This window comes from Natronosalvus rutilus, from assembly GCF_024204665.1.
Lineage (GTDB): Archaea > Halobacteriota > Halobacteria > Halobacteriales > Natrialbaceae > Natronosalvus > Natronosalvus rutilus.
In genome coordinates this window covers 3,327,349-3,779,813 of sequence record NZ_CP100355.1, presented here as the reverse complement: position 1 = coordinate 3,779,813, position 452,465 = coordinate 3,327,349, and the positions used below count along the sequence as shown (strand labels likewise).

The 452,465-nt window shown below is 64.7% G+C and carries 451 protein-coding genes, 2 tRNA genes and 1 pseudogene (2 of these 454 only partly in view); 222 read left to right on the top strand and 232 right to left on the bottom strand.

Features of this window, described 5'->3' with window-relative positions:
• From NGM29_RS18395 to NGM29_RS18370, 6 genes are all read left to right on the top strand, one after another.
• Positions 1-1,395, top strand: the 3' portion of a protein-coding gene (locus tag NGM29_RS18395) for a DNA-directed DNA polymerase (RefSeq protein WP_254158229.1). Its footprint begins 1,344 nt before the window's first position; the window shows 1,395 of its 2,739 coding nt (coding positions 1,345-2,739); its start codon lies beyond the left edge, outside the window; its stop codon occupies positions 1,393-1,395.
• 292 nt (positions 1,396-1,687) lie between these two features.
• Positions 1,688-2,593, top strand: coding sequence for an ABC transporter ATP-binding protein (locus NGM29_RS18390; RefSeq protein ID WP_254158228.1), 906 nt, complete (start codon positions 1,688-1,690; stop codon positions 2,591-2,593).
• 61 nt (positions 2,594-2,654) lie between these two features.
• Entirely contained in the window at positions 2,655-4,085 is a 1,431-nt protein-coding gene (gene sufB / locus NGM29_RS18385) for a Fe-S cluster assembly protein SufB (protein ID WP_254158227.1), read from the top strand.
• Between the two features lies 1 nt (position 4,086).
• A complete protein-coding gene (gene sufD, locus NGM29_RS18380; RefSeq protein ID WP_254158226.1) occupies positions 4,087-5,295 on the top strand; it encodes a Fe-S cluster assembly protein SufD in 1,209 nt (402 codons plus the stop codon).
• 264 nt (positions 5,296-5,559) lie between these two features.
• A complete protein-coding gene (locus NGM29_RS18375; protein WP_254158225.1) occupies positions 5,560-7,407 on the top strand; it encodes an ATP-binding protein in 1,848 nt (615 codons plus the stop codon).
• 161 nt (positions 7,408-7,568) lie between these two features.
• Positions 7,569-8,966, top strand: coding sequence for an FAD-dependent oxidoreductase (locus NGM29_RS18370; RefSeq protein WP_254158224.1), 1,398 nt, complete (start codon positions 7,569-7,571; stop codon positions 8,964-8,966).
• A 49-nt stretch (positions 8,967-9,015) separates the two neighbouring features.
• Here NGM29_RS18370 and NGM29_RS18365 read toward each other — a convergent pair whose 3' ends face one another.
• The 5 genes from NGM29_RS18365 to NGM29_RS18345 form a co-directional block, all read right to left on the bottom strand.
• Positions 9,016-10,482: a hypothetical protein gene (locus NGM29_RS18365; protein WP_254158223.1), complete on the bottom strand. Its 1,467-nt coding sequence runs from the start codon at positions 10,480-10,482 to the stop codon at positions 9,016-9,018.
• Between the two features lie 210 nt (positions 10,483-10,692).
• Entirely contained in the window at positions 10,693-12,345 is a 1,653-nt protein-coding gene (locus NGM29_RS18360; RefSeq protein WP_254160648.1) for an ammonium transporter, read from the bottom strand.
• 481 nt (positions 12,346-12,826) lie between these two features.
• Complete coding sequence (gene hemB, locus NGM29_RS18355) at positions 12,827-13,837, bottom strand: porphobilinogen synthase (RefSeq protein WP_254160646.1); 1,011 nt, start codon at positions 13,835-13,837, stop codon at positions 12,827-12,829.
• A 54-nt stretch (positions 13,838-13,891) separates the two neighbouring features.
• On the bottom strand, positions 13,892-14,995 hold the full coding sequence (locus tag NGM29_RS18350) for an SDR family oxidoreductase (protein WP_254158222.1): 1,104 nt from the start codon (positions 14,993-14,995) through the stop codon (positions 13,892-13,894).
• Complete coding sequence (locus tag NGM29_RS18345) at positions 14,992-16,575, bottom strand: succinic semialdehyde dehydrogenase (RefSeq protein WP_254158221.1); 1,584 nt, start codon at positions 16,573-16,575, stop codon at positions 14,992-14,994. Before NGM29_RS18345 ends, NGM29_RS18350 begins: the two co-directional genes overlap by 4 nt.
• Before the next feature lie 122 nt (positions 16,576-16,697).
• On the opposite strand from NGM29_RS18345, the gene NGM29_RS18340 reads away from it, so the two are divergent.
• The 7 genes from NGM29_RS18340 (at position 16,698) to NGM29_RS18310 (ending at position 25,584) form a co-directional block, all read left to right on the top strand.
• Positions 16,698-17,873, top strand: a complete 1,176-nt coding sequence (locus tag NGM29_RS18340; RefSeq protein WP_254158220.1) for an acyl-CoA dehydrogenase family protein — start codon at positions 16,698-16,700, stop codon at positions 17,871-17,873.
• A gap of 210 nt (positions 17,874-18,083) precedes the next feature.
• The gene (gene aroC, locus NGM29_RS18335; RefSeq protein WP_254158219.1) at positions 18,084-19,238 is read left to right on the top strand and encodes a chorismate synthase; all 1,155 of its coding nucleotides are present in this window, start codon (positions 18,084-18,086) and stop codon (positions 19,236-19,238) included.
• Positions 19,239-19,334: 96 nt separating this feature from the next.
• Positions 19,335-19,877, top strand: coding sequence for an NUDIX hydrolase (locus tag NGM29_RS18330; RefSeq protein ID WP_254158218.1), 543 nt, complete (start codon positions 19,335-19,337; stop codon positions 19,875-19,877).
• A gap of 220 nt (positions 19,878-20,097) precedes the next feature.
• Positions 20,098-21,999 carry a 2-oxoacid:acceptor oxidoreductase subunit alpha gene (locus NGM29_RS18325; RefSeq protein WP_254158217.1) on the top strand — a complete coding sequence of 634 codons (1,902 nt, stop codon included), beginning with the start codon at positions 20,098-20,100 and terminating at the stop codon, positions 21,997-21,999.
• A 2-nt stretch (positions 22,000-22,001) separates the two neighbouring features.
• A complete protein-coding gene (locus NGM29_RS18320) occupies positions 22,002-22,934 on the top strand; it encodes a thiamine pyrophosphate-dependent enzyme (RefSeq protein WP_254158216.1) in 933 nt (310 codons plus the stop codon).
• A 221-nt stretch (positions 22,935-23,155) separates the two neighbouring features.
• Positions 23,156-24,982: a Rieske (2Fe-2S) protein gene (locus tag NGM29_RS18315; RefSeq protein WP_254158215.1), complete on the top strand. Its 1,827-nt coding sequence runs from the start codon at positions 23,156-23,158 to the stop codon at positions 24,980-24,982.
• 95 nt (positions 24,983-25,077) lie between these two features.
• On the top strand, positions 25,078-25,584 hold the full coding sequence (locus NGM29_RS18310; RefSeq protein ID WP_254158214.1) for a DUF367 family protein: 507 nt from the start codon (positions 25,078-25,080) through the stop codon (positions 25,582-25,584).
• 22 nt (positions 25,585-25,606) lie between these two features.
• On the opposite strand, the gene NGM29_RS18305 is transcribed toward NGM29_RS18310, so the two are convergent.
• Positions 25,607-25,828, bottom strand: coding sequence for a hypothetical protein (locus tag NGM29_RS18305; protein WP_254158213.1), 222 nt, complete (start codon positions 25,826-25,828; stop codon positions 25,607-25,609).
• A 115-nt stretch (positions 25,829-25,943) separates the two neighbouring features.
• Between NGM29_RS18305 and NGM29_RS18300 the strand changes: the two genes are divergently transcribed.
• Entirely contained in the window at positions 25,944-26,093 is a 150-nt protein-coding gene (locus tag NGM29_RS18300; protein ID WP_253429994.1) for a 50S ribosomal protein L40e, read from the top strand.
• 320 nt (positions 26,094-26,413) lie between these two features.
• Here NGM29_RS18300 and NGM29_RS18295 read toward each other — a convergent pair whose 3' ends face one another.
• The gene (locus NGM29_RS18295; protein ID WP_254160644.1) at positions 26,414-27,025 is read right to left on the bottom strand and encodes an MBL fold metallo-hydrolase; all 612 of its coding nucleotides are present in this window, start codon (positions 27,023-27,025) and stop codon (positions 26,414-26,416) included.
• A gap of 242 nt (positions 27,026-27,267) precedes the next feature.
• On the opposite strand from NGM29_RS18295, the gene NGM29_RS18290 reads away from it, so the two are divergent.
• From NGM29_RS18290 to NGM29_RS18275, 4 genes are all read left to right on the top strand, one after another.
• Positions 27,268-27,675, top strand: a complete 408-nt coding sequence (locus NGM29_RS18290) for a hypothetical protein (RefSeq protein ID WP_254158212.1) — start codon at positions 27,268-27,270, stop codon at positions 27,673-27,675.
• 73 nt (positions 27,676-27,748) lie between these two features.
• On the top strand, positions 27,749-27,922 hold the full coding sequence (locus NGM29_RS18285; RefSeq protein ID WP_254158211.1) for a DUF5786 family protein: 174 nt from the start codon (positions 27,749-27,751) through the stop codon (positions 27,920-27,922).
• 33 nt (positions 27,923-27,955) lie between these two features.
• The gene (locus NGM29_RS18280; RefSeq protein WP_254160642.1) at positions 27,956-28,567 is read left to right on the top strand and encodes an endonuclease dU; all 612 of its coding nucleotides are present in this window, start codon (positions 27,956-27,958) and stop codon (positions 28,565-28,567) included.
• 87 nt (positions 28,568-28,654) lie between these two features.
• Positions 28,655-29,659 (top strand): LLM class flavin-dependent oxidoreductase, encoded by a 1,005-nt coding sequence (locus tag NGM29_RS18275; RefSeq protein ID WP_254158210.1) that lies wholly within the window; start codon positions 28,655-28,657, stop codon positions 29,657-29,659.
• A 122-nt stretch (positions 29,660-29,781) separates the two neighbouring features.
• Here the strand turns inward: NGM29_RS18275 and NGM29_RS18270 are convergent, their stop codons facing one another.
• Positions 29,782-30,246 carry a DUF7992 family protein gene (locus NGM29_RS18270; protein WP_254158209.1) on the bottom strand — a complete coding sequence of 155 codons (465 nt, stop codon included), beginning with the start codon at positions 30,244-30,246 and terminating at the stop codon, positions 29,782-29,784.
• A gap of 111 nt (positions 30,247-30,357) precedes the next feature.
• Between NGM29_RS18270 and NGM29_RS18265 the strand changes: the two genes are divergently transcribed.
• Positions 30,358-31,146, top strand: a complete 789-nt coding sequence (locus tag NGM29_RS18265; RefSeq protein ID WP_254158208.1) for an HAD-IIA family hydrolase — start codon at positions 30,358-30,360, stop codon at positions 31,144-31,146.
• Between the two features lie 66 nt (positions 31,147-31,212).
• Positions 31,213-32,271 carry a S66 family peptidase gene (locus NGM29_RS18260; protein WP_254158207.1) on the top strand — a complete coding sequence of 353 codons (1,059 nt, stop codon included), beginning with the start codon at positions 31,213-31,215 and terminating at the stop codon, positions 32,269-32,271.
• Between the two features lie 58 nt (positions 32,272-32,329).
• On the opposite strand, the gene NGM29_RS18255 is transcribed toward NGM29_RS18260, so the two are convergent.
• The gene (locus NGM29_RS18255) at positions 32,330-33,277 is read right to left on the bottom strand and encodes an NAD-dependent epimerase/dehydratase family protein (RefSeq protein ID WP_254158206.1); all 948 of its coding nucleotides are present in this window, start codon (positions 33,275-33,277) and stop codon (positions 32,330-32,332) included.
• 117 nt (positions 33,278-33,394) lie between these two features.
• Positions 33,395-33,841 (bottom strand): acyl-CoA thioesterase, encoded by a 447-nt coding sequence (locus NGM29_RS18250; RefSeq protein WP_254160640.1) that lies wholly within the window; start codon positions 33,839-33,841, stop codon positions 33,395-33,397.
• A 77-nt stretch (positions 33,842-33,918) separates the two neighbouring features.
• On the opposite strand from NGM29_RS18250, the gene NGM29_RS18245 reads away from it, so the two are divergent.
• From NGM29_RS18245 to purM, 7 genes are all read left to right on the top strand, one after another.
• The gene (locus tag NGM29_RS18245; RefSeq protein WP_254158205.1) at positions 33,919-34,206 is read left to right on the top strand and encodes a hypothetical protein; all 288 of its coding nucleotides are present in this window, start codon (positions 33,919-33,921) and stop codon (positions 34,204-34,206) included.
• A 103-nt stretch (positions 34,207-34,309) separates the two neighbouring features.
• Positions 34,310-36,085 carry a TraB/GumN family protein gene (locus tag NGM29_RS18240; protein WP_254158204.1) on the top strand — a complete coding sequence of 592 codons (1,776 nt, stop codon included), beginning with the start codon at positions 34,310-34,312 and terminating at the stop codon, positions 36,083-36,085.
• Positions 36,082-36,723: a zinc metalloprotease gene (locus NGM29_RS18235; protein ID WP_254158203.1), complete on the top strand. Its 642-nt coding sequence runs from the start codon at positions 36,082-36,084 to the stop codon at positions 36,721-36,723. The genes NGM29_RS18240 and NGM29_RS18235 overlap by 4 nt, the downstream gene beginning before the upstream one ends.
• Positions 36,724-36,799: 76 nt before the next feature.
• Entirely contained in the window at positions 36,800-37,501 is a 702-nt protein-coding gene (locus NGM29_RS18230) for a hotdog family protein (protein ID WP_254158202.1), read from the top strand.
• 93 nt (positions 37,502-37,594) lie between these two features.
• Positions 37,595-38,506 (top strand): acetamidase/formamidase family protein, encoded by a 912-nt coding sequence (locus NGM29_RS18225; protein ID WP_254158201.1) that lies wholly within the window; start codon positions 37,595-37,597, stop codon positions 38,504-38,506.
• 142 nt (positions 38,507-38,648) lie between these two features.
• A complete protein-coding gene (locus NGM29_RS18220; protein WP_254158200.1) occupies positions 38,649-38,996 on the top strand; it encodes a DUF7344 domain-containing protein in 348 nt (115 codons plus the stop codon).
• A 207-nt stretch (positions 38,997-39,203) separates the two neighbouring features.
• The gene (purM, locus tag NGM29_RS18215) at positions 39,204-40,238 is read left to right on the top strand and encodes a phosphoribosylformylglycinamidine cyclo-ligase (RefSeq protein ID WP_254158199.1); all 1,035 of its coding nucleotides are present in this window, start codon (positions 39,204-39,206) and stop codon (positions 40,236-40,238) included.
• A gap of 126 nt (positions 40,239-40,364) precedes the next feature.
• On the opposite strand, the gene NGM29_RS18210 is transcribed toward purM, so the two are convergent.
• The 4 genes from NGM29_RS18210 to NGM29_RS18195 all read right to left on the bottom strand — a co-directional run bounded on the left by NGM29_RS18210 (position 40,365) and on the right by NGM29_RS18195 (position 43,060).
• On the bottom strand, positions 40,365-41,144 hold the full coding sequence (locus NGM29_RS18210; RefSeq protein ID WP_254158198.1) for a DUF5803 family protein: 780 nt from the start codon (positions 41,142-41,144) through the stop codon (positions 40,365-40,367).
• Positions 41,145-41,153: 9 nt separating this feature from the next.
• Positions 41,154-41,837, bottom strand: a complete 684-nt coding sequence (locus tag NGM29_RS18205; protein ID WP_254158197.1) for a DUF2110 family protein — start codon at positions 41,835-41,837, stop codon at positions 41,154-41,156.
• Positions 41,837-42,361, bottom strand: a complete 525-nt coding sequence (locus NGM29_RS18200) for a transcription factor (RefSeq protein WP_254158196.1) — start codon at positions 42,359-42,361, stop codon at positions 41,837-41,839. Before NGM29_RS18200 ends, NGM29_RS18205 begins: the two co-directional genes overlap by 1 nt.
• Before the next feature lie 144 nt (positions 42,362-42,505).
• Positions 42,506-43,060 (bottom strand): tRNA (cytidine(56)-2'-O)-methyltransferase, encoded by a 555-nt coding sequence (locus NGM29_RS18195; RefSeq protein WP_254158195.1) that lies wholly within the window; start codon positions 43,058-43,060, stop codon positions 42,506-42,508.
• A gap of 171 nt (positions 43,061-43,231) precedes the next feature.
• On the opposite strand from NGM29_RS18195, the gene NGM29_RS18190 reads away from it, so the two are divergent.
• On the top strand, positions 43,232-43,462 hold the full coding sequence (locus NGM29_RS18190) for a DUF8119 family protein (RefSeq protein ID WP_254158194.1): 231 nt from the start codon (positions 43,232-43,234) through the stop codon (positions 43,460-43,462).
• Positions 43,463-43,584: 122 nt separating this feature from the next.
• Here the strand turns inward: NGM29_RS18190 and NGM29_RS18185 are convergent, their stop codons facing one another.
• From NGM29_RS18185 to NGM29_RS18155, 7 genes are all read right to left on the bottom strand, one after another.
• The gene (locus tag NGM29_RS18185; protein WP_254158193.1) at positions 43,585-44,052 is read right to left on the bottom strand and encodes a universal stress protein; all 468 of its coding nucleotides are present in this window, start codon (positions 44,050-44,052) and stop codon (positions 43,585-43,587) included.
• Positions 44,053-44,055: 3 nt separating this feature from the next.
• The gene (locus NGM29_RS18180) at positions 44,056-45,774 is read right to left on the bottom strand and encodes a VC_2705 family sodium/solute symporter (protein WP_254158192.1); all 1,719 of its coding nucleotides are present in this window, start codon (positions 45,772-45,774) and stop codon (positions 44,056-44,058) included.
• Positions 45,771-46,223, bottom strand: a complete 453-nt coding sequence (locus NGM29_RS18175; protein WP_254158191.1) for a DUF4212 domain-containing protein — start codon at positions 46,221-46,223, stop codon at positions 45,771-45,773. Before NGM29_RS18175 ends, NGM29_RS18180 begins: the two co-directional genes overlap by 4 nt.
• 67 nt (positions 46,224-46,290) lie before the next feature.
• Positions 46,291-48,264 carry an acetate--CoA ligase gene (acs, locus tag NGM29_RS18170; protein ID WP_254158190.1) on the bottom strand — a complete coding sequence of 658 codons (1,974 nt, stop codon included), beginning with the start codon at positions 48,262-48,264 and terminating at the stop codon, positions 46,291-46,293.
• 227 nt (positions 48,265-48,491) lie between these two features.
• Entirely contained in the window at positions 48,492-50,639 is a 2,148-nt protein-coding gene (locus NGM29_RS18165; RefSeq protein WP_254158189.1) for a bacterio-opsin activator domain-containing protein, read from the bottom strand.
• 186 nt (positions 50,640-50,825) lie between these two features.
• Positions 50,826-52,790, bottom strand: coding sequence for an acetate--CoA ligase (gene acs, locus NGM29_RS18160; RefSeq protein ID WP_254158188.1), 1,965 nt, complete (start codon positions 52,788-52,790; stop codon positions 50,826-50,828).
• A gap of 133 nt (positions 52,791-52,923) precedes the next feature.
• Positions 52,924-54,000 (bottom strand): KaiC domain-containing protein, encoded by a 1,077-nt coding sequence (locus tag NGM29_RS18155; protein ID WP_254158187.1) that lies wholly within the window; start codon positions 53,998-54,000, stop codon positions 52,924-52,926.
• 190 nt (positions 54,001-54,190) lie between these two features.
• Between NGM29_RS18155 and NGM29_RS18150 the strand changes: the two genes are divergently transcribed.
• Complete coding sequence (locus NGM29_RS18150) at positions 54,191-55,021, top strand: NAD(+)/NADH kinase (RefSeq protein ID WP_254158186.1); 831 nt, start codon at positions 54,191-54,193, stop codon at positions 55,019-55,021.
• Positions 55,022-55,028: 7 nt separating this feature from the next.
• On the opposite strand, the gene NGM29_RS18145 is transcribed toward NGM29_RS18150, so the two are convergent.
• From NGM29_RS18145 to aroA, 3 genes are all read right to left on the bottom strand, one after another.
• Positions 55,029-55,760 (bottom strand): DsbA family oxidoreductase, encoded by a 732-nt coding sequence (locus NGM29_RS18145; protein WP_254158185.1) that lies wholly within the window; start codon positions 55,758-55,760, stop codon positions 55,029-55,031.
• Between the two features lie 59 nt (positions 55,761-55,819).
• Positions 55,820-56,629 carry a DNA-directed RNA polymerase subunit epsilon gene (locus NGM29_RS18140; protein WP_254158184.1) on the bottom strand — a complete coding sequence of 270 codons (810 nt, stop codon included), beginning with the start codon at positions 56,627-56,629 and terminating at the stop codon, positions 55,820-55,822.
• 272 nt (positions 56,630-56,901) lie between these two features.
• The gene (gene aroA / locus NGM29_RS18135; RefSeq protein ID WP_254158183.1) at positions 56,902-58,194 is read right to left on the bottom strand and encodes a 3-phosphoshikimate 1-carboxyvinyltransferase; all 1,293 of its coding nucleotides are present in this window, start codon (positions 58,192-58,194) and stop codon (positions 56,902-56,904) included.
• Positions 58,195-58,296: 102 nt separating this feature from the next.
• On the opposite strand from aroA, the gene trpC reads away from it, so the two are divergent.
• From trpC to NGM29_RS18100, 7 genes are all read left to right on the top strand, one after another.
• Positions 58,297-59,082 carry an indole-3-glycerol phosphate synthase gene (gene trpC / locus NGM29_RS18130; protein ID WP_254158182.1) on the top strand — a complete coding sequence of 262 codons (786 nt, stop codon included), beginning with the start codon at positions 58,297-58,299 and terminating at the stop codon, positions 59,080-59,082.
• On the top strand, positions 59,079-60,431 hold the full coding sequence (gene trpB, locus NGM29_RS18125) for a tryptophan synthase subunit beta (protein ID WP_254158181.1): 1,353 nt from the start codon (positions 59,079-59,081) through the stop codon (positions 60,429-60,431). The genes trpC and trpB overlap by 4 nt, the downstream gene beginning before the upstream one ends.
• Positions 60,428-61,270 carry a tryptophan synthase subunit alpha gene (gene trpA / locus NGM29_RS18120; protein ID WP_254158180.1) on the top strand — a complete coding sequence of 281 codons (843 nt, stop codon included), beginning with the start codon at positions 60,428-60,430 and terminating at the stop codon, positions 61,268-61,270. The genes trpB and trpA overlap by 4 nt, the downstream gene beginning before the upstream one ends.
• 32 nt (positions 61,271-61,302) lie before the next feature.
• Positions 61,303-62,097 carry a 2-amino-3,7-dideoxy-D-threo-hept-6-ulosonate synthase gene (locus NGM29_RS18115; protein WP_425499270.1) on the top strand — a complete coding sequence of 265 codons (795 nt, stop codon included), beginning with the start codon at positions 61,303-61,305 and terminating at the stop codon, positions 62,095-62,097.
• A gap of 142 nt (positions 62,098-62,239) precedes the next feature.
• Complete coding sequence (locus NGM29_RS18110; RefSeq protein ID WP_253429888.1) at positions 62,240-62,617, top strand: winged helix-turn-helix domain-containing protein; 378 nt, start codon at positions 62,240-62,242, stop codon at positions 62,615-62,617.
• A gap of 2 nt (positions 62,618-62,619) precedes the next feature.
• Positions 62,620-62,916 (top strand): DUF7521 family protein, encoded by a 297-nt coding sequence (locus NGM29_RS18105; RefSeq protein ID WP_254158178.1) that lies wholly within the window; start codon positions 62,620-62,622, stop codon positions 62,914-62,916.
• Positions 62,917-63,065: 149 nt separating this feature from the next.
• Entirely contained in the window at positions 63,066-63,716 is a 651-nt protein-coding gene (locus tag NGM29_RS18100) for a hypothetical protein (protein ID WP_254158177.1), read from the top strand.
• Between the two features lie 153 nt (positions 63,717-63,869).
• Here the strand turns inward: NGM29_RS18100 and NGM29_RS18095 are convergent, their stop codons facing one another.
• Positions 63,870-64,130 (bottom strand): DUF8006 family protein, encoded by a 261-nt coding sequence (locus NGM29_RS18095; protein ID WP_254158176.1) that lies wholly within the window; start codon positions 64,128-64,130, stop codon positions 63,870-63,872.
• A gap of 30 nt (positions 64,131-64,160) precedes the next feature.
• The gene (locus NGM29_RS18090) at positions 64,161-67,244 is read right to left on the bottom strand and encodes an FAD-binding and (Fe-S)-binding domain-containing protein (protein WP_254158175.1); all 3,084 of its coding nucleotides are present in this window, start codon (positions 67,242-67,244) and stop codon (positions 64,161-64,163) included.
• 174 nt (positions 67,245-67,418) lie between these two features.
• Here NGM29_RS18090 and NGM29_RS18085 point away from each other — a divergent pair, with 174 nt between their 5' ends.
• From NGM29_RS18085 to hpt, 4 genes are all read left to right on the top strand, one after another.
• Positions 67,419-68,156, top strand: coding sequence for an NAD(P)/FAD-dependent oxidoreductase (locus NGM29_RS18085; RefSeq protein ID WP_254158174.1), 738 nt, complete (start codon positions 67,419-67,421; stop codon positions 68,154-68,156).
• 92 nt (positions 68,157-68,248) lie between these two features.
• Positions 68,249-69,403, top strand: coding sequence for a bifunctional phosphopantothenoylcysteine decarboxylase/phosphopantothenate--cysteine ligase CoaBC (coaBC, locus tag NGM29_RS18080; RefSeq protein ID WP_254158173.1), 1,155 nt, complete (start codon positions 68,249-68,251; stop codon positions 69,401-69,403).
• A 163-nt stretch (positions 69,404-69,566) separates the two neighbouring features.
• The gene (locus NGM29_RS18075; protein WP_254160635.1) at positions 69,567-70,136 is read left to right on the top strand and encodes a DUF7344 domain-containing protein; all 570 of its coding nucleotides are present in this window, start codon (positions 69,567-69,569) and stop codon (positions 70,134-70,136) included.
• A 111-nt stretch (positions 70,137-70,247) separates the two neighbouring features.
• A complete protein-coding gene (gene hpt / locus NGM29_RS18070; RefSeq protein ID WP_254158172.1) occupies positions 70,248-70,817 on the top strand; it encodes a hypoxanthine/guanine phosphoribosyltransferase in 570 nt (189 codons plus the stop codon).
• 297 nt (positions 70,818-71,114) lie between these two features.
• Here hpt and NGM29_RS18065 read toward each other — a convergent pair whose 3' ends face one another.
• The 7 genes from NGM29_RS18065 to NGM29_RS18035 form a co-directional block, all read right to left on the bottom strand.
• A complete protein-coding gene (locus NGM29_RS18065; protein WP_254158171.1) occupies positions 71,115-72,437 on the bottom strand; it encodes an ABC transporter ATP-binding protein in 1,323 nt (440 codons plus the stop codon).
• Complete coding sequence (locus NGM29_RS18060; RefSeq protein ID WP_254158170.1) at positions 72,434-73,501, bottom strand: ABC transporter ATP-binding protein; 1,068 nt, start codon at positions 73,499-73,501, stop codon at positions 72,434-72,436. Before NGM29_RS18060 ends, NGM29_RS18065 begins: the two co-directional genes overlap by 4 nt.
• A complete protein-coding gene (locus NGM29_RS18055) occupies positions 73,498-74,643 on the bottom strand; it encodes an ABC transporter permease (RefSeq protein WP_254158169.1) in 1,146 nt (381 codons plus the stop codon). Before NGM29_RS18055 ends, NGM29_RS18060 begins: the two co-directional genes overlap by 4 nt.
• The gene (locus NGM29_RS18050) at positions 74,643-75,626 is read right to left on the bottom strand and encodes an ABC transporter permease (RefSeq protein WP_254158168.1); all 984 of its coding nucleotides are present in this window, start codon (positions 75,624-75,626) and stop codon (positions 74,643-74,645) included. Before NGM29_RS18050 ends, NGM29_RS18055 begins: the two co-directional genes overlap by 1 nt.
• A 226-nt stretch (positions 75,627-75,852) precedes the next feature.
• Positions 75,853-77,751, bottom strand: a complete 1,899-nt coding sequence (locus tag NGM29_RS18045; protein ID WP_254158167.1) for an ABC transporter substrate-binding protein — start codon at positions 77,749-77,751, stop codon at positions 75,853-75,855.
• Between the two features lie 555 nt (positions 77,752-78,306).
• Positions 78,307-78,381 (bottom strand) — tRNA-Met (locus NGM29_RS18040).
• 448 nt (positions 78,382-78,829) lie between these two features.
• Positions 78,830-79,096 (bottom strand): HAH_0734 family protein, encoded by a 267-nt coding sequence (locus NGM29_RS18035; RefSeq protein ID WP_254158166.1) that lies wholly within the window; start codon positions 79,094-79,096, stop codon positions 78,830-78,832.
• A 170-nt stretch (positions 79,097-79,266) separates the two neighbouring features.
• Between NGM29_RS18035 and NGM29_RS18030 the strand changes: the two genes are divergently transcribed.
• The 6 genes from NGM29_RS18030 to NGM29_RS18005 all read left to right on the top strand — a co-directional run bounded on the left by NGM29_RS18030 (position 79,267) and on the right by NGM29_RS18005 (position 82,299).
• Positions 79,267-79,551 carry a 50S ribosomal protein L44e gene (locus NGM29_RS18030; protein ID WP_254158165.1) on the top strand — a complete coding sequence of 95 codons (285 nt, stop codon included), beginning with the start codon at positions 79,267-79,269 and terminating at the stop codon, positions 79,549-79,551.
• A 5-nt stretch (positions 79,552-79,556) separates the two neighbouring features.
• Positions 79,557-79,730 carry a 30S ribosomal protein S27e gene (locus tag NGM29_RS18025; protein ID WP_254158164.1) on the top strand — a complete coding sequence of 58 codons (174 nt, stop codon included), beginning with the start codon at positions 79,557-79,559 and terminating at the stop codon, positions 79,728-79,730.
• Positions 79,727-80,527 (top strand): translation initiation factor IF-2 subunit alpha, encoded by an 801-nt coding sequence (locus NGM29_RS18020; RefSeq protein WP_254158163.1) that lies wholly within the window; start codon positions 79,727-79,729, stop codon positions 80,525-80,527. The genes NGM29_RS18025 and NGM29_RS18020 overlap by 4 nt, the downstream gene beginning before the upstream one ends.
• Positions 80,528-80,546: 19 nt before the next feature.
• Positions 80,547-80,726, top strand: coding sequence for an RNA-protein complex protein Nop10 (locus NGM29_RS18015; RefSeq protein ID WP_254158162.1), 180 nt, complete (start codon positions 80,547-80,549; stop codon positions 80,724-80,726).
• Between the two features lie 6 nt (positions 80,727-80,732).
• Positions 80,733-81,503, top strand: coding sequence for a proteasome assembly chaperone family protein (locus tag NGM29_RS18010; protein ID WP_254158161.1), 771 nt, complete (start codon positions 80,733-80,735; stop codon positions 81,501-81,503).
• A gap of 178 nt (positions 81,504-81,681) precedes the next feature.
• The gene (locus NGM29_RS18005) at positions 81,682-82,299 is read left to right on the top strand and encodes a J domain-containing protein (RefSeq protein WP_254158160.1); all 618 of its coding nucleotides are present in this window, start codon (positions 81,682-81,684) and stop codon (positions 82,297-82,299) included.
• Between the two features lie 59 nt (positions 82,300-82,358).
• Here NGM29_RS18005 and NGM29_RS18000 read toward each other — a convergent pair whose 3' ends face one another.
• Positions 82,359-83,138 carry a DUF7839 domain-containing protein gene (locus NGM29_RS18000; protein ID WP_254158159.1) on the bottom strand — a complete coding sequence of 260 codons (780 nt, stop codon included), beginning with the start codon at positions 83,136-83,138 and terminating at the stop codon, positions 82,359-82,361.
• A gap of 149 nt (positions 83,139-83,287) precedes the next feature.
• Between NGM29_RS18000 and artA the strand changes: the two genes are divergently transcribed.
• Entirely contained in the window at positions 83,288-84,259 is a 972-nt protein-coding gene (gene artA / locus NGM29_RS17995; protein WP_254158158.1) for an archaeosortase A, read from the top strand.
• Between the two features lie 4 nt (positions 84,260-84,263).
• Positions 84,264-85,043: a metallophosphoesterase gene (locus NGM29_RS17990; RefSeq protein ID WP_254158157.1), complete on the top strand. Its 780-nt coding sequence runs from the start codon at positions 84,264-84,266 to the stop codon at positions 85,041-85,043.
• A gap of 14 nt (positions 85,044-85,057) precedes the next feature.
• Here NGM29_RS17990 and NGM29_RS17985 read toward each other — a convergent pair whose 3' ends face one another.
• Positions 85,058-86,356 (bottom strand): NAD(P)/FAD-dependent oxidoreductase, encoded by a 1,299-nt coding sequence (locus NGM29_RS17985; protein WP_254158156.1) that lies wholly within the window; start codon positions 86,354-86,356, stop codon positions 85,058-85,060.
• Between the two features lie 117 nt (positions 86,357-86,473).
• Here NGM29_RS17985 and NGM29_RS17980 point away from each other — a divergent pair, with 117 nt between their 5' ends.
• Positions 86,474-87,667, top strand: a complete 1,194-nt coding sequence (locus NGM29_RS17980; RefSeq protein ID WP_254158155.1) for a threonine synthase — start codon at positions 86,474-86,476, stop codon at positions 87,665-87,667.
• 81 nt (positions 87,668-87,748) lie between these two features.
• Here NGM29_RS17980 and ahbB read toward each other — a convergent pair whose 3' ends face one another.
• On the bottom strand, positions 87,749-88,819 hold the full coding sequence (ahbB, locus tag NGM29_RS17975) for a siroheme decarboxylase subunit beta (protein WP_254158154.1): 1,071 nt from the start codon (positions 88,817-88,819) through the stop codon (positions 87,749-87,751).
• Between the two features lie 154 nt (positions 88,820-88,973).
• Here ahbB and NGM29_RS17970 point away from each other — a divergent pair, with 154 nt between their 5' ends.
• Positions 88,974-89,420: a pyridoxamine 5'-phosphate oxidase family protein gene (locus NGM29_RS17970; protein WP_254158153.1), complete on the top strand. Its 447-nt coding sequence runs from the start codon at positions 88,974-88,976 to the stop codon at positions 89,418-89,420.
• A 102-nt stretch (positions 89,421-89,522) separates the two neighbouring features.
• Positions 89,523-90,587 carry an anthranilate phosphoribosyltransferase gene (locus NGM29_RS17965; protein ID WP_254158152.1) on the top strand — a complete coding sequence of 355 codons (1,065 nt, stop codon included), beginning with the start codon at positions 89,523-89,525 and terminating at the stop codon, positions 90,585-90,587.
• A 3-nt stretch (positions 90,588-90,590) separates the two neighbouring features.
• Here NGM29_RS17965 and NGM29_RS17960 read toward each other — a convergent pair whose 3' ends face one another.
• Complete coding sequence (locus tag NGM29_RS17960) at positions 90,591-91,094, bottom strand: PIN domain-containing protein (RefSeq protein ID WP_254158151.1); 504 nt, start codon at positions 91,092-91,094, stop codon at positions 90,591-90,593.
• Positions 91,081-91,215: pseudogene (locus tag NGM29_RS21210) on the bottom strand (UPF0175 family protein); the annotation flags it as partial. The gene NGM29_RS17960 and the pseudogene NGM29_RS21210, both read right to left, overlap by 14 nt.
• A gap of 163 nt (positions 91,216-91,378) precedes the next feature.
• Here NGM29_RS21210 and NGM29_RS17950 point away from each other — a divergent pair.
• The 7 genes from NGM29_RS17950 (at position 91,379) to NGM29_RS17920 (ending at position 98,543) form a co-directional block, all read left to right on the top strand.
• Entirely contained in the window at positions 91,379-91,894 is a 516-nt protein-coding gene (locus NGM29_RS17950; RefSeq protein ID WP_254158150.1) for a peptidylprolyl isomerase, read from the top strand.
• 123 nt (positions 91,895-92,017) lie between these two features.
• Positions 92,018-92,389, top strand: a complete 372-nt coding sequence (locus NGM29_RS17945; protein ID WP_254158149.1) for a ferredoxin — start codon at positions 92,018-92,020, stop codon at positions 92,387-92,389.
• Between the two features lie 62 nt (positions 92,390-92,451).
• Positions 92,452-93,552: a ComEC/Rec2 family competence protein gene (locus NGM29_RS17940; RefSeq protein ID WP_254158148.1), complete on the top strand. Its 1,101-nt coding sequence runs from the start codon at positions 92,452-92,454 to the stop codon at positions 93,550-93,552.
• Positions 93,549-93,890 carry a DUF3006 family protein gene (locus NGM29_RS17935; protein ID WP_254158147.1) on the top strand — a complete coding sequence of 114 codons (342 nt, stop codon included), beginning with the start codon at positions 93,549-93,551 and terminating at the stop codon, positions 93,888-93,890. The genes NGM29_RS17940 and NGM29_RS17935 overlap by 4 nt, the downstream gene beginning before the upstream one ends.
• 202 nt (positions 93,891-94,092) lie before the next feature.
• On the top strand, positions 94,093-94,689 hold the full coding sequence (rdfA, locus tag NGM29_RS17930) for a rod-determining factor RdfA (RefSeq protein ID WP_254158146.1): 597 nt from the start codon (positions 94,093-94,095) through the stop codon (positions 94,687-94,689).
• A gap of 130 nt (positions 94,690-94,819) precedes the next feature.
• Entirely contained in the window at positions 94,820-96,766 is a 1,947-nt protein-coding gene (locus tag NGM29_RS17925; protein WP_254158145.1) for an archaea-specific SMC-related protein, read from the top strand.
• Positions 96,767-97,268: 502 nt separating this feature from the next.
• The gene (locus tag NGM29_RS17920) at positions 97,269-98,543 is read left to right on the top strand and encodes a DNA double-strand break repair nuclease NurA (protein WP_254158144.1); all 1,275 of its coding nucleotides are present in this window, start codon (positions 97,269-97,271) and stop codon (positions 98,541-98,543) included.
• A gap of 2 nt (positions 98,544-98,545) precedes the next feature.
• On the opposite strand, the gene NGM29_RS17915 is transcribed toward NGM29_RS17920, so the two are convergent.
• On the bottom strand, positions 98,546-98,911 hold the full coding sequence (locus NGM29_RS17915; protein WP_254158143.1) for a DUF7113 family protein: 366 nt from the start codon (positions 98,909-98,911) through the stop codon (positions 98,546-98,548).
• 379 nt (positions 98,912-99,290) lie between these two features.
• Between NGM29_RS17915 and NGM29_RS17910 the strand changes: the two genes are divergently transcribed.
• Genes NGM29_RS17910 through NGM29_RS17900 form a run of 3 tightly spaced genes read left to right on the top strand, consistent with a single transcriptional unit; the run spans position 99,291 to position 103,638 of the window.
• The gene (locus tag NGM29_RS17910; protein ID WP_254158142.1) at positions 99,291-101,519 is read left to right on the top strand and encodes a bifunctional metallophosphatase/5'-nucleotidase; all 2,229 of its coding nucleotides are present in this window, start codon (positions 99,291-99,293) and stop codon (positions 101,517-101,519) included.
• 41 nt (positions 101,520-101,560) lie between these two features.
• A complete protein-coding gene (locus NGM29_RS17905) occupies positions 101,561-102,799 on the top strand; it encodes a DUF7350 domain-containing protein (RefSeq protein WP_254158141.1) in 1,239 nt (412 codons plus the stop codon).
• Positions 102,796-103,638 carry a cohesin domain-containing protein gene (locus tag NGM29_RS17900; protein ID WP_254158140.1) on the top strand — a complete coding sequence of 281 codons (843 nt, stop codon included), beginning with the start codon at positions 102,796-102,798 and terminating at the stop codon, positions 103,636-103,638. The genes NGM29_RS17905 and NGM29_RS17900 overlap by 4 nt, the downstream gene beginning before the upstream one ends.
• Positions 103,639-103,755: 117 nt before the next feature.
• On the opposite strand, the gene NGM29_RS17895 is transcribed toward NGM29_RS17900, so the two are convergent.
• Positions 103,756-104,556: an aldo/keto reductase gene (locus NGM29_RS17895; protein ID WP_254158139.1), complete on the bottom strand. Its 801-nt coding sequence runs from the start codon at positions 104,554-104,556 to the stop codon at positions 103,756-103,758.
• A gap of 200 nt (positions 104,557-104,756) precedes the next feature.
• Between NGM29_RS17895 and NGM29_RS17890 the strand changes: the two genes are divergently transcribed.
• Positions 104,757-105,158, top strand: coding sequence for a DUF3006 domain-containing protein (locus tag NGM29_RS17890; RefSeq protein ID WP_254158138.1), 402 nt, complete (start codon positions 104,757-104,759; stop codon positions 105,156-105,158).
• Positions 105,159-105,281: 123 nt separating this feature from the next.
• Here NGM29_RS17890 and NGM29_RS17885 read toward each other — a convergent pair whose 3' ends face one another.
• Positions 105,282-106,085 (bottom strand): hypothetical protein, encoded by an 804-nt coding sequence (locus NGM29_RS17885; RefSeq protein WP_254158137.1) that lies wholly within the window; start codon positions 106,083-106,085, stop codon positions 105,282-105,284.
• A gap of 116 nt (positions 106,086-106,201) precedes the next feature.
• Between NGM29_RS17885 and NGM29_RS17880 the strand changes: the two genes are divergently transcribed.
• Entirely contained in the window at positions 106,202-106,504 is a 303-nt protein-coding gene (locus NGM29_RS17880; RefSeq protein WP_254158136.1) for a DUF7553 family protein, read from the top strand.
• 53 nt (positions 106,505-106,557) lie between these two features.
• Here NGM29_RS17880 and hisH read toward each other — a convergent pair whose 3' ends face one another.
• The 7 genes from hisH to NGM29_RS17845 all read right to left on the bottom strand — a co-directional run bounded on the left by hisH (position 106,558) and on the right by NGM29_RS17845 (position 112,631).
• On the bottom strand, positions 106,558-107,235 hold the full coding sequence (gene hisH, locus NGM29_RS17875; protein WP_254158135.1) for an imidazole glycerol phosphate synthase subunit HisH: 678 nt from the start codon (positions 107,233-107,235) through the stop codon (positions 106,558-106,560).
• Between the two features lie 68 nt (positions 107,236-107,303).
• Positions 107,304-108,242 carry a phosphonate ABC transporter, permease protein PhnE gene (gene phnE / locus NGM29_RS17870; RefSeq protein ID WP_254158134.1) on the bottom strand — a complete coding sequence of 313 codons (939 nt, stop codon included), beginning with the start codon at positions 108,240-108,242 and terminating at the stop codon, positions 107,304-107,306.
• Complete coding sequence (gene phnC / locus NGM29_RS17865) at positions 108,239-109,015, bottom strand: phosphonate ABC transporter ATP-binding protein (RefSeq protein WP_254158133.1); 777 nt, start codon at positions 109,013-109,015, stop codon at positions 108,239-108,241. Before phnC ends, phnE begins: the two co-directional genes overlap by 4 nt.
• Before the next feature lie 51 nt (positions 109,016-109,066).
• Entirely contained in the window at positions 109,067-110,050 is a 984-nt protein-coding gene (locus NGM29_RS17860; protein WP_254158132.1) for a substrate-binding domain-containing protein, read from the bottom strand.
• Positions 110,051-110,355: 305 nt separating this feature from the next.
• Complete coding sequence (locus NGM29_RS17855; RefSeq protein ID WP_254160633.1) at positions 110,356-110,952, bottom strand: uracil-DNA glycosylase; 597 nt, start codon at positions 110,950-110,952, stop codon at positions 110,356-110,358.
• Between the two features lie 135 nt (positions 110,953-111,087).
• Entirely contained in the window at positions 111,088-112,221 is a 1,134-nt protein-coding gene (meaB, locus tag NGM29_RS17850) for a methylmalonyl Co-A mutase-associated GTPase MeaB (protein WP_254158131.1), read from the bottom strand.
• Positions 112,218-112,631, bottom strand: coding sequence for a cobalamin B12-binding domain-containing protein (locus NGM29_RS17845; RefSeq protein ID WP_254158130.1), 414 nt, complete (start codon positions 112,629-112,631; stop codon positions 112,218-112,220). The genes meaB and NGM29_RS17845 overlap by 4 nt, the downstream gene beginning before the upstream one ends.
• A gap of 100 nt (positions 112,632-112,731) precedes the next feature.
• Between NGM29_RS17845 and NGM29_RS17840 the strand changes: the two genes are divergently transcribed.
• Positions 112,732-113,151 carry an acyl-CoA thioesterase gene (locus NGM29_RS17840; protein ID WP_254158129.1) on the top strand — a complete coding sequence of 140 codons (420 nt, stop codon included), beginning with the start codon at positions 112,732-112,734 and terminating at the stop codon, positions 113,149-113,151.
• Between the two features lie 28 nt (positions 113,152-113,179).
• On the opposite strand, the gene NGM29_RS17835 is transcribed toward NGM29_RS17840, so the two are convergent.
• From NGM29_RS17835 to NGM29_RS17820, 4 genes are all read right to left on the bottom strand, one after another.
• Entirely contained in the window at positions 113,180-113,848 is a 669-nt protein-coding gene (locus NGM29_RS17835) for a class I SAM-dependent methyltransferase (RefSeq protein WP_254158128.1), read from the bottom strand.
• Complete coding sequence (locus tag NGM29_RS17830) at positions 113,845-114,744, bottom strand: thiamine-phosphate synthase family protein (protein ID WP_254158127.1); 900 nt, start codon at positions 114,742-114,744, stop codon at positions 113,845-113,847. The genes NGM29_RS17835 and NGM29_RS17830 overlap by 4 nt, the downstream gene beginning before the upstream one ends.
• 101 nt (positions 114,745-114,845) lie before the next feature.
• The gene (gene dcd, locus NGM29_RS17825) at positions 114,846-115,451 is read right to left on the bottom strand and encodes a dCTP deaminase (protein WP_253429747.1); all 606 of its coding nucleotides are present in this window, start codon (positions 115,449-115,451) and stop codon (positions 114,846-114,848) included.
• Positions 115,452-115,563: 112 nt separating this feature from the next.
• Complete coding sequence (locus tag NGM29_RS17820) at positions 115,564-116,262, bottom strand: DsbA family protein (RefSeq protein WP_254158126.1); 699 nt, start codon at positions 116,260-116,262, stop codon at positions 115,564-115,566.
• A gap of 103 nt (positions 116,263-116,365) precedes the next feature.
• Here NGM29_RS17820 and pth2 point away from each other — a divergent pair, with 103 nt between their 5' ends.
• From pth2 to NGM29_RS17805, 3 genes are all read left to right on the top strand, one after another.
• On the top strand, positions 116,366-116,704 hold the full coding sequence (gene pth2 / locus NGM29_RS17815; RefSeq protein WP_254158125.1) for a peptidyl-tRNA hydrolase Pth2: 339 nt from the start codon (positions 116,366-116,368) through the stop codon (positions 116,702-116,704).
• Positions 116,705-116,820: 116 nt separating this feature from the next.
• Positions 116,821-117,486 (top strand): alpha/beta hydrolase, encoded by a 666-nt coding sequence (locus tag NGM29_RS17810; protein WP_254158124.1) that lies wholly within the window; start codon positions 116,821-116,823, stop codon positions 117,484-117,486.
• Between the two features lie 346 nt (positions 117,487-117,832).
• The gene (locus NGM29_RS17805; protein WP_254158123.1) at positions 117,833-118,438 is read left to right on the top strand and encodes a hypothetical protein; all 606 of its coding nucleotides are present in this window, start codon (positions 117,833-117,835) and stop codon (positions 118,436-118,438) included.
• A 223-nt stretch (positions 118,439-118,661) separates the two neighbouring features.
• Here the strand turns inward: NGM29_RS17805 and NGM29_RS17800 are convergent, their stop codons facing one another.
• Positions 118,662-119,201 (bottom strand): hypothetical protein, encoded by a 540-nt coding sequence (locus NGM29_RS17800; protein ID WP_254158122.1) that lies wholly within the window; start codon positions 119,199-119,201, stop codon positions 118,662-118,664.
• A 156-nt stretch (positions 119,202-119,357) separates the two neighbouring features.
• Positions 119,358-120,332 (bottom strand): Gfo/Idh/MocA family protein, encoded by a 975-nt coding sequence (locus NGM29_RS17795; RefSeq protein WP_254158121.1) that lies wholly within the window; start codon positions 120,330-120,332, stop codon positions 119,358-119,360.
• A gap of 319 nt (positions 120,333-120,651) precedes the next feature.
• Here NGM29_RS17795 and NGM29_RS17790 point away from each other — a divergent pair, with 319 nt between their 5' ends.
• Positions 120,652-121,080, top strand: coding sequence for an RDD family protein (locus NGM29_RS17790; protein WP_254158120.1), 429 nt, complete (start codon positions 120,652-120,654; stop codon positions 121,078-121,080).
• A 107-nt stretch (positions 121,081-121,187) separates the two neighbouring features.
• Positions 121,188-122,390, top strand: coding sequence for an AGE family epimerase/isomerase (locus NGM29_RS17785; protein WP_254158119.1), 1,203 nt, complete (start codon positions 121,188-121,190; stop codon positions 122,388-122,390).
• 8 nt (positions 122,391-122,398) lie between these two features.
• On the opposite strand, the gene NGM29_RS17780 is transcribed toward NGM29_RS17785, so the two are convergent.
• A complete protein-coding gene (locus NGM29_RS17780) occupies positions 122,399-123,034 on the bottom strand; it encodes a DUF4013 domain-containing protein (protein ID WP_254158118.1) in 636 nt (211 codons plus the stop codon).
• Positions 123,035-123,195: 161 nt separating this feature from the next.
• On the opposite strand from NGM29_RS17780, the gene NGM29_RS17775 reads away from it, so the two are divergent.
• Genes NGM29_RS17775 through NGM29_RS17760 form a run of 4 tightly spaced genes read left to right on the top strand, consistent with a single transcriptional unit; the run spans position 123,196 to position 127,649 of the window.
• Positions 123,196-124,512 (top strand): ABC transporter substrate-binding protein, encoded by a 1,317-nt coding sequence (locus NGM29_RS17775; RefSeq protein ID WP_254158117.1) that lies wholly within the window; start codon positions 123,196-123,198, stop codon positions 124,510-124,512.
• A gap of 20 nt (positions 124,513-124,532) precedes the next feature.
• A complete protein-coding gene (locus NGM29_RS17770) occupies positions 124,533-125,573 on the top strand; it encodes a carbohydrate ABC transporter permease (RefSeq protein ID WP_254158116.1) in 1,041 nt (346 codons plus the stop codon).
• Positions 125,573-126,478: a carbohydrate ABC transporter permease gene (locus tag NGM29_RS17765; RefSeq protein ID WP_254158115.1), complete on the top strand. Its 906-nt coding sequence runs from the start codon at positions 125,573-125,575 to the stop codon at positions 126,476-126,478. The genes NGM29_RS17770 and NGM29_RS17765 overlap by 1 nt, the downstream gene beginning before the upstream one ends.
• 25 nt (positions 126,479-126,503) lie before the next feature.
• Positions 126,504-127,649: an ABC transporter ATP-binding protein gene (locus NGM29_RS17760; RefSeq protein ID WP_254158114.1), complete on the top strand. Its 1,146-nt coding sequence runs from the start codon at positions 126,504-126,506 to the stop codon at positions 127,647-127,649.
• Between the two features lie 31 nt (positions 127,650-127,680).
• Here the strand turns inward: NGM29_RS17760 and NGM29_RS17755 are convergent, their stop codons facing one another.
• Positions 127,681-129,171: a flippase gene (locus tag NGM29_RS17755; RefSeq protein ID WP_254158113.1), complete on the bottom strand. Its 1,491-nt coding sequence runs from the start codon at positions 129,169-129,171 to the stop codon at positions 127,681-127,683.
• Between the two features lie 429 nt (positions 129,172-129,600).
• Positions 129,601-129,951, bottom strand: coding sequence for a DUF7344 domain-containing protein (locus NGM29_RS17750; RefSeq protein WP_254158112.1), 351 nt, complete (start codon positions 129,949-129,951; stop codon positions 129,601-129,603).
• A 236-nt stretch (positions 129,952-130,187) separates the two neighbouring features.
• On the opposite strand from NGM29_RS17750, the gene NGM29_RS17745 reads away from it, so the two are divergent.
• Positions 130,188-134,366, top strand: coding sequence for a PAS domain S-box protein (locus tag NGM29_RS17745; RefSeq protein ID WP_254158111.1), 4,179 nt, complete (start codon positions 130,188-130,190; stop codon positions 134,364-134,366).
• A gap of 192 nt (positions 134,367-134,558) precedes the next feature.
• Here NGM29_RS17745 and NGM29_RS17740 read toward each other — a convergent pair whose 3' ends face one another.
• A complete protein-coding gene (locus NGM29_RS17740; RefSeq protein ID WP_254158110.1) occupies positions 134,559-135,308 on the bottom strand; it encodes a GNAT family N-acetyltransferase in 750 nt (249 codons plus the stop codon).
• Between the two features lie 172 nt (positions 135,309-135,480).
• On the opposite strand from NGM29_RS17740, the gene NGM29_RS17735 reads away from it, so the two are divergent.
• The 5 genes from NGM29_RS17735 to NGM29_RS17715 all read left to right on the top strand — a co-directional run bounded on the left by NGM29_RS17735 (position 135,481) and on the right by NGM29_RS17715 (position 140,260).
• The gene (locus tag NGM29_RS17735; RefSeq protein ID WP_254158109.1) at positions 135,481-136,560 is read left to right on the top strand and encodes a succinylglutamate desuccinylase/aspartoacylase family protein; all 1,080 of its coding nucleotides are present in this window, start codon (positions 135,481-135,483) and stop codon (positions 136,558-136,560) included.
• 173 nt (positions 136,561-136,733) lie between these two features.
• A complete protein-coding gene (gene sdhC, locus NGM29_RS17730) occupies positions 136,734-137,129 on the top strand; it encodes a succinate dehydrogenase, cytochrome b556 subunit (RefSeq protein WP_254158108.1) in 396 nt (131 codons plus the stop codon).
• The gene (locus NGM29_RS17725; protein WP_254158107.1) at positions 137,129-137,494 is read left to right on the top strand and encodes a succinate dehydrogenase/fumarate reductase transmembrane subunit; all 366 of its coding nucleotides are present in this window, start codon (positions 137,129-137,131) and stop codon (positions 137,492-137,494) included. Before sdhC ends, NGM29_RS17725 begins: the two co-directional genes overlap by 1 nt.
• A 1-nt stretch (position 137,495) precedes the next feature.
• Positions 137,496-138,395 carry a succinate dehydrogenase/fumarate reductase iron-sulfur subunit gene (locus NGM29_RS17720; protein WP_254158106.1) on the top strand — a complete coding sequence of 300 codons (900 nt, stop codon included), beginning with the start codon at positions 137,496-137,498 and terminating at the stop codon, positions 138,393-138,395.
• A gap of 8 nt (positions 138,396-138,403) precedes the next feature.
• Positions 138,404-140,260 carry an FAD-binding protein gene (locus tag NGM29_RS17715; RefSeq protein ID WP_254158105.1) on the top strand — a complete coding sequence of 619 codons (1,857 nt, stop codon included), beginning with the start codon at positions 138,404-138,406 and terminating at the stop codon, positions 140,258-140,260.
• A 118-nt stretch (positions 140,261-140,378) separates the two neighbouring features.
• Here the strand turns inward: NGM29_RS17715 and NGM29_RS17710 are convergent, their stop codons facing one another.
• Positions 140,379-141,575 carry a S1C family serine protease gene (locus tag NGM29_RS17710; protein ID WP_254158104.1) on the bottom strand — a complete coding sequence of 399 codons (1,197 nt, stop codon included), beginning with the start codon at positions 141,573-141,575 and terminating at the stop codon, positions 140,379-140,381.
• A gap of 490 nt (positions 141,576-142,065) precedes the next feature.
• Here NGM29_RS17710 and NGM29_RS17705 point away from each other — a divergent pair, with 490 nt between their 5' ends.
• Positions 142,066-142,542, top strand: coding sequence for an RDD family protein (locus tag NGM29_RS17705; protein ID WP_254158103.1), 477 nt, complete (start codon positions 142,066-142,068; stop codon positions 142,540-142,542).
• A 187-nt stretch (positions 142,543-142,729) separates the two neighbouring features.
• Entirely contained in the window at positions 142,730-142,939 is a 210-nt protein-coding gene (locus NGM29_RS17700) for a hypothetical protein (protein WP_254158102.1), read from the top strand.
• 43 nt (positions 142,940-142,982) lie between these two features.
• Here the strand turns inward: NGM29_RS17700 and nth are convergent, their stop codons facing one another.
• Positions 142,983-143,666: an endonuclease III gene (gene nth / locus NGM29_RS17695; RefSeq protein ID WP_254158101.1), complete on the bottom strand. Its 684-nt coding sequence runs from the start codon at positions 143,664-143,666 to the stop codon at positions 142,983-142,985.
• 179 nt (positions 143,667-143,845) lie between these two features.
• Here nth and NGM29_RS17690 point away from each other — a divergent pair, with 179 nt between their 5' ends.
• Positions 143,846-144,889: a coiled-coil domain-containing protein gene (locus tag NGM29_RS17690; RefSeq protein ID WP_254158100.1), complete on the top strand. Its 1,044-nt coding sequence runs from the start codon at positions 143,846-143,848 to the stop codon at positions 144,887-144,889.
• A gap of 93 nt (positions 144,890-144,982) precedes the next feature.
• Positions 144,983-145,969, top strand: coding sequence for a phosphomevalonate decarboxylase MvaD (gene mvaD / locus NGM29_RS17685; protein WP_254158099.1), 987 nt, complete (start codon positions 144,983-144,985; stop codon positions 145,967-145,969).
• Between the two features lie 385 nt (positions 145,970-146,354).
• Here the strand turns inward: mvaD and NGM29_RS17680 are convergent, their stop codons facing one another.
• The 3 genes from NGM29_RS17680 to NGM29_RS17670 form a co-directional block, all read right to left on the bottom strand.
• Positions 146,355-146,663, bottom strand: coding sequence for a hypothetical protein (locus tag NGM29_RS17680; protein ID WP_254158098.1), 309 nt, complete (start codon positions 146,661-146,663; stop codon positions 146,355-146,357).
• Positions 146,664-146,813: 150 nt separating this feature from the next.
• Complete coding sequence (gene fen / locus NGM29_RS17675; RefSeq protein ID WP_254158097.1) at positions 146,814-147,791, bottom strand: flap endonuclease-1; 978 nt, start codon at positions 147,789-147,791, stop codon at positions 146,814-146,816.
• Positions 147,792-147,903: 112 nt separating this feature from the next.
• On the bottom strand, positions 147,904-148,533 hold the full coding sequence (locus tag NGM29_RS17670; protein WP_254158096.1) for a GNAT family N-acetyltransferase: 630 nt from the start codon (positions 148,531-148,533) through the stop codon (positions 147,904-147,906).
• A gap of 194 nt (positions 148,534-148,727) precedes the next feature.
• Here NGM29_RS17670 and NGM29_RS17665 point away from each other — a divergent pair, with 194 nt between their 5' ends.
• Positions 148,728-149,279, top strand: coding sequence for a hypothetical protein (locus NGM29_RS17665; protein WP_254158095.1), 552 nt, complete (start codon positions 148,728-148,730; stop codon positions 149,277-149,279).
• Positions 149,280-149,289: 10 nt separating this feature from the next.
• Here the strand turns inward: NGM29_RS17665 and NGM29_RS17660 are convergent, their stop codons facing one another.
• Both NGM29_RS17660 and NGM29_RS17655 read right to left on the bottom strand, forming a co-directional pair.
• Positions 149,290-150,393 carry a TrmB family transcriptional regulator gene (locus NGM29_RS17660; RefSeq protein ID WP_254158094.1) on the bottom strand — a complete coding sequence of 368 codons (1,104 nt, stop codon included), beginning with the start codon at positions 150,391-150,393 and terminating at the stop codon, positions 149,290-149,292.
• A gap of 89 nt (positions 150,394-150,482) precedes the next feature.
• A complete protein-coding gene (locus NGM29_RS17655) occupies positions 150,483-152,585 on the bottom strand; it encodes an alpha-amylase family glycosyl hydrolase (protein WP_254158093.1) in 2,103 nt (700 codons plus the stop codon).
• A 138-nt stretch (positions 152,586-152,723) separates the two neighbouring features.
• Between NGM29_RS17655 and NGM29_RS17650 the strand changes: the two genes are divergently transcribed.
• The 3 genes from NGM29_RS17650 (at position 152,724) to NGM29_RS17640 (ending at position 157,987) form a co-directional block, all read left to right on the top strand.
• On the top strand, positions 152,724-154,760 hold the full coding sequence (locus NGM29_RS17650) for a DUF7997 domain-containing protein (protein ID WP_254158092.1): 2,037 nt from the start codon (positions 152,724-152,726) through the stop codon (positions 154,758-154,760).
• Between the two features lie 169 nt (positions 154,761-154,929).
• Entirely contained in the window at positions 154,930-156,255 is a 1,326-nt protein-coding gene (locus tag NGM29_RS17645) for a cobyrinic acid a,c-diamide synthase (protein ID WP_254160631.1), read from the top strand.
• Between the two features lie 247 nt (positions 156,256-156,502).
• Positions 156,503-157,987 (top strand): cobyric acid synthase, encoded by a 1,485-nt coding sequence (locus NGM29_RS17640; protein WP_254158091.1) that lies wholly within the window; start codon positions 156,503-156,505, stop codon positions 157,985-157,987.
• 69 nt (positions 157,988-158,056) lie between these two features.
• Here the strand turns inward: NGM29_RS17640 and NGM29_RS17635 are convergent, their stop codons facing one another.
• A complete protein-coding gene (locus NGM29_RS17635; protein WP_254158090.1) occupies positions 158,057-159,187 on the bottom strand; it encodes an ABC transporter ATP-binding protein in 1,131 nt (376 codons plus the stop codon).
• A gap of 227 nt (positions 159,188-159,414) precedes the next feature.
• On the opposite strand from NGM29_RS17635, the gene NGM29_RS17630 reads away from it, so the two are divergent.
• From NGM29_RS17630 to NGM29_RS17610, 5 genes are all read left to right on the top strand, one after another.
• Complete coding sequence (locus NGM29_RS17630) at positions 159,415-161,895, top strand: glycoside hydrolase family 15 protein (protein WP_254158089.1); 2,481 nt, start codon at positions 159,415-159,417, stop codon at positions 161,893-161,895.
• A 76-nt stretch (positions 161,896-161,971) separates the two neighbouring features.
• Positions 161,972-163,294, top strand: coding sequence for an extracellular solute-binding protein (locus NGM29_RS17625; protein WP_254158088.1), 1,323 nt, complete (start codon positions 161,972-161,974; stop codon positions 163,292-163,294).
• Between the two features lie 77 nt (positions 163,295-163,371).
• Complete coding sequence (locus tag NGM29_RS17620; RefSeq protein WP_254158087.1) at positions 163,372-164,301, top strand: carbohydrate ABC transporter permease; 930 nt, start codon at positions 163,372-163,374, stop codon at positions 164,299-164,301.
• 2 nt (positions 164,302-164,303) lie between these two features.
• Entirely contained in the window at positions 164,304-165,383 is a 1,080-nt protein-coding gene (locus NGM29_RS17615) for a sugar ABC transporter permease (protein WP_254158086.1), read from the top strand.
• Positions 165,384-165,679: 296 nt separating this feature from the next.
• Positions 165,680-166,642, top strand: a complete 963-nt coding sequence (locus NGM29_RS17610) for a TIGR03557 family F420-dependent LLM class oxidoreductase (RefSeq protein ID WP_425499179.1) — start codon at positions 165,680-165,682, stop codon at positions 166,640-166,642.
• A gap of 75 nt (positions 166,643-166,717) precedes the next feature.
• On the opposite strand, the gene NGM29_RS17605 is transcribed toward NGM29_RS17610, so the two are convergent.
• Positions 166,718-167,179, bottom strand: a complete 462-nt coding sequence (locus NGM29_RS17605) for an SPW repeat protein (RefSeq protein WP_254158084.1) — start codon at positions 167,177-167,179, stop codon at positions 166,718-166,720.
• A 247-nt stretch (positions 167,180-167,426) separates the two neighbouring features.
• A complete protein-coding gene (locus NGM29_RS17600; RefSeq protein ID WP_254158083.1) occupies positions 167,427-168,845 on the bottom strand; it encodes a heme o synthase in 1,419 nt (472 codons plus the stop codon).
• A gap of 292 nt (positions 168,846-169,137) precedes the next feature.
• On the opposite strand from NGM29_RS17600, the gene NGM29_RS17595 reads away from it, so the two are divergent.
• The gene (locus NGM29_RS17595; RefSeq protein WP_254158082.1) at positions 169,138-169,353 is read left to right on the top strand and encodes a hypothetical protein; all 216 of its coding nucleotides are present in this window, start codon (positions 169,138-169,140) and stop codon (positions 169,351-169,353) included.
• A 2-nt stretch (positions 169,354-169,355) separates the two neighbouring features.
• Here NGM29_RS17595 and NGM29_RS17590 read toward each other — a convergent pair whose 3' ends face one another.
• Both NGM29_RS17590 and NGM29_RS17585 read right to left on the bottom strand, forming a co-directional pair.
• Positions 169,356-170,516 carry an ArsA family ATPase gene (locus NGM29_RS17590; protein ID WP_254158081.1) on the bottom strand — a complete coding sequence of 387 codons (1,161 nt, stop codon included), beginning with the start codon at positions 170,514-170,516 and terminating at the stop codon, positions 169,356-169,358.
• Between the two features lie 96 nt (positions 170,517-170,612).
• Entirely contained in the window at positions 170,613-171,713 is a 1,101-nt protein-coding gene (locus NGM29_RS17585) for a pyridoxal phosphate-dependent aminotransferase (protein WP_254158080.1), read from the bottom strand.
• A gap of 106 nt (positions 171,714-171,819) precedes the next feature.
• Here NGM29_RS17585 and NGM29_RS17580 point away from each other — a divergent pair, with 106 nt between their 5' ends.
• The 4 genes from NGM29_RS17580 (at position 171,820) to purF (ending at position 175,332) form a co-directional block, all read left to right on the top strand.
• Complete coding sequence (locus NGM29_RS17580; protein ID WP_254158079.1) at positions 171,820-172,239, top strand: nuclear transport factor 2 family protein; 420 nt, start codon at positions 171,820-171,822, stop codon at positions 172,237-172,239.
• Between the two features lie 111 nt (positions 172,240-172,350).
• Positions 172,351-172,977, top strand: coding sequence for a CinA family protein (locus NGM29_RS17575; protein ID WP_254158078.1), 627 nt, complete (start codon positions 172,351-172,353; stop codon positions 172,975-172,977).
• 232 nt (positions 172,978-173,209) lie between these two features.
• A complete protein-coding gene (locus tag NGM29_RS17570) occupies positions 173,210-173,695 on the top strand; it encodes a metal-dependent hydrolase (RefSeq protein ID WP_254158077.1) in 486 nt (161 codons plus the stop codon).
• A gap of 164 nt (positions 173,696-173,859) precedes the next feature.
• Positions 173,860-175,332 carry an amidophosphoribosyltransferase gene (gene purF / locus NGM29_RS17565; protein WP_254160629.1) on the top strand — a complete coding sequence of 491 codons (1,473 nt, stop codon included), beginning with the start codon at positions 173,860-173,862 and terminating at the stop codon, positions 175,330-175,332.
• A gap of 46 nt (positions 175,333-175,378) precedes the next feature.
• Here the strand turns inward: purF and NGM29_RS17560 are convergent, their stop codons facing one another.
• Both NGM29_RS17560 and NGM29_RS17555 read right to left on the bottom strand, forming a co-directional pair.
• Entirely contained in the window at positions 175,379-175,942 is a 564-nt protein-coding gene (locus NGM29_RS17560; RefSeq protein WP_254160627.1) for a DUF420 domain-containing protein, read from the bottom strand.
• Positions 175,943-176,051: 109 nt separating this feature from the next.
• Positions 176,052-176,726 (bottom strand): HD domain-containing protein, encoded by a 675-nt coding sequence (locus NGM29_RS17555; protein ID WP_254158076.1) that lies wholly within the window; start codon positions 176,724-176,726, stop codon positions 176,052-176,054.
• A 158-nt stretch (positions 176,727-176,884) separates the two neighbouring features.
• On the opposite strand from NGM29_RS17555, the gene NGM29_RS17550 reads away from it, so the two are divergent.
• The gene (locus tag NGM29_RS17550) at positions 176,885-177,655 is read left to right on the top strand and encodes an alanyl-tRNA editing protein (protein ID WP_254158075.1); all 771 of its coding nucleotides are present in this window, start codon (positions 176,885-176,887) and stop codon (positions 177,653-177,655) included.
• Between the two features lie 54 nt (positions 177,656-177,709).
• Entirely contained in the window at positions 177,710-178,114 is a 405-nt protein-coding gene (locus NGM29_RS17545; RefSeq protein ID WP_254158074.1) for a DUF7344 domain-containing protein, read from the top strand.
• A 108-nt stretch (positions 178,115-178,222) separates the two neighbouring features.
• On the opposite strand, the gene NGM29_RS17540 is transcribed toward NGM29_RS17545, so the two are convergent.
• From NGM29_RS17540 to NGM29_RS17530, 3 genes are all read right to left on the bottom strand, one after another.
• Complete coding sequence (locus NGM29_RS17540) at positions 178,223-179,077, bottom strand: DUF7001 family protein (protein ID WP_254158073.1); 855 nt, start codon at positions 179,075-179,077, stop codon at positions 178,223-178,225.
• A gap of 81 nt (positions 179,078-179,158) precedes the next feature.
• On the bottom strand, positions 179,159-180,073 hold the full coding sequence (locus NGM29_RS17535; RefSeq protein WP_254158072.1) for an NAD-dependent epimerase/dehydratase family protein: 915 nt from the start codon (positions 180,071-180,073) through the stop codon (positions 179,159-179,161).
• Positions 180,074-180,157: 84 nt separating this feature from the next.
• On the bottom strand, positions 180,158-181,084 hold the full coding sequence (locus NGM29_RS17530) for a sulfide-dependent adenosine diphosphate thiazole synthase (RefSeq protein ID WP_254158071.1): 927 nt from the start codon (positions 181,082-181,084) through the stop codon (positions 180,158-180,160).
• Between the two features lie 182 nt (positions 181,085-181,266).
• On the opposite strand from NGM29_RS17530, the gene NGM29_RS17525 reads away from it, so the two are divergent.
• Positions 181,267-181,659, top strand: coding sequence for an FxLYD domain-containing protein (locus tag NGM29_RS17525; RefSeq protein ID WP_254158070.1), 393 nt, complete (start codon positions 181,267-181,269; stop codon positions 181,657-181,659).
• Between the two features lie 79 nt (positions 181,660-181,738).
• Complete coding sequence (locus NGM29_RS17520; protein ID WP_254158069.1) at positions 181,739-183,256, top strand: flippase; 1,518 nt, start codon at positions 181,739-181,741, stop codon at positions 183,254-183,256.
• A 204-nt stretch (positions 183,257-183,460) separates the two neighbouring features.
• On the opposite strand, the gene NGM29_RS17515 is transcribed toward NGM29_RS17520, so the two are convergent.
• The 8 genes from NGM29_RS17515 to NGM29_RS17480 all read right to left on the bottom strand — a co-directional run bounded on the left by NGM29_RS17515 (position 183,461) and on the right by NGM29_RS17480 (position 188,714).
• Positions 183,461-183,724, bottom strand: coding sequence for a DUF7314 family protein (locus NGM29_RS17515; RefSeq protein WP_254158068.1), 264 nt, complete (start codon positions 183,722-183,724; stop codon positions 183,461-183,463).
• Entirely contained in the window at positions 183,717-183,983 is a 267-nt protein-coding gene (locus NGM29_RS21510) for a DUF7315 family membrane protein (RefSeq protein WP_425499269.1), read from the bottom strand. Before NGM29_RS21510 ends, NGM29_RS17515 begins: the two co-directional genes overlap by 8 nt.
• A gap of 309 nt (positions 183,984-184,292) precedes the next feature.
• A complete protein-coding gene (locus NGM29_RS17505; RefSeq protein WP_254158066.1) occupies positions 184,293-185,066 on the bottom strand; it encodes a cytochrome b family protein in 774 nt (257 codons plus the stop codon).
• Between the two features lie 6 nt (positions 185,067-185,072).
• Positions 185,073-185,867, bottom strand: coding sequence for a cytochrome b (locus tag NGM29_RS17500; protein WP_254158065.1), 795 nt, complete (start codon positions 185,865-185,867; stop codon positions 185,073-185,075).
• The gene (locus NGM29_RS17495) at positions 185,864-186,742 is read right to left on the bottom strand and encodes a hypothetical protein (RefSeq protein WP_254158064.1); all 879 of its coding nucleotides are present in this window, start codon (positions 186,740-186,742) and stop codon (positions 185,864-185,866) included. The genes NGM29_RS17500 and NGM29_RS17495 overlap by 4 nt, the downstream gene beginning before the upstream one ends.
• A gap of 2 nt (positions 186,743-186,744) precedes the next feature.
• Positions 186,745-187,149 (bottom strand): DUF7318 family protein, encoded by a 405-nt coding sequence (locus NGM29_RS17490; RefSeq protein WP_254158063.1) that lies wholly within the window; start codon positions 187,147-187,149, stop codon positions 186,745-186,747.
• A 2-nt stretch (positions 187,150-187,151) separates the two neighbouring features.
• Positions 187,152-187,820, bottom strand: coding sequence for a plastocyanin/azurin family copper-binding protein (locus NGM29_RS17485; RefSeq protein ID WP_254158062.1), 669 nt, complete (start codon positions 187,818-187,820; stop codon positions 187,152-187,154).
• A gap of 75 nt (positions 187,821-187,895) precedes the next feature.
• Positions 187,896-188,714 (bottom strand): DUF7319 domain-containing protein, encoded by an 819-nt coding sequence (locus NGM29_RS17480; protein ID WP_254158061.1) that lies wholly within the window; start codon positions 188,712-188,714, stop codon positions 187,896-187,898.
• A gap of 152 nt (positions 188,715-188,866) precedes the next feature.
• Here NGM29_RS17480 and NGM29_RS17475 point away from each other — a divergent pair, with 152 nt between their 5' ends.
• The 3 genes from NGM29_RS17475 to NGM29_RS17465 all read left to right on the top strand — a co-directional run bounded on the left by NGM29_RS17475 (position 188,867) and on the right by NGM29_RS17465 (position 190,902).
• Positions 188,867-189,526, top strand: coding sequence for a helix-turn-helix domain-containing protein (locus NGM29_RS17475; RefSeq protein WP_254158060.1), 660 nt, complete (start codon positions 188,867-188,869; stop codon positions 189,524-189,526).
• 72 nt (positions 189,527-189,598) lie between these two features.
• On the top strand, positions 189,599-189,961 hold the full coding sequence (locus NGM29_RS17470; RefSeq protein ID WP_254158059.1) for a DUF7344 domain-containing protein: 363 nt from the start codon (positions 189,599-189,601) through the stop codon (positions 189,959-189,961).
• 455 nt (positions 189,962-190,416) lie between these two features.
• Positions 190,417-190,902, top strand: coding sequence for a DUF7321 family protein (locus NGM29_RS17465; RefSeq protein ID WP_254158058.1), 486 nt, complete (start codon positions 190,417-190,419; stop codon positions 190,900-190,902).
• 16 nt (positions 190,903-190,918) lie between these two features.
• On the opposite strand, the gene NGM29_RS17460 is transcribed toward NGM29_RS17465, so the two are convergent.
• Positions 190,919-191,206: a GYD domain-containing protein gene (locus NGM29_RS17460; protein WP_254158057.1), complete on the bottom strand. Its 288-nt coding sequence runs from the start codon at positions 191,204-191,206 to the stop codon at positions 190,919-190,921.
• 118 nt (positions 191,207-191,324) lie between these two features.
• Here NGM29_RS17460 and pyk point away from each other — a divergent pair, with 118 nt between their 5' ends.
• From pyk to NGM29_RS17435, 5 genes are all read left to right on the top strand, one after another.
• Positions 191,325-193,082: a pyruvate kinase gene (gene pyk, locus NGM29_RS17455; RefSeq protein WP_254158056.1), complete on the top strand. Its 1,758-nt coding sequence runs from the start codon at positions 191,325-191,327 to the stop codon at positions 193,080-193,082.
• A gap of 70 nt (positions 193,083-193,152) precedes the next feature.
• The gene (locus tag NGM29_RS17450) at positions 193,153-193,518 is read left to right on the top strand and encodes a DUF7312 domain-containing protein (protein ID WP_254158055.1); all 366 of its coding nucleotides are present in this window, start codon (positions 193,153-193,155) and stop codon (positions 193,516-193,518) included.
• A gap of 50 nt (positions 193,519-193,568) precedes the next feature.
• Positions 193,569-194,141, top strand: coding sequence for an NfeD family protein (locus tag NGM29_RS17445; protein ID WP_254158054.1), 573 nt, complete (start codon positions 193,569-193,571; stop codon positions 194,139-194,141).
• A 57-nt stretch (positions 194,142-194,198) separates the two neighbouring features.
• The gene (locus tag NGM29_RS17440) at positions 194,199-195,356 is read left to right on the top strand and encodes an SPFH domain-containing protein (protein WP_254158053.1); all 1,158 of its coding nucleotides are present in this window, start codon (positions 194,199-194,201) and stop codon (positions 195,354-195,356) included.
• 123 nt (positions 195,357-195,479) lie between these two features.
• Positions 195,480-196,097 (top strand): winged helix-turn-helix transcriptional regulator, encoded by a 618-nt coding sequence (locus tag NGM29_RS17435; RefSeq protein WP_254158052.1) that lies wholly within the window; start codon positions 195,480-195,482, stop codon positions 196,095-196,097.
• Positions 196,098-196,271: 174 nt separating this feature from the next.
• On the opposite strand, the gene NGM29_RS17430 is transcribed toward NGM29_RS17435, so the two are convergent.
• Both NGM29_RS17430 and yjjX read right to left on the bottom strand, forming a co-directional pair.
• The gene (locus tag NGM29_RS17430; RefSeq protein ID WP_254158051.1) at positions 196,272-196,505 is read right to left on the bottom strand and encodes a DUF7123 family protein; all 234 of its coding nucleotides are present in this window, start codon (positions 196,503-196,505) and stop codon (positions 196,272-196,274) included.
• Positions 196,506-196,775: 270 nt separating this feature from the next.
• Positions 196,776-197,291 carry an inosine/xanthosine triphosphatase gene (gene yjjX / locus NGM29_RS17425; protein WP_254158050.1) on the bottom strand — a complete coding sequence of 172 codons (516 nt, stop codon included), beginning with the start codon at positions 197,289-197,291 and terminating at the stop codon, positions 196,776-196,778.
• A gap of 232 nt (positions 197,292-197,523) precedes the next feature.
• On the opposite strand from yjjX, the gene NGM29_RS17420 reads away from it, so the two are divergent.
• The 3 genes from NGM29_RS17420 to NGM29_RS17410 all read left to right on the top strand — a co-directional run bounded on the left by NGM29_RS17420 (position 197,524) and on the right by NGM29_RS17410 (position 199,863).
• Entirely contained in the window at positions 197,524-198,510 is a 987-nt protein-coding gene (locus NGM29_RS17420) for a transcription initiation factor IIB (protein ID WP_254158049.1), read from the top strand.
• A gap of 114 nt (positions 198,511-198,624) precedes the next feature.
• On the top strand, positions 198,625-199,344 hold the full coding sequence (locus tag NGM29_RS17415) for a type I 3-dehydroquinate dehydratase (RefSeq protein WP_254158048.1): 720 nt from the start codon (positions 198,625-198,627) through the stop codon (positions 199,342-199,344).
• 114 nt (positions 199,345-199,458) lie between these two features.
• On the top strand, positions 199,459-199,863 hold the full coding sequence (locus NGM29_RS17410) for a DUF7575 domain-containing protein (protein WP_254158047.1): 405 nt from the start codon (positions 199,459-199,461) through the stop codon (positions 199,861-199,863).
• A 22-nt stretch (positions 199,864-199,885) separates the two neighbouring features.
• Here the strand turns inward: NGM29_RS17410 and NGM29_RS17405 are convergent, their stop codons facing one another.
• Positions 199,886-201,064, bottom strand: a complete 1,179-nt coding sequence (locus NGM29_RS17405) for a 3-dehydroquinate synthase II (protein ID WP_254158046.1) — start codon at positions 201,062-201,064, stop codon at positions 199,886-199,888.
• Between the two features lie 214 nt (positions 201,065-201,278).
• Between NGM29_RS17405 and NGM29_RS17400 the strand changes: the two genes are divergently transcribed.
• On the top strand, positions 201,279-201,872 hold the full coding sequence (locus NGM29_RS17400) for a hypothetical protein (protein ID WP_254158045.1): 594 nt from the start codon (positions 201,279-201,281) through the stop codon (positions 201,870-201,872).
• Between the two features lie 16 nt (positions 201,873-201,888).
• Here NGM29_RS17400 and NGM29_RS17395 read toward each other — a convergent pair whose 3' ends face one another.
• The 3 genes from NGM29_RS17395 to gdhB form a co-directional block, all read right to left on the bottom strand.
• Positions 201,889-203,145 carry a Glu/Leu/Phe/Val family dehydrogenase gene (locus NGM29_RS17395; RefSeq protein ID WP_254158044.1) on the bottom strand — a complete coding sequence of 419 codons (1,257 nt, stop codon included), beginning with the start codon at positions 203,143-203,145 and terminating at the stop codon, positions 201,889-201,891.
• 140 nt (positions 203,146-203,285) lie between these two features.
• Positions 203,286-204,161, bottom strand: coding sequence for an HpcH/HpaI aldolase/citrate lyase family protein (locus NGM29_RS17390; protein WP_254158043.1), 876 nt, complete (start codon positions 204,159-204,161; stop codon positions 203,286-203,288).
• A gap of 43 nt (positions 204,162-204,204) precedes the next feature.
• Entirely contained in the window at positions 204,205-205,491 is a 1,287-nt protein-coding gene (gdhB, locus tag NGM29_RS17385) for a glutamate dehydrogenase GdhB (protein ID WP_254158042.1), read from the bottom strand.
• Between the two features lie 240 nt (positions 205,492-205,731).
• Here gdhB and NGM29_RS17380 point away from each other — a divergent pair, with 240 nt between their 5' ends.
• A complete protein-coding gene (locus tag NGM29_RS17380) occupies positions 205,732-206,208 on the top strand; it encodes a MaoC family dehydratase (protein WP_254160625.1) in 477 nt (158 codons plus the stop codon).
• Between the two features lie 110 nt (positions 206,209-206,318).
• On the opposite strand, the gene gvpM is transcribed toward NGM29_RS17380, so the two are convergent.
• The 9 genes from gvpM to NGM29_RS17335 all read right to left on the bottom strand — a co-directional run bounded on the left by gvpM (position 206,319) and on the right by NGM29_RS17335 (position 211,554).
• On the bottom strand, positions 206,319-206,708 hold the full coding sequence (gvpM, locus tag NGM29_RS17375) for a gas vesicle protein GvpM (protein ID WP_254158041.1): 390 nt from the start codon (positions 206,706-206,708) through the stop codon (positions 206,319-206,321).
• Positions 206,705-207,733 carry a gas vesicle protein GvpL gene (gene gvpL, locus NGM29_RS17370; protein ID WP_254158040.1) on the bottom strand — a complete coding sequence of 343 codons (1,029 nt, stop codon included), beginning with the start codon at positions 207,731-207,733 and terminating at the stop codon, positions 206,705-206,707. The genes gvpM and gvpL overlap by 4 nt, the downstream gene beginning before the upstream one ends.
• A complete protein-coding gene (locus tag NGM29_RS17365) occupies positions 207,723-208,070 on the bottom strand; it encodes a gas vesicle protein K (RefSeq protein ID WP_254158039.1) in 348 nt (115 codons plus the stop codon). Before NGM29_RS17365 ends, gvpL begins: the two co-directional genes overlap by 11 nt.
• Positions 208,067-208,528: a gas vesicle protein GvpJ gene (gvpJ, locus tag NGM29_RS17360; RefSeq protein WP_254158038.1), complete on the bottom strand. Its 462-nt coding sequence runs from the start codon at positions 208,526-208,528 to the stop codon at positions 208,067-208,069. The genes NGM29_RS17365 and gvpJ overlap by 4 nt, the downstream gene beginning before the upstream one ends.
• A complete protein-coding gene (locus tag NGM29_RS17355) occupies positions 208,528-209,436 on the bottom strand; it encodes a hypothetical protein (protein ID WP_254158037.1) in 909 nt (302 codons plus the stop codon). The genes gvpJ and NGM29_RS17355 overlap by 1 nt, the downstream gene beginning before the upstream one ends.
• Positions 209,429-210,256, bottom strand: coding sequence for a gas vesicle protein GvpH (locus tag NGM29_RS17350; protein ID WP_254158036.1), 828 nt, complete (start codon positions 210,254-210,256; stop codon positions 209,429-209,431). The genes NGM29_RS17355 and NGM29_RS17350 overlap by 8 nt, the downstream gene beginning before the upstream one ends.
• The gene (gvpF, locus tag NGM29_RS17345; protein WP_254160623.1) at positions 210,249-210,512 is read right to left on the bottom strand and encodes a gas vesicle protein GvpF; all 264 of its coding nucleotides are present in this window, start codon (positions 210,510-210,512) and stop codon (positions 210,249-210,251) included. Before gvpF ends, NGM29_RS17350 begins: the two co-directional genes overlap by 8 nt.
• Positions 210,512-211,192 (bottom strand): GvpL/GvpF family gas vesicle protein, encoded by a 681-nt coding sequence (locus tag NGM29_RS17340; RefSeq protein ID WP_256548172.1) that lies wholly within the window; start codon positions 211,190-211,192, stop codon positions 210,512-210,514. The genes gvpF and NGM29_RS17340 overlap by 1 nt, the downstream gene beginning before the upstream one ends.
• Positions 211,193-211,371: 179 nt before the next feature.
• The gene (locus tag NGM29_RS17335) at positions 211,372-211,554 is read right to left on the bottom strand and encodes a hypothetical protein (RefSeq protein ID WP_254158035.1); all 183 of its coding nucleotides are present in this window, start codon (positions 211,552-211,554) and stop codon (positions 211,372-211,374) included.
• Between NGM29_RS17335 and NGM29_RS17330 the strand changes: the two genes are divergently transcribed.
• The gene (locus NGM29_RS17330; protein WP_254158034.1) at positions 211,553-213,253 is read left to right on the top strand and encodes a methylmalonyl-CoA mutase family protein; all 1,701 of its coding nucleotides are present in this window, start codon (positions 211,553-211,555) and stop codon (positions 213,251-213,253) included. The two genes, NGM29_RS17335 and NGM29_RS17330, sit on opposite strands and share 2 nt — an antisense overlap.
• A gap of 128 nt (positions 213,254-213,381) precedes the next feature.
• Here NGM29_RS17330 and NGM29_RS17325 read toward each other — a convergent pair whose 3' ends face one another.
• The 4 genes from NGM29_RS17325 to NGM29_RS17310 all read right to left on the bottom strand — a co-directional run bounded on the left by NGM29_RS17325 (position 213,382) and on the right by NGM29_RS17310 (position 216,955).
• Positions 213,382-213,930 (bottom strand): metallophosphoesterase family protein, encoded by a 549-nt coding sequence (locus tag NGM29_RS17325; RefSeq protein WP_254158033.1) that lies wholly within the window; start codon positions 213,928-213,930, stop codon positions 213,382-213,384.
• Positions 213,931-213,976: 46 nt separating this feature from the next.
• Positions 213,977-214,609, bottom strand: coding sequence for a class I SAM-dependent methyltransferase (locus NGM29_RS17320; RefSeq protein WP_254158032.1), 633 nt, complete (start codon positions 214,607-214,609; stop codon positions 213,977-213,979).
• Between the two features lie 57 nt (positions 214,610-214,666).
• A complete protein-coding gene (hisS, locus tag NGM29_RS17315; protein WP_254158031.1) occupies positions 214,667-215,968 on the bottom strand; it encodes a histidine--tRNA ligase in 1,302 nt (433 codons plus the stop codon).
• Between the two features lie 99 nt (positions 215,969-216,067).
• A complete protein-coding gene (locus NGM29_RS17310) occupies positions 216,068-216,955 on the bottom strand; it encodes a cell division protein CdpA domain-containing protein (RefSeq protein WP_254158030.1) in 888 nt (295 codons plus the stop codon).
• A gap of 259 nt (positions 216,956-217,214) precedes the next feature.
• Between NGM29_RS17310 and NGM29_RS17305 the strand changes: the two genes are divergently transcribed.
• The 3 genes from NGM29_RS17305 (at position 217,215) to NGM29_RS17295 (ending at position 219,471) form a co-directional block, all read left to right on the top strand.
• Positions 217,215-217,556 carry a DUF5789 family protein gene (locus NGM29_RS17305; protein WP_254158029.1) on the top strand — a complete coding sequence of 114 codons (342 nt, stop codon included), beginning with the start codon at positions 217,215-217,217 and terminating at the stop codon, positions 217,554-217,556.
• 6 nt (positions 217,557-217,562) lie between these two features.
• Positions 217,563-218,261: a CPBP family glutamic-type intramembrane protease gene (locus NGM29_RS17300; protein ID WP_254158028.1), complete on the top strand. Its 699-nt coding sequence runs from the start codon at positions 217,563-217,565 to the stop codon at positions 218,259-218,261.
• 61 nt (positions 218,262-218,322) lie between these two features.
• Positions 218,323-219,471: an AI-2E family transporter gene (locus NGM29_RS17295; protein ID WP_254158027.1), complete on the top strand. Its 1,149-nt coding sequence runs from the start codon at positions 218,323-218,325 to the stop codon at positions 219,469-219,471.
• 201 nt (positions 219,472-219,672) lie between these two features.
• Here NGM29_RS17295 and NGM29_RS17290 read toward each other — a convergent pair whose 3' ends face one another.
• From NGM29_RS17290 to NGM29_RS17270, 5 genes are all read right to left on the bottom strand, one after another.
• Positions 219,673-220,422: a diphthine--ammonia ligase gene (locus tag NGM29_RS17290; RefSeq protein WP_254158026.1), complete on the bottom strand. Its 750-nt coding sequence runs from the start codon at positions 220,420-220,422 to the stop codon at positions 219,673-219,675.
• A 43-nt stretch (positions 220,423-220,465) separates the two neighbouring features.
• Positions 220,466-221,854, bottom strand: a complete 1,389-nt coding sequence (locus NGM29_RS17285; RefSeq protein ID WP_254158024.1) for a DUF373 family protein — start codon at positions 221,852-221,854, stop codon at positions 220,466-220,468.
• 139 nt (positions 221,855-221,993) lie between these two features.
• The gene (gene sppA, locus NGM29_RS17280; protein WP_254158022.1) at positions 221,994-222,992 is read right to left on the bottom strand and encodes a signal peptide peptidase SppA; all 999 of its coding nucleotides are present in this window, start codon (positions 222,990-222,992) and stop codon (positions 221,994-221,996) included.
• A gap of 154 nt (positions 222,993-223,146) precedes the next feature.
• The gene (locus tag NGM29_RS17275; RefSeq protein ID WP_254158020.1) at positions 223,147-224,028 is read right to left on the bottom strand and encodes a coiled-coil protein; all 882 of its coding nucleotides are present in this window, start codon (positions 224,026-224,028) and stop codon (positions 223,147-223,149) included.
• A 237-nt stretch (positions 224,029-224,265) separates the two neighbouring features.
• Positions 224,266-226,152 (bottom strand): glycoside hydrolase family 2 protein, encoded by a 1,887-nt coding sequence (locus NGM29_RS17270; RefSeq protein WP_254158018.1) that lies wholly within the window; start codon positions 226,150-226,152, stop codon positions 224,266-224,268.
• A gap of 170 nt (positions 226,153-226,322) precedes the next feature.
• On the opposite strand from NGM29_RS17270, the gene NGM29_RS17265 reads away from it, so the two are divergent.
• Both NGM29_RS17265 and NGM29_RS17260 read left to right on the top strand, forming a co-directional pair.
• Complete coding sequence (locus NGM29_RS17265) at positions 226,323-227,018, top strand: phosphoribosyltransferase (protein ID WP_254158006.1); 696 nt, start codon at positions 226,323-226,325, stop codon at positions 227,016-227,018.
• Positions 227,019-227,175: 157 nt separating this feature from the next.
• Complete coding sequence (locus tag NGM29_RS17260; protein ID WP_254158004.1) at positions 227,176-227,526, top strand: hypothetical protein; 351 nt, start codon at positions 227,176-227,178, stop codon at positions 227,524-227,526.
• Between the two features lie 106 nt (positions 227,527-227,632).
• On the opposite strand, the gene NGM29_RS17255 is transcribed toward NGM29_RS17260, so the two are convergent.
• The gene (locus NGM29_RS17255; RefSeq protein ID WP_254160619.1) at positions 227,633-229,036 is read right to left on the bottom strand and encodes an MATE family efflux transporter; all 1,404 of its coding nucleotides are present in this window, start codon (positions 229,034-229,036) and stop codon (positions 227,633-227,635) included.
• A gap of 341 nt (positions 229,037-229,377) precedes the next feature.
• Between NGM29_RS17255 and mtnP the strand changes: the two genes are divergently transcribed.
• Complete coding sequence (gene mtnP / locus NGM29_RS17250; RefSeq protein WP_254158002.1) at positions 229,378-230,232, top strand: S-methyl-5'-thioadenosine phosphorylase; 855 nt, start codon at positions 229,378-229,380, stop codon at positions 230,230-230,232.
• An 18-nt stretch (positions 230,233-230,250) separates the two neighbouring features.
• Here the strand turns inward: mtnP and NGM29_RS17245 are convergent, their stop codons facing one another.
• The 7 genes from NGM29_RS17245 to NGM29_RS17215 form a co-directional block, all read right to left on the bottom strand.
• The gene (locus tag NGM29_RS17245; RefSeq protein ID WP_254158001.1) at positions 230,251-230,733 is read right to left on the bottom strand and encodes a DUF8108 domain-containing protein; all 483 of its coding nucleotides are present in this window, start codon (positions 230,731-230,733) and stop codon (positions 230,251-230,253) included.
• A complete protein-coding gene (locus NGM29_RS17240; protein ID WP_254157999.1) occupies positions 230,726-231,100 on the bottom strand; it encodes a DUF8108 domain-containing protein in 375 nt (124 codons plus the stop codon). The genes NGM29_RS17245 and NGM29_RS17240 overlap by 8 nt, the downstream gene beginning before the upstream one ends.
• 196 nt (positions 231,101-231,296) lie before the next feature.
• On the bottom strand, positions 231,297-231,503 hold the full coding sequence (locus NGM29_RS17235) for a hypothetical protein (RefSeq protein WP_253437754.1): 207 nt from the start codon (positions 231,501-231,503) through the stop codon (positions 231,297-231,299).
• Positions 231,504-231,585: 82 nt separating this feature from the next.
• A complete protein-coding gene (locus NGM29_RS17230) occupies positions 231,586-232,587 on the bottom strand; it encodes a segregation and condensation protein A (RefSeq protein ID WP_254157997.1) in 1,002 nt (333 codons plus the stop codon).
• Positions 232,580-236,164 (bottom strand): chromosome segregation protein SMC, encoded by a 3,585-nt coding sequence (gene smc, locus NGM29_RS17225; RefSeq protein WP_254157995.1) that lies wholly within the window; start codon positions 236,162-236,164, stop codon positions 232,580-232,582. The genes NGM29_RS17230 and smc overlap by 8 nt, the downstream gene beginning before the upstream one ends.
• A gap of 57 nt (positions 236,165-236,221) precedes the next feature.
• The gene (locus NGM29_RS17220; protein ID WP_254157993.1) at positions 236,222-236,539 is read right to left on the bottom strand and encodes a DUF7518 family protein; all 318 of its coding nucleotides are present in this window, start codon (positions 236,537-236,539) and stop codon (positions 236,222-236,224) included.
• Between the two features lie 78 nt (positions 236,540-236,617).
• Positions 236,618-237,586: a transcription initiation factor IIB gene (locus tag NGM29_RS17215; RefSeq protein ID WP_253437793.1), complete on the bottom strand. Its 969-nt coding sequence runs from the start codon at positions 237,584-237,586 to the stop codon at positions 236,618-236,620.
• Between the two features lie 249 nt (positions 237,587-237,835).
• Here NGM29_RS17215 and NGM29_RS17210 point away from each other — a divergent pair, with 249 nt between their 5' ends.
• A complete protein-coding gene (locus NGM29_RS17210; RefSeq protein ID WP_254157991.1) occupies positions 237,836-238,339 on the top strand; it encodes a GNAT family N-acetyltransferase in 504 nt (167 codons plus the stop codon).
• 194 nt (positions 238,340-238,533) lie between these two features.
• Here the strand turns inward: NGM29_RS17210 and NGM29_RS17205 are convergent, their stop codons facing one another.
• From NGM29_RS17205 to NGM29_RS17185, 5 genes are all read right to left on the bottom strand, one after another.
• Complete coding sequence (locus NGM29_RS17205; RefSeq protein ID WP_254157989.1) at positions 238,534-239,262, bottom strand: guanosine phosphorylase; 729 nt, start codon at positions 239,260-239,262, stop codon at positions 238,534-238,536.
• 299 nt (positions 239,263-239,561) lie between these two features.
• Complete coding sequence (locus NGM29_RS17200) at positions 239,562-239,891, bottom strand: HalOD1 output domain-containing protein (protein WP_254157987.1); 330 nt, start codon at positions 239,889-239,891, stop codon at positions 239,562-239,564.
• A gap of 126 nt (positions 239,892-240,017) precedes the next feature.
• Positions 240,018-240,905 carry an ATP-dependent ribose-1-phosphate kinase gene (locus NGM29_RS17195; protein ID WP_254157985.1) on the bottom strand — a complete coding sequence of 296 codons (888 nt, stop codon included), beginning with the start codon at positions 240,903-240,905 and terminating at the stop codon, positions 240,018-240,020.
• Between the two features lie 190 nt (positions 240,906-241,095).
• Positions 241,096-241,926 carry a DUF63 family protein gene (locus NGM29_RS17190; protein ID WP_254157983.1) on the bottom strand — a complete coding sequence of 277 codons (831 nt, stop codon included), beginning with the start codon at positions 241,924-241,926 and terminating at the stop codon, positions 241,096-241,098.
• A gap of 68 nt (positions 241,927-241,994) precedes the next feature.
• Positions 241,995-242,978: a ribose 1,5-bisphosphate isomerase gene (locus NGM29_RS17185; RefSeq protein WP_254157981.1), complete on the bottom strand. Its 984-nt coding sequence runs from the start codon at positions 242,976-242,978 to the stop codon at positions 241,995-241,997.
• Positions 242,979-243,084: 106 nt separating this feature from the next.
• On the opposite strand from NGM29_RS17185, the gene NGM29_RS17180 reads away from it, so the two are divergent.
• On the top strand, positions 243,085-243,258 hold the full coding sequence (locus NGM29_RS17180) for a hypothetical protein (protein ID WP_254157980.1): 174 nt from the start codon (positions 243,085-243,087) through the stop codon (positions 243,256-243,258).
• 108 nt (positions 243,259-243,366) lie between these two features.
• Here the strand turns inward: NGM29_RS17180 and NGM29_RS17175 are convergent, their stop codons facing one another.
• Complete coding sequence (locus tag NGM29_RS17175; protein ID WP_254157978.1) at positions 243,367-243,642, bottom strand: hypothetical protein; 276 nt, start codon at positions 243,640-243,642, stop codon at positions 243,367-243,369.
• A gap of 137 nt (positions 243,643-243,779) precedes the next feature.
• On the opposite strand from NGM29_RS17175, the gene NGM29_RS17170 reads away from it, so the two are divergent.
• From NGM29_RS17170 to NGM29_RS17160, 3 genes are all read left to right on the top strand, one after another.
• Positions 243,780-245,141 (top strand): D-aminoacyl-tRNA deacylase, encoded by a 1,362-nt coding sequence (locus NGM29_RS17170; RefSeq protein ID WP_254157976.1) that lies wholly within the window; start codon positions 243,780-243,782, stop codon positions 245,139-245,141.
• 136 nt (positions 245,142-245,277) lie between these two features.
• Complete coding sequence (gene ftsZ / locus NGM29_RS17165) at positions 245,278-246,423, top strand: cell division protein FtsZ (protein ID WP_254157974.1); 1,146 nt, start codon at positions 245,278-245,280, stop codon at positions 246,421-246,423.
• 220 nt (positions 246,424-246,643) lie between these two features.
• On the top strand, positions 246,644-247,369 hold the full coding sequence (locus NGM29_RS17160) for a hypothetical protein (protein ID WP_254157972.1): 726 nt from the start codon (positions 246,644-246,646) through the stop codon (positions 247,367-247,369).
• 39 nt (positions 247,370-247,408) lie between these two features.
• Here NGM29_RS17160 and NGM29_RS17155 read toward each other — a convergent pair whose 3' ends face one another.
• Entirely contained in the window at positions 247,409-248,194 is a 786-nt protein-coding gene (locus NGM29_RS17155) for a helix-turn-helix transcriptional regulator (protein WP_254157970.1), read from the bottom strand.
• A 214-nt stretch (positions 248,195-248,408) separates the two neighbouring features.
• On the opposite strand from NGM29_RS17155, the gene NGM29_RS17150 reads away from it, so the two are divergent.
• On the top strand, positions 248,409-258,530 hold the full coding sequence (locus NGM29_RS17150; protein ID WP_254157968.1) for an Ig-like domain-containing protein: 10,122 nt from the start codon (positions 248,409-248,411) through the stop codon (positions 258,528-258,530).
• A gap of 142 nt (positions 258,531-258,672) precedes the next feature.
• Here the strand turns inward: NGM29_RS17150 and NGM29_RS17145 are convergent, their stop codons facing one another.
• The gene (locus tag NGM29_RS17145) at positions 258,673-259,008 is read right to left on the bottom strand and encodes a 2Fe-2S iron-sulfur cluster-binding protein (RefSeq protein ID WP_254157966.1); all 336 of its coding nucleotides are present in this window, start codon (positions 259,006-259,008) and stop codon (positions 258,673-258,675) included.
• A 142-nt stretch (positions 259,009-259,150) separates the two neighbouring features.
• Here NGM29_RS17145 and NGM29_RS17140 point away from each other — a divergent pair, with 142 nt between their 5' ends.
• Positions 259,151-260,557 carry a geranylgeranyl reductase family protein gene (locus tag NGM29_RS17140; protein WP_254157964.1) on the top strand — a complete coding sequence of 469 codons (1,407 nt, stop codon included), beginning with the start codon at positions 259,151-259,153 and terminating at the stop codon, positions 260,555-260,557.
• A 102-nt stretch (positions 260,558-260,659) separates the two neighbouring features.
• On the opposite strand, the gene NGM29_RS21205 is transcribed toward NGM29_RS17140, so the two are convergent.
• From NGM29_RS21205 to NGM29_RS17115, 6 genes are all read right to left on the bottom strand, one after another.
• Positions 260,660-260,791 (bottom strand): hypothetical protein, encoded by a 132-nt coding sequence (locus NGM29_RS21205; RefSeq protein ID WP_256548170.1) that lies wholly within the window; start codon positions 260,789-260,791, stop codon positions 260,660-260,662.
• A 324-nt stretch (positions 260,792-261,115) separates the two neighbouring features.
• Complete coding sequence (locus NGM29_RS17135) at positions 261,116-261,781, bottom strand: COG4315 family predicted lipoprotein (RefSeq protein WP_254157962.1); 666 nt, start codon at positions 261,779-261,781, stop codon at positions 261,116-261,118.
• Between the two features lie 98 nt (positions 261,782-261,879).
• The gene (locus NGM29_RS17130) at positions 261,880-262,182 is read right to left on the bottom strand and encodes a DUF8036 family membrane protein (protein ID WP_254157960.1); all 303 of its coding nucleotides are present in this window, start codon (positions 262,180-262,182) and stop codon (positions 261,880-261,882) included.
• Between the two features lie 61 nt (positions 262,183-262,243).
• Positions 262,244-262,537, bottom strand: a complete 294-nt coding sequence (locus tag NGM29_RS17125; protein WP_254157958.1) for a winged helix-turn-helix domain-containing protein — start codon at positions 262,535-262,537, stop codon at positions 262,244-262,246.
• A 73-nt stretch (positions 262,538-262,610) separates the two neighbouring features.
• Positions 262,611-263,882 carry an amidohydrolase gene (locus tag NGM29_RS17120; RefSeq protein WP_254157956.1) on the bottom strand — a complete coding sequence of 424 codons (1,272 nt, stop codon included), beginning with the start codon at positions 263,880-263,882 and terminating at the stop codon, positions 262,611-262,613.
• A 118-nt stretch (positions 263,883-264,000) separates the two neighbouring features.
• Entirely contained in the window at positions 264,001-264,339 is a 339-nt protein-coding gene (locus tag NGM29_RS17115) for an uS10/mL48 family ribosomal protein (RefSeq protein WP_254157954.1), read from the bottom strand.
• A 110-nt stretch (positions 264,340-264,449) separates the two neighbouring features.
• On the opposite strand from NGM29_RS17115, the gene NGM29_RS17110 reads away from it, so the two are divergent.
• Both NGM29_RS17110 and NGM29_RS17105 read left to right on the top strand, forming a co-directional pair.
• Entirely contained in the window at positions 264,450-264,887 is a 438-nt protein-coding gene (locus NGM29_RS17110) for a bis(5'-nucleosyl)-tetraphosphatase (RefSeq protein WP_253437843.1), read from the top strand.
• 170 nt (positions 264,888-265,057) lie between these two features.
• Positions 265,058-266,104 (top strand): DUF5787 family protein, encoded by a 1,047-nt coding sequence (locus NGM29_RS17105; RefSeq protein WP_254157952.1) that lies wholly within the window; start codon positions 265,058-265,060, stop codon positions 266,102-266,104.
• Positions 266,105-266,216: 112 nt separating this feature from the next.
• On the opposite strand, the gene NGM29_RS17100 is transcribed toward NGM29_RS17105, so the two are convergent.
• From NGM29_RS17100 to NGM29_RS17085, 4 genes are all read right to left on the bottom strand, one after another.
• Entirely contained in the window at positions 266,217-266,501 is a 285-nt protein-coding gene (locus tag NGM29_RS17100) for a MarR family transcriptional regulator (RefSeq protein WP_254157950.1), read from the bottom strand.
• Entirely contained in the window at positions 266,498-266,746 is a 249-nt protein-coding gene (locus tag NGM29_RS17095) for a hypothetical protein (RefSeq protein ID WP_254157948.1), read from the bottom strand. The genes NGM29_RS17100 and NGM29_RS17095 overlap by 4 nt, the downstream gene beginning before the upstream one ends.
• Before the next feature lie 597 nt (positions 266,747-267,343).
• Positions 267,344-268,486 carry an acyl-CoA dehydrogenase family protein gene (locus NGM29_RS17090; RefSeq protein ID WP_254157946.1) on the bottom strand — a complete coding sequence of 381 codons (1,143 nt, stop codon included), beginning with the start codon at positions 268,484-268,486 and terminating at the stop codon, positions 267,344-267,346.
• Between the two features lie 65 nt (positions 268,487-268,551).
• Positions 268,552-269,727, bottom strand: a complete 1,176-nt coding sequence (locus NGM29_RS17085; RefSeq protein ID WP_254157944.1) for a DUF7544 domain-containing protein — start codon at positions 269,725-269,727, stop codon at positions 268,552-268,554.
• Between the two features lie 362 nt (positions 269,728-270,089).
• Between NGM29_RS17085 and NGM29_RS17080 the strand changes: the two genes are divergently transcribed.
• The 7 genes from NGM29_RS17080 (at position 270,090) to NGM29_RS17050 (ending at position 277,141) form a co-directional block, all read left to right on the top strand.
• Positions 270,090-270,908: an RIO1 family regulatory kinase/ATPase domain-containing protein gene (locus NGM29_RS17080; protein ID WP_254157942.1), complete on the top strand. Its 819-nt coding sequence runs from the start codon at positions 270,090-270,092 to the stop codon at positions 270,906-270,908.
• A 182-nt stretch (positions 270,909-271,090) separates the two neighbouring features.
• Positions 271,091-272,626, top strand: coding sequence for an aldehyde dehydrogenase family protein (locus NGM29_RS17075; protein ID WP_254157940.1), 1,536 nt, complete (start codon positions 271,091-271,093; stop codon positions 272,624-272,626).
• Positions 272,627-273,015: 389 nt separating this feature from the next.
• Positions 273,016-273,390, top strand: coding sequence for a DUF7344 domain-containing protein (locus NGM29_RS17070; protein ID WP_254157939.1), 375 nt, complete (start codon positions 273,016-273,018; stop codon positions 273,388-273,390).
• Between the two features lie 69 nt (positions 273,391-273,459).
• Complete coding sequence (locus NGM29_RS17065; protein WP_254157937.1) at positions 273,460-274,164, top strand: DICT sensory domain-containing protein; 705 nt, start codon at positions 273,460-273,462, stop codon at positions 274,162-274,164.
• Between the two features lie 118 nt (positions 274,165-274,282).
• Positions 274,283-274,744 (top strand): pyridoxamine 5'-phosphate oxidase family protein, encoded by a 462-nt coding sequence (locus NGM29_RS17060; RefSeq protein ID WP_254157935.1) that lies wholly within the window; start codon positions 274,283-274,285, stop codon positions 274,742-274,744.
• 253 nt (positions 274,745-274,997) lie between these two features.
• Complete coding sequence (locus NGM29_RS17055) at positions 274,998-275,699, top strand: phosphoglycerol geranylgeranyltransferase (RefSeq protein WP_254157933.1); 702 nt, start codon at positions 274,998-275,000, stop codon at positions 275,697-275,699.
• A gap of 95 nt (positions 275,700-275,794) precedes the next feature.
• A complete protein-coding gene (locus NGM29_RS17050) occupies positions 275,795-277,141 on the top strand; it encodes a cytochrome P450 (protein ID WP_254157931.1) in 1,347 nt (448 codons plus the stop codon).
• A 26-nt stretch (positions 277,142-277,167) separates the two neighbouring features.
• Here the strand turns inward: NGM29_RS17050 and NGM29_RS17045 are convergent, their stop codons facing one another.
• On the bottom strand, positions 277,168-277,650 hold the full coding sequence (locus tag NGM29_RS17045) for a cupin domain-containing protein (protein ID WP_254157929.1): 483 nt from the start codon (positions 277,648-277,650) through the stop codon (positions 277,168-277,170).
• A gap of 112 nt (positions 277,651-277,762) precedes the next feature.
• Between NGM29_RS17045 and aspS the strand changes: the two genes are divergently transcribed.
• Positions 277,763-279,067, top strand: coding sequence for an aspartate--tRNA(Asn) ligase (aspS, locus tag NGM29_RS17040; protein WP_254157927.1), 1,305 nt, complete (start codon positions 277,763-277,765; stop codon positions 279,065-279,067).
• A 338-nt stretch (positions 279,068-279,405) separates the two neighbouring features.
• Here aspS and NGM29_RS17035 read toward each other — a convergent pair whose 3' ends face one another.
• Positions 279,406-280,791 (bottom strand): sialidase family protein, encoded by a 1,386-nt coding sequence (locus NGM29_RS17035; protein ID WP_254157925.1) that lies wholly within the window; start codon positions 280,789-280,791, stop codon positions 279,406-279,408.
• Between the two features lie 226 nt (positions 280,792-281,017).
• On the opposite strand from NGM29_RS17035, the gene NGM29_RS17030 reads away from it, so the two are divergent.
• Positions 281,018-281,845, top strand: a complete 828-nt coding sequence (locus NGM29_RS17030; protein ID WP_254157923.1) for a pantoate kinase — start codon at positions 281,018-281,020, stop codon at positions 281,843-281,845.
• A gap of 165 nt (positions 281,846-282,010) precedes the next feature.
• Here the strand turns inward: NGM29_RS17030 and NGM29_RS17025 are convergent, their stop codons facing one another.
• A complete protein-coding gene (locus NGM29_RS17025) occupies positions 282,011-282,187 on the bottom strand; it encodes a hypothetical protein (RefSeq protein ID WP_254157921.1) in 177 nt (58 codons plus the stop codon).
• Positions 282,188-282,302: 115 nt separating this feature from the next.
• Between NGM29_RS17025 and NGM29_RS17020 the strand changes: the two genes are divergently transcribed.
• Complete coding sequence (locus tag NGM29_RS17020; protein WP_254157919.1) at positions 282,303-285,227, top strand: DUF1508 domain-containing protein; 2,925 nt, start codon at positions 282,303-282,305, stop codon at positions 285,225-285,227.
• Positions 285,228-285,388: 161 nt separating this feature from the next.
• Here NGM29_RS17020 and NGM29_RS17015 read toward each other — a convergent pair whose 3' ends face one another.
• On the bottom strand, positions 285,389-286,354 hold the full coding sequence (locus NGM29_RS17015; protein ID WP_254157917.1) for an NADPH:quinone reductase: 966 nt from the start codon (positions 286,352-286,354) through the stop codon (positions 285,389-285,391).
• 143 nt (positions 286,355-286,497) lie between these two features.
• Between NGM29_RS17015 and NGM29_RS17010 the strand changes: the two genes are divergently transcribed.
• Positions 286,498-287,274, top strand: a complete 777-nt coding sequence (locus NGM29_RS17010; RefSeq protein WP_254157915.1) for a 4-phosphopantoate--beta-alanine ligase — start codon at positions 286,498-286,500, stop codon at positions 287,272-287,274.
• Positions 287,275-287,526: 252 nt separating this feature from the next.
• Here NGM29_RS17010 and NGM29_RS17005 read toward each other — a convergent pair whose 3' ends face one another.
• The 3 genes from NGM29_RS17005 to NGM29_RS16995 form a co-directional block, all read right to left on the bottom strand.
• A complete protein-coding gene (locus NGM29_RS17005) occupies positions 287,527-287,985 on the bottom strand; it encodes a DUF7313 family protein (protein WP_254157913.1) in 459 nt (152 codons plus the stop codon).
• A 244-nt stretch (positions 287,986-288,229) separates the two neighbouring features.
• Positions 288,230-289,207 (bottom strand): NAD(+)/NADH kinase, encoded by a 978-nt coding sequence (locus tag NGM29_RS17000; protein ID WP_254157911.1) that lies wholly within the window; start codon positions 289,205-289,207, stop codon positions 288,230-288,232.
• 13 nt (positions 289,208-289,220) lie between these two features.
• Positions 289,221-290,531, bottom strand: a complete 1,311-nt coding sequence (locus NGM29_RS16995) for a M28 family peptidase (protein ID WP_254157910.1) — start codon at positions 290,529-290,531, stop codon at positions 289,221-289,223.
• Between the two features lie 222 nt (positions 290,532-290,753).
• Between NGM29_RS16995 and pdhA the strand changes: the two genes are divergently transcribed.
• The 7 genes from pdhA to NGM29_RS16960 all read left to right on the top strand — a co-directional run bounded on the left by pdhA (position 290,754) and on the right by NGM29_RS16960 (position 297,600).
• The gene (gene pdhA, locus NGM29_RS16990) at positions 290,754-291,833 is read left to right on the top strand and encodes a pyruvate dehydrogenase (acetyl-transferring) E1 component subunit alpha (protein ID WP_254157909.1); all 1,080 of its coding nucleotides are present in this window, start codon (positions 290,754-290,756) and stop codon (positions 291,831-291,833) included.
• A 179-nt stretch (positions 291,834-292,012) separates the two neighbouring features.
• Positions 292,013-293,236, top strand: coding sequence for a M24 family metallopeptidase (locus tag NGM29_RS16985; RefSeq protein ID WP_254157907.1), 1,224 nt, complete (start codon positions 292,013-292,015; stop codon positions 293,234-293,236).
• Positions 293,237-293,379: 143 nt separating this feature from the next.
• Positions 293,380-294,231 (top strand): prephenate dehydrogenase/arogenate dehydrogenase family protein, encoded by an 852-nt coding sequence (locus NGM29_RS16980; protein WP_254157905.1) that lies wholly within the window; start codon positions 293,380-293,382, stop codon positions 294,229-294,231.
• Positions 294,228-295,736 carry a small ribosomal subunit Rsm22 family protein gene (locus tag NGM29_RS16975; RefSeq protein ID WP_254157903.1) on the top strand — a complete coding sequence of 503 codons (1,509 nt, stop codon included), beginning with the start codon at positions 294,228-294,230 and terminating at the stop codon, positions 295,734-295,736. The genes NGM29_RS16980 and NGM29_RS16975 overlap by 4 nt, the downstream gene beginning before the upstream one ends.
• 106 nt (positions 295,737-295,842) lie before the next feature.
• Positions 295,843-296,727, top strand: coding sequence for a 5'/3'-nucleotidase SurE (gene surE, locus NGM29_RS16970; protein ID WP_254157901.1), 885 nt, complete (start codon positions 295,843-295,845; stop codon positions 296,725-296,727).
• Between the two features lie 50 nt (positions 296,728-296,777).
• Entirely contained in the window at positions 296,778-297,008 is a 231-nt protein-coding gene (locus NGM29_RS16965; RefSeq protein WP_254157899.1) for an Rdx family protein, read from the top strand.
• Positions 297,009-297,165: 157 nt separating this feature from the next.
• Positions 297,166-297,600 (top strand): helix-turn-helix transcriptional regulator, encoded by a 435-nt coding sequence (locus NGM29_RS16960; RefSeq protein WP_254157897.1) that lies wholly within the window; start codon positions 297,166-297,168, stop codon positions 297,598-297,600.
• Positions 297,601-297,812: 212 nt separating this feature from the next.
• Here NGM29_RS16960 and NGM29_RS16955 read toward each other — a convergent pair whose 3' ends face one another.
• Positions 297,813-298,265, bottom strand: a complete 453-nt coding sequence (locus NGM29_RS16955; RefSeq protein ID WP_254157895.1) for a hypothetical protein — start codon at positions 298,263-298,265, stop codon at positions 297,813-297,815.
• 211 nt (positions 298,266-298,476) lie between these two features.
• Between NGM29_RS16955 and NGM29_RS16950 the strand changes: the two genes are divergently transcribed.
• Entirely contained in the window at positions 298,477-298,794 is a 318-nt protein-coding gene (locus NGM29_RS16950; RefSeq protein WP_254157894.1) for a hypothetical protein, read from the top strand.
• A 106-nt stretch (positions 298,795-298,900) separates the two neighbouring features.
• On the opposite strand, the gene NGM29_RS16945 is transcribed toward NGM29_RS16950, so the two are convergent.
• A tRNA-Ala gene (locus tag NGM29_RS16945) sits at positions 298,901-298,972 on the bottom strand.
• Between the two features lie 167 nt (positions 298,973-299,139).
• Between NGM29_RS16945 and NGM29_RS16940 the strand changes: the two genes are divergently transcribed.
• The 6 genes from NGM29_RS16940 to NGM29_RS16915 all read left to right on the top strand — a co-directional run bounded on the left by NGM29_RS16940 (position 299,140) and on the right by NGM29_RS16915 (position 302,933).
• The gene (locus NGM29_RS16940) at positions 299,140-299,532 is read left to right on the top strand and encodes a hypothetical protein (RefSeq protein ID WP_254157892.1); all 393 of its coding nucleotides are present in this window, start codon (positions 299,140-299,142) and stop codon (positions 299,530-299,532) included.
• 3 nt (positions 299,533-299,535) lie between these two features.
• Complete coding sequence (locus NGM29_RS16935) at positions 299,536-300,045, top strand: hypothetical protein (RefSeq protein WP_254157890.1); 510 nt, start codon at positions 299,536-299,538, stop codon at positions 300,043-300,045.
• A 211-nt stretch (positions 300,046-300,256) separates the two neighbouring features.
• Positions 300,257-300,724, top strand: a complete 468-nt coding sequence (locus NGM29_RS16930) for a 30S ribosomal protein S15 (protein ID WP_254157888.1) — start codon at positions 300,257-300,259, stop codon at positions 300,722-300,724.
• Entirely contained in the window at positions 300,725-302,011 is a 1,287-nt protein-coding gene (locus NGM29_RS16925) for an exonuclease (RefSeq protein WP_254157886.1), read from the top strand.
• Complete coding sequence (locus NGM29_RS16920; protein WP_254157884.1) at positions 302,008-302,295, top strand: KEOPS complex subunit Pcc1; 288 nt, start codon at positions 302,008-302,010, stop codon at positions 302,293-302,295. Before NGM29_RS16925 ends, NGM29_RS16920 begins: the two co-directional genes overlap by 4 nt.
• A complete protein-coding gene (locus NGM29_RS16915; protein ID WP_254157881.1) occupies positions 302,292-302,933 on the top strand; it encodes a 30S ribosomal protein S3ae in 642 nt (213 codons plus the stop codon). Before NGM29_RS16920 ends, NGM29_RS16915 begins: the two co-directional genes overlap by 4 nt.
• A 211-nt stretch (positions 302,934-303,144) precedes the next feature.
• Here the strand turns inward: NGM29_RS16915 and NGM29_RS16910 are convergent, their stop codons facing one another.
• Entirely contained in the window at positions 303,145-303,579 is a 435-nt protein-coding gene (locus tag NGM29_RS16910; RefSeq protein ID WP_254157879.1) for a cupredoxin domain-containing protein, read from the bottom strand.
• A 106-nt stretch (positions 303,580-303,685) separates the two neighbouring features.
• On the opposite strand from NGM29_RS16910, the gene NGM29_RS16905 reads away from it, so the two are divergent.
• The 3 genes from NGM29_RS16905 (at position 303,686) to NGM29_RS16895 (ending at position 307,062) form a co-directional block, all read left to right on the top strand.
• Positions 303,686-304,417 carry a protein sorting system archaetidylserine synthase gene (locus tag NGM29_RS16905; protein WP_254157877.1) on the top strand — a complete coding sequence of 244 codons (732 nt, stop codon included), beginning with the start codon at positions 303,686-303,688 and terminating at the stop codon, positions 304,415-304,417.
• A 164-nt stretch (positions 304,418-304,581) separates the two neighbouring features.
• Positions 304,582-305,835, top strand: a complete 1,254-nt coding sequence (locus tag NGM29_RS16900) for a HEAT repeat domain-containing protein (protein WP_254157875.1) — start codon at positions 304,582-304,584, stop codon at positions 305,833-305,835.
• A gap of 84 nt (positions 305,836-305,919) precedes the next feature.
• Positions 305,920-307,062 carry a phospholipase D-like domain-containing protein gene (locus NGM29_RS16895; RefSeq protein WP_254157873.1) on the top strand — a complete coding sequence of 381 codons (1,143 nt, stop codon included), beginning with the start codon at positions 305,920-305,922 and terminating at the stop codon, positions 307,060-307,062.
• Between the two features lie 163 nt (positions 307,063-307,225).
• Here NGM29_RS16895 and NGM29_RS16890 read toward each other — a convergent pair whose 3' ends face one another.
• Positions 307,226-307,639: a zinc-ribbon domain-containing protein gene (locus NGM29_RS16890; protein ID WP_254157871.1), complete on the bottom strand. Its 414-nt coding sequence runs from the start codon at positions 307,637-307,639 to the stop codon at positions 307,226-307,228.
• Between the two features lie 257 nt (positions 307,640-307,896).
• Here NGM29_RS16890 and NGM29_RS16885 point away from each other — a divergent pair, with 257 nt between their 5' ends.
• The 7 genes from NGM29_RS16885 to NGM29_RS16855 all read left to right on the top strand — a co-directional run bounded on the left by NGM29_RS16885 (position 307,897) and on the right by NGM29_RS16855 (position 319,955).
• Positions 307,897-309,150 carry a hypothetical protein gene (locus tag NGM29_RS16885; protein WP_254157869.1) on the top strand — a complete coding sequence of 418 codons (1,254 nt, stop codon included), beginning with the start codon at positions 307,897-307,899 and terminating at the stop codon, positions 309,148-309,150.
• A 336-nt stretch (positions 309,151-309,486) separates the two neighbouring features.
• Complete coding sequence (locus NGM29_RS16880) at positions 309,487-311,001, top strand: SRA domain-containing endonuclease (protein ID WP_254157867.1); 1,515 nt, start codon at positions 309,487-309,489, stop codon at positions 310,999-311,001.
• A gap of 253 nt (positions 311,002-311,254) precedes the next feature.
• Positions 311,255-311,788 carry a hypothetical protein gene (locus NGM29_RS16875; protein WP_254157865.1) on the top strand — a complete coding sequence of 178 codons (534 nt, stop codon included), beginning with the start codon at positions 311,255-311,257 and terminating at the stop codon, positions 311,786-311,788.
• Positions 311,789-313,059: 1,271 nt separating this feature from the next.
• Positions 313,060-314,562 carry a type I restriction-modification system subunit M gene (locus NGM29_RS16870; RefSeq protein WP_425499268.1) on the top strand — a complete coding sequence of 501 codons (1,503 nt, stop codon included), beginning with the start codon at positions 313,060-313,062 and terminating at the stop codon, positions 314,560-314,562.
• Entirely contained in the window at positions 314,555-315,928 is a 1,374-nt protein-coding gene (locus tag NGM29_RS16865) for a restriction endonuclease subunit S (RefSeq protein WP_254157861.1), read from the top strand. Before NGM29_RS16870 ends, NGM29_RS16865 begins: the two co-directional genes overlap by 8 nt.
• A 336-nt stretch (positions 315,929-316,264) precedes the next feature.
• A complete protein-coding gene (locus NGM29_RS16860; protein ID WP_254157859.1) occupies positions 316,265-319,240 on the top strand; it encodes a type I restriction endonuclease subunit R in 2,976 nt (991 codons plus the stop codon).
• The gene (locus NGM29_RS16855) at positions 319,233-319,955 is read left to right on the top strand and encodes a M48 family metallopeptidase (RefSeq protein ID WP_254157857.1); all 723 of its coding nucleotides are present in this window, start codon (positions 319,233-319,235) and stop codon (positions 319,953-319,955) included. Before NGM29_RS16860 ends, NGM29_RS16855 begins: the two co-directional genes overlap by 8 nt.
• Before the next feature lie 59 nt (positions 319,956-320,014).
• Here the strand turns inward: NGM29_RS16855 and NGM29_RS16850 are convergent, their stop codons facing one another.
• Both NGM29_RS16850 and NGM29_RS16845 read right to left on the bottom strand, forming a co-directional pair.
• On the bottom strand, positions 320,015-321,004 hold the full coding sequence (locus tag NGM29_RS16850) for a tyrosine-type recombinase/integrase (RefSeq protein ID WP_254157855.1): 990 nt from the start codon (positions 321,002-321,004) through the stop codon (positions 320,015-320,017).
• Between the two features lie 2 nt (positions 321,005-321,006).
• Positions 321,007-321,561: a hypothetical protein gene (locus tag NGM29_RS16845; protein WP_254157853.1), complete on the bottom strand. Its 555-nt coding sequence runs from the start codon at positions 321,559-321,561 to the stop codon at positions 321,007-321,009.
• A gap of 57 nt (positions 321,562-321,618) precedes the next feature.
• On the opposite strand from NGM29_RS16845, the gene NGM29_RS16840 reads away from it, so the two are divergent.
• Positions 321,619-322,518 (top strand): phospholipase D-like domain-containing protein, encoded by a 900-nt coding sequence (locus NGM29_RS16840; protein WP_254157851.1) that lies wholly within the window; start codon positions 321,619-321,621, stop codon positions 322,516-322,518.
• Here the strand turns inward: NGM29_RS16840 and han are convergent, their stop codons facing one another.
• Positions 322,519-324,441: a Hef-associated nuclease gene (han, locus tag NGM29_RS16835; protein ID WP_254157849.1), complete on the bottom strand. Its 1,923-nt coding sequence runs from the start codon at positions 324,439-324,441 to the stop codon at positions 322,519-322,521.
• Between the two features lie 180 nt (positions 324,442-324,621).
• Here han and NGM29_RS16830 point away from each other — a divergent pair, with 180 nt between their 5' ends.
• Both NGM29_RS16830 and NGM29_RS16825 read left to right on the top strand, forming a co-directional pair.
• Positions 324,622-325,119, top strand: coding sequence for a Mov34/MPN/PAD-1 family protein (locus NGM29_RS16830; RefSeq protein WP_254157847.1), 498 nt, complete (start codon positions 324,622-324,624; stop codon positions 325,117-325,119).
• A gap of 121 nt (positions 325,120-325,240) precedes the next feature.
• The gene (locus NGM29_RS16825) at positions 325,241-325,732 is read left to right on the top strand and encodes an FAD synthase family protein (protein ID WP_254157845.1); all 492 of its coding nucleotides are present in this window, start codon (positions 325,241-325,243) and stop codon (positions 325,730-325,732) included.
• A gap of 11 nt (positions 325,733-325,743) precedes the next feature.
• On the opposite strand, the gene NGM29_RS16820 is transcribed toward NGM29_RS16825, so the two are convergent.
• The 5 genes from NGM29_RS16820 to NGM29_RS16800 all read right to left on the bottom strand — a co-directional run bounded on the left by NGM29_RS16820 (position 325,744) and on the right by NGM29_RS16800 (position 328,960).
• On the bottom strand, positions 325,744-326,040 hold the full coding sequence (locus NGM29_RS16820; protein ID WP_254157843.1) for a hypothetical protein: 297 nt from the start codon (positions 326,038-326,040) through the stop codon (positions 325,744-325,746).
• Between the two features lie 78 nt (positions 326,041-326,118).
• Positions 326,119-327,267 carry a pyridoxal phosphate-dependent aminotransferase gene (locus tag NGM29_RS16815; protein ID WP_254157841.1) on the bottom strand — a complete coding sequence of 383 codons (1,149 nt, stop codon included), beginning with the start codon at positions 327,265-327,267 and terminating at the stop codon, positions 326,119-326,121.
• Positions 327,268-327,303: 36 nt separating this feature from the next.
• Entirely contained in the window at positions 327,304-327,726 is a 423-nt protein-coding gene (gene ribH, locus NGM29_RS16810) for a 6,7-dimethyl-8-ribityllumazine synthase (RefSeq protein ID WP_254157839.1), read from the bottom strand.
• Between the two features lie 189 nt (positions 327,727-327,915).
• Positions 327,916-328,140 carry a hypothetical protein gene (locus NGM29_RS16805; RefSeq protein ID WP_254157837.1) on the bottom strand — a complete coding sequence of 75 codons (225 nt, stop codon included), beginning with the start codon at positions 328,138-328,140 and terminating at the stop codon, positions 327,916-327,918.
• Positions 328,141-328,300: 160 nt separating this feature from the next.
• Positions 328,301-328,960 (bottom strand): GNAT family N-acetyltransferase, encoded by a 660-nt coding sequence (locus tag NGM29_RS16800; protein WP_254157835.1) that lies wholly within the window; start codon positions 328,958-328,960, stop codon positions 328,301-328,303.
• Positions 328,961-329,181: 221 nt separating this feature from the next.
• On the opposite strand from NGM29_RS16800, the gene NGM29_RS16795 reads away from it, so the two are divergent.
• A complete protein-coding gene (locus NGM29_RS16795) occupies positions 329,182-330,507 on the top strand; it encodes a dicarboxylate/amino acid:cation symporter (protein ID WP_254157833.1) in 1,326 nt (441 codons plus the stop codon).
• Between the two features lie 127 nt (positions 330,508-330,634).
• Here NGM29_RS16795 and NGM29_RS16790 read toward each other — a convergent pair whose 3' ends face one another.
• Positions 330,635-331,186, bottom strand: a complete 552-nt coding sequence (locus tag NGM29_RS16790; RefSeq protein WP_254157831.1) for a hypothetical protein — start codon at positions 331,184-331,186, stop codon at positions 330,635-330,637.
• Positions 331,187-331,375: 189 nt separating this feature from the next.
• On the opposite strand from NGM29_RS16790, the gene NGM29_RS16785 reads away from it, so the two are divergent.
• Complete coding sequence (locus tag NGM29_RS16785; RefSeq protein ID WP_254157829.1) at positions 331,376-331,636, top strand: hypothetical protein; 261 nt, start codon at positions 331,376-331,378, stop codon at positions 331,634-331,636.
• Between the two features lie 39 nt (positions 331,637-331,675).
• Here the strand turns inward: NGM29_RS16785 and NGM29_RS16780 are convergent, their stop codons facing one another.
• Positions 331,676-332,188 (bottom strand): SPW repeat domain-containing protein, encoded by a 513-nt coding sequence (locus NGM29_RS16780; protein WP_311136833.1) that lies wholly within the window; start codon positions 332,186-332,188, stop codon positions 331,676-331,678.
• Positions 332,189-332,349: 161 nt separating this feature from the next.
• Between NGM29_RS16780 and NGM29_RS16775 the strand changes: the two genes are divergently transcribed.
• The 5 genes from NGM29_RS16775 (at position 332,350) to NGM29_RS16755 (ending at position 337,775) form a co-directional block, all read left to right on the top strand.
• The gene (locus NGM29_RS16775) at positions 332,350-335,169 is read left to right on the top strand and encodes an AAA domain-containing protein (protein WP_254157827.1); all 2,820 of its coding nucleotides are present in this window, start codon (positions 332,350-332,352) and stop codon (positions 335,167-335,169) included.
• A 161-nt stretch (positions 335,170-335,330) separates the two neighbouring features.
• Entirely contained in the window at positions 335,331-335,618 is a 288-nt protein-coding gene (gene gvpA / locus NGM29_RS16770; protein ID WP_253437521.1) for a gas vesicle protein GvpA, read from the top strand.
• A gap of 9 nt (positions 335,619-335,627) precedes the next feature.
• Positions 335,628-336,677, top strand: a complete 1,050-nt coding sequence (gvpN, locus tag NGM29_RS16765) for a gas vesicle protein GvpN (protein ID WP_254157825.1) — start codon at positions 335,628-335,630, stop codon at positions 336,675-336,677.
• Between the two features lie 49 nt (positions 336,678-336,726).
• Positions 336,727-337,293, top strand: a complete 567-nt coding sequence (gene gvpO, locus NGM29_RS21265) for a gas vesicle protein GvpO, halophile-type (protein ID WP_305882368.1) — start codon at positions 336,727-336,729, stop codon at positions 337,291-337,293.
• 140 nt (positions 337,294-337,433) lie between these two features.
• Positions 337,434-337,775 (top strand): CHY zinc finger protein, encoded by a 342-nt coding sequence (locus NGM29_RS16755; protein WP_254157823.1) that lies wholly within the window; start codon positions 337,434-337,436, stop codon positions 337,773-337,775.
• A 52-nt stretch (positions 337,776-337,827) separates the two neighbouring features.
• On the opposite strand, the gene NGM29_RS16750 is transcribed toward NGM29_RS16755, so the two are convergent.
• Positions 337,828-338,238, bottom strand: coding sequence for a hypothetical protein (locus NGM29_RS16750; RefSeq protein WP_254157821.1), 411 nt, complete (start codon positions 338,236-338,238; stop codon positions 337,828-337,830).
• A 186-nt stretch (positions 338,239-338,424) separates the two neighbouring features.
• Between NGM29_RS16750 and mutS the strand changes: the two genes are divergently transcribed.
• The gene (mutS, locus tag NGM29_RS16745) at positions 338,425-341,316 is read left to right on the top strand and encodes a DNA mismatch repair protein MutS (RefSeq protein WP_254157819.1); all 2,892 of its coding nucleotides are present in this window, start codon (positions 338,425-338,427) and stop codon (positions 341,314-341,316) included.
• Positions 341,317-341,434: 118 nt separating this feature from the next.
• Here mutS and NGM29_RS16740 read toward each other — a convergent pair whose 3' ends face one another.
• The 10 genes from NGM29_RS16740 to NGM29_RS16695 form a co-directional block, all read right to left on the bottom strand.
• Positions 341,435-341,611 (bottom strand): 50S ribosomal protein L37e, encoded by a 177-nt coding sequence (locus NGM29_RS16740; protein ID WP_253437512.1) that lies wholly within the window; start codon positions 341,609-341,611, stop codon positions 341,435-341,437.
• Entirely contained in the window at positions 341,608-341,835 is a 228-nt protein-coding gene (locus tag NGM29_RS16735; RefSeq protein ID WP_254157817.1) for an LSM domain-containing protein, read from the bottom strand. The genes NGM29_RS16740 and NGM29_RS16735 overlap by 4 nt, the downstream gene beginning before the upstream one ends.
• Positions 341,836-342,191: 356 nt before the next feature.
• Positions 342,192-343,304: a phosphotransacetylase family protein gene (locus NGM29_RS16730; protein ID WP_254157815.1), complete on the bottom strand. Its 1,113-nt coding sequence runs from the start codon at positions 343,302-343,304 to the stop codon at positions 342,192-342,194.
• Complete coding sequence (locus tag NGM29_RS16725) at positions 343,301-345,397, bottom strand: acetate--CoA ligase family protein (protein WP_254157813.1); 2,097 nt, start codon at positions 345,395-345,397, stop codon at positions 343,301-343,303. Before NGM29_RS16725 ends, NGM29_RS16730 begins: the two co-directional genes overlap by 4 nt.
• Positions 345,398-345,469: 72 nt before the next feature.
• The gene (locus NGM29_RS16720; protein WP_254157811.1) at positions 345,470-346,531 is read right to left on the bottom strand and encodes a metal ABC transporter permease; all 1,062 of its coding nucleotides are present in this window, start codon (positions 346,529-346,531) and stop codon (positions 345,470-345,472) included.
• Position 346,532: 1 nt separating this feature from the next.
• A complete protein-coding gene (locus NGM29_RS16715) occupies positions 346,533-347,342 on the bottom strand; it encodes a metal ABC transporter ATP-binding protein (RefSeq protein ID WP_425499172.1) in 810 nt (269 codons plus the stop codon).
• The gene (locus NGM29_RS16710) at positions 347,342-348,841 is read right to left on the bottom strand and encodes a metal ABC transporter substrate-binding protein (protein WP_254157807.1); all 1,500 of its coding nucleotides are present in this window, start codon (positions 348,839-348,841) and stop codon (positions 347,342-347,344) included. Before NGM29_RS16710 ends, NGM29_RS16715 begins: the two co-directional genes overlap by 1 nt.
• 88 nt (positions 348,842-348,929) lie before the next feature.
• Positions 348,930-349,418, bottom strand: a complete 489-nt coding sequence (locus NGM29_RS16705) for a YbaK/EbsC family protein (protein WP_254157805.1) — start codon at positions 349,416-349,418, stop codon at positions 348,930-348,932.
• Between the two features lie 86 nt (positions 349,419-349,504).
• Positions 349,505-349,969: a DUF7988 family protein gene (locus NGM29_RS16700; RefSeq protein WP_254157803.1), complete on the bottom strand. Its 465-nt coding sequence runs from the start codon at positions 349,967-349,969 to the stop codon at positions 349,505-349,507.
• Between the two features lie 34 nt (positions 349,970-350,003).
• Positions 350,004-350,966 (bottom strand): carbohydrate kinase family protein, encoded by a 963-nt coding sequence (locus tag NGM29_RS16695; RefSeq protein WP_254157801.1) that lies wholly within the window; start codon positions 350,964-350,966, stop codon positions 350,004-350,006.
• 202 nt (positions 350,967-351,168) lie between these two features.
• Here NGM29_RS16695 and dpsA point away from each other — a divergent pair, with 202 nt between their 5' ends.
• Positions 351,169-351,714 (top strand): DNA starvation/stationary phase protection protein DpsA, encoded by a 546-nt coding sequence (gene dpsA, locus NGM29_RS16690; RefSeq protein ID WP_254157799.1) that lies wholly within the window; start codon positions 351,169-351,171, stop codon positions 351,712-351,714.
• Between the two features lie 225 nt (positions 351,715-351,939).
• On the opposite strand, the gene NGM29_RS16685 is transcribed toward dpsA, so the two are convergent.
• The 5 genes from NGM29_RS16685 to NGM29_RS16665 all read right to left on the bottom strand — a co-directional run bounded on the left by NGM29_RS16685 (position 351,940) and on the right by NGM29_RS16665 (position 355,232).
• Positions 351,940-352,923, bottom strand: coding sequence for a tyrosine--tRNA ligase (locus NGM29_RS16685; RefSeq protein ID WP_254157797.1), 984 nt, complete (start codon positions 352,921-352,923; stop codon positions 351,940-351,942).
• 143 nt (positions 352,924-353,066) lie between these two features.
• Positions 353,067-353,201, bottom strand: coding sequence for a transporter (locus tag NGM29_RS16680; protein ID WP_254157795.1), 135 nt, complete (start codon positions 353,199-353,201; stop codon positions 353,067-353,069).
• A 71-nt stretch (positions 353,202-353,272) separates the two neighbouring features.
• Positions 353,273-353,764 carry a DUF6691 family protein gene (locus NGM29_RS16675; RefSeq protein WP_254157793.1) on the bottom strand — a complete coding sequence of 164 codons (492 nt, stop codon included), beginning with the start codon at positions 353,762-353,764 and terminating at the stop codon, positions 353,273-353,275.
• The gene (locus tag NGM29_RS16670; protein ID WP_254157791.1) at positions 353,761-354,243 is read right to left on the bottom strand and encodes a YeeE/YedE family protein; all 483 of its coding nucleotides are present in this window, start codon (positions 354,241-354,243) and stop codon (positions 353,761-353,763) included. Before NGM29_RS16670 ends, NGM29_RS16675 begins: the two co-directional genes overlap by 4 nt.
• Before the next feature lie 191 nt (positions 354,244-354,434).
• A complete protein-coding gene (locus tag NGM29_RS16665; protein ID WP_254157789.1) occupies positions 354,435-355,232 on the bottom strand; it encodes a M14 family metallopeptidase in 798 nt (265 codons plus the stop codon).
• 121 nt (positions 355,233-355,353) lie between these two features.
• Here NGM29_RS16665 and NGM29_RS16660 point away from each other — a divergent pair, with 121 nt between their 5' ends.
• Positions 355,354-355,830, top strand: a complete 477-nt coding sequence (locus NGM29_RS16660) for an MGMT family protein (RefSeq protein WP_254157787.1) — start codon at positions 355,354-355,356, stop codon at positions 355,828-355,830.
• Between the two features lie 179 nt (positions 355,831-356,009).
• The gene (locus tag NGM29_RS16655; RefSeq protein WP_254157785.1) at positions 356,010-356,249 is read left to right on the top strand and encodes a DUF2061 domain-containing protein; all 240 of its coding nucleotides are present in this window, start codon (positions 356,010-356,012) and stop codon (positions 356,247-356,249) included.
• 7 nt (positions 356,250-356,256) lie between these two features.
• Here NGM29_RS16655 and NGM29_RS16650 read toward each other — a convergent pair whose 3' ends face one another.
• The 4 genes from NGM29_RS16650 to lonB form a co-directional block, all read right to left on the bottom strand.
• The gene (locus NGM29_RS16650; RefSeq protein WP_254157783.1) at positions 356,257-356,604 is read right to left on the bottom strand and encodes a hypothetical protein; all 348 of its coding nucleotides are present in this window, start codon (positions 356,602-356,604) and stop codon (positions 356,257-356,259) included.
• Positions 356,605-356,765: 161 nt separating this feature from the next.
• Positions 356,766-359,444 carry a valine--tRNA ligase gene (locus NGM29_RS16645; RefSeq protein WP_254160613.1) on the bottom strand — a complete coding sequence of 893 codons (2,679 nt, stop codon included), beginning with the start codon at positions 359,442-359,444 and terminating at the stop codon, positions 356,766-356,768.
• A 510-nt stretch (positions 359,445-359,954) separates the two neighbouring features.
• A complete protein-coding gene (locus tag NGM29_RS16640; protein WP_254157781.1) occupies positions 359,955-360,935 on the bottom strand; it encodes a CPBP family intramembrane glutamic endopeptidase in 981 nt (326 codons plus the stop codon).
• Between the two features lie 4 nt (positions 360,936-360,939).
• Positions 360,940-363,258, bottom strand: a complete 2,319-nt coding sequence (gene lonB, locus NGM29_RS16635) for an ATP-dependent protease LonB (protein WP_254157779.1) — start codon at positions 363,256-363,258, stop codon at positions 360,940-360,942.
• Between the two features lie 165 nt (positions 363,259-363,423).
• Between lonB and NGM29_RS16630 the strand changes: the two genes are divergently transcribed.
• Positions 363,424-363,942 carry a nicotinamide-nucleotide adenylyltransferase gene (locus tag NGM29_RS16630; RefSeq protein ID WP_254157777.1) on the top strand — a complete coding sequence of 173 codons (519 nt, stop codon included), beginning with the start codon at positions 363,424-363,426 and terminating at the stop codon, positions 363,940-363,942.
• A gap of 24 nt (positions 363,943-363,966) precedes the next feature.
• On the opposite strand, the gene NGM29_RS16625 is transcribed toward NGM29_RS16630, so the two are convergent.
• Positions 363,967-364,515 carry an NUDIX hydrolase gene (locus tag NGM29_RS16625; RefSeq protein ID WP_254157775.1) on the bottom strand — a complete coding sequence of 183 codons (549 nt, stop codon included), beginning with the start codon at positions 364,513-364,515 and terminating at the stop codon, positions 363,967-363,969.
• A 67-nt stretch (positions 364,516-364,582) separates the two neighbouring features.
• Between NGM29_RS16625 and NGM29_RS16620 the strand changes: the two genes are divergently transcribed.
• A complete protein-coding gene (locus NGM29_RS16620) occupies positions 364,583-365,482 on the top strand; it encodes an SAM hydrolase/SAM-dependent halogenase family protein (RefSeq protein WP_254157773.1) in 900 nt (299 codons plus the stop codon).
• 47 nt (positions 365,483-365,529) lie between these two features.
• Here NGM29_RS16620 and NGM29_RS16615 read toward each other — a convergent pair whose 3' ends face one another.
• Positions 365,530-365,886, bottom strand: coding sequence for a HalOD1 output domain-containing protein (locus NGM29_RS16615; RefSeq protein ID WP_254157771.1), 357 nt, complete (start codon positions 365,884-365,886; stop codon positions 365,530-365,532).
• Positions 365,887-365,979: 93 nt separating this feature from the next.
• Positions 365,980-367,524 carry a thermosome subunit alpha gene (thsA, locus tag NGM29_RS16610; RefSeq protein ID WP_254160611.1) on the bottom strand — a complete coding sequence of 515 codons (1,545 nt, stop codon included), beginning with the start codon at positions 367,522-367,524 and terminating at the stop codon, positions 365,980-365,982.
• A gap of 259 nt (positions 367,525-367,783) precedes the next feature.
• On the opposite strand from thsA, the gene NGM29_RS16605 reads away from it, so the two are divergent.
• The gene (locus NGM29_RS16605; RefSeq protein ID WP_254157769.1) at positions 367,784-368,605 is read left to right on the top strand and encodes an amidohydrolase family protein; all 822 of its coding nucleotides are present in this window, start codon (positions 367,784-367,786) and stop codon (positions 368,603-368,605) included.
• Positions 368,606-368,646: 41 nt separating this feature from the next.
• Here NGM29_RS16605 and NGM29_RS16600 read toward each other — a convergent pair whose 3' ends face one another.
• Positions 368,647-368,802, bottom strand: coding sequence for a hypothetical protein (locus NGM29_RS16600; RefSeq protein WP_254157767.1), 156 nt, complete (start codon positions 368,800-368,802; stop codon positions 368,647-368,649).
• Between the two features lie 149 nt (positions 368,803-368,951).
• On the opposite strand from NGM29_RS16600, the gene NGM29_RS16595 reads away from it, so the two are divergent.
• A complete protein-coding gene (locus NGM29_RS16595; RefSeq protein ID WP_254157765.1) occupies positions 368,952-370,016 on the top strand; it encodes a M42 family metallopeptidase in 1,065 nt (354 codons plus the stop codon).
• 285 nt (positions 370,017-370,301) lie between these two features.
• Complete coding sequence (locus NGM29_RS16590; protein ID WP_254157763.1) at positions 370,302-371,000, top strand: plastocyanin/azurin family copper-binding protein; 699 nt, start codon at positions 370,302-370,304, stop codon at positions 370,998-371,000.
• A gap of 81 nt (positions 371,001-371,081) precedes the next feature.
• Here NGM29_RS16590 and NGM29_RS16585 read toward each other — a convergent pair whose 3' ends face one another.
• Positions 371,082-371,603, bottom strand: a complete 522-nt coding sequence (locus NGM29_RS16585) for an SRPBCC family protein (RefSeq protein WP_254157761.1) — start codon at positions 371,601-371,603, stop codon at positions 371,082-371,084.
• A 229-nt stretch (positions 371,604-371,832) separates the two neighbouring features.
• Between NGM29_RS16585 and NGM29_RS16580 the strand changes: the two genes are divergently transcribed.
• Positions 371,833-372,807, top strand: a complete 975-nt coding sequence (locus tag NGM29_RS16580; RefSeq protein WP_254157759.1) for a sensor histidine kinase — start codon at positions 371,833-371,835, stop codon at positions 372,805-372,807.
• A gap of 373 nt (positions 372,808-373,180) precedes the next feature.
• Here NGM29_RS16580 and gatB read toward each other — a convergent pair whose 3' ends face one another.
• Together gatB and NGM29_RS16570 are read right to left on the bottom strand one after the other, a co-directional pair.
• A complete protein-coding gene (gene gatB / locus NGM29_RS16575; RefSeq protein ID WP_254157757.1) occupies positions 373,181-374,665 on the bottom strand; it encodes an Asp-tRNA(Asn)/Glu-tRNA(Gln) amidotransferase subunit GatB in 1,485 nt (494 codons plus the stop codon).
• A 405-nt stretch (positions 374,666-375,070) separates the two neighbouring features.
• The gene (locus NGM29_RS16570; RefSeq protein ID WP_254157755.1) at positions 375,071-376,129 is read right to left on the bottom strand and encodes a M20/M25/M40 family metallo-hydrolase; all 1,059 of its coding nucleotides are present in this window, start codon (positions 376,127-376,129) and stop codon (positions 375,071-375,073) included.
• 132 nt (positions 376,130-376,261) lie between these two features.
• On the opposite strand from NGM29_RS16570, the gene NGM29_RS16565 reads away from it, so the two are divergent.
• From NGM29_RS16565 to NGM29_RS16555, 3 genes are all read left to right on the top strand, one after another.
• Positions 376,262-376,588 (top strand): hypothetical protein, encoded by a 327-nt coding sequence (locus NGM29_RS16565; RefSeq protein WP_254157753.1) that lies wholly within the window; start codon positions 376,262-376,264, stop codon positions 376,586-376,588.
• A gap of 149 nt (positions 376,589-376,737) precedes the next feature.
• A complete protein-coding gene (locus NGM29_RS16560) occupies positions 376,738-377,697 on the top strand; it encodes a zinc-dependent metalloprotease (protein WP_254157751.1) in 960 nt (319 codons plus the stop codon).
• 111 nt (positions 377,698-377,808) lie between these two features.
• Positions 377,809-379,164 carry an ATP-grasp domain-containing protein gene (locus NGM29_RS16555; RefSeq protein ID WP_254157749.1) on the top strand — a complete coding sequence of 452 codons (1,356 nt, stop codon included), beginning with the start codon at positions 377,809-377,811 and terminating at the stop codon, positions 379,162-379,164.
• 84 nt (positions 379,165-379,248) lie between these two features.
• On the opposite strand, the gene NGM29_RS16550 is transcribed toward NGM29_RS16555, so the two are convergent.
• A complete protein-coding gene (locus tag NGM29_RS16550; protein WP_254157747.1) occupies positions 379,249-380,040 on the bottom strand; it encodes a hypothetical protein in 792 nt (263 codons plus the stop codon).
• A 275-nt stretch (positions 380,041-380,315) separates the two neighbouring features.
• Between NGM29_RS16550 and NGM29_RS16545 the strand changes: the two genes are divergently transcribed.
• Both NGM29_RS16545 and NGM29_RS16540 read left to right on the top strand, forming a co-directional pair.
• Positions 380,316-380,915: a DNA-3-methyladenine glycosylase family protein gene (locus tag NGM29_RS16545; protein WP_254157745.1), complete on the top strand. Its 600-nt coding sequence runs from the start codon at positions 380,316-380,318 to the stop codon at positions 380,913-380,915.
• A 162-nt stretch (positions 380,916-381,077) separates the two neighbouring features.
• Positions 381,078-381,626 carry a metal-dependent hydrolase gene (locus NGM29_RS16540; protein ID WP_254157743.1) on the top strand — a complete coding sequence of 183 codons (549 nt, stop codon included), beginning with the start codon at positions 381,078-381,080 and terminating at the stop codon, positions 381,624-381,626.
• A gap of 9 nt (positions 381,627-381,635) precedes the next feature.
• Here NGM29_RS16540 and NGM29_RS16535 read toward each other — a convergent pair whose 3' ends face one another.
• From NGM29_RS16535 to NGM29_RS16525, 3 genes are all read right to left on the bottom strand, one after another.
• Positions 381,636-384,305, bottom strand: coding sequence for a heavy metal translocating P-type ATPase (locus tag NGM29_RS16535; RefSeq protein ID WP_254157741.1), 2,670 nt, complete (start codon positions 384,303-384,305; stop codon positions 381,636-381,638).
• 117 nt (positions 384,306-384,422) lie between these two features.
• Positions 384,423-385,178 (bottom strand): helix-turn-helix domain-containing protein, encoded by a 756-nt coding sequence (locus tag NGM29_RS16530; protein WP_254157739.1) that lies wholly within the window; start codon positions 385,176-385,178, stop codon positions 384,423-384,425.
• A 51-nt stretch (positions 385,179-385,229) separates the two neighbouring features.
• Positions 385,230-385,799, bottom strand: coding sequence for a DUF8170 family protein (locus tag NGM29_RS16525; protein WP_254157737.1), 570 nt, complete (start codon positions 385,797-385,799; stop codon positions 385,230-385,232).
• Positions 385,800-386,001: 202 nt separating this feature from the next.
• Here NGM29_RS16525 and NGM29_RS16520 point away from each other — a divergent pair, with 202 nt between their 5' ends.
• The 3 genes from NGM29_RS16520 to NGM29_RS16510 all read left to right on the top strand — a co-directional run bounded on the left by NGM29_RS16520 (position 386,002) and on the right by NGM29_RS16510 (position 388,210).
• Positions 386,002-386,439, top strand: coding sequence for a winged helix-turn-helix domain-containing protein (locus tag NGM29_RS16520; protein ID WP_254157735.1), 438 nt, complete (start codon positions 386,002-386,004; stop codon positions 386,437-386,439).
• A 131-nt stretch (positions 386,440-386,570) separates the two neighbouring features.
• The gene (locus NGM29_RS16515; protein ID WP_254157733.1) at positions 386,571-387,269 is read left to right on the top strand and encodes a haloacid dehalogenase type II; all 699 of its coding nucleotides are present in this window, start codon (positions 386,571-386,573) and stop codon (positions 387,267-387,269) included.
• Between the two features lie 104 nt (positions 387,270-387,373).
• Positions 387,374-388,210, top strand: coding sequence for an alpha/beta fold hydrolase (locus NGM29_RS16510; RefSeq protein ID WP_254157731.1), 837 nt, complete (start codon positions 387,374-387,376; stop codon positions 388,208-388,210).
• Positions 388,211-388,224: 14 nt separating this feature from the next.
• Here NGM29_RS16510 and NGM29_RS16505 read toward each other — a convergent pair whose 3' ends face one another.
• Entirely contained in the window at positions 388,225-388,323 is a 99-nt protein-coding gene (locus NGM29_RS16505) for a C2H2-type zinc finger protein (RefSeq protein WP_254157729.1), read from the bottom strand.
• A gap of 321 nt (positions 388,324-388,644) precedes the next feature.
• Between NGM29_RS16505 and NGM29_RS16500 the strand changes: the two genes are divergently transcribed.
• Positions 388,645-389,127 (top strand): hypothetical protein, encoded by a 483-nt coding sequence (locus NGM29_RS16500; protein ID WP_254157727.1) that lies wholly within the window; start codon positions 388,645-388,647, stop codon positions 389,125-389,127.
• Between the two features lie 355 nt (positions 389,128-389,482).
• On the opposite strand, the gene NGM29_RS16495 is transcribed toward NGM29_RS16500, so the two are convergent.
• A complete protein-coding gene (locus tag NGM29_RS16495; protein ID WP_254157725.1) occupies positions 389,483-390,634 on the bottom strand; it encodes an acyl-CoA dehydrogenase family protein in 1,152 nt (383 codons plus the stop codon).
• A gap of 114 nt (positions 390,635-390,748) precedes the next feature.
• Here NGM29_RS16495 and NGM29_RS16490 point away from each other — a divergent pair, with 114 nt between their 5' ends.
• A complete protein-coding gene (locus tag NGM29_RS16490) occupies positions 390,749-392,722 on the top strand; it encodes a 3-hydroxyacyl-CoA dehydrogenase/enoyl-CoA hydratase family protein (protein WP_254157723.1) in 1,974 nt (657 codons plus the stop codon).
• A gap of 119 nt (positions 392,723-392,841) precedes the next feature.
• Positions 392,842-393,225 carry a hypothetical protein gene (locus tag NGM29_RS16485; protein ID WP_254157721.1) on the top strand — a complete coding sequence of 128 codons (384 nt, stop codon included), beginning with the start codon at positions 392,842-392,844 and terminating at the stop codon, positions 393,223-393,225.
• Here NGM29_RS16485 and NGM29_RS16480 read toward each other — a convergent pair.
• The 18 genes from NGM29_RS16480 to NGM29_RS16395 form a co-directional block, all read right to left on the bottom strand.
• Positions 393,213-393,758 carry an NUDIX domain-containing protein gene (locus NGM29_RS16480; protein WP_254157719.1) on the bottom strand — a complete coding sequence of 182 codons (546 nt, stop codon included), beginning with the start codon at positions 393,756-393,758 and terminating at the stop codon, positions 393,213-393,215. The genes NGM29_RS16485 and NGM29_RS16480 overlap by 13 nt on opposite strands.
• Positions 393,759-393,841: 83 nt before the next feature.
• A complete protein-coding gene (locus NGM29_RS16475) occupies positions 393,842-394,648 on the bottom strand; it encodes a CBS domain-containing protein (protein ID WP_254157717.1) in 807 nt (268 codons plus the stop codon).
• A gap of 111 nt (positions 394,649-394,759) precedes the next feature.
• Complete coding sequence (locus tag NGM29_RS16470; protein ID WP_254157715.1) at positions 394,760-396,355, bottom strand: DHH family phosphoesterase; 1,596 nt, start codon at positions 396,353-396,355, stop codon at positions 394,760-394,762.
• A gap of 41 nt (positions 396,356-396,396) precedes the next feature.
• Positions 396,397-398,004 (bottom strand): NADH-quinone oxidoreductase subunit N, encoded by a 1,608-nt coding sequence (locus NGM29_RS16465; RefSeq protein WP_254157713.1) that lies wholly within the window; start codon positions 398,002-398,004, stop codon positions 396,397-396,399.
• A complete protein-coding gene (locus NGM29_RS16460) occupies positions 398,004-399,530 on the bottom strand; it encodes a complex I subunit 4 family protein (RefSeq protein WP_254157711.1) in 1,527 nt (508 codons plus the stop codon). The genes NGM29_RS16465 and NGM29_RS16460 overlap by 1 nt, the downstream gene beginning before the upstream one ends.
• Positions 399,527-401,563 carry an NADH-quinone oxidoreductase subunit L gene (nuoL, locus tag NGM29_RS16455; protein ID WP_254157709.1) on the bottom strand — a complete coding sequence of 679 codons (2,037 nt, stop codon included), beginning with the start codon at positions 401,561-401,563 and terminating at the stop codon, positions 399,527-399,529. The genes NGM29_RS16460 and nuoL overlap by 4 nt, the downstream gene beginning before the upstream one ends.
• A gap of 4 nt (positions 401,564-401,567) precedes the next feature.
• A complete protein-coding gene (gene nuoK / locus NGM29_RS16450; RefSeq protein WP_254157707.1) occupies positions 401,568-401,873 on the bottom strand; it encodes an NADH-quinone oxidoreductase subunit NuoK in 306 nt (101 codons plus the stop codon).
• A complete protein-coding gene (locus NGM29_RS16445) occupies positions 401,870-402,283 on the bottom strand; it encodes a hypothetical protein (RefSeq protein WP_254157705.1) in 414 nt (137 codons plus the stop codon). Before NGM29_RS16445 ends, nuoK begins: the two co-directional genes overlap by 4 nt.
• On the bottom strand, positions 402,280-402,558 hold the full coding sequence (locus NGM29_RS16440; protein ID WP_254157704.1) for an NADH-quinone oxidoreductase subunit J: 279 nt from the start codon (positions 402,556-402,558) through the stop codon (positions 402,280-402,282). The genes NGM29_RS16445 and NGM29_RS16440 overlap by 4 nt, the downstream gene beginning before the upstream one ends.
• A gap of 53 nt (positions 402,559-402,611) precedes the next feature.
• Positions 402,612-403,073, bottom strand: a complete 462-nt coding sequence (locus NGM29_RS16435) for a NuoI/complex I 23 kDa subunit family protein (protein ID WP_253437332.1) — start codon at positions 403,071-403,073, stop codon at positions 402,612-402,614.
• Entirely contained in the window at positions 403,070-404,188 is a 1,119-nt protein-coding gene (locus NGM29_RS16430) for a complex I subunit 1/NuoH family protein (RefSeq protein WP_254157702.1), read from the bottom strand. The genes NGM29_RS16435 and NGM29_RS16430 overlap by 4 nt, the downstream gene beginning before the upstream one ends.
• A complete protein-coding gene (locus tag NGM29_RS16425) occupies positions 404,185-405,840 on the bottom strand; it encodes an NADH-quinone oxidoreductase subunit D (protein WP_254157700.1) in 1,656 nt (551 codons plus the stop codon). The genes NGM29_RS16430 and NGM29_RS16425 overlap by 4 nt, the downstream gene beginning before the upstream one ends.
• Complete coding sequence (locus tag NGM29_RS16420) at positions 405,837-406,541, bottom strand: NADH-quinone oxidoreductase subunit B (RefSeq protein WP_253437324.1); 705 nt, start codon at positions 406,539-406,541, stop codon at positions 405,837-405,839. The genes NGM29_RS16425 and NGM29_RS16420 overlap by 4 nt, the downstream gene beginning before the upstream one ends.
• Positions 406,538-406,951: an NADH-quinone oxidoreductase subunit A gene (locus tag NGM29_RS16415; RefSeq protein WP_305882367.1), complete on the bottom strand. Its 414-nt coding sequence runs from the start codon at positions 406,949-406,951 to the stop codon at positions 406,538-406,540. Before NGM29_RS16415 ends, NGM29_RS16420 begins: the two co-directional genes overlap by 4 nt.
• Positions 406,952-407,183: 232 nt before the next feature.
• Complete coding sequence (locus NGM29_RS16410; protein WP_254157698.1) at positions 407,184-407,816, bottom strand: AIR carboxylase family protein; 633 nt, start codon at positions 407,814-407,816, stop codon at positions 407,184-407,186.
• A gap of 22 nt (positions 407,817-407,838) precedes the next feature.
• Positions 407,839-409,002 carry a 5-(carboxyamino)imidazole ribonucleotide synthase gene (locus NGM29_RS16405; RefSeq protein ID WP_254157697.1) on the bottom strand — a complete coding sequence of 388 codons (1,164 nt, stop codon included), beginning with the start codon at positions 409,000-409,002 and terminating at the stop codon, positions 407,839-407,841.
• A gap of 70 nt (positions 409,003-409,072) precedes the next feature.
• Complete coding sequence (locus NGM29_RS16400; RefSeq protein ID WP_254157695.1) at positions 409,073-410,017, bottom strand: glycosyltransferase family 2 protein; 945 nt, start codon at positions 410,015-410,017, stop codon at positions 409,073-409,075.
• A gap of 87 nt (positions 410,018-410,104) precedes the next feature.
• On the bottom strand, positions 410,105-410,809 hold the full coding sequence (locus NGM29_RS16395; protein ID WP_254157693.1) for a class I SAM-dependent methyltransferase: 705 nt from the start codon (positions 410,807-410,809) through the stop codon (positions 410,105-410,107).
• 91 nt (positions 410,810-410,900) lie between these two features.
• Here NGM29_RS16395 and NGM29_RS16390 point away from each other — a divergent pair, with 91 nt between their 5' ends.
• Positions 410,901-411,038 (top strand): thioredoxin domain-containing protein, encoded by a 138-nt coding sequence (locus tag NGM29_RS16390; RefSeq protein WP_254157691.1) that lies wholly within the window; start codon positions 410,901-410,903, stop codon positions 411,036-411,038.
• Between the two features lie 139 nt (positions 411,039-411,177).
• Here NGM29_RS16390 and NGM29_RS16385 read toward each other — a convergent pair whose 3' ends face one another.
• Complete coding sequence (locus NGM29_RS16385; protein WP_254157688.1) at positions 411,178-411,582, bottom strand: PPOX class F420-dependent oxidoreductase; 405 nt, start codon at positions 411,580-411,582, stop codon at positions 411,178-411,180.
• A 135-nt stretch (positions 411,583-411,717) separates the two neighbouring features.
• On the opposite strand from NGM29_RS16385, the gene NGM29_RS16380 reads away from it, so the two are divergent.
• The 3 genes from NGM29_RS16380 to NGM29_RS16370 all read left to right on the top strand — a co-directional run bounded on the left by NGM29_RS16380 (position 411,718) and on the right by NGM29_RS16370 (position 413,706).
• Positions 411,718-411,999, top strand: a complete 282-nt coding sequence (locus NGM29_RS16380) for a helix-turn-helix domain-containing protein (RefSeq protein WP_253437304.1) — start codon at positions 411,718-411,720, stop codon at positions 411,997-411,999.
• 105 nt (positions 412,000-412,104) lie between these two features.
• A complete protein-coding gene (locus NGM29_RS16375; RefSeq protein WP_254157686.1) occupies positions 412,105-412,917 on the top strand; it encodes an MBL fold metallo-hydrolase in 813 nt (270 codons plus the stop codon).
• 33 nt (positions 412,918-412,950) lie between these two features.
• Positions 412,951-413,706 carry a YkgJ family cysteine cluster protein gene (locus NGM29_RS16370; protein WP_254157684.1) on the top strand — a complete coding sequence of 252 codons (756 nt, stop codon included), beginning with the start codon at positions 412,951-412,953 and terminating at the stop codon, positions 413,704-413,706.
• Between the two features lie 189 nt (positions 413,707-413,895).
• On the opposite strand, the gene NGM29_RS16365 is transcribed toward NGM29_RS16370, so the two are convergent.
• The 3 genes from NGM29_RS16365 to NGM29_RS16355 form a co-directional block, all read right to left on the bottom strand.
• Positions 413,896-414,372: a TRAM domain-containing protein gene (locus tag NGM29_RS16365; RefSeq protein WP_254157682.1), complete on the bottom strand. Its 477-nt coding sequence runs from the start codon at positions 414,370-414,372 to the stop codon at positions 413,896-413,898.
• A gap of 109 nt (positions 414,373-414,481) precedes the next feature.
• A complete protein-coding gene (locus tag NGM29_RS16360; RefSeq protein WP_254157680.1) occupies positions 414,482-416,212 on the bottom strand; it encodes a radical SAM protein in 1,731 nt (576 codons plus the stop codon).
• Positions 416,209-416,346 (bottom strand): hypothetical protein, encoded by a 138-nt coding sequence (locus NGM29_RS16355; protein WP_254157678.1) that lies wholly within the window; start codon positions 416,344-416,346, stop codon positions 416,209-416,211. The genes NGM29_RS16360 and NGM29_RS16355 overlap by 4 nt, the downstream gene beginning before the upstream one ends.
• A 56-nt stretch (positions 416,347-416,402) precedes the next feature.
• On the opposite strand from NGM29_RS16355, the gene NGM29_RS16350 reads away from it, so the two are divergent.
• Positions 416,403-416,561 (top strand): DUF7559 family protein, encoded by a 159-nt coding sequence (locus NGM29_RS16350; protein WP_254157676.1) that lies wholly within the window; start codon positions 416,403-416,405, stop codon positions 416,559-416,561.
• A gap of 159 nt (positions 416,562-416,720) precedes the next feature.
• Positions 416,721-417,224: an Hsp20/alpha crystallin family protein gene (locus tag NGM29_RS16345; protein ID WP_254157674.1), complete on the top strand. Its 504-nt coding sequence runs from the start codon at positions 416,721-416,723 to the stop codon at positions 417,222-417,224.
• A 152-nt stretch (positions 417,225-417,376) separates the two neighbouring features.
• On the opposite strand, the gene NGM29_RS16340 is transcribed toward NGM29_RS16345, so the two are convergent.
• Complete coding sequence (locus NGM29_RS16340; RefSeq protein WP_254157672.1) at positions 417,377-417,946, bottom strand: helix-turn-helix domain-containing protein; 570 nt, start codon at positions 417,944-417,946, stop codon at positions 417,377-417,379.
• An 86-nt stretch (positions 417,947-418,032) separates the two neighbouring features.
• Between NGM29_RS16340 and NGM29_RS16335 the strand changes: the two genes are divergently transcribed.
• Positions 418,033-419,040 carry an NAD-dependent epimerase/dehydratase family protein gene (locus NGM29_RS16335; protein WP_254157670.1) on the top strand — a complete coding sequence of 336 codons (1,008 nt, stop codon included), beginning with the start codon at positions 418,033-418,035 and terminating at the stop codon, positions 419,038-419,040.
• Between the two features lie 44 nt (positions 419,041-419,084).
• Here the strand turns inward: NGM29_RS16335 and NGM29_RS16330 are convergent, their stop codons facing one another.
• The 3 genes from NGM29_RS16330 to NGM29_RS16320 form a co-directional block, all read right to left on the bottom strand.
• Positions 419,085-420,317, bottom strand: coding sequence for an NAD(P)/FAD-dependent oxidoreductase (locus tag NGM29_RS16330; protein WP_254157668.1), 1,233 nt, complete (start codon positions 420,315-420,317; stop codon positions 419,085-419,087).
• Entirely contained in the window at positions 420,314-421,078 is a 765-nt protein-coding gene (locus tag NGM29_RS16325; RefSeq protein ID WP_254157666.1) for a creatininase family protein, read from the bottom strand. The genes NGM29_RS16330 and NGM29_RS16325 overlap by 4 nt, the downstream gene beginning before the upstream one ends.
• Positions 421,079-421,174: 96 nt before the next feature.
• Positions 421,175-421,957, bottom strand: a complete 783-nt coding sequence (locus NGM29_RS16320) for a DUF7388 family protein (protein WP_254157664.1) — start codon at positions 421,955-421,957, stop codon at positions 421,175-421,177.
• A 350-nt stretch (positions 421,958-422,307) separates the two neighbouring features.
• On the opposite strand from NGM29_RS16320, the gene NGM29_RS16315 reads away from it, so the two are divergent.
• The 3 genes from NGM29_RS16315 (at position 422,308) to NGM29_RS16305 (ending at position 424,642) form a co-directional block, all read left to right on the top strand.
• The gene (locus NGM29_RS16315; RefSeq protein WP_254157662.1) at positions 422,308-422,910 is read left to right on the top strand and encodes a DUF420 domain-containing protein; all 603 of its coding nucleotides are present in this window, start codon (positions 422,308-422,310) and stop codon (positions 422,908-422,910) included.
• Positions 422,911-423,093: 183 nt separating this feature from the next.
• A complete protein-coding gene (locus NGM29_RS16310) occupies positions 423,094-424,101 on the top strand; it encodes a potassium channel family protein (protein WP_254157660.1) in 1,008 nt (335 codons plus the stop codon).
• Positions 424,102-424,192: 91 nt separating this feature from the next.
• A complete protein-coding gene (locus NGM29_RS16305; protein WP_254157658.1) occupies positions 424,193-424,642 on the top strand; it encodes a pyridoxamine 5'-phosphate oxidase family protein in 450 nt (149 codons plus the stop codon).
• Between the two features lie 13 nt (positions 424,643-424,655).
• On the opposite strand, the gene NGM29_RS16300 is transcribed toward NGM29_RS16305, so the two are convergent.
• The 9 genes from NGM29_RS16300 to NGM29_RS16260 all read right to left on the bottom strand — a co-directional run bounded on the left by NGM29_RS16300 (position 424,656) and on the right by NGM29_RS16260 (position 432,850).
• Positions 424,656-425,435 (bottom strand): ABC transporter permease, encoded by a 780-nt coding sequence (locus NGM29_RS16300; protein WP_254157657.1) that lies wholly within the window; start codon positions 425,433-425,435, stop codon positions 424,656-424,658.
• Positions 425,432-426,649 (bottom strand): ABC transporter ATP-binding protein, encoded by a 1,218-nt coding sequence (locus NGM29_RS16295; RefSeq protein WP_254157655.1) that lies wholly within the window; start codon positions 426,647-426,649, stop codon positions 425,432-425,434. Before NGM29_RS16295 ends, NGM29_RS16300 begins: the two co-directional genes overlap by 4 nt.
• Positions 426,650-426,754: 105 nt before the next feature.
• Positions 426,755-428,536 carry a bacterio-opsin activator domain-containing protein gene (locus tag NGM29_RS16290; RefSeq protein WP_254157653.1) on the bottom strand — a complete coding sequence of 594 codons (1,782 nt, stop codon included), beginning with the start codon at positions 428,534-428,536 and terminating at the stop codon, positions 426,755-426,757.
• A complete protein-coding gene (locus NGM29_RS16285; protein ID WP_254157651.1) occupies positions 428,533-428,976 on the bottom strand; it encodes a response regulator in 444 nt (147 codons plus the stop codon). Before NGM29_RS16285 ends, NGM29_RS16290 begins: the two co-directional genes overlap by 4 nt.
• Positions 428,966-429,103: a hypothetical protein gene (locus tag NGM29_RS16280; RefSeq protein WP_254157649.1), complete on the bottom strand. Its 138-nt coding sequence runs from the start codon at positions 429,101-429,103 to the stop codon at positions 428,966-428,968. Before NGM29_RS16280 ends, NGM29_RS16285 begins: the two co-directional genes overlap by 11 nt.
• Positions 429,100-429,378, bottom strand: a complete 279-nt coding sequence (locus tag NGM29_RS16275; RefSeq protein ID WP_254157647.1) for a hypothetical protein — start codon at positions 429,376-429,378, stop codon at positions 429,100-429,102. The genes NGM29_RS16280 and NGM29_RS16275 overlap by 4 nt, the downstream gene beginning before the upstream one ends.
• Positions 429,379-429,441: 63 nt before the next feature.
• A complete protein-coding gene (locus NGM29_RS16270) occupies positions 429,442-431,742 on the bottom strand; it encodes a DNA polymerase domain-containing protein (RefSeq protein WP_254157645.1) in 2,301 nt (766 codons plus the stop codon).
• Positions 431,739-432,098, bottom strand: coding sequence for a DUF8156 family protein (locus NGM29_RS16265; protein ID WP_254157643.1), 360 nt, complete (start codon positions 432,096-432,098; stop codon positions 431,739-431,741). Before NGM29_RS16265 ends, NGM29_RS16270 begins: the two co-directional genes overlap by 4 nt.
• The gene (locus NGM29_RS16260; RefSeq protein ID WP_254157641.1) at positions 432,098-432,850 is read right to left on the bottom strand and encodes a hypothetical protein; all 753 of its coding nucleotides are present in this window, start codon (positions 432,848-432,850) and stop codon (positions 432,098-432,100) included. The genes NGM29_RS16265 and NGM29_RS16260 overlap by 1 nt, the downstream gene beginning before the upstream one ends.
• A 292-nt stretch (positions 432,851-433,142) precedes the next feature.
• Here NGM29_RS16260 and NGM29_RS16255 point away from each other — a divergent pair, with 292 nt between their 5' ends.
• Both NGM29_RS16255 and NGM29_RS16250 read left to right on the top strand, forming a co-directional pair.
• The gene (locus NGM29_RS16255; protein WP_254157639.1) at positions 433,143-433,979 is read left to right on the top strand and encodes an endonuclease III domain-containing protein; all 837 of its coding nucleotides are present in this window, start codon (positions 433,143-433,145) and stop codon (positions 433,977-433,979) included.
• Positions 433,980-434,247: 268 nt separating this feature from the next.
• Positions 434,248-434,562: a HalOD1 output domain-containing protein gene (locus NGM29_RS16250; protein WP_254157637.1), complete on the top strand. Its 315-nt coding sequence runs from the start codon at positions 434,248-434,250 to the stop codon at positions 434,560-434,562.
• A gap of 113 nt (positions 434,563-434,675) precedes the next feature.
• Here the strand turns inward: NGM29_RS16250 and NGM29_RS16245 are convergent, their stop codons facing one another.
• Positions 434,676-435,089 carry an EamA family transporter gene (locus NGM29_RS16245; RefSeq protein WP_254157635.1) on the bottom strand — a complete coding sequence of 138 codons (414 nt, stop codon included), beginning with the start codon at positions 435,087-435,089 and terminating at the stop codon, positions 434,676-434,678.
• Positions 435,090-435,388: 299 nt separating this feature from the next.
• Between NGM29_RS16245 and NGM29_RS16240 the strand changes: the two genes are divergently transcribed.
• The 3 genes from NGM29_RS16240 (at position 435,389) to NGM29_RS16230 (ending at position 437,178) form a co-directional block, all read left to right on the top strand.
• Positions 435,389-436,390 (top strand): transcription initiation factor IIB, encoded by a 1,002-nt coding sequence (locus tag NGM29_RS16240; protein WP_254157633.1) that lies wholly within the window; start codon positions 435,389-435,391, stop codon positions 436,388-436,390.
• Positions 436,391-436,612, top strand: coding sequence for a transcriptional regulator (locus tag NGM29_RS16235; RefSeq protein WP_254157631.1), 222 nt, complete (start codon positions 436,391-436,393; stop codon positions 436,610-436,612).
• 176 nt (positions 436,613-436,788) lie between these two features.
• Positions 436,789-437,178 carry a response regulator gene (locus NGM29_RS16230; protein ID WP_254157629.1) on the top strand — a complete coding sequence of 130 codons (390 nt, stop codon included), beginning with the start codon at positions 436,789-436,791 and terminating at the stop codon, positions 437,176-437,178.
• 119 nt (positions 437,179-437,297) lie between these two features.
• Here NGM29_RS16230 and NGM29_RS16225 read toward each other — a convergent pair whose 3' ends face one another.
• Positions 437,298-438,686 carry a bifunctional metallophosphatase/5'-nucleotidase gene (locus tag NGM29_RS16225; protein ID WP_254157627.1) on the bottom strand — a complete coding sequence of 463 codons (1,389 nt, stop codon included), beginning with the start codon at positions 438,684-438,686 and terminating at the stop codon, positions 437,298-437,300.
• Between the two features lie 111 nt (positions 438,687-438,797).
• A complete protein-coding gene (locus tag NGM29_RS16220; protein WP_254157625.1) occupies positions 438,798-440,648 on the bottom strand; it encodes a DNA mismatch repair protein in 1,851 nt (616 codons plus the stop codon).
• A 163-nt stretch (positions 440,649-440,811) separates the two neighbouring features.
• Between NGM29_RS16220 and fer the strand changes: the two genes are divergently transcribed.
• Entirely contained in the window at positions 440,812-441,468 is a 657-nt protein-coding gene (fer, locus tag NGM29_RS21505; protein ID WP_305882364.1) for a ferredoxin Fer, read from the top strand.
• Between the two features lie 177 nt (positions 441,469-441,645).
• On the opposite strand, the gene NGM29_RS16205 is transcribed toward fer, so the two are convergent.
• Positions 441,646-442,002: a winged helix-turn-helix domain-containing protein gene (locus NGM29_RS16205; RefSeq protein WP_254160607.1), complete on the bottom strand. Its 357-nt coding sequence runs from the start codon at positions 442,000-442,002 to the stop codon at positions 441,646-441,648.
• Between the two features lie 119 nt (positions 442,003-442,121).
• On the opposite strand from NGM29_RS16205, the gene NGM29_RS16200 reads away from it, so the two are divergent.
• Complete coding sequence (locus NGM29_RS16200) at positions 442,122-442,823, top strand: competence/damage-inducible protein A (protein ID WP_254157623.1); 702 nt, start codon at positions 442,122-442,124, stop codon at positions 442,821-442,823.
• Here the strand turns inward: NGM29_RS16200 and NGM29_RS21195 are convergent, their stop codons facing one another.
• Positions 442,824-442,946: a hypothetical protein gene (locus NGM29_RS21195; RefSeq protein WP_256548169.1), complete on the bottom strand. Its 123-nt coding sequence runs from the start codon at positions 442,944-442,946 to the stop codon at positions 442,824-442,826.
• A 121-nt stretch (positions 442,947-443,067) separates the two neighbouring features.
• Between NGM29_RS21195 and NGM29_RS16195 the strand changes: the two genes are divergently transcribed.
• Both NGM29_RS16195 and NGM29_RS16190 read left to right on the top strand, forming a co-directional pair.
• Positions 443,068-444,201 carry an ATP-NAD kinase family protein gene (locus tag NGM29_RS16195; protein ID WP_254157621.1) on the top strand — a complete coding sequence of 378 codons (1,134 nt, stop codon included), beginning with the start codon at positions 443,068-443,070 and terminating at the stop codon, positions 444,199-444,201.
• A gap of 147 nt (positions 444,202-444,348) precedes the next feature.
• Positions 444,349-445,380 (top strand): phosphate signaling complex PhoU family protein, encoded by a 1,032-nt coding sequence (locus NGM29_RS16190; RefSeq protein ID WP_254157619.1) that lies wholly within the window; start codon positions 444,349-444,351, stop codon positions 445,378-445,380.
• Between the two features lie 67 nt (positions 445,381-445,447).
• On the opposite strand, the gene NGM29_RS16185 is transcribed toward NGM29_RS16190, so the two are convergent.
• The gene (locus NGM29_RS16185) at positions 445,448-445,744 is read right to left on the bottom strand and encodes a DUF7528 family protein (RefSeq protein WP_425499267.1); all 297 of its coding nucleotides are present in this window, start codon (positions 445,742-445,744) and stop codon (positions 445,448-445,450) included.
• Here NGM29_RS16185 and NGM29_RS16180 point away from each other — a divergent pair.
• Positions 445,718-445,951 (top strand): hypothetical protein, encoded by a 234-nt coding sequence (locus NGM29_RS16180; protein ID WP_254157615.1) that lies wholly within the window; start codon positions 445,718-445,720, stop codon positions 445,949-445,951. The genes NGM29_RS16185 and NGM29_RS16180 overlap by 27 nt on opposite strands.
• A gap of 39 nt (positions 445,952-445,990) precedes the next feature.
• Here the strand turns inward: NGM29_RS16180 and NGM29_RS16175 are convergent, their stop codons facing one another.
• Positions 445,991-447,226: an LEA/WHy family protein gene (locus NGM29_RS16175; RefSeq protein WP_254157613.1), complete on the bottom strand. Its 1,236-nt coding sequence runs from the start codon at positions 447,224-447,226 to the stop codon at positions 445,991-445,993.
• A gap of 220 nt (positions 447,227-447,446) precedes the next feature.
• Here NGM29_RS16175 and NGM29_RS16170 point away from each other — a divergent pair, with 220 nt between their 5' ends.
• From NGM29_RS16170 to NGM29_RS16145, 6 genes are all read left to right on the top strand, one after another.
• Positions 447,447-447,632 (top strand): DUF7525 family protein, encoded by a 186-nt coding sequence (locus tag NGM29_RS16170; protein WP_254157610.1) that lies wholly within the window; start codon positions 447,447-447,449, stop codon positions 447,630-447,632.
• A gap of 109 nt (positions 447,633-447,741) precedes the next feature.
• On the top strand, positions 447,742-447,966 hold the full coding sequence (locus tag NGM29_RS16165; RefSeq protein ID WP_253437200.1) for a DUF7123 family protein: 225 nt from the start codon (positions 447,742-447,744) through the stop codon (positions 447,964-447,966).
• Positions 447,967-448,122: 156 nt separating this feature from the next.
• Entirely contained in the window at positions 448,123-448,548 is a 426-nt protein-coding gene (locus NGM29_RS16160) for an SRPBCC family protein (protein WP_254157608.1), read from the top strand.
• Positions 448,549-448,615: 67 nt separating this feature from the next.
• Entirely contained in the window at positions 448,616-449,506 is an 891-nt protein-coding gene (locus tag NGM29_RS16155; protein ID WP_254157606.1) for a carbon-nitrogen family hydrolase, read from the top strand.
• A gap of 308 nt (positions 449,507-449,814) precedes the next feature.
• Positions 449,815-450,522 carry a GNAT family N-acetyltransferase gene (locus NGM29_RS16150; RefSeq protein WP_311136832.1) on the top strand — a complete coding sequence of 236 codons (708 nt, stop codon included), beginning with the start codon at positions 449,815-449,817 and terminating at the stop codon, positions 450,520-450,522.
• Positions 450,519-451,151 (top strand): GNAT family N-acetyltransferase, encoded by a 633-nt coding sequence (locus tag NGM29_RS16145; protein WP_254157604.1) that lies wholly within the window; start codon positions 450,519-450,521, stop codon positions 451,149-451,151. Before NGM29_RS16150 ends, NGM29_RS16145 begins: the two co-directional genes overlap by 4 nt.
• Before the next feature lie 43 nt (positions 451,152-451,194).
• Here NGM29_RS16145 and NGM29_RS16140 read toward each other — a convergent pair whose 3' ends face one another.
• Positions 451,195-451,494 carry a DUF5658 family protein gene (locus tag NGM29_RS16140; protein ID WP_254160605.1) on the bottom strand — a complete coding sequence of 100 codons (300 nt, stop codon included), beginning with the start codon at positions 451,492-451,494 and terminating at the stop codon, positions 451,195-451,197.
• 344 nt (positions 451,495-451,838) lie between these two features.
• Positions 451,839-452,465: the 3' portion of an acyl-CoA carboxylase subunit beta gene (locus tag NGM29_RS16135; protein ID WP_254157602.1), read on the bottom strand. Its footprint extends 1,155 nt past the window's final position; only the last 627 of its 1,782 coding nucleotides appear in the window; the start codon falls outside the window, past its right edge — the gene reads right to left on this strand; its stop codon occupies positions 451,839-451,841.

Below are 452,465 nucleotides of genomic sequence, written 5' to 3'. Positions count from 1 at the left end.
GGCGATACTGTAGACATGTACGTCCTCCACGAGGCTCACGGGCGATTTGCCCTCCCCTCGAAAGGGCAGCAAGAGGCGGGCGAGGAGTACGAGGGCGGGGCCGTCTTCGAGCCGATCACGGGCGTCAAGGAGAACGTGACCGTGCTCGACCTCAAGAGCCTGTACCCGATGTGCATGACGACGATCAACGCCTCTCCCGAGACGCGGGTCGATCCCGACGAGTACGACGGTGAGACGTTCGTCGCGCCCACGACGCCCGAACCGACCCACTTCCGCCAGGAACCCGACGGCGTCATGCGCGAGATGATCACCGAGTTGCTGGCCGAGCGCGAGGAGAAGAAGTCGCTCCGGAACGAGCACGAACCGGGCAGCCTCGAGTACGAGCAGTACGACCGGCAGCAGGGGGCTGTTAAGGTCATTATGAATTCGCTCTATGGCGTGTCGGGATGGGAACGCTTCCGTCTATATGACAAAGAAGCAGCATCCGCGATCACGGCCACTGGGCGCGAAGTCATCGAATTCACGGAAACTGCCGCAAACGAACTGGATTATCAGGTCTCTTATGGTGACACCGACAGTGTCATGCTCGAGCTCGGTCCCGAGGTCACCAAGGAAGAAGCCATCGAGCAGTCGTTCGAAATCGAGGAGTACGTCAACGGCCGCTACGACGACTTCGCGCGCGAAGAACTCAACGCCGACGAGCACCGCTTCCAGATCGAGTTCGAGAAACTGTACCGGCGGTTCTTCCAGGCCGGAACCAAGAAGCGCTACGCCGGCCACATCGTCTGGAAGGAGGGCAAGGACGTCGACGACATCGACATCACCGGCTTCGAGTACAAGCGATCGGACATCGCGCCGATCACCAAAGAAGTGCAACACCGGGTGATCGAGATGATCGTCCGCGACGGTGATATCGAGGGCGTCGAGGAGTACGTCGCCGAGATCATCGCCGACTTCGAGGAGGGGACCGTCAGCCTCGAGGAGATTGCCATCCCGGGCGGGATCGGCAAGCGCCTGGACAACTACGACACCGACACCGCCCACGTCCGCGGGGCGAAGTACGCGAACCTCCTGCTGGGGACGAACTTCGACCGCGGGAGCAAGCCCAAGCGGTTGTACCTCGAGCGGGTCGACCCCGCCTTCTTCCGACGCGTCGAAGACGAGCAGGGACTGGATCCTCACACCGACCCCGTCTACGGCGCGTTCAAGCGCGACCCCGACGTGATCTGTTTCGAGTACGACGACCAGGTGCCCGAGGCGTTCGCAGTCGACTACGACAAGATGCTCGAGAAGACGCTCAAGGGACCGATCGAACGGATCCTCGAGGCACTCGACATGTCCTGGGAGGAGGTCAAGTCGGGACAGACTCAGACGGGTCTCGATTCGTTCATGTAGGTTCCGGGGGCATCATCGTCTCGAACGAGACCGGGGTCAGGACACGCCGTGCGGGTGCGACGAATATGCTAGCCCGTTCGGTTACCAGTTATGCGAACGACGGTGTACTTACCGTGCTCGGCTAATACAGCGTCGGGCCCCGCGTTCCAGAACGGATACGGACGTTCTCGCCCCCTGCCAGTCCTTTCTCTTTCAGGAAATTATCTTCTCAAATCGGCACATCATCCACTCAGATACGAAACCATTATCAGGCTCACGCCCCACTCTCGAGACGACAGAGGTATCCGATCATATGGCACGCCTAGAACTCAAAAATCTGCACGCGAAAGTAGCTGAGGGCGACGAACAGATCCTGCGCGGCGTCGACCTCGAGGTCAACTCGGGCGAGATCCACGCTCTGATGGGCCCCAACGGCTCCGGGAAGTCGACGACCTCGAAGATCGTCGCCGGCCACCCGGCCTACGAGGTCACCGAGGGCGAGGTCCTGCTCCACCTTGAGGAGGGCGAGTTCGGTGACGAGATCGACATCCCCGAGGACAAGCGAACGTGGAACCTGCTCGAACTTGAGCCCAACGAGCGCGCGGCACTGGGCGTCTTCCTCGGCTTCCAGTACCCGGCCGAGATCGAGGGCGTCACGATGACGAACTTCCTGCGGACGGCACTCAACGCGAAGATCGACGAGCGCGAAGAGCTGTTCGAAGAAGGCGAGAGCGACGACGAGGACGAAGACGACACACCCACCACGTCGCCCATGGAAGGCCCCGCCGACGACGGCGAGATCGGCGTCTCCGAGTTCCAGGACCTCCTCCGGGAGAAGATGGAACAGCTCGACATGGACGAGAAGTTCGCCCACCGCTACCTCAACGCCGGCTTCTCCGGCGGGGAGAAAAAGCAGAACGAAGTACTCCAGGCCGCGATTCTCGAGCCCTCAATCGCCGTCCTCGACGAGATCGACTCCGGACTCGACATCGACCGCCTCCAGGACGTCTCCAACGGGATCAACTCCCTGCGCGACGACCAGGGCACGGGCATCCTCCAGATCACGCACTACCAGCGCATCCTCGACTACGTCAAACCCGACCGAGTCCACATCATGCTCGACGGCCAGGTCGTCAAGAGCGGGGACGCCAGCCTCGCCGAGCAACTCGAGGACAAGGGGTACGACTGGGTGCGCGAGGAGGTCTACGAGACCGCGTAACCGAATCTGCCTAGGCGAACCGTCATAACGCCAGGGCCGCAACCAACTACATACACCAATCATGAGTTCAGAACAAGACCACCTCAAAGACACCGACACCGAAGCCAGGTTCGAGTTCAAGAAAGAAGAGCGCTCGGCCGTCAAATCGGGGAAGGGGTTGACCGAAGAAGTCGTCAACCTCATCAGCGACGACAAAGACGAACCCGACTGGATGCGCGAGCGCCGCCTGCGCGCGCTTCGACAGTACCACGCGATGCCGCTCCCGACGGACTGGCCCGGACAGCCGGACCTGACCGAGCTCGACATCGAAGAAATCGTCCCCTACATTCGCCCGGACGTCGACAAGCGCGAAGGCGTCGACGACTGGGACGAACTCCCCGACGACATCAAGGACACGTTCGAGCAGCTCGGCATTCCGGAGGCCGAGCGGAAGGCGCTCTCGGGCGTCGGCGCACAGTACGAGTCCGAGGTCGTCTACCAGAACATGCAAGAACAGTGGGAGGAGAAGGGCGTCATCTTCATGAACATGGACCAGGCGGTCAAGGAGCACCCCGAGATCGTCAAGGAACACTTCATGACGACCTGCGTCCCCCCGAGTGACAACAAGTTCGCCGCGCTCCACGGCGCGGTCTGGTCTGGCGGCTCGTTCGTCTACGTCCCCGAGGACATCACGGTCGAGATGCCGGTCCAGGCGTACTTCCGGATGAATTCGGAGGGCATGGGCCAGTTCGAGCACACGCTCATCGTCGCCGAACCCGGTTCGGAGGTCCACTACATCGAGGGCTGTTCGGCCCCGAAGTACGGGAAGCACAACCTCCACAGCGGGGGCGTCGAGGTCTTCGTCAAGGAGGGCGCACACGTCCAGTATTCCACCGTGCAGAACTGGTCGAAGAACACCTACAACCTCAACACGAAGCGGGCCATCGTCGAGGCCGACGGGACGATGGAGTGGGTTTCGGGCTCGATGGGCTCGAAGGCCACGATGCTCTACCCGTGTTCGATCCTCAAGGGTCGCGGCGCGACGGACACCCACATCACCATCGCGTTCGCGGGCGAGGGCCAGAACATCGACACCGGTGCGAAGGTCTACCACAACGCACCGAACACGAAGTCGACGATCGAGTCGAAGTCCATCTCGAAGGACGGCGGCCGCACCAACTACCGTGGACTCGTCCACATCGCCGACGGCGCCGAGAATTCCTCGACCGCCGTCGAGTGCGACGCGCTGATGTTCGACAACGAGTCGACCTCCGACACCATGCCGTACATGGAAATCGAGGAGTCGAAGGTCGACGTCGCTCACGAGGCTACCGTCGGAAAGATCGGCGACGAGGACATCTTCTACCTCCAGAGCCGCGGCCTGGACGACGACGACGCCAAGAAGATGATCGTCGCCGGGTTCATCGAACCCATCACGGAGGAACTGCCGATCGAGTACGCGGTCGAACTCAACCGCCTCATCGAACTCGAGATGGAGGGAAGCCTCGGATAACATGAGCACGCAGGTACACGCCAATCTGACGCCGGAACAGGTACGCCAAATTTCGGGGGACCTCGAGGAACCCGAGTGGATGCTCGAGACTCGTCTCGAGGCCCTCGACGCCCTCGATGAGCTGGACATGCCGGACGTGATCCGTACGCCGGGTCGCAACTGGACGAACCTCCACGGACTGGACTTCGAGTCTCTCGTGGACCCGCTCAACGCGGCCGAAGAGAAGGACCAGGTCGGTCCCGACGACGTCGACGTGCTCCCGTGGGCGGAGGCCCTCGAGGAACACGAGGACCTCGTGCGCGAGCACTTCGGCTCCATCGTCGATCCCCAGGAGAACTACCTGACGGCGCTGTCGACGGCGCTGTTCAGCACCGGGACCGTGATCTACGTCCCAGAGGGCGTCGACGCCGAGGACGTCACGATCCGGACCGAGATGCACTCCCGATCGCTGTTCAACTACACGCTCGTCGTCACCGAGGACTCGAGTTCGGTGACTATTCTCGAGCGCCAGTCCACCGGGACCGAACTCGACGAGGAGCAGTACTACAGCGGCATCGTCGAGATTGCTGCCGGCGAGAACAGCTACGTCCAGTACGGGAGCCTCCAGAACCTCTCGGAGGACTCGTACTGCTTCAGCGCCAAGCGCGGCGAGACCGACACGTACGCCACGATAAACTGGATCGAGGGCAACATCGGGACGAAGCTCACGAAGACCGAGACCTCGACCTTGCTCTCCGGGGACTCCTCGGAGACCCAGATCGTCGGCGCCTTCTTCGGCCACGACGACCAGCACTTCGACATCGACGCGAAGGTCTGGCACCGCGCCGAGCACACGACCGCGGATCTCGTGACCCGCGGCGTCACCGACGACACCGCCCGCTCGGTCTACGAGGGCGTTCAGGACGTCGGCAAGGACGCCTGGGACACGAGTTCCTACCAGCGCGAGAACACCCTGATGCTGAGCGACGAGTCCGAAGCCGACGCCTCGCCGAAGCTCATCATCAACAACCACGACACCGAGGCCAGTCACTCCGCGACGGTCGGCCAGATCGACGCGGAAGACCTGCTCTACATGACCTCGCGCGGGGTCTCCCCGCGACTCGCGCGTAACATGCTCGTGGAGGGCTTCTTCGTGCCCGTGCTCGAGGAAGTCGCCGTCGACGAGCTGCGCGAGGACCTCGAGGACCTGATTCAGGCGCGTCTCGAGTAACGCCGTTCGATTTTTCGATTTCTCCGTTATCGAGAAGCGACAGTGCCGCACGGCGCATAACTATGAGAAGTGTAGTATTTACCAACCTACTTATAAGTGTACTTCAATCGCGACCAATCCGTGAACCCCTCGAACCCCGTTCGAGTCGGCGGTCGCAGTATCTGTGGTGCCCATCTCGGAAGCTTCTCTTCGTGATGAGCCTTTTTCACTCGTGAACGTTCGGAGGGAAACGTGTTTGTAGCTCCCATCAGTTGACCTGAGTGTATGACTGACCTGGGTGACTTCGAGGCGTTCGACGCCGACGCCTCGAGCGAGGCGGCCGACGACGAGTCGGAAGCGGCGGAGTCGGCGTCTGCGAGCGCGAACGCGGAAGCGGACGCGAGTCGCGGGACGACCGACAGCGACTTCGAGCGAACCGCCGTCGAACCGCGCGGCCGGGAGAGCGGTATCGGGACCATCTGCGTCTCGCAGGGCCTGCGCGTCTCGACGGACGGCGACGAGACGACCCTCCGGGCGTACGTCACTGCCGACAACCGCTCGGACGTTCGACTGGGAACGTACGTCCTCGCGAGCTACCCCGACGGCGAGCGCCTGTTCTGCCAGATCGCGGGCCTCGAGTACGCCCAGCAGTATCACGCCGACGACGCGACCGAGATCCACGCCCGGCGGGCGATGCACGGCGGCGGCTTCGACCCCGACGACGAGGCCGACTTCAAGTTCGTCGCGGAACTCGAGCCGATCGCCGTCCTCTATGACGACGACGGCGAACTCAAGCGCCGGATGACCGACCGCGTGCCCAAACCCCAGACGGTCATCCAGGAAGCGAGCGACACAGACGAGATCAAGACCGGATTGAAGATGCCCGAGGAGGGCGTCTTCCTGGGTCACCTCTCAGTCGGCGGGGAGAAGGTGCGCACGAACGCCTCGCCGCCGACCATCGACTACCGGCTGAAGGACGACTACGACTCGGGCGACCCGCTCGTCTTCCGGCACACGCTGATCGCCGGCGGGACGGGCTCCGGGAAGACCCACGGCGCGAAGAACATCCTGCGGCAGTACTTGACCGAGGAGCGGCGGTACCCGATGGCCGACGGCCGGGAGGTCACGCCCGCAGTCGTCCAGTTCGATCCCCAGGACGAGTACGCCCAGATGCACGACGACAACCCCGATTTAGAGGAGGACTTCGCCCGGCGCCTCGAGCGCGAGGGCATCGGCTACGGCGGCCACGACGACACGACGGCGTTCGTCCCGAAGGTCGGGGACTCAAGCTACGCCGCGGGTCACCACCGCGCCGAGCAAGTCGAGTTCACCATCCCGTTCTCGATGTGTCGCTCCCGACCGTGGCTGGTCTCGGGCGGGTCGCTCAACGACAACCAGTACGGGGGGCTCACGTACCTGCTCGACCGGTACTTCAGGGAAACGTCGAGTGCGAGCTACGCGGGCTTCAAATCCTTCCTCGATGACCCGGCCCTGCGGGAAGAACTCGACGAGTCGGGTCGGGTCCACGAGGCGACCTACGACGCCGTCCGGCGGCGCGTCTTCGGGTTCGACGACGTGTTCGACCAGGACGCGCGGCCGATCACGGACCTGATTTCAGAGTTCGTTGCGCCCGGGCAACTGAGCGTCGTCCCGACCTATCACATCAACGATTCGCGGGCGACGGAGGCCATCGTTCTCGCGCTCTCGAGCCTGCTGATCGACCAGAAACTGTCGAACGACCCGGACTTCGACCGGATCAAGGAGACGCCGCTGATCCTGGGGATGGACGAGGCGCACAACTTCCTCACCGACGCCGACAGCGTGCAGGCCCGGAAGGTCATCACGAAGTTCACCGAGGCCGCCAAACAGGGACGAAAGGAGCGGCTGGGGCTCTTTTTGATCACCCAGGACCCTCAGGACATCCACGATGCGGTCTTCAAGCAGATCAACACCACCGTCGTCCTCAACCTGGGCGACGAGGACGCGATCAAGAGCGTCAACATCCCGAGCGACCTCGAGTCGAAGGTCCCCTACATGGAGAAGGGGCAGATGGTGGTCTACTCGCCTGACAACTCCGAACCCGTGGAGTTGATCGGACTCTCGCGGTGCGTAACGAGGCACGGACGGGACTGAACTGTTCGATCGTCGGAGCAGACTGGCCGTTCGAACGACGAATTGCCGTTTCTTCTACGATCGTCGAAACGCTTTCTGACGATCGTTGATGGCACACGTGCCGATAAAACATGACTTAAACCGGAGCAGGTCCGTAGTTCGGACAACCACCAGTACCACGCATGTCAGGCAAATACGACCTCGTTATCGTCGGCGGTGGAATCAGTGGCGCGTCGCTTCTCTACACGACCGCGAAGTTCACCGACATCGAGTCGATCGCCCTGCTCGAGAAGGAAGCCGAAATCTCGGCGATCAACTCTCACCACACGAACAACTCCCAGACCCTGCACTTCGGAGACATCGAGACCAACTACACCCTCGAGAAGGCCGAGACGGTCAAGGAAGGGGCCGAAATTCTGGCCGGCTACCTCGAACATCACGACCCGGACCGCGAGATTCACTCGAAGCGCTCGAAGATGGTGCTGGGCGTCGGCGACGACGAGGTCGCCGAACTCGATGCCCGCTACCACGAGGAGGGCTTCGGCGACCTCTTTCCGAAGCTGCGCCCGATCGGTCGTGAGGAGATTGGCGAACTCGAACCGAAGGTCGTCGAGGGTCGCGATCCCGCTAAAGACTTGCTGGCCCTGCAGACGCCCGACGGCTACGTCGTCGACTACGGCGAGGTCGCCAAGTCGCTGGTCGACAACGCCCGCGAGGAGGCCAGCGTCGACGTCTTCACGGGCACCCAGGTCACCGACCTGACCGAGACGTACGACGGCTACACCCTCGACACGGCCCGCGGCAAGTTCGACTGCGACGTCGCGGTCGTCGCTGCCGGCTCACACAGCCTCCAGATCGCCAAGGAACTGGGCTACGGCGAGGACAAGGTCTTGCTCCCCATCGCGGGCAGCTTCTTCCTCGCGCGCGACTTCCTCAACGGCAAGGTCTACACCCTGCAGATGAAGAAGCTCCCCTTCGCCGCGGTCCACGGCGACGCGGACGTCCACGACCCCTCGATCACCCGCTTCGGACCGACCGCGAAGCTTGTACCGACGCTCGAGCGTGGCCGACTCTCGACGGTCGAGGACTTCCTCGACGTGTTCGGTCTCAACGTCGCGGCGTTCGCCAGCTACGCTAACATCCTCTCCGATCGCATCCTCCTGCCGTACGTGCTCCGGAACCTCGTCTACGACCTCCCCGACGTCGGTCCGAAGTCGTTCCTTCCGCACGTCCAGAAGGTCGTCCCGACCGCCGAACTCGAGGACATCGAACGCGCGAAAGGCTACGGCGGCGTGCGCCCGCAGATCGTTGACACGAAGAAGAAGTCCCTCGACATGGGCGAGGCGAAGATCGTCGGCGACGACATCATCTTCAACATCACGCCCTCGCCGGGGGCCTCGACCAGCCTGAAGAACGCGATGCAGGACGCGAAGACGGTCGTCGACTTCTTCGAGGAGGACTACACCTTCGACGAGGAGGCGTTCCGCGAGGACACCATCGGTCACTTCCCGCGACTCGAGGACGACGCGTTCGAGACCGGAGCGAGTGCCGATCCGGAACCGGCGCAAGCGGACGACTGAGCCGCGTTACGCTATTTCCGTTCGGCCTGGAAGTCCGGCAGCGCGGCGTTCAGAAGTACCCGAGCAGCGTGCCGACCAGCACGAGCCCCCACATCGCGACGCCGACCAGCAGCATGTCGTTCAGGACACGGTCCCGAGTTGCTCGTCGGGCAGCCCCGCCGGCGATGAGCCCGATGGCGACGATCACGAGCATCCGCTGGAGCACGACGTCGATGGGGAGCGAACTGACGCCGACCATTCCGTAGTCGATCCACATCGCCGCCGCGAGCGAAATCGAGGCCGCGACGGCCGCGTCGAGTCTGGACTCGAGGCCGCGGGCGATCAGATAGGTGGCGATAGGGATGCCCAGCGCGATCACTGGATACAGAATTGCCGCGATGTTGTGCATCGTGAGGAACGTGGCCCACTGCTCGAGGGCAATGCCGGCGACGCGAACGCCGAGGAACAGCGCGACGATGGCCCCCGCCAGGATGGGGTGACGAACCTCGATCCGGTCGTAGGCGGCGGCGAGTCGTCGCTTGTCGACCTCCGTGATACGGTCCTCGAGGGGCTGTGGAGTGCGTTCGACGATCTCCCGGCCGGCGGCGAGCCCGAAGACCGGAAGGACGAAGAGCCCCATCAGGTTGACTTTGGTTGCCCAGCCGTCGGCGTCGGAGGGGCCGGCGTTGTCCACGTTCTGGCGGACGACGTCCTCTTTCGGATCGACCTGCGGGAGAGCCATGAGCTCGCGTTCGACCTCGAGCTGGGCGTTCTCGACGCCGTCGACGCGGTGGCGGAGGGTGAACCAGTCGAAGTGCTCGCTGTGGGCTTGCATGGCGACCCACTGGTCGTCGGGGTTAGGGCTCGCGTAGACTCGGATGTGGGTCCGCTGCCCGTAGTAGGTGCCGTCGTCGAGTTGCACCGTTTCGGTGGTCCAGTAGGCTGGCTCGTCGGGACCGGGATCGATCCAGGCGTATCGAGTTCCGCCCGCGGTTTCGCCCCAGTTCGTGGTGGTGGCGATCTGTCGATTGATGGCCTCGAGTCCGGTTTCGTTCGCGGTTTCGTTGGTTTTGTTCGCGGTCTCGTTGCTTTCATTGCCCTCATCGGTTCCGTTGGGACCGTTAGTTTCGTTGGGACCGTTAGTTCCGTTAGTTCCGTTAGTCCCGTTGGCTTCGTCGGTTTCGTTCGTTTCATTCCCCCCGAACACCGCGTAGGTGTCGGCGTCGGCGTCCTGTTCGTCTTCCTCGAGTTCCTGCCAGTCGCCGTCAGCGTCCTCCTGGAGCAGGCGGACGACCTCGTCGCTGTCGCCCCGAACGAAGACGTTGATGGGGCTGTGTTTCTTGTGCGTCTTGCTCGGGCTCATGTACGCCCAGATCGCGCTCTCGGAGCCCTCGAAGGTGACGAGTTCGACCTCGGGGTCCTCGGACGTCTCGGGCGCAACGTCTTCTGTCGACGGCGAGAGAAATGCCGACGGACCGCCGACGAGGACGAGGCTCAGCGCGACGAGCAGGAGACCGATGGTGAGCGAACGGCGCATCGGTTCGACGTATTTCGTACGTCCTCTTGAAACGTAGTGTGTACTGACAGTCGACGTTCACGACTGGTTCCAATGCCAAACTATCGAGCGAGAACGCGCGGGGGCGTTCGAAACCCGTCTCGCGGACGTTCAGAATTCGTTTTGAGTAGTGTTCGAAATCCGTCTCGAGGAACGTTCTGACCTTGTCCCAGGAACGGCCTCGATCCGCTGTTAGACGGCTTCGGGGCCGGTTGCCCCCGTGCGGACCTGGCAGGCGTCCTCGACCGGGATAACGAAAATCTTGCCGTCGCCCGGTTCGCCTGTGTTCGCGGCCTCGCGGATTGCGTCGACGACCTCGGTGGCCGGGACGTCGGCGACGACGCACTCGATCTTGACTTTTTGGTGGAGGTCGACGGCGTACTCCTCGCCGCGCCACTGGCCGGTCTTCGCGGGCTGGGAGCCGCGACCGGAGACGTTCGTGACCGTCAGCGAGGGGGCGCCGATTCCGGCGAGGTTCGTCTTCACATCGCCCAGGCGGTCGGGACGGACGATGGCCGTGACCATCCAGATGCCGCTGTCTGCAGTACCGCCGTCAGTTCGAATCGGACCGCCGTCGGCCGCGACTTCGGGCGTGCCGAACTCGGGATAGGTGTCGACGCCGTGTTCGCTCACGTCGAGGCCGTCGCGTTCGTGTTCAGGCGTGACTCGAGCCTGGCCGACCGCTTTGAACGCGCCCCAGACGAGGCCCGTGGCGAGGATCGTCCAGCCGGCGATGACGACCACGCCGACGACCTGTGCGGCGAACGCGTTCGCGACGCTCTCGACGACGCCGGGTGCGGCGACGAACGGGTACAGGAGCGTCCCGAGGACCCCGGCCGAGCCGTGGACGGGGAACACGGCGCAGACGTCGTCGATCTTCAGGACGTTCTCGACGAAGCTGAAGACCAGCGGGAGCTGGGCGCCGGCGAGCCCGCCGACGACGAACGCGCCCCACCACGCGGTCGTGTGGGGGATCGCGGTGATACCGACGAGTCCGGCGAGCACGCCGTTGGCGACGTACAGGGTGTCGACTTTCCCGGTCTTGAGCCAGGCGACGAGCCCGGCACCCATGGCCCCACAGCCCATCGCGATGGTCGTCGTCATGGCGACGCGACCGACGGTGGCGAAGTCCCCGAGGACGAGTTCCCCGCCCTCGAGCGCGAAGACCGTCGCTGCGGTACCGACGTTGAAGCCGTACCAGCCGAAGGCGAGCACGAGCGTGCCGAGCACGGCGAAGGTCAGCGAGTGGCCGGGGATCACGTTGACCGACCCGTCCTGGTTGTAGCGGTCGAGGCGCGGGCCGAGGACCCACGCGGCGGTGAGGCCGGCGATGCCGCCCATCCCGTGGACGATCATGCCGCCGGCGAAGTCCTCGAAGACGACCCCGCCGACGGCCAGATGACTCCCGGCCCAAGTGAGACCAGTGACAACCGGGTAGATGACCGCCGCCAGCAAGAACGTGTAGCCGACGTACGCGCGGAGTTTCGCACGGCCGGCGACGGCTCCGGAGACGATGGTCGCCGCCGTCATCGCGAAGACGGCGCCGAACAGCCAGTCGACCCACGCGTTGGGTTCGGCCACGTCGAAGGCCGGCACGAATCCGTCACCCGCGACGAGACCTTCGACCCCGGCGCCGATCAGGAAGAACACGGTCACGCCGACGCTCCAGGTCAGCAAGTTTTTCGTCAGCTGGTTCGCGACGTTCTTCGAGCGCACCTGGCCGGCCTCGAGCATGGCGAAGCCCGCGTGCATGAAGAAGATCAGGAAGGTGACCGTCAGCACCCACGCGAGGTTGACGCCCTCGACGAGCACCTCGGGATCGACCTGCAACGGTGTGGCGTCGATCATGGGAGCATCCTCGATGAGCTGGGGCTGTTCTGTAGACGTTCGTTTGCTTCAAGCCACTTTTTGTGCATGTTTGGACTATATCTCACGTTCGATGTGGATGTGGGTGGATAATATAAGGATTATCGTTGACGAACGTCAAGATATACTCTTGTAGGCCGTAAAATCTACAACATATTACGCACCTAGTACCGATTTAAGGTGTCCGTCCGTCCAGGAGCACGGCACCCAAGCGACTGAAACTGGACGATTGCCAGCGTCCGTTTGCGCCAAATATCGCTTCACCGCCGCCGTACACGTTCGGAACGGCTGGTTTCGGGCTCGCGCGCGGCAAACGTTGCCAGTCGTCACGGAACGCGGAACCACGACTGGACGAACGTCCGAGCGGCCCCGCTCGAGCGCGATGAACCGTCGATTCGAGTCGTACGATACTCGAGTCACACGCACTCGAGGTATCAGTCCGAGTTGCGGCGAACCCGACTCAGAGGCGCGGGGCCACGTCCTCGGCAAAGTACGTCAGAATCAGATCGGCGCCTGCCCGTTTGATCGAGAGTAGCGACTCGAGGGCGGCCGCCTCGAGATCGAGCCACCCCTTCTCGCCGGCGGCCTGGAGCATGGCGTACTCGCCGGAGACGTTGTAGGCGGCGACTGGGTGTTCGAATTCTCTCCGAAGGTCGCTCACGACGTCGAGATAGGGCAGGGCGGGTTTGACCATCAGCACGTCCGCCCCCTGCTCGACGTCGAGACGGACCTCACGGGTCGCCTCGCGGCGGTTGGCCGGGTCCATCTGGTAGTGGCGGCGGTCGCCGAAACTGGGCGCGCCGTCGGCGGCGTCCCGGAAGGGGCCGTAGAAGGCACTCTCGTACTTCGCGGCGTAGCTCATGACCGCCACGTCGGCGTGGCCCTCGCGGTCGAGGGCGGTCCTGATGAAGCCGACCATTCCGTCCATCATACCGCTCGGGGCGACCATCTCCGCGCCCGCGTCGGCGTGGGAGACGGCGATTCGCTCCAGGGACTCGAGGGTGGCGTCGTTGTCGACGGTGAGGCCGCCGCTCGCGCCCGAGGAATGCTGTTCGCCTTCGTAGTCGCGCGCCCCCGCCTCAAGCGGCCCGCAGTGACCGTGCTCGGTGTACTCACAGAGACAGACGTCGGTGATCACGTAGGCGTCCGTCTCGTCGGTAATCCGGCGGGTGGCCTCCTGGACGACGCCGTCGTCGACCCACGCGCGAGTCCCTTCGGCGTCCTTCGACCGCGGGATGCCAAAGAGCATTACCGCCTGGACGCCGGTCTCGAGCACCTCCTCGACGCGGGGGACGGCCTCTGCGAGCGGGACGCGCTCGTGACCGGGCATCGATTCGATTGGAACGCGCTCGTCGGTCGTCGCGTCGACGAAGACGGGTGCGATGAAGTCCGACGGCTCGAGGCTCGTTTCGCTGACGAGTCCCCGAATGCGGTCCTTGCGGAGGCGGCGGGGACGGTGCGTGAGGTCCACGTTCATATCCGCCACTACCGACGGCACAGCCAAAAGCCGTGCGCTCGAGACGAGTCACACCATCGCTTCGTCGCCGATCTCGGGATGCTCGAGCGCGAACTCGACCAGCCGCTCGACGTAGGACCCGAACGGCGGACACTCGAGTTCCGTCCCCGCGAGCGCCCGGCGCGTGTTCGGACACGCGTAACTCGTCGGGTGGTCGAAGTAATCGATCGTCGCCGGTTCCGCGGGCAGGCCCATCGATTCTATCCCCGCAAGCACTCGCCGAGCGATCGACTTTGGAACCAGCGGTGACACCACGCGGTGATCCATCGCGTCCGCGAGCGCGTCCACGAACGGGGGCACCGTCAGTGGAGTCGGATCGCAGAGCTGGTACACCTCGCCGACGGCGTCGTCGTGAGCACTGAGGTGGGCGATGGCGTTGACGACGAAATCCCGCGGGACGACGTTGAGTTCCGTCCGACTCGAGGCCGGGAGCGACAGGCCGACCGAGCACGCCGCCGGCTGTGCGGCCAAAAGGCGGAGTAGATAATACGGGCCGTCGTACTTCCCCGTCTCGCCAGTTTCGCTGTCGCCGACGACGATCGACGGCCGGTAGACTGTCGCCGGAAGCCCCTCGGCCATGCGCTCCTGGACCAGCACCTCCGCGCGATACTTGGTCTCTTCGTAGTGATTGTTGAACGACTGCCCCTCCTCGAGGTGGGCCTCGGTGAAGACGCCGTCGTAGCGGCCACTGACGTAGCAGGTACTGACGTACTGGAAGCGATCGACGTCCAGCGTTTCGGCTGCGTCGAGGACGTGTTCGGTCCCACGGACGTTGACGGCCTCGGCCAGGTCCTGCTGAATGCCGAGGTCGTAGACGGCCGCGAGGTGGTAGCACTCGCGAACGGACTCGAGTGCGTCGAACGCGCCGGTGTCGAGGCCGAGTTCGGGTTCGGTGATGTCGCCCTCGTACAGTCGAATCGGCTCGGACGATGCGTCGATGCCGTCCACCGCCTCGATCAATTCAGCGGCCCGTCGCTCGGCAAGTGGTCTGTACTGCGGCTGGACCAGGCAGGCGACAGGCTCGTCACCGCGAGCGAGCAGTCGCCCGAGCAACGCGGAGCCGAGAAAGCCGGGGAAGCCGGTCAGGAGGACTCGTGGATCGGAATCGGTCATCGGAACCACCTCGAGAGTCGCTTCCGGACGCCCAGGGCGCCAACCATTCCGCGAACGAACCAGCGAGCGGGCACGCCGGGCGGGTTCCACACTGGTCCGACGCGCGAGGAGGCGATGGTCTTCGACTCGAGGTACCGCTCGAGCCCCTCGGGGCCGTGGCGACGACCCAGGCCGGAGTCCCCGACGCCGCCCATCGGCGCGTCGGTGGCCGCCCAGCCAGAGATGTAGGCGTCGTTGACGCACACGGTTCCAGCGTCGATCTCGCGGGCGAGTTCGATTCCGCGCCGCCGGTCGCCGGTCCAGACGCTCGCGTTCAGGCCGTACTCGGTCTTGTTGGCGGCCTCGACCGCCCGACCCGCGGAGGGGACCGGCTCGACGGAGACGACGGGGCCGAACGTCTCCTCGCAGGCCGCCATCGAGTCGGGCGCCACGTCGGTCAGGATCGTCGGCTCGTAGCAGAAGGGGCCGACGTCGGGTCGGGCACGGCCGCCCGTCAGAATGGACGCACCGCGCTCGAGGGCGTCCGCGACGTGTGCTTCGACGCGCTCGAGCTGGTCGCCGTCGATCAGCGAGCCCACGTCGGGGCCGTACTCGAGGCCTGTCCCGAGCGAGAGCGCGCGCGTCTCGCGGACGAAGGCGTCGAGGAAGGCCTCGTAGCGGGGCGCCTCGACGTAGATTCGCTCCATCGCGAGACAGAGCTGCCCGGCGTTCGCGAAACACCCCTGGACGGCCCCACGAGCGGCCGTCTCGGGGTCGGCATCGGCAAGGACGACCATCGGATTCTTCCCGCCTAACTCGAGCGAACAGTCGATAAGGTTCCGGCCCGCACGCTCGGCGACGCTACGCCCGGTGGCGGTGCTCCCAGTAAACGACAGGTAGTCCGCGCGGTCGATCAGCGCGGGACCGACGGTCGATCCCTCGCCGGTAACGATCTCGAAGACTCCCGGTGGGAGGCCAGCTTCCTCGAGCAAGGCGGCCAGCTCGAGGGCGACGAACGGCGTCTTCTCATCGGGCTTGAGGACGACGCCGTTGCCAGCGAGCAGCGCCGGGATGGCGTCGGTAATCGCGAGCGTCAGCGGGTAGTTCCACGGCGAGATGACGCCGACGACGCCGACAGGGTCGTAGGTCACGCGCGCGTCGGTCAGCAGCGGGAATACGCCGTCGCGCGACTCGTCGGCGAGCAGGTCGGGACCTCGAGTCGCGTAGTAAGCGGCCGTCGCGGGGACGTCGAGCACCTCCTCGGCGGCGTCCACGCGGGACTTGCCGGTTTCGATCTGGATCAGGTCCAGCAGTCGTTCGCGCCGCTCCAGGACGAGGTCGGCGAAGCGGTCGAGGACGGCAGCTCGAGCTTTTGGATCCCTGGTGGCCCACTCGGACTGGGCCGTACGGGCGCGCTCGACGGCGGATTCCACGTCGGCTTCGGAGCACGCTGGAATGCGGCTCACGACTTCGTCGGTCGCGGGCGCGCGAACCGGAATTGACGCCGCTTCACTCGTCTCGATGCGGTCGGCGAGGGTCTCGAGGTCTCGCGTTGTGACGGCGGCGGACGAGAGTACCGAGTCCGCCAGCTGGGATGTCATGGCGGCCGATACGTATCGGATCGACGTGTAATTACTGCACGCTCACGAGAAGTGGCGGGAGGAGAGGCAATTATTGCGACGAGATAGGAGTTCTTTTCACGCCCTCTCGCGGACGTACACCCATGCTCGATTACCTCTCCCTCGAGGCCGACCTCGAGGCGGAAGAACGATTGATTCGCGATACTGCCCGTGAGTTCGTCGAGACGGAAGTTGCGCCCGATATCGGCGACCACTTCGAGAACGGGACATTCCCCACCGACCTCATTCCGGAGATGGGCGAGATGGGCTTTTACGCCCCGAACCTCGAGGGATACGGCTCCCCGAACGTCTCCGAGACGGCGTACGGACTGTTGATGCAGGAACTCGAGGCGTGCGACTCCGGCCTGCGGTCGATGGCGTCCGTCCAGGGCGCCCTGGTCATGTACCCGATCCATGCCTATGGGAGCGAAGCGCAGAAAGAAGAGTGGCTCCCCAAACTCGGCGCGGGCGAGGCCGTCGGCTGTTTCGGCCTAACGGAGCCCGAACACGGCTCGAACCCCTCGGGTATGGAGACTCGCGCCGAACGTGATGCGGACGGTTACGTGCTCAACGGCTCGAAGACCTGGATCACGAACTCCCCCATCGCGGACGTGGCGGTCGTCTGGGCGAAGGACCGCTCGAGCGACGAGACGGGCGGGGACGCCGTTCGTGGATTCCTGGTCGAGACCGATCGCGACGGCGTCTCGACGAACAAGATCACCGAGAAGCTCTCCCTGCGAGCGTCGATCACGGGCGAGATCGGCCTGAACGACGTGCGCGTCCCCGAGGAGAACGTTCTGCCCGGCGTCGAGGGAATGAAGGGACCGCTGTCGTGTTTGACCCAGGCCCGGTACGGCATCGCCTGGGGCGCCGTTGGCGCGGCGCGGGATTGCTTCGAGACCGCGCGCCAGTACGCGACCGACCGCGAGCAGTTCGGCGGGCCGATCGGTCGCTTCCAGCTCCAACAGGACAAGCTAGCGGAGATGGCGACCCAGATTACGCTCGCGCAGTTGCTCGCCTACCGGCTGGCCGAACTCAAGGAGCGCGGGGACCTGCGTCCGCAACACGTCTCGATGGCCAAGCGCAACAACGTCCGGATGGCCCGCGAGCAGTCGCGGGTAGCCCGCGAGATGCTTGGCGGGAACGGTATCACGACGGACTACTCGCCCATGCGCCACCTGGCGAATATGGAGACGGTCTACACCTACGAGGGCACCCACGACATCCACACGCTCGTGCTGGGTCACGATCTGACTGGTATTCCGGCGTACGACGGGTAGCTCGAAGCTCGAGTCGGTCGAGGATCAAGAAGTCGCTCGAAGCTTGATTCGGTCGTTGCCCGAGGCTCGAGGCCGAGTCCCCAGCCCAGTTCGGCATTCGGGACCGAAACCCAGTTCGAGACCCGAACCGAGCGACCGCAGCAACCATCGATATCGCCCCTTCTTGCACAATCCTGCACCGATAAGTACGCCCGCCACGGAGAGCCAGCCATGAACGGCAACCGCTTCGGTCGCCTCTTCCAGGTGACGACCTTCGGGGAGAGCCACGGCGAGGCGATGGGGTGTACGATCTCCGGCTGTCCCGCCGGCCTCGAGCTGACCGAGGACGACATTCAGGCGGACCTCGACCGGCGAAAACCCGGCCAGTCGATGATCACGACCAGTCGCGGGGAACCCGACTCGGTCTCGATCAAGTCCGGGATCCAGGACGGCTACACCACCGGGACACCCATCGGCCTCGTCATCGAGAACAAGGACGCCCGCTCGGGAAAGTACGAACCCTTCATCACCGCACCGCGACCCTCCCACGGCGACTTCACGTACTCCGCGAAGTTCGGCACGCGCAACTGGGGCGGCGGCGGACGCTCGTCTGCACGCGAGACCGTGAACTGGGTCGCCGCGGGCGCGGTTGCGAAGAAACTCCTCGCGGGTGAGGGGATCGAACTCAAAGCCCACGTCAATCAGATCGGGGACGTTGAGGCGCCCGACGTGAGTTTCGAGGAGATTCTCGAGCACAGCGAAGAAAACGACGTGCGCTGTGCCCACCCCGAAACCGCCGCGAAGATGCAGGAGCTCATCGAGGAGTACCAGGAAGCCGGCGACTCCATCGGCGGGAGCATCTACTTCGAGGCTCGAGGCGTCCCTGTCGGACTCGGCGCCCCGCGATTCGACTCACTCTCCGCTCGGCTGGGCCAGGCGATGATGGCGATTCCGGCGACGACGGCCTTCGAGTTCGGGCTGGGTCGGGAGGCTCGAGAGTACGCGGGGACGGAGCGAAACGACGACTGGGAGTTCGGCGAGGACGGCAACCCGACGCCCGTCGAGAACGACCACGGCGGCATCCAGGGCGGCATCTCGAGCGGCGAACCGATCTACGGCGAAGTCACCCTCCACGCGCCCACCTCGATTCCGTCGCCCCAGCAGACCGTCGACTGGGAGACCGGCGAGGTCGTCGAGGACGCCCAGGTCATCGGGCGCCACGACCCCGTATTGCCGCCGCGCGGGGTGCCGGTTGTCGAGGCGATGCTCGCGCTCACGCTCGTGGACTTCATGTTGCTGTCGGGCCGGATCAATCCCGACCGGGTAGATGGAACGCCCGGCGAGTACGATACCGACTACCACCCGACCAATCCGCGGAACGAGTGAGGCGCGTCCTGCGCCCGCCCTCGCTCGCGTTCGAACTCGTACTCGTCCATCACTCGAGCGAAATCACTAACTGGGCGGCACCATCAGTATTGCGAGATGGTCGCTCCCGTCACCGAACGAACCAGGAGCCGAGTCGAGTCGTCGATTGCCGACCTGCGGGGCGAGTACGGCGAATTCGACGCGGTCGACAAGACGTGGGAGCACGCCCCTGAGCGATACCGTCGCGTCCGCGAGCGGGCCGACGAGGAGGCACTCGGTGGCGCGGGCGTCTGGCTGACGAACGCCGACGGAGCGGTGCTGCTGGTCCGAAACGAGGGAGACGAGGGCTGGGGCGACCCCGGCGGCAAGCGAGAACCCGACGAAACCTACCGGGAGGCCGCCCGTCGGGAACTTCGAGAAGAGGCAGGCGTCGAGTGCGAGATTACAGGCGTGCTCGAGGTGCACGTGATCGAACATCGCTCGCTCGAACCCGACGATCCCACGGTGTTCGACCTGATCGTGATCTTCGCCGGCGAGTACGCCGGCGGCGAACCGCGTGCTCGAGACGGCGAAATCGCCGACGTCGGCTGGTTTTCGGAGCCCCCGTCGACGGTTCTCTACGACGAGGTCGCGACCAGGTCGTACGGTGGTGGGGCGTGATCGGTCGTTCGTCCCGTAGTGCTAGACCTCGAGCGTCGATATGACTGGCATCTGTCTACAATTCTAAACGCGTTTTCCGTACGTACACCCGGAAACGGGGGAGATATCCTGCCCGGACCCTCATTCTTCACGAAAGTTTCTTGGTAATCTATAGCAAAGGCTTTAGGTTCGCTGGAGCAAAATTCCGCATACTGCTGGCCACCGAGGCCGCTTATCCACCATGAGCGACCATGAACTTATCTGGCGAATCGCAGGCGGTTCCGGAGACGGAATCGACTCGACGAGTCAGAACTTCGCGAAGGCCCTCATGCGGTCGGGCCTCGACGTATTTACCCACCGACACTATCCGTCTCGGATTCGCGGTGGCCACACCTACGTCGAGATCCGCGCGGCGGGGCACAAGGTACAGTCTCGGGGGGACGGGTACAACTTCCTCCTCGCACTCGGTGACTCCTTCGCCCGGAACCCGAAGGAAGGCGCCTACTACGGCAACGAGGAGATCAAACCCCTCTCGGAGAACTTAGACGAGCTCAACGAGGGCGGAATCATCGTCTACGACTCGGGGCTGCTCTCCGAGGACGATGTCGAGTCCCTGAACCTCGAGGAGCGCGCCGAGGAGAACGACTGGCACGTCTTCGACATCGACCTGCGCTCGATGGCCAAAGAGCACGGCCGCGAGGTCATGCGCAACACCGCGGGTGTCGGCGTCACGGCGGCGCTCCTGGAGATGGACCTCGAGCACATCGAGGACCTGATGCGCGACGCCATGCCCGAGAAGATCCTCGAGCCGAACCTCGAGATCCTCCACGACGCCTACGACATGGTCACGGAGGAGTACGACTTCGAGCACGACCTCCGCATCCCGGAGGGCGACCACGAGGACGAGCAGGCGCTGCTCTCGGGCTCGAACGCCATCGCCTACGGTGCCATCGACTCCGGCTGCCGGTTCATCGCCGGCTACCCGATGACGCCGTGGACGGACGTCTTCACCATCATGTCCCAGAACCTGCCCGACATGGGCGGGATCTCCGAGCAGGTCGAAGACGAGATCGCGGCCGCGGCACTCGCCGTGGGCGCGAGCCACGCCGGCGTGAAGGCCATGTCCGGCTCTTCCGGCGGCGGCTTCGCCCTGATGAGCGAACCCCTCGGCCTCGCGGAGATGACCGAGACGCCGATCGTACTGCTCGAGTCGATGCGGGCCGGCCCCTCGACGGGGATGCCCACCAAACCCGAGCAGGGCGACCTCGAGTTCACGCTCTATACGAGCCAGGGTGACTCCGCACGCGTCGTCTTCGCGCCCGCTAACATCGAGGAGGCTTACGAGCAGACGCGCCTGGCGTTCCACATCGCCTACGAGTACCAGATTCCGACGATCATCATCTACGACCAGAAGCTGAGCGGGGAGAACGAGAACGTCCCCGTCAGCTTCCTGGACCGCGAGCCCGACCCATCGCTGGGCTCGACGCTCACCGAGGACGAACTCGAGGACCTCCCGCACGACGAGTCCGGGAAGTTCCACCGGTTCCAGCACGACGTCGAAAACGGCGTCAGCCCGCGCTCGTTGCCCGGCCAGAAGGGCGGGCGCTTCCTGGCGACCGGGAACGAGCACACGCCAGCCGGCCACATCTCGGAGGACCCCGACAACCGCGTCTTCCAGATGGACCGCCGGCTCGAGAAGCTCGAGGCCATCCGCACCGAACTCGACGAGGAACACGACTCGAACCAGACCTACGCGGGCGACGAGTCGGCCGACTTCGGCATCATCACCTGGGGATCGGCCCAGGGCGCCGTCCTCGAGGCGACCGAGCGCCTGAACGACCAGGGCCACTCGGTCAAGGCCGTCGGCGTCTCCGACATGATGCCGTTCCCCGAGGCCGAACTCACCGAGTTCATCGAGAGCGTCGACCAGGCGATGGTCGTCGAGATGAACGCCACGGCCCAGTTCCGCGGCCTGATCCAGAAGGAACTCGGCCGCTACGGCGAGAAGCTGACCAGCCTGCTCAAGTACAACGGCAACCCGTTCGAACCCGCCGACGTCGTCGAGGGCTACGAGCTCAACGTCGACGGCTCGGACGCGGAGCCGGACGCGCAGGTTCGAATCGAACCCGCTGCAGGTGACTGACTATGAGTGCATTCAACGCAATCGGCGACGAACGCGAGATCGACCGTGACGAGTTCACGCCCGGTCTCGAGCCCCAGCCGACCTGGTGTCCAGGATGTGGCGACTTCGGCGTCCTCAAGGCGCTGAAGCAGGCCCTCCCGGAAGTCGGACTCACCCCGGAGGAAGTCCTGACCGTCACCGGCATCGGCTGCTCGGGCAAGCTGAACAGCTACCTCGACACCTACGGGTTCCACACGATCCACGGCCGCTCGCTGCCGGTCGCCCGTGCGGCGAAACTGGCCAACGACGGCCTGACCGTGGTCGCCGCGGGCGGTGACGGCGACGGCTACGGCATCGGTGGCAACCACTTCATGCACACGGCTCGAGAGAACCACGACATGACCTACATCGTGTTCAACAACGAGGTCTTCGGCCTGACGAAGGGCCAGACCTCGCCGACGAGCCCGAAGGGCCACACGTCGAAGACGACGCCTCACGGCAACGCGAAGTCCCCGATCCGGCCGCTCTCGCTGGCGCTGACCTCGGGTGCGACCTACATCGCCCGAACGGCGGCGGTCAACCCGAACCAGGCCAAAGAGATTATCAAAGAAGCCATCGAGCACGACGGCTTCGCGCACATCGACTTCCTGACCCAGTGTCCGACCTGGAACAAGGACGCCCGACAGTACGTCCCGTACGTCGACGTCCAGGAGTCCGACGATTACGACTTCGACATCCACGACCGCAAGGAGGCCCAGGAGATGATGTTCGAAACCGAGAACGCGCTCTACGAGGGAACCGTCCTCACCGGCCGGTACTTTGTCGACGAGCGTCCGTCCTACCAGCAACAGAAGAAGGAACTGGGCGAGATGCCCGAGGAACCGCTCGCGGAGCGGTACTTCGACGACGACGCCGAGTGGGAGCGTAGCTACGACCTGCTCGAGCGCCACAAGTAACCTCGCGTTCGAATTCGATCCCGGTTCGCTTTTCGAACCCGTTTTCGACGATCGTGCTCGAGGCCCGATTCTCGAGAGCAGTTGCTCGAGTCACAGCGCGTACTCATGCTCCCGAGCCCACGTTCACGACACGCACCCGCGAAGAGACGCGTTCCTCCCGCTCGCCGTGCTTAAATTAATTTCAGGGAACGCCTTTAGGACTCCTCGTCCATCGTTCTCGTATGTCATCCGACACCGAATCGGGATTCGTCGAGGCGCTCTCTCTCGAGGACCTCCGAACGAGCGGTCGCGAACTGCTCTCGAAGAACGGCACGGCCATCGCCCTCTTTTACCACGAGGGCGAGGTCCGGGCGGTCGACAATCGCTGTCCGCACATGGGCTTTCCCCTCTCGGAGGGAACCGTCGACGACGGCATCCTGACCTGCCACTGGCACCACGCCCGGTTCGAGCTCTCTTGCGGGGACACGTTCGATCCGTGGGCCGACGACGTCCAAACGTACCCGACCGAGGTCCGCGACGGCATCGTCTACGTCGACCCGAATCCCCCGCTCGAAACTTCGCCGGCCGAACACTGGGCCGACAGGCTGGAGACGGGTCTCGAGGAGAACCTGCGCCTGGTGACCGCCAAGTCGACTATCGGCCTGCTGGACGCGGGGGTCGACTACGCCGAACCGATGGCGACGACGCTCGAGTTCGCCACCCGCTACCGGGACATGGGCTGGTCCTCTGGCGCGACCATTCTCGGCTGCATGGCGAACGTGATGGACGACCTCGCACCCGAGGACCGAAAGCGGGCGCTCTACACCGGCGTTCGCCACGTCGCGAGCGACTGTGCGGGCGAACCACCGAAGTTCGACCAGCCCTCGTTCTCGACGGGCGAGGTATCTCTCGAGCGCCTCAAAGACTGGTTCCGCGAGTGCGTCGAGGTCCGGGACGCCGATGGCGCCGAGCGCTGTCTGCGGACGGCCGTCGCGGCCGGCCACGCCGAAGCCGAGGTCGCGGAGATCGTCTTCGCCGCGGTGACCGATCACCCCTACCTCACGACAGGCCACGTGCTGGACTTCGCCAACACGGCCTTCGAGTCCCTCGAGCACGTTGGCTGGGACCTCGCGGGGGACGTCCTCGCGTCGCTGGTCGAGCCGTTGGTGACCGCCAGCCGAAGCGATGAATCGTCGTCGTGGCGACAGCCAGTCGACCTCGTGGCCCTGCTGGAAGAGGTCTACGGCGGCGACGTGAGCGAGACGAGCGGGCTCGAGGCGCTGGCTGCGGAGGGAGCGGAGGCTCGCGAGGCGGGCGAGTGGGAAGCGCCAGCCAATCTCCAGACGACGCTGCTCGGCGACGATCCCGAAGCCATCGTCGACGCGCTGGCCGAGGCGGTCGCCGACGGCGCGACGACCGAGGACCTCGCGGCGGTCGTCACCCAGGCGGCCACGACGCGGGTCGCCCAGTTCGGCGTCGCCAACGAGTTCTCCGACTGGAACACGGTCCACCACACGTTCACCTACGCCAACGCAGTTCACCAGACGACCCGCCGAACCGACGCCGTCGAACTGTACCGCGGCGTGTTCGACGCGGCAATGAGCGTCTACCTCGACCGGTTCCTCAACACGCCGCCCGCGCCGGTGCCGGAGCCGGGGAACAACGAGAGCGGACGAGAGCCGGACGCGATCCTCGAGGCGCTCCTCGAAACGTTCGACCGCGAGGGCGAGGTCAACGAGGCGGGCCGACTCGTTGCCGAGTTCTTCGACTGCGGCGGCGACCCCGACGACCTGAAGGAGACACTCGGCCGCGGGCTCCTCCGAGAGGACGCCGGCTTCCACACGCTCCAGAACGTCGAGGCGGCGTTCCAACAGTTCGACCTGCTCGCGGGGGAGGGAGCGGCCGATGCAGGGGCCGGCGACCCATCCGTCGACGAGCGTACGCGACGGATGCCCCTGCTCGCGACGGCGCGGTACATGGGCGCCCACTTCCCGACGAACCGCGAGGCCGAACAGACGTTCCGAATCGCCTCGCGGCTGAATCGTGGGGAGGCGATCCACGAGGCCTAAGATCGACTCGAGGCCGGACCTGTCCCTGATCCCGACGCTCGCACGGGAACGCAGAGATCGACCCCCTTTTGGTCCCCACGCCCCTCTCTCGGGGCGTGGAGTGTCACGTCTACTACGAGGGCGACGACGACCCGAAGAAGTGTACGGCCCGGCGCCTTGAGCGCTTCGACCGGGCGATCCTCCATCGCTCGATGCGGGCCGTCCCCTACGGCGTCGTGCTCAACCCCCACGCCGAGCGGGCGCTTTCACCGACAGACGCCGACGACGCCCTCGACACGCTCGTGGCGCTCGACTGCTCCTGGGAGTCCGCTGAGCAGGCCGCGTTCTCGATGTCGGGCGTCCACCGGGCACTTCCCTTCCTGGTCGCCGCCAATCCCGTCAACTACGGCCGGCCGTTCCGGCTGACGACCGTGGAGGCGCTCGCCGCGGCGCTCCGCATCTTCGGTCACGCCGAGGCCGCCGCCGACCTCCTCGAGCCGTTTCGCTGGGGTGAGACGTTCCTGACGCTCAACGAGGAGCCGCTGCGGCGGTACGCCGGGTGTGCGGACTCGAGCGAGGTGGTCGCCGTACAGGACGAGTATCTGGCGGACGAGGACACGTGAGTCGATTTCTATCCCGAATCCGTCAGCTCTCGCTCGAGCCTCGACGCCCGACGGGCACCAGCAACAGGACGCCGACCCCGCAGAGAACCAGCGGCGGGATGGCGACGATGCCGAACGCGATACTGTCCTGGCTGGCGAGCAGCGCGCCGACGCCGAGCCCCGAGAGGAGGAAGCCGACGCCCATCGCCTGGAGGCTCCGGTGGACCAGCGTCGCTCGCATCGAAGTCGCCCTGTCGTCGCTCACGTCCGGCGAAACGGCCGAACCGGTTGTAAGCGCACCGTTCGACGGCTCGAACTCCGTGGTCGTGGTGCCAAAAATGGATCACAGCCGTTATATGGCCCTCCGGCTAACGACCGGTATGGCCAGTTTCGACGCCGCGGAAAAACGGACGCTCGAGAAGATGATCTGTATGCGCTGTAACGCCCGCAACTCCCAGCGAGCGACGCGCTGTCGTAAGTGCGGCTACAAGAACCTCCGCCCTAAGGCGAAGGAAGCCCGCGCGGCCTGATCGACTCGGTCCCGTTTCTCTCCACTCGAGGCCGTTCGTATCACGATAGCGACGGCAGAATCTCTTCAATCTCGGTGCAGTGCCGACGCAGCGACTCCACTTCGTCCCGAGCCCACTTCGCCCTTCCAGTCCACCAGGCGGGCCTGTAGTCTGCCCTTCCCCGTTGAGCGAACGCGACGCGTTCGCGATGCTCGGAAACGCGCGCGTTTCCGTCGGGCAACTCTCGCATCGCTCGAGCCGCACCCTCGGCCGTGACGTGCTGGTCGTTTTTTACGTCGTGAAACGAGAAACGAACATCGACTGAGGGAGCACCGGCGTTACTACTCGTCGGGATATTTCGGCTCTCGCTTCTCCGCTCGCTCGAGCGCCGTCTCGATTACGTCTTTGACGTCGCCGTGGAACACCTCGCCGTGCCCCGCATAGAGGTGCTCGACGCCCTCAGGAAGCCGATCGAGCAGGTGCTGGAGGCTTTCGATGAGCGTCTCCCGGGACTGTCCTGGCATGTCGGTCCGTCCGAAACTGCCGTAGTCGAACGCGCCGTCGTCGTGGACGATGACGTCGCCGCTGAACAGGGTCGTCGCCGAGACCAGCGAGACGTGGTCGTCGGCGTGGCCCGGCGTGTACACCACTTCGAAGTCCTCGTCGCCGATCCGAACCGTCTCGCCGGCCTCGAGCGCCTCGGTCCGGAGCGGGTGATCCGCGTAGGCGTAGACCGCCGGGTCGAACGCGTCGACGACGGCCTCGATTTCGGCCACGTGGTCGCCGTGCTGGTGGGTCAGGACGACGGCCTCGAGGTCGTCGGTGTGTTCGCGGATCACGTCGACGACGCCGTCCATCGCGCCCGCATCGACGAGCGTGGTCCGCCCACCGGTGACCAGGAACGCGTTGCAGGTGAACGTGTCGGCCTCCTCCGTGACGTGGTGTACCTCCATATCCATACGAACGACTCCATGCCGACGGACAAAAACGCTGGCCTCGAAGCGACTCGTCAGTCGAGCGTCGACAATCCGTTGCCTGGCGAGAGGGCTGCCGACTCGAGCAGGAGCGATGGGACCGTCGGTATCGTTCGATACGCTCGAAATGGGTTCTCATCGCCACTATCTGCTCTCGTGACCGATCAACTGCTGATTGATTAGGTCGGTCGCTTAAGTACTACCGCCCCCCACGTGATGATATGACAACGGTTCGATTCGAGAATGGCAGGGACACGATACGAAACTGGGACGACGTATTCGAAGCCCTCTCGGCCGAACCGCGACGTCGGCTCGTCGTCTCGCTCATGGATGCCCCACGAGACGAGACGATTCCGCTCCCGGAGCGAGCGATCAATCCGGACGCCCCTGCCGACCCCGACGTGCTCCGGACGGAGCTCTTCCACCGTCATCTGCCACTCCTTTCCGATCTGGGGTTCGTCGAGTGGGAGCCGGACCCGTTCGTCGCCTCCCGCGGTCCGCGGTTCGAGGAGGTGGCCGCGGTATTCGAGGCGCTCCACTCCCACGCCGCCGAACTCCCCGAGTCGCTGGTCCTGGGCTGTCGTCGACTGGAGCGGGAACGGGAACGAGAGATGTCGGTCAGCGACTGACGCGCTCGGATCGCCGAACGTACCGTTCTGGTGCCAGTATCCTTATTTGGCTTCGGCCTGTAGTTTACTCCATATGGGGTTCGGAAGCTACGACGAGTCCGAACAACGAGACGTCGAAGCGGATTTTGACGAGGACGGCGCGGTGGAATCGGACGAAACCAACCACCAGGGGAGTATCGAGTTCGAAAACGGCGCCTCGAGCGAGGAACTGCTCGACCGGCTCAAGGACATCAAAGACTGTAACTAGCGCGTCAGTTCACAGGACGGGACCGCGATGAATCTGAAACCCGGGACGCGAGCGCTCGGTGTCGCCGAGTCGTACCGACCCGGGGCCGACGAGAGCACGCTCGCCGGGGCAGTCGTCCGCGCCGACCGCGTGCTCGACGGCGCGATTTTCGACCGGTGTACCGTCGGCGGCCTCGACGCGACCGAGGCGATCGTCTCGCTCGTCACCGGTCTCGAGCGCCCTGACGTTCGCACCTGTTTCGTCGGCGCGGTCGCTCCCGCCTGGTACAACCTGCTCGACCTCGAGGCAATCCACGACCGGACGGGCGTTCCCGTCGTCGCGGTCACCTTCGAGGAGAGCGAAGGCCTCGAGTCGGGGCTCCGCGAGGCGTTTTCCGGCGAGGCGCTCAAGACGCGCCTCGAGCGGTATTGGTCGCTCCCGCCGAGGCGATCGGTTCGTCTCGAGAGCGAGAAGGGTTCGGACGAGACAGGTTCGAACAGGGTGGAGACCGTCTACGTTCGCGTAGTCGGCCTCAAGGCAGACCAGGCTGCGTCGCTCGTCCAGGTGTTCACGCCGGAAGGTGGCCGCCCGGAGCCGATTCGCGTCGCACGAACGCTGGCGCGAGCGGGCGATGCGTCCCTTCACGACCGGGGCGGTCACGAGTAGTCGTCGATCACCATTTGTCCGTCGTGCGTCGTGTATAGACGCCGTCGTGTAGAAACGACTTTACCTCCTTCGGGCAATTTTCCCACCATGCAACTCGGCACCGGGCTGTTCACGTGCCAGCAGCGGCCGGACGACGACCGCTCGATGAGCGAGCTCTACGACGAGATCCTCGAGCTTGGCCGGGCCATCGACGACGCCGGCCTCGACAGCGCGTGGGTCTCGGAACACCACTTCGCCGAGGACGGCTACCTCTCGGCGACGATGCCTACCCTGGGTGCGCTCGCCGCCGCGACCGAGGACGTCGAGATCGGAACCTGCATCGCCCTCGCGCCGCTCTACGACGGCGTGCGCCTCGCGGAAGACGCCGCGACCGTCGACCTGCTCTCGGGCGGGCAGATGACCCTCGGACTCGCCATCGGCTCCAATCCCCGGGAGTTCGACGCCTTCGGCGTCCCCCGCGAGGAACGGGTCGAGCGCCTGGCCGACCAGGTCGACCTGTGTCGGGCCGCCTGGTCCGAAGGCCCGCTCGAGTACGACGCGCAATTTCACGACGTCTCCCCCGACGTGACCGTCACGCCGAAACCGGACGGCGACGTGCCGATCATGCTCGGCGGAAAGGCCAAGCCGGCCGTCAGGCGGGCCGCGCGCACCGCCGACGCCTGGTGTGCGCCCTCGTCGCTCTCGCTTCGGGGCCTCGAGAAGCGCGTCGAGGACATTCGAAACGTACGCGAGGAGGAAGGCTTAGACGACGACTTCGGCATCTACGTCATCAAGCACGGCTTCGTCGGCGATTCCCGCGAGGAGGCCTGGGAGACCATGCGAGACGGCTACCTCTACATCCAGCGACGCTACGCCGAGATTTTCTCGGGCGAACCCGTCGAGGAACTCCCCGCAGAGCGCAAGCAAGAACTGAAGGAGCAGGCGATTTTCGGCACGCCCGAGCAGGTCACCGAGGAACTCGAGACCCATCGGGAGGTACTGGGCGACGACGTCCACGTGATTTTCCGGACGTACCACCCGGGCACCGACACCGAGGCCATGCGCGAGTGCATCTATCGGCTGGGCGAGGAAGTCGCGCCCGAACTCCGCTGACGCCTTTCTGGACGCTTCTGGCGCGGTTTCTGTAGATCCTGATCGTGTTCCTTGCGGTAACTGTTTCTCGCGGTCACTGTTCCTCGGTATTCCTCGGATCTGTGAGTGGCTGACTCGAGCGTCTAGAAATCCGGAAGGTCCTCCGGGGGCTCGTACTCGGCTTCCCAGTCTATGTAGTCGTCCTTGAGGATCTCACAGACCAGTTGCCCGAACTCCGTGAGTTCGGCGTTGATCGAGGAGACGGTCCCCCAGGAGTCGAGTTCCGGGTGATACTCCTGCTCCTGCCAGTCCTCGGGAATGCCCGGCGCGTGGTAGCCGACGCGATCGGCGAAGTCGTCCCAGAAGAAGTCGAACTGTGAGAACAGGCCGAGGTCGGTCGCGATCTCGAACGCTCGTGGCTCGAGGTCGGCGTCTTCGCGCCAGGCGTCGAAAGCCTCCTCCCAGGCGCCCTCCTCGAGGAACGTCTGGAGTTCCTCGCGGCGGTAGTCGATGTCGTCGGGTTCGCCGACGACGGTCGCGTCCTCGTACTCGTTGGGGTCGACGTAGGTGAGTTCGGGCGGATTCGGGGGCTCGACCTCGAGTGTCATGTTCGGTGGTACGGCCGGGGCGTGAATAAGGATTGGTACGTCCGTCTCACGCCGATCAACTCAAATACCGCGATCCGAAGGCTCAACACCATCGCGTGCCAGGTGCCGGCCATGACGCGCTACGAGGCGGTGATCCTCGACGTCGACGGAACCCTCGTCCGCGGCGACCGACTGCTGCCGGGCGCTGCCACGGGCATCCGAGCGATCGACGACGCCGGCTGCGACCGCCTGCTGTTCTCGAACAACCCGACCCGCGGGGCGGCCCACTACGAGGAGCGACTGTCGGCGCACGACCTCGCCGTCGACCCGCGTCGCGTGCTCACGTCCGGGACCGTCGCCGCCGAGTTCCTCGCGGACACGCACCCGGAAGCGTCCGTATTCGTCGTCGGGGAGTCGCGACTCGAGGCCCTGCTCGAGGCGGCCTCGCTCGCCGTGACCGACGACCCGCGGGAGGCGGCCGTCGTCCTCGGCTCGATCGACCGCGACCTTACCTACGACGACCTCGGCCGCGCGCTGACGGCACTCGAGTGCGCCGACGCGTTCTACGGGACGGACCCGGACGTGACGATTCCGACAGACGGGGGGATGGTTCCCGGATCCGGAACGATCATCGCCGCGATGGAAGCGGTTGCGGAGCGTGAGGTCGACGGCATCCTCGGCAAGCCCTCGAAAACCGCGGCCGATGCCGCGTTCGAGCGCCTGGGCCTCGAGGGGGGCCCGGAGCGAACCCTCGTCGTCGGCGACCGGTTGAATACGGACATCGAACTCGGCGCACGGGCCGGCACGGACACCGCGCTCGTGACGACTGGCGTGGCGAGTCGCGCCGATGTTGCGGCCGCCGACCTCGAGCCGACGTACGTCCTCGATTCGCTGGCCGAACTCGAGGACGTGCTCGGCTGACCCGGACCGTGCTATCGCCCCACAAACCTGCCATAGTTTCTTGAGCCGACCGGCACAGTCACACCTATGGACGATCAGGAGTTCGTCACGCCACCGCCACTCGAGCGAGGCAGTCAGATTGCGGTCGCCGCCCCGGCGTCGAATCCCGCACTCGAGGTGCCTCACGTCTACGAACTGGGACTTGAGCGCCTGCGAACCGTCTTCGACCTCGAACCGGTCGAGTACCCGACCACGGAGATGGGCCGGGAGGAACTATACGAAAACCCCAAAGCGCGAGCGAGAGACGTGATGGACGCCTTCGCGGATCCCGACATCGACGGGGTGATCGCCGTCATCGGCGGCAACGATCAGATTCGAATGCTCTCTCACCTCGACCCGGACGTCCTCCGCGAGAACCCCACGCGGTTCTACGGCTACAGCGACAACACCAACCTCGCGACGTACCTGTGGAACCTCGGAATCGTCTCGTTTTACGGTCCCGCCGTGATGGTCGAACTGGCGATGGACGGCGAGATGTTCGATCACACCGTCGCGTACGCCGAGCGAGCGTTCTTCGAGGACTCGATCGGGGCGCTCGAGCCGGCCCAGCGGTTCACCGACCAGCCCGGCAACTGGGCCGATCCCGAGGCCCTCGAGACGCCCCGGGACACCGAGGTCAGTCCCGGCTGGCACTGGTCGGGCGGGACCGACGCCGTCTCCGGACGGGTCTGGGGCGGCTGTCTCGAGATCATCGACCAGCAGTTCCTCGCGGACCGGTATTTGCCCGAGGACGACGCCTTCGAGGGGACGGTACTCGCCCTCGAGACCTCCGAGGAAGTCCCCGACCCCGACTGGGTCGCCGGCGTGCTGCGCGCATTGGGTGAACGCGGTCTGCTCAAGCGGTTCTCGGGGGTCCTCGTCGGTCGACCGGCGACGCGGTCCCACCGGCAGGATCGGCCGGCGGAGTGGCGCGAAACCTACCGGGAGCAACAGCGCGAGGTCGTCGCGGACGTCCTCGCGGAGTACAACCCCGACGTGCCGGTGGTGCAGGGACTCGAGTTCGGGCACGCGTGGCCGACCGTTCCCATCCCGATCGGCGGACAGGTCGAGATCGATCCCGCCGAAAAGGCGATTCGGTTTCCGTAGGCTCGAGACGGGGGCGGGGAGGGAGGCGAACTCGAGTTCGACGAATCGTCCTAGACCGTCAGGGCCACCGAAGTTCCCCGACACCGAACGGCTCCAGTCGAGGGAGCCCCGCCGCGATTCGCCGCCTCGAGCACGACCGGGTTGGCTCGAGGGCCTCCGGCAGGGGATCGCACATGGCTTCCGGCGCCGGATCCGTCGCCTCCTCGGCGAGCATCCGGACGGCGGCGGTCGTCACGATCGGCGTCTCGAGTGCCCGTTCTTGCATCCATGCCGAGACGAGGTGTGCCCGGACCGGCGCGGGGACGACGATGGGGTTCCGCCCGATCGCGTCGCCCACTTGCTTCACGAGTTCCGCGACCGTCAGTTCCTCTGGACCCGTGACGGCGACCGTCGTCTCCGAGAGCCGATCCTCGACGGTCGAGGCCACCAACACGTCGACGAGGTCCTCGATCGCCACGGGACGAATCCGGCGCTCGCCGAGCCCGACCCGCGGAAACACCGGAACGGTCGCGAGCGAGCGGGCGATTCCCCACAGCATCCGATCCCCCGGCCCGTAGACCACGCCGGGTTTGACGACCGTGTGCTCGAGTCCCGACCGGCGGACGATCCGTTCGGCTTTCCACTTCGATTCGTGGTACGCCCACCCGCAGTCCGGACGTGCGCGCAGGTAGCTCGTGAGGAGGAGTTTCGAGACGCCCGCGTCGGCCGCCGCCTCGACGACGGCTCTCGTCCCGTCGACGTGGACGGTTTCGTACGTCTGTGTCTCGCGCTCGTAGTTGATCCCCGCGAGATGTGCCACGACGTTGCAGTCGACGAACGCCTCGCGTAGCGCCCGCCGGTCGGTCACGGCGGCTGGGACGAATTCGACGTTTTCACGCTCGAGCAGGTCGGCGTTGCGCTCGTTGATCCCTCGAGCGATCAGTACGAGGTCGTGCCCGTCGTCGCCGAGACGCCGGGCCAGGTGCGACCCCACGAACCCGGTGCCACCCGTGATCGCGATTCTCATCGTCGGGGCTGACGGTGCTCGACGGGTTAGTAGCGTCGGTCGTGGTCCGTCGGTGGGGCGCCGGGGTGGTCCGATACTGGCCCTCCCAACGTGGACGCTGCTCGTGTCACCGTGCGCTCAGCGATCGCCAGTATCGTACTCGAGCGCCTCCTGATGCAACTGCTCGCCGCGCTCGGACTCGATCGTCAGGTCCGGAACCAGCGTCGGCTTGCCGTCGTCGTCGACGGCGACGAACGTGAAGACCGACTCGGTCGTCTTCTCCCGTTCGCCCGTCCGGAGGTCCTCGCGGTAGGTCCGGAGTCGCGTCTTTATGCTCGTCCGACCGGACTCGAAGACGTACGCCGAGATGAACGCCACGTCGCCGACCTGGATCGGTCGCTCGAAGTTCATCCGGTCGACGCGGGCCGTGACGCAGGTCTCGCCCGAAAACCGCATCGCCGACATCGCCCCGATCTCGTCCATCCAGAGCATGACGTTCCCCCCGTGGGCCGTCTCGAGGTTGTTCGAGTGATTCGGCTGGACCATCTCGCGGTTTTCGATCAGCGTCTCGAGGAGCGCGGTCATCGCTGCTGGCTTCTCCGCCCGGGAATCAGTCTCTTTCGGATCGGTCTCGATCACCCACGCCTCGAGCACCAGCACTTATGACGGTCGCGTACGGACTCGAGACGAACGCACAGATGCGCGCTCGAGACAGCGGTAGAGGTAGAAATAGAGACAGATACAGAACCCTACGCCGATGGCTTGGGGTTCCCGGACAGTTACTCGTCGGCGGCCTCGTTCTCGCCGCCGCGCTCGGCCTCGCGTGGCTCGCCGCGCGGTCGATCGACGGCCTGACGTTCCGTCTGGCAGGGGTCGCCGTGCTCGGCCTCGTCCTCCCGGCGTTGCTCCTCGAGGTGGCCGCGCTGACCGGTACTCGTCGACGACGGTGATCAGGAACAGTCGCGTCTGGAACCGGCATCGTTCGCGTTCTGTTCGAGGAACATTTCGTTACCCTTCGATACTGGTAAAAGCCGTGAGCGAGTTACCCCGACAATGAGCGATGCAGGTGACGCGACCGTTCCGGACACGCCCGAGCCGCCGGAACGAGACCGTGGCTCGATTTACGTTCTCGGGACGGCCCACGTCTCCCAGCGGAGCGTCGACGACGTCCACGAGACGATCGACCGCGAGGACCCCGACGTCGTCGCCGTCGAACTCGACGAGGGGCGCTACCGCCAGATGCAGGGCGGCACGCCCGATGACATCGAAGCGAAGGACCTCCTGAGCGGCAACACCGTCTTCCAGTTTCTGGCCTACTGGATGCTCTCGTACGTTCAGTCGCGACTCGGCGAACAGTTCGACGTCGAACCCGGCGCCGACATGAAGGCGGCCATCGAGGCGGCCGAGCGAAACGGCCACGGCGTTGCCCTCGTCGACCGGGACATTCAGGTAACGATCCAGCGGTTCTGGGCGCGACTCACCGCCACCGAGAAGTTCAAGATGGTCGGCGGACTCGCCCTCGGGGTCACTGACCCTCGGACGCTTTCGGTCGCCTTCGGTGGGGTGTTCGGCCTCGCCCTGGGGCTCCTCTTTGGAACCCTATTTGCCACCACGGCCGGCCTCGAGAGCGCACTCGGCCTCGGAATTACGAATCCGACGATGCTCCAGTACGTGGGCGCGCTCGGCATCGGGCTGATCGGCGGGCTCTTCGTCGGGTTGCTCTTTCTCCCGTCGCTCGAGCACGCAGACGAGTACACCGGTCGCTTGCTCAGCGGCTCTTCGCTCCGGGTAGTTACGGGTGCCGTACTCGGCGTCGTCGGAATGGGGGCACTCGTCGCCACCGAGACGTACGTCGGCCCGTTCGACGCCAGCGCGCTCGAGGCGGCCGGGGACTTCGCTATTCGTGGCATCGTCAGCGGACTCGTCGGACTCGGGATCGGGGTCGCCATTGGTGCGGCCGTCGGTCTCTTGCTCGATGCGCTCACGTCGGACGTCGAGAACATCGAGGAAATCGACATCGAGGAGATGACCGACGGGGACGTCGTCGCCGCCATGATGGAGGAGTTCCGCCGGTTCAGTCCGAGCGGAGCCAACGCACTGATCGACGAGCGAGACGCCTTCATCGCCCACAAACTCCACACGCTCAGGGGGCAGGGCTACGACGTCGTCGCCGTCGTCGGCGCCGGCCACAAAGCCGGCATCGAACGCTACCTCGCGGCACCCGAAACCCTGCCGGCTATGGAGTCGATCACGGGAACGGCATCCAGTCGCCGGTTCTCGATCTTCAAGGTCATCGGCTACCTCGTGATGGTCGCGTTCGTCGGCTTCTTCTTCCTCCTGTTGATGGCCGGCGTCCGGGACGTCTTCCTGCTCAAGGTGTTCCTCGCGTGGTTCCTGTTCAACGGCATCTTCGCGTTCACGCTGGCTCGCCTGGCCGGTGCACGCTGGACCAGCGCCGGCGTCGGCGGCGCCATCGCCTGGCTCACGAGCATCAACCCGCTGCTGGCTCCCGGCTGGTTCGCCGGGTACGTCGAACTCCGGTACCGCCCGGTGAACGTCATGGACATCAGGACGCTCAACACCATCATCGGCGACACGTCGAAACCCATCACGGAATCCATCGAGGAGATGTTCGAGGTGCCGCTGTTCCGACTCATCATGATCGTCGCGCTGACGAACGTCGGGAGCATGATCGCGACGTTCCTCTTCCCGCTCGTCGTCTTGCCGTGGCTGGCCGGCGGCGAACTCGGCGGGGTTGACGCGCTGATGAACGAACTCATCAGGGGCGCACAGAACAGCCTCGAGTTGATCTACGAGGTCCTCTCGTGAGCTACGAACGACCCTCCCCGCTCACCTTCACTGATCGGGAACTGTTTGACCTGGCGCTCGCTTGGATCGTCCTGAGCGTCGCGTTCGCCCTCCTGCTCGCCCCCGTCCACCTCGGACTGGCGTCGCCGGGCCACTTCGCGATGATGATCGCGCTGAGCTTCGTCACCGTCGGCGTCGCGTTCTTGCTCCACGAACTCGCTCACAAGGTCGTCGCGGTTCGCTTCGGTCAGGTCGCGGCGTTTCGAGCCGACTACCAGATGCTCTTTCTGGCGATCATGAGCGCGCTGATCGGCTTCCTTTTCGCCGCGCCGGGTGCCGTCTACCACCGGGGGCGGATCACCTATCGCGAGAACGGGCTGATCTCGGTCGCCGGCCCAGTGACGAACCTGATCCTCGCCGGGTTCTTCTTTCCGGTACTCGTCGGGACACGGGTACTCGAGGGGCCGGCGCTGCTCCAGCAAGTCGGGCACATGGGCGTCGTGATCAACCTGTTCCTGGCCGCATTCAACATGATCCCCTTCGGGCCGCTCGACGGCAAGTCCGTCCTCGAGTGGAGCAAGCCCGTCTTCGCGGTGACGTTCGCGACGTGTGCCGGCCTGCTCGCGCTGTTTTACCTCGAGTTCGGCCTCCCGTTCTGACGATCCGTTCTTGTAAGCTAAAACGTCGATTTTAGCCTTCATCGACTTTTTCACCCCTGTTTTCGTACGAACGGGTATGAACAGGCGAGCGATACTGGCCGCACTCGGTGCCACGACGGCGGCCGCGGCGGGCTGTCTGGCCGACGAAGCCAGGCCCTCGAATGTGGACGACAGAAACGGCGCTGAAAACGGTGGGAACGGTGGCAACGATGAAATTGACGGCGGTGGCGGGGACGAGAGCCGCGTCCTCGAGGCGTTCGACGGCGAGCCGACCCGGCCCGAGTGTGACATTGACCCGGAGACGGTCGAGGTAGAGTACGGGGATGACCGCGAAGAGCACGAGACGGCCGAAACGATCCCCTACCCCGTCATGCCGGAAGGATTCGATGAAGAGGCGGTGATCGACTACCTCATCGCGTTCGACGAAGCGTACCTCACCCACAACCTGCTGTGTGCCCGGTCCGGCTCGGATCGAATCCTCCGGATCGGTCACAGCGTTCGAGAACGCGAGACCTTCGACTGGCACGAGGGAGCCACGACCGTCTTCTTGCTGCGTGCGGCCGGCGCGACAGCGGGTGTCTCCGATGACGGAGCGGTCTGGGAGAGCGATATCGGATTCAGCGCGGTCGTCTACGTCATTGACAGTGGCGGTGTCGCGAGAGTCGACTACCTGGACGCGGGTGCTGCCCTTGACCCGGACGAGCGCGAGGCCACGGCTCCGGACCCGCTCGAGGATGGAATACTGGTGGCGACGTTCGAGGGTAAAGTGACGTTCTGAGCACTCGAGGGCCGTCCGTCGGGCTGGAACGGTCGACGGCCGCGAACGACCATGCGGTTTGATGGCCGGGACACCCCTATTTGTACTCGAGCCATGCCCGATACCGATCACACGATCAGCTACGAGGACAGCAAACTCTACGAATTCACCCCCGACCTCGAGCCAGCGATCACCGTCGAGTCGGGCGATAGCCTGACCGTCGAGACGGCCGACAGCCTCGAGGGCGCGATCCAGGACGACTCGGACGTCCTCGAGGCGGTCCCCGAGGAGGTGAACGCGGCGACCGGTCCCATCGCGGTCGACGGGGCGACACCCGGCGACGTCTTGCGAGTCGAAATCGAGGAGATTCGCATCGCGGAGGACGCGGGCCGGGTCGTTACCATCGACGGCTTCGGGTTGCTCGACGGCCACGATAACGTCGAGTCGCCGCGGTCGAAGATGACGCCGGTCGACGACGGCACCCTCGCCTTCGCGGACCTCGAGGTCCCGCTCGCGCCGGTGATCGGCACGATCGGCGTCGCCACCGCCGAGGACGGCTACAGTACGCTCGTGCCCCACGACCACGGCGGCAACCTCGACACGACCGACGTCACGGCCGGCAACGCGGTCTACTTCCCCGTCTTCCAGGAGGGCGCGATGCTCGCGATGGGCGACTGCAAGGCCGCGATGGCCGACGGCGAGATGTGCGGGACGGGTTCAGAGATTGCCACAGAGATCAACGTCACCCTCGAGGTCGTCTCCGACCCCGCGACGAGCCTCGAGCGCCCGCTGATCGAGACGAGCGACGCCTGGAAGCCCCTCGCGAGCGCCGAGACGCTCGAGGCGGCCTGCGAACTCGTGAACCAGGACGCCATCGCCTTGCTCGCCGCCGAACACGACTTCGACGACACCGAGGCGTACATGTTCTCGAGTCTGGTCGGCGGCCTCGAGATCAGCCAGGTCGTCGACCCGCTGGTCACGGTTCGGAACGCGATCCCGAAGGCCTACCTCTCGAGTCCGTTTTGATCGGGTAGCGAATCGAGCGGCTGGCGGTCCACTGTCGCTGCCGTTGCGTGTTCCGTCGATATTGTCTAAATGGGACTCCTGTCGGTGCATCTGCATGGTTAGGCGCAGTCCTCACCTCGATACTCGAGAAGGGACTGGTACGATGTCGAAGACACGACCGATGGTCCGTAATCGAGAGGTAGCGTATCGGGTACTCGCGAATCCGCGACAGCGACGGCTCCTCACTACACTTGCGGAACGAGGACGGGACAGCGTCGACGGTCTCGTCGAGGCGGTCACGAGACGAGAGTGCCTGCCGGACGACGACGCCGAGGACCGTCGACGCGTTCGACGAGACGTTCACGTTTCGCTCGTCCACGTGCATCTGCCGATGGTAGCGGATCACGGCCTCATCGAGTACGACAGGGACGAGGGCGACGTTGCATTACTCGACGGATCGGGATCCGCCGCGTTCGAGGGCGTCCTCGAACTGGCTGTCAGTGAGGCCTGACCTCGAGCGGCTAGGTCGAACCGTCGAACGCGACGCTGCTGAACGCGACGCCCCCACGTCACATCGCTGAACGCGACACCGCCACCCACAATACCACCGAACGCGACGCTGCCGAACGCCACATCGCGGCTCGCCGTAGCGTCCGTCGCCCGCCCACTCCGACGCTGGACCGGTGACCTTTTGCCCTCGCCCCGTGCTCTCTCGAGCATGACCAACGAGGCGAACGAGGCGGGGGGTGGTTCCGGCGCTGGCGACGGAGACGACAGTAATGGCGAGCCAGAGGAACTCACCTACGCCGAGACGGGCGTCGACGTCGACGCCAGCGAGGACGCCACGGCCGCGCTCCTCGAGGCGTTCGGGAGCGGCATAACGACCGAGTACGCCGGCCTGCTCGACATCGGCGACCGCTACCTCGCGCTGGCGACCGACGGGGTCGGCACAAAACTCCTCGTCGCCGAGGCCATTGAGGACTTCTCGACCATCGGCATCGACTGCATCGCGATGAACGTCAACGACCTCGTCGCCGCGGGCGTCGAACCGGTCGCGTTCGTCGACTACCTCGCGGTCGACGAACCCGACGACGACCTCACCGCCGAAATCGGCGAGGGACTCGCCGTCGGCCTCGAGGAAGCGAACCTCACGCTCCTGGGCGGGGAAACCGCGGTCATGCCCGAGGTCGTCAGCGGCTTCGACCTGGCCGGAACCTGTGCTGGCCTCGCGCTCAAAGACGAGATTCTCGATGAAGATGCCGAAGCGGGCGACGTCCTCGTCGGCTTCCCCTCGAACGGCATCCATTCGAACGGCCTCACGCTCGCTCGCGAGGCCGTCACCCGGAACCACGACTACGGTGACACCTTTCCGCTGGACCCCGAGGTCACCATCGGCGAGGAACTGCTTCGACCAACCCGGCTGTACACGCACTTGCTCGAGCCGATGCGTCGCCACGACGTCCGGGCTGCCGCACACGTCACGGGCGGCGGTTGGACGAACCTGCTCCGAATGGGCGAGAATCGCTACGTGATCGAAGGTCCCCTGCCGATTCAGCCGATCTTCGAGTTCGTCGCCGAGGAGGGGAACGTCGCCGACGAGGAGATGCACCGCACCTTCAACATGGGCACTGGCTTCGTGGTTGCTCTGGACGAGTCGGACGCCGAGGCGCTCGCCGACGAGACCGATGGCGAGATCATCGGTCGCGTCGAGGAGGGCGACACGGTCGAGATTCGCGGCCTCTCGCTGTCCTGAGCGTCTCGCCTCGATTTCTCGCCCCTGTACCCACACCTCGAGACCTGCCACCGTACTCGCGCCTCGAGTTCTCGCCCCTGGATCCGCGCTTCGACCGTTCGCCTCCGTACTCACGCCTCGAGCCACCTACATCCCCGGCGGCGGCCCCTTTCCCGAATCGTCCTCGAGTTCGACGTCGAGACCCATCGACTTCCGCTTCTCTTCGAGGGCCTTGACCTTCCGGTAGTAGTAGGCGACGCCGGCGCCGCCGGCAGCGGCGACCACGAGGACGACGCCGGCGAAGATGAAGACGTCCCGCCCCAGATAGTACCGGATCGAGAGCGAGCTATCGACGTGTTCCCACCGGAGGTGCTCCTGGTCGTCGACGACCTCCCGTTCGTGTCCGCCCGGGTTCACCGACCCGAAGAGGTAGTTCGTCGATCGATAGCCCGGAGGGAGGATGACCTCGTAGGAGCCCTCGACGTAAGCCGGCAGGTAGAACCGCCCCTGGTTCGCGGGGCCGGTAATTGCCAGCGTCCCATTGCCGTCCGGAACCCGGATGTCGGTACTCGAGCGGTCCTGATCGACCTCGAGTTCGGACCCCGTGAGTTCGGTACCGTTCGGGTACCAGTAGCGGACGGCCCGAACCTCGAGTGGCTCCTCGCGGTAGAGCGTCGACCGGTACAGCGACAGGTCTTCGGTGTCGTTCAGGTCGTAGACCGCGCGGAACTCTCCGTCGCTGATGAACGATCCGCTCTCGACCTCGATGGCGACGTCCGCCTCGCGGTCCCGGAGGTCGTCGTACGACTGGGACTCATCGAGGGCCTCGTCGGAGATGCCGCCAAAGAGCATCGTACACCCGGCGGTCGTCGCGAGTAGGGCGACGGCGAGCGTTGCGAGGACGAGGCGACGGTTGACCGTTCTCATGGCTGGCGGTCAGGGAACGACGCAGCGCAACTCCGCCGGCAGGTACGAGCCGATGCTCGAGAGTAGCCCTGGCGGGTCGGTGTCGTCCGTACAGATGACGCTCTGCTCGAGCAGCCCCAGTCGTTCGATCGTGACGTAGTCCTGAGCGTGGCCGGCGCGATTGAGCGTCGCCCGGACCTCCGCGCGGGTCGCACTGTTGACGTTCAGGCGGCCGGTCCCGCGCGTCCACTCGAAGAGGCGGTCGCGTTCGGCGTCGGTCAGCCGTGATCCGTCCGCCTCGTCCGGTCGGTAGACGAACTGCAGTGGCAGGTGCTGGACCAGGCCGAAGCGCTCTCTGACCTGTGCGGGCGATCCCGGCCCCAGACCCAGCTGGTCGGCGGGGATTCGAACCCCGGTCTCGGTTCCGACGTCCAGGACGAACCCGTCGTCGTCCCACGATTCGAGCGTGCCAACGTAGGTTTCCCCGGCCTCGAGATCGGGGACGATTTCGCCCCACTCCTCGCGGAGGACGTTGCGCGCGACGACGGCGTCCTCGCCCTCGATCGTGACGGAGGGGAAGTCGTCGTGTCGGACGCCGATCTCGAACTCGACGTCGAGTTCGCCGATCTCGTTGTCGACCAGTGATCGCAGGGAATCGAGCGCCCGCTGGTGGGCGTCGCCGTCGACGTACAGTTTGGTTGCGAGGACGACCATCAGGCGGTGGATTCGACGTTGAGTTCGTCCTCGAGGGCGTCGAGGCGGTCGTCCATCGCGCGGACGAGTCGGCTGTTGTCCATCGATTCGACGGGCGAGCCACACTCTGGGCACTCGAAACCGAAGTCCATCGCTTCGCCGAACTCGAAGCGAATCGAACAGATCTCACAGAGGTAGAACTCGTGGTTCTGCTCGTACTCCCGACGGTCGAGGAGGGCGTCGTAGAGCCGGTAGAGTTCCTCCTCGAGGTTCTCCGGGATGTTCTCGTACTCGAACGTCCAGAGGTAGGTGAGCCAGCCGGAATCCTCGTCGCGGAGGCGGCGATAGGTGGCGAGGTCGTTCTCGTACAGGATGAACAGCGCCCGTCGCACATCGTTTAGTTCGAGGTCCAGCGTCTCGGCGAGTTCCTCGTCGGTCACCTCTCCGTCCGGCGGCGCTGCCGCGACGGGCATCCCCTTGGGACCGACGAGCTCGTGTAAGTACTTCTGGATAACCGGGTCCTCGAGCAGGTCCTCAAAAGCCATTACCCCGTAATAATCGCATGCGGCCATTAAGTCTTGTTACTCGGTGCGCCGGGTGCGACGCTGCGGAGCGTGTCGGCGTCGAAATGCGAGTCCGTGCCGCTCGAGTGTGGTTGTCCTCGTTTGGGGCTGCCCGTCTGCCGACTCTCACTCCTCGTCGGCCGAAACGACCCGCTTGCCCGTCTCCATCGGAACCACGCGCCGATCCGCACCCTCCCACTCCCGCTCGAGTTCGCGGCCCTCGAACAGACGATCGAGGAAGACGGCCAGCCCCGCGACCTCGGAGTGTGGCTGGTTCGTCACGCCGACGTTCCAGTCGGCCTCCTCGTAGACGTCGAACGGTACCTTCTCCGCGCCGACGACGATCAGGAGCGGGTCGCCGTCCTCGTGGTGGGCCCTTCGAACGGCGTCCTCGACGTCCTGGACGCGCTCGCCATACATCGTGAGGTGGACGACTTTTCCCTCCCATCCGCGGACGACTCCCTGGGTGGAATCGGTTAACTCGACTGCGAACGGCCCGCCGAAACGTTCGGTGATGTCCGCGACCGTCTCGAGGGACTGGCCGGCGTTGTCTGGGAGGAGGACGCGGTCGGCGCCCAGTGCCCGGGCTGTCAGGCCGACGTGGGTCGTCATCCGCTCGTCTCGCCCGGGTCGGTGGCCGAGCCGGAGGACAGCGACCTCGGGGTCGCGACGCTCGTTCATACGAACGCGTAGCTGGCTGGGGCATATGTGCGTTCGGATCCGCAACCGCTTTGGCACAGACTGCTCGTGGACGCTGCCCGAGAGACGATTCCGGCGGTAGCTTTTTGCTCACACCGGGACACACACCGGCATGCACTCGACGGGACCGCTGGCGGCGCAGGGTGACTCACGATGAAGCCAGGAGCGTGGCTCGAGACCGCCCGCGAGGAGCGGTGGGGAATGCTGGTCGACTTGCTGTTCGCGATCATCTGGGTAACGATCGTCGAACTCCTCTTCAGCGTCCTCGAGGGACCGACGTGGGCGTACTACGCGCTCATGCTCGCTGGGATCGTCGCTTACTTCGCGTTCGTCTGGAACCTCGAACTGGCTCGCGAGTGGTACGGCTCCGGCGAGAAGCGGTGAACGCAGGATTCTCGAGATCGTCGCCAAACGCGAACCTGGGGGTCGTCACCAACCACGAGACTGCTGCTGGCTGCTACTGAGCGATCGAAACGCGAAAATCGTGAGCGGTAGTGAGTCGACCGTTACTCCTCGACCGACTTCCGGGCGTCGACGACGAGCACCGGAACGGTCGTCGACCGCAGGGTTCGTTCGGTGACGCTACCCAGCAGGGCGCGCCTGACGCCGGAGCGGCCGTGGCTGCCCATGACGACGAGGTCGATGTCGTTGTCCTCGACGTAGTCGGCGATCAGGGCGTGCGGCCGGCCGCCCGAGTAGTGTTCGACCACCGAGAGACCTTTCGCTTCGGCCAGGTCGCGAACGTACCCGGTCGCGGCTTCTGCCTTCTCGCGAAGCTCGGTCATGCCCTGGAAGTCGCCCTGCCTGAGGCGGTCGACCTGTTCCGTCCCAAGCCCGTAGGCGACCGCGTCAGTGTCGACGACGTACAGCGCGTGTACCTCCGCGCCGTACTTCTCCGCGTGGTCGAGTGCGTGCTCGACCGCTACTTCCGCCACGCTGCTACCGTCCGTCGGGATGAGTATGCGTTCGTACATTGGTCAGTCGTCCGCAGGGGTGGGTCCGTTTCCGTTCCGTTCCCTGACGACGTCGGCCGCCGTCTTGTCTTTGGGCATCGGATCTGGGCTGTGACACTGCCGGACCATCTGCTTGGTCTGGAGAGGTGGTTCGGGCGTCACCAGCGACACGATGATCGTGACGGCGAAGACGACTGGCACGCCGATCAGACCCGAGCCGATGGCAGGCATCCAGGTCGCGATGAACTCGTTCCCCAGGGGGGTGATCTGGAAGTGCCCCTCGTTGAACATCGGGATGAGCCAGAGGATCAGCCCGGTGGACATCCCGGCGAGCGCGCCCTGACGGTTCGTCTTCTCCCACCAGAGACCGAGGAAGAACATCGGGAACAGCACGGTGGCCGCCAGCGAGAACGCGAACGAGACCAGTGCGGCGATTGGGGCCGACGGGTCGAGCGAGAACAGGATCGTCAGCACACCGAGAGCGATGATGCTCAGTCGGCCGACGAGGACCTGCTGGCGCTGGGTCGCGTCGGGGTTGATGATGTTCGCGTAGATGTCGTGGGAGATCGCCGACGAGCCGGCGATGAACAGTCCGGCGACCGTCGCGACCGCCGCGGCGATGCCGCCTGCCGCGACGAAGCCGACGAGCCAGGTGGGCAGGCCGGCCAGCTGCGTCGCCAGCACGACGATGACGTCACCGGCCTCGGTGCTCATGCCCGGGTCACCGTATGCCGGCTGGACCTCGCTGCTGTAGAGGTCGGTCCCGAACGCCGCGTACGCTGGTGCCGAGAGGTACAGCAGACTGATGAAGAACAGTCCCCAGGTGCACGACCAGCGGGCCGTTCGCTCGTTCTCGACCGTGTAGAAGCGAACGAGGACGTGCGGGAGCCCGCAGGTCCCGAAGATCAGGCTGAACGCCGTCGCGATCCAGACGTAGTAACTCTGGTTCACGAACGGCTCGGAGAACTCGCTGCTGAGTTCGCTGATCAACATTCCGTACTCGAGCTGAGGGAGGAATGTCGAGTAGCCCGCCGCCCAACCGGTCACCAGCAGCCCGATCAGGAACGCGCCGATGAGGATGACGTACTGGAGGACCATCGTTTTGGTCGCCCCGAGCATTCCCGACAGCGAGAGGTACGCGATCGTGATGACCATGAAGATTACCATCATCGCCTGGTAACCGCTCAATCCCGGGATTCCGGGATCGCCGAGGATGTACAGGCCGACCAGCCCCATTCCGCGGGCCTGCCCGAGCGCGTAGACGAATCCGATGAGGAACGTCGTGACTGCCGCGATGGCACGGGCGGCGTCGGAATTGAATCGATCGCCGATGAAGTCCGGTGCGGTGTACTTCCCGAATCGGCGCATCTGAGCGGCCAGGAAGATGAGCAACACGAAGTAGCCGGCGGTCCAGCCGACGACGAACGCCAGGCCGTAAATCCCAGACAGCGCGATTAGGGAGGCCATCCCGAGATACGACGCCGCCGACATCCAGTTGGAGCCGATGGCCATGCCGTTCTCGACGTTGCCGATCGAGCGACCGGCGACCCACATGTCCGCCGTATCTGCCACCTTGTAGAAGACGCCTGCCGCTAGGAACAGCCCCATCATCGCGATGACGATGATCGCCGGGAGCAACTTGAACCCGATGTTCAGCCCTTCGGGAAGCAACTCCTGGTCAGACTGTAGTACGACGCCTGCATCCCCAAGCAGCGAGAGCGCTGCCAACGCGAGGCCGTTCATCGATCGACACCCCCGTCGGTTGCCGTCGCCTCCGAACTGGTGTCGGTGCGCCCTGTCTCCGTCGCCTGTATCTGCTCGATTCCGTACTTCTCGTCTATACTGTCGCGCTTACGCACGTACCAGACCGACAACAGTAGTGCGCCGCCCGGACCGCCAATTGCGATCAGGAAGTAGTGAAGCGGAAACCCTAGCCCCGGCATCGTTGTCGTCATCAGGTCCGGCGCCAGCCGCGTCGCGGTGATCGGTCCGAATACGATCACCGCCCAGAGGAAGAATCCCGTCAGGATGACCCTGTTGTGATCCCGCATGAACGGGGTTCCCGGCTTCAGCAGGTTAATCTCGACGTCCAGGTAGTCGATCTCTTTCTCTCGTTCGACGTCCGAACGGCCGCCATCGGTCGCGACGGTCCGTTCTTCGCTCTTCGATTCGTGAGTGGTATTGTCTGGCATTGTATCGTCCGTGTATCGTGTGCTGTGAGTGTGGTCTCGATAAGCGGTGATCTGCCCAGGCCCCTCCTCAGTCGTCCCCAACCTGGGCAGCGATGTCCTCGACGACCTCCGGGTTTCGGAGGGTCGAGGTGTTGCCGAGTTCGTTCCCCGAGGCGATGTCCTCGAGCAACCGGCGCATGATCTTGCCCGAGCGCGTCTTGGGGAGTTCGGGTGTGACGATCACTTCTTCGGGCCGGGCGATGGGTCCGATGGCATCCTCTACCCCCTCAACGATACGCGACTCGAGGCTGTCGTCGTCCGTGTAGCCGTCTTCGGGGATGACGTAGGCGTAGACGGCTTCGCCTTTGATGTCGTGGTCGCCGCCGACGACGGCAGCTTCGGCGACGCCCTCGACGCCGACGATGGCGCTCTCAATTTCCATCGTGCCCAGACGGTGGCCGGAGACGTTGATGACGTCGTCGACGCGCCCGAGGATGGTGATGTAGCCGTCCTCGTCGATTTTCGCGCCGTCTTCGGGGAAGTACACCCACTCGTCGCTCTCCTCATCCGAATACTCCTGCCAGTACTCGGAGAGGAAGCGCTCGTCGTTGTTGTACAGCGTGCGCAGCATCCCGGGCCACGGGTTATTGACGGTGAGATAGCCGGCGTTCCCCGCCTCAACCTGATCGCCGCTGGCGTCGACGATTCTGGCGTCGATGCCGGGCAACGGCGGCCCGGCCGATCCGGGTTTCATCTCACCGACGCCAGGGAGCGTGGTGATCATCATCCCGCCCGTCTCCGTTTGCCACCAGGTGTCGATGATGGGACACTCGCCGTCGCCGATGTGGTCGTAGTACCACTGCCAGGCGCGGGGGTTGATCGGCTCTCCGACCGTCCCCAAAAGACGCAGACTCGAGAGGTCGTGCTGATCGGGGTACTGCTTGCCCCACTTCATGAACGCCCGAATCGCCGTCGGGGCAGTGTAGAAGATGTCGACGTCGTTCTTCTCGACGAGTTCCCACAGCCGGTCTTTCTCAGGGTAGTCGGGCGTCCCCTCGTACATGACGGTGGTCGTACCCAGCGCGAGCGGACCGTAGACGATGTAGGAGTGGCCAGTGATCCAGCCGATGTCGGCCGCACACCAGTAGGTGTCCTCGGGTTTGACGTCCAAAACGGCGTGAGAGGTCCAGGCGGCATACGAGAGGTAGCCACCCGTGGTGTGTTTCACCCCCTTGGGCTGGCCGGTGGTGCCCGAGGTGTACATCAGGAACAGCATGTCCTCGGCCTCCCTCGAGACCGGCTCGACCGTCTCGCCTTCGTGAGCCTCGACGAGTTCGTCGTAGTCGCGCTGGTTCTCACTCAGCGAGTGCGAGTGATCGTCACCGAGGCGGTCGACGACCACCGTCTCGACGTCGTGATCGACGCCCTCGAGTCCCTCGTTGGCCTTCGAGAGGTGGTCGAGGCCGTCACCGCGGCGGTAGTAGCCGTCGCAGGTGACGAGGTACTCGCTGTCGGCGGCGTTCATCCGCGTCGCGAGGGCATCGGCGGAGAAGCCGGCGAAGACGACGCTATGCGGCGCCCCGATGCGGGCACACGCGAGCATCGCAATCGGTAACTCGGGAATCATCGGCAGGTAGAGGGTGACGACGTCGTCCTCCTCGACGCCCAACTCTCGCAACGAGGCGGCAAAGGCCTCGACCTCGTACAGCAGGTCGCTGTAGGTGTACGTTCGGGTCTCCCCAAGTTCACCCTCCCACTTGATCGCCGCCCGATTCTTCGCGCCCTCCTCGACGTGGCGGTCGAGGCAGTTGTACGACGCGTTGAGCTCGCCGCCGGTGAACCATCGATAGAACGGCGCGTCGTCGTCCTCGAGTACGGTGTCGTACTCCTGGTTCCAGGAGAGCAGGTCCGCAGCGCGCTCCCAGCACTCCGGCCAGTTCTCCTCGAACTCCTCGTAAATCCCCGGATCGCTTACGTTCGCTTGCTCGACGAACGATGCCGGCGGCTCGTAGGTCTCCCCCTCGGCCAACCGCGCCTCGAGTGCAGGTTCTTCCTGTGCCATGTTACACTACAGCAATACGAGATAAAGGGGGTAAATACCGACTCTAGGTGAGCAAAACCACGTCGGGTGGGAAGCTCGAGTAATCAGTCGAATGAGGTTAATTTGATGATTATTTGGGATGTTTGGGGATGGAATATATTCTGGATGCAACCCGAACGTGTTCGAGCCGAGTCTCTCCAACTTCAGGCCAGCGTGTGGGTGGCGAGCGACTCGCCGTATCTAGATAGTTAGGGACGGTCGTCGAAGAACGTCCGCAGCAGTTCGTGCTGTCCTTTCCTGAGGTGGTTGTGCAGAGTGGGCGAAGAGACGTCCATCGCGTCGGCAATCTCCTCGGCCGTACTCTCGCGCGGCCAGTCGTAGTACCCGCCGAAGTACGCCGCTCGAAGCGCGGCCTCCTGGCGGTCGGTGAGTCGCTCTTCCAGGCCCGTTCGGAACGCGCGGGCCGTCTGGACGGAGCGCTCGACCTGGCGCTTCCCGACGAGTTCCGACGCGGGAAACGCCGCACGCAGGCCGTCGACGACGGTTCTGACGTCGGTATCGCTCGCACACTCGGCCGTGATCGTCGTCGTCCCGTCCCGGGTCACCGACTCGAGCACGGTCACGCCGTACTCCATCAGCGTGAGCGCCGGCGAGGAACCCTCGACGACGAACTCGAGGCGGCTGCCGTCCGCGTAGGTATCGATCACCCGGCACTCTCGAATGCCGGCGTCCGATTCGGCGTGTTCGAAGACGGCTGCCGGGGTGGCGTCGGTGACGTGGACGTAGTATAACTGGGTATGATCGTCGATGGGGACGAGCGAGTCGAGTTCGAACCGACAGTCGAGTCGAGCGCTGGCGTCGACGAAGAACGACGCCGCGTCCCGGCAGGCGAACTCGAGCTCGACCACCGCGTCGGAGAGCAGGAGGTTACGACGTCGGACGGCCGCGATGGTGTGACCGACCTGGGAACCGAGGGTCTCGAGCCAGGTCCGTTCCCGTTCGCCGACCGTCTCGCGGGCCGTTCCGAGGAGTAGCGTGCCGTAGACGGTGTCGCCGTAACGGACGGAAACCGCCAGGAGCGTCCCGTCGAAGTCGTCGGTCGAGACGTTCGTGCGGACGCTTCCGTCGGCCAGGTCTCCGTGGTCCACGTCGGTGGCTTCTTCGAAGGCCGCCTGCAGGTGCTCGATCACCGCGTCCTCGAGGCCGCTCGCGGCGTACCACTCTCGGCGGGTTCTCGAGGCGGTCGTTCGGTTGATCCAGGCGAGTTCGTACGGCCCTTCGTCGACGAGCGCGCGACAGACCTCGGTTTCGACGGCCTCGTGCGTCGAGGCCTCGAGCAGCGCGGCTGTGACCGCTCGAGCGGGTTCGAACCGGTGGTCAGGGCTCGAATCCTGGCACGCGAGAACGACGAACCCCCGGCTCCCGTCGGCGTCGAGGGGGACGATCGTTTCGAGTACGTGCGTCCGTGACCCGTCAGCTCGGCAGCGCCACCCGTCGGCATCGACTCCGTGTTCGTCGCGCGCGGTCTCGAGCAGCCGATCGGGAACGCCCTCGTCGAGGGCCGCGTCCGGAAAGAGGATTTCGACGTGCGAGCCGATCACGTCCTCTGCCGCGTACTTGAAGAGGGCGGCCGCTCCCTCGCTCCAGCGGTCGATGCGTCCGTCGGAATCGAGGTGAAACCAGGCGTATCGGTCGGACCGCTCAAGTACTTCCTGCAGCGCGTCGTCCGTCGAGTTCCCGGTCGGTTCGCTCGCTCGCTCCTGTACCGGTCGACCGCCGTTCGAGAGGGCCGAGGGGACCGACGAACCATCCGGCGTGCGCCCCGTTTCGAGCGGCTCGAACGCCCGAACCAGCTCGTCGCGCGTCGGGTTGGGGAGGTAGGGCTCGAGCGCCTCGAAACTCTGCCAGCCACCGGCGGCTTTGACGGCTCGCGGGTTGCGTGTTTCGCGAAGCGCACGTTCCGCGAAAAAGCGGCGCAGATCGCTCGAGGAGACGGTCTCGAGCGCCGAATCGTCGAACCGCTCGCTCGCCCGGGAACTCACCTCGGTGACGAGCATCTGGACGCGACGCGGCGTGACGGGAACGAGACGGTCATCGTCGCCGATACCGTTGCCGTGGGCGTACTGGCGAAGTGCTCGTTCGACCCGTGTTGGGAGGTAGGCGACTCGGGCGGGGTCGTCGACCGACTCCCTCGAGGCGGGGACGGCGAGCCCGTATCGTGGTGGGTCGGCGCGAAGTTGCCGGACGCAACTCGGCGTCAATCGCACGACCTCCGCCGGTCGGAGGCCGACGTCGCCGCATAGCCGGACGACGAGGGCCTCGCGGTGAGTTTCGGCGGCGTTCAACAGCGCCTCATACCGAGTCGCTGTCAGCACCGTCGATCCACCATCGGTCATGTTTCGTGTTCTCGAGTAACGCGAATATAAGTATGTCCTTCTTTCGCCGTTACCACCATTGTACGTCGTTATCGCTGGAGTGGATGTCGTTCCCATCGAGGCGACCTCGTTGTCGCTCGAGTCGGTTGTAGACGACTAGAATCCGTATGTACCGTCGATATTCGTCTTTTCAGAAATAGCGAAATACTACTGGTCACGAACCGCCGACTGGATCTCTCCGACGATCTCCGGATTCCGTAACGCGCTCGTATCACCCAGCGGTTCGTCGTTCGTCACGTCCTCGAGGAGGCGGCGCATAATCTTGCCCGATCGGGTCTTGGGCAACTCGGGCGTGAACACGACGGTTTCGGGCCGGGCGATAGGGCCAATCTCGGTCTCGACGGCCTCGATAATCCGTCGCTCGAGGGCGTCGCCGTCGTCGGTGGCCCCTTCGGTACTCACGTAGGCGTAGACGTCGCCACCGTTGGACCCGCCGACGACGGCCGCCTCCGCGATGCCCTCGACGCCGGCGATGGCGGACTCGAGTTCCATCGTGCTGACCTGGTGGCCGGCGATGTTGAGTACGTCGTCGACGCGCCCGAGGATCGTGAGGTAACCGTCCTCGTCCGCCCGGGCCGCATCGCCGCTGGCGTAGCGCCACTCGCCGGCGTCGGGGTCGGAAAACTGCCGCCAGTACTCTGCGACGTACCGCTCGTCGTCGTCGTAGAGCGTTTCGGCCATCCCCGGCCACGGACGCTCGAGCGTCAGGTAGCCCGTTTCTCCGGGGTCAACCGCGGTGGCGTCGCTGTCGAGCAGGTCGACCTGGATGCCCGGCAACGGCGGCCCCGCGGACCCGGGCTTCATCTCGTCGACGCCCGGCACCGTCGAAATCGCGATGCCGCCGGTCTCGGTCTGCCACCAGGTGTCGACGATGGGGCACTCGCCGCCGCCGACGTGCTCGCGATACCAGTGCCAGGCGCGGGGGTTGATCGGTTCGCCGACGCTCCCGAGCAGGCGCAGGCTCGAGAGGTCGTGGCGTTCAGGGTACTGTTTCCCCCACTTCATGAACGCGCGGACGGCCGTCGGCGCCGTGTAGAAGACGTCGACGGCCATCCGCTCGACGATCTCCCAGAGCCGGTCGCGGTCGGGGTAGTCGGGCGTCCCCTCGTACATCACGGTGGTCGTGCCCAGCGCGAGCGGACCGTAGACGATGTAGGAGTGACCGGTAATCCAGCCGATGTCCGCCGCACACCAGTAGGTGTCCTCGGGTTTGATGTCGAGGACGGTACGGGCGGTCCAGGCCGCGTAGGCCAGGTAGCCGCCGGTGGAGTGGACGACGCCTTTCGGTTCGCCAGTCGTGCCCGACGTGTACATCAGGAAGAGCATGTCGTCGGCGTCTCGCGAGACCGGTTCCACGGTTTCCTGGGAGTGGGCCTCGAGCAACGCCTCGTAATCGTACTCGTTCGAGCCGAGGACGTGGGGGAGTTCGTCCCCGAGGCGGTCGACGACGACGGTCGTGACGTTCGCGTCGACCGAGAGGACGGCGTTGTCGGCCTTGCTCTTCTGGTTGAACGCGTCGCCGCGACGGTAGTAGCCGTCGCAGGTGAGCAGGTACTCGCTGTCGGCGGCGTCCATCCGGGTCGCGAGCGCGGCCGCCGACAGCCCGGCGAAGACGACCGAGTGGGGGGCGCCGATTCGGGCACAGGCGAGCATCGTGATCGGGAGTTCGGGGATCATCGGGAGGTAGATCGTCACGACGTCGTCCTCCTGGACGCCCAGTTCGCGCAGGGCCGCCGCACACTCGTTCACTTCGACGTAGAGTTCCCGGTAGGTGAACGTCCGACGCTCGCCGTCTTTTCCCTCCCAGCGAATCGCCGCGTGGTTCTTCCGGCCGGACTCGAGGTGGCGATCGAGGCAGTTGTACGAGGCGTTGAGCGTTCCGCCGGGGAACCAGCGATAGAAGGGCGGGTTCTCGTCGTCGAGGACGGTCGCGTAGGGGTCGTCCCACTCGAGCAGCTCGCCAGCCCGGTCCCAGCACTCGGGCCACGTCCGCTCGAAGGTGTCCGTGAGGTCCTCGTCGACGTTCGCCTGTTCGACGAAGGACGCCGGTGGCGATTGGCTCGACTCGTCGTTCGAGGCCCCGTCGCTCGGAACCTCGTCTCTGTCTCCCATTCTAGGTGAATCTGATGGAAGTGATACGAATAAGCGTTCTGTCGGCGGCGAACGAGAGAGTGCTGACCGGTGTCAGCCTGTCGGGCGCTCGCGGGGGAAAGGCGGCGGGGCGGAGGAGGAGGAGGGGAGAGGATCAGAACAGGTTGGCCTGTTGATAGACCGACAGCCCCTCGCTCGTGATCTCGTACGGTTTCTTCTCCCGGGAGTGGTTCGCGTCCCGGATCTTCTGAATCTCGATCGCCAGCCGCGTCTCCCGGAAGTCATCCGGGCGCACGTACTGTAGGACGAACACGGCGTCAGTGAGGTACTCGACGATTCCGTACCGGGAGGCGTACGGCGAGGTTTCCGACACCTCGCTCGTCAGCATCGCCGTGACGCCCGCCTCTTTGAGACTGCGCGTGAAGTCGTAGATTTCGTTGCGGCGCTTCGCTCGGTCCTCGTACATCATCTCGAGCAGCGAGACGGAGTCGAGGACGAGCCGCGACGCGCCGAAGTCCTCGATGAGTCGGGGCAGGTCGTTGCGGATCGACGTGAGGCTATTCGCCATCTCGATCGGATCGACGCCGACGACCGCGAGCTGGCCCGTCTCGACGTACTCCTCGAACGGGTAGCCCTTCTCGGTGGCGCTGTTGATCACCCGTTCGCGGCTCTCCTCGAGCGTGATGAACACAGCGTTCTCACTGTTCTTGAGGCCGTAGTGGAGGAACTGGAGGCCGAACGTGGTCTTGCCGGTGCCGGCGGGCCCCATCGCGACCATGAGCGTGCGTTCGGGGACGCCGCCCTGGATCATTCGATCGAGGCCGTCGATTCCCAGGTCGATCCGCGGTAACTCGCTGTCGACGTCCGCTTCGAAGTCGGTTTCCTCTGGCCCGCCGAGGTCAAAGTCGAGGTCGTCGAAGCCGTCCGGCCTTGCCAGGGTGTCCCTCGGAGGCGTCGTTTCGGCGCCGACGTCCGGCATCTCGACGTTGTCGAGGGCGCTGCCGAAGTCCTCGTCGAACAGCGAGGTCGAAGAGCTGTCCGTGTCCTTGCTACCCTGGTTTTCCGCGGCGTCGACATCGTCTTCTGCTCGGTCGTCGCCTCTCTCTTCCGCTCGTTCGCCATCCCCATCTTTCGCCAGATTGTCACCCCTCTCTTCCTCGCCGTCGTCGGTCTCATTTTCGCGTTCCTCGAGGGCGCGCTCGAACCAGTCGTCCTCGAGGTCCTCACCCATCGTAACCACTCCGCAGGGGGGTTCGCATTCGGGGATGAGAGTCGGCAGGGTGGACCATGGTATCGTCGCGTTCGGGCGGTGAAGTTCGTTTCCGGGGAAACGCCCCAGAACGATGAATGTTGTTGCCGTCCCAGGCCCGACTGGACTGGATAAGGTGGGTTTTTGCCCGCGGAGGCGTTACCCGGCAGGTATGGGAGTCGACGTCGGCATTGTCGCTCAGCGAGGGAACGACCGGGCACAGCGACTCGCGGCCTCGCTCATCCGGACCGTCCACGACCACGGCGGCCACGCCCTCGTCGACGAGGCAACCGGACGGGCGATCGACGCGGATTCCGTCCCACTCGAGGCGATGAACGACTGCGCGTTCGTCGTCAGCATCGGCGGCGACGGGACGTTCCTCTTCACGGCCCGCGAGACCGGTGGCGCCCCCCTGGTCGGCGTCAACCTCGGCGAGGTCGGCTTTCTGAACGCCATCTCTCCTGCCGATGCCGTCGAGACGGTCGAGACCTTGCTCGAGGAAGTCCACGAAACCGGATCGATCACCGGCCGCTCCGTCGCTCGCCTGACGGCCACCGGAGACGGCTGGACGCTCGCACCGGCGCTCAACGAGGTCGTCGTCCACGGCCCGAAGCGGGGTCCGGCAGGCGGGGTCGACGTCGAGGTCGCGATCGACGGCGAAACCTACACCTCGAGCCGGGCCGACGGCGTCCTCGTCTCGACGGCGACCGGTTCGACGGCCTACAACCTGAGTGAGGGCGGCCCGCTGGTCCGACCGACCGTCGACGCGTTCGTCGTCACGCAGATGTGTGCGACCGAGGCGATGCCCCCGCTGGTCGTCGGCACTGAGAGCGAAATCACCCTCACTGCTTCCGGCGCCGATGCGGCCTGGGCGATCAGCGACGGGCGTAATCGACAGCCACTGGACCTGCCTGAGACGGTGACGATCCGGGCCGCCGACGATCCGATCACGCTGGCGGGGCCGTCGGTGAACTTCTTCGACGCGCTCGAGAAACTCGAGTGAGCGCGGACTACCGTCTGCTGACTTCCGCTCCGTCCTCGCTTTCGACCAGCCGCTCGAGGTGTTCGGGCGGAACCGCACCCTGGGCGGCGTAGCCGTCGTAGACGAACGTCGGGACACCGCGCACGCCGGCTCGGCCTGCCTCCGAAAACAGTTCCTCGAGGCGCGATCGGAGGCTCTCGTCTTCATCCTCTTCGCCATCGAGCGTCTTCCGAACGACGTCGAGGACGCCGGCCTCGTCGGCGATTTCGAGCAGGACGTCGCGGTCGCCGATGTCGCGGCCGTCCTGCCAGAGGGCGTCGTAGATCGCGACGTCGAACGCCTCCCAGCGCTCGGGCGCGGCGGACGCGACGGCCAGCGAGGCGAGCTGAGCGTCGTAGGAGTCGACCTCGACGGCGAGGTCCTGGACCATCTCGACGTCGTAGCGCTCCTGGAGTCTGCGGACGTTCTCCCTGGCCTGCTCGAAGTACTCGTCGTCCTTGCCGTCGTCGACGTCGTGATCGATCGAGCCGTCGGGGTTTCGCTTCCCGCGTCGGAGGTCGAACGGGTGCCAGTCGATGGCGAGCGGTTCCTCCCGGGACTCCCGGTAGCGCTCGAGGGACTGGCGCCCGAGGTAACAGAACGGGCAGACGTAGTCCGCGTAGAGAGTGATTGTGTCCGGACCGTCGCCGTCACTCGCTCCGGAGTCGTTCGATTCGAGGCCGCGCTCGTCGTCGGTCGAGATCGACTGGTCGGTGGTCATCGTGCGTCGTAGGGTCGCCGTCCACAAAAGGGCCGTCCTGCTCGAAGCCGTTGCCGGTATCACTCGTCGTGGAACTCGTCGCCCGCGCCGTCGACGCCGTCGGTTTCGTCGTCACTCGTTGCGTCCGCTTTCGCTCCCTCGCCCTCCGCTTCGTCTACGTCGACGGATTCCGTCACGCCCGTCGGCAGGTTCGGATCGCGGTATGGTGCCCGCCCGTAGGCCGGGAGCTCCGCCTCGAGCTGTCCCTTGAGTACGCGGCGAAGTCGGTTGAGACTCGTCGTATCGAGCCCGTGGTGGGCCGCGAGGCGTTCAAACGTCGGGTCGTCGGTGATGTCGTGGGCGCGGTACTGGCCGAATAGTTCCTCCATTCGCTCGGGTGAGAGGTCGCTCACGTCGACGTCGTCGAGGCCGAAGTACGCGCGCCGGTCCACGTCGACGACGTGACGGATCACCACCAGCGCGACCGTCGCGATGGCGCGCTGGCTCCCGAATGCGGTGAGGTCGATCTCGTCCATGACGCCCAGCGCCAGATCTCGCTGCCACGGCGTCAACTCGAGGGCGTTACAGAACGCCTGGGTCGTTCGCAACCGGTCGAGACGGTGGGCGCGTTCGGCGTAGCCGGGGGTCGCGGGGTGCTGCTCGTCGTGGAGTCGACGGACGCTCGACGAGAGGTCCGTCTCGGGCGAGTCGGGCCGGCCGATGACGGTCGCGCTCGGCGTGATGACGCCCCACTGGCGAACGGTGGCGTCGCGCTGGTGAGCGGCCCGCGAGAGCGACCCCGAGCCGGGACGGTTTTCGATTTCCCGCTCGCCGTCGTCGCCACTCGGTCGCTCGAGCCTCGCTCCCTGCGGCACGCCGTTCGGACTCATCCTCGTGCGTGGATGGAACGTAGACGGTGAAAAACCCTCGCTCGCGTTCTCCTCGATTGATAGGTTCGCACTTTGGACGCGGAACCGTCGCTACCGAGAGTGGAACGTCGGCGCCGCCAAAATGCCCTTCATAGCTCCACCTTGTGACGAGAGGTACTTAAAGGAATTCGCGTATCAACGAACCGTTGCTCGGCTCGCTTCGCCGCTTCGATCAGCCGCTCGAGACCGTCTCACGCTCGAGATTCGACGTAGCTGTTCTCTCGAGGGTCGACCTACGCCGACCGCTCGAGGCTTGCTCCCAGGTCGTAGAGCACGTCGAAGAACGACGGGAACGAGACGTCGACGTGTTCGCCACCTGCGATGCGCGTCTCGCCCTCCGCCTGGAGGGCCGCGACGGCCAGCGACATGACGATCCGGTGGTCGCCCCGGCCGTCAACTGCCGCGCCCTCGAGCGAGGAATCGTCGCCGTGAACGGTCAGGGAATCGCGTTCCTCCGTCGTCCGCACGCCCATCTTTCCCAACTCTTCGGCCATCGCGCTCACGCGGTCGGTCTCCTTGTAACGGACGTGTTCGGCGTTCGTGATATGGGTGTCACCCTCGGCGACGGCGCCCAGGACCGCAATCGTCGGCAGCAGGTCGGGGGTGTCCGCGACCGACACCTCGACGCCCTCGAGGTCGCTTCGGGAGACCTCGAGGACCCCCTCCTCGCGGTCCCAGGCCACGTCGGCACCCATGCATTCGAGGGCCTCGAGGATGGCGCTGTCGCCCTGTGCGCTCGGATAGACGCCGCGGACGCGGACGCTTTCGTCGCCGGCGACGGCGCCCGCGGCCGCCAGGTACGAAATCGAGGAGAAGTCGCCGGGGACGTGGTACGAACCGCCCGCGGCCTGGTAGGACTGCCCGCCGTCGACGGCGAAGCCGTCGTCCGTGTGCCGGGCGGCGACGCCGAAGTCCTCGAGGACCTCAAGGGTGACGTCGACGTAGGGCGCCGACTTGAGTTCCGTCTCGAGGGCAATCTCGAGGCCGTCCTCGAGCAGGCCGCCGGCCATCAGCAGGGCCGACACGTACTGGGAGGAGACGTCGCCGGGGATCGAGACACGGTTTCCGGAAACGGGACCAGTCACGACCAGCGGCGCCTGACCGTTCCCGCGCGTGCTGAACGCCTGGCCGCCGAGGTCATCGATCGCCTCGAGCAGCGGTCCCTGCGGGCGCGAGCGGAGCGATTCGTCGCCCGTGAGGACGGTCGTGCCGTCGGCCACCGCCGCGGTCGCGGTGACCAGGCGCATCGTTGTGCCGCTGTTGGCGCAGTCGATCACGTTTTCCGGGACTGCGGGCCGACCGTCGAACCCAGATACTTCGAGGCGGTCGTCGCCCGCCCGCAGGACGTCCCCGCCGAATGCCTCGACGGCGCGTGCAGTCGCCTTCGTGTCGGCCGACCAGAGCGGGTCGTGGACGGTCGCCTCGTCGGCGTAGCCCGCGGCCAGAATGGCCCGGTGAGTGTAACTCTTCGACGGCGGGGCGCGAGCGGTCCCGCGAACGCTCGAGGGCGAGAGAGTGACGTGCATGGTCGTCGTGTGGCGGACCGAGCATAATACGGTACCGATGGGCTGGATATTTGCACGCGTCCCGCAAGTCTTATGTATAGATTAGTACATTGATGTACGATAATGGAAACCACTGGCGACCTCGCGGCCTCCGTCCGGTCGATTCTCGAGTCGGCCGGCGAACGCGGCGGAGCCGACGCGGTTCTCGACGTCGACCCGCGCTCGGTTGAACGCGCGCTCGAGCGGGCCGAAGCCGACGGACGGGTGCCGATCATCGCGGAAGTAAAACCGACGAGCCCCACGAGCGACGGGGTTCGGAACGACGACCCGGCTACCCTCGCCCAGGAGATGGTCGCGGGCGGGGCGACGGCCATCTCCGTCCTCACCGAACCGACTCACTTCGGCGGCTCCGCTGACGCCCTTCGAGACGTTCGAGCGGCCGTCGACGTCCCCGTGCTCCGCAAGGATTTCGTCCTCGAGGAAGCCCATCTCGACCTCGTGGAGGCCGATCTCGTGCTCCTGATCGCCCGCTTCGTCGACGACCTCGCGGGACTGCTCGCTGCCGCGCGGGATCGAGGTTTTCAGGTCCTCGTGGAGGTCCACGATCGGGCGGAACTCGAGACGGCCCTCGAGGCGGGCGCCGAGGTCATTGGCGTGAACAACCGTGACCTGGCTCGCCTCGAGGTCGACCTCGAAACCTTCGAGTCGGTCGCGCCCCACGTCCCTGACGACGTGACGCTGATCGCAGAGAGCGGCATCTCGACGCCGGCGGACGTTCGGCGAATGCGCGAGGCGGGCGCCGACGCCCTCCTGGTCGGGAGCGCGATCATGGATCACGCGGGCGAGACGGACGGCGACGTGCGTGCGAACACCCGGCGGCTGACGACGGCGGAGACTGATACGACATGACCGAGTTAGAGACAAGCGACGACGGCACCGAGCGCACTCCATCCGCGCGCGAGAACGAAACCGAACACGAGGGGGACGATCGATCTCTCGAGGACGGTACCTTCGGCCGCTTCGGCGGCCAGTACGTCCCCGAGGCGCTGATGCCCGCCCTCGAGGAACTCGAGGACGCCTACCAGCGGTACGTCCTCGCGAACGAGGACGGCTTCATGGACGAGTTCCGCCGACGGCTCCGGGACTTCGGGGGACGACCGACGCCGCTCCAACGGGCCGACCGACTCAGCGAGCGCTATGGCCGCGACGTGTACCTCAAGCGCGAGGACCTGGTCCACGGCGGCGCGCACAAACTGAACAACGCGCTCGGGCAGGTCCTGCTCGCGAAGTACATGGGCAAAGAGCGAATCATCGCCGAGACCGGCGCAGGCCAGCACGGGACCGCGACCGCGATGGCCGCCGCCCACCTGGACATGCCCTGCGAAATCTACATGGGTCGGACGGACGTGAACCGCCAGCGACCCAACGTCTTCCGGATGCGGATCAACGGCGCGGAGGTGAACCCGGTCGATGCGGGCCGCGGAACGCTCAAGGAGGCCATCTCGGAGACGATGCGCGACTGGTCTCAGACGGTCGAGAACACCCACTACGTCATCGGCTCGGTCGTCGGCCCCCACCCGTTCCCGGCGATGGTCCGGGACTTTCAATCGGTAATCTCCGAGGAAGCGCGCGAGCAGTGTCTCGAGCAGATCGGCTCGCTGCCGGATTCGGTGCTCGCCTGCGCGGGCGGCGGGTCGAACACGATAGGTGCGTTTCACCACTTTACCGCCGATGAATCCGTGTCGCTCTACGCCGTCGAAGCCGGCGGCTCCTCCCTCGAGGTCGACGAGGACGCGGGGGTCGCGCCCAACTCCGCGACGCTCTCGACGGGCACCGAGGGCGTCCTCCACGGCGCGCGAACGCACCTCCTGCAGGACTCCCACGGCCAGATCATGGAATCCCACAGCGTCTCCGCCGGCCTCGACTACGCCGGCGTCGGCCCCGAACTCGCCCACCTCGTCGAGTCGGGTCGAGTCACGCCCGTCACCGTCGACGACGACGCCGCGCTCGAGGCCTTCCACCGCCTCTCGACCGAGGAGGGGATCATCCCAGCACTCGAGACGGCCCACGCGTTCGGTTTCCTCCACGAAGCGGCCGGCCGCGACGACGCCGACGAGGTGCTGGGCGATTCGGTCGTCGTCACCGTCTCCGGTCGCGGCGACAAGGACCTCGAGACGGTGATCGAGGAGACGGAAAAACGAGGGCTCGAGGCCGCGCCCGACCTGTCGGTCTTCGCGAGCGAGGGGGGCCTGCGATGAGCGACCGCATCGACGCGGCGTTCGCCGGCGGCCCCGCGTTCGTCCCGTACCTTGCGGCGGGCGATCCGACCTACGAGGCCTCCCTCGAGTACGTCGAGGCCCTGGATCGGGGCGGCGCGGACGTAATCGAACTCGGCCTGCCGTTCTCGGAACCGATCGCGGAGGGGCCGACGATCCAGGAGGCCGTCGTTCGCGCACTCGAAGGCGGGATGACGCCCGAGCGCTTCTTCGCGTTCGTCGAGGACCTCGAGGTCGAGGCGCCGCTGGTGTGTATGACGTATTACAACCTGATTTACCAATTTGGCGAAGAGCAGGGCCCTCGCCCCTTCGTCGAACGCGCTGCCGAGGCCGGCCTCGAGGGCTTCGTCGTCCCCAACTTACCGGCAGAGGAGGCCGACCCGCTGCGCGACGCGTGCGACGAGTTCGGCCTCGACCTGATCTTCATCGTCGCGCCCACCACCCGCGGCGAGCGCCTCGAACGCATGCGCGAGCGCGTCTCGGGGTACGTCTACGTCCAGGCGCGACTCGGAACGACCGGCGCGCGCGAGGACGTCTCCGATCATACCAACGCGAGCCTCGAGCGACTGGCCGACTGGGACGTCCCGAAGGCGGTCGGCTTCGGCATTAAGACCGGTGACCACGCCGAACGCATCGTCGCCTCGGGGGCCGATGGGGTCATCGTCGGGAGCGCCCTGGTGGACATTGTCGCCGAGGGCCACGAGAACGACGAACCGACCGCCGAGACCGCGGCCCGCCTCGAAGCGAAGGCTCGCGAACTCGCCGAGGGCGCCGCCCGCGGCGCGAACCCGGAAAACGTACCGCAACCAGAACAGCCATAACCACCAGTTTGCTACACATTCGCAATATGACTTTGACAGCCGGACTCGACGCACGACTCGACCGCATCGGAACAGACAGGCGGTACGTCATCGTTCCGATGGACCACGGGATCACCCTCGGCCCCGTAACGGGCCTGAAAGACATCGAATCGACCATCGACGCGGTCACGCGCGGCGGCGCCGACGCCGTCTTGACCCAGCGCGGCATCGCCCCGCGCGTCCACTCGAGCAAGAACGACGCGGGCTACATCGTCCACCTCAACGCCTCGACGACCATCGGGCCGGACGAAAACGACAAGCGCCTCACGGGGACCGTCGAGGACGCGATCCGGGCCGGCGCCGACGCCGTTTCCTTTCACATCAACGTCGGTTCGACCCACGAGCCCGGCCAGCTCGAGGACCTCTCCAAACTGACCAGCGCGGCCGACCGCTTTGGCATCCCGGTCCTCGCGATGGCCTACGCGCGCGGCCCCGACGTCGCGGGCGACGACCCCGAGGCGCTCGGCCACGCCGTCCGTCTCGCCGAGGAGGTCGGCGCCGATATCGTAAAAACCGGCTACAGCGGCGACGCCGACAGCTTCGAACACGTCGTCGAGGCCACTCGGCTTCCGGTCGTCATCGCCGGCGGTTCCCGCGGTACCGACCGCCAGACCCTCGAGATGGTTCGCGGAGCCGTGGACGCCGGCGGTGCTGGCGTCTCGATGGGTCGATCGATCTTCCAGCACGAGGACCCCGAGGGGATCGCCCGTGCCGTCGCCGCCGTGGTCCACGAGGACCGGGACGTCGACGAGGCGCTCGAACTCGGCGGACTGGCGCTCGAGGTCTGAGCAGACGACGAGGCGCTCGAACTCGGCGGACTGGCGCTCGAGGTCTGCGTGATCCGCGACGCTGATCGCCACGAACGTATTCGGGTCGTATTGGCTCATCGACCGATGGGATTAAAGGCTCCTTCTTCGAATTTCCACGCGAATGGTTCGGGATCCACTCACCTCGGACGTCGCCCCCTCGGCCGAGGACATCTGCGCCGCCCTGGACGATCCCGATAGCCGTGAAATCATCCGCCACCTCGACGAACCCATGACAGCCGCAGAACTCAACGCCCGCTGTGACATCCCACAGTCGACGCTGTACCGAAAACTCGAGTCGCTGACCGAAGCGACCCTGCTCGAAGAGTCGACCGAGATTCGACGCGACGGCCACCACGCGAGCAAGTACGGGGTCGCCTTCTCCGAAATCACGCTCGTACTTGAGGACGACAACACCCTGGGCGCCAGAATCGAGCGCCCGCCGCGGACGGCCGACGAGCGTCTGGCCGACCTCTGGTCGGAAGTCCGCGAGGAACTATAGCTATGAGTCCGCACGCACCCGGCGACGTGACCGTGATGATCGCGTTGACGATCGTCAAGACGCTGATCCTGGTCGTCGGCGGGACCATCACGTATCTGACGCTCAAGGCCTATCGGCGAACCAGACGACGCGAACTCGGCCTGCTCGCGGTCGGATTCGGCGTCGTGACGCTCGGGTTCGTCCTCGCCGGCGTGCTCTTCGAAGTGCTCGAGGTGGCGCTGCCTGTGGGTATTTTGATCGAGAGTCTGCTCGTGCTCGGGGGCTTTCTGGTGATCGCGTACTCGCTGTACGTGGATTGACCGCGGATGCGAACGGTGGAGGTGTGGGGGACGTCGATGGACTCGGCGGCGCTGGGATCGAACGGAGTCGATCCAGCAAGGCTCGAGGACGGTGAAACGTGCGTTTTAGCTTCCGTCACTATTATGCATTGATACATTCAATCCGGTACATGAACCGACGAACGATGGTCGCCGCCCTTGGCGGGGCGGTCGCCGCGGTCGCTGGCTGTCTGGACGAGTCTTCGACGGGCGAATCCAGCGAAAATCCGGGAGATGGTACCGACGGTGAGGACTCCCGAACGATCAACGCCGAGTCGGTTGCCGGCCACTTCGGCGGGCAGGTGGAGCGTCCCGAGTGCACGAAAGAATCGGAAACCGTCGAACTCGAACGCGACGACGAGAACCGCGAGTACGAAACCGTGGCGACGATTCCGTACCCCGGCCCCCCGGAGTCGTTCGACGACGACGCGCTCTTCGACTACGTCGCGAATTTCGAAGAAGCCTACCTTACGAACGACGTTCTGTGTGAATGGGACGCGTATTACGTTTTCGACGTCTCAAACAGCGTGGAGGCACAGCTTCTCCTCGAGTGGGACGATGAGATCACGGTGATGTTTTGTCGCCGCATCGGGGGTTCGATCAACGGAGCCGACGAAGACGGCAGCGAGTGGATAGTAGACGGCGGGCCCACCGGAGTGACCTACGCCGTCGACGAAACGGGGATGGCCAGGATTTCCGCAGGGACCTCCGACGTCGAGGAGTACGAGGCCGACGGTCCCGGTCCCCTCGAAGAGGGCGAACTGGTCGCGGCCTTCGAGTGACGGCGCCGGACCCTGTCCTTGCCCCGTACCACTTCAAAAACTATCGCGTAGTCGTCGCACGTCTCGACCGCAGCGGCCGCTCGAGTCGTCGATCAGGGAAACGAAAGGTGAGAAGAGACGTCGGGAACAAAGAGTAATAAACGAATTCGAGTCCTATCGACCGCCGGCGTAGAGAATCGGACCGATCAGCACCAGCACGATGCCGATCAGTCGGAAGGCGATCATGCCGTCGGTCAGGCTCGTCGGCACCAGCAGGAATAGCGCACCCAGCGCGGCGAGGTTGATACCCATGATCTTCATCGACTTCAGCGGGAGCGTCCCGAGGATCGCTAATACGAGCAACCCGATGAGGGCGTGGCCCATGTGGATGGGGCGCAGCAGGTTGTCGATCGTCTGGAGAGGTACCTCGATCATTCGTGTACGTATCTCCCCACGATTCGGCCTTTAATACTTCGATTGTGTCTCCAGGGCCTCTTCGAGGCACTCGATGGGCGTCTGCGGGCGGGCGCGTCGCCCCTGGCCCGCCGCTAACTGAGTGCGACAGGAGGCACCGGGGGCGACGACTCGGTCCCCTGGGCTCTCGTCGACCTGATCGTACAGGATCCGTCCGATTGCCGCACTCATCGAGGCGTGTTCGGCCTCGTAGCCGAAACTGCCGGCCATCCCGCAACAGCCCGAGTCGAGCGGGTCGACGCGGTAGCCTGCTCGCCGGAGGACCCCGACGGCGTGGTGGTCCTTCCGGGTCGCTTTCTGGTGGCAGTGGCCGTGGTAGGTCAGCGTCTCGTTCCCCGACACGAACGAGAGGTCCTCGTCCAGGTCGAACGCGTCGAGGTACTCACAGACCCCGTAGGTCGCCTGCGAGAGGGAACGGGCGTCCTCGCCGAGGAGGTCGAGGTAATCCGACTGGAACATGACGGCGTCGGAGGGCTCGAGGACGACCACGTCCCAGCCATCCTCGAGTGCGGGTTCGAGCGTCTCCACGTTCTCCTGGGCGGTCGCCTTCGCCTGCTCGAGAAACCCCTTCGAGAACGCGGGGCGGCCCGTATCGCCCAGGTCGTCCGGCACCGCGACGTGGACGCCGGCAGCCTCGAGGACTCGCACGGCGGCTTTCCCCGCCTCGGGGTTGTTGTAGGTCGTGAACGTGTCCGGGTAGACGACTGCCTTCCGCGTCGCTCCCGACAGCGGCCGCAAGGTGCCGCTACGATCCTGGAACCAGTTGGTGAACGTCCGCCGGTGGAACCGAGGCAGGGGTTTGTCGGCGCTGATGCCGGCGACGGCCTCCATCACCCGCCGTGCACCGGGGAGCTTCGGTCCGAGGTTCGACAGCGGAGCCAGTCGGGAGCCCCACCGTGAGAGGTCGTGGACGTTCGCGAACAGGCGGTCGCGCAGGCTCGCGCCGTCTCTTTGGTGGTGCTCGTGGGTCACCTCGGCTTTGAGCTTCGCCATGTCGACCTCGCTGGGGCAGTCGATCGCACAGCCCTTGCAGCCGATACAGAGGTCGAGGACTTCGTCGAGGAACTCGTCGGTGAAGGCCTCGCCGGGCTCGAGGTCGCCACTCATCGCCTGCCGAAGCGCGTTCGCCCGCCCGCGCGTGCTGGTGATCTCCTCGCGGCTGGCCCGGTAGGTCGGACACATCACGCCGCCGGTCGTCGACTGGTCGCCGCGACAGCCGCCACAGCCGTGACAGAGTTCGACCATGCCCTGGAAGCCGTTGTCGACGTCCCACTCGAGCTTGGGTTCGAAATCGGCGTCGAAGGCGTATCCGGGGCCGAAGCGGTGGTTCTCGGTCATCGCCGTGGGGTCGTCCTCGCGGAAGACGACCTGGCCGGGGTTCAGGAGCCAGTCGGGGTCGAACGCCGTCTTCAGCCGCTCGAAGGTCTCCCAGAGCTCGTCGCCGTACAGTTTGCGGTTCCACTGCGTGCGCGCGCGGCCGTCGCCGTGTTCGCCCGAGACCGACCCGTCGTACTCGACGACCAGGTCCGTCGCGGCGTCGGCGATGGACTCCATATTCTCGACTCCGGCGCCAGTTTTGGTGTTCACGAGCGGCCGGATGTGGAGGACGCCGGGGCCGGCGTGGGCGTAGAAACTCGCGTAGGTGTCGTGGTCTTCCAGCACCTCCTGGAAGTCGGCGACGAACGCGGCGAGGTGTTCGGGCGGGATGGCGGTGTCTTCGATGAACGCGACGTGTTTCTCGTCGGTCGTCCGCGAGAGCAAGATCGGGAGGCCTGACTTGCGGAGCTTCCAGACGTTCGACCTGGTGGCCTCGTCGTAGGCCTCGAGGGCGTCGAACGCGCGGACGTCAGCCTCCAGGTCGGGCCGTTTGCCGGCGGGGTCGGCTTCGACGGCCGTCGCGACGGCCGGACAGCGGTCGGCGAGCAGGTTCGCCACCTTTCGTTTCCCGTCGGCGTCGTCCTCGGCGTAGAACTCCACGAGGAGGACTGCACCCGTGCCCTCCGGAAGCATCTCGGTCACCTCGACGAACTCCGCGGTCCCGCGCGCGAGGTCGATCAACACGTCGTCGACCAGTTCGACCGCGGCGGGGTCGTGTGCGACGATGGGTTCGACATCGGCGACCGCCTCGAGCACGCTGTCGTAGGTCAGTAGGGCCATGCTCTTGGTCTCGGGAATCGGCTCGAGGGCGACGGTGGCCTCGGTGACGATGGCGAGCGTGCCCTCGCTGCCACAGAGGAGTTTCGCGAGGTTGATCGTCCCACCGTCGGCGTCGCGTTCGCCGGCCTCCCGAATCGATCCCCGGGCGTCCTCGAGCAGCCAGTCCAGGTTGTACCCCGAGACGTTTCGCTTGAGGTCGGGGTACCGATCGGCGATACGCTCGCCTTCCTCCTCGAGAATCCGCTCGACTTCGGCGTAAATTTGCGACTCGAGGTCGTCGCCGTCGGCGAGGTCGGAGAGGTCCGCGAGAGCGACCTCGCCGAAGCGGGTGACGGTGCCGTCGGCGAGGACGACTTCCACCTCCTCGACGTAGGCGTCGGTCTTACCGTACTGCAGGGAGTGGGCCCCCGTCGAGTTGTTTCCGATGGCGCCCCCGAGGGCGCTCTTGTCGCCCCAGGCAGGGTCGGGCGCGAACTTCAGGTCGTGGGGGGCGACGGCCTCGTTGAGCCGCCCGAGCGTGATTCCGGGCTGGGCGGTCGCGCGCCGAGCGTCGAGGTCGACCTCGAGGAGGGCGTCCATGTCGGTCGTGAAGTCGAGGACGACGGCCTCGTTGACGCTCTGGCCGGCGAGGCTGGTCCCACCGCCGCGGGGGAGGACGGGAATCTCGCGGCGAGCGCAGTAGTCCATCACGGCGGCGACGTCGGCCGTCGAGGTCGGGAAGACGACGGCGATGGGCGTCATCTCGTAGATGCTCGCGTCGGTCGCGTAGAGGGAGCGGGAGTACGAGTCGGCGCGGACGTCGCCCTCGACGACGCGCGCGATGTCCTCGACGAGCGCGGGGCGGTCGACGTCGTCGCTCCGGTAGTCGTAGGTCGCTCGAGAGTCGGCGGCGGGGTCGACGCCGCGCTCGGTAGCCATACCCCTCTGTTTGCCGTCGATCGTATAAAGCGTCGGGCATGCGGCGAGATGGTGCGTCGGCGTCCATCCTCCCAAAACCGCCGACACGCCGACCCATCGCCCTCGCCACACCGCCGCTGTCGCCGCTCGTCTCGAGTCGGAGCGTTTCTATACTGCTCTCGTCCACACTCGAGTATGCGAGACGTCTGCATCGTCGGCGGTGGCGTCGCCGGTCTCTCGGCGGCCATCTACACCGCCCGCAACGGACTGGACACCCTCGTGATCGACGGGGGCGAATCGATCCTGGCGCGCAACGCCAATCTCGAGAATTACCCTGGGTTCCCCGACGGCGTCGACGCCCGCCGGTACCTCGCGCTCGTTCGCGAGCACGCCGGAAACGCTGGCGCCGAGTTCGAACTCGGGTACGTCACGAGTGTCGAGCAACGCGATTCCCAGACACCTGAAGCGGGATTCGTCCTCGAGACCGACGGTGGCGAACCGCTCGAGGCACGCCGGGTGATCGCCGCCTCCTGGGCCGACAGCGATTACCTCACGCCCCTCGACGTCGGTCGCGAACAGCGCGGGAGCAAGTACGTGGTGAGCGTCGACGAGGCGGGTCGGACGGCCGTCGACGGCGTCTACGCCGCGGGGCGACTCGCGGGTGAACCGCACCAGGCGATAGTCGCCGCCGGCCACGGCGCGAAGGTCGGCCTCGCCGCGATTCACGACTCTGGCGTTCCGTTCTATCACGACTGGGTCGCCCCTGAGGGCTACTTCACGGGCCGCGATCGGGACGTGCCGCCAGCCTGCGAGGAGATCGACGAGGCGGAGCGACGCGAGCGGGACGAGACGGCGAGGAAACGGATGCTCGAGGCGTTTGCGGAGCCACTCGAGGCCGAGCCGACGATGCACCCGAGCGTCGCCCGCGACTGATTCGTCCGCGCACCGCAAAGACCGTCGGCCATCGTCGGTGCCCGACAACGATCCATACGCATTTTACACCTCCCGCCGAAGATCAATCGAGAATGCTCGAGGGAGTCAACGTCGCGCTCGGGGTTTCGGGGTCGATCGCGGCCGTCAAGACGGTCGAACTTGCTCACGAGTTGCGCCGGCAGGGGGCGACCGTCCGCGCGGTGATGACCGACAGCGCCCGAGGAATCGTCCACCCATGGGCGCTCGAGTTCGCAACCGAGCGCGATGTCGTCACCGAGATCACGGGCGGGGTGGAACACGTTGCCCTCTGTGGGAGCGACGGCTGGGCCGACATCCTCTTGCTCGCGCCGGCCACGGCCAACACCGTAGGCAAGATCGCCGGTGCGGTCGACGACACTCCGGTCACGACCTGCGCCACGACAGCCCTCGGTGCCGGCGTGCCGGTCGTCGTCGCCCCGGCCATGCACGAACCGATGTACGACCACCCGGGCGTCCTCGAGGCCATCGAGCGCGTCGAGTCCTGGGGCGTCGACTTCGTCGACCCGCGCGTCGAGGAGGGGAAGGCCAAGATTGCCACCGAGGAAGCCATCGTCTGTGCGGTCGCGCGGGCCGCGAGCGACCGGCCCCTCGAGGGGCGTTACGTCGTCGTCACCAGCGGCGCGACCAGCGAGCCGATCGACCCCGTTCGCGTGCTGACGAATCGCTCCTCGGGGAAGATGGGTCGAGCTGTCGCCCGCGCGTGTTACGTCCTCGGAGCCGACGTGACACTGATCCACGACGGCGACGACGTCCCATACGCCGACGTACGGACCGTCGAAAGCGCAGCGGAGATGCTCGAGGTGACGCTCGAGGCCTGTGGCGAGGCGGACGCTCTCGTCTCGGCCGCCGCCGTCGGCGACTACACCGTCGACGCCAGCGAGGCGAAACTCCGCTCCGGCCAGGAGCTGACCCTCGACCTCGAGCCGACGCCGAAACTCATCGATCAGGTGCGCGAAGCTCGACCTGATCTGCCCATCGTCGCGTTTAAGGCCGAGACGAGTGGCGAGGACGAGGCGATGATCGACGCCGCACGAGCGGTGCTGGAGCGCGTCGACGCGGCCTTCGTCGTCGCCAACGACGCGAGCGTCATGGGCGGTGACCGGACTCGAGCGCTCCTCGTCCACGCCGAGGACGTCGCGCAGTTTTCGGGTGCGAAGGCCGATCTGGCGGACGAAATCGCTCGATCGCTGGCTGTCGTCGTCGGTTGATGGATGGGACGACTTCGATCGGCGTCATCCTCCGCCGCTCGACTGATCTTTTCAACCGGCAAACCTGTCGTCGAAAGCGACCGTCACGAGAATTATATACGTGGCGTTCATGCCGTCAATCGATGACGATCTCTCCCCCCAAGGCTGGTGTCGCGAGGTGACGATGAAGATGGACCGACCCGGCCGGCCGAACCCGCTCTCGAAGGGTGAAATTTTCGAAGTCCTCCGCAACCAGCGACGGCGCTACGTCCTTCAGTTTTTGAAACAGGACGACCGACCAGTCGAACTCGGCGACCTCGCCCAGCAGGTCGCCGCCTGGGAGTACGAGACGACCCTCGAGGGCGTCACCCCGGAGCAACGAAAGCGCGTCTACACGACGCTCCAGCAGACGCACCTCCCGAAGATGGACACCGCCGGCATCCTTCGATTCGACTCCGACGACGGGGTCATCGAACCGACCGATAGGACCAGTGATCTCAACGTCTACCTCGAGATCGTCCCCGGCAGGGAGTTCGCCTGGCGCGAACTGTACCTCTCGCTGGGCGCAATCGGCTGTGCGCTCGTGGCCGCGCTCTGGCTCGGAATCTACCCGCTCACGATGTTGTCGGAACTCGCCTGGGCGGGCCTCCTCTCGGTGACGATCACCGCCACGGCGGCCGCTCACATCTACTACGAACGGAACATGCGCGTCGGCCACGGCGACGAGCCCCCGGAGCTGAGTTACGGACGGTAGCGAGGGAATCGGCGGCCGCGTGGCTGTACCGGGTACGACGCCCGTTTCGAGGGTGTCTCGAGGCGCGGCGCGTATCGTCACCTTTTACTCGATATCTCCCGCATCCACGACATGGATCAGTTGAAACGGTCGCTCCTCGAGGCCCCCATCATCGAGAAGAACGGCTATCACTACTTCGTCCACCCCATCAGCGACGGCGTCCCCAAACTCGAGCCCTCCCTCCTCCGCGAAATCGTCATCCGAATCACGCGCAAGGCCGACCTGGAGGACGTCGATCGGATCGTCACCCCGGCCGCGATGGGCATCCACATCTCGACAGCAGTCTCGCTCATGACCGACATTCCACTGACCGTCATCCGCAAGCGCGAGTACGGCCTCGAGGGCGAGGTCTCGATCTCCCAGAAGACCGGTTACTCGGAGAACGAGATGTTTATCAATGACGTGTACGAGGGCGAGCGCGTGCTCGTGCTCGACGACGTCCTCTCGACCGGCGGCACGCTTGCAGCCGTCCTCGGCGCGCTCGACGAAATCGGGGCCGAGGTCGCCGATACCGTCGCCGTCATCAAGAAAGAAGGCGGCGAGAACAAGGTCGCGGACGCGGGCTACGACGTGAAGACGCTGATCAACGTCGACGTCGTCGACGGCGAGGTCGTCATCGTGGACGAAGACGGCGACGATTGAGGCCGCACTCGAGTGGCAGTTGACGGGTGACGAGTAACGAATACCTGAACCGACCACCAGCCGTCGCGGCCGCTCGCGTCGTCGGCCGGGACCCAAGCACTTCTCGACGTCGAACGCGCGCTCGTCCCGACCTCTCACGAGAGCCGTTTTCACGTTTCTCCCGACTCACATTGCCGATATCTCGATTCGCGTCGCTCGAGAAATCGGTCGAAATCCCGTTGGAACCCCGTTGGAAAACTATTGGAAAAACGCTGGAAACCGCCGGGAAACCGCTATAAAACCAGTTCCGAGCCCGTGTCAGTCGCTCGAGTGAGCCGGCGTTTCGACGGCGGTTTCCGCCTCAGCGAGGTGGCAGGCCGCCCGGTGGTCGGACGTAACGTGAACCTCTGCCGGCGTCTCCTGACGACAGACGGTCTCGAACTCTTCGCGAAGGAGCGACGCCGCTGCCTCGAGGTCTCCGTCGTAAACGGAGCGTATCGATCGCTCGAGGACGTCCTCGGCCCGCTCGTCCGGGAGCGGGGCCGGAATCGAGAACTCCGTGCGAAGTCGCGATTCGAACGCCTCGAACGGGACCTCGTTCGGCTCGTCGTACGCGTCTTCCTCCGTGACGACGCTCTCGCGGATCGATTGGGCGTCGAGTGATCCGTCCTGGACGCGATACTTGTAGTCCACGAAGTGTCGCCAGGTCTCCTGATCGAAGTCGTAGGCGTCGGGCTGGATCACCTCGGGACAGCGGGTGTGGAACCGACACCCCTTCGGCGGGTTCGACGGGCTCGGGACGTCCCCCGACAGCGAGACCTCGTCGCGGCTCAGGTGCGGGTCGGGAACCGGGATCGAGGAGATCAACGCCCGCGTGTAGGGGTGCTGTGGATCGTTGAAAATCTCCTCGGTCGGCCCCTCCTCGACGATCTGGCCGAGGTACATCACGCCGACGCGGTCACAGATTTCCCGGATGACGCCGAGGTTGTGGCTGATGATCAAGATCCCCAGTCCAAACTCCCTCTGGAGTTCCTCCATGATCGAGAGGATCTCCGCCTGGATCGAGACGTCCAGTGCCGACACCGGCTCGTCGGCGACGAGAAGGTCGGGATTGACCGACAGCGCCCGGGCGAGCGCGATTCGCTGCTTCTGGCCACCGCTGAACTCGTGAGGGTACCGATCCGCGTCCGATGCCTGCAACCCGACCCTGACGAGGAGCTGTTCGACGATCCGTCGTCGCCGCTGTCGGTCGTCCATCCCATTGACGAGCAACGGTTCGGCCACCGATTCACCGATCGACATCCGCGGGTCGAAACTCGAGTCCGGGTCCTGGAAGATCATCTGGGCGCGCCGACGGAAGCGCTTCATATCCCGCTTTCCGAACTCGGTGACGTCTTCTCCGTCGAAGAGGACCTGCCCGCCCGTCGCCTCCTCGAGCTGGAGGATGGTGGTCGCGGCCGTCGACTTGCCACAGCCGGACTCGCCGACCAGGCCGACCGTCTGTCCGCGCTCGACGGTGATGTCGATCCCGTCGACCGCACGGACGCGCCCGACCTCGCGCTTGAGAACCCCCTTCGTGATGGGGTAGTGTTTCTCGAGGTCGCGCACCTCGAGGAGCGGGTTCGAACCCGGGGCGTTCATCGACGATCACCTCCGGTGCCCGAAACCGGCCGTGAACGCGTCGCGTTCGCGCCGTTCTGGGGACGCTCTTCGAGGACGACCGACTCGTCGTAGCCGTCGTGATAGTAGAGACAGGAGACGGTATGCTCGCCGGTCGTCGCGGGCACGAGGTCCGGTTGATCCCCGACGGTACAGTCGTCAATCGCGTAGGGGCAACGGTCGGCAAACCGACAGCCGTCGGGCGGATTCAGGACACTCGGAAGCGTCCCGCCGATCGGTTCGATCGTTCCACTGCTGCCCGGGAGGCACTTGAGCAGGGCCCGCGTGTAGGGGTGAGCCGGGTTGTCGAAGAGATCGTAGACGCCGGCTCGTTCCATGACTTTCCCGGCATACATGACGATGACGCGGTCGGCGACCTCGGCGACGACGCCGAGGTCGTGCGTAACGAAGATGATCGACATGTCGAACTCCTCCTGGAGGTCCATCAGCAAGTCGAGAATTTGCGATTCGATGGTGACGTCAAGCGCCGTCGTCGGTTCGTCGGCGATCAGGAGGTCGGGTTCACACGCGAGCGCCATCGCGATGATCACTCGCTGTTTCATCCCGCCGCTGAACTCGTGCGGATAGTCGTCGATGCGAGCCGCCGCTTCCGGAATGCCGACCTCGTCGAGCAGTTCGATCGATCGTTCGCGGGCGGCCGTCTTCGAGAGGTCCTGGTGCGTGTTGATCGCTTCGCGTATCTGGGCGCCGACAGTGTACACTGGATTGAGCGCACTCTGTGGGTTTTGGAAGATGTGGCTGATCCGCCCGCCTCGAACCTGGCGAATCTCCTTGTCCGACATCGCCGTCACGTCCTGGCCGTCGAAGATGATCTCCCCACTGGCGATCTCTCCGGGCGGCATCTTGAGGATTCGAGTGATCGATTCGGTGGTTACGGACTTCCCGCTCCCGCTTTCGCCGACGATACAGACTGTTTCGCCGCGCTTGACGTCGAAGCTGACGCCGTCGACGGCGTGAACTGTGCCTTCGTCGGTGTGAAACACCGTGTGCAGGTCGCGAACGGAGAGTAGTGGATCGTCAGTCATTGTTCTGTCTCGTGTCGTGGGTCGAGTGCGTCTCGAAGCGCGTCACCGAGGAAGTTGAACGACAGCACGGTGAAGAACAGGAAAATTCCTGGAATCGTCGCGATCCACCACGCGTCGTCGAGGTTCCCTCGGCCCGCAGCGATGATCCGACCCCACGACCAGACGTCGGGGTCGCCGAACCCGAGGAACGCAATGATCGCTTCGGTCAGGATCATCCCGGGGATCAACAGGGTCGCGGCCGTGATGATCGTGTTCGAGACGTTCGGCAGGATGTGTCGCCGGATGATGTACGCCCGGCTCGCGCCGGCCGCCTCCGCGGCGCTGATGTACTCTTCCTCGCTTCGCTGGAGCGCTTCACTCCTGATTAGCCGGGCCGTCCCGCCCCAGCCGGTGAACGCGAGGATGATGATGAGCAGAAACAGGCTTCCACCGTAGATGTAGATCAGCAGGATGATCAGGAAGAACGTCGGGAACGTCATCAGCAGGTCGACGAACCGCATCAGCAGGGCGTCGGCCCAGCCGCCCATAAAGGCCGCCGTGGCACCGACGATGGCTGCCAGCACGACGCTGAACAGCGTCGCGATGAGTCCGACCTGGAAGCTCACTTCGGCCCCGGCGACGACGATCTCGAGGATGTCTTCGCCGGTCCGGTGGGTGCCGAAGGGGTGGGCCCAGGTGCCCCCGAAGAACACTGGTGGTGCGAGCAAGTTCCCCCACTCCGGTTCTGGTTGACCGATGATACGCGGACCGATGGCGCCGACGAGGAAGATGCCCGTGAGGAAGTACAGGCTCAAGACGGCAGCGGTATTCTGCCTGAATTTCTTCCAGTAGTACATCGTCATCCGCTTGTTCTCCCACAGCGGTGCCACGACGAACCAGAACACGGCGACGAGCGTCATCAGGAACAGCCAGTCGACGTTGCCCGGATTGAGCGATAGCTGGAACAGTCCCAGGTCGACGTCGATGATCGGAAGCCGTTCCGGGATGAAGAAGTAATCGTACAGCCAGAGCAATCCGACCAGCAGGAGCGATCCGTACGTTCCGATCGTTCGACGGTCCAGTCTGAACCGCCCCTGGTCGTACTCCTCCCAGTCGATGGACGTGACCTCGAGTGCGTCGGATGTGGACGTATCAGTTGCCATCAGTTTCTCGCCTCGTAGCTAATTCGTGGATCGAGCACGGTGTACAGGATGTCCTGGAGCAGGTTCGCGAGAATCGCCAGGATCACCGGAACCAGTGTCGTTGCCAGGACCAGCGGTGTATCCATCCGAATCAACGCGTTGTAGCTGACCAGTCCCAGTCCAGGTATGCCGAAGATCACCTCGACGATGTACGCCGTCGAGAAGATGATCCCGACGAAGTCGGCCACCAGGATTGTGATCAACACCGGCGTCGCCGGACGGAAGATGTGGTGGTACATGATCCGCCACTCGCTGACGCCCTTCGCCCGAGCGCTCTTGACCCACTCCGCGTTGACGTACTCGAGCGTCTCCGCCCGTGCGTATCGCATCTCGGAAGCGACCGCTGCAGTCGTGAGGACGAAGATGGGCATGATGAGGTACTTCACGTGCTCGAGCGACCAGAACGCCATGCTGCTATCAGGTGAGTAACTGGTCGGCAACCACTGTAACATTACCCCGAAGACGAGGATAAGCATGATCGACAGCCAGAAGTTCGGCACGCTGATGCCAAAGAACGCGAAGAACGTCGCGGCGTAGTCCGACTTGGTATACTGGTGCGTCGAGGAGTAAATTCCGACGGCGAAACCGACCACGACGGCGATGATCGTCGACGGGATGACGACGAGCGCCGAGTACACCCAGGAGTTGCTGATAACCCCCATGACGTCGGTGTCGTAGGTGTACGAATCACCCCAGTCGAGCGTGTACATGGAGACCATGAAATCGACGTACTGCTCCCTCAGTGGTCGATCTTCACCTCGCGTTTGTTCGTAGGTCTCGATTGCGTCCTCCGGATTGTCCCCCTCTTGGGCGGCTTCCCAGGCGACCGTACTCGTCGCCGGGTTCGGCGAGGCCGTGAGAAAGCCGAACGTGACGCTCATGATGATAAACGACGCCAGAAGCGCCCAGGCCAGTCGACGACCGATGTACCACGTCATACTCATCTTGACCACCCCCCCGAGCGATGTCCGAGCGTACCGCAGTGATTGTCTTTCCTAACGTACATGATCGATATTTGCATTAATTGAGTGGTGCGATATGTGTTCTTCGATGTGTATGTGCACGATCAAAAAGGATAGCCGATGCGCAGAAACCCCGTCCAGCGGCGAACCGGGACGGACGGCGTCGATACCGTCGCTGGGAGCGGCTATCCGTTAGTGGTCCCGCAGCTCAGTTGTGCGGGTCGTCGGTCATCCACCAGGAGTACTGCTTGTACCCCCAGGACGGGGACGGGTCCTCCGTGAAGACGACCTCGTCCTGATAGCCGTAGATGTCGTCCTGGAAGTGAATGAAGTTGACCGGGAGGTCGCGGCTCAGGATGCCGAACACTTCGGCGAAGATTTCCTGTTGTTCCTCCTCGTCGGTCGCGGTTGCCCCTTCCTGGATCATCGAACCGAGGTCCTCCTCGGGGACGTAGCCGTAGAAGTTCGTCCCGGAACTGGCCGTCCAGAACGCGGCGATCGATCCCGGCGAGCGCGGGTAGGTGTTGAAACCGATGCCCCACATCAGGTCCCACTCGCGGGCGCTCGACAGCGCCTGCGGGTCTTCCGCTTCGGGGTCGTTGAATATCCCCTGCGGCTCGCCGTCCTCGGCCACCATCGCGTACTGCTCGAGCATCGTGTTGAACGGAACACCGTTCGAGTCGACGTCGATGCCGAGGCCTCCGAGCGCATCCGCGATGTATCGGGCGGAGTCCTCGGTGAGCGAGGCACCGTTTGAGTAGACGAACGACAGCACGACCTGGTTCCCGTCGGCGTCGACGAGCGTGTCGCCGTCGTAACTGTAGTCGTCGCTCAGGTTCTCCTCGAGCAGCGACCGGGCTTCGTCCACGTTGTAGCTGTCTCCGACGCCAACGGGCTCGACCTGATCGTCGTTGTAGAAGTCGGAATACTCCGGCTGGAACGTCTGGGCCGGCTTCGCGAACCCACGGTAGATGTCGTTGGCGACCGTCTCCTTGTCGATGGCCATCGCGAGGGCACGTCGAACCTCGCGTTTGCGAAGTTCTTCCCAGCCGTTCGCGCGCTGGTTGTACGCGAGGATGCTACAGTACGGCGTCGCAGATTCGACGATCGTGTAGTCGTCTTCGCCCTGATAGTTCTGGACCTGGTCGGCAGGGATGGTTATCGAGGAGAGCCCGCCCGTCTCGAACTCCGCGAGTCGGGTGCTCTCCTCCTCGAGGATGTTGATCGTGTACTGTTCGAAGTACGGGGCGTCCTCCCAGTCCTCGTCGTCGCCGCGCTTGTAGTAGTCCTCGTTTCGAACGGCGACGAAGCGGTCCTCGATGTCGCGGCTCTCGAACGTATACGGTCCGAGGTTCCCCGTGTACTGCAGCTGCTGGACGGCGTCGGAACCGTTGAGTTCCTCGCCAGCGTTCTCGTTTCCATCCTGATAGTCCTGGAAGTACGGCTCGACGAGCGCCTTCGGCAGGATGTACGTCCCCCAGAACGTCGGCTGCCGAACGAACAGCGGGTCCGGGTCGGCAATTTCGACCTCGAGGGTCGTGTCATCGACTGCCGTGACGCTCTCGACGTCGTCCCAGTTCGACTGGTTGACGTGTGCTGTCCAGTTATCTTCGTTCTGGGCGATGTTCTCGACGTGGAACACCCAGTCTTCGGTCGTCATCTGGCCGTAGTCACCACCCCATTGGAGGTTGTCGCGGAGGTGGAAGGTCCACGTCTGGTTGTCCTCAGTCTCGTAGTCCTCGAACCAGTAGCCGTAGAACTCGTCGTTCTCGTCGAGGCCGTACGGGCCGTCGAGCAGGGGCGCTAACCGTGCGGACGACGTCGTGTCGTTGATTCGAAGCGGGTTCAGTTCCTGGGCCTCGGACGCGGAGGGTGAGATCCAGTTTGGCTGGATTTCTCGATTGCTTACGTCGGCCTGATCGTCGATGTCGTCGCTGACATCGTCATCGTCGCCGTTGCCGTTGCCGTTACCGCTAGTATTCCCGTTGCCGTTGCCGTTATCGTCACCGCTCATACAGCCTGCAAGTCCAGCAGCACCAGCAGCACCTGCAAGCAGTAGCACCTCCCGGCGATGGGCGCCGGGTGCCTTCAAGTCTTTATGAGGCATAGTAAGAGTACAGATACTAATTACATAAATAGATTCCGACTGTTTCCTTCGTTGACTATTTCTCAATCATAGTTGTGAATTTAGTCCGACTCATTGGACAAGCGTCCATTCCTCATGAACATTACTTTTGATACATGTTGGAAACTGACGTGGTATTGGCTTTCAATCAAATGGCTAACGTTGCCGGTTCACAAATTCTCGACCGGAAGCGATTCACTGGTTTTTCACTCTCTAAAAATACAGTTACTACCCGCCGTATCTTCGCCGTCAACTCACCTGTACCCGAAGAATTCCACCTCACGTCGTGACGGCTTCGCTCGAAATTGGGCCGCCTCCAGGTGGCTTTCTGAACGAAGCGAGACATGGTCGACGCGAAGATGGCTCGCCGCCCTCTCGCTATCGTCACTCGTTTGCGTTACTCGCTACCCTGTTGCTCACGATCGGATCAAGTCGAAACGTGGAGAGAGAATTGAACCTCAATCGCGACGAAGTCGTTCCCTTGATCAAACTACTTGTGTTATTTCCGCCGCTCGCGAATTTGCTCGCGACAAAACATAGCGGGAGGTAGATTTGAACTACCGATCTGCGGGTTATGAGCCCGCCGGAATCTCCTGGCTATCCCATCCCGCTGGCTCATGATAACCCGGTACGATAGTTAAGGGTTGTGATTCGGACGCCCTGTGTGGGTTTCTATCGCCCGACTCGAGTCGGGAGGCTACTGCCAATCCTTCGAGATTACCACACGGTTCTTCGCGAGCGCGAACGGACGCGAGTTGTCCACTGTGACAGAAACCAGTCCGACAATCAGCTAGACGACATCGTGAATGTCACCAGGACCCACGTGTGGAGCCGTACGAGACGTCGAACGGTGACGTCGCTCGATTCGAGTGAGACGACCGCGATGCAGCCGATCGCTATCACCATACGACACTATCTGCACACTGCGCCACTCGTAACTATGCACCATTACGCACGGGCGAAGGAGGACTCAGATCGGTAGCGAAACTGACGGCGTCTATAGCCACACAATCGAAGCGGTGACGGAGTCAGTGTGTCTCTGTCGCTCGAGTTCAACTGCTCAGACGAACAGGTCGCCTTTCGGCTCGAGAACCGTAATCTCGCTCGCGTCCGCGCGGATGACCTCGAGCCAGTGGGGGGTGAAGTTGCGGCGCTGGAAGTCCTCGTATTCGCCTTCCTCGCCGACGGTGCACCAGAGCTGGACCCGATCGGGTCCGTGCCACTCGCCGTTGCGACTGATGCCGAAACACACCAGTTCCTCCCCGTCGTGTTCGACGACCGCGCCCTTTCGAATGCCGGGGTCCCCGTGGATGATGAGCCGCTTCATGCCCGGCGGTTCGCACGATGGGGAATTAAGCGCTTCGAAGCACCCCCTGGCTCTCGTCCCGCGACGTCTCGATTGGCGTCGGCTGGCCGCGAGACGAGTACGGTGCGTCGACGGCGAACCAAACGGGTTTTAAACGGGGCTCTCTTAGCCCACTCCAAGTGAGTTAACCCATGCAGATGCCACGCCGTTTCAATACGTACTGCCCGTACTGCAAATCCCACCACCAACACGAGGTTGAGAAGGTCCGAACCGGCCGCCAGACCGGCATGAAGCAGGTGGCCGACCGACAGCGCGCCCGCCAGCTTTCGTCCATCGGGAACTCCGGGAAGTTCTCGAAGGTACCCAGCGGCGACAAGCCGACGAAGAAGACCGACCTCAAGTACCGATGCAACGAGTGCGGCAAGGCCCACCTCCGCGAGGGATGGCGCGCCGGCCGACTCGAGTTCCAGGAGTGATTTCGATGGCAGGAAGCTACTACCGCGTCCGTTGCAGTGACTGTGAGAACGAACAGATCGTCTTCGGCAAGGCATCCTCGGAGGTCGCCTGCGCCGTCTGTGGGACCACGCTCGCCGTCCCCACCGGCGGGAAGGCCGAGATCGATCACGAAATCCTCGAAACCGTCGAGTCACGATGAAGTACAGCGGCTGGCCCGAACCGGGCGAACTCGTCGTCGGCAAAATCGACGAGATCGAGGACTTCGGCGTCTTCGTCGACCTCGAGGAGTACCAGGACAAGCGCGGCCTGATCCACATCTCGGAGGTCGCCAGCGGCTGGATCAAGAACGTGCGCGATCACGTTCGCGAGGGCCAGATCGCCGTCTGCAAGGTCCTCGACGTCGACGAGTCCCACGAGCAGATCGACCTCTCGCTCAAGGACGTCAACGACCACCAGCGCTCCGACAAGATCCAGGAGTGGAAAAACGAGCAGAAGGCCGACAACTGGATGGAAATCGCCTTCGGCGAGGACATCGCCGACGAGGAGTACATCGGCATCGCCAACGAACTCCTCGGCGCCTACGGCACGCTCTACGACGGGTTCAAACAGGCGGCCATCCACGGCGACGAGGCCCTCGAGGACACCGACCTCGACGACGACGAGCGCGACGCCATCGTGGAGACGGCCCGCGAGAACGTCTCGGTGCCGTACGTCAACGTCACCGGCTACGTCGACCTCGAGAACCCCTCTCCGAGCGGCGTCGACGGGATTCGATCCGCGCTCGAGGCCGCCGAGGGGAACGGCGAAATCCCCGATGGTGTCGAACTCGACGTGACCTACGTCGGGGCCCCCGAGTACCGGATCAAGGTTCGCGCGCCGAACTACAAGACCGCCGAGAGCGTCCTCGAGGCCAGCGCCGAGCGAGCGATCGGCGCGATCGAAGTCGAGGGCGGAGAGGGCGAATACCACCGCGAGCGCCGAACTGACGACGAGTAGCCGTTTTCGTTTTTCGACGATGAAATCCGACATCCGCATCTGTTCGGCGTGGGAGGACGTTCACGACCGACCAGTCTATACACTGTCCGATTCCTGTCCCGACTGTGGCGCCGACGCCGTCAACAGCGCGCCCGCGCCGTTCGATCCCGAGGACCGACACGGCGAGTACCGACGTGCTCTTAAACGTCGCGTCCGCTGATACGGTATGGACGAACTCGATATCGAGGCGGTCGCCGAGACGACACTCGACGAACCGGTGTTGATCGAGGGACTTCCCGGCGTCGGCCACGTCGGGAAACTCGTCGCCGACCACCTGCTCGAGGAACTCGAGGCCGAGAGTACTCTCGTTCGGCGGATCTACTCCCAGGAGTTCCCGCCACAGGTGACGGTCGAAGACGGCGTCACCAGTCTGACCTGCGCGGAGGTCCACGCGGTGACGCCCGAGGAGGGCCGAGACGTGCTCGTCCTGACGGGCGATCACCAGGCCCAGACCAACGCGGGCCACTACGTCCTCACGGACGCGTTTCTCGACGTCGCCGAGGAGTTCGACGCGACGGAGCTGTACGCCCTCGGCGGCGTCCCGACGGGCGAACTCATCGACGAGTACGCCGTCCTCGGTGCGGTCACCGACGAGTCCCTGATCGAACCGCTCGAGGACGTCGGCGTCGAGTTCCGCGAGGACGAACCCGCGGGTGGCATCGTCGGCGTCTCCGGGCTGTTGCTCGGCCTCGGGGAACGCCGCGGGTTCGAGGCGACGTGTCTCATGGGCGAGACCAGCGGCTACCTCGTCGACCCCAAGAGCGCTCGCGCCGTCCTCGAGGTGCTCGAGGCGCGACTCGGGTTCGACGTCGACTACGACCCCTTGGACGAGCGCGCCGACGAGATGGAGGAGGTCATCGGCAAGATCCAGGAGATGGAACAGCAACAGCAGGCGATGGACGTCCCGAACGACGACGACCTGCGGTACTTCGGCTGAGGCCCTAGGTCCTCTCCGCCCACGCCCTGGCTGCGGTACTTCGGCTGAGACTCTCTCCGTCACGCCGTCCTGTGCCGGAATCGTCCCCGTCGCGTCTGCCTCGCTGACGCCGCCGTCCGGGCCGCTTCCGACACTCGTGAGCGAGTGGTTCTTTATCCTCCGGCGACTACGGTGGCCCGTGCCAACGAACGTCCTCGAGGCGATCCCGCCGGCGATTCTGTGGGGGCTCGTCCTCGGCGGAATTTTCACCGGGATCGCCGCGACGCTCTTCGTCGTCGGCGAGCGGTTGTTCCCGAGTCGCGTCGCCACCAGCGAGAACACGTACTCGAGTGAGCGACGACGCCGCGGCGAGATTCGGACGTATCTGCAGGCGATCGACGAACGCTACCTCGAGGAGTGGGAACTCGAGGACGCGGGGGAGACGGTGGCGTTCTATTTGCCCGACCGTGACGTTGCCGTTACCTTCGACGCGGAGGCGTTCGTTCGGCTCCAGGCGCACACCGACACGCACCTCATCCTGGCCGAACACGAGATGCCCGGCATTCACCTGGCTGATCGACTCCCGTTCGAGGTGCCGCCGCTCGAGCGCGAGCACGAGTACGGGACGGTTACCGTCGAGGACCGCCTGAAGCGGGCCTACGAGGCCCTCGGCGTTTCGACGACGGCGGACGCGGAGGCGATCCGCGAGGCCTACCGCGAGCGGGTCAAAGCCGTTCACCCCGACCACGGCGGCGACGAGGAATCGTTCCAGCGGGTCCAGGAGGCGTATGCGACGGTGCGAGAACACGCCGACTAGTGCTGTCCTAACGACGACTGAAAGCGTACTAACGCCCCGGTTTCGTGCCGACGACTTCCTCACCCCTCGAGCACTTCGTAGGCCACGTCGCCGTCTCTGAGCACGTCGGTGACGCGCCCGACGGCGTCGGTGGTGGCGACGACGGCGGTGTCGAGGCCGCGTTCGGCGGCGTCGGCGGCGACGGTCCCGACGGCGAACGTGGTCGCCGGTTCGACGTCGGCCTCGCGGAGAGCCACGATGGCTTCGACGCCCGTCGCCAGCACCAGGTCAGCCTCGGCACAGCCGTCCGCGATGGCCTCAAGGGTCGCCGACTGGCTGCCGCCTGCTCGGACTGGCGGGACCTGCCAGACCGTCACGGAACCGGGCTCGAGGTCGATGACGCCCTCGAAACTCGTGACGCCGACGTCCGATCCGGCGGCGGCGTCGGTGGTCGCGACGCCGGTTGCGGGGCCGGCCTCGCCAGGGGCCGCGTGGAGGAGGCCATCTTCGACGGTGAGCGAGACGGGATCGCCGGCCTCGAGGTCGGCACTCGCGATGGCGGCGTCCTCGCCCATGGCGCCGAGGACGTCCTCGGTGACGTGATCGGCGAACCGGCGGACGTCGCCGGCGGCCTGGAAGAGCCAGTCGACGCCCTCGTTCGTGACGCGGTAACGAGAGCGCCCCTCCTTCTCGACGAAGCCGTCCTCGACGAGGTCGCGGATGTACTCGCTGACGGCCTGGCTGGTGACGCCGACTTCCTCGGCGATCTCGCCCTGGCTGACGGCCGGTTGTCGTTCGGCGATCTCGACGAGGATTCGAAACCGCGTCGCGGCGCGTTTGTTGTCGAGAACGTCGACCATATGTCCGCTTCTCACGACACGGCCAAAAATGGCGCGGTCTCTCAGGCGCTCGTTTCTGCGGGTGGGATCTGGCCTCAGGTACTGCGGTTGTGTCCGACCGACACACAGCGTCAGGTTGATAGCGCTCGAGTCCATCAATTCGCGTGACAATGTCCTCCCCGCCCGTATCGGTCCTGTCAGCGGCCGTAGGGTCGTTCGGCGCCACCGACGCGCTGGCGTGGGTCGCAATCGGCGCCTTCGTTCTCGCACTGCTCCTCCAGTGGCAGTCTCGCGAAGCGGCTGCCCGCTACCTGGCCGCCGGCGCCTGGGTCGTCTTCGGCGTCTTCTGGCTGACGATGGTCCCCTACTACTACGGCGAGGCCCAGAGCCCGATCCAGACGGTGTTGAGCCTCGCTGCCCTCCCGCTGTGTGCGTACACGGGATATCTCCTGTTACAGGGCCGAACGTCTCTGCTCTTGCTCACGAAGGCAGTCGCCATCATGGGGATCATCTATCTCCCCGTCGAAACGATTCCGTTCGCCAGGACCTGGCTGATCGAGACGACGGCCGCCCAGACCCACTACGGCATGGAACTGCTTGGCCATAGCCCAGGCCTCAACGAAGGTGCGAACGGCTACGAGAGTCGCTTCGACTTCGACCCCGACGAGACGGTGACGGGGCGGACGACCTACATCGTCCTCGCGTGTACCGGCATCGGCAGTATGGCAATCTTCGGCGGGTTGATCGCCGCCGTGAAGGCGCCGCTCCGGCGAAAGGCCACCGCGTTCGCACTCGCCATCGGCGTCATCTGGTTCCTGAACCTGATCCGGAACGTCTTCATCGGCCTCGCTTCGCCATTCGGCTGGTTCCAGTACGATCCGCTGATCTACATTACGACGACGTACATGGGATCGCCCGCCGACCGGACGTCGTTCCTCGTCGCCCACAACTTCGTCGCTCAGTCGCTGTCGATCGTCGCCCTCGTCGGGATCACGTACCTCGTGATCCGTATTCTCCCGGAGGTCATGGAACCGCTCGAGGAGGCGCTGTTCGTACTCACCGGGACCGAGTACGACCTCGCCGACGCCCTCGGCAAGCCCGACCCCGCGGGCGAGCAGCTCACGCACTCGAACGACGATTGAGGCGATGGCCGGCACTTTTCCCGACTCCGCTCGAGTGGACGTCCCCGTCGAGTTCCTCGAGCGCGCCGTCTTCGTCCCGGGAGCCAACGCGCTCGTCCTCTCGGACCTCCACGTCGGGAAGGCAGCGGCTTCTCGAGTCGAGGCACCGATCGACGACGGCAGCGACGTGATCGACCGCCTCGAGCGCCTGCTCGGGTGCGTCGACGCCGAAACGGTCGTCGTCGCTGGCGACCTCTTGCACTCGTTTTCGACCGTGCCCCGTGGGGCCGACTGGACCGTCACCCGCCTTGAGCGGATCGTTGCCGATGCGGGCGCCGAGTTCGTAGTCACCCCCGGAAATCACGACGGGATGCTCGAGGCAGTCTACGACGGACACGCTCCCGACGCGTACATGCTGGCCGATGGCGAGACGCTGGTTTGTCACGGGCACGAGCAACCTGACCTGGAGCGAGTGTATGCGGAATCCGAGACGGAATTCGAGAACTACGAGGGCTCGAACCTCGAGCGAGTCGTCGTCGGCCACGACCACCCCGCGCTCTCGGTCGGCGGGCGAAAGCTCCCCTGCTTTCTCTACGCGCGCGACGCCTGGCGCGGACTCGACGTGCTGATGCTCCCGGCGTTCACCCGGAGCGCGTCGGGCGTGACGATCAACCGGGCCCGAGGAATCGACTTGCAGTCGCCCATGGTTCGGTCGCTCGAGCCGTTCCACCCCGTGATTCGCGACGATAGTGCCGGCGAAACGCGCTGGTTCCCGCCGATCGAGGCGTGTCGGCACCTGCTGTAGCGAGTCGATGATGCTCAGGACTCGATGTCTACTCGAACCGCGAGCGCGGCCCGTCGTCCGCTCTCGAGCGCCCCCTGGATCGACGACCACCTGGTGTACTCGCCGGCCAGGTAGCAGGCTCCCTCGGGTGCTCGCGGTCCCGGCAGGCTCTCGTGGATTCCCGGCGGCTGGGCGAACTGCGCGAAGGGGATCCGTTCAGTGTGGACCGTCTCGAGGTCGTCGAAGCGACGGTCGGGGTACCACGACTCGAGGGCCCGTTGGGTTCGATCGGCGAGCGTCTCGTCGTCGGGTTCGGGATGACCGAGGTAGGTCGCGCTCAGCAGTGTCGAGCCGTCGGGGGCGTAGGCGGGTGCGACCGCGCTGTGGGGAACGACGTGGTTCGGTCCCGAACCCCCGTCGGCGTTGAGGAGCAACCGTCTGCCGATCTCGAGGTCCGTCCACCCAGGGAGCGTGTAGTACTGGGTGACACAGCCCTTGGCGGTCGTGGGAATCGACTCGACGCCCGTCAGTTCTCGAGCGGTCGGCGGATCCGTCGCGACGACCACCGCGTCGGCCTCGACGATTTTGTCGCCGGTGTTCCCCACGGTCTCGAGCGTGCAGGTAACCTCGTCGTCTCCGGTATCGATTTCGGTCACGGTGACACCCGTTTCGATCACTACTCCCTCGGACTCGGCACTCGCGGCGAGCTGGGACGGAATCCGGCCCATTCCCTTAGCGGGAACTGCGATCGATCCCACTGCGAGGGCCCGGAAGGTGTACTCGAAGATTCGCTTCGAGGTCGAGAGGCTTCGATCGAGGGTGATTCCGCCGTAGAACGGGGCGGCGAAGTTGTCGATGAACCGATCCGAGAACCCCTGGTCCCGCAGGTACTGACCGATGGTCGCGTCGGGCCCCTCGAAAATTCGGTCGGGATCTCGCCCGGCGAACTGGTGGCGGAGTCGGAAGATCCCCAGTTTGTCTGTGAGCGCGACGTCGGAGTTACACAGTGTCTCGGGTAATCCTTCGGGGTCGCGAAACGGGTCCGAAAGCGCCGATCGACGGCCGTCTCGAGCGATGACCGCGCCGGGGGCGAACTCGCGAAGGTCCAGGGCGGGCAGGTCGAGTTCCGCACGGACGGCGGGGTAGGCGGTAAAGAGCACCTGGAAGCCGCGGTCGAGTCGGTAGCCGTCGCGTTCAGTCGTTCGAACGCGACCGCCGACATCGTCGCGGCGCTCGTACAGCGTCACGTCGAAGCCGTCTCTCGCAAGCGTTCGCGCCGTGACGAGGCCGGCGAGGCCGCCGCCGACGACCGTCACCGACGCCGTTCGTGTCATACGGAATCGTTCGGGGGCGAGATACTAAGTCGTCGTCCCTACGGTAAAGGGCCGACCCTCGGAGACCGCACTCAAGGCGATGAACAGGGATTTGGTCTCGCCGTCACAAGGGCCGGTATGGACACCACGGACGCGTTCGTCGGCCTCGAGTGCATCGGCTGTGGGGCGTCGTTCGACGCCGAAACCGGCACCCACCGCTGTCCCGACTGCGACGGCGTTCTCGACCCGGCCTACGACTACGACGCGGTCGACCTCGACCGGGAGACCCTCGAGGCTCGCCCGTTCGACTCGATGTGGCGCTACGAGGAACTGCTCCCCTTCACCCGGGCGTCGGCGGTGACGATGGACGAGGGCGCGACGCCGCTGGTCGAGTGTGAAAAACTCGCCGACGAACTCGGTGTCGGGCGCGTCCTGATCAAGGACGAGGGTCGGAACCCGACGGGGACGTTCAAGGACCGCGGTCAGACGCTCGCGATGACGGCCGCGAACCAGCACGGCGCGAGCGACGTCGCGCTGGCGTCGGCGGGCAACGCCGGCCAGGCCGCCGCGGCCTACGCCGGCCGCGCCGACATCGATTCCCATGTGTTCCTCCCGTCTCGAGCGGGCTTCACGACCAAGGCGATGGTGAACGTCCACGGCGGCGACATGACCGTCGTCGGCGGGCGAATCGGCGACGCGGGCGCGGCCTACGCCGACGCGATGGCCGAGCACGACGACTGGTACTCTGTGAAGACGTTCGTGACGCCCTACCGCCACGAGGGCAAGAAGACGATGCTGTACGAGATCGTCGAGCAACTCGAGTGGGCGGTCCCCGACGCCATCGTCTACCCGACCGGCGGCGGCGTCGGCCTCGTGGGAATGTACAAGGCGGCCGAGGAGTTCCGCGACCTGGGGCTCATCGACGACGTACCGGCGCTGTACGCCGCCCAGGCGACGGGCTGTCAGCCGATCGTCGAGGCGTTCGAGGACGGCCGGGAGCGGCACGACCCCGTCGAGTACCCCGACACCATCTGCGGCGGCATCGAGATCCCCGACCCCGGCGCCAGCCCGTGGATCCTGGAGGCCCTGCGCGAGAGCGGCGGCGGTGCGGTCGCGACTGACGACGACGATATCCTCGAGGCGGCCGTCGCCGTCGCGAAGGGCGAGGGCCTCGAGATGGCGCCGACCTGTGCGGCGGCGGCCAGCGGAGCCTGGGAGCTGGGCGAGCGTGGAGCGTTCGACGACGACGCGACGGTCGTAATCCTCAACACGGGGGCCGGAAACAAGGACGCCGACGTGCTGCGCAGTCACCTGATGGGCCAGGGCGTCTGAACGTCGCTCGAGGGCTGGTGATGCTCGATGAGAGGGAAATGGCCCTCTTCGAAACCACGGTTTCCAGACGGAGAGTTTCGCTCAGGACGTCTCGACTAGCGCCTCGTACTGCGCCCCCGTCTGTTTCAACGTCTCCGTCGAGTACAGGCACTCGTGGGTGACCGGCAGGTATTCCCCGGCGAGTTCGTCGATTTTGGCATCCACCGCCGACTGATCCCGCCCGTGGATCATCGTGAACAGGTTGTAGGGCCACTCGAGGTCGGGCCGCCGTGGTCGGTGGTAACACAGCGTCACGTAGGGGAGCGAACCGGCGCGCTCGCCCCACTCGTCCAGCCGGTCGTCGGGGATGTCCCAGACGACCATGCAATTGGCGTCGAAGCCGGTGACGACGTGGTTGACGATGCAGCCGATCCGCTTGATGCAGCCCTCGTCCTGCAGCCGTTCGACCGCTTCGAGCACCTCCTCGACGGGGACCTCGCGTTCGAGGTCGGTCTCGAGTTCGGCTGCGATATCACCGTAGGGCGTCCTCGAGAGCGGGAACCCGTCCTGGATCGCGAGCAAGAGCGCGGCGTCGAACGCCGAGAGGTCGCCCGCGGCGTCCTCGCTGATACGAGTGGCGGTGGCGTCGGTGCCGTCCTCGAGGCTCTCGCGTGCGAAACTGTCGGCGTTTACCACGGGAAACTCGAGGTCGATGTAGTAGTCCGTTAGCATCGGGAGCACTAACACAGTGCAGCCGGTTCGCTCCTCGATCTCCTCCAGGATGCGGTCCCGCGTCTCCCGAGAGCCGGCGGTGACGACGAACCACATGTTCCACTCGTGCTCGCGGGCGTAGTTGTGGTTGACCTGTCGATAGCCGTTGATCACCTCGGCAATTTCGTCGAACCGATCCTCGGGCGCCTTGACGGCTGCGAGCGTCGAGGAGCCGATCACGGGTGGGTTGAGGACGGCGCCGAAACGACGGAAGATGCCCGCCTCGCGCAGGCGTCGGACGCGCTCGAGGGTCTCGTCCTCGCTGATCTCCAGGGCGTCGCCGACGACGCGGAAGGGGCGCTCGGCGATCGGAAACCCGCTCTGGTAGCCGTCGATGATCGCGGCGTCCGTCTCGTCGATCGTCTCGCGCCAGTCGTCCGCGGCCGATCGAGTGGAACTCATTGGTCGGAGTAGGGACGACCCACACCTATCGCTTTCGGGTCTCTCGAGCGCGGAGTTTCATGCCCTCGGGGGAGGGTCCTCCGAACCAGTCCCGCGGTCGAGCGAGTCACCCTGGCCACACGGGAATTATCCCTTCGGAGCGCGAATACGATGTATGTCTCGCATCGAAGTCGCCGAACTCGAGGAGGCCGAACGGACATCCGTGCTCGGCACCGGCGGTACGGGCGTGCTGTCGTTTTCGACCGAGGGCGACGAACCGCCACGCACCGTCCCAGTCTCGTACGGATACGACCCCGTCCAGTCGACCTTTTACTTCCGGCTGGCGACCTCACCGGAGCACCCGCCCGAGACGTTCGACGGACACGCCGTCTCGTTCGTCACCTACGACGCCAACGACGAGTGGTGGAGCGTGGTTGCCAAGGGTCGCCTCGAGGACATCGAACGCGACGACGTCGGCACCGACGCTCTCGAGGGCCTCGAGCGCGTCGAGATTCCGCTAATCGATATCTTCGGGAGCCATCCTCGAGAGATCGACTTCGCGTTCTGTCGCCTCGAGCCGACGGCGTTCACGGGTCGTCGGGAGTCGAGCACGGCGCCGTGAGCAGTTTCGGGTCGTTCGCCGCCGGCGTTTCCGTTCGGTGACGATTCCGCTTCGACCGGACCAAACGGGAGGTTTTTCCCCGACCCATCCCAACCTCGAGCCATGGCCCAGGCTACCCAGGACTTCGGCGAGTGGCCGCTGAAGCGCCTGATGACCGAAATCGTCGGCTCCGGACCCAAATCCGCCGACGACATGACCCGCGAGCAGGCTCGAGAGGCGTTCCGGCGGATTCTCGCCGACGAACCCGACCCGACCACGCTGGGGGCGTTCTGGCTGGCGAATCGCTGGAAGAAGAACACGCCCGAGGAGCTGGCGGCCTTCACCGACGTCATGCGCGAGGAGAGCGTCGTGACGGCCGAACCCGACTGCGCCCCCGTCGACTGCGGAGCGAACTACGACGGCAAGCACACCACGGCCGTGCTCGGCGTGGCCGCTGGCATCGTCGCCGCCGCCGCGGGAACCCCGGTCGTGACCCACTCCGGCGACCGCGTCCCCACCCAGAAGGCGACGGCGTACAAGCACGTCCTCGACAAACTTGGCGTCCGGACGGACCTCGAGTCCGACGAGTCGGCCGACATGGTCGACGAGACCGGCTTCGGCTTCTACTACCAGCCAGCCTTCAACCCCGGCGTCCACGCGCTGTACGACCGTCGCGATCAGATGGGCGTTCGAACGTTCGTCAACACCATCGAGACCGTCGCCAACCCGGCCAACGCCGACGTCCACCTCGGCTCGTTCTACCACCTGGCGTTCGCGAAGAAGACGTGCGACCTGGTCGCCGAGAGCGAGGCGCTCGAGTTCTCCCGCGTCGTCATGTTCCAGGGAATGGAGGGCTACGACGACATCCGCCCCGGGTACACGAAAGTCGCCGACTGGCGAGCCGGCGAGTTCGACGACTTCGAAATCGAAACCGCCGAGTACGGCATGGAGATGGAGAACGACGACCTCGCCGTCGACGACGTCGACGCCGACTCCGCGGCGATCACCGAGGCGGTCCTCGCTGGCGAGCGTGACGACCACTTCGCCGACGCCGTCGCGCTCAACGCCGCGTTCCGGATGTTCGCCCGCGACGACGTGGACGGCCTTGAGGACGGCCTCGAGCGCGCCCGCGCGGTCATCGACGACGGGAGCGCGGCGGCCGTGCTCGAGGAGTTGCGCGCGTTCTGAATTCTAGTAACCTGTTTCGGCCTCGACGGCGTCAATCACTCGCTGAACGAGGTCGTCGTCGATCCAGAAGCCTACCTCGCGAAGCGACGCAAGCGCGGTCTCGATCGAGAGGCGGTCGCTTCGTGCGGCTCGAATCAGCAACCCCACGACACCGGTCACGCGAAGGTCGTGGCGACGGGCTACCTGACGTCCGTCGCGTTCATCGATCAGCACGAGATCAGCTTCCCGATCGATTGCGAGTGCGAGTGCCTCCGATTCGCCCCGGTCGAGTTCGGCTCGAAACTCTCTGACCAGATCGGTCCGCCTGGCCGACTCGACGGTGACGAACGACGATTCGAGGACCGTCTCGAGTTGTTCACGTTTTCGCTGTCCAACCAGCAGTTCGTCGCGTACAGCAGATGGGATCGTGATCGCCTCGAACTGTCGACGGAGACACGCCGTTCGATCGATGAGCTCCAGATTGAGAATCGGCGAAGTATCTGCGACGACGACCTCACTCGAGGCCATACGAAAGATCCTCTTCGAGTTCGGCGTCGGTGTAGTGGCGCTCGACGCCGCGATCGCCGAGCAGGGCGGCAAAGTCGTCCGGCGAGCGTCCGGCGAGTTCTCTCGCTTTGCCGAACGAGAGCGCGCCCGTCCGCGCGGTCGTCGATGATGGGCGCGCGGCGGCCGTGCTCGAGGAGTTGTGCGCGTTCTGACCTCCCGTGGATCGACGGGACTACGCGCGAATACTGCGCGCCCGTCGCCTCGAGACCACCACTGTTTTCACCACGCCCCTCGTCGGCCGTGGTATGGCAAATCCAACAGCGACGCTTCACACGAGCGAGGGCGACATCACCGTCGAACTGTTCGAAGAGCGAGCGCCCCGAACGGTCGGGAACTTCATCGGCCTCGCGACGGGCGAGCGCGAGTGGACCGATCCGGAGACCGACGAGCGCGTCACCGACGAACCGCTGTACGACGACGTGCCGTTCCACCGCGTCATCGAGGGGTTCATGATCCAGGGCGGCGACCCGACCGGCACCGGTCGCGGCGGCCCCGGCTACACCTTCGACGACGAGTTCCACGACGACCTCACCCACGACGGCCCCGGCACCCTCTCGATGGCCAACGCCGGGCCGAACACGAACGGCTCGCAGTTCTTCATCACCCTCGACGCGACGCCACACCTCGACGGTCGCCACTCGGTCTTCGGCGAAGTGACCGACGGGATGGATGTCGTTCGCGAGATCGGTTCCGTGGAAACCGACGGGAACGACAAACCAAAACGCGACATCGTTCTCGAGTCGGTGTCCGTCGACCGCTAAATTCGGTTTCCACATCGGGCACCCGTGCCGCCACTGGACACCGAGCGGCGCCGGGCACCGAGCGACACCGAACAGCACCGGACAACCGTAACGCGAAAGACCGTCCCCTCCCGAGGTGACGATATGAGCGACGCACCCGACGAGACCGCTGAAACCGATGGGACCGATGGACGGCCTCGCCCCAGCGACGTCGGCTCGAGCGACGGGCCGCCAATCGAGGACAAGCCCTACAAGATCATCTTCGAGGCGAACAAGTGCTTCGGCGCGGGCAAGTGCGCCGAGGTAAGCGACAACTGGGAGATGGACCTCCAGACGAGTCTCGCGCGGCCGAATTCGTACTTCATCGGCGAGGACGACCTCGAGGACAACGTCCGCGCCGCAGAGATCTGCCCGGCGAAGAAAGACCAGGGCTGTATCCACGTGATCGATCGCCGGACGGACGAAGAGATTGCGCCGGATCCACACGGCGACGGCACGCTGAGCGTCGACTGGTAGCACCGCGGAACCGTCCTGCGGTGACGACAAGGTCCATATGCGTTCGAATCGAAGGATGACGCGTGCGACCTGTTCGTCTCCTGCTTTTGATGCTCGTCGTCGTCGTGCTCGTTACCGGCGGTTGTCTCGATTTCGAGACATCGACGGGCCCTCGAGACGTCGATGGTGGAGGCGGTGACGACGGCGGCGAACTCGACGACGGCGACGATCACTCCAACGATGACGAATCGGAGCGGAAGGCGGGCACACTCGAGATCCACCACATCGACGTCGGACAGGCCGACGCGACCCTGCTGATCGAGCCCTCGGGGGAGACGATGCTCGTCGACAGCGGTGACTGGCGGGACGACGGCGAGCAGGTCATCGCCTACCTCGAGGAGCAGGGAATCGACCGCGTCGACCACCTCGTGGCGACCCACGCCCACGCCGACCACATCGGCGGCCACGCCGCGGTGATCGAGCACTTCGAGACGAACGGTGACGGCGTCGGCGCCATCTACGACTCCGGCGTCGTCTCGACGAGCGGGACCTACGAGCGCTACCTGGACGCCGTCGAGGAACACGACGTCGACCTCTTTCAGGTTCGGGAAGGGGACGCCGTCGACTTCGGTGAGGCGGAAATCGAGTTCTACAACCCGCCGGCCGAGGGTCCGGACGACGGCGACGGACTTAACGACAATAGCGTCGTCCTGACAGTGACCTACGGCGACGTCTCCTACCTGACGACCGGCGACGCCGAGCGCTCGGTCGAGTCGCGTCTGGTCGAGCGCCACGGTGACGACCTCGAAGCGGAGATTTACCAGACGGGTCACCACGGGTCGTCGACCAGTTCGTCGTCGGCGTTTCTCGACGTGGTCGGTCCCGACGTGACGGTCGTCTCGGCTCCCCTCGAGAGCCAGTACGGTCACCCACACGACGAGGTGCTCGCGGCGTTCGGCGAGCGCGGAATCGAGACCTACTGGACGGGCGTTCACGGACACGTGGTCGTCACCACGGACGGCGAGTCGGTCGTGGTCCAGGCGCAGCGTTCAGGTCCAACGGATGGGTACGTTCTCCTCGAGGAGTTCTCGAGCGAGGAGGAAGCGACCGAGGAAACGAGGGAAACCGAGCGATTACCGCGACGCGTAAGCGGATTCCCGACGGAGGCGGTAGCACTGCCATGACCACCTCTACTGTCACCGCCGTGCTCGACCGCATCATCGACGATTCGGTTGCCGTAGTGCTGCTCGAGTCCGAGTCCGAGGCCGGCGACGAAGGCGAAGGTGAATACGTAGACGATGACGACGAGCACGGCGAAGACGAAATCAAACGCCGACAGCTCGAACTCGACCTCGAGTCACTCCCCGAGGACGGTCGCCACGAGGGGGCCGTCTTCGAGGTCGTTCTCGGGGACGGAGCAGTACGCGAGATGCGGTATCGGCCGGACGAGGAGGCCGACCGTCGCGATCGACTGCGGGATCGCTTCGACCGGCTCTCCGATCGGCTCCCGGATCGGGACTAACTATCAAAAATCGCCTCGTTCGACACTCGTCTCTACTTTTTCACACGTCTCTGCCTGGAAGGCTCCTGGCTTCGATACACGATCTCACTAACCACGTCTCGGCCACGCGACTTCGCTGACCACGTCCCAGCCGATACTTTCACGTACCGGACACACCCATACCCGGTAATGATCGACCGACCCGTCAGGAGGCGGAGAACGCATGCCGACTAAGGTCGCTCGTCTGCTCGAGACCTACGACCTCGAAAGCCTCGGACTCGAACTCGAGCAGCGCTGGCTCGGAAAGGGATACGAACGGGAGAGCCTTCGCACGCTGGCCACGCGATTCAACGAACGTCTCCTCGGCGAACGGATGGCTCGCGCCGGTCTGTCGCCACTCGACGGCGAAGTCGAGAACACGTACCGACTTCTCACCGACGACGACGTGAGCGCCGGAATGCGAACCCAGGCCGAACGCGAACTCGAGCGAGCCGGCATCGACGTCGACGCGCTTCGCCGGGAGTTCGTCTCCCACCAGGCGATTCACACCTACCTGACGAGCGACCGGGAACTCGAAGGGCCCTCGAGCCAGACGAGTCCGGGGGACCGTCTCGAGCGGGATGCGGCGTCCATCCAGCGACTCTCGAGTCGGTTGACCGCGGTCACGGAGGACACCGTGAAGCGATATCGGGAGACGGACCTCCTCGAGAGCGGTTCCGTGTCGGTGCTCGTCGACGTGAACGTCCTCTGTGAGGAGTGCGGGGAGCAGTACGACGTCGCGACGTTCCTCGAGCGCGGCGGCTGTCGCTGTCGCGAGTGATCGACCGGTTCTGTCACGTGTGGTCGACCGGCCCCTCCGAGTGACCAGGACCCAGAGCCAACGACCGCTGGTCGCCCGACGCGGGCGATAGACGATGGCATATAAATACGTGGTGCCCCAAGTGGGGCCAATGAGCGCAGGCGAGACGACTGGACAGCCACGAGTGTCCGTCGAAAACATCGGCGGAATCGACTCGACGACGGTAGAACTGACGACTGGCGTGAACGTCCTCACGGGGCGAAACGCGACGAACCGAACCTCCTTCCTTCGATCCATCATGGGCGCACTCGGAAGCGACCGCGTCTCCCTCAAGGCGGACGCCGACCACGGCTCGGTGACGCTCGAGCTCGAGGGCGAAACGTACGAGCGCCACTTCGAACGGCGAGAAGGGGGGATCGTTAGTTCGGGCGATCCCTATCTCGAGGACCCGACGCTGGCGAACCTCTTCGCGTTCCTGCTCGAGTCGAACACCGCGCGCCAGGCCGTCAGCCAGCAGGATGACCTCCGCGAGGTCATCATGCGGCCGGTCGACGTCGAGGAGATCGAGGCCGAAATCTCCCAGGCCGAAGCGGACAAACGACGCCTCGACGACGAAATCGACCGTCTCACGTCGCTCAAATCGTCGCTTCCCTCGCTCGAGGAACGTCGCCAGTCGCTCCGAAAGGAGATCGAGGAAACGGAGGCCGAACTCGAGGAACGACGCGCGGACCTCGAGGCCTCGCGCGCGGACGAATCCGAGACCGACGACGACGAACTCGAGGCCAAACTCGACGAACTCCAGTCGGCGCGCAACGACCTGGAGGACGTCCAGTTCCAGCGCGAGACCGAACAACAGAGCATCGAGACCCTCGAGTCCGAACTCGAGGAGATGCAGGACGAACTCGAGGAGCTTCCCGACGGCTTCGAAACGGATCCCGACGCGCTCGAGCAGGAACTCGAGACGCTTCGCGACCAGCGGTCGACGCTCGATTCGAGTACGAACCAGTTGCAGAGCATCATCCAGTTCAACGAGGAGATGCTCGAGGGGACGAACCAGCGGATCACGCAGGCGTTACAGGGCGAACAGTCCGAGACCGACGGTGGTGCGGTGACCGAACAGTTGCTCGAGGACGACACGGCCATCTGCTGGACGTGCGGGTCCACGGTCGAAACCGACCAGATCGAGTCGACGATCGAGCGCCTTCGCTCCCTCCGGCAGGAGCACGTCCAGGAACGCAACGAACTCCGGCGCCAGATCGACGACCGGAAGGCGACGTTGCGGGAGGCACGGGAGACGAACCAGCGCCGACAGACGCTGACGCAGCGAATCGAGAGCACGGAGAACGAACTCGAGCAACGCCGCGACCGGCTCGAGACGCTCGACGAGCGCGAGGCCGAACTTCAGGAGGGGATCGACGACCTGGAGACGACGGTCGACGAACTCGAGGAAGAGAGCGAGAGCGAAACGCTCGATCACCAGAAGGAGGTGACCGAACTCGAGTTCCAGGTCGGCCGCCTGGAGGACGACCTCGCAGACGTCGAGGACGAAATCGAGGAAGCCGAGACCGAGATCGGTCGCATCGACGATCTGCGAGCACAGCGAGAGCAAGCATCCGAGCGACTCACCGACCTCCGGACCCGGATCGATCGCATCGAGCGGGAGTCGGTCGAGGCGTTCAACGAGCACATGGCCTCGGTACTCGACGTCCTCGAGTACGAGAACCTCGAGCGCATCTGGATCGAACGGACCGAACAGACGGTCAAGGAGGGACGGCGGCGCGTCGACCGTCCGGTCTTCGAGTTACACATCGTCCGCCAGGCCGACGACGGGCGGACCTACGAGGACACGATCGATCACCTGAGCGAGAGCGAGCGAGAAGTGACGGGGCTCGTGTTCGCGCTGGCTGGCTACCTGGTCCACGAGGTGTACGACGAGGTGCCGTTCATGCTGTTGGACTCACTCGAGGCCATCGACTCGAATCGGATCGCCCGACTCGTCGGTTACTTCAGCGAGTACGCGGAGACGCTCGTGACGGCGTTGCTTCCGGAGGATGCGGCCGCCCTGGACGAAGAGTACACGCGGATCACGTCGATCTAGCTTTTCCGGGGTGCTAGTTCGAAACCGCGCTCCAACGGACGTCGCGTCCGATTAGTATCCGGACTAGTGTCGTCGACGGTGGTCGGTCGTGGCTCGAGCGTTACACGGATAGGTGTGTAACGTACGGGCTGGAAAGTACCGCCCTCCTCGAGACGACGTGACCGACCTCTCTAGCACCGTTCATAGCTACTTTCCTGACACGTGCCGAACTGCTGCCGATGGCACTGGTAGGCGGTTCGGGATCGAAGCCAAACCTCGCGAGTGGCTGAACGAGAGGCGGAGAGCCCTCGACAGCAGAGAGGCTCGGTGAACGCCGACATCGAATTCGTCCACCTCCGCTACCGATTCGGACGCGACGAGGGGGTCTCAAGAGACGAGTACCAGCACCGGATTCGACGACGCGATTCGTGTCCCGCTACCGCTGTCCGCCGTCGTCGACCCGCACCGTACTCGCGCTCGAGCGACCACTGGCTTTTTGCCGATTGCCTCGGTGGAGTCGAGTATGACACTCGATCCGGTTCACTTCGACGGCATCGCGCGACTCGCGCGACGGATCGATCACGGGGCCGACGAGCGCGACCATCGAGCGCTCGCCGAGACGGTCTGGGCGGACTTTCTCGACCCGCTGATCGACGGCGACGGCCGATTCGTCCTCGAGCCGCTCGACACCGTCTCGAAGCACCTCGTCGACCGGGAAGCCATCGCCCTCTGTGACCAGCCGTTCGCGACCGAACACGGACTGGACGCCGGGACGATCAACCCAACGGTGTTCAAGAACGGCCTCGTGATCGACATCGCTCAGGCGGCGATGAGCGCGACGCCCTCCTCGCTCGACCTCCACCGCTCGCGGACGATGATCGCGACGGTCCACTCGAGCGATCAGACGGCCCACGTCGACGAGACGTGGGATGAATTCGACGACGACTACAGCCGCTCGCGGGCGATCAAGGTCCAGCAGCGACTGCCGCGGTTCGCCGAGGGCATCGTCCACGCGCTGGCGCTCTACCTCGCTGAGAGCGAACACGCCCGCGATCACGCCGAGGACGTCTCGGACCTGCTGATCCTCGACGGCCCACTCTACCCGCGAGGGCTCCTCCGGTGGTCGGATCAGCACCCCGACCTCGCGACCTTCCTCGAGGAGAACGCCCGCCCGAAACAGGTCGTCCAGAACTACGTTCGACTGGTCGAGACGTTCCTCGAGCGGGACGTCCCGCTCGTCGGCTTCGTCAAGAACCCGGCGACGCGGGCGATCACGCGCGCGGTCCAGTCGAAGGACATCGAGGCGCCGTGGGGCGACGACGGAACGTTCTTCACCCGGATCCTCGAGCGCGGCGAGTACGTCTCGGACGTCGACGGGGAGCGCTGGGAACGCGACACCGAGAGCCTGACCTACACGGGCTGGTTCCGTTCACGGGGTGGCGTCGACAGGCCCCTCTCGCCCGAGGGCGACGCACTCGGCGTCGACCGGAAACTCGACCTGGAGACCTATGAGGTGACGTTCTTCGTGATCTACGATCCGCGGGACGACCTGGTCTATCGGGTGGAAGCGCCGTACGGAGTCGTTCGCGACGAGGAGCGCCGGGAACGACTCACCCGGCAGTTGCTCCAGGACGTAGCCGTCGCGGGCGGGCCGCCACAGACCATCGAGAAGGCCGACGAACTCGCCAGGATCAGCGCGTCCGAGAAACGCTCGCTTCGGGAGGCGCTCGAGACGCAGTTCGAGACGGTCGAGCGGCGAACGTACGACGACAAGCGGTGGGGCGAGGAGTTCGCCTGAGGTCAGGTTGCGTCCCGTTCGAGCACGTCGGCGGCGTCGAGTTCGTCCTTCTCGATCTCGAGGTCGACGGCCTCGCGGTCGACGCCGATGCGGGCGAACTGGGTCTGGATGTGCTCGGTCGCGGCCTCGAGCGCCTGTTCGCGGGTGTCGAATCCGCGCGGCATCGGCGATTCGAAGGCGATGTGTACCTCGCGGCCGTCGATGAGTTGCGCGGTGCCGCCGCTATCGACCTCGTAGAACTCGTCACAGATCCAGACGTATGGAGCGCCTTCGTCTGGCGCGCCACGGAACGAGGGCGACTGCTCACCGCGCTCGTACAGCGTCCCGGTGAGCTCGGTCCCGCCGGCTCGGCCGCGTATGAGGAGCATACGAAACAGTAGGGTATCGAAACGGAAAAACCGGATGGTTGCAAGATGGCCTCGAGCGGCCGTCTCGAGGAAAGATTCGGAAAATCAGTAGCGTCTCCGACTCGTGACAACCGGGGAACTATGTTAGGTTACTTTCGCCTAGACGGGGTCGTTCGGACTCGAGTGGCGGGTTCGGTGTCGCTTTGACGACGACTTTTATCAGATATATATATAATTATATATATACTGCCTATACTATACTAATTATAGTAATGGCTTGGGTTTGGCGCTCGAATCTGTCAGTACGCGTCCATCGCTCTCCGAAGTCCTCCCGACGTCGAGTGAGATGTCGTGACGGAACTTAGAAAGGTATTAGTTACCCGTTTCGAAGGTTGCATCCATGGCAAAACACTCACGGGAAAAGAATTGTTCGTCGTCCGTATCCGATTCCTCGGTCGACCGAAGCCGCCGTCGCTTTCTCGGGGCGACTGCCGGTGCCTCGCTCGCCGCTCTGGTTCCCGCCAGTGCGAGCGTCGCGGCGAGCGGCGAGACGGTGACGATCGTCCACGACACGCACTTCCACGGGCGGTTTCGCAACGCACAGGAGTATGACCTCAACATCGCTCGCTACTACACCGTCGTCGAGGACGTTCTGGACGACACCGAGAACTCGCTCTTCCTGGGCAACGGCGACGACATCGCTCCCTCGATGCTCGGCCTTGAGTACGAGGGCGAGCACATGATCGAGGCGCTCAACTACATGGACGTCGACGCGGTTGGCGTCGGCAACCACGAGTACGACTTCGGGGCCGACGTTGCGACGACGCGCTTCGAGGAGAGCGGGTTCCCGTGGCTCGTCGCGAACCTGCTCGACGACACTGGTGCCCCGGTCCCGGGGACCGAGCGCTGGACCACGCTCGAGGCGGGCGGGCTTACGGTCGGCGTCTTCGGCCTGGTCTCGACGAACTTCCACTCGCTGACGGACTACCCAGCGGAGTGGCAGGTACTCGGCTACGTGGAAGGTGCCCAGGAGGCCGTCGACGCCCTGCGAGCGGACGGGGCCGACGTCGTCGTCTGTGCCTCTCACGTCAGCACGGGCGTCCACGACACGCTGGCCGCGGAGGTCGACGGACTGGACGCCATCGTCGGGTCGCACTCGGGCATCGCGTACGACGAACCCGAAATCGTCGACGGGACGGTCGTCAGCGAGTTCGGCGACGAGTTCGCCCACGTCGGGTCGATCACGCTCGACGCCGACGGCGACCTCGTCGACTGGCGTCGGGTCGACCTGATCCCCGAGAACTGGAGTCCGACCGACGCGGTCGACGAGTACGAGCAGATCACGGCCCGCGAGACGGCCGACATCGAGGAAGATCCCACGCTCGTGGACCTGACCGAAAAATGGCAGGGCGAACTCGACGAGCGCCTCGGCCAGCCGTTCTTCGAGAGCGAGACGGACCTCAACGGCACGTTCGACAACTACGCGGTCGAAACCGGCTTCGGCAACCTCATCACCGACGCGATGGCGACCATCGGCGACACCGCCGACGTCGAGGTCGACGTCGCCGTCCAGAACGGCGGCGGCATTCGGGGCGGCTACTACGAGGCCGGGCCGATCACCGGCGCACAGGTCATGGAGACGCTCCCGTTCCCGAACGAAATCGAGGTCGTCGAGCTCACCGGTCAGCAACTCGTCGACTATCTCGAAGGAGCGATTCGCCCGCACCCGAGCGAAGACTACGGCACGCAGCCGGCGATCCAGGTCTCGGGCGTCTCCTACGAGTGGTGGGGCCACGACGACGAGACGTGGATCGACAACGTGTTCGTCGGCGGCGAGCCGGTCGATCCGGAGGAGACCTACTACATGGCGAACAACGACTATGTCGTCGGCAACGACGATATCCTGAGCCAAGCCGAGACTGTCCTCGAGTCGGGCCAGTTCCAGGGGCCCTACGTGCTCGACGTGCTCGAGGAGTGGGGTACCGTGGCTCCAGAGCGCGAGAACCGGATGATCCGCGTCGACGAGGACGTCGGTGCGGGGTCGGTCGCACGGGAAGACGGCAAAATCACGATCACCGCCCCCTTCCCGGAGAGCGGCACCGCCGTCGTCGAGGACTCCTTCCGGGCCGTGATCCGCACCGGCGATGACCTCGCGGTCGAGTCCGTCGCCGAGGGCGACGATACCGTCGAAGTCGTCTTCGACGCCGAGGCGCTGTGCGAACTCGTCTCGAGCGTCGAGAATCCCGTCCTGCGGGTCTTCGGCGGCTACGATCCGGACGAGGAGTACTGGGGCTATGGCTTCGAGTTGCCCACCTCGAGCGGCTACGACTACTTCAAATTGAAGTCGAGTGTCGACGCGGCGGCCGTGCTCGAGTCCGGCGAAGGTGCGGACGATGACGACGGCCAGAACGGTGACGGTGGAGACGGCGACGGTGAGGATCAGAACGGCGACCAGGACGACGGCGAGAACCAGGACGGCGACGACGAGGATACCGACGTAAGCAGCGAAAAGGAGGAGGACGGTATGCCCGGATTCGGTCCGTTAGCCGCTCTTGCCGGCGGCGCAGGCGGGACCTACCTCTACTCCCGCGTTCGCGGCGCGGACGACGAGGAATCTGACCGGGCCTGAAGGACAAACCGTAAATCGCTCTCCGCCTAAGTTCCCTACAGATGCGCGGAACGTCCCCGCTTACGCGACGCCGCCTCCTCCAGCGAGCAACTGCCGGGGCCGGCACACTCGCCATCGCCGGCTGTCTCGAGCGCGGTGAGGACGACACCCCGGAATCGAACGGAGACGCCGAGCCGAACGGGTCGAACGACACCAACGACTCCGACGACCTGCTCGCGTTCCCCGAAATCGAGGACCCGCCGGACGCGGTGTACCGCCCGACCCACCGCGAGCGGATGCGGATGCTCGAGCCCGTCGACGCCGGCGACCACCGCGTCGCCGGGATGGTCACCTACCCGCACCCGTTCTGGCTCGTCGACGGGAGCGGCGTCAAGAAGGTCGAACCCGACCGCGACGACGTCCACCTGATGGTCACCGCCTGGGACCGCGAGACCGAACAGGTGGTTCCCGTCGACTCGAGTCCCGTTCTCGAGCTCTCCCAGGACGGCGAGTTCGTCCGCGAGGTTCGCCCGTGGCTCATGCTCTCCCAGCAGATGGGCTTTCACTTCGGGGACAACCTCTCCCTCGAGGGCGACGGCACCTATCGCGTCGAGGGCCGATTGAGCCCGGTCTCGATCCGAAAAACTGGCGCGTTCGCGGACCGACTCGAGGAGCGCGTCTCGTTCGAATTCGCGTTCGACTTCGACGACGACCTTCGCCGACTCGCGACCGAGGTCGAGTACTTCCCCAAGGACGAGTGGGGCGAGCGCGGAGCGCTCGAGCCGATGGGCCACGGAGACGGCGGAAGCGACGGTGCCGATCGCGAAGGTGGGGACGGCGACTCCGATCACGACAATTCCGGATCCGATCACGACAGCCACGCCATCCCGTACTCGAGCGCACCGCCGGCGAGAGACCTCCCGGGGTCTCGTCAGGAACCGCTCGAGAGCGGCGACGCCGTCTTCGAGATCACAACCTTCGAACCGGGTTCCAGGTTTGTCAACGCTGATCCCGAAGCGGGCGGCGACGACCACTACCTCGCGGTCTCCCCGCGGACCCCCTACAACCACTGCGTCCTCCCGCTGATGGGCCTTGAGGCGACCGTCGACGGCGACTCCAGGCGACTGACCGAAACCCTCGACCACGAACTCGGTCTCCACTATGGGACGGCGCTGGCGACCGATCCGAACGAGGCGACCCTCGAACTCGAGGTGCAAACGCCACCACAGGTCTCGAGACACCGGGGCTACGAGACGGCCTTCCTCGAGATGCCGTCGGCGTCGACAGTGATTTCGCTATGACCGGACGACGGCTCCTCGTCGCGACGCTCGCGCTGGCACTGGTGACGTCTACCGTCGCACTGGCCGGTTTCGGGGTCGGGACGGTTACCGCCGGCGACGCCGTCGCCACCATATCGCCGACGCCCTACGAGGTCGAGGCCCAACCCGGTGAGGAGATCGAGATCGACGTCATCATGCGCAGCCAGGGCGCTCACGGCGAGGGCGTCACCTCCTACGAGCTGATCGCCCAGTACCACCCCGACTACCTCGAAGTCACGGACGTCGAGGCAGGCGACTGGCTCGAGCAGGGCGAGGAATCCGAGATCAGCGAGGAACAGGTAATTGCTAACGAGGCCGGAACGGCAATCCTCGAGCAGCGGCGTGATCCCGTGGCTGGCGGGGCGACGGGGCAGGCTCGCGTCGCCACGATCACGATAGAGGTCGCGGCGGACGCGCCGGCGGCACAGACGACGCTCTCCTTTGGCAACTCCGAAGTCTACCTCGAGCGCGAGTTCCCGCTCGCAGTTCACGACCGGGAGGTGACGATTTCGATCGACGGTGGGGAGGAACCGCACGAGCCGTTCGATCATCCCGATCCGCATGATCGTGACGCGCTCGAGGCGATGGCAAACGAGTCTGCCGACGACTCGGATCGATCCGGAACTGGGGACGATACGGACTCGAGCGACTCCAGTGACGACGCAGACGAGAACACCTCGGGATCGGCGAACGAATCGGGCAGCGACGAGCCCCGCGAAGCGGACGACGCTGATTCGGTACCCGGGTTCACGGCCGTCTCTCTGCTCGTGGCGCTCCTCGCGCTCGCTGGGTTCCGGCGCGTTCTGGATGGAGAACGGTAGCAGCGTCTCGAGTCGTGTCGCGAATCCTTCGAACGGTCGTCGAGTCGATTGGCTCGAGCAGCCATCGACACGAATGTTAGAACGAGCACCGACGTAGATTCTCCGAACAGTCCTCGATCAGCGATTCCACGCGGCCGCGTCCGGATCGACCAGTCGCTCGCCACGGTCGAGTTCGGCGATTCGATCCAGTTCGTCGTCGCTCAACGAGAGGTCGAGCGCCGCGTAGTTCTCCTCGACGTGGTCGCCGGTCGCCTTCGGGATGGGAACCACGCCCTCGCGGGCGTAATGCCACGCGAGCGTCACCTGGACGGGTGTGGCGTCGTGGGCGTCGGCGATCGACTCGAGCGTGTCGTTCCCGGCGACGTCGCCCTTTGCGATCGGGCAGTAGGCAACGGTCGTCACGTCATGCTCGCGTCCGTACTCGACCAGGTCGTCCTGCTGGAGGAACGGGTGCAGTTCGACCTGGTTGGCCACGATTGGCGACTCGAGGATCTCGTGGGCCTCCTCGAGCAACTCGACGGTGAAGTTGCTCACGCCGACGTTTCGCGTCCATCCCCGGTCGCGGACCTCGTCCATCGCGGGTAGTGTCTCCTCGGGGTCGTAGGCGTCGGTCGGCCAGTGGACGTACAGCAGGTCGACCGTATCGACGCCGAGCCGGTCGAGGCTCTCCTCGGTCGTCTCGAGGACGTCGTCGTGGGCGAGGTTCGAGGGGTGGATTTTCGTCGCCAGGAACACGTCCTCGCGGTCGACGTCGCTTCGCTCGAGCGCGGCCCCGACTGCGGCCTCGTTGTCGTACATCTGGGCGGTGTCGACGTGGCGGTAGCCGGCCTCGAGCGCTCGCGCGACGCTCTCGGTGCAGGTCGCTCCCTCGTGACCCGACGTTCCGAAGCCGGGTTGTGGAACGGGTGTCTCGCTCATACGGGACCGCACGAGCGCCGAGTACTCGAGTGTCGGGGAAGCGGCAAGTGGTCTGCGGGGAGTCTCGATTTGGTCTCGATGGGATCTTGATCAGGTCTCTAGCGTAATCCTGATCGGGTCTCGACCGGGTTTCAATCGGGCCTCGAGCACCCGTCGTGGCCCTTCTCCAGTTTATATACGATCGGGCGGCCAGACCGCCCATGGCTCGACAGCCCACTCGAACTCGCCGCACCGTACTCGGAGCGATCGCTGGCCTCGCCATGGGTGCCAGTGCGGGAAGCGTTAGCGGGAGCGACGACGAGAGCCCGTCACAGGACGGGCCCGCCGACGTTCCAGCGTTGCGAACTCAGTCAACGGCTCTCACCTCGAGCTCGGGGCTCCCGTTCGAAACGTTCGTCGCGACCGTCGACCGAATCGTCGACGGCGAACACGTCGTCATCCTGCTCGAGGAGGACGGGCGAACCGTCGATCAGCTCGTCGTTCCCCGCGATCGTCTCCCGACCGTCGAGGAGCGCGATCGACTCGTCGTACTCGTTCGCGACGGGGACCTCGCCGCGGCCTGGCCGCTTCCCGAGCGTCTCGATCCTCACTCGAGGGAGTAACCACGGGCGCTAATTTCACCGGGACTCGATAGGGCGTCTCGAGTGAATCGACTCGCCGACTGCTCGTCGTCACCTGAGCCGAACGGGTGCTGCGCCCGAGAGACGGATCGAGGGATCGAGACGTCACTCCTCCTGCTCGACGCCGTCACTCTCGTCGCTGCCATCGACATCGCCCTCGTCGCCCGCCTGCGACGCGTCCGGGTCGGTCTCGTCCTGACGCATTGCGTCGCCCGTGTCGGCTTCGCCCTCGCTGTCTTCGTCAGCGTCGGCTACGCTCGAGTCGTCCTCACTCGAGTCGTCGCCGTCCAGGGCACCGGGTCTCGGTCCACCGGTTTCGGGGTCGACCTCGCTATCGATCGACATCGTCGGTTGTGCCTGTTCGGCCGACGGGCCGGTCGCCTCGCTCACTTCATCCGCGACTGCGGTATCCGAGAGGTCGGCCTCCTCAGCGTCGTCCTCGTCCAGCCGTGGATCGGCCTCTGACGGCGCCTCTTCGGCCGATTCGTCGTCGACGGCCGGCTCGAGCGAGGACGTCTCGTCGTCTTGCCAGTCGAACTCGTCGCTCGAGGCATCGAGCCCGGTTTCGCGACCCTGGTCCTCTCGCTGTGCTGCCGCGTGAGCCTCGTCCGACGTGGATTTATCCGTCTCCTCGGTACCCGCGCGGCGTCGCTTGACGCCGGTACCGACGGCCGCTATGCCGATGGCGGCCGGAATGATGCCGCGTACCCGACCCCGTCGAATCGATCGGAGCCCTCGCCAGAGGACCAGGGCGCCAGTCGCCATCGCGAGCGACCCGTCGCTCGCACCCCGTTTGGCCAGCGACAGCGCCCGATCAATCGTCGACCCGCCTTCGAGCGGCGCGTCCGACTCGAGCGCTCGTTCGGTCAGATCGCCCGTCTGATTCCCGCCGTCTCCTGTGTCGACCATTGGATCGGGAGCTACACCGTCGACGCAAGTGAATCTTAGCCCGGCATACCAATCCATACTCGATGCCGTCGCTCGCCGGCCGACGATTGGTGGGAACGGCGCCCGATACCGGAGACGTGACCACCGAAACGACACACTTCGAGCGTGCTCGCGAGCACCTTCGACGCGCGAGCGACGCCGCCGACCGAACCGTCCAGGAGCAGGCCGATTCGATTCAGGAAGGGCTAGACGAGGAACTCGAGGGCCACCGCACACAGGACGAACCCGGCCCGAAGACAGACCGGATTGCCGAACTCATCGAAACACTCGACGGCCTCGAGTCCGAGGCGTCGGGTGAGGCCGGCGAGCGGATCGCTCGTGCCCGGGAGGCCTGCATCGAGTATCAGAAACCAGTGGCGCAGGACGACGACGAGACGTAGCACCTGGGGCGCAATCGCCACTCCCGACCTCGACGACCTCACGCTGAACGTCTTCACCCGCGATCCGCACAGATGCCGACGAAGTTCCGCAGGATCTGGAGCCCAGTCTCGCCACTCTTCTCCGGGTGGAACTGGGTGCCGAAGACGTTGTCCGCCTCGTTCGCGACGATTGAGGGGAACCGCCGTTCGTAGTCGGTAGTCGCGACCGTCGCCGACTCGTCGTTGGGGACGGCGTAGTAGGAGTGGACGAAGTAGGCGTAGCGCCCGTCGACGCCCTCGATGAGCGGGTGTTCTCGTTCGACGGCGAGTTCGTTCCAGCCCATGTGGGGGATCTTTTGCCCTTCGGCGAAGCGGACGTTGGTTCCCGGGATCAGGTCCAGGCCACTGACGGCCGACTCGCCGTCGGTCTCGCCCTCCTCGCTCGAGGTCAGGAGCATCTGCATGCCGAGACAGATCCCGAAGAGCGGCTGGCCGCGGTCAGCGACCGCCAGCAGGTCCTCCCGGAGCGGATCGGCGTTCTCGACGCCCTCGCGGAACGCGCCGACGCCCGGGAGGACGACGCCGTCGGCGTCCTCGAAGTCGGCCGGGTCGTCGGTGATTTCGACGGCGGCGCCTGCCCGCTCGAGGCCGCGCGTGACGCTCCGGAGGTTTCCCAGGCCGTAGTCGACGATGGCGACGTCGGCGAGGGTCTCCTCGCTCTCCGCCGGGGACGATAGCGTGCTCTTGGTCATACGTACGGGTCGGCGACGAGCGAGCAAGTGCGTTGCCCTTCGAGAAAGAATCCCCTCCCGGAGTCGGCTTATTTCGCGAGCGACTCGGCCATCCGCTTGGGGAAGCCCTTCAGCAGTTCCCACAGTCCCATTGGCTCCTCTTCGGCGCGGATGTAGGACCGAACGCGCTGGCTGAACATCTCGACGGAGATGATCAGTACCAGGATGACGAGGATGGTCGCCATCATGTTCGTGTACTCGAACAGGCGCTGCTGGACGGCGAGCGTGTAGCCAATCCCACCGCCGCCGATGATCCCCAGGCTGACCGCGATTCGGATGTTGATCTCCAGAATGTAGAGCGTCCACGCGATGAACGGCGTGGTTACCTGCGAGAGCATTCCGAAGACGATCACCTGGACGCGGCCCGCACCGGTCGTCTGAATCGCCTCGATCGGTCCCGATTCGATTTCCTCCAGTTCGTCCGTGAACAGGCGACCCAGGTTCCCGATCGTGTCGGTGGCGATCGCGAGCGTTGCGGTAAACGGTGTCACGCCGCCAAGCGGGACGTAAATCAGCGCCCAGACGAGCGCTGGAATGGCCCGAATCGAGGACATGATCCCCCGGAAGAGGAAGTTGAACGGGAACGGCGTGACGCGGCCCGAGCCAAGGACGCTGAACAGCAGCGCGAGCGGGAAGCCCATAATCGTCCCGGCAAAGCCCATTGCGAGGGTGATCCCCGCCTGCCCGAAGAGGTTCCGATCGACGATGAACTCCCAGTACTGGCCCACGTCGAGAACCGGAACGCCATTGACATTCGTGACCGGGAAGTACTGCTCGAGCGCCCCGATGAACTGCGGCCCGTAGCGAATGTACTGGGCGACGGTCATCTCGACAGCGATCAGCGCCCGGTAGAAGAGCGCCATGACAACCAGAAAGAGGAGTCCGCCAATTACGGCCCGGATTCGACGTGCACGTCGAATCTCCTTGTAGCGTTGCTTTACCTCCGGCGAGAACGTTTGTTGGCTCACTGTGCGGTCGCCTCCGTTTCGTCGCTAATGAGATCACCCAAATCGGTTCCGTCGGTCGAGGGCGAATCGTAGATTCGGTCGATCACGTCGAGGTCGAAGTCTTCGGCGTAGCCGTCGAAGACGACTTCGCCATGTTTCAGGCCGATGAATCTCTCGCCGAACTGGCGGGCGAGGTTCACCTGATGCAAGCTTACGACGGTCGTCAACTGTCGATTCTCCGCCGCTCGCAGTAGATACGTCATCACTTTCTGTGCGCTGCCGGGGTCGAGGCTGGCGACCGGTTCGTCGGCGAGTAACGTCATCGGCTTCTGTACCAGCGCTCGGGCGATCCCGACGCGCTGTTGCTGGCCGCCGCTCATCTGGTTCGCTCGCTGGCCCGCCTCGTCGAGCAGTCCGACGGTCTCGAGGGCTCGTAGCGCCTCGAGTTTCTCTTTGCGGTCGTGAGACTGGAGCACACTCTCGAGCACGCCGCTTCGCTGTAACGTTCCGGTGAGCGCGTTCGAGTAGGCGCTCATCTGCCCGATGATGTTGTGCTGCTGGAAGATCATCGCGATCTCAGGGTGCGGTTCCGTGATGTCGGTATCGTTTATCGTGATCGTCCCGGACGTGGGCTTCGTCAGCCCGTTCATACAACGCAGAAGGGTAGATTTCCCCGATCCGGACGCTCCGAGTACCACGACGAACTCGCCCTGTGGGACCTCGAACGAGACGTCTTTCAACGCCTGCGTATCGCCAAATCGTTTGCTCACCCCCTCGACACTGATATATGACATTGAATGGTGTTGTAGAGTATACCGTAAGAATCGTTTGGATTGGTCCGAGCGTTACTCGCCGGCGAGGTCGGCGAACTCGAGGCCGAGTGCGTCCATAACGTTCTTGATCGGGTCGTAGTCCTCGATCGATCCTTCCTCCACGCCGGTGAACCACAGTTGCTCCTCGGAGTCCTCGTCGATGAGATCCTCCTCGGTCGCGTTCAGCAACGCCTCCTCGATGTCGCCTTTCAGCGAGGAGTCCCAGTTCGAACGGGCGACGATCGGCGCTCGCGGAATGGGGTCGGATTCGGAGAGGAGTCGCATTTCCTCGTCCGCGCTTCCGACGCTGTCGGCCTCGGCCGAGATCTCCAGGAATTGATCCGAGAACTGGTCCTCCGGGATGTGCGGCGCGAGCACGAACGCGCCTGCGCCGGCGGCCATGACTTCGTCCTGCTGGAGGAGTTCGTCACGGGCGGTCGAGTGATCCGAGTGACGCGTGTTGAAGTCTTCCGGGCTGCCGTCGGGCGCGTCACCGACGTCGAGTCCGGCTTCCGAGAGCATGTACAGTGGGAAGAGGCTCCCGGAGACCGAGAGCGGGTCGCTGAGCGACACGTCGGTGCCCTCGAGGTCGGCCAGTTCTTCGATTCCGCTGTCCGGTGTCGTCGCGATCAGCGAGAAGTACTGTTCTGCACCGTAGGCGATGCGGACACCGAGGACGTCCATAGAGTCGGGTGCCGCGATCACGCCCGTCGGCGAGATGTCTGCGATTTCGGCCTGATCGTTCCGAATCGCGTCGACCGTCGCCGTGTAACTGCTGGTCTCGGTCGCGTCGATCGTGGCCCCGGTCTCGTCCTCGAGGTAGTTGAACAGCGGTTCGTACTGTTTCATCATGTCGACGTCACCCTCGGCGGGGTTCAGCACCATCCGAACCTCGTCGTCGTCGCCACCGTCGCCCGAGAGGTCTCCCAGACAACCTGCCAGCCCCGCTGTCGCAGTCACACCTGCACCTTTGAGGAACGTTCGCCGCTTGTTTGTCCACCGTGTCTGATCGGACATGGATGACACTATGAACGCCACCATTTAGGAGTTTCTATGTCGCCTACATACTCATCCATCGGTATCCCATTAGAGCCGTGCTTTGTACACAAACACGCCGAGTTTATCCGCTATTTTGCCCCCTTTGAACTATTATTAAACAAACGAACACTGAAAAATTCCGTCGGTTTTCTGTGGTGCTTGCTCGAGCGAAATGTGATCTTCCCGAACGAAATACGAGTTTTTCACGCATATGTGAATCACCGATCAAGCCTCGAGGGAGAACGAGAGAGAACGCGACCGTCAGCAACCACTGGTCGAAACGGCTAGTCGAACCCGTCGAGTCGTGCTTGCCCGCTCCCCTCGCCACCACCGTCGAGTCCCGCCAACTCGGCTGCCGTCTCGAGCGTCTCTGCGAACGTATCGGTCTGGCTCCGGTCGTACAGCGTCGCGGCCGGGTGGAGACAGATCAGGACGCGTCTCGCGGTGTCGCCGATGCGGGCGTCCTCGACGGTTCCGGCTTCCTTCGTCACCGCGACCGACCGTTCGAGCAAGTGCTCGCTCGGCACCTTCCCGAGCGTGACGATCACCTCTGGGTCGAGTCGGACGATTTCGGTCTCGAGGTAGCCCCGACAGTTTGCGAGTTCCGCCTTCTTGGGATCGCGGTTCTCGGGTGGCCGACAGCGCACGCAGTTCGTGATGCGGACGTCCTCGCGGAGGAGGCCCACGTCCCGGAGGTGGTCGTCGAGAACCGATCCGCTCCTGCCGACGAAGGGCTCCCCTTCGCGGTCCTCGGTCGCGCCGGGCCCCTCCCCGACGAACAGGAGGTCGGCGTCCTCGGGTCCGGCTCCGTTGACAATCTGACTCCGCGACTCGACCAGGTCGCCACAGCGCGTACAGCCCGTCACCTCGAGGCCATCCATGTGTTCGGCGTCTTGCTCGGGGTCAGTCGACAGTTCACCGTCGGCGTCACCGTCGTCCGCGGTCATACGCTTCGCTCGGAGAGCCACCTACTAGAACCCTTCCACGCGCGTTCAAAAATCAAAGGCGAGCTGGCTCTACCGCGAAACCGACTCGAGGCGTTCGCCCTCCAGCTCCTCGAGGCACCGCTCGAGCGGAGCGAGCGCCTCGTCGGCGATCGTGTACGGGTCAGTCTCGCCCGTCCGGACCGCCTCCGCGAGCGCGTCGACGCTGCCGGCGCGCTCGAGTTCGCCCTGGAGCAGGTCGTGGACGTCCTCCCGGAGCAGGGTTCGGATCTCCTCGCCGTAGCGTCGACGGGTGCGCTCGGCGAGGGTCCCGGAGCGCTCGAGGTAGTGGCGGTGGTGTTCCAGGTCGTCGATCAGGTCGTCGACGCCGGTTCCGTCGGTGGCGACGGTTTCGACGACGGGTGGGACCCAGGTCTCGGGTTCGGCTGACTCGTCTGGTTGGGCTGGTTCGTCTGGTTCCCCCTCACCGCCGTCCTCGCTCGAGTGAGGACTCGAGCCACTCTCGCTCATCGCGTCCATACCGTGGTGGCCGCCTCCCGAACTCGAAAAGCCGCTGCTCCCGTCGCCCAGTTCGATCATCTCGAGGAGTTCCTGGACCGTCCGGTCGGCACCTGGCCGATCGGCCTTGTTCACGACGAAGACGTCGGCGATCTCGAGGATGCCGGCCTTGAGCGTCTGGATGGAGTCGCCGGAGCCTGGCGGGACGAGCACGGCGACGGTGTCCGCGGTCCGGACGATGTCGATTTCGTTTTGCCCGGCGCCAACGGTCTCGATGATGATTCGGTCCTTGCCGAAGGCATCCATCGCCTTGACGGCGTCAGCGGTCGCCGTCGAGAGCCCGCCGAGGGTTCCCCGGGCGCTCATCGAGCGCACGAAGACGTCCATGTCGCCGACCGTCGAGGCCATGCGGATGCGGTCACCCAGTACGGCCCCGCCGGTGAAAGGCGAGGAGGGGTCGATGGCGATCACGCCGACGGTCTCGCCGCGCTCCCGGTAGGTCTCGGCCAGTTTGTCGACCAGCGTGGACTTGCCAGCGCCCGGACTGCCCGTGATGCCGACGATTTCGGCGTTGCCGGTGTGGGCGTACAGGTCGGAAACCAGTTCACGGTAGCCCGGCGCCCGGTTTTCGATCTTCGAGATGACGCGCGCGAGCGCCCGGTGTTTTCCGGCCAGGAGGTCCTCGAGCAGGTCGTCGTCGCCGCTCATCGCTCGGGGGCGTTCTCGCGGACGAACTCGACGGTCTCCTCGATCGACGTGCCAGGTCCGAAGACGGCGGCGACGCCTTCCGCTCGCAGGGCCGCCTTGTCCTCCTCGGGGATCACGCCCCCGACCAGGACGAGGGTGTCCTCGGCGGCGTCGTACTCCTCGAGGCCGTCCATGATCTTCGGGACCAGCGTCTTGTGGGCTCCCGAGAGGATCGAGATGCCGAGGACGTCGACGTCCTCCTGGACGGCCGCCTGGACGATCTCGGCGGGCGCCTTGTGCAGTCCGGAGTAGATGACCTCGAAGCCGGCGTCGCGGAACGCTCGAGCGATGACGTGGGCCCCGCGGTCGTGGCCGTCGAGGCCGACCTTCGCCACGAGACACCGGATCGATCGCGTTTCCTGTTCGCTCATGCCCGTTCCTTTTCCGCCGGTCGGTTTGACTCTAACGGAAGTTCGTGGGGTTCGTGCGCCAATCGACGCGCACAAATCGCCGGCGCACGACTCACCGTCAATGACTGATCTCGCGACCGACCTCCCGTTCACCGTCGACGTCCCGATCCGCTATCGCGACCTCGACACCTTCAGCCACGTCAACAACGCCGTCTACGTCACCTACCTCGAGTCGGCCCGAGCCGCGTACCTCGAGGCCGTCGCCGACCTCGCCGTCGAGGACTACGGGTTTGTCGTCGCCAACCTCGAGATTACCTACGAGCGCTCGATCACGATGGGCCAGGACGTCGTCGTCGCGACGGGAACCACCGAACTGGGCACCTCGAGCTGGACGATGAGTTACGAAATATACGCCGACGAGACCCGCGCGGCGACCGCGGAGACGACGCTCGTGTGCGTCGACGTCGAGACGCGATCGTCGATTCCGATGCCGGACTCGTTGCGTCAGCGGATCGTCGAGTACGAGGGGCTCGAGGAATAACGGTTCGTTCGAACGATGGGGCGTCGGGTCACTCGATTCGCCCGCCAGTCAGCCGAACCACACCGCCAGCATGGGTCTCGTGGGCGACCGCGCTCGCCCGCGCCCGGAGCCGGTCGTGGGCGTCTCGCACCTTTCGATCGAGCTGGCCGGAGAGGTCCCGGTCGTAGCGAAGCCGCGTCGTCGGCGGCGTCGACAGGGCGACGACGCCCCGGAAGAGCGCGTTGACGGGCGGCGCGTACCAGCGCTCGCTCCGACCGGCGTTGACGAGGACGAGGTGGCCCCCGGGCGCGAGCGCGTCACACCACTGGTCGACTGCCCGCGCCGGCTCGGCGAGCATGCCGACGACGAAGGTGGCGAGAATTGCATCGACCCCGTCCTCGTCGGGAATCGGCGGCTGCGTCGCGTCCGCCCGGACGACGTGGACGTTGTCGTACTCGGCCGTCGCTACGCGCGCTCGCTCGAGGACGCCCCGGGTGAAGTCGAGCCCGATCACGGTGCCCTCGGGACCGACCTGCTCGCGCAGGTACGGCAGGTTGGCGCCGGTTCCACAGCCCATCTCGACCACGGTGTCGCCTGGCTCGAGTCGGCAGGCGAGGGCGGCCTGGCGTCTGAGGGTGACGATACCGGGCGTTCGCGTGGCCAGCAGGTCGTACAGGCGCGCCCAGCGGCCGTAGAACGCCTGGGCGTCTTCGGTCATAGCAGCTCGCGGATCGTCCTCGCGACCGCCTCCGCGTCCGGACCCAGCACGTAGGTGAGGGGTTCGATGCCTTCGCCGCCGGTCTGGTAGAGGACGGTCGCCGTCGGGGTGTCCTCGACGGCCGCCCCGACGCTCGAGGCGACGTCGCCCGATTCGTCGAACTCCGCGAGGTCGTGGCCGCGCTCGGCCAACTCGTCGAGGAGCGCGGGATCGTACCGGACGTTCACGGCGGCCGCCGCGTCGCTGCCGTGGCGTCGCGCGGCGAGGAGTACCGTGGCCACGTGTTCGGAGACGCCGAACTCGGGCTCTCCAGGGACCGTCGCTCGCCCCTTGACGTCGAAGATGCGCCCGGGGACGCCGGCTACGTCGTCGACGTCCTCGGCGTCGGGGACGCAGGCGACGAGGTTCGACCCCACCGCCGGGATCAGCCCGGCGAAGCCGCTCGCGTTCTCGAGGATGCGCAGCCCGCGTCGGAGCGAGGACCGAACCCGCTCGCTCGAGCGGACAGCACTCTCGGGGTCGTGAACGCGAAAGCTCGCGTCGTGTTCGGCCAGCTGCGGGACGGACGTCTCGTGGAGCGTCGCCAGCAGGTCGCCGGGACTCTCGAGGTCGCGCACGAGCACCTCGATCTCGACGAGCGCCTGGACCGGCGACATATCGCCGCTCGAGAGCCCCTCGCCGAGTCGAGTCACGAGTTCCTGGACGCGGTCGTCGTCGGCGATGCGATCGTTCGTGGCGACGTCGCCGTGGGCGTACTTCGAGACGGCGCTCTGGCTGATGCCGAGCACCTCGGCGACCTCGCTCTGGGTCAATCCCCGCTCGCGAAGCTCTCCCGCGAGCTGTGAGCGGATCGTCGGCAGGAACTCCTCGACGACGATCTCTTCGACGAATTTCATCTGCCCGGACGTAGGGGACCGCGTACAATAACTGTGGGGATCGTCCTGGCCGTCACTCCCCGCGGCTCGCGGCACCCGTCGCTCGAGGCGCGCGGTTCGGTCTACTCCTCGCGACGGTCGAGTTGGTCGCCGCCGAACTCGTCGTCGCGCTGGATCCGGGAGGCCTGCGGGCCGTCCTGGTCCTGGTACTTCGAACCACGCTCGCTCCCGTAGGGCCGATCGGCCGGCGTCTTCAGCTCCGTGAAGGTGAGCTGTGAGATCCGCATTCCCGGCGAGAGGGCGACGGGGGCACTTCCGAGATTCGACAGCTCGAGGGTGATCTGGCCTCGATACCCCGGGTCGCACAGACCTGCGGTCGCGTGGACGACCACGGCAAGCCGCCCCAGCGAAGAGCGGCCCTCGACGTGAGCGATCAGGTCCGCCGGAATCTCGACGCGCTCGTGGGTCGTCCCCAGCACGAAGTCGCCGGGGTGGAGGATGAAGTCCTCGCCGTCCTCGACGACGGTCTCGGTGACGTAGTCGTCGACCTCGCGCTCCTCGTTCGGGTGGATGCAGGGGATGTTCGTGCGCTGAAACTCGAGGAATCGACTCCCCAGCCGAAGGTCGACGCTCGCCGGCTGGATCTGCAGGTCGTAGTCGTCGATCGGTTCGACCACGAGGTCGCCCGCCTCGAGTCGGTCGAGGATGTCCGCGTCCGAGAGGATCATGTACGGGGACTCGCGTGCGGCGTGGTAAATGGTTCGGATCCGCGGGCGCTTTCGTGGCTAGGCTGGTGGTGGCGACAATGGCCAGAACCGCGTCTATCCCTCGGCTGACGCCTCAGTCGTCTGCGAGCGCCTCGTCGATCGCCCCGACAATCGCCGCCGTGTCAGGCTCGACTCGGTCGCCGTCGACGACGATCCAGGGCGTTCCCTCGATGCCGAGCTCCATCCCGTGAGCACGCTCGGCCTCGAGGCCGTCCCGGTAGGTCACGCTCTCGGCGTCCGCCCGAACCTGCTCTGCGTCGAAGCCGAAGTCGCTCGCGACCTGTTCGATGAGGTCGTAGGAGTACCCGTCATCCCAGTGGTTGAAGATTTCGCCAGTGAACTCGAAGAACGCCTCGTTGCCCTCCTGATCCTGGACCGAGCGGGCTGCGCTCGCGACGGCGTAGGACCACTCATCCTGGACGGGGATGGGAAAGTCCCGGTGTTCGTAGCGAATCTGTTCCCCGTCGACGTACGCGTCCTTGATGTCCGGGAACATCTCCGTGTGGTAGATGGCGCAGTGGCCACAGCCGAAGTCCTCGAAGACGGTGACCGTAACGTCTGCGTCCGGGTCGCCGATGACGGGTATCTCGAGAAGGTCGTCCTCGTCGACGCCGGAGTCAGACCCGTCGCCGTTGCCGTTGCCATTTCCCTTCTCGTCGCCGTCGCCGTTTCCGTTCCCGTCGCCCTCCGCATCACCGCCACCGAGACAGCCAGCGCCGGCGACCGCCGATCCGGCGGCGAGTGCGGCGAAGCGTCGTCGCGTCACGTTCATGGTCCATCGTATCGAGTCCGCGCGCAAATAGGTGTCGCAGTCGCCATCCTGTAGCTCGAGCGTAACCGCGGGCGTTTTACCGGTCGTCCACCTCGTCGTCTGCATGAAACAGGCCATCGTCGCCCGAACGGACATCGGCATGGGAACGGGAAAACTCGCCGCACAGGTGGCACACGCCTCGCTGTCGGCCTACGAGAAAGCCGACGACCGGTCGCGTCGGCGCTGGAAGAACGGCGGCCAGAAGAAGATCGTCCTCAAAGGATCGGGCGAGCGCGAACTTCACGAACTCGCGGCCATCGCCGACCAGGAGGGGCTGCCGAACGCGATCGTCCGCGACGCGGGCCACACCCAGCTCGAGCCCGGAACGGTGACGACGCTGGCCGTTGGCCCTGGCGACGAGGAGCTGGTCGACCGGGTGACGGGCGAGCTGTCGCTGTTCTGATCGACCGGTCCATCTCGCGGTGGGACCCCCAGGACGCCCGTCCGAAGGCGCGCTCGAGTGCGCCCAAGTTCGCCGCCTCGAGAACGCCTTTCACGCTCGAGGCCGTTCGTTCACCTATGAGTGGAACGCCGACCCCAAACTCCGGCGACGACCCGCACGGCGACCAACCCGTCGAGCGCGCCGGTGCTAACCTCGAGGACGCCAACGCCGCGATGATCCTCGTCCACGGTCGCGGCGCCCGCGCCTCGGGCATGCTCGAGATGGCCGCCCAGTTCGACCGCGACGACGTGGCCTACCTCGCGCCCCAGGCCGTCCGCGGGACCTGGTATCCCCAGTCGTTTCTCGCCCCGATCGAGGCCAACGAGCCGTACCTGACCTCGGCGCTCGACCTGCTCGAGTCGACGCTCGAGACCGCGAACGAGTCGTTCCCGGCCGAGCGGACGATCCTGGCCGGCTTCTCACAGGGGGGCTGTCTCGCCAGTGAGTTCGCCGCCCGGAACGCCCGCGACTACGGCGGGGTCGTCGCCTTCTCCGGCGGGCTGATCGGCCCCGAGGGAACCCCACGGGAGTACGACGGCTCGCTCGAGGGCACGCCCGCGTTCTTCGGGTGTAGCGACCAGGACCCCCACATCCCGCTCGAGCGGGTGCACGAGTCCGTCGAGGTCTACGAAGGGCTCGGAGCCGACGTCACCGAACGAATTTACGAGGGGATGGGCCACACGATCATCGAGGACGAACTCGAGGTCGTCCGTGATATTGTCGACGACGCGGCCGACCAGTAGCCCGAGAAGGCGCTACTGTGGCGTTCGAAGCAGCGGCCATACGGTGATGCCAAGCGACCGTACGCACTATACCCTTTGTAGTGAAACCTGAATGCCGACTCGAGCGGGCCGTCCTCCCTCCGCCAGCGGCGCTCGGAACAGCGGTTTCCGCACGCGGCCTGAAACCGATCGCCCGCCGCGGGTTCGCTCGTTCACCGCCAATCGTTTCGATATCCGCACGCGGTCGGCAAATATGCCGTATAAAACGAAATAAATGCGAAATTAGCGGTCTTTATTCCGATTTTATTATGAATCTGGCGGCAGTCTTAGATAGATCTGAAGCCAATTACGCGTGTGACCGAAAACCATGTCTAACGTCAGCGAACGAAATCTGACATCCCGTACCATCGAGGGAGTGGAAGCGCTGGTTAGCACGGAATCCGGCGAGGTTTTTATCGACGTGCCAGCCGCGAATCCGCGCTACATCCGCGTCGAGGAGGGCGACGTGATTCAGGAAGGAGACGCCCGCTCGCGAACGGAAGAAGAACTCGCATCCGACTCCCTTAGAAAATGGACGGTAGATACGATCGGACCGGAGACAGTCATCGGGACGGATCGAGAGACGGACGAACGGCGCGAATGGGATCGGGAGTCGCTCGAACAGAAACTCGCGATCGGCAGCCTCTCCACCAACCTCACCGATTTCGAACGAGTAAACGTCGGGGGATCCCGTCCGGCGGACCGGGACGATCGACGGTCGGACGAGCAACTCGTGACCGTGACCGCATACGGGAATGACGGCCGAAAATTCACTCAATCGTACCGTCACATCGACGTCGATGAGGGCGGCGACGAACGCCGCCTTGAGTTGGCCAAATCGGAGAAACGGATCGAGGGTTTCGAAGACGATCTGCGAAAGGAGTTCAACGAAGCGGTTGAGCTCGCGCTGCGAAACGAAGGGTACGCGGTCTGACCGCCGTTTTGTTCGACTCGGCGTTCTCAGCGACCGTCGATTCTCGCTATCGCGATAGCTCACGGATCAGCGGGCAGTACGCGTCAGGATTGATCAGACTTGATTGACCCGGGTGGAGTGGGTAAGTTTCAGCCATCCTCCGGACGGCACGTATGCTCGTGACGTAGCATTGCTTCACCTCGGGTATCGAAGAATCCGTCTGGACCATCTCAGTCAGTTCGTCTCAGTGCGCTGTGGTGAGTGTCCTCGTTTCTCCGCCCTCGTTTTGAATACGGAGTTCCGCTTGCCGGGGCGTCTCGTCGACACGAACGGTGATGACGAACGAATAATTGGTTTCCTCCTGTCCACCTCCTCCGAGTCTGTAGTCACAGCCGTACGCCAGAAGCTCCTGGTCGGTGGGTCTGGTAACGCCGAGGAACTCGACGTTGTCAGTGGTGATGTGTTCGGTTGCCTCCCAGACGAGAATCGCGTGCTCGTCGAACGATACGCCCTCGAAGAGTGCGTCGACGTCTCCGTGTTCCCGCTGTCCAGGATCGATTCTCGGCGCTATCTGGTCGTGTTCGGTAACGAGGGTAAGCGGCGCGTGTTGCTCACGAAGGAAATGAAACCTGGTCTGGGTAACGTTGTGGCTCACCTGGTCGGCTTCGTCGGGGGCGTGCGAACAGGCGCGACGGCGGATCTCCTCGTCGGACTCGTCGAGACACCCGACGATAGCACTCGAGGCGGACAGTCCCACGCCAGCGAGGAGGGAACGTCTGTTCATTACAGTGAAATAATCTACGCTGTTTAAATACGTTCTCCTGAACGAAAGCGCAATTCGAGTAGCGGCAGTCGCTATCTTTGTCCAGCGTATCGAGCGGCTTTCAGCAACGTCTCCAGGTCGGGACTATCACCGGTTCTCGTTTCCCAGCCCCCGGACTCACTCCACGGACACTGGCGCCTCGAGCGCGGCACTCTCGTACAGCGCGTCGATCACGTGCATGTTCGCGACCGCTTCGTCGCCGTCGGTTCGCGGCCGGGTCCCCGTCTCGATGCAGCGGGCGAAGTGCTCGACCTCGAGTCGGTACTGGTCGACCGGTTCAAACGTCTCGACGCCGTGCTCACCGTCAATCTCGTACTCGAGTTCGAGGGCGCCGTCGGGCACGTCGAAGGCGTCGTCGACCTCGAGCCAGCCGTTCGTCGCCTCGACGCGGTAGCGCTGGTGTTTCGGCGTGTCGAACCCGGAGGCGATTCGCGCCGTCGCCCCGTCGTCGTACTCGAGGACGCCGGTGAGGGCGGTGTCGACGCCCGCCTCTCGCGAGTCGTGGGCGTGAGCGTAAACGCGGTCGGGTTCGCCGAGGAACTGTCGAGCGGCCGAGATGGGATAACAGCCGACGTCCATGAGCGACCCACCAGCGAGGTTCGGATTCAGCCGGACGTCGTCGGGGTCGCCGCGCAGGGAGAAGGTGAACGACGCGGCGACCGAGCGCACGTCCTTGAGCGCCTCCCGCGCGAGTTCAATCGCCCGCTCGGTTCGCGGGTGGTAGCGGTACATGAACGCCTCCATCAGGACGACGTCCCGGTCGTCACAGTGGGCGACGACCTCGCGCGCTTCGTCGGCATCGACGGCGAGCGGTTTCTCACACAGGACGTGGAGCCCCGCATCGGCCGCGCGCTTCGTCCACTCGCCGTGGAGTGCGTTGGGCAGGGGGACGTAGACTGCGTCCAGGTCCGAATCGCCGAGCAGGTCGTCGTACGAGCCGCACGACCGCGGGATACCGTACTCCTCGGCGACCGACTCGGCCCGTTCGGCGTCGCGGGAGGCGATGGCGCCGACGCGGTGCTCGCTCGAGTCGATCGCCGGCAGCAGCGCCTTCTGCGCGATTCCGGCCGTCGACAGCACGCCAAATTCCATACGCGAATCGCCGCCGGGAAGGCGCAAAAAGCCAGCGGATGCGGTGACGAACGGAAGGGTCACGGATACTGATCGGATCTTCGAGATAGTACTCGAAAGCGAGAATCCACCGAGATGGAGTTAATGACTGGGTTTCATCGGCCGCTCTGGTGTCGCTCTTCGTTCCCCAAAATCGACCTCGAAATGGCGATTGATCCGATGGGGCTAGCGTTTTCCGACAGCGGCACTCGGAAAGTAATCTACCTCTCCGTTCAATCCTCATCCGAACACCGTCTAGGAAGTCCAACAATTATTTATGGAACGGTTCTGGAATTCACTTATGGGACGAAAGAACTTTAATTATGCAGGCGTTCTCGAGCGCGGTCTTGCATTGCTCCTCGATGGTCTCATTACGTTCATGCTCCTGCTTGCAGTCTTACTCCCACTGATATTCGTCTTCCAGCCCGAATCCCCGGAATCGGCTGAAGCGCTGGCAGGTTTCGTCGGGATCGTTGGAAGTGCCGTGTACTACGTGGGGACTGAAGCAAAGTGGGGTGCAACAGGCGGAAAGATGGTTATTGGTTTGCGAGTAGTCAACCGACACGGCGAGCGGTGTTCACCTGGAGAGGCCGTCATACGGAATATCACGAAGCTCCTCGGCTCAGGGACGCTTTTGGCGGTCATCGTTGCTATCCTCCTCATTGTCTCGTCGGAGGACAACCAGCGTCTCGGGGATATGATGGCCAACACGATGGTCGTTCGAAACTAACTGACAGAGGTCGCACGAAACGCTCCGCCTCACCGTTCAATTCTCTTCCGAACACCGCTAGGACACGAGACCGAATCACTATGTCACCGTGCCCGGTAGGCTCCGCCATGAACGTCTACCGCACTCGAGCCGGCCTGTTCCACCAGTTCCGGGACGTCTTGCAGTTCTACTATCCCGCGATGATCGACACCGTGGTGGGCGGGTACGCCGCTCAGGTCGACGAGCGGGACGGCTACGTCTACGACGCGCGGACGAGACACCTCGTGGCCGCGGCCCGCGGCGTCCACAACTTCAGCCTGGGCGTCCTCGAGAATGGACCCGACTGGTGTCGCTACGCCGCCGAACACGGCCTCCAGTTCCTGTCGAGCGTCCACTGGGACGACGAGCGCGAGGGGTACGACTGGCAGCTCGACTGTCGCGAGCCGACCGACCGCACCCGTTACTGTTACGGGCACGCGTTCGTCCTGCTCGCCGGGGCGCGGGCCCACGAGGCCGGCATCCCCGGTGGCCGCGCGGAACTCGAGCGCGCGTTCGACGTGCTCGAGGAGCGATTCTACGAGACCGAACACGGGTTGTACGCCGACCGAGCAACGCCCGACTGGGACTCGCTCTCGCCCTACCGCGGCCAGAACGCGAACATGCACGCCTGCGAGGCGCTGCTCGCGGCCTACGAGGCGACCGACGAGGAGCGGTTCCTCGAGCGGGCGTACACCGTCGCCGATCGGTTCACCCGCGAGGTGACGAGTGCGACCGACGGTCTGCTCTGGGAGCACTACACAGAGGAGTGGGAACCGGATCTCGCGTACAACGAGGATCAGCCGGCCCACCAGTTCCGGCCCCCCGGCTACCAGCCGGGGCACCACGCCGAGTGGGCGAAGTTGCTCGCGCTGCTCGCCGACCATCGATCGGAGGGCTGGCTCCTCGAGCGTGCCCGAGAACTGTTCGACGCTGCCGTCGACTTCGGCTGGGACGACGAGCACGGCGGGCTCTACTACACGGTCCAGGACGACGGCGAGCCGATTGTCGCGGACAAGTACGGTTGGGTGCACATCGAGGCCATCGGCGCGAGCGCGTTGCTGAGCCGGTTCGACGACGCCTACGCCGAGTGGTACGATCGCCTCTGGGCGTACTCGCGCGAGCACCTGATCAATCCGAAGTACGGCAACTGGTACGCTCGACTCACGCGCGCCCACGAGCGCGACGGTCCGAACCGTGGGCCGGCGGTCGAACCGGGCTACCACCCGCTGACGAACTGCTGGCTCGCGATGCGGGCGCTCGAGGACGAGCCGCCGGCGTTCGGTACCAGTTGAAGGCCCGACTACTGCCGACCCGCGGCATACCCGCGGCCGATCCGCCGACTCGAGACGAGCACCGCGTAGGCGCCGATCAGAGTGCCGGCGACGAGGGCGACACCGTCGCGAGAGACCAGCGCGCTCGAGAGCGCGAGTCCGACGAGCAAAAGCGTGATCCCCGAGGCCCAGCCGACGAAGTACGCGCCGTGACTGGCGACCGAGACGATATCTGCGAACCCGGCGCGCAGCGATCCGGTTCGCCCGTAGTTCGCGAGGGCGATCGGCAGGAGGTAGGCGGCGATACCGAGAATCGCGAGTACCGCCGTCGAGCCCACGAGGACGGCGAACGTCCCGCCACCGGTCGGCACCTCGCCTGACTCGGTGAGCAATCGAACCGTCGAGAGCGCGATCACGAGGGGGATCGCCCCGTAGGCGATCGTGATTCCGACGGCGCCTAGCGCCTGGCGAAGAACGGTGCGCTCGAGAAACGGCGGTGGGTCGCGTTCGGAACCGAGAACGAGCACCGAAACGACGTACCCGAGGAGCGCCACGAGCGGGAGAACGGGGACGACCAGCACGTGGACGAGGACGCAGAGCCAGGCGGCGACCAGGGACGTCTCGGCGTGGTCGCCGCGGAACGGATACGCGAGCGCATCGTCCATGCTCGTCAGTCCCGTTCGCCGGGCTTTACCTCTTCCGAGAGCCGACGGACGTCCACTGCGTCCGGTCGTACCCCCCGCGAAACGGACATCTGCAAAATAAACTCACTATCGAGTGAAAGATACACACATTTATTAACCTGTTTAGCACAGTTCCCGCTAGCATGGGAGACCATAACGGAGTTACCCGCCGACGGTATCTGTTGACGACCGGGGCAATCGGTACCGCTGCCCTCGCCGGTTGTGCGGACGATGAGGAGGGTAATGGAAACGGGAACGCGACTGGGAACGGGAATGGGAACGGGAACGGTGGTGGCGACGGCGACCTCGAGATCGTCCACTGGTGGACCGCCGGCGGCGAACAGGAAGCGTTCAACGCACTCGTCGACGGGTACGAGGAGAACACGGACTTCACCGCTGGCCCCAACCCGGCTCCTGGCGGCGCTGGCTCGGGGATCGACCAGACGATCCAGGCTCGCGTGATCGACGAAGAGCCACCGGGAACGTTCCAGATCTGGCCTGGCGAGGCGCTCAGGACGTACACGGAAGCCGACGCGCTCGAGCCGGTCGGCGAACTGTACGAAGACGGCGCCCAGGACGCCTACCTCGACAGCGTCGTGGAGGCGGCCACCATCGACGGCGACGTCGTCTCGGTCCCGATCAACATCCACCGACTGAACAACGTCTTCTACAACGTCGAGGTGCTCGACGACGCCGGCGTCGACGTCGAGAGCATCGACGGCCCCGAGGGGCTACTCGAGGCGTTCGAGACGGTCGATAGCGCGGGGTACGTCGGCATGGCCCAGCAGACCCAGGAGCCATGGGGCACCCTCCAGCTGTGGGAGGTCGTCTTCACCGGCCAGCACGGCGTCGACACGTTCCAGCAGTTCCTCGACGGCAACGCGTCCGACCTCGAGAGCGAAATCAACGACTCGCTGTCGCTGGTCGCCGACTACAGCGAGTACTTCAACGAAGACGCAGGTACGGTCTCGTGGGACGAGGCCAACAACGCCGTGATCACCGGCGACGCGGCGTTCCACCACAACGGCGACTGGGCGGCCGGCGAGTACCAGACCGCGGAGGACTTCGAGTACGGCGAAGGCTGGGACTACGCCGCCTTCCCCGGCACCGAGGGCGTCTACACGCTCGTGATGGACTCGTTCGTCATGCCGGCGAACAACCCCACCCCGGACGCGACCGAGGCGTGGATCGAGTACTGTTCGACGGCCGACGCCCAGGAGCGGTTCAACCCCCCGAAGGGTTCGATCCCGCCGCGAACCGACGTGCCGACCGACGAGTTCCCGCCGTTCCTGCAGGACCAGATGTCGGCCTTCCAGGACTCCGACGAGCAGGTCACGTCGATTGCTCACGGGAGCGGGCTCCAGCCAGCCCAGGCGAGTGAGGTTCAGGAGGCGTTCGCGGTCTTCACCGACAACTGGGACCCGGACGAGACGACCCAGGAACTGATCGACATCTTCTGAGAACTCACTGAATCTAGTTCATGGACTTTGACATACGTCGAACACTGACGCGTCTCGCTCGCGGGCGTCGTGAAGCGGCGGATTCCGAGGAGGAACGAACCGACGAGCGACCCGTCCGAACCGACGGCGGCGCCTCGAGCACGAGTACAAGCGCGAGCGGGCGCACCAGTCGCTGGACCCGACTCCGTCACAGCGAGGCGGTCCAGGCGATCCCGTTCTGGCTCCCGCCGGCGCTACTGATGGGCCTGTTCGTCTACGGGGCGATCAGCTGGAACCTGCTCATCTCGCTTACCGACTGGAGCAGTCTGCTCCAGCCCGATTACACGGACCTGTCGCTCGATATGTACCGCCAGATGCCGGACGATAAATCGTTCAGGGCAGCGTTCCGGAACACGGTCGTCCTGCTGGTCGCGTTTACGGGCGTTTCACTCGCGATCGGGCTCGTTCTGGCGATTCTCGTCGACCAGAACATCCGATTCGAGAACACGTTCCGGACGATTTACCTGCTGCCGATGGCGCTGTCGTTCGTCGTCACGGCCATCTTCTGGGCGTGGATGTACAACCCAACGACGGGGACGATCAACGTCGTCCTCCGGGGGCTCGGGCTCGATTTCCTCACGAGAAACTGGATCGGCAACCCGGACACCAGGCTCGCGGCGATCATCTTCGCGCTGACCTGGCAGTTCAGCGGCTACGCGATGGTCGTCTACCTGGCCGGGCTTCGCGCGATTCCGGACGCCCACTACGAGGCGGCGAAAGTCGACGGAGCCAGCACGTTCCGCATGTACTTGCGCGTCATCGTCCCCCAGTTGAGCGCGGCGACGACGTCCGCGGCAGTCGTGTTGATGGTGTTCGCGCTGAAAGCGTTCGACTTCATCTACGTCATGTTCGGGGACAATCCCGGTCGATCCGCGGACATCCTCGCAGTGATGATGTTCCGGGTGGCCTTCTCACGGACTCAGTGGGCGTACGGCGCGGCCGTTGCGACCGTCCTCTTCCTGCTAGCGCTGACGGTCGTCGGTCCGTACCTGTATCTGCAGTATAAACGAGGTGATCTGTAATGGCACTCGTCGAATCCGAAACGGCCGACGAAACGCCCGACGGAACGCTCGAGCGCCTCGACACCCAGCGAATCGCGCTCTACGTGGTCCTGGTCGGCTTGATCGCGTTCTACCTCTCACCGCTGTGGGGCGGGATGACGACCGCGTTCAAGACCGACGCCGGTTTCGTCCAGACGACGCCGCTGATCCCGCCAACTCCCGAGTGGTTCACTCTCGCGCCGTGGCAGGAGGCGTTCGGCCGATTGCAGGGCGGACTCCTCAACAGCGTCACGTTCGTCGTTCCGGCGACGGTCCTGTCGGCGCTGTTCGGCAGCCTCGCCGCGTACGGCCTGACGAAGCTCTCCTGGCGCGGCCAGGTCGGCGTCCTCGTAATCTTCCTCGCGGGGGTCTTCCTGCCGTATCAGTCCGTACTGGTGCCGCTCCGGCAGTTCTGGTCGATGGTCGGTCTCGCCGACCTGCTCTCGTTTGCGCCCTTCCTCGCCGAGCGGGTGGACCTGATCGAACTGACGATCACGCACACCGCCTACGGAATTCCGATCTGTACGATCCTGTTTCGATCGTACTACAAGGGGATGGACGACGATATGATCGAAGCGGCGAAGATCGACGGTGCGAACGCGTTCGGTATCTACAAGCGGATCGTCTTCCCGCTGTCGCTGCCAATGTTCGCGGTGACGCTCATCTACCAGTTCACCCAGGTCTGGAACGACCTGCTGTTCGCGCTCGTCCTCGTCAGTTCGCGCTCGAACTACGTCGTTACCCAATCGTTGAACGAACTGCAGGGATCGCTGGCCCAGGAGTACAACATTCAGATGGCCGGCGCGTTCATCGCCGCGTTGCCGACGATTCTCATCTACGTGATCTTCGGCCGCCAGTTCGCCCAGGGAATCACGGGTGCATCGTAACCGACTACACCAACCACACTAACCAATGGCCAACCTCACACTCGACAACGTAACGAAACGCTTCGACGACGGCGACGACCAGATCGTCGCGGTCGACGACGTCTCGATCGACATCGACGACGGCGAGTTCCTCGTCCTCGTCGGCCCATCCGGCTGCGGGAAATCCACCACGCTCCGGATGATCGCCGGCCTCGAGACCGTCTCCGACGGCACGATTTCGATCGACGGCGAACGGATCAACCACGTCCCGGCCCAGCAGCGGGACATCGCGATGGTGTTCCAGAGCTACGCGCTGTACCCGCACATGACCGTCCGGGAGAACATGCGCTTCGGCCTCGAGGAGTCCACGGACCTCGACAAGACGGCGATGAACGCCGCCGTCGAGGAGACCGCGGAACTGCTCGAGATTGCCGACCTGCTCGATCGTAAACCCAGCGAACTCTCCGGCGGGCAGCAACAGCGCGTCGCGCTGGGCCGAGCGATCGTTCGCGATCCCGCCGTCTTCCTGATGGACGAACCGCTCTCGAATCTCGACGCCAAACTTCGGTCGGGGATGCGCATGGAACTCCAGCGCCTGCAGAACGACCTGGGCGTGACGACCGTCTACGTCACCCACGACCAGACCGAGGCGATGACGATGGGTGATCGAATCGCCATCCTGGACGACGGAAAACTCCAGCAGGTCGCGACGCCCCTCGAGTGCTATCACCGTCCGAAGAATCTCTTCGTCGCGGGCTTCATCGGGGAGCCGGCGATGAACTTCTTCGACGTGACGCTCGAGGAGGATCGACTCCTTCTAGAGGGCACCTCCCTCGAGTACCCACTCTCGTCGACGGTCCGCGAGGACCTCGGCGATACGACCGACCTCATCCTCGGAATTCGTCCGGAGGACGTCGAACTGCTCGAGTCGGGCGGCAGCGTTCACGACTTCCCGGTCGAGGTCGACGTCGTCGAGCCGATGGGCAACGAGAACAACCTGCTGGCGACGTTCGCGGAGACCGACCTGTCGATCAACGCGATCACCGAGGGGATGCGCCTCATGCGCGACGGCGAGCGGTACGCGGCGCGGCTCCCGGAGTCGGCGATTCACCTGTTCGATCGCTCGAGCGGGCAGGCGCTGCACAATCGTCAGATCGAGGACGAAGACGAGTTGCTCGAACCGCGGATCTGACCCGCTCGCCGCATCGACACGGATTTTCTAGTCAGACGTCGCTCCCCGAGCCCAGCACCGTTCGCACGTCCTGCGGATCGATCAACCCACTGGCGAAGGCGAGTCCGGCCCAGACGGCCACGCCGACGGCGATGCTCGCGAACAGCATGCCCAGGCTCGAGATGAAGGGCGCGAGGACGACGACCAGCAGCCCCATGACGCCGGTGATAGCGACGATTTTCCCGACCGTCGCCGCGAGTTCCTCGAGGCACAAGGAGAGTTCGGCGTGGACGACGTAGAGGTTCACGCCGACGTAAATCGAGTGGGTGGCGACCGTCGCGATGGCTGCGCCGACGACGCCGATGGTCGGGATCAGGACGACGTTGAGCCCGAAGTTGGCGAGGGCGGTTCCGCCTTTGGCCATCGCTCGAGCGCGAGCGCGTCCGAGGTAATCTAAGCTGTCGCTCGTGAGGTTCGTAATCGCCTGCAGGACGACGAAGACACAGAGCACCTGCAACACGGGGATGGCGCCGGCGTAGTCGCCGCCAAAGACGAGGGTCACGAACGGCTCGGCGACGATGGCCAGGCCGACGGCCGCGGGGACGTAGAGCAACAGCGTGTTCGTCAGCGCCGTCTCGTAGAGCGTTCGGGCGTACTCGATGTCGCCAGCGGCCTTCTGTTCGCCGAAGTTGGGCGAGATGGTGAACCCGAGGGAATCCGCTGGCGCGAGGACGAAATCGACGACCTGCTTCGCGAGGGTGTAGAAGGCGACGGCTACCGGGTTGAGGAAGAACCCAACGAGGACGATGTCGATCTGTTTGTCGATGACGTTCGCCCCCCGGGTCGCAGTGAGGGGTACGCTGTACTCGAGCACCCGGCGGGGGAGCCCCGGTTCGAACGACGACGCTCGCTCGAAGGCGCGATAACACTGGAGGTAGAGGACGGTAATCCCGAAGACGGCGGCGATGGCGTAGCCAACGACGTAGCCGAAGAAGGCCCCGAGCGCGCCGAAGCCGGCGACGACGAACGCGACGGCGAACAGGAGCCGCGAGACGCCGCCGATCGCCTGGACGGCGGCGCTGTACCCGAGCATGTTGAACCCCTGGAAAGTGATGATAGCGAGGCCGTGGAACGACATGGCCAGGACGTAGACGGCCCCGGCAGCGAGAAACGGCGCGACGGCCCCGTCGCCGAGTACCGCGGCGATCCGATCGTGGCCAAAGAGCAGGATGACCGAGACGACCGCGATGCAGAGCACCTGCACGGCGACGGTCAACTCGAGGACGCGAGGAATCTGGCCGGGGGCCTTCTCCCGATACTCGGCGAGGTAGCGCGCGGCGGACTTCCCGAGGCCACCGCCGGCGATCAACTGGACGACGCTCAGCACGCCGATCGCCCAGAACAGCGTGCCGTAGCCGTCGGGATCGAGGAGGAATCGCGCCAGAACGACCATCAGCACCGCGCTCGAGCCCATGTAGATCGCTCGAGCGACGAGCATAGCCTTGAAGCCGCGTACGATGTGATTCAGCGTGCGTGAACTCATTGTATGAAAGTCGTGATAGTGGATGGAGACGATGTGTGGGTCGTGACAGTGGGTGGGAGACGATATATGGGTCGTGACAGCGGGCAGACGGCGGCATCGCGAGGCGGCCGTCGTCCGTGCGACTGGTCGATTCTGGTTTGTGGCGGTCGACGGCCACCGACACGAGGCGGCCCAGCGGTCGACAGTCGGCGTCGAACCCACCGGTCGCTCGAGTCCAATGCCTGAATAGTGGTTTGTAATGCGGTCCGTTCGACCTCGAACGAACGGGCTACCGACGGCAGGTTCGAGAACGCCTTTGGCCGTCAGTGGGTGGGCTCAAAACCGACGTACGAACTCGAGCAGTGGCCAGTAAGCAGACCCTACGCGGCGACGCCGACGAGCGCGACGACTGTCCGGTGACTGATCGTCGCGAGAACCCGAGAGGATCGATTACTCGATGTCAATGTCGCCAGGACGGACGTCGTCGAGCGAAACCCCCGATGGCCGAATCACGTTCGTCTTCGGATCGTACTCGAGCACGTACATATCGGCCATCTTGGGGAGGTGATGGTGGTGGAGGGTAGTCGCAACGCGGTCGGCGCCCCCCTCGTCGGGTGTGTTGACTCCATCCTCGCGAGCTGCAATACCGGCGGCCAGCTCCTCGAGATCGACTGGCGTAGTCGTTCCGGCGAGAATGTCGAGCACCAGCCGTCGTCTGTCGTCGGCAAGCAATCGATGGCGATCGCTCGTGGTGAGATCAATTGAGCGCGCACGTTCGTCCATCATATTTGGCTGTGACATTGATTCGCTCCGGCCGGCCAGCAGCGCAGTTTGCCAGCACTTGTAGGGCTGACGGTACCGACGGCTGTAAGGTCACACTATAAGTGATTAGGTCTCCGCACCGGGGGCGCGAGTGGCGTCTCTCTTCTCGAGGTGAACGTTACAGTCGGAATCACCACTCCCCGCAGTTGGTTGCCGGTGACGAGGGAGACTCCATCGACGGAACATTGATGCACGTCACGCTGGTAACCGGTTGCATGCAGCCGGAGCCGCTGACCGACAGCCTTCGCGAGACGCTCGCCGTCTTCGACGGGTCGGACGAGCCGTGGACGACCCCCGAGGTCGCTGCGGTGCTCGATCTCGGTCGGCGAAGTACGTACGCCAGACTCGAACGGCTCGTGGAGCGAGACTGCCTCGAGACGAAGAAGGTCGGTGCGAATGCCCGTGTGTGGTGGCGGCCGACGCGGACGTCTGCCACCGACGAGACGCTCACCGACTGGCCGAGCGATAGCCCTGACGCGATCGAGACGCTCCTCGAATCGGTCGAGGAGACCGCCGTCTTCGCCCTCAGCGTCGACGGTGCGGTCCGGTTCTGGACGTCGGGCGCCGAGCGCACTTTCGGATACGAACCCGACGCGATCATCGGCGAGCATCTCTCGGTACTCCACACCGACGACGACCGCGAGGCGGGCGTTCCGGACCGTCACCTGAAGCGGACGTCCGAACGCGGCTTGATTCGGGACGAGGGGTGGCGCGTCTGTGCGGACGGGTCGCGATTCTGGGCGGCCGTCAAACTCGAGGCCGTTCGGGACGACGGTTCGCTCCGGGGGTACGCGGCGGTCGTCCACGACATTACCGACCGCCGCAAGCGCGAACGAGAGCTGCGCCAGGAGCGTGACCTCACGGAGCGGCTCCTCGAGACGGCGCCGGTCGGCCTCGCGGTCGCTCAAGCGGATGGGACGGTCGAACGGATCAACACTCGAGCGAGAAACCACCTCGACGTCGAGACCACCGAGGTCTCGAGACTCACCGTCGACGACTTCGACGTCGCAGGCCTCGACGGCAATCCGCTTACGGCCACGGACAATCCGGTATCGCGGGCGGTCGAGACCGGCGAATCGGTTTCTGATCGTCTCGTGACGCGCGAGGGCTCGGATGGAACGCGGCGGTGGATTTCGGTCACGGCTACGCCACTGCTCGAAGAAGGGATCGTTGAACGGGTCGTGATCGCCGGGCGGGACGTCTCGCGTCTCAGACGAAAGCAACGCCAGCTCGAGCGCCAGCACGAGGAGTTGCGAACCGAACTCGACGAGGTGTTCGAACGGATTAGCGACGGGTTCATGGCGGTCGACGAGCGGTGGGAGTTGACCTACCTCAACGACACTGCGGCAGCCATGTTCGACCGGAACGAGGAGGGCCTCCTCGGCGAACCGATATGGGAGGCGCTCCCCGGCCTCTCCGGGACCGACTTCGAAGTCGCCTACCGCGAGGCGATGGAAACGCAGGAACCGACCGTCGTTGATGCCTATTATCCGCCATTCGATGCCTGGTACCGCGACGTCGCCTACCCGTCCGAATCGGGACTGTCGATCTACTTCCAGGACATCACGGAGCGAAAGGAGGCCGAAACGGCGCTCCGTGACAGCGAAGAACGCCTCCGTCTCGCGCTCGAGGCTGGCGAACTGGGCGCCTGGGAACTCGACCTGCAGACCGAAGCCTCCCCCGAGCGGTCGCCTCGCCACGACCGCATCTTCGGCTACGAGGACCCCGTCGACGATTGGAGCTTCGAGCGTTTCCTCGAGCACGTTCACCCGGCCGACCGCGACCGCGTCGAACGACAGTTCGAGGCCGCGTTCGAGAGCGGCGAGTGGTCGTTCGAGTGTCGCATCCTCGGTGCGGACGGCGAACTGCGCTGGATCAGGGCTCGCGGCGAGTTTTTCTTCGAGGACGGCGACCCGGTTCGCGCGGTCGGCGTCGTCGCCGACGTCACGGATCGAAAGGAGCGCGAGCGGGAACTCGAGCAGTACGAACGCGCCGTCGAAACGATCGACGATGGCGTCTACATCCTCGACGACGACCACCGGGTCAAGATGGTGAACGACGGGTTCTTGTCGATGACGGGGTACGACCGGGGGAAACTCGTCGGAGAACCCGCCGAAACCGTCTTCAGTCCGGAGTCCGTCGACCTGGCGGACGAGAAACAGACCGAACTGGAGTCGGGCGATCGGGAGTTCGCCGTCCTCGAGGAGGTTATCCACCGGGCCGATGGCACCTCGATAGACGTCGAGAGCCGATTCGAGGTGTTCGAGTTCGACGACGGGTCGACCGGACGCGTGGGGACCGTTCGAGACATCAGCGAGCGCGTCGAACGCGAACGGGAACTCGAGGAAGTGCGCCGTCGCTACCGGACGCTCGTCGACCACTTCCCCAACGGTGCAGTCGCCCTCGTCGACGAGGACCTCCGCTACGTCACCTTCGGCGGGACGCCAGAAGGAACGACGGACGTGACCAGAGGCGCCCTCGAAGGCGATCTGCTCGAGGACGCACTTCCCGAGCAGATCGCCGAGGTCGTCGTCCCCCGCTACGAGGCCGCACTCGAGGGCGAAGGCGCCACGTTCGAGGAGACGGTAGACGACCGCGTCTATCAGTTTTTCTTCGCGCCCGTTCGAGACGCCGACGGCGACGTGTTCGCTGCCATGGGAATGTCCCAGGACATCACGGAGCGAAAGCGCCACGAGAATCGGCTCGAGGCGCTGTACGAATCCTCGCGCAGGTTCCTCACCGCCGACACGGCGTCGGCCATTGGTAAAACTCTGACTGAAACGGCCCAGGAGGTCCTCGATCTCCCCGGTATCGTGGTCTACGACTACGACGACGACCGCAACCGACTCGTTCCTGGTGGTTCCTCCGCCGAATCCGGGTTCATGCGTGACGACTTTCCGGTCGTTTCGCTCGACGAGAGGAGCCTCACGGGTCACGTGTTCGATTGCGGCGAGAACCGCTATTACGAGAACGTCCTCGAGTCGCCGTTCCTGCAGGTATCACCCGAGGAAACCGAGATGCGCGCCGGTCTCTTCGTCCCGCTTGGATCGGAGGGGGTGCTCATCGCCGGCTCGCGAGAGGTCGACGGGCTCGATGCGAGCACTCGTCGGCTGGTGGCGTTACTGGCGACAAACGCCGAGGCGGCCTACGAGCGGGTGAACAACGAACGCGCGCTCAAGCGCCAACACGAGCAACTCGCGGCCCTGAACAGCCTCAACGAGGTCGTCAGGGAGATCACCGACGCCGTCATCGACCAATCCACGCGCGAAGAGATCGAGGCGACGGTCTGTGAGCACCTCGCCGAATCCGACTCGTATCTGTTCGCTTGGATCGGCGACGTCGACACCACTCAGACGGTGAACCTGCGGACCGAAGCCGGCGTCGACGGGTACCTCGACGGCGTCACGATCACCGTCGATGCCGACGACGACCGGAGCGAGGGGCCCACCGGTCGGGCCCTCCGAACGGGCGAGATCCAGACGACGCAGGACATCGATACCGACGCTCGCTACGACCCCTGGCGTGACCGCGTCGAGCCCTACGGTTTCCGATCGTCAGCGGTCGTCCCGATCGTTCACGAGGGAACGGTGTACGGCGTCCTGAACGTCTACGCGGAACGAGCGAATGCGTTCGAGGGCCAGGAGTGCGCGCTGATCGGCCAACTCGGCGAAATCGTCGGACACGCGATTGCCGCTGCCGATCGGAAACAGGCCCTCATGAGCGACGAACTCGTCGAACTCGAGTTCCGGATTCAGGACATCTTCGCGACGGTCGAGGCACCCGTCGAGACGGCGGGAACGATCACGCTCGACCAGGCGGTTCAGATCGAAGACGACGAGTACCTCGTCTACGGCACCGCGACGCCGGACGCAGTCGACGGCGTGGCCGGCCTCACCGAAGCCATCCCCCACTGGAAGGACGTAACCTTCCGCTCGGCGGGCTCTCCGACGGGATTCGTGCTCCGCTTGTCTAGCCCACCGGTGCTCTCGGTGGTCGCCTCCCTCGGCGGTGTCGTCGAACGGGTCGTCATCGAAGACGGCGACTATCGGATGACAATCCACCTCGCCCCGACCGTCGACGTGCGACGGGTGATCGACGCCGTCGAGGCGTCCTACCCGAACGTCGAAATGGTCAGAAGGAGACAGATTACCCGACCTCACGACGACCCGCAGCGTATCCAGCGCCAGCTCGTCGCGGACCTCACCGACCGACAGCGCGCCGCCCTGAACGCCGCCTATCACGCGGGCTACTTCGAGTGGCCGCGCGAATCGTCGGGCGAAGACGTCGCGGCGTCGCTGGACGTGGCGCCCCCGACTTTCCATCAGCACCTCCGAAAGGCCGAACGGAAAGTGCTCGATTCGCTGTTCTCGAACGAGGTGCAGGCCGAAGGGTAACCGACCTCGAGAGGAGTGTGGAGCCGCGAGCGGGTCGATGGGTTCGAGTGAAACAGCGGCCGGTTGCCGGAATACTCGGCGGCCAACCACCGGAATACACGACCGCCCGTCGCTGGTATACACGACGACTGCGCTCGAGCCAGAACGAGAGTCAGAACCAGAGCAAGAACGAGAACGAAAACACGGACTTGATCAGAGATACGACGCGTCCCAGCGCGTCGCCTTCCGCCGATTGTCACAGCTGTTACAGATGATCCGTCCCATCGAATCCATCGCATTGTCCAGCGAGTCACAGTTGCCACAGAACCAGCCGTATCGCTTGCTCGCCGTCTCGTTCGCATACACCGTGTAGAAGGGTGCCTTCGATCCGCGCGCCGGTTCCCCGTAGCTCACGTAGCGCGTCTGCCCGTCGTCATCGATCGTCTCGAGCGCGCGCCAGGTGTCGTCGTCGTGGTCGCTCTCGACGTAGACGTTCTCGGTGTGGGTCTCGTCCCCGACCTCGAGTTCGCGGGAGCCAACTCGATCGAACCCGTGGGTGGCGTAGAACTCGTTGCCGACTTCGTTCGCTTCCAGGACGACGCCCTGAATCTGTTCCGCCCCGGCGTCGAGGAGGGCCTCGCGCGTGCGAGCCAGCAGCCGCGGGCCGATTCCGCTCCCGCGGTGGTCCGGATCGACGTGAATCCACTCGATGCGCCCGACGCTGTGATTCTCGCCGACGAGTTCGCTCTGGGAGAACCCCACGGTCTCGCCGTCGTCCTCCGCGACGACGTACACCTCGTGTTCGCGTTCGACCGCGTCCTCGAGGTCGTCGCCGTACCAGTTCCCGACGGCCTCGTCGATAGTTTCGTCGTCCAGAAAGTGGGTGTAGGACTCGGCGAGCGAGTGCTGTGCGACCGACCGGATTATGTCGCTGTCCGCGGACGTGGCTTCGCGTAGGTCCATACCCGCCGCTACCACGGCCTCCTAGAAAACTTCTTGCTCGAGTGACGGCGCGCGAAGGTGTTGGAGAGCGGTCCGACACTAGGAATTTGGAGATCGGTTCGTCAATAGACGCGATCGCCGCGGGCCGAAGTAGGTCACACCAGTTATACCGATCCCCCTCTTCTTGCCGACTATGAGCGAGGATCGCGCCGACTCGAGTTCGGCCGACGGCGGGCCCGGCGAGGACGTGTTCACCTACAACGGTGGACGCGTCGACCCGGGTGAGTCGGCGAACATTCGATACGGAATCAGCGAGACATACCTCGGCGATCCGGTCCGCATCCCCGTGACGGTCATCAACGGCACCCACCCGGGACCGACGGTCTTCCTGTCGGCGGCGGCCCACGGCGACGAACTGAACGGCATCGAGGTCGTCCGCGAGGTGGCCCACGATTGGAACCACGCCGACCTCCACGGGACGCTGATCTGTCTCCCCGTGATGAACGTCCCGGGCTTCCTGGCCCAGGAGCGGTACCTGCCGATCTACGACCGGGACCTGAACCGGTCGTTTCCCGGCCGGGAGGACAGCACCAGCGCGCGGCGGATGGCTCACCGGATTTTCACAAATTTCATCGAGCCCTGCGACCTCGGAATCGACTTTCACACGTCAACCCGCGGCCGAACGAACATGCTCCACGTGCGGGCGAATATCGACGACGCCGACGTCGAACGGCTCGCGAAGGCGTTCAGTTCCAACGTCATCATCGCCGGGCAGGGGCCGTCCGGCACCCTCCGCCGGGAGGCGACCGACGCCGGGGTCCCGACGATCACCGTCGAGATGGGGGAGGCTCACCGCTTCCAGCGACAGCTCATCGACCGGTCGCTCACGGGCGTCGCGAGCGTGCTCGCGGAGTTCGGTCTCCACCCCGACTCTTCGGTCCACTGGCCCGGCTGGCGCGTAATCATCGACGACGCGGGCGAGAAGACCTGGCTCCGGGCCGACGCCGGCGGCATCGTCGACATGAAACACTCGAGCGGCGACCTTGTCCGGGAAGGGGAGACGATCTGTGCGATCACCAACCCGTTCAAGGAAGAAGACGTCATCGTCACGGTCGAAGCGCCGTTCACGGGCCTGCTCGTGGGCGTCCTCGAGAATCCAGTGGTTTACCCCGGCAATCCGCTGTGTCACCTCGTCAAACTAGACGACACCATCTTGCACGCCCTCGAGCGCGAAATCGAACGACAGGACCCATTCTTAGAGACCCTCGAGTAGCCGCTGCTCGGGCGCACCCGAACGTATTCGGTTTCTCGAGCGCACCCGAACGTATTCGGCCCCTCGATCGAACCGGCGCGAATGGCGCCAGACGACCCGCCGCTCGCGGCGGGCGACACGGCAGGATAAAAGTAACTTCTATAGCCCCACAGTCCAACCCTCGAGATGAGCGCATGAGTCAGTCTTACAATCGCGGCCTCATCGAGGACTTCGGTCGCTGGAAGGAGTTCTCGGCTGGGATGTGGGCGTGGATCTTCCACAAGTTCACCGGGTGGATCCTGATCGGCTACCTGTTTACCCACATCGCGGTGTTGAGTAGCGCCATTTCGGGAGAACAAGCGTACAACAACACCCTCCAGGGACTCGAAGCACTGTTCCTCGTCCGATTGCTCGAGGTCGGCCTGCTGGCGGTCGCCGTCTTCCACATCCTCAACGGGATCCGCCTGCTGATGGTCGACCTGGGCGTCGGCCTCGAGGCCCAGGACAAGACGTTCTACCTTTCCTTGCTCCTCACGGGCGCGATTACGGTCGCGAGCGTCCCGACGTTCATGACGGAGGTGGGCTTCTAATGGCGGAACGCTACTCTTCCTTCGCGCCGGGCGGGACCGCGTGGTTCCTCCAGCGCGTCACGGCGGCGTTCCTGATCGTCGTGTTAGCCTTTCACTTCTTCCTCTTGCACTTCGTCAACCACGCCTGGGAGATTGAGTTCGCCGGCACCCAACAGCGCATGGAGAACGTCGGCTACTTCCTCACGATGGTCCTGTTCCTGATCACGGCCACGTTCCACGGCGTCAACGGCGTCTACAACGCGCTGGTCAATCAAGGACTGACCGGCACGTCGAAGAAGGTCGTCCTCGCGATCCTCGTGATCGCCGGGGGCGCACTGATCGCCCAGGGAATCTGGGTCGCACTCGTCATGCAGGGGTTCATGTAACATGAGTACGCAACAGCAAGAACAACAGAGCGAACCGGACGAACCGGAGACACAGGAGGTACCGGCCGACCAGGAGATGAGCGGCCTGACCTCGCCACAACAACAGCGACTCCAGCGCAAGGATTCTGCGCGAGTCGACCGCGAACGGGCTGCCGAGACCGAGGACTTCGAGGAGGACTCCGTCCACCTCAAGGTGTTCCGGTACGACCCCGAAGTCGAGGCCAAGCAGGAACCGCGCTTCGACGACTTTCACGTCCCCTTCACGAAGGGGATGACCGTCCTCGACGCGCTCATTTACGCGCGCGACGAGTTCGACTCCTCGCTCACGTTCCGCCACTCCTGTCGCCAGGCGGTCTGTGGTTCCGACGCCTTCTTCGTCAACGGCCGCCAGCGCCTCGGGTGTAAGACGCAGATCTCGGCGCTCGAGCAGCCGGTTCGCGTCGAACCCCTCCCTCACCAGGAGGTCGTCAAGGACCTGGTCGTCGAGATGGAGCACTTCTACGAGCAGATGCACGCCGTCGAGCCGTACTTCCAGCAGGAGGACCTGCCCGACGGCGACCTCGAGGAGCAACGCCAGACTCGCGAGAACCGCGAAAAGATCAAGATGTCCAGCCGGTGCATCTGGTGTGCAGCGTGTATGTCCTCGTGTAACATCGCCGCCGGCGACAACCAGTACCTCGGTCCCGCGGCCATCAACAAGGCCTACAAGTTCGCGATGGACGACCGCGAGGACGAGGAGATCAAGGAGCACCGACTGCGCATCCTCGAGCAGGAACACGGCGTCTGGCGCTGTCAGACCCAGTTCTCCTGTACGGTGGTGTGCCCGAAGGACATCCCGCTCACCGAGCACATTCAGGAGCTCAAGCGTGAAGCGGTCAAGAAGAACCTGAAGTTCTGGTAACCGAAATCATGTACGAACACGACGTCATCGTAGTCGGCGCCGGCGGTGCCGGCCTCCGAGCGGCGGTCGCAGCGCACGAGGCGGGAGCAGACGTGGCCATGGTCACGAAACTCCACCCGGTCCGCAGCCACACCGGAGCGGCCGAAGGTGGCATCAACGCGGCCCTTCGGGAGGGTGACGACTGGGAACTCCACGCCTACGACACCATGAAGGGGTCGGACTACCTGGGCGACGCCCCGGCCATCGAGACCCTCGCCAAAGACGCCCCCGAGGACACGATCAAACTCGAGCACTGGGGGATGCCCTTCTCCCGCGAGGACGACGGCACGGTCTCCCAGCGGCCGTTCGGCGGCCTCTCGTTCCCGCGAACGACCTACGCGGGCGCCGAGACCGGCCACCACCTGCTCCACACGATGTACGAGCAGGTCGTCAAGCGCGGCATCCAGGTCTACGACGAGTGGTTCGTGATGAACCTCGCCGTCAGCGACGAACCCGACCCGAACGACCGGACTTGCCACGGCGTCGTCGCCTACGACGTTCAGTCCGGCGAGATCCAGGGCTTCAAGGCCCGCCAGGGCGTCGTCCTCGCGACCGGCGGCCCCGGCCAGGCGTTCGATCACACCACCAACGCCGTCTCCTGTACGGGTGACGGCCAGGCGATCGCCTACCGCGCGGGCGTCCCGCTCGAGGACATGGAGTTCGTCCAGTTCCACCCGACGACGCTCCCGAGCACGGGCGTCCTCATCTCCGAGGGGGTCCGCGGCGAGGGCGGTATCCTATACAACGAGGACGGCGAGCGATTCATGTTCGAACACGGCTACGCGAACAACGCCGGCGAACTCGCGAGCCGCGACGTCGTCTCCCGCGCCGAGTTGACCGAGGTCAACGAGGGCCGTGGCGTCAACGACGAGTACGTCCACCTCGACATGCGTCACCTCGGCGAGGAGCGCATCCTCGACCGCCTCGAGAACATTCTGCACCTGGCTGAGGACTTCGAGGGCGTCGACGGCCTCGTCGAACCGATGCCGGTCAAGCCCGGTCAGCACTACGAGATGGGCGGCATCGAGACCGACGAGAACGGCCAGACGTGCATCGACGGCCTCTACGCCGCCGGCGAGTGCGCCTGCGTCTCCGTTCACGGTGCGAACCGCCTGGGCGGGAACGCGCTGCCCGAACTCATCGTCTTCGGCAAGCGCGCGGGCGCCCACGCCGCCGGCGCGGACCTCGGCGAAGCCGAGATCCAGACCGGTTACGGCGACGACGTCGAGGACGAGACCGACGCCGACCTCCCCGTGACGCCCGGCGAGGCGGGGCTCGATCCCGCCGGTGCCAGCGAGAGCGAGGACGTCGCCGCCGACGGCTCCGGCCAGGTGACCGACGCCGACGGCCTCCTCGAGCGAGCCGTCGAGGTCGAACGCGACCGCGTCGCGCACCTGATGGGACGCGACGACGGCGTCAAACACGCCGACATCCGCGCGAAACTGCAGAAGGCGATGACTCGGGACGTGAACGTCTTCCGCGAAGAAGAGGGCCTCAAACGCGCCCTGAAGGCGATCAAGGAGTGTCGCGAACTGTACCAGGACGTCTACGTGGAGGATCCTTCGCGAACGTTCAACACGGACCTGCAGATGACCTACGAGACGCGCAACTTGATCGACGTCGCCGAGACGATCGCGCTGGGCGCGCTCGTGCGCAACGAGTTCCGCGGCGCCCACTGGCGCCTCGAGAACCAGGTCCGCGACGACGAGAACTGGCTCAAGCACACGCTGATCTCCTGGAACGGCGGCAAGCCGTCGATCTGGTACCGGCCCACGATCCTCGAGGGCGAGGACAAGACCTACGAGCCGAAGGTTCGCAGTTACTGATCGGCTTTCGACTCGCCTCTGCGGTTATACCCTTCTCGCTCGACGACGGTATCCAGGACGCTATCGAAACCGGGGATTTGCACTCGACTTCGACCTCGGCTTCGACTCCGACCTGCTGCTACGGACTCGGTGCTCCCGTTTCCGGTTCTGGCCGCTCGCCCAGCGTGACGCTAACCGTCTCCTCCTCTCCGCCGCTACGCACGGTGAGCGATATCTCGTCCCCGGGTTCCGTCTGGGAGACGAGGTAGCCAACGAGTTCTTCGCCGCTCCTGATCGGCTGATCGTCGATCGCGACGATCACGTCGCCGCCGACGGGGACGACGGTCCCGTTGACCGTCTCGCCCTCAGTGGTTCCCTCAAGTACCTCGGCCGCAGGTCCGTCGGGAACCGTCTGGTGAACGTAGGCGCCGGTAGTCGACTCGAGGTCGTTCGCCGCCGCCAGTGACGGGGAGACGTCGACGGTCGACACGCCGAGGTACGGGTGGGCGTACTCGCCGGTCTCGATCAGGGATGGGGCGACCCGCTCGAGCAGATGAGCGCCGATAGCAAAGCCGATGTTTTCCCCGCCCCCGGCCCGGTTGACGCCGACGACCTCGCCGTCGCAGGTGATGAGCGGACCGCCGCTGTTACCCGGGTTGATCGGTGCGTCGGTCTGGATCGCGTTCGGGATGGTAAAGCCTTGCCGGAGCGGCATCGATCGATTGACTGCGCTGACGATTCCCTCGGTGATCGTCCCCTCGAGGCCGAACGGGCTACCGAACGCGGCGACGCGTTCACCCGGGGGCGGGAGTTCAGACGCGACGGGTAGCACCTCTGCCGACTTGGGGGGACTGGAGACGGCGACGACCGCGAGATCGCTGTAAACGTCCGTACCGACGACCTCGCCGTCGCGAGACTCGCCGTATTCGAACTCGACGGTCACGTTGGTCTGGTCCGTGACGACGTGCTGGTTCGTCACGACGTAGATCGTCTCGTTTCCGTCGGCCGTGGCGTTCGATTCGGCGTAGACGAACCCGGATCCGAGTCCGCCACCGCCGCCACCTCCGGGGGCCTCACCGTCGGTCGCGTTCGCCGGTCGAACCTGGACCTGGACGATTCCGGGCGTCGTCTCCTCGTACAGCGAGACGTAGTCGCAGGTCGCCTCCGATTCGTTCCGTTCGTCCTGGACCTCCAGTGGGAGTGCTGCGGCGGCGTCAGCATCCCTCTCTGAATCTGAGATGCGTTCGCTCGTCAGTCCACTCGTGGGGGCCGCGAATGCGATGAGCGCCGTCACCACGACGAGTGCTACGACGACGCTTCGTACGGTAGATAGCATACCGGTGAGGATACAGGGGGACGAATAAACCGACACGACCGTTTCACCGGAACGGTACCTTCACGATCAATTTCGCCGGACGGATCTCCGAAGTCGAAGCAGGGAACGTGCTAACCGGTCATTTCGACGGTGTGCTTTCGCGGAAATTTAACGGCGCTGAATCACCCATTGCGCCCTCCTCCCGCGGTAATTGGGACTTGTGGTGACCGAACGCTCGACGAAGACGCTAGCGATGACGGGCTCGAGGGTGGGGTGGGGGGGGGGGGGCGACGGGCCGAAGGTTCACCGCTACCGATCTGTTTCGTTCTGTTTTTCCTCGAGGCGGTCGCCCTGGTCACCGGTCGCTGGATCGGTACCGTCGGCATCCGGTTTCGCGCGGCGTGCAACTCGAGCTAGCCGAGAATTATCGCCACGTCGCCCTCGATATCGGTGGGTCACGCGACGATCATCGAACGGTACTGATAACTTCACACCGGCCAGTATACGGGTCATGGATGAGACGCCGGCAACCGAGAGGGCGCTCCATCTCGCGTCCTGGGAGGATCGTTTCTGGGCGTGGCTGATCGACGTACTCATCGTAGGTGCGGCCCTCTCCGGTCTGGGCGAAGCGGTCGGGACGCTCTCGCTCGTCACCGGCGACCTGTCGTTTTCGCCCTCGTTTCTCGGCGTCAACGGCCTCGGAATCTGGCTCTACTGGACCGCCCTCGAGGGGTACAACGGTCAGTCAGCCGGCAAGCTCGTAATGAACATCGCGGTCACCGACGAGCGTGGCGACCCGATCGACTACCCCACGGCGGCGCTCGAGAGCTTTGGCAAGGCGTTCTTGCTCCCGCTCGACGCGCTGATCGGCTGGATCGCCATGGAGGGCGAGTACGTGCGGCTGTTCAACAGGTTGTCCTCGACGATCGTCGTCGAGGCTCCCAAGGAAGACGAACCCGCGGGCGTGACGTACGTTCCGCCCGAGTGATCCGAGACGCGACCGGCCCAGGTGAGTCGAGGCGCGACCGTCGCCATCCCGACGCGATTTTGCCCCTCGAGCACCAGCGGTAGCGTATGAGTGGCGTCCGTTTCGTCGAGCGCAGTCGTGGACTCGAGGTCGAGCGCGAGTACGGAGACGAGTGCGGAATCCGCGGATCGGCTAACCGGGTGCGACCATGAGTGGCCCGCGCCGACGACCGCGCCAAACCGGCGACGTGTCGGGCGGTCGCCGCCTCAAACTCGGATTTTTACTGCTCGTCGCCCTCTCGGGGGCCACGATGGCATTTCAGGGTGGTGCGTCGCTTCCGGTCGTCGCCCTCGCGACCCTCATCGGTGGGCTGGCGGGCGGCGCGCTGCTGTGGTACGTGTCCTGGATTACGCGGTGAACTCGAGGCTCTCAGTTCAGGACTGCCGGCAATTCACCACGAGTCACCACGGCTCGCCAGACGCCAGGTCGATCTCGCTGTCCCCTTTCTCCGACGGACAGATGTCGGCGAGGACGCACGCCTCGCAGTCGGCCGACCGGGCCGAACACACCGCGCGCCCGTGATCGATGCAGAGGTGGGTGAACTGCTGCCAGTATCCGTCGGGAACGATCGCCATCAGATCCTGCTCGATTCGCTCGGGGTACTCCTCCTCGGTCAGCCCGAGTCGTCGCGAGAGTCGCTGGACGTGGGTGTCGACGACGATCCCCTCAACCACGTCGTGCCCGTGCTGGAGGACGACGTTCGCCGTCTTGCGACCGACGCCGGGGAGATCCGTAAGTTCGGCCATCGTGTCGGGGACCTCACCGTCGTGTTCGTCGACGATTTTCTCACAGGCGGTACGGATGTACTTTGCCTTGTTGTTGTAGTACGTAATCGAACTGAGAGCGTCGGCGAGTTCCTCCTGGGGCGCGTTCGCGTAGTCCTCCGGTGTCTCGTATGTCGCGAAGAGTTCCTTCGTCTCCTGGTTGACGCGCTCGTCGGTACACTGCGCCGAGAGGATCACCGCGATCAGCAACTCGAGGCGGTTCGAGTACCGAAGTGAGATAGTCGAGTCGGGGTACTCGTGCTCGAGGCGGTCGACCACCTCGGCGGCCTGCTCCTGGCGAGTCTCGAGAGGGGTTCCCATCGCCTGGGAGTTTCGAGAGCGACCATTTCAGGCGTTCGGTTCCGCGATGACGAGTTGCAGAAATGCAAACTGAGGGACACTCTTATCATCCTCCACTTCGAGTCTCTCGAAAAGGCTCCGGGGGGAGTCCACCAGGTGAGCGGGCCACCTGGCACGCGACAGACGGGGAAACTCAGGTCATGACCGAAGCAAACGAACCACTCACGATTCCGGACGAACCGTACGACAGATTCGGCGACGACTTGCTCGACGCCCTGCTCGCCCAGCTCAGCACGGACGAGGGCGGGGCCAGGCGGGATGCGCTCAGGCGGGCCCTGAACATCGATACCGCCACCAGCAACGAGGTCCGCCTCGAGCACGTCGAGTCGTCGCTGACCGAACTCGAAGCGTACACCGACGCCATGCGCGAGTTCTTCGACGAGAATGGGACCGCCGATGACGTCCTCGAAGCGGTCCAGGACGGTCTCGAGGCAGCCAGAACGGACCTCGAGGCGCTCGAGTCCAACGTCACCGACCTCGGGGCGTCGGACGAGGTACTCGAGGAGCGCGTCGACGGACTCGAGGAGACGCTCGAGCGCCTCGACTCCCGCCTCGAGTACGTCGGGACGGAGACGGCGGAACTCCGTGGCGACTTCGAGGCCGCGCGGGACTCGCTCGAGGATTCGGTCGCCGAGATCGGTGCGACCACCGACACCCTCGCCGACGGCCTCGAGGCCCAGTTCGAGACCGTCCAGAACCTCGATGCGCGTCAGGAGGATCTGACGGACCGACTCGACTCGATCGCCGCCCAGCGGGAGGCCGACCGCACGGCGCTCGAGGCACGGATCGACGAGCGGGCGGACGAACTCGAGGAGCGAATCGACGCCGTCGAACGGCACGTCGACGATCGGCTGGCGTCGCTGCGCGAGGACCTCTTCGCGGAACTCGAGTCGGTGGACGCCTCGCTGACCGAGGACGTCGAGGAACTCGAAACGCACGTGAGCGACCTCGAGAAATCCGTCGACGATTCGATCGCCGACGTGCGGACGGCCGTCGCGGACGACCTCGACTCACTCGAGTCCGACCTCGGAACGTTCGAGACGGCGACCGACGAGCGGATCGACGACCTGCGGTGCGCGCTCGAGACCGACCTCGACGACCTCGAGGGACGGGTCGACGAACTCGAGGCGACGGCGGCCGAGGCCGAGGAGTGGCGCCAGTCGTTACAGCACGCGTTTCAGTGAGCGAGGCGTCGGTCGGGACGGCTACGAACGAGCGCACTCGGCGACCACACCGATGCCGTGACCTTTAAGCGGTCGTCACACACCTGTGGGGGTATGAAAGCGACGGCGATGGCCCACCCCATCCAGGGCCTGATCAAGTACCACGGGATGCGCGACGACATCGAGCGACTCCCGTATCACGACAGCATCAGCGTCTGCACCGCCCCGAGTCACACCCGCACCACCGTCGAGTTCTCGATGGACTACGACGAGGACGTCTACGTCGTCGACGGCGAGGAACTCGAGGGACGGGGCTTCGAGCGTCTCGAAGCCGTCGTCGACAAGGCCCGCAATATGTCAGACGCGGCTCACACCGTCTACCCGGTTCGCATCGAGAGCGAGAACAGTTTCCCCTCCAACGTCGGCCTCGGCTCGTCGTCGTCGGGCTTCGCGGCCGCGGCCCGTGCCCTCGCGGAGGCCGCCGAGCTCGACGCCTCCCTGCAAGATATCTCGACCATCGCCCGCGTGGGTTCGGCCTCGGCCGCCCGGTCGGTGACGGGGGCGTTCTCCCAACTTTATACCGGGATGAACGACGAGGACTGTCGCTCTCGGCGCGTCCCGAGCAACCTCCACGAGGATCTGAAGATCGTCGTCGGGCTCGTCCCCTACCACAAGGAGACCGAGGATGCCCACGACGAGGCCGCCGACAGCCACATGTTCCAGGCGCGAAACGCCCACATCCACGGCCAGATCGCGAAGATGCGCGACGCGCTCCGAAACGACGACTTCGACCAGGCGTTCGAACTGGCCGAACACGACTCGCTTAGCCTCGCGGCGACGACGATGACCGGACCCGAGGGCTGGGTCTACTGGCAACCGGCCACCCTCGCCATCTTCAACACCGTCCGCGAACTCCGCGAGGAGGAAGGCATCCCGGCGTACTTCTCGACTGATACCGGCGCGAGCGTCTACGTCAACACCACTGAGGAACACGCCGAAACCGTCGAGGAGGCCATCGCCCAGACCGGCGTCACGACCACCACGTGGGACGTCGGCGGCCCCTCGCGGCTGCTCGAGGACGAAGACGACCACTTGTTCTAGAAACCAACCTTCTACACCCACCTTTTGCGCTGCGATCTAACGCGCTGACGCCAGCGTAGCTGGCGCACAGCGCGTCGTCCCTCGGCAAAAGCTGGACCAAAAGCACTCCTCGCCCCCGCTGGTCGCTCGTCGGCCCGCTCGCGGTGAACATCGGTGTACCGCCTGCCCTTCCCCGAGTCGCGAGAAGTCGCCGCTACGACGACTTCTCGCTCCCGGCCGTTCGTCTTTGTGACTAAATCACACGTGGTTCTCGCTCTCGCTCACAATTGCTCGAGATTGTTCGAAAACACCGGCGTCGCCACTCGTCTCCTCGAATTGAGCGACGAACTGTTACGGGTATGCGCTGCTATCGCGGCATCTCAACAAAATGGGGTGGTCTGATCGATCACGCTCGGGTGGTTCCGAACGACACCGCTCGGAGCGCCGCCCCCGTGAACAGGAGGACGATGAACGCGATGGCCAGCCACATGCCGACCTGCGTTCCGAGCGCCCCAGCGATGACCCCGAGCAGATCGACACCGAACGCTTGCCCGAGCGCAAACAGCACGATCGTCAGGCCGACGACGGCAACCGCCGTCTGCAACGCCGTCGAAGCGGCCCAGGCCCCCGCAGCGCTCTCGTCGCGACGCTCCGCGGGTGGTCGCTCCTCACGAGCAGTCGTGTCGGATCGATCGGCAGTGCGGTCTCGAGTCATCGGTCTAGTACCCCATCTGAGGCCACAAGACGGCTATACGTCAACGCTCACCCGGCAGGCGCATGCCGTACTTTATCTGGCGGGCAGAAATCGCCGACAAGCCAATCCGGGATTACCGGAAGAAAAGCGCGATTACGCCGCTCGAACGACTCACGTCCACTTGTCCAGTCCAGTCTGTGTGACGCTCTCCTCGATCCGTTCGAAACCGCGTTCGACTTCACCAGCGTCGACGCTCCACTCGTCGACCACGTAGGCGCGGGCCGCCTCGAGATCCGGGTCCAGGCTCGTGTCGAACTCGTAGTCGTCGGTGACGTCCGGGTCCCGGAAGAGCTGTCGAACCCGGTCGCCGTACTCGACGTGGTCGCCGCGGGCCTCGAGGACGCTCCAGAGGTCGCCGTGTTCGGCGATCTCTTTCAGGGCCGTCTTCGGGCCAATTCCGTTCACGCCCTTGTTGAAGTCCGTCCCGATCAGGATAGCCGCGTCGATGAGCTGTTCCTGCGTCAGGTCGTGTTTCGCGAGGGTCGCCTCGAGGCCCATCAACTCCGGATCGCCCTTGCTAGTCAGCTGTCGAAGCGTGTAGGGGGCGCCGAAGAGGAGCGCGTCGTAGTCCTCCGAGCCGACGTAGTCGGCGTCCCCGCGGCGGGCCATGTGCGCCGCCTGCGCCTCGCCCTCCGCGGGCGCCTCGACGATGGGCACGTCGAGCAACCGGAGCAGTTCGCGACTCGTCTCCTGGATCGTCGACGTCAGCCGCTGGGTTCGGGACTCGAGTTGGGCGATGGCGACCGTGTCACCCTCCTCGCGGGCGCGCTCGAGTTGGGCTTCGTAGGTTTCGCGCTGGTCGCGCCGGGATTCAATCTCGTTGGCTTTCAGTTCCGAGGGGCCGCCGTCGAAGACCATCACGGGGACGATGTCGTGTTCGAAGAACTTCGGCAGGCCCTGGACGATGCCGATCAGGTTCGCGACTTCGGTGCCGTCGGCGGTCGTGTACTTCCCGCTCGCGGTCCACTTGACGGTCGTCGTCAGGTACCGGTAGAGCCAGTTGTGGGCGTCGACGGCGACGACGCCCTCGACGTCCGAGAACGGAATCGACTCGATGACGGCGATGTCCCGGAGTGCTGCGTTTCCCATTGGGTGTTCTTGGAAGGAGAGGGATTTGAAACGTTCCCTCTTGATTTCGTCTGCCGACTTTCGTCCATCGTCCTCAGCAGGGACGAACGGATCTCCTCTCGGCTCACCCACGCTACGGCGAATCGATCCGCGAGGGCGGCCCCTCCTCGAGTCGGTGCTCTAGGAACGCGCGTTCGCCCTCGGAGAGGTCGCGCTCGAGGAAGCGTTCGAGGCCCCGGCGATATGTCTCCGTGGTCGCCCGCGTCGGGTGCTCGAGGACGAGTTCCGCGATGCCGGTAGTCTCGCCGGTGAACCCGAAGTCGGCCTTCCAGAGGGCGTCGTAGGCGTAGGGGTTGTTGACGGCGATCCGAAGGTGATCGTAGCCTCGCTCGAGGGCCGCGTCGCGGACGAAGGCGACGAGTTTCGGGCCAAGCCCCCGGCCGCGGTAGGCGCGGTCGACGGTTACGTACCGGAGCCAGAGCGACGAGGCGTCGGTCCGATCCTCGTTGAACGCGACGGCGGCGAGGACGTCGGTCGCGTAGGGCAGGTCGGCGCGTTCGCTCGAGTCGAGGTCGGCCAATTCGATCCCTGCGTCGGCGTCCTCGGACTCGTCGTCGCCTGCTCGAGTGCGCGCGACCGCTTTCCCGGTCGACGACATCACGAACTTGCCCGCGTAGCTGAACCGCTCGTGGTGAAGCCTGAGCGTGGGCCCGTCGGGCGGCCAGCCGAGCAGTTCGAGGGCGACCTGCGGTTCCTCGGGCATTGCGTACAATTCGCACGCCTCGCGGAAAAACCCGCGTGTTCGGTGAATCGAACGCTTCGCTCGAGCGTCGTCTCGTTCCGGATCGGGGGCGGGCGCAAGTTGTGAGTGGTCCGTGATCGTCGAGTTGGGCCCGACTTCAACGACGGGCGGTCGCCAGCCGTTCGCTTTTGCCGTCCTCTGTGCTAGCACACGCCATGAGTGCAAACACAGACACGACCAGCGGGTTCGGCGTCGGCGGGCGCATCGGTTGGCCCATCGGTGGCGCGATTGGCGGTGCTGTCGGCGCCGCCGCGTTCGGCCTGCTCGTCTGGTTCTTCAGCCCCGACGTCATCGAGGCGACGATACCGACGGCGTACGGCCTCGAGGCGGCTGGCGCGACCGGCTGGGCAATTCAGATTGCACACGGGGCCGTCCTCGGCCTGGTCTTCGCGTTCGTCGTGACTCGTCAGGCCGTTCTGGGGCTGCTCCGGACGGACGTCGAGACGGACGCGATCGCTCGAACCGGCCTGACGGGTCGCTTCGTCGCTGCGGGACTCGTCTTCGGCTTTGCCGTGTGGGCCATCCTCCCGATGCTCATCCTCCCCGTCTGGCTGAACGCCGTCGGAGCCGGCGAAACCACGCAGTTCTCCGCGCTCGCGACCAACGGCCTCGTCGGGCACCTCCTGTTCGGGACGGTCCTCGGTGCCGTGTTCGCGTTGCTGGTCGACGTGACCAATCGCACGTCGCAAGACGTGCTCGAGGAGTGATCTCGGCCGCTTACGACGCCGGCTCGAGGGTTACGGACTTCGTCTCGTAGTCCTCGACGAACGCGCCCTCCCCGCCGAGGGTGACGGTGCGGTTGTCGCCGTCCTCCCCCTCGCCCTCGTCCCCGTCGCCTCCCCCACCATCGGCGGCTTCGATCTCGACGATCAGCGCGTTCTCGACCGCGAACGTGTCCCTGGTCGGCTCGAGGAGGCTCTGTCTGACCCCGACGAGTCGCCCCTCGACGGTGGCATAGTCGTCCGTCCGAACGGGACGGGCCTCGGCGCTGATGGCGATCTCGCGGCCGTCCTCGAGGTGGAGCGTCGACTGCAAGACGGCGTGGCGGAAGTCAGTGTACGTTCGCGGGAGGTCGTCCGGGTTCGTGACGTACACCTGCTCGGCCATCGGCCAGTAGTTCCCGAAGAACGAGCCGACGATGATCGGCACGAGCTGGGCCTGCGAGATGGCGATCCCCTGCGTGCCCGCGTTCGAACGAACGAGCATCTCGTTCGGGGCGAACAGGCCGAGACGGCGCTCGGCGGTCACGATGAGCGGCGCGTTCTCTCCCCAGACTCTGACGACGCTCGCGATGCCCTCGAAGCGCTCGGCGGGGAGGGTGTCGTCGCCGGTCACGAGCAGGATGACCAGGACGCCGCGGTCGACCGTCTCCCGCAGTTCGTCTTCGACTTCCTCGAGCAGTGAGGCGGGGATCGAGAGGGTCACCTCCTCGGTGGCGCGCTCGAGCAGTCCTCTGATCCGCTTCATGATGGTCGTTCGGGTCTTGATGACCTCGAACTCCCGTTCCTGTTCGGAGACGTTGCCGTACCGGGTGGTGAGTTCGGGCTGGAGCGACTCGAGGTCGCTCGTGAGCGCTGCAACGACCTCCTCCGGCGGGTTCGCCCGGATCGTCGTCGGAACGACGTGGTCGATCACGTCGACGAAGCCCCGTTCGTCGAGCTTCTCGCTGACGCTGTAGACGTAGCGCTTCGAGACGCCCGCGTCCTCGGCTACCGTGCTCGCTTTCGCCTCCCCGTGCTCGAGAATAGTAAGATACGTGTCGATTTCCTTCTCCGACAAGCCCAGCTGCCGGAGGTTGTCCGCGACCGTCTCGTCGTCCATACGGACTGTTGGTCAGTCGGGTACAATGAGTGTTCTGCTCGGCGGTAGAGCGAACGAGGGTAGGAGGGGTGAGGGCCGGCCCGCAGCGCTTACGCCGTCTCGAGGACGACCACGTCGTCCACCGTAACCATCGTCTCGCTACCGTCGGTCTCGCAGTCGACGGAGTTCCCAGTGACGAGGTCGGTCGGATCGACCGCTGCGTCGAACGTGATCGTCGCAGGTACCTCGCCGAAATTCAGGGCCACGACGACGCGCTGGTCCTCGTGGTCCCGAGCGAACGCGACGGCCGCGTCGGTGTCGGCGTCGTACGCGAGGTCTCGAAGTGCCCCGCGGGAGAGCGCGGGTTCGGATCGGCGGGCGGCCACGAGCCGTCGGTGGAACGCCGTGGACTCGCCGTCGCCCTCCCAGGGCATCAGTTGACGGTAGCCGGTCGCCCCCCGCTCCTGGCCGTAGTAGAGCATGGGGACGCCGGGGAGCGTGAGGACCGCCGCGGCGGCCGCGCGCTGGGCGTGTGGGCCGCAGGTCTCGAGGTAGCGATCCTCGTCGTGGTTCTCGATGTAACGCATGTGGAGCGACCAGTCGGGGAACCCTTCACGATCCGGTGCCCGAGCGGCCTCGAGGATCGATTCGGCGGGCGCCTCGTCGTTTCCGACGTCGACCAGCGTCCAGTAGAGGGTGGTGTCGTAGTGAACGTCGAACTCGGCCTCGGCGTACGCCGGATCGCGGGGAATCGTCTCGTCGAGTAAGAGGAACTCGGGGTCCCGACCTTCGAGCCGGTCGTGGACCTCCTTCCAGAAGCCGTGAGGGACGCCCCAGGCGACGTCACACCGGTAGCCGTCGACCACGTCGGCCCACTCGTCGACGACGTCGAGCATGTACCGTCGAACCGCGAGCGAGTCGTAGTTGACGTTCGGGATGTTCCGCCAGTTGAAGTAGTACTGGGCGACCTCGGTGCCCCGGTCGGGGAGGTACCGTCGCGGGGGACCGTACTCGTCTCGGCCCTTCTCGAGGTCGTGCTCGGTGAGGTGGCTCTCCTCGAACGGCTCCCAGACGTACCAGTCGGCGTAGTCGTCGACCCCGGCGGCGCTCAGGTCGAAGTTCGCGTGCTCGCGGGCGGTGTGGTTGATCACGAGGTCGAAGACGACCCGAATGCCGGACTCGTGACAGCGCTCGACGAACGACTCGAACGCGTCTCGAGAGCCCAGATCCGAGGCCGTGTCGAAGTAGTCCGTCGTGTGGTAGCCGTGGGTCGTCGGGCTCTCGAGGACCGGTGTGAGCCAGACGCAGTCGACGCCCAGCGACTCGAGGTAGGGGACGCGACGTTCGAACGACTCGAACGTCCCCTCGTCGGTGAACGACCGAACGAACACTTCGTAGACGACGGCGTCGCGAATCCACGCCGGGGGGTCGTTCACGCGGTCGACAGACCCGTCAGGCGAGACGGCGACGCAGTCCGCGACGCTGTGACGTTCGCCGACGGCGACGGCGTGGACGCGAACCGGGTCGTCCACGGACTCGAGGGCCCGAAGCGGAAGACGGGCCTCGTGGCCGTCGACCTCGAGCACGCCGTCGTCCAGACCGTCCCGGTCGTCGACCAGGAACTCGACGGCCAGTTCGTCGTCCGTGAACTCGCTGCCGTCGCCGGTCGTCGCCTCGGCGCCGATCACGACTGCGTCATCCTCGACGCGGCCGTCGAGGCGAATCCGTGGGCGGGCGGGACCCGGAACCGTCGTCTCGGTCCAGACGTCGTGTTCGCTGCCCTCGCCGAGGACGAACCCATGGCGATGGTCGCCCGGCGGCAGTTCGACGTCGAACACGTAGGTGCCGTCCTCGAGCCTGGGCCGGTCGCGGCCGGCGAGGTGTTCGTTGAACGGCCCGATGACCGACACGTCCCCCGGGTTGTGGTCAGGGAGTTCGTCGCGCTCGAGTTCGAAGGTCGTCTCGCGACGAACGCCGGGAAACGCCCGGATGCGCTGGACGGCGGTGCCGTCGGGCCCGGCGCACTCGAACCGGTAGGTGCCGGGCACGTCGGGTTCGGCGTGCCCAACCGCGGTTTCGGGCGCTTCGAGGTCGCTCCCGTCCGGCTTCTCGAGGACACGCCACCGGTAGGTAGCTTTCGGATCGGGATCACGGGGGGCGAGTTCGACGGACTCGCCGACGGCGACGAAACGGGGTGGTCCGGGGTGTCGCATACCTACGCCATTTGAGGCCCCGCTCTTACGCCTTTGGTCTCCGGCCGATATCCGGCCGTCTCCGACCCGCCACGCCATGAACAACTGTGAACTAATTTTACAACATACTTTTGTACCCACCGTTCGTGATCAGAGTCAATGACGCTACGCGCCGCGCTCGACGACTACAAGCGACACCAAGGGTCCCCGACCGTGTTCCCCGGCGAGCGCCGGACCACGAGCGGCCGTTTCTCTGGACTGGCCGGCCGAACCGTCCACGTCGGCCGAGATGGAACGCTACGAGATTTCTCCTATCCGCTCACTGGCTGCTACGGGATCGACCGCTCCCGGTTCGGCGTCCGGGTCGACGGCGAGGTCCGGTGGCTCGACGAACTCGAGACGACGTCCCAGTCGTACGTCGACGATACGGCGCTGGTCGAGACGACCTTCGCCGGCGACGGTCTCGAACTCGAACTCGAGCGCCTGGATCTCACCCTCGATGAGTTGCACGTGACCCACGTCACGGTCGCCGAGGGGAGCGCCGACGCGCTCGCGGCGTTCGTCTCGTTCGCGCCAGGGGGGCGCGACGACCGGATCGGACAACTCGTCTACGACGATCCGGGCGTCGTCGAGGTGTATCATCGAGCGGAACACGACTTCCTGACGAGCGAACCCCGCTTCGAGACGGTCGGCGGCCAGCTACCCGAACGCCTGGCGGACGTCCTTGACGACGAACCCGCCGTTTACCCCAACAGCGAGGAGACGGGCCAGTACGAGGACGGCCGGCTCGGCGGGTACGTACTCGGTTTCGTGCCGTTCGAGGACGGGAGCGCGACGGTCGTCAGCCGCCTCACCGACACCCCCGACTCGTCGGCCGTCGCCGACGACCTCGTCGAACGAACTGCCGCACTCGCCGACGCCGAACCGATCCGGGAAGCGGCGCCCACGATTTCCGCCAGCCGAGAGGGGAGCGCTGACATCGGGATCGGGACGGCAGGCCCCGAGCGAACGACCGTCGTCGACGACCTCCGCGTTCTCGGCGTCCTCTCGAGCGAGCGCGGCAGTCGCATGGCCGGCCCCGACTTCGACCCCCACTACGAGTACTCCGGGGGCTATGGCTACACCTGGTTCCGCGACGACGCCGAAATCGCCCGCTTCCTCCTCGAGAGCGCGGACGCCCTCGAGCTGGACATCGAGACCATCCACGAACACAGCGCGGCCTTCTACGCCGACGTCCAGCTCGAGGACGGCACCTGGCCCCACCGGGTCTGGCCGGACGACGGCTCGCTCGCGCCCGGCTGGGCGAACGATCATATCGGCGGCGACGGCATCGACTACCAGGCCGATCAGACCGCCAGCGTCCTCTCGTACCTCGCGGCGTACGCGGGGACGAGCGACGAGCGGGTTCGCGAGGTCGAACCCGTGATCGAACGAGGACTCGAGGGCCTCGACGGCACCCTCGCCGAGGACGGCCTGCCGGTCGCCTGCCAGAACGCCTGGGAGAACATGGCCGGCCGATTTACCCACACCGCCGCGACGTTCCTTCACGCCTACGCCGCCGTCGCGGCAGCCCCGATCGACGAGGAGCTGCGAGCACACGCCCACGAACAGGCGCGAGCCGTCTACCGCGGCCTCGATCGACTCTGGGACGACGACCGCGGCATCTACGCCCTCCGCGAACGCGACGGCGACCTCGACTCCCGGCTGGACTCGAGCACGTTCGCGCTCGTCGACGCCCACGCGACCTACGACGCGCTCGAGTCGGTCGACGACCAGCGCCGTGAACGCCTGCGCCTGCACGTCGACGCGATGCTGGACGGGCTCGCTCGGGAAACCGACGCCGTCTCTGGGCTGATCCGCTTCGAGGGCGACGACTGGCGCACTCGCACGCAAGCGGACGAGAAGATCTGGACCGTCTCGACGGCCTGGGGAGCCAACGCCGCCGTCTCACTCGCTCGACTCCTCGAAAACGACGCGTACCTCGAGCGCGCTCGCGACCTCCTCGCGGAGCTGTTCCCCGGAGGGAGTCTCTGCCTCGAGTCGGGCTACCTGCCTGAGCAGGTCTTCGACGACGGCACTCCCGACAGTGCGACGCCGCTCGGGTGGCCCCACGCGCTTCGGCTGGCGACGGTCGCACAGCTGTGCGAGCTCGGCGAACCGGTTCGGCCGGAGCACTCGACGCCGGTCTCGAACTGACGGTAACGACGCCCGGGCGTGCTCGCCTCGATACCTTTTTTCTTCGGGCTGTCCAACCGTGATCGAACTGAGACTCGATGCGCGAACCAAAGTCGATCCGCGTCCGCCCGTCCGCAACGTCGGTGAACCCGTCGCCGACCAGATCCTTCGCGACCGGGGTCGATCGGTCGTGAACGGGTTCGTCCTCGCCGGGACGAGTTCCGGTGTAGGCAAGACCGTCGCGACGCTCGCGACGACCCGGGCCCTCGAGGACGCCGGCTACGACGTCCAACCCGCGAAAGTGGGCCCGGACTTCATCGATCCGAGCCACCACGAGGCCGTAGCGGGTCGCCCCTCGAGAACGCTCGACCCTTGGCTCGAGGGCGTCGAGGGGGCGCGCCGAAATTACCACCGTGGCGAGGGCGACGTCTGCGTCGTCGAGGGGATGATGGGGCTGTACGACGGCGACGCCTCGAGTACGGCGATGCTCGCCGAAGCGCTGGACCTCCCCGTCGTCCTCGTGGTCGACGCCGCTGCCGGGATGGAGAGCGTGGCTGCGACGGCGCTCGGGTTTCGTCGCTACGCCGAGATCGCCGACCGCGACGTCGAGGTGGCCGGAATCGTCGCCCAGCGCGCTCACGGCGGCCGTCACGAGGACGGAATCAGAAACGCGCTCCCGGAGGACCTGACGTACTTCGGCCGCGTCTCGCCGCATCCGGACCTCGAGATCCCCGACCGTCACCTCGGGTTACACACCGGGGAGGAGGCGCCGCTCGAAGCGGATGCGCTGCGGACAGCCGCCGACCTCGACGTCGATCGATTGGTTTCGATCGCCCGCTCACCCCCGAAACCGCGGTCGGTCGACGACTCCGCCGGTCGGTTCGACGCTTGTATCGCGGTCGCGTCTGACCGGGCGTTCTGCTTTCGGTATCCGGCGACGATCGAACGGCTGCGCGAACGCGCTGCCGTCCGAACGTTTTCCCCCGTGGCGGGCGACCCGGTTCCCGACTGCGACGGCATCTACCTCCCCGGCGGGTATCCGGAACTACACGCCGCCGACCTGTCCGCCGGGGGCACACTCGCGGAACTCGAGGCACGGGCGAGCGAGGGAGTACCGGTGTTCGGCGAGTGCGGTGGGCTGATGGCGATGGCGGAGTCGTTGACGACGGTCGACGGCGAGCGCCACCGAATGGCCGGGATATTGCCGGCGGACGTGACGATGTGTGAGCGTTACCAAGCGCTCGAGCACGTCGAACTCGCGGCCACGCGCGACGGACTGACCGCCCGGGCCGGCGAAACCCTCCGCGGCCACGAGTTTCACTACTCCCGGGCGGACGCGGCCACCGACGCGCGGTTCGCCTTCGAGGTGCGACGCGGCGAGGGGATCACCGGCGACGCCGACGGCCTACTCGAGTACGCGTCCCTCGGGACGTACGCTCACGTCCATCCCGAGAGCGGCGCGTTCGACCGCTTTCTCGAGGCGGTCGCGGCGAACGGCGGCGGCTACAGCCGCTGAGGCCCCTGATCTCTGCGGACACTCGAGCCGTCAGTTCGGTGATCGGAGAGGCCGTAAACGTCGGGAATCAGGCATTTTCGAGCATCTGAGAGAACGCATCTGGTTCGGGAACGGGAAACGCCACCATTTTGCGCCCGCCAGCCGAGCGAGTCGGTAATGCGTCGGACTGTACCACCGAACGGTACGAACGTGGCCGTCGGACGATCATGGGTTCGTGCCGCCCCGTTCTCGAGGGGATCGAACACGAATGACTGAAACCGTTCTCATCGCCGGCACCGCGAGCCACGTCGGAAAGAGTACGCTCGCGGCCGGACTCTGTTGGCTCCTGGCTCGACGGGGCGTCTCCGTGGCCCCGTTCAAGGCCCAGAACATGAGCAACAACGCGCGAGTAGCACTCGCGCCCGACGGAACGTGGGGCGAGATCGGGGTGTCCCAGTACGTCCAGTCGCGGGCGGCCGGTGTCGTTCCGACGACCGACGTCAACCCCGTCCTGCTAAAACCGAGAGGAAGTGGCGAGAGTCAGCTGATCGTTCACGGCGAGGCGGTCGCGAACGTCAGTGCCGGTGGGTACTACGACGACCACTGGCCGGTCGCTCGACGCGCCGCCGAGGAGTCCCACGCACGTCTCGCGGCGGATCACGACGTAATCGTCGCGGAAGGAGCCGGAAGCATTGCCGAAATCAACCTCCACGATCGGGACCTTGCCAACGTCGAAACCGCGCGATTTGCCGACGCCGACATCGTGATCGCCGTCGACATCGAACGCGGCGGCGCGTTCGCCAGCCTGTACGGGACGCTCGAGTTCGTGCCGGACGACCTTCGGGAACGGGTCGCTGGCGCGATCATCACCAAATTTCGGGGTGATCCATCGCTCCTGGCGTCCGGCATCGAGGAACTCGAGGCCCGGACCGGCGTTCCGATACTCGGGGTGGTCCCTCACGACGACCCCGGACTGCCCGCAGAGGACAGTGTCTCCGTCCCCGACCTGAACGCGAACGAGTCGCGTATCGTCGGCGACGACTGCGTTCCCGCTGATCGATCGGTGACGATAGCGGTTCCCCGACTCCCTCGGATCTCGAACTTCACCGACCTCGAGCCGCTAGCCCGGGAGCCGGGCGTTCGCGTGGAGTACGTACCGCTCGAGGACGAGCTGACCGACGCCGATGCGGTGATCGTTCCGGGTTCGAAGAACACCGTCGACGATCTGGGGGCGCTCGTCGACGCCGGATTTGACGACCACCTCCGCGCCTTCGAGGGGCCGATAGTGGGCCTGTGCGGCGGGTATCAACTGCTCGGCGAGCGCCTCGAGAACGCCGGCATAGAGAGCACGCGGGATGTCGACACGGTCGAGGGGATTGGACTCCTGCCGGTCGAAACGCGATTTTCACCTGAAAAGCGCGTCGAGCGCGTCTCGCGGTCGGTAACCGTCGGCGGACCGTTCGACACCGCGGGGACCGTCACCGGCTACGAGATCCGGATGGGACGCACCACGCTCACGGCACCGGCTTCCCAACCGTTCGGACCGGAGAGCTGTGCCTCGGGGCTGGTAGTCGGAACCTACCTGCACGGCCTGTTCGAAAACGACCCCGTTCGCGAGGCGTTCCTCGAGTCGGTGTTCGCGTTGGCGAGCGTGCCTCGGCCGCGTTGCCGGGTCGACGACGAGGGGTCGCCGTACGACCGAGCGGCGTCGCTGCTCGAGACGCACGTCGACCTCGGACCGGTCGGATTCTGATCGACGACGCTGAAGGCGAACCGTTCGACCTCACTGCGGAAACCGGGCGAGTGGCCGGAAAAATCAAGTTCAGGCTTCCGGGGCCGCCGGCTCACGTCGCTGGGGGTGGAGCAACGATTCGCCGGTGTCCCGGTCGAAGAGTCGGATCTTCGATTCGTCGAACGTGATCTCGATGGTCTCGCCCACGGCGGGCTTGACGTCGGCGTTGACGCGAGCGATGAAGTCGTCGTGGATGTCGAGGTAGAGGTAGTTGTCACTGCCGATCGGCTCGAGGACGTCGACCGTCGTCTGGATCCCGTCCGAACCGGGGTCGGCCGTATAGACGTCTTCCGGGCGGATACCGAGGGTGACCGGCTGTCCGTCCTCGACGTCGATGTCGGCGGCGTACTCGGGCGACAGCGAGTAGCGGAAGTCCTCGCCGTCGGTGAGGACGAGCGAATTGCCGGACGTGCGGGCGACGACCTCGAGGAAGTTCATCGACGGCGAACCGACGAAGCCGCCGACGAATTCATTCGCAGGTTTATCGTAGACGTGGGTCGGCGCGCCGACTTGCTGGAGTTCGCCGTCGTTGAGGATGACGATTTTGTCACCCATGGTCATCGCCTCCTCCTGGTCGTGGGTGACGTAGACGGAGGTGATGCCGAGTTCGTCCTGGAGGCGCTGGATTTCGGCGCGCATCGTGGTCCGGAGCTTCGCGTCGAGGTTCGACAGCGGCTCGTCGAACAGGAACAGTTTCGGCTCGCGGACGATCGCTCGCCCGAGGGCGACGCGCTGTTTCTGGCCGCCGGAGAGTTCGTCGGGTTTCTGGTCGAGGAGTTCCTCGATGTCCATCATCTCGGCTGCCCACTGGACCTTCTCCGTTCGCTCGGCTTTCGAGAGGTCCGTACTCATCCGCAGGCCGAAGGCCATGTTCTGGAAGACCGTCTTGTGTGGGTAGAGCGCGTAGTTCTGGAACACCATCGCGATGTCCCGGTTCCGGGCGCTCTGGTTCGTGATCTCTTCGTCGCCGAGGAAGATCGGCCCGGTCGTCGGCTTCTCGAGGCCGGCGATCATACGCAGCGTCGTCGTTTTCCCACACCCCGACGGCCCGACGACGGTGACGAACTCGCCGTCCTCGACCTCGAGACTCAGATCGTCGACGGCGACGATCTCTCCGCGGTCGTACTCCTTTCGGAGGTTCTCGACTCTCAGACTCGCCATTTCCTAGGTGTGAGTGAATCGCACATATAATTCTTTTCCTCGATTTCGAACGAGTGATGCACTATTTCGTAGTACTTTTAACCGTGGCTGCGTGATATTCGCTATCGTATTCCAGTGGCTGCTGGCAGTTTCGGCCGGGATTCCGCCTCACCATTCCTCGAGAGTCCCCACGAGGAGGCCGTCCGTCGTCCGACGACGTGTGCGAGCAGCCAGAACCGAGACACCCTATGACGACACCGAATTCGATCCACGACGACTCGAATCGATTTCCCACCGTGAGCTGGGCGAGCGGCGAAACGTACGGGCTCGAGACGCCCCAAGACTACGACACCGACGATCCGACGCGCGTCTGGTGCACCCTGACCGACGGAGCGATCACCGAACCGCGGTTCCCGCGCGTGGACGTGATGAACCTGCGAACGCTGTCGTTCGTCGTCACCGACGGCGACGGCTACGTGGCGCGAACGAGTCGACCGACCCAGCGCGCGACCGATACGCTCGAGCGCACCGTGACGCCGACGGCCGACGACGCGCTCGTCTACGAGCACCGGTTTCGTGAGACGGAGGCGGGCCGTGACTGGACGCTGACCGTCGAAACCGCCGTCGATACCGAGAACGAGGCGCTGTGCTGTTCGATCGCGTTCGACGCGGCCGACGCTCCCACCGAGTACGACATTTACGTCGTCGGCCAGCCGACGCCATCCGCACGAGGCGTCCACACCCGCGCCGAACGCCGAGGCAAGACCGGCGACTACGGACTCGTCGCCTCCGACACCGGCGGCGGGTCGACCGTCATTCACGACCAGGACGGCGAGCCCTACCACGTTGCGCTGGCACTCGAGGCCGCGAACGGGTTCGACTGGGCGGCGGTCCGCGAGGGCGGGGAGAACGGGATGGAGCCGCTCGAGGGGGACGCCGGCGCCGCGGTTTCGGGCGAGGGAATCGTCTCGCTCGGCGCTCGCGTCGGGAGTGGCGTTTCTGCCCTCGAGACCGAAGTCGCACTCGGATTCGCGACCGAGGCGGATACGGACGCGGCACGGGCGGAAACGAGGCGAGCGCTCGAGGGCGGCTTCGAGACGATTCGCGAGGACTACGTCGACTCCTGGCGGTCGTACCTCACGGACCTGAACGTCCCCGCGAGCGTCGCCGGCGATCCGGACCGGCGCGTCCAGTACGACTTCGCGGCGATGGTCCTCAAGGCCGTCGAGGACAAGACGTTCGTCGGCGCGGGCCTCGCGTCTCCCTCGGTCCCCTGGGGAACCGGTGTCGAGGCCACCGAAGCGGCGGACTACGGCTACAACTTCGTCTGGTCGCGAGACCTCTACCAGGTCTCGACCGCCTTCGAGGCGATGGGCGACGTCGAGAGCGCGATCGACGCCACGGAGTACCTCTTTCGCTACCAGCTCGAGGACGACGGTTTCCTCCCGCAGAACACCTACCTTGAGGGGACCACGCGATGGGGCGGCGAGCAACTGGACAACGTCTCGTTCCCGGTCGTCATGGCCTACCAGTTCGCGAACCGCCACGGCTACGGGCTCGAGGCGGCGAGTTACGATTACGAGGACGTGCGGACCATTGCGGAGTACGTCCTGCGAAGCGGACCCGACAGCGAACAGGAGCGCTGGGAGGAGGAGGCGGGCTACTCCCCGAGTACGATCGCCGCCGAGATCGCGGGGCTCGTCTGTGCGGCCTGGTTCGCCGACCGCGCGGGCGCGGACGAGGACGCCATCCGTTGTCTCGCGGTCGCCGACGACTGGTCGCGCGGCGTCGAGGAGTGGTGTGCCACGACGACAGGCACCGACGAGCACGACGCACCCTACTACGTTCGCGTGAGCGCTGACGGTCGACCCGACGAGCCGAGCGAGCGGACCCTCGCCAACGGCGGACCGACGCTCGACGAACGCGACATCGTCGACGCGGGCTTTCTCGAGTTGGTGCGACTCGGAATCGTCCCCTGGGACGACGAGGTCGTCCGCAACTCGCTTGCCGTCGTCGACGAGACGATCCACGTCGACACGCCCCACGGGTCCGCGTGGTACCGGTACAACGGCGACGGCTACGGCGAACAGACCGCCGACGGACCGGACGGCGCGGGCGCGCCATGGTCGCTCACGCACGCGGGCAAGGGTCGACTGTGGCCCATCTTCACGGGTGAACGCGGGGAGTACGAACTGCTCGCCGACGAGACCGACGCCGACCTCGAGCCGTCGGCCCTCCTGGAGACGATGACCGGCTTCGCCAACAGCGGGCGAATGCTCCCGGAACAGGTCTGGGACAGCGAAGACCCGACCGAGTTCGGCTGGACGTTCGGCAGCGGAACCGCGGCTGCGACGCCCCTGGCGTGGAGTTGCGCCCAGTACGTTCGCCTCGCTCACTCCATCGACGCCGGACGCCCGGTTGAGACGCCCGAAATCGTCGCGGACTTCTTCCGCGGGCGAGGTCGTGGTCGCACCTCGAGCGAGCCAACGAGCCCGACGCTCGAGCTCGAGGCCGATGGCGAGACTGTGTCGGGCACCACTGACGGCGACTACGTCGTCGCCCAGACGGACGCAGGAGTCGAGACGATAGCGGTCACGGACGGGCGTTTCTCGCTCGAGAAGGGCGATGCATCGTCACCGATACGTGTCGTCGCCGTCAACGTTGGGGAGGTCGTCTGGGACCTCGAGACGACGACTGTAGTCCTTCGATTGAAACGGGACGTTCCGTAACCACGAGTGTGGTTGGCATCCGCATCCAAAGGACTAAATAGGTGAAGTTATAATTCATCACGTATTCACCATGACAATGGATAGGAGGACGCTGGTGAAGTACCTCGCGGGTGCCTCGGCGGCAGGTGCCCTGGCAGGATGTATCAGTACCGAAGATCCCAGCGGCAACGGTGATGGGAACGGGGACGGCAATGGGAACGGCAACGAAACCGGCAACGGCAACGGCGAGTACGAGGAGGACGAGGACTGGCCGACTGTCGAACCCGAGGGTGTCTCCGGCGAGGCCGAACTCTGGCACGACCTCAGCGAAGGCGAGCAGGACTCCTTCGACTCGTACATTGAGGAGTTCAACGGCAGCTACGACATCACGATCAGTCCGAACGCGGTGTCGGAACTCGAGGATCAGACGACGGCGACGATCCCCGCCGGCGACGGGCCCGAACTGTTCGTCTGGGCCCACGACTGGGTCGGGAAGTACCACGAGAACGGCTTCCTGAGCGACCAGAGCGACAACCTGAACATCGATCCCGAGGAGTACTTCGGGGACAACGCGAACTCGGCGCGCTACGACGGTGCGACCCTCGGCCTGCCCTTCGCGGCCGAAACCGTCGCTCTCGTCTACAACAAGGAGTACGTCGACGAGGCGCCCGAGACGTTCGAGGAAGTGCTCGAGATCGCCGAGGAGCACCACGCCCCCGAGAACAACACCTACGGGTTCACCTGGCCGATGGACGCCTACCACGTCAGCGCGTTCCCGCACGGCTTCGGTGGCTACTACTACGACGAGGAATCCGGCGAACTCGGTCTCACGAACGACGAAACCATCGCCGGCTTCCAGTACGTCATCGACAACGTCTGGGACTACATGCCGGCCGACCCCGGCGGAGAGGCCCAGCAGTCAGTGTTCATCGAGGGGAACTCGCCGTTCCTCATCACCGGTCCGTGGAACCTCGGAAACTTCGACGATAACGACCTCGACTACGGTATCGCGCCGTGGCCCGAAGTCGAGGGCAACGAGCCCAGCCCATTCACGGGCGTCCAGCTGTTCTACTTCGCCGCCGCGATGGACGAAGACCAGGAGCGAGCCGACTCGGCAATCGGCTTCGCGGAGTGGTACACGACCAACACGAGCCTGATCGCCGAACAGGCGGACAAACACGGGTTCATCCCGGTCCACAACGCCTTCGCCGACGACGGCGAGGAATCCAGCGAACTGTCCGAAAACCTGCAGGGCTTCTCCGCGGCCGTCAGCCAGGGCAACCCGATGCCGACGGCAGCGGACTTCCAGGCCGTCTGGGAACCGCTCGAGACCGAGTGGTTCGAGGCCCTCAACGGCAACAAGTCCGTCGAGGACGCGATGGCCGCCGCCGAGAGTCAAATTCAGGACGCCTGGAACTGAACGTCTGACCACCAATGAGCCTTTCTTCAGTCGGAGCGCGCTCACGGGACGGGTACCGTGCGGTAGTACCGGAGTCGATGCAGGAGTGGATCAGTGACAACAGCGCGTTGCTCCTGGTCTTGCCGGGCCTGTTTTTCTTCTCGCTATTCATGTTCTTCCCGCTCCTGTTTACGATCTACCTGTCCTTTACCGACGCCGAACCGGCGACCGTCTTCCAGGACGGACCCGGCGGATTAACCGGCTTCTTCGGCCTGCGTGGGGTGGAGAACTTCGTCGGATTGGAAAATTACGTCGCGGTGCTGTCCGACCCTGCCTTCTGGAACTCCCTCGGCATTACGTGGCTGTTCGTCGCCGTGAGCGTGACGCTCAAAGTGGCGTTCGGACTGTTCCTCGCGATGCTCGTAACGAGCGACCGCGTTCGCGGGAAGCGGTACCTGCGGTCGATCATCATCATCCCGTGGGCGCTCCCGCCGATTTTCACGATTACGATCTGGAAGGGCGTATTCAGTTCGGCCCGGTTCGGACTGGCGAACCAGGCGGTCATGGCACTGGGGTACGGAACCCAGTCGTGGTTCAACGACCGGTGGCTCGCGTTCGGAACCTACCTTCTGACCGAGATGTGGCTGGCGTACCCGTTCATGGTCATCATCACCGTGAGCGCGCTCCAGGCCGTCCCGGACGACTTGCTCGACGCCGCGAAGGTCGACGGCGCCGGCTTCGTTCACCGGTTCCTGAACGTGACCGTGCCGTCGATCAAGCGACCCGTGATGTTCGCGGCAATCTTGACCGCCGCGGCGTCGTTCACACAGTTCCTCATCCCGTACGTGTTCAACCGGGGTGGGCCGGGTCGTGCGAACGAACTCATCATCCTGTACGGCTACCGCGAGGCGTTCACGTTCGACGCCTACGGGGCCGGGGCCGCGATCATGATGACTGCCGTCGTCTTCATTGGCATCTTCATGCTCGCCGCGGTCTGGAAGGGACAGCTGGCGGAGGGGGTGAACTAACCATGACGATGTTCGAAAGCATTCGCCGAAAACTCGCGGGCGACGTACGTACGGCAATCGACAAGCCGGCCGAATTCCGGGCCGACGTGGAGTACACGATCCAGGGAGTCAGGCGGGGAACGATCTCGCCGCGGGACGTACTGATTCCCGCCGTTTCGACGCTCGCGACGCTCGCGTTCGTCTTCGTGCTGCTGCTCCCCATCTACTGGGTGCTCATGATCGCCCTGCAGGGGGAAGGCGCGACGCTCTACTCGACCGATAGCGCCGGCCTGATCCCCGAGCAATTCAGCCTGGACGCGTTCGTCTGGGTCGTCGGCGATCTGTACATTCCCGGGGCGATCTTTCGGATCGCCGTTCCCTTCACCGACATAGTGTACTACTTCGAGTGGCCACGAATCGTCTTCCTCGACGCGAGCAACTACGTCGATTCGACGTCGGACTTCCCCAGGTACTTCTGGAACAGCCTGTTCATCGGCGTCGCTACCGTCGTGATCGCCATGTCGCTCATCGTCCCGGCCGCCTACGCGTTCTCCCGCCGGGAGTTCGCCGGCCGGATGAAGCTGCTCTACGGCTACATTCTGTTCACCCAGATCGGCGGCGGTCTCGGCATCGCGGCGCTGATCGCCCTGTACACAATCTTCTCGAGTACCGGGCTCACCAACAACAAACTCGTGCTGGCGGTCTACTACGCGGCGATGGCCGTGCCATTCAACACCTGGCTGTTGAAGACGTACATGGACTCGATCCCGGTCTCTTACGAGGAGGCAGCGATCATGGACGGGGCGTCCCCGTTCCGTGTCGCCTGGGAGATCGTCCTGCCGCTGGCGAAGCCGGGGCTGGCGACGATTTTCATCTTCATCTTCCTCACCGGATGGATGGAGTTCATCGTCGCCCAGCTGGTTTTGCGCCCCGAGAACTACACGCTCCCCGTCGGACTGTTCAGCCTGGTCGACACCTACACGGTGCCGTGGGGCCGGTTCTCGGCGTTCGCGCTGGTTTACGCCTCGCCCATCGTCTTCGTCTACATGTTCGCCCAGCGCTACATCGAGAGCGGGCTCTCCTTCGGCGGCGTCTCGGGGTAGCCCGGCCTCGAGCGACATTCTCCAGTTTTACGTCCTATAGCGTCCTCAATTTTCACGTCTCATAGCGGTCTCCAGTTTCCTCGTCCCATAGCAGGATGCTCGCGCGAGCGTCACGTTAATGACCCGCTCGCGCGAGCGGGTTCCGACACTGTCACGATTCGCGTCGCGGGACAGACCCGCTCCGGATTGCCGAACGCGTCCGAATCGGTTGCTCGAGTCCCGGCGAGCCTCGAGACGACTACCGCCATCGAGTGGCGATTGCAAGTGAAGCGACTACGCACGTTCCGGTGAAATGGATGACTATGACCCAGTTCGGATACACCCTCTCGAGCGAGGAACAGGGCCCCGACCGACTCGTCGATCTCGCGGTCGCTGCCGAGGAGGCCGGCTTCGACTTCGTTTCCATCTCGGATCACTTCCACCCCTGGATTAGCGCCCAGGGCGAGTCCCCGTTCGTCTGGAGCACGCTCGGCGCGATCGCCCGGGAAACCGAGGAGATCGAAATCGGCGTGGGCGTCACCTGCCCCATCGTCCGCATCCATCCGGTCAACGTCGCCCAGGCCGTTGCAACGGTCCAGGAGCTGGCCGACGGCCGGTTCACCTTCGGGGTCGGAACCGGCGAGAACCTGAACGAACACGTCGTCGGCGAGCGCTGGCCCGAGCACTCGGTTCGCCTCGAGATGCTCGACGAGGCCATCCACGTCATGCGCGAACTCTGGACGGGCGAGCCGATCAGTTTCCACGGGGAGCACTTCACGGTCGAGGACGCGAGGCTCTACACCGTGCCCGACGAGGGCCCCGACGTCGTCGTCTCGGCGTTCGGTCCGAAATCCGCCAGGATGGCCGCCGCAGAAGGTGACGGTCTCTGGACCGTCGGCCCGCAGGAGGAGGTCATCGAGGCCTACGAGGACGCCGGCGGGGACGGACCGACCTACACCCAGCTCGACGTCTGCTACGCCGACAGCGAGAAGGAGGCGATCGACACGGTGTACGAAATGTGGCCGAACGGCGCGCTCCCGGGCGAGTTGAGCCAGGCGCTTCCGAGTCCGGCCCACTTCGAGCAGGCGACCCAGATGGTCGAGAAGGAGGACATCGCAGAAGGGTCGACGGTGACCGACCCCGACCCCAACGCGCACGTCGACTCGCTCGAGGAGGCGGTCGACGCCGGGTTCGACCACGTCTACGTCCACCAGATCGGTGACGAGGAAGAGCGCGCAATCGAGTTCTACGCGGAGACGGTGCTGCCGGAAGTCAGGTAGACTTGAGGCCGGGGCGCGTTCGATGCGGACGGTTGCTCCCTCGAGTCGCCTCGGCCGTCTCGGCTGATGTTCCCGTCACCGGGCCCCTTCGGCCGCGTCCGCTCCGGCGCTAGTCGGCGTTCGGCTCCCGGCGTAGGCTACGTACCCGGCGAGCAGCGCCGTCAGGGCACCCGAGACGATGGTACTCCAGTAGGCGCCACCGGAATCGGTCCCGTACGCGAGCACGAACGGCGAGAGTAACAGCCACAGTCCCAGGATCGTCACGAGTGACGTCGCGGGCGTACTCGAGGGGTGGGCCGTCTGAATCCGGTAGTAGTTGTAGCCGGCGAGCAGGAAAATCGACGCGCCTACGAGCACGTTGTTCCAGATGGCCGTCTCCGCCGCCTCGTAGACGAACGGCGAGACCGCGATCCAGAGGCCGATCAGCGAGACGAAGCCGCTGAGCCACTTCTGGCCGCTCGCGTCCCCTCGCGCCCCCGTTCGCGTCGTTCGGTCGTCGGCTGTTGCGTCCGTCGAACCGCGTGGTGAGTCGCTCATGATGGTCCTCGAGTCGGCTCCGAGCAGGACGCTCAAAAAGGCGGCCGACCGTTCGACCCGCTGGCTCGCGGCCTCGAGGGCCCGCGCTGCTGGCTGTGACTGCCACACGAGTCGACGATCGGCGGTCTGGACGACTAACCCGGGATTATCGGCGACTCGAGGTGCCACGAAAACGGAAGGCTCGATGTGGATAGTCGGCTCGAGCGCGTCGGGATCGATAACGGTTGGTTACCTGCCCGCTCCGGGATTACGCGATGACGACGAGCGCGTCGACCAGAATCGCCACGAGGACGGCCCCGAGGAACGCGTTCGAGGCGTGGAACGCGCGGAACGCGGCCCGTTCGGTCTGCTCGAAATGGAGGTCGACGGCGAACCAGAGGAAGAGACCGCCGAAGCACACGACGGTGACGGAGTAGAGCGCACCGAGATCCGTGAGCCAGACGAGTGCGACCGCGCCGACGAGCGTCGCTCCGATGTAGTAGAGGATATGCTTTCGCGTGACGGTTTCGCCCCGGACGACGGGCATCATCGGGAAGCCGCCGCGGGCGTAGTCGTCCTGGTAGGCCAGCGCGAGGTTGTAGAAGTGCGCGGGCGTCCAGAGGAAGATCAGGCCCGCCAGTGCCAGGGCGGGGACGCCGATTTCGTTCGTGACGGCGGCCCAGCCGATGAGCGCCGGGAGTGCGCCGGCGACTCCGCCGATGACCGTGTTCTGGACGGTGTTCGGTTTGAGCAATAGCGTGTAGACGACGCTGTAAAAGAGGATGGCCACGAGGCCGAGGGCGGCTGCCAGCGCGTTGATCGACAGGAAGACCGTCATCGACGCAGCTGTGAGGAACAGCCCGAACAGCAGGGCGTTCCGAACCGGAACCAGGTCGGTCGCCAGCGGGCGGTCGGCCGTCCTGGACATCTGCTTGTCGATGTCGCGCTCGAGGACGTGGTTGAACGTTCCCGAGGCGCCGATGGCGAGGACGCCACCGCCGAGGGTCGCGACGATGGTCGGGGCCTCGAGGTCCGGCCCAGCGGCCAGCGCCATGCCGGCAGCGGCAACCAGACAGAGCAGCCACATGAGCCGCGGCTTCATCATCTTGAAATAGGCGTAGGCGGTGAGCCGGGCTCTGGCGAATCCACCGTCGGGAAGCTGTCGGGGCGAGGCGTCACTGGTGTCGATCGGTTCCGGCGGCTCCATTCGGTCGTCGCTCGAGCCGGTGGTGACCTCAAGGTCCCACGCGAGGGCGAGGACGACGAACGCGAAGATAGCGACGCCGATGGTGAGGTGCAATCCGGGGATCAGCGCCTGTGGTCCCATCGTCGCCGTGGCGGCGCCGACGGCGACCTGAACCGGGTACAGGGCGACGGCGGCGTACAGGGCGTAACGGACGCGCCGGGTGGCGTCGCCGATTGCGGCCACGAGGGTCGTACCGATCAGGAGGAGGCCGACGAGGACGGCGGCGATGCGGTGGCCCCACGCGATCGCGAGTTCGGTCTGGCTCAGCGGGTCCGTGGGTGGAGCACATACCGGCCAGGACGTGCACGCGGTGACGGCGTTCGTCAGCGACGTGGTCGCGCCGACGATCACCAGGAGGTAGACGCCGACGGCGGTCGCTGCCAGCAATCCGGCAAACCGCGAGCGCGTCTCGATCGGACGAGGGAACGGCGGCGATGACACGAGTCTCTAGAGGAGGGTTCGTCTCCGCGTATTTAGGGGTCCCGCTTTTTCTGCCCGCCCGTCCATCATTCGCACCCGCTCAAGCGGGTGCCTCCGCTCGGCCGTCCGATTCGTCACTCGGGTGTCTGCCCACCCACCGCGACGACCGTGCGTTCGGCGAACGGTACTCGATATCGGGGCGCCTTTGCCCCTCGAGATGCCCCATCGAGACACGTATGCGCGCTCGACGAATCCCTCGACCCTCGAGACCCGCAGCAACCGGAGAACCACCCCGAACGGAGGCCGGACATTGATGAACGTCCTCGCCATCGTCGGCGTGGCGCTAGTGGTCAGCGGCGTCGTTGGGATTCAGATGGCGCCGCGAATGGTCGACGCACAGGCCGAACGCGGGGTCGGGGCGGCAGCCTCGGCCGGCGTCTCGAGGGACGACCGAATTCGCGTGATGAAGGGGTCGGGAGTGGTGATTACGCTCGTCGGCTTCGGACTGGTCCTCCTGGGCGTTTCCTGAGCTCACCGCAGACAGGCCGCCACGACCTCGAGCATCGACTCGCCCTTGACCTCCTCGGCGAACAGTGGCACTCGCCGCACGTCGGTCGCGCGAAAGAGGTCCTGGGCCTCCATCAGCGCGTTCTGCTGGACGTCCCAGCGACGCTGGCAGAACGCGCAGGAGTCGAGGTCAGGCTGCAGAAACTCGCCCTCGACGTCGTCGGTGATCTCAGCCAGTGGTTCCATCACACGATTGACGACGACCGTGCCGACCGGTATGTCGAACTCGTTCAACTGGGCACGCAGGCGCTTCGACTCGAGGACGCTCATCTCCTCGGGGACCATGACGATCCGGAAGTCGGTTCGCTCGGGGTCCTGGAGTACGGCCCGGAGACGTTCGATGCGCTCCCGGAGGATCTCGAGGTCCTGGAGGTCGTTTTCGTCTGCCTCGCCGGCGCCGCCGAACATTCCCTTGATCCCGTCGACCATGCTCCCGACGCGCTGGCGGAAGCTGATGATCCGGCCCATCATGGTGTCCATGATCTCCGGCAACTGGAGCAACCGGAGGGTGTGACCAGTGGGCGCGGTGTCGACCACTACGCGGTCGAACCGATCGTCGTCGAGGTACTCGAGGAGGGTCTGCATCGCGGCGGCCTCGTCGGCGCCGGGCATCGTTCCCCCGAAGAGCATGTCCATCGGCGTGTCCTCACCCATGAACTGACCGAGGCCGCCAAGCGCGTCGGGACCGCCCTCAGCCATAAATTCTGCCTGGCCCTCCTCTAAGGCCGCGTCGGGGTCGATCTCGGCGGCGAACAGTGGGATATCCTCGCGGAGGCGCTCGGGTCGGGTTCCAATCTCGGTCTCGAACGTATCGGAGAGGGAGTGGGCGGGGTCGGTCGAGACGACGAGCGTCGCGGTCCCGCGTTTCGCGCTATCGAGTGCCGTTGCGGCGGCCATGGTCGTCTTGCCGACGCCGCCTTTCCCGCCGTAGAGGACATATGCAGGGCCGTCGACGGGTTCGTCGGATGGCTCGACGTCGATGGTCCGTCGGTCTGTGTCCGCGCTCGCGTCCACATCCTCGTCGGCCCCGTCGTCGACCGATTCCGTCGGTGTCACTTCGATCGTGTTGTCCTCGTCTCCGGCCGCGTCGGTCTCGTCGACGGGATCGACATCGAGTCCGCTCATGCTCAAGGCTATCGGACGAAGCCACGAGTACTCGTCGGTTGCGAGCGCTCGAGTCGAGTAGCGAGTAGCGAGTAGCGAATAGTAAATAAGCAGCGATCAGCCGAAGTACTCGGCCAGCCGATCGGCCGCCTCCTCGAGTCGCGGCGTCACGAGCGCGAACCGGAGCCAGTCCTCGCGAGCTGTGCCGAATGCCTCCCCTGGCATCCCGGCGACGCCGGCCTCGTCGATCAGGCGCTCGACGTTCGCCAGGGTGCCCGGATACCCCTCGAACCTGGCCAGGACGTAGAACGCACCGTCCGGGCGGGTGTACTCGGCACCGGCCGCCTCGAGCGCCGCGGTGAAGGTGTCGACGCGCTCGCGGAGCAGTTCGCGATTGGCCTCGTAGTACTCCGGGCCGGTCTCCCGGAGCGCCTGGAGGACGGCGTACTGGGCCGGGGCACTTCCGGCGACGTTCACTAGCATGTGGCGGCTCTTTGCATCGTCGACGAGATGGAGCGGGAAGATGGCGTAGCCGACGCGAAAGCCCGTGATCGCCAGGGACTTCGAGAACGCGTTGGTGATGATCCGGTGGTCGGAGGCGACCCCGAGCGCGCTCGAGAACGTTCCGGAGAGGTCGTAGTGATCGTACACCTCGTCGGCGACGAGGATCGCGTCGTTCTCCTCGGCGATGGCGACGAGTTCGCGAACCGTGGACTCGGGGTAGACCGCGCCGGTGGGATTGTTCGGGGTGTTGACGACGATGGCGGCCGTCTCCTCGCTCGCCGCCTCGCGAACCGCCGAGGGCTCGAGTTGGCCGTCCTCGGCCGCTTCGACGTAGCGGGGCTCGCCGCCGAGCATCGTCGTCTTGCCCGGGTAGTACGAGTAGACGGGATCGGTCAGGATCACCTCGGACCCCGCGTCGCGCTCGAGCGCCCGGGCCATCGCCAGGTAGTTCGCCTCGCCAGCCCCGTTCGTGACGACGACCTGCTCGAGGCCGACGCCGCGGCGGGTCGCGATCTCCTCGCGGAGGCTTCGAAGGCCCTCGCTGGGCGGGTACTGGAAGTACTCGCTCTCGAGGTCGGCGTACTCGTGAAGGCCGTCCCTGAGTGCTTCAGGCGGCTCCCAGTCGGGGTTGCCGCTGACCATGTCGATGACGTCCCGATCGGCCTCGGCGGCGTAGCCCATGACGTGAAAGAAGAGGGGCGTTTCGTACTCCATGTGCGCTCGTGCGCCGTCGGAGATGGTGATTCTTTCGTCACGCGGTTCCGACGACCAGCCGGGCCGATGCCCTAGAACCATTTCCTTCGAGTGCGTGTGTTGTGTCATGCCTCCGCTGGATGACACGCCCGACGGAACTGACCCCGAGGCGCTCGTGCGACGCTACTACGACCGCGTCGACGCCGACGACGTCGAGGGACTGCTCGAACTCTTCTCGGAGACGATTACCTACGAACGCCCCGGACAGGACCCGATCGAGGGCCGGGCGGACCTTCGGGCGTTCTACGAGCGGGACCGCCCGCTCGAGGATGGGGAGCACAGCCTCGAGGCCGTGATCGTGGACGGTGAGGGTGGCGGTGATGGCGATGGTAACGACGACGACGGCAATCGGGTAGCCGTTCGTGGCCGATTCTCGGGCGTCCAGAACGGCGAGTCGGTTTCGTTCGGCTTCGCCGATTTCCACGACATAAACGAAGACGGCGTGATCGAGAACCGCTGGACGTACACGGATCGCGACACGGTCTGAGGAGGAGTGAAAGCCGATCTCGTGTGAACAGTCTTCTTCTCGACGGAACTACGTGCTGAGAGCGGTCCGTCAACCCCACGATTCACGGCGGTGGCTCCCGTCGGAGGAGACATGAGCAACGCCAACGTCGATTCGGACCGACCTGCCGAATCGTCACCCACGGATCCAGCCACCCGCACCGATTCGGCGTCTGGAGCGGTACAGTTCGAAGCGCCGCTCGACCTCGTTTCCGGGGTGGGGGAACGACTCCGCGAGCGCGGTGACACCCTCGCCGTCGCCGAGTCCTGCACGGGGGGCCTCCTCGGGGGCGCGATCACGGCGGTTCCCGGTTCGAGCGACTACTTCGACAGCGGCCACGTCGTCTACGCCTACGACGCCAAGCGCCGCCACCTCGGCGTCTCCCGTGAGTCGCTGGACGAACACGGGGCCGTCTCCGAACCCGTCGCCCTCGAGATGGCTCGCGGGGTGCGCGACGTCACGGACGCCACGTGGGGACTCTCGATCACGGGCGTCGCCGGTCCGAGCGGCGGGACCGCGGAGACGCCGGTCGGGACGGTCTACGTCGGGGTCGCCTACGCTGGCCCCTGGGGGACCGAAACTTCGTTCGCGATGGCGACGCGACATCAGTTCGACGGCGACCGCCACGACGTTCGCATGCAGACGGTTCGAACCGCTCTCGAGCGGTTGCAGGCAGTGCTCGAGTCCGAATCCGACTCCGAGTTCGAATCGACCTCGTGATTCCACTATATTTTCGATACTAATACGGTATATTTTCTATACCAAATGCGAATCGCCTGGCGATATGGGTGGTACCTCGAGCGAACGGTGACGAAAACGCCTGAACGGAGAAGAAAACGTCTGGCATACCTCATAGCGAGCCGTCTGGCGACCGGCCGACCACGAGGTCGGTTCTGGCCCCCTGACCGTCACGAAGACAGGCTTTTCTCCCTCGGCTACACAGACCGAGTCGATGAACAAGAAAGGACACGTGCTCAACGCCGCCCTCCTGGGAATCGGGCTGGCGTACCTCCTCGAGCCAGCCGGGGACGAGACGACCTTCGCGACGGTGCTCGAAGTGGGCGTGCCCGTCACACTCGGGGCGCTGTTCCCGGACGTGGACACGGCGTTCGGGAGACACCGCAAGACGCTGCACAACCTGCCCATCCTGGTGGGGTTCGCCGCCTTTCCGTTCTACTTCGGCAACCTCGAGTGGGTCTGGCTCGGCATCCTGACTCACTACGTGCTCGACGTCGCCGGCAGCAAGCGCGGTATCGCCCTGTTCTACCCGGTCTGGAAGAGGGAGTTCGGTCTCCCCGTCGGCGTCGCCGTCACGAGCCGGCAGGCGGACCTGGTGACCGTTCTCGTCACGGCCGGCGAACTGCTGATCGCCGCGGCCGTCATCTACCGGGCGGACGTCTGGGCGAGCGAGACGGCACGCGCGATGCTCGGGCTATAGTCGGCTCGCGGAAACTCGACGACGACGCGCATGTATGCACGGACGCGCATATTCTCCCTCTCGAAATCACGGATGCGAGCACGAACACGGGGGATTTTTATCGTCCTGGCCCGGTAGGTTCAGCCATGACTGATGGGCGGGGCGAGACACCCCGGCGAACAGGGATGACCGAGAAGTGCGGCGTCGTCGGCGTTGCACTCGCGGACCGCGACGTCGCGCGGCCGCTCTACTACGGACTCTACGCGCTCCAGCACCGCGGACAGGAGTCCGCCGGCATCGTCACCCACGACGGCTTCCAGCAACACAGCCACGTCGAACTTGGACTCGTCGGCGACGCCTTCGACGAGGGCGACCTCGAGTCGCTCGCGGGCGCGGCCGGGATTGGTCACGTTCGCTATCCCACCGCCGGAAGCATCGACACCTCCTGCGCCCAACCGTTCTCGGTCTCGTTCAAATCGGGCTCGCTCGGACTCAGCCACAACGGCAACCTCGTCAACGCCGACGAGATTCGAGACGACCTCGCCGCGCTCGGCCACGCCTTCACCTCCGACGGCGACACGGAGGTGATCGCCCACGACCTCGCGCGCAACCTGCTCGAGGAGGACCTGATCCGGGCCGTCAAGCGGACGATGCAGCGGATTCACGGCTCGTACTCGCTGACGATCATGCACGACGAGACCGTGATGGGCGTCCGCGATCCGCAGGGGAATCGGCCGCTCTGTCTCGGCAAACTCGAGGACGGCTACGTGCTGGCCTCCGAATCCGCGGCGATCGACACCCTCGGCGGCGAGTTCGTCCGCGACATTCGACCCGGGGAACTCGTCGTCCTCGAGGAGGACGGTTCCGGGTTCGACTCCTACCAGCTCGTCGAGGCCGAGGCGACCGCTCACTGTTTCTTCGAACACGTCTACTTCGCCCGCCCGGATTCACAGATCGACGGCACGCTGGTCTACGAGGCCCGTCGCAGACTCGGGCGCAAACTCTGGGAGGAAAGCGGCGTCGAGACCGACGTCGTCATGCCGGTTCCCGACTCCGGGCGCGCGTTCGCCTCGGGGTACGCCGACGCCGCCGACGAGACGACCGCCCAGGGAGAGCCCCGGGAGGAGGACGACGACGGCGTCGAGTTCGCGGAGGGCCTGATGAAGAACCGCTACGTCGGCCGGACGTTCATCATGCCGACCCAGGACGAGCGCGAGCGCGCCGTGCGACTCAAACTCAACCCGATCACCTCGACGGTCGAGGGCAAGACCGTCACCCTCATCGACGACTCCATCGTCCGCGGGACGACTTCGAACCAGCTCGTCGAACTCCTCAAGAACTCCGGGGCGGCGGAGGTCCACATGCGCATCGGTGCACCGCCGATCGTCGCCCCCTGTTACATGGGGATCAACATGGCGACCCGCAAGGAACTCATCGCCTCGGACAAGACGATCCCCGAAATCGGCGACGAGATCGGTGCCGACAGCCTCGCGTACCTCTCGCCAGACGCCGTCGCCGAGGTGCTTGAGACCGACCGGGACGACCTTTGTCTGGGCTGTGTCACCGGCGAGTACCCCTACGACATCGACGGTGAAGCGACCGACCGCGACGTAACTCGCCCGCAAATTGGGCAGGCGACCGTCGATGCGGACGACTGAACGGGCGATTCTGCACTCGAGTCGATCTGGTGTGCTCGTTCGTCGGTCAGTAGATCACGTGCAACAACACGTAGACGACGACGCCGAGGCTGAACGAGACGAGCCAGAGTGCCGCGGCGATTCGCCCGACTCGCGCGTGAGCGGTCTTCCGAAGCTCCGGCACGCTGTGACTCGCGGCGAGCAAGAGGACGTAGTACAGCAGGGGAATGCAAACGATCGCCAGTAAGATGTGGATCGCCAGGACGGGCAGATAGACGTACAGTCGGATCGCGTCCGGACCCGGAAACGGCTGGGAACCGCCGAGGACGACTAGTCGGTACAGGTACAGGACGAGAAAGGTCGCGAACAGCACGGCCGAGGTCGCCATCAGCAGGCGGTGGCGGTCGACGTTTCCGCGTCTGATCGCGCGCCACCCCGTCGTGATCGTCACGATGGCGGTCAGGCTCAGGAGGACGTTCACCGTGGGAATCGCCTCGAGTAGCCAGGCGGGCGGCCTGGGAACGGCCGTCTGTGGAATCACGCCGCCAGCGGCGCCGAACACGAGCGCCAGGGAAACGAGCGAGAGCAGGGCCGTCAGGTGGGGAACGCGGCCTCGAGTGACTGCAGTCATCATTCGAAATCTGGTCCGAATCCCCAAATCGCTACCGTTCGCACGCTGTCGTCGGGACGCACGGCTGGCGACGCGCGATATCGATCACAGGCCGAGACACACGCGCAGGCTACTCGCCCAGTGCCGCAATCTCGTCTTCGAGCCACTCGCGGAACCACTTCACGCGCTTGAGTCGACGGTGGGCGATTCCGTCGGCGGTGTCGCTCCGGACGCGCGAGGCGGCGTCGAGTCCGCGCTCGAGGACCCGATCGACCATCTCGTCGGCGTCCATGTGCGTCCGCGCCTCGTAGCCCATGCGCAACAACATCAGCGCCGTCCCGTTGGCGCCGATCTTGTCGAGCAGGTCGGCCTCGATCACACACTGGCTCTCCATCGAGAGGTCGGTCACGTCGCCCTGGTAGGAGTGGTACTCGATGGCGCGAGTGACCTGGGCGATGAACGACTCCGGGTACTCGCTCTGGGCCTCGAGGTACTCGCGGGCGACGCGAGCGCCGGCCTCGGCGTGGAGTTCCTGGTCGGTCTCGAGTTTGGCGACGTCGTGAAACAGCGCGGCCACGCGCGTGACGTCGACATCGGCCCCTTCCTTCTCAGCGATCTCGGTCGCCAGATCGACGACGTTGAGGATGTGATTGTGGCGGTACTCGGCGGAGTGCCAGGGGTACCACCGCATCCGGCCGCCTTCGTCTTCTTTCTCGACGCTAGCGGCGAGGTACTCGAAGACGAACTGTTTCATGGCCTCGAACTCGGCGTCGGTGACCGTGGTCTCGGTTATCTCGACACCCACGATAGATCCCTCCGCAATATACGAACGATAGTCATTACACGAACATTAGAGTGATTCACTCTTTAGCCTTTGGTTCGGGGCGATGGACAGACGTTGGGTTTTGTCACGATCGACGACACTCGCCAGCTTATATTTCCCTCGAGCCCCTGGGCTCGCGTATGACCGACCTCCTGTATCTCGAGGACTCGAACGTCCGAACGTTCGACGCCACCGTCGAGCGGATCCTCGAGGACGGCCGCGTCGTCCTCGATCGAACACACTTCTACCCCGAAGGTGGGGGTCAGCCGGCGGACACGGGGACCCTCCGCGTCGATTCCGACGGAGAGGCGTTCGAGTGGCCCGTCGCTGACGTCCAGAAACGCGATACGGTGTACCACGTCCTGGATCTCGAGGCGGGCACAGATTCGACGGACGGGCCAATCGCGGACGTCCTCGAGCCCGGAACGACCGTAACCGGCGAACTCGACTGGGATCGACGGTACGCACATATGCGCTATCATACGGCCCAGCACCTCCTCTCGGCGTACCTGCTGGAGGCCTACGACGCGCCGACGACGGGCAACCAGCTCTACGCCGACCGGGCCCGACTCGACTGCGCGTACGAGCGCTTCCAGGACGACGACCTCGCGACGATCGAGGCGGCCGTCAACGACCTGATCCACGACGGCCTTCCCGTTCGCTGGTACGAATTCGAGCGCGACGTCGCCGAAGCCGAACTGGACCTCGAACGTACGCGAATCGATCTCCTGCCCGACAGTATCACGGAGATCCGGATCGTCGAAATAGGTGACGCGGACGACCCCTTCGACCGGGTCGCGTGCGCCGGCACGCACGTCCAGTCAACCGCGGACCTCGGTACGCTCGAGATCACCGGCCGCGAAACTGCCGGGAGCGGGGAGGAACGCGTCAGGTTTCGGCTCCTCGAGTAGCACCCAAATATTTTTGGCGCAATTATTGAGAGGGAGAGGGTCCCGGTAATAGTTATGTCAACCGTGCGAACCCCATCGGTGGAGGCGGTCTTCGAGGCGCTTTCGGACGCCCGGCGACGGTACGTGCTGTCGCTGCTGCTGACCCGTCCGCGGGTGGGCGTCGAGGAACTCTGCGACGAGGTCGTCGGCTGGGAGCGAGCGGGGGCCGACGGCGCCGTCGTGCGAGACTCGATGATCACCGTTTCGCTGGTGCACAATCATTTACCGAAACTCGACGACCTGGGTCTGGTCGACTACGACGCCGAGAACGGATGCGTCGCTCAAGCTGACGTCGACCTCGAGACGCGGCGCATCGTCGAGCGAGCGATCGAACTCGACGAGTCGGTACCGGTGGCACCCGCCTCGCCGGTCAGCAGCGATTACCGCCCGGAGTCGTCGCTCGCGCTCGACGACGAGTGATCGCTCGAGCGGGTGCGAGCGTGACCGCGAGCGACGGTATTCGTAACTATATCCGCGCCGTCACTCGCGTCCCTCAGTCTTCGTAACTGCCTCCGCGCCACCGATCGCCTATTCTTCAGTATCCGTATTCACGTCCGCACCGGTCGCGTCCGCCTCAGCGTCCGCATCAGGACCATCGACCGTATCCGCCTCAGCGTTCACATTCGCGTAAACCGCGCCGTGGTCGGCGCAAAACGCCGTCCCTGATAGCTGAGCCCGAACGACACCCTCGTGGGTGTGAGCGTTGTACAGCCGACAGGTCGGCTCCGCACAGAACGGCTCGCCAGTCTCGAGGTAGTGGGCGGCCTGGAGAACGAACCCGCAAATCGCGTCGGTCGTTCGGGGGTCGTCCTCGAGGAGGAACTTGTCCGCGACGTCGCGCTCGAGAATCTCTCTCGGCGGCACGTCGCCCGAAACGAGCGCTCGTCGCTGTTGTTCCTGGTAGTACGATTTGGGTTTGGCCGGCGCCTCGTACAGTCCAGGAACCGAGACGAGCGCCGGCTGACCGGGAACCGTCACCCGCTTGTGCCAGCGTCCGTCGTGGTCACCCCACGTCGCGAGTGCTCGGTCGAGGAGGACGACGTGGGCCCACTTGAGTCCTCGCTCATCGGCCGGCAGTTCCCGGTTGAGCGCGCGAGCGATCTGCGCGCCGTCGTAGAGCACGCCGCCTTCCCGCTCGGGATGCTCGAGGGCGCGCTTCTCGTAGCGAACGGTTCCAAGCATCGTGTTCCCCGTCTCTCGTTTGCGCGGCCCTCGAATTCGGGCGGCCGCGAACCGCTCCGCCAGTTCGTCGCCCCGAACGTCGTCCAGAAACCGTTCCCGTACCGTTATCGACGCCTCGAGTCGCGGCTCGAGCCATGCGGCGACGGCGTCGGCGTCGACGACGGTGGTCGGTGCGCGATAGATGGCGACGTGGTCGACCATGGTACGACGTAGTGGTACCATCGAGTGTAATCATTGCGGTCGACCCTCGAGTGGACTGAGATACGAATCAGATCGCGTCGCTCACTCCAAAAACAGCGGCCCCGGCACCTGCTCGAGTTCCGCGTCCTCCCACGTGTGTTCAGGCCGCCAGTCGAGTTCCCGCCTCGCCTTCTCGGTGCTGAACGCCGACTGGTTCCCCTCGAGAGCACAGGAGTCGGGTAGGTCACCAAAGACCGTCTCGATCACCTCGGCGGTCGGGCGGTCGAGGAAGTTGTTCTCGGCCGCCGCGAGGTACACATCATGGCTTCCGTGGCCGTGGCCCTCGCGGTCGGCCTCGGGGTCCGCCTCGAGCACCGCTCGAACGATCGAGACGACGTCGCGAACGTCCACGTACGACCAGAAGTTGCCGTTCGGGTCCGCCGTCTCCGGATCGAACGTCTCTCGGCCCCGGGCCGTCTGCTGGCTCCCCGGATACGTGATCCAGGAGGGCCGGATCGAGGTCACCGAGATACCGTATTTGAGGGCGGTCGCCGCGGCGAGGTCTTCGCCGACGAGTTTCGACGTGGCGTAGGGATCCTCCGGGCGCAGCGGGTGATCCTCGTCGATCGGGAAGTACTCGGGAAGCCACGGTTCCTCGGCGAAGACCGACCCGTAGATACTCTCGCTCGAGGCCCAGACGACGTCCGCGCCGATTCGGCCCGCGGCTTCGAAGACGTGGTAGGTGCTCTCGACGTTCGTCAGGAAGGTCTCGGTGCCGGGGGTGATCTCGTTGCGTGGAATCGCCGCGAAATGGACCACGGCGTCGGGTTCGTACGTCTGGACGAGTTCCCACGTCTGGCCCTGCTCCCTGAGATCGGCCTCGAGGAAGGTGACGCTCTCGCGGGCCCGGGGCGGACGCTCGAGGTCGACGCCGACGACCTCGTGGTCGTCTCGCGCGAGGTCCTCGACGATCCAGCTACCAGCGCCGCCGGTCGCGCCGGTGACGATGACGGTCATATCGATCGTTTCTCGAGCGGCCCCTAAATGCTGTAGCTTTCGGCGTCGATCACCGACTCCGGAACGAGGCGGTGACCAACCGTCTCAGTCGTCCGCGGGAACTCGACTCGTCAGTTCTACCGGGTCAGCGTCGACCTCGAGTTCATCGAGGGCGACCTGGGCGGCGCGCTTGCCGGAGACGAGCATAGCGCCGAAGGTGGGGCCCATGCGCGGCAGGCCGTAGGCGGTCGCGGTTGCCATACCCGTCGCGATGAGTCCGTCGTGGACGAGGCCGGTGTGTTCGACGACGGCGTCCTCGCTCTTGCCGACCCACATTGAGTCGTGGCCGGGCGAGTCGTGACCGGGGGCGCCGTAGGTGTCGCCGTCGGTCTGATCCATCACCGTGCCGCGCTCGCGAGCGTCCCGAATGCCGGGCGCATCGAGGACGCCGCGCTCGTCCAGTTTGGTGATCGCCATCGCGTCGTGGCCCGTCGCGTCGATCACCAGGTCCGCCTCGACGGCGATGGGGTCGACGCAGGTAATCTCGCGGGGCAGGGCGTGGACCGGCGTCCAGTTCATCACGATGCCGGCGACGCGGTGGTCCTCGCGGATGACGATGTCCGTGAACTCCGTCATGTTCTGCATCTTCGCGCCCGCGTCGCAGGCGGCCTTGATCAGTGCGGAGCAGGCGTGGGGGCCGTTGGCGACGTACAGCCCCTCGGTGTCGGCCGCCGGCTTGTACTCGACGTCCAGTTCCTCGAGCACCCGCTGTGCGGGAGAGCGGACGGTGACCTTGTTCATCAGGAAGCCACCGAGCCAGAAGCCGCCGCCGAGGTAGTTGTTCTTCTCGACGACCATCGTCTTCACGCCGCGCTCGGCGAGTTCCTTCGCGGCGGTCAATCCGGAGGGGCCGCCGCCGACGATGATGACGTCCGAATCGGAGAAGTCCATGAACTCCTCGGTCCACTCCTGTCCAATCGCTCGGGTTACGTCTGCTTCGCCAACGTCGCTGAACGGTTCGAACTCGCCCATATTCACAAGTGGTACGACCAGGTAGTAAAACGTATCGAATCCGCTCGATCGTACACCGGTCGCCGCAAAGCCGCTCGTTCTGCTCGAGACGCCCGATGACCGAGCGGTCGGCGTCGTTCACTCGACGCGGCCGTTCCCGAAGGCTGAAGAGTCGACCGGTCGAACTGGTAGCTGACTCGCGTATGAAACGCCGCGCGCTCCTCGCGTCGACCGCCTTCGCCTCGCTGTCCCTCTCAGGGTGTCTCGACCTCCTGACGGACAGCGGCGAGGACATCCTCGAGCCGACAGATCTGGTGGTCGTCTGGTCGGACCTCCTCCGGGAGAACCCCTGGACCGACGAGGAGCGCGTCTCCGTCTGGGGGCTCGTCCGCAACGAGGGGGAACGAGAACCGACCTACGTCGAGATCCGGGCGACGTTCTTCGACGCTGACGGCGAGGAACTCGACACCGTCATCGAACTCATCGACGACACGACGGAGGGTACCGACTGGCCGTTCGAAGTGGAGTTCCCCCATTTCGGTGAGGCAGCCAGAGAGGTCGCCAGCTACGAACTCGAGCCAGCGACGAGCGTCTGAGCGAGTCGGTATCTGCTCCAGGTGCCGACTCGAGCCCAACCACAACCAGCAGTCGACTCAATACAGGACTCTCGAGGCTATGACCGAACACGACACTGGACTGTCCACGCTGGCGAAACAGGGGAGTATCACGTTCGTCGGGAACGTGCTCAACGGCGTCCTCGCATTCGCCATCGTGATGTTGATGACGCGGTTCGTCAGCCCCTCTGTCTACGGCCTATGGGTGCTCGCGACGTCGGTCATCCTCTTCATGCAGGTGTTCGCGAACCTCGGATTGCCGCTGGCGATCGATTACTTCGTCCCGCAGTACCTCGAGGCGGACGAACCCGGGAAAGCCAAGGGCGTCATCGTGCAAGTGACGGCGACCGTCCTGGTCACGTCGTCGCTGGTTGCGCTCGCGCTCGCGATGACGGCCGATACGTTCGGCGTCTTCTTCCGAGAGCCCTCGCTCGAGGTCGCGCTCTTGTTGCTGGCGGTGACGATTCCGATGCTCGCGATGTACAACGTCCTGCTCAAATCCTTCTACAGCATCAAGAAGCTCCAGTACCGGGTCGTGATGCGCGACATCGTGCGCCCGGTGGTTCGGTTCGTCGTCACCGCGGTACTCCTCCTGGCCGGCTTCGGGTTGCTCGGACTCGCAGGTGGCTACGTGGTCGGGCTCTTCGTGTGCATCGTGGTCGGTGCCCTCCTCTTTACCTACCGCGCCTGGGAGATCATGTCGGCGACGTTCGAACCCGTCGCGCCGGGTCCGATGATCCGGTACTCGGTGCCACTGGCCATGACGAGCGTCGTCTTCGTCCTGATGGGCCACGTCGATTACTTCATCCTCGGCTACTTCCTCGACTCGGGCGAGGTCGGCATCTACCGCGTCGGCTACATGCTCGGTTCCGGGTTGATGATCATCTTCAACTCCCTCTCGCCCGTGTTCAAACCGCTCATCGCCGAAACGCGAGACGACACCGCTCTCGTCCAGGAGCGCTTTCGCGTCGCCGCTCGCTGGATCGCGGGCATAACCCTCCCGTTCGCGATCATCATCTCCCTCGGTGCGGAGGCGTTTCTCTCCGTGATGTACACGCCCCAGTACGGCGAAGCCAGCGCCGTCGTCGCGCTCCTCGCGATGACATTCCTGTTCAACGTCACCTTCGGTGGTCCCGATGGCACCCTCCTGCAGGGGATGGGCTACTCCCGCATCGTCTTCGCCAACACCCTCGCGCTCTTTGGCACCAACCTCGTCGTCTCGTTCCTCCTCGTCCCGATCTACGGTATCAACGGGGCTGCCATCGGGTCTGCGTCCGCGCTCGTGGTCGTCGGCCTCCTGACACTGGGCGAACTCCACGTCGTCGACGGCATCCACCCCTTCACTCGAGACTTCGCCACCGTCGTTTTCGCGGGGATCCCGGCCGCCCTCGCCGGGCTTCCGATCGTCCTCCTCGTCGATTCGCACCTCGTCATCGTCGCCACGCTCCCGCTCGTGGTTCTCATTGTGTACGTGGCAACCCTCGTCGTTACGGATGCGTTCACGGACAAGGACGTTCAACTCGCCAACGAGTTCGGGTTCAATCTCCGGTCGTGGCTACCGAGGCGGGGCGGACAGTGACGCGTAGCGACCGTGAACGCTCGAACCGATCCGTCTCGAGCCATTGATTTAGGCCAGCGACTCCGAGCCACCGGCTCGAGCCACTACTTTGGTCGCCGACCCGAGCCACCACGAGTACCAGCGTGACCGGACGGCAGACCGTCCTCGAGAGTGCATTCGCTCGAAACCCAGCGGGACTCGGAAAAAGATGCGACGAGAGGGCGTTCAGTTGTTCTCGGCGTAGTGGGTTCGCACGCGCCGGCCGGCCGGGATGAGCGCCCAGAACGTGACCGCGCCCAGGATACCGAAGTAGAACGCCGCTTCCTTGACGACCAGTGCCAGCGTCGTGTACGTACCGGGGTCTTCGGGGTTCGGTCCAACGAGCTGGGTGTCGTAGAACGACGGCGTGTTGTACCAGCCGGCGAACGTCATCCACACCAGTATTCCGAGGGACAGGATCACGAAGCCCTTGACGAATTCGTCAGCCATTGTGTGACCCTTCGTCGGCGTCGTCTTTAGCGTTTCCCATTCCCGCCGTTCGAAACCGGGTCGAGAACGCGTAGGCGCCCGCCCCGCACGCGATCAGCGCAACGCCGAGCAACGCCAGCCCGATGCTCACGTCCGAGGCTGCCGCCTGCGCTCGATCGGTCGCGACGTCGAGCACGACGAACCCGCCAAGAATGCCGATTACCGCGAGAAGCGTCGAGAAGACGGTGATCGTCTTGTACAACCGCATGGGAACGACGATCTCGCGCTGGCCCGAGGCGCCGACTCGAGGTCCCTCTTTGGCGTTTTCCTCTCGCTCGCTCTTGCTCTTGTCCCCGCTCCCGTCCTCGAGGCCACCTTCGCGCTGTCCCGTCCGTACCTCTTCCGCCGGCGGGTCCGACCCCGATTCTGAGCCGCTCATAGCCGGGCTACGTGGCGACGGAAAATGAGTACTGCGACTTCACTCGGCGTTACGTCTCGAGTCGGCGGCTCGACTGGATACTGGATGGGCAACACGCGGCTGGTTGGACAACACACCGAACGACGTAAATAAAAGCCCGTACGCGACGACCTACCGCGGCGGTCGTAATCGGTAGTACCGCTTGTTGAGGTTGTACATGTACCCCTCCCGCATCGTCTTCAACACCGCGTAGGTGAGGATGGCACCGATGACGGGCAGGAAGAACGCCATGTCGAACGTGATGTGGACGTCCCAGGGGAACATGGCCTCGATCGGCAGGAGCGACAGCGTGAAGGCGAAGATGACGCCGCCGACGCCGATCGACGCCCAGAACGGCTCCTCGACGGGCCGTCGGGCGCTCCCCTTGTTCAGGAACGGAAGGATCGCGATTGCGCCGAAGACGGCGCCGTTCGCCAGCACGCCGTAGAGCTGGTCGGACATGATCTTCTCGCCCCCGGCGAGCGCCAGTTCGGGGTTCAGCGACTCGAGGTGCAACAGGCCGAACGACCAGTAGAGGTACCAGTCGGGCAGGATGACTGACGGCGTTTCGGCCGGGTTCGCTGGACTCTCGATCGTTGGCGGCAACAGCGCCGCGAGGAACAGCAACATACCGACGAAGAAACTCGCGAGTGCGAGGTTTCGGATCGTCTCGTGCGGCCAGGCTGGGAAGCCGAGCACGTCGCGCTCGATGTAACTCGACTCCTGGCGGAGGTCCTGGTCTTCCCGGCGGGCCCGCTCGAAGTACTCGTAGGTGAGTCGCGAGAGCCCGGTCGTTCGCTCTTTACGTTCGCTCCAGGTCGGCACCTCGTCGTCGGGGGCGACGATGCCGGTGCCGCTTCCGTCGGTTCGGACGTCGTTGTTTGCGTCGGTGTCTGTATCAGTCATGGTGGATCAGTGTGGTTCGGCGATGCCCTGCATCCAGACGATGCCGATGTGAAGCGCGATGAGCGCCGTGACGACGAACGGCAACACGAACACGTGCAGGATGTACATCCGTTGGAGCGTCGGTTGTCCCAGGCTGAGACCACCGAACAACAGGTTCGCGGCCCACTCGCCGACGATGGGGACCGAAATTGCCATCTCGACGCCGATCTGTCCCGCCCAGAACGCGAGCTGGTTCCAGGGCAGGAGGTAGCCGGTGTACCCGAAGAGCACGGTCAGTGCTAAGAGTACGACGCCGAGCAGCCAGTTGACCTCTCGGGGTTCCTTGTAGGCGCCCGTGAAGTAGACGCGAAGCATGTGCAAGAAGACCGCGGCTACCATCACCTGGGCCGCCCAGCGGTGGATGCTCCGGAGCATGAACCCGAAGTTGAGATCCGCCATGATCGACTCGATCGTCTGGTAGGCAACCGGCGTCTCGCCGGCCGTCGACGGAGAGTAGTAAAAGCCCAGTAGCGCACCGCTCAGTGCGGCGACGATGTACGCGAGTAACGAGAACGAACCTAGTGCGTAGAGCGGATACCAGTACCAGAACTTGTTGTCCAGGTTGTACTGCTCGGTGTGGCTCTTTGGCATCTGGAGGTTGATCTTGTAGTACATGTCCTCCAGCAACTCGAGGTAGTCGACGAGCCGGAGCCGTCGGTCGAGCCAGATCAGCATCGTCAGGTAGGACTTCTCGATGAGCGAGAGGTCCTTCTCGGCGAGCCACGCGCCGTGGTCGTGTTCGTCCTTGCGCTCCAGGCTCATTCGTCATCACCCGCCGGTCGCGGGAGCGCCACGAACTGCTGTTCGGTGATGTTGAAGGGTTTGTAGACGGAGTTGTGGCAGTTGCAGTAGATTTCGTTCGCGGCGCCGAACGCCGCTGCGTCGTCGAGCGTTCGGTAACCCGGCGCACAGCAGAAGTGCGTACACTTGTTGACGTAGCCGAGGTAACGACCGCCGTCTTCGTCCTGGGGGCAGGACGCTTCGACCCACTCGCGGGTGGAGTCGTTCATCTCCTCGACGTTTAGCTGGTCCGTCTTGATCACCAGAATGGGAACGGTCTGTTCCGGGGGAACGTTCTGTGATCGCCAGGTTCCCGTCGCGGGTTTGCCCTGGCCCGGTTCGCCGATGTCGTTGGTCCACTCGTCGTAGTCCTCGAAGTGTTCGGTGAGCATCGGGTCGCCGTTCTCGACGTCCGACATCCAGTCGTAGGAGCCGGCGTCGTAGCGAAGGACCTGATCCTCGCCATCGGCGTCGGGTTTGATCCCGCCGAACGTCTGGACGCCGCAGTACTGGTACCACTCGGTCGTGTACTCGACGCCGCCGAGTTCGGTGCTCGCCTCGACGACCTCCGTCCCGTCGTCGCGGACCTGCGTTTCCGGTTCGGGCCAGATCCCGAGTAACTGTCCATCGTCGTCGATCTCGATGGGAATCTGTGGAAGTCCGCGGGGGGCCGGACCGGCGGTTCGTTCCGCGCCGAAGTAGTTGACGAATCCGCCGCCGCCGCTCGTGGGGGCGGTCGCGCTGGAGACGGCGACTGCGCCGGTCGTCAGCACGCCGGCGAGCGCGGAGCCACCGACGACGCCCTTGACGAAGCGGCGACGGTCGGATTCGACTGGATATTTGTCGTCGTTAGCCATTGTTATCGTTTGTAGTAGGGGTAGATTGCGCGTTTGATCGTGTCCCATGCACCGGCGTCGCCGGCAAGCGACTGCCCTTCGACGTCCGATTCGCGGACGTAGAGGTCTTCCCACTTGCGACGGCGCTTCTTGACGATCATCACGTCGGGCAGGAACTCCTTGCGGTACAGCAGGAGGATGAACCCGAGGTTGAGGAAGATCGCCGACAGCAAGAAGCCGAGAAGCGTGTTCCCGACACCAGCGTCGAGTCCGGCGACCCCCCAGTTCGCCGAGAGGCCGTACACGAACAGCGAGACGAAGATGATCTGGACGAACGTCAACAGGACGATCGCGATTGCCGCGGCTGTACTCTCGCGCGCCGGTTCGTAGCGGTGAATGTCGCCGTACGTACTTCCTGACGATGACATGGTTATTTCCTCCCTGGGCTGCTGGTGTTGGCCGATTCACCGTACTTCAGCAGGTAGAACGTGAACGTGAGGGCGATGAATATCGCGAAGAACGACGCGACGCCGACGAAGTGCTTCTGGATCGGGACGCCGAGTTCGTGGATGTCGACGTCGGCGGTCGCCGCGCCTCCACCACCCGCGTCCGAGGTCACTTCGATGGAGCCCGTCATTCCAATACTGACGTGGGGATCACAGACGTACTCGTAGGTTCCCTCGGTCTCGAACGTGTGTTCGTAGGTCCCTTCGGCCTGGAGGTCCGTCTGGCCTTCCCAGTTCGCGCCCTCGGGCTGACTTCCGGGGTTGACGTTGTGCTGGTTGGAGCCGACCCACTCCCAGGTGACCGTAGTGCCGGGCTCGATGGTCAACTCCGCGGGAACGAACTCGTTGTCGTCGACTTCGACGGTTTCGCTGCCGCCGCCTCCGCCGCCACCGCCGGCTGACTCGTTGCCACCGCCACCGGACGACTCGTTACCGCCTCCGCCGGCTTCGGTGTCGTTTCCGCCGCCACCGTCGCCTGTTTCGGTGTCGTTACCGTTCTCCTCTTCCTGGGCTACGACGGGTGTCGCAGCAGTGGCGGCTACGGCACCCCCAGACACGCCGCTGGCCGCTACTATAAACTCCCGCCTCTTCATACAATGTGGACTCAGGAACGTGTTCGCTTAAACCCACCGATGCAGCCGCTGGCCGTGCCCCGCGGTATCGTGGGGTTACTCCTCGAGCGGCGACCGATTTCGGGGCGGTGCGTCGCGCTCGAAGGCCTCGTCGTCGATGGGGAGAAACGAGGGTCGATCCCCGGAGCCGATCGTTCGCAGACGCGACTCGTACGCTTCGGTCCGGAATCGATCCGAGAGTCGGGCGTTCGCCACCATCAAGAACAGCACGAGCGAGATGACGACGAGTACGACGCCCACGACGCCGAGGACGAGCTGAGACTGGATGCCTTGAACCAGCCAGATTCCGATCGCGACGACCCCGATGACGAGCTGTGCAATCGCTAGCAACTGGAGCATCCAGTTGCCGAGTTCGCTGTGTTCGCCTGCGAGGTCGGCGGGCTCGGGGAGGTGCCAATCGGCGGGTGGTTCCTCGACGTCGTAGCTCTCCATCGAGCACAGGGCGACCGTGGGTTTGACGTCGCGAACGACCGTTCCGCGACCCTCGACGGTCCCGTCCGGGAAGATAATCGCGTAATCGGTGTCGGAATAGGCCACGAGACTTCGTCGGCCGTCGACGACGGCGTACTCGAGCATCGCGAACACCTCCCGGTAGGCGATCCGGGTTTTGAGTTCCCGCTCGACGCGCTCAAGGAGTTCGTCGCCGGTGATCCAGGTGTCCGCGTCGAAGGCGACGTCCCACTCCTCCGGGCTTATCTCGGCCATGTCGGCCTCGCTGAAGTCCTCGAAGTCGTACTTCGCCTCGACCTGTCGGCGGAGATCCTCGACGGACTGGTCGTCGTCTCCCGTCGCCGCAGGGTCGGCCGACGGCTCGGTCGTTCGGCCGGCGGACGGTTCGTCCGAAGCGTCGGTCATCGTTCGACGATGGGACCCGTAGCCGCATAAGCGCCGCGACGTTCGCTGACAGCAATGGTGGTGCCGCCGAATCATCTCTGACCGGGGTGAGAGCGGGGACGTGGTATCAGGCAACACCAATACGTACGTGGCCGTGATACCGTCGGCTAGCAATGAGCGTCACGCTGGAGTTTACCGTCGAGAACGACCAGTTCACCCTCGGGCAGGTGCTGTCCGGGCCGCCGTCGATGCGCATCGAACTCGAGCGGATCGTGCCCACGGGAACCTCCGCAATGCCGTTTCTGTGGGTGTCAGGTGAGGACTACGCCTCGTTCGAGGAGAAAGTCGTCTCGCACCGCTTCGTCGAGGACATCATCGCCATCGACCGCGTCGAGAACGCGGTTCTGTACCGCGTCACGTGGCACGACGATCACACCGACCTGATCCGGGGGATCACGGACGCACAGGGGACGGTATTACAGGCTTTCAGCAACGGCGGCTGGGAGTTCCACGTTCGATTCCCGGACCACGACAAACTCTCACAGTTTCACAACTACACCACCGACAGCGGCATCTCTATCCACATTAACCGAACCTACACGGTCACCGAGCGAACGGAGAGCGTCCATCAGTTCGGCCTCTCCGACGAGCAACGCGAAGCCCTCGTCCTCGGACTCCGTCGCGGCTACTTCGACACGCCGAGCGAGGCGAGCTTGGACGAACTCGCGAACGAACTCGGCATCTCCCAGCAGGCCGTCTCCAATCGCGTTCGTCGGGGCACGAAACAGGTGCTCAGTGAGATATTACTCTCGACTGCAGCCGACTTCGACTGAGCCCCGTCTTAAGAGGGTTGTCTCAACAATAATGACTCCTTTCTCCATGGATCAAATACGCCAAACTAGGCCATGTCGAGACCAACCCTCGAGGACGAGTTCGACCCCGAGACGATCGACGATCTGCAATCCATACTCTCGAACGGGTACACCCGTGGAGTGGTAGACTACTTCCACCGCTGCACCGACGACGTCGCCTCGCTCGACGATCTCGCCGACTACATTGTCGACGGCCAGTTCGACTGCGCGGCGGAATCGTCGCGAGATGCCCAGATCTACCTGCACCACGCCGGACTTCCGAAATTAGCCAACGTCGGTCTCCTCGAGTACGACGAGCGGAGCAATCACGTCAGACGGCGGGACCATCCAGTGCTCGAGGCATCCAGGGCGTTCCACGAGTCCACCGAGTGCGACGAAAACGCCGGCGTGGCATGACGGCGTTTCCGCCCCGCAAGGCGGTCCGACGCGACCCCGATTGCCGTCCGCGAGGTGGAGGCCGTGTCCCCGTCGCGTTCTAAGGCGAGAACCGCGAGTACGTCCAATTTACGGAGGGGGACTCTCCGATTTCCTCGAGGTACGGTCTCCCTCCCCGTTCGGAAACGTTCCACGTCTCGCATCTGGCCATGTTTCCGTTCCGTGTCCAGTAACGTTTCACGTTCCACGTCCAGTAGCGTTTCACGTTCCACGTCCAGTGGCGTTTCACGTTCTGCGTCGGGCGACGTTCACGTACCGCGTCAAGTTGCATTTCACGTCCGGTGAACACCCGTTTCGTTCACGAAGATCCGGATCGACCTCACTCTCGAGGGTCCTCGAACCCGAGAAGCCACTAACCCGGCGGCGCCTCCGAACGCTTTCGCTTCGTTTATTCGTTCACCCTCCCGACACCCAGTATGGTCTCTGAGCTGGCGACGGCCACCGTCGCGCTCGTGATGGTCACAGCCAGTTTTCCCTTCTATCTCTACGGCGCCTGGATCATGATCGACACGGAAATCGTCACCTGGGACGTCCTGGTCTACCACCTGAAGGTCATCGCCGTGGGCCTGACTTTGAACACGATTCCCGTCCTCCTCTGGATGGCACCGCGGGTGCTCGAGCAGATAAGCGGTCTGGCGGCCGTGCACGCGTTCTTTGGGCTTCAGGCGTACGCGATGTTACTCGTCGCGCTGACCGGGATCGTTCGCATACTCCAGGTCAAACTCACCCACGACCTCTACGGCGACCCCGGACAAGACATTGACCTCGACGACCTCCACGAGCACATGGGCGCCTGGCGACGGCGACTCCGGGTGGGCGTCTTCGGCTACGTGTTCTTCTGGCTGCTGGCGTACCTGCTCGGAGTGGTTCGCTATCTCCTCCGATACGAAGTGTTCCGGTGACCAGGGCGGCGCGTACTCAGATTTCGTCGACGATCGACGCGAAGTCGTCGGTATCGAGAATTTCCATCGTCTCGCAGTCCAGTCCGTGGCGGTGGAGGGTCAGTGCCGACGTAAACGCCTTCTCGTGGTCCGGTGCCTCGAAGATGACCAGAAAGTCGTGACTCCCGAGGACGGCGTAGGATTCCTTGAGCTCGGCGTCGTGTTCCTCGAGTTCCGACCGCACCTCGCCCCAGATGGACGCGAGTTCCTGTGCGTTCTGCACGTCGCGGTCGCCGACGTCGACGAACGATGCGTAGAGCGGCATGTGTCCGACCACTTTCCCATGGAAGAAAATCGTTTGGCAGGCAGGTGCCACCGCGACTACCCAGTCGAACGTCGTCCAGGACGTACCTTTTTTCACAGCGCTCGGCCAACGGTCGGCCATGAGAAACGCGAAGATCGTCTGTACCCTGGGGCCGGCGACGAACAGTCGCTCGGCTATCCGGGAGCTCTCGGAGACGGGGATGGCCGTTGCCCGGTTGAACGCCAGCCACGGATCGCTCGAGGATCGCGCAGAGTTGATCGACCGGGTTCGACGCGTCGACGAGGCGACACCGAACCCCGTCGCTGTGATGCTCGACACGAAGGGGCCGGAGATTCGGACGGCGCCGCTCCCCGGCGGGGAGACGGTGACCCTCGAGACCGGGAGCGAGGTTCGGTTCGTCGAAGGGACGAACGCCTCCGCCGAGGAAGTCGGCCTGTCCGTGCCGCTCACCAGCGTCGAACCCGGCGACCGCATCCTGCTGGACGACGGGTTGATCGAGACGACCGTCACCGGGGTCGACGGGGAGGCGGTCCTCGCCCGCGTCGAGACCGGCGGCGAACTCGGCGGGCGAAGGGGAGTCAACCTGCCTGGCGTTGCCCTCGACCTCGACGTCGTCACCGAGAAGGATCGGCGCGACCTCGAGCTGGCCGCCGAGAAGGAAGTCGACTTCGTCGCGGCGAGTTTCGTCCGCGACGCCGACGACGTCTACGAGGTCAGCGAGACTCTCGAGTCTTTCGGGGCCGAGATTCCGATCATCTCGAAGATCGAACGCGCGGGAGCGGTCGAGAATCTCGACGAGATCATCGAGGCCTCTTACGGGATCATGGTCGCTCGCGGGGACCTTGGCGTCGAGTGTCCGATGGAGGACGTCCCGATGATCCAGAAGCGAATCATCCGGAAGGCCAGGGAGGCGGGACGGCCGGTCATCACGGCGACGGAGATGCTCGACTCGATGGTCCACTCCCGCCGGCCGACGCGGGCGGAGGCCTCCGACGTGGCGAACGCGGTCCTCGACGGGACCGACGCGGTCATGCTCTCGGCCGAAACCGCCGTCGGCGACCACCCGACGGCCGTCGTCGAGGCCATGGACAGCATCATCCGCCAGGTCGAGCGCTCGGGGGAGTACGCCGAACTGCTCGAGCAGCGCGTGCCGACCGCCGGCGAGGCCCGGACGGACGCGCTGGCCCGCTCGGCGCGATACCTGGCGCGTGACATCGGTGCCGACGCCGTCGTCGCGGCGACCGAATCCGGCTACACGGCGCTGAAGACGGCGAAGTACCGGCCCGGCGTCCCCGTGGTCGCCTCGACGCCGAGCCACCGCGTCCGGCGCCAACTCGCCCTCTCCTGGGGCGTGACGCCCCTCTACGCTAGCGTCTCGGACCAGGGGGCCGACGCCGTCGTCTCACGGGCGGTTCAGTCGGCGCTCGACGCCGGGGTAGCCGAAAGCGGCGACACCGTCGTCGTCCTCTGTGGCATGATGACCGAACTCGAGGGCGCGAATACGACGAACATGATGAAGGTCCACGTCGCCGCGGACGCCCTCGAGACGGGCCGCGTGGTCGTCGCCGGTCGCGCGACGGGACCGATCGCCCGCGTCACGGACGGCGACCTCGAGGCGATACCCGACGGCGCGATCATCGCTCTCTCTGCGGACTTCGACGCCGAGTTCACCGGTGACGTCGGGAAGATCGGCGGCATCGTCGACGCCAGACCCGGCATGACGGGGTATCCGGCACTCATCGCGCGCGAGACGGGCGTTCCGATGGTGAGCGACGCCGACGTCACCCACCTCGAGGACGGGCGGACGGTGACGATCGACGGCGAGCGCGGCGTCGTCTACGATGGCGACGTTCGCGGTCGACCGTCGCGGGACTAGGTCGGATCGACGTTCGGGACGACGAAGCGTCGAACCGCGGCTTTTTGCCTGCAGCGACCGAAGACGGGGTATGGACGACAGGGAATCGGATCGCGGCTCGGACCGAACGAGCGACCGGACCGAGCGCGCGCAGGCCGAACCCGATGGACTCGAGCGACGAAGCGATGGCGACGCTGAAGAACACGAAGGCGACGGCGACGCCGAAAACGAAGACGCCTGGGGCCGCATTCCAATCTCAGACCCAACATCGCGGCGCCAGCGAGCCGAGGACGACGACCCCGCCGCCCCCGGCGATCCGTCCGCTTCCGAACCCGAGCCGAACAGTCAGCCGGTCCGATCGGGCGATCCGTCCCTCGAGGGTGCCGTCTTCGTTCTGCTCGGGGCGATCGCCATGGTGCTCGTGATGGTGAGACTCGGCTCGATCTTCGCCATCTGAGTGGCCGGCCGCGGTAAACCTTTAATCGGACTGAGACCTAACCCTCACGCATGGTCGAATTCCTCGTCGACAATCTCCCCGTGGTGCTCCTGGCGGCCGGGCTCGGATTGATGGTGCTCGAGGCGATCTCACCGGGCGCACACCTCATCGTCATCGGCGTCGCCCTCGCCGGCGCGGGGCTCGTCGGGATGCTTCTCCCCCTGACGCTCAGCCCGTTCATCCTCGTCGCGTTGACGCTGGTCATCGGCGTGATCGCGACCTACGTCTATCGCGAGTTCGACTTCTACGGCGGGAAGGGAACGGCCCAGACCCGCGACTCGGATTCGCTCGCGGGGTCGACCGGTTACGTCACCAAGACGGTCACGAACCGGAGCGGCGAGGTCAAACTCGAGGACGGCGGGTTCGCCCCGTATTACTCCGCGCGATCACACGACGGGACCATCGAGGAGGGCGAGGAGATCATCGTCCTGGACCCCGGCGGCGGGAACGTCTTGACCGTGGCGTCGCTCGAGGCCCTCGAGACCGACAGCATCGACCGGGAACTGGCCCGGGAAGCCAGGCGGGCGGACGCCGAAAACGCCTCGTCTCGAGATACCGTCTCCGAGACGGAAGGGTCGGGCTGAGAGAAATGTTAGCGAAATAAGGGAACGCTTTTAATCCCACCGACATAAGTTCCGCCTATGGTTCCGGAGCTGATACTCGCACAAGCGGCAACGGTTGGGCTCTTCATCGGCGCCCTCCTCCTGATCGTGGTCCTCGCGGCGCTCCTGAGTGCCATCGAGATCGTCAACGCGTACGAAAAGCGCGCGCTGACGGTCTTCGGGGAATACCGAAAACTGCTCGAGCCCGGTATCAACGTGATTCCGCCGTTCGTCTCCCAGACGTACACGTTCGACATGCGCACCCAGACGCTCGACGTCCCCCGTCAGGAGGCGATCACGCGGGACAACTCGCCGGTGACCGCCGACGCCGTCGTCTACATCCGCGTGATGGACGCCAAGAAGGCGTTCCTCGAGGTCGACAACTACAAGACTGCCGTCTCGAACCTCGCCCAGACTACCCTGCGGGCCGTGCTGGGTGACATGGAACTCGACGAGACGCTGAACAAGCGCCAGGCGATCAACGCGCGCATCCGGACGGAACTCGACGAACCCACCGACGAGTGGGGGATCCGCGTCGAGAGCGTCGAGGTCCGCGAGGTCAACCCCTCGAAGGACGTCCAGCGCGCGATGGAACAACAGACTTCCGCGGAGCGGAAACGCCGTGCCATGATCCTCGAGGCGCAGGGTGAACGCCGGAGCGCCGTCGAGAAGGCCGAAGGTGACAAACAGAGCCAGATCATCCGCGCACAGGGTGAAAAGCAGAGTCAGATCCTCGAGGCCCAGGGTGACTCCATTTCGACGGTCCTTCGTGCCCGCTCGGCCGAATCGATGGGCGAGCGCGCCGTCATCGACAAGGGGCTGGAGACGCTCGCGGAGATCGGCCAGAGCGATTCGACGACGTTCGTCCTGCCACAGGAACTGTCCTCGATGGTCGGCCGCTACGGCAAGCACCTCACCGGCAGCGACGTGAAAGCCGACGGCGAGAGCCTCGATAGCCTCGAGTTCGACGAGGAGACGCGCGAACTCATCGGCCTCGACGACATCGCCGAGATCATCGGCGAGATCGACCAGGAAGCCGAGATGGACCTCGAGGCGATGGAACAGCAGGCCCAGGCGATCAAAGAAGGGAAGGACACCGGGACGATCGCGGAGACCGAGACCGAGGAGAGCATCGGCGGAATCGACAAGGACTTCGACTCCTCGAGCGAGGAGCCGACTTCGCCGGAAAACGACTGACCCGAGGGATCCGCCTCACCCGGTGGCGGTCGCGAGTCAGTGTGGCTACCGCCTGATTTTCTCTACACGCGGTGGAGCGAAACGCGTTTTACCCTCCGTCGCTTTTCGAACGATACGCAGCACATGACAGGGTCCGATGGGGTCGACGAGAAGAAACGAGCCACGCTCCGGCGGTTCGCCGCCGTCGGCGCGGCCTCGCCGCTCACGCGCTTTTCGGAGTCAGCCGCCGCCGACACGGGCGAGAGCGACGCCCGAGACGCCATCGTCGGCTACCTCTCGACGACCCCCGGCGCACACTTCTCGAAGGTCAGAGACGATCTCCAGCTCGGAACCGGTGAGACTCAGCACCACCTGCGCCGACTCGAGGACCTCGACCTCGTCGAATCCTACAGCGACGGCGACTATAAGCGGTTCGTCCCCGCCGCCCGGTTCGACGGCTTCGAGAAGAACGCCCTCGGGTATCTCCGGCGAGCGACCCCGCGAGGCATGCTCGTCGAACTCCTCTCGAATCCGGACGCGACGGCGAGCGACCTGGCGGCCGCCCTCGAGGTGTCCCCACCGACGGTGAGCAAGTACGCGGGCGAACTCGAGGAAGCCGGCTTGCTCTCTCGGGAAGACGGATACGCGGTCGAACGACCCGAAACCGTCCTGTTGTTGCTCGTTCGGTACGCCGATTCGTTCGGCGAGCGAGCGGTGACACTGGCGCGGGACGCGGACGCGTTGATCAGGTACGATGGGTAGCCCGGTCGGAGCTATGACTCGAGGGTCGGTATCGGCGGGTCAGTTTCGGTTTCGGTTTCGATCTTCGGTTTTCGATTTCGAGAGGCAGTCAATCCAACGAGTAGCACCGCTATCGAGTGCGTTCACTGAAATGCAGGCGTATGGGACGAAAACCGATCTACCGGTAGAACCCGGTTACAGAAGTACTTTCCAGGTCGTACTCGAGGAGTAGCCCCACTTCTCGATTTCGATGTCGTAATCGCCGTCCTGGATCGCTGTGATGTTCGCGCCAACTTCCTTCGCGGTCATCCCGAGTTCTTCGCCGATCAGCCGGGACTTGAAGTAGGTCTTGGTCGTGGCGCGTTCGCGGAGGTACCGCAGGATGCGGGTTTGTTTGCTCGTGAGGTCGGCGGCGACTGCTGTGCTCATACTGCACTCGAGGTCAGGCGCCGACTTAGGGGGTTTGGTACACCCGGCTAACCCGCCGCAGTCTCTTGGTTATTAGGACGTCGACCCGGCGCCTCCCCGACCCGGTGGTCGCTCTTGGTACGGCCGGTTAATACGTTCTTTTACGCGACGATCACTGGTAATTGAACGATACCCGCGTTCGCGAACGGGGGCGTCGATCGTCGAGTTAGTCGGTAAACGATTCAAACAGACCGAGACGACGCGAGCGACGGGTAATCGTGGCTTATCCGACTACTCGTAGTACGGCGTCACGAATGGACCCGCAGCGCAAGAGACGGCGGCCGCGAGCGCCGCCGTTCGGTCGGTCAACCCGTCGGTGAGCGCACCGGCGGCGCCCTCGGTTTCGGCGATGTCGGTCGTTCCCAGCAGGTCGTCCATCACGGGTCCGAGTTCGGCGCCCTGCTCGAGGCGTTCGGCGACGACGGTCGGGAGGCGAAGGCTGGGCCCACTCCCGAGGCCGTTCCGCTCGCCATCCGTGACGGCCGCCCACATGATCAGGTACAGGCCGTCGGTACCGTCGATTCGGGCGACGCCACCCTCCAGGCCGACACCCCAGTCGGCGTCGGATCGTTCGAGGGCGCGCCTCGCTCGCGTTTTCGCGCCGGTGACGGTTTCGTGCTGGCCGGTCGGCTGTTCGGCTACGCCGGAGTCGACGGCGACCCCGACGACTGACGGGTCGTACCGCTCGAGAGCGCGTTCGGTAGCCTGGACTTTGACCGGGTTCGTGCTGCCCACGGCGACGTGCATCGATTCGAGGGTAGCGGCGGGAACCTAAAGGCGTGTCCGAAACCGTGCGAGTGGGCCGCACGCACATATTTTAATGTTTGGATTGATAATGCCATTCCCGACGAATAACCAGGTTTCGCGTACTCTCGGCATATGTTTTCGAAATGTTTATATACAACACCTCTGAACCCAGTAGGTAACGAATCCGTCCGAGCTTTTCCGATTTCGTTCGGCCGGGGAGAGTTATCATCGTATGACCAACGCACGACTATCCGCTAGAGCCCGACGCACTGAAACCGAAACCGAAACCGAAACCGAATCCGAGGACGTCGCAGACAGCGACCTCGCCTGTCCGGAGTGTACCGGCCAGCTGGTCGTCGACGACGAACACGGCGAGACCATCTGTGAGGACTGTGGCCTCGTCGTCGAGGAAGATTCCGTCGACCGCGGCCCGGAGTGGCGCGCGTTCGACTCCGCCGAGAAGAACAAGAAGTCCCGCGTCGGCGCGCCCACGACGAACACGATGCACGATAAGGGGCTCTCGACCAACATCGACTGGCGAAACAAGGACGCCTACGGCAACTCCCTGGGCAGCCGTCAGCGCGAGAAGATGCAGCGCCTGCGCAAGTGGAACGAGCGCTTCCGCACTCGCGACAGCAAGGAGCGCAACCTCAAGCAGGCCCTCGGCGAGATCGACCGCATGGCCAGCGCGCTCGGCCTCCCGAACAACGTTCGCGAGACCGCCAGCGTCATCTACCGGCGAGCGCTCAACGAGGACCTCCTGCCCGGTCGATCCATCGAAGGCGTCTCCACCTCCTGCGTCTACGCCGCCGCGCGCCAGGCTGGCGTCCCACGCAGTCTCGACGAGATCGCCGACGTCAGCCGCGTCGAGAAGAACGAAATCGCGCGCACCTACCGCTACGTCGTCCGCGAACTCGGCCTCGAGGTCCAGCCGGCTGACCCCGAGAGCTACGTCCCCCGCTTCGCCTCGGGGCTCGAACTGTCCGACGAGGCCGAGCACCGGGCCCGCAGCCTCCTGCGAAACGCCAAGGAGAAGGGCGTCCACAGCGGCAAGTCGCCGGTCGGCCTCGCAGCCGCTGCGGTGTACGCCGCCGCCCTGTTGACCAACGAGAAGACCACCCAGGCTGCCGTCAGCGACGTCGCCGACATCTCCGAGGTCACGATCCGTAACCGCTACCACGAGTTGCTCGAGGCCGAGGAGACGCTGGGTCTGGCCTGATCCCGGTTCCGTTTCTCCCGTCTCTCGTCTCCCAGCTATCTCCTCTCGTTTCACTCGACGCGCGAACATCGCCGTCGACGCGTCTTTTTTCACCGCTGCCCTCGAGCGAGGCACATGGACGTGAACAGGGACGGGAACAGAGACGAGAACAGGAACCTGTCGTTCGAGACGTTCACGCTCGCCGCCTCGACGGCCGATTTGAGCGAAGAGCCGGCCGCTCGAGGTCGTGCCGATTGCCTCGAGTTTCGGATGGACCTCGCCGACGCGCCGCTCGCAGCACTCGAGTCGTACGGCGGCGAGTTACCGATCCTGGCGACGAATCGAGCGGCCTGGGAAGGCGGCGAAGCCGACGACGAGGGGCGACTCGAGGCGCTCGCCGAAGCCACCGCCGTCGATGCCGTGGGAGCGGTCGACGTCGAACTCGAGTCGATCCTCGCAGGCGACGCGGAGGACGTGCTCGAGGCGGCTCGCGAGCGCGGCGTCGCCGTCGTCGCCTCGGCGCACGATTTCGAGGGGACACCGCCACGCTCAGAGCTGGTTCGAACGCTCACCGAGGCGGGGAAGTACGCCGACGTGGCGAAGCTGGCGGTAACGGCGGAGACGAACGCCGACGCGCTGGCGTTGCTCTCGGCGACCGAACAGCTGACGGCGCACGGGGATTCAGTGGCGACGATGGCGATGGGCGAGGTCGGCCGACACACCCGGGCCGTGGCGCCGGTGTACGGCTCGAAGATTGGGTACGCGCCGGTCGACTCCGAGCGGGCGACTGCGCCGGGCCAGTACGACCTCGAGACGCTCTCTCGGCTGGTTTCGGCACTCGAGTCGCTGGATTGACGCCGCGTCGGCGGCGGTGGCGGGAACGGGCCCGGGCCCGAGATCCCCGATTCACGCCTGAAACCTCGAGCGAAACCGGAATGTTAACGGAGTCGACACCGAACGCACACACGAATGACGCTGGTTCGTGCCCTCGTCGCCGCCGCGTGTTCGCTTCTGTTTCCCGGGGTTGGCCACGCCGTTCTCCGCGAGTGGGTGCGTGCGCTCTTCTTCTCGGGGCTGTTCGTCACGGCCATCGCGCTCTCGTTCTCGGCGGACCAGCTCGCCGCGATGTCGTCGCTCGAGGGAACCTGGACGGTCGTGACCGAGGAGACTAGCGCAGTCGATCGGTTCGTGCTCGCGTCGATCGCCCTCTTCACAGCGACTGACGCGCTCTTTCGCGGACTCGGGGCGATCGGCCGCGACGACACCGAGGGGCCGACCTGTCCTCACTGCGGCCGCCCGCTCGATACGGACCTCGAGTTCTGTCACTGGTGTACGACTCGTCTCGAGGCCGTGGAGCCGGATTCGACGTCGTAGTTCGAGTCGAGTCGGCTACCGGTTACTTCTCGATGATGCTCTCCTCGACGGCCTCCCCGAAGTGTCGCGCCGTGTCCTCGTAGTAGAGGAGGAGTTCGTCACCCGCCGAGATGTCGGTCACCGCCCGGCGCCCGTCCCTGGTCGCCACCTTGATCGTCTCGGCGTTCTGGAGGAGCGTCTCGATACGGTCGCCGGAACCGGTCTCGAGGGCGACCCGGAACATCGGGCGCTTCTCGATTTTGACCCGACCCACGATTACCTCGCGGGTGTGGCCGCTCGTGTCGACGACCTGAACCTCGTCACCGCTGGTGAGTTCCGAGAGGTACTTCGTGCCGCCGTCGGGCGTCCGGACGTAGGCGTGGACGGCGCCCGCGTTGACCCGGAACGGGCGGGAGGCGACGTACGGCGACTCGGCGGTCTCGGCGTGGACGAACACGAGGCCGCGGGCCATCGACCCGACGAGCATCCCCTCGTCGTGCTCGAACAGGTTCCCGGTGTCGACACAGACCCGGTCGGCCGAGCCAACGGGTTCGATTTCGACGACGGTGCCCCACTCCAGGTCGAGCGATTCGCGTTCGGATTCGTCTCGAACCTCGACGGTTCGGCGGATTTCGTCGGGATCGTCCGAATCGAGCAGGACGGCGTCGGCGCCGTGCTCGAGGGTCTCGAACGCGGTTTTGGCCTCCGCGGCACCCGTTACACCTGCGACGAGGGTCGTCTCGTCGCCGATCCGGGCGATCAGGTTCTCGAGGGGGATGATTGTCCAGTCGTCGCCGATGACGATGGTGTACTCCGCGGTCTCGGCGGCGGCTTCCGCAAACGACTCGTACTCCTTCCCGAGGATGCGGACGTAGGCTCCCTGGTCGACGGCGCCGTTTCGACGCAGCGTCGAGAGGTCGGCCGACCCCGAGAAGTCGTTGGGGAGGTCGATCGTGCCGTCGCCCTCGCCGTCCTTGCCGGTGACGTAGGCGTCCGGTCGTGCCTCTTGCTCCTGATTTTCGGCATCGTCGATCAACGTCACGTCGCCGTCGGTTCGGAAGGCGGCGACCGAGACGTCGCCCAGTTCGCGCACGCGGGCGACGTCGTCCTCGTCGACCAGTACCCAGTCGGCGCCGGCCTCGAGGGCGGCGGTGATCCGTCTTCGGCGGACGTCCCAGTCGCCGACGGTGGCGTCGGCTTTCACCCAGACTGCTCTCGTCATGGCTCCACCCTCGAAGGGAACTGGCTTCAACGTGGCGGATTCGTCAGTGCTCGCCTTCGTTCGCTGGCACGGTGATCGATGGCCGACTGTCGCGCTCGAGACGGCCTATTTGGACGCTTCGGATTCCAAGGTAAGTAAATATAGTACCGATAGTTACGATGGTAATGACACTATCGTAGATATCGATAAGATACGGTGGAAACGAGACGTAGGTATGCTGTGGAATACCGAATCGGTGCCCACGGACGACTCGACCGTCGAACGCATCAGCCGGGACCTGGGGTGTGCCGGCGTCGCCGAGGACGCTCGAACCGTCGTCGTCCGCGCCGAAGCGGTACTCGGGTACCAGTACGATCGCAAGGTGCTGACCGTCGCCGCGCTTCGACTGCTCACCCGCCGCAGCCGGGGTTCGCGTTCGTCCCTCGAGCGGGCGGCCGCCTGCGACGCGTTCGCGATGGACCCCGAAGCGGTCGCCGAGGCCGAAGCCGCCCTCGCGGCGACCCTCCAGTCTCCCGCTGACGAAACCGACATTCGCGCCCTCCGGCGGACGGTCATCACCTTCCAGGAACTCCTCGCCGCGGTCGAGGCCGGTCGGTCGTGTGCCCCGTACCGGCCCGGCTCGGACCTGGTCGGGCTCGATCCCGCGCTGGCGAGGCTCCTCGAGCAGCCCTTCGACGAACTCGACGCCGACGCTCTCGAACGCCACCTCGAGCGACTCGAGGCGGACCTCGAGATGGCGCGGCTGGGTGTCGAGCTGTACGCGTTGCTCGAGGGTGAGTCAGGATCGGTGGACGATGAGAGCGGCTAGCGAGACGAGCCGAACGTCAGGGGAAGGTACCGCCTTCCTCGAACGCATTGACGACCCGCTGCATAGCGACGACGTAGGCCGCCGTCCGGAAGTTCTCGAGGTCGTTCGCCTCGTATGCGCTCGTCAACTCGTCGAAGGCGTTGACGATCATCGTCTCGAGTTCGTCGTTGACGCGCTCCTCGGACCAGTAGAATCGCTGGCGGTTCTGCACCCACTCGAAGTACGAGACGGTGACGCCGCCGGCGTTCGCGAGGATGTCGGGGATGACGTAGACGTCGCGCTCGGCCAGCACGTCGTCGGCCCCTGGCGTCAGCGGTCCGTTCGCGGCTTCGACGATCAGGTCGGCCTCGACGTCGTGGGCGAGGTCCTCGTCGATCGCGTTCTCGAGGGCGGCCGGGATCAACACGTCGACCTCGAGCGTGAGCAGATCCTCGTTCGAGAACGATTCGTCGGCGCCCTCGTACCCGCTGACCGTTCCGGTCTCGTTCTTGAACGTCTTGACGGCCGCCGTGTCGAAGCCGTCCTCGGCGTAGATCGCCCCGCTCGAGTCCGAGACGGCGACGACGCTCGCTCCGAGCTCTTCGAGCAGGTTCGCGGCGATCCAGCCGGCGTTGCCGTAGCCCTGTACCGCCACGGTGGCGCCCTCGATGTCCCGACCGAGGTAGTCGTAGGCCTCACGGGTCGCGAGCATCGTCGAGCGCCCCGTCGCCTCGACGCGGCCCTCGCTGCCGCCCGACTCGAGCGCTTTTCCGGTGATCACGCCCGGTTCGGTCGTGTTCTCGAGGGTCTCGTAGGTGTCCTTGATCCAGTTCATCTCGCGCTGGCCGGTGTTCACGTCGGGTGCGGGAATGTCCCGGTCCTCGCCGATGAACGGGCGCAATTCCGTCGCGAACGCACGCGTGATCCGCTCGAGTTCGCTCTCTGAGTAGTCGGCGGGGTCGATGACGATGCCCCCCTTCCCGCCGCCGTAGGGGATGTTGACGACGGCGCATTTGTAGGCCATCCACCCCGAGAGCGCCTTCACCTCGTCGCGGGTGACGCCCGGGTGATAGCGGATGCCGCCCTTGTATGGCCCGCGGTCGCCGTTGAACTGCGACCGGAACGCTTTGAATCGCTCGAGCGTGCCGTCGTCGAGTTCTACAGTGAGGTTCGTCTCGAGCACCCGTTCGGGATGTTTGAGGCGGTCGAGAACGTCGTCACCGATCTCGAGATGGGCTGCGGCGTCGTCGATCTGCGACTGGAGGCTCTCGAATGGATTCGCGGACTCGGTCATACGATCACATTCTGAGGAAGCCGGTAAAAGCGCGTCGACAAGGGTGAATATTAGACGAGAAGACTGTACTCGTCATCGATACACGAACGCTGCCTCGACGGACGGCACCTGCAGCACCTGCACGTACACCCGAGACGGGATCACGCGCCGCCGTCGAAATCGGCCGCTGCCTCCGCACGCTCGAGGATCCGCTCGGCCTGGGCGATTAGCGGGGCGTCGATCATCTGCCCGTCGACCTCGAAGACTCCTCGACCGTCCGCGTCGGCCTCGCGTTTCCCCTCCAGGACGGCCTCGGCCCACTCGACCTCTGCGGATTCGGGGGTGAACGCCTCGTTGATCGGCCCGACCTGTGCCGGGTGGATCGCCATCTTCCCGTCGTACCCCAACTGAATGGCGAACTCGGTTTCCTCGACCAGGCCGCCCTCGTCGCCGAAGTCGGTGTAGACGGTGTCGATGGCGTCGACGCCGTTGGCCGCTGCGGCGATCACCACGCGCTCGCGAGCGTAGAGCACCTCGAGCCCCTCGTCGGTCCGCGTCGCGCCGATGTCCGCCGAGAGGTCCTCGGCGCCGAAGACGAGGGCGTCGGTCGCCGCCGTCGCAGCGACGTCGGGTGCGTTCAGGACGCCGCCGGCAGTTTCGATCAGCGCCAGGATCGGTGCGGAGGCGTCGTGCGTGTCCAGTACGCCCGCCAGCTGGTCGACGTCCGCCGCCGACTCGACTTTCGGTTGCATGATGGCGTCAAGCCGAAGTTCTTCACCCGCGTCGCCCCCGAGGATTGCCTCGAGGTCGGCTCGCGCCTCATCCGGCGCGGCGTTGACCCGCACGCACACCTCGCAGTCGGGATCGAAGTCCGGATCGGTGAGCACCTCGCGAACGATCGTTCGCGCCTCGGCGGTCCGGGCGGGTGAGACGGCGTCTTCGAGATCGAAGACGAGGACGTCGGCGCCGGCGGTCGGCGCGTTGCGTAGCATCTCGGGCCGATCACCGGGCGTGAACAGGACGCTTCGACGTGTCATATCTATCGTTTCGAAGAGAAGAAACGTGAATCTGCGGATCCGGTCAGGGCCAGAGGCCGCGAGCGTCGTGGGCCTCGGCGATCCGCTTGAGGGAGACGATGTACGCGGCGTCGCGCCAGGTGACGTCGCGAGCTTCGTACTCCGTTCGCACGGCGTTCCAGGCCTGGAGCATTTCCGTCTCGAGTTCGTCGTGGACGCGCTCGAGCGACCAGGCACGCCGATTCGTATTTTGGAGCCACTCGAAGTACGAGACGGTGACACCGCCGGCGTTCGCGAGGATGTCGGGGACCACCGGAATCTCGCGTTGCTCGAAGACCGAGTCCGCTCGCGAGGTGGTCGGCCCGTTGGCACCCTCGACGATCATGTCTGCCTGGACGTCGTTGGCGTTGTCTGCCGTCAGGACGTTACCGATCGCCGCGGGAATCAGGACGTCGACGTCCAGCTCGAGCAACTCGGCGTTGGTGAGCTGCTCGGGGGCGTCGTATCCCGAGACCATCCCCGGGCGAGCGTCGTGGTCCTCGACGTCGTTAGTGTCGAGCCCGTCGGGGTCGTAAATCGCGCCGTCGACGTCGCTGACGGCGACGACGCTGGCACCGTGGTCGTCGAGGTAGCGGGCGGCGTAGGCACCGACGCTCCCGAAGCCCTGGACGGCGACGGTCGTGTCCGTGATGTCCCAGCCGTAGTGTTCGATGGCCTTCTCGGCGATGATCCCGACGCTCCGTCCGGGTGCTTCCTCGCGTCCTTCGCTGCCGCCCACGGCGGGCGGCTTCCCGGTGACGATTCCGGGCTGCGTCTCGCCTTCTTGCATCGAGTAGGCGTCCATGAACCACGCCATCATCTGCGGGTTCGTGCCCATGTCCGGCGCGGGGATGTCCTTCATCGGTCCGATGACGGGGCGCAGTTCTTCCGCCAGGCGTCGCGTGAGTCGCTCTTCTTCCGTCTCGCTCAGGTCCTTGGGATCGACGACGATGCCACCTTTGGCGCCGCCGAAGGGGAGATTCATGACGCCGCACTTCCAGGTCATCCACATCGAGAGCGCGACACACTCCTCCTCGGAGACGTCCGGATGGTACCGGATGCCGCCCTTGTAGGGGCCGCGAACGTCGTCGTGGTGGGCCCGGTAGCCAGTGAGGATCTCGGTCGTTCCGCTGTCGCGCTTGAGCGGAATCGCCACCTGGTAGACCGAGTCGGGGTGCCGGAGCCGCTCGATGATGCCGTCGTCGACGTCGAGGTGTGCAGCGGCACGCTCGAGTTGCGCGCGAGCGGTTTCGACGGCTGACTCTGCCTCGGGTTCGCGTTCTGGTTCTGACGTGGATTCAGCGGTTACCATGGTATCTCTGGGAACGGACACGGTCCGTCACGGACGGTGTCTAGACCAACCCGTCGACGACCTCGTCGAGAGGAGACGGGCGCGTCGACGCATTCGTTCGGATTTCCCGAGGCCGACGCTTAATCCTTGCTATTATTCCTCGGATTGGGCAATACTTGCACCCCGATGGGGGCCACGGCTACGGCGTCGGGCAGGGATCGATCGGTGTCATTTTACTCGCCCCCGTCGACGCTCGAGACGATGACCGGCCTGTACTACGAGGAGTTCGAGGTGGGCGAGACGATCGAACACCAGCGCCGACGGACGATTTCCGAAGGCGACAACCAGCGATTCTGCGACATGACGATGAACCAGCAGCCGTTGCACCTCGACGAGACCTTCGCCCAGGAGACCCAGTTCGGCGAACGACTGGTCAACGGTATCTACACGCTGGCGCTGGCCGTCGGCATCTCGATTCCCGAGACCACGGACGGCACGATCGTCGCGAACCTGAACTACGACGACGTCGAGCACCCGACGCCGGTGTTTCACGGGGACACGATCCGCGTCCAGTCGACGGTGACCGACAAACGCGAGACCAGCGACAGCGAGCGCGGCGTCGTCACGATGGCCGTCGAGGTGTTCAACCAGGACGACGAGCTCGTCTGTTCGTTCTCCCGAACTGTCCTCTCGCTCAAGCGCAAGTTCGCGGAGACGGACGCTGATTCGGACGACTGAACTAAAACTGGAGCGGCCGCTCGAGTTCGGTTCGATTCAGTTCGCGAGTCGTCTAGCCAATTTGCGAGTCGTCCATCGGCCGTCGGCCGACGTCGGCCCCGCTGTCGCGATCACTCCTCGGAGACGGTAGATGGCTGCGGACGTTCACGTTCTCGCTCGTCCTCCGGCGCCGGCGTCCATCGCCGCGGCTCCCCCTGCGGGCGCATCGTGGGGTGGTCCTGGAAGTCGCGCTCCTCGTCTGCGTCCTCGCGGTCGTCGTTGCCTCGCCGATGGCCGTACTGGCGGCGCTCGACCGCTCGAGTGCGCCGCGTCGTGTCCCAGTCCTCGAAGAGGCCGTAGTCGGTCATCGTCTCCATGCCGGCGATTGCGGCGGACAGTTTGATGCCCACGAGCGGAATTTCCGCGACGGAGACGATTACGTCGGCGCGCACGACCGCGCCGTCGCGCAGGAGCACGTCGAGGACGTCGACCAGCGCGTCGTCGTCTCGGTCGGGTTTCATCGTTGGCGATCACCCGTCTCGGTGCTCGTTTTCGTCTCCGTGCTCGTACTCCGATCACCACTCGCGGCAGCGTCCATCTCCTCTCCGAGCGTGGGCGCGAACGAGTATGGCGGCCACGGCCCGGTGAACCGGACCTCGAGCCCCGGTTTCTCGGCGACGTCGTCGAGTACCGAACCGACCGTCTCCTCCTCGCTCTCCCGGGCGAGGACGGTCAGCCGACAGAGCCGCGTTCCGTCTGCCGGTTTTCCAGCCCTGCCGGAACCGCTGGAGAGACTCACCGATGGCTGGCGCTCAAGCACCTGTACCTCCCGCGTACACGACTCGAGCGACTGGCGCAGGGACTCCCGTATAGACGCTCGCCGGTCGCGCCGGAGGTCCCTGATCCGCTGATCGAACTGCTTCTCGAGGAGGAACGCGCGTCCCTCCGAGGCCCCCTCTCGCTCTTCGGCCAGCGACGCGAGTTCGTCGTCGCGCTCGACCAGCATCTCCTCGTCGGGCGGATCGGTCTCGACGACCTCGATCCGGTACTCCGCGTGGCTGGCGAGATCCGCGAGCGCCGCCTCGAGCGGGGTCCGCTGGTCGGCGAGCCACCCGCGGACGGCGTCGTCGTCGCCCCGGACGATGGTGTCGAACTGGAACGGCAGGGGCGTACCGAACTGCTGGCTCGCCCGATCGATGACTGTCTGGTGGCGGACCAGCCAGCGCTTGACCTGCGCGATGTCGGCCGAGTCGTACAGCGAGTCACACGCGTGAACGACTGCGGCGAGGGTCAGGTTCCCGTCTCCGTCCCTGTCCCCATCTTCGCGATCGAGCGCGACGACCGACACGGGTTCGTCGTCGATCCCCCCGACGTCCAGATCGGCCTCGCCGTCGGCCTCGAGCGTGACGATGCAGTAGACGTACCGTCCCTCGGCGAAGTCGGGGGTCTCGTCGGCGTCCGAAACGGGTTCGGCGTCGCGACCTGCCGGGTCGTCACGGTTCGCGTCCCGTTCCTGGGCCGTGGCCTCGCGCGGTTCACGTCCCACCGTCGTCACCTCCGAGGACGGCGTGGCCCGTCTCGACGTTCGTCGGATCGTCCTCGAGTTGCCTGATCGCGTCGCTGACCAGGCCGTCGAGATCGTTCCGGAGGTCGGCGACGCCCTCCTTGATCCCCTCGTCGGCTTTCAGCTGCTCGAGTTCGGCCTCGATGGACGCGAGCTGGCGCCCCAGACGGTCGACCTCCTCGTCGGTGAGATCCGGGGACTCCATCCGCCGGATCGCCTCCCGTTCGAGCGCCTCGACGAGGAGTTCCACGACGGCGATGACGAGGGTCAATAGCCCCTGGCGGGCGTTGCCGTCCTCGCCGACGTCGATCGTGGTCACGTGTTCTCGCCTCCGTCGGTTTCGGCTTCAGGTGCGTCGTCTTCGCGTTCGGTTTCATCAGCCGACCCGTCCGCACTCGAGTTCTCGGTATCGTCGTCCGATTCGTCCTCACTCGAGTCGTCCGCGTCCGAACGTTCCATCTGGTCGTCCTCGCTAGTCACATTCACACCGTGAACTGGTGCGACGGGTGGGATCAGCCGCCGATCCTCCTCCGCGAGTTCCGGTTCGCCCGCGGCCTCCGCCACGCGGCGCATGTCCGTCCCCTCGGGGAACTCGAGGCCGTACTTCGCGGCCGTCTCGAAGGAGGCGATGGCGGCGCGAAGCTGGATACCGAGTAGCTGGGTATCGCCGATGGAGACGGCGATGTCGGCGTTGATCACGATCCCCTTGTCGAGCAGCATCTCGACGACGTCCGCGAGGTCGGCCTGCTGACGGCTTGGCTGAACGGCGTCGACCATCAGCGCTCACCCCGCTGGCGTTTCCGTTCGATCTCGAATCGTCTGCCGTAGATCCGCCGTCGGGCGGGTGCCGTCGACAGCTTGACCTGCTGGGGAACCGTCGAGTAGCGGCTGTCGCTTCCGAGGTCCGCCCGGGCGACCGGCATGGTCGACGCCGCGGTCGGGTTCCGAGACGTGGTCCCGCGGTCCTGGCGGCGCATTCGTTCCCGGTTGAACTCGTAGAGCTTCTCGAACTGCTCGTGGGTCTCGAGCAGCGTCCAGCGAACGCCGTCGATGGCCTCCATCGCGGCCTGCTGGATCGAAACCTGCACGTACTCGGGGTCCTCGAGTACGTCGACGTCGAGGGCGTCCATGGTTTCCTCGGCGCTGACGTCGAGTTGGTCCTCAAGGAGGTCGTCATCGTCATCGTCGCCATCGTCGTCCGTTACCGTCGACGCCGCCGCGCCGACGGCCGAATCCTCCTCGCTCACGTCCTCGAGGGTGTCTGTAAGATCGTCACCCTCCCTGAGCACGTCGGTCACGTCGGTCGCGCCCCACGCCTCGAGCAGGTTGAGCGCGTCGAGCAAGGCGGTCACGTTGACCGCGTCGGCGATTTCTCCCGACTGCAGCGCATCCGGGATCTCGCCGACGTCGATCGCGTCGAGCAACTCGCCTGGCTCGACGACCTCGGCCAGGTCTTCGAGGTCCATCGCCTCGATGAACTCGGCGAGGGCCGTCGTCACGTCCTCGAGCGCGTGGAGGTTCTGCCGCACGTCCTCGAGCACGTCGTCGTCGAGTTCGCCGAGTGCGTCGACGTCGGCGAGGTCGTCCTCGAGGGCGTCGAGTGCGGCGCTGCCGGTTTCGACGACCGACTCGAGGTCGTCGGCCTCGATGTCGATTTCGTCACCTACTTCGTTCGTTTCACTCATCGGTCTCACCGTCCACGGGGTCGGGGGCGTCTACCCGGGTCACCCGCACCGTAAGGATGCCGTTGTTCACCGTCGCGTCGGCCTCCGTTTCCGGCCACGGCAGACTCACGCGCGACAGCTCGTGGCCGTCGTCGTCGGCCAGGACGAGGTCGTCGTCGTCGAACCCGACGCGGACCCGATCTTCCCCGACTGCCGAGACGTCGGCCACGACCTCGAGTTCCGTCCCGTATCGTCGCTTCGCGACGTCGATCGACGGGATCGCGTCGCGTCGAGCGCGCTCGGGCGAGCGCTCGTCGTGCAATCCGCGACGCCGATTTCGACGAGCGTCGTCACCGGCGGGTTCGATCGAGCTGAACGTCAGGTCGACGTCGGTGTCGAACCTGAAACGGCTACCGTCGTCGCGTCGGGTCGAGTCGCCGAAGGGCGCGTTTCCGTACGCGCCGCCGAATCCGGTCCCGCTCTCGGCGCCCGACTCGAGGAGCCGAAAGAGCCGCGACAGGAGCTGTCCGCCCGGCCTGGCCTCGAATCCGGACTCCGACTGGTGCCGACTGGAGGACGGGGGCGATGGACGACGCTCGTCTCCGTGTTCATTGGACTGATCCGCTCGCTCGTTCGGTTGGTTGCCGGGTTCGTCGGCCTCGTCGTCTCCCGCAGCCGATTCCTGATCGGACGACTGGCTCGAGTCGGACATCTGATTGTCGTCGCCGTCGTTCGGTGGCGTCTCGGGTGATTCTTCGGATGGTTCTTCAGACGGTTCCTCGGGTGGTTCCTCGGGCGGGCCGTCGGGTGAATCTGGGGGATCTGGTGGTTCGTCAGTCATTGGTTCGGACCTCCACGCGTCCGCTCGTGAGTTCCTCGTGGACCTCGCGAGCGAGTTCGAGTTCGGCTTCGATTTCGTCTCTGCGCTCCTCGTACTCGGCTTTCGACCGTTCGCCGAGTTCGTAGAGGAGTCGGTTTTCCTTGCGCTCGTTCTCGAGGGCCTCGATGTCGTACAGTTCGTTGATCGCCATCGTGTGCAACGTGTTGACGAGGCCGACGAACGGGCGGACGAGCAGGTCGTCAACGATGATCGCCATCATCGCTGGGCCCCGATCTTGACGTCGACGAAACTGTACGGCGCGAACGGCCCCGAGTACCGGATCATCACGTCCTCGAGGTCGGCCTCGAGTTCGCCGACGGCGGTGTCGAACGCCTCGCGCTCCGACCGGTCGACGAGATAGGAGCGGTTGAGTATAAGCCGATCACTGAACTCCCCGCTATCGACGCTGCTCGTGGCCAGTGGCTCGAGTTCGTCGCTCACCCGCTCGACGATCGTCTCGTCATCGACGGTCGCGTCCTGCTCGCGAACGACCTTCAGGCCGAGTTCGACCCTGTTGTCGATGTCGTGAAGCGTTCGTCTGAACGCGCCGCGGCCACCGCGGAGGACGTTCTTCAGCGCGCGCTCGCTTTCGAAGACCATACCGAATCGCATCGGAACGATCGTTCGGCCGCCGTTCTCGGTCAACAGCGCGCGGAGCACCGCGTCGTGGCGTTTCGCGTCCTCGTCGGTCTCCTCGGGATCGGTCACGTCGATCGGCGACGCCAGCGCGGCAAGTCGACCGTGGGATACCGGGTACAACTCGGTTGCCCCAGCAACGCCCGCCCCCTCCACGGGCAGCGTCTCTCGGTCCGAATCGTCGTCTTCCTCGAGCGAGATCGCGTTGGCGTCGCTCGAGGCGACGATCCCGTACACGTAGTGGTAACTCGAGTCAGCCACCGTGCCACCTCGCGGATCGTCGCCGGTCCCGGTGACCGCGACTAATCACTCGCGGACGGTTCCACCGGCCGTCTACGTCTGTGGTCGTCTGTCGTTGTGTATGCATACGTCTCACCCTCCAAATGCAGCGGCGACTGTGGCCGCCGCTCACTCACTGAGTGGTTCGAGCGGGCCGTGCGTTACCATGCTGCTTGCAGATGCAGCCTAGCCTCGTCGACGTCGTTTCGTCCCGCCTCTGCCACTCGAAGGACGAGAAGACCGAGAACGAACCCGCCTCTGGCATCTTCGTAATCTCCCACGACGCCGGCGTATCGATCCTTCCCGGAATCCTTAATGGACCGTCCGGCAATACTTACGCTCATGTACGACGATGCGGATCTCGAGACGATCCAGGATGCCGAATCCGAGTGGGAATCGGAGACGCTCGAGCCCGTGGTTGAACGCTTCGGGGAGCGCAAGGACCGGTTCGCGACGGTCTCGAACCTCGAGGTCGACCGACTGTACACCCCCGACGACGTCTCGGACCTGGACTACCTCGAGGATCTGGGCTTTCCCGGCGAGGAACCCTACACGCGAGGGCCGTACCCGACGATGTACCGCGGCCGGACGTGGACGATGCGTCAGTTCGCCGGGTTCGGGACCGTCGAAGAGACCAACGAGCGCTTTCACTACCTGATCGACCAGGGTCAGACCGGCCTCTCGACGGCGTTCGACATGCCGACGCTGATGGGGCTCGACTCGGACGACCCGATGAGCGACGGCGAGGTCGGCAGAGAAGGCGTCGCCGTGGACACATTGCGGGACATGGAGGTGCTGTTCGACGGCATCGACGTCGGCGAGGTCTCGACGAGTTTCACGATCAACCCCTCCGCGCCCGTCATCTACGCGATGTACGTCGCGCTGGCCGACCAGCAGGGCGTGCCCCGCGACCAGGTCCGGGGCACCCTCCAGAACGACATGTTCAAGGAGTTCATCGCTCAGAAGGAGTGGGTCATCCCGCCCGAACCCGCCCTCGACCTCGTGACCGACGTCGTCGAGTTCAGCACCGAGGAGACCCCGAAGTTCCACCCCATCTCGGTCTCGGGCTACCACATCCGCGAGGCCGGGTCGACGGCCGTTCAGGAACTCGCCTTCACGCTGGCGGACGGCTTCGGCTACGTCGAGGACGCGATGGACCGCGGGCTCGAAGTCGACGAGTTCGCGCCGCGTCTCTCGTTTTTCTTCAATTGCCACAACTCCTTCTTCGAGGAGATCGCCAAGTTCCGCGCCGCGCGGCGAATCTACGCCCGCGTGATGGACGAGTGGTACGACGCCGAGCGCGCCGAATCCAAACGGCTGAAGTTCCACACCCAGACCGCCGGCCAGTCGCTGACCGCCCAGCAGCCGATCAACAACGTCGCTCGCGTCACCGTCCAGGCCCTCGCCGGGGTGCTGGGAGGCACCCAGAGCCTCCACACCAACAGCTTCGACGAGGCGCTCGCCCTGCCCAGCGAGAAGGCTGTCAGGGTCGCTCTCCGGACCCAGCAGATTATCGCCGAGGAGTCCGGCGCCGCCGATATCGTCGACCCGCTCGGCGGTTCGTTCGCCGTCGAATCCCTGACCAACGAGGTCGAGGAGCAGGCGATGGAATACATCAAGCACATCCGCGACCTCGGCGACGGTTCCGTGCGAGACGGCATCCTCCAGGGCATCGACGACGGCTACTTCCTCCGGGAGATTCAGGAGGCCTCCTACGAGTACCAGGAGCGCGTCGAGCGCGAAGAGGAGGTCGTCGTCGGCGTCAACAAGTTCACTATCGAGGAGGACACCAGCCCCGAGATCCTCCACGTGGACGAGGCCGCCCAGGAAACCCAGCTCGAGCGCCTCGAGCGGACGAAAGCCGAGCGCGACGACGCGGCCGTCGAGGCCGCCCTCGAGGACCTGAAGGAGGCCATCGGGAGCGACGAGAACACGATGCCGGCCATCGTCGACGCCGTCAAGGCGTACGCGACGATGGGCGAGATCATGCAGGTGTTCGAGGACCACTACGGGGCCTACACCGAACAGATCGGGCTGGCCTGAGCGAGGCTCGAGTCGTCCTGCTGTGGCCCGTCCTCACGGCGCTCGTCTACGTTGTCAGCATGCTTATCGCCCTCGCCGTCGCCGGCGCACTAAGGTGGGCGATGTTCCAGCGCTATCGATAGCCAGGATCAGCCCTCGTGGAGCGTCACCTCGAGTCCACCGTCCTCGACGTCGACGGTCATCATCGTCGCCTTCTCGGCAGGGTCGGCCCCCGTCACCGAGCCCGGGTTGAGCAGCCGAATCCCCTCGTGGACGCGGTCTTCGACCCTGTGGGAATGACCGCCGATGCCGACGACCCCCTCCCCGTTCCACGCGCGGGTCCGGGCTCGAGCGGTGTCCGCGATGGCGTTCGCCCAGTCCTCGTCGGTCATGACCATCCCGTCGTGACCGTAGACGGACGCCTCGACCGGGTTCAGCGTGCCGTGGGTGACGACGAAGGTTACGTCCTCGAGGGTCACGTCCGCCACCGCTGGCAACTCGAGGTCGGCCGGATCGGCATTGCCGTGGACGGCGGTCAGGTCCGCGGCGAGGTCGCGAATATTCGCGAGCGCTTCGTGGGTCTCGAAGTCGCCGGCGTGAATCGTGTGGTCCGCGCCGGCGATGCGCTCGCGGAAGTCGTCCGGGATGGCGTCCGCTCGCTCGGGAATGTGCGTATCGGAAATGACGGCGAGTCGCATACCTGTCGTGCGGTGGGCGGCCAAAAAATAGTTCTGGTCGCTCGAGTCAGGGGACGCGAAACGTCGGGAACCACTCCCCCTGATCGGAATCCCCTCTCTCGGAATTCTCGGATCGGTGACCGACCAGGGTTACCAGACGCTCGCCGTCGACCTCCCGCTCGGCGTAGTACCGGATCTCGAGCCTCGAGCAGGCCTCGAGGAGTTCGTTCGGTTCGAAGCGGTAGCGGTTTCCGGGGCCGCCGCCGTCCGCGTCGTCCAGGTAGTGTTCGTAAACGAGGACGCCACCGGGGGCGAGCGACTCGAGAATCGCGGGCAGGCGGTCGCGGGCGTCGAAGAAACTGATCGTGACCAGGTCGTAGGCGTTCGCGCGAAACCCGTAGCTATCCACGTCGGCCAGGATCCAGTTGATCGCCAGCGCCCGCTCGAGCAACCGCTCGCGATCCTGTTCCCGCTCTCGGGCCCGCGAGAGCACGGCGCTCGAGATGTCGATGGCGTCGACCGTCCACCCGCACTCGGCGAGGAATCGAGCGTTTCGCCCGCCGCCAGTGGCGACGTCGAGCGCCCGACCCGCAGGCAGGTCGTCCGCGAGGGCCTCGAGAACGGCCGACGGATCGCCGGGCGAGCGGTAGGTCGAGTCCTCGTAGCGGTCGTTCCAGCGTCGTCGTTCCTCGTCGGTCACACCTCATTCTTCGAGTCGCTCGAGCAAGAAGGTCCGGTCACAACGGACGGCGCCACCTCAGGCGTCGAAATCGTCGATGGTCGGGCGCTCGACGTCGCCGGGGAACGAATCCACGGGCGCCTGGACCTCGTCGCCCGAGGCCATTTCCTTGACCGTAATCTCGTCGTTTTCGAGGTCGCGCTCGCCGACGATGACCGTCGTCTCAGCGTTGATCGAGTCGGCGTACCCCAGTTGGGCGCCGAAGGAGCGCCCAGCGACGTCGCTCTCGACGACGTGGCCCCGGTTTCTGAGTTCGCGAGCGATCCGCGAGGCCTCCGAGCGGGTGTCGCCCACCGAGAGAATGTAGTAGTCTGTCGTCACCTCCTCGGCGGGCCAGACGCCGGCGCGCTGCATGAGCAGCGGCAGGGTCGCGTGGCCGGGGGCGACGCCGACCGCGGGCGTCGGCTGGCCGTCGAAGGACTCGATCAGGTCGTCGTAGCGCCCGCCGCCGAAGATCGACCGCGAGACGTCCCCCGCGGAGTCGAAGCACTCGAAGACGACGCCCGTGTAGTAATCGAGCCCGCGAGCCGTCTCGAGCGAGATGGTGCAGTACTCACGGGCGCCGAAGTCCTCGGCTGCCGCGAGCACATCCTGCAGGTTCTCGACGGCCGCCGTGACGCGCTCGGTGTCGGCGAACTCGACGACCGCCTCGAGGTCGCCCCCGGCGATCAGGTCGGCGACGTCTTCGGCGTCTCCCCGGTCGAGGCCGGCGTCGGCGAGCAGCCCGTGGTACTCGGCGCGCTCGAGTTTGTCCGACTTGTCGACGGCCCTGATGGCCGCTTCGACGTCGACGTCGTCGCCGTAGGTCTCGAAGATGCCGCCGAGGATGTCGCGGTGGGAGACGCGGAACTCGAAGTGCTCGCTCGTCAGGCCGAGACCGGTGAGCGCGTCGGCCGCCCACGCCAGGATCTCGGCGTCGGCTTCCGGTTCCGAGGAGCCAAAGATGTCGACGTTGGTCTGGTAGAACTCACGCTGGCGGCCCTGCTGGACCTGTTCGTAGCGCCAGAATGGGCGCGTCGAGAACCACTTGATCGGCTTCGAGAGTTCCTGTTGCTTGGCGACGACCATCCGGGCGACCGTCGGCGTCAGTTCCGGGGTGAGGGTGACGTGGCGGCCGCCCTGGTCCTCGAAGGCGTACAATTCGTCGACGATGTCGTCGCCGCTCTTGTCCGTCCACATTTCGGCGCGCTCGAGTGCCGGCGTGCCAATCTCACGAAAGCCGTAGCGATGCGCCGTCTCCTCGAGGGTGTCGATCGCCTGGCGGCGAGCGGCCATCTCGCCGGGGTAGAAGTCGCGAAAGCCCTTGATGCGGTCGTACATGGAATGTGGTTCACGGACGGGACACTTCTACTCTTTCGTTCGACGCGGCCGCTCGGACTCGAGGGAACGACGAAGCGGCGAGAATGACGAGTCAGTGGTCTACCGGCGATTCGGCGTCCACTCCTCGCAGGCGTCCATGTCGTCCATCGTCTCGTCGAAGCGCCCGCAGTAGGGCGTCATCCCGTTCGACGTCCGGACGTACTGGAAATGCTGGCAGTTCCCGCAGTAGCGATCGGTCGGATCGGCGGCCGCCGGCCCGTCGACGATGACGGCATCCGATTCGGTGGCGTCCGCCGAGGGCCCGTCGTCGAGCGGTGATCGAATGTCCTGCGTGGTCGACCCACCGTCGCTGGCCGCCGGGGACGGGTTTCCGGGCGACGGCCCGCCGCTCTCGGCGTTCGTGTTCGTCTGCGTATCGACCTCGCCGTCGGGCGTTCCACCGAGGAAGCCGATACCGCCCAGGCCGCCCTTCGAGGACTCGACCTCGACGACCTTCGTCTGGTTTCGGCGGGTGACGTTCATCTCGAGCATGCCGCCGGGATCGTTTCGCGTCTTGAAGTTGACGACGCCGGTGAACAGACACCACATCGCGGTGAAGAGGCCGAAGAGGTAGACGACGGACACCTGGAGCGTGAGGTTCTGGCCGTGGTTGCGCCAGTGGTCCGGGTAAGCGTACGAGAAGAAGACGACGCCGAGCAGGCAGATGGTCGTGCCGATCACGGCGGCGGCCTGCACGCGACGACTCGCCGGGAGGACGGCGAAGACCCCCAACAGCGCCAGTGGAACGCCGGTTCCGGCGAGCACCCCCGCCCACAGAACCGGACCGTACTGGTCGGCGAACATGCTCGCGAACGTCGAGGTCGTCGCGACGACGACAGCGACGACCGAGAGCAGCGCCCCGACGGCGACGAGTGCCGTTCCGGCGTACAGCCGCCGGTGGCTCGTTCCCGTTCCGGGCCCGTCGTAGACGTCCGTCAGGCTTGTCATGTCCGCCCAATGGGGCTCATTCCACAAAACGATACGTCAGACGTATGTAAAATACCAGAGATGATTTCGGCTCGAGGAGCGACGCTATCGCGTCGTCTCGCGTGACGACCCGAGGAGCGATTCCGACGCGTCGGTTCGTGCGACGACGGCGCTGACTCGAGCGACTCAAGTCACACGAGCGAACGCTCGCCTGCAGTGCCGCCGATGGTGGTCCCCCGGAAACGAAAGCTTGAATCGACGGGCTCGCGAACGCTCGCGTATGAGTGACGAGGAAGAAGATTCGACGCCTGCCGTCGAGCTCGGTGAGCACACGCCTGTCGAGGGAGCCCCCCTCGCACGCGTGACTTCTCGCCTGCACTGGCCTATCCAGAAGAGCGAAATCGACCGACTCGAGGGCCAGAGCGAGATCCGAACGCCCGACGGTCCCCGAACTATTTCGAGCGTCCTCGAGGACGTCGACGAGACGTACTTCGAGCGCCACCAGGAGTTCGCGGAACACGTCCGCGACGTCGTCGGAACCGGACCGGTCGCGACGGCGGACTCGGGCACGACGGCGGACTCGAGCGCGTCGACCGCCGACGAACCGGCCTCGAGCGAGTAACGAATCGTGGAACAGGTGGACGAATCGGGCCCTCGCCGGTGGGTGCGCGAACACCTCGGTGACCGATCCTGGGTTCAGAAGTCGTTGATCGCGGGTGCAGTTCTGACGATCGTCTGGATGACTGGCGTCCCGGAGTCCATCGGCCGACGGGCGATCTTCGACTCGGTCGTCTTGATCGGCGGGCCGCTCGCGCTCGGCTACACCCACGGGCGCCACATCGGCTGGCACGTCGACCGCGTCGCGATCCGTAACGCCGTGTTGCTCGCAATGTTCGTCCTCCCGATCTACCTCGTCGGCTCGACGCTCCCCACGATCCGCGCGTACTACCCGATGTGGGAAACGTCGCTCGCGATGGGCGAGTTTCTCCCCCACGCTATCCAGCTGTTTACGCTCGCCCTCGCCGCCGAGACCTACTACCGGGGGCTGCTCTGCGTCGGCGTCAAGGAAATCGGCATCGTGGCCGTGTTCATCAGCCCCGTCGTCTACATGATCCACCACGCCGCGAAGCCACCGATCGAGTTCCTGCTCTCGGGACCGACGGACGTCCTCTTCGGCGCCGTCGACTACCACTCGAACTCGATCCTGCCCTCGGTCGTCGCCCACGGTGCTGGACTGGTGCTCCTGGACTGGCTGGTCCTCCGGGAGCCGCTGTTCGACCCCACGGAACTGCTCGAGTCCCTCCAGTGGCTCCCGATCCCGCTGTAAATCGTCACCACTGGCCCCGCTGAAAGTGAAGACTTATGGGACTGTCACGTTAGAACTCGCTATGGATATTCGAGCCGGGTTCTTCGTACTCTCGCTGTTGATCCTCGGCTACATTGCCGCGCTGATGGTTCTTCCTATCTTTCCGTACGTGATGGCTGCCTGTCTGCTCGCGTTCGTCCTCTTCCCCGTCCAGCGCCGTCTCGAGAAACGACTCGAACCGACGCGGCTCGGGAATCGCTATGGGACGAAACTCGTCGCCCTGGCGTTGACCGTCGTCGCCGTCGTCACCGCCGTCGTGCCGCTGCTACTCTTCTCGGTGATCCTCTTTCAAACCGTGTTCTCGTTTCTCCGTGGCCTGGACGGCCGCAACCTGCTCGAGGGGGCCCGCACGACGGCCGAAGACTTCGGCCTCGACCCACAGACGGTAGCCGCCCTCGAGGAACAGGCGCTCACCGGCGTCGAAACCGACGTCCTCACTCGCGTCATCAACCTCCTGCTGGACGAATCCGTTCGCCTGCTCAACTCCGGCCTCGAGATGGGCGTCGGTATGGTCGTCCTCGTCTTCTTGCTCTACTACTTCTTGGTTGACGGCGACCGATTCGTCGACTGGGTCGGCGCCATCGCCCCGCTCGACCCCGTCGTCCGGGACGAACTGTTCGAGGAAATCCGGGTCGTCACCTGGGCAGTCATCCGCAGTCACGTCCTGGTCGCGCTCGTCCAGGGTGCCCTCGGCGGCCTCGGTCTCTGGGTCGCCGGCATCTCCAACGTCGCCTTCTGGACGCTGGTCATGATCGTCGCCGCCTTCCTGCCGGCCATCGGCGTCTGGCTCGTCTGGGGGCCGGCCGCCGGCTACCTCCTCGCCAGCGGCGAAACCGGCGCCGGACTCCTCTTGCTCGCCTACGGCGCCGCGGTCCTCTCGGTCGTCGACAACTACCTGCGCGCCATCTTCGTCGACCGTCAGTCGGGGGTCCACCCCGCGGTCGTCCTCGTCGGCGTCATCGGCGGGCTCTACCTGCTCGGGATCATGGGCCTGTTCCTCGGTCCGGTCCTCCTCGCGGTGTTCAAGGCCGGTCTCAACGTCTTCGGGGAGGCCTACGGCAACCTCGAGCCGCGACCCACGCTCGCGGAGGAACCCGCCCAGGCTCCGACGAGGCTCGAGATGTCCGCCGCGAAGGTCGCTGGCGAGGAGCCGGCGGGCGAGACGGATTAACACCCACCTTTTGCGCTGCGCTCGTATCGCGTCGACGCCAGCAATGCTGGCGTACGACGTGCTGTCGCTCGGCAAAAGGTGGACCAAAAGCACTCCTCCTTCCCCTTCGCTAACTTCGTTCGCTTCGGGTCAGTCGTCGGCCCGCTCGCTCACTTTGTTCGCTCCCGGTTCGATCGAGGTGAAACTAACCGCCGGATGGAACTACTCGAGTCTCGCTTCACTCACCCGAATCCGCCCACGGGTCCCCTCCCACTCGGTCTCGTACTCGAGATCCAGTCGTCGATCCATATGCGGGCCGTCCATGACCAACGTCTCGAACTCGCCGCCTTCACCGAGGATGTGAACGCCGTACTCCTCGTTGAGCGCCTCGAGTTCCTCCAGCGCATCGTAATCGAGCGTCCGACCCAGCCACGACTCGTCCAGGCCCGCCGCCGCCACCTGGACGATCACGATCTCGAACCCGGCCTCGAGCATCGATTCGGCCAGTTCACGGGGGTCCTCTCGCCAGAGCGGCGCGAACAGGTCACACTCGAGTCGCTCGCACATCGCCTCGATGCGACTGGTCTGGAACTCGCTCTCGACGGCGCCTGCGGTGACCCCGGCGAGCCCGCCATCGCCCTCGAGGTCGTCCGCGAGATCGGCGAGCGCCGCCTCGAGTGGCTCGAGTTCGTCGTTACCCTGTGTGCTCGAGTCCGCCGCCGACTCGGCGTCGAACGAGTCGGGTTCGACGTCGATCAGCGGAATCCCGATACTCTCCGCGACCAGCGCCGTCAGGCGCGTCTCGGGGACGTGATACATGTAGGAGTCGCCAGTCGGGTGGACCGTCAGGAGCCACTCGACGGGAAGCCCCCGCTCGAGTGCCCGGTACACCGCCCACGCGGAATCCTTGCCGCCCGAAAAGAGGCCGACCCAGGCGCCCGTCGAACCGTCGGCGTCGTCCGGTGGTGTCATACTCGATGGTTCGACTCGAGAGTCATAGGGATGGCGAGTCGGGTCACTCGCGGTCACGCTGGTTATCGGTGTCCGTGTCGGCTCCGGTTTCGGTGTCCGTATCGTCGTCGGTTCTAGTGTCGACGTAGACATTGGCGCCGGTTTCGTCCTCCGTCTTCGGCTTCGGGTCGACGGGGTCGTCGCCGTCGACCGTCGACCTCTCTTTGTCTCGAGACCGTGCGGATTTCGACCCGCCGTCGGTCAATTCCGCGTCTGCCAATCGCGACGGCTCTTCTTCCGCCGCTGACTCGTCGCTATCGGCGTACTCGTTTTCAGCGGCGGAGTCGGCAATACGCGAGACGGTAAAGACGCCGACGAAGCTGAGCAGAATAGCCAGGCCGACGAAGAGCGCCAGCCGTTGACCCGGCGTGAGGGCGAAACTGCCGATTCCCTGTTGGTTGATCCGGATCGAGGGGATGACCAGCGGATCGGTCCATCCCTGTTGCTCAAGGAAGAAGCCGCTGAACCCGCGGACGACCAGCCCGACGGAGACCACGAGAGACGGCAGGTGGAGGTACGAACTGCGAAGAGGACCGTCGTCGATCAGTTCGTCGAACAGCCGACCCAGGCTGGCGGTGAGCCCCGCGGCAGCCAACCAGGGGACGCTGTCGAAGACGAAGCGCATCGTCGGGACGAGTACCCCCTGCGTGTCCTCGAGGGTTGAGACGCCGAGCGCGCCGACGAAGAGACCCACCAGAGTCAGCCCGATGGCGACGACGTAGGTGACGACTGAGACCTGTCCGGAGTACAGCGACTCCCGGAGTCGTTTCGCCGTCCTGGTCAGCCGTTCGTCGATGCTGAAGCCCTTGTACAGGAGGAACAATCCGATGACGGCCGTAATCGTGGCTGCTCCGACCGCCGGGGTGAACGCACTGGCGAGAATCGGGAAGACGAGCAGGGTCAATCCGAGGGGGACCAGTATGGTCTGGCGAAGCTCTTCGTCGGCCAGGAACTGCTTGAGCAAGTAATACGTCGATTCGATGTCCCTGGCCTGTCGAACGACCACCCGATCGACGGCGTCGACCTGCAGTCGACTCTCGACGATGGGGACGAGTCGCTCGTCCTCGGCACTGTCGATGACGACGACCGCGGAGTCCGGTTCGTACTCGGTCATTAGGTCGTCCAGCTGGCGGGCGACCGCCCGGTCGGCCGAGACCATCGACTCGCGGTCCCCCGAAACTACCGCGACGACCGTCTCCTCGTCGTCGTCGCGGAGGCTCTGGGCGACCCGCAGGGACTCGAGCAACGTGTTCACTCCGGAGTCCTCGGGGTCGGCGAGGCCGACGTCGGTCACCAGCGCGCGGACGGCTTCCCACCCCACGATTGGCGTCCGAAGGCCGGTCCGTCGACCGACGTCGTCGGTTCGGTCGAGACAGACCACCAGCGTTGTCACGGGTTCTGTTGCATTCTCTGCGACGATAAAACCACTCACTCGTTTGGCGGGTCGAACGGCCATCGGGCCGCGTATCCGAGTTCGTCGGCCCTACCGCCGGTCGTACAGCCCCTCGAACCGACGGTAGCACCCCCTTGGATCAGGTCCGGAGCCGAAATCCGCGTTCGTGAGCGGCTCCAGAGAGTCCGGCCCCGAACGCGTACGCCAGCGACCGGGCACCCACGCCCACGCGAGCCATCAACGGTCTTTCGGGCTCGAACGCCTCGACGACGACGTCGTCATCTCCGATCCCGAGCCGATCGGCCACGGCCTCCTCGACGTCCTCGCGTGTGCCGAGAGCGTCTACCAGCCCGATGTCGAAGGCATCGGCTCCGAGGTAGACGCGGGCTTCGGTCTCCCTGACCAGTTCGGGATCGAGCCCCCGGCCGTCGCTGACTCGCTCGACGAACGACTCGTAGTAGCCGTCGACGATCCCTTGGAGGTACTCACGCTCGTGGTCCTCGAGGGTCTTCAGGGGAATCCCGGCGTCCTTGTACGCACCTGCGGTGAATTGCTCGTAGGACAGTCCCACCCGATCCACCAGTTCGGCGGCGTTGACCCGCGAACCGACGACGCCGATAGAGCCGACGATACTGGCGTCTCGGGCCCAGAGCTCGTCGCAGCCGCTGGCGATCCAGTAGCCGCCGCTGGCACAGAGGTCGGTCGCGTACGCGATCGTCGGGCCGTCGAAGCGTTCGGCCGCGAGTTTGATGTCGTCGCTCGGGAGGACCTGTCCGCCAGGCGTGTTGAGTTTCACGAGCAGGGCGTCGACGTTCCCGTCTTCGTCCGCCCGCTCGATCTGGTCGACGACGTCGTCCGCCAGGGTCGAGCCAGGACTGCTGAGGCCGGATCTGCCGCCATCACGCGTGATCGGCCCCTCGACGGCGACCTCGGCGACGTTGTACGCCGGAAACACGGATCTGGCGATATTACTCGCGAACCGGAACCCGACCAGCGTCGCCGCGAGCGCGAGCACGACACCGAAAACGTCCGCGACCGTCGTCGGAACGACGACGAACAGGCCGACGCCGGCAGCGGCGACGGTCGCGGTTCCCAGCAGAACGATTCCCAGCCGAACGACGGTGTGGCTCCCCTTCATCGGTACTCACTCACATCCGAGTCCACCCGCTGGTGGGTTAATGCTTGACCACGTTCGGCAGTGGGCGCACTCGAGCGTCTCGCGAATACTGTTGTCGCACAGCCGTCGCTCGCGGTCGAAAAACGAAGAAAATCTCGAGAGAGAACCGTTGGACTTAGAGCAGGCCGGTCTTCTGGAGCTTCATCAGGTCCTCGGTGTCGAGCGTCTCGCCCTCCTTGAACTTCTGATAAATCTCCTCGGCTTCTTCCTTGGCTTCCTCCTTCTTTTTGTCGCGAGCGGACTGGCGCTGTTTCTCCTCTTTCTTGTCCATCTCGCGCAGGCGCTTCTGGACGCGGACGAAGTCCTCGTGGTGGCGGTCGGCGGCCTCCTGGGCCTCGACGAAGGACTCGTGCATCTCGTCGGCCTCGTCGCGGATGTCGTCGGCCTCGCGGTAGGCCTCGATCATCTGGTTGTGGTGCTCCTGGGCCTTGTCGGCCAGCTCGGTCACCTTCTGGTGGTGCTGGGAGGCCTCGGAACGGACCTCTTCGGCTTCCTCGACGAGTTCCTCGAGTCCGTCGTTGTCATCGAGTTTGTCCTTTCGCTCGGCGTACTCCTCGCGCTTTCCCTCGATCTTCTCGATGAGTTCGCGCTCCTCTTCGGTCGAGAGCACCTCGGTCTGCTGTTTGAACTCGAGCTGTTCGATTTCGGACTCGAGCTGCTCGAGGTCCTTGCCCTCGTCGAGTTCCATGTCGGACTTGAGCGTCTCGACTTTGTCGAAGAGCTTGTTGGCCTCAGCGTTGAGCTCGTTGCGACTCTCCTTGTGCTCCTGGACTTTCTCGTTGAGCTCGTCGCGCTTCTCGCGGTGTTCCTGGGCCTCGTCGACCTTCTCGCGAGTCTTCGCGTTGAGGTCGTCGCGCTTTCCGGCGCGTTCGGAGGCCATCTGGTTCAGCTCGTTTCGTCGGTCCCGGAGCTGTCCGGCTTTCTTGATGAGCTGTCCTTTGGAGTCGTTCTCGAGATTTTCGTCAGTAAGGTCGATGTTTTTCGATTCGTCTACCATGTGTAGTTACCTTCGGTGCCATACCCGCACCGGCCGGCGCAATCGCTCGTGACTCGCGAAAACCCAGTGATAAGATTTCCTGTCATCGATCATCGAGCGATACGCGCCCCGGTGGCGTTCTGGTACCCGATACTACTGGTGCGTACCATTTAAATGTACCGGTCCACTCGACTGTGAAAATCGTTACCAGGGAACCCGATACGGTGTGTAATCCACTCGCACAGTCGAACGAGTGACTTATAAACCGTACCGGTTCTCGACCGTCCGGTTCGGCAACTCGAGTAACAGGACGACGGCGTCGGCGTCCGGCGAGACGTCGACGGTTCCGGCCGAGGCACAACCCGTCGCGTTGACGGTCACCGACGTCTCGCCCGACCGTTCGCCCGCCCGCCAGGAAACCGTCGTCTCGAGCAGTTCGGGCCCGTCGTTGACGACGGTCACGCCGGCCTCCCCGCCACCGACCGGCACCGCGTCGAGCACCGCCTGCACCGGCTCGTAGGCGGACGCGAGCGCCTCGAACGCCGGCTTCGGCTCGCCGTCGACGGTCAGCACGCCCGTGCCGCCGCCCGGCGCGCTATCGCGAAGGCTCGAGGCGACGAGCAGGCTGCTCTCGTGACGACGGAGGGCTTCCGCGACCGTCCGCATCGTCCTGGACTGCTCCGCAAGAGAGTCCTCGGGGCTCGCCGCTCGTCGCTCGAGCAACGTGGCGTCGACCCCCGTCACTGCCGCCGGATCGACGTCGTCGGTGAGCGACGCGCTGCCGAACGCGCCGACGAACCGCCCGAGGGACGGGTATCGGTCGAGGAGCCACTCGACGTCGGTCGCCTCGAGGTAGCGCCAGCCCGGGTAGAGCGTCGTCGCGGTGGCGTCGAGCCCCGGCGCTCCCGTCAGGGGAACGGTCGCGACCGAGTCGGGTATCGAGTCGGCCACCTCGAACGCCCCGCGCTCGTCGACGCCGGCACGCCAGGCCCGCCAGCGAAATGCCGGGCGGGCCCGCCAGCCGCTCCCGAGCGGGTCCGCGAACGGGTCGATCGGTTCGTTCCGAACCCCGACGAGGCCGAGACTCGGGTGCGAGCCGTAGTGCTCGAGGAGCACCTCGGCCAGCTCCGTCGCGCGGTCAACCTCGAATTCGGGGTCGGCCCCGGTGATCGGCAGGTCCTGCCAAACGAGCACCCCGGCCTCGTCGCAGGCGTCGTAGAACTCGGGACGCGGAACGTGGCCTCGCGCGCGGACGAGATTCGCATTGCAGTCGACGGCACGCTGGACGTCCTCGAGGGGGTCTCCGCCGGGGAGTCGAGCGACCCCGCGAGCGCGAATCGGTCGGTCGTTGACGAGCAGTTCGTCGTCGGTGCGCTCGACCGTCCGGAGCCCGACCGTCCGTTCGGTCGCGTCCTCGTCGAGTTTCGCCCGCACCGTGTAGCGGTGCTGGTCCCCGTATCCCCGCGGCCACCACAGCGACGGGTCCCGGACCTCGAGCGTCTTCGAGACCGCGACTCGCTCGCCGGGGTCGCCGTCGACGCGGACGCGGTCCATCGTCCCGCCGCCGCGAAACCCCTCGGGGCGGAGCGAGAGCGTGATCGAATCGTCGAGCGGTTTCTCGCCGACGTCGACGACGAGCTCGACGTCGATGTGGGCGGTCTCGCCCTCGAGTCGAGGCGTCACCGACAACTCGTCGATGAACGTCTGCGGGCGCACCTGCACCGCCGCCCCCCACCAGATCCCCGGCAGGCCGAGTTCGGGCGGTACCTCGTCGGTATTGTAGACGCCGCCAGCGGTTCGCGCCGTCGCGAACTCGAGGTGGAGTTCGGTTTCGGATTCCGGCTCGAACTCGAGTCTCGTCGGGACGAAGTACGGCGCTCCTGGGTCGATTTCTCGATCGATACCGTCGATCCGGATCGACTCGAGACCCGAGGCGCCGTGAAGGGCGAGCAACGTGCGATCGTCGGGCGTCGTTCGGGGATCGGCAATCGTCGTTCGATACGCGAGGCGCTCGTCGGCCGAACGAGCTGCCTCCGCGAACCCGCCCGGTCGACCGGGGACCGAAACGGGCGTCCACCGATCGACGGTCGGTGGCCCGTCGTCCGAACGCGATTCGACGACGCCAGCCATCCACTTGCCAGCCATTACCACTGTTCACTGAACGGGTACCTGATAGGTGTTGCGACGGTTCAGGCCGGGGTCACCACTGCGCTCGTCGATAGTTTGTGGGGCCAGTCCTCGAGCAAACACGCGAATCGGATTCAGCCGACTTAAGAGGGATGGCGTCGTCGACTCGAGGTAGGTGGCCACACGCAATGTCCGATCTACCGGACGACTTCAAGTGCACGATCACGAACTGGGAGTACATCTACAGCCTCTGTCGGGACGTCAGCGACGACGTTCGCCGCGACGCGTTCGAACCGGACGTCATCGTCGCGCTGGCCCGCGGGGGCTGGTTCGCGGGTCGCTGTATCTGTGACTTTCTCGGACTCGACGACCTGACGAGCCTGAAGATGGAACACTACGTCGGCACCGCCGAGAAGTCCGGCGAGCCGACTATCCGGTACCCGATGCCCGAAGGGAGCGTCGAGGACAAGGACGTCCTCATCATCGACGACATCGCCGACACCGGCGGCTCGATCAGGCGCGCCCAGGAGTACGTCGAGGACCGCGGCGCCGGCGAGGTCCGGACGGCGACCCTCCAGCTGCTCCAGACCAGCGAGTTCGACCCCGACTACGTCGGCGAGCGCCTCGAGGAGTGGGCCTGGGTCGTCTACCCGTGGAACTTCATCGAGGACATGGTCGACCTCGTTTCGGGCGTCATGGAGAAGGCCGGCCAGGAGTCGTTCACGAAGGCGGACGTCCGTCACTACCTCAAGGAGTATCACGACGTCGACCGGATCGGCATGGAAATTGCCCAGCCCAACCGACTGACCGAGGTGCTGACCGAGATGGAGCGACGGGAGGTCCTCGAGATGACGGCCCCGGGCGAGTGGGCGCTCGCCGAGTAGGCGCTCGTCACTATCGTTTCGACGTTCCGTTTCACGAGGCCTCGAGGAACCGGTCCCCCTCTCCCGTGGGGCCTATACTCGCCTTTTCGGTGCCGCCAATTGGGACGCCACCGGAACTCATTTCTGCGGCCGATTCGAGCGAGTACGTGACGGACCGATGACCACTCCGCTCGGCGTGCTCGCGATTGCGGCGTTCACGGGCCTGTACGGACTCGTGTGGCTCGTCTACTGGTTGGCCAGCCTCGGCCAGCCAACCGTGTTGACCGGGGTCGCCCCGCTGATCGCGCTGGGGGCGTTCGCGCTTGCGGTCGGCCTCTGCCAGCGACGAACGACCGCCTGGGCGCTCACGCTCGCGCTGTATGGTTTCGGACTCCTCTGGACGACGGCGCAACTGCTGGGCGGCGCGAATCGCTTCGTCGCCCTGCTGGTCGCGGTCCTAATCCTGGGATACCTGGTGGGTCGGCGGGACCTGTTCCTCGAGTCGGCCTCGAGCGAGGTCGACGCCTGAGGTCGATCGTCGAGAACGGGCACGACGACGGCGCTCGAGGACGCGTCCGTTCGTCGTAATCGTAAGACTGTCGTCGATCGTCAGTCGTCGTCGCAGCGGCCGTCGCTCAGTCGTTTACCGAGGACGCGCTCGCCGGTTCTGGCCCCGCCTGCTCGGGTTCGTCCGCGCCCTCGCCCTCGTCATCGACGATTGACCCCTTCCAGGTGCCGCGGGTGAAGTAGGCGATGGCAGCGAGCGCGCCGACGACGTCGCCGGCGACAACGCCGATCCAGATGCCCGTCGTTCCCCAGCCGGCGACGAAGATGAGGTAGTAGGCCACCGGAACCCGGGCGATCCAGAGGGTGACGACCGAGAAGACGAGCGCCGTCTTGGTGTTCCCGGCCCCGCGAAACGCGCCGAGGAGGACCTGCAGGACGCCCATGAAGACGAACATCGAGGCGGCGATTCTGAGGTACGTACTGCCGTGGGCGATCGTTTCGGCCGCCCCCTCCTCTCCGGACGTCATGAACACGCCGACGATCGGTTCCGGGGCGACGAACGCAATCGCTCCCGCCGTGAACATGATCGCGGCGACGACACCGGAGGCGACCCAGGTCGCCCGGCCGGCGCGGTCGGGCTTTCCCGCGCCCAGGTTCTGACCGACGATCGTATCGGTCGCCTGTCCCATCCCCATCGCCGGGAGGAAGGCAAGCGAGATGAGTCGGTTGCCGAGGCCGTAGGCCGCGACGACGGCCATGGGGAACGTCGCCACCATCGCCGTCATCGCGATCATCGCGAGCGAACTCATCGACTGCTCGAGCGCTGTGGGGACGCCCAGTCGCGTGATCTTCGAGACGTACTCGCGCTGTGGCACGAGGTGGCCGGCCTCGATCTTCGGGCCGACGTCCGTTCCAAACAGGACGTAGAGACCGATGGCAGTCGCCACGGCCCGCGAGAAGACCGTCGCGACGGCCGCTCCCTCGATCCCGAGGGCGGGAAACGGCCCGACGCCGAAGATGAGCAGCGGGTCAAGCACGAGGTTGATGACGACACTGACGGCCATCACGCGCATCGGGGCCCGCGTGTTCCCGTAGCCGCGCATGAGCGAGGTGAAGATGAAGAAGCCGAACAGGAACGGCGACCCGAGGAAGAAAATGCGCATGTAGTTGGCTGCCAGGGGGATCACGACGGCCTTCGTCTCTGGATCTGCTGGAAGCAAGGCGAGCATCGGATCGGTCACGAAGTAGCCGAGCACGCCGAGCACGATCGCGACGATCGAGATGAACGAGAGCGTCTGTCCGGCGATCAGTCCGCCCTTGCCGCTCCCGGCGCCCGTGTGCTGAGCGATGAGGATCGCCCCCGCCGCGGTGAAACCGCCGCCGATCGAGATCAGGAAGAAGATCAGCGGGAAAGCCAGGCTCAGTGCGCCGACCGATTCGGGCGACAGCGCGCCTAACCAGAAGGTGTCGCCGATGTTGTAGGCGACCTGCAGCAACTGGATGACCATGAGCGGCCACGCGAGCCGAAACATGGGCCGGAGGAGCGGGCCGTCGGTGAGGTCGCTACTGTTCGCGGTCGTCGCGGTCGTTCCCGGGGAGTCGGTGTCGGTCGTCTTGCTCTCGCTCGCACTCGAGTTCGCGTTCGTACTCGCGGTCACGCTCGCGTCCGTACCTGCCGTCTCCTCGAGGGGCTCGGTGCCGGAATCGTCCTCGGGAGGCATTACGAATCGAAATAGTTCTCAGGATACTTGAACTCTCGTACGACGTGATAGCGTGTCGCATCGCCCTATCGTCTCGAGCGAGCGGCAGTCGATGGTGAGCTGGGCCGCACAGATTCCACACCGTTTAGGAACCTCCCCGTCGACGTCGAGGTATGACCATCGGCGTCATCGGCGGAAGCGGTATCTACGAAGCACTGCCACTCGAGAACGTCTCTACGGAGTCGGTGACGACGCCCTACGGCGAACCGAGCGACGATCTGACGATCGGTGAACTCGCCGGGCAGGAGGTCGTCTTCCTCCCGCGTCACGGCGAGGACCACCAGCACACTCCCACCGAAGCGAGTTACCAGGCGAACATCTACGCGCTCAAGGACGCAGGCGTCGACCGCGTCATCTCGACGAACGCCGTCGGCAGCCTGCGCGAAGACCTACCCCCGCAGTCGCTCGTGATCCCGGACCAGATCTTCGACCGAACGAAACACCGAACGCCGACGTTCTTCGGCGACGGGATGGTCGTCCACATGGGCTTCGCCGATCCGTACTGTCCGGCGATGGTCGATCACCTCGCGACCGCCGCCGAGGAAGCGGCCGAGACCACCGTCCAGGAGGGCGGCACCTACGTCTGCATCGAGGGACCCCAGTACTCGACCAGAGCCGAGAGCGAGTTCTACCGCGACCAGGGCTGGGACGTCGTCGGCATGACCACCATCCCGGAGGCCAAACTCGCCCGCGAGGCCGAGATGAGTTACGCCACGGTGACCGGAATCACCGACTACGACGTCTGGAAACAGGACAACGAGGTCACCCTCGAGGAGGTCCTCGAGAACGCGGCGGCCAACCAGGAGTCGATCAATGCGGTGATCGAGCAGGCGGTTCGGACGATGCCCGAGGACTTCGAGAGCGAGGCCTGGTCAGCGCTCGAGGGCACGATCAACACGCCCGTCGAATCGATTCCCGCGGAGACCCGCGAGCGCGTCGAGTTGCTGGCGGGGCAGTACCTCGAGTAGCCGGCCTCCCAGCGCGCGTCAGTCGTCGAATTCTCGAGCCAGTTCGCCACGCCCGCTCGATTCGTTCGTCTCCCGAGCACTCGACTCGAGCGCTGCGCTGCTCGCCTCGCGCTCGAGGCACTCCGGACAGTAGACGTTCTCGCCCCACTCGGGGACGGTGACGGTGGTGCCGAAGAGAACCTGCCGGGTCGCGTACCGGCGCCGCTCGCCGCCTGCCGCGTCGGCGCTGCACTCGTCGCAGACGCTCGCTTCGTCGGTCACCCGCTCGCTCGAAACCTCGCGGCGTTTGCCGATGACGTAGATAGGATGGGTCGAGGCCGCCGCGGCCTGCCAGCAGAGCACCAGCCCGAGAAAGAACAGGAGCGCGCCCAGCCACCAGTAGCCGAGCCACGTCGGGACGAAAAACAGCGAGATCAGGAGCCAGCCCCACAGCAGAACGAATCCGAGGTTGTCGGCCAGCCGCCGGACCCGTCGGTCGAGGCTCGTCGGGCGCTCAGGCATCATCCTCGAGGGCGCGCTCGAGTTCGCGCTTCGCACTGGTGTCGTTTGTTCGGACGCGCCCGACCTCCGAACTTTGGTCGACGCCTGGACCGCCACCCGGCCGGGCGCACTCGAGGCAGTAGTCGTTGATTCCCCACTCGAGGGTGTGCAGCGGGACGCCGAAGATGACGAACTGCCGGGTGTATCGCCGCCGGAGACCCTGGTGGCAGGTGGTGCCACAGCCGGCACAGTGCTTGCGGGGGCCGTCGAAGGTGTCCTCGTCGACGCGGTGTTCGACGCCGAAGGTGTGAGCGGGGTAGAGCGGAATCCCGCGGGAGGTCCAGAGGACGAAGAGACCGATGAAGAAGTTCGCCCAGCCGAGTAGCATGGCCCAGCCGGTCTGGAAGACGGCTACCGGCTAGAGTAGCAGGAAAACGAGTGCCACGATCGGGAAGAGCTTTCGCAGGAGGGCGAACGCGCCGAGGCGGGCGCGAAAGAGCACGTCGTCGGGTCGCGACATCTGCACACCTGTACGTTCTTCAACACCTAAGGTGTTCTGATCGATTCTCGAGTCCGGCGCTCGCTCAGTGACGTCGTGGGTCGTCGCTCACACCCCAGAGCACCCGGTAGGCGACGTAGCCGACCAGCAGAGCGAACGCGAACATCGCGACGGTCTCGGTGAACCAGACGATCGCGTAGAGCGCTCGAGTGAGCGTCCGCACGAGGACGTACCCGCCGTAGAGGGCGACGACCACGACCAGTCCGCCGAGAGCAGCCTGCACGCGTTCCATACGCTCAGTGTGGGTGGCCACTACAAAAATTGGGGAGTCAGCGCGACTCGAGCGGTACGACGTTCCACGTATCGCGCGTCGTTCAATCCGCGACCGCTTCCTCGACCTCGGCCTCTGGCGTCACGGGTGCGATCCAGAGGTCGCTGAAGAGTTCGTCCTGCTCGAGCACCAGCCGTCCACGGTGGGCCAGAAACAGCAACGCAAGGTAGGTCATCACCCGCGTCCCGCCGACGTGGTCGATCTCGGCGTAGAGCACCTCGTCGCGCCCCTTCTCGTAGTGGGCCTCGAGTTCGGCCTCGACGTCGTCGATGACGGCCTCGATGTCCTCCTCGTGGGCCGTGTGGGTCACGTCGTCTGCCGTCGGCTCGTCGTCCACCCGGAAGTCGTCCCCCGAGTGGTAGCTCAGCTCCTGCATCCCGCGACCGTATCCGTGCGGGGAACCACTCGTGTCGTAACTCCGGGAGGACTTCCACCAGGTGCCGCGCTCGGCGTCCCGGAGCTCTCGGACCAACTCGTCCAGCGTCTCGGGCTTCCCGCGGGCGTGCTTGCGCTCGAGGCGTCGATCCATCTCGGCCTCGAGGCTTTCGATGGGGTCGAAGCCAGGTGCCGCGTCCTCCATCGCCGCCTCGTCGGCGAAGGGGGCTTCCCACGGCGGGAGTTCCTCCTCTTCGGGCTGGTCGGGGGCGAACAGTTCGTCGCTCTTCATCCGGAGGAGGACACTCGCGTAGAACAGCGCCCGACCCGACGTTCGAAGGTCTGCATCGTCGAGCACCTCGAGGAACTTGTCGGTGACGGCGACGATGTCGATGTCCCAGGGGTCGATCTCGCCGTCTTTGGCGAGCTGGACGAGGAGTTCGACGGGTTCGACTTCGTCGTCCTCGTCTTCGTTCCTGGCCTCGCCGCCTCCGCCGTCACCTGCCGTCTCGAGGTCGTCTTTGCTGTCGTCCGAGCCAGTGATCTCGCTCTCGTCGAACGCGAGGACCGAGTCCCCGGCTCTCGAGTTCCTGGCAGACCCCGGCCGTTCGCGGTCCTCGTGACCGGCGATCTGCAGCGGGATGTCGTCCTCGCCGTCGCCGTCAGTCATCCGCCGGGACCTCCTCGCCGTCCCCGTCGCCGCTCAGGTCGATCCCCGTCACGGCCGAGACGTTATCTTGCTGCATCGTGACCCCGATAGCTCGCTCGGACCGATCGAGCATCGCCGAGCGGTGAGAGACGACGACGAACTGGGCCCGACCCGCGAGTTCGTCGACCATCTGACCGACGCGCTCGGCGTTGACCGCGTCGAGGAACGCGTCGACCTCGTCGAGGGCGTAGAACGGCGCCGGGTTGTGGCGCTGGATGGCGAAAATAAACGCCAGGGCGGTCAGGGACTTTTCACCGCCGGACATCGCGTCCAGGCGCTGGATGGGCTTGTCGCCAGGTTGGGCCTTCATCGTCAGGCCACCCTCGAACGGGTCCACCTCGTCCTCGAGGTGGAGCGTCCCCGTCCCCTCCGAGAGCTTCTCGAAGATGTCGGTGAAGTGCTCGGCGATGGCGTCGTAGGCGTCCATGAACGTCCGTTTCTTCTGGGTTTCGTACTGTTCGATCCGCTCGCGGATGCCCTCCGCTTCCTCGACCAACGTCTCCCGTCCCTCCTCGAGGTCGTCGAGGTCCGAGCGCACGTCGTCGTACTCGTCGATCGCCAGCATGTTCACCGGTTCGAGCGCTTCCATGTCGGCCTCGAGCAACTCGACCATCTCGACGACGGTGTCGTGGTCGGGAACGTCTTCGGGATCGTACTCGCCGACTTCCTCCTCGAGGGCGTCGATCTCCCACTCGAGGGCGCCGGCGCGCTCGCGGGCGGACTCGAGTTTGCTCTCGACGGCGTTGACCCGGTCTTGCTGCTGGTCGCGTGCCGTGCGGGCCTCCGAGACGGCCTCTTTGACCTCCGATCGTTCGCCTTTGAGTTCGGCTAACTCGTCCTCGAGTTCCGCGACGGCCTCGCGTTTGTCCTCGAGTTCCCCGCGTTTGTCCTCGATGGCGTCTTCGCAGTCGTCGATCGTCGACTCGAGTTCGGCCTTGCGGTTCTGGGCCGTTTCGATGTCGTCGTGAAGGTCCTCGATGGCGTCCTCGGCGTACTGCTTCTCGAGGCCGAGTTCGTTGAGCTTCGTGTCGAGGGTGTCCATCCGCTCTTCCCGCTCGTCGATTTCGCCCCCGAGGTCCTCGATCTGGGCGGTGAGCTCGGGAATTTTCGAGTCGGCGAGTTCGGTCTCGAGGTCGTCGATGTCGGCCTGAATGTCGTCGATCTCTCCCGTGGTGGCCTCAATCTCGTCGGCGATCTCGGTCATCCGCTCGTCGACGGACTCCCGGTCGTCCTCGAGGTCCTCGAGTTTCGTCTCGAGGTCTTCGACGTCACCCTCGATACGCGCTCGTTTTTCGTCTAACTTCTCGAGTTCGGCCTCGATCGAGCGCACCTCGTCGGCGGCGTCGGTCTGGCGGTCGCGGGCGTCGTCGAGGCGCTCCTCGACCCCCCGGAGGTCGCTCCGGACAGACTGTTTTTCGTCCTGTAACTGGGCGATCTGGGTGGCGACGCGCTCGATCTGGCCCTTCCCGCCGCTGGTGAACGAGTATCTGGATCCCTTCCGGGAGCCACCGGTCATCGCCCCGCTCTTCTCGACGAGGTCGCCGTCGAGGGTGACCATGCGGTAGTCGCCCATGTACGCCCGGGCGGTCTCGATGTCCTCGACGACGAGGGTATCCCCGAGGACGTACGAGAAGATGCCCGCGTACTGGTCGTCGAAGTCGACCAGGTTGTACGCGAAGTCGACGACCCCCGGATCTGAGGGCGCGTTCGGTAGCCCTCGAGAGCGCATCTTCGTGATCGGGAGAAACGTGGCTCGCCCGGCGTTTCGCGACTTGAGGTACTCGATACACTGCTGGCCGATCACGTCGTCGTCGACGACCACGTTCGCTAGCCGACCGCCGGCCGCGGTTTCGCAGGCGACGGCGTACTCGCCGCTCACGCTGCCCAGCTCCGCGACAGGGCCGTGGACGCCGTCGATGGCCGCGTTCTGAATCGTCGTCACCGCTCGACCGAACGACGAGTCGCCGCTTTCGCCAGCGTTGGCCTCGAGTTCGGCGTACTCGGCCTGTTTGGCCTGTAACTCGTCGTCGATCTCCTCGAGTTTCGCCTGCAGTTCGCGCTTCTCGTCACGCAGGTCCTCGACGACGCCAGTGATGTTCTCGCGGTTGGCCTCGGCCTTTTGGAGTTCGCGTTCGAGGTCCTTGCGCTGGGTCTCGATCTCGGGAATCGACTCCTGGAGAGCCTCGATCTCGGCCTCGGTTTCGCTCACCTCGTTCGAGCGACGGCGGGCCTCGTCGAGCAGGCGGTCCTGCTCGCGCTGGAGGTCGTTCTTTTCGGTCTTCGCGGCCTCGAGGGCGTCCTTTCGCTCCCGGAGTTCGGCTTTGACCTCGTCGTACTCCGTGTCGACGTCGTCGATTTCGGTCTCGAGGCGCTCGACCTCGCTCTCGCGCTCCTGCACTTCGGACGTGAGCGAGGCCTTCTCGAGTTTGTACTCGCGCATCTCGTCCTCGAGGTCGGCGACCTGTTCCTGTTTGCGATCGATCTGGACGAACGCCTCTCGCCGAGTGGATTCGGCCTCATCGATCCGATCGGTCGTCGCCTCGATACGGTCCTCGAGGCGGGAGATGTCGCCCTTGACGGACTCGATCTCGCTCTTGATCCGCAACTGTTCGTCCTCACCCTTGCGCTCGATTTCGGCGTTGAGGTCCTCGAGGTCCTCCTCGAGCCTGAGCACCGTCCCCTGGCGTTCGTCGAGTTCGCGCTGGAGGTCCTCGAGGTCGGCCTCGAGGCCGTCGATCTTCTCCTCGACGCCCGCGAGTTCCTCGCGCTTGTCCTCGAGTTCGCTCGCCTTGAGATACCCCTCGTACTCGTCCTTCTCCTCGCGAAGTCGCCGATAGCGAAGCGCCGTCTGGCGCTCGTCCTCGAGTTGGGCGAGCCGGTCGCGTTTTTCGCCGATGCGCAACTCGGCCTCGTCGATACGTTCTTGCACGATCTCGAGTTCGCCGAAGGCGTCCTCTTTCTTGGCGTCGAACTCGGCGACGCCGGCGATCTCGTCGATGATCTGGCGCCGGTTGTACGGCGTCATGTTGATGATCTCGGTGACGTCGCCCTGCATGACGACGTTGTAGCCCTCGGGGGTGACGCCGGCCTGGGCGAGCAGGTCCTGGATGTCCGAGAGGTTGACCGAGCGGTCGTTGAGGTAGTAGTAGGAGTAGTAGTTGTCCTCGGTGCGCTTGATCCGTCGACGGATGCGGATCTCCTCGCAGTCGCCGACGTCGTCGCTGCCGGCGGCGTTGACGACCTGCGAGCGCGTCAGCGTCTCGTCGCTATTGTCGAGGATGACCTCGACGATGGCCTCGCGTGGACTGGCGGATTCCTCGTCCCCGTCGTGGCCCGGGTTGTAGATCAGGTCGGTGAGTTTCTCGGCTCTGATCCCGCGGGTGCGAGCCAGGCCGAGCGCGAAGAGGACGGCGTCGATGATGTTCGACTTGCCGGAGCCGTTCGGGCCCGTGACGACGGTGAAGTCCTCGTAGAAAGGGATCTTCGTTTTCCGGCCGAAACTCTTGAAATTGTCCAGGACGAGCGCCTTGATGTGCATTCGAGATCTCCGTAGAGCGGGCGTCGACCGCCGACGCGAGTCGGACGAGTCGACGAGTTATGCGACAATAATGTCGTCGGTACCTGAGTCTTCTGGTTCGCCCTCGAGCGCTTCCTCTTCATCCTCGACGCCGTCGGCTTCCGCGGCCGCCTCGGCGACGTCGTTCTGGGCGGCCTCCGGCGTCTCGTCGCCCTCGACCTCGGCGTCGGCCGACTGGCGTCGCTCCGGGACGCGCGTCGGGATTTCGGTATCCAACTCGGCCTCGAGCACGCGGATGCGTTCTTTCGATTCGACGAGTTCTTCGGTCAGTCCCTCCACGGTGGACTCGAGTTCCTTCACGGTCGCCTCGAGTCGCTCGACGCGGTTTTTCGGCATACCTACTAGGGACTGTTCTCGCTACTTAAACGTACGTCAGACACGTATATTGTGGCTGACAGAAAATCCGCTCGAGGATCAGTACAGGCCGACTGCCTCGATCTGCTCCTGATATCGGTTGCGAATTGTCACCTCGGTCACCTGGGCGACGTTGGCGACCTCCCGCTGGGTCTTCTTCTCGTTACAGAGCAGCGAGGCGGCGTAGATGGCCGCGGCAGCGTAGCCCGTCGGCGATTTCCCGGAGAGGAGCCCCTTCTCGGCGGTGACGTCGATGATCTCGTTGGCCTTCGCCTGGACCTCCTCGGACAACTCGAGTTCGGAACAGAACCGGGGGACGTACTTCTTCGGATCGACGGGCTCCATGCCCAGGCCGAGTTCCTGGGCCACGTAGCGGTAGGTACGACCGATCTCCTTACGGTCGACCCGCGAGACGGCGGCGACCTCCTCGAGGCTCCGCGGAATACCCTCGATTCGGCAGGCGGCGTACAGCGCCGAGGTGGCAACGCCCTCGATCGAACGCCCCCGGATGAGGTCCTCCTGGAGTGCCCGGCGATAGAGCATGCAGGCGACTTCGCGGACGGACCGTGGAATGCCGAGCGCCGAGGACATCCGGTCGATTTCGGAGAGGGCGAACTGCAGGTTGCGTTCGCCGGCGTCCTTGGTCCGGATGCGCTCTTGCCACTTGCGCAGGCGGTGCATCTGGCTGCGCTTTTCCGAGGAGAGCGAGCGGCCGTAGGCGTCTTTGTCCTTCCAGTCGATGGCCGTCGTCAGCCCCTTGTCGTGCATCGTCTGGGTCGTCGGTGCGCCGACACGCGATTTGCTGTCGCGCTCGGCTGCGTTGAACGCCCGCCACTCCGGCCCGCGGTCGATCCGGGATTCCTCGACGATCAGCCCGCACCGCTCGCAACTGATTTCGCTCCCCCCGTCGCTCGTGACCAGCGATTCGGACTCACACTCCGGACACTGTTTGACCGTCGACTGGGTCGAGTCCGTTTCTTTCGTCGCCGACGTCGCGGATTGCTCTCGTTCGCGGGTGGGGCGTATCATCGGATACCTCCCTGAATGCGACGGGGAGGGTTAAGCCCTCTGTTCGACACTCTGACAGTTACTCACCACTATTCGCTCGTTTCCGCTCTCGAACTGTGGCCGTCGACGGCCCCTCGAGCCAACCGCCCTCGTGGTTCAAACGATACACGGTGGAACTGACGGATTCGCCGAATTGACCCCGCAGAACCCCGTCTCCCAGTGACTGGGAACGCGAGCCAGGCTTAGGTCCGTGTCGTCCGAAGCGAACGTATGGTCTCCGCCATCGATCAGCACCGACGACCCTCGTCCCCGACGACGTTTACGGATCGCGCGGAGCGACCGATCACCGTCGATGCCTACGCTGGTGGCCCCGAACCAGTGGTTGAGATGTACACGCACTTCGACGACGAATCGCGGTCACAGGGACTCCCACCGCGGGGCGAGCCCAGGATACGCGAGTGGATCGACGGACTCCTGGACGAGGGGCTCCACGTCGTCGCACGCCATCGAGGCGACGTGGTCGGTCACGCCGTCCTGGTCCCGTTCGACGACCGAGCCGAGCTGGCGATCTTCGTCCGGCCGGCGTACCAGTCGGCGGGGATCGGTACGCAACTCATCGGTCGTTTGCTCGAGTACGGTCGGGAAAACGGCGTGAGTCACGTCTGGCTGACCGTCGACCGGAACAATCGCATCGCGATGAACCTCTACCAGTCAGCCGGCTTCGAGACGACGGCGCGCAACCGCGGCGACTACGAGATGGAACGGTACCTGTGAACGCGGGACGCACGAACCCGGCCCGCCCCACTGCGGAACCACCCTCGAGTACGCTCGAGGTGCGTCCAGGCATAAGCTCGAGATAACGGTAGTCGCTCGAGGACACGACGACAGACTCGCTCGAGTCGGCATAAGAAGTCGCCGAATGAAGAGTGCGTCCGCGATGGGACTCCCGAATATCGCAGCGACCTCGTCTACAGGTTCGTCGTCGCCTCAAGCGCGATGTCGATCGCTCGAGCGACGTTGTTTTTGGCCTTCTCGGGCAGTTCGTCGTCCTCGGTGTCGGTTCCCTTCTGGGTGCCCTTCACGAGGTTCCCGTCGACGGTGCAGATGGCGCCGGCGCGGAGACCCTTGCGTCGCGCGAGGGTGAACACAGCCGCGGCTTCCATCTCGACCGAGAGCAGGCCGGCGGCCTCCCAGTTCTCGACGTACTCGTCCGTCTCGGCGTAGTAGGCGTCGTCGCTGGCGATGGGGCCGACGTGGACGTCCTCGCCGTTTTCCTCCGCACCGTCGACCAGCGCCGAGAGGACCTCGTAGTCCGGAACGGCCGGGTACTCCACGTCCTCGTAGCGCTTCGAGGTCCCCTCGTTCTTGGCGGCGCCGGTCGCGACGATCATGTCGCCAATCTCGATCTCTCGCTGGAGGGCGCCGGTCGTCCCGACGCGGACGAACGTCTCGACGCCGACGTTTGACAGTTCCTCGAGGGCGATCGCGGCGGAGGGACAGCCGATGCCGGTCGAACAGATGGTTAGCTCGCGGCCGTCGTAAACGGCGTTGACGACTTTGTACTCGCGGTTCTGAGCGATCGTCTCGGATTCATCGCAGTGGCTCGCGATGCGGTCGACGCGTCCCGGGTCGCCTGGAATCAGCGCGATGTCGTGGACGTCACCGTCGTCGACGAGCAGGTGCGGTTGGGTTGCCATGAACGGCGATTCTCGGACCGGCCGCAAAAAGGTCGCGTTCCGTCCGGCGGAAGTCGATCGGTTCGTGGCCGGCACTCGACGCCGACGACCATCGCTGCTCGGTGCTCGTTAGTACCCGCGACTCGAGGGTCGTGCTCTCATCCGGTTCGCGAGCAGCCGCTCCCCCGTTCTGTCTTGCTGGCTGCTCGGTCTCCTTGCTCGCTGTCGCTGCTCGCTATCGCCGCCCGCCGTATCGCCAATCCGATTCGTCGCCCGGTGTCCCGCGGTGGGATTTGGCGTGGGCGTGAGCGGAGGCGTGGTTACGACGTGATCTCCCGTGGCTCGTCGTCGGCCGTCACGTGAATGCACGTCGGCGTGATGACGACCAGTCCATCAGGAAGGTCGATCGTGATCCGTCCGTCTTTACGAGGCGTACCGTCGTGCCTGTCGGCGAACAGTGCGTCGAGTGCCTCCGGGTCGACGTACTCGTACAGCTGTGTCGACGACGAAAGTACCTCTTCGCCCCTGTACATCGCAATTGCGGACGCCGTGGCCACGCTCAGTGGCTCGGCGTCGTCCCGCTCGTACCGGACGTGATGTCGTGCCCCAGTCCCCCGGGAGCGAACGGCCCCTGCTGTTCGTTCGTTCATGTCTATCAGGTATACGTCTCCGTGACGCTAGTCGAGTTGCCAACGACCAGTGGCATATAGGTACCGTCAGACACCACTGGCTGCAATAGTTTGGTATCAAAGAACGTGGTAAAAAGTGACACGAAATCAGCGAGTGTGGTCGCCATCGAGTACCGCCTCGACTGCACTAACCGTCGGCGCACACCGTGCCCCCTCGACGCTCGCCGCGAGCGCGCCACAGGCGTTCGCGAACTCGAGGATCCGTTCGACGTCGTCGGTCTCGAGGTACATCGCGAGAAAGCCGGCCGCGAACGCGTCGCCGGCACCCGTCGTGTCGACGGCTTCGATGTCGAACCCGGGATGGTGAATCGACCCTCCAGGCGTGTGGACTTCGGCCCCGTCGCCGCCGTACTTGACGACCAGGATGCGGTCGCTGAAGTCCGACGTGGGGTAGGTCTCTTCGATCATCGACTCGACCTCCCGGTCGTTCGCAAAGATCACGTCCGCGTGGGCCAGTGCCTCGTCGTAGTCGCGTTCGGCCAGCCGTCGCCCGGGGTCGACGCTGACGGTCACGCCGGCGTCGCTGGCGAGACTGGCGAGGCGGCCGGCCGTATCGGGACGCTGGCTCGTCAGGTGGACGTGATCGGCGCGATTGACGCGATCCGGGTCCAGATCGGACGGCCGGACGGCCTCGTTGACCCCGTCGTTCCCGAGGACGGCCACCTCGCCCTCGTCGTCGACCAGAATGTACTTGACCGCGGTGTCGGCGCCCTCGATGATTCGAACGCCGTCGAGGTCGACGCCCGCGGCCTCGAGTTCGCGCCTGGCCAGCAGGCCGTTGTCGTCGTCGCCGACGCTTCCGACGAGCCCGGCTTCGACCTCGAGGGTGGCAAGCGCGGCGGCGACGTTCGCGGCGCTCCCGCCGCCGGACTGGCGTTGTGAGTGGATGGCGGCTTCGCCGTCGGGTTCGGGGAAGCGGTCGACGCGGAGGGTGACGTCCCAGTTGACGTGACCGGCGGTAAGTACGGTGACCATTCGACGATGGCGGAGAGACGAGAGCCGGTCAAAAAACGTTGTCGTCTCCTCTCGATGTGCGAGCAGTTGGCGGGTTTTCTCGATAACTCGGGTAGTCGGCGGGCTCTTCACACTACTCGAGCAGTTGTCGGGTTCTCTCAGTTACTCGAGCGATCGTCGGACTCTTCTCACTACTCGAGTCAACCCGCTCTCACGCCCCCACGCCCACGGCAAACAGGAGGATATTGTGGACGCCGGGGCCGAGCCCCACGGCCGCGATCAACCCGAGGACGATCCGGGCCTGTCGCGGCTCCTCGCGAACGTACTCCTCGAACAGCGAGACGATGATCAGCGCGAGGACGACCTTCACGAGGACGAACAGCCAGCCACCGCCGATGTACCCCGCCGTCGGGAGCATCTCACCCACCTCGAGGATGAACGCCGAGGCGGGTACGTCCTCGGTGACGCCGAGGACGTCGTAGCCGATCGCCGTCGACACGCCGTCGAGGGCGTGGGCGAAGACAACCAGTGCGCCGGTCACCCCCGTCACGGCCGCGACGTCGGTCCGCCAGAGGCTGAGGGCCACCCAGGCGATGGCGGCGACGACGCCGGTGACGACGACGGTGATCACCGGCCAGAAGGGTTCGAAGGTTCCCATCTGCCAGCCAATTAAGACGGTAAACGTAGCGAAGACGACGGCGAAGCCGGTCCCGACGATGCCGACGAAGCGTTCGATCGATCGTTGGAGGCCGGCGGCGTACAGAAAGCTCCCGGCGATCCAGGTCAAGCCGGCGACCGCCGCCGTCGTTACGTACACCGTCGGGGCGCTGAACAGCGCCTCGAGGCTCGCGGGAAATTGCTCGAGCTGGTACAGGACATACAGCGTCGACCCCAGCATCATCCACGGGACGAACGCCATCACCGTTTCGTCGGTCACCGGCGGCGCCAGCACCCACAGGAGCGCCACGGTTCCCAGAAGCACCACCGCCAGCGGTACCACCACGTACCACGGCGGCAAGACGAATCCCTCGGGTACTACCATAGCACTACTGGGACAGACCAACGTGAAACAATTTCCGGTTATCGACGACGTTCGGCCGTAGCGCGGCCTCAGACCGCCCAGGGATCGGTCGTCGTCTCGCCGAAGAGGTCGCGCATGAGCATCACGATGCTCTCGGGCGGGTACTGTCCGTGCTCGGTGACGATGGCGTCGACGTGACGGGGCGGGGTCACGTCGAATGCCGGGTTCTCGACGGTGAGGCCGTCGTCGGGTACGTCGCCGTCGGCCGCGACGTCCGCGTAGGCCGTCTCCTCGAGCACCTCCCGTTCGTCGCGCATCTCGATCTCGACGGTGTGGCCCGTCATCGTGTCGGGGTGGAGTTTGATCGACTGGGCGGCGACCATCACGGGAACGCCGCGCTCGCGGGCGTTGACGGCCAGGCCGCTGGTGCCGATTTTGTTGATGACGCTGCCGTCGGCGGCGATGCTGTCGGCCCCGACGAGCACGTGGTCGGCCTCGTCCAGATACCGCCTGGCGGCGTTGTCGACGATTAGCGTGACGGGGACGCCCATCGAGCGCAACTCGCTCGCGGTGATGTGCCCCTGGAGGCGTGGCCGGGTCTCCTTAACGATCGCCTCGATCTCCTTGCCGTCCTCGATGGCCGCCTCGACGCAGGCGAGCGCGTCCGTCGAGTGGCAGTGAGTCATGACGACGTCGCCGTCGCGAAGTCGGTTTGCGCCGACCTCGCCGAGGGTCTCCTGGGCCTGCTCGAGGTCCTCCCGGAAGGCCTCCGCGCGAGCGACCGTCGACTCGCGCATGGCCTCGACGGTTTCGCCCTCGACCCCGCGGAGGACGTACCGCAGAGCGTTTGGCAGACTCACCGCAGTCGGTCTGGTCTCGTACAGCGCCGAGGCCGCGGCCTCGAGTTCCTCGCGGAATGCCTCCGACGAGTCCGCCTCGGAGCGCTGGGCCTGGGCGGCGAGGGCGGCCGCCGCGGCGTCGGCGATGGTCGCCGCGCCGCGAACCTCCATGTCGGCGATGTCGGTGGCCGTCTCCTCGACGACGGGGGCGATGTCGGGCGTTTCGTTGGGCATATCCGCTCGTTCACCCTCGGAGGTGAAAAGTCCGCGGGCGCGTTCGACGAGCCAAACTTAGGCCGACCAAAACGTATTTAGGTTTAGGCTCACCTAACACCTGGTAATGGACGTTCCCGTGCAGCACGACTCGGAATCCACCCTCGAGCGCTCCGACAGTGCAGACACCGACTGCCTCGTGACGTGTCACGAAACCCGCCCTGGCAAGGCCGTCTTCACCGAGTGGAACAACACCGACGCCTGGATCGCGACCGACCTGACCGTCGACCTCGAGCCCTGAGCCGGTCTTAACGGCGCCCGGAACCATTCTCGCACCAACCCGCCGCCTGCGACTCGCGGCCATCGGGTGACGAACCGCGCGTCGATTCCGCCACGGATTCCAGTTCCTTCACTCTCCAGTCGTCTGGTATTTCCCAAACACGCACTCCAAAGAGAACATCACGAGTCCCATCGTGAGTGCCTGAACGAGGAGGAACTCGTCACTCAACGTGATTCCGACCACGAGAACGCCGCCACCTGCCGACGTCCCCAGCAAGGCTGCATACCCTACGCGAGAGAGTCCCTTCGCCCACTCGTCGATGCGCCTGTAGAGGCGAGTTACGGCGTTCACATTAACGATACGGATACTCCGAAGGAAATATGTTGCGCAAGTGACGAACGTCATCGATCCACCCCAGTTCCAGGTACCGTGTTTGACCCACGAAACCGTCTTCCGGCCCGCCGATAGCACGTGCGGTTCGCAGTGCGAACTCTCGTATCGAAAACGGAGTCTATTCGGTCCCCCGCGGCCGACGACCCACCGTGATCGCCATCGTCGAGAGTCGTGCCGACCGCGCCTCGAGTCACATCTGCTCGCACCTTCGCGAGCTGGGTGACTGGGAGGAACGCGTCGACCCGGAGACGCCCGACGCCGAGGGCGGCGGCACCTACTATCGCACCGACGGCGCCGAGTTGCGGTCGTTCGACGCCCTCCACCTGGACCTCGAGCGCCCCGTCGACGCTTTCGACGCCGACCCCGAACCTGACCTGCTCGTCTTCGCCTCGCGCCACTCCGGGAACACCGGCCCGCTGCTGACGGCCCACTCCACCGGCAACTTCGGCCCTGCGGAGTTTGGCGGCGAGTCGGACGCCGTCGCCGAGGCGGCTCCGAACGCTCTCGCCGAACTCCTCGAGGCGTTCGACCGCTACGCGCCCGAAGGGTACGACACCGGCCTCGAGTGCACCCACCACGGGCCGACCGATGTCGACTGTCCCTCGCTGTTCGCGGAACTGGGAAGCGACGACGCGCAGTGGGACGACCCGGAGGGTGCCCGTGCCGTCGCGAAGGCGATTCTCGAGTTGCGGGACGTCGCCTCGCACCGGCGACGGACCTTCGTCGGCTTCGGCGGCAATCACTACGTCCCTCGGTTCGAACGGATCGTCCGCGAGACCCCCTGGCGCGTCGGCCACGTCGCCGCCGACTGGGCGCTCGAGGCGATGGGCGACCCGACCGACCACCGCGAGGTGATCGAGGCGGCGTTCGCCGCGAGCGACGCCGACCGCGCCGTCGTCGATGGCGAGTGGCCCGGCCTCGAGGTCACGATCGAGGACCTCGGCTACCGCGTCGTGAGCGAAACCTGGCTTCGGGAGGTCGGAGACCGACCTCTGGACCTCGTCGACGCCGTCGAGTCTCGGCTCGGGACCGTCGACGACGGCGTCCGGTTCGGTTCCCGTCACACAGCCGACTTCGCGGTCGCCGACCTGCCTACGGAACTGCTCGAGGCCGCGGAAGCCGTCGACGCAGAGGCCGTTCGAGTTGCCCTCGAGTCCACTGCAGTCGCGTTCGAGACGCGAAACGGCGGGAGCCGAGTCGGGGGACGAGCCGCCTTCCCAACTACCGGCCCAGGTGGTGAGGACCCGCTCGAGTCCATCGTTCGGACGGCCGCAGCGGTGCTCGAGGACCGCTACGAGACCGTCGAGTTCAACGAGCGAGCAGTGGTCGTCCGCGAGGTCGCCTTCGACCCGGCGCTCGCTCGCGAGGCGGGCGTCCAGGAAGGCCCGAAGTTCGGACGACTGTCAGCGGGTGAAGACGTGACCGTCGACGGGACGACCGTCCGGGCCGAGGACGTGTCTCGAGAACGGAGCAAATCGTTCCCGTGGAACCGTCTCGAGGACGAGAAGTAACGATCGATTACGAAATTTCTGCTGTCGATACGTCGGTGATACTTCGACCACCTGTAAGAATCCATTACTATGTCTGACGTCTGACTGACGCGTGGGGGAAAGATAATAATACTCCATCTTCTAGAACGGAACAAGAATGGACTCAATTGTCGAAAATGCCATCGACGAGGCCGAGGAGGACGCCACCGAGGGCGTCCCCGGGGCCGAGGAACCCCACCAGGGCGGGGCCGACGCTGGCGCGAACTCCGGAACGATGACCGACGACGAACTGCTCGACGTGCTCGACGACCTCCAGACGAACATTACGGTCGTCGGCTGCGGCGGTGCGGGCGGCAACACCGTCGATCGGATGAACGAGGAGGGCATCCACGGCGCGAAACTGGTCGCCGCCAATACCGATGTCCAGCATCTCGTCGAGATTGAGGCCGACACCAAGATCCTGATGGGCGAGCAGAAGACCTCCGGCCGCGGTGCCGGCTCGCTCCCACAGGTTGGCGAGGAGGCCGCCCTCGAGAGCCAGCAGGACATCTACGACGCCATCGACGGCGCCGACATGGTGTTCGTCACCGCCGGTCTCGGCGGCGGCACCGGTACCGGCTCCGCCCCCGTGGTCGCGAAGGCGGCCCGCGAATCCGGCGCGCTGACGATTTCGATCGTCACGACGCCCTTCACCGCGGAGGGCGAGGTTCGACGGACCAACGCCGAGGCCGGCCTCGAGCGTCTGCGGGACGTCTCCGACACCGTCATCGTCGTTCCGAACGACCGACTGCTCGACTCGGTCGGTAAACTGCCCGTCCGTCAGGCGTTCAAGGTCAGCGACGAGGTCCTGATGCGCTCGGTCAAAGGCATCACCGAACTCATCACCAAACCCGGCCTGGTCAACCTCGACTTTGCCGACGTTCGCACCGTAATGGAGCGCGGCGGCGTCGCCATGATCGGTCTCGGCGAGTCCGACTCCGAGGCGAAAGCCGAGGACTCCGTGAAGACCGCCCTCCGCTCGCCCCTGCTCGACGTCGACATCTCCGGCGCGAACTCCGCACTCGTCAACGTCACCGGTGGCAACGACATGTCCATCGAGGAGGCCGAGGGCGTCGTCGAAGAGATCTACGACCGGATCGACCCCGACGCCCGCATCATCTGGGGGACCTCGATCGACGAGACCCTCGAGGGATCGATGCGTACCATGATCGTCGTCACCGGCGTCGAATCGCCACAGATCTACGGCCGGCCGGACGGCGAGGCCGTCCAGCCCGAGGGCGACGACATCGACTTCGTCGACTGAATCGCTGATTTTCCCGCGTTTCGTTCACGTCCAGCAGTCGATTTGAGGGACGCCGATCCCACTCTCTGAGATTCTCGAGCCGCGATCGGGCAGACACTCGCGCTTTTCGGTCGTTTCGTCCCCGCTCTTCGCTCACACCGTACCGTTCTCACCCCCCGTTCACGTCGTGAATTCGTCTCACCGAGTGAGTACAATACCGTCGGACGCCAACGATCGGTCGATGCAATTACGCGCGAATCGCGGCCTCTCGAGGCGACGACTGCTTCGGACTGCGGGCGTCACCGCGGCCCTCGTTCTCGGCGGCTGTCTCGACGACGTACCGATCGGGGACGTAGAAGCCGACGAGGACGGTGACGACGGCGGCGACAGCGACGGAACCGATAGCGGAACTGACTCGAGCGATCGCTCACAGACCGGTGATCCGGGCGACGCGTCCTGGAACCCCTTCGAGTTCGACCGCCCGATCACCTACACCTACGAGACCTACTCGGCCGACGAGGGTGCGGGAACGCTCGTCTGGGACGTCACCGACGTGACTGACGAGGAGGCCACGGTCACGCTCGAGTACGAAACAGCAGAAACTCAGTTCGAGACGACCGTCAGCGGGACGAAGGAGGACCTCCAGAGCGACCTGATCCTCACGCCAGCGGGCACGTTCGTCCTCGCGACGCTCTTCTCGCCCACGATGGGGTACTACGAGGGGCGCACGCTCTCGGTCGGGGACGAGTGGTCGTACTCCTCGCCGGACGGCTCGATGCGATTCGCGATCATCGAGCGGCGGACGTACGCGGGCGTCGAGTGCTACGCTTCCGTCACGGAGGTCGACGGGCGAACCGTCCACGAGGGGTGTTTCGCACCGGACCTCGGACTGGCGCCGTACACCGTCTACTACGACGAGAACGGCGAGCGGTCCTTCGAGCTGGCGCTAGTCTCAGTCGATACGTAGTGGTCTGGGAGGAAGGCTCGAGTCGCTTGTGGAGACAATTCAGACGAGGCGGTCCGCATCTTCCCGATAGAGCTCGAACAACTGTTCTCCCCATGCGTACGCGTCTTCGTTATCGGTGTCGACGAACACCTCGAGGAGCCCCGTCTCGTCGTCGTACCCTCCGATTCCGACCCGGTCGTCGAACAGCGCGAGGCCGAACGGGACCTCCTCGCGGACCCAGAGCGTGAAGTTGTCCCGGTCGAACGCGTCGGTTGCAAGATCGGTGTACTCGGTCGCCAGCCGTTCGACGACCGCCTGGTCGTAGACGAGTTCGACTGGCAATCCGTCCGCGATACGGTCGTAGACGTCCTCGACGTACGTGGGCGAAACCGACGTCGTGTCGATGCCGCGGATCGAGGAGGTGGCCTCGAGCAATTCGATGAACCGATTCAGCGGGCGGTACGGATCGTGGGGTTCGACGGTGGTGACGGTCGCGTCGTCGAACCACGCGAAGTCGATCGGTTCCGATGACGCGGCGGCCGTGACCACGTCGTACAGTGGAGCCAGTCGGTGCGTCTCGGCGACCGTCGATCGGTAAGTCGCGGTGGCTCGTCCCAGCGCCTTGCCGAACGGGGTCAGCGCGTAGCCTTGAGCCGTCCGCTCGATCCAGTTCTTCTCTCGAAAGGACGTGAGAATCCGATGGGCAGTCGCCGGCGAAACCTCGAGCGCTGCGGCAAGTTCAGGTTTCTCGAGGGGTTCGTCGGCCAGCACGTCGAAAACGTCGTGCCGCCGGATCAGTTCGACGAGCACGTCCTCGGTGTTCGCTTCGACCGAACGAGCATCCATTAGTAGTATATCATATTCATGGTATAAAGTCTTTTCAGGGAGTGAAATCCAATCAGGAGGTGAGTATAGATAATTCACCCTTCGCACGTATCGTATGCAACGACTGTTGGGGGGAGTGATAGCAGTGCTGGTCGTACTTTCGACCATTGCCACGGGGCCTACGGCACTCGCATTGACTGGTGACGGTGACTCGTATTCGGACGAGTCGAGGCCAGTGATAATTGAGCAATTCGATCGGACTGATCTTGCGACCAGCCAGATAGGGCGAGTAGAATCGACAGTCGAAACCGTCGATGGGAACGCCATCTTCGGCGGGAACGATGGCGAAATAGCGTCGCTCGGGACCTCGGCAATTGTCGACCACGTCGACTCTGTATCGATACTCGACGCTGGCGACTGGGGAACCGACGGCCGAGATTCGGGTCGCTCTGGACACAACCCGAACGCATCTGGGCCGACGACCGACCCCGATGCCCGCTGGGTGTACGAGTTCACGGACGACGTCATCGATATCCCGGTTGTCGTCGCAGCCGGCCACGTGTACGTCCCGGGGGAAGACAGCCTTCGAGCGATCGACAACGACACCGGTGAGGAAGTCTGGAACGTGAGCGAACCCAGCATCAGGTCGGTGACGGCCACTCAGGATGTGGTGGTCACCACCGCGACCAGTTATTCGGATGGCGACTGGATCCGTGGCTACCACGCGACCAACGGCACCGAACGCTGGAACGTATCTAACTTCGAAGCCGACGCGACAGTCGCCTTCGACGGAACATTTTACGCTACCCGGGGAGAGTACCTCTACGCCTACGATCTCCAGACGGGCGAACAACTGTGGTCTGTCGACGTCAACGAGGACGTTACCGGCAGCCTGTCGGCAGCCGGCGGGATGATCTACGCGACAGGCCAGGTGAACGATCGTGACTACGCCGTTTACGCACTGAGCGCAAGCGACGGCAGCGAGGAATGGCGCTTCGAGATGGAAGGGGAGCTATCGATGCAACCGACGGTAGCCGATGACTCGGTGTTCGTCGGTACTGGAGACGAAACCTACGATCCGAAGTTCTACAAACTGAATGCCACCGACGGGCACGTTGAGTGGATATTCGACGTCAACACTCAGCCGCGGGGTACAGCGGTCGCCGACGGGTACGTCTACCTCGCAGCGGGCAACACCATTCACGCACTCGACGAGACCACAGGTCAACGGGAGTGGCTACACCGCTTCGCAGGGAGTATCGAATATGGGCTGCACTACGAGGGCATGCACACACGTTCGCCCGCGGTCGCGGACGGAACCGTCTATGCCGTCAACGACCGAGGTTTCCTCGTCGGCCTCGACGGCGCGACCGGAACCGAGCTGTGGGAATACCGCCTCGAGGGGTGGGCGATGACCCCCGCCGTCGCCGACGACCGGCTCTACGTTCACGTCATCGATACCGAAGACACGAACACCGACTACTCGCGCGTCTACGCCCTCGAGGAACCGCCGTTCCAGTTCTCCGACTTCGCGCTCTCCGCGACCAAAGTCGAACCGGGTGAGTCGTTTACGGCGACGGTCAACGTGACTAACGTCGACGACGAGACCCGGACCTACGACTCCTCTCTGATGGCCGACCCGCCACTGAACGCGGACTGGCGAGCGATCGATCGGACGAACGGGACGCTCGCTCCCGGCGAGTCACGCGAACTCACCTTCGTCGGCACGGTATATTCCTCTGGATCGTGGGACATCTCCGTGAAGCGGCCACTCGAGAGCGATCCCACGGTCGATCCAGTGACCATCGCGGTCGAGACGCCTGTGCAGAGCGACAACTGGCCGTCCGTCGGCTTTGATAGCGGACGAACGGGCGACAACCCCGACACCGTCGGGCCGATGCGAAACGCCCAGGAGGCCTGGAACCTCACGTACTTCGACGATGACGCGCGGCCGGTAATCGCGAACGGGAGCGTGTTCGTCGTCCAGGAACAGAGGCTGTACTCTCCGTCGAGAACCGTCTACACGCTGGCCGCCTACGACGAGGCGACCGGCACGCTCGAGTGGGAGTTCAACGTCTCGGCACGCGATCGGGCAGCCGCCGGATCGGCGACCGTCGATGGGGACACGGTGTACCTATTCACGCGGCCGATGAACTTCGACGGGGAGGGCCCGGCCGTCCACGACAACTCGCTGTTCGCGCTGAATCGCTCGGACGGGACCGAGGAGTGGAGTCGTGACTTCACGCTGAACAAGACGCTCGGTACCGTCGATCAGGGGCCCGTCATCGCCGACGGACAGGTGTACGTTGCAGGCGGCATCCCGGAAGATTCGTACGGCGACTCGAACGCGTCACTGATCGCCTTCGACGCCGACACTGGGGCGACGAGCTGGGACTACCAGGTGAAGGCCGACAGGGAGTCGGAGCTCTTCTACTACGCGACGGCGGCAGACGGGATGGTCGTCGTGACGCTCGCGGACGAGGACTACGACAGTAGCACCGGTTCGACGTACGACGACCGTCTCGTCGTCCTGAACGCGGCGGGTGGTCACGAGTGGTCGACTAGCGGACTGATGATCGACGTCCAGGAGCCCCCGGTGATCCGAAACGGGACGGTCTACGTGATCTCGGAGGATCACCAGCAGGACGGCGATCCTATCGAGGTGCTCCACGCGTTCGACCTCTCGGACGGAACCGAGCGCTGGTCGTTCAGCCCGACCTATCGTGCGGACGAGGCCAACGGCTGGAGGCTCGACAGTCCGACCGTCACCGACGACGGAATCTTCGTCAGCCAGCGGATCGACGTCCCGACTACCACTAGCAGTATCGGCCACCTCTACCGGCTGGATCCCACGTCGGGCGACGTCGTCTGGAACCGGTCCACCCCGCTCCTGAGCACGCAGTTCGCGGTCGGCGGGCTGCTCTACGCCGGCGACGCCGATGGGGACTACACCTTCGTCTACGACGCTGAGACAGGCGAGACGTACACCGAGACCGACTTCTACTCCCGAGGGCGCGGCACCGCGCAGGTGGTGGCCAACGGGACGATGATCACCTACGCCGAATCGACCTCGGCGAACGACTTCCGGGTCGTCCGCGAGGGCGGTCTCATCGAGTACACCGAGCTCACGGTCGACTCGTACGAAATCGGCGAGGGCGAGAACGTCACCGTCACCGCGACGGCGACCAATCACGGCGCGTACACCCGGAACTACGACGTCGAGCTCGACGTTGCGCCGGACAATCACGGCGATCGCCACTTCTGGAACTACGCTACCCGTAGGGGGACGCTCGCTCCCGGAGAGAGCACGACGATCACCTGGACGGTGCGCCTTGACGTTCGTGACGACTTCGTGTTCTTCCTCGTGCCCCTCAACGATGGGGACGGCAACGAGGACGACGACGTCGGCGCGATGAATCTGCACAAGTACGACCGCGCCGGCACCCAGACGGTCCACGTCGGCGACGCCGACGACGGCACCGTCTTCAACCTCGGCGGGCCGCGCGACCTCGAGCCAGACGTCGACTCCTGGCCGAAGGAGAGCTTCGATGCCGGGAACACCGGCAACTACACGGGGACCGGCGCGCCGACCGCTGTCGGCGACGACACCGTGTTCTGGGCTGTGAACCACTCCTCCGAGTGGACTAGCGGTCCGACGCTGGCCGAGGACACCGTCTTCGCCGGCGGGTACGACGGCGGCGACGAAGCGATTTACGCCTTCAATGCGACCGACGGCTCATTGCGCTGGGAGTACCCGACCGAGCGTGACGTCGAGGTCGCACCGACCTACGCGGGCAGCTACCTCTACACCGCCGATGGAAGCGGTCGCGTCTACCAGTTTGATGCGACGACCGGCGAGCGTCTCTGGACCTACACAGAACTGCGGGACGTCGGCGGCATCACTGTCGTGGACGACGTCGCCTACGTCGCCGGGGACGTGTACGTTGACGGCGGATACTCCGGCACCCTACACGCCCTGAACGCGACCACGCGGGAGGTCCTGTGGACGTTCACCCGCTCGAGTTCTAGCTACGGGATGGGTGTCACGCCCGCAGTCGAGAACGGCACTGTCTACGTCACGAGCGACGACGGGTACATCTACGCGCTGGACGCGGCAACCGGCGGCGTCGAGTGGAGCGAACCGGTCGCCGGCTCCGGATCGAGCCTTCACTCACCAGTCGTCGAAGATGGAGTCGTCTACGTCGACGACACCACGTGGGACAGCACTGACGCGAACCTCTACGCACTCGACGCGACGGACGGCAGCACCATCTGGAACACGCCCGCGAACGTCGACGGGTACACGGGCGCCTCGCCCGCGCTGGCGAACGACACGCTGTTCTTCACCGCCGACGGGGCCGTCCGGGCGGTCGACGCGACGGTCGGATCGACCGGCGGCGACCTGCTGTGGAGCACGCAGCTCTGCTCGGCCGCCAGGTACTCGCCAGTCCACGCGGACGGGGTCGTGTACGTGCCGACGACCGACAGCGCCATCCGGGCGTACGACGCCGATACCGGCGATTTGGTGTGGCGATACGACGCGTACGGTGAACACTCGTTCACGCCGGCCGTCGTCGACGGTCAGCTCTACTCGACCGGCCTGGAAAACGACGATTACACCCACTCGCTCGTCGCCCTCGCGGGCGGAACGACCGCAGAACCGAAATCGAGCTTCGAGTACTCCGGACTGACGGTCTCCAGCACGAACGTCTCCGCCGGCGAATCGGTCACCGTCTCCGCGACCGTCGAGAACCTCGGCGACGTCGACTGCGGGTACGCCGCCGACCTGACCGTCGACGGGAGCGTCGCGGACACCGCCACCGGCACCATAAGTCCCGGCTACTACGGACGAGAGACCGTGGAATTCACGCACACGTTTTCGGCGTCCGGAACGTACGACGTCACGATCGCGGACCTGCCGCCGGTCGCGGTGACCGCGACCGAACCCGAACCCGACGTCGAGGTCACGCCGGGCAGCTGGGACTACGGCACCGTCGACGACGGCGAGTGGGTCCAGAAGGACTTCCTGGTGAAGAACGTCGGCACGGCCGATCTCGACTGGTCGGACTCCGTCCTCGCCGGCCCGGACGCCGACGAGTTCTCGATCACCTACGACCAGTCAGACTCGTACGTTTCCCTCTCGCCGGGCAACTCCGGCTGGGTCACGGTCTCCACCGCACCGACGACCCCCGGTACGAAGACGGCCACCCTGCAGATTCGAAGCGACGATCCCGACGAACCGCGCTTCAACGTCTCGCTGACGGCCAAGGTCGTCGGTGAGCCGGAGGTCGACGTCTCGCCGACCGGCCACGACTTCGGCGACGTCGAGGTCGGATCGAACGCGACGACGACCGTTGTCGTCTCGAACGTCGGGGGTGGACCGCTCGCCTTCGACGGCGCGCAGCTCACCGGCGGCGATGCGGGCGCCTACGCCGTCACGTCCGGCGGCGGGGCGACGACGATCGGGGCCGGTGATTCCCACGCCGTCGCCGTCGAGTTCGCGCCGGCGGCAACCGGCCAAGCGGACGCGACCCTCGAACTCTCGACGGACGACACCGACGAGCCGACGGTGAACGTGGCGCTTTCGGGAACCGGAACCGACACGGTGCAGAATCGGGCGCCGATCGCCGTCGACGACCATTACACGACGTTCGAGGGACAAGCACTCACCGTCGACGCGCCGGGACGGCTCGCGAACGACTTCGACCCCGAGGGGGACGACATCACCACGACCAACACCGGCAGCCCCGACAACGGGACGGTCTCCGGCGTGGTCGACGGGAGCTTCACGTACACGCCCGATCCCGGGTTCACGGGAACAGACAGCTTCCGGTACCTCATCCGCGACGAACACGGCGCGTACTCCTCGTACGGGACCGTCACGGTCGAGGTCGTGGACGGAAACCGGGCGCCGGTCGCCGTCGACGACCACTACTCCGTCTACGAGGGAGAGACGCTCACCGTAAGCGCCCCCGGCCGACTGGAAAACGACTATGATCCCGATGGCGACGACATCACCACGACCAACACCGCCAGCCCAGGAAACGGCACGGTCACCGGCGTCGTCGACGGGAGCTTCACCTACACGCCCGATCCTGGGTTCGTCGGCACTGACAGCTTCCAGTACCTGATGCGTGACGAACAGGGTGCGTACTCCTCGTACGGGACCGTCACCGTCGAGGTACTCCCCGATCCCAACCAGGCGCCGGTCGCCGTCGACGACCACTACTCGATCGCGAAGGGCAAGAATCTGACCGTCAGCGCGCCGGGACGGCTCGCGAACGACTACGATCCCGACGGGGACGACATCACCACGACGAACACCGGGAGTCCCAGTCACGGCACGGTCACTGGCGTGGTCGACGGGAGCTTCACTTACAGGCCCGATCCGGACTTCGCGGGAACCGACTCGTTCGACTACATCATCCGCGACGAACACGGGACGTACTCCTCGTACGGGACCGTCACCGTCGAGGTCGTCGACGGTAACCGGGCGCCGATCGCCGTCGACGACCACTACTCGATCGCGAAGGGAGAGAATCTGACCGTCAGCGCGCCCGGTCGCCTCGCGAACGACTACGATCCCGACGGGGACGCTATCACCACGACCAACACCGGGAGCCCAGGAAACGGCACGGTCACCGGCGTGGTCGACGGAAGCTTCACCTACAGACCGGATCCCGGGTTCGTCGGCACCGACAGCTTCCAGTACCTGATGCGTGACGAACATGGGACGTCCTCCTCGTACGGGACCGTCACCGTCGAAGTCTTCGACACGAACGCGACGGCGCCGGTCGCCGTCGACGACCACTACACGACACTCGAGGGACAGGCACTCACGGTCGACGCCCCCGGGCGGCTCGCCAACGACTACGACCCCGAGGGGGACGACATCACCACGACCAACACCGCCAGCCCCGACAACGGCACGGTCAGCGGCGTGGTGGACGGAAGCTTCACCTACACGCCCGATCCCGGGTTCGTCGGCACCGACAGCTTCCAGTACCTCATCCGAGACGAACACGGCACGTACTCCTCGTACGGGACCGTCACCGTCGAGGTACTCCCCGACCCCAACCAGGCACCGATCGCCGTCGACGACTACTACTCGATCGCGAAGGGCGAGAATCTGACAATCGACGCGCCGGGACGGTTGGCCAACGACTACGACCCCGACGGGGACGACATCACTACGACCAACACGGGAAGTCCCACCCACGGCACGGTCAGCGGCGTGGTGGATGGGAGCTTCACCTACATCCCGGACCCCGGGTTCGTGGGTACCGATAGCTTCGACTACCTCATCCGGGACGAACACGGCGCGTACTCCTCGTACGGGACCGTCACGGTCGAGGTCGTGGACGGAAACCGGGCGCCGGTCGCCGTCGACGACCACTACTCGATGGTCCAGGGAGAGACGCTCACCGTCGACGCGCCAGGGCGGCTCGCCAACGACCGCGATCCGGACGGGGACGTGATCACCACGACGAACACCGGGAGCCCCGACAACGGCACGGTCACCGGCGTCGTCGACGGGAGCTTCACCTACACGCCCGATCCTGGGTTCGTCGGCACTGACAGCTTCGTCTACCTGATGCGGGACGAACACGGCGCGTACTCCTCGTACGGGACCGTCACCGTCGAGGTGGTGCCGGACCCCAACCGGGCGCCGGTCGCCGTCCCGGACCACTACGCAGTGCTCCAGGGTGGGGTACTCGATGTTGCCGCGCCCGGTCGTCTCGCCAACGACTACGATCTCGACGGTGACGTGATCACCACGACGAACACCGGCAGTCCCGCCCACGGCACGGTCTCCGGCGTGGTCGACGGGAGCTTCACCTACACGCCCGACCCCGGATTCGTCGGCGTCGACAGTTTCGGCTACCTCATCCGCGACGAACACGGAACCTACTCCGACTACTCGACGGTGACGGTCACCGTCGTCGACGCCTCTATCACCGTCGGCGCGGAGATCTCGGTAACGCCGAGTACGCTCGCCTTCGGGACGACGCCGGTGGGAAGCACCCGGACGAAGACGATCACCGTCGCCAACGTAGGCGACCGGAATCTGACGCTCTCGGACGTGACGCTCGCCGGACCCGAGGCGGACGCCTACGCGATCACGGCCGGAAACGAGACGGCCACACTCGGCTACGGCGAAACCGAGGTTTTCACGGTCGCGTACGCACCGACTGAACTCGAGACGGCGAACGCCACCGTGACGATCCACTCCGACGACCCGGGCGAGACGACAGTCGACGTGTCGCTCGTCGGCTCCGGCTACGACGACGACGCGCCGACCGTCCACGCGATCGACGTCGCGAGTTCGTCACGTGACGGAGCGACGGTCTACGCGAACGGCACGACCGACATCGACGTCTCGGTGAACGTCACCGACACGCTCGGATCGGTCCAGTACGTCCGGATCGAACTGGACGCGCGGGCCTCGCCAGCCCGGCGGACCGAGACCGCGCTGTTCGACGCGACCAGCGGTAACTGGACCGCGTCGTTCGACCCGGGCGCGATCGCCGCCGACGGCCGGTACGGCGTCTCCGTCGTGGCGGTCGACGACAGCGGCAACCGCGCGACGGTCGCGGCGACAGACGAGGTCATCGTCGATCGAACCGCACCTCAGCTCGCCGCTATTGTCGACCGGGTGGACGCGACCAGCGGCAACGTCACCGTCGACGCGAGCGAACCGCTCCGGGACGGCACGCTGTCGGTCGTGGTCGAACAGCCCGACGGAACGAACGAGACGGTCGCCATGACTGGATCGGACGACGCCTGGACCGGGACCTTCGCACTGCCCGAAGACGGCCAGTACAACGTCACCGCGACCGCGCTGGATCTCACGGGGAATCGCGCGACCGACGAAGCGACCGCCCAGTTCCAGACCGGAGATACGGACGGGAACAACACCATCCTGTTGAAGATGGTGCCGTCGGGGCTGTTCGTCGAGTTCACGACGGACCAGCCCGTGACTGACACGTTCGTCACGATGACGGAAAGCACGACACCACTCAAGCCGCTGGATTCCGACCAGTTGGGCGTGAACTTCCTGAACGCGGCGCTCGAAAACCGCCTCGCCGGCAACCTCAGCCACGCCGTCGTCGGCATCCCGGTCGACCAGGCGCTTCTCGGGCCGGGGACCGGCGTCGACGACGTGACCATCCGGCACTTCGACGACGACAACAAAACGTGGTCCGCTGTCCCGACCACCGTCGAGAACGTCACCCTTCCCGATGGAACGACCGGCGACTACTGGGTGGCGAACGTGACGCACTTCTCGACGTACGGCGCGATCACGACGGACGCGACGCCTCCCGGCGTCACCGAGACGAACCCGACTGACGGGCACGAGTTTGCGGCCGGCACTGCGTCCACGACGCTCCGGATGGAGTTCGAAGACGTGGGAACCGGCGTGGATGCGAGCGAAACCGTGGTCATCTTCGACGACACGCTCGTCACGTTCGACGACGCCACGACGATCACGAGCGAATACGTTGAGTATCGGGTGACGGGACTAGTGGACGGCTCGAGTCACGAACTCGAGTTGTTTGTCACAGACGCGGCGGGCAACGGACGTACGGAGACGATCACGTTCACGGTCGCGACGCCGTCTGGGGGAGAAGATGATGGCACCGACAGCGACGACGATGACAGCTCCAGCGACGATGGCGACGACAACTCTGAGGACGACGACCGATCCGACGGCGAAGATCTCAGCCCGGGAAGCGCCAACATTGTCGTCACCGACCTCGAGATCCAGCCGAGTAACGTCCGTTCCGGCGAAACCGTGACTGTGTTAGTCTCCCTCGAGAACGTTGGCGACGCTACCGGGGATCACGTCGCCGAATTGCGGGTCAACGGCACGGTCGTCTTCGAAGAGTCTGTCACCGTTTCCGCCGGCGGCTCTGAGACGGTGACGGCGACCCATACGTTCGAGAAGGCGGGTACCTACACTCTATCGGCTGGCGATCAGCGAGCGACCCTCGAGGTGTCTGACGACGAGACCGAGACGGACGAAGAACCGGACGGTTCCGACGGCCAAGACGATCAGGGCGATAGTTCCGCTGAGGACGACGCTGACGATGTGGACGACACCGACGGGACGGACGACCGATCCAACGATTCAGACGGCCAGGACGACCAATCCGACGGCCGCGACTCTGCCGACGAGGCCGATGGGGACGATCGTGTGGGCGAGGACGACCGATCGGACGACAAACCGAACGACGGATCCGGAGACGAAGCCGACGACACGATCCCCGGATTCGGGATCTCGGCGACGTTCGCCGCGCTGCTTGTAACACTCCTGGTCTCGTCTCGTTTCGTCGCCCTCGAGAAACGCCGATAGCGATAACCGGGCGGTTCAAACTCCCTCTCTCTCGAGGAAGGGTCTCTTCGGAACGATCTTCTTGAAGTGCCGTCGTAGGACGGATGGGCAATCGAACTGAAATTATAGGTCAGGAATCTGGTGTCTGTCGTCGTCCTATCGATCAGTCGTCGGCAGATGCTGTACTCCCGTCTGCGTTCGAGTCGATATCAGCCTCGATGCTCGGCGGATACTTCCCACGCTCGAGTCGCAGATCCGACTGTGGTCGAGCCATGCAGGTCAGCGCGTAGTTCTCGGCTTCCTCCTCGGTCAACCCGCGAGCCGCCGGCTGGGTGACCTCGCCCTCGAGGACCTCCGCCGAGCACGCCAGACACATCCCGACGCGGCAGGAGTACTCCTGGGCAATCCCTTCCTCGAGACAGCGGCTGAGAATCGTCTGCGTGTCGGAGCAGGTGATCGTCTCGCCCGTGCCGACGAATTCGACGGTGTACTCGGTCATACTGGCCGGTACGAAAGACCGTACTAAAACTCTTTATCCCTCTTTGTCGTTTTCCTCCCGACAGAATTGCAGATGGCGACACTCCGGAGCGGTCACCGGCGCACGAAAAACGTTTTCTTACCCCAGTGTGGAGAGTCGAGTTATGAGCAGCATGGAGCAGTCGGCCGCGACGACGGGCCAGCGCGAGCAGTCGCCGGACGTAATCGTCGTCGGCGCCGGCACGGCAGGGTGTTACGCCGCCGCAACCGTCGCGAAGGCGGGCTACGAGGTCGTCGTCCTCGAGCGAAAGTCCGAGGAAGAAGCCGGACACATCGCCTGTGGCGACGCGCTGAAGGGCGCGGACGCGTTCCCCGAGGCGATCCCCAAGTCCCAGCTCGAGCCGGCGTTCACCAACACCGACGTCACCCACGGTCGCTTCGAGATTCCGCAGGAGAACACCGTCCTCGAGATTCCGGTCCCCGGCGAACTCGCGGTCGTCGACCGCTGGGAGTACGGGCGTCGGGTCATCGAGGGGGCGAAGAACGCGGGCGCGACGTTCCACTACGACACCGTCGTCCAGGACGTGGTACAGGACGACGACGGCCGGGTCACGGGCGTCCGAGCGATGTCCCGCGGCGATCCCTACACCTACGAGGCCGACCTCGTCGTCGACGGGGCCGGGTCGCTCTCGCTCCTTCAGGACAAGGTCGACTTCTCGAACTCGACGTTCGACACCAACGTCACCTACTCGCAGTTCTGTTCGGCCTACCGGGAAATCGTCCACGTCGAGGAGCCGGTCGAGTGGAGCGACGCCCTCGTGTTCAAACCGACCGAGCGTGCCGCGGGCTACCTCTGGTACTTCCCGCGGACGGACACTGAGATCAACGCCGGCCTGGGCTTCCAGATGACCGAACAGCCGATGAAACTCGTCGAGGACCTCAAGCGCGACCTCCGGGACCGACCGGAGTTCGCTGGCGCCCGCGTTGAGGACAAACTCGGCGCCGCGCTCCCCACCCGACGGCCCTACGACTCCGCGGTGCACCCCGGCTTTATGGCCGTGGGCGACGCCGCGGGGCACGTCAACCCCACCACCGGCGGCGGCATCGCGGGCGCCGCCTACGCCGGGAAGTACGCCGGCGAGCAGGCGATCGAGGCGATCGAGGACGGCGACGTCAGCGAGCACGCCCTCTGGGAGTACAACGAGCGCGTGATGGACCACTACGGCGCCCGCTACGCCGCCCTCGACGTCTACAACATCCTCTCGACGGCCGTCGACGTCGACGACCTCATGGGCCTGCTCGCGGCGATGCCCGGCGACAAGCTCGCCGAGGCGCTCTACTCGGGCAGTACGGACATCGGTATGAAACTCAAGCTCGAGGCGCTGGTCAAGAGCCGCGGCCACTGGGGGACAATCTTGAACCTCTACCGGACGAAACGGCGGGCCGACGAGGTGCTCGAGCAGTATGAGGGGTACCCCTCGAGACCCGACGCGCTCCCGAACTGGCAGCGCCAGCGCGACGACCTGATGGAGACGGTGTACGAAACGACAGGTGCGGATCCGAAGTACTAACACCGACCTTTTGCGCTGCGGTCTTGCGCGTTCGCGAGAGCAAGACTGTCGCGAACGCACTGTCCCTCGGCAAAAGCTCGACCAAAAGCACTCGTCCTTCCCCTACGGGTCAGTCGTCGGCCCGCTCACTCGCTTCGCTCGCTCGCGGTGGGCGTCGGTGTGGCGCCTGCCCTCCCCCGAAAAGCGCGTCTCTCGCCGTCGCTCGAGCCGCGCTCCCGGCCACTCGCTTAGCATTTCTGGTGACTCGAGTGACAGGGCGCAGGTTCGAGTTGGGTGCGCCTCAAATGAACCCGAGCAGGTCGAGGAGTTTGTCGAGATACCAGCCGTAGCGGTCATCGTCGTCATCTTCGTCGGCGTCGTCCTCGCTCTCGACCCCGTTCTGTCCCTCGTCTTTTGTCATCGGCTGACAATTCACGTCAGAATAGAATAGTCTGTGGGCGTACGGACGGGGGCGAGACCACGCCTGTAACGCGTTCAGAGACTTGATGTGGTTCGGCGCTCGGGTCTCAGGGAAGCCGTTCGATCGGCGACTCGGGTGGCCGAGGGGTTCACACACCGTCAGTAACCGACGCCGTCGTCATCGTCGCTATCTGAGTCATCCGTGTCGTCAGTCTCATCCGAGTTACCGTCGTCGCCAGAGCCACCACTGTCGTCCGGCCGCATCGGCGTTCCGTCGGGCTTGAGGACCCACCAGACGTCGTTGACGCCCTGGCCATTCGCGTCGCCCGGCTCCTCGTCAGAGGCGAAGTAGTACAGCGGCCAGCCGTTAGCGGCCACCTGTGTTTCCCCGTCGTCCCGCTCGAACGTGGTCAGCGTCGCGGCGACCCCGTCGCCGGCGGTGGGCTCTCCCTCGACCGTCAGCGGCGGCCACGCCTCGGCACAGCCGTCGTAGCAGGTACTCTCCATTTCGCCCTGGGTATCCTGGTCGAAGTTGTACAAAGTCAGTCCCTGCGGCCCGACGAGAACGTCGCCGTGGTCAGGGTGGGGTCTGACGCGAACCGTCGCGCCGGATTCGCCTTCGTCGTCGGTCTCGTTATCGTTCTCACTCTCGTTCTCGCTCTCACTTTCGCTATCGTCGTCACCCGACTCGTCGCTATCGTCTATCTGCGTCCCGTCGTCCGTCGAATCTTCGCTCCCACCGTCCGATTCCTCGTCACCGAGACAGCCGGCGATGGCGACACTCGAGCCGACGGCGAGCAGGACTGTTCGTCGTGGTATCGACATACCACAACCGACGCCGATATGATAGATGAGGATTTTCCGAACTTCGTCCAAAATTCGTCCCCAATCGCCCCGTTACGACCTCGTGTCCAAACACCTCGTCACGACCACGTGATGCGAACGAGGAACGCCAGGGCGACCGTCTCGAGACCGCAGAGGAGCACCATCCCGACCTGGACGTCCGTTCCCGCGTTGACGAACCACCCGATGTACCCCTCGTGGAGGCGGTAGAAGTACAGCCAGACCCCGTTCTGGACGAGGAGCAACGATGCGAACACGAGCAACCCGAGGGTGTGACTCGCGCCGTGTCGACGGTATCCCTGCACCCAGACCCAGCCCAGAGCCACCAGTAGCACGACGTTCACCGCCGCGGCGACCCAGGCGATCGTGAACAGGGTGCTCATCTATCCCCACCTTTCCAGTCGACGGTTATCTGTGTTGTCCAAAATTGATCCATGATTACGATTACCTCGCCTCTGAGTCCGAATCGACCGCTTCGAGAACGGTTTCGACGGTGTCCCAGTTCGACCGCACCTGGTCGGTGAACAGGTAGACGGCCGCGTAGTCGTCGTCGGTTCGGCGGACGACGTTGTTCTCCATCAGGACGTCCAGGTGATGTCGAATCGTCGTGTAGTCCAGCTCGAGTTCGGTCGCGAGCTGGTTGGCGTTCCGCGGTCGCTCCTCGAGTGCCCTGAGGATCCGGACGCGCGTCGGACCCCCGCGGGAACTCGCGAGGACGTACCACAGAACGTCTTCCATCGCTCTCCCGTTCTCACACGAGGGTTGTAAAATCGCTGGTCGCTGGAAGTCTCTGACGCGTTCACCCAGTCGTTCAGGGCCGCTCGAGGCTCACCCGTTCGATCGTCCCCGTCAGGACGTCGACGCCGTGACGCAGACTCGCCTCGTCGACGTCGAACGTCGAGGTGTGGTGGCCGCCGGGGTGATCCGTGCCGACGCCGACGTAACACGCCAGCCCGCCGTGTTGCTGGACCTCCCGCATCAGGAAGGTGGCGTCCTCGCTCCCGCCGAGTTTGTCGCGCTCGAGGACCCGCTCGACGCCGTCGGTCGCGCTCGCCACCTCCGCGACGACGTCGGCGAGTTCCGCATCGCTCGTCGCGCTCGGTGCCTCGGCACCGAGTTCGACCTCGAGGTCGCAGTCGTGCATCTCGGCTGCGGACCTGAGCACCCGCGTGCCCTTCTCGCGCATGTACTCCATGAGTTCGGTCGTCTCGCCGCGCACCTCCGCGACCAGGCGGGCCTCCTCGGCGATGATGTTCGCCGCGGAGCCACCTTCGATGACGCCGGCGTTGACCCGCGTCTCCCCGTCTGAGTGGCGCGGAATCGCGTACAGGTTCTGGACGGCCGTCGCGAGCGCCTGATTCGCGTTGCGCCCTTCCTCCGGACGAGCGCCCGCGTGGGCCGGTTCGCCGTAGAACGTCGCCTCGAGGTGGGAAACGGCGAGGAAGCCGTCGATGCCGGCGACGATTTCGCCGGTCGGGTGGTCGAGGCCGACGTGCATCGCCAGCAGGTAGTCGACGTCCGCGAGGTGGTCGCTCTTCGCCATCGCCTTCCCACCGCCGATGACCTCCTCGGCGGGCTGGAAGAACACCTTTAGCGTTCCCTGAAAGTCGCTGTCCGCGATGGCGTCGATGACGCCGATGCCGACGGTCGCGTGGGAGTCGTGCCCGCAGGCGTGCATGGCCTCGTGTTCGGACCGGAACCCTTCGGCTGCGGGTTCGTGATCTTCGCCATCGGCTTCGATCCGTGGGAGGCCGTCGATGTCGACCCGGAGGCCGACCGTCGGGCTCTCGCCTTTCTCGAGGACCGCGACGGCGCCCGTGTAGCCGCCTTCGAGCGAGGCCAGAACGTCGGGGTCGACGTCGTACTTGCGGGCCTGTTCGTACCAGGCGTCGATCTCGCTATCCTCGGGTAGCGCCAGGCGATGGTCGCCGTTGATGGCTTCGGGGCCCACGTACAGGTCCAGGTCGGCCTCGAGGCTCTCGAGGGCCTCGACGATTCGCGCGGTGGTGTAAAATTCCCGCCAGGCGGGTTCGGGTTTTCGGTGGAGGTCTCGACGGAGCGAGACGAGTTCGTCGTCGTGCACACGGCTTCCTTCTCGGGAACGGAAAAAGAATTGATGAAAGCGGCGATGTGCGTGTGAGTCAGAGTCAGAGCGACGGCGAGACCGCGACGAATCCCATCGGAACCGGCGAAGACGACGCTTAGCTCCGGCCCTGACCGACGCCCCGAACCTGCTCGACTTCGGCCTCGATGTGAACCGAATCGGGGAAATTCTGCGAGGCGATATTCCGGGCGAGGTTGTCGTGGCCGTGAATCTCGAGTTCGCGGGTGAAGACGGTGTACGTCCACGCGGAGAAGCGGCGGTCGTCGTCCGCGTGGAGTCGGCGGTGCTGTGGAACGGTGTACTTTTCCGGCGGATGGGAGTGTGGCCCCTTCAGCGCGGCTCCTTTCTTCTCGGCGGTCGCCTTGATGTCCTCGACGATGCCGTCCAGGGCGGCTCGGTCCCCACTCTGGAGTCTGAGACGGGTGACGAAGGTCATAGTTGTATTGTGCCCTAATCCACGACGGGGACAGAAAAAGGTGCTGAGTCGCGTTCACCGGATACGAACAGTCCGATATTCTCTTAACGTCCGGCCTGCTATTTCTGGCAATGGCAGTCGAAGCTACGAGCGCAGGCGCGATCCTCTTCCGCGACACGCGGGGCCGGCGCGAGTATCTTCTACTCAAGAGCCGCCCGGGCGACTGGGAGTTTCCGAAGGGCGGTGTCGAGGGAGAGGAAGAACTACAGCAGACGGCGATCCGCGAAATCAAGGAAGAGGCAGGTATCGAACAGTTCAGACTACTCGACGGCTTCCGCGAGGACTACGACTACGTCTTCGAGGCGAATGGGAAGACGATCCACAAGACCGTCCACCTCTTCGTCGCGAAGTCGTTCGAAGCGAGTGCGGAACTCTCGAGGGAACACCGGGACCTCCAGTGGCGTGACTACGAGCAGGCGGTCAACACGGTCACCCAGGACGGGCCCCGCGAGATCCTAGAGCAGGCCCACGTCTATCTCGACGACCTCGAGGAGGACGGCGAGATTTAGGTCTCGCCGAGACGCCATCGAGAGCTGGTTCCGGAGAGCGGTCGCGCCGTCTCCGAAAATCGTTCAGCACTCAGAGAGTCGTTCAGCATCGAGTTCGTCCGGGATCCCGGTGTCTGCCAGTCACGGCTCGAGTAACGAGCGTTTTTGATCCTCGGCCCCCAACGACGGCCGTGAACCGGGCCGGGACCGAGAGTGAGAGCGAGTTCCACTTCGAACTGCGAACTTGCCGCTGGGCCGAACGCGAGTGGCCACTCGACTCGAGCGACGCCGCCATCCTGGTCGCCCGGCAACTCGGCACCAAGCGGCGTCGCTGGGACACCATCGTCCTAGAGTGCGACCCCGACGCGCTCCGTCATCGGGCGAAGTTCGGCGAAAAACGCCTCGACGGGGATCTGCTCCACGTCGTCCGAAACGCGCCCGAGGAGTGGACGTACTACCGCGACTGCCTCCCCGACCCCGGCTATCCATGGCGCTACGTCCGCGAGTCGATCCACGAGGCCGACGACCGCGGCGTTCTCGAGACCCGCCGGAACGGCAACCGCATCGAGATACGACGCAAGTGGCCCTACCGCGAGTGGGTCCGCCGGATCGTCGCCATCGAGAACAAGCCGGACCTGGACGCGAGCGCCGCACGCGCCCTGCGCCCGCAACTCGAGTACGACGTGGCGATGGCACTGGCCGATGAAGTGTGGGTGGCCACGCGAAAAACGGGCGAACGGATCGAACCGGCCCTGCTCGAACGCCTGCCGGTCGAGGCGGGCATCCTGACCCTCGATCCCGACTCGCTCGAAAGTGAGGTCGCGTGGTATCCCCGGCGCCTCGACGTCGACGGGCCGGGAACGCGCATCCTGGAGCGACCCGCGGGCGGTCCGCGAGACGCGTCGCCGGCGCAGTTCGAGTACGTCGATCCCGAAGTCAAGGCGCGAAAACGACTCGAGATTGCCGAACGCGCGTACGAACGCGGCTGGCGGTCGTTCGCCGACACGATGCGCCCCGACTGCCGCCACTTCGAGTTGCGCTCGGCGGGCCAGTTTCTGCCGTGGTGTGCAGCGAAGGGCTGCTGTCAGACGGCGGCGGAGTGTAGCAGTCGCTGTTCGCACGTCGAGCCTGAACCGCCCGCGTGGCGGACCCGTGGCTGGCCCATCGAGGGGGGTCCCGGCAAACGATCGAAGACACTGCTCGAGGAGCGGCGACGACGGCGGCGCCCTGGGCTGTGAGTCATCGTGTGTGGCCTGGATTCGGATAGCCCTCGAGTTACTCGATCGGCGTCGCTGCTCGAGATTCAGGTTAATACCGTTGCCGGCTCAGAAAGGGTTTCGTTCGACACCACTACGGTCGTGGTGAACGGACCGACGCTGCGTCGAACTCCCCGAGAAGGTACGCTCGCCCGCGATCGGTAATCCGATACCGCATCGCGTCGGAAACGACCAGTCCGGCGTCCTCGAGCGTCTCGAGTCGCTTGTCGACGTAGTCGAGGCGGAGCGCGATTCCGAGGTCGTTCAGTTCGTCTCGAACGTCTCGAGGGCGGCACCGTTCGGCCATACAGAGCAACTCGAGCATTCGCTCGTCGTTCTTCGACATCCACTCGCCCTGCTTCCTGACGGCGATCGTCATGGGCCGACCACCGTCCGACGAGCCGGCGTCCGCGTCAGTTCGTGGAAGTGTTCGTCACAGAGACACGGGACGTCGCCGTCCTCGAGTACGCTCGTCGAGACCAGCGACTGATCCCGGGTCTCTATCTGGGAGAGATATCGAGGGAGGGAGATCTGGCCGTCGCGTCGACAGAGTTCGCACTCGTTGCCGTCTCGGCGGTTCGCGTACTGGAGCGTCTTGCCGAACTCGTCTTTCTCACAGTTCATACACAGCCGACCGATTTCTGCGCCGCTGTATAGATCGATCGCAGCCCTGTTGTACCCTGCCTCATTCCCACATATCACACAATTCATACATGATCCCTGTTTCACTCTCCGGGAAATCGAGTTAAGCACCAATTTCACTTAAAGGAGGCCAGCGAGGCGAAATTGAACGGACGTGCGCGTTCACAGAGGTGAGTGTGTGTACGGGATTGACCCACACCCTTCTGCCGATCTCGAGTCGTGAGACGAGCGGTTCGAGTCCAAACAATTACATGTATGGTTTATGGTGGTGTATCGGTTCTCGCGGTGGAGATGGCTACGAAGTCCACTAAGTCGGGCGATTTCCCGGCATCCGTCCAGTAGAAAGTTCGGTTCAACATCCCAACGTGTGTCGATTTGAAGATTTTATATACGCCTCCGTTTCGTGTGCTCGTCTCACATCCATCAGACTGTCTGAATAGTGAACGGTCGACTCGCTTCCTCGCACCGCAAACCTCGACAATAGATCGTTACCTTTGGTGAAACGTGTTTTTCGTGGCGGACGACTGCCCGATCGAGAACGAATTCGCCGGCACCGAACGACCTCGATGCTCGAGCGTTCTACAGCCCGAGTTCGCGGCCGATCACGAGGTGCTGAATCTCGCTCGTACCCTCGCCGATCTCCATCAGTTTCGCGTCGCGGTAGAAGCGCTGGGGTGCGAAGTCCGTCGTGTAGCCGTAGCCGCCCAGCACCTGGACGGCGTCCTCGGCGACCTTCCGGGCCGCCTCGCTGGCGTCGAGTTTGGCGAGGGCCGACTCCTTCGTCACCGACTGCCCGTTGTCGTACCGACAGGCGGCCTTGTGAGCCAACAGCCGGGCACGCTCGGTCTTGCGGTGCATGTCCACGAGTTTGTCCCGGATCGCGTCGAACTTACAGATCGGTTTGCCGAATTGCTCGCGCTCTTTGCTGTAGGCGTGGGCGTGCTCGTAGGCACCCTGGGCGAGCCCCGTCGAGATGGCCGCGATGGAGATTCGGCCGCCGTCGAGGGTCTTCTTCGTCTGGTTCCAGCCCTCACCGACCTCCCCCAGGAGCCGATCCTCGGGGACGCGAACGTCGTCGAGGGAGATCTCGCAAGTGGGGGAGGCGTTGAGCCCCATCTTGTCCCACACCGTCGTCACCTCGAAGCCGTCGTCCGTCTCGGGGTCGACGATGAACGTCGAGATGCCATCGTAGCCCGCCTCGGGGTCGGTGACGGCCTTCACGAGCACCGAGCCCGCGACGTTTGCGTTCGTGATGAACTGTTTGGTGCCGTTGAGCACCCACTCGTCGCCCTCTTTTACGGCTCGAGTGTCCATGTCCGACGCGTCTGAGCCACTCCCGGGTTCGGTGAGCGCCCAGCCACCGAGGTACTCGCCTTCGGCGAGCGGGCGGAGCCAGCGCTCTTTTTGCTCCTCAGTGCCGAACAGCTCGAGCGGCTTCGAGGCGAGCGAGGTGTGGGCAACGTAGGAGAGCGCGACCGAGCCCGACACCCGGCCGAGTTCCTCGGCGACCACGGCGTACATCAGCGTGTCGCCGCCGAGGCCGCCGTACTCCTCGGAGATGGGGACGCCCATCACGTCGAGTTCGCCGAGCTGGGCGAAGATTTCCTCGGGGAACCGGTGTTCGTCCTCGATCTCCTGGGCGATCGGCTCGATTTCCTCCTCGCAGAACTCCCGGACGGTGTCCCGGATCATCCGGTGCTCGTCGGGCAGATCGAACTCCATGCGCAATACTTGCCGACCGGTGAAATAAACGCTCCGAAGACCAGCCGGTCGGCGGATGTCAGGGGTTACCAGCCGCGATCCTGATCCTGGTCCCGATCCTCGTCGTCGTCACTTCCGCTGTCGAATCGCCAGCCGTCGTCGTCGCCGTTCGCATCGTCGTCCCAGGCACTCGAGTCGTTCCAATCGTCGCCGTCGGATCCGCCACTCGAGCCGGAGCCGGGGCCGACGGGCCCGCCCGTCCGAACCGCGTTTCGCCGCTCCGGGATCAGATCGAGGTCCGGGCTCGTGTCGCCGAGCAGGAGGAAGCCGTAGTACCGGAAGTACGAATCGATGGGGACGCGGAGCAAAAGCGCGGCCAGGAAGATACAGAGGAGGCCGACGATTCCGACCAGGACCGCGAGGTAGATGGCCGGGCCGCCGACGACGACGAAGATTGCCCCGACGACCACGAACGGAATCGCGACGACCACGGCGACGATGGCGGCCAGGATCCCGTAGCCGAAGCTCACCACGAGCTGCAAGATCCACACGAGGATCACGTAGACCGCGTACTCCGCCAGGTTCGAGCGGAGCGTCGGCAGGAACCGACTCCAGGCGGCGAGCACCCCGCGGTCCTCGAGCACCATGATCTGGGTGACGAAGATCGTGGTGAAGCGGTTGACGAGTGCGTACGCGAGCCCCAGGACGATCGCGCCGAAGACGTACAGGGCGCCGAGGGCGGCGAGGCCCGCCGAGAACTCGGTCACGCTCGCCACCACATACACGATTGGGACGACGAGGGGAACGAGCAGCGCGAGCAACAACGCGAGACGAAAGCCGAACAGTCGCAGGCCGTCCCCGAGGTGGCTCCGTGTGTACCGCCTGACCTCGACGGCCTCCGTCCGGAGCGATTCGATGAAGACGAACTCCATGATCGACCCCACCAGCACGTAGAGGAGCCAGAGGAGGAACAGACCGACGACGAGGGCAGCGACGGCGTACAGCACCGTCTCGAACAGAGGACCGTCGGTGACCTGCGACTCGTACTCGGCCTCGAGGTCCGCGAGGGAGTCGATGTCGGTGCCAGTCGCCCCCTCCGGCGCGGTGTCCGTGCCGGTCGAGGGTGCTCCCGGTCCACCGAAGGTAGCCCCACCGATGAAAAAGAGGATCAGGGCCAATTTGAGCCACGTGCCGGCGTCGATCGGCGTCAGTCGGTCCCGCGTGACGTCGATTGCGTCGCCGAGGTCGTCGATTGCGTACATGGTTTTCTGGAGCTACGTGTTGGGACTGTAAAATAGTGCCGTCATCGAGGCGGCATAATCCGGTCTCACAGCGAACTGAGAGTGGTGGACGGGCAAGGGACGTGTGTTTGGCCCTCTCACGATCGCATCGGCGTCGTTTCGGTCGGCGATCCCGCTTGCACCCGGCCCGCCCGAAGCAGTCGCCGTGGTAGCCTCCTTCGCCTCGAGCGGTCTACGTGCGCCACCGACGATACGGCCCCCGAGTCCGGTCTCGGCGGAGCGGTCGTCGAGTGCTGGCGCGGGCCCGGGCCAGGCCACCCGAATCCGGCAATGGACCGCCGGGGCCGGGAGGCATTTATGACCGTCGCGTCTGTACCACCGGTATGGACATCCGCCAGCTCGCTCGCGGTACGGTCGAGTGGGATCGACTCGAGCGAGTCGTCCGAACCCTGGCGGACCGATACGACCTCGAGGACGTTCGCGTCGACTTCTTCGAGGCCGACAACTGGCTCTCGACGCCGTGCGTACTCGACGACGAGTACTTCGTCAAAATCGTCTCGCGACAGAACGCCCTCGTCCACGGACTGCTGACCACCGGGCGCAACGTCGGCGCGTTCTCCTCGGGAACGGAGGGCTTTTTCGACCGATTCGAGACACCCCGCGAGATGGTCGAACACGAGTTCGAGGCGACCCGGCGAATGCGCGAGATCGGTCTCAACGCGCCGCGTCCGATCGACGCCTTCGAGGTGAACGGCCTCGGCGTCCTCGTCCTCGAGTACCTCCCCGACTTTCGAACGCTCGACGAACTCACGGACGACGAGTTCCGCGACGTCTCCTCGACGCTCTTCGAGATGCTCCGGACGCTCCACGACCACGGACTCGCCCACGGCGACCTCCGGGCGGAGAACGTCCTCCTGCTCGAGGGGGACCTCTACTTCATCGACGCGACGAGCGTGAACGAGGGCCGGGTTCGCGAGACGAGGGCGTACGACCTCGCGTGTGCGCTCGCGATGCTCGAGCCGCGAATCGGGGCTCGAGCGGCCGTCTCCGCGGCCGCGGGCGTTTACGACGCGGAGACGCTGCTGTCGGCGCGGTCCTTCCTCGACTTCGTCAGGTTGCGCCCGGATCACGAGTTCGACTCGACGCAGTTGCGAAGCGAAGTCGAGAAGGTCGCCGACATCGGCTATCCCGGTGATAGCTGACGATCCGTCCTGGCAGGGTTCCGCCGCCCGGGATTTGTTTTAGCCGGATTCCGCTGCTCGAGAGCCGTCGGTGAGCGACCACCAAGTACCAACCACCCGAAGTCGGCGGCCTCGACGCACACTCGATCGCCCGCCTCGAGTAGCAGGCTTTTTCATACCGCTCGGCGAAAATATTGCCGAACATGAGTCAAGACGATCCTTCGCAGACGTACGGCCACTACGTCGGTGGCGAGTGGACCGACGGGGCCGGCGACGACACCTTCGAGAGTCAGAACCCGGCGACGGGCGAGACGCTCGCCGAGTTCCACCGCGGAACCGAGGCCGATGTCGACGCCGCGCTCAAGGCCGCCGACGAGGCGTTTGACGAGTGGCGGGAACTCTCCTACATCGACCGCGCGGAGTACCTCTGGGACATCTACCACGAAATGCGCGACCGGACCGACGAACTCGCCGAGATCGTCACGAAAGAGTGCGGCAAGGAAATCTCCGAGGGGCGTGCAGACGTCGTCGAGGCCTACCACATGGTCGAGTGGGCCGCGGGCAACGCTCGTCACCCGCACGGGGACGTCGTCCCGAGCGAAGTCGGCGCGAAGGACGCCTACATGCGCCGCAAGCCGCGGGGCGTCATCGGTTGCATCACCCCGTGGAACTTCCCGGTCGCCATCCCGTTCTGGCACATGGCCATCGCGCTGGTCGAAGGCAACACCGTCGTCTGGAAGCCCGCCGAGCAGACGCCGTGGTGCGGCCAGATCATCGCCGAGATGATGGAAGACGCCGGCGTCCCCGAGGGCGTCTTCAACATGGTGCAGGGCTTCGGCGACGCCGGGGCCTCGATCGTCGACGACTCCCGGGTCGACACCGTCCTCTTTACTGGCTCCGCCGAGGTCGGCCACGAGATCGCCGGCAAGGTCGGCGGCGAACCCGGCAAACTCGCGGCCTGCGAGATGGGCGGGAAGAACGGCATCGTCATCACCGAAAACGCCGACCTCGACATTGCCGTCCACTCGGCGGTCATGTCGAGTTTCAAGACCACCGGCCAGCGCTGCGTCTCGAGTGAGCGCCTGATCGTCCACGAGGAGGTCTACGACGAGTTCAAGGAGCGCTACGTCGAACTCGCAGAGAGCGTCGCCGTCGGCGACCCGCTCGACGAGAACACGTTCATGGGCCCGGCGATCGAACCGGAGCACGTCGAGAAGATCCACAAACACAACGAGTTGGCGGAGAAGGAGGGCGCCGAGGTCCTGGTCGACCGCGCCGACCTCGAGGCCGACGAGATTCCCGACGGTCACGAGGACGGGAACTGGGTCGGCCCGTTCGTCTACGAGATCGAGTACGACACTGACCTGCGCTGTCTGAAAGAGGAGTGTTTCGGTCCCCACGTCGCCCTGCTGAAGTACTCGGGTGACATCGAGGAGGCCGTCGAGATCCACAACGACACGCCCTACGGACTTGCGGGCGCGATCATCTCCGAGGACTACCGGCAGATCAACTACTTCCGCGACCGCGCCGAAATCGGGCTGGCGTACGCCAACCTACCGTGTATCGGTGCGGAGGTCCAGCTCCCCTTCGGTGGCGTGAAGAAATCCGGAAACGGCTACCCCTCCGCTCGCGAGGCTATCGAGGCCGTCACCGAGCGCACTGCCTGGACGCTGAACAACTCGAAAGAGATCCAGATGGCCCAGGGGCTCTCGGCGGACATCACGACCCAGGACGACTAGGCTGTTCCAGACCTGAATGCTGGACGAAACCGGATTCGAGTACCGGTTTCTCGGCAGGCGACGCCCTGGAGAGCACTAGCGGTTCATCTGACCGAACGAAAGCGTCGAACTGACGGCCCCCTTCTATTCTCACCCACGAATCGGTAGGGAATGAGCCGTCGTACCCCTTCTCGAGGTCGGTTTCGGGTCCTGCGCGCGTTCCAGTATTATTTACGTGTCTCGTTTACGTGTCCGACCGAGAACGTCACGTGTGGCGGGGAAATCGCTTATTGCGTGTCGTCTGTAATATCCGCGTGTTAACAGGCCACGCGATCCCTGGCGTCCACAGAACAACCTGGTGAATAACGGTCGAACACTGATCCACGCTCGCACACGATGCCGGTGAATACATGCCCGAAGACGAACCCGCGATAGACGAGGAAGACTACGTCGAAACGGCACCGCTACTGGCCAGCGATTCGTTCTATCGAGCCCTCGTCGAACGCCCCCGTCGACGCGTGCTCTACTACCTGCTCGAGCGCGAGGAGTGTTCGGTCGACGAACTGGCGGACGTCCTCGCCGGGTGGGAGACGACGACCGAAACGATGGTCGCTCCCGACCGACGTCGCCAGCACGAACTCTCGCTGGTCCACAGGCACCTCCCCCTGCTCTCGGAGGCCGGGCTGGTAGCGTACGATAGCGAGAGCGGGGAGATCTCGCTCGTGACCGTTCCGGAGCCGGCGAAGGCGCTCGTCCGTCGCGCGATCGAAGTCGAGACCGCGTAGTCGTCGGAATGCCACCGTCGCACCTCGAGCGACCGGTTTCGGAACCCACCACCACTACATCGACGGCCCATGCTCGATACCTACATCGAAGCGGTCGAAGAAGGGCGTAAGTGGCTCACTGTCTACAGCCACGCTGACTCGACGGATCTTTCGGACCGACTCGCCGCGCGAAACGCGACGGTCATCACCCGGCGGCTGCCGCCTCGCGGGCCGCCGCCGTTCGTCACCATTCACGACGGACCGACCTTCGTCGGTGCGGTCAGCCTCGAAACCCTAGAGGAACTGCTCGCGCCGCCGGTAATTCGCCCGACGGATCGGACGGGCCTGTCCGAGGGGTACCGCGCACTCCTCGAGGTGCTTGAGGAGACGCTGTTTACCGCCCTCGATCGCCGACAGCTGCTGGCGACCAGCCGCGAAATCGAGGACCGGGCCTTCCGAGTCGGCCGTGGAACGGTTCGCGTCGGCTTCCAGCGGCTGTCGGCCTTCGAACAGCAGGTGCCGCTTTACCGACGACTCGGCGAGGAAACCGACCTCGACATTCACGTCTACGGCCGCCCGGACTGGGAGCCGCCGTTGCTCGAGAACGTACGCTACCACCGGGACGAAGAAGGCGTCCTCGAACCGTTCTGGTGTCTGGCGTACGACGGCGGCGAGGACCCGATGCAGGCGTGTGCGCTCGTGGCCCGCGAACGCGAGTCGGGGTTCCTCGGGTTCTGGACGTACGATCCCGACCTGGTCGGGGAAATTCTGGAGGCACTCGAGTCGATCGGATGAGTTTGAAGTCCGCTCACCGAAAGTCTGCTCGAGGTGTGGTTCACGGTCGCCTGCACGAATAGCTTTAGCCTCACTCGTCGTTCGTTCACGAAGACGACCGGCAACGCGTCTCCCGACCATGGACCACATCGACTACGCTTACACCTTCGGGATGGATGCGGACGCACTCGAGGCGCGACTCCGGGAAACCGAAACAGGCGTGCTCGCACTCTCGAGGGGGAACGAAAGCTACGCGTTTCCAGTGGCTCATCACTACGACGGCGAAGCCCTCTACTTCCGTCTCGGGGTAACCGAAGGGAGCGAGAAACGGGCGTTTCTGGAAGCGACCGAGACGGCGTGTTACGTCGTTTACGGGACGAAGACGACCGACAACCCGCGAGAGATCGACTCCTGGAGCGTCCTCGTTACCGGCCAACTTAGCGAGGTCCCGGCGTCGGAACGCGACCGGTTCGATACGGCGCAGATCAACCGGAACTTCTCGCCCATACGTGTGTTCGACGAAGCGATCGACGAGATCGAGATTACGATCGTCGAACTCGAAATCGACGCGATAACCGGACGGGCGACCGGGAACGGTTGACGGAGCGCCGTTCTCGAGAGAAGTATGGAAGATGAACTATCGTATCAGTAGTTACTATGATATCTATACTAAAATCCGTGCCTCGAGTGGTCATCGAGCCCGTACTCACTCGAGGACGTTCCACGTCTGGCGCGATCACGCAATACCCTCGCGACGTCTTTCGATCGTGGCCGACAGCAGGCGAACTCGAGCGATCCAGTGTGAGAACCGGCGATTCGCAGAACTTTTGCTCGAGACCGAGAAACGGGTCGGTATGACTGCACCCTGGGCGGACTGGAACCACATCCTCAAACTCGACCCCGACAAGGACTTGCCCGAGGGCGTGACCTACGGCGACCTCTGTGCGACCGGCACCGACGCCATCGAGGTCGGCGGGACGATGGGGATGACCGAAGAGAACATGACGGCCGTCATCGAGGCCTGCGCCGAGCACGACGTGCCGCTCTACCAGGAGCCCTCGAACCCGAGCGTCGTCGTCGAGAACGACGGCCTCGAGGGCTACCTCATCCCAACCGTGTTCAACGCCGGGTCGCCATTCTGGATCACCGGCGCCCACAAGGAGTGGGTCCGCCTGGAGGGCGACCTCGAGTGGGATCGAACGTACATGGAGGCCTACATCGTCATGAACCCCGAGGCGGACGTGGCGACGCTGACGGAGGCCGACTGCGACCTCGCAGCGGACGACGTGGCCGCCTACGCCACCATCGCCGAGCAGATGTTCGGCCAGGAGATCGTCTACGTCGAGTACTCGGGCACCTACGGCGAGGAGTCGGTCGTCGAGGCGGCCGCGGAGAGCCTCAAGGAGTCGGCGCTGTTCTACGGCGGCGGCATCCACGACTACGATTCGGCACACCGGATGGCCACCCACGCGGACGTGATCGTCGTCGGCAACCTCGCACACGACGAGGGCGTGGACGCGGTTCGCGAGACGGTGAAAGCGGCTAACGACGCCTGATCGGCGGACGGCGATCGCCCTCGAGTCCATCCGCTCTCGACCTCGCGCGACGCCTGGACGATAAAAGGTAACCCGTCAGCCTTCCTAACTACCGTATGGCCCCATCGACACACTCGACCGACCGCAGACGACCGCCCGGCCCCGACGGCCTCCCCTACGTCGGGACACAGCTCTCCTTCCTCCGTCGACCCTACGAGTTCATGACCGAGACGGCCCGCGAGTACGGGGACATCGTCTCCTGGGACGACCCCATCGGCCCCGTCTACCAGCTCAACCACCCCGACTACATCGAGCACGTCCTGGTCGCGAACAACCAGCACTACGTCAAGGGAAGCCTGTTCCAGAACACCCTCCGACCGATCACCGGCAACGGAATCCTCAACAGCGAGGGCGCGGTCTGGCGACGCAACCGTCACCTCCTCCAGCCGGCGTTTCACCCGGACCGGATCCGGGAGTACGCGACGATGATGACCGACATCGGCCTCGAGACGACCGATTTCTGGACCGACGGCGAGACAGTCCCGTTCCACGAGGAGATGTCGACGCTCACGCTCAGGATCGTCGCTCGGGCGCTCTTCGGCGTCGGCATCGACGAACGTCTCGGCGTCGTCTCCTCGGCACTCGACGACTTCATGCTGGCCTCCGAGACCCTCTCACACTACATCCTGCCGCCGGGAATCCCGACGCCCTCGAGACGGCGGATCGAGCGCGCACGCGAGCGCCTCGATTCGCTGATCTACGACCTCATCGACGAACGGCGGGCGAACGCGACCGAGAGCGACGTCATCTCGAAACTGCTCAAGGTGGAGACCGAGGGCGGCGACCGACTCTCGGACGAGCAGATCCGCGACGAGGTGACGACCCTCCTGCTCGCGGGCCACGAGACGACCGCGCTCTCGCTGACCTTCACGGCGTACTTACTCTCGACTCACCCCACCGTGGAGCGACGGCTGGTCGAGGAACTCGGGACCGTCCTGGAGGGCGAACCGCCGACGATGGCCGATCTCGAGGACCTGACCTACACCGAGCGCGTCGTCGAGGAGTCGATGCGGCTGTACCCGCCGGTCCCGAGTATCGTCCGCGAGGCGGTCAAGCCGGACCTGGTCGGCGGCTACGAGATTCCGCCGGGGGCGACCGTCCAGATGCACCAGTGGGTCGTTCACCGGGACCCGCGGTGGTACGACGATCCGCTGGCGTTCCGACCCGACCGCTGGACTGACGAGATGCGATCTGCGTTACCGAAACTGGCCTACTTCCCGTTCTCCGCCGGACCACGGCGCTGTATCGGCGATCGATTTGCGATGCTCGAAGCGCGGCTCGTATTGGCGACGATCTATCAGCGCCACCATCTCGAGCTGGTTCCCGGCACAGAACTAGACCTGATGGCGACGATCACGGCGCGGCCCAGGAAAGAGATCCCGATGACGATTCGGGAGCGGTAGCCCACCTGGGGTCCGCTGGCGGCGCGTTAGGCGTCCTCGTCCCAGTACTCGACCTCGTCCTCGAGCCGGTAGTAGCCGTGGACCGACCGTTCGTCGCGCCCGCCGGGCGGCGAGCCGGCGTAGACGCCGATCTTTCCCATTTCTGGATAGACCGTCACGTCCGGCTCGTTCATCGTCGAGAATAGCAGGTACCGGAGCGGTTCGTCGCCGTCGTTGACGATCCGATGGCCGCCCGCTCCGCTCGCCGGAAACGCCGTGAAGTCGCCGGTCTCGAGCGGAACGGGCCCGTCTTCACACCGGAGCGTCCCTTCGCCGTCCAGGACGAACAGCGCCTCCTCGTTGCCGGTGTGGTAGTGGTACGGCCACGAGCGCTCGCCCGCCGGGAGTTCGTAGAGGCTACAGCCGAGGTCGGTGGCGTCGGCGGCTTCCGAGAGCTGTTTCCGTCGGAATCGTGCGTCGCCACGGTCGTACTCGGTCCACTCGAGGTCGGATTCGTTGATCGTTGGCATACAGTGTCTTCCGGTACGAGCGGGAGTGTCAAAAATGAGAACGGGCAGAGTCTCGTTTCCGACTCGAGCACGAAAGATTGCGCTTAAGTCCCGGCTACGAGAATCGGTGGGTATGCAGGACCGAACCTACACGGCAGACGCCGAGCCAGGCGACCACGTGACGGTCGCCGGCTGGGTCCACGAGGTACGCGACCTCGGCGGAATCGCCTTCCTGATCCTCCGGGACACCTCGGGCAAGATCCAGGTTAAGTTCGAGAAGGACGAGATGAACGAGGACCTCGTCGAGACCGGCCTCGACGTCGCCCGCGAGAGCGTCATCAGCGTCACCGGCGAGGTCGCCGAGGAACCCCGCGCGCCAACGGGCGTCGAGATTACCCCCGAGAACCTCGAGGTCGTCGCACCCGCCGACCCACAGCTCCCGCTCGATCCCTCCGAGAAGGTCGACGCGGAGCTCTCGACGCGACTCGACAACCGAACGCTCGACCTCCGCAAGGACGACGTGCAGGCAATTTTCGAGATCCGCGCCGAGATTCTGCGGGCCGCCCGCGAGCACTTCCGCGAGGTCGGCTGTACGGAGATCACGACGCCGAAGATCGTCGCCACCGGGACCGAGGGCGGCACCGAACTCTTCCCCATCACGTACTTCGGCGAGGAGGCGTTCATGAACCAGAGCCCGCAGCTGTTCAAACAGCTGATGGCCGGCTCCAACCTCGAGCGCGTCTTCGAGATCGGGCCGATCTTCCGTGCCGAGGAGCACAACACGCCCCGGCACCTCAACGAGGCGACCTCGATCGACTTCGAGGGGGCCTTTTGCGACCACACCGACGCGATGGACGTTGTCGAGGGCGTCGTCAAGGCGGCCTACGAGGCCGTCTCGGCGAACTGTGCCGACCAGCTCGAGGCGCTGGACCTCGCCGACGAGTTCGACCTGCCGGAGGGCGACTTCCCGCGACTCACCTACGAGGAGGCCATCGAGCGGATCAACGCGACGGGCGAACTCGACGAGCAGCTGGTCTGGGGCGACGACCTCCCGACCGAGGGCGAGAAGGCCCTGGGGGCGGACGTCGGCGGCCACTACTTTATCACCGACTGGCCCAGCGAGATCAAGCCGTTCTACATCATGGACCACGAGGACGACGAACAGCTCTCGACCGGGTTCGACCTGATGCACCCCGACATGGAGCTGGTATCGGGTGGTCAGCGCGAGCACCGCTACGAGGAACTCGTCGCCGGATTCGAACAGCAGGGCCTCGACCCCGACCAGTTCGAGTACTACACGAAGATGTTCAAGTACGGCATGCCGCCCCACGCCGGGTTCGGCCTCGGTGGCGAGCGCCTGGTCATGACGATGCTGGGGCTCGAGAACATTCGAGAGGCTGTGCTGTTCCCACGAGACCGACAGCGACTCTCGCCATAGGCGAGGTCGAAGTCCGGCGAGTGGGTGTTCGCAGGATCAAAGATCCTGCGTTATTCCCACGAGACCGGCAGCGTCTGTCGCCGTAGGACGAAGACCTGGGAGCCAGCGAGACGAGCGAAGCGACGTCTCGCCGGACCGACAGCGGCTGAGCCCGTACGGGCTCGCCGAAGTCAGTCGAGCGGTACTTTGCATATCGAGATTGTCACCGTCCACCGCTACGAGCGAGGTGTCTCGACGCGCGCGAGATCGTGACTTCTCCTCTCAGAAATTGGCCCATCCTCTCAGGATTCGGTCCTCGAGGCTTCGTCTCCGGCGTTTCGAGCAGGAACTGGAACCGGTCACTGCCGCTCGAGCACAGTCCCACCTTCTCCGACGGCAACTGCCCGGCCAGCACCGATCGCGACACCGTAGAGGGGGCCGCTCGCGCCGGTCACGACGTGCTCCCAGTCGGCCGTGAGGTCGGGACGATCGTAGACGCCGCCCTGATCGTTGATCGCCACGAGGTGGCTCCCTGCTCGAGCGATGGCCGTGATCGCGTCGTCGCCGACGCGGTCGGGCGTCCACGTGGACGGGGGCTCCTCGTATCGGTAGACGAAGCCGGCGTCGGTGCTCGCGTGGCATGCTGTTTCCTCTCCCTCGCCCTCACCGTTGCCCGCCACGACGTCGGTCAACGTCCCCTCCGATCCGTCGATGCCGATCGCGTCGAACGTGCGGCCGCCGTCGTCGGTCCGAAACACGCCGTCGTTGGTGTCACAGCAGAACCCGGTCTCGGCGTCGCGCAAAGTCACGCCGGACAGGCTCGAGCCGCTGCCGGGCGTGACGGGTTCAGCCCACGCGAGGTCGCCGTCCCGGTATCGGCCCCTGACGACCGCTCCCGACCCGGTGATCAGGAGGACGGTCTCGTCGCCGGTCGCGCCCGCAGCGGCCAGGCCGGTCAAGTTGTCGGTCCGGTCGTCCGGGGCGGAGAAGTCCGTGTGGCGCCCGGTTGCCATCTCGAGGCGGGCGACCGCGCCGCCGTCGCCGGCGATCCAGGCTACGCCGCCGTCGTCCGTCACGTCGACGCCGTAGAGGTCCTGATCCTGGCCGGCGGGACCGTGCTCGAGGACTGCTTCCCACCCGTCGTCGGTGGCCAGGAGGACCGTGCCGCCGGTTCCGACAGCGACGGCGCCCGTGCCGACGGCGACGTCGCAGAGGGTGGCGTCTGTCGGGCTGTCGACGGTGGTCCAGTTTGCCTTCTCGGGACGGCTCGAGGTGCCATCGGCGTCAGTGTCTGCGTTGCTGTCCGTATCGGCGTCAGTATCCACAGCGCTGTTCATGTCGGTGTCAGTGTCCGAATCGGCATCTGCGTTCGTGTACTCGTCAGCGTCCGAACTGGCACCGGTAGACGTCCCCGTCCCCGAGTTCGTTTCAACCGCCCGTGTCGACTGTGTGTTTCCGCCGCTCGAGCCCGGTTCGGGCCGGTCGGCACGCGGGTCGGTTTTCGCCCTCGATCGAGACACCTCGTCGTCAGTCGCGGTCACGGCCCCGGATCGGCGTCCGCGAGCGACGTAGAGCGCAATCGGTGGAACGACATAACTGGCGAGCGCCAGGACGGCGAACCCGCGGTAGTAGATGGTCAGTGTACCGAAGGCGGTCAATCCGGCCGTCGCGACGGCGTGGACCCAGGTCTTCGTATACCGTCTGAAGAACGCGCCAAAATTGTCGGTCTTCGTGTTCGTGACCATCGTGAGGGGTGGCTGGACGGGTCGCCCGGTTCGAGGTTCGGAGCTCGAGGTACGAATGTCAGGCTCGGTCGCGGCGACGTTTCCCCCGGAAGCGAGGCGACTCACCCAGTCGTCGTACCGGTACTGGGCGCTCGGGACGGAAAAGCCACGCCCATGTGTTTGCCGGAACGGCCCCTGTTGGGCAGAATCTTCAACGTTATATCCGCCGGGCCGAAACGACGACCGTATGCGCGAGGAGGCGACGGCGTTCGTTCCCGGCCACATCACCGGGTTTTTCAGCGCCCACCCGGACGACGACCCGACGAAAGCCGGCTCTCGAGGCGCGGGGCTGACGCTGACCGACGGCGTCGACGTGACGGTGACGCGGGCCGACGAACCAGCCATCTCCCTCGAGGGCGAGCGCGTCGACATCGACCCCGTCTACACGGTACTCGAGACGCTCGAGGCGCCGGCACGAGTCGACGTCGAGGCCTCGCTCCCGCTCGGATCCGGATTCGGCATCTCCGGGGCGACGGCACTGGGTGCGGCGCTGGCCGCCAATCACGTTTTCGATCGACGCCTCTCGTACAACGAACTGGTGACGCTCGCCCACGGTGCGGAGGTCCAGGCCGGGACTGGACTCGGCGACGTCGTCGCCCAGGCCCACGGAGGGATTCCAATTCGGCTCGAACCGGGCGCGCCAGCCCACAACGTTCTGGACGCGATCCCCGCACGGGCACGCGTAGAATACCTCTCGTTCGGTGGGCTGTCGACGGCTGACGTCATTACGGGCGACACGGAGGTACTGTCGGCGGCCGGGCAAGAGGCGCTCTCGCTGGTCGTCGACGAACCGACGCTCACGTCGTTCATCTACGCCTCTCGCCGGTTCGCCCGCGAGGCAGGATTGCTCACCGACGAGGTACGGGACGTGCTCGAGGCCGTCGCGGACGTCGAGGGCCAGGCGTCGATGGCGATGCTCGGCAATACGGTGTTCGCGCTCGGCACGGGTCTGTCGGATGCGGGCTACGAGCCGTCGGTGTGTGGGACCCACTCGGCCGGTGCCGTGTTGAAGTGACGGAGCTCGGTCACTGAAGGCGTCTCGAGGTGGGGTTACGTTCTCTGGTCTTATCTCGAGAGGGATTCCGTTCATCGATACCGTCTCGAGCCTCGGGTACGTCGCCCATCGGAGCCAAATCGCCTTTCGCTGGAACGGCCGAGAGAAGCGACACCTGCTTAAGTATCAGTTCGAGTTATCAGTTTCCCGGTACTGCCGCCGGTGCTCGAGGCCGTGATCGACGGGACTCGCCCGGTCGAACCGCATCGTTCGTGCGGTCGCGTCGTTCGACGATGCGGTTCCGACCGCGACGTCTGTGGCGTCTCCGGTCGCCGTGACGGCCCCGACCGAATCGGTGACCAACTGGTTTCGAACCGTCTAGGGCCGCGTCGTCCGCCGGTTTCCGAATATGTAATTCTAATTATTGGTAGCCAGAAGTTTATTATGGTTGAGTGTGGTGATGCACTCGAGTTTCAGAATGTCGTCTCTCAGTGACTTTCACCAAAATTTGTTTCGACTGTACGAACACTACGTCGGCGAGCCGGATTCGACGAAGGACGTGTACGGATTCTGGGTGTTCATCGCCGGCTATCTCATCGGGGCCGTGGGCGTCGTCGTTTTCGTCATCGGCTACGCGGGCGAGGAATCGTTCCTCCAGTTCAGGATTTCCGGCGTATCGGCCGCGACGGGGCTCGCGCTCTGCCTCTTCGGCATCGTCCTCCTGTTACCCGTCCGGAGACGGGGGATACAGGCCAGCGTCGTCGGACTGATCGTCGCCCTCGCCGGCGCCGTTTCCTTCGGAGTCGTCTACCCCACCCACTGGTACGATCACGGCGCCGAACTGACGGTCGAGGTCGTCGCGCTCTACGCGACCGGCGTCGCGATCATCGCCGGCGTAACCGCGCTCGTCCCCATCGTCACCGGTCGAAAGGGGATGTTCGTCGCGGAAGAAGGCGCGACCGAGGAGCCCCCGATTATGACCGGGGACTCCCTCGAGGGCGCCCAGTTCGCCGTCTTCCGCGACGAGGAAGGCGACTGGAAGTGGCACGTGCTCCACCTCGAGGCGCTCGCCGAGAGCGTGACCAGCGCGGTCACCCGTCCGGAGACGGAGTCGGGCATCGAGAACGTCAAGTCCCAGATCGGGTCGGCGGGCCTGATGGAGCTGACGACCTCGGCGTTTCGCCTCCACGAGGACCGCGAGGGAACCTGGCAGTGGACGCTGGCCCGAGACGACGGGAGCGTCGTGGGGACCTGCGCGAGCGAGTTCGACCGACGCGACGACGCCGAACAGTCGGTGAGTTTCCTCAAGGACCGCGGCCCGGGCGCGGACGTGATCGAGATCGAGGGGGCAGCCTTCACCTACACCGAACGGCGCGACCAGTGGTACTGGCAATTGCTCGACGACGACCGGCGCCCGCTGGCCGAGAGCGAGGAGGGCTACGCATCGATGGACCGGGCCGAGGCGGCCGCCCAGACGTTCGCCGAGCGGTTCGACCGGGCGCGACTGCTCGACGTCGACCACGTCGGCGTCGAACTCCTCGAGGAGGCCGACGGCTGGACCTGGCGGTTCGTCGACGAGGCCGACGAGGAACTGGCCCGGGCGACGACCGACTTCGAGACCAGGCGCGCCGCGGAGGACAGCGTCGAGGCGCTCCTCTCGGAACTCGAGTCGGCGTCGGTGACCGTCGCGAGCGACCCGACCTACGAGTGCTACGAGACCGAGGCCGAAGACGGCTGGAACTGGCGACTGGTCGACGAGAACGAACACGTCGTTGCCCGCAACCCATCGACCCACGGAAGCGAATCGGCGACCACCGAGGAGACCACCGCGTTCGCCGGCCACGCGACGGCCGCGTCCGTAGTGGAGATCGACGACGCCGAGTACGAGATCTATCCCTCCCACCGGATGGCCGCCGCGGACGGCGGCGAACTGAAACCCGTCGACGCAGACGACGCTGACGGCGTCGACGTCACCGACGGCATCGACGACGCCGAGGCGAACGACGAATCGACCGGTACCGACGAGCCGGCAGTGACTCAGGACTGGCACTGGCGCCTCGTCACGGAGGATCGGGAAGTCATCGCGGCCAGCACCGAGGCCCACCTCGGCGAGGACGCTGCCGAGGACGCCATCGAACGCGTCCGCCAGCAGGCCAGCGAGGCCGATCTCATCGAGTTCGAGAACGCCGCGTTCCAGGTCTACGAGGCCGATTCCGGCGAGTGGCGCTGGCGGCTGATCGACGAGGACGGCAACGTGCTCGCCGACTCCGGCGAGGAACACACCTCCCGCGGGGACGCCGCGGAGGCCATGATGACGCTCAAAGAGCAGGCGCCCGAGGCCGAGCTCCTCGAGATCGATACGGCTGCCTTCGAAATCTTCACCGAGGACGGCGAGTGGGGCTGGCGGCTGATCGACGAGGCCGGCAAGATGGTCGCGGAGGATCCGGCCAGCCACCCGACGCGGGCGGCGGCCAAAGAAGCCATGGAACGCCTGCTCGCCCACCTCGACTCGAGCATCCGGACCATGGACGACGCCATCTTCCAGACCTACGCCGACCAGGACTGGCAGTGGCGATTCGTGCTTCCATCGGGCGAAACCGTCGCCGTGTCCGCCGAAGAGACCTCGACCCGCGACGAACTCGAGCGCGCCATCGACGACGTCCGCGAGACGGCGGCGAACGGCCAGCCCACGACGATCGGCGACGTCTCCGTCCAGCTGTACGGGAGCGGGAGCGGCGAGTGGCGCTGGCGGCTCCTCGACCGCGAGCGGACGACCGTCACCGACGCCACCCGGACGTACGACTCGCGGGGTCGCGTGATGTCCGCCGTCAAGGGTCTGAAAGCACGAGCGGCCGACGCGCCGATCTTCACCATCGACACGGCGGCCATCCGGCTGACCGACGACGGCGGCTGGGCCTGGGAACTCATCGACTCCGACCGGGAGGTACTCGCGAGCGCCGTTGAAACCGAGCGCACCAAGGCGGACGCGATGGCTGTCGTCGACGAGGTCAGGCGACGGGCACCCATCGCCGGTCGCGTCGACTTCGACGTCGCCTCCTTCGAACTGTTCGCCGACGAGGACGGACGGTGGCGCTGGCGGCTGATCGACGAGAACGGACGCACCGTCGCGGTCGGGTCGGAGGGCCACGCCTCGAGCGAGTCCGCCCAGGCGGCACTCGAGGACGTCCGCGGGCTGATCGCGAACGCGAGCATCCTCGAGATCGACAGCGTCTCCTTCGAACTCCACCGCGCGGAGGACGGCTGGGTCTGGCGGCTGATCGACACCTACGGCGACGTGCTGGCCGAGAGCACCCAGAGCTACGAGCACCGGACCGATGCCCGCGAGGCGATGATGGCGGTGAAATCGCACGCACCCGAAGGCTGGATCACGTTCACCGAGTGATCGCCGGTCGTTGACGCGGATTTAGTTTTACTGGCGAACTCGTCGTCCGGAGCGTTCGGTTCGCTCGAGGGAAACGCGTCCCTCAGCCGAGATCGAAATCGAGTACGAAACCGAGAACGAGTCTCTCGAGCGCAAAACCGAGAGCGAGAACGAACAATAGCTTACGGTTCGATCACGAGTTTCCCGAACACACTGTCTTCCATCACGGCACGCTGGGCCTCGCCGGCCTCCTCGAGTCCGTACGTCTCGGCGATCTCGATCGACAGGTTGTCCGTCTCGAGGAGGTGCGCGACCCCGCGAAGTGGCACGCGGAGGTCGGGCGTATTGAACATGCTCATGAACTGGTAGTTGACGTCCTTCGAACGGGCAGCGCCGTCGTTCGTGAAGCCGGGGTCGGGGCTGTTTTCGCCGATGCCGACCACCCGCGCTCCGGTCGCCGCCACGTCGGCGTCGAACTGGAGGTAGTCGTCGAGGCGGTGGTCGAGAATCGCGTCGACGCCGCCGTCGCTGGCCTCGAGGACGGCATCGGCAAGGTCCTCCCGACCGTAATCGAGGACCGTCTCGGCGCCGAGGTCGGCCAGGGCGTCGTGGTAGTCGGGGCTCGCAGTCGTGAGGACGCGGGCGCTCACCGCGGCAGCGATCTGGACGGCGGCGTGGCCGACGCCGCCGGAGCCGCCGTGGACGAGGCAGTAGTCGGCGGGGTCGAGGGCAGCGTGGTCGATCAGTGCCCGCCAGGCGGTAACGGTGGCGACGCCGGCTGCGCCCGCCTGCGTGGCGTCGACGCCGTCGGGCAGGTGAACGACCCGATCGGTCGGAATCGTGGCGTACTCGGCGTAGCTCCCTTGGGCCGTCGCGTTGCCGATCCCGGTCCCGAAGACCCGGTCGCCCGGTTCGAAGCCCTCGACGGCGTCGCCGGTCTCGACGACGGTTCCCGAGACGTCCACGCCGGGCGTAAACGGCAGGGAAACTGGCTCGTAGGACCCGTCCCGGAAGTAGGTGTCGACGGGGTTGATGCCCGCTGCGGCGACCTCGAGGAGGAGTTCGTCGCTCCCCGGGTCGGGGCGGTCGGCGTCGACTACTTCGAGGACGTCCGGTCCACCGTGGGTTTCGAGTTGTACGGCGCGCATGTGCCTCGAGACGGCGCAGGGCGGCATAAATGGTGGCCTCCGTTCACCGTTCGCCCGGTCTGGGCCGGCGTCCGTGGCGGTATCGGTCCCACTCGAGACCCGCAATCGCGTCGTTTTTGTCCGACCCACTCGAGGTGACCGGTGTGAGCGACCACGAGACCGTCCCGGCGGAGGTCGAAGACGAGTCGGAGATCCCCGCAGATCACCCCCGGTACACCGACCTGGTGACCCGGCACCGAATCGAACGCGGCGTCGAGAAGGGCATCACCCACCTCCAGGGGATGCACGCCGAGGGCCGCGGAAGCGCGTTCGACTACCTCCTGGGCGAGGAGACGACCCCGAGCGCCGACGACGCCGAACGAGCGGCCGCAGCCCACCTCCTGCTGGCCGACCGACCAGTGCTCTCGATCAACGGCAACGTCGCCGCGCTCGTCCCCGCCGAGATGGTCGCGCTCGCCGACGCCGTCGACGCCGATCTCGAGGTCAACCTCTTCAACCGGACGCCCGAACGCATCGACGCCATCGCCAGCCACCTCCGCAAGCACGGCGCCGAGGACGTCAAGGGGATCGAGGCGGACGCCCTCATCCCGGGTCTCGAGCACGAGCGCGCGAAGGTCGACGCCGACGGGATCTACGCGGCCGACGTGGTCCTCGTCCCGCTCGAGGACGGGGACCGGGCGGAAGCGCTCGAGGCGATGGGGAAGACGGAGATCGTCATCGACCTGAACCCGCTCTCGCGATCTCCGCGCGTGGCGGACGTCCCGATCGTGGACAACATCGTCCGGGCGGTGCCGAATATCACCGCCCACGCGCGGGAGCTGGCCGACGCCGACGAGGCGACACTCGAGGCCATCGTCACCAACTTCGACGCGCAAGCGGCGCTCGAGGCCGCCGAAGCGCGGATCCGGAGCGGTTTCTGAGGAGAGACGGGGAAGGGGTTCTTAACGAGGTGCCGAGAGCCGTTTCTGAGCGAGGTACCGGGAACATTCTCTGAGCGAGATGCCGAGAACGGTCTCTGAACGAGGCACTGGGAGCCGTGCGATATTCGAGTACTCTCCGGCTACTCGAAGCGGACCTACCGAGAACGGGGAACCGCGAAACCAGGCGCTCGTCGATGGCGAATCGAGGGAAGAATCGGCACGCAGTTACCGATTCCAGGACGGGGTTACGGCTTACCAGGCGACCGAGTCCCAAAACGGGCTGAGCAGGAAGAACAGCGACTGGTAGGCGATGTACGCGAGGGCGACAGCCGAGGCGGCCATCGCAGCCTTGGGCCGCTCGAATGCCAGCTCCTGGCGGGCTTCGACCAGACGCGCCTCGAACTCGAAGAAGTCTGCGATGAGCAGGGTGATGGCGAGCGAGGTGAAGATGATCCCGGGGTGGAGGTCGACCGTGATGTAGTAGAACCCACCGAGGACGATCAGGAACGACGAGACGTCGAGGATAATCGGCCTCGAGACGGCTTCGGGACCGTCGTCCCGGGCGGCGGAGACGGTTCGATGGTGGGCGAGCACGCGAACGAACAGATTCGCGACGACGAGCCCGAGCAGAACGAACTCGATGAGCATGACGCCGCCGACGACCTCCTCGGCGAGGACGTCGACCGGGCCGAGCAGCGCTGGTGATAACATACTCGAAACACGGTGGTTCGTGCATTAGAATTTTTCCAATGTCGTGCGCGGCCGCTCGAGAGCGCTCGAGTGGCGAAAACGGTCGGTGTGAGGTCGCTACGGAAGGTTTGGCAGGATAGGTGCCGTCAGAACCAATGTGTGGTAGCCGTTCGGCCTTCGGAGCCAACTGGCCCACCGATTCTCGCGAGACCTCGAGTGACCCTCGAACGAATTCCCATTCGCTGCCTCTCGAACGATCCTCAATTCACCGTCCGTCGAACGGCCCGCGACTCACCGGCGTCTCGAGACAGGCGAGCGCGCGTTCGGGATCGGCCTGGATCGAGACAGACGCACCGACGCTGATCGTCTCGAGACAGCGGTCGTCGACGCAGAGCAAGACGTCGACCTCGTCACGCTCAACGGCGAGCGTGAGATCGTCGTCGGGCACCACCCAGTGGCGCGTCCGGGTCGTGAACGGGGCGATCGGGACCACCGAGAGGGCGTCCACGGCCGCCGACAGCGAGGGGCCGGAGGCGGCGGCCGCGTAGGCGTGGCTCCCGGCCGGCGTCGCCGCGACCACGCCATCCGCGCGGAACGCCGCGAGCGTGCTCCCGCGGCTGTGGACGCTGTACTCCGAGATCTGGGCCGGTTCGTCGGTGACGAGCGAGACGTCGAAGACGGCCCTCGAGACGACCGAATCGTCGGCGACGACCGAGACCAGTGGATGGCGCGTAATCGTCGCGTCGCCGCGACCGAGGGCGTCGATGGCCTCCTGGAGGTCGGTCAGGGCGACCGGAGCGACCCCGGCGCTGGTCGACACGGGGAGGATCGGCGCGTCGACGGCGTTCTCGAGCCTGGCGAGCGACGACAGCGCGCGGTCACCGACCGCGACGACGAGGTCCGGAGCGGCGTCGCGAACCTCGTCTGGCGTACCGGTGACGATCTCGAAATCGCCGTCGAGCGCGGTGAGTGCGTCTTCGAGTGCCTCCTTGCGTTCGCTAGCCCCTGCACCTGCGTTCTCGTCCGTCGCTCCGTCCCCACTAGCGAGCGTGCCGGAGCCGGCCGTTCGAGTCGAATCACCCGTCACGTCGTCGGCGACGATCCCGATTCGGGGCGCGTCGCCCAGCGTCAACCCGTCCTCGTCCATACGACTCTGTTCCCGGTGATCGACCAAAAACGTGCGGTTCCGAGCGCCGCCGCCGCACTCGCCGCCGTCCCCGTCGCTGAGTGTGTCGGTGGTCACACCACCGCTGTCGTCACTCGTCGTAGGGCCAGTCGCCGGTGATCCGCATTCCCTCGGCGAGGTCCTCGGCCTCGAGTCGCTCGACGATCTCGTCGGTCGACTTCGGCTCGGTGGTCACGTCGTCGCTCGCGAGCCTGACGACGTACTCGGTGAGGAGGATGGCCTGTTCGAGGAGGTCGCGCTTCTCGAGTTTCTCGAACGTGTCGGCGAAGGTGTGGCCCCAGCCGCGACCGACCTCGTCGGACGTGCTCATCACGTGGGTGCCGGGGACGCCCCACCGAACGAACGGCCAGTGGTCGCTGTGGGGCCCCAGCTTGGGGATGGTCTCGATAGGATGGCCAAAGCGGTCTGACACCTCGTCGGCGACGTCCTCGAGGGCGTCGAAGCCGTGAGTCGTCAGCGAGAGCGTCCGCCCGCGGACTACGCCGTCATTGTTGACGATAGCCTTGATCCGATCGCGATCGGCAGTGTCGGCGTGGTGTGCTGAGCCGACGAGGCCGACCTCCTCGGCGCCGTAGGCGACGAACTCGACGCGCGTCTCGAGGTCGTCCTCGCGGGCGGCGAGGGCGTTCGCGAGTTCGACCATCATCGCGGTGCCGGCGCCGTTGTCCAGGGCTCCTTCCGCGATGTCGTGGGCGTCGACGTGGCTCGTGACGAGCACGCGCTCGTCGGTCTCGGGACCGAGTTCGGCGTGGACGTTCTGGCTGTCGGCGTCCTCGATTGTCGCCTCGACGGCGACCTCGATCTCCTCGCCGTCGAACCGCCGGGCCAGCCTGGCGCCAACCTCGCTCGAGACGCCGACGGCCGGAATCTCGCCGACGGGGTTTTCGGGCGTCCCGACGCTTCCCGTGGGTGGAAGACACCCCTCGACGTGGTTGCGGTAGACGAATCCGGCCGCCCCGTTCTCGACCGCGTGGTAGTATTTCTCCCGCCGGTGGACGTATCGATCGTAGTAGTCCGGGATGTCGCTTCGAACCATAACGACCGTGCCCTCGAGGTCTACGTCCTCGAACTGCTCAGGGAGGCCGTACTCGAGGTCGACCAGCGGGGCCGTCGCCGACGCCGAGGGGCTGCGGGGAAGCGCGATGCACTCGAGTTCCAGGTCGCCCGCTCGAATTGCACTCGAGTCGCGTTCCCAGCCCTGGATCGCGAAAGATTCGAGTCTTGCGTTCCGGGCGCCAGCGGCTTCCAGCGCGTCGCGCGTCAGTTCCGCCGCCTCGCGTTCGCCCGGCGAACCGGTCATACGGTTGCCGACGTCGACGAGGGCCTCGAGGTGGTTCCAGCCGCGATCACTGGTGAATACGTCGCCGATCCACGTGGACATGTGCCGGAGTAGGTCGGCCTGATAGCCTAACTGTTAGGGATCCGGCCGTCGGGAACGAGCCGGGGTCGACGGATCGTCAAAAATTGCCCGAATCTACGGACAATTCTCGACGAATCGTTGTAGTGGTTTAAGTAGCGATGAATCATCTTCACCATATTGGGGTAATGCCCATCATTTATTAGCTAGTACGGCATCTTACCCGATAGACCGTTGGAATCTACTATGGCCAGTCACGTCGATGAAATCGTTCGTGTGTTGCCGGAACTCGAAGCCGATGCCGACGAGGACGAGGGCCCGCAGTACCCCCTCACCCACTCCGAGGAGACGCTCCTCGAACTCTACGAGACACAGGTACTCGCCCGAACATTCGACGAGAAAGCGATCAGTCTCCACCGCCAGGGACGGATCGGCACTTATGCCCCCATGCAGGGCCAGGAGGCTGCCCAGATTGGCGCCGCGATGGCGCTTCGCGACGAGGACTACCTCTTTCCGACCTACCGCGATCACGCGATGTATCTCTCGCGTGGCCTCCCGCTCTCGGAGGTCATCCGTCACCTGATGGGGCGAGGGAACTACGTCGACCGCCAGGACGAGGCGGACCTCCGGACGTTCCCGATCACCATCCCCATCGCAACCCAGCTCCCACACGCTGTCGGCATGGGCATGGCCTCGAATCTCAAGGGCGACGACGTCGTCTCGATGGCCAGCCTGGGCGACGGCGCCACGAGCGAGGGCGACTTCCACGAGGCCCTCAACTTCGCGGGCGTCTTCGAGGCGCCGACCGTCTTCTTCTGTCAGAACAACGGCTACGCCATCTCGGTGCCACGGGAGCGCCAGACGGCGAGTGCCACCATCGCCCAGAAGGCCGACGCGTACGGCATCGAGGGCGTTCGCGTCGACGGCAACGACGTCCTGGCCGTCTACGACGTCGTGAACGAGGCCCTCGAGCGTGCGCGGAACGGCGGCGGCGCGACCCTCATCGAGGCCGTCACCTACCGTCGCGGACCGCACACGACCACCGACGACCCCGACGTCTACCGGGACGAGGACGAAGCCGACGAGTGGACCGACCCTCTCGAGCGCACCCGCGAGTACCTCGAGTCGACCGTCGGCTGGTCCGACGAGGACGAGCAGGCCGTTCGCGAGCGGGCCGAGGAGCGTGTCCAGTCGGCAGTCGAGACGGCCGAATCCGAGTCCGACCCCGACGCCGAGACGATGTTCGACCACGTGTACGCGGGCGAGCACCCCCGCTACGCCCGTCAGCGACGACAGCTTCCCGACGACCCGTCGCTCGGACACTGAGCCGGTTCCGGGCCGTTTTCCGGCGTGTCGCCGTTCGTCGCTGTCGCCAATCCTCGAGCGTTTTTCCGAAATCGCGACGCGCCTATCGATTCGACCCCGCAGTATCGTCAGCGGCACTCGAGCCTTCGCACTGTTCCGCTTTCCCGATAATTATTAGCGCGGCACGCCCACGCTCTGGCATGGAGATCGATCTGTCACCACTCACGGACTTCCTCGTTGCCGAGGAACTCGACGCCTACCTCATCGACGACGACGCGACCGATTCCGACCAGCGCTACGTCTCCGGATTCTCGGCGCCCGACGCCTACCAGACGCTCGTCACCCCCGACGGCGAGATCCACCTGCTCGTCTCGGGCCTCGAGTACGGCCGGGCCGTCAAGGAGTCGGGAGCCGACACCGTCACCCGGCACGCGACGTACGACTCCCAGGAACTCATCGCCGAGCACGGCCGCTACGAGGGATTCCTTCGCGTCCTGGAGCAGTTCCTCGAGGATCGGGGGGTCGCCTCGGTCGCCGTCCCGCGCAGCTTTCCAACCGGGACGGCCGACGGCCTCCGCGACCGCGGCCTCGAGGTGACCGTCGAGTCCGACGGAATCGTCGGCGAGCTTCGCTCGGTCAAACACGACGAGGAGATCGAGCACGTCCACCGCACGCAGCGAGCGAACCAGGCGGCGATGGCCGTCGCCGAGAGCCTGATCGCCGGGGCCGACGTCGAGGACGGCGTCCTCCACCACGAGGGCGAACCGCTGACCAGCGAGCGCGTCACCGAGGAGATCGAGGTCGCGCTCCTGCGAAACGGCTGTTCGCTCGACGAGACCATCGTCGCGTGCGGCGAACACGGCGCCGACCCCCACGACCGCGGGAGCGGCCCGCTCGAGGCGAACGAGTTGATCGTGATCGACATCTTCCCGCGCGACAAGGAGACGAAGTACTTCGGCGACATGACCAGGACGTTCTGTCGGGGCGACCCGACCGACGAGATGCGGCGTCGCTACGAGGTCACCCACGAGGCCTTCGAGGCCGGCCTCGAGGCGATCGAACCCGGCGCGACCGGCGCGGTCGTCCACGACGCCGTCTGCGACGTCATCGAGGACGCCGGCTACGCCACCTTTCGGAGCGATCCCGGCACCGAGACGGGATTCATCCACAGCACCGGCCACGGTGTCGGCCTCGACATCCACGAATCGCCGAGTCTCTCGCCGTCGGGCGAGGAACTCGAGGTCGGCCACGTCGTCACGGTCGAACCCGGCATCTACGACCCTGCGGTCGGCGGCGTTCGTATCGAGGACCTCGTCGTCGTCATCGAGGACGGCTACGAGAACCTCACCGACTATCCGATCGACCTCGAGCCGTCGGTTCGCGCTGAACCGAGCGAGTGGGCACAGGCCGAATCAACCGAGTGAGGTGGTGCGCGCCGACCCAGCCAAGTAAGTCGGTGCGTGCCGAACCGACTCGAGCGAATCGATCGCGCCCCGCACCGACTCGAGCGACGGGGCGCCGCCGCCCACCGAACCGTTTTTGCGCCGGCGACGGGTAGCGGTCCCCAATGGAGGTTCTGATCGTCGGCGCCGGCGCGATGGGAACGTGGTTCGGGGAAGCGATAGCCGACGATCCGTCCGTCGACGCGACGCTGGCGTTCGCCGACGTCGACGAGAATGCCGCCGAGCGGGCCGCCGAAACCGTGGGCGGCACCACCGCCGACCTGGATGGAACGACGACCTACGACGCCGTCTGCGTAGCCGTCCCCATGGGTCGCGTCGAGGAAGCGGTCGAGCGCCACGCGAGGCGGGCCGAACGCGCCGTCCTCGACGTCACCGGGGTGATGGCGACCCCGATCGAGGCGATGGCGGCCCACGCCGACAACCTCGAGCAAGCGAGTCTCCACCCGCTGTTCGCCCCCGAGCGCGCGCCAGGGTCGATCGCGACGGTTCGCGCCCGAGAGGGGCCGGTCACCGACTCGCTGCTGTCGGCGCTCGAGTCGGCGGGCAACCGACTCGTCGAGACCACGCCCGAGGAACACGACCGGGCGATGGAGTCCGTCCAGGCGGCGGCTCACGCCGCGGTCCTGTCGTTCGCGCTCGCGGCCGAACGCGTCCCCGAGGGGTTCCAGACGCCGATTTACGACGACCTCGAGCGACTCGCGACCTACGTCACCGGGGGTAGCCCTCGCGTGTACGCGGACGTCCAGCGAACGTTCGACGGGGCCGACGCCGTCGCCGAGGCCGCTCGAGCGATCGCCGACGCCAACGACGAGGCGTTCGAGGCGCTGTACGACGAGGCGGCGGACCAATGGAGTGCTCGAGACCGACCCGACGATGGTGAAACGGACATCACGGACGACGGCGAAACGAGCGTCCAAAACACCGCCGAGAATGCGAACGGAGGTGAGCGCGAGTGACCGACCAGCGCGAAGCCATCCGGTCGAACGCGAAGTACCTGCGCCAGGTCCGGCCGATCGATCCCGAGGAGATCAGCAGCTACGTTGAGGGCGAACCACACCCGGCCGTCGTCGCCCAGATCCTCCGCGAGGAGGCCTTAGATCTCGGCCTCGTCGAGCGCGAGGACGGGACGTTCGCCCCCGTGAGCGACGAACCGGTGCCGCCGCGGTCGGCGGCCACCAGCGACCCCGTTCATCGACTGCCCGAGCGGTACGTCACCCGTCTCGAGGAGGACCTAGTCGACCGCTACGGCGTGGACTGGCACGAGGGCCCCTCGGGTTCGCTCCTCCGGTCGACGATCCGGCGCATGAAGTCCCAGTACCTCGAGCGACGGTCGGTCTCCTACGACGAGGACGTCGCCGCCGGCTACGCCATCTACCACCTGCCGGCCTACTACGCGGCGATCCAGTACGCCCTGGACGACCTCGCCGAACGAGGGCTGCTCGAGCGACGGTTGCGCGTGCTCGACGTCGGGGCCGGCGTCGGCGGCCCCGCGCTGGGACTGTTCGAGTTCCTCCCCGACGATTCGCTGGTGGACTACCACGCCGTCGAACCGGGTGAGGGCGCCGACGTGCTCGAGGCGTTGCTCGAGGAGACGGGGCAAAACGTCCACGCGACGATCCATCGGACGACCGTCGAGGCATTCGATCCGGGGTCCCTGGACGATAGTCGCGACTCCGACGCAGACGACGCGGACGACGCGGACCCCGCGTTCGACCTCGTGCTCGCCTGTAACGTCCTCAGCGAACTCGAGGACCCCGAAGCCGTCCTTCGACGGACGCTCGAGTGGCTCGCACCCGATGGCTCGCTAGTGGCGATGGCGCCCGCCGACAAGAACGCCAGCATCGAACTCCGGGAACTCGAGCGAACCCTCGAGGCCGACGGCGTCACCGTCTACGGACCGACCGTTCGGCTGTGGGGCGGCGAATCGCCTACGGATCGGGGCTGGTCGTTCGACGTCCACCCGGACCTCGAGGTGCCGTCGTTCCAGCGAAAGCTCGACCAGGCTGGGAAGGGCGCCGACCCCGGCGAGTTCGTCAACGTCGACGTCCAGTTCTCCTATTCGATTCTCCGGCGGGACGGAACCCGACGGATCGCTATCGGGCTCGAGGGGAGCGGGCGGGCGAAGATGGCCGAGATGGAACGCCACGTCACGAACCGAATCGACCTGACGGCCGCGAAACTCAGCCACTCCCTGAGCGAGGCCCGTGGAGGGGACGGCGGTGGCCGAGGGCGCGATGCAGATGGCCGGAAACCGAACCCGATTTTCAAGATCAGCGACGGCAGCGAGGCCGTCGACCACTACGCCGTCGTGACGAACGAGACCGCGCTTAATCGGCCCCTGCTCGAGGCCGAGTATGGTGACGTACTCGCGTTCGAGAACGTGCTCGTCCTCTGGAACGACGACGAGGGCGCGTACAACCTCGTCGTCGACGAGGAGACGATCGTCGATCGGATCGGGTGAATCAGTCGAATCAGTTGAACTGGCTGAATCGGCTGACAGGGTCGAACCGAGAGGCCCAACGTTCCCCAAACGGAGCACTTTTCGACCACGACGCCAACGGATGGGTATGAGCGAGCGCGAGCGCGGGCGCAACCGAGATCGAGACTGGGATCGGGATCGGGACGACGACGGCCTCGAGATCCTGCTGACGAACGACGACGGGATCGACAGCCCCGGCCTCCGGGCGCTGTACGATGAACTCTCCGCCCTCGGAACCGTGACGACGGTCTCTCCAGCCACCGACCAGAGCGCGATCGGCCGCGCCCTCTCGAACGACGTCGACGTCGAGGAACACGACCTCGGCTACGCCGTCCACGGCACGCCCGCCGACTGCGTCGTCGCCGGCCTCTCGGAACTCTGCCCGACCGACCCCGACCTCGTCGTATCAGGGTGTAACGAGGGCGCCAACCTCGGCGAGTACGTCCTCGGGCGCTCGGGCACCGTCAGCGCCGCCGTCGAGGCCGCGTTCTTCGACGTACCCGCAATCGCCACGTCGATGTACATCCCTACCGGCGACCTCGCGTTCACCGACGTCGAGACGACCACCGAGGACTACGTCCTCGCCGCCGACGCGACCCGTTACCTCGCCGAGCGCGCCCTCGAGTCCGGCGTCTTCGAGACGGCCGCGTACCTCAACGTCAACGCGCCGATGCCCGACGGCGCGACCGAGAGCGTCGACCTCGCCCCGCTCGAGCTCACACGCCCGTCGAAACGCTACGAGATGGACGCGAGTCGCCACGAGACGGGCGTCACCCTCCACGACCGCGTCTGGGAGGACATGGACCCCGACGTCATCCCCGACCCCGAGGGGACCGACCGACGGGCCGTCGCCGAGGGTCGAATCAGCGTCTCCCCGCTGACGGCCCCGCACACGGTCGCCGACCACGACTCGCTATCGGATCTCGTGTCCTCCTACGGCCGACTCGAGGGACGTTCGCGTCCGGAGTTCTGAGATCACCTAGGGCCGCCACCACTTTCCGTATCCGGGTCGCCAGTTGTGACATGACCTCCCTCGAGATCGAGTACTGTCACCCCTGTGGCTTCCTCGACCGGGCACTCGACGTCCAGGCGGCCGTCATGCGATCGTTCGGCGGCGAACTCGAGTCGGCGACGCTCACCGTCGGCGACCACGGGGTGTTCGTCGTTTGCGTCGACGACGCGGTGGTCTTCGACGTCAGCGAGGAGTCGTTCGACGTCGACGAGATCGTCAGAGCGGTCCGGGCCGAACTGTGACGCGGGCTGATCGCCGAATTGGGGTTAGCAAAGCTGTTGGATTCGATGCAATTCTCGAGAACCGACTCGACACCGGACACATATAATACTGCGAGCACAAGAGAAAGGTAGGAGCACATCCTATCAGCGATGTCAACCGAGGCTGGTGATTACACAAATGGTATTCAATTCACTTCGAGACCGTCTTTCGTCCCTCTTCGGATCGGAGACTGCCGACGCTGAATCGGTCGACGGCCAGTCGGCTTCCGGGACGCCCTCCGATCCCGATGCGACCCCCGAGGAACCGACCACAGGACCGGCCGCTCGAGAGAACAAGGAGACGTTGAGTTACGCCGAACAGGTCGAGTACGGCGCCAGCGATCGCGAAATCGCCGACGAGGACAAAGTTCTTCGCCTCCTCGTCAAACGCGGCGGGCGCGTCGACGAAACGACCATCCTCGAGGAAACGGGATGGAAGGAATCACATCTGTCGAGAGTCGTCGAGGAGATGGAAGACGACAATCAGGTCAGTGCGATCACGGTCGGGCGAAAGCGCGTCATCTGTCGGCGCGGCTTCGAGCCCAAGGGGTACCGGTCGCACCTGAACGAGTAACTGGGGGATTTTACGGGGGTCGGGGACTTCTCGAGAGCAACCGGCGCGAGAGCTGGCTTTCCGATTTCGCGTCCAGGGCGGTATTTCAGCCGTCGTCGGGCTCGAGGGGGTGTGATGTGGCGTGGTTCTGGCGGGACGCTTCTGGCCAAATCCGTTTCACCACGTGGACCGACGCCCTTGAAACGGTAGCAGCGAAGATAGATCAGATGCGGCTACGAGATCGCCGCAGATACACGCTCGAGCGCGTCGTCTAGCTGGGATTCGTGGCGGCCGAGCATCTTTCGCATCACTTCTTCAGCAGCCATGTCTGCAACGACCCCGTCTGGGATCCAGTTCTGGTCCGTCGGCGTCCCTCGACCCTGTAGTTCCAACACGGCGAACTCGGCGATGTTAGCGTGTTCGATGTAATGGGTGGCGAGGTTCGCGTACTCCCACGCCGTCCGCGGGTCTTTGAAATCCACGAGCGATTTGCGTCTTTCGTACCCCGATTCGATTCCCGTCCGGAACGAAACCGAGTATACGTTTGCGTTTGCCCCCGTGTCGCTTTCTCGAGCGTAGTTCACCCCCTCTTTCGAAACGACGTATGTGGGGGTAACGAAGACACCTATCTCCCCATTTTTGTAGCCGTCCTCAGTATCCTCCCACGCTGCATGATGTGACACCATTTAGCGTCCACTCGGTTTCTCATCGCATAGAGTTTTTGGACTGTCAATCTACTGTCAGTGTTCTAACTGGGTTCGTGGCGTGTTGGCTCGAGGGCCCCTAAAAAGGGCTTCCTCGAGCTCGACTAGAGACGGACTAATACTCGGTCCACTATCTTCAGTTCTACACCATTATTCACCAAATATTATGTATCAAAAGGTGATTTGCTCAGATATGCCAAAACGGATCACGGATTATCGCGAGGCAGGAGAGAAGACACAGATGGCTATGGATTACTGTGCTCTGAATAAAGTCGTTCCCAGGAAATCGGATGATCCCTATCTTCCAGAATCCTGGAAAGGAATCCCATCTAGCGAGGTGAGGGAAGGGATGGAACGGGAATTCGGTACCCAGGTAGCAAGTGGGACCGGGACGTACATGTGGCAAAGGATTGGTGCAGACCACGATATCGAAGCGGCACTATCATTCCTACAGGAACGTCGTGAGGAACTCTTAGATGGTGACCTGCAAGAATTGGCTGGCTGGAAGTAGTAGCCAACATCTGGACGAAGAGTGCAATTGATTCTTAGTTCGAGTATTGTGTACGCGACCCAAGAGGAAAAGCAATTCAGGATTTAACGACCTGAAAATTCACACATGGACTTGCCGGGATTTGAACCCGGGGCCTCTCCCATGCCAAGGGAGTGATCTACCGCTGATCTACAAGCCCTCCTACGCACCTTCTGCTTTCCGGCGGGCATAGATAAACCCCTCGAATTCTCCGCAGGGACGCTACGCTGGCACATGGTTTTCGGGCGCTCGAGCCCTCCTCCATCCGACAAACCAAACCCACCCGCTCCTCGAGTTTAAATACCATGCCGAAGCCAGAGCCGGTGTATGAAACTACACTTCAGGCGGGCAATGGGCATCTACCTCCGGACGTTTCCGTTCGTCCTCCTTCGGCTGGGCATCGGGCTCGCACTCGGTATCGCATCGCTCCTCTACTTCGGCGCCATCGGCTGGATGGCCTACACGTTCGTCGACACGGGGACCATCTCGGGCTGGATCGCCATCGTGGGCTTCCTGGTCGCGCTCGCGCTATTCGTGAAGGCCTGGCGGCTCCTAGTCAGATACGTCCTCTACATGGTCAAGGCGGGACACATCGCCGTCATCGCCCACGTGATCGAAACGGGCGAGGTTCCGCCGAACCAGGTCACTTACGGGATCGAGCAGGTCAAAGCGAACTTCACCGAAGCCAGCGCCCTGTTTGCCGTCGACCAGGTCGTCTAGGGAGTGCTCGAGCAGTTCGTGGAACTCCTGGGGCGGGCCCTGGCGCTCGCAGCGACGTACATCGACGAGGCGATCGTCGCCCACCTGTTTGTCACCGAGGAGGACAACCGCTGGCAGGCCGCGGGCGACGGACTGGTGTTGTACGCCAAGACCTGGAAGTCCGTCCTGGGCTCGACGCTCCTCATCGTGGTGGGAATGTACGCGGTCACGGCGGCGCTCCTCCTGGCGCTCACGCCCCTGGCGGGTGCGTTCGGTGGCCTCTCGACGACGGTCGAGTTCGCCGGCTGGCTCGTCGTCGGGGCCATCGTGTTGACCATCTACACCGGGCTGCTCAAACCGTGGGTGAAGACCGCCGTCATCACGACGTTCCTGCTCGAGTCGCGGAATCACTCGCCGGACGCGAAGACGCGGGCGCGGATCGAAGCGCGCTCCGAGAAGTTTCGCGAGTTGCTCGGGCGGGTCGACGCGGAGGACGAAACGAAAGCACGGGACCGCCCGGCGGCCCCGGCCTGACCGGAGCACCGCCGAGTTCAGACACTGCGAGACGCAGGTCGCAACGTTTTTGCCTCCAACCGAGAAGGATGAGGTGGGAAGCGCGCGGCCGCAAATCTGACTTCGTCACCCCGCAGTTGTCGGGTGACTCGGGATTGCGGAAGTGCATCCAGCGAGAGCTGACAGTTGCAACGGTACGCCTCGCGGTCAGTGCGGTTCCTATCCTCGACCAATGGCACGAATGCACACCCGCCGCCGTGGCACGTCCGGTTCGGACAAGCCAGCGGCAGACGAACCACCGGAGTGGAGCGACGTCGACGCCGAGAAGATCGAATCTCGCGTCGTCGAACTGGCAGAGCAGGGGCACGATCCGAGTCAGATCGGCCTCAAACTTCGCGACGAGGGCGTCACGGGGACGCCGATCCCGGACGTCAAACTGGCGACCGGCAAGAAGGTCACCGAGATCCTTGAGGAGAACGACGCGAAAAGCGACCTCCCCGAGGATCTCCACAACCTGATGGAGCGAGCGATTCGACTGCGCGAGCACGTCGAAGCGAACCCCCAGGACGCCCAGAACAAGCGCGCCCTGCAGAACACCGAGTCGAAGGTTCGACGCCTCGTCTCGTACTACCGCGGGACGGAGATCGACCCCGACTTCGCGTACTCCTACGACGCGGCCGTCGAACTGCTCGAGGAGTAGATGACGATGGAAGGTCGCGCCACGGTCGATTCGTCCGCCTCGCCGGCACCGACGCTCGAGCGTCTCGAGAGTGCCGACTTCGTCCGCATTGTCACGCGGGCGGACGGCGACGGACTGGCCGCGGCCGGCCTTCTCGCCAGAACCCTCACCGACTGCGAGACGCCGTTCCAGGTGACGGTCGGCAAGACGATCGGCGATCGGACGGCGCGCCTGCAGCCGAGCGACGATCGCACGCCGGGAACGGTGTCGGTCGCGATCGGTCCGCACGACGCTGGCAGCGATACCGACACCGACGCCGACGTCGCGGACGTCGTCTCCCTCGAAACCGAGACCCGCCCGGCGACACTCGCCGCGGCCGAACTCGCCTGCGACCTCGAGGGCTCGCCCGACCCCGTGCTCACTCTCGCCGGATCGATCGCGGCCGGAATCGAACCCGGTGCCGGCGAGTCCGAGTGGGTGCTCGAATCGGCCCTCGAGAGCGGCCGACTGGAGCGACGACCCGGTGTCGGCGTTCCGACTGCGGACGTCGTCGACGGTCTCACCGCGTCGATGGGCTGTCTCGCACCCTGGTCGGGTGACGAGGGCGCCGTGGCTGACGCGCTCGAGGGGCTCGGGATCGACGTCGACGTCACCGGCGATGGTGACGACAACGATGGTAACGGCGACGCTATCGATCTGGACCCAGACTCGGACCCGGACCCAAACACCCACCGAACGATCGGCTCGGTCGTCGCCCTCGACGTCGTGAGCGACGACGACGCGAGCGAGCACGCCGCGACGGCGATCGGGCGGTTTCTCCGCCCGTACGCGATCACCGACGGCCGGCCGTTCGCCACGCTCGAGGGCTACGCTGACGTCCTCGAGGCGACGGCAGCGCTCGAGGCCGGAACCGGCGTGGCCCTCGCGATGGGCCACGAGGCCAGAAAGCCCGCGCTCGAGGCCTGGCGGACCTGTGGACGACGCGTCCACGCGGCTATCGACGACGCGTCGACGGGTCGGTACGACGGCCTGTTCGTCGTCGACGTCGGTGACGCGCCGGTCCGACCGGCGGCCCGCCTCGTGCTCGCCTACCGATCACCCGAGCCTGCAGTACTCGCGCTCGGAGACGAGGAAGCAGCGCTCGCGACGCGAGACGCCAGCGGCTTCGGGCCGACGCTCGAGGCCATCGCTCGCGACCTCGAGATCGGCGCGGTGTACGACGTGGGTCGGCGTGGTGGAACGCTGCGATACGGCGACCGCGAGCAGGACAACGAGACGGTCATCGCGGCAGTGAGGGAGCACCTATGACGGAGCCGAACGCGACGCGACGAGCGACGATTCGGGCGCGAATGGAGGCCGACTCAGCGACGATTGCGGCGGCCATCGCTCCGGACAACACGTCGGAGATGGCGACGCGACTAGAGTCGGCTGACGACGGGTCGACGGCCATCGTCACGCGAATCGAACGCGAGACGACGGGTGGGCTCCACTCGACTGTCGACGATTACGTCGTCAACCTGGATGTCGCGACGTCCGTCGCGACAGTAGCACAGCACGGACGAACGAACGACACAGATATCAACACACAATGAGCGAACGATCAGTTTCACGCGCGAAACAGGAGAAGCGGTGGTACACCGTGCTCGCCCCGGAGCAGTTCGACCGGGCGGAGCTCGGCGAGACCCCCGCCGACGAACCCGAACAGGTCTACGACCGAACCATCGAAACGACGCTCGGCGAACTCACGAACAACGCCAGCGAGAACAACACCAAGCTCACCTTCCAGGTGAACGACGTCGGTAGCGACGCCGCGTACACGGAGTTCAAAGAGCACTCGCTGGCTCGCGACTACCTGCGCTCGCTAGTCCGCCGTGGCGCCTCGAAGATTGAGGCCTACGTCACGGTCCTGACGACCGACGACTACCGCCTCCAGATCCAGCCGGTCGCCTTCACCACGAAGAAGGCCGACGCGAGCCAGGAGAAGGCCATCCGCCAGCAGATGGTCCAGATGGTCGAGGAAGCCGCTGCCGACCGGACCTTCGAGGAACTCATCGACAGCATCGTCGAGGGACGGCTCTCCTCGGCGATCTACGGCGAGTCGAAGACGATCTACCCGCTTCGACGCGTCGAGATCCAGAAGACGACGCTCGAGGCCCACCCTGAGGAAGTCGCCGAGGAGGAGGCGACCGCGGTCGACGTCGACGAAGAAGACGTCGCCGTCGACGAGTAGACTCCCTGTCGATCGATTTTTCGAGCGCTTCGGGTATAGCGGTGCGTGGGTTGAGAGGTGGGTTCTTCGAGTTCCGCGGGTTCCTCAGGTTCCTCGAGTTCTTCGGTCTCTTCGATCACTTCGATTTCCTCGAGTCTTCGATCGCTTCGAGTGCCTCAGTATTATCGAGTTTCTCGAAACGACCTCGAAAAACGCGCCGCCGAGTCGCGACTCACTCGGTGACGACGACGCGGCCGACCATGCCGCCGCCGACGTGTGGAACGCAGATGTAGTGATAAGTGCCGGGAACCTCGAACGTGTACTCGAACGTGTCACGGATGTCGATTGCGCCGCCGTGATCGTCGTGCCAGGCGTCCTCGGCCGATTCTTGATCGTCGTGGCCGCCGGTCGCGAAGTACTCGGCGCCGTCGGGCAACCTCCCCTCGATCGCGGTGATGGTGTGGATCGACTCGCTCGTGTTCTTCCAGACGACGGGTTCGCCGACGGTCGTCTCGTACTCGGCTGGGAGGAACTCGTTCCGGGTCATCCCGATGTCGTACTCGGATTCGCCGAAGACCTGCTCGCCAACGTCCCCGACGACCGTACAGCCCGCGAGCCCCGCCAGGGCCGCGCTGCCAGCCGTGGCGAGGTAAACGCGCCGGTGCATACCGGACGTTCGGACAGGCGAGACATAACCCGCTCGGTTGCTCCCGCTGTGCTGGAATCGGGCAAAACGGAAACAAGTAAGAGCGCTGCCGGTCGAACCCGGGTGTATGCTGCCCCGGTTCGTCGGCCGACTCGGAATCGCCGACGCAGTGACCATCGCCAACGCGGGCCTCGGATTCGTCGCCGTCGTCGTCGCGTTCGTCGACATTCGTCTCGCCGCCCGATTGATCCTGCTCGCGGCGATCGCCGACGGACTCGACGGCATTCTCGCGCGCCGGTACGGCGGGACGGCGGCCGGCCCCTACCTCGACTCGCTGGCGGACGTGGCCTCCTTCGCCATCGCGCCCGCCGTGCTCGCGTTCGTCGTCGTCAGCGACGGGCTCGGAATCGGCTTCGAAGCGGTGTCCGTCGAACTCGGGGTCGTTACCGCCGTCTGTGCGCTGTTCGTCGCGATGGCCGTCGCCCGCCTGGGCCTCTACACGGCCTACGACACGGCCGACGACTACACCGAGGGCATCCAGACGACGCTCGCGGCGACGATCATGGGTGCGGCGATCCTCGCGGGTTACCCAGTCGACGACCCCTGGCTCGTCCTCGCCATCACCGGCGCGTTCTGTTACCTGATGGTTTCGCGGATTCGGTACCCCGACCTGCTGGCTCGAGACGCGCTCATCATGGGCGTCGTGCACGCGATGGCCATGCTTGTCCCGAACGCCGCGGGCCGGACGTTCCCCTACGCCCTGCTCACGCTCGGCATCGCCTACATGACGCTGAGTCCGTGGTTCTACTGGCGCGAGGAAACCACTCCGCTCGAGGAACGCGCCGCTGGCGTGGAGTAGCCGACGCCGAGTTCGAACGGGTGCGAACCGATCCCCTCTCAGAATCGTGCCTCGCGTGGCACACTCCGTGGCCAGATGGAAACGCTTAGGAGCATCCTGACACGATTCTCCGGTATGAAGACGGAACTGCGTCACCGCACGTCGACGGGTCACCGGGTGGTTCCATGAGCGACGAGGAGTCCGAAACGGCCGACGAACACGAACTCACCGTCGAATCACTCCGCGAGCGCCTCGAGTCGGTCGAGGCCGCCCTCGAGGACGCCGAAACCGAGTCCGATCTCGACGAGGTCGAGGCGGCACTCACCGACCTGGAGGCGGACGTCGAAGCGGCCGACCTCGAGGAGGAAGACGAGGAAGACGAATCCCTCGAAGACGACCTCGACGCACTCGCCAGCGACCTCGAGGACGCTCGAGGCCCCTACGCCGAGGACGTCGTCGCCGAAATCGACGACGCGAAGGGCGAAATCGCCGAGACTCGATGGACCGAGCAGGGCGAGTCCGAACTGGTCGACGTCGTCGAAACCTTCGTCGCCGACGTCAACGAGGTTCTCGAGACGAACCTGACCCTCACCGACGGCAACGGCGAGGACACCGTCGCCAGGCTGACCGCCACACTCGAGAACGCCGGCGCCGCCGTCGAGGAAGCCGACCTCGATCCTGACGACGACGCCGACGACATCGCGGCCCTGCTCGAGGCCACCGAGGCGCTCACCGACGGAATCGACGGCGCTCAGGCCTGGGAGGACCTCTCGATTCGTCAGCAACTCCGCGCCCAGGGGTTCTACGACGTCCTCGAGCACGTCAAGGACTACCCGCCGGAGTGGCACGCCCTCAAGGTTCACGAGAAGCAACACAACGTCGACATGATCTTGCTGTCCCTGGAGACGTTCGACTCGGACTTCATGGAGGAACACGCCCTCGAGGCTCTCGAGCGAATGGGCCCCGAGGAAGCCCTCGAGCCCATGCTCCAGCGGGCGACCCGTCGCGACCAGGATGCAATCACCATCATCGGCAAGATCGGCGTCGCCGACGAGGAGGTCGTCGAGACGCTCGTCGACTACGTCGACAACGACTCGAACCCGCTGCTCCAGAAGGTGACGTTCAAGGCCCTGGGCGAAATCGGCGCCGAAGACGCTGTCCAGCCCCTCGCGGATCAACTCGTCGCCGAGAACGGCGAGATTCGAAGCGCCGCCGCACGCGCCCTCGGTCTGATCGGTGACACCCGAGCGATCTCTCCGCTGGCGGACGTCCTCGAAGAGGACGACGACGACACCGTCCGCGCTTCCGCCGCCTGGGCGCTCAACCGGATCGGCACCGAAGACGCCCTCGAGGCGCTCATCGAGTACGACGACGACCGCGCCTACCTCGTGCAGGCCGAAGCCGAGAAGGCGGGGCCGGCGCTCGAGCCGACAGCCTGAGACCGAGACGCGACCCCGTTCGATCCTTTTTCGCCGTCACCGTGGGACGAGAGTTTATATACGAACGCGCGGCCAGAGCCGACCGTGCGCCCCGTCCTGGTCGTCCTCCTCGTGATCGCGCTTCTCGCTACCTCGGTAGGTGCCGTCACCGTCGGAACCATTGGAACCGTCGGCACCGTCGGAACCGCCAGCGCCAGCGTCGACTCGTCGGCGAGCCACCGTCACCTCCTCGTCGACTCGAGTGACGGCCGACTCGAGATGTCCGGGGCGTTCTCGGGAGGATTCACGGGAACCCCGTCGCAGGACGTACGCGACGACAGCCGGGACTGTCCGGTTCGGGCGGCAACGGCATTTCCCGGCGATGGGCGTCTCTCCGATGCGGAAGAGACCTCCAAGAGCGAATCCCGAACTGAACTACACGTCACGGCCGTCTACCCGAACCCGACGACCCGCGGTAACGTCGGCGAGTTCTTCGTCCTTGAGGTGCCGGAACGAACTCAACTTGAGAGCTGGACGATAACCGACGGTCACACGACGGCTGCGATTCCGAACGCGACGGTCTCGGGTCCGGTCGCGCTCTCGATGGACCCCGACGAGACGGCGTCGATGACGACCCTCGAGGTGCTCGAACTCGAGGGACACCTCCGGCTGGCGGCCGACGGGGACACCCTCCGAGTACTCCAGGACGGGACGCTCGTCGACGAAGTCACCTACGACCGGGCGCGAACGGCAAGGGTCTGGTACCGGTCGGGATCGAACGCGGCTGACGTATCCACGACTCCAGGCCAGGACGCGTGGTGGCCTCGCGGCGCGACCTGCCTCCTGGTCGCCACCTACGGTGAGACGGGGGGAACCGCGTTCGTCTTGCCGGACGCACCCGACGTCGCCCGCGACCGAATAGCGGCCGCCGAGGACCGAATTAGCCTCGCCGGCTACACGTTCACGTCCCCGGAAGTCGCGACGGCGCTCGAGGACGCCCTCGAGCGCGACGTGGACGTCGAGATTCTCGTCGAGGCGGGACCCGTCGGCGGCGCCTCAGAGCGTACCGACGAACTCCTCTCCGAACTCGAGAGCCAGGGCGCCGACGTGTACGCTCTCGGCGGGTCGGGGGCACGGTACCGGTATCACCATCCCAAGTACGCACTTCAGTGTATAAAGAATACACATAATATCGGAGTTGGATATGGATACCAAACCCATGTCGCATGGGGAAAACTGTATCAGTGAGAATTTCAATCAAGTTTATTCTTCATCATACTAACTAGTAGAAGAACTTCAATAAGCTATAAAGTATTTAAAAGCCGTTGTGGTTTTACCCCTTTTCACGGGTATTCGCGCGGAGAGGCAGAGGTTGGCTAAGGGTACCGACCGACTGAAAGGCAAAATTTCGTTATAGAAGTGCAGCACCAGTCATCCAGAAGACCAAAAAGAGGGCCGTAGCAACCCACTTACTGAGTTTTATACCAAGCTTTTCTTCCACCTGATTCCGGCTTTTGGGAAATCCAATAACTCCTGCTATGCCGAGGAAGAAACCAGCAGAGGCCGGTCCAGTCGCAAGAAACAATAGCCCCAGTACGAGACCTGCCCCTCCAAAAAAGTACGCTGTTATTTTAGAGAACGATATTTTGGTTCCCTCTTTTTGCTTAATGGCTTTCTCTGCATTTGGTTCACCTTCTTGTGCTGTACCACAATCCGGACAGAACTTTGTCCCTGCCTCTATCTCTGTCCCACATGTTGAACAGAATTTATTCGATGGTGAGTTTTCTGTCTCCGATTCTTTCTCTTCAAATTTACTTTCTGTCATGTCTACAATTTCAATTGTAACAATACTATATATACTCACTGGCAGTTTAGAACGAACTCACCGATTCAGGCCAGTAGTATACCGGTGAGAGGTCAAAGCTAGATTCGAGTCATACCCCTATCAGTGAATTAACTCAATGAGACATACGGGACAAGGACCCCATTTCCCGAGTGTAAATCAACAGCTATCGTTCCGGAATAAATCAGAACCCGTGTTCACTTTTGCATATTTGCCTGGAGGATGATTACCCATTGTGTATGAAACGAGATTCCCAAGATAGGTTATATATGATGGGTTCTCATCTTGACTATAGTATGAATTCAGAGTCAAGCAATGGGCTTGATGAGTTAGAAGAGGAATACCTAGAAGAAAAAATTCTAAAAGAAAATAGATATGTTGAGGGGTATATATCTTCGATAGGCGTCCATAAAAAGCCAATCCATAGCAATTCTGTGTTGATAAAAATCACAATGCCGGGCCAAGGCGATTTCATCTTTAGCCTTGGTGCAATACATATGGAATATAATATACTTGAAAATTTGCACTACAGCCTTGGTGTTCCATTCACGGGTGACCTCCTTCCTCTTGTTAATGAATCTGTCAGCATTAAGTTCAGGGGTGACAACCCAAACGAAATAGTAGTTTTGAATGCCCCTATGTTAGAGTATTACCACGTAAAACCAGAGGACAGGATACGTGACACTATCGAAGAACAGGATATCTCTGAAATGGATACAACTATCTCGGAAGAGGTCATGAAGGCATACAACCTCAGTCAAAAATTCCATAATAATGAGGTAGTAAAAGCACCCATTCGTGCTGTAGGTGCTACAGATGATGGCGTTGTTCATTTTCGGATTGAATTAGTAAGTGGGAAGTATTTCAAATTAGAATTAGAACCTGATTTTAGGGGATATAAAGAGTTGGAAGAGTTGCATACTGATACGGGCAGTCCATTTACAGGTGAGTTGGAACCACTCAAAAATGAGATTATAGATATTAAGCCATCGTATGAAGGTGCAGGTGGTATTCATATGGGGGCTGGCACACTAATGTATCATCCGTATGCTGACAGTCCTCTTTCTAGAGGTATTGAACAGGTTGAAGAATACGCTTCATCTATTCCCGAGAAATACTTGATAGGATATGAACGGCTGAAGGTAGCGCGAACACAAAGTTCATCAAAAATCTCTCTTGTCCCTATTAATGATGTTTATCGAGAGAATGAATCACTCATTCTTAAGTTAGAAATCCATTCATATTTATCCAAAATTAAGATTCCTATCCCGGAGACCTTCGCTAACTCGAAATTTGAACGTATTGTAGAAGAAATTGGCCAAGGGTCAATTAAACAGATTGCTGGAAGTGAGTTATATTGTGTTCATGATGACAATATAAATGGTGAAAATTCTGCTAAAATAAATTCCGTATTAAAACTTAAAGACACCTTCTCTAAATGGTGGTTATTCACTTCTAGAAGGGATGCAGAACTTTCGACGGGTGAAGATTAAATACAGAATTAGCACTAACCAAAATAGGTCACGTTGGTGCCTTCCTCACAAATTTATCTATATAGTACCGCCTTAGCCCTTTCATTCCACATAGAGTGATAGCTTGAAAGACTATATTTATCCTCTTTCAAATAAATTGACTAATATTCAATGACCGACGACCGTCGTCTAACCACCGACCGTTTCTATGGAGGGACGACCCGACGTCTTCAATTACTTCAGCGATTTCTTTTGTTCGTCCAAGGCGACCCTGTAACTCGGTCAGAGGCTAAAGATTGGATTCTATCTAATACAAAAGCTACTAGCCGTGATGCGATAGACCATCACCTCGGCTTCTTGGAAGCCATCGAACTAATCAAACTGGGTGATGACGAGGTCTCCATTGATTGGCGAGGAAACCAGTACCTCGAGACATCTGCCTCCTCTGTTCTCTATGAGGCGCTTCAGTCGAACGTGAAAGGGTTCAACACGATTCTATCACAGCTGCTGGAAGGCCCTATGACAGACGAAGATATCATGCATCTTCTGAAGACCGAATTTGAGGATATCAATATGGATTCTCCGGGGGTCGCTACTCGTCACCGGGAATGGCTACAGGTCCTCGGCTATGTCGAACGGTCTGGGAACTCGGTTTCTTTAACAGAAGAGGGACGGAAGTTGGCGAATCGAGTTGAAACGATGGGGGGTATGACCCACGAAAAACGCGTTCAGAAGTTACGACGACAATTGCTGGAAACAGAGATGGATTGTGTACCTGCCGGTCTACAGGACCTCACAGAAGACATCTATCCGGCTGTGAAGGCAACGTATCCCGACCTATGTGATGACTCCTATCGATGCGACGAAGCCCATGAGAACGGCCAGAATCAACCCGAGTGGCAGCATGCAGTGAGGGACATCCAACAGCGACTTGCAGACCGGAAATGGGGGCGAATACGACGACACGATGAACTAGGGAAATGGCTGTATCTACCTCGGTTCGATGGTGGGGAGACCTACAACCGTAGTACCCTTCATGACGAGTTCGGGGGGCAACGACAACGTGGCATCTCACCTTGCCGTGATACCCTTATTGTGCTACTCTTCACGTCCTTTTCCGAGACCGATGAGGGATACAGAGACACGATAGAAGAGGATGGAACGGTAGTGTATACCGGCGAAGGCACTGAAGGTGACATGGCCTTCAACCATGGCAACAAAGCTATTAGAGACCATCGTGCGGACGATAGGGAACTACACTTATTCAGGACTCTTGGTGATGGCGATGTGGAGTATGTCGGACAATACGTTTGCACCGACTGGTTCCGGGAAGAACTCCCTGATTCGACGGGAACAACTCGGAGTGCTATTCGCTTTGAATTGGAACCAATAGAACCCATGGCAGACGTCGGCCACTCGAGGGCATCAGAGGACGATAGACCGTCTTCTCAAGCCGAGGTCGTCGATTTACCCGATGGAAACACATCAACTGAACGCCGACAGACGGTTCGAGACGACGTTGTTCGGAATGAGGTCCTCGTTCGAGAACTTAAACGATTATACAATGACCGATGCCAAGTTTGTGGTGAACGACGTCTACAGGGGCCTGACACGGCATATAGCGAGGTCCACCATCTAATGGCCCTTGGAGATGATGGACCAGATACACCGGAAAATACGGTTGTTCTATGCCCAAATCATCACATCGACCTCGAGAATGGGATGCTAACGATAGACCCTCAAACCCACGAAATATCCCATCTTTACGAATCTGAAATCGATGGTGACGAACTTTTAGTAGAAGATGGCCACGCGATTGGACCTCAATATCTTGCTTATCATAATCAAGTAATCGCGGAAGATTTCGAGTAATAAACTTCTATACGTCCCTCGTTATTACTGGCTGATGACTGGTGTTAGTTTCGCGTTTTGCTTTCAAGAGACTACCCCCCCCCCTTAAGGGGGTTTTGTGAGGATAGGGGTGATAGGGACCCATGCCTAAAGATTTCGTGGCAGAGAGCCTATATTATTTCTAAGGGTCCCTACACATCTACCGTTCCATTAATGAGTATAGAAAATAACATTATCGTCGATAAATAAGAAGGACGATATTGTGGTTAACACTATGGGATTTCGAATAGTTGGAGTTATCCTCACAGCCTTAATTGCAATTGTACCATTATGGTATCCTCGATATTCATACTTTTATCGAAACTCGATGTCTGGAATCGAATATCTTAGGGAAGTTGAACAGGAAAGACCTATCGACAAGGGCCGAGATAAATTAGAATACTTTGCAACCTTAGAAGAGGGTGAACGAGGGTTCTCGGAGTTGGCACATACAATAAGAGAACACACCCACATCTCTAAAACACCCACAAAAATTGAACTAATCCATAAAAACCCAAAATCTGGTGGAGGTACTTTAACTATTAGTGAAGAGGATGTTTTTAAAGGCGAACGGGCTATTGTTGCAGTTGAATTTGAAAATGGAGATACTGAAAAAATTATTGACTCACCGAATTTCGAGACAAAACGGGTCTTGAACTTAGTGAAACTTCGACATTGGGTGAAAACTCAAGCAGATAGAAGAAGTCACTATTGGACCACTGTTCTTGTTTTATTGTGGGGCTTTGTGTCCATATACATAATTATGTGATGAATGTGTGGTCCTCCTATTTATTCGCTGGTACAGTAGTCTTAGAAATACTCTACACCACTACAGCAATATGCGCAATAGTTATTGCTATTGGTCTAAAATATTCTAGCGTACCCTCTGCACCGGGGTCGTTCCACTTCTTTCATCCAATTTTAGTAATACACTGCAACAGATTGCTTATATACCCTTAGTCTAAGCTTCTAATAAGCAAGCAGCTGTGGAACGACCCCGGTGCATGGTGTTCTGCAGTCCACCCGAAGAACTGAACAAGAACAAAGTGTATCCAATGGAGGGTACGCGGGAGGGTCGATGTAGTGCAAACCAGTCGCCTGAGGACACCCTTGAGAGGGGGAATCAGTACTTGTCTATATGACTGGGGACAGGTTCAACGGGAATACCCTGTATCATGCACGGCGCAAAGTTGACACGTCGAGACCGCGGTGGAAACACGATAACAAATCCGTCTTGGCGAGAATGAGGCTTTGTAGGAGGTTACGGTGCTAAGTATGGGGCAACGATATCCCCGCGGACCCCGTTCACTACTTCTTGGATGGACTGTCTGGACTCAGGGTCGGACGGAAAAAGAATGGCATAACGGGTTTGACCGCGGTGAATCCCAATGGCTTGACTCAGGTTGGCATGCGCTGTATCGGCGTCAATTGGAGTGGCCATAAGGGTTGTCACGGAATCCGGTTAATCTCGGAGATTATTATTAATACCCTGAAAGGGGGAGAGTTTGTCCAGAGTCTCATCAGTCCGCACTATTCCCTCGACACTGGACCTATTTCTTCGCCCATCGGTAGTCGTTATTAGAAGATATGCCAAGACTGACTACTCCTAAGAAATCTTATCCCAAAAACCATTCGGGATGATTACCAAAAGAAAGATTCCCAATATCCAATGGCCCAATACCATTAGGATATCGATAGGTTGTGGGTTGAGATAAACCGGAAGCCAAATGTCGATAATTCCTTCAATGAGTGTCACAGTTTGGTCGTTTCCAGTTTGACCCTCTACAAGGACCCAGTTCGCATAGGTTCTGATATTCTGTGAGTAGAGGATAAGCTGCATGGCTGTGTGAACAGTTGACCCGAGAATGTAGGGGAACAAAACGAGAATACTGAAAGGATTTTTGGACGACATGTAATCTCATATAACATCATAATAAAAGACGGTTTTGGAGAATGTTTTGCTAATTCCTTTCCTCACCTGTTCGAACCTCTCGTAGTCCTACCGTAGAACATATGGTAGGTGAGTGGGATAGACTGGACATGGCCATTTCGCTAGACGAACTGGAATCTCACCTATTCAAATGTGCGGACATCATTCGAGATGCAGTTGACCCGACCGACTATAAGGAATATATTCTACCACTTGTCTACTACAAATCCACCTCCGACGAGTTCGAAAAGCAGTATGCCGAAAACGTCGAAGAGTACGGTGAGGATTTCGCCCGTCGAAAGAATCTCTATGATATCCCCGTTGTCCCTGAAGGCTATCTGTGGGACGACCTACGGTCGGTCAGCGATAACGTTGACCAAGCCCTGAACGAAGCCTTCGATGCATTAGTTGAGGAGAACCCTGAATTGAAGGGTGTTTTTCGGGCCGATTACATCGACGCTGATGCGCTGAACGACGACCGCCTCGGGAAGCTGGTCGAACATCTGAACAGATACGACCTCGACCGTGACAGTGTACCACCAGACATGCTTGGAGAGGCCTACATGGACCTCGTTCGCCACTTCGCGGAAGAAGAGGGGAAGTCCGGTGGACAGTTCTTTACGCCGCCTCACATCGTCCGTCTGTGCGTTCGTCTCGTGGATGAATTCGAAGATGGTGACACCTTCCACGACCCGACTGTGGGTTCTGGTGGGATGCTTATCGAGGCTGCAAGGTATTATCGTGAAGACCAAAATGGCGACCCCTCGAAACTGACCTTCAGTGGGCAAGAAATCAACCCCGATGTTGCTGCAATTGCGAGGATGAACTTGTCCATCCACGGGTTAACGGGTACTATCGAACGGGAGGATTCTCTATCGAATCCAGCATTCACTGACGACGACGCCAACGAACTCACACGGTTTGACCGAGTTCTCGCCAACTTCCCGTTCTCCGCAGATTGGGCTAAAGGTGAACTCCAAGACGACCCGTATAGCCGCTTTGATTGGCACAAGAAACTCCCGCGTGCCGACCGGGGTGACTACGCGTTCATCATGCATATGGCTAAGCAGTTGAAGAAGCCCGAAAAGGACGGTACTGGCGGGAAAGCGGCCATCGTCATCCCGCACGGCGTACTGTTCCGAAAGCATGAACAGCGGTATAGGAAGCCAATGCTGGAGAATGACCTGGTCGAAGCAATCATCGGCCTCCCCGAGAACCTCTTTCAGAACAACTCAATTCCGTCAGCTATCCTCGTGCTGAACACCGACAAGCCCACCGAACGTGAGACCGAAGTGCAGTTCATTCACGCCGCCGACGAAGCGTTTTATGAGGAACTCTCAAATCAGAATGAACTCACTGGCGAAGGTCTTGACCACATCGTTAAGAATTTCCGCGAGTGGACAACTGAGGAACGGGTCAGTCGGACAGTATCATTGGACGAAATTCGGGAAAATGACCACAACCTGAACATCGCGCTGTACGTTAATACGGCTGAACCCGAAGAAGACGTTGACGTGGAAGAAGAACTGGCGAAGCTACGTGAACTCCAGGCTGAACGAGACGAGATTGAAACGCGGATAGACGGCCACATGGAGGTGCTAAACTATGAGTGATGACCAGCTAACGTTAGAAGCGGTGGCAGATGATGACAGTGAGGGTGTATCGGCTACTGCCAACGTACCGCAAGCTGCGCATATAGAACACGTTGCATTCGGCGATTTACCCGAAGACTGGACTTGGGAAAAATCAGAAGACCATCTCGAATATATTCGTTCTGGCATATCTAAGTCACAAAATAAGGATGGCGATGGTATTCCAGTCTCACGTATTGAAACGATTGCTGATGGGGTGGTAAACCACGAAAAGGTAGGGTATATTGAGAATAACCAAACCTATAACAAGGACCAATTAAAGCCGGGTGATTTACTTTTCAGTAATATCAATAGTAGGGAACAAATCGGAAAAACCGCGATATATCGGGGTGAAAAACTGCTGTACCATGGTATGAATCTCCTGCGTATTCGATACACCTCGGAAGCGTTCAACCCCTTCTTTGCCTACTATGTCTATGATTCTCCGATGGCCCAAGATGTTTTCTTCCGAATGTCGAAGGCAGCTGTGGGTCAATCCAGTATCAACCAATCTCAAATGGAACGGTTTTTCTTGCCACAGCCGCCTCTTAAAGAACAGCGCGAAATTGCCGCTGTACTCTACACCGTAGACCAAGTAATTCAGAAGACCGAGGAAATCATATCGGGGTATAGGCGAGTAAAAAAAGGATTGGGTCAGAATCTGCTACAGCGCGGGGTATGTGAACATGAATTGGTAGAGACCGATTCCATATTCGGAAAGCTTCCAAAAGATTGGTCACTTGAAAGATTGGTCGATATCACGGAGATTGTTGGCCGTACAGAACCCCCAACTGGTGTAGATAAGTATTGGGGAGGTGACATCCCATGGGCAACTCCCGAAGATATTCGTTCATTGGATGGTCCAACGATTGCTGAGACTGAACAAACAGTAACTCAGGCCGCTTTGGAAGAAGTCTCGTCAAATCTTGTCCCACCTGAAAGTGTCCTTCTGACTACTAGAGCGACTGTTGGATTGTGTGCGGTGAATGAGGTAGAGGTAACAACCAGTAGGGCCTTCAAAGACTTGATTCCTGGAGAAAGACTAGACACCTGGTACCTATATTATCGTATTTCCACAATGGAAGACTATCTTAACCGTCTCGGGTGGGGGAGTACCTTTACTGAAGTGATTAAACCAGTGCTAGAAAATGTTACTATTCCTGTTCCCCCCTTAGAAGAACAGAAAGAAATTGGTGAACACCTTCGTTCTATTGACTATTGTATAACGGAGAACATCAAAGTTCAGAATCAATATAGAAATCTCAAAGAAGGACTAATGCAAGACCTCCTCGCGGGGAAAGTCAGAACAACCGACACTAACATAGAGGTGGCCGGCGAAATTGCATAGCATGGTTAGTGAACGAGGTCTGAATTACGCTATCGGAAATCTTCTCGCCGGTCCAAGCCAATGGCGAAATATGTACGCCACCGGTTCGACATTTGCTTTCGGCGTCAATATTCTATTGACGTATTTACAGATACTCCCACCAATGTATTCAGGTTCAAATTCGGAGTTGGCCTCTACGATAGGGATAGTTATCTTGGAATTTGTGAACGCGATGATACCACTGGTTGCATTGGTGTTCGATAGACCGGTAAAAGCCGTCATCACAGTCTTAGCGTATGTGTTAATTGGTCTAATCATTTGGACAGCAAACTACGAGACAGCAACAAGGGGGTTTTAATGACGATAATCCCATCCGAAAGCGGTGTTGAACTCTCGCTTCTATCGTGGCTTGACACTATTGGATGGGAAACCCACGGACAGGGTGGGAGACGAGGGGCAAACATCCTTGATGACGCTTTTGACCGGCGACGCAACGAAGTAGTCTATTGGGACCTTCTGACAGAACAGGTCATCGTACTCAATGATGAGGTGACCGAGGACAACGTCGAAAAGTTCATTTCATCATTGAAGCGCGACCTCGATGTCGAGAACTTAATGAACGGGAACCGCACGTTCCACGAACTACTCACCAAAGGCAAGACCTTCTCTGTACAGCGCGACGATGGTTCGACCGAAACAATTTACGTTGACCTGATTGACCACGAAAACCCCGGGAACAACCGGTTCCACGCCGTCAATCAGTTCTCTGTCTCTCGAGAGAAGACCATCCGTCCGGACGTGAACCTTTTCGTCAACGGGATTCCGATAGTGACGATGGAACTGAAGAGTCGGGCACAGGACAACGATTGGCATGATGCTGTCAGCGACCTGCTGGACTACGAAGACAATGTCCTACGGCTGTTCGTCCCCGGACTGTTCAACATTGCCGCCGACACAATGGAACTCCGCTACGGGGCAGTAGGTGCATCGAAGGAGTTCTACGAACCTTGGAACGACGCGCCTCCAGAATACGAGGACGACAATGAGATGATGCAGGCAATCATGGCACTGTGCAATCCCTACACCATACTTGACCTGCTGAAAAACTTCGTGTTCTACGAACGGCGTGCCGGCGGAGACGTGAAAATCGTTCCGCGCTACATGCAGTACTACGCTGTCAATGCGATTCTCCACCGCGTCCATGAGGACGTCCACAAGCGGGGTCTCATCTGGCACACTCAAGGGTCAGGCAAGTCCTTCACAATGCTATACGCGGCCCAGAATCTCCTCTCACGGGACGTAGCCCGCAACCCACAGGTGTTCATCATCGTGGACACGGACAAGCTGAACAGCCAAATGCGGGACCAGCTGGCCAACCTCTCGCTAGAACACTGGACTGAAGCCAAAAGTATCAAACATCTTCAGAAACTTATTGAGGACGGCCAAAGTGAACTCGTTCTCACGACCATCCAGAAGTTCGAGGACGTAGACCCGGACGTACAGGGGAATGACGAGGTTATCGTTATGTCCGATGAAGCCCACCGATTCATGGAAGCCGACCTCGGCAGTCGTCTTGATGCTGCGCTTCCCGACTGCTATCATTTCGGCTTCACCGGAACTCCGGTCAGAGAGGGCGAACGCTATGAGGACCGAAACACCTTCCGCGAATTTTCACCCGAAGGTGAGGACTATCTTCACCGGTACTCAGTCAAACAGGGCATCGATGACGGGCTGATTCTTCCAGTCTACTTCACGCTTCGTCACGAGATGAAGTGGGAGATTGACGAGGCTGGCCTTGACGAAGAGTTCGAACACGAGTTCCGCGGGCTAAGTACGAACGAGAAACGTGACCTCATCCGTGAAAACGTCAACGCGACTACCCTTGCAGAAATCGAACCTCGAGTAGACCGGGTTGTCGAAGAGATTGACCAACATTACGATGAACACGTTGCACCGAACGGCTGGAAGGGAATGGTCGTCACGCCAAGTCGGCGGTCGGCAGCAATGTACGGTGAACGGTTAATCGACCATCGAGGTAAGGACGACGTCGAAGTACTCTATACGGCGACCAAGGATGACCCTGACCTGATTCAGCAATTCCACACAGACCCCGAGGAACGCGACAGCATCATCAAGGCGTTCAAGCAAACTGACGAGGAAGCCGAGGAGGAGACCCCGAAACTGCTGGTCGTCCACAACATGCTACTGACGGGCTTTGACGCCCCGATTCTGAAGACGATGTATCTTGACCGCAATCTGAAAAACCACAACCTCATGCAGGCTATCGCCCGGACAAATCGACCTGCCGAAGGGAAGGAGAACGGCGAGATTGTAGACTTTCAAGGGGTATTCGAGAACATTGACGAGGCACTGGACTACGACGCCGAGACGAAAGCCTATGCTGCCCGCGATAAAGATGACCTCTACGACGACCTCGTTGACCAGTTAGAGACGGTATTGGACATCTTCGATGGGATACCGAAAAACGATACCCAAGAGGCGTCCTATGAAGCCGTCGAACGCGTTAGTACTCATCCTGAACGTCGGAGATTCAAACAGGGGTTCCGGCGGCTTCAGAACCTCTATGAGTCCGTTGCACCGGACAAGCGACTCATCAACGAAGGGATTGAACGTGACTACAAGTGGCTGAGTCGGATTCACGTCGCGTTCAAGCGGACCACTGCCGGTGACAATAGCCCCGAGGAGGACATGCGCGAGAAGACCCGCGAGATAATCAGCGAGAACGTCGAAATCACCGACATCAAGCGTGACTTCCCGACATACAAACTCGGAGAAGAGTACCTCGAAGACGTCGAGGGGCTGGATAATCCGGGTGTGAAAGCGTCACAGATTGCCCACGCTACTCGCGACCATCTTCATCCCCGAGAGAACCAGAACCCACGCTACAAACGCCTCAGTGAACGCGTCACTGACATAGTCGAACGCTGGCAGCGAGATGAGATAAGCGACCCCGAGGCTGTTGAAGCCCTGAAATCGGTCGAAGAGGGAATATTGGGTGTTGAAGAGGAAGCTGAAGAACAAGGGATGGACAATGCTGAGTTCGCTATCTATACTCATCTCACCGAAGAGACACCGGACGCAGTTGATTCCGAGGAAGAAGCCGAAGTGGTAGCAGAAGAAATCGTTTTCCAGTTCCGAGAACGTGTTGACCGTGGGTACAACGGGTGGAAGACGAACCAGCAAACCATCGCTGAAATCGAACGTATCCTTCTAGACGTGCTGGTTGTGGAATACGACCTTGGTTACCTAATCCGAGACGACGACGAATTCATAGACGCGATTCGAGACTACCTGATTCAGAACCATGGCTAAGACCCAACACCGGGAAATCAACCTGTTGGGAAACGTTATTGAGTACGAAGTACGCCGTAGTCCTGACGCCACTGAACCCCGAATTGACGTGGATATACATGGGGTCACAGTCGTGGTTCCGGAGTCTAACGGAGTGCAGCCAGCAGAGTTGCTTAGGGATAATGCAGCATGGGTTGTGGACAAGCAACGAACCTACGACACTTACCGTGAACAAGTCCCCGACCGAACTTTTGATGCCGGCGAACGATTTCCCTATCTCGGTGACGACCGAAAACTCGTCATTGAACCACGTTCAAAACATGTGGTGACCGACGATTCGATTCGTCTACGTCAGAGTGCTATTGAACAGTCGTCAGTCAAGCAGGTACTAGAGAACTTCTATCGAAGTCGGGCACGAGACTACTTTACCGACCGGGTTGACCACTACGCAGACCGTATGGGCGTAGAATACGAGAAACTCGAACTTCGTAATCAACGAACGCGCTGGGGCAGCTGTTCAACAAGTGGAACGATTAGTTTGAATTGGCGGTTAATCATGGCCCCACCCGAGGTCGTCAATTACCTTGTCGTCCATGAACTTGCGCACTTGACCGAACAACATCATGGCCGAGAGTTTTGGCAACTCGTCGGGGAATACATCCCTAACTACAAAACGAAGGCAGAGTGGCTTGAGGAGAACAGTGTAAGGCTGGTTTTCAGTGAAGAGGACCTATAACACTATCTTAGGACAAAAAAGGCGAACTCCGATTTCTCAATCTCTACCTACCACAAGCCTCAAACCTCGGGAATAAATGGGATTGTTTCATCCAGGGCTTCATCATTGGGGTCGAGATACTTCTGAGTCATTGATATGTCTGTATGCCCCATCAGTTTCTTCAGTCTGGCCAAGTCACATCCTTGCAGAACCATGTTTTCAGCGAAGCCATGACGGAAAGCATAAGCGGTTACTTTGTATCGAGGATGACCTTTAGAATCTGTGTATATCCTTTCCTGGATTCCTGCATTTTCAGCTGTTTGGCGTGTGATTTCTTGTATACGCCGAGAACTAATTGAATCGGATTTATGAGTTGGGAACAAATAATCACTTTCACCGGCTTTATAGAATCTATCTCTTTCCCCCTGTTCAATCCATTGAGTTAAATAAAACTTTAAAGAGTCACTGTATCTAACTGTTCGGTTATTTTGAGTCTTTGAAGCCCGTATACGAATTCTATTATTATCCCATAGTTCGGGTTGGGTTACGTCTTGGAGTCTTATATCGGTGATTTCACCGGGTCTACAACCGGTTTGTCCCATGACTTTGAATAACAGTTGATTTCGAAATACTGGGTCAGGAACATTCTCAACCATTAATTTCATTTCACCAAGTGACAGCGCAAAGTAGTCCTTTCTTAGTTCCTTTGACCGCTTTGTATCTCTTGAGGCATCGAACTGACCGGCGATATCAGCTTCGTGTACAGGATTATCGTACACAATTTTTCTTCTATCTATTTCACCCCTCTTCCTCGGCCCATTTTGACGCTTCTGAATGTATTCGTAATAGCTAGAAATAGAACGCACATATCTAATACAAGTGATTTCTGCTAGCCCATTTTTATTCTTAAGCCACCGGCAGAACTCTTCGATATCCAATGCATCAATTTCACGGGGGTCGGTTTCACCAAGCCATCGAGTGAAATGTCCAACAGCGGTTTTGGTGTTTGCATACGTGTTATCATTACCAGATTTCTTGGTCTCAAGGAACGAAGAAATGGTCTCGTGCATATCTATTTTTCCCTGTAAACCCGCGTCTCACCACTTATTTCAGCCTCTTGGATGAGAGGAGTGCTTTTCATAAGATAATTAATCGCATCTTGGATTTCAAGCGGGCTACAGTCAAGTATTTCTGTAAATGCGTCGAGTTCTCCACCGCGTTCAGCTTTCACAATAGTTCTTTTTTCTTCGGGCTGTTGGTCGAGTTTTAGCTTCTCTCCCTTTCCTCCATGCCATTCCTCGAATTCACGTTCAGTAGGAAGTCGAGAGAATAATTCGTTAGCCAATTTCTCTATTTCGGGGTCACTTCTGATATCAGTCTCAAGTTCACTGAGACGGGCATTAGTTGTTTGTAACGATTGGGTTAAATCGGCGACCATGTCCTTTAGTTCAGTTATTTCCTTGTGAATATCCTCTTTCCCATGTGATTCAGAATTATTGTTGATTTTGGCCATTACAGCGGAACGAACGAACCCAGAAAGGTTTCCACCTGCATTTGGGTCGTTCTTCGCAGCTTTTTCCCATTCTTCTTTAGTCTCTTTTTGCACCTCAAGATTCACTCTCGCCATAATTAGTCATTCAAAGCCTATCACCATAACCTTTGTTCATTAGTTACTCAAGATACTATGTTTCCCCATCCCAAGTACGCCGTCGTCGACGAAACGGTCCTCGTCAGCACCGAGAACTGGTCGCCGTCGGGACTCGGCGGCGCCTCGAGTCGCGGCTGGGGTGTCGTCGTCGAGAACCGTGCGTTCGCCCGCGACCTCGAGGCCGTCTTCCGAGCCGACGCGGACGGCTGGGACGTCACTTCCTGGGCTGACCACCACGAGACGGCGACGTTCGTCGAGCCCGATCCAGCTACTGTGACCTACCCGACCGTCTACGAACCGGAACCCGTAGCCCTCGAGGGAGCCGAACTCTTGCTCGCGCCGGACAACGCCGAGGGTCGGCTCCTCGAGTTGCTCGAGGGGGCCGAAGAGTCGATCGACGTCACCCAGGCCAGCATCGGCGACGACGCATCGGCCCTCGAGGCGACGATCGAGGCGGCCGAACGCGGCGTCGAAGTGCGCGTCCTCCTCGATGCCAGCTGGTACAACGAGGCGGACAATCGCCAGGTAATCGAGCGACTCGAGACGGCCGCGGCGAGGGATGACCTGCCACTCGAGGCTCGACTCGTCGAACCTGGCGAGCGATTCGAGAAGATTCACGCGAAGGGAGTGATCGTCGACGGCGACACGGTCGTTCTCGGGAGTTTGAACTGGAACTGGAACTCGCTCCGGAACAATCGCGAAGTCGTCCTGGCCCTCCACGGCGAGTCGGTCGCGTCGTACTACACGGCCGTCTTCGAGGCCGACTGGGAGGAGACGACGCCGCTTCCCGTCCCGCTCGAGTTACTCGGTGCGGTCGGCGTCGGTGTGATCGCCGCGGGCGTACTGGGCTGGCATCGGCTCGCGTTCGATGGTCGGGGTGGAGAGAGCCAGCGGAAACAAGAGGAATCGGTCGACGACGAGCGGATCTACTTCTGACTAGTTCTCGAGCGGCGCCGCACTCGAGAGCGCCTCGTCGATGTCCGCGGCAGCCATCTTCTCGACGAGGGCATCGATGACGTCTTGGCGCTTGCCCTTGACGAACTTGATCGAGCCGACGACGAGGTGGCCGCCGCCGGAAACGCCGCCACCAGGGATCTCTGCCTCGAGTTCCGAGACCATCCGGGGAATGTCGAGGCGGACGCCGTCGCTGCGCAGGACGGCGAAGTCGGGCCCGTAGCCGACCGTGATGACCGGATCGCCAGTCTCCTGGATCTTGCGGTCGTGGATCTCGCCTGTGGTCTTGCCCGGGGCGGGGTAGGTGAACCGGTGGGCGTGGTTCTCGACGTCGATCCGGTAGAGGTGGACGCCGCTGTCGAGGCGCTCGTGCTCGACGTGGTTCATGGCGGCGTTGAGCTGGCGGTCGACATCCCGGCGGGAGCGGTCGGCGAGGAACGTGACCAGGCGTCGGTGACGGTCCTCGTCGGCGTCGGAGAGTTCGAGGACGTCCTGGATCAGGTGATCGCCGGAGTTGTAGCGGAGCCAGAAGGCGGCGTAGTCGAGGGCCTCGCTGACGTCTCGCAGACGGTCTTCGTCGTAGCCGTTTTCGGCGGCGAGTTCGAGGTACTGTTCCATCGCGTCGGCCTTCGATCGATCCGAGACGCCGGCCACGGCGGGGACGTGTCGCAGGTCGTCGGTGAGGTCGGGGTCGATCATCCGGGCGAGTTCGACGCAGAGCATGCCCGTCGTGATCCGGTAGTCCTCGTCGTGAAGGTACGGGTTGACGTGGGCGTCGAGCAGGCCGCCGACGGCGTCGGGGTCGGGGTGGTGGTGGTCGATGGCGACGATAGGGATGTCGTAGTGGGCCAGCGTCTCGTAGGCGGGCACGTCCTCGGCCGTCGAGCCGTTGTCGAGCATGAGTACGAGGGGCAGTTGCTGGCCGTGTCGCTCGCGGTCCTCGAGCGCGAAGTTGAGGTCGCGCGTGGCGTCTTCCATCTCGTAGAACGGCGCCTTCGCGGGCAGGCGCTTGATCAGGTGCTGGGGCGCGTTCTCGTCCTGGTGAACCTCGGCGATGAAGTTCTCGAGGGCCAGCTGGAGGGGGACGGCCGCGCACATGCCGTCGCCGTCGGCGTGGTGACGGACGCGGATGGGTCGTCCCTCAAGGACGGTTCGCCGGAGGAGGGTCGCGACCTCCATGAGGTTCGGGCGGAGCTTCTCGAACGCGGGCCACTCGATGAGCGGGTCGACGTCGTGGGGCTGGGCGCGCTCCTCGAGGGCGGCCTCGAGTCGCTCGCGGGCCTCGGTCGCGTCCTCGCCGTCGAGTTTCGAGAGGCCGTCGACCTCGATCTGGACGCTCTCCTCACGGGTTTCGGGGGTCCCGGTGACGCGAACGATGTCGCCCACCTCGACGGAGGGATAGGCGCGAACGCCGGCCTCCTCGAAGGCGGCACAGGGGACGACGCCGTACTCGTCGGCGATGTGGAAGATCGTCGGGCCGCCGGTCTGTTTGATCTGGACGATTTCGCCCTCGAGGTGGACCTGCTCGCCGACGTTGGCCTCGAGGCGGTCGGTCCCGGTCAGGGGATAGTCGTGGGCGACGGGTTCGACCGTGTAGTCGTCCTCCTCCAGGTCGACGTCGGCCGGCTGGAAGGCCATGTCGCCGTTGTCGCGAACTTCCTCAAGTTCGACGGCGAGTTCCTGGCCGACGCTGAAGGTACCCTCCAGGACGGATTCGTGGACGAGGCCGGAGACGTTCTCCGAGAGATCGACGAAAATGCCGTATTCGACGATGCCGTTGATCGAGGCGAGATACGGGCGGTTGGGTTCGACGTCCGAAGCGGTGCAATCGGGAGCGAGATCGTAGACGACGGAAACATTTCCGTCTTTACTATCGCCGGAACCTCCGGCGGAGTCACGTGTCATCGGTGACGGTAGTTTGGTTTCGCCGCGTATAACGCTTGCCAAGGCGATCTGTGGGCGCTTTCGATGGGTACGGGCGCAGAACCCACGGCCGGTCCCGGTCCGGACCGCCGGGAACACCGACCCCGACCCCGGGCGTCGGCTTCCGGAACGTTTAGCAACGTCAGGGCCGGACGTAGGGGCATGGGTCTGCTGGACGCGCTCTTTCGCTCGAGCGACATTCTCGGCATCGCCGAGGAGACCCTCGAGTTCGCCCTCGAGTCCTCCGAGGCCGCCCACCCCGACGAGTACATGGGGTTTCTCCGGGGGACCGAGGCCACGGAACTGGGTCTCGACCGGGAGGGACTGGTCATCACCGACGTGCTGATCATCCCCGGAACCGAGTCCAACAGCGTGAGCGCGACCGTTCAGACCAGTTCGATTCCGAACGACGTGAAGGCCCTCGGCAGCGTCCACTCCCACCCCAACGGCGTGATCCGGCCGAGCCAGGCCGACCTCGAGACGTTCGGCCGGGGCAGCGTACACGTCATCATCGGCGCGCCCTACCGCCGGAACGACTGGAAGGCGTTCGACTCGCAGGGACGGCGAACGAACCTCGAGGTCATCGACGTCGACTTGCCCGACAGCGAGTCGTTCTTCGATTTCACGCAGGCGGACATCGACGAGGAGTTACGCGGATGAGCGATGCGAACGACGTAAGCGATACGAGCGCGGGGAGCACGGCAAGCACGGCGAGCGACGCAAGCGCGGCGGACGCGACGAGAAGTGACGGCAGTAACACGACTGACGGTAAGAGACTACCATGACGGATACGCGAGACACCGACCGAACGGCACGAATCCGGGGACGAGAGGGCCGATCCGACGAGACGCTCGTCGTCGCCCAGGGAACCTTCGACCTGCTTCACCCCGGCCACGTCCACTACCTCGAGCAGGCCAGGGCGATGGGCGACGAACTCGTCGTCATCGTCGCCCGGCCGACGAACGTCGACCACAAGGAGGCGCCGATCTGTGCTGCCCGGCAACGCCGGGAGCTGGTCGCTGCCCTTGAGGTGGTCGACGAGGCCATCCTCGGTGATCGCGAGGACATCTTCCGGCCAATCGAGGAACTCGACCCCGACGTGATCGCGCTGGGTCACGACCAGCACCACGACCCCGGGGCGATCGAAGCCGAACTCGAGTCCCGCGGCATCGACTGCACGGTCGAGCGTGCGTCGGGGCGAGAGCCGAAGTACAACGACGAACTGCTGTCGACAAGATTGATCGTCGAGCGGATTCTTCGACGCCGCGGGTAGCGGGATTCAGGTTACAGGGTTCGGGTTACAGGATTCGGGCAACGGCTCGAGTCAGGTCCCGAAGCGCTCGAGTCTGGGCCTCGAGCCTCGAGTTCGCGCCGACTCCGGGCGACGAGGGCGTAGATGATGGCCGTCGAAGGGAGGATGAAGACGAGCCCTTTCGCCGTCTGTGCGACGGCCATGGCCGCGATCGTTGGAAACAGCGTCTCGAGGATCCGATCGGTGAGGACGACCCACAGCCCGCTCACGACCGCGTAGATGCCGGCGATCTGTGCGGCTGTCAGCGATCGACGATTCTCGAGAACCATATTCCCGCTACGGGGATAATATCAATAAAACTATGTGTGTGGCTGAAAAACGTGGCGACTGCGCCGTCTCGAGGCCGATCAGAGGTAGCCTTCGGCCGCCAGCCGCTCGATTCCCTCCTCGAGTCGCTCCTCGCTCGCCGCGTAGGAGATGCGGGCGTACCCTGGCGTTCCGAAGGCGCTGCCGGGGACGGTCGCGACGTGGGCGTCCTCGATGGCGCCCTCACACCAGGCCTGGTCGTCGTCGTCGACGGGGAGCATCATGTAGAACGCGCCGTCCGGAACGGCCACGTCGACGCCGTGGTCCTCGAGCAAGTCGAGGACGAGGTCGCGCCGGTCCTCGAACGCTTCGACCATCTCGGTGACCGCGTCGTCGGTGTTCTCGAGGGCTTCGATCCCGGCGTACTGGACGAAGTTCGTCGCCGAGGACACCGAGTGGCTGTGGAGTTTGCTGGCCTGGTCGATCAGGTCCGTCGGTCCGGCGAAGTAGCCCAGCCGCCAGCCGGTCATCGAGTAGGCCTTCGAGAAGCCGTTGACCGTAATGGTGCGATCGGCCATCCCCTCGAGCGTCCCCAGGCTCGTGGGGTCGACGCCGTAGGTGATCTCCTTGTAGATTTCGTCGGAGATGACCGTGACGTCGTGCTCGACAGCCAGGTCGCGAACGCCCTCGAGGGCGGCGTCGGAGTAGACCGCGCCCGTGGGGTTCGACGGCGAGTTGACGATCAGCAGGTCGGTGTCGTCCGAAACGGTCTCGGCGAGGTCGTCGAGGGCTGGCTCGAGCTGGAAGTCGTACGGTGAGAGGTCGACTCGCGAGAGCGAGCCGCCGGCCATCTCGACCATCGCCTCGTAGGAGACCCAGGCGGGGTCGAGGAGGACGACCTCGTCTCCGCTCTGAACGAGGGTCTGGATAATCTCGTAGAGGGACTGTTTCGCGCCGGGCGTGACGATAATCTCGTCCGGGCCGTGATCGAGGCCGTCCGCGGCGAATTTCTCCGAGATGGCCTCGCGAAGCTCGAGGTGACCCGCGGGCGTGGTGTAGCCGGTGTGGCCGGCGTCCATCGCGTCCTTGCCGGCCTGGACGACGTTTTCGGGCGTCGGGAAGTCCGGTTCGCCGACGCTCAGGTCGACGACGTCGACGCCGTCGGCCTCGAGTTCGGTGGCGAGCGCGGAGATGGTGAGGGTTGCGGACGGTTCGACTCGGGAGACGCGGTCGGTGAATTCCATGGTCATGGCTGTGGGTTTGGCTGTGGTGGGTTTCGCTGTCCGTCAGTCGGCTGGTTCGTCTGCTGGCAGTTCCTCGACGAGGGCGAGCGCTCCATCGACGGCCTTCGCGGCATTTTCGACGCGCTCGCGGGCCTCCGCGGCGGACATGCCGGGGCCCGTGACGCCGAGGGTAACTGGGGTGTCACGCTCGAGACTGACGTCGGCCAGACGGCCAGCGGCGGCGTCGGTGATCACCTGGTCGTGGTCGGTGTCGCCGGTGATGACCGTCCCGATCACGACGACGGCGTCGACGGCCTCGAGGCGGGCGAGTCGATCGGCGGCCAGCGGCGCGTCGTAGACACCGGGGACCGACACCACGTCGTACACGTCGGCTTCGGCGGCCTCGGCGGCCTCGAGTGCGGCGTCCTCCATCCGTTCGGTGATCGGGCGATTGAACTGGGCGATCACCAGCCCGAGCGTGGTCATACTCGAGCGTAGCGTGGGCGAGTAAAAGAGGTACCGTTATCTGCGAGTTTTAGCGAGCAGATGGCTCGAGCGATTCGCAACGCGTAACCGAACGGTGCGGCGTCGAAATGGCTGTTGGCTCTCTCGAGCGGCGGGCCTGGTTGGTGGTGGCGGAGTGGTACGTCGCTGTTCGTCGGTGGCTGGTAGCCGTTAGCTGTTGTGTGGCGGTTCGTCCCGGTGATTGTCCGGGTTCTCCTGCTCGAGCGCCTCGTTCTCGCGCTCGGTCGAGCCGTGCTCGATGTCGTCTTTTCGCTCCTCTTCGGCTCGTCGACGACGGGCCTCTTTTTCCTCCTCGGTGAGTTCTTCGTCCTCGTCCGCCTCGGGATCCTCTTTGGCCAGCTCGACGTCTCGGCCGTGATCTGTCTCTTCGGACATAGGCTTCACCAGTTCGTGGTTGACGGTTCGCCCAAAAGGTCGTTGGGCTTGCAACCGCCACCGCCTCACTGCCTCCCAGCCCCACGGTCAGACGGAACGTCGTTCGAACGCAGGTAACCTATTAATATATCTCCTGTAATGTTATACTATAATTATTGAATTATTCGCTGGAACTGCCTCGAGGCGGTGGCATCTCCCATTCGACGTCGAAATCGAGCGTCTCGAGTTCCGTTGTCACATCCTCGTACTCTGCTCGCACGATGGTGAATCGATGCTGATCGGTCACCGTCCCGTCTGGCCGCGGCGAGTGCTGGCGCAGTAGTCCCTCGTGGCGGCCACCGTACTTCTCTACGTACTTCTCGATCATCCGTCGGGACGGTTCGTTGTCGGCGGCGCAGGTCGTGTAAAACGCCTCGAGGTCGTACCGCTCGAATGTCAGTTCGACGAACGCGGATGCCCGCTCGAGGCCGTACTTGCGGCCCCAGTACGCCGGTGCGAGGACGATATCCGATCCGGCACGGCGGGCGTCCCACTCGGGTTTGTAGGCCGTGGTCCCGACGATTTCGCCACCTTCGTCGTTCGATCTAAGGAGGTATCGCGCCCGCTCGCGGTCGGCCCACTGCTGTTCGGCCCGGTCGATGAACTCGGCGACCTGATCGAGTCGCTGGAGCCGGAACCACGGCATGTGTTCGGTCGCATCGGTCTGCCAGTCGTCTCGGCTCACGAACGCGTACAATTCGAACGGGTCGACAGTTTCGTGGCTGATTCGTTCGAAAATCAGTCGGTCCGTCTCGAGGCACGTGGGAAACAGCGTATGCATCGTGTTATCCGTGTATCCGTTGAATCCGAGGGGTACAAGGTGTGACGGTACCGTTCAAAACCACCGTAACGCTCAAGGGCTTTTTACGCGTAGTAGTGAGTGACTCTTTGTGCAGCGGAGTGAACCGCGGTAGTAGGCTCCCGTGGCGTTCACCGTCACAGGTGGCGGAGAATCTCACCGACAGCGACACCGATTGATAGCCTCAGCTAGAAACGAAGCCAATGAGCCAGACCCGCGCGCCGCTCCACCGGCGCCTGTGGAGCACGTATCGATCCGTCCCACTCATCTACCGCATCGCCGTCGCGTTCGTCCTCGGCACCGCTCTCGGCGCGGTCGCCGGGGAGCGAGCAGGCGTTCTCAGCCCGCTGGGGGATCTCTTCTTGCGTCTCCTCGAGATGCTCATCATCCCCATCATCGTCTTCACGCTGCTCGGCGGGATCCGCAAGCTGACGCCGTCTCGGCTGGGCAAGGTCGGTGGACTCACGGTCGGGCTCTACATCGCAACGACAACCGTCGCGGCCGTCATCGGCCTCGCGGTCGCGAACCTGTTCAACCCCGGCACCGGCGTGGAGTTGACCGGTGGCGAGGCTCGAGAGGCCGAGCCACCGACGGTCACGGAGGTCCTGCTGGGGATCGTCCCGGAGAACCCGCTCGGGGCGATGGTGGAGGGCGACATCCTCGCGACGATCTTCTTCGTGATCGTCTTCGGGCTTGCGCTGACGTCGGTCCGCGAGGCCACAAGCGACGAGTCCGTCGAGGGGGCGATCGGCGGCTTCTTCGCGTTCATCGAGGCCGGAACGCAGGCGCTGTTCAAGATCATCTGGGGCGTCCTGGAGTACGGCGTCGTCGGCGTCTTCGCGCTGATGGCTGCGTCGATCGGGACCGAGGGACTCGGTGCGATCGTGCAACTCGGCGCGCTTGTGGGCGTCATCGCGGTGGGGATCGTGATCCACATGACCGTCACCTATCTCGGCGTGATGACGATCGGGATTCTCGGACAGTCGCCGCTTGACTTCCTTAATGGGGCGAAAGATGCCATGTTGATGGCGTTCACGACCCGTTCTTCGACCGCCACCTTGCCCGTCTCGATCACGGACGCCGAAGAGAACCTGCGAATCGACGAGTCGGTGTACGGCTTCGGGTTGCCCCTCGGGGCGACGATCAATATGGACGGCGCGGCGATCCGGCAGGCGGTGACGGCCGTCTTTGCCGCTAACATGGTCGGCATCTCGCTGGGACTGGGCGAGCAGGTGCTCGTCCTCTTCACGGTGATCCTGATCAGCATCGGGACGGCTGGCGTCCCCGGGGCTGGGCTCATTATGCTCACCGTCATCCTGAACGCGCTCGGCTTGCCACTCGAGATCGTCGGCTTCGTCGCGGGCGTCGATCCGATCCTCGGTCGGATCGCGACGACGAATAACGTCACCGGCGACCTCGCGGTCTCGTCGGTCGTCGCCAAGTGGACTGGCGCGATCGACCTCGCGGACGGGGCGTGGGCCGACGCGCCTGCAGACGGCGGGCCGGAGGAGACCGTGACGACCGATTGACGGACGGGCTCGATATCGTCGAGTGTATTCGTCGATTATGCTCGTCAGGCGTTCTCCTCGAGCGTTCTTGCTAGACGTCTCCTCGAGCGTACTCGCCAAGCGTCACGTGGAACGACGACGACGCTCGCTACATGAACCCGCGATCGACCGCGTCCTCCTCGATCAGATCCTCGAGTTCCGCGTCCAGCAACTTCTCGGCGTCCTCGAACTCGTCGGACAGTCCCTCGAGTTCGTCGGGGCGGTCGTACTGATCGTAGGCCATCGGCCCGAACGCGGGGCTCTCGAGGGCGCCCATCACGTCGTCGAAGAAGTCCTGTGGCCGCGTGGGCGCGTCGGCGTGCGTTTGGACGACGGTCTCGAGGCGTCTGGCGACCGACTGGGCGTGGTCCTCGTCCTCCGGTGGGGACTGGACGGCGAACCGGCTGGGCGTCTCCTCGTCGGGGAGGTACGAGCCGATCTCGTCGTCCAGGCGGCGGGCGACTCGGCTCCCGACGCCCCTGACCTCGTAGGGATTTTTCGCGTACGTCTTCAGGACGAACAGTCCGACACGGGGGTGAGCGAGGTACATATCTTCCCCAACCCCGCGGGCCCGGTCGCCGGCGACCGCGCGCCAGCCCTCGGGGTCGACGTTCCGTTCGACGACGTCCTCGAGTACGTCCTGCCAGTCACGGATCCGCATACTCGAGGATTCGCGCCAGGAAGAAAATACGTATCGGTCGGGGCGACCCGCGCCCCGTCTGCCGCGTAAGACGACGTTTCCAGACAAACGCGGGATTGAACCGCCGTCTCGTGATCGGTTTCGGGATTGCTCGAGAACCACAAGAGCTACGAAACCCCCGTTCCGGACTCCGGTAAGAACGGATTTCGTATGCCCGCAATCGATACATTCGCGTTGACGGAACTGTTTCGAACCGCACCCGTCGAAACCGCGCTCGTCGTCGTCACACCGGTGGTCCTCGCGGTCGCCCAGCTCGCGATCGGGGTGATCACCGACGGACCGCTCCTCCCCGCTATCGGCTTCGCGATCGTCATGGGCGCGTTCGCCGCCGTCGCCGCCGGCTTTCTCGAGGCGACCCATCGACGGCGGCGACTCGAAGTCGAAGTCGAACGAGCCTCCCTCGAACCGTAACTCGGATCGAACGAATGTTCCTCGAGCCGTGTCTCGGGCTCAGAACCGCGACCGAACATCCCCGGTTACGGTTCGTGCATCTCGAGCCGAGTAGACGGTCCAGCCCGAGAGACCGACGACGAGGATGCCACCGGCGAACGTACTCCAGAATAGCGCGCCGACCATTCCGAGGGCGGGAGCCGTGACGATCAGCCAGAGGCCGAGGATGGCGACCAGAGAGGCGACGACCGGGCTTAGCGGGACGTCGTTTCGGACGCGATAGTAGTTGTATCCGGCGGCGAGTGCGATGACGAGGCCGACGAGGAGGTTGTTCGTGACCGCAGTCGTCGTCGCTCCCGCGTCGAGGAGGAGTCCCGAGAGCGCGACCCAGAGCCCCAGTCCGGCGATGATCGCGCTCAGAACCGGCGTCTGTTTCCGTCGCTCTTCGTTCGCGATCTGGGTCGACTCGTCGCGTGGGTCACGCTCCATGGTTCGATGGCTCCCGGTCGATTCGGCGTGGCGATCGGCCATGATCTCGAGCGGGGTGGGCGCTCGTCGATTCGACTGTCTCACGGTCTCGTCGGTCGGCGAGGATCGACAAAAGCCCGTTCTACCGTTACGGCCTTCTGTGGGCAACTACTCCGGTAATACGGTGTTTCCGGACCGGAAACGATCGTGGGACGACGCGAGAGCGACCGATAGCGTTTTTCCCTCCCGGGTCCGTCAGAATAGCCGTGAACGTACGCGGAACCGTCGCCGGCGAGGTGTCGATCCGAACGGTGTCGACGAGTTACGGCGAGAGCGAACTCGCGGAGGTGCCCGTTCGCGTGGAGTCGCTCGAGAGCGAGGAGACGGGTTCCGAGGCAGTAGCCAACACGGGTGTAGCGGCCGATGCAGATGAAGCGGACGACGCTTCGGCCACGGTCACGGTCACCTGCTGGGGCAAGTGGACCGAATCCGCCGAGCGCCTCGAGCCGGGGATGGAACTGCTGGTCACGAACGCCGAGGAGGGTGAGTACCAGGGGGAGACACAGTACTCGACGACGAAAGAGTCCTACGTCGTCGTTGAACCGAGCTTCCTCGTGAACGTGACGGCTATTCGCAACTGGGTCGAGTGTCCTCGACTGTACTACCTGAACAAGCTCTCGGGCGTCCCGCTCAACTACCCGGTGGTCAAGGGGACCATCGTCCACGAGGTGTTCGGCGATCTGCTCCGGGGTCGTGACCTCGAGGCCGCGATCGACGAACGGATCGACGACCGCGGCCTCGAATTGGGCCTGCTCGGCGAGTCGCCCGCAACAGTCGAGGAGGACGTCCGGAAGAACGCCGCGGCCATCGAGGGATGGCTCGAGCAGGGTCGGCTTACGGGTGGTGATGGGGCGGCTGCTGCCGCCGAAGATGGGGCGACCACTGCCGACAACTCGTCTCAATCGTTCGCCCCCGAAGCAAACGAGTGGCGCTCCGAGCAGTTGCTCATCAGCGAAACCTTCGGCATCCGTGGGCGGGCCGACGCCATCCGCCGCGGGGCTCCCGTCGAACTCAAGACCGGAAAGAACCTCCGGAAGGAACCCCGGTTCAAGGACAAGGTGCAGGCGGCCTGCTACGCCCTCCTGCTCGAGGAACACGGCGACCCCGTCGATACCGGAACTCTGCTCTACACCAAGAACTCCGCGCTCGAGCGAGACGAGGAGACCGGCGACCTCACGCCCGCGAAGGACTTCTCGATGGGGGCAGGTCTGCTGAAGTACGTCGTCCGCCTGCGAAACGAGATCGCAGCGATGGAGATGTCGGGGTCGATCCCGACTGGAAAGGAAGCGGACGCGAAGTGCGAGTACTGCTTCGAGCGCGACACCTGCATGGTCGTCTCCGGGCGCCTGGACCAGGAGTCGAAGGCCGGGTCCATCGGCCAGGCGCTCCCCGACGAGGAACTCGAGCACTTCGATCGCTTCTATCGCGCCATCGAGGAGGAACGCCGCGAGGTCCATCGGGAGTACGCCAAACTCTGGGAACAGACCGCCGAGGAGCGCGCCGACGACGACCGGGCGATCATCGACCTCGAGTTCGAAGAAATGCGCGAACTCGAGGGCGGGCGCTGGGAGTTGCGCGCACGCCAGCGCACGCCGGCGACCTCGAAGATCCGCGAGGGCGACCTGGTGCTCGCGAGCGACGGCCATCCCGTTCGCGGAGAGGCCGAACTCGCCCGCATCGAACGGCTGGACGAGGAGGTCGTCCTGACCGCCGACGAACCCGTCGCGGTGACTCGGCTGGACATCTACCCATCCGAACTCACGACCGACCGCCTGCTGACGGCGCTGCACGACGCCCTGCTGAAGGGCGACCAGCGACGGAAGGACGTACTCTTCGGTCGCGTCGATCCAGAGTTCGACGACCTCGAGGAGACGTTCGTCGACAATAACGCGGCCCAGGACGAAGCGGTGCGAAAGGCCGTCGGCGCCCGGGACTGCGCGCTGATCCACGGCCCGCCGGGGACCGGGAAGACGTACACCATCGCCCGGGCAGTCACCGAGATGGTCGAACGCGGCGAGCGCGTCCTGCTGTCGGCCTTTACCAACCGCGCCGTGGACAACGCGCTCGAGGCCGTGCTCGAGTCGTTCGACGAGGCAGACATCGACCCCAACACCGTCGTCCGGGTCGGCAGCGAGAGTGGCGTCCGTGAGGACATGCAGAGCTATCGCCTCGAGCGATCGGGCGACCCCGAGAAACGACTCGAGGAACTCCAGGGCGCGCAGGTCGTCGCGGCGACGACGGCCTCGTGCGGTTCTCGAGTGATGGCCGAGCAGTCGTTCGACGTGGCGCTAGTCGACGAGGCGGCCCAGCTCACCGAACCGGGGACGTACGCTGCCATCGAACTCGCCGACCGGTTCGTGCTCGTCGGCGATCACGAGCAGTTGCCGCCGGTCGTGCGCGCAGAGAACGACCTCTCGACCTCGCTGTTCGAACGCCTCGTCGACCTCCACCCCGACGCCGGCGTGATGCTCGATCGCCAGTACCGGATGAACCAGCGCATCCAGTCGTTCGCCTCGCGGGAGTTCTACGACGGCGCGTTGCGCCCGGCGACGGCCGAGGTGGCCGGCCGGACGCTCGACGACCTGGCGGGCGTTTCCCGCGATGCCCTCCCTGACGCCCTTCGCGACCCCGTCGCATTCGTCCCGGTCGAGGGCGACGGCGAGCAATACACGGACGCCGTCGAGGCCGAACGAATCGTCGAGCTGATCGAGACGTACGAGCGAGCGGGACTCGACCGGAGCCAGATCGGCGTCATCGCCCCCTTCCGGGCGCAGGTCGCGACCATCTCGAACGCGGTCCCCGCCGACGTCACGGTCGACACCGTCGACCGGTTCCAGGGCTCGAGCGAGGAGGTGATCGTCATCTCCTTTACGGCGACCGGCGACCTCGAGGGGCCAATCTTCGAGGACTATCGGCGGATCAACGTCGCGCTCACCCGACCCAAGCGGGCGCTCGTGCTGGTCGGCGACCCGGCTGCACTCGAGTCGGACCCGGTCTACGCGCGGTTGCTCGAGTGGGCGCAGTGAGCCCGGTAAGCGAACGGAACTCGGTATGCAGGCGATTCATCGGTCATCGGTCGCGACGATTCGGCTCAAATCGGCGGGCGCAGACGCGTATCGAGTTCGACGCATAGGCTTGCAGTTGCAGTGCAAGCCGTGAACCCCGTTCCCGTTCCTAGTCTGGCTGTATGGCAGCACCACAACGCAGACCTGACTCATCGAGTCTCGCCGAAGTGCTCGACCGAATCCTCGACAAGGGCGTCGTTATCGACATCTGGGCGCGCGTCTCGGTCGTCGGGATCGAACTCCTGACCGTCGAGGCCCGCGTCGTTGTCGCCTCGGTCGACACGTTCCTCCATTATGCGGAGGAAATATCGAAGATAGAACGGGCGAGTTCCGAGGGCGACCTCGAGGACCTCGAGGAACTCGAAATCGAGCAGCGACCTGAATCGTCGCCGCAATCGGCGGCCGAGTGATCACCACGAATGGGCTCGGACTCCGGACGCAAACGAAAGGTTCGCGGACGGAAGATCAGGAGCGACCGATCCGTCAAGGAGCGACGGAAAGCAGAGAAACAGCGTCGTCGGGCAGCGAAGGAAAACGGCAACAGCGGTAGCGCCACCAGCACAACCGACGCCAGCACCGACGCCCTCCACTCGCCCCAGTCGGCGGCCCCGGAGCCGTTCGTCTCGACCGATGCCGTCGAGGCCCTGACGACCCGCATCGGGCGCTGGCTCGAGGCCGACCAGCCAGTCCACGTCGTCGGGCCGACCGGCTGCGGAAAGACCGCGCTGGCGCTCGAGGCGGCGGCCGAACGCGGTCGTCCGGTCGTCTGGATCGACGGCGACCAGGCGGTCGACACGGGTACCCTCGTTGGCGAGCACGCTGGTGGCGAGAGCTACGTCGAGGACGATCAGTACGTTAGCGGCGTCCACAAGCGAACCGAGGTCGTGCGTGAGCGGTGGGTCGACAACCCGCTCTCGGTGGCCGCCCGCGAGGGCGCGACGCTCGTCTACAACGAGTTCTCCCGGAGCGACCCGCTCGCCCACAACGTCCTACTATCGGTCTTCGAGGAAGGCGTCCTCGAGCGGCCCGAGAAACGCGGCGACGATCGGAAGATCGACGTCCACCCGGAGTTTCGGGCGATCCTCACCTCGAACACGGCCGAGTACGCGGGCGTCCACGAACCGCAGGACGCCCTCCTGGATCGAATGGTTGGCGTCCACGTCGACTACTACGACGCCGAGACCGAGCGCGAGATCGTCGCTGCGCACGTCGACCTGCCGGACGACCAGATCGAGCAGGTCGTCGACGCGACGCGAGCGCTTCGCGAGGAACTCGACGTCGTCGTCGGGACCCGCGTCGCTATCACGGCGGCGAAGGGACTCGCGGTATTCGGTTCCGGGAACGACGACGCCATCGACGACGAGGTACTCGTGACGGTCTTCACCGACGTCCTTGCGCCGAAGTTCGCCGGTCGCGAGGACGGGTCCGACGTCGCCACCCTCGAGGGCCGCGTCGCAGACGTCATTTGACGACGAGACTGACACCAACCACTAACTCGCTCGACGACGAAGAAAACCTATGGCCGAAGCAGAATCCGCGTCGACCGACCAGTGTAAGGCGATCACGTCCTCCGGAGAGCGGTGCTCGCGGCCCGCCCAGGAGGATGGATTCTGCCACCAGCACGGGCCGGACGACGAGACGGTCGACGAGGAGGAGGCGAGCGAGAACGCCGACGAATCGGCTGCAGAGGGATCGACTGCGGAGGACACCGACGAAGCCGACGATACCAGCGAGGACTCACAGATGAACCAACAGGAAACCACTGATCCGGACGCGGTCGACACCGACGACGTCGACCTCGAGGCCGAAACGGACGACGACCAGCTCGCGGGATTCCTCGCGATCAGACGGCGAATCGAGCGCGCCGCCGATTCGATCATCGGCCACCCGCTCGATACGATTAGCGAAATCTCGCCGACCGACGAGGGCTGGATGGCCGTCGTCGACGTGGTCGAACGGCGAGCGGTGCCCGACACCCAGGACATCCTGGGGCGGTACGAACTCACCCTCGATTCGGATGGCGCGATCCAGGGCTACCAGCGCCTCGACCGGTTCCGGCGCGGCGACACGGTCGCGTTCGACTGAGCGGACGCCCCACGAGTCTGGTGTCCTGACGGTAGCCTTGAGTGCTGCAACCCGGCCAGTAGCCTCGAGACCGGCAACTGTCGATCCCTTCGAACCCCGCCGACGCAACACTCTCCTTCCCGGCGCCCAACGTCTCGAGCGTGAGCGACTCCGACCGCGACGTGTCCGTCCAGGGCGTCGACCTCGATACCGAAACGCGTTGTGCCCACTACCGGAGTGACCGCGATGTCGTTGCCCTCCGATTCGGCTGCTGTGGAGACTTCTTCGCGTGCTACCGATGTCACGAGGCCGTGGCGGACCACGAGGCGGTCCCGTGGCCGCGCGACCGGTTCGACGAGCCTGCGGTCTACTGCGGCGTCTGTCGGTCGACCATGACGGCCCCCGAGTACCTCGAGTGCGAGCACACCTGCCCGCGCTGTGGCACGTCGTTCAACCCGGGCTGTCGACGACACGTCCATCTGTACTTCGAAGAATCCTCATAACCGTCCGAAACGCAAAAATCATCTTATGGGTAATAGATCTTCGTCTATACAATCATCGTGAACCAGTAGCCCACCCCCAGATTGAAGCCGAATCGTCCATCCGTGGGTTTTTCCCGTCTTTGGTACACTCAGCCACGACATGTGTCGACGTCGAGTCTCCTCTGTTCGTATCGACCGATAGTTGATACTCGACGTCTTCTTTGATTAACTCGTGAATAATCGCAACCGGCCAGTATGAATCCCCATCGTCAGTATCTTCACTCGAGGGATTGACCTCTGTGGTCTGTTCGAAAACCGTGGAGACCCTTCGTGTTATTTCAATATCTACGGTTTTCATTCTCCCTCTGTTATTAATCACACCAATCGCCACAGGAATTTTAGACTTGGTGAATTCGGGGCATCCCGATGCACCGCAGGCCGACCCGGATACTGCGATACCAGTAAGAAAACGTCGACTGTTCATAGTACCGATACTTTGAATTTACATTTAATCTTATTGACTACTCTTCGTAATTAGACCGCATCTTTTCGAAGCAAGTTCTGGGGTCATTAAATCGACTGACAATACTTCTCATCTGCATTTTAGCGACCGGTACCAATTAGAAGCCAACCCAGCAGGTATTTTTGCGTTCGGACGCCGCTATCGAGTATGGACTCCGCGCTTGGTCCCCCCGAATCGATGTCCGAGCGGCGCGCGGAACTCACGCCGATGATGGCCCAGTACCACGACCTCTGTGCCCGGTACGACGACGCCATCGTCCTCTTCCAGGTCGGCGACTTCTACGAGACCTTCGGCGGCGCTGCCGAGACGACCGCGCGGTTGCTCGAGCTCACGCTCACCAGCCGCGAGGACTCGACCGGCGAGTATCCCATGACCGGGATTCCCGTCGACAACGTCGCGACCTACGTCGAGGACCTGCTAGAGGCCGGCTACCGGGTCGCCATCGCCGACCAGGTCGAGGAACCGGGTGAGTCGGCGGGCGTCGTCGAACGGGCGGTGACGCGGGTGATTACGCCCGGGACGCTCACCGAGGACGAACTGCTCTCGAGCGACGACAACAACTTCGTGGCGGCGGTGGCCGTAGGCGACGGTTCCGAGGGCGCGAACGCAGACACGACCACCAGCCCGGACACGAACGCGAGCACGAACCCGGACGCAGACGTCGCCCTCGCCCTCCTGGACGTCTCGACCGGCGACTTCCTGACGACCAGCGCCAGCAGCCCCGAGCGAATCGCCGACGAGATCAGCCGCTTCGCGCCCGCCGAGGCCGTCCTTGGCCCGAACGCTCCCGACGATATCCTCCCGGAGCGGTGTATGGTCACGCCGTTCGACCCCGGGGCGTTCGCCCTCGAACGCGCCACGGACCTCCTCGAGACGTACGTCGCTCGAGCGGAGGCGCTCGTCGCGAACGACGCGGAGGTTCGCGCCTGCGGCGCCGTGCTCGCCTACGCGGAGTACGTTCGTGGGGGCGTCGAGGGGGCTGTGGACGAGGACGGTCGCGGTCACGAGGCGACGGACGACAGCGAGACGGACGACGGTGAATCGATCGAGCACGAGCGCCAGGAAGACGAAAACGTAGACGGAGGTAGAGACGGAGACGAAGACGAAAGCGACGAACCAGACCGCCCACGCCTCGAGTACCTCTCACGACTCCGTCGGTACGACCCCCGTGAGTACCTGCTACTCGACGCCGTCGCCGTCCGAAGCCTCGAACTCTTCGAACCGCGAGGCGTCCACGGTCGCAAAGAGGCCACCCTCGTCGGCGTGCTCGACGAGACGGCGAGCGCCCTCGGCGGCCGAAAACTCAGGGACTGGCTCCGGCGACCGCTGCTCGAGACCGAGCGCATCGACGGCCGCCTCGACGCCGTCGAGGAACTCTCTCGAGACCCCCGTACCCGAGAGGCGATCCAAGACGCGCTGACGGGCGTGTACGACCTCGAGCGACTCATCGGGCGCATCTCCAGGGAGCGAGCCAACGCGCGCGACCTGCGCTCGTTGCGTGACACTCTCGCAGTGGTCCCCGAAATCCGGGAGGCGCTGGCGGACGCCGAGGCCGGTCGACTGAACCGAATCCGCGAGGCGCTCGACCCGCTCGAGGACGTCCGTCGGCTGATCGACCGGGCGATCGTCACCGACCCGCCCCACGAGGTCACCGAGGGCGGTATCGTCGCCGACGGCTACGACGAGCGCCTCGATACCCTCCGGGAGACGGCCAGGGACGGCAAGCAGTGGATCGACGCGCTCGAGGACCGCGAGCGCGAGCGGACGGGCGTCGACTCGCTCAAGGTGGGATACAATTCGGTCCACGGCTACTACATCGAGGTGACGAACCCGAACCTCGAGGCCGTCCCGGCGGACTACCAGCGCCGTCAGACGCTCAAGCGCTCCGAGCGCTTCGTCACGCCCGAGTTGAAGGAACGCGAGGACGAGATCGTTGGCGCGGAGAGCCGGGCCGACCAGCGCGAGTACGACCTGTTCTGTCGGGTCCGTCGCGACGTCGGTGCGGAAGTCGAGCGCGTCCAGACGCTCGCCGACGCCCTCGGGGCACTCGACGCGCTGTGTTCCCTGGCGACCGTCGCTGCGGAGCACGATTACTGTCGGCCCGAGGTGCTCGAGCGTGGGAGCGGTGACGACGATGACGGCGGCGACAGCGACAGCGACGGCAACGCCTCCCGCATCGAAATCGAGGCCGGCCGTCACCCCGTCGTCGAACGAACCCAGGAATCGTTCGTCCCGAACGACGCACGCTTCGACGCCGAGGATCGGCTGGCGATCATCACAGGGCCCAACATGTCCGGAAAGTCGACGTACATGCGACAGGTCGCCCAGATCGTCCTGCTGGCGCAGGTAGGGAGCTTCGTGCCCGCTCGAGGCGCGACGCTCACACCGGCCGAGCGAATCTTCACCCGAGTCGGCGCCAGCGACGACATCGCGGGCGGGCGCTCGACGTTCATGGTCGAGATGGACGAACTCGCGACAATACTCCGGGAGGCCGACGAGCGGTCGCTCGTCCTCCTCGACGAGGTCGGCCGTGGCACCTCGACGAGTGACGGCCTCACCATCGCCCGCGCGATCACCGAACACCTCCACGACGAAATCGGGTCACTGACGCTCTTCGCGACCCACCACCACCCCCTGACCGAACTGGCCGACGAACTCGAGGGGGCGTTCACCCGCCACTTCGAGACGACCCAGGAGAGCGGCGACGTCACCTTCGACCACGAGATTGCTCCCGGCGCGGCCGCTGGCTCGTACGGCGTCGAGGTGGCGACGGCGGCGGGCGTTCCCGACCCGGTCGTCGAGCGCGCTCGCGCGCTGGTTGACGGCGACAGCAACGGTGGTTCCGGTGATCGGATCGACGCCCCCTCAGATTCCGCTTCGAGCCCTGTCGCGCCAGCTTCCACGTCGCCCGTGAGTTCAGACGGCGGCGACGACCCGAGCGACGTCGCGAGCGAACTCCGGGCGCTCGACCTGGCCCACCTGACCCCCGTGGAAGCACTCACCGAACTCGACCGGCTAAAGCGGTTGCTCGAGGAGTGATCAGGGGTCTACCGGTGAGGCGTACCACTGTTACGAGCGGAATGCAACCGATGATCGACAAACGAGAAGTGGCGCGATCACCGAGTCGATACGCGAAGAACCGTCAGATCGTCTCCTTTCAGTTGTCGCCGGTTTTGCCCTGCCAGGCGTACGAGCGGCGTTTGGCCGATTTGCCGAAGCCACACGACGAGCAGACGCTCTTCTTGACGTGGTAGGATTTCTCACCGCAGCGCCGGCATTTGACGTGCGTCGTCTTGTTCTTCTTTCCTTGGCTCGGGGTTCCTGCGCCAGTCATGGAGTGATCGAAACGACGTTATCGCCGCGTATAATGGTTGTGTCTTGGACCGAGGGCTCGTCGGTCGGATCCGTTTCCTGGGAGACGGCGACGTCCTCGAGGACGAGATTCATGTGCTGGTCGTAGCCGGCGAGATCGCCGACGTACTCCTCGCCGCTCTTGAGTCGAACGCTGACCCGGTCGCCGAGTGACGCTTCGAGGACGTCTAGCGGTCGTCCACTCATACACGAGAAGGCAGTTGTTGGACACTTAACCGTACCGGTCCGGCGGCTCAAGTAAAGACGTCTCCGCGGGCGACCAGACTCGAGTCGAGCGCCGTCGAAGCGACGTGGCTATTTAAGTAAGAGAAATAATTAAATACCACATACCACTGTATGGGCGGCAGGGCGACGAGTGAGGGTTTACCGCTGGGTTCTGAATATAACCAGTGCCGGAGTGCCTCTGATAACCGGCGATTGCGGCGGGTCCCCGTGCCCGGGGGACGCGCCGTGGTGCTACCTTTTGACCGACGCGCTCAGCGGCAGAGCGGTCGCGTTCGATTCACTCGTACCCGAAGGTCTCGAGCCTCGCTTCTGGCCGCTCAGCGAAGCGACTCGAGGTCGGCGTGGTCGGCGAGAAGCGCCTGCATGCGCTCGACGGTCGTCTCGTCGCGGGTCCGACCGCTGCGGACGATCTCCTCGGCCCGCTCGACGGTCGTGAGCGTGTCCGACTGGACCATCAGGACGGGGACGTGCTTCTCGGCCGCCTGGCCGAGGATCGCCCCGGACGGGCGGTGGCCGCCGGTCAGGATGAGACACTTCACGCCTCTTGCCTCGAGCGCCGCGGAGTGGATGTCCGCGCGGTCGCCACCCGTGATGACGGCGGCGTTTTTCGTTCGCCGGAAGTGCCTGAGCGCGCTGTCGGCACCCATCGCCCCGACGGAGAAGCGCTCGACGTACTCGTCGAGGCCGTTCTCGGAGAGCACGCGCCCGCCGAGTTCGTCGGCCAGGTCCTGGACGGTGACGCCGGCCAGCGTCTGGTCGCGTGGCAGGACGCCGTGGACCGGTACGCCGCGTCCCTCGAGAAAGGGCGCAACGTCGGACTCGAGCTGATCCCGGACGGAGTCGGCGACGGCGTTGAAGAGGACGCCGTCGAACTGGTCGCCGAACGCCTCCGCCGCTGCCAGCACGTCGTCGACGTCGCCCGGGGTCTCATAGGGGGCGATCACCAGTACGCGCGCGTCGACCAGCGACGCAATGTCCGCGTCGGTCAGGTCCACGATGGCCCCCTGCTCGAGTCGGCCGGCACCCTCGAGGAACATTCGGTCGCGGTCCGCCGCGAGGGCGTCGTATGCCTCCGAGACACGCTCGCGAAGTTCCTCCGGGTGTTCTCGTCCCCGAATCGCCTGCTCGATGAACGTTGGCGAGTAGACTACCGGCTCGAGGTCGTGCATCTCGGCGTCTAGGCCGAGGATTTCGCGCGCGAGCATCGGATCGGTGTCGAGGGTCTTGCCGACGTTGCTCTGGAGTCGGGTCCCCTTGGGTTTCATGTAGCCGACGTCGTCGCCGGCTTCCGCGGCGTGGTTCGCCAGCGCGAGCGTGATCGCCGTCTTGCCCGTGCTCTCCTCGAGGGAGGCGACCAGGATCGGTCGGGTGTCGTTCGTCTTCGCGTTCGCCGTGGTGTCGGTTTCGGTTTCCGTGTCTGAGTCGGTCATAGCTCCTCCGTGTCAACGGTCAGTCTGAGATCGATCGCCTGTACGCCGTCGGATCCGGCGACGAGGGGGTTCACGTCGAGTTCGAGGATTGCCGGAAAGTCGGTCACCAGCTGCGAGAGCCGCTGGATCGACTCTACGACGGCGTCAACGTCGGCCGGGTCGCGCCCCCGAGCGCCGCGCAGGAGCGGCGCCGCCTTGATCTCGTTGACCATCTCGCGGGCCTCGCTCTCGCCGATCGGTGCGACCCGGAGCGACGTGTCCTCGAGGATTTCGACGAAGATGCCGCCCAGTCCGAAGAGTAACAGGGGACCGAACTGCGGGTCCCGATTCATCCCGATGATGGTCTCGGTCGAGGCCTCGAGGTCGAGCATCTCCTGGACCTGGACGCCGATGATCGTCGCGCCTGGCTGGTAGTTTCGCGCCTTCGCGACGACGTCCTCGTAGGCGTCGTAGACCTCGTCGTCTGCCACCCCCACGCGGACGCCGCCGATGTCGGACTTGTGGCTGATGTCCGGGCTGACGATCTTGAGGACGACGTCGCCGTCGATCGACTCCGCGACCGACCGCGCGTCCGCCGGATCGTCGACGATCTCGCCCGTCGGCGTCGGAATGCCGTAGGCCTCGAGCAGTTCCATCGCCTCGACGCCGAGGCGGTTGTCCGCCCGGTCGCGGGCAGTCTCGAGGATCTCGCGGGCGCGCTCGCGGTCGACGTCGAATCTGGTGGGCTCGTCGGTCGTCGCCTCGCGAATCGAGCGATAGCGCTCGAGGGCGTCGAGTCCCGAGACGGCCCGGGCGGGGTCGAAGTAGTTGGGGATGCCGGCCTCCCGGAGGACCGCCTCCGCGTCGCGCGAGCGACTGCCGCCCATCAGGCTCGTGACGATGGGTTTCTCGTGCTCGTTTCGCTTCTCGATCACGACTTCGCTCAGGTCGTCGTACGCGAGCACGGCCGTCGGGGCACTGACGACGACGGCGCTGCCGACGTTCGGATCCGAGAGAGCGATGTCGAGCGCCGTCTCGAACCGCTCGACGTCGGCGTCGCCGATCACGTCGATCGGGTTGTAGACGTTCGCCTCCTCGGGCATCGTCTCGGCCAGTAGGTCGATCGTCTCGTCGGTGAAGCCGGCCATCGACAGCGTCGAGTCGCCGACGGCGTCGGTGGTGAGCACGCCAGGTCCGCCGGCGTTCGTGACGACGGCGACGCAGTCGGTCTCGGGCGTCGGCAGCCCAGAGAGCGCTCGCGCCCAGTCGAACAGTTCCTGGACCGACTGTGCCCGGAGGACGCCCGCCTGCTCGAGGCCGGTCTCGTAGGCGGCCTCACTGCCGGCGATGGCGCCCGTGTGCGATGAGGCCGCCTGTGCGCCTGCGCTAGTCCGACCCGACTTCACGAGCACGATCGGCGTGTCGTCGCTGACCTCGCGGGCGACCTCGACGAACTCGTCGCCGTGATCGATCCCCTCGAGGTAGCCGATGACGACGTCCGTCTCGGGGTCGTCGCCCCACTCGCGGACGAAGTCGGTCTCGTCGAGCACCGACTTGTTGCCCAGCGAGACGACGTCCCGGAAGCCGATCCCCTGTTCGTTCGCCCAGTCCAGGACGGCGGTGATGAACGCGCCCGACTGGCTCATGAACGACACCGAGCCCTCGATGGCGTTCTCGGGGCCGAATGTGGCGTTCATCCCGGTCTGTGTGTTCATAATGCCGAGGCTGTTGGGGCCAACCAGATTCAGGTCGTACGACGCGGCGAGGTCGCGTAACTCGCGCTCGCGGGCGGCGCCCTCGCCACCGGTCTCGGAGAAGCCGGCCGTGATGACGACGACGTTCTCGACGCCCACCTCGGCGCTCTCCTCGATCGCTTCGAGGACGATCGACGGTGGGACGACGATCACCGACAGGTCGACCGGCGGTGCGCTCGCGACGTCCGGGTAACTCTCGAGGCCCAACACGGACTCCCGGTTGGGGTTAACTGGGACGACGTCGCCCCGAAAGTCCGCGTGCAGATTCTCGAGAATCGCCCGTCCAACGGCGCCCTCGCGGTCGGTCGCGCCGACGACGGCAACGGTCTCGGGGGCGAATAGATCGCGTAACCTTCCCATCAAGTGTACTGTTAACCGGGAGACGAGTTAAACGTGGGGCCGTTCCCTGCGGGTGGGATTCGCCGGAAGGAGTTAGTGGGTCGAAATCGCCGCGACCGACCGACTCGAGAGCGCGATCACCAGCAGGTAGACGGCGATGGCGACGACGATGATCGAGCCCCCGGAGGGGAGCCCCTGCGAGATGGCCAGGCCGAAACCGCCGGCGATCGAGAGCTCTCCGAACAGGACCGAGAGGACCACCGTTTCCCGGAACCCGCGGGCGATCTGGGAGGCGGCCGCCACGGGGATGACGAGCATTCCGGCGACGAGGATGACGCCCAGGACCTGGATCGAGCCGACGACGACGACCGCGGTCATCACGACCAACAGCGTGTTGTACGCGGTGACGTTCAACCGCGCGACGCGGGCGGCCTGCTCGTCGAACGTGATGAACAGGAGTTGTTTGTACGTGTAGGCGACGACCGCGACGACCGCGACGCTGAGGACGGCCATCAACCGGGCGCTCGAGGCCGTGACGATCGAGAGGTCGCCGAAGAGGTAGTCCTCGATGCTGATGCCGCGCCGGCCCCGACCCCAGCTCACGACGAGCGTTCCGACGGCGAAACTGCCCGTGAGCATGATCGCGACGGGGACGTCGCCGTAGGCGTTCGTCCGCTCGGAGAGCCACTGGACGCCCAGCGCGCCTAGAATCGCGACGACGAGCGCGGCGTACATCGGCGAGCCGGCCCAGCCGACCAGCGAGGCCGCGGCGAAGCCGATGGCGACACCGGCGAAGGCCGTGTGCGCGAGCGTTTCGCCGATGAGCGCCATCTTGCGGTGGACGAGAAAGCTGCCGATGAGCGGGCCGACGACGCCTATCAGGACGCCGGTGGCCATCGACTGCCACATGAACGACCACTTGAAGACGTTCGTGCCGAGGTAGTAATCGAGCCACTGGCTGGCGATCATGAACTGCTCGTAGGCGCCGGCCGCCAGCCGATACTCCCGGAGCCAGTAGAGGACGACGAAGCCGATCATGACGGCGGCGACGAGGCCAGTGACGGCGAGGCCAACTGCCTCGAGTCCCCGGCGAAGACCGGCGTCGTGGCTCGAGGCCGGTTCGGCCGCCGTGGCAGTGTCTGTCCCTTCGGTCATTTCAGTGATCGTGGTGGACGATCTGTCCCGTCGCCCCGTAGGCCTCGGCGAGGGCATCGCTCTCGACGAACGACTCGGTGTCGCCGTGGTGGTACAGTTCCGTGTTGATACAGGCGATTCTCGAGGCGCGGTCGGTAACGACGCCGATGTCGTGCTCGATGAGGATGATCGTGATTCCCGACTCGTTGAGCGACTCGAGCAACTGGTAGAACGCGTCCCGGGACTCGGCGTCGACGCCGACGGTCGGCTCGTCCAGGGCGAGCAAATCCGCCTCGCTCGCGAGCGCACGGGCGATGAATGCCCGCTGGCGCTGTCCGCCTGACAGCTGGGTGACGCGCCGATCCGCGATGTCGGTGATGCCGACCGTCTCGAGTGCATCTTCGACGATGGCGCGGTCCTCGTCGGTCAGTCGCGCGTGGCCCGCGTGGGCGAACCGCCCCATGGTCACCGTCTCTCGGATCGTGACGGGCATCGACCCGCCCTGCTCGGTGGACTGCTGGGAGACGTAACCGATGCGCTCGCCGTCGGCGAACTGATCGACCGGTTCGCCGAAGAGGTCGATCGAACCGCTGTCGGGTTCAAGCAGGCCGAGCATGAGGTGCAAGAGCGTCGTCTTGCCGGAGCCGTTGGGCCCGATGAGCCCCAGGAACTCGCCCGCCTCGATCGTGAGCGAGACGTCGCTGACGACCGGCGTCTCGCCGTAGGCGAACGAGACGTCGCGAACGTCGACCGCGGGAGCGGGTGTCACTGTCGATCCTCCGCCCTCTGGTGAGTTAGTACTTGCACTTTCGCTCCGACGAACGCGCCCCATCACGACACCTCGAGGGCCGCCCGAAGCGACGGCAGGTTCACTTCTGTCATCTGTTCGACCCAGCCCCAGTCGCGGTCATTCCACTCGGTCAGCGTGCCACCCACCGGCGTCAGCGGCGCCGTCTCGGTCGCCTGGCTGTCATGGACGATGGTCTCGGCGAGCGGCGGTACATCGCCCTCGGGAACCTCGAACGGATCGTAGAGGATCGTGTCGATACCGCGTTCGTCGACGAGTTCGATCGTCTCGGCGATTTCGCCCGCGCTCGGCGACTCGTCGGGGGAGACCCCGACCGGGGAGTGGAGTTCGAAGCCGTAGCGGCGCTCGAGGTACCGGAACGAGTCGTGGCCGGCGAGGACGGCGACCTCGAGGTCGGCCTCGTCGACGAGCGCCCGGAGTTGCTCGTCGACCTCGGCGAGGCGCTCGGCGTACGCCTCGGCGTTGGCCTCGAAGGTGTCCGCATCGTCGGGCGCGACGTCGGCGAGCCCGTCGGCGATGGCGTGAACGACGTCCGCGGCGAGTACGGGATCGAGCCAGACGTGGGGGTCGTGGAACGCGGTCATCCCGGACCCGGCGTCGGCGGCGACCTCGACGCGGAGCGGGTCGGCGCTCGAGTCCCAGACGCGTTCGTCGTCGCGCCGGAGTTCGAAGATCACGCGCGTCTGCCCGCTCTCACGGCCACGTATTTCGATGGCGTCGCCGTGGGACTCGATCTCGAGGACGTCTGTCGATCCGTCGTCGGCGACTCGAGCCCAGAGTTGGTGGGATTCATCCGCGCCGAACGCGAGGTCCTCGCCGTCGACCTGGACGGCTGCCTCGAGTTCGATCGATCCGTCGGCGGGGACTGGCGGAACACCGCCGTCCCAGTGGTCGTCGTGCCAGGTTGCGGTTACGTCGCTCGAGGAGGTCAGTAGCTCGAACTCGTCGACGGAGAGTGACTCCGGGTCGTTGTCGTGTTCCTCCACGTGGTCGCCATCGTCGTGTTCACTCTCGTGATCATCGCCGTCGTCGTGTTCACCCTCGTGATCGTCACCGTGACTATGGTCGTCCTCGTCGTCGTGACCTCCGTCGTCACCGTCGTGTCCGTCGTCGGAAAACGAGAGGAAGTGGTCCTCGCTAATCCCCTCGAGTGCGTCGATGACGACGACGTCGGTCGAGTTCGACTCGGCCTCGAGCTGGCCAGCGATGTCCTGGGCCCAGGTGAATTCGGGACTATCGAAGTAGACGAACGCGTCGGTTTCGGCGACGGTTCGAACCAGATCACCCTCCGGGCTCCATCCGTGTCCAAGCTGGCCGGCGTCGACGGGGTTCTCGATCGATCCCGCGTCGCCGACCACCTGGTTCGTCCAGTCCCAGAGCGGGAAGAAGGCGGCGTATCCCGAGAGGTCGCTGGCATCGCCACCGTCGCCGTCGGCGCCAGGTTCGCTCAGGCACCCCGCGAGCGCGCCGACGCCGAGAGCCGATGCCCCGTGACCGAGCACGCGGCGCCGTGTCAGGTTCATATGCTCCCCCAGCGGCGTCACCGATAAAAGTGTTATTATTCCGGGTGCAATAATTATTAACCCGAGCCAGTATAGAGGGGTCGAGTTATTATCGAGACGATCCGTCGACTACCGAGACCACCTGGGCGTTCGTCAGGTCCTCGAGTTCCGTCGGATCGATCGGAAACACCGCCGAGGGCGTTCCAGCCGCCGCCCAGACCGTCTCGAACTCGAGCAGCATTTCATCGAGGTACGTCGGGACGGGCCGGTCGTGACAGAACGGCGGGACGCCACCGATCGACCAGCCCAGCCGGGACTTGATTCGCTCCGGATCGGCCATCTCGACGGTTCCGGGTGCGACGTCGACGGCCTTGGCCAGCGCGCCTTCGTCGACCCGATTCGCGCCGCTCGTCACCGCCACCACGAGGTCGCCGCCGGCGTCGAACGCCAGCGAACTCGCGATCTGGGCGACGTCACAGTCGACGGCTTCGGCGGCGTCGGCGGCGGTTTTGGTCCCCTCCGGAAACTCCTCGACGGCCGGATCGAAGCCGTACTCCTCTCGAGCCTGTGCGACGAAGGTCGCTGCACGCGGATGCATTGGCCTGAGACTCACACGCACGGGTTTAATAGGTATCGCCCACTCGGCCTCGATAAGCACCTCGGCGACTTGAGGGGACGCCGCGATCAGCGCAGTTCTGCAGACACGGAGACGGACTCGAGGCGACGGTACGCCGGCCCTGAATCCCGTTCGGGTTCGCACTTGCACTCGCACTGGTACTCGTGCTCACGCTCGCGCTCGAGGCCGAAGACGTCGAGGCGAACGACGAGTCGCCCCGGTTCGACGGTCGCCCGGAGCACCGGACCGCGACTCGTCACGGCGACGTACGGTGGAGCCGCAACCGGTCGTGCGGGCAGGGCGTACCCCGCCGATTCGACCAGGTCGACGAGGAGCGGTGGGAAGGCTCGCAGGAGTCCAGACGCCTCGATTTCGGCTCGCAAGGGGTCGACGACGGCCGTTCGTTCGGTGACGGTCTCGGCTGGCCACGCCTCGGAGACGGCGTCTGCACAGGCCTCGAGACGGCGCAGAATTCCTCCGTGCTCGTCGCGGAGCCGTCTCTCGATCGCTCGCGTCGTGGCTCGACGGCTCACGGGCGACCACCCGCTGTCGCTGTGAGTCGGGGCGTCACGAACCGGCGGCGTCCAGCCACTCCTGGACGTCGTCTCGGGTCGGGAGTGCCGTCATCGCCCCTGGCTCGGTCGTCGTTTGGGCAGCCACCGCACTGGCGAAGGCCAGGGTCTCTTCGAGTCCCCGTCCCTCGCGAAGTGAGGCAACGAGCCCGGCGACGAACGCGTCGCCCGCGCCGGTGGTGTCGACGACGTCGGCCTCGAAGCCGGGGTGCTCGAAGACGGCCTCGGGCATCGATGCTGTCGTGTCCGTGACGACCATCGCGCCCTCGCTCCCACGCGTGAGGAAGACGGTGTGGGGGCCACAGTCGAGGGCGTCGCGGGCGACGGCTTCCGGCGTCTCGCCTGCACAGCCGAGCAACTCGAGTTCCTCGACCGTCGCCTTGCAGACGTCGGTGTGAGCGAGCGCTCGCCGACCGATCCGTTCGAACGTCTCCCGGTCGGCCCACAGTTCGGGCCGGTGGTTGGGATCGAAGGAGGTCGTACAACCCAGTACCTGGGCGCGCTCGAGCAACCCGAGGGTTGCCTCCCGCGAGCGGCCACTCGAGAGGGTGACGCCGCCGGTGTGGACCCACTCGAGCGAGTCGAGGGTGTCGTCGCCGACGGTTCCGGGCTCGAGGCGCGTGTCGGCAGTCCCGTCGCGGTAGAACGAGAACGTTCGGTCGCCGGACTCGTCGTGAGTGACGAACGCGAGCGTCGTCTGTGCGTCGTGGTCGACCTCGACGTAGTCGTCGGGGAGGCCGTGATCGGCGAGGACGTCCACCAGGTAACGCCCGAAGGGGTCGTTTCCCACGCGCGTCCAGAGGGCGGGGTCGTGCTCGAGACGAGCGAGCGCGACGGCGACGTTCGCCGGCGCGCCGCCCGGCCGGCGTTCGAACTGGCCGACGGCCGAGAGCGGCCCTGGCCGGTCGGGGAGGAAGTCGACCAGCGTTTCGCCGGCGACGAGGACGGATGCGTTCATACGGGCGGATCGGTGGTCCTCGAGTATAGTGTTCCGGGTTCGAGCGTTTGTTCGGTACTCTAGCGGCAAGTGGGAAACCGGGGCCAAAAATTCGATCTCGAGTAATAATTTTCTCGAAGTCGTAAAAACTGGTTCTGACTCGAGAAGAATTATTTTCTAATGGAAAGGCTTTAAGAGGGATGACGACGTAGTCGGACGTGAGATGAGCACTCAAAAGACCGTCCGCCAGCAGGCCGACAAAGTCGAGGAGAACGCACTGCGACTCGACCAGGAGAAGGCCGAGCAGGTCGTCGACGCGCTGAACACGGAACTCGCGAACGCGTACGTGCTGTACCACCAGCTCAAGAAGCACCACTGGGTCGTCGAGGGCGCGGAGTTCCGCGACCTGCACCTCTTCTTCGAGGAGGCCTACGAGCACGCCGAGGTGGGCGCCGACCTGATCGCCGAGCGCGCACAGGCGCTGGGCGGCGTCCCGGTTTCGGGCCCCTCGAACCTCGAGGACCGAGCGACCGTCGAGTTCGAGGGCGAGGACGTCTACGACCTCCGCACGATGATGGAGAACGACCTCGAAATCTATGGGGAGATCATCGAGTCGATGCGCGATAGCATCGAACTCGCGACGAACCTCGGGGATCACGCGACTGGCCAGATCCTCCGGGAGATTCTCGTCGACGTCGAGGACGACGCCCACCACTTCGAACACTACCTCGAGGACGAGACCCTCGTGCTCGAGGACGCGACCCACTGAGGCGGTCGCGAGCCGACTTGGTGAACGATCTCGTCGACGATCACTTTCTCATCGTTTTTCGCTTCCCGTGAGCTTCGGGACTCGAGGCTCGACGCACGAATATCCCCAGGAATTCTACGTCTACGGATGAGTCGGGTTCTCGGCCGTGAACCGGGATTCACCCGCAGGCCGTCGTAGTACCGCTGACGACCTGGTTCAGACTTCGAGTACCGCTGACGTCCCGCCTCAGGCTTCGCGTAGTTCGCGCAGTTTCTCGCGACCCGGCGCGACCAACTCGTCGAGGTAGCTCGCGAGTGTCCCCTTCGCGTCCGCCGGGTGGAGTTCGCCCGACTCGAGGTCGCTCGCCAGGTCCTCGTAGCTCCCGTACTCGAGATCCCCGCCGTACTTCTCGGGTCGCTCGACGAGTACCGTTTCGAACCGGGGGAAGACGTGGTACTCGAACAGTTCGAGGACGGGGTTCTCGAGGTCGCCCTCCGGGTCGCGGGTTGGCGGACAGAACGCCGAGTTCACCTTGTCTTCGAGGTCGTCGGCTGAGTCCTCCATCGAGATGGTGACGCCCTGGCTCGAGGACATCTTGCCCTCGCCGGTGGTGAGGTCGGCGACGATGGGCGTGTGGAGGCACGGACGGGCCTCGTAGCCTAGCTCGGGGAGCTCCTCGCGCATCAGCATATGGACCTTGCGCTGGTCCATCCCGCCGACGGCGAGGTCGAGGTCGAGGTACTCGATGTCCAGCGCCTGCATCAGTGGGTAGACGACGTGGCTGACCTTGGCGGTCTCGCCCGACTGCAACTCGGCCATCGCCCGTTGGGCGCGATTCAGCGTCGTCGATAGCTCGAGTTCGTGGAGGTCCAGTACGTAGTCGTCCTCGAGCTGGTAGCTCGAGCCGTAGACGAACTCGGTCTGGGACTCGTCGAGCCCGTAAGCGAGGAACTGCGCGCGCATCTGCTCGGCGGTCTCGCGAATTTCCTCGAAGGTTCCCTTCCCGTTGAGGTAGGCATGGACGTCCGCGAGCAAGACGACGACTTCCATGCCGGCGTCCTGGAGGTCGATGAGCTTGTTCGCGGTGAGTAGGTGCCCCAGGTGCAAGACGCCGGAGGGTTCGTAGCCGACGTAGACGCGCTTGCCGGCCGGGTCGGTAGCGAGTTCGCGTACCTCCTCGTCGGTGACGACCTCGTCGACGTTCCGCGTAATCAGGTCGTAGGTGTCCATACGTGGACGGTACCGGAGCAGGGATTTATGCGTTCTTGAACGATGCGAACGCGATTCGAGACGTGCTACATTCTTTATAGTAATATCCGGGGGCTCGAGTACTTACCCTGGCGTGCTCGTTTGCCGAATACGAAGCGATATGCTCACTTGTCGAACACGAATCGAAGCGGCAACCCGATCGCGAAACAGAGCACGGCTAGGATCATCCCGACCGGTGGGATCGGCGCGATCACGAACACGATACCGAGCAGGATGAGCACCGTCGAGAGGCGAACCATACCAGCACACTCGAGCGACAGCCGTGTAGGGGTGATGCCGGCAAACGCAGCGTCCACCAGCACGAGGTCCGTCAATCGGCCGCCGTCGCGTCGGTCCCTGCACTCGCTGGCGACGACCGCCAGTAGGCCTGGGCGTACGCACCGACGAACATGCCAGCGATCCCCCAGAGGATCGCGTAGTTGCCGATACCCAGGCTGGCGTAGGCCGCGCCGGGACAGATTCCGGACAGTCCCCAGCCGACCCCGAAGATGCCGCCGCCCAGCACGACGTTCCTGTCGAGGGACTTGAGCCGCCGCCCGTAGCGAGCGCCAGTCAGTGGCGCCCGTCCGAGGGCCAGCGGCGCGCCGAAGAAGGCGAGACCGGTGACGGCGGCGCCGCCGAGCATGACGAACAGGAGCCCGAAGTCCTCGAATTGGAGGAACGAGAGGACGACCTCCGGTTTCGCCATCTCGCTCAACGCGAGGCCGACACCGAAGACGAGGCCGCCGAGGAAGACGACGGGCAAGAACAGCGGGTGCTGGTCGTGGTCCTGGACGACCTCGCCTGGATCGGCGGCGGTCACGGCGACACCCCCGCGGCCATCGCCAACTGGGCGGTCACGATCGCAACGAGGAGAAACGAGAGCACGCCGACGAACGACGTGCTCGAGGCAGAGCCGACACCGCAGACGCCGTGACCGGAGGTACACCCCTTCCCGAGACGGGTACCGACGCCGATGAGCACGCCGCCCACCAGGAGTCGCCAGGGCGCGACCGCCGTCACCCAGGCTCCGCCGCCGGTCGCGAGCGTGTAGAGCGCCGCCCCGGATACGATTCCGAGGGTGAAGACGACCCGCCAGTCTCGAGAGGCGCGATAGCGGTCGAGTCGCGAGAGCGACGAGCCGTACGAGAGCGTCGACTCGAGGAAGGTGCTCGCGCCGGGGGCGATGGCGGTCGCGAGGTAGATGGTAACGACGCCGAGGCCGACCAGGACGCCGCCGAGGGCGTAGTGATCGATCCCATTGGGGAACGGTGCGACCGGGAGGAGCGACTCGAGTGGCATTGGTGTACTCCTCGAAAGGGGGCGGCCCTAGATCAATGTTTCAGCCGCGGCATCAGTTTCACTGGTTCAGCGACGGCATCGGTCTCACTGTCTCAGCCGCGTCATCGATTTCACTGGTTCAGCCGTGACATCGTCGACCCGAACTCGTCCCGAAAACTCGCCCGTGGCCCGACCGGAGGGACGGATCGTCCTCACTCGGCGACCGTCGACGCGGTCAGCGTCTCGAGTTTGCGCGCGGTGTACCCGAAGACGTTGCGGTAGCCGTAGGGGGACAGCAAGACGGGGTAAAAGCCCTCCGAGGCGACCTGCTTCTCGCCGTCGGCAGCCGCGAACGCCGCGCCCTCCTCGACGCGCTCGAAGTTGTCGACGAACACCTCGTAGGTGTCGGCGGCCGCCTTGTCGATCCGGTCGACGAGCTGGTAGACCGGGAGGTCCCGGCGAACCGTATCGCCCGGAAGTGCCCCGACGGCGGTCAGGAACGCCCGCGTCAGGCGGTCTGCGTTCTCGGCCGCAGCGTCGCTTCCCTGCAGTCCACACTCGACCTCGACCGCGTCGGCCCCGCTGAACAGCCGCCCGCCAGCGAAGGGGCCGGTTTCGACGAGCGCCGTCACCGGCAGTTGCGGACATAGGTCCCTGGTCGTCTCGCTCAGTTCGTCGACGATGGCGAACGGGTCGGCGTGGCTCTGCGTGGAGTGCATCGAGAACGTGAGACAGCCCTCGAGTTCCGCCCCGAGTTCGTGGGCGAGTCGCCCCTCGTGGGTCTCCGCCTCTGGATGGCCCGGAAAGGCCCGATTGAGGTCCTCGTCGACGTACCTGACGCTGCGCTCGAGGGCCTCCTCGTTCGCGACGACGAGCTTCACTGGGCGTTTGACCGACGGTTCCTCTTCGATCAGCCGTTCCACGGCGCGGACGCCGCAGGGCTCGTCGCCGTGAATGGCGGCGACGACCGCGAGTTCCGGCGTCCCGGTTCCGAGCTGTACGACTCTCATCGGCCGTCCTACGCTCGTCGGCCCCAAAGGGGATTCGGTCGACGACAGTCCGCGAGACCGACCTGTTGCCGCTGGCGACAGCAGGCGAATATTCAAGACACGGCCGTCCCTGCACTCACCTATGAACGACCTCGCCGATGCGGACGCAGGCATCTACGCGTTCGAGTCGACCTACCTCGAGCGGTTCGTCCAGGTCGGGATCGCCAGCGGCCGGGTGATGTCGGTCTCGTTCCCGGATCAGCCGGACGAGAACGCCGTCGTCGGGGACCACCCCGTGCTGGATCGCTTCGCCGAGTACCTCGAGGGCCTCTCCGAGGTCGACTTCGCCGACCTCGAGGTCGCCTTGACCGTGCCGACCGACCAGCGATCAGTGCTCGAACAGGTTCGCGGGATTCCCTACGGAGAGAACGTCGACGTCGCCACGGTCGCCCGGATGGCGGGACTCGATCCCGACGACGAGGACGACACCATCCTCGTTCGAACGGCACTCGACGAGAATCCGATCCCCATCGTCTTCCCCGACCACCGCGTCCGGGACGGACCGAGCGCCGCTCCACCGCAGGTCGAACAGAAGTTGCGCTCGCTCGAGGAACTATAATCGCTGGCACCAATTTCCCCGAACCCGGCCCGGCGACGCGCACTTACAAGTGACCGTTCGTGACCGGGCCCGGTTTCGGCGCGACGACTCCCAGGGCGAGAGTAATCGGATGTGGTTACTAAATGCTCTCGAGGACACCATGCGTGGTTATTATTGCCCTTCGAGTGGAGCAACGGACTATGCTCGACGACGTCGTCTCGCGGTCGGCGCTCCAGGCTCGGAAGCGAGCCCTCGTGAAAACCCTCTGCTATCGGCTCTTCATGATCCTCATCACGACGATGGTCGCGTGGGCCGTCGTTGGGGAGGTCGGCGCGGCGCTCAACATCGGGATCGCGACGAACGTCGTGAAAACGGGGACCTACTACCTCTACGAGCGAACGTGGGACCACATCAGCTGGGGGGTCTCGGCGTCGACGTAGGCCCCGATCACGAGGCCGTCAAGACCGCGTAGACGTAGAGTCCGATCCCGACGAAGACGGCGATCGACGCGACAGAATCGATCAGGATATCCACGACGACGACCGCGACGAGCTGGGCGATTCCGCCGACGGCGAGACAGATGCCGGCTCCCCCGAGTGGGGAAAACGTCTCCCTGGCGTTAGAGAGGAGCACGGCACCGACGCCCAGTGCCACGAATCCGAATACGGCGTTCGCGGCGCGTCGAACGGCGAAGACGTCGGTGACCTCGGCGTAGAAAAACAGCGCGAAGTAGAGCACGATTCCAACGACGATGGCCCGCTGGACGGTGTCCGAAACGGACTCGAGTTGCTTCATACCCGTCCGAGGACGGCCAGGTGTTTAGATAGTCCGATTGACGCGAAGAAATGCGAGGGACGCGAGGGTGAGCACTGAACACGGACAGCCGTTGGCGCCGCCCGGAAGCATGCGAGAACCGCTGAAAACCGACGACACTAACCAGCAGATGGGCCGGCGCGCTACTCGAGAAGCACGACCGCCGACTCCGTCTCGATCATCTCGCCGTCGCCCGAGTAGGTTCGCTCGTACTCGACCTCGAAGAGGTCGGCCTCGAGTTCTTCACCGGCGACGCGGAGAACGCCTTCCTCGTCGTCGACCTCGTAATTCTCGCTCTCGATTTCCGAATCGATCTCACCGACTTTCGCCCCGTACTTCGGTCCGAGAGTCGAATAGTCGAGGTCGATCGACCCGATTTTGGTCGCGATTTCGGGCTCCTCCTCGAGCACAGTTAACTCCTGGACCTGCATCACGCTCTGGACTGCATCCTCGAAGCCCTCGAGGGGGCCGTAGACCGAAACGGACCCGAGCTCGGCGTTCAGCGGGAGCTGTTTCTCACTCTTGTAGCGGCGGAGCGCGGAGATGACCTCCATGGCGGTCTCGCCAGCCTCGAGGTCGGCCTCGTGGCCCTGGGGCTCCGGCCAGGCTTCGGTGTGGATGCTGTCGAAGTCGGCGGCCCCGGTGTCCTCGCTCCCCGCATACCTCGCCTGCCAAATTTCCTCGATGGCGTGGGGGAGGATAGGCGCCCAGAGCAGGAGGAAGGTTCGGTGGGCCGCCCACAACGTGTACTGCGTCGAGGCGCTGTCCGCGCGGGTTTTGGCGATTTCGAGGTAGTCGTCACAGAAGGTGTTCCAGAAGAACGTCCGGAGGTGGTTGCGGGCTTTGGCGAACTCGTAGTGCTCGAAGTGTTCGGTGAGGGTTTCGACCGTGTCGTCGAGTTCCGCCAGCAGCCAGCGGTCGATCGCCTCGAGGTCGGCGGGCTCCTCGGGGTCGGCGGGCGCGAGGTGGTCGACCAGTTTGGAGGCGTTCCAGAGCTTGCGCAGGAGTTTCTCGCCGGCGACGATGTCCTGGTCCTGGTAGGGGAAGTCGTCGCCGACGGCGGCGCTGGCAGCCCAGAACCGGACGGCGTCGACGGGATACTCGTCGAGGACTTCGGCAGGTTCGACGACGTTGCCGCGGGATTTGGACATTTTCTCGCGATTCTCGTCGAGGACGTGGCCGTTGATGAGCGTCGCGTCGAAGGGCACCTCGCCGGTGTGCTCGTAGCACTTGACGATAGTGTGGAACAGCCAGAACGAGATGATGTCGTGGCCCTGTGGGCGCAGGTCGAACGGGTAGAGCTCGGGGTTCGCCATGGTGAACTCTTCGGCTTCCTCGTCCCAGTCCCAGCCGGCATTGATCAGCGGCGTCAACGAGGAGGTCGCCCACGTGTCGAAGACGTCCTCTTCGGCCTCGAATTCCTCACTACTGCACTCGGGGCAGCGCTCGAGCGGCGGGTCGTCGCTCAGGGGGTCGACCGGCAGGTCTTCCTTTTCGGCGATGATCGGGTGATCGCACTCGCCGCAGTACCAGACGGGGAACGGGATGCCCGAGTCGCGCTGACGCGAGATGAGCCAGTCCCACTCGAGGCCCTCGATCCAGTGTTGGTACCTGGTAAACATCTTCTCGGGGTACCAGTCCATGGCCTCGCCGGCCTCGAGGTACTCGTCCTTGTGATCGAGGATTTCGACGTACCACTGTTTGGAGACGCGGTACTCGACGGGGGTGTCACAGCGTTCGTGGACGCCGACGTCGTGGACGATTTCGCGGCGATCCCGGAGGAAGCCAGCGTCTTCGAGGTCCTCGACGATGGCTTCTCGAGCTTCCTCGGTACTCATTCCCTCGTAATCGTCCGCAAGGTCGGTCATCGTCGCAGTCTCGTCGATGGCGACTCGCAGTGGGAGGTCGTGGACCTGGTACCACTCGATGTCGTTCTGGTCACCGAACGTACAGCACATGACGACGCCGCTGCCCTTCTCCATGTCGACGCGGTCGTCGGCGATGATCGGCACCTCGTGGCCGAAGATGGGCACCCGTGCGGTTTCGCCAACCAGATCCTGGTTCTCCTCGTCGTCGGGGTGGACGAACACGGAGACGCACGCCGGCAGCAGTTCGGGACGGGTCGTCGAGATGACGAACTCCTCGCGCGGCGGATTCTCGCCACGCATCTCGAAGGCGATGTCGTTGAAGTACGAATCCCGCTCATCGTCCTCGGTCTCGACCTGGGAGATGGCTGTCTCACACTCGGGACACCAGATTGCGGGCGCCTTCTTTCGATATTCGCGTCCTTTCTCGTAGAGGTCGATGAACGATAATTGGGAGATTCGCTGGACGCGAGGTTCGATGGTCTTGTAGGTGTGGTCCCAGTCGATCGAGGATCCCAGCGACTGCATCTTCTCGGTGAATTGTTCCTCGTACTTTGCGCAGACCTCGCGACAGAGCTGCTGGAACTCGCGGCGCTCGTAGTCCTGGTGGCGAATGTCCAGTTCCTCCTCTGTCAGGCGCTCGCTCGCGATGCCGTTGTCGTCGTAGCCGAACGGAAAGAGGACGTCGCCGTCGGCCATCCGCTGGAAGCGGGCCGCGAAGTCCTGCAGCGTCGAGCCGTAGAGGTGACCCATGTGCAGGCTCCCCGATACCGTCGGCGGCGGCGTGTCGATGGCGTAGGTGGTGTTCGGGTCCTGGCCGGGTTCACCCTCGTAGGCGTAGGTTTTTGCGTCGACCCAGCGCTGCTGCCAGCGCCGTTCGGCTTCGGCTGGGTCGTACTCGCCCTCGAGAGACGGTTCAGCGTCGATTGTGTTGTCTTCCTGTTCGGGTGTATCCATCTTCTTTCTCTTCTTGCTCATGTTGGGCGCCGGTCGGTCGTACGAGAGGTGAGTTCGTCCATTGCGTACCGGGTGTTGCTCGGTGAGTGTTGGTCGCCAGCAATATATTCGTCGAAACGGGCGATGTGGTGCTACGGGGCTCCGACGACAACTCCATTAAACGGATCGTCGAACGCGTTGGCCGTGCCCACGACTGAATCGAGCATATACGTAACCGTACTCGAGCGATCATTTATCGGTTTCGTGTCTGGGTACTACATCGTGTGTAGTTACGCCAATTCCACTAGACGGCGAAGGCTTGGAACCACGTTTAGGCGATTATTGGATCGACGTCAATCCAGTCGCTTCGACCACTGAGGCGGGCGATTTCGTCATACCCCAGCTGAAAAGTACCCCGTCTCATCCTTCAGACTACACTAAACATGGCCGAGAGGTGATTCGTGACTGCCCCTCGCTCCGTTCGAAGTCGAGTTCCTCACCATTCATGTATCAGCGTGATGTTCTGAAAGGCTAGCTCCCGACCCGCTCGAGCACTGACTCCACGGGCTCGAGACCCAGCCCCTCGTGGACGACGAACTCGAGGGCGTTGACGAGGTAGTGAGCGACGACGACCGCGAGCAGGCTCCCCGTGGCGATGAACAGCGCTGCCAGGACGAATCCCAGGAGGCCGGTGACGACGATGCCAGCGGGTCCCTGCATCCCGTGGCCGACCGCGAACGCGACCGACGAACCCACGGCGAGCAGCCAGATCGGGACGTCGAAGCCGACAGCGAGGGCGCCGATCAGGGCTGCGCGGAAGAGAAACTCCTCGAAGAACGCGACGACCGGCAAGACGGCGACGAGCAGGACGACCCACCCGCGAACGTCGTCGGGGGCTAGCAGTCCACGAAGCGCCTCGTCGTGGTCGACGCCCAGGCGAGTCGCCAGCGCGGCCCCGACTTCGTTTGTCGCGTAGAGGACGACACCGGCGACGGCGCCGAGGAGCAGGCCGCTTCGCAGGTAGTTCGAGTCGAACTCGATTCCGAGGGCCTCGAGCGGGATCGAGGTGTAGACGGCGGCCCCGAGCAGAACCGCGGCGAACAGTCCCTGCGAGAGGGCGACGTTTGCGAGCAAGGCTCCAGTCGAGATGTCGTGGGGATCGGTTCCGGTCTCCGACCGTGTGGGCTCTCGAGTTCTCGTCGGCTGACGGGGCGTCCCCGCTTCCGAGACGGGTGCGACGTCGTCGGACGCCGGCCCGTACTCCTCGACTGCGGATGCAGACGCTTCCTCCGGCGGCGCCTCTCGAGACGCTGCGTCGGTCGCCTGATCCCTCGAGTCGGTCCGCTCGAGGGGACGATCGGTCGGCCGTTGGGACTCGGCATCAAGCGGGTTTTGACGGCTGGCCCTCGAGCCGTTCGGCTCCTCGAACGCGCGCTGGGTGAGTACCGAGAGAACGAGAAGTGCGACGAGGACGACGCCAGAAAGTCCCGCGAACGCCGCCCACTGGGTCATTCGATTACTGCGGACTCGGGTTCGAGCCGCCAGTTCCGGTCCCGGTCCCGGTGTTGACCTGGCTCTCGAACGCCGAGCCGGTGATCTGCTTGAGCCGGTCGACCAGCGAGTCCTTCTTCGGTTCGCCCATCAGGGCGACGTCGAGGACTTCGCTGATGTTCGAGCACGGGATGATCTCGATCATCTCCTCGTACTCGTCCTCGATCATGACGTCCTGCTCGTTGGTCTTCGGGATGATGACCTTCGTACAGCCGGCTTTCGCGGCGGCCTCGATTTTGTGGGTGACGCCGCCGACCGGGAGGACGTCGCCGCGCACGGACAGCGACCCGGTCATCGCGACCGACTGATCGACCGGGATATCCTCGAGGGCGGAGATGACGGCGGTTGCCACCGTGATGGAGGCGGAGTCACCGTCGACGCCCTGCTGGCCGGCCTGGACGAACTGGATGTGGACGTCCTTCTCCGAGAGGTTCACGTCCGAGAACTTCTTGATGATCGCGGAGACGTTCTGGACCGACTCCTCGGCCATCTCCTTGAGCTTCCCGGTGGCGATGACCTGGCCCTGGCCCTGTGCCGGGGCAATCTCGGCCATGACGGGAAGCATGATCCCGGAGTCCTCGCCCATGACGGCGAGCCCGTTGACGCGGCCTTCGACGCCGCCCTCGTTGACCTGCAGTTCGTAGTCCTTGCGGCGCTCGATGTAGTCGTCGGCGAGTTGCTGCTCGATCGAGCGCGAGCGGCTCTTCGCCTGCAGGACGTGGTCGCGCGACGTGAACTCGGCGTCCTCGGCCCGCGCGATGTCGCCGGCGACCCGGACGAGACCGCCCAGGTTCCGGAATAGTAGGGTGAGGTGCTCTTTGCGGCCTGCCCGGCGCTTGGCCTCGAGGATGACCTCCTCGACGGCCTCGTGGGTGAAGTGCGGCAGGCGGCCGTCGCGTTCGACCTCCTGGGCGACGAAGCGCGCGTACTTGCGGCGCATCTCGGGGGTGTCCTCGATGGTGTCGTCCATGTAGACCTCGTACCCGTAGCCCTTGATCCGGCTGCGGAGCGCGGGGTGCATGTTCTCCATCGCGTCGAGGTTCCCCGCGGCGATCATGACGAAGTCACAGGGGACGGGTTCGGTCTGGACCATCGCGCCCGAGGAGCGCTCGGACTGGCCCGTGATGGCGAACTCGCCCTCCTGGATCGCCGTCATCAGCTTCTGCTGGGTGCGGACGTCGAGGGTGTTGATCTCGTCGACGAACAGCACGCCCTTGTTGGACTTGTGGATCGAGCCAGGTTCGACGCGGTCGTGACTCGGGGTCTCCATGCCGCCGGACTGGAACGGGTCGTGGCGAACGTCGCCGAGCAGTGCGCCGGCGTGGGCGCCGGTGGCGTCCTCGAAGGGCGCCGTGCGCTGCTCGCCGTTGTTGACGATCATGTTCGGCACCATCGCGTCCATGCCGCGGGAAGTGTACCGGAAGATCAGCCAGATGATACCCGCAGCGAGGATACCGAGGAGGATCTGCTGGGCGAAGAGCGCGTAGACCACGACGATGGCGATAATGATCCACATCAGGATCGAGCGCATCTGGTTGCGCTTTCGGGCTTCCTCCTTGTGGGCCTCGATGATCTGTTCGCCCTTGCCCGCTGGCACCGTCCGAACTTTCGGCTCGTTGCCGTCGTCGGGGTTGTGATAGACGAGTACGTCCTGGAGGTCCTCCTTCGGGAGGAGCTGGCTCATCGCCTTCGCGAGCATCGACTTCCCGGTCCCAGGCGAGCCGATCATCATCACGTGGCGGCGCTGTTTGGCTGCCTTGATGATGATGTCACGGGCTTCGTCCTGCCCGATGACCTGGTCGACCAATCGGTCGGGGACCTCGATGTCGGCGGTCGAGTCGATCTGGAGACCGCCGAGCAGGTCGTCCTCGGCGATTTCCTCGTCGATTTCGACACCTGGATCGACCTCGACGGTACTGCCGAGATCTTCGACGGTCTCGATTTCGTCGTCTTCGTCTGTATCGTGTGCGTCGACGGCCGCCGCGTCGGCGTCCTCGATCCCATCCTCGAGTTCCTCGAGTTTCTCGAGCGATCGCTCGAGGGGGTCCTCGGGATCGGCGTCGGGGCTTGACCCGGAGTCACCGCCGGCGTCGTCCGCATCGACCGGCGATTCGACGGCGTCCGAGTCGGTCTCGGCGTCCGTCTCGTCGGACCCACCACTGGGGGAGTCGGCGGTCGCGCCGTCGTCGGCCGGGGGAACCGCGTCCGTGGACGAGTCCTCCTCGTCGGGAGGGGTTCCATCGTCGTCCGGCGACGGGCCGTCAACGTTCGTATCGTTGCTCATAAATGGCTATTCGGTATCCGAACCGAAGGGATTGCGACTGATATACTTTCTCCCTTCTCCCGATTCGTGGCCACTACGGATGAGTCGTGAGACGGCCGATTTCGCCGGTTTCGATCCCAGGGGAACCTCGCCACTCTTAAGAGTCCGACCCTCGAGGTGTCAGGTATGACGCGGGGGTTCTACATCGGCCGGTTCCAGCCCTATCACAACGGTCACCACACCATGGTCGAACGCATCGCCGAGGACGTCGACGAACTGGTTCTCGGGATCGGGAGCGCGGGCGACTCGCACTCGACGCGCAACCCGTTTACCGCCGGCGAGCGGATCATGATGATCACCAAGGCCGTCCAGGAGTTCGATCTGACGACCTACGCGGTCCCCATCGAGGACCTGGAGCGTAACTCCGTCTGGGTGAGCCACGTCCAGAGCATGAGTCCGGACTTCGACGTGGCGTACTCGAACAACCCGCTCGTCGTCCAGTTGTTCCGCGAGTCAGGGGTCGACATCCGCCAGTCCCCGATGTTCAACCGCGAGGTCCTCGAGGGGGCGTCCGTTCGCGAGCGGATGATCGACGACGAGGACTGGGAGTCGCTGGTTCCCGACGCCGTCGTCGAGGTGGTCGAGGAGATCGAGGGCATCGAACGGATCCAGATGGTCTCCGAAGACGATTCGAACGGCGTGTGACGACGGGTCGACTGCTCGTCTCAATCACCCGAACTCGCTGATTGCGCTCAGCACTTGCTCGAGCCCGGAGGCCCTGAGGGTCGGCCGTCTCCCGTCTGCGAACAGTTCGTCTCGCGACCAGTACCGGGCGGCTGCCGCGTCAGATCCGGCCTCGAGCACTCCCGTCGTTCTCGCGCTCGACACGGCGTAGTTGACCGACACCATTTCGTGCCTGTGCCCGTACTCGAGTGCGATGAATCCGGTTCCGAGCAGCGAAAGAACCGACGGGTCGACCGAGAGCCCGGTCTCTTCCTCGAGTTCGCGAGCGGCCGCAACGTGGGGCGGTTCGTCGTGCTCGAGGTGGCCGCCTGGAAGCGCCCATTCGCCGAGGTTGGGACCGGAACCGCGTTCGATCAACAGCACGGAATCGTCCTCGACGACGGCCATGCAGGCAACCGGAACGGGGTTTCGGTAGAGCGTTCGATCGCAGGCCACGCAGTGGACCGATCGAGCCCCCTCCCGGTTCCGGCGCTCGAGAGGCTCGCCGCACCAGGGGCAGCGAGTCGGTTCGGGTCCGTCGAGTGTCCACGGCATGTGTAGCTCACCTGCAGCGAAAGAAAAAGTCGTATCGGCTTTGAGGGACCGACCCGTACCGACGTCCATGATCACGCTCGCTTCGGACTTCGGCTCGCCCTATCCCGCAGCGATGAAGGGCGTCCTCTGTTCGCGAACCGACGCTCGACTGGCCGACATCTCTCACGACCTCCCCAGGGGCGACGTTCGCACAAGTGCGTTCTGGTTGCGCGAGACGCTGCCGTACTTCCCGCCGGCGACGCACCTCGTGGTCGTCGACCCGGACGTCGGGACCGATCGGCGCGCAATAGTCGTTCGTTCTGGCGGCCACGTTCTCGTCGGCCCGGACAACGGCGTGCTCCTTCCGGCCGCCCGTCGGTTGACCGGCCTCGAGGAGGCGTCGACGGGTAACGACGGCAACCTCGCGGAGACGGCATCGAACTGCGACGCCAGCCTCGAGGAGACGACGACGGGTAACGATGCTGGCATCGAGACGTTCGCCGTCGACGAATCGGCTCTCGAGGCGCCCAGCCCGTCAGGTCACCACGCGGCCCCCGGGAGCACGACCTTCCACGGCCGGGACGTGTTCGCCCCCGCCGCGGCAGCCGTCGAGACCCGGGACGGGGCGCTCGAGGCCCTCCCCTGGCTCTCTCGACTGACGGACCCCGTCGAATGCAGACTCCCAGTGGCGGACGTCAGCGAACCGAACGCGGTGGCCGGCGAGGTCCTCGCCGTCGACGACTTCGGCAACATCATCACGAACGTTCCGGGCGACGTTCTCGAGGAAGCCGGGAGCGTTCGCGTGAACGGCGACCGCGTCCCCGTCGGCGAGACCTTCGCGAAGGTCGCTCCAGGCGAGCAGGTCGCGCTCGTCGGGAGCCACGGCTACGTCGAACTCGACGTCAACGACGGCCGTGGTGACGACGCCTTCGGCCTCGCGGTCGGTGACGAGTTCGTCCTCGAGCGGGTGTCCCCCGTCGGCGAATAGCGACGGTGGGCCTCGTCACCTTGGCTGGTGCGGATTCGTCATCCCTGCTAGCGCGGATCGATGACGATCTCACCGCTTTCGTGAATCCGGATCCCGCACTCGGCGTACTCGAACGATACCACGAGCGCGTTCGTTCTGGCTCGAGCTCGAGACCGGGACCGCACGCTGCGGGTGAAGAGGTCGTCGAGCGCTTCGGGATCGATCGCCGTCGCCAGCGGCTCGAGCGTCTCGAGGTCGGCCTCGAGGGCTGTCGAGACGCCCATCAGGACGGCGGTCGTAACCGGTTCGTACGTCCCCCCATCGTACCAGGTGTGGTACGTCCCCCGACGGTCGTCGTAGTAGATCGGTCGGTCGGCCGTGCCCCCGGCTCGAACCAGCCGATCTGTCGGTGAGCGATGGGACATACATTTACGTATGGTATGTCACAACATAACACTATCGGCTGCCATCGGATGACGCGAACGGTCGCGAAAAACGGTAAAACGAACGCGAGGGCGTTATTCGGCGGCGATGACGTCGTCGATGCGGACGATCATCGTCGCGGCTTCGGTGGCACTTTCGACGGCCTCGCGCTTGACGTCGGCGGGGTCGACGACGCCATGCTCGACGGGGTCACCGATAGTGACGGTCTCGCCGTCGGTCACCAGTCCAGCGCGGCCCTCGGCCTCGTGGGCGGCGCGGAGGTCGACCAGCACGTCGATGGGGTCCTGTCCGGTGTTGCCCGCGAGCGTCCGCGGAACGATGTCCAGCGCGTCGGCGAAGGCCGTCACGGCGAGTTGCTTGCGGCCCTCGATGCCGGCCGCGGCCGAGCGAACTGCGTCGGCGATGGCGATCTCGGTCGCGCCGGCGCCGGGGACGACTTCGCCCGAGTCCAGCGCCGCGGTGACGACGTCCAGGGCGTCCTCGATGGCGCGCTCGAGTTCGTCGACGACGTGGTCGGTGCCGCCGCGGACGAAGACGGTGACGGCCTCGGCGGCCGCGCCTCCCTCGACGAACGCAAGGTCGTCGTCGCCGTAGGTTTCGGTGCGAACGCGGTCGGCGTGGCCGAAGTCGTCCTCCGAGAGGTCCTCGAGGGCGCCGACCCGGCGGGCGCCCGTCGCGTTGGCGACCTTGCGAGCCTTCTTGTTGGTGATGTCCTCGAAGGTGAGGATGCCCTCGCTGGCGAGCAGCGAGGCGACGCGGTCGTCGACGTCGTCGGTCGTGAAGAGCACGTCGACGCCGCTGTCGATGACGTCCTGGGCGTACCGGCGGAGTTCGTCCTCCTCGGCGTCGAGGGCGGCGTTGAGCTGGTCGATCGAGTCGATCGCGTACTCCGCATCGACCTCGCCCGTCCGGATGCCGAGTTCGACGTCCAGGATGGCGACGGAGGCGTCTTCGACGCTCGTGGGCATCTCGTCGTGTGCCGGCTCCTCGTCGATGACGATCCCGTTGACCAGTTCGGTCGCGTTCGAGGACGAACCGACCTGGGTGTGGATCTCGACGTTGTCGCGCTGGACGCCCTCGTCGGAGTTGATCTGGCGGATAGCGCCGACGACCGTCTCGGCGAGCGTCTCCGTCTGGAGGCCGCCGGTTCCCTTGCCGGTCATGCTCGAGACGGCGACCTGCTCGAGCAGTTCGTCGTCGACGTCGACGTCCAGGACCTGGTCCTCGATGGCCTCGAGGGCGATGCGGGCGGCCTCGTGGTAGCCTTCGACGATGGTCGTCGCGTGGACGTCCTGCTCGATGAGGTCCTCGGCCTCGGCGAGCAGGTTCCCGGCGAGAACGGCCGCCGTCGTCGTGCCGTCACCGACTTCCTCTTCCTGGGATTCGGCGACCTCGACGATCATCTGCGCGGCGGGGTGCTCGATGTCCATCTCGTTGAGGATGGTGGCGCCGTCATTCGTGATGACGACGTTCCCGCTCGAGTCGACGAGCATCTTGTCCATGCCGCGCGGGCCGAGTGTCGTGCGTACGGCCTCGGAGACCGCCTTCCCGGCCATGATGTTCGACGACTGTGCGTCGCGGCCCTGCGTTCGGTTGCTGTCCTCGCTCAAGATGAACATAGGCTGTCCGCCCATGCGTCGCTGTTGTGCCATGTGTGAAACCTCACTACTTGTATCGTCAGCACTTCTATAAAAGTATTTCGGTGCCACCGCGCTTCCCTCTGGCGATTGTGTGACGGATGCACACGCCACCTCGCTGGATCGTTCCCATCTCACCCAACGTCGAATTGCTCTCCTCTCCCCCGACGTTCGGTTGGTCTTGCTCCGCCCGGCGGCGGAAGCCGGTACGCCCATGTGTGTCGAGCAAACGCACGAGCGAATGCTCGAGCTGGAACACGACTTCCGCGTCGTCGACGTCCACGCTCGGCTGTCCCCGGACGGCAGGGGCGAGCCGTCGACTCGAGTCCCTCCGGCGACGCCCGCCCGAATTGAGCGCGAGATGCACCAGGCGGGAATTGTCCAGGCGGTCGTCTTTCCCGGAACCAGGCCCGACGAGTCCTACGTCGCCGCGAACAACGGCGTCGCCCGTCGAAGCGTCGAGCGGCCGTTCGTCGGCTTCGCCCGCATCAACGGTGTGAACGCGCTCGAGACCGACCGAACGGGGCGGTTCCGAAACGCCGTGAGCCGCCGCCAGCCGTTTCACACGACTCCCGAAGACGTCGAGCAGTACGCTTACGACGACCGGTTCCACGGGTTCGTCCTCGACCCGGCGGTCGACGGCGTCCCCGACGAGGCCGTCCTTGCAGAACTCGAGGCCGCGTCCCTGCCGGTAATCGTCCGTGGCAGCGAGGCCGCGCCACCGTCAGCCCTCGTCGACCCCCTCCTGGACCGGGGGTTTCCGGCAATCGTTTCCCACGGAGGTGGCCCCTCGGTCTGTCGGCCGTCCGCCCACGCGTTCCTCGATTTACTCGAAGCCGTCGACGACTGCTACCTCGAGACCAGCGGCGTCCGCTACCGGGAGGTTCTCGAGCGGGCGTTGCTCGAGCACCCCGACCGCGTCCTCTTCGGGAGCGGCGCACCCGACTGGCACCCGAACGTGGCGATCATGGAGATTCTGACCCTCGACGTGTCGGCGGACAAACTGCGCAGCGCGTTCTCGAAGAACGCCTGCCGTGTGATCGACTCGTTGCGGCCCGAGTGACTCGGGGACCGAACCTGCGACGAGCAAAACCAGGGGCGGCTTCAGCGCCGGTTGAGCCGAACCAGCAACCCGCCGGAGAGCGCCATCATCACCGCTCCCCAGAGTACCCAGAGCACCGCGTTCCCGAGCCCGTACACCAGCCAGAGGGTGACGACGAAACAGACGCTCAGCCCGAGGATTCGGCGATCGGCTGCCATTGTTCGCCACTCGCGTCTCGAGTATCGTGAGGGCGTCGGTTTCGCGTTCGTCCCGGACTGTCGTGATCGAGTCGCAGTCCTCGAGCACGAAACCGGCACGCCGAACCCGTTCCCACGCACTTATGCGCATTCGGGCGACAGACTCGGACATGTCTCAATCGTTCGATCTCGAACTCCTGACCGAACTCACCGAGACCAGCGGGGTCCCGGGGTACGAAGACCGGATTCGCGCCCTCGTCGAGCGCGAGTTCGAGGACAGCGTCGACCGCGTACGCATCGACGCGATGGGCAACGTCGTCGGCACTATCGAGGGCGACAGCGACTACAGCGTCGCCGTCGCCGCCCACATGGACGAAATCGGCTTCATGGTCAAGCACGTCGCCGGCGACGACGACGGCTTCGGCTTCCTCCAGCTCGACGCCCTTGGCGGCTGGGACGCCCGCGTCCTCAAGGCCCAGCGCGTGACGGTCCACACCGAGGACGGCGACCTCCCCGCCGTCATCGGCTCGCCACCGCCACACACCCTCAGCGACGAGGACCGTTCGAAGACCCCCGAGGTCGACGACGTCTACGTCGACACCGGCCTCCCGAAGGACGACCTTGAGGAGCGCGTCTCGGTCGGCGACCTCGTCACGATGGACCAGTCGACCGAGCGCGTCGGCGAGACCGTCACCGGCAAGGCGCTCGACGACCGCGTCTGCCTGTTCGCCATGCTCGAGGCCGCTCGCCGGATCGAGAATTCGGACGTGACGATTCATTTCTGTGCCACGGTCCAGGAGGAAGTCGGCCTCCGCGGGGCGAAGGCACTGGGCGTCGACGTCGACCCCGACCTGGCCATCGCGCTGGACGTCACCGTCGCCAACGACGTCCCGGGCTTCGAGGCCGCCGAACACGTCACCCGCCTCGGCGACGGGGCCGCGATCAAGCTCAAGGACGGGAGCGTCATCACCAGCCCGAAGGTCCACCGTCGACTCACGCGCGTCGCCGAGGACGAGGACATTGAGCACCAGCTCGAGATCCTGCCTGCGGGCGGCACCGACACAGCCGGCTTCCAGAATACGAGGGGTGCAAAGCCGGTCGGCGCGCTCTCCATCCCGACGCGGTACCTCCACACCGTGACTGAGATGGCCCACGTCGACGACATCGCAGCGACCATCGACCTGCTCGCGGCGTTCCTCGAGTCCGAGACCGGCGAGCACGACTACCGCTACTGATCGGTTTTCGGTTCGATTCGCGCGTCCTCATCTGTCAGTCGTCTTCTCGTCTCGAGTCGTCTCCCGGGCCTGAGATGTCTTCTCGCCTGAAGTCGCCTTCTCGCCTCGAGTTGTCTTCCCGACTCGAATCGTAGTCTCGCCTCGAGAAAACGGGCACCCAATACTATATATTCTATATCTGAGTCCGGACCGCGCTCGAGGAGAGCACACTGGTGGCAACAATCGTGGCGAGTGACAGACGATGGAATCGAAGATTTCAGTACCGGGCGTTGCTAACCCCCTGGTATGAGCCCATCCGAGGACGAGACACGACTCTCACGGCGACTCTTTCTCGCCGGCACGGCGGGGACGGCAGTCGCCACCGGCATGAGTGCGAACGCGCTCGCGCAGGAGGACAACGAGACGGATACCGGAGACGGCAACGAAACCGACTCCGGCGGCAACGAAACGGCCGAGGATGGCGGCGGAGCGGGCAACGAGTCCGAAGGCGGCAGTGGCGGCAATGAATCCGAGGGCGGTGGCGGAGAGGGCAACGAGTCCGAAGGAGGCGGTGGTGGCGGAGGTGGCGCCACCGAAACCGTCGAGATCGACGACAACGAGTTCAAGCCCGACAGCCTCTCGATCGAACCCGGCTCCACCGTCGTCTGGGAGTGGGTCGGCTCCGGCCAACACAACGTCTCCCCGGGCGAAACCCCGGACGAGGCCAACTGGGAGGGCCAGACCGACCTCCAGTCCGAAGGTACCTACGAACACACGTTCGACGTCGAGGGAACGTACGAATACGTCTGTGACCCACACGTTAGCGTCGGGATGACCGGCAGCATCGAAGTCGCTGAAGGGGCGAGCAGTGGCGGCGAGGGTGGCGCTATCTCGGTAGTTCCGGACGCCGCCTGGACGCTCCTCGTCGCGACACTGGCCGGCGTCCTCTCGACGCTCTCGCTCGTGTACGGCTTCATGCGCTACGGCGGCGACTCGGGCGAGTAACTCGACGGCCACGAACGCACTCTCGCTCGGGTCCCTCGAAACGACAGACCCACGTGCTTCGACTCTCGGAACTCGAGTCTCCTACAGCCCCTCGTGAACGGTCAACTCGATCGATCGGTGCGTCCCCTCGACGTCCGCGACGAGACGCTCGAGAACGCGACGGGCCTCGTTCATCAGTCGCGGACGTATTTTGTCGATCACCCACCCCATCGAGACGAATCGAGGGAGCGAGACGGCGTCCTCGCTGGCCGAGTGCGGATCGTAGACGGCCTCGAAGTAGAGGCGGCTGGCCGTCTCTTCTTCCGGCGGTGCCGCGTCGGGTGCGGACTCGACGCGCCACTCGCCCTCGGCATCGAGATCTTTCGTCAGTCGCCACTGCAGTGACGTCGGCACCGAAACGTCGGTGACTTCCGATCGCGCCGTGTAGCTGAGCTTCCACCACGCCAGCCGGAGGTCGTAGCGGGTTCCGGGACCGCCGTCGCCGTCGACGGTGACCGACTCGAGGTGGTCGGCGTAGCGCGGGTACCGTGTGAAGTCCGCCAGGTACGGAAAGACCTCTCCGGGCGAGCGATAGACGACCGTGCTAACGAGGATTCGGTCCACACCCCGAGTATCACGAACGGTACCGTAACTGTGACGGACCGTTTCGGGATGGGGCACAGCCTTCGCGTTTCGTCCCCCTCCCCTGGGACCCCCCCCCGGAGACGACTATCGTTCGCCACGGTTTGGACCTCGGCGGTCGCGACGAGTACGACTCCGCAGCCGCTATTTTTATGCGAATGCCTCCCAATATCGTGATATCACCCCCGAATCCTCTCCCGACACGAAGCGGTTGCGGCCACCATCGAACGGCCATCGGCACGTCATCGAAAACGTCCCCAACGGCGTCCTGGTACTATTCGACGACTCCCTCCGGTACCGCATTGTGGGCCCACACACCCTCCCGTTTTCAGGAAACCCGACGGCCGAGATGGTCGGCGAATCACTCGACGGTCTCTTTCCCGACGAAACCGCCTCGCGGCTCGAACCCGAACTTCGCGAAACGCTCGCGGGAACGCCTCGCTCCTTCGATATCGAGTACGACGGGCGCGTTCACCACGTCGAGACGAAACCGGTCACGATCGAGGACGAGCCCTACGGCGTCTTGCTCACCCAGGAGGTCACAGAACCTCGCGAGACGGCGGCTGAACTCGAGGCACAGAACGAACGACTCGACCAGTTCGCGAGCATGGTCTCTCACGACCTCCGAAATCCGCTGTCGATCGCGTTCGGCGAACTCGCGTTGTATCGCGAGACGGGCGACGAGGACAGCCTGGATCGCATCTCGGACGCGCTCGAACGGATCGACGATCTCCTCCTCGACCTGACGATACTGGCTCGACCCGGCTTGCAATCGACTGACCACGGTCCGGTCTCGATCGAGACGGTCGCTCGGGACTCCTGGACGATGGTCGAGACGAAAGATGCCACGGTCGAGGTCGATGACTGCACCGTGACTGGAAACAAGGGACAGCTACAGGCGCTCTTCGAGAACCTGTTTCGAAACGCGATCGGCCACGGCGGGGCGGACGTGACGGTTCGGGTCGGTCCGCTGGCGGACGGGTTTTACGTCGAGGATACCGGCTCAGGTATCGGTGCGTCGACGCGAGAGCGAATCTTCGAACACGGATTTACCACGGGATACAGCGGGTCCGGTATCGGCCTGACTATCGTCGCACGAATCGCCGACGAGCACGGACTCGAGGTGACGCTCGCGGAGAGCGAGGAAGGCGGTGCGCGCTTCGAATTTCGATCCTCGAGCGATTGAGTGGGACAGCCGAGGATAGAGTGCCGGGAAAACGAATGCGAGCGTCGGTTCCCTTCTCAAAGATGAGAGCCGAGCACTGACCGTCAGCGGCCGTGATTGGCCCGGTGAGTAGAGTCACGACGGTTCCACGCGTACCTTACAGCTCTCCGCCGCAGATGTGACACGAGTCGGGTTCCAGTGCCGACCGATGAACGAATTCACAGTGTGTACAGCGGACGACGACGGGGTCTTCTGAACAGGCCATTACTCACCCGTTTCGTATAGACAATCGTGTAGGTTTGGAAGGGACACAAGAATTGCACCAATCGAGAACGAACCCGGCTCAGATTCCCACCCGACCCGCCACAGCCCCGAAGCGGACTCGAACCGCGTTTCACTCCTCGAGTTCTGCCCGCAGGAGTCCGTTGACGTCGCCTGGGTCGGCGCTTCCGCCGGTCTTTTGCATGACCTGCCCGACGAGGAAGTTGATCGCACCGCCCTCGCCGGCCTCGTAGTCGGCGACGGCGTCCGGATTCTCCTCGATAGCCTCGACGACGGCGGTCTGCACCTCGTCTTCGCCGGTCTTGCCCAGCCCTTCGCGCTCGACGATCGCGTCCGGATCGTCACCATCGTCGAGCATCCCGCGGAGGACGACCTCTTTCGCGTTCTTCGCCGTAATCTCGTCGGTCGCGACGAGTTCGACCAGCCGGGCAACCTCGTCGAGCCGTCCCTCGAGGTCGGTGACGTCCATGTCACGGTAATTGAGTTCCCCGAGAAGTTCGTCGGCGACCCAGGTCGCCGCCAGGTCGGGGTCGAACGCGCTGGCGACGTCCTCGTAGAAGTCCGCGACCTGCTTCGTGGACGTGAGCTTCGAGGCCGCTTCCTCGCCCAGGCCGTACTCCTCGCCGAAGCGCTCGCGACGGGCCTTGGGGAGCTCCGGAATCATAATCTCGTCCTTCCAGTGAGAGACCCGCAGCGGCGGGAGGTCGGCCTCGCGAAAGTACCGGTAGTCCTTCTCGGCTTCCTTCGAGCGCATCGAGACCGTGATCCCGCGGCTCTCGTCCCAGTGGCGGGTCTCCTGTTCGACTTCGCGACCGCGTCGAACCGCGTTCTTCTGGCGGGTCTCCTCGTAGGCCAGTGCCTTCTCGGCGCCCTTGTGACTCGAGATGTTCTTCACCTCGGTCCGGTTGGCCGCCTCGAGCGCGTCGAGACCGATCGAGCCGTCGCCGTCGACCTCCTCGCCGTCGACGATCGAGAGGTTGGCGTCGATCCGCAGGCTGCCGTCGCGCTCGGCGTCGAAGACGCCCAGGTACTCGAGGACCTCCTCGAGTTCCGTGAGGAAGGCCCGAACCTCCTGGGGGCTGCGGAAGTCGGGGGCCGTGACGATCTCCATGAGCGGCGTGCCGGCGCGGTTGTAGTCGACGAGCGTGTAGTCCGCGGTGTCGATGCTGCCGCCGACGTGCTGGAGGCTCCCGGGGTCCTCCTCGAGGTGGGCACGTTCGATCGTGATTTCCCGGCGTTCGCCCTCGACGGCGACCTCGAGCGTACCGTCCTGGCAGATCGGTTCGTCGTATTGCGTAATTTGAAAGTTCTTCGGGAGGTCGGGGTAGTAGTAGTTCTTCCGGTGAAAGCGCGTCTCCTCGGGGATATCGGCGTCGATGGCCTTGCCGATCTTGACGGCGGCCTCGACGGCGGCCTCGTTGAGGACGGGCAGGGCGCCGGGGAGGCCCAGGCAAACGGGGCAGACGTGTTCGTTGGGGCCGTCGGCGGGGTCGGTGGAACAGCCACAGAAGATCTTGGTGTTCGTCTCTAGCTGGACGTGCACCTCGAGGCCGATGACGGTGACGAGGTCCCCCTGCTGGACGGTTTGCGCGGTCATTGGAGGCGATTTGACCCGCGGGCGCTAAAGGATAACGGAGCCAGATTGGTGTCTAATGAGGACTTCTCGAGACGGAAGAGCGGCTCACGAATCCGAATATCACCCGGAACACTAACGTCCAGCATCATCCCGTGGCGGCGTGCCGCGTCTGCTGGCTAACCCTCGTGCCGGGCGTGTGCACGATTCCGACGAATCGCGACTTTTGGGACGGCGCGAGCCGTCGAACGACTGTCGCGTACCCGGGTTCGCCGAACGGTCATCGCACCCGAAGTGGGTCTACTCGGTCGGGGACTAAAGGTACGCACTCGATCTAGGCGACGGCACTGCTTATATACTGCGGTCGGCCTTCATCTCTCGATTCTCCCTCGAGCATCCGTTGTGACGACGGCAATACTCAAGTCCTGATCAGAGATTCACCGAAAACGGCGTGAACTCGTGGGCCGAACTCGCGAACGATCCCAGCAGATCAGCGATGTCCTCGAGATCCTCGGTATCGACCACTTCCACCGGGGTGTGCATGTATCGGTTAGGGACGCTCACGACCTGGGAGGGAATCGCCCCCGCAGCGGTGAAGAAACTGTCGGCGTCCGTGCCGGTGCCGAGGCCGAGAGCTTCGACCTGGACGTCGATTTCCTCGTCGTCGGCCACCGTTTGGAGGGCGTCGAAGAGCACTGGATGGTTGGTGCTGCCGCGACCGAGTGCCGGTCCGCCGCCCAGTTCCATCTGGCTCGTCTTCTCGCTGGGTGCAGAGGGGTAGTCGACTGCGTGACCGACATCGACGACGACCACGGCGTCTGGCTCGAGGTCGAAACCGACCATCTTCGCCCCTTTCGTGCCCACCTCCTCCTGGACGGTCGAGACGGCGTAAACCGTGGCGTCGGTTCCGCTCTCGACGGCCCGGCGGAACGCTTCGGCGGCGATCCAGGTGCCGACGCGGTTGTCGATGCCGCGGGCGGCCAGTCGGGTCTCGGAGAGCCAGGCAACGCTCGAGGAGAAGGTAATCGGGTCGCCGACGGCGACGCGCTCGGCCGCTTCCTCTTCGTCCTCGGCGCCGATGTCGATCCAGAGGTCCGAAATTTCGGGCTCGTCGTCGTCCTCTCGGAGGTGGATCGCGGTCTGACCGATCACGCCCTCGACGGGGCCGTCCTCGGCGTGTACCGTCACGTGCTGGCCGCGGGCGACGGAGGGATCGCTGCCGCCGATGCGGCCGACGTTGAGGAAGCCGTCGTCGTCGATCGAGCGCACGATGAAACCGATCTCGTCGGCGTGGCCCGTCAGGGCGATTTCGGGGCCGTTGGAGTCGCCTTCGTGGACGGCGATCGCGTTACCGTAGGCGTCGGTACGGACCTCGTCCGCGAACTGCGAGACGTAGTCGATCCAGACGCGCTGGCCGCGGGTTTCGTACCCCGACGGGGAAGGCGTCTCGAGAAGTGAAACGAGAACGTCGCGTGGCTGAGAGCCCATAGGAAGTGGTCGGAAGGCCATGATTTGAACCTGTTGACTCTTCGCGTCGACCTCGAGGACGGACTCGTACTCTTCCTGCGCACGGCGACGACCAGCACAACTGGTAAATGACCGCCCGTTGTGGGGCCCAGTATGGGCGATAAAAACATCACCCTCTTCGAGTTGCACCTCGACGGAGAAACACAGTTCGGACCCAGGACGCTCAGCGAGAAACTCCCGTTCGGTGAGGGGGGCCTCGAGACCGAGTCGGAATCGGAATCGGAACTCGAATCCGAATCCACGACCGACCAGGACGAGGACGGGGCCGCGGCCGACGACGGCGGCAGGGGAAGCGCCCTCGGCGTCGTCGTCGCGCTCGTCGTTCTGGTCGGCATCGCCGTCGCGGTCAAGAAGTTCCGCGGCGGCGACGAGGAGGAGACAGTCGAGCCGGAAGACGAGCCGGACGTCATCGTCACGTAGACGAACGACGTTCGTCGGTTCGGTCGATTGTTGGGTTCCCGGGACTCGAGCCAGTCGCCCCCGACCATGGTGATCACTCGAGCGAAATCGACTGACCGCGAGACGCCACGCGACAGAACGCTTTTTGCTCCCGTCCGCTTACTCGAGGTGTGAATCTCTATCGCAGCGTTCGCGCCGTCGCCGGCGCCTCCGGTGACGACGCGGTCGACTGGCGTGCCGCGGCCGAGGCCGCGAAAGCCTCGACCGAACCCGGATCGCTCGAACTCGATCCCGACGAGGAAGCCGCCTACGCTCGCGACGTCCGGGACGCCCGGGCAGGCGTCCAGGAGGCTGCGGGCCTCGAGTTCGACGTCCCTGACGTCGTCGAGATCCAGAATCGGCACCACTGGATCGACGCCAACATCGCCACCTTCGAGCGCGTGATGGCGCCCATGGAATCCCAGCTGGGTGCGTTTCCGGGCGCCGCGCGGACGATCAACACCGGGACGATGACCGTCCTACTCGCCTTTCTCGGACGGAACGTCCTCGGCCAGTACGACCCGCTGTTGCTCGCGGAGACGCCCGACGAGGACCACGCGCTGTACTTCGTTCGTCCGAACATCCTCAAGGCCGCGGAGGTCCTCGACGTCGATTCCGACCGGTTCCGCCGCTGGATCGCCTTCCACGAGGTGACCCACGCGGCCGAGTTCGGCGCTGCACCCTGGCTGTCGACGCACCTCGAGTCGCGCATGCAGGAGGGAATCGACGCCCTCGCGGAGGGCTCGTTCGACCGGAACGCGTTCCGCGAACTGGACGTCACGATGACGGTCGTCGAGGGTTACGCCGAGTTGCTGATGGATCACGCATTCGACGACGAGTACGCGGACCTCCGGCGGAAACTCGACGCCCGTCGACAGGGACGCGGGCCGATCCAGCGGCTGTTCAGGCGCCTGCTGGGCCTGGGTCTCAAACAGCGCCAGTACGAGCGCGGCAAGTCGTTCTTCGAGGGGGTCACCGGCGCTCGAGACGTCGCGTTCGCAAGTCGGGTGTGGGACCATCCGGACAACCTACCGACCGGCGAGGAACTCGATGATCCCGGACGCTGGGTCCGTCGTCTCGAGCGCGCGTAACCATCGGCCCTGCGAACCGTTCTTCTCTCCAAGGGGATCGACGGGCTGAACCGTTCACACGGACGGCGAGAACTGATAACGCTTTTCCGCGCAGCCAGAGTGTCGTCGACTATGACAACGGCCGATTCCGTCACGGTGGGGGTACTGAGTCTGCACACGAGCAAGGAGTCGAAGGCGATTCTCAACGCGGTCGAGGAACTGGGCCACGAGACGGCGTGGCTTCGCGAGGAGAACACGGCGATCAGCGTCGACGACGGCTCGGTCACCCTTGAGCCCGACGTCGACGTCATCGCGAACCGCATGCTGCTCTCGAACACCGAACAGCCCTGCGAGGAACTCGGGCTGGCGGACACGCTCAGTCGGCTGGTTCCGATGCTCAACGAACCGTCGGCGACGTTGACGGCGTCGCACAAGCTGGCTACGGCGGCCGCGCTCGCGTCGGCCGACGTCCAGGTTCCCGACGTCTTTCTCTCGCTCAGCACGGAGCGACTGAACGCGAACCGGGACCGATTCGGCGAGGAGGCGGTCTACAAGACGGCAATCGGAACTCACGGTGGCGGGACCTGGAAGGTCGGCCTAAACGACCCCGTCAACTCGAAGGTCGGGAACCGCTACGCCTTCCTCCAGAAGCTGATCGACCGCGACGGCGAACGCCACCGCGACATCCGCGTCTACGTCGTTGGCGACGAGGTCGTCGGCGCGATGTACCGCTACGCGCCCGACAACGACTGGCGGACGAACGTCGCCGTCGGCGGCTCGGTCGAGGACGCGACCGACTCCCTCCCCGAGGAAGTCACCGACATCGCCGTCGACTCGGCCCAGATCGTCGGCCTCGACTACGCCGGCGTCGACATTGTCGAGGGAGACGACGGCTGGTTCGTCCTCGAGGTCAATCCGACAGCTGGGTTCAAGGGCCTCTACCAGGCGACCAACGTCAGCCCGGCCCCCTACATCGCGAAACTCGCCATCGAGCGAGCGGGCGGCGAGGTCGACGACGGGCGCGTCTGGGAACTCTCGGCGAGCCTTGACGACTCGACGCCCTCTGCGATGCCTGAGAGGCTCACCACGACAGACGGCGAGGCCGCGATCATCGGCTACACCGAGGAGGTCGTCCTCTCCGGTACCAGCGGCTCGAAGTCCGTCTACGCCAAGTCCGACACGGGCGCGACGCGGACCAGCATCGATACGCGCCTGGCCGCCGACATCGGCGCCGGCCCGATCAAGTCGATCACGCGGGTGAAGTCGGGCAGCAGCAAGACCTCGAAGAGTCGGCCCGTCGTCGACGTGGTTGTCGGCGTCGGCGGCAATCAGCACACCGTCACCGCGAGCGTCGAGGACCGCAGTCACATGGATTACCCGGTCATCCTCGGCCGCGACATCCTCGGGAACTACCAGGTCGACGTGAGTCGGCGTGTCGACGGCGACGTGCCCGATAGCCCGGAGGAGGAAGAAGAGAGCCTCGAGTAGCTCAAAGTAAGGGAATCTCGAGTTGTCACTGGAAAAGAACCCTCCAGCAGTCGCGGGAAAAGGACCCTCGAGCAGCGCCACAACTCACTCTCGAGTCGACTCCGTCGGGGCGACGATCACGGATTCGTCGGTCACGTCCACAACCTTCGAACGGTCGATCGAAACCGAGCCCCGTTCCTGGTGTCCCCAGCCGAGTCGGGCCCTGAGCCGTTCTGTAAGTCCGCCCTCGGATTCGACGAGAAGGTGCTCGTCGGTGACGCCGGCGACGGTGCCGAGTCGTTCCCCGGCGGTATCGACGACTGGCTTTCCCTCGTCGGTCGCGCCGAGTCGGTCGCCACCCTCCGAACGTTCCGTTCGCCGGCCCGCTCGCGGCGTCGAGCGCGCGCCGCCACCCATAGCTGCCTGTTCTTCGCGAACGACGACGCCACCACCCATCGCCTCCTCGTGGTCGGCCGACTCGGCGCCGCCGCCCATCGGAACGATTTCGTCCGGATACTCCTCGCGAGCGGGTTCCGAGGGATCGATCTCGATCTTCAGCGCCTCCTCGTCGGCGAGCGCCTGCTCGAGCGCCGGCCGATCGATGCCGGTTCGTCTAGCCACGCGCGCTCGAGACGTGAGCGCGAAGTACCCGATTTCCTGCGAGTTCGGATCGTCCTGGAGGTGGACGAATGCCAGGTCGTACCGATCCAGGACGTCCGCGAACGCGCCCCACTCGAGTTTGCGGTGGTCCGGCGAAACGTCTTCCTGGTGCACGAAGGTGTACGTCCGCTCACCGCCCTCCTCGAGGACGACGGGGCGGGCGTGGCGGTCGGCGGCCCAGCGTTCGATGCGGTCGGGGTCGGTCGTCACCCAGGCGGTCGCGTGGTCGTCAGCCATACGGACCCGCCGTCGCCCACCATCCCAAATCGTCCGGACCGTTTCGGGCGACAGGCGGCGATTGCCCTGTACTCGACGTCACGTCGATCTGTAACTCGCCGTCTCGGTTTGTCTCCAGACGGCAAACAGGGCCGTTCAGTCGGGCGATCCGCGCACATAGTGCGATTACGAGCGGGGTGCAGTGAGTAACCGTAGCTTTCCTGGGGCACCGGAGACGGGTTGGTCGGTGTGCCTCGAGCAACGACCTTTTGCCCGTTCCGTGCTTCTTGTCGTCAATGTCGACGTACGCAGCGGCCGAAGCCGTCCTTCGGCGCGATCCGATCATGGCCGACCTCGTCGAACGGTACGACCTCGCGCCGATCGACTCCTCAATGGGCGAGTACGAACGGCTCCTCGTCTCGATCATCAACCAGCAGCTATCGACGGCCTCCGCGATGGCCGTCCGCGAGCGCACATTCGACGTCCTGAACCAGGAGATTACGCCGAGGCGCGTCCTCGAGGTCGAGGACGAACCGCTGCTCCAGGCAGGGTTGAGCCGGTCAAAGGTCGAGTACGCCCGAAACGCCGCCGAGGCGTTTCTCGAACGCGACCTCACCAGGGAGGGGCTGAGCGACCACACGAACGACGAGGTGCGCGAGGAACTGACGGCAATTCGGGGCGTCGGCGACTGGACGGCCCGTATGTACCTCCTGTTCGTCCTCGAGCGTCCCGACGTGCTCCCACTCGGCGACCTCGCTGTCCGGCGGGGCATCGAAGCGCTGTACAACGACGGGGAGGAACTCTCTCGAGCGAAAATGCGCGAGATCGCCGAACCGTGGCGTCCCTATCGAAGCCTGGCGACGCGGTACATCTGGGCGGACTATGAGGACGACTGACGCGCTTGAGTAACTGGTCCATTTTTTGAAGTATTTTGATGCATATTGTGTAGTATATTGATACACCAGATATAGTTACCCTACTGCTCGAGCACCGGCTCCGAAGCACGGCGAGCGGATGGCCAACTTCCTTTGTAGGAGCGGGATAAATTGTGAGTCGTCGTGCAGCCCATCGTCCACCCCGTCGTCGGCTACCTCTGTTACGCGGCGTACGCCCGATGGCGCCGCGGTGAGCCACCGCACGACGGACCGGCGCTCGTCGCCGTCCTGGCCGCAGGCCTCGCCGACCTGATCGACAAGCCGCTGGCCGCCGCGGGTGTCGTTGACGTCGGCCGAACGGTCGGTCACTCCCTCCTGTTCGTCGTTCCGGTCGTGGCCGTTTCCTGGATCACCGCCGCTCGAGCAAACCGCCGGGACCTCGGGGTCGCCGTCGCCATCGGGTACGGCTCACACGTTCTCGCGGACGTCCCCTGGCACGTACTGTCCGGGGATTACGCGGAACTGGGGTTCCTGCTGTGGCCGGTGACCCACATGCCGGCGTACACGGGAGTCAAACCCTTCGGTCTCGGTACCGTCGCGGGTTTCGAGGCGACAACGCTGTGGCTCGAGGCGGTCATCCTGGTCGCGGGAATCGTCCACTGGTGGATCGACGGGCGGCCGGGCGTCGGGGCCGTCGGGAGCATTACCGGCCGACTACTCGAGCGCGGATAATCGGCTGGTTCAGGCGGACGAAACGTCCTCGTCCGGCGTCTCCGGTTCCACTCGCGAGAGGCGCAGGGCGTTGCCCGCCACGGCGAGGCTCATCCCCATGTCGCCGATCACGACGGCGTGGATGATCGTCACCAGTCCGAACGGGGCCCCCGCGGCCAGCACCGCCTTGACGGCGAGACTCGAGCCGATGTTCTGGCGGATCACGCCGTTGGCCGTTCCCGAGAGCCGGTAGAGGTACGGTAGTCGGGTGAGGTCGTCGCCCATCAGGGCCACGTCGGCGGTCTCGAGGGCGGTGTCGGTCCCGGCGGCCCCCATCGCGATGCCGACGCTCGCGGTGGCCAGGGCGGGGGCGTCGTTGATGCCGTCGCCGACCATCGCGACGGTCCGCTCGGAATCGGGCGAATCCCCTCCCTCGAGGTCGCGGATCGCCTCGAGTTTCTCCTCGGGGAGCAGTTCGGCGTGGTACTCGTCGATGCCCACCTCCTCGGCGATGGCGCGGGCGGTCCCCTCGTTGTCGCCGGTGAGCATGACGACGCGAACGCCCTGCTCCTGGAGTTTCGAAACGGCCCACGCGGCCTCCGGACGAACGCGGTCGGCCACGGCGACCAGCCCCAGGAGGCGGTCGTCGGTGCCGACCAGCACGACCGTCTTCCCCTCGGACTCGAGTCGGGGGACCACCGTTTGCAGGAGGTCGAGACAGTCTTCGCGGCTACACTGGGGTTGGGTATCGATCTCTTCGGGGGACGCTACGCCGACACCCGATCCGCCGTCAGTTCGCGCGTGCGTGTGCTCGAGGTCCAGCCCCAGGCCGTCGAACAGGTCCGGCTTGCCGACGTAGTGGCGCTCGCCGTCGAGGTCGCCCCGGACGCCGCGGCCGGTGAGTGCCTCGAAGTTCGCCACCGCCGCGCCGTCGCCGTTTGCGCCGACTCCTTGCTCGTCTACGTAGCCGACGATGGCCTCGCCGACCGGGTGTTCGCTCCGCCGCTCGAGGGCCGCTGCCCTGGCCAGCACGTCGGCCTCGTCGGCTCCCTCGAGGACGACCACGTCGGTCACCGAGAGCTCGCCTGTGGTCAGCGTCCCCGTCTTGTCGACGGCGAGGACGTCGCTCTCGCCTACGGCCTCGAGGTACCGACCGCCCTTGATCAGCACGCCGTTTTTCGCGGCGCTCGTGATTCCCGAGACGACGCTGACGGGCGTCGAAATGACGAACGCGCAGGGGCAGGCGATCACCAGCAGGGTGAGTCCCCGGAGGAACCACGTGTTCCAGTCGGCGCCGACGAGCAGCGGCGGGCCAACTGCCAGCGCGACCGCCGAGACGACGACGATCGGCGTGTAGACGGATGCGAACCGGTCGACCATCCGCTCGCGGTTCGTCCGCTCGCGCTCGGCGTCGGCGACGAGGTCGACGATCCGGGAGAGCGTCGACTCACCGGCCTCGCTCGTGACCTCGACCTCGAGGTAGCCCGACTCGGCGATGGTCCCCGCGTAGACCTCGTCGCCGCTCGAGCGGTCGACGGGGACGCTCTCGCCGGTGATCGGCGACTGGTCGACCGCGCTGGTGCCCGCGCGGACGACGCCGTCGGCAGGAATCTTCTCGCCAGGCCGGACGACGACGGTGTCGCCCGGCTTGAGGACGTCCGCGGGAACGGTCTCTTCCTCGCCGTCCGAGCGCTTGACGGTCGCCGTCTCCGGCGAGAGTTCCATCAGCTCCCGCAGGGAGTCGCGGGCGCGGTCCATCGAGAACCGCTCGAGCAACTCCGCGACGCTGAACAGGACGGCGAGCATCGCCCCCTCGAAGGGGTGGTGGGCCGCGACGCTGGCCAGGATCCCGGCGCTCATCAGGAAGTCGATGTCGAGGCTCCGCGCTCGCAGGGAGTAGTAGCCGCTTCGCAGCACCGGCGTCCCGGCGACGGCTGCACCCGCGATGAACAGCAGATGGGAGACGGCGAACTCCCGGCCCAGCACGGTGGCGACGGTCGGGTTCGAACTCGTGAGGACGAACGCCAGTGCCATCCCGACCGCGAGGAACACGGCGCCGATCGCCGTCGTCAGGGCTCGCCGGGTTCGCCAGATCGGCGTCGATTCCTCGTACTCGGCGTTCTCGTCGCTATCTGAGAGCGGGCGAGCGTCGTAACCGGCGCCTTCGATCGCGGCGACGACGGTCTCGTCGACGTCGGACGCGGACTGAGCGGTCGATTCCGCGGTGCCCGCGTCGGACGCCGACTGGGTTTCCGACCTCGAGTGACTCGCGTCGGTCCTCTTCACCGTCACCGTCACCGTCACGCGCCCCGATCCAGGGAGTGTCTCGACCGACTCCAGGTCCTCGAGGTCCGCGAGCGCTCGCTCGACCTTGCTGGCACACGAGGCACAGTCCATGCCGGGGACCGCGTAGGCTCGTTCGCCGGTCCCGTCGGGGTGACCGCCGTCGTCTCGACGGGTCGACGCCACCACGTCGTAGCCGACGCCCTCGATCCGTGCGCGAATCTCGCTCTCGTCGGTTCGCTCCGGGTCGTAGCGCACGAGGAGGCGGCCGCTTGCGACGGCTGGATCGATCTCGGCGATGCCGTCAACTCCCGCCAGGCTGCGTTCGATTTTCGTCGCACACGACGAACAGTCCATCTCCGGCACCCGAACCTCGAGCTCGGCCACTCGGGTGCCATCGACGGATCGATCACTCATTACTGCCGAGTACGGTCCCGGCACCTATACCGCTTATTTGGCGCACGCCAACTTTGGTTTCGTCACGATGCGGGTCGCCCACGATACGAATGCGGGCGACAGCTCCTCGACGGACGGCTATCGAGCGGGCAACACGGCCTCGAGGGAGTCGTCGCTCGCGACCACCGACTGCGCGAGGGCGGCCTCGGCCCGACGGAGGCGATAGGAGAGCGTCGACCGAGGAATCTCGAGGGCCTCGGCCAGCTCCGAAAGTTCAACCGCGCGCGGCGTCTCGTAGTACCCCGCTTCGACCGCCGCCCGGAGGGCCTCGAGTTGGTCACTCGACAGTCCCAGCCCGTCGTCGTGGCTGGCATCGAGTGAGCGGTCGGGGTCCAGGTCGGTCAGGCGCAACATCTCGATCCCGGTACACTCGCCGACCTCGGCATCGAGCGCGTCGAAGAAGTCGTGGATCGGCGCCTCGTCGCCGAGGACGATCCGCCAGCGGTGGCGCCGGCCTTCGCGGTCGGTCTCGAACAGCAGGCCGGGCCCGAAGTGCTCGAGCGCCAGGTGGGGAACCGAGGTGCACTCGTCCGTCCGCTCCCAGAACGTGTAGACGATGCGCGTATCGCTCGAGCGGTCGAGCACCTGAGTCTCACAGGACGCGCCACAGTCGTCCCTGACGAGGCAGTCCGCGAAGTAGGCGGCGTCCTGGTAGGCGGCCTCGAGGGCCTCGAGGGCTTCGGTCGGGCCGGTCGCGTGGTCGACCCGCCAGAGGCTGTCGGGGGTGACGTGACACGACAGCGACCGAATCCGCGCGTCGGGGTGGTCCGCGAGTACGTCCGCCACGGGGTTGGTCCCGGGGTCGTACTCGAGGGCGAAGACGAACTCTCTCATTGGTGGGAGTAGGGGACGGCAGTCAAAAAGGGTTCCTGCGAGATTGTGAGACTACGGTATCGACTCCGTTCGCTCGCGGAGTTCGGGTTCGCTCGACCACTCGAGGAGTCGCCCCTCCTCGCCCAGCAACTCGAAGAAGTGGGCGATCATCGCGTCGAACGCCGCGTACTCCGCCTCTCGATCATCGTACGCGCGCTTCAGCGCCCACGTCTTCTTTCGCAGCGGCGGGTGTGACAGCGCTCCAGCTTCCCACTCGTGACCACCGCGATTGTGTTCGAAGACGCCGACGACGGTGTCGACTCGACGGACGAGTACGTGAAACTTGAGCGCGAAGTTCGTCGTGAACTCGGGGACCTCCTTCATCAGGAACGCGTGATCGTTGGACCGACGCTCGTCCAAAACGTCCCGGACCGCGACCAGTCGCGTCTCTTCCTCGTCGCCGTAGCTTCCGATGACGAAGTAGGATCGGTCGCTGTAGAGCACGCGGGTGAACGCGTCGTGATCCTCGAAGACGGCCCGCTTCAGGGCCTGCACGTCCTCCGGCGTCAGCGACCGGTCGGCCGTCGTCTCGAGGGTCTCGAGCACGTCGTCGACGGCCTCGAGTCGGTCGTCTCCGTCCATTGTCGTATTTATCGGACGAAATGCCGTGGAATAGTGGTGTCGATTCGCTCGGCGGTCGACGTTACAGAGATCGATTCAGTTACAATCGTCCCAGTCATAACCGATTCAGTTGTAACCAGCATAGTTGCAACCAGTTCAGTTACGACTGTCACAGTCTGGACCCAAACGATTAAACCGACGGTCGACGTAGTTATCGATAGCCATGTCCCACGACGCCCGCGCACCCGATCCGTCGACAGCGGACGCAAGTGCCGAAAGTACGGAGTGGGACCGTCTGCGGCTCATCACCCAGCCGACTCGAGCGGCGCTGCTCAGCGACATCCTCGGCCACCCGAAGGAATCCCCCAGCGTTCGCGAGTTCGACTACCGCAATCCGGACGTCAAGCGGAGCACCATCGAGTACCACCTCCAGGAACTGGTCGAGGCCGGCGTCGTCGAGAAGATCACGCTCCCGGCAGGCGAGCGCAAACGGGACCTCCCGTCGACGTTTTACGGGTTGACCGACGAGGGCTACGACCTGCTCGAGCGCCACGGCCTCCTCGAGGAGCAACCGGTCTGGAAGGCGGTCGACGAACGGCTTGAGAAGCCGCCCGAGATCCGGGCGGCGGAGGAACTCGACCGACACGCGGACGGCGCGTAATCAACGACACCGTTTTCGTGGCGCTGACTCGAGGGGATCAGCTTCTAGCCCGGTGAACGCGGTCGAGTTGAGCCGAGCGCGAGAACGGGGGCCGCCCAAGTTATTTCGACGTCGGCCGCGAATCAAACGGTATGTCCTCGTCCTTCGATCCCGACGCGGTCGAAGCGGTCGCGTTTGATTCGTACGGCACGCTCGTGGATGTCTCGGGGATCGCCGACGCCCTCGAGCCGCACCTCGAGGAAGCCGACCCGGCCCTCGTCGCGACGATCTGGCGGCAGCGCTCGCTGGCGTACGCGATGGTCGGGAACGCCATCGGCGAGTACGACTCGTTCTACGCGATGAACCGTCACGCCCTGCGATTCGCGCTCGAGACGGTCGGCGTCGACCTCGAGGAAGCCGAGCGTGAGGCCGTGCTCTCGACGTACCACGAACTGCCGGTGTTCGACGACGTTCGCGACGGCATCGAGCGCGTCCGCGACCTCGGGTACGACTGTTACGTCGTCTCGAACGGTAACGAGGCGATGCTCGAGTCACTGGTCGACCACGGGGACCTGAAGAACCTGCTCGTCGACACGATCAGCGCGGACGAGGTCGAGCAGTTCAAGCCGGAATCGGAACTGTATCGCCACGCCGCTGACCGAATCGGTGCCCCGGTGGGATCGATCGCGTTCGTCGGCGCGGGCTGGTGGGACGTGCCGGGCGCGATGAACGCCGGGATGCAGGGCGTCTGGATCAACCGACAGGACACGCTCTGGGGGCCATACGACGTCGAACCCGATCTGACGATCGAGACGATCCACGACTTCGCGGCCGAACTCGAGAAGGCGTAAATTCGGAGAACTCGCGTCTGCCCCCGCCCTCACTGTCCGTGGCCGTCCTCCGTGCGGAAGCAAGGCCAAGCACTAATGCCAGTGGTGTGGCAGCGCGACACGGTATGGAGTACGAACGCTGGACGAGCGAGCAGCGGACGGAAACGGTCTCCGTCGACGAACACGACCTCGAGGTCGCTTACTACGATGAGGGCAACGGCGAGCCGATAGTATTCTGCCACGGGATCCCAACGTCCTCGTTCCTCTGGCGCGAAATCGCCCCGCCGCTCGCCGACGACTACCGCGTGATCGTCCCCGACATGGTGGGGTACGGGAACTCGGCGATGCACGACGGGTTCGACCGCTCGATCAGGGCGCAAGAGGAGATGATCGACGGATTGCTCGACGAACTGGGCGTCGACCCCGTTACGTTCGTCGGTCACGACCTCGGTGGGGGCGTCGGACTCCGGTACGCCGTCCACGAACCCGAGGCGGTCGATCGACTCGTTCTCTCGAACGCGGTCAGCTACGACTCCTGGCCGATCGAGACGATCGTCGATCTCGGTATTCCGTCGACCATTGACGAGATGAGCGTCGACGACGTGCAGGAGATGGTCGAAAAGATCTTCCGCAGCACCCTCGCTGGCGATCCGGACGAGGCGTTCCTGGAGGGAATGCTCGCGCCGTGGAACACCGAGGAAGGGATCGTCTCGCTCTCGCGAAACGCCATCGCGACGAACACGAGCCACACGACCGAGATCGATCCCGGCGAGGTTACCGCGCAGACGCTGCTGTTGTGGGGTGGCGACGACGAGTTTCAGCCAATGGAGTACGCGGAGCGACTCGAGTCGGACGTTTCCGACGCGGAACTCGTCGGCCTCGACGGGGCGAACCACTGGGTGATGGTCGACCAGCCGGAGGCGTACCTCGATCGGCTTCACTCGTTCCTCGAGGGTGCCTGAAAGCGCCTGGACGACTACATCTCGTCCCGGTGTTCCTCCTGGTTGTGTTCCTGTAGCTGTTCTTCGCTATCGAACGTTGCTCCACAGAGGTTGCATTCGTGTTCGTCTGCCATGGTGCGAGGTAACTGGCACCACTCGGCAGTAAGTAACACCGGCCGTCGGTCGCAAGCACGACCGTCGTCGATTCCGTAGACGGGTGCTCGGCTTTTTTGTTGCACCCGCGACTACCGTCGCTCTGGTTCCCTCGTTCTAGTCGGAAAGTTGAGCCACCACACCGCGTCGCGATACGACAGTGGCAGCCGTCCAGAGCGGACTGGTCGTTGCTCCCGTCGAGAAGCGAGTGCTCGATGGGGGAACGTGGATCGACACTGGGAGATCGTAACGGCCCCCCTCGAAAGAGGGTTGTCGTTGGTTCGCGTAGTAATAACGAACGCATGAGCGATCGTGAATGGTTCCGGGGACTCTGGACGTTCTACCTCGAGTACACCAGAACGGGGATGCACACGGCGACCGCGGCGGCGTTCGCCATCTTCGCGCTCCTAGTGTTCGTCGATTCGCTCTTCGCCGTGCTCGCGATCGGTGTCTACGTCGTACCGCCCGTGGTGTTCTACGTGCTTGAGCGGGATCCGTCGATAGCCGATGACGTGGGCGAGAACGAGAGGGAAATACCGCGTGAAATGGTCGCAGACAGCGGTGTCGATAACCGGGCCAGGGGTGATGGCGATACTGACAGCGACTCGGATTCGGATACGGACAGCGACGGTGGTGATACGGATACCGACTCTGATTCGGACAGCGACGGTGGTGATACGGATACCGACTCTGATTCGGACAGTGACGATGGTGATACAGACACGGATTCAGATAGTAACGACGGTGATTCGGACTCCGATTTCGATACGTCCTCACTGGAGTAATCGAACGTTCCCGACTCCCGGCTCGAGAGGCGATGTAATCGTAACCGAACGAGGCGGTAGTGGCCGAGCACGCGACTCGAGCGACAGCGAGAGGCGGGTGCTCCAACGGAAACGCGCGCGTTTCCGAGCATCGCGAACGCGTCGCGTTCGCTCAACGGGGACGGGCAGGCAATAAAAGGAGATTCACCGCGAGCGAACGCAGTGAGCAAGCGGGCCGACGACTCAGGTGAAGTGAACGGAGTGAACGAAACAGAAGGAGGAGTGCTTTTGGTCCAGCTTTTGCCGAGTGTCAGCGCGTCGTGCGCCAGCTACGCTGGCGTCGACGCGTTAAAAACGCAGTGCAAAAGGTGGGTCTCTAGAACCCTTTCCCGAGCATCTCGCGGGCGATGATGTTCTTCTGAATCTCCGTCGTGCCCTCGTAGATCTGGGTGATCTTCGCGTCGCGGTAGAGCCGTTCGACGGGGAAGTCGTTGACGTAGCCGGCGCCGCCGTGGATCTGGACGGCCTCGTCGGCGACGTCGACGGCGACGCGGGAGGCGTACTCCTTGGCCATCGACGCCAGTTGGGTGATGTCTTCGCCCTGGTCGACGTTCCAGGCGGCCTTGTAGGTCAGGTTGCGGGCAGCCTCGGTCTTGGTCGCCATGTCGGCGAGTTTGTGCTGGATGGCCTGGAACTCAGAGATGGACTTGCCGAACTGTTCGCGGTCCTGGGCGTACTCGAGGGCGGCCTCGGTGGCCCCTTTGGCGATGCCGACGCCCTGTGCCGCGACGGCGGTACGGGTCTCGTCGAAGAACTGCATCTGCTGGAGGAAGGCGGCGTCTTTCGTGCCGACGAGGTTCTCCTCGGGGACGCGCACGTCGTCCAGGATCACTTCGGCGGTGTCCGACGCGCGAATGCCGAGTTTGCCGGTGATCTTCTCGGTCGAGACGCCGTCGCGGTCGGTCTCGACGATGAACTGGCTGAAGCCGTTGTAGCGGCCCTCGGCGTCGGGGTTCGTCTTCGTGAGGACGACCAGGAAGTCGGCGACCGTGCCGTTGGTGATCCACATCTTGTTGCCGTTGATGACCCACTCGTCGCCGTCCTTCTCGGCGCGCGTGGAGACGGAGGAGACGTCCGAGCCGGTGTCGGGTTCCGAAATCGCGGCGCCCGAAACCGCTTCACCCAGCGCAACGGGCTCGAGGTACTCCTCTTTTTGTGCTTCGGTCCCGAAGTTCATGATCGCCTCACAGCCGAAGGAGGTGGCGACGATCGAGAGCGCGATGCCGGGATCGACGGCGAACAGTTCCTCGGTGATGATGGCGGTGTCGAGGATCGAGTAGCCCGCGCCGCCGTACTCCATCGGGATGTAGGCGCCGGTCAGGCCCATCTCGGCGGCCTTCTCGACGATGTCGTGGGGGTACTTCTCTTCGACGTCGTACTCGGTCGCGACTGGTTTGATCTCGTTTTCGGCGAAGCGCTTGACTTCCTCACGGATCTGTTGTTGTTCGTCGGTGAGTCCAAAGTCCATGGCCCTAGGTTCCTGCCTGAACGATAAAGAACTTTGTAACCGGAACTAAACTCGAGAACAGTTGTTCCTGTCGAGAGGGAAACGTTGAAACGGGTGCCAGACGCATACGTGTGCATGGAACTGGAGGATATCAACACCATCGCAGTTCTCGGTGCGGGGAACATGGGCCACGGCATCGCCGAAGTGGCGGCGCTCGCCGGCTACGACGTGAACCTGCGCGACATCAACGAGGAGTTCGTCCAGGACGGCTACGACCAGATCGAGTGGTCGCTCGGAAAGCTTGCCGAAAACGACCAGATTACCGACGAAGTCGCCGACGACACCCTCGAGCGGATCACACCGCTGGTCGACGTGGAGGAGTCGGTCGCCGACGCCGACGTCGTCATCGAGGCCGTTCCCGAGAAGATGGACATCAAGAAGGACGTCTACGGCGAGGTCGAGGAGTACGCGCCCGACCACGCCATCTTCGGGACGAACACCTCCTCGCTGTCGATCACCGAACTGTCGGAGGTCACCAACCGACCCGAGCAGTTCTGCGGGATGCACTTCTTCAACCCGCCGATCCGGATGCCGCTGGTCGAGGTCATCTCCGGGGCTCACACCGCCGACGAAACGCTCGACCTGATCGAGGCGCTCGCCGAGGACGTCGACAAGTCGCCGGTCCGGGTCCACAAGGACAGCCCTGGTTTCATCGTGAACCGCGTGCTCGTCCCGCTGATGAACGAGGCCGCGTGGATGGTCTACGAGGACGAGGCCACCGTCGCCGAGGTCGACTCGACCGCGAAGTTCGACATGGGGCTCCCGATGGGCCTGTTCGAACTCACCGACCAGGTCGGTCTCGACGTGGGCTTGCACGTCCAGGAGTACATGCACGAGACCCTCGGCGAGGCGTACGCCCCGTGCCCGATGACCGAGGAGAAAGTTGAGGCCGAGGAACTCGGGAAGAAGACCGGCAAGGGCGTCTACGACTACGAGGACGGCGAGGGCGTCCAGATCCCGACCGACGAGGGCAAGGAGTGGATCTCCGACCGCCTGCTCGCCGTGATGGCCGACGAGGTGGCCCAGCTGATCGACGACGACGTGGCCGGTCCGGATGCCATCGACGAAGCGATGAAACTCGGCGCGGGCTTCCCGGACGGCCCGGCGAAGATGGCCGACGCTCGCGGCCTCGCCGACCTGTTCGAGGCCCTCGAGGACGCCTACGACGAGAGCGGTGCGGCCCGGCACGAACCCTCCGACGCGCTCAGCGGGTTCGTCGACGAGGGCGGCTTCTACGGGCCGAGTGAGGACGACGGCGAACTCGAGTTCGAGACCATCCGCCTCGAGTACCCCGGCAACATGGTCGGCCACGTCGTCATCGACCGGCCCCACCGGATGAACACGATCAGTTCGGAACTCCTCTCGGAACTGAGCGAAGCCATCGACGTCCTCGGAGACGACGACGAGGTGCGGTCGATCCTCATCACCGGCGAGGGCGAGAAGGCATTCTCCGCGGGCGCGGACGTCCAGAGTATGGCCGCGGGCGGGGCCGACCCGATCGGTGCTATCGAACTCTCGAAACAGGGTCAGGACACCTTCGGCAAGCTCGAGTCCTGTGACATGCCCGTCGTCGCCGGCATCGACGGCTACTGCCTCGGCGGCGGGATGGAACTGGCGACCTGCGCCGACATCCGGGTCGCCTCCGAGCGCTCGGAACTCGGTCAGCCAGAACTCAACCTCGGGTTGATTCCCGGCTGGGGCGGCACTCAGCGGCTCAAGCACATCGTCGGGGAGGGCCGCGCAAAGGAGATCATCCTCACGGCCGACCGCTACGAGGCCGAGACGATGGAAGACTACGGTTTCGTCAACGAGGTCGTGGGTAACGACGAACTGCTCGAGAAGGCCCTCGACCTCGCCGAGAAACTCGCCGGTGGCCCGCCGATCGCTCAGCGCTTCACCAAGCGCGCGATGCTCGCCGGCCGCGACGACACCGACGCGGGGCTCGAACTCGAGGCCGCGGCGTTCGGCCACCTGATGGCAACCGACGACCTCATGACGGGGATTACCGCGTTCATGAGCGGCGAGGACGCGGAATTCGAAGGCAAGTAAGCCGTCGGAACGGCATTCGAGCGATTCGTGTTTTATCGGCGCTTTGGGACCGTGCTCGAGCGAGCGCGAAGCGTCAGTTGTCCAGAATATATTCATCGCTGTGATGTAGATGATTTAACATGAATCCCCGCTCTCCAGCCCCTCGCTCTACTCGGTCGTCGACGAACGCGTCGTACGCTAGCGGGTCGTCCCGACCGCTCGGCATCTCGATCATCTGCGTCCTCGGCGGCCTCGGATTCCTGTTCGCCTGGATTCCAATCCTCCAACTGCTCGCCTACGGCGGCGTCGGTACGCTCCTCGCGTTCGTGTTCACCGTCGTCAACGTTGGCATGCTGGCAGTCCTCGTCGGCCTCTGGAACATGGAGGGATGGGCGCTGACATGGGCGCTCGTCCTCTACGGGCTCAGTGCACTCCTGGACCTGGTGACGCTCAACGTCATCGGCCTGCTCATCTCCCTCGTGATTCTGGCCTACCTGCTGAGCGTGAGCGATCAGTTCGCGTAACGCTCGAGGAGCCGCTGGAGTTCAGGTTCCATCGGCACATCGTCTAGTGCTGTGGGCTCGAGCCAGACGTACTCAGATATGGGCTCGTCGTCGTTCGGGTTCGCCTCGATGTCTACTGTTCCACCGACTACCGCACACTCGAAGACTACGGAGACGGTGCCCTGCTCGCCGTCAGCCCAGGTGTGGGCGAACGCCTCGAGGGGGTCGCCGATTGCGACCTCGAGGCGTGTCTCCTCGTACACCTCGCGGACGAGGGCGTCTCGAGGGTCCTCGCCGATTCGCGCTCGGCCCCCGGGGACGCCCCATATTGGCCCGCCCGGCATGTCGTGTTTCAGGAGGAGGTAGGTGCCGTCGTCCTCGATTAGGCCGCGGACGGAGGCGTCTGCGTGGACGTGGTCGTCGCTGCCAGCGTCGACGTCGACGTCGATGGAGCCGTCAGTGGTAGTCGAACCGTCAGCGGTAACAGGGTCGTCGCCGACACCGCAATTGTCATTTTCGGGGTCAGGTGGATCACGGAAACCGTCCTCTCGCATACTCGAGGACGACGCGGCGTGGACAAAATTTTGCTGATCGATGAGTTTCGTTCCTGGCCGCTCGCTGGTCACTCACTGCTCGCTCACTGCTCGCTCGACTGCAATCGCTTCGTCGTCTCCACCAGCGGATGTCTCGCGTAGTCGACCACCTCGATGTCGCAGATAGATTCGAGCCCCTCCTTTTTCGCCGTTTTGGCCATCCCCAGATCGAGGCGCTGGTCGACCACGATCACGTAGGCGTCCATCTCATCGAGGTCGATCCGATCAGCGGCCATCACCCGGTGGTGGCCGTCGGCGAGCAACAACTCGCCGGCGTTGTCGATGACGACGAGGGGTTCGGCCAGTCCTCGCTCGAGTTCGTACTTTCGCCCCTCGAGTTCGTCCGCGTATACTCGACCCTGAGTCGGCGTCAGGTCGGACAGCGTGATCATCCGGCGCTCCTGGCGCAACTCGACCTCGTGGATGTTCTCGAGGGTCCGCATGAGCTTCCCGACCTTCTCGGGGGTCGCGCGTTCGATCTGGCTCCGGATCACGTCGGCGTTCGCGATGATCCCCACGAGGTTGCCGGCGTCGTCGACGACCGGGAGTTTCTGGATCCCCGACCGGAGGATCACTCTGGCGGCGTCGATCACTTTCATGTCGGGGTGGGCGACGATCAACTCGCGGGACATCACCCGGAAGATCGGGGCGTCGTCGTCGGCGAGCAGGAGGTCGCGCGCGCTCACGAATCCCTCGACGCGGCGGCGATCGCAGACGGGGAAGCCGCTGTGTTCTTCGCTCTCGGCGATCCGTTCGGCGACCGAGGCCACCGTCTGGTCGGGCGAGACCGTCACCACGTCTCGCGTCATGTAGTCCTTTACGCGGGGTTTGCTGTCGGTGACGATGTCCATGTCCGTTCATCGTCGGCCGTCGTAAAAAACGCTCCTCTCTGCGGTTCGCCTCATTGGCTCGTCGGGCTCGCGCGTGGACACCGTCGATACAGGACAGGCCTCGAGCCCCGCTCACCCGTCGCGTTCGGCGTCAGCTTCGATTTGCTCGTCCAGGATGGCGCTCGAGCCGAACAGCATCTCGCTGGTCTGGCTGTAGATGCCGACGGGGGTTCCTGGCTGGGTATCCACCGCCTCGAAGAAGCGGTCCGTGATTACCTCCTCGACGATATTCAGGATGGACTCGCGCTCGGTGCTCTCCTCCATGTCGCCGAGGACGCCCATCTCGAGCTGGGCCCCGGCCATGTCGGCGTGCCCGCCGGCGCTTCCGATCTGGTCGAACGCGTCGCGAAGCGTCTCCCCGAGGTCGAGGTCGTTCCCACGTGAACGAGCCGAGACGAACACCATCTCGTCGCGAAAGCCAAAGACCAGGGTCGTGTCGACGCCATCCATGGCGAGCAGTTGGTCGGCTGCCTGGGGCAGTGCGTCGCGGTCGGTGATGCGGCCGGCGCTGGCGGCGATCACCGATCCACGCTGGACGCGGTTCTTGATCGCTCGCGCGACGGTATCGAGGGTGTCGCCCTCCACGGTCGGGTACTCGATCTTTCGAAGCGTCGCGAAGTCGACGGCGTTCCAGAGCGTCGCGGCGGCCTCGAAGTCGGGTGGTGAGATTTCCCGGGTGAAGTCCCTGGTATCGACGCGAATCCCGTAGAGCAACGCCGTCGCGATCTGGCTGTCGACGTCGATCCCGAAGTACTCGAGGTACTCGGTGAGGACCGTACTCGTCGCGCCGACGCGCTGGCGGAGGTCGTAGAACTCGCCCGGGACCGGGCCGCGCGGCGGATGGTGGTCGATCACGATGTCGATATCGAGGTCGGCCGGGAGCTGGTCGTTCACGCCGGGCCGGGAGTGGTCGACGAGCGCGAACGCGTCGTATGCCTCAAGGGAGTCCGTCGGCTCGAGCGTGCGAAGGTCGAGATCCAGCAAGTTAACCATCGCCCGGTTCTCCTGGTGGGAAATCTCGCCGTAGTAACAGGCCTCGGCCTCGACGCCGACGCTCTCGGCGAGTTCGACCAGCGCGACGGCGCTCGCGATGGCGTCCGGATCGGGGTTGTCGTGTGCGATGACGGCGAGTGTCCCCGTGATCTGAGAGAGGTGCGCCCGGAGTTCGATCGCCTTCTGGGCCCCCTGGGAGACCGTTCGCTCGGCGACCCACTCGACGACGGTTTCGATCGAATCGACGACGTGGGTCGCCTGACGCTCGATGGCCTGCCTGTCGGCCCGGCGGTCCGCTTCGGACTCGCTCTCTCCCACGTACGCCACGAATATCGCGTCGGGAAATACCTCACGCGCCGTCTCGAGCGTCCGCCGGTTCTCGCCGCTGTCGTCACTGGCGACGAACACGAGGTCGGGCGAGCCGGATTCGAACTCCAGCTCGAGACCTTCGAGAAGCGACCGCTCCGACGGCTCGCCCTGACGAGCCCGCACGTTCTCCTCCCGAAGCGTCTCGACGACATCGGCGTCCCTCGAGACGACGAACAGTTTCTCGCGGTCGCGCGCCCTCGTGGCGGAGCCAGCCGTCGATCGAAGGGGTGGCGGTGCCGAGTCCGGCTGCCGCTCGACGACGCGTTGTCCGACGTCCCCACATCCGAGGACGAGCCGGGAGATCATACCGCGGATTTCCACCGAACAGGGTAAAAGCTACCGGGTATTCAGGAGACAACGACCGCACTCGCCGCATCGATCGCGAGGTCCGCGACCGGCCCGAAGCCGGGCAACAGGACGAGCGTCATCACGGCCGCGAAGACGATGGCCGCGTACAGTCCCGTCGGCGAGCCGCCGAAGTCCCGGTCGACGCCCGAGACGGGGTCGTCGATCCAGACGGCCTTCACGAGCCGCGAGTAGTAGTACAGTGACAGCGCGCTGTTGATCACCAGCGTGGCCGCGACGATCAACATCGCGGGGTTGGCCGACGCCGCCTCGAGCGAGCCCGTGAACAGGAAGTACTTGCTCCAGAAGCCGCCGAAGGGCGGGATACCGGCGAGGCTGAACATGAACACGGCCAGGGCGGCACAGGCGACGGGCGCCCGGGTCGCGAGGCCGTTGTAGTCCTCGAACGTCCGGCCGACGCCCCAGTATTCCGCCAGGGCGACGAACAGGAACGCGCCGGTGTTCATGAAGCCGTAGACCAGCAGGTGCATCATCGCGGCGCCGAGAACGAGTTCGCCGCCGTCGACGGTGAGTCCGGCCAGTCCGATCAGCGCGTAGCCCGCGTGTCCGACCGAGGAGTACGCGAGCATTCGCTTGACGTTCTCCTGGGTGGCTGCCGCGAAGTTCCCGACCGTCATCGTGGCGATGGCCAGGATGATGAACGCGTGGGTCCACTCGAGGCCGATGATCTCGGCCGTCGCCTCGAGCGGGAAGGCCGTCGTGAACACACGAAAGAGGATCACGAAGCCGGCGGCCTTCGAGGCCGAGGAGAGGAACGCCGAGATCGGTGCCGGCGCCCCCTCGTAGGCTTCCGGCGCCCAGAAGTGGAATGGTACGCTCGAGGTCTTGTACGCGAAGCCACCGATGAGCATCAGGAGTCCGAGTCCGAGCAGGCCGCCCATTTCGGAGACGTCGTGGCCCGACCCCGGCTCGGCTTCGCCCGTGACGACGTCCGCGATGGCCTCGAGTTGCAGGTGGCCGGTGACGCCGTAGACGAGGCTGATCCCGAAGACGAAGATAGCCGAGGAGAACGCGCCGATCAGGAAGTACTTCAGACCGGCCTCGACGCTCCCGCGGTTGGTCTTGAGAATGGACACGAGCGCGTAAGAGGGGAGACTCGCCAGCTCGAGGGCGAGGAAGATGGTGACGAGGCTGTTTGCAGCAGCCATCGTCGACATCCCGGTCGCCGCGAGCAAGAGCAGCGAGTAGTACTCGGCCTGGTAGGTGTGTCCGGCCATGTAGTCGTAGCTCGCGATCGCCACCATCGCGGTGACGACGGCGACGACGATCATGAAGAACAGCGCCATCTGGTCGACGACCATCTGGCCGCCGAAGAGGTTGATGGCGCCGGCCCCGGCCTGGGACTCGCCGACGACGAACCAGAGGTCGTAGCCGGCGTCGGCGTTCTCGGAGCCGGTTCCCGCGACGGCGAACCAGACCGCGATGGCGAGCGAGACGATCGCGCCGATGGCGGCGATGCCGGCGAGTGCCGGACGGTTTGTCGACCGCGGGCTGATGCTGTCGAAGACGAACAATACCATGGCGGTCAGGGCCAGCACGAGCGTCGGTGCGAGTGCGAGCCACTCCGCCGGTATGAGTGCGTTAACCATCAGGCACCACCTCCCTGTTCGAGGATCGGATCGACTGCGTCAAGGATCATGTCGAAGATCAACTCCGGTGCGACGCCGAGGGCGATGATCAGCCCCAGCAACACGAACATCGGTGCGACGTCGTGGAACGGCGCGCGACCGATCTCGTAGTCGGTCTCGAGCCGGAAGGGGCCAAACAGCGTCCGCTGCATCGCGAACAGCAAGTAGCCGGCGACGATGACGATGCCGAACATCGCCAGGCCGGTAAACAGCGGTGCGTACGTCAGTACCTCGGAACCGAAGGTCCCGAAGAAGATGAAGTACTCCGCCGCGAAGCCGCTCATCAGCGGCAGGCCCATGTAGCCGAACGCGCCGGCGATGAGGATGCCGACGGCGATGGGCATCTTGTCGGCCATCCCGGACATGTCGGTGACCATCCGGGTGTGGGTGGCGTTGTAGATCACGCCGACGGCCATGAACATCAGGCCCGAGATCAGGCCGTGGGAAACCATCTGGAAGGTCGCGCCGCCCACGCCGAAGTGGGTGAACGCGATCAGGCCGAGGATCACGTAGCCCATCGACGAGACCGAGGAGTAGGCGACGATGCGCTTGAGGTCCGTCTGGGCCAGCGCCAACATCGCGCCGTAGATGACGCTGATGACGGCGATGGCCGCGATGGGAATCGCGTACATCTCGACCTGTTCGGGGAACATCGTGAAGTTGAACCGGAGCAGGGCGTAGGTCCCCATCTTCAGCAGGACGCCCGCCAGGAGCACCGACGCCGGCGTCGGTGCCTCGACGTGAGCGTCGGGCAGCCAGGTGTGGAACGGCACCACGGGAACCTTCACGGCGAAGCCGATGAACATCGCGATGAACACCAGCGAGGAGACCGTGCTACCGGCGACGCCGGCGAAGCCCTCGGGGCCACCCGCGAGCATCGCCTGCGTAATCTCCGTGAGCGCGAACGACGAGACGTCGAGACTGAAGACGAGCGTCATGAACGCCCCGAACATCAGCAGAGAGGCGACGTTCGTGTAGACGAAGAACTTGATTGCGGCGTACTTCCGGCGTGGACCGCCCCAGACCCCGATCAGCAGATACATCGGGATGAGGACGGCCTCCCAGAAGATGAACCAGACGAAGAAGTCCAGCGCGGCGAAGACGCCGATCAGGTTCGCCTCGATGAACAGGATCAGGCCGTAGAACTGCGACTGGCGGGTGTCGATCGGCGTCCAGGAGCTCAGGATCGCCAGCGTCGAGAGGATCGTCGTCAGGACGACCAGCGGCAGGCTGATACCGTCGAGCCCGACGTACCACGAAATCTCGTAGGCGCCGAGTTCGATCCAGGTCGTCCGGGATTCGAACGCGAGCGTGCCGCCGTCGACTAACGCGTTCCCGCTGCCATCGAAGGCAGTGAACAGCCAGACCGACAGCGCGACCGGCACGAGGCTGATCGCGAAGGCTAGTTTTCCGGCGATACGGTTGGGCGCGAGGAACGTCACTAGCGCGCCCGCAAACGTGACTGCGAGTAGCGTCTCGATCATCATACGAACCACCCTCCGAGCACGCCGAGCACCACAAGCAACGCGATGAACCCGACGATGATCAGTGCCGCGTAGTTCGTCACGACACCGGTCTGCAACCGCTTCACGCGGCTTCCGCTAAAGAGGCTCACGCTCGAGACGCCGTTGACGACGCCGTCGATGACCGTCTGGTCGAACCGGTCGGCGGCTCGAGCCAGCGGCAGCGTGAACTTCTCGGCGAGCCAGACCTGGTACTCGTCCTGGTAGTAGTTGCTGCGCAGGACGGTTCGCGCGCTGCCCAGGTTCTGGGTGTGCGGGACCGGGTCAGGCACGTTGTACAGGATGTACGCGAGTCCGGCGCCCGCGAGCGCGAGGCCGAGCGAGAGGCCGGCGCCGAGCAAGAGCGTAATCGTCTCGGAGCCGATGTAGCCCTCCTCGAACGCCACCATCTCGGTGTAGTGGTGGTAGGTCAGGTCGGTAAACCCGCCGTACTCGCCGTCGAGCCAGAACTCGAGGAACGTGATCTCGGCGCCGGTGAGCTTGTAAATCGGCGCGAGGTTGGCGGCGCCGGCGACCAGCGCCAGCACGCCCAGCGTCGCGAGCGGGATTTTGATCGGCAACCCGACCGGGTGGGGGTTGCGCGCCGTGTCCGACCGGGGTTCACCGTGAAAGGTCAGGAAGACCATCCGGAAGGTGTAGAAGCCGGTGAAGAACACGGCGATCAGCCCCATCGCGTAGGCCACGAGGAAGACGGGTTGCTCGAGGCCGACGATGAGCGCGTCGTAGAGGATCTCGTCTTTCGACCAGAAGCCCGAGAACGGGACGATGCCCGCAAGCGCGAGCGCGCCCGCGAGGAACGTGTAGTAGACGACCGGGGCTCTGTCCTTGAGCCCGCCCATCTTCCACATGTCCTGTTCGTGGTGCATGAGGACGATGACGGCCCCGGCGCCGAGGAAGAGGAGCGCCTTGAAGAAGGCGTGGTTCATCAGGTGGAAGACGCCGGCGACGTAGCCGCCGACGCCCAGTCCGAGCATCATGTAGCCGTACTGGCTGATGGTCGAGTACGCGAGCACCTGCTTGATGTCGTCTTTGACGACGCCCATCGTCGCGGCGAAGAGCGCGGTGAAGCCGCCGGTGAAGGCGATGACCGCGAGCGCCGTCGGCGACTGGGCGTAGAAGCCGAACATGCGGGCGACGAGGTAGACCCCGGCGGCGACCATCGTCGCGGCGTGGATCAGGGCCGACACCGTGGTCGGACCCTCCATCGCGTCGGGCAGCCAGGTGTGCAGTGGGAACTGTGCGGACTTCCCGATGACCCCGCCCAGGACGAGCAGGCCGGTGATCGTCACCCAGGTCTCGGCGTCGAAGCCGAACAGGGTTTCCTCGTTACTGATCGCCTCCTCGGCGGCCGCGACGAACGAGCCATCGCCCTGGAAGGCGAGGGTGCCGAAGGTCGCGCCAATGGCGACGACGCCGATGAGGAAGAAGTAGTCCCCGAAGCGTGTCACCAGGAACGCTTTCTTCGCGGCCGACGGCGCGGATTCGGTGCGGAACCAGAAGCCGATGAGCAGGTACGAACAGAGTCCGACCAGCTCGAAGAACATGAACGCCATCAGCAGGTTGTCCGCGACGACGAACGCGAGCATGCTGAACGTAAACAGTCCCAGCTCGGCGTAGTAGCGTCGGAGCCCCGTTTCGCCCTCGGCGTTCATGTAGCCGAGACTGAACAGGTGGACGAGGAATGCGATGAGCGTCACGATGACGAGCATCAGCGCCGACAGCGGGTCGAGCAGGATGCCGAACGTGAACTCGATCGTTTCTTCGCCAGTCTGACTCAGCGCGTCGCCGGCCACCCACGTGAAGTACGTCTCCTGTCGCTGGCCGCCGGTCGCGACGCCTGCCAGCACGAAAAGCGACAGGACCAGCGACCCGGCGGTCGCGACGATGCCGGCGAGCGCGCCCTTCTTCGGCATGTAGTCGCCGAAGAGCAATGCGACGACGAACGCCGCGAGCGGCAGGAGGACGATTGCCGGCGCCAGATCGAATGCAGTTTCCATAGAATTACCACCTCATTGCCGACGGAACCGTGACGTCGACGTCACGGAAGTTGCGATACAGCACCAGGATGATCCCGAGGCCGACGGCGACCTCCGCGGCGGCCAGCGCCATCGTAAACAGGGCGAACACTTGCCCCGTGAGATTGCCGTGGTAGGACGAGAACGCGATCAGATTGACGTTGGCCGCGTTCAGCATCAGCTCGACGGACATCAGGAACATCAGTGCGTTGCGACGCGTCAGGACGCCGAACAGCCCGATACAGAACAGGGCTATCGCCAGCAAGACGTAGGACGTGACCGCGACGGTCACCGGTCCTCACCTCCGTCGGTGGCTGCCTCGGGGCTCGTCCCCGCACCCGCACTCGAGTCGGCCGATTGGCTCTGACTCTGCGTCGAGAGCGCGGTGACGGGTTCGCCAGCCTCTTCGCGCTTTGCGAGCACGAGCGAGGCGTCGAGGGCGGCGTCGAGGACGACAGCGATCAGCAGGAACGAAAAGAGGAACGGTTCGGTGTTGCCCATTCCCATCTCGCCCGACTGCAACGCCGTGTAATCGAACATCGCGTAGCCGATCTCGGCGGTGATCGAGACGCCCTCGGGGAAGCCGACCATGTTGCCGAGACCGGCGTTCCACGTGATCAGCGCCATCATCGCAAAGAGTACCACGGCGAGCACGCCGGGTACCAGGCTCGTTCCGAGTCGGAGCTTCGGGCCCGTCGTCATGCCCGCGGCACCTCCTCGTCCGGTTCCGCTTCCTTCTCTGCCTGCGTGAGCATCACGGCGAACGTAATGAGGATGAGAACCCCGCCCACGTAGACGAGAATCTGCATCATGGCGACGAACTCCGCCGCCAACATCACGTAGTAGACCGCGACACTCGTCAGCGACACGCCCAGCAGGAGCGCCGAATGCCACGGATCCTGCATGAGCACGACGCCGACCGCACTGCCCAGCGTGACGAACGCGAACAGTGCGAACGCGATCAGCTCGTATGTCATTGGTGTTGTCTGGTGTTGTATGCCCTTTGTAGATTTCGAGATGGGCTGGTCTCTTACTGGTAGTCGACCTCTCCTTCGCCCTCGCCGATCCAGCCGCCCCGGTCGGGTTCCCGGGACTCGAGCGGATCAATGTCCTTGTACCACGGGACGGCCTTCAGCTGCTCTTTGTTGTAGACGAGGTCGTGTTTCGTGTCGCCCGTGAACTCGAAGTTCTGGGTGAGCAAGATGGCGTCGACGGGACAGACCTCCTCACAGAGTCGGCAGTAGACGCACTGGCCGATGTGGAGGTTGTACTGTTCGCCGTTTCGCTGGGCGTCCGTGACGATCTGGATCGTGTCGTTCGGGCAGACGTTCTCACACTGGCGACACCAGATGCACCGCTCCTGGCTGAACTTGTGGACGCCGCGGAACCGCGGCGAAACGTCTGGCGTCGTCTCGGGGTACTCCACCGTGAAGGTGTTGCCGTCCAGTGCGTGTTTCATCGTCGTGGCCATGGATTTGAGGAGTCCGATCATGGGAAGATCACCATCGCGAGGGCGAGATCGGTCTCGAGGAGACCCACGATGATCGCCGTGAACACCAGGTTGGCGAAGGCGAGCACGAGCATCCCCTTCCAGCCGATCTCGATGAGCTGATCGATTCTGACGCGCGGAAGCGCCGAGCGGAGCCACTGGGTGAACAGGAAGACGCCCCAGATCTTGATGGTGAACCAGACGATGCCCGGCAGCACCGGGCCGGCCGGGCCACCGAGGAAGATCGTCGCGATGATCGCCCCACCGAGGAAGATGTGGATGAACTCCCCGAGGTAGATCAGGACGAAGTAGACGCTCGAGTACTCGGTCTGGTAGCCAGCGACGAGTTCGGTCGGCGCTTCGGGCGTGTCGAACGGGTTACGGCCGACCTCTGCCACGTTCGCTACGAGGAAGAGGACGAACGCGAACGGGTTGACGAACGCGTACCACATCGGGATGTCGAGGCCGCCGAGGCTGACCAGCGTCTCGGCCTGTGCGGCCACGATCTCGCTCATCTGCAGGGTGCCGGCGAAGATGACGACGGACATCCCCGTGACGACGAGCGGAATCTCGTAGGCCACGTTCTGGGCGACCGCGCGCAGGCCGCCGAGCATCGAGTACTTGTTCGCGGAGGCGTAGCCGGCCATCACGAGGCCGACGCTGGCGATGCCGGCGACGGCGAAGACGTACGCCAGCCCGACCTCGGGGTCCGCGAGGTGGATGCCGGACCCCATCGGGATGACGGCGAACCCGAGCAGCGCGGAGGCGGCGATGACGATCGGCGCGAGGTCGTAGGCGGGTCGGTCGGCGTTCTCGGGGACGATGAGTTCCTTCGAGAGCAGTCGAACGGCGTCGGCGACGATGATCAACAGGCCGAACGGACCGATTCGGTTGACCGCGATTCGGTCGGTGAACGCGGCCGTGATCTTTCGTTTCGCCCACGGACCGGCGACGGCGGTCATCGTCAGCATCAGTGTGCCGACGAGGGCCGCCGCGAGTAACGTCGCGATCAATTCGCCGCCGAATCCGAGGTTGTTGAGCCCGGTCAGGTCCCCGAGCCGTTCGGGGAGCAAGGCGCCGCTGTCGCTCTGGATCGGTGTCAGGCCCGCCGCGGTCATCGATCCACCTCCCCGAGCACGATGTCGAGGCTCCCGAGCGAGGCGATCAGGTCCGGGATGTACTCGCCGCGAGTCATCTCGGGCAGCGCCGAGAGGTTGTGGAAACACGGACTGCGGATCTTGAAGCGGCCAGGCTTGTCCGTTCCGTCCGAACGGATGTAGATGCCGAGTTCACCCTTGGCCGCCTCGACGCCACGGTAGACTTCCGTGTCCGCCGGCGGCTTGAGCGTCCGGGGGACGTTGCTCTGGATCTCCCGGTCGTCCTCGGGCCAGTCCTCGAGTATGTCGACACACTGTTCGATGATCTTCGCGCTCTCCTCGACTTCCTGCATGCGCACGAGCACGCGCGAGTAGTTGTCCATCCCGTCCTCGGTGATGACGTTCCACTCGAGGTTCTCGTAGTAGCCGTAGGGGTCGTCCCGCCGGAGGTCGATGTCGACTCCGGAGCCGCGAGCGGTCGGACCGGTCGCGCCGTAGGATTTGGCGACCTCTGGCTCGAGGATACCGGTGTCGACGCAGCGGATCTGGAAAATCTCGTTGGTGACGATCAGGTCCTCGTACTCCGAGACCTTCTGGGGGAGGTCGTCGAGGAAGTCCCGCGTCTTTTCGAAGAACTCCTCGCGGGGTTCGGGCAGGTCCCAGGCGACGCCGCCCAGGCGGAAGTAGTTGAACATGAGCCGCTGGCCCGTGAGGTCCTCTAAGATGTCCTGGACGACCTCGCGGTCGCGGAAGGCGTACTGGAAGACGGCGGTGAAGTCGCCGAAGACGTCCAGCGCGAAGGTGCCGAGTGCCAGCATGTGCGCGGCGATCCGGCACAGTTCTGCGCCCATCGTCCGGATGACCTGGGCGTACTCGGGGACCTCGATGTCCGCGAGGTCCTCGACGGCCCGGGCGTAGGCCCACTCGTTGAGCAGGCCGGCCGAGACGTAGTCCCAGCGGTCGGGGTAGGGCATGATTTGGTGGCGGTACGTTCCCTGCTGGCACATCTGCTCCTCACAGCGGTGGAGGTAACCGATGTCGGGGTCGACGTCGACGACCGTCTCGCCGTCGAGGACGGTCTTGACGTGCAACACGCCGTGGGTCGCCGGGTGGTGAGGCCCGACGTTCAGGAACATCGTGTCCGTGTCCGAGTCGTGGTGGTCGGGCTGGAGCGGGTTGGCGTGTTCCGAAAGCGTCACGACCTGCGGTTTCTCCTGGTTGTAGTCGTTCGAGAGCGGGTGTCCTTGCCAGGTCTCGGGCAGGAGAATCCGTCGTGGGTCCGGGTGACCCTCGTAGTCGATGCCGACGAGGTCGAAGTTCTCGCGTTCGGCCCAGTCGGCCGCCCGGAAGACGGGTTCGGCCGTCTGGCTGACGGGCTCGTCAGTCGACGTCGGAACGACGACGCTGACCTCCTGGGTCGGGTCGTCGTACTTCTTGAGGTGGTATATAGACTCGTAACGGTCCGCGTACTGCTGGGCCGTTACACAGGAGAGGTAGTCGAAGCCGGCCTCGTCGCGGAGGTCGAAGAGTACGTCCTGGACGGCGTCAGGTCGAATAACGAAGCCGGGCGCGTTCATGTGGTCGTCTCGCGCGAGCGCGCGATCGCCGATCAGCGCCTCGAGTTCGTCCTCGGTGACCTCAAGTCCTCCTCGGGGTTCGAGTCCGGTGCTCATGGCGAGTCACCCCAGTTGTACCGCATGACGAGGTCCTCCTCGTCGATTTCGGCAGCCAGTTTCTCGACGAGTTCGTCCCGCGGCAGGTCGCCGAACTCCTCGAGTTCGTAGGGTTTGACGACGACCGGCGAGGACTCGCCGTTAGCGATGCGCTCCTGGAGTTTGGCGACGCCGTAGATGAGCGCCTCCGGGCGCGGCGGGCAGCCTGGCACGTGGATGTCGACCGGAATGATCTCCTCGGCGCCCTTCACGACGTTGTACCCTTCCTGGAACGGGCCGCCGGAGATCGTACACGAGCCCATGCCGACGACGAACTTGGGTTCGGGCATCTGGTCGTAGACGCGCTTCATGCGCGGCCCGAACTTCGAGACGATGGTCCCGGGGACGATCATGACGTCGGCCTGTCGCGGCGACGCGCGCGGGACGCCGGCCCCGAATCGGTCGAGGTCGTGTTTGATCGCGTACGTGTGAATCATCTCGATGCTGCAGCAGGCGATTCCGAACTGCAGCATGAACATCGACGACCCCCGGACCCAGTTCATGAACTGGTCGAACTTGGTGAGGATGAACGGCGATGCTCCGAATGCCTCCCGGAGCTTCGAGTTCATCCTGGCGTCGACGCCGGCACCCATGCGGGCGTCGCGGTCCGCCGTCGAGGGAGCGGTACTCTCGTAGATCTGTTGGGTTGGTTGGTTACTCATGGTCGATCGACCTCGGATTCGACCTGCTGGGGCGATTTCGCCCACTGTACGGCACCGTTGCGCCAGGCCCACGCGAGTCCGACGACGAGGATGGCGACGAAGAGCAACATCGGACCCAGTGTGGACGCGAGTCCGTACTCCTCGGCTCCGAGCGCATCGGCGTAGGTGACTGCCCAGGGGAACAACAGGACGGTCTCGATGTCGAAAACGAGGAAAAGCATCGCAACCATGTAGTACTGGATGTTGAACCGAATGCGCGTCCCGCCGGTCGGCACCTCGCCACTCTCGTAGGTGGCACGTTTGCTCGTCTCGGGGACGGTCGGCCGCAAGAGGTACGATACCGCCATCATGCTGAGCGGAATCAGTAGCCCCACGAGCGCCAGCGCCCCGATAGCTATCCAATCGTTCATCTCCGTAACGTTCGGGGGTTGGAAACGCACCCATATAAGGGTTGATTCTTTGTTTTTCGCCCGATTTCGACCCGCTGGAGCCCCCTGCGAACGGATCGCTTGAGTGAGAGTCAGACGCCCCGAACGGTCGTCGCCGTCGAGGCACGAAAAAACGGCGGAATGCGGCCGGTGTGCCGTCGCTCGAGGCGCGGCTTCGAGCCGGTTCGACGAGTGGCCACCCGACGGTCGCCGGCTACTCCTCCCGGTAGGCCGTCACGCCGCCGTCGTGGAGCCGCTTCGAGACGGCGCCGACCTCGAGTTGGAGGTTCTCGTGGTAGGCCACCAGTCGCTCGCGAATCTCGTCGTGCTGGCGGGCGAGGATCTGGGCGGCCGACAGCGCCGCGTTGAACGACTTGCCCGCGTCGACGGCCGTGAGCGGGGCGCCCGTCGGCATCCCGATCACGCTGTCGACGGACTTCTCCTGGACGGGGACGCCGATGACTGGCAGGGGGTAGGCGATGGAGGCCGTCATGTTCGGCAGGTCCGCCGACTTCCCGCCCGCGCCGGCGATGAGCACCTCGAGGCCGCGGTCCTCGGCCGTCTCGGCGTAGGCCGCCATCAGGTCGGGCGTGCGGTGGGCGGAGGTGACGTAGGTCTCGAAGGTGAAGCGCTCGTCGGGCGGGTTCTCGTAGTCGGTCTGTTCGCCGAACCCGAGTTCGCGGACGAGGGCGTCGTAGGCGCCGGGTCGCCGGCCGCCAGTCAGCATGACCTCGAGGTCGGAGTCGCTGCCCATGACGATGCCCACGTCGGGGGTCTCCTCGGTGGGTCGGTCCTGGTCGGCTTCGCGGTGCAGTCGGTCGATGAGGTCGGTTACGGTGTCTGCCATCTGTGTGGTGTTTCTGTTCCTTTTACTCGCTTTCGAACGTCACGGCGTCTCGAAGCCCACGGGCACGCTCGAGCAGTTCCTCGCGCGTCTCGTCGCCGTCGGCAGTCACCGTGACGTGGCCCATCTTGCGCAGCGGGCGGGCCTCCCGTTTGCCGTACCAGTGGAGGCTCGCGGTGGGCGTCTCGAAGATTCGCTCGACGTTGGCGAGGGCGGCCGGTCGCGGCGCCTCGACGTCGGCGAGCAGGTTCGTCGAGACTGTCGGTGCCCGAAGGGCGGTCGAACCGAGGGGCCACCCCAGCACCGCCCGTACGTGCTGTTCGAACTGCGAGGTGCGGACGCCCTCGATGGTCCAGTGGCCCGAATTGTGCGGACGCGGGGCGATTTCGTTGAGCAGAATCTCCCCGCCAGTCGTTTCGAACAACTCGATCCCGTAGATGCCCCGTCCTGCCATCACCTCGAGTACGTCCTCGGCGACCTCGCGGGCGCGTTCGAGCACGGCGTCGCTCGAGCGGGCGGGAACGACGGTTTCTCGCAGAATTTCGTCCTCGTGGACGTTCTCCCCGACGGGGAACGTCGCCGTCTCGCCGTAGCCCTTGGCCGCGATGACCGAAATCTCGCGCTCGAAGTCGACGAAGGACTCGACCATCGCCGGACCAGCCACGGCTTCGAGGGCAGCTTCGGCGTCGGCTTTCGACTCGACGGGGACGTTGCCGCGCCCGTCGTACCCGCCGGTTCGGGCCTTGAGCATCACTGAGGCGCCGTAGTCGTCGATGGCCGCCCGAACGTCGGCAACGTCTTCGACCGCTCGAAACGGCGGCACCGGCACCCCGGCGGCCTCGAGTTCGCGCTTCTGGACCAGTTTGTCGTGAATCGTCCGTAGCGTCGCCGGATCGGGGTGGACGGGGACGCCGGTCTCCTCGCGGACGCGCTCGAGGGCGTCCTGGTCGGCGAGTTCGATCTCGAAGGTGAGGACGTCCGAACGCTCGGCGAGCTCCTGAATGCGGGCCTCGTCGTCGAAGTCCCCCACGAGCTGATCGCGGCTGACGCCCGCGGCCGGGCAGTCGGGCGTCGGATCGAGGACGATCACGTCGACGCCGAGCGGCGAGGCGGCCTCCGCGAGCATCCGGCCGAGTTGCCCGCCGCCGACGACGCCGACCGTCGGGCCAGGTGACTCGAGAGTCGTCATGTCCGGCGATTCTCAGCGGTCAGGTATAAGGATTCTCACTCCGTACGCGTCGCCGGCTCGCCCGTCTCGGTCACTCCGGGGCGGCGTCCGGATTCTCGCCGTCGGTGGATCGACGGTCGTAGACGCGGACGGCTCGATCGTGGCGCGTCGAGACCCCGTTTGGGTTTCGTCTCGGGGTCCGATCGTCGTAGCGGGCTCGAAGCCCGTCGACGAGACCGCGAGCCGACCCCCTGAGCACGTCGACGCCGTTTCCGAGCCAGTTCGTCGGCGTCCCCTCACCCGCGAGGATGCCGCGAGCACTGGCCGCGGCGTCGGCGATCGCTCGACAGACGAGGCGACCGAGTGCGGTCGGCCTGGGCCCGTAGTTCTTGGTCAGTCGGTAGCCGAGCGACTGGTACCGGTCACCCCAGTCCCGGTCGGGCGTGCCGCCGTCGGTTCCGACCTCGCTTCGGACCGCCATCTCGGGGAGCCAGGTCACGTCGAAGCCCAGTCCGGCAAGTCGATGTGAGCAGTCCTGGGCGCCTGCGGTCGGTACGTACTCGTCGAACCCGTCGAGGTCCTCGAGCACCGTCCGATCGAACGCGACGTTGGCGCCCTCGAAGAGGGTGACCGATCGGCCAACGATCGACGTCGAGTCGGTCCCTCGCGGACCGCGGTCCGTTTGACCCCGGATCGGGCCCGTGACGACCTCCGCGTGACCGGTGATGGCCGTCTCGAGTGCGTCGTACCACCCGGGTTCGACGACGTACTCGCCGGTGAGGAAGACGACCACGTCGCCCGTCGCCGCCTCGAGGCCCGCGTTCCGCGAGACGTTGAGGGCGCGATCCGAAATCTCGACGAGTACGTCGACGTCGTCGCGCTCGCGAACGGCCCCCGTCGTCCCGTCCGAGGACGGTCCGTTGACGACGATCACTTCGCTCGAGGCCGGGAGCCGGTCGGCGAGGGCGTCCAGGCACGAGAGCAACCGCTCTCGGTCGTTCAGCGTCGAGACGACCACCGAGAGCGTCGCGTCCATACGAACGTGTAAACGACACCGATACTAAAAATAGACCGGGTTCGTGTCGATACAGTCATTTCAGCCGACACGACGGATGGTGCCGTCTCAGAGTCTTACGTTCCAGTAGGAGACCGACATCAGGTGGTCGCTCAGCGGAAGTCGACCGATCGCCCGGTCGATCGTTCGAATCGGTGACGCGAACGCGTTCGGGATCGCCCGATAGAGTCCGTAGGGGACGAGGAAGTCGTCCTCGACGTCGACCAGTTCGAGAGCGTTTTTCGCCAGCAAGACGCTCACTTCGCTCTTCGAGTATAGTCGCGATCCCATCGGCAGCGCCCAGTTGTAGACGCTTCGCGTGCTGAACCGGTTGAACGTGTCGAAGACGATTCGCTCGCGAGAGACGCGTTTCATTTCGCTCAGGAACGCCGCCGGATCGTCCGCGAGGTGGAAAAAGCGCATCGCGACGACGGTATCGAAGTGGTCGTCCGGAAACGGAAGCCGGCCCGCGTCGCCGCGGAGAAACTCGAGCGTTCCCGAGACGTCGGCGACTTTCGCTTTTCGGCGTCCCTGCTGTAACATCGCTGCGGAGATGTCGAGCCCGACGACGTTTGCCCCCTCCTGGGCCAGCATCACCGTGAATCGCCCGGTACCACAGGCGATTTCGAGTACGTCCTGATCCTCGAGCGGGCCGAGCGCGTCGAGGACGGCGGCTTTCTCCCGGCGATCGATCAACTGACCGCCACGCGAGAAGCGCTTCTCGTCGTACTCCTGGGCGATATCGTCGGCCTGGTACCATTCCTGTCCTTTCACACTGGGCGAATCTACACGGGCCGGAGGATAAAACGATACTGGAGTCAGTTCGACAGAACGAGCTTTGTGCCGTGGTGCCGTAGTACATAGTATGCCAACGTGCCCGTACTGCAAGCGAACGGTCGAAACGTCGGCGCTCGTTCGTCACGAAACCGGCGACCTCCTGATCGTGCACTGTCCCGACTGCCACGGCGCCCTCGGCACCTACCGGGAACCAGGACGGTTCTGAAATCGCAGCGGGCAACTCGAGCGCGTCCGGGGTCGGCTACTGTTCGAGACCACGCGGATCAACCTCCGTTCGAGCGTGTCTTGAGTCAGTCACTGCTCGAGTGCGTCTCAGGTTAGTCCCCGCTCGAGCGCGTCCTGGGTCAGTCACCGTTCGCGACCACGCGATCAGGTCGAATTCGTAAAATGACGCGTTCGCCCACTTCCTCGCCGTGGTGCGGGTATTCCTCGCGTTCGAAGTACCGCCGGGTCAACTTGTCGATGTGCTCGACAGCCCCATCGGCCGTTACGTCCTCTACTTCCCCGCGAATCGAGAGGTACCGGTACGGATCCTCGGGATCGGGAATGGAGACGCCGACCTTCTCGTTCTGGCGGACGTTTCGCTCTTTCTGGCGATTTCGGGCCGTGTTCACGATGACGTAGCCGTCGTCGTCGCGGTCGATCCAGACCGGCGTCACCTGCGGCGTGCCGTCCGGCATGATAGTGGCGAGGTGAGCGACGGTTTTCCGTTCGAAGAGGTCCGCGAACGCCGCTGGAATAGACTCCATACGTCCGTCTCGAGGTGCCGGGAAAAAGGTCCTCGGGCGCCGGATAGGTATGTGCCTTAAACACCTATTATAATCTCAATTGTTCGTATCCCCATATAGGGAAGGTTTACCACTGCGTCTCGGATCGTGTGTAGTATGAGCATGAGTACCGCTGACGACCATGCCGTAGCCGCCGAGGAGGTTCTCTCCGAGGCCGAATACCGCGACCGCCTCCGCGATCTGCCACCGAGTGCGAAACTCGTCGCGAAGGTTCTCGAATCCGATTCCCCGCTCTCGCAGGGACAACTCGCCGACGAATCGCTCCTGCCCGACCGGACCGTCCGGTACGCGCTCAACCGTCTCGAGGAAGTCGACCTCGTGGACTCGCGGTACAGTTTCCGCGACGCGCGCAAGCAGGTCTACTACCTCAATCACTGAACGCGAACCGCACGCGTTAGCACTGACGACTGCACCCTGCCATACTTCCGGTGTCGCTCGCCGACACCGCCATTTTCAGCACCGCCGAGTGCCAACCGTGAACCGATGACGATCACGCGCCACAAGATCCCGGTCTCGACGCGGGTGCCCGGCGGCCACACGAACGCCTACGTCGTCGGCGAGGACCCGGCTATCCTCGTCGATCCGGCCGGCCGAACGCCCGACCTCGACCGGACCGTTCGCGAGCGCGGGGTCGACCACGTCCTGGTCACCCACACCCACCCCGACCACGTCGGCGCTGTCTCGTCGTACGCCGCGGACCTCGAGACGACGGTCTGGGCGCGATACGGACGAGACTCTCGATTCGAGGACGCGACGGGCGTTCGAGCGGATGCGACACTCTCCCCGGGGGACGTTCTCGCGTTCGGCGGCGGCGCCCTCGAGGTCATTGACGCCCCCGGCCACGCCCCGGACCACCTCGCGTTCGTCGAGCGGGAAACGGGTGCGGTGATCGTCGGGGACTGCGCCATTGCCGAGGGGAGCGTCGCCGTCGGCGCCCCCGAGGGCGACATGCGCGCGTACGTGAGCACGCTCAGACGACTCCACGCTCGAGACCCCCCGAGACTCTATCCAGGACACGACCCGCCCGTCGCAAACCCGCGCGAACGACTGGCAGACCTCCTCGAGCACCGGAAACGTCGCGAGCGACACGTCCTCGTTGCCGTCGACGGCGGTGCCCGTACCGTTGATTCGATTCTCGAGGCGGCGTACGACAAACCGCTCGACGGCGTCCGGGACCTCGCCGGCGCGACGGTCGAGGCGCACCTCGAGAAACTCGCCGTCGAGGGGGCGGTGACCTGGGACGGGGCGCGGGCCGGTGCGGCAATGGGTGAGGACGGGAGCGCCCGTGACGAGTGACTTATCCCCCGGCGACACCGACGATACGTATCCGTGAGCAGTGAGTCACAGTCGGCGTCGCTCGAGGACGAACTCGAGCGCGCCCGCGCGCTGTCGGTCGACGACCTGGCGACGGCTATCGAGTCCATCGGTTTCGAGTGCACCCGCTGTGGTGCGTGCTGCCGGGGACACGGGGAGGACGAGCACACCGCGACGGTGTTTCCCGACGAGGTGCGTGATCTCGGCGAGACGCTCGAAACGGGCGAGGCGTCTCCTCGAGACGTCTCGAACGACGACAACGACGACAACGGCGACGGCAGCGACGACACCAGCTACGACTGGCGCGACGTCGCCCGGCCGATGCCCTACGGCCTGACCGAAGGCTCGAACGGACTCGAGGGAGAAACCTTCGAGTGGGCGCTCCAGACCGACGACTGTGGGGACTGCACGTTCTACACCGAGGACGACGGCGTCGGCGCCTGTTCCGTCCACGAGGATCGTCCGCTGATCTGCCGAACCTACCCGTTTAGCGTCGACCTCGCAGGAACCAGCCAGCCGATGGGCGACGCCGTCGACGAGGTCGGTAACGTCCGTGCCCACGAGTGCGAGGGGCTCGGTCGCGATATTTCGAGGGGCGAGGCCGAGGACCTCGCTCGCGCGCTGAAAACGCGAGCCGTTCGCGAACTCGAGGAGGCGATTGCGGTCGTCGAGAACTATGCGCCCGCGGCCGCAGACGCTGACCAGGCAGTCGTCGTCCACGATTCGGAGGGGGCGAAGCGGCCGGACGGGAGCCGACTCGAGGACGAGTAACCGGAGCCGCGGTGGGACGGGTGTCGCTCGGTGGCGGGTGCGATCCGCTGACGGCGGGTCATTGGCAATCGATCGCCGATGTTAATCGATATTTGACGCTGATAGCCGATAGCTGGTAGCCGGCAGCTGGTAGCTAATAGCTAGTAGCCGACCAGAACCTGGAACGGGATGGGATCTCGAGAAAAACCGTCAGAAGGTCTCCTCGATAATCTCGCCGACGGCGAAATTCGACTTGACTTCGCTGACCTCGATCTTCACGCGGTCACCAACGTCTGCACCGGGGACGATGATGACGTACCCGCGTTCGACGCGAGCGATCCCGTCGCCTTGCTTGCCGATGTCTTCGATCTCGACGTAGCGGGTTTCGCCGACGTTGACCGGTGGTTGCGGTTCCGACGGCGAGGTCGTTCGCGACGACGCCGTCCCCGAGCCGTTTGCACCAGTCCCGGTTCCGGTTCCGGTCCCACTCGCGCCGCTCGCGGTTCCAGCGTCGGTATCGACGCTCGAGGCCGCGCGTTCGCGCGAGATGAGCGCGACGCGGAACACCTCTCCGGGTTCGACGTCCCCCGTTTCGATTTCCTGACGCGGTATTTCGATGACGTAGCGGTCGTCCTCTTCCGATACTTCTGTGCTAAACAGACACAGGAGTTTTTCAGATATTTCCACAGGTAGACCCTCGATTTCAGTCTGCATCGCATGTGTAATAGTACTACCGACCGATATTGCCCAATTACGGACTCGATCGGCCCGAAAGCCCCTCGATTCGGGCTGACTGTCAGTCCAGCGCCGGGGGCTGAGAGAGGGTCGCGAACATCGAGACGTCGACCGCCGACTCGAGGTCGGGCATCGATTCGTGTGGTCGATCGACGATGATGTCGCCCGCGGTGCGGTCGCCGACGCCGGGGATCGCCGTCAGTTCGTCCATCGACGCCGCGTTGAGGTCGAGCGGGTACGGGACGCCCGTGACGGATCGGTAGCCGTGATCGACGACGGCCACGTCGATCGTCGAACCCAGCGGGCGCTCGCCGGGGATGCCGACCAGGAGGGGATAGGTCCCGAGTTGGCGGCCGAACGTGTGGCCGTCCTGGTGGTACTCGAGGTGGACGTCCGACAGCACGGTCCCGGCCGGCGCGACGCGCTCGAGCATCGGGTTGTCGACGGTCTCGCGGACCTCGCGCTTGTACCGCTTGAACAGCTTCTTGTGCTCCCTGGCGATCGAAGCCCCGGTGTCGGACATCTCGGTGCCGTCGAAGGCCATCACCTGCCTGATGTTCACTCGCCGGAGCATCAGCCCCTCGTCGTAGACCTGCCTGAGGAACTCGAGGTTGTGCTCGTAGGTCTCCTCGCGTTCCTCGAGCAAGCCGTGGAGCAGGTTGATGCCGGGGAGGAGTTTCGGGAGGTGGGGCGGCTTCGCATCGAGGTCGGTCGGCAGCGAGGGGCCGCTCTCCGGTTGTTCGCCGGGCCGCCAGCCGCCTTCCTCGTTGACGACGCGAACGGCCTCGAGACACTCCTCGGCAGTGACGTTGAGGTTGTTCGCCTCCTGGACCACCGGATCCGCGGACTCGAGGCCGAACGCAGCCGTGTCGCCGGGTGTGTTGTGCTCGGCGATGATCCGAATCCCCTCCCGCGAGGCCTCGGGCCAGTTCGCGATGGTGATCGGATTCATGTTGTCGAGGTGGAGTGTCTCGAGGTCGGGAGCCACTTCCCGGATGCCGCCGTACAGTGCCCGAAGGGCGTCGGGGTTCGGGGCCTCCCCGTCGCCGCCGTAGGCGAGGATGTCGGCCTGGCGGCCGATTCGGAAGTGGTTCACGCCGTAGTCGGAGAGCGCGTCGACCTCATCGATCACGGACTCGGGGGGCCGGAACGAGGGATTGCCGTACAGCGGTTCCGTACAGAACGAACATCGGTAGGCACAGCCCCGCGAGGTCTCGAGTTCGCAGATGAGGTAGTCGGGATGGTTCGGGTGCTGTTCGACGATGAACGCACCCTTTCGGGCCCACCGCGTGGCTTCGGGGACGTCGCGCATCCGGTTGTTGAATCCCTCGAGACCGCTCTCGAGGAGGTCGTAGACGGCGGCCTCGACATCGCCTTTGGCCACGAAGTCGAAGTCCAGGTCCTGACGCTCGGTCTCAGTCGCCCCCTCGTTGGCGTCGCCGACGCCGAACTTGACGGGGCCGCCCATCAGGCTCGTGCCGCCGGCCGTCCAGGCCAGTTTCCTGACCTCGTCGGGTTCGGCAGGCGTCCCGCCGACGTACTTGCCGGGGACGGTCATCCCGCCGAGGTAGATCAGCAGGTCGGCCTCGTCGACGTCCCGCCAGCGGTCGGGAACCTCGCGCAGGCCGTCGATGGTGTGGTAGGTGATGTGCTCGGGCGGAACGCCAGCGTCGACGAGTGCTCCGGCCGTGTAGCGCGGGTATGTCGACACGTACGGCGGGACCCCGAAGTGAGCCGGTTCGTCGACGTAGCCGTCGACGATGGTCACCGCGAGCGTTTCGGGATCGGTCATGGCTCGAGGTAGCGCCTCGAGGCGTAAAACCGTGACTGTCCGCGGGTCGCGTTCGTCTGTGGCGTCCGTGATCGCCCGAACCCGACGGTGATCGTTCTGGCGTTCGTGATCGCCCCGACGAGAGGGTGGCTCACTCGTCTCCCGTGCCGCGAACCGTGCTTTGATACCGCTGCCCGCGCTACCCTGGCGTATGCCACCGACGAAGGAGATCGCGTGCACGGACGAGGACTGCTTCCTCGACATGTTCGAGAACCACTACACCTACGACGTCCCCGAAGACCACGGCGTGAGCGACCTCTCGTGTCCGGTCTGCGGAGGGACCGACTGTCTCGAGGAGATTGAACTATAATCGCTCTCAGAGTTTCTCGTCACGTCAGCGACCCGGACACTGTCTGACGTTTATTTAGCAAACCCAAAAAGAATAACAAGGTGGACGTGGTACCGGTATACAGGGGAGCCCTCCCACCCGTACAGGCCGCCCTTCCCACTCCCCGCGAGGTGACAACAAGTGAGTCTCAGATCGCTGCGCGAAACCGTCGGTGACACGCTCTACCGTCAGGTCGGTCGCGCACGCAGCCACGTCCAGAAGCACCGTTCGCTACCCGTCGACGTCCTCGAGAGCGAGGAGTCGTATCTCGTCGTCTTCGACGCCGCCGGTGCCGAACCCGGGGACCTGCAGGTCCGGTACATCGACGGCACCGTCAAGGTACGAGTCGAGCGCTATCGAGCGTACCACGACGGCTTCGAGATGCGATTTCCCGGTCGCGGGATGACCCTCGACGGCGAAACGACCCTGCCCGACGACGCGATCGTCAACCCCGACGCCGGTACCGCGACGCTCACCGACGCCGGCACCCTGCAGATCACGATTCCGAAGGAGGGCTCTATCGACAGCGACGGGGCCGAGGAAGCTCCGGCGGCCGCCGAAGACGACTCGCTCGAGGGGAATCCCGACACTATGGCGCCGTCAGATCTCAAGCCGGGCGCCGAGCAGGTCGTCGTCGACGACTAACGCGCTCGTCCGAACGCGGGTATCGAAGCTGCTCGCTGCCGTTTTTTACTGCATGGATCGAGAACCGTCCTCGATCGCCGTGGTCACGATCGTCGACTCGGCTTTCCGGAGGTGTTCGGCCGCAGTGCTCGGCGCACACTCGAGCGCCGGGGCTATCTTCGGTGATCGGCTTCGCGTGGGACCTCGTAGTAGCCGAGTTCGATCGCGGTTCGAATCGCTTCGCGCTGCCGTTCGCTGAGTCGCGTTTCGACGGCCGGAGCCGTCGCGCGTAACCCACCGATCCCGCCGACGGTTACGTCGATCGGATCGGGGACGGCCTCGATGGCCGCCTGTATCTCGGCGTCCGGGCCGAATATCGAGAACGCCACCGAGCCGTCTTCGCGATAGCGGATCGGCGGGATGACGACCAGTCCGCCCTGCGTCACGGGGTCGAACAACTCGCCAAGCGCGTCGGTCGTGTCGTCTCTGACGTAGACGTAGAACGCGTCGACGCCGTCGCGCACGAGGTCGTAATCCAGGACCTCCGGAACGTCCGCGACCGCCGCCTCGAAGGCGTCGGCATCGCCCACGGCGTAGTGAAGGATGCCCAGCGCGTCGCCCGTAAAATTCCACTGGAGGGCGACTGCCCGATCGACGAAGGGGGCGTTGGCCCACAGGTCGTACATCGGATGGATCTCCCCCTCGCGGCCGTGGGCGGTGATGCGGACGCGAACGTGCTTCATGCGACGCTATCGACCGACGCTCGACTTAAACCCCCCGTGCGCATCCGTCGACAGCGTTTCGTCTCGCGGGCGCGACCGTTCGTCTCATGAAGGTGTTTATCACGGGTGCGACGGGCGTTCTCGGTCGTCGGCTCGTCGAACGGCTCGCGGAGCGCGATCACGAGGTCGTCGGGCTGGCCAGGGACGTCGCTGGCGAACGCGTCGTCGAGCGTCGCGGAGGAACCCCGCGGCGGGGAGACGTCCTCGAGCCGGAGTCGCTCGAGCGCGCCGTCGACGACGATGTCGGGGTGGTGATTCACGCCGCGACGGCTATTCCGGATTCGACCAGGCCAGCAGACGAGGCCTGGGCCAGAAACGACCGCGTGCGACTCGAGGGAGCGAGGAACCTGCTCGAAGCCAGCCCGTCCTCGCTTCGGCAGGTGCTCTTTCCAAGCGTCGTCTGGGTCGCCCGACAGCCCGACGGCCCTCAGTTCGACGAGACGGCCGACTGCCACCCCGATCGAGCGACCCGATCGGCCGCCGAGGTGGAGGACCTCCTCGAGCGACACGCCAATACGGACGGCTTCGACGCGGCGGTTCTCCGGTGCGGGCTCTTCTACGCCCCCGATGCCAGGGATACCCGCGCCTGGGCCGAAGGCCTGCTCGAGGGCAGGCTCCCGATCGTTGACAGCGGTTTGCTCGGTCGGCGAGACGCCGAACTCTCGTTCGTCCACGCCGACGATGCGGCTGCGGCGTTCGTCGCCGCCGTCGCCGCCGAAGCGAGCGGGCGCTACCACGTCGTCGACGACGAACCGGCCACCGGCGCCGCGTTCTTCGAGACGTTTGCGGCGCTGTTAGGAGCCGGGAAGCCGCGTCGAATTCCGGGGTGGCTAGCCCGAGTGTTCGTCGGGGAGGTCACCGCCAGGATGATGACCAGTCCGATGCCGACGACGAACGCGAAAGCGAAGCGCGAACTCGGGTGGGAACCGGAGCATCCGACCCACCGAGACGGCCTGAAGCAGGTCGTCGAGACCTGGGAGTCCGACGGAACGCTCGCCGAACTCGGTGCGGAGCCCGGAGAGAAACCAGGACCAAGGGGCGAGAAGGTCGCCTGAGGGCGCCTACCTACGGTCCGAGAAACGGGTTAGTCTTCGTCGAACTATCGCGGTTTGTCCTCAATGGCCATTCCCTCGACGATATCGAACGATTCCGTTCCCGAAAATCGAGTGGGGTCGAACGCGTCGATTCCCTCGCCGCCGAGGATCTCGTCCGCGATTCTAGAACCGATAGCCGGCGCACGCATGAAGCCGTGACCCTGGAACCCCGTCGCCACGTACAGGCCGTCGTGGCGTTCGCCCACGAGCGGGTCCCCGTCGGGCGTCGCGGTGCAGACGCCGGCCCAGGCGCGAGTGATCTTCGCCCCATCCAGTTCGGCCTCGGGAAACCGGTGGGCGACGCGCTCGCACAGTTCGTCGGCGAATCCGGGGTTCGCTCCTCGCTCGTAGTCGTCGGGATCGATCTCGCGTTCCTCGGTGCCGTTGCCCGCGAGGAGTCCGTCCGGATGTGGGCGGGCGTAGAAGCCATCCGTCGCGTCGTAACACATCGGCTCCGGGAGCGTCCCCGTCGCCGTCATCGCCTGGACGCGGTAGGGCTTCATTGCGATAGGGAGGCCCGCCGCCTCGAGGACGGCCTTCGTGTGCCCGCCCGCGGCGACCAGGACGGCGTCGAACTCGCGTTCCGTGCCCTCTCCCTCGAGAACCACACGCGGCGGATCGACGCGAACCTCGACCGGGGTGTCCGTCTCGACGGACGCGCCGGCGCCGCTGGCCGCGGCGGCGAGGCACGCCGTGTACCGCGCCGGGTCGGTGTAGCCTGCGGCCCCGGCGATGCCGGCGACGGCGACGTCGTCGGTTCGCAGGTGCGGGAACCGCTCGGCGAGTTCGTCGGCGTCGACCTCGAGGGCCACCACCCCTCGAGACTGCATCGCTTCGATTCCCTCGCGGATGTGTGCCGTTCGCTGCTCGTCGCCTTCGCGGGCGAGCCAGACGTACGGGCACTCCACGAAGGGGAAGGTGTCGTCGCTCGAGAGCGACCGGAAGCGCTCGATCGCTGCCGCGCCGATTTCGGCGTCGAGGTCGTCCGCGAACGCGTTGTAACAGACCCCGGCGGCGCGGCCGCTCGAGCCGCTGGCGACCTGCCCCTTCTCGTAGAGCGTGACGTCGGCACCCTCGCGGGCGAGGTCGTAGGCGGCCGTCGAGCCCACGGCACCAGCGCCGACGACGGCGACCTCGAGGCCGGCGCCGCGGTCGACGAAGGCGTCGGCACCGACGGCGAGTTCGGAATCCGTCTCCGGCGCCCCGTTTTTCGCGTTACCGCGTCCGTTCCCCCTCATACGTGATCCGCGGGCCAGCAGTCCTCGAGCGACCGCTCGGCCAGCCAGTCGATCAGCGCGTGGAGTTCGTCGCTGGCGGCCTCGAACAGCCGTTCGCCCTTCTCTGGATCGGCCTGGGTCGGTTTCCCGACGGCGCCCGTCTCCGAGAAGTCGATGGTGTCGAAGCCGACGTTCGCACCGTGGACCGCCTCGCCCCAGCCCTCGCTGGCGCCCGATTCGGCCTCCTCGAGTCGGTCCGGTTGGATCAGGTCCTCGCGGACGTGCCAGAGGACGCTCGACTCCATGGCGTCGGCGTGGCCGCCGTTCTCGTCGAAGAGGTCGTCGGCGAGGTCGCCCACGCCGTCCCACCAGTTCCACGGCGGCGCGAAGGCCGTCTCCTCGTCGCGGAGGGTGCGAGCAACCCGGTTCAGCGCTGCGGAGTTCCCGCCGTGGCCGTTGACCACGACGGCCTTTCGGACGCCGTGTTCGGTGACGCTCGAGAGCGTTTCCCGAACGTAGCGCTCGAAGGTCTCCTCGGTGACGTAGAGCGTCCCGTCGAACTGGCGGTGGTGGACGGAGACGCCGACCGGCACGGTCGGGAGCACGACGGCGTCCTCGCGGTCGGCGGCCGTCCGGGCGAACGCCTGCGCGGCCATGTGGTCCATACCCAGCGGCAGGGCCGGGCCGTGCTGTTCGGTGCTCCCGGTTGGGAGGACGGCGACCTCGGCGGCCTCGAGCGCGTCGGCGGCCACCGTGGTTGTCTGTTCGGCGAGCAGTGTCATGTGCCACCGTGGGCGTCCGGGACACTTACGTGTAGGTGGTTTCTCGCTGAAACGTCGGCTCGTGCCGAACCGTCGAAAGTGGATTTGGGCCGAGAATCACTCGAGCAGCGACTCGAGTCCCTGGGCCGGATAGCCGACGACCGTGGTCGCGCCCGCCTCCCGGAGCGCGTCCGTCCGGGCGGCGACCTCCCGGTCGGTTCCCACGAGGGCGTAGTCGTCGGCGGCGGCCAGCAGCACTTCCCGCGCTCGGCCCTTCGCGGTCGAATCGACGGGCGCACCCTCAGGGAGCGCTCGCGAGACGGGCCGACGCCTCGAGATGTAGGCCCCGACCGCGTCCAAGACGGCGTCCTCGTCGTCGGTGAGGACCGTCGGCGCGTAGACGGCGATCTCGCCCGTAAAGCCGGCCGCGCGGATGGCCCGGAGCTCGCGCTCGGTCGTCCGCGAGAGCAGGTCGTACTGGGTCGCGCCGGTCGCCATCGCGACGCGCTCGACGCTCTCGGTACCGACCCAGGCGCCCGGTGTGGCCTGAAGGGCGGCCCCGAGGCGCGGGGCGACCGCCCGCTCGCGTTCGGCTTCGGTCAGGTAGGCCGGGTGACCGGCGACGAACACGCGGCCGACGGTCTCGGGCAGCGCCGAGAGCAGTGAGTCGTCCCCCAGCGGGTCGAACCCGTCGGCGCGGACCGGCGCCGTGACCCGGACGTCGGCCGTCCGGGCGAGTGCCTCGAGGGCCTCGGCGCTCGGCAGGTGGTCTCGTCCCTCGTAGTCGACGGTGACCGTGTCGACGGGGACGTCTCGGGCGTCCAGGACGTCACACTCGGCGGGTTTGACGGCAATGCCGTCGAGGCCCGCTCGCGCGACGGCGGCGGTGCTCGTCAGCATCGGCGATCACCCTGTGCGACGGCGCAATAACTAGAAAACACGCGGAACTCGATCCATCGTCTGTGCGACCATGTGCTCGACCCTGGGCGGTACGCGAGCAAAAAGGTGGCGTTCCGCGCAATTGCGACCGCGAACCTGCGCGTCGACGCGAGTGGACGCTGCAGAGACTTTGGTACCGGACTCGAGCCGCCTCGAGAGGCAGGTTCGACGGCAAACACGCTACTATACATAATATAGTGTAGTACGAGGCCGACTGCTAGAGCGAGGTCGTCGGGTGTTGAGAATCGAGAGAAGCAGACGGGTACTAGAAAAGGGCAAGACAGATAGGAAACGCGTCCAAACCTCCGACAATGGCTACCGCAACGGCGACCGCGAAACGGCGGATCAGGAACAACCCGCTCCGGGCGACGATCCTCCTGACGGTCGTCGGCTACGGACTCGTCCTGGGGACGTTCCTGCTCGATCTGCCCATCTACCCCGACCTGACGAACGCACAGGTGAACGTCTTCTCGAGCGTCATTGCCCTCATCAACGCGACGACGACGGTCTTCCTCGCTGCTGGCTGGTACTGGATTCGTAACGGCGAGGTCAAGAAGCACCGCCTGGCGATGGTGACGGCGTTCGCGCTCATCCTCCTCTTCCTCGTGGTCTACCTGATCCGGGTGGGCGGTGGCGGGACCAAGTCTTTCGTCGGTCCAGACCTCGTGCGAACCGTCTACCTGCTCATGCTCGCGATCCACATCCTGCTGTCGATCGTCGCCGTCCCGCTGGTGCTCTACGCGCTGTTACTCGGGTTGACGCACACCCCCGCGGAACTGCGCCAGACGGCCCACGCTCGAGTCGGGCGATTCGCCGCCGGGTCGTGGCTCCTGAGCCTCGTTCTTGGCGTCGTCACCTACCTGTTGCTCGACCACGTCTACAGTTACGAATTTAGCTGGCTGGTCGTCGGTTGATCGTCGATTGATCACCGACTGGCCGCTGAGAGTCGGCTGGTCGTCGAGTGATTGCCAACTGACCGCTGGGAATCGGCGTGAACGTAGAGGCGCCGCCTCGAGCAATCGTCGATCGGATAGCGGGTTCGACAGTGGGCATTGTCACGCGACCCTTTGACGGATGTCGGCGTCGTGAAACGAGATATGCAATGGCTGTACCTCGGACTCGGTGCCGCTCTCCTGATCGCGGTCATCGTCGACATCATCTGGACGACCCTCTGGGTCGATGGCGGCGCCGGCCCGCTCTCGAGGCATCTGACGACGGGCACCTGGCGGATAATACGCGTCGTAGGTCGAAGTCGACCACGAGCGCTCAGCACGGCCGGTCCGCTGATCCTCACTCTCACGCTCGCCATGTGGATCGGCCTCCTCTGGGCCGGCTGGACGTTTCTCTTCGCCGGCGGCGACGTCGCCCTCGTGAGTACACGCAACGGGAATCCGGCCGACTGGGCGGGGCGGCTCTACTACGTCGCCTACACGATGTTCACCAGCGGCAACGGCGACTACGCGCCGACCTCGAGCACCTGGGAGATCGCGAGTTCGTTCACGACGGCCACGGGGATGGCGTTCGTCACGCTCGGCGTTTCCTACGTGATCACGGTACTGGGCGCCGTCTCGTCAAAGCGGTCGTTCGCCAGCGACGTCACGGGACTGGGGAACAGTAGCGAGGAATTCGTCAGGACGGGGTGGGACGGCGACTCCTTCGAGGGTCTCGAGCGTCCCCTCGAGTCGCTCGCGACGCAGTTGAGCCTGCTGGCCGAACAGCACAAGTCCTACCCGATCTTGCACTACTACCACAGCGAGCAGGGAGGTCGGGCCTCCGCGATGGCGGTGCCGATTCTGGACGAGGCGCTCACGCTGCTTCGCCACGCCGTCGAAGCGGAGAACCGACCGAACCAGACGGTTCTCACTCACGCCCGCTCGAGTACGGACGACTACCTCGAGACGCTCGACTCGGCGTTTATCGAGCCAACGGAGGAACTTCCGCCGCCGCCGGATCTCGACCGCTTGCGCGAGGCTGGGATCGACACGGTCTCGAACGACGACTTCGAGCGGACCCTTGAGGAATCCGAAACGCGGCGCCGGCACCTCCTGGGCGTCGTCAGGGCCGACGCCTGGTACTGGCCGCCGGTCGAAGGAGAGGAGGAGTGACTCGAGGCGCTCGGAAGTGCCGCCGCTCCCTCCGCGGCGGAGACTCGCATCTGGTGGCGGCTTTTTGTTCCGACTCGTCGACGGGGACTCCATGAAGATTCGCGGCTCGCTCTCGAGGGCGGAAATCGACGACTATCTCGACGAGGCGACGATTCCGCTTCGCCTCGCCTGTCACACGCCTGCTGGCCGTCTCTGGATGCTCTCGCTGTGGTTCCAGTACCGCGACGGCGTCTTTCGGTGTGCGACCGGCGCGGACGCCGATGTCGTCCGGTACCTCGAGCACGATTCTGCCGTCGCGTTCGAGGTTTCGACTAACAAGCCACCGTACGCCGGCGTCCGCGGATCGGGGACGGCGACAATCGACCCGGATCCCGAGAAAGCGGTCCTACGCGAACTGCTCGAGCGGTACCTCGGCGGGACGGACTCGAAACTCGCGCGCTCGTTGCTCGAAAAAGATCGTGAAGAGGTGACGATCACCGTCGACCCTAGCGTCGTCTACGGCTGGGACTTCAGCGAGCGGATGGCCGACGCGGTCGAGTAGTTTTCACCTCCCGTCAGTCCGTCCGCGGAATGGACCGAGCCCCCAGTGCGAACCCCAGGACGGCGAGGGCGGCGAGGACTGCGAGGTTCCCCAGCGCGGGATCGACCCCGGCGACGCCCGCGGTGCCCGCCGCGGCCTCGGGGTACGTGACCGCGCGGACGCCGCGGGCGAAGTACGTCAGCGGCGAGAGGGCCACGACCGGTTCGAACCAGTCGGGTAGTTGCTCGAGCGGGACGAACGTCTCGGAGAGAAAGAGCAGGGGAAGCCCGAGGGCGTTGCTCGCGGCGACGGCGCCGTCCTGGGAGTCGGTGTAGCTGCCGATCATCGCCCCGATGCCACAGAAGCAGACGACGCCGACGAACACGTAGAGGACGACCAGCGGCGAGTAGACGATCTCGGCGCCCGTGAGGACGACGACGAGCACGAGGATGAGCAGGCTCGCCAGGCCGATGATCGCCGCGTTGACGACGGTCTGGGAGCCCAGCCACTCGGCGCGGGAGAGCGGGGTCGTCGCCAGTTTCTCGAAGCGGTTTCCCTCGCGGTGGCGGGCGACCTCGCTTCCGAGCCGCGAGAACGGCGTGAAGAGGACGACGACGGCGAGGTAGCCGGGGACGTAGTAGGCCGCCGGCTCGGCGAAGAGGCCGCCGCCCGTCGGATCGGTGCGCACGAGAGCGCCGAAGATGACGATCAGGATGACGGGGAAGAAGAACGTGAAGAAGACGGCGGTCCGCCGACGGGTGAACGATCGCCAGTCGGCGTCGATCTGGGCGCGAAGCCGGCCGAGGGAGCTCATCGTTGCTCACCTCCTCGGTCCGCGGTCTCGGGGTTACGCTCGCCGGTGGCCTCGAGGGATTTGCCGCCGGCACTTTTGAGGAACCTTCCGCTACCAGTCTCGAGGGTGCCGCCGTCGGTCGCCAACCCGTCGCGCGCTCGGTCGTTCCGTCTCGTGCTCCCCGTGGTCGCCGCGCTATCCTCGAGGTCGCCCGCCAGCGCCAAGTAGACGTCCTCGAGGGTCGGTTCGCTCCACTCGAGGCCGGTGTAGCTCACGCCCGCGGCCTCGAGGGCCTCGACCACGCGGCCGATGTCGGTCGGCGGGAGGTCGCGGACGACGAGTTCGTCCGGACTCGAGTCGACGGCGTAGGGCAGCGACTCGAGGGCGGTGGTCGCTGCGGGGACGTCGCTATCGGCTCCGGTGTCGGCGGGATGAGGATCGGTGCTGGTGTCGGCGTCCCGCCGGTTAGGCTCGTCGCCGTCGTCGCCACCGTCGCCGGCCGACTCGAGTTCGATCTTCAAACGGCTCGAGCCGCCGTGCTCGGCGACGAGTTCGGCGGGCGCTCCCTCCGCGAGGAGCGACCCGTTCGCGAGCAGGCCGACCCGGTCGGCGAGGCGCTCGGCCTCGGCCATGTCGTGGGTCGTCAGGACGATGGTCGTTCCGCCCGCCGCGAGGGCCTCGAGCAGCCTCCACACGGTTCGTCGACCCGCGGGGTCGATGCCGGTCGTCGGTTCGTCGAGAAAGAGCAGGTCAGGGTCGTTGACCAGGGCAGCGCCGACGCAGACCCGCCGTTGCTGGCCGCCGGAGAGGTTCTCGTACCACGTGTCGCCAGCGGTGTCGAGCCCGACGTCCTCGAGGACAGTTTCGGGGTCGCGCGCGTCGTCGTACAATCCGGCGTAGTACGCGAGCAGTTCGCGCGCGGTGAGCCGATCCGGCGGCGAGAAGTCCTGTGGCAGGACGGACAGCCGGTTTCGATCGACGGTCGACGGCTCATCGCCGAGGATCGTTACGGATCCCGAGTCCGGGACGGTCGTGCCGGTCAGCGCCCGAACGAGCGTCGTCTTTCCGGCCCCGTTGGGCCCGATGAGGCCGACGACCTCGCCCGGATCGACGGTCAGCGAGACGCCCGAGAGCGCGACGGTCTCTCCGTAGGATTTCTCGAGGGCGTCGGCCTCGACGTCGACAATCGGCTCTCTCCCGTCGCTCTGCCTCCCATCCGTCCTAGACCGGCTCATACGAGCGCGTAGCCAGTGGTCGGGGGTAAGCGGTTCGATTGTGGGCTCGATTACGGCCTCGGGCGCGTCCCGAGTACATCTCGAGTCGGCCGTTCGACGTGTCGTCTACTCGCCGTCCCTGGTTGCTTCGGACGCCGAAAACACCGAATCGAAGAACTTCTGCTCGGCCGCTCGCAGGTGCTGGGTGAACGTCGCCGGCGAGATGTCGAGGCGCTCGGCGACCTCCTCGCCCGTGCTCGTTCGCGGCCACTCGAAAAAGCCCGACAGGTAGGCCGTCTCGAGGGCCTCGTACTGTCGGTCGGTTAGCTTTGTCTCGAGCAGGCCCGGGCTGGGAATCGACGGACTCGAGCGGTCGGCCGTCCGCTGAGCGGCGTAGGTCGCCCCCGGGCAGATCGACTCGACGGTCTCGATGACTCGCGCCGTCTCGCTCTGCTGGGAGAGTTCGATGACCAGCCGAAACGTGCCGTCGTCGATTCGGGCGGACTTGACGCGGCCGCCCCGGGACGCGACCGTCTCGAACAGCTCGATGTTGCCCGTCTTCGTGAGTTCGAAGTCGTACTCGTTTCGCCCGGGTGTGAGGACGCGAAACTCCTCCAGGTCGTCCGTGCGGTCGATCGCCGAACCCAGCTCCTCGTGGGCGATTCCCTCGGCGGAGCCGTACGCCAGAATGCGGTCGCCGGATCGGATGAACTGCTCGATCGAGACCTTGGCCGACTCCCTGGCCGTCGCCTCGACGAGCGGTCCGATCGCGCCCTCGACCCGGAACTCGAGCTCGAGGACGGCATCCGAGAGGAGCGCGTCCTTTCGCTCGAGCGCCGCGATGGCGTGCCCGATGACGTCGCCGAGCCGACCCAGAAGCGTCTGCTCGTACTCGGTAAACGCGTGTGGGCGGGACGAGTACACGTTCAGGATGCCGTAGCGGACTTTGTCGTGGAGGATCGGGATCGCCGCCGACGATCGGAACGAGCGCTCTCGTGCCGACTCTCGCCAGGGATCGTAGGTCGAGTCGTGCTCGATGTCTCGAACGACCTGAATCTCCTCCGTCTCGAGTGCCAGGGCGGTCGGCCCGCTGCTGTGTTCGCCGTCGCCGTCGGTGATCGTAATCTCGTCCAGGTACCCGTCTTCGACACCGGCGGCTGCCCTGGGAACGACCTGGGGGCCGCCGGGGGTGACGTCGCCGATCCAGACGAATCGGTAGGCGTCGTCGGCGGCGAGTCGATCGCAGACCGCCTGCTCGAGCGCCTCGCGGCTGCTGGTCGTGATCGCGTCGCGGGTAATCTCCTGGCCGATCCGGTTGAGTCGGTTGAGCGCCTCGAGTTCCTCGCGTCGGCGCTCGCGCTCGATGAGTTGCTCGTGGCGTTTGATGGCGTGGGCAATCGTCCGGACGAGCATCGGGCTGGTTACCTCGTCTTTCACGAGGTACTCCTGGGCACCTCGCGAGATGGCTTCGATCCCCGCGTCGCTGTCTTGCAGTCCGGTCAGGACGATGACCGGGGCCGTCGCGTCGCTCTCGAGAACCGCCGTCAGCGTCTCGAGTCCGGCGCTGTCGGGGAGGTTCAGGTCGAGGAGGACGACGTTGATCGGGGTGGCCGACGCGGATGCGGACTCGGACTCGGACCCGGATGCGGACGCAGAGCCGGTCGGCAGCGTAGCCCCGGAACCGTTCCCGTCGGTCGACGACGTGGCGTCGGCGTCGGAGGAGTCGAGGTACGCGAGGCCGTCCTCGAGTCGCGTCTCGTGGTGAACGACCGGTGTCTCGCCGCTCGAGGGGTCCGATCCGAGTCGACGGTTCAACTCCTCGACGCCCGAGAGCATCTCCTCGATGAGACGGGCGTCACCCGGATTGTCCTCGATGAGCAGAATTTCGAGAGGGCCGTCCCCGCTCATTGTTCCTCCGCTGGCGGTAGATTGACGACCGACAGCCAGAAGCTCTCGAACGACCGGACGATCTCGATGAACTCGTCCGGGTCGATCGGTTTCGTGAGGTAGGCGTTCGCGTACTTCTCGTAGGACCTGACCACGTCCTCTTCGGCCTCGGAACTCGTCAGGACGACCGTGGGAATGCGCCTGAGCGTGGGGTCGTCCTTGAGTTCCTCGAGTACCTCTTCGCCGTTCTTTCGGGGCAGATTCAGATCGAGCAGGATCAGATCGGGACGGGGGGCGTCCTCGTAGCCCTCTCGCCGGTAGAGGAACGACAGCGCGTCGACGCCGTTGCGGGCGACGTGAATCGTGTTATCGATTCGCCCCTCCTTGAACGCTTCTTTGGTGAGTCGGACGTCGCCGGGGTTGTCCTCGACGAGCAGTATGTCGATCGGGTCAGAGTGCATGAGTAGTGTCCTCGTGTGTATCGTCGTTCTCGTGGTCCCGCTTCCGTTCGTCGTGGTCGGCGGCCGGGAGCGTGAACTGGACCGTCGATCCCGTCTCGAGCGTCGTCTCGGTCCCGGTATCGCTCACCGAGAGGGTCCACGCATTCCGTTCCGCGTCGCGTCACTGTGAATTCTCGGTGTGTCGGTTTCGACGTTCGTGATCGCGGTGTCGATCGGGTTCGTCAGGAGGCGCCGCGGCCGACGTTCGTCACTGGCGACCGTCGGCAGTGGTGCGACTGCCGGCAGCGACGCGACCGTCACTACCGCGCCACGCTCTCTGGTCATCACCCCCAATTCAGGGACGGTCTCCCGTTGACCCAGGTGAGCGCACCGGTCGCCGGATGCCTGATCCCTGCTCGCCATCGCTAGCGTCGAAAAGGTGATCTGCTCGGGTAAATGTAGCGGTCGAGACAGTCTACTGGTCGCTCATCGGGAAAATACCGACAGCGAAACCGTCCGCTCGTCCTCGAGGGCGCGCCGGATCCGCGATCGATCCCAGCCCAGGGCGCCGGTGACGCTCTCGGCCGCGCGGATCAGCAGGGTCACGTAGTAGTCGACGTCGTATCCGTATCGCTCCTCCCCGGTGGAGTCCGCTACTGCACGCTCACGGCGTGTATCCGCATTCTCGAAGGCGAGGCGTACGCGCTCCTCGGTTCGCGTCGCACTGTCGTCGACGACGACGTACTCGACGGCCTGCCCCGGCCGACGGGGGACGTCGTGGCGTTCGTACCGGCGCAACGCCCCCACGACGTGCGTCTCCTGGCTGTACGCCTCGAGCCGTCTCGAGACGCGTTTCGCGATCACCAGGTCGTCGCGGTCGACCGCGCCGCGACGGAGGTCGCCCAGCCGACGGGCGAGGTGGTCACAGACGGCGGCTGGGTCGCGGGTCTCGTCGAGTACCTCGAGAAACTCGCGCTGGCAGTCGGCCACGAACGCCGGCGTGTGGCGCTGCCGGCACTCGAGGCCGCGGACTTTGAACTCGCCGGTCGTCCGTTTGCCGACGTATTTCGTGAGGGCGCCGGCGCCAGCACCGATCGTGGTTCCTGAACCACTTTCGCTTTCGCTTCCGCGCTCGTGGTCGCCGCCGCTGGACCCCCGCAACGGCACGAAACACACCCACTCGTAGCGTCCGTCGTGCTCGATGTCGATGCCGACGTCGCGGCTGATCTCGGCGATTACGTCCTCGAGCGGATCGGGCTCGTCGACTCGCGGCGTAACCCAGAGGCTGTCGACGATGCCGTGGACGATCCGCCAACCGGCGTCTTCGAGGCGTTCTTTGGCCCGGAGGGCGATCTCGCGGGCGTGTGCGTTGATCGCTTCGTGGCACTCGATGCGCCCGAACTTCGCGTTGCGGTAGCCCTGGTAGCCGAAACAGGAGACGAGCACCCACTTGATCGCGCCGGACTCGGCTCGCAACCGAGCGGCCTCGTCCTCGCCTGGGCCGTCGCGCAGTCGACGCTTGCAGGCCGCCCGACGGTCGAGCAGGGGACGCAACACCGCCGGGAGGAAGCCGTCGGTCCCGCAGACGTCGTACTCGAGGTCGGGAACCTCCTCGTCTTCGCGGCCAGTTCCGAGGGTCGGACGGACGTCCCGGCAGGCGCCGTCGCAGCCGACGGTCTCCGGACTCACGTTGTGTCGGCAGATGATCCGCGGGTACAGCGACGCGAAGTCGAGTTCGTGGACGTCCTCGTGGAGGCCGACCTCGGGAGCGAACGTGAACCCGCCGCGGTCGGCCGCGTGGAGCGTCGAGACCTCCTTGAACGCCTCGGGCTCCCACTTGTTGAGCGGGGCCGGGACGTCCCACGCTCGCGCCTCGCGGATCTGGATCGCCGTCAGCACTGACCCGATACTCGCCCAGGCAGCTTCCTGGAGGGGTTTTCTCGACCGCTGGACCAGGTACTCGAGGCCGGCGAGTCCGGACTGGTGCCACAGAAAGCTGTTCGATCGGTCGACGATCGCCCGGCCCGGAACCCGGTAGCGCGCCGGGGAGTGGCCGACCTGCCCGTAACTCGCGTACGTGCTCTCGCCTGCCAGCTTCGTCCAGCCGGGGAGCCGACCGAGGTGGACGCCCTCGAGGCCCGCGTCGGCCGCCGCTCGCTCGACGGTCGGTACGAGGTCGCCGTGGCTCACCACGAGTACGTCGGGGTTGCGGCGCTCGAGTCGCCGTCCGAGCGACCAGAGGACGTCCGCCGGATCGCCCGTCACCGACTCGCCGTCGATCTCGAGGCTCGAGAAGTCGCCCGCCGCGAGCGCCCGGTCGTCGATCCCAATCTCGAGGGTCCGGAGGGGGCGGCTCGGCGCGAGATCGACTCCCTCGTCGAGGCAGTACCGAAAGCCGGGCGTGAGATCGACGTCGAACAGGCGGAGCGTCCCGGGGGCGTGGTGCTCGCGACCGTAGACGCCTCGAATTTCTGCGGCCAGCGTCCGAACCTCGTCGACGCGCTCGAGGCCGACGCGGAGCATTCTCGAGGTGTCGTCGGCGTGGTGGGCGTGCAGACTTGGGTACCGATCCTCGAACGTCGTCTCGCACACTTTGGGATCGGACGCGAGGGCGTCTCCGACGTCCTCGAGCGCCTCGAGCGGGCCGTCGACGAACAGCGCGGGAACGTAGTCGGTACGTTCCTCGAAGGTCGCCCCCGGGCGGTTCTCGTCGTCCGAATCGCTATCCTCGCCCTTGAGCGTCCACTCCCTGACGAGGTCGCCCTCGAACTCGAGGGTGAAGGTCACGGCCGGTCGCCCTCTCCGGTGCCGGCTCTCGATTCGGCGTCGGTGTCGGTGTCGGTGCCGATGACGATGTCGCTGTCAACCTCGGCTTCGAGCGCATCCAGCGCCGACTCGAGCGTCACCACCCGCGCCTCGAGCCGCCGGATTGCCGTCTCGTGGGCCACCAGCAGCGACAGCACCAGCGCCTGCTCCGGATCCGTCGGGTTCGCGTACCCCGCCGCGTCGGCCACGTTCCGCGCCCGCTCGAAGAGCCGATCGAAGTCGGCCTGGCGCTCCCGGCGCAACGCGCGCCGCATCGGTTTCCAGTCCGCCTCCAGCCGCCGGAGCGCGTCGCGATAGGTGGGGTTGGTTCGCCCCATCAGGCGAGCACCCCCTCGAGCGGGTCGATCGACGGGTGACTCGTCCTCGTCCTGGACTCCCACGGCCGCTCGGGATCGACGGTCCCGAAGAGGTCGACCCAGTAGGGAATCGTCGTCTGCCAGACGGGACCGTGCCAGTAGCCCATCGTTTCGAACCCCGCCCCCTCGAACCGCAGCCCCTCGCGGGTGCGCGTACACTCGACGACCGAGTCCGCCGCGGCCTCGAGGCGCTCGACGGTCGCCCCGGGGACGTCCGGCCCCGACGTGATCACGACAGGGCACTCGAGGCCGCGACCGAGTTCGCCCAGGACGGCGAGCGTCGACGCGAGCAGATCCGTCCGCTCCCACTCGCGGAGGTCGCCGTCCTGGTAGAGCGAGGCGACGTTCGGCGCGACCACGAGCGGGGTGTCGGCGTCGGCTCGTCGCACGACCGCCTGGACCAGCGAGTGGTGCTGGTAGGCGGTAAACGCCCGTGCGATCCGCAGTCGCTCGAGCGCCCGGCCGGAGCCCGGTGCGCACTCGTAGAGCGCGTGGGTCGAGGCGACGTTGCCGGCGTCGATCCAGTAGGCTCGACCGCGGAGGCCGTCCCCGGTCGCTGATTTCTCGGGCGGACGGTCCGGCCGCTCGGGAGACGCACGGATGTCGGCCAGATACTCACAGACGAGTCGGTGAACCGCGGCCGACTGTCGTGACGGCGTTCGAAGCAGCGTGAGTCCAGGCTCGAGCGTCGAATCGTGTGTGATTACCGTCATAGCTATCCGATCGGTCGAGAGCGGCCGGGATAACCATCGGGGGGTCGTTTCCGAAATTTCCGATAACTGTCGAAGTGCCCATATCGTGGTTCCCGGAGCGTCTAACGCGGGAAACGGGCTTTCCAAAATCACTTCCGAAACTCGAGGGTAGTCGTCGACGAACCAGCGCAACGGCGCAACGGCGCTCTGTGGACCCGACGCTCCGACGACGAACTCGAGACGCTCAGCGAACCGCCGCCCGTCGACCGCCGATTCCGGCGCCGTTTTGTGACCGCAGCGGCTACCCTCGAGCATGGGAGACGAGGCCGACCCCGAACCCGCGGTGAACATCAGCGGCGGCGCCGACGGCGGCGGTACGGCGGCCACCTTCGACCCCGCGACCGCGGACACGCGGGCCGAACTCGTCGTCGACCGCCTGGGCGAACGCTACTGGCAGAAGACCTACGGCGGACAGGACGCCTTCGAGTGTCTCGTCCGGACGATCCTGAGCCAGAACACGAGCGACGTGGCGAGCCAACCCGCTCACGACGCCCTGATCGAGCGCTACGACGGCCCGGAGACCGACCTGGCCGCCGCGCTCGCCGACGCCGAGCGCTCGAGACTCGCGGAGACCATCCAGCCGGCCGGGCTGTACAATCAAAAGTCCGAGGTCATCCAGGTCGCCGCCGACTGGGTCCTCGAGCGCTGGGGCTCGGCCGCCGCCTTCGACGCGTTCGTTCGCGAGAGCGACCCCGCCGAGGTCAGGCAGACGCTGCTCGAGGTCTCGGGCGTCGGACCGAAGACGGCCGACTGCGTACTCCTGTTCGCGGGCGGCCGGAACGGCGTCTTCCCCGTCGACACGCACGTCCACCGCATCTACCGCCGGCTCGGCATCGCCCCCGCCGACGCCGACCACGAGGGGGTTCGCGAGGTGCTCGAGCGGGACGTGCCGGCGGAAAAGTGCGGCTTCGGCCACACCGCCAGCATCCAGTTCGGCCGGGAGTTCTGTATGGCGCGCAAGCCGGCGTGTCTCGAGGACCCCGAAGCGTGCCCGATGGCCGACGTCTGCGACCAGGTCGGCGTCTACCCCGAGACGGGCGAGGTCGTCGATCCGGCGGACGCTCCGGAGGCAGCGGACGAGGGGCCCTGACGTCCGACCATTGATCGAGTCTACGGTGTAATTCGTACATTCCCACTGGTTTGGTCGGGATAATAATTAGATGTCGTTCACTTCAGTATGTGAATCGAGAGAGGGAACGCCGTAAGACAACGTCCCCGGGGCCGTCGCCCGCACGCCCCCCGTTCGGACTTTATTTTGTAGGACAAATTCGTGTAACGCGTCTCACAAGCCTTTATTGTCTATTCCAGCATAGCAACTGGTCCGTCACACGATGTGACTGTCTCCACAGCTGATACACATGACCGCACCATCATCAACCCACCCCGGTACGCCCGCTGCAACCGTTCCACGAACGACCTCGTTCACCCACGACTGGGCGGACGGCGACGACGATCTCGCGACCAGGATCGTTGAGGCCGTCGCCGAGATCACCGACCAGGACGAGACCCACGTCGAGCGCCTCTACGACCGACTCGATCCGGACTCGCTCAACAGCCTCTTTTCCCGGACCGACACGGATCGGTACGCCGGAGACGGCCTGGTGATGTTCACGCTCGAGGGGTGTACCGTCACCGTTTACGGCTCCGGACTGGTCGTCGTCCAGCGGGCCTGAGAGGCGAGCGATTCGTCGCTCTGGTTACGAGCGTGAGCAGCACGCTCGAGGAATCGCGAACAACTCGCTCGAGGAAACCGTGCCCAGCCCGCTCGAGGCAGGGAGAGAGAACGTCAGTTCGCGAGCAAGACGACGGCGAGGACGGCGAATCCGATCCCAGCGGCGTTCTGGATCGTCAGTGATTCACCCAGGACGACGACGCCGATGATCGCCGCGACGACGAAGTACAGCGCCGAGACGGTGGCGACGACGCCGACCCGCCCGGCGCTCAGGCCCGCGTAGAACGCGACGGCGCCGACTCCGGCGAAGACCCCGGCCGCGAGCGCATAGGTGACGCCCGTTCGCTCGAGCGCCAGCGGTTCGTTCTGCACGGCGACGTAGCCGAGTGCGATGAGGACGCTCGCGGCGTAGGAGAGGATCATCGCGAGTTTCGGGTCGATCGTCCGGGTCGCTTCGTTCGCGAGGACCGTCCAGAGCCCCCAGGCGCACATGGCGAGGACGGCGAGGGCGATCGCGTGCTGGCTCATGGTCGTAGGGGGACGGGGCGGTACCAGTAGTTTGCTGTCCGATGCCGTCGGGCACGTCCGAATCAGTGTCGCTCGAGCAATCTGGCACCGACATCTTCGAGCACGTCCGAAATCGACGTCCCCTCGAGGGTCCAGTATCGACCTTCTCGAGCATCCGGCATCGACGTCACAACACGACGTTCGGGCCGGTTCCCAGTCGGTGGGAATCTGCCGTTCGTTCATGGGTCGCTCCGAAATAGCGCTAGACAACCACAGACGGCCCGGCGGTCTACCGACCGCTGATCGCCGACGATCCACCGATGAACGAGACACTCGTCACCCAGACCGACCAGGAAGCGACCGACCGGACCGACCAGCGCGACAGGACCGGGCAGACCGACCGGACGACCAGCGACGCTCGAGTTCGGACGTGTCCGGAGTGCGACGGGCGAATCGCACACGACGCGGAGCACGGCGAACGCGCGTGCGCCGAATGCGGGCTGGTCCTCGACGACGACGAAATCGACCGCGGCCCCGAGTGGCGGTCGTTCTCCGACGCGGAGTCGAACGCGCGAAGCCGCGTCGGCGCGCCGACCAGCGACCTCGTGCACGACAAGGGGCTCAGCACCGTCATCGACTGGCGTGACAAGGATGCCTACGGCAATCGTCTCTCGTCTCAGAAGCGGGCACAGCTCCAGCGACTGCGAACCTGGGACGAACGCTTCCGGACGAAGAGCGCCCAGGAGCGAAACCTCAAACAGGCGTTCGGGGAGCTCGAGCGCATGGCGTCGGCGCTCGGGTTGCCGGATCCGTGCCGCGAGACGGCTGGCGTCCTCTACCGGCGAGCCGTCCAGGAGGAACTGCTCCCTGGGCGATCTATCGAGGCGATGACGACCGCCTGCCTGTACGCCGCCGCTCGACGCCACGACACCCCGCGCACGCTGGTCGAGTTCGAGACGGTCAGCCGGGTCGAAAAACTGCCGATCCAGCGGGCCTACCGGTACGTCTCCCAGGAACTCGGGCTCGCGATGGAGCCGGCCGATCCGGTTCACTATCTTCGTCAGTACGCCTCGGACCTCGAGGTCAGCAGCGACGCCGAGCGCCTCGCCCGCGAGATGCTCGAGACGGCGAAGGAACGCGGCGTCCACAGCGGGAAGAGTCCGGCGGGACTCGCGGCCGCGGCCGTCTACTCCGCGTCGCGTCTGACGAACGAGACGGTCACCCAGTCGACCGTCAGCGACACCGCGAACGTGAGCGAGGTCACCATCCGGAACCGGTACCAGGAACTGCTCGAGGTCTACGGCGAACACGGTGACGGATAGATGCACCAGGCACACCTCGAGCGACCGATCCTGCGTGCCCTTGAGGAGGGGTCGTCGATGCACGTAATCGACCTCGCCGAACGTCTCGAGGCGCACCCGGTGACGGTGGACCTGGCGTGTGATCGCCTCTACGAAGAGGGCTGTCTGGCTCCGTCCAGGCAGGGCACGTACGCGGTTACCGACCGCGGACGGCGGCGACTCGAGGCGAGCGTCGATGGATGAAACGGCGCTCGAGGGAGTGTGCGATTGTTCTCGCTCATTCCTCGTACCGAGTCGTGAATCGAAAACGGGCTCAGGCGAGCCACTTATACTCTTTCGCCGGCAGATGCAACTATGGGTAGCCGCCCCTCGCCCCCACCGAAGCGCAACTATTACTGGTCGAAGACAACCCTGGAGACGTGCGCCTCATCGAGGAAGCCTTCCGCGACGGCCACATCAACAACCACCTCCACACCGTCACCGACGGTCAGGCAGCGCTGGACTTCATCCACCGCCGCGGCGAGTACGAAGATGCACCTCGTCCGGACCTCATCTTGCTGGACCTCCATCTGCCGCGAGTGGACGGCGAAGACGTCCTTCACGAGATCAAATACCACGAAGAGCTGGAAGACGTCCCGGTCGTTATTCTGTCGGGAATGGACGAAGGCCTCGTCAAGTCGCGCGATCTCGACCACGATGCGGACGAGGATGCGGTCCTCGAGAAGCCGGTCGATCTGGGCGAGTTCGTCGACGTGATTCGCGAGTTCGACGACTTTCGCCTGTCCGTCGTTCGTACCGACGAGAACTGAGACGCCGAGACGGTATCGTCGAGCGCTCGAACGGGTGTGCTACTCGCCATGCACCGTCTCCGGTGTCGTCTCTCGAGCGTCAAGGAAACCGACGGAATCCCTCTTCCCTCGAGACGCTGTCACTCCCTGAGCGATCGAACCGAGTCCGGCGCGTCGTCGACGGTCGCCGTCATGCGCCCCTCGACTGTCGAGAGCCCGTATCGGTCGACGTACTCGACCAGCGCGGGGTGACATCGGCCGTGAACGTCGACGACGCGGCCGGGCCCGAGCGGGTCGAACAGCCGGTGCTCGAACGCGAACGCCGGTGCTGCCACGGTGTACGTCGCCGCCGCCTCCACAGAATCCCCGCCAATCGTCGCCGACTCGAATTCGAGGTCGCGTTCGGTGCGACGCCAGCGAACGCGCCCGCCGCTGAGGTGGCCGAACACCTCGAGGTCGGGGCCGGGCGTCGCCAGGCTCTCGAGCAGGGTGGTGACCTCCTCACCGTCCAGTTGGGCAGTTCGGATCTCGTTGTCGAAGGGGACGGCCGACCGGAGGTCGCCGACCGTGACGGCGCCGGATAGCGGCGGGCCGCTTCGAAGCGACATCGCGTTGTACACCGCGAGGTCGGCGTTGGCGGCCCAGCGGATGGCGTCACCGACAGTGTTGCCGACCGCGCTCTCGGGGTAGCACTCGGTGACGGTCCGGGGAATCGGCGTCTGCGCCTCGGCGATCGGTTGCTCGAGGCCGAGTTCGGCCCGCAGGTCGCGGTAGGCGTCGGCCACGTCGGTCGCGACCGGGGCGGCGGGCACGTCGTGGAGGTTGGCCGTGGCCCCCTCGGGAGTCAGTCGCACCTCGGCCAGCAGGCTCCCGCGCTGGCCCGGATGGACCACAAAGGTGCCGTCGACGCGCTCGGCCCGGACGTCGTGGACGTGCCCACCGAGCACGAGGTCGACGCCCTCGAGTCGGGCGATATCGTCGTCGGCGTGACCGGCGTGTGAGAGGACGACGACGGTCTCCGCGCCCCGGTCTGCCAGCGCGTCGACCGCCCGTTCGACCGCCGGAACCGGGTCCTCGGCCGTCAGCGACTGGGTGCACGGGTGCGGCCGAACGGTCTCCGGATCGGTGACGCCGACGAAGCCGATTCGGGTGCCTCCGACGGATCGAAGGGCGGTCCGTTCGACGCCCCGCTCGCTGGCGAACCGCTCGTCGGTCGCCGACTCGAGGAGATTCGCCGTGAGCCAGGTCTGTGGAGAGTTCGCGACGACGGACTCGAGGGCGTCCCGGCCGTTGTCGAAGTCGTGGTTACCGAAGGTCGCCAGATCGGGTTCGACGGCCCGGTAGAATCGTTCGACGTGGCGACCGCGCGTCTCCATCGAGAGCAGTCCCGGCGCGGTGGTGTCGCCGGTGTCACAGAGCAGGGTCTCGTCGCTTCGACGCTCGCGGATCAGGTGCGCGAGTCGGCCGAGGCGAGCGGGGTCGTCGTAGGCGTTCTCGAGGTCGGAGTAGTGGAGCAGTCGGGGAGCCATCACTTCGGGGTCGCTCGAGGTTCGTCCGTCGAAAGGGTAATTCTATCGGCGCGTTTCGGTGCTCGGTACTCGGTATCCAGCACTCGGCTCCGACACTCGAGCGCCGAGTTCCTACCCGCTCCAGCGCGCATCCGCGAGCGTCCGCTGGACCACGTCGTTGCCGACCGCCTCGCCCAGCGTCTCGAATCCGGCCCGCTCGCTCCGGTCCTCGGCGTTGGCCACCAGCCGCGAGACGATAAACTCCGGCGTCGACCGGCCCACCGTCCCGAACCGAGGCTGGTAGTCGACCAGCAACTCGAGGTCCGGGTTCAGCCCCTCGGCGAAGATGCCGTCGACCCTGGCCTCGGGTGGCAGGGGCTCGAGGTCGTCCGCGAGGTGCGTGACGAAGACGCCCAGGGCGTCGCGCTCGACGGTCAGCCGGACGAGCCCGTGGAGCAAGTCGGCGGCGCTGCCGGGTTCGGTGATCGCCTCGAACTCGTCGACGAGCATGAGCGTTCGGCCGCCGCTCGAGAGCGGCGGGACGATCGATCGCAGCGTCGACTCGAGGACGCCGGCGTTGAAACTGGCGTGCCGGCGATGGAAGACGAGCGCGTCGACGGGCGTCACCTCGGCGCAGTCGGCCGGGACGGGCAGCCCCATCGTCGCCAGCAGGACGACCTGGCACAGCGTCTCGAGGAGGGTCGTCTTCCCGCCGCTGTTGGCGCCGGTGAGGACGGCGACGCGTTCGTCGGCTGGCAGTTCCTCCTCCGTGACGGGGTTGCTCCTGGCCTCGAGTTCGATCCGGGTCGCGGCGTCGGTATCGCCCTCGGCCTCGAGTCCCTCGGCCTCGAGCGCGTCGCCCGTCACGCCGTGCTCGCCCAGCGCGTACGTCACCGGCTGTACCGACTCGCCTCGAGCGGCCAGCGCGATGTTCGTCGCCCGAACGACGGAAACCGCGGCCTCGTCGCCCGTCCGGAACGTCGGCCGGGTGCAGTCGTACGCCAGCGCGAACCGGGCCAGCGAGAGGTGGAAGGCGATGTCGTCGACGGCCCCGACCGCCCGGTCGATCGCCTCGCGGGCGTCCTCGAGCGTGGCTTCCAGGTCGCTTCGAACGGTCGCCTCGCGTTCGTCGACGGCGCTCGTGAGATCCGACCGCAGGCTCCGGAGGGTGCCGCCGACGAAGTCCGTCGCGTCCGTCGCCTCGGTCGGCATGGCCTCGCGGACCTGGTCGATCGTGACCTGCGTCTCGGAGAGCAATCGGTCCTCGAAGGCGTCCCGGAAGGCGGTCACGTCGCCGACGCCGTCCGAACGAAGGTCCTCGATCACCTGCAGGGCGTTGGCGTCCATGTCTTCGACGGCGCCGAGCGCCGAGCGAAGTCGATCGAGTTCCTCGTCCGCCCCCTCCCGAACGCGGCCGTTCTCGCCTTCGAGCGCGCCCAGTGCCGCGGCCGCCGCCTCGAGCGCGTCCGTCTCGAGGTCGGCGATGGTCTCGAAGGGGCCGGTCTCGACCCCGGAGTCACACAGCGCGAGCGCGGCCTCGACGGCGGCCCGCTCGCTCCCGTCACGGTCGTCGTAGCGGGCGTAGGCTTCGAGGACGGTCTCGCGGTCGTCGTCCGCGAGCGATTCCCAGGCGCCCCGGGCCGCGAGCACGTCGTCGAGTCGGGCCTCCATCGCGTCGACGCTCGTCAGCGGGGTGAGCACACGGATGCGGTCGGCCGCCCGGTCGGTCACGGCGTGGTCGACTGCCAGGTCGAGGAGTTCCTTGTACGCCGCCCGGGCGTCGCTCGTCGCGAGGGTGTCCATGCCCTCCCCGCCGGTCGCTCGCCGGAGGATTCGCGTCGCTCGTCCCCTGGAGAGACCGGCGTCGGTCAGCGCCCGTACGTCGCCGCCCTCGATCGCCCTGATCGCCCGCTCGGTCCCCAGCGTTTCGGTGAGGGCTTCGCGGGTCTTCGGCCCGACGCCCCAGTACGCCTCGAGTCGCATACCTCTCGGTTCGAAGCGAGGACCGTAAAGACTGCGCTCGCTGGCGGGTATCACAACCAGTGCTCGCCACTGGCTATCCAACCAACGGTCGCCACCGAGTATCGCAACCGGCGGGATCGACCGTTGGGACAAAGTATACAACCGCCATCCCGCTAGCCCTACTGTGGAGTCCCCGTTCGACGTCCTGCGAATCGAACCCGGCGCGGACGACGCGGAAATCGAACGCGCGTTCCGCCAGCGGGTGAAGGAAGCCCACCCGGACCACGGCGGGTCGACCGTCGAGTTTAGGAAAGTCCACGCGGCCCGCGAGCAACTGCTCGTGGGTGACACCGGGCCGCTCGAGCGAAGCGATTTCGCCGTGGACTCCGGACCCGAGACGAACGGCGCGGCGAAATCCGACGACGACACCTCGAACACCGCCGAAGTCACCTACCTCAACTACGACGCCCTCACCGACCACGGCTGGGCCCTCGAGGACGACGCCCTCCTGGAGAAGGCGGCCGAGGCCGACCTCGCCTCGAGCGACTACGGACGCGTCCAGGTCGACTCCGGCGAAACGCTGCTCGAAGCCGCCGAGGACGAGGGGTTCGACTGGCCCTACGCCTGTCGGGGCGGCGCCTGTGCGAACTGCGCCGTGGCGATGCTCGAGGGCGACCTGTCGACGCCGGTCGATCACATCCTGCCCGAGGAGATGGTCGACCGCGGTATCCGCCTCTCCTGTGTCGGCCGGCCGCTCACCGACGACGCGACCGTCGTCTTCAACGTCAAGCATCTCCCCGAACTCGACGAACTCAGGTTGCCGCCGCGCCCCTTCGAGTGATCGACGATCATCTGCGGTTTGTCCGCTCGGCTGATACTATCGATTATATAGTCTGTAGCAAATGGCCCCGACGCGATTGCAGGCACAGCTACGCGCTCGAGACCGAATCCGAACTCCTTCCCACCACATCCGACGACCACGTGTTCGAACGGTCGGTCCCCTTCCCCGGCGTCGCCGTCACCGCAGCCGGTCCTGGAGCCGATTCTTCGCTTCCGTCCGGCGCTTCTGAGAGAACTGTGGGCGCTCGGAGGAGAAATCGACCTCGATCTCGTCGAGCGTTCGTCGATAGATGTTCGTCCGGCGCCCCTCGTTCGAGAGCTTTCGTCCCTCGCACTCGAGCAGACCGGCGTCGACGAGTTCCTCAATTCGGCGATAACAGGTCGCGATCGGGACTTCGATGTCCTCGCTCAGGGCCTGTGCGGATTTGGGGGTGCCCGCTGCACAGAGAATTTCCGCACTGTACTTGCTGCCGAGGGCCGACAGAAGCGCATCTGATTCGCTATTCCGTTGTTCCGTCCAACCACCACGTGTCATCATTGTCTTCGCTATGTGAATTATAAGAATTGAATCTTGTGGCTGTTTCTACCCATACAGTTATATATCTGGACGCGAGGTGACGAGCAACCTTTCCACCAGCGGTCCCAACCACGGGTATGAACGTCGCGGTCGTCACAGTCGGAGACGAACTGCTCGCCGGACGGACGGAGAACACGAACGCCACCTGGCTCTGTACCCGATTCGACGAACGAGGGATCGACGTCGAGCGCGTGACGACGCTTCCGGACCGCGTCGGTGACATCGCCCGCGTCGTCAACGAGTACCGGGCCGAGTACGACGCGGTCGTCGTCACCGGCGGCCTCGGGCCCACCCACGACGACCTCACGATGGAGGGCGTCGCCGCTGCCTTCGGCCGGTCGCTCGAGCGCAACGACGAGGCGCTCGCCTGGCTCGAGTCCGAGGGCGGGTACGCGCGCGAGGACCTGACCGCGGGGACGGCCGACCTGCCGCGCGGTGCTCGTCCCCTCCACAACGTCGAGGGGGTCGCGCCCGGGTGCGTCGTCGGGTCAGTGTACGTTCTCCCGGGCGTGCCCGCGGAGATGGAGGCGATGTTCGCGGCCATCGTCGACGAGTTCGACGGAGAGCCTCGGCACCGCGAGGTTGTCGTCGCCGACGAACCGGAGAGTGCGCTCGTCGGGCGACTCGAGGCGGTCCAGGAGGAGTTCGACGTGGTCGTCGGCAGTTACCCCGGCGAGTCCGTTCGGATCACCGTCCAGAGCCCCGACCCGGCAGTCGTCGAGGCGGCGACGGCGTGGCTCCGCGAGCGCGTCGAGGAGGTCGAGGAAGTCGAGGAGTGATCACCGATACAGGTACAGAGCCCAGAACGCCGTGATCAGGAGGCTGACGACGAGGACGGTCCAGCCGGCGATCTCGATCGGGAAGTCGCTCGAGGCGAGTACGACGTGCGTGAGGTCGACCATGCGCACACCTGTGTCGTCGCCCTTCTTAACTGTTCAGAAAGCGTCCGGAGTCTCGAGCGACAGCACAGGTCGTTGACAGCCGAGTCGCACGGCTTTTTTGCCGCGCCGTCGATGACCGACCATGGACACGCTCGGGGTCGTCGTCAATCCGATCGCCGGCATGGGCGGCCGCGTCGGACTCAAGGGAACCGACGGGAAGGTCGCGGAAGCGCGTCGTCGCGGGGCCGAACCTCGCGCACCAGAGCGGGCGGTCGAAGCCCTCGAGGCGCTCGCACGACGCCGGCCCGATCTGACGCTCTACGCCGCTGCGGGCCCCATGGGTGAGGACGCGGCTCGAGCAGCGGGGTACGATCCCGAGGTCGTCTACGAGCCGTCGTGCGTCGCCGGTGATGGCAGTGAAGGCAGCGAGGACGATGAGACGAACGACCACGGCGATTCGTCGGAGACGTCGGCCGACGACACGAAAGCCGCCGTTCGCGCGTTCCTCGAGCGCGGCGTCGACCTCGTGCTGTTCGTCGGCGGCGACGGGACGGCCGTCGACGTGGCCGAGGTGCTCTCCGAGGCCGACGGCGAGAGGGAGACGCCCATGCTCGGCGTTCCTGCGGGCGTCAAGATCTACTCCTCCGTCTTCGGCGTCACACCAACCGACGCGGGGCGGATCGCCGCCGAGTTCGACCGCGTCGAGGACCGCGAGGTCAACGACATCGACGAGGACGCCTACCGCGAGGGCGAGGTCCAGGCCGAACTCCGGGCGGTCGTCCCCGTCCCCGTCGCGAGCGGCGTCCAGTCGAGCAAACAGCTCTCGAGCGGGAGCGTCGACGCGCTCGCGGAGGGGTTCGCCGACGAGGTCGAGCCGGAAACGACCTACGTCTTCGGACCCGGAAGCACCGTCGGCGCGATCGAGTCCGCCCTCGGAATCGACCCCTCGCCGCTGGGCGTCGACGTCTGGCGCGACGGCGAGGTGCTGGCCCGCGACGCGAGTGAGTCCGAGATCCTGGCGGTGCTCGAGGAGCCCGCCGTGATCGTCGTCTCACCCATCGGCGGCCAGGGGTTCGTCTTCGGGCGGGGTAACCACCAGATCTCCCCCGCAGTGATCGAACGAGCGGACATCGAGGTGGTCGCCAGCGACGACAAACTCGACGGCGTCGGCCAGCTACGGGTCGATACGGACGACGAGGCGGTCGACGAGTCCCTCCGCGGGTGGATGCACGTTCGCACCGGTCGGTTCACGACGCGGTTGTTGAAGGTGGTCTGAGCGGGTGGCGGGTCCGAGTAGCTCGGCTCGACAAGGCGTATAAGGTCGTGCTCGAATGGACCGGGAGACACTAGTACACATGAACAATCTGCAACGAATAATGGACGTATAGTCAGGACTAAGGTGTGACAGCGCCTACCTCGCGCTATGGAGACGCGGAAAGTTCAGCGACTCGGACCGTCGACTCTGGCGATGACCCTCCCGGCGGAGTGGGCCAGCGAGCACGGCGTCGAAAAAGGCGACGAGGTCTCGCTGCGGATGGGCGGTAAGGGCACGCTGACGGTGATGCCCGAATCGGCGAACTTCGAAGAGACCGAGGCCACCATCAGAACCGACAACCTGGACGCCGACGCGGTCGAGCGTGCCATCGTCGCCCAGTACGTCCTCGGACGGCGAGTCATTCGGATCGAGTGTACCGACGGCGCCCTCGAGTCCGCCCACATCAACGCGGTCTACCGGGCGGAGACCCAGCTCATGGGCCTAGGCGTCATCGAGGAAACGCCCGAGAGCATCTCGATCCGGTGTTCGGTCGACCCCGAGGACTTCACCCTCGACAACCTCTTGGAGCGCCTCGAGCGAACCGGGCGGACGATGCGCGGGGAGGCGATCAAGGCGCTCGCTCACGGCAATCCTGACCTCGCCCAGCGGGCGCTCAACCGGGAGCGCCAGGCAAACAAGATCTTCGTTCTCCTCTTGCGCCTGATTTTCACGGCCTACCAGAATCCCACGCTCGCTCGTGCCGTCGGCCTCGAGTCGGGCTTCCCCCTGATCGGCTACCGGTCGATCGCGAAGAACCTCGAGTTGACGGCAGACAACGCCGAGGACATCGCCGACATCGTGATGGAAGCGGAGGGCCATACCCTCAACGTCGAGAAGTCGGTGATGCGCGAAATTCGGGAACTCACGGAGGCCGTCGACGAGATCACGGCTCTCGCCGTCGAGTCGGCCGTCGAGCGCAACTACGACAAGACGATCGAGGCTCGCAAACTGTTTCACGACATTTCCGACCGCGAACGAGAGATCCTCGCGGACCTGCCCGAGATGCAAAACGGGGACCTCCTCCAGGTCAGGGAGGTGCTGGTCAGCCTCCAGCAGACGGCCCAGTACGCGATTCGAAACGTCGAGATTGCGGCGAACCTGGCGCTGAACGAGGAGTCCGAGCACACGACGATCAAATAGGACCCTTGAGTCCCCGTCGTGCTCGAGTCTCTCGAGTCTCGTAAACACTCGATCGGCGGCTACCGTTTCACCGTTTTACCACCTCGAGCGGCCGCCGACTCACGAGTCGGCAGTCGAACGCCGGATGCTCGACGAAGTGGCGTACCAGCATGTGACGCCTCGAGCCCGTAATTCTCGTCCCCTGGCGTCCGACCACGTCGGCGTCGAACTGGTTCGGAAGGTCGGCGTACAGGGACTCGAGCGCCTCGAACGAGTCGAACACCTGCTGGTTCCCCGTCGAGTCGGCACTACGCCGGGAGACCACGTACGAGCCGTCCTCGCGCCGGGTGCCGGCGGTGTGGACGTACTCGCGGCGATCGGTCAGCGCGTCGCCGATCGCCGACTGGACCGCCAGGGCCTCCTCGCGAGTGAGTGTACGAGTCGTTTCCTCGAGTTGGAGGGTGATTCCGCCGTCGTCGGGGCGAACGACGATCGAGTCGTCGGCGGACTCGCGGGTCTCGTCCTGGTCGTCGTCAGTAGCGAGGCTGTGCGAGAAGAACGCGATCAGGAGCGGTTTGACTCCGTTGCATGAGAAGGGATACAGGCGCCGGTGACAAAATCCTGTCGCTGGTCAGGAGCCGAGCAGGGAGTCGTCGTCTTCCTCGTCGTCCGTACTGTTCGTGTCGCCATCGTCGGTCCCGTCGCTTCCGCCGTCACCAGTGCTATCCGCATCCTCGCCAGTTCCGCCGTCGATATCTTCTTCGGCACCGTCATCCGTCTCGTCGTTGGTCTCGGCACCCTCGACGTCCGACTCCGTCTCGTCGGTCGCGTTCGTCTCTCCGTCGCTCGAGTTCGAGGTCGAATTCGAGTTGTCGGCCGAACTCGAGTTTGAGCCCGTCTCACTAGCCTCGTCGTTCCCCCAGATGTCAGTCTCCATCGTTTCCTCGTAGGTCATCGACTCGAGGCGAATCGTGATCGTCGTGCCGGAGGCCAGTTCGAAGGTCGCATCGAATTCAATCCGGAGATCCGAGACCTGGTCGTTCTCGATGTGGGTGACCCACCAGTCGTCGAGGTTCTCGTTCTCGATGCGCGTCGTCGTCACGATCGTCGTCTCCTCGCCGGGTGGGAGGACGTACTCACGGTCGCTCTCGCCGAGGCCGACGGTCACGCCGTTCATCGTAATCTCGTAGCCGAGCTGGCTCGCCGGGATCGCGTAACTCTTGGGGTTGTAGACGTCGAACTCGAGCCTGAGTTCCGTGTGTTGCTGGTCGACGCCGGCCCACTCGCCTCGCGTGGCGTTGACGTAGAGGATTGGATCCTCGACGAGCGCCCGGTCGGCGTTGATCGGTCGAGTCTCCTCGGAGTTAAAGGCCGAGAGAAGGTCCGTCTCGACGGTCTGCTCGTTCGTTACCTCGGTCGATCGATTGAGGAGGCCGCTCGAGATGGTCGCATCGATCTCGACCTGGGTCTGCTCGTCGTTTTCGATGTGTGTCACCCACCAGCCGGGAATGCGCTCGTTTCGCATCTCAGTCTGGAGTGATTCAGTCGACGTGCCCGGCTCGACGGTGATGTTCTTGCCGCTCCCGTTGGCCATCTCGACGCCGTTCATCGAGACGTCGTAGCTCGCGTCGACATCGGCGGAACCCAGACCGATCGGGTTCGGATTGTGAATCGTCAGGTCGGTCAGGATCTCGGTTCGTTCGTCGTCGACGTCGCCGAACTCGTTGTCCATCGACTCGAGCGTGGGGACGCCGAGCACCCCCGCACCGAACGCGCCGCCGATGGTGACGGCGACGGCGAGCACGAGGGTTCCCGCGATTCGAAAGGCGCTCCCGAAGAAGAGTGATCGGATCGTCTGGCGTACCATGCGTTCGTGATACCCGTTCGAACCTCGAGACTTAAACGTGCGGGATTGTCTGGAATAGATATCGGCGGCTCCGCCGTCGCTCGAGGCGCCTGCGAAGGGGCGTGCTGGCTCGGCTGAAAGACGGGAGTCGTGATGCGAACGAATGGGGTCGTTGCCGCGAATGATGGGGTCACTAACGCGAATGAATGCAATTAAGGAGGCCCCCACACAACGCGCCAGCATGGCAGACCACACGCAGACGACCGACAAAGGGGTCGGAGTGGGGCTGGTGTTCGGCGCCGTTGCGATCATCAGCGCACTCGTGATGCTCACGACGGCTCCGGAGATTTCGGCGGCCTGGGGCTTCGCCGCCGCGGTCACGTTCAGCGCGCTGGCGATCGTCGGCATGCACTTCTACTGGCACTGACTGCACGCTGCTCGAGACAGACGACGGACGGGCGGTTCTCTTCGACCGCCATCGGCTGAAACCCCTCTCAAGAGTTAAGGCTACAGACGACCTATCTTACGTACGGACGATGACGGACTACTCCGACGAAGAGCAGCGGATAATCTCGTACCTCCGTGAGAGCGCCGCCCGTGGCGAGCAGTACTTCCGTGCGAAAAATATCGCCAAAGCGATCGGCCTCTCTTCGAAACAGGTCGGCGTCCGCCTCCCCCACCTCGCCGAGAAGACCGAGGACATCGACATCGAGAAGTGGGGCCGCGCGCGCTCGACGACCTGGAAGGTCACGATGAGCTAACCGCTCGGTCTCGGATCGAACGGCCACACGGCCCACGGCTGCACGGCCGAACCACTCGGGGAGTGTGTCGCCCGGCAGCCGACCTATCGAGGCGTGCGTGAACGGCAGTTCGCTCAATTCACCGTCTTTTTACCATTTACCCACCGACAAAGGAGTATGACTGTCCGGATCGATCGGTCGTTCGAGTTACAGGCACCACCCGAGCGCGTCTGGGCGTTCATCGCCGATCCGGAGAAGCGCGCTCGAGCGATTAGCGTCGTCAAAGACTTCACGACGGACGACCCCGACGGCCGACGGGCGACCTGGCACGTCGAGATCCCGCTTCCGCTGGTGACGCGAACGGTCAGCGTCGACACCGAAGACGTCATCAGGCGCCCGCCGGAGTACGTCAAGTTCATCGGCCGGTCGAAGCTGCTCGACGTCACGGGCGAACACGAGATCACCGAGACAGACGGAGGAAGCCGCGTCGACAATACCTTCGTCGTCGACGGACACCTGCCGGGCGTCGAACGCTTCTTCAAGCGTAACCTCGACGGTGAACTCGAGAACCTGCAGCGCGAACTCGAGTGCGAGGTCGAGTGACCGGGACGCCGACGGGCGGGTCACGAGTACGGTAGACGAGACACGCACGACGGACTCACACACCACCATGACCGAAAATACCGACGCGGCGGCGGAGGCGACGACAGACGAGCACGGAGCGGCCGGGCGCGAAGACGTGAACGAGAACGAGGGCATCTCCCTAGCACTCGCCCAACTGGCGGTCGAGGCCGGCGACCTCGAGGGTAACCGCGACCGGGCGGTCGACGCGATCGAACGAGCGGCCGCTCGCGGTGCCGACCTCGTCGCCCTGCCCGAACTCTTCACGGTAGGGTACTTCGAGTTCGATCTGTACGCGCGCAGCGCGGAACCGCTCGAGGGAGAGACCCTGGGCCGACTTCGCGACGCCGCCATCGAGAACGACGTCGCCGTCCTCACGGGCAGCTTCGTCGAGGACCTCGCGGCGACCGACTCGGTGGAGACGCCCGCCGACGAGGGATACGCGAACACTACCGCGCTGCTCTCCGCGTCGGGCAACCTCGAGCTGGTCTACCGGAAACACCACCTGTTCGGGTACGAATCCGCCGAAACCGAACTCCTCGTCCCCGGGGAGGCCATCGAGACGGCGACGGTCTGCGGGCTCACCGTCGGCGTCAGTACGTGTTACGACCTGCGGTTTCCGGAACTGTACCGACGGCTGGTCGACCAGGGCGTCGAGTTGATCCTGGTCCCGAGCGCGTGGCCGTACCCGCGCCTCGAGCACTGGCAGACGCTGTCTCGAGCGCGAGCGATCGAGAACCAGTGTTACGTGGCGACGATCAACGGGTCGGGGTCGTTCGAGGAGGCCTCCCTGCTCGGACGGTCGACCGTCTACGACCCCTGGGGGACGGTACTGGCCTCGAGCGGGGACGACCCCGCCCTGGTGATGGCCGATGTCGACGCGGGGACGGTTTCGGAGGTCCGGTCGCGGTTTCCGGCCCTGCGGGATCGGCGACTGTAGTCTACGCTGCCGAGACCACTGGGTTTTTATCCGCTCGCCTACCACCTACTGATGCCGGTTACAAGACGCTTTTCACGTCACGACCGGCATTGCGCGTCGTCTCGGCCCGTCGCGCCTCGTTCCCGGGAAACGAGGCCAACTCACCGCCTCGCCCACTCCTTTCGCCACATCCGCTTTCTCCTGTGCCCCCGAGGCTGCTGTCGTCACACTCTCGTGAGCGATGACGACGAACTCGCGCAACAATATCTATTGTGGCTGGTTAACACACCCTGGATAGTACTTTTTACCCCGCGTTCGTCTCGGTCGATATGACCGTGCTCTTTCCCGAGGTGATCGAAACCGACCGGCTCCGTCTCGAGGCGCTCCACGTCGACGAGATCGACGCCGACCAGCTGTTCGACCTCTACGAGATCTGTTCGTCGGACCCGGGGATCGAGGAGGTGACGAGGTACGTCACCTGGGATCCCCACCGGACCCCAAAAGAGACCCTCGAGTTCCTCGAGTACGTCAGCGAGCAGTGGGACGACTCGAACGGCGGCTCCTACGCCGTGTACCTCCGCGACGGCGAGGACAGCGCTGGCGCGTTCGCCGGCGACGCCGGCTTTTCGGTCGACTGGGAGAAGCGAACCATGACCCTCGGGGTCTGGTTCCGCAAGCGCTTCTGGGGGCGCGGGTACTCCGGGGAGCGCGCAGCCGCGTTTATGGAACTCGCGTTCGAGCGCCTGAACCTCGAGTTGGTGGCCGTCACGGCGCTGGTCGACAACGAGAAGTCGAACCGCGCGATCGAGCGCTACACCGAGGCCCACGGCGGCGGCCGCGACGGCCTCCTCCGCAACTGGCGCGTCCAGGACGGCGAGCCGATCGACCTGTATCGCTACAGCGTCTCCCGGGAGGAGTACCGCGAGTGCGAGGATCGGCTGGACGTGGGCGTCTCGTTTTCGGACGAGTCTCGAGGGCAACTCGACGCGGGGGTACGAGAAGAACGAGCGGACGAGGGCACTGACCGGGGTCGATGAGCCACCTCTTTCCCGACACCATCGAAACCGACCGCCTCCGCCTGGAGCGACTCTCGAGCGAGACGGTCGACCCGCTCGCGTATTACCGGATCTGTGACTCGGACCCGGCCATCGACGACGTGACGAGGCACACGCCCTGGGACCCACACGAGACGCCGAACGAGACCCTCGAGTTCCTCGAGAACCGCGAGGACGCCTGGAACGAATCGCGATCGGCGGACTACGTGATTCGACCGCTGGACAGCCAGGGCGAGGCCGACGAAATCGCCGGCACCTGCGGCCTCGGCGTCGACTGGGCGAAGCGAACCGGCGACCTGGGGATCTGGCTCCGCGAGCGCTTCTGGGGCCAGGGCTACTCAGGCGAGCGGGCCGACGCACTCGTGACCCTCGCGTTCGACCGCCTCGACCTCGAGGTCGTCTCGGTGCTCGTCCAGGCGGACAACGAGCGCTCGCTCCGAGCCTGCGACCGGTACGTCGAGCGCCTCGGCGGGAGCCGGGACTGTCGGCTCCGGAACTGGTGGACGATGGCCGTCGACGAACCGGCCGACGCGATCCGATACACGATCACGCGAGCGAGTTACGACCCGGGGAAGAGGCGATCGGCGGTATCCCTCGAGGCGAGTCGGTGAGCGGACCACCGCGTCCTCAACCCATTGCTCTCACGCCACCGACTCAGAGAACCGATGAGATCAGGTAGACGTTGAGCACCACGGCCGTCACCCACGGCAACGCGAGCGCCGCTGGGATGATCGGCCGGTAGGTTCGTTCGAGGACGGTTCGGCAGACGAGCGCGACGGCGACGGCGCCCGCCTTGAGCGCGAGCATCCCGAGGAGCCCCCAGTTGTCGATCACCCCGCGGGCGACGGGGTTGGACTCCGCGAGGCCGAGCTGAAGGCCGACGAACGTCGTGACGACGTCGCCGACGAGCGAGACGGCGACCACCAGCCAAAGGATGGTCTCGAGGCCGTCCATCCGGGCCGTCTCGAGTCGAAGGCGACGAGACTGCTGGACCCGGGCGCGGAGGCCGTCCGTTGACATACGCTCCCTGCCGGAATCGAACCGGCGCGAACCAGCGAGAGCGTCTCCCGCTACCGCGGAGCCGGCTATTGTTATGGAGTCTCGAGGACAGTGTACGCTCGAGTTACTGGCGAGTAAGCGGACGCTACAGGCCGTAAGGCGGTCGGCGTCGGCTACACTCGCAGGAGATCGTAGTCGGCCGCACTCGCGGGCGATTGGCATCGCTCACACTCGCTCACGAGTGCGTCGAAATACGCGTCGAGTGATCGCCTGTCGGCTCACAGAATGCGCCTATCGGCTCACAGAATCGTCCCGTGTTTCTTGCTCGGCAGGTCCTTCTCGAGCCCCTCGTAGAATGCGAAGCGGTTGGCCAGTTCCTCCCGGAGCGAACTCGGAGGAACGATCTCGTCGACGACGACCTCGCTGGCCATGCGGTGGATGTCGATGTCCTCGCGGTACTCCTCGCGGAGGCGGGCTTCCTCCTCGGCGCGCTCGTCCACATCGTCGATCTCGGCCAGTTTTCGGGCGTAGACGGCGTTGATCGCCGCCTCGGGGCCCATGATGGCAATCTCGCCCGACGGGAGGCCGATGATGCTCTCGGGATCGTAGGCCGGGCCACCCATCGCGTAGATGCCCGCGCCGTAGGCCTTCCGGACGATGACCGTCTGTTTGGGGACCGTCGCCGATGACGTGGCGTAGATGAACTTCTTGCCCTTCTCGAGGATGGCGTCCTTCTCGACCTGCGAACCGGCCATGAAGCCGGGCGTGTCACACAGGTACAACAGTGGAACGTTGAACGCGTCGGACTTCCAGATGAACTCGGCGGCCTTCTCGGCGGCGTCGGGGAAGATGGCCCCCGCGCGGTGGGCCGGCTGGTTGGCGACGATGCCGACGGGACGGCCGTCGATCCGGGCGTAGGCGGTGAT

Coding starts and splice junctions, on each gene's coding strand:
- NGM29_RS18390 (WP_254158228.1), top strand. CDS start 1,688: ATGGCACGCCTAGAACTCAAAAATCTGCACGCGAAAGTAGCTGAGGGC.
- sufB (WP_254158227.1), top strand. CDS start 2,655: ATGAGTTCAGAACAAGACCACCTCAAAGACACCGACACCGAAGCCAGG.
- sufD (WP_254158226.1), top strand. CDS start 4,087: ATGAGCACGCAGGTACACGCCAATCTGACGCCGGAACAGGTACGCCAA.
- NGM29_RS18375 (WP_254158225.1), top strand. CDS start 5,560: ATGACTGACCTGGGTGACTTCGAGGCGTTCGACGCCGACGCCTCGAGC.
- NGM29_RS18370 (WP_254158224.1), top strand. CDS start 7,569: ATGTCAGGCAAATACGACCTCGTTATCGTCGGCGGTGGAATCAGTGGC.
- NGM29_RS18365 (WP_254158223.1), bottom strand. CDS start 10,482: ATGCGCCGTTCGCTCACCATCGGTCTCCTGCTCGTCGCGCTGAGCCTC.
- NGM29_RS18350 (WP_254158222.1), bottom strand. CDS start 14,995: ATGACCGATTCCGATCCACGAGTCCTCCTGACCGGCTTCCCCGGCTTT.
- NGM29_RS18345 (WP_254158221.1), bottom strand. CDS start 16,575: ATGACATCCCAGCTGGCGGACTCGGTACTCTCGTCCGCCGCCGTCACA.
- NGM29_RS18340 (WP_254158220.1), top strand. CDS start 16,698: ATGCTCGATTACCTCTCCCTCGAGGCCGACCTCGAGGCGGAAGAACGA.
- aroC (WP_254158219.1), top strand. CDS start 18,084: ATGAACGGCAACCGCTTCGGTCGCCTCTTCCAGGTGACGACCTTCGGG.
- NGM29_RS18330 (WP_254158218.1), top strand. CDS start 19,335: ATGGTCGCTCCCGTCACCGAACGAACCAGGAGCCGAGTCGAGTCGTCG.
- NGM29_RS18325 (WP_254158217.1), top strand. CDS start 20,098: ATGAGCGACCATGAACTTATCTGGCGAATCGCAGGCGGTTCCGGAGAC.
- NGM29_RS18320 (WP_254158216.1), top strand. CDS start 22,002: ATGAGTGCATTCAACGCAATCGGCGACGAACGCGAGATCGACCGTGAC.
- NGM29_RS18315 (WP_254158215.1), top strand. CDS start 23,156: ATGTCATCCGACACCGAATCGGGATTCGTCGAGGCGCTCTCTCTCGAG.
- NGM29_RS18300 (WP_253429994.1), top strand. CDS start 25,944: ATGGCCAGTTTCGACGCCGCGGAAAAACGGACGCTCGAGAAGATGATC.
- NGM29_RS18295 (WP_254160644.1), bottom strand. CDS start 27,025: ATGGAGGTACACCACGTCACGGAGGAGGCCGACACGTTCACCTGCAAC.
- NGM29_RS18290 (WP_254158212.1), top strand. CDS start 27,268: ATGACAACGGTTCGATTCGAGAATGGCAGGGACACGATACGAAACTGG.
- NGM29_RS18285 (WP_254158211.1), top strand. CDS start 27,749: ATGGGGTTCGGAAGCTACGACGAGTCCGAACAACGAGACGTCGAAGCG.
- NGM29_RS18275 (WP_254158210.1), top strand. CDS start 28,655: ATGCAACTCGGCACCGGGCTGTTCACGTGCCAGCAGCGGCCGGACGAC.
- NGM29_RS18270 (WP_254158209.1), bottom strand. CDS start 30,246: ATGACACTCGAGGTCGAGCCCCCGAATCCGCCCGAACTCACCTACGTC.
- NGM29_RS18265 (WP_254158208.1), top strand. CDS start 30,358: ATGACGCGCTACGAGGCGGTGATCCTCGACGTCGACGGAACCCTCGTC.
- NGM29_RS18260 (WP_254158207.1), top strand. CDS start 31,213: ATGGACGATCAGGAGTTCGTCACGCCACCGCCACTCGAGCGAGGCAGT.
- NGM29_RS18255 (WP_254158206.1), bottom strand. CDS start 33,277: ATGAGAATCGCGATCACGGGTGGCACCGGGTTCGTGGGGTCGCACCTG.
- NGM29_RS18250 (WP_254160640.1), bottom strand. CDS start 33,841: ATGACCGCGCTCCTCGAGACGCTGATCGAAAACCGCGAGATGGTCCAG.
- NGM29_RS18245 (WP_254158205.1), top strand. CDS start 33,919: ATGACGGTCGCGTACGGACTCGAGACGAACGCACAGATGCGCGCTCGA.
- NGM29_RS18240 (WP_254158204.1), top strand. CDS start 34,310: ATGAGCGATGCAGGTGACGCGACCGTTCCGGACACGCCCGAGCCGCCG.
- NGM29_RS18230 (WP_254158202.1), top strand. CDS start 36,800: ATGAACAGGCGAGCGATACTGGCCGCACTCGGTGCCACGACGGCGGCC.
- NGM29_RS18225 (WP_254158201.1), top strand. CDS start 37,595: ATGCCCGATACCGATCACACGATCAGCTACGAGGACAGCAAACTCTAC.
- NGM29_RS18220 (WP_254158200.1), top strand. CDS start 38,649: ATGTCGAAGACACGACCGATGGTCCGTAATCGAGAGGTAGCGTATCGG.
- purM (WP_254158199.1), top strand. CDS start 39,204: ATGACCAACGAGGCGAACGAGGCGGGGGGTGGTTCCGGCGCTGGCGAC.
- NGM29_RS18210 (WP_254158198.1), bottom strand. CDS start 41,144: ATGAGAACGGTCAACCGTCGCCTCGTCCTCGCAACGCTCGCCGTCGCC.
- NGM29_RS18205 (WP_254158197.1), bottom strand. CDS start 41,837: ATGGTCGTCCTCGCAACCAAACTGTACGTCGACGGCGACGCCCACCAG.
- NGM29_RS18200 (WP_254158196.1), bottom strand. CDS start 42,361: ATGGCTTTTGAGGACCTGCTCGAGGACCCGGTTATCCAGAAGTACTTA.
- NGM29_RS18195 (WP_254158195.1), bottom strand. CDS start 43,060: ATGAACGAGCGTCGCGACCCCGAGGTCGCTGTCCTCCGGCTCGGCCAC.
- NGM29_RS18190 (WP_254158194.1), top strand. CDS start 43,232: ATGAAGCCAGGAGCGTGGCTCGAGACCGCCCGCGAGGAGCGGTGGGGA.
- NGM29_RS18185 (WP_254158193.1), bottom strand. CDS start 44,052: ATGTACGAACGCATACTCATCCCGACGGACGGTAGCAGCGTGGCGGAA.
- NGM29_RS18180 (WP_254158192.1), bottom strand. CDS start 45,774: ATGAACGGCCTCGCGTTGGCAGCGCTCTCGCTGCTTGGGGATGCAGGC.
- NGM29_RS18175 (WP_254158191.1), bottom strand. CDS start 46,223: ATGCCAGACAATACCACTCACGAATCGAAGAGCGAAGAACGGACCGTC.
- acs (WP_254158190.1), bottom strand. CDS start 48,264: ATGGCACAGGAAGAACCTGCACTCGAGGCGCGGTTGGCCGAGGGGGAG.
- NGM29_RS18165 (WP_254158189.1), bottom strand. CDS start 50,639: ATGACCGATGGTGGATCGACGGTGCTGACAGCGACTCGGTATGAGGCG.
- acs (WP_254158188.1), bottom strand. CDS start 52,790: ATGGGAGACAGAGACGAGGTTCCGAGCGACGGGGCCTCGAACGACGAG.
- NGM29_RS18155 (WP_254158187.1), bottom strand. CDS start 54,000: ATGGGTGAGGACCTCGAGGACGACTGGTTCGAGCGCGCCCTCGAGGAA.
- NGM29_RS18150 (WP_254158186.1), top strand. CDS start 54,191: ATGGGAGTCGACGTCGGCATTGTCGCTCAGCGAGGGAACGACCGGGCA.
- NGM29_RS18145 (WP_254158185.1), bottom strand. CDS start 55,760: ATGACCACCGACCAGTCGATCTCGACCGACGACGAGCGCGGCCTCGAA.
- NGM29_RS18140 (WP_254158184.1), bottom strand. CDS start 56,629: ATGAGTCCGAACGGCGTGCCGCAGGGAGCGAGGCTCGAGCGACCGAGT.
- aroA (WP_254158183.1), bottom strand. CDS start 58,194: ATGCACGTCACTCTCTCGCCCTCGAGCGTTCGCGGGACCGCTCGCGCC.
- trpC (WP_254158182.1), top strand. CDS start 58,297: ATGGAAACCACTGGCGACCTCGCGGCCTCCGTCCGGTCGATTCTCGAG.
- trpB (WP_254158181.1), top strand. CDS start 59,079: ATGACCGAGTTAGAGACAAGCGACGACGGCACCGAGCGCACTCCATCC.
- trpA (WP_254158180.1), top strand. CDS start 60,428: ATGAGCGACCGCATCGACGCGGCGTTCGCCGGCGGCCCCGCGTTCGTC.
- NGM29_RS18110 (WP_253429888.1), top strand. CDS start 62,240: ATGGTTCGGGATCCACTCACCTCGGACGTCGCCCCCTCGGCCGAGGAC.
- NGM29_RS18105 (WP_254158178.1), top strand. CDS start 62,620: ATGAGTCCGCACGCACCCGGCGACGTGACCGTGATGATCGCGTTGACG.
- NGM29_RS18100 (WP_254158177.1), top strand. CDS start 63,066: ATGAACCGACGAACGATGGTCGCCGCCCTTGGCGGGGCGGTCGCCGCG.
- NGM29_RS18095 (WP_254158176.1), bottom strand. CDS start 64,130: ATGATCGAGGTACCTCTCCAGACGATCGACAACCTGCTGCGCCCCATC.
- NGM29_RS18090 (WP_254158175.1), bottom strand. CDS start 67,244: ATGGCTACCGAGCGCGGCGTCGACCCCGCCGCCGACTCTCGAGCGACC.
- NGM29_RS18085 (WP_254158174.1), top strand. CDS start 67,419: ATGCGAGACGTCTGCATCGTCGGCGGTGGCGTCGCCGGTCTCTCGGCG.
- coaBC (WP_254158173.1), top strand. CDS start 68,249: ATGCTCGAGGGAGTCAACGTCGCGCTCGGGGTTTCGGGGTCGATCGCG.
- NGM29_RS18075 (WP_254160635.1), top strand. CDS start 69,567: ATGAAGATGGACCGACCCGGCCGGCCGAACCCGCTCTCGAAGGGTGAA.
- hpt (WP_254158172.1), top strand. CDS start 70,248: ATGGATCAGTTGAAACGGTCGCTCCTCGAGGCCCCCATCATCGAGAAG.
- NGM29_RS18065 (WP_254158171.1), bottom strand. CDS start 72,437: ATGAACGCCCCGGGTTCGAACCCGCTCCTCGAGGTGCGCGACCTCGAG.
- NGM29_RS18060 (WP_254158170.1), bottom strand. CDS start 73,501: ATGACTGACGATCCACTACTCTCCGTTCGCGACCTGCACACGGTGTTT.
- NGM29_RS18055 (WP_254158169.1), bottom strand. CDS start 74,643: ATGGCAACTGATACGTCCACATCCGACGCACTCGAGGTCACGTCCATC.
- NGM29_RS18050 (WP_254158168.1), bottom strand. CDS start 75,626: ATGAGTATGACGTGGTACATCGGTCGTCGACTGGCCTGGGCGCTTCTG.
- NGM29_RS18045 (WP_254158167.1), bottom strand. CDS start 77,751: ATGCCTCATAAAGACTTGAAGGCACCCGGCGCCCATCGCCGGGAGGTG.
- NGM29_RS18035 (WP_254158166.1), bottom strand. CDS start 79,096: ATGAAGCGGCTCATCATCCACGGGGACCCCGGCATTCGAAAGGGCGCG.
- NGM29_RS18030 (WP_254158165.1), top strand. CDS start 79,267: ATGCAGATGCCACGCCGTTTCAATACGTACTGCCCGTACTGCAAATCC.
- NGM29_RS18025 (WP_254158164.1), top strand. CDS start 79,557: ATGGCAGGAAGCTACTACCGCGTCCGTTGCAGTGACTGTGAGAACGAA.
- NGM29_RS18020 (WP_254158163.1), top strand. CDS start 79,727: ATGAAGTACAGCGGCTGGCCCGAACCGGGCGAACTCGTCGTCGGCAAA.
- NGM29_RS18015 (WP_254158162.1), top strand. CDS start 80,547: ATGAAATCCGACATCCGCATCTGTTCGGCGTGGGAGGACGTTCACGAC.
- NGM29_RS18010 (WP_254158161.1), top strand. CDS start 80,733: ATGGACGAACTCGATATCGAGGCGGTCGCCGAGACGACACTCGACGAA.
- NGM29_RS18000 (WP_254158159.1), bottom strand. CDS start 83,138: ATGGTCGACGTTCTCGACAACAAACGCGCCGCGACGCGGTTTCGAATC.
- artA (WP_254158158.1), top strand. CDS start 83,288: ATGTCCTCCCCGCCCGTATCGGTCCTGTCAGCGGCCGTAGGGTCGTTC.
- NGM29_RS17990 (WP_254158157.1), top strand. CDS start 84,264: ATGGCCGGCACTTTTCCCGACTCCGCTCGAGTGGACGTCCCCGTCGAG.
- NGM29_RS17985 (WP_254158156.1), bottom strand. CDS start 86,356: ATGACACGAACGGCGTCGGTGACGGTCGTCGGCGGCGGCCTCGCCGGC.
- NGM29_RS17980 (WP_254158155.1), top strand. CDS start 86,474: ATGGACACCACGGACGCGTTCGTCGGCCTCGAGTGCATCGGCTGTGGG.
- ahbB (WP_254158154.1), bottom strand. CDS start 88,819: ATGAGTTCCACTCGATCGGCCGCGGACGACTGGCGCGAGACGATCGAC.
- NGM29_RS17970 (WP_254158153.1), top strand. CDS start 88,974: ATGTCTCGCATCGAAGTCGCCGAACTCGAGGAGGCCGAACGGACATCC.
- NGM29_RS17965 (WP_254158152.1), top strand. CDS start 89,523: ATGGCCCAGGCTACCCAGGACTTCGGCGAGTGGCCGCTGAAGCGCCTG.
- NGM29_RS17960 (WP_254158151.1), bottom strand. CDS start 91,094: ATGGCCTCGAGTGAGGTCGTCGTCGCAGATACTTCGCCGATTCTCAAT.
- NGM29_RS17950 (WP_254158150.1), top strand. CDS start 91,379: ATGGCAAATCCAACAGCGACGCTTCACACGAGCGAGGGCGACATCACC.
- NGM29_RS17945 (WP_254158149.1), top strand. CDS start 92,018: ATGAGCGACGCACCCGACGAGACCGCTGAAACCGATGGGACCGATGGA.
- NGM29_RS17935 (WP_254158147.1), top strand. CDS start 93,549: ATGACCACCTCTACTGTCACCGCCGTGCTCGACCGCATCATCGACGAT.
- rdfA (WP_254158146.1), top strand. CDS start 94,093: ATGCCGACTAAGGTCGCTCGTCTGCTCGAGACCTACGACCTCGAAAGC.
- NGM29_RS17925 (WP_254158145.1), top strand. CDS start 94,820: ATGAGCGCAGGCGAGACGACTGGACAGCCACGAGTGTCCGTCGAAAAC.
- NGM29_RS17920 (WP_254158144.1), top strand. CDS start 97,269: ATGACACTCGATCCGGTTCACTTCGACGGCATCGCGCGACTCGCGCGA.
- NGM29_RS17915 (WP_254158143.1), bottom strand. CDS start 98,911: ATGCTCCTCATACGCGGCCGAGCCGGCGGGACCGAGCTCACCGGGACG.
- NGM29_RS17910 (WP_254158142.1), top strand. CDS start 99,291: ATGGCAAAACACTCACGGGAAAAGAATTGTTCGTCGTCCGTATCCGAT.
- NGM29_RS17905 (WP_254158141.1), top strand. CDS start 101,561: ATGCGCGGAACGTCCCCGCTTACGCGACGCCGCCTCCTCCAGCGAGCA.
- NGM29_RS17900 (WP_254158140.1), top strand. CDS start 102,796: ATGACCGGACGACGGCTCCTCGTCGCGACGCTCGCGCTGGCACTGGTG.
- NGM29_RS17895 (WP_254158139.1), bottom strand. CDS start 104,556: ATGAGCGAGACACCCGTTCCACAACCCGGCTTCGGAACGTCGGGTCAC.
- NGM29_RS17890 (WP_254158138.1), top strand. CDS start 104,757: ATGGCTCGACAGCCCACTCGAACTCGCCGCACCGTACTCGGAGCGATC.
- NGM29_RS17885 (WP_254158137.1), bottom strand. CDS start 106,085: ATGGTCGACACAGGAGACGGCGGGAATCAGACGGGCGATCTGACCGAA.
- hisH (WP_254158135.1), bottom strand. CDS start 107,235: ATGACCAAGAGCACGCTATCGTCCCCGGCGGAGAGCGAGGAGACCCTC.
- phnC (WP_254158133.1), bottom strand. CDS start 109,015: ATGTCATATATCAGTGTCGAGGGGGTGAGCAAACGATTTGGCGATACG.
- NGM29_RS17860 (WP_254158132.1), bottom strand. CDS start 110,050: ATGTCCGATCAGACACGGTGGACAAACAAGCGGCGAACGTTCCTCAAA.
- NGM29_RS17855 (WP_254160633.1), bottom strand. CDS start 110,952: ATGGATGGCCTCGAGGTGACGGGCTGTACGCGCTGTGGCGACCTGGTC.
- meaB (WP_254158131.1), bottom strand. CDS start 112,221: ATGAGCGGCGACGACGACCTGCTCGAGGACCTCCTGGCCGGAAAACAC.
- NGM29_RS17845 (WP_254158130.1), bottom strand. CDS start 112,631: ATGAGCGAACAGGAAACGCGATCGATCCGGTGTCTCGTGGCGAAGGTC.
- NGM29_RS17840 (WP_254158129.1), top strand. CDS start 112,732: ATGACTGATCTCGCGACCGACCTCCCGTTCACCGTCGACGTCCCGATC.
- NGM29_RS17835 (WP_254158128.1), bottom strand. CDS start 113,848: ATGACCGAAGACGCCCAGGCGTTCTACGGCCGCTGGGCGCGCCTGTAC.
- NGM29_RS17830 (WP_254158127.1), bottom strand. CDS start 114,744: ATGAAATTCGTCGAAGAGATCGTCGTCGAGGAGTTCCTGCCGACGATC.
- dcd (WP_253429747.1), bottom strand. CDS start 115,451: ATGATCCTCTCGGACGCGGACATCCTCGACCGACTCGAGGCGGGCGAC.
- NGM29_RS17820 (WP_254158126.1), bottom strand. CDS start 116,262: ATGAACGTGACGCGACGACGCTTCGCCGCACTCGCCGCCGGATCGGCG.
- pth2 (WP_254158125.1), top strand. CDS start 116,366: ATGAAACAGGCCATCGTCGCCCGAACGGACATCGGCATGGGAACGGGA.
- NGM29_RS17810 (WP_254158124.1), top strand. CDS start 116,821: ATGAGTGGAACGCCGACCCCAAACTCCGGCGACGACCCGCACGGCGAC.
- NGM29_RS17805 (WP_254158123.1), top strand. CDS start 117,833: ATGTCTAACGTCAGCGAACGAAATCTGACATCCCGTACCATCGAGGGA.
- NGM29_RS17800 (WP_254158122.1), bottom strand. CDS start 119,201: ATGAACAGACGTTCCCTCCTCGCTGGCGTGGGACTGTCCGCCTCGAGT.
- NGM29_RS17795 (WP_254158121.1), bottom strand. CDS start 120,332: ATGGAATTTGGCGTGCTGTCGACGGCCGGAATCGCGCAGAAGGCGCTG.
- NGM29_RS17790 (WP_254158120.1), top strand. CDS start 120,652: ATGGGACGAAAGAACTTTAATTATGCAGGCGTTCTCGAGCGCGGTCTT.
- NGM29_RS17785 (WP_254158119.1), top strand. CDS start 121,188: ATGAACGTCTACCGCACTCGAGCCGGCCTGTTCCACCAGTTCCGGGAC.
- NGM29_RS17780 (WP_254158118.1), bottom strand. CDS start 123,034: ATGGACGATGCGCTCGCGTATCCGTTCCGCGGCGACCACGCCGAGACG.
- NGM29_RS17775 (WP_254158117.1), top strand. CDS start 123,196: ATGGGAGACCATAACGGAGTTACCCGCCGACGGTATCTGTTGACGACC.
- NGM29_RS17770 (WP_254158116.1), top strand. CDS start 124,533: ATGGACTTTGACATACGTCGAACACTGACGCGTCTCGCTCGCGGGCGT.
- NGM29_RS17765 (WP_254158115.1), top strand. CDS start 125,573: ATGGCACTCGTCGAATCCGAAACGGCCGACGAAACGCCCGACGGAACG.
- NGM29_RS17760 (WP_254158114.1), top strand. CDS start 126,504: ATGGCCAACCTCACACTCGACAACGTAACGAAACGCTTCGACGACGGC.
- NGM29_RS17755 (WP_254158113.1), bottom strand. CDS start 129,171: ATGAGTTCACGCACGCTGAATCACATCGTACGCGGCTTCAAGGCTATG.
- NGM29_RS17750 (WP_254158112.1), bottom strand. CDS start 129,951: ATGTCACAGCCAAATATGATGGACGAACGTGCGCGCTCAATTGATCTC.
- NGM29_RS17745 (WP_254158111.1), top strand. CDS start 130,188: ATGCAGCCGGAGCCGCTGACCGACAGCCTTCGCGAGACGCTCGCCGTC.
- NGM29_RS17740 (WP_254158110.1), bottom strand. CDS start 135,308: ATGGACCTACGCGAAGCCACGTCCGCGGACAGCGACATAATCCGGTCG.
- NGM29_RS17735 (WP_254158109.1), top strand. CDS start 135,481: ATGAGCGAGGATCGCGCCGACTCGAGTTCGGCCGACGGCGGGCCCGGC.
- sdhC (WP_254158108.1), top strand. CDS start 136,734: ATGAGTCAGTCTTACAATCGCGGCCTCATCGAGGACTTCGGTCGCTGG.
- NGM29_RS17725 (WP_254158107.1), top strand. CDS start 137,129: ATGGCGGAACGCTACTCTTCCTTCGCGCCGGGCGGGACCGCGTGGTTC.
- NGM29_RS17720 (WP_254158106.1), top strand. CDS start 137,496: ATGAGTACGCAACAGCAAGAACAACAGAGCGAACCGGACGAACCGGAG.
- NGM29_RS17715 (WP_254158105.1), top strand. CDS start 138,404: ATGTACGAACACGACGTCATCGTAGTCGGCGCCGGCGGTGCCGGCCTC.
- NGM29_RS17710 (WP_254158104.1), bottom strand. CDS start 141,575: ATGCTATCTACCGTACGAAGCGTCGTCGTAGCACTCGTCGTGGTGACG.
- NGM29_RS17705 (WP_254158103.1), top strand. CDS start 142,066: ATGGATGAGACGCCGGCAACCGAGAGGGCGCTCCATCTCGCGTCCTGG.
- NGM29_RS17700 (WP_254158102.1), top strand. CDS start 142,730: ATGAGTGGCCCGCGCCGACGACCGCGCCAAACCGGCGACGTGTCGGGC.
- nth (WP_254158101.1), bottom strand. CDS start 143,666: ATGGGAACCCCTCTCGAGACTCGCCAGGAGCAGGCCGCCGAGGTGGTC.
- NGM29_RS17690 (WP_254158100.1), top strand. CDS start 143,846: ATGACCGAAGCAAACGAACCACTCACGATTCCGGACGAACCGTACGAC.
- mvaD (WP_254158099.1), top strand. CDS start 144,983: ATGAAAGCGACGGCGATGGCCCACCCCATCCAGGGCCTGATCAAGTAC.
- NGM29_RS17680 (WP_254158098.1), bottom strand. CDS start 146,663: ATGACTCGAGACCGCACTGCCGATCGATCCGACACGACTGCTCGTGAG.
- fen (WP_254158097.1), bottom strand. CDS start 147,791: ATGGGAAACGCAGCACTCCGGGACATCGCCGTCATCGAGTCGATTCCG.
- NGM29_RS17670 (WP_254158096.1), bottom strand. CDS start 148,533: ATGCCCGAGGAACCGCAGGTCGCCCTCGAACTGCTCGGCTGGCCGCCC.
- NGM29_RS17665 (WP_254158095.1), top strand. CDS start 148,728: ATGAGTGCAAACACAGACACGACCAGCGGGTTCGGCGTCGGCGGGCGC.
- NGM29_RS17660 (WP_254158094.1), bottom strand. CDS start 150,393: ATGGACGACGAGACGGTCGCGGACAACCTCCGGCAGCTGGGCTTGTCG.
- NGM29_RS17655 (WP_254158093.1), bottom strand. CDS start 152,585: ATGCGACACCCCGGACCACCCCGTTTCGTCGCCGTCGGCGAGTCCGTC.
- NGM29_RS17650 (WP_254158092.1), top strand. CDS start 152,724: ATGACGCTACGCGCCGCGCTCGACGACTACAAGCGACACCAAGGGTCC.
- NGM29_RS17640 (WP_254158091.1), top strand. CDS start 156,503: ATGACTGAAACCGTTCTCATCGCCGGCACCGCGAGCCACGTCGGAAAG.
- NGM29_RS17635 (WP_254158090.1), bottom strand. CDS start 159,187: ATGGCGAGTCTGAGAGTCGAGAACCTCCGAAAGGAGTACGACCGCGGA.
- NGM29_RS17630 (WP_254158089.1), top strand. CDS start 159,415: ATGACGACACCGAATTCGATCCACGACGACTCGAATCGATTTCCCACC.
- NGM29_RS17625 (WP_254158088.1), top strand. CDS start 161,972: ATGGATAGGAGGACGCTGGTGAAGTACCTCGCGGGTGCCTCGGCGGCA.
- NGM29_RS17620 (WP_254158087.1), top strand. CDS start 163,372: ATGCAGGAGTGGATCAGTGACAACAGCGCGTTGCTCCTGGTCTTGCCG.
- NGM29_RS17615 (WP_254158086.1), top strand. CDS start 164,304: ATGACGATGTTCGAAAGCATTCGCCGAAAACTCGCGGGCGACGTACGT.
- NGM29_RS17610 (WP_425499179.1), top strand. CDS start 165,680: ATGACTATGACCCAGTTCGGATACACCCTCTCGAGCGAGGAACAGGGC.
- NGM29_RS17605 (WP_254158084.1), bottom strand. CDS start 167,179: ATGAGCGACTCACCACGCGGTTCGACGGACGCAACAGCCGACGACCGA.
- NGM29_RS17595 (WP_254158082.1), top strand. CDS start 169,138: ATGAACGTCCTCGCCATCGTCGGCGTGGCGCTAGTGGTCAGCGGCGTC.
- NGM29_RS17590 (WP_254158081.1), bottom strand. CDS start 170,516: ATGAGCGGACTCGATGTCGATCCCGTCGACGAGACCGACGCGGCCGGA.
- NGM29_RS17585 (WP_254158080.1), bottom strand. CDS start 171,713: ATGGAGTACGAAACGCCCCTCTTCTTTCACGTCATGGGCTACGCCGCC.
- NGM29_RS17580 (WP_254158079.1), top strand. CDS start 171,820: ATGCCTCCGCTGGATGACACGCCCGACGGAACTGACCCCGAGGCGCTC.
- NGM29_RS17575 (WP_254158078.1), top strand. CDS start 172,351: ATGAGCAACGCCAACGTCGATTCGGACCGACCTGCCGAATCGTCACCC.
- NGM29_RS17570 (WP_254158077.1), top strand. CDS start 173,210: ATGAACAAGAAAGGACACGTGCTCAACGCCGCCCTCCTGGGAATCGGG.
- purF (WP_254160629.1), top strand. CDS start 173,860: ATGACCGAGAAGTGCGGCGTCGTCGGCGTTGCACTCGCGGACCGCGAC.
- NGM29_RS17560 (WP_254160627.1), bottom strand. CDS start 175,942: ATGACTGCAGTCACTCGAGGCCGCGTTCCCCACCTGACGGCCCTGCTC.
- NGM29_RS17550 (WP_254158075.1), top strand. CDS start 176,885: ATGACCGACCTCCTGTATCTCGAGGACTCGAACGTCCGAACGTTCGAC.
- NGM29_RS17545 (WP_254158074.1), top strand. CDS start 177,710: ATGTCAACCGTGCGAACCCCATCGGTGGAGGCGGTCTTCGAGGCGCTT.
- NGM29_RS17540 (WP_254158073.1), bottom strand. CDS start 179,077: ATGGTCGACCACGTCGCCATCTATCGCGCACCGACCACCGTCGTCGAC.
- NGM29_RS17535 (WP_254158072.1), bottom strand. CDS start 180,073: ATGACCGTCATCGTCACCGGCGCGACCGGCGGCGCTGGTAGCTGGATC.
- NGM29_RS17530 (WP_254158071.1), bottom strand. CDS start 181,084: ATGGGCGAGTTCGAACCGTTCAGCGACGTTGGCGAAGCAGACGTAACC.
- NGM29_RS17525 (WP_254158070.1), top strand. CDS start 181,267: ATGAAACGCCGCGCGCTCCTCGCGTCGACCGCCTTCGCCTCGCTGTCC.
- NGM29_RS17520 (WP_254158069.1), top strand. CDS start 181,739: ATGACCGAACACGACACTGGACTGTCCACGCTGGCGAAACAGGGGAGT.
- NGM29_RS17515 (WP_254158068.1), bottom strand. CDS start 183,724: ATGGCTGACGAATTCGTCAAGGGCTTCGTGATCCTGTCCCTCGGAATA.
- NGM29_RS17505 (WP_254158066.1), bottom strand. CDS start 185,066: ATGACTGATACAGACACCGACGCAAACAACGACGTCCGAACCGACGGA.
- NGM29_RS17500 (WP_254158065.1), bottom strand. CDS start 185,867: ATGAGCCTGGAGCGCAAGGACGAACACGACCACGGCGCGTGGCTCGCC.
- NGM29_RS17495 (WP_254158064.1), bottom strand. CDS start 186,742: ATGGCTAACGACGACAAATATCCAGTCGAATCCGACCGTCGCCGCTTC.
- NGM29_RS17490 (WP_254158063.1), bottom strand. CDS start 187,149: ATGTCATCGTCAGGAAGTACGTACGGCGACATTCACCGCTACGAACCG.
- NGM29_RS17485 (WP_254158062.1), bottom strand. CDS start 187,820: ATGAAGAGGCGGGAGTTTATAGTAGCGGCCAGCGGCGTGTCTGGGGGT.
- NGM29_RS17480 (WP_254158061.1), bottom strand. CDS start 188,714: ATGACCGACGCTTCGGACGAACCGTCCGCCGGCCGAACGACCGAGCCG.
- NGM29_RS17475 (WP_254158060.1), top strand. CDS start 188,867: ATGAGCGTCACGCTGGAGTTTACCGTCGAGAACGACCAGTTCACCCTC.
- NGM29_RS17470 (WP_254158059.1), top strand. CDS start 189,599: ATGTCGAGACCAACCCTCGAGGACGAGTTCGACCCCGAGACGATCGAC.
- NGM29_RS17465 (WP_254158058.1), top strand. CDS start 190,417: ATGGTCTCTGAGCTGGCGACGGCCACCGTCGCGCTCGTGATGGTCACA.
- NGM29_RS17460 (WP_254158057.1), bottom strand. CDS start 191,206: ATGCCGCTCTACGCATCGTTCGTCGACGTCGGCGACCGCGACGTGCAG.
- pyk (WP_254158056.1), top strand. CDS start 191,325: ATGAGAAACGCGAAGATCGTCTGTACCCTGGGGCCGGCGACGAACAGT.
- NGM29_RS17450 (WP_254158055.1), top strand. CDS start 193,153: ATGGACGACAGGGAATCGGATCGCGGCTCGGACCGAACGAGCGACCGG.
- NGM29_RS17445 (WP_254158054.1), top strand. CDS start 193,569: ATGGTCGAATTCCTCGTCGACAATCTCCCCGTGGTGCTCCTGGCGGCC.
- NGM29_RS17440 (WP_254158053.1), top strand. CDS start 194,199: ATGGTTCCGGAGCTGATACTCGCACAAGCGGCAACGGTTGGGCTCTTC.
- NGM29_RS17435 (WP_254158052.1), top strand. CDS start 195,480: ATGACAGGGTCCGATGGGGTCGACGAGAAGAAACGAGCCACGCTCCGG.
- NGM29_RS17430 (WP_254158051.1), bottom strand. CDS start 196,505: ATGAGCACAGCAGTCGCCGCCGACCTCACGAGCAAACAAACCCGCATC.
- yjjX (WP_254158050.1), bottom strand. CDS start 197,291: ATGCACGTCGCCGTGGGCAGCACGAACCCGGTCAAAGTCCAGGCTACC.
- NGM29_RS17420 (WP_254158049.1), top strand. CDS start 197,524: ATGACCAACGCACGACTATCCGCTAGAGCCCGACGCACTGAAACCGAA.
- NGM29_RS17415 (WP_254158048.1), top strand. CDS start 198,625: ATGGACGTGAACAGGGACGGGAACAGAGACGAGAACAGGAACCTGTCG.
- NGM29_RS17410 (WP_254158047.1), top strand. CDS start 199,459: ATGACGCTGGTTCGTGCCCTCGTCGCCGCCGCGTGTTCGCTTCTGTTT.
- NGM29_RS17405 (WP_254158046.1), bottom strand. CDS start 201,064: ATGACGAGAGCAGTCTGGGTGAAAGCCGACGCCACCGTCGGCGACTGG.
- NGM29_RS17400 (WP_254158045.1), top strand. CDS start 201,279: ATGCTGTGGAATACCGAATCGGTGCCCACGGACGACTCGACCGTCGAA.
- NGM29_RS17395 (WP_254158044.1), bottom strand. CDS start 203,145: ATGACCGAGTCCGCGAATCCATTCGAGAGCCTCCAGTCGCAGATCGAC.
- NGM29_RS17390 (WP_254158043.1), bottom strand. CDS start 204,161: ATGACACGTCGAAGCGTCCTGTTCACGCCCGGTGATCGGCCCGAGATG.
- gdhB (WP_254158042.1), bottom strand. CDS start 205,491: ATGGTAACCGCTGAATCCACGTCAGAACCAGAACGCGAACCCGAGGCA.
- NGM29_RS17380 (WP_254160625.1), top strand. CDS start 205,732: ATGACCGGCCTGTACTACGAGGAGTTCGAGGTGGGCGAGACGATCGAA.
- gvpM (WP_254158041.1), bottom strand. CDS start 206,708: ATGAAACCCGACCGAGACGACGACGCGCTGGTCGACGTCCTCGACGTG.
- gvpJ (WP_254158038.1), bottom strand. CDS start 208,528: ATGGTCGACGCCGTTCAGCCAAGCCGTCAGCAGGCCGACCTCGCGGAC.
- NGM29_RS17355 (WP_254158037.1), bottom strand. CDS start 209,436: ATGAGTGAAACGAACGAAGTAGGTGACGAAATCGACATCGAGGCCGAC.
- NGM29_RS17350 (WP_254158036.1), bottom strand. CDS start 210,256: ATGACTGACGAACCACCAGATCCCCCAGATTCACCCGACGGCCCGCCC.
- gvpF (WP_254160623.1), bottom strand. CDS start 210,512: ATGGCGATCATCGTTGACGACCTGCTCGTCCGCCCGTTCGTCGGCCTC.
- NGM29_RS17330 (WP_254158034.1), top strand. CDS start 211,553: ATGTACGACGATGCGGATCTCGAGACGATCCAGGATGCCGAATCCGAG.
- NGM29_RS17335 (WP_254158035.1), bottom strand. CDS start 211,554: ATGAGCGTAAGTATTGCCGGACGGTCCATTAAGGATTCCGGGAAGGAT.
- NGM29_RS17325 (WP_254158033.1), bottom strand. CDS start 213,930: ATGCGACTCGCCGTCATTTCCGATACGCACATTCCCGAGCGAGCGGAC.
- hisS (WP_254158031.1), bottom strand. CDS start 215,968: ATGTACGACCGCATCAAGGGCTTTCGCGACTTCTACCCCGGCGAGATG.
- NGM29_RS17310 (WP_254158030.1), bottom strand. CDS start 216,955: ATGACAAGCCTGACGGACGTCTACGACGGGCCCGGAACGGGAACGAGC.
- NGM29_RS17305 (WP_254158029.1), top strand. CDS start 217,215: ATGAGTGACGAGGAAGAAGATTCGACGCCTGCCGTCGAGCTCGGTGAG.
- NGM29_RS17295 (WP_254158027.1), top strand. CDS start 218,323: ATGGATATTCGAGCCGGGTTCTTCGTACTCTCGCTGTTGATCCTCGGC.
- NGM29_RS17290 (WP_254158026.1), bottom strand. CDS start 220,422: ATGACACCACCGGACGACGCCGACGGTTCGACGGGCGCCTGGGTCGGC.
- sppA (WP_254158022.1), bottom strand. CDS start 222,992: ATGAAGGGGAGCCACACCGTCGTTCGGCTGGGAATCGTTCTGCTGGGA.
- NGM29_RS17275 (WP_254158020.1), bottom strand. CDS start 224,028: ATGGTAGACGAATCGAAAAACATCGACCTTACTGACGAAAATCTCGAG.
- NGM29_RS17270 (WP_254158018.1), bottom strand. CDS start 226,152: ATGGCTGGCAAGTGGATGGCTGGCGTCGTCGAATCGCGTTCGGACGAC.
- NGM29_RS17265 (WP_254158006.1), top strand. CDS start 226,323: ATGTCCGATCTACCGGACGACTTCAAGTGCACGATCACGAACTGGGAG.
- NGM29_RS17260 (WP_254158004.1), top strand. CDS start 227,176: ATGACCACTCCGCTCGGCGTGCTCGCGATTGCGGCGTTCACGGGCCTG.
- NGM29_RS17255 (WP_254160619.1), bottom strand. CDS start 229,036: ATGTTTCGGCTCGCGTGGCCGCTCATGGTCATCCAGTTGCTGCAGGTC.
- mtnP (WP_254158002.1), top strand. CDS start 229,378: ATGACCATCGGCGTCATCGGCGGAAGCGGTATCTACGAAGCACTGCCA.
- NGM29_RS17245 (WP_254158001.1), bottom strand. CDS start 230,733: ATGCCTGAGCGCCCGACGAGCCTCGACCGACGGGTCCGGCGGCTGGCC.
- NGM29_RS17240 (WP_254157999.1), bottom strand. CDS start 231,100: ATGCTACTCGGCTGGGCGAACTTCTTCATCGGTCTCTTCGTCCTCTGG.
- NGM29_RS17235 (WP_253437754.1), bottom strand. CDS start 231,503: ATGGAACGCGTGCAGGCTGCTCTCGGCGGACTGGTCGTGGTCGTCGCC.
- NGM29_RS17230 (WP_254157997.1), bottom strand. CDS start 232,587: ATGACTGACGGCGACGGCGAGGACGACATCCCGCTGCAGATCGCCGGT.
- smc (WP_254157995.1), bottom strand. CDS start 236,164: ATGCACATCAAGGCGCTCGTCCTGGACAATTTCAAGAGTTTCGGCCGG.
- NGM29_RS17220 (WP_254157993.1), bottom strand. CDS start 236,539: ATGCCGAAAAACCGCGTCGAGCGACTCGAGGCGACCGTGAAGGAACTC.
- NGM29_RS17215 (WP_253437793.1), bottom strand. CDS start 237,586: ATGATACGCCCCACCCGCGAACGAGAGCAATCCGCGACGTCGGCGACG.
- NGM29_RS17210 (WP_254157991.1), top strand. CDS start 237,836: ATGGTCTCCGCCATCGATCAGCACCGACGACCCTCGTCCCCGACGACG.
- NGM29_RS17205 (WP_254157989.1), bottom strand. CDS start 239,262: ATGGCAACCCAACCGCACCTGCTCGTCGACGACGGTGACGTCCACGAC.
- NGM29_RS17200 (WP_254157987.1), bottom strand. CDS start 239,891: ATGAACGAACGAACAGCAGGGGCCGTTCGCTCCCGGGGGACTGGGGCA.
- NGM29_RS17195 (WP_254157985.1), bottom strand. CDS start 240,905: ATGGTCACCGTACTTACCGCCGGTCACGTCAACTGGGACGTCACCCTC.
- NGM29_RS17190 (WP_254157983.1), bottom strand. CDS start 241,926: ATGGTAGTACCCGAGGGATTCGTCTTGCCGCCGTGGTACGTGGTGGTA.
- NGM29_RS17185 (WP_254157981.1), bottom strand. CDS start 242,978: ATGCCCAACGAAACGCCCGACATCGCCCCCGTCGTCGAGGAGACGGCC.
- NGM29_RS17180 (WP_254157980.1), top strand. CDS start 243,085: ATGGACGTTCCCGTGCAGCACGACTCGGAATCCACCCTCGAGCGCTCC.
- NGM29_RS17175 (WP_254157978.1), bottom strand. CDS start 243,642: ATGACGTTCGTCACTTGCGCAACATATTTCCTTCGGAGTATCCGTATC.
- ftsZ (WP_254157974.1), top strand. CDS start 245,278: ATGGACTCAATTGTCGAAAATGCCATCGACGAGGCCGAGGAGGACGCC.
- NGM29_RS17160 (WP_254157972.1), top strand. CDS start 246,644: ATGCAATTACGCGCGAATCGCGGCCTCTCGAGGCGACGACTGCTTCGG.
- NGM29_RS17155 (WP_254157970.1), bottom strand. CDS start 248,194: ATGGATGCTCGTTCGGTCGAAGCGAACACCGAGGACGTGCTCGTCGAA.
- NGM29_RS17145 (WP_254157966.1), bottom strand. CDS start 259,008: ATGACCGAGTACACCGTCGAATTCGTCGGCACGGGCGAGACGATCACC.
- NGM29_RS17140 (WP_254157964.1), top strand. CDS start 259,151: ATGAGCAGCATGGAGCAGTCGGCCGCGACGACGGGCCAGCGCGAGCAG.
- NGM29_RS21205 (WP_256548170.1), bottom strand. CDS start 260,791: ATGCTAAGCGAGTGGCCGGGAGCGCGGCTCGAGCGACGGCGAGAGACG.
- NGM29_RS17135 (WP_254157962.1), bottom strand. CDS start 261,781: ATGTCGATACCACGACGAACAGTCCTGCTCGCCGTCGGCTCGAGTGTC.
- NGM29_RS17130 (WP_254157960.1), bottom strand. CDS start 262,182: ATGAGCACCCTGTTCACGATCGCCTGGGTCGCCGCGGCGGTGAACGTC.
- NGM29_RS17125 (WP_254157958.1), bottom strand. CDS start 262,537: ATGGAAGACGTTCTGTGGTACGTCCTCGCGAGTTCCCGCGGGGGTCCG.
- NGM29_RS17115 (WP_254157954.1), bottom strand. CDS start 264,339: ATGACCTTCGTCACCCGTCTCAGACTCCAGAGTGGGGACCGAGCCGCC.
- NGM29_RS17110 (WP_253437843.1), top strand. CDS start 264,450: ATGGCAGTCGAAGCTACGAGCGCAGGCGCGATCCTCTTCCGCGACACG.
- NGM29_RS17100 (WP_254157950.1), bottom strand. CDS start 266,501: ATGACGATCGCCGTCAGGAAGCAGGGCGAGTGGATGTCGAAGAACGAC.
- NGM29_RS17095 (WP_254157948.1), bottom strand. CDS start 266,746: ATGAACTGTGAGAAAGACGAGTTCGGCAAGACGCTCCAGTACGCGAAC.
- NGM29_RS17090 (WP_254157946.1), bottom strand. CDS start 268,486: ATGGAGTTCGATCTGCCCGACGAGCACCGGATGATCCGGGACACCGTC.
- NGM29_RS17085 (WP_254157944.1), bottom strand. CDS start 269,727: ATGTACGCAATCGACGACCTCGGCGACGCAATCGACGTCACGCGGGAC.
- NGM29_RS17080 (WP_254157942.1), top strand. CDS start 270,090: ATGGACATCCGCCAGCTCGCTCGCGGTACGGTCGAGTGGGATCGACTC.
- NGM29_RS17075 (WP_254157940.1), top strand. CDS start 271,091: ATGAGTCAAGACGATCCTTCGCAGACGTACGGCCACTACGTCGGTGGC.
- NGM29_RS17070 (WP_254157939.1), top strand. CDS start 273,016: ATGCCCGAAGACGAACCCGCGATAGACGAGGAAGACTACGTCGAAACG.
- NGM29_RS17065 (WP_254157937.1), top strand. CDS start 273,460: ATGCTCGATACCTACATCGAAGCGGTCGAAGAAGGGCGTAAGTGGCTC.
- NGM29_RS17060 (WP_254157935.1), top strand. CDS start 274,283: ATGGACCACATCGACTACGCTTACACCTTCGGGATGGATGCGGACGCA.
- NGM29_RS17055 (WP_254157933.1), top strand. CDS start 274,998: ATGACTGCACCCTGGGCGGACTGGAACCACATCCTCAAACTCGACCCC.
- NGM29_RS17050 (WP_254157931.1), top strand. CDS start 275,795: ATGGCCCCATCGACACACTCGACCGACCGCAGACGACCGCCCGGCCCC.
- NGM29_RS17045 (WP_254157929.1), bottom strand. CDS start 277,650: ATGCCAACGATCAACGAATCCGACCTCGAGTGGACCGAGTACGACCGT.
- aspS (WP_254157927.1), top strand. CDS start 277,763: ATGCAGGACCGAACCTACACGGCAGACGCCGAGCCAGGCGACCACGTG.
- NGM29_RS17035 (WP_254157925.1), bottom strand. CDS start 280,791: ATGGTCACGAACACGAAGACCGACAATTTTGGCGCGTTCTTCAGACGG.
- NGM29_RS17030 (WP_254157923.1), top strand. CDS start 281,018: ATGCGCGAGGAGGCGACGGCGTTCGTTCCCGGCCACATCACCGGGTTT.
- NGM29_RS17020 (WP_254157919.1), top strand. CDS start 282,303: ATGTCGTCTCTCAGTGACTTTCACCAAAATTTGTTTCGACTGTACGAA.
- NGM29_RS17015 (WP_254157917.1), bottom strand. CDS start 286,354: ATGCGCGCCGTACAACTCGAAACCCACGGTGGACCGGACGTCCTCGAA.
- NGM29_RS17005 (WP_254157913.1), bottom strand. CDS start 287,985: ATGTTATCACCAGCGCTGCTCGGCCCGGTCGACGTCCTCGCCGAGGAG.
- NGM29_RS16995 (WP_254157910.1), bottom strand. CDS start 290,531: ATGTCCACGTGGATCGGCGACGTATTCACCAGTGATCGCGGCTGGAAC.
- pdhA (WP_254157909.1), top strand. CDS start 290,754: ATGGCCAGTCACGTCGATGAAATCGTTCGTGTGTTGCCGGAACTCGAA.
- NGM29_RS16985 (WP_254157907.1), top strand. CDS start 292,013: ATGGAGATCGATCTGTCACCACTCACGGACTTCCTCGTTGCCGAGGAA.
- NGM29_RS16980 (WP_254157905.1), top strand. CDS start 293,380: ATGGAGGTTCTGATCGTCGGCGCCGGCGCGATGGGAACGTGGTTCGGG.
- surE (WP_254157901.1), top strand. CDS start 295,843: ATGAGCGAGCGCGAGCGCGGGCGCAACCGAGATCGAGACTGGGATCGG.
- NGM29_RS16965 (WP_254157899.1), top strand. CDS start 296,778: ATGACCTCCCTCGAGATCGAGTACTGTCACCCCTGTGGCTTCCTCGAC.
- NGM29_RS16960 (WP_254157897.1), top strand. CDS start 297,166: ATGGTATTCAATTCACTTCGAGACCGTCTTTCGTCCCTCTTCGGATCG.
- NGM29_RS16955 (WP_254157895.1), bottom strand. CDS start 298,265: ATGGTGTCACATCATGCAGCGTGGGAGGATACTGAGGACGGCTACAAA.
- NGM29_RS16950 (WP_254157894.1), top strand. CDS start 298,477: ATGCCAAAACGGATCACGGATTATCGCGAGGCAGGAGAGAAGACACAG.
- NGM29_RS16940 (WP_254157892.1), top strand. CDS start 299,140: ATGAAACTACACTTCAGGCGGGCAATGGGCATCTACCTCCGGACGTTT.
- NGM29_RS16930 (WP_254157888.1), top strand. CDS start 300,257: ATGGCACGAATGCACACCCGCCGCCGTGGCACGTCCGGTTCGGACAAG.
- NGM29_RS16925 (WP_254157886.1), top strand. CDS start 300,725: ATGACGATGGAAGGTCGCGCCACGGTCGATTCGTCCGCCTCGCCGGCA.
- NGM29_RS16920 (WP_254157884.1), top strand. CDS start 302,008: ATGACGGAGCCGAACGCGACGCGACGAGCGACGATTCGGGCGCGAATG.
- NGM29_RS16915 (WP_254157881.1), top strand. CDS start 302,292: ATGAGCGAACGATCAGTTTCACGCGCGAAACAGGAGAAGCGGTGGTAC.
- NGM29_RS16910 (WP_254157879.1), bottom strand. CDS start 303,579: ATGCACCGGCGCGTTTACCTCGCCACGGCTGGCAGCGCGGCCCTGGCG.
- NGM29_RS16905 (WP_254157877.1), top strand. CDS start 303,686: ATGCTGCCCCGGTTCGTCGGCCGACTCGGAATCGCCGACGCAGTGACC.
- NGM29_RS16900 (WP_254157875.1), top strand. CDS start 304,582: ATGAGCGACGAGGAGTCCGAAACGGCCGACGAACACGAACTCACCGTC.
- NGM29_RS16890 (WP_254157871.1), bottom strand. CDS start 307,639: ATGACAGAAAGTAAATTTGAAGAGAAAGAATCGGAGACAGAAAACTCA.
- NGM29_RS16885 (WP_254157869.1), top strand. CDS start 307,897: ATGAAACGAGATTCCCAAGATAGGTTATATATGATGGGTTCTCATCTT.
- NGM29_RS16875 (WP_254157865.1), top strand. CDS start 311,255: ATGGGATTTCGAATAGTTGGAGTTATCCTCACAGCCTTAATTGCAATT.
- NGM29_RS16870 (WP_425499268.1), top strand. CDS start 313,060: ATGGCCATTTCGCTAGACGAACTGGAATCTCACCTATTCAAATGTGCG.
- NGM29_RS16865 (WP_254157861.1), top strand. CDS start 314,555: ATGAGTGATGACCAGCTAACGTTAGAAGCGGTGGCAGATGATGACAGT.
- NGM29_RS16860 (WP_254157859.1), top strand. CDS start 316,265: ATGACGATAATCCCATCCGAAAGCGGTGTTGAACTCTCGCTTCTATCG.
- NGM29_RS16855 (WP_254157857.1), top strand. CDS start 319,233: ATGGCTAAGACCCAACACCGGGAAATCAACCTGTTGGGAAACGTTATT.
- NGM29_RS16850 (WP_254157855.1), bottom strand. CDS start 321,004: ATGCACGAGACCATTTCTTCGTTCCTTGAGACCAAGAAATCTGGTAAT.
- NGM29_RS16845 (WP_254157853.1), bottom strand. CDS start 321,561: ATGGCGAGAGTGAATCTTGAGGTGCAAAAAGAGACTAAAGAAGAATGG.
- NGM29_RS16840 (WP_254157851.1), top strand. CDS start 321,619: ATGTTTCCCCATCCCAAGTACGCCGTCGTCGACGAAACGGTCCTCGTC.
- han (WP_254157849.1), bottom strand. CDS start 324,441: ATGACACGTGACTCCGCCGGAGGTTCCGGCGATAGTAAAGACGGAAAT.
- NGM29_RS16830 (WP_254157847.1), top strand. CDS start 324,622: ATGGGTCTGCTGGACGCGCTCTTTCGCTCGAGCGACATTCTCGGCATC.
- NGM29_RS16825 (WP_254157845.1), top strand. CDS start 325,241: ATGACGGATACGCGAGACACCGACCGAACGGCACGAATCCGGGGACGA.
- NGM29_RS16820 (WP_254157843.1), bottom strand. CDS start 326,040: ATGGTTCTCGAGAATCGTCGATCGCTGACAGCCGCACAGATCGCCGGC.
- NGM29_RS16815 (WP_254157841.1), bottom strand. CDS start 327,267: ATGACCATGGAATTCACCGACCGCGTCTCCCGAGTCGAACCGTCCGCA.
- ribH (WP_254157839.1), bottom strand. CDS start 327,726: ATGACCACGCTCGGGCTGGTGATCGCCCAGTTCAATCGCCCGATCACC.
- NGM29_RS16805 (WP_254157837.1), bottom strand. CDS start 328,140: ATGTCCGAAGAGACAGATCACGGCCGAGACGTCGAGCTGGCCAAAGAG.
- NGM29_RS16800 (WP_254157835.1), bottom strand. CDS start 328,960: ATGCATACGCTGTTTCCCACGTGCCTCGAGACGGACCGACTGATTTTC.
- NGM29_RS16795 (WP_254157833.1), top strand. CDS start 329,182: ATGAGCCAGACCCGCGCGCCGCTCCACCGGCGCCTGTGGAGCACGTAT.
- NGM29_RS16790 (WP_254157831.1), bottom strand. CDS start 331,186: ATGCGGATCCGTGACTGGCAGGACGTACTCGAGGACGTCGTCGAACGG.
- NGM29_RS16785 (WP_254157829.1), top strand. CDS start 331,376: ATGCCCGCAATCGATACATTCGCGTTGACGGAACTGTTTCGAACCGCA.
- gvpA (WP_253437521.1), top strand. CDS start 335,331: ATGGCAGCACCACAACGCAGACCTGACTCATCGAGTCTCGCCGAAGTG.
- gvpN (WP_254157825.1), top strand. CDS start 335,628: ATGGGCTCGGACTCCGGACGCAAACGAAAGGTTCGCGGACGGAAGATC.
- gvpO (WP_305882368.1), top strand. CDS start 336,727: ATGGCCGAAGCAGAATCCGCGTCGACCGACCAGTGTAAGGCGATCACG.
- NGM29_RS16750 (WP_254157821.1), bottom strand. CDS start 338,238: ATGAACAGTCGACGTTTTCTTACTGGTATCGCAGTATCCGGGTCGGCC.
- mutS (WP_254157819.1), top strand. CDS start 338,425: ATGGACTCCGCGCTTGGTCCCCCCGAATCGATGTCCGAGCGGCGCGCG.
- NGM29_RS16740 (WP_253437512.1), bottom strand. CDS start 341,611: ATGACTGGCGCAGGAACCCCGAGCCAAGGAAAGAAGAACAAGACGACG.
- NGM29_RS16735 (WP_254157817.1), bottom strand. CDS start 341,835: ATGAGTGGACGACCGCTAGACGTCCTCGAAGCGTCACTCGGCGACCGG.
- NGM29_RS16730 (WP_254157815.1), bottom strand. CDS start 343,304: ATGACCGACTCAGACACGGAAACCGAAACCGACACCACGGCGAACGCG.
- NGM29_RS16725 (WP_254157813.1), bottom strand. CDS start 345,397: ATGGGAAGGTTACGCGATCTATTCGCCCCCGAGACCGTTGCCGTCGTC.
- NGM29_RS16720 (WP_254157811.1), bottom strand. CDS start 346,531: ATGACCGAAGGGACAGACACTGCCACGGCGGCCGAACCGGCCTCGAGC.
- NGM29_RS16715 (WP_425499172.1), bottom strand. CDS start 347,342: ATGGGGCGCGTTCGTCGGAGCGAAAGTGCAAGTACTAACTCACCAGAG.
- NGM29_RS16710 (WP_254157807.1), bottom strand. CDS start 348,841: ATGAACCTGACACGGCGCCGCGTGCTCGGTCACGGGGCATCGGCTCTC.
- NGM29_RS16705 (WP_254157805.1), bottom strand. CDS start 349,418: ATGCATCCGCGTGCAGCGACCTTCGTCGCACAGGCTCGAGAGGAGTAC.
- NGM29_RS16695 (WP_254157801.1), bottom strand. CDS start 350,966: ATGAACGCATCCGTCCTCGTCGCCGGCGAAACGCTGGTCGACTTCCTC.
- dpsA (WP_254157799.1), top strand. CDS start 351,169: ATGAGCACTCAAAAGACCGTCCGCCAGCAGGCCGACAAAGTCGAGGAG.
- NGM29_RS16685 (WP_254157797.1), bottom strand. CDS start 352,923: ATGGACACCTACGACCTGATTACGCGGAACGTCGACGAGGTCGTCACC.
- NGM29_RS16680 (WP_254157795.1), bottom strand. CDS start 353,201: ATGGTTCGCCTCTCGACGGTGCTCATCCTGCTCGGTATCGTGTTCGTG.
- NGM29_RS16670 (WP_254157791.1), bottom strand. CDS start 354,243: ATGCCACTCGAGTCGCTCCTCCCGGTCGCACCGTTCCCCAATGGGATC.
- NGM29_RS16665 (WP_254157789.1), bottom strand. CDS start 355,232: ATGAGAGTCGTACAGCTCGGAACCGGGACGCCGGAACTCGCGGTCGTC.
- NGM29_RS16660 (WP_254157787.1), top strand. CDS start 355,354: ATGAACGACCTCGCCGATGCGGACGCAGGCATCTACGCGTTCGAGTCG.
- NGM29_RS16655 (WP_254157785.1), top strand. CDS start 356,010: ATGCTCGACGACGTCGTCTCGCGGTCGGCGCTCCAGGCTCGGAAGCGA.
- NGM29_RS16650 (WP_254157783.1), bottom strand. CDS start 356,604: ATGAAGCAACTCGAGTCCGTTTCGGACACCGTCCAGCGGGCCATCGTC.
- NGM29_RS16645 (WP_254160613.1), bottom strand. CDS start 359,444: ATGGATACACCCGAACAGGAAGACAACACAATCGACGCTGAACCGTCT.
- NGM29_RS16640 (WP_254157781.1), bottom strand. CDS start 360,935: ATGACCCAGTGGGCGGCGTTCGCGGGACTTTCTGGCGTCGTCCTCGTC.
- lonB (WP_254157779.1), bottom strand. CDS start 363,258: ATGAGCAACGATACGAACGTTGACGGCCCGTCGCCGGACGACGATGGA.
- NGM29_RS16630 (WP_254157777.1), top strand. CDS start 363,424: ATGACGCGGGGGTTCTACATCGGCCGGTTCCAGCCCTATCACAACGGT.
- NGM29_RS16625 (WP_254157775.1), bottom strand. CDS start 364,515: ATGCCGTGGACACTCGACGGACCCGAACCGACTCGCTGCCCCTGGTGC.
- NGM29_RS16620 (WP_254157773.1), top strand. CDS start 364,583: ATGATCACGCTCGCTTCGGACTTCGGCTCGCCCTATCCCGCAGCGATG.
- NGM29_RS16615 (WP_254157771.1), bottom strand. CDS start 365,886: ATGTCCCATCGCTCACCGACAGATCGGCTGGTTCGAGCCGGGGGCACG.
- thsA (WP_254160611.1), bottom strand. CDS start 367,524: ATGTTCATCTTGAGCGAGGACAGCAACCGAACGCAGGGCCGCGACGCA.
- NGM29_RS16605 (WP_254157769.1), top strand. CDS start 367,784: ATGCTCGAGCTGGAACACGACTTCCGCGTCGTCGACGTCCACGCTCGG.
- NGM29_RS16600 (WP_254157767.1), bottom strand. CDS start 368,802: ATGGCAGCCGATCGCCGAATCCTCGGGCTGAGCGTCTGTTTCGTCGTC.
- NGM29_RS16595 (WP_254157765.1), top strand. CDS start 368,952: ATGTCTCAATCGTTCGATCTCGAACTCCTGACCGAACTCACCGAGACC.
- NGM29_RS16590 (WP_254157763.1), top strand. CDS start 370,302: ATGAGCCCATCCGAGGACGAGACACGACTCTCACGGCGACTCTTTCTC.
- gatB (WP_254157757.1), bottom strand. CDS start 374,665: ATGACCGCGCAAACCGTCCAGCAGGGGGACCTCGTCACCGTCATCGGC.
- NGM29_RS16570 (WP_254157755.1), bottom strand. CDS start 376,129: ATGGGCTCTCAGCCACGCGACGTTCTCGTTTCACTTCTCGAGACGCCT.
- NGM29_RS16565 (WP_254157753.1), top strand. CDS start 376,262: ATGGGCGATAAAAACATCACCCTCTTCGAGTTGCACCTCGACGGAGAA.
- NGM29_RS16555 (WP_254157749.1), top strand. CDS start 377,809: ATGACAACGGCCGATTCCGTCACGGTGGGGGTACTGAGTCTGCACACG.
- NGM29_RS16550 (WP_254157747.1), bottom strand. CDS start 380,040: ATGGCTGACGACCACGCGACCGCCTGGGTGACGACCGACCCCGACCGC.
- NGM29_RS16545 (WP_254157745.1), top strand. CDS start 380,316: ATGTCGACGTACGCAGCGGCCGAAGCCGTCCTTCGGCGCGATCCGATC.
- NGM29_RS16535 (WP_254157741.1), bottom strand. CDS start 384,305: ATGAGTGATCGATCCGTCGATGGCACCCGAGTGGCCGAGCTCGAGGTT.
- NGM29_RS16530 (WP_254157739.1), bottom strand. CDS start 385,178: ATGAGAGAGTTCGTCTTCGCCCTCGAGTACGACCCCGGGACCAACCCC.
- NGM29_RS16525 (WP_254157737.1), bottom strand. CDS start 385,799: ATGGACGGAGACGACCGACTCGAGGCCGTCGACGACGTGCTCGAGACC.
- NGM29_RS16520 (WP_254157735.1), top strand. CDS start 386,002: ATGTCCCACGACGCCCGCGCACCCGATCCGTCGACAGCGGACGCAAGT.
- NGM29_RS16515 (WP_254157733.1), top strand. CDS start 386,571: ATGTCCTCGTCCTTCGATCCCGACGCGGTCGAAGCGGTCGCGTTTGAT.
- NGM29_RS16510 (WP_254157731.1), top strand. CDS start 387,374: ATGGAGTACGAACGCTGGACGAGCGAGCAGCGGACGGAAACGGTCTCC.
- NGM29_RS16505 (WP_254157729.1), bottom strand. CDS start 388,323: ATGGCAGACGAACACGAATGCAACCTCTGTGGAGCAACGTTCGATAGC.
- NGM29_RS16500 (WP_254157727.1), top strand. CDS start 388,645: ATGAGCGATCGTGAATGGTTCCGGGGACTCTGGACGTTCTACCTCGAG.
- NGM29_RS16495 (WP_254157725.1), bottom strand. CDS start 390,634: ATGGACTTTGGACTCACCGACGAACAACAACAGATCCGTGAGGAAGTC.
- NGM29_RS16490 (WP_254157723.1), top strand. CDS start 390,749: ATGGAACTGGAGGATATCAACACCATCGCAGTTCTCGGTGCGGGGAAC.
- NGM29_RS16485 (WP_254157721.1), top strand. CDS start 392,842: ATGAATCCCCGCTCTCCAGCCCCTCGCTCTACTCGGTCGTCGACGAAC.
- NGM29_RS16480 (WP_254157719.1), bottom strand. CDS start 393,758: ATGCGAGAGGACGGTTTCCGTGATCCACCTGACCCCGAAAATGACAAT.
- NGM29_RS16475 (WP_254157717.1), bottom strand. CDS start 394,648: ATGGACATCGTCACCGACAGCAAACCCCGCGTAAAGGACTACATGACG.
- NGM29_RS16470 (WP_254157715.1), bottom strand. CDS start 396,355: ATGATCTCCCGGCTCGTCCTCGGATGTGGGGACGTCGGACAACGCGTC.
- NGM29_RS16465 (WP_254157713.1), bottom strand. CDS start 398,004: ATGGTTAACGCACTCATACCGGCGGAGTGGCTCGCACTCGCACCGACG.
- NGM29_RS16460 (WP_254157711.1), bottom strand. CDS start 399,530: ATGATGATCGAGACGCTACTCGCAGTCACGTTTGCGGGCGCGCTAGTG.
- nuoL (WP_254157709.1), bottom strand. CDS start 401,563: ATGGAAACTGCATTCGATCTGGCGCCGGCAATCGTCCTCCTGCCGCTC.
- NGM29_RS16445 (WP_254157705.1), bottom strand. CDS start 402,283: ATGACGACGGGCCCGAAGCTCCGACTCGGAACGAGCCTGGTACCCGGC.
- NGM29_RS16440 (WP_254157704.1), bottom strand. CDS start 402,558: ATGACATACGAGCTGATCGCGTTCGCACTGTTCGCGTTCGTCACGCTG.
- NGM29_RS16435 (WP_253437332.1), bottom strand. CDS start 403,073: ATGATCGGACTCCTCAAATCCATGGCCACGACGATGAAACACGCACTG.
- NGM29_RS16430 (WP_254157702.1), bottom strand. CDS start 404,188: ATGACCGCGGCGGGCCTGACACCGATCCAGAGCGACAGCGGCGCCTTG.
- NGM29_RS16425 (WP_254157700.1), bottom strand. CDS start 405,840: ATGAGCACCGGACTCGAACCCCGAGGAGGACTTGAGGTCACCGAGGAC.
- NGM29_RS16420 (WP_253437324.1), bottom strand. CDS start 406,541: ATGAGTAACCAACCAACCCAACAGATCTACGAGAGTACCGCTCCCTCG.
- NGM29_RS16415 (WP_305882367.1), bottom strand. CDS start 406,951: ATGAACGATTGGATAGCTATCGGGGCGCTGGCGCTCGTGGGGCTACTG.
- NGM29_RS16410 (WP_254157698.1), bottom strand. CDS start 407,816: ATGGCAGACACCGTAACCGACCTCATCGACCGACTGCACCGCGAAGCC.
- NGM29_RS16405 (WP_254157697.1), bottom strand. CDS start 409,002: ATGACGACTCTCGAGTCACCTGGCCCGACGGTCGGCGTCGTCGGCGGC.
- NGM29_RS16400 (WP_254157695.1), bottom strand. CDS start 410,017: ATGGACGCGACGCTCTCGGTGGTCGTCTCGACGCTGAACGACCGAGAG.
- NGM29_RS16390 (WP_254157691.1), top strand. CDS start 410,901: ATGCCAACGTGCCCGTACTGCAAGCGAACGGTCGAAACGTCGGCGCTC.
- NGM29_RS16385 (WP_254157688.1), bottom strand. CDS start 411,582: ATGGAGTCTATTCCAGCGGCGTTCGCGGACCTCTTCGAACGGAAAACC.
- NGM29_RS16380 (WP_253437304.1), top strand. CDS start 411,718: ATGAGCATGAGTACCGCTGACGACCATGCCGTAGCCGCCGAGGAGGTT.
- NGM29_RS16375 (WP_254157686.1), top strand. CDS start 412,105: ATGACGATCACGCGCCACAAGATCCCGGTCTCGACGCGGGTGCCCGGC.
- NGM29_RS16360 (WP_254157680.1), bottom strand. CDS start 416,212: ATGACCGATCCCGAAACGCTCGCGGTGACCATCGTCGACGGCTACGTC.
- NGM29_RS16350 (WP_254157676.1), top strand. CDS start 416,403: ATGCCACCGACGAAGGAGATCGCGTGCACGGACGAGGACTGCTTCCTC.
- NGM29_RS16340 (WP_254157672.1), bottom strand. CDS start 417,946: ATGAAGCACGTTCGCGTCCGCATCACCGCCCACGGCCGCGAGGGGGAG.
- NGM29_RS16335 (WP_254157670.1), top strand. CDS start 418,033: ATGAAGGTGTTTATCACGGGTGCGACGGGCGTTCTCGGTCGTCGGCTC.
- NGM29_RS16330 (WP_254157668.1), bottom strand. CDS start 420,317: ATGAGGGGGAACGGACGCGGTAACGCGAAAAACGGGGCGCCGGAGACG.
- NGM29_RS16325 (WP_254157666.1), bottom strand. CDS start 421,078: ATGACACTGCTCGCCGAACAGACAACCACGGTGGCCGCCGACGCGCTC.
- NGM29_RS16320 (WP_254157664.1), bottom strand. CDS start 421,957: ATGCTGACGAGCACCGCCGCCGTCGCGCGAGCGGGCCTCGACGGCATT.
- NGM29_RS16315 (WP_254157662.1), top strand. CDS start 422,308: ATGGCTACCGCAACGGCGACCGCGAAACGGCGGATCAGGAACAACCCG.
- NGM29_RS16310 (WP_254157660.1), top strand. CDS start 423,094: ATGCAATGGCTGTACCTCGGACTCGGTGCCGCTCTCCTGATCGCGGTC.
- NGM29_RS16305 (WP_254157658.1), top strand. CDS start 424,193: ATGAAGATTCGCGGCTCGCTCTCGAGGGCGGAAATCGACGACTATCTC.
- NGM29_RS16300 (WP_254157657.1), bottom strand. CDS start 425,435: ATGAGCTCCCTCGGCCGGCTTCGCGCCCAGATCGACGCCGACTGGCGA.
- NGM29_RS16295 (WP_254157655.1), bottom strand. CDS start 426,649: ATGAGCCGGTCTAGGACGGATGGGAGGCAGAGCGACGGGAGAGAGCCG.
- NGM29_RS16290 (WP_254157653.1), bottom strand. CDS start 428,536: ATGAGCGGGGACGGCCCTCTCGAAATTCTGCTCATCGAGGACAATCCG.
- NGM29_RS16285 (WP_254157651.1), bottom strand. CDS start 428,976: ATGCACTCTGACCCGATCGACATACTGCTCGTCGAGGACAACCCCGGC.
- NGM29_RS16275 (WP_254157647.1), bottom strand. CDS start 429,378: ATGGCGAGCAGGGATCAGGCATCCGGCGACCGGTGCGCTCACCTGGGT.
- NGM29_RS16265 (WP_254157643.1), bottom strand. CDS start 432,098: ATGGGGCGAACCAACCCCACCTATCGCGACGCGCTCCGGCGGCTGGAG.
- NGM29_RS16260 (WP_254157641.1), bottom strand. CDS start 432,850: ATGACGGTAATCACACACGATTCGACGCTCGAGCCTGGACTCACGCTG.
- NGM29_RS16255 (WP_254157639.1), top strand. CDS start 433,143: ATGGGAGACGAGGCCGACCCCGAACCCGCGGTGAACATCAGCGGCGGC.
- NGM29_RS16250 (WP_254157637.1), top strand. CDS start 434,248: ATGACCGCACCATCATCAACCCACCCCGGTACGCCCGCTGCAACCGTT.
- NGM29_RS16245 (WP_254157635.1), bottom strand. CDS start 435,089: ATGAGCCAGCACGCGATCGCCCTCGCCGTCCTCGCCATGTGCGCCTGG.
- NGM29_RS16240 (WP_254157633.1), top strand. CDS start 435,389: ATGAACGAGACACTCGTCACCCAGACCGACCAGGAAGCGACCGACCGG.
- NGM29_RS16235 (WP_254157631.1), top strand. CDS start 436,391: ATGCACCAGGCACACCTCGAGCGACCGATCCTGCGTGCCCTTGAGGAG.
- NGM29_RS16225 (WP_254157627.1), bottom strand. CDS start 438,686: ATGGCTCCCCGACTGCTCCACTACTCCGACCTCGAGAACGCCTACGAC.
- NGM29_RS16220 (WP_254157625.1), bottom strand. CDS start 440,648: ATGCGACTCGAGGCGTACTGGGGCGTCGGGCCGAAGACCCGCGAAGCC.
- NGM29_RS16205 (WP_254160607.1), bottom strand. CDS start 442,002: ATGACACGTGGTGGTTGGACGGAACAACGGAATAGCGAATCAGATGCG.
- NGM29_RS16200 (WP_254157623.1), top strand. CDS start 442,122: ATGAACGTCGCGGTCGTCACAGTCGGAGACGAACTGCTCGCCGGACGG.
- NGM29_RS21195 (WP_256548169.1), bottom strand. CDS start 442,946: ATGGTCGACCTCACGCACGTCGTACTCGCCTCGAGCGACTTCCCGATC.
- NGM29_RS16195 (WP_254157621.1), top strand. CDS start 443,068: ATGGACACGCTCGGGGTCGTCGTCAATCCGATCGCCGGCATGGGCGGC.
- NGM29_RS16190 (WP_254157619.1), top strand. CDS start 444,349: ATGGAGACGCGGAAAGTTCAGCGACTCGGACCGTCGACTCTGGCGATG.
- NGM29_RS16175 (WP_254157613.1), bottom strand. CDS start 447,226: ATGGTACGCCAGACGATCCGATCACTCTTCTTCGGGAGCGCCTTTCGA.
- NGM29_RS16170 (WP_254157610.1), top strand. CDS start 447,447: ATGGCAGACCACACGCAGACGACCGACAAAGGGGTCGGAGTGGGGCTG.
- NGM29_RS16165 (WP_253437200.1), top strand. CDS start 447,742: ATGACGGACTACTCCGACGAAGAGCAGCGGATAATCTCGTACCTCCGT.
- NGM29_RS16160 (WP_254157608.1), top strand. CDS start 448,123: ATGACTGTCCGGATCGATCGGTCGTTCGAGTTACAGGCACCACCCGAG.
- NGM29_RS16155 (WP_254157606.1), top strand. CDS start 448,616: ATGACCGAAAATACCGACGCGGCGGCGGAGGCGACGACAGACGAGCAC.
- NGM29_RS16150 (WP_311136832.1), top strand. CDS start 449,815: ATGACCGTGCTCTTTCCCGAGGTGATCGAAACCGACCGGCTCCGTCTC.
- NGM29_RS16145 (WP_254157604.1), top strand. CDS start 450,519: ATGAGCCACCTCTTTCCCGACACCATCGAAACCGACCGCCTCCGCCTG.
- NGM29_RS16140 (WP_254160605.1), bottom strand. CDS start 451,494: ATGGACGGCCTCGAGACCATCCTTTGGCTGGTGGTCGCCGTCTCGCTC.